The following is a 430245-nucleotide window of genomic DNA, read 5'->3' as shown; positions in this document are numbered from 1 at the left end:
GAGTTGACCGGTACTAATAGGCCGAGGGCTTGTCCTCAGTTGCTCGCGTCCACTGTGTTAGTTCTGAGACAACGAACAGTTGTCGGCTTTGAGCAGAACAAACAATTGAAGAGTGTGCTTGTTCGCTCGAAACCATTAGGGTTTCGGTGGTTATAGCGTAGGGGAAACGCCCGGTTACATTTCGAACCCGGAAGCTAAGCCTTACAGCGCCGATGGTACTGCAGGGGGGACCCTGTGGGAGAGTAGGACGCCGCCGAACAATCTTTGGAAGGACCCCTGGTCACCAGCGTTCAGCTGGGACCAGGGGTCCTTTTTGTTTTGCACTGCGCGCTGGGCAGCCGGCTGCGCGAGAATGACTTGCGGTACCGAAGACAGGAGTCACCATGTCCACCAACTCTCCCGACGACCGACCGGAGCGCGACCAGCGACGACGGGAGGGCGACCGGAACGACCGCGGTGGTCAGCGCGGGGACCGTGGAGACCGCGGGGACCGTGGCGGCTTCCGCCGGAGCGACCGTGGTGACCGTGCCGACCGCGGGGAGCGTGGTGGCTTCCGGCGAGACGACAACCGTGGTGGTGGGCACGGCCGGCGTGACGACCGTGACCGTGACCGTGACCGGGGGCCGCGCAGGGACGACCGTGACCGGGGTGGATTCCGGCGCGACGACCGCGGTGACCGTCCCGCCTTCCGGCGCGACGACCGCGGAGAGCGCCGTGACGACCGAGACCGTGGCGGTTTCCGCCGCGACGACAACCGCCGCGACGACAACCGTGGTGGTGGCTACGGCCGGCGCGACGATCGCCGGGACGACCGCCGCGGCGATGTCCGCCGAGGTGACGACCGTGGGCCGCGCGGTGGCTTCCGCCGTGACGACCGTCGGGATGACAGGCGTGACGACCGTCGGGATGACAGGCGCGATGACCGCCGGGACGACCGTCGCGACGACAGGCGCGAGGGTGACCGCGGCGGATTCGCCCGCCGCGACGACCGTGGAGAGCGTCGCGACACCCGCGATCGCGGCTACCGCGGTGACGACCGTGACCGGGGCGGATTCCGGCGTGACGACCGCGGTGACCGTCCCGCCTTCCGTAGCGACGACCGCGACCGCGGCTTCCGCCGTGACGACCGCGGTGGCTTCCGAGGCCGTGACGACCGGCGTGACGACCGCCGTGATGAGCGTCGCGACGACCGCCGTGACGAGCGCCGCGGGGACGATCGCGGAGACCGTGGCGGTTTCCGGCGCGACGACGCCGGTCGGGGCGGCCGTCCCGGCTTCCGGCGCGACGACGGCCCCCGCAGCGAGCGCGGCGAGTTCCGGCGCGACGACAACCGCGGCGACCGTGGCGGCTTCCGAGGGCGCGACGACCGTGGGGGCCGCGGCGGGCCCCGGCGCGACGACCGCGGAGGGCGTCCCGGGGGCTTCCGGGGCCGTGACGACAGGCGCGATGACAGGCGGGACGACAGGCGCGGCGCCGGCCGGTTCCGTGAGGAGCGCGACCGGGACCGGGAGCCGATCAAGCGGCTGCCGATCCCCGAGGACGTCACCGGCGACGAGATCGACAAGGACGTACGGCAGGAGCTTCAGAGCCTGCCGAAGACGCTCGCGGACGATGTCGCCAGGAACCTGGTGATGGTCGCGCGGCTCCTCGACGAGGACCCCGAGGGCGCGTACGGCTACTCCAGGGTGGCGCTGCGGCTGGCGTCGCGTGTCGCCGCCGTACGGGAGGCCGCCGGGTTCGCCGCGTACGCGAGCCAGAAGTACGGCGAGGCGCTGGCCGAGTTCCGGGCCGCCAAGCGGATGACCGGGAACGTCGATCTGTGGCCCGTCATGGCCGACTGCGAGCGTGGGCTCGGGCGGCCGGAGAAGGCGCTGGACATGGCCGGGGCGCCCGAGGTGCACAAGCTCGACAAGGCGGGACAGGTCGAGATGCGGCTCGTCGCGGCCGGTGCGCGGCGGGACATGGGGCAGCTGGACGCGGCCATCGTGACGTTGCAGAGCCCGGAGCTGGCCTCCAACTCCGTGCAGCCCTGGACCGCGCGACTGCGGTACGCGTACGCCGACGCGCTGCTGGCCGCCGGGCGGGAGAGCGAGGCGCGGGAGTGGTTCGCGAAGGCCGTCGAGGTCGACCGGGACGGCAGCACGGACGCCTCGGACCGGCTCGCCGAGCTGGACGGGGTGGAGTTCATGGACGCCCTCGCCGAGGACGAGAGTGAGGGCGAGGACGCCTCCTCGGAGGAGAAGGACTGACGTCAGGTGACGTGGAGAGGGGGCGGATCCCGGTCGGGGTCCGCCCCCTTCGCGTGTCAGAGGTCCAGCGCGCGCAGTACCAGGCCCGACGCCGGCTTCGGGCCGAACGACGTGGACTTGCGCGGCATCGTCACGCCCTGCCGGGCCAGGTCGCGGACGACCTCCTCGCGGACCGGGTGCATCAGGACCGCCGTACCGCCGTCGCGTTCCGCCTTCGCGACCGTGGCGGTCGTGTCGTGGATGTAGGCGATGCGGTCGGGGGAGTCCTCGGGGATGTGCCAGACGTGGTCGAGGAGCGTGGCGTGCAGGACCGTCGCGTCGAGGGTGCGCCAGGCCGCAGGGCGGTCGGTGGGGATCGTGCGGGCCAGGAGGTCCGGGTCCGGGTGGTCGACGAGGTGGAAGGAACCGTCGCCGGCCAGCAGGAACGCGTTGCCCGCGCAGGCCGCGTCCGCGAGCGCCGCCAGGGCCTCGGGCAGCGGGACGTCGAGGCGGCGGACGCGGAAGTGGCCGTCCAGGGCGGCCACGGCGGCGCCGACCGGCAGGCCGTGCAGGAGGCGGTGGATGGCGCGGACCCTGAGGGGGTAGCGGGCCGTGTCGACCAGGAGGACCAGGCCGTGGTCCCACGGGCTGGGGGAGGGGTGCTCCGTGCGGAGGCGGCGGTAGGTCGCCCAGCGGTGGTGGCCGTCGGCGATGAGGGCCTGGTGACGGGCCAGGTCGGTCCGGACCGTGGCCAGGTCGGCGGGGTCGGTGACCGACCACAGGCGGTGGCTGAAGCCGTCCTCCGTGGTGGTGGCGAGCAGGGGAGGCCGGTCGGCGGTGCGCTCGATGAGGTCCGCAGTGGCGGTCGTCGAGTCGTCGCCTCGGTAGGTCAGAAGAAGCGGTTCGAGGTTCGCGGAGGTGGCCCGCATGAGGGCCGCGCGGTCGGCGACGACGTGCGGCATGACGTCCTCGTGCGGCAGGACCACCTGCTCGGCGGGGTCCGACACACGCAGCGCGCCGATGATGCCGCGCTGGAGCATGCCGTTGCCGTCGCGCTGCTCGTAGACGTACAGGCCGGGGTCGGGGTCGGTGGTCAGGATGCCCTCGGACAGCCAGCGGCGCAGGGTCTCGGCGGCCTGTTGGTTGCGGGCGCTGGGGGTGGCGGCCTGGGGGAGGATCAGGCGGACGATGTTGTACGGGTCGGAGGACTCGAGGTGGTGCAGGCCGTCGGGGCGGACCACGACGTCGTACGGCGGAGATGTGACGGCGGCAAGGCTGCCGACCCGGTCGGGGTCGTAACGAAGGCCTCGGAACGGGGTGAGTTCCAGGCCTCGGTGCGCCGTTGCCGCCGAGTGACCTGCTGTGTTCATCCCGGCATCGTACGGGTGTCAGTGGCATGGGGGATGATCGGGGGAAAGCCGTCGAACGAGGAGCGATGCGGGATGAGCCGGAGCGTCAGGACGAGGCCCGAGGGCAGTGGGCAGGCCCTGAGCGAGGCGTACGACACGGCGCTGCTCGATCTGGACGGCGTGGTGTACGCGGGCGGGAGCGCGATCGCGCACGCGGTCGAGTCGCTGGCGTCGGCCCGGGCGGGCGGGATGCGTCTGGCGTACGTGACCAACAACGCGCTGCGGACTCCGGACACGGTGGCCGAGCATCTGACCGAGCTGGGGATACCCACGGGCGCGGACGACGTCATCACCTCGGCGCAGGCGGTCGCGCGGCTGATCAGCGAGCAGGTGCCGCAGGGCGCCCGGGTGCTGGTGGTCGGCGGGGAGGGGCTGCGGGTGGCGCTGCGCGAGCGCGGGCTGGTGCCCGTCGAGTCGGCGGACGACGATCCGGCGGCGGTGGTGCAGGGGTACGGCGGGCCCGAGCTGCCGTGGGGCCGTTTCGCCGAGGCCTGCTATGCCGTCGCGCGGGGCGTGCCCTGGTTCGCGTCCAACACCGACCTGACGATTCCGAGCGGGCGCGGCATCGCGCCGGGCAACGGCGCTGCCGTGGAGGTCGTCCGGATCGCCACGGGCGCCGAGCCGCAGGTCGCGGGCAAGCCGCTGCCGCCGATGCACCGGGAGACCGTCCTGCGGACGGGGGCGCGGCGGCCGCTGGTGGTGGGGGACCGGCTGGACACGGACATCGAGGGCGCGTTCAACGGCGAGGTCGACTCGCTGCTCGTCCTGACCGGTGTGACCGACGGCGCGCAGCTGCTGGCCGCGCCGCCGCGGCACCGGCCGACGTATGTGGACGCCGATCTGCGCGGGATGCTCACCGGCCAGCCGGAGGTGGTCGCGGCGGGCGACGGCGGGTTCCGGTGCGGTGGCTGGACGGCGACGGCCGGCGCGGATCGGCTGGAGCTCGACGGGGACGGCGAGGCGCTGGACGGGCTGCGCGCGTTGTGCGCGGTGGCCTGGACGGCGGCTGGTGACGGTGTGTGCGAGCTGGACGGGGGCAAGGCGCTGGCGCGGCTGGGTTTCTGACGACCGGTTGGAAACAGAGGTCGGCGGGCACGCTGGAGCGAGGCATCGGAGGGAGCGGCCGGGTCCGGAATCGTGATCGAATGCGAGGGTAGGCTAACCTAACTGCGTGTTGGTCGAGAGTCCCCCTGAACAGCGCGCGGAGACCGCCCCCGCGCCCCCGACCCGACGGGCGGTACGCGTCTTCGGACTGCTTCCGTCCGTCGCGATCCTGGTGCTCGTCGCGCTGGCGAGTATCGCGATCGGAGCGAAAGAACTGTCCCTCGGGCAGGTCTGGCACGGCCTGTTCGAGGATTCGGGGACGTACGGCGACGTCGTCGTCGCGGAGCGGTTGTCGCGGACCGTGCTCGGGCTGCTCGCCGGTGCCGCCCTCGGCCTGGCCGGGGCGGTCCTGCAAGCCCTCACCCGCAACCCGCTGGCCGATCCCGGACTGCTCGGCATCAACGCGGGCGCGTCCGCCGCGGTCGTCACGGCCATCACCTATCTCGGGATCACGTCGCTCAGCGGCTATGTCTGGTTCGCGTTCTTCGGCGCGGCAGCGGTCGGTGCGCTGGTCTGGTTCCTCGGCGGCAGCCGCGGCGCCACACCGGTACGGCTCGCCCTCGCCGGTACGGCGATCAGCGCCGCGCTCTACGGCTACCTCCAGGCCGTGATGATCATGGACGACGCGGCGCTCGGCAAGATGCGGTTCTGGACGATCGGCTCGCTGTCCGCGGCGAACGACTCGACCATCACGCAGGTCCTGCCGTTCCTGCTGGCCGGCATGGTCCTCGCGCTGGCCCTGGCGCGGCCGCTCAACGCCATGGCCATGGGCGACGACACCGCCAAGGCCCTCGGCGCCGACCTCAACCGGACGCGGGCGCTGTCCATGCTGGCCGCGACCGTGCTGTGCGGGGCCGCGACCGCCGCCTGCGGGCCGATCGTGTTCGTCGGGCTGATGGTGCCGCACGTGGTGCGCTCGTTCACCGGGCCCGACCTGCGCTGGATCCTGCCGTACGCGGCGATCCTGTCGCCCGTGCTGCTGCTCGGCGCCGATGTCCTCGGCCGCGTCGTGGCCCGGCCCTCGGAGCTCCAGGTGGGCATCGTCACCGCGATCCTCGGCGGACCGGTGTTCATCTTTCTCGTACGACGGCGGAGGACGGCGCAGCTGTGAAGACCATCAACCGTGCGGTGCGGACCCCGGGCGGGCTCTCGATACGCCTGGACGTGCGGGCCTTCACCGTCGTGCTCCTACTGCTGGCCGCGGCGCTCGTGGCGAGCGTCGTGCTCATCGGCACCGGCGACTTCCCGATCCCGGCCGCCGACGTGCTCAGGACGCTGGTGGGCGACGGCAACGCGGGCCAGGAGTTCATCGTCAACGAGCTGCGGCTGCCGCGGGTCCTGGTCGGGCTGCTGGTCGGCGCCTCGCTCGGACTCGGCGGCGCGCTGTTCCAGTCCATCTCCCGCAACCCGCTGGGCAGTCCGGACGTGCTCGGCCTCGGCCAGGGGGCGGCGGCCGGCGCGCTCTTGGTGATCGTGCTGTTCTCCGGCAGCGCGAACGAGGTCGCCGTCGGCGCGCTGGTGGGCGGCCTGGTGACCGGGCTCGCCATCTACGTCCTCGCCTGGAAGCGGGGCGTGCACGGCTACCGGCTGGTGCTGGTCGGCATCGGCGTCTCCGCGATCGTCACCGCGGTCAACGGCTATCTGCTCACCAAGTCCGACCTGGTGGACGCGGCCCGCGCGGTGGTGTGGATGACCGGATCCCTCGACGGCCGTGACTGGGCCCAGGTCTGGCCGCTGCTCGGCCTGTGCGCGGTGCTCGTGCCGCTCGTCCTGGTCAACGCGCGGGGGCTGCGGATGATGGAGATGGGCGACGACGTGTCGTACGCCCTCGGCGTGCGGGTGGAGCGCGTACGGCTGCTGCTGATGGTGGCGGCCGTGCTGCTCACCGCGTCCGCGACCGCCGCCGCCGGCCCCGTCAGCTTTGTCGCGCTCACCGCGCCGCAGCTGGCCCGGCGCCTGACCCGCTCGCCCGGCCCGAACCTGCTGCCGTCCCTGTGCATGGGCGCCGCCCTGCTGGTCACCGCCGACTGGGCCTCGCAGCGGGCGTTCGGCGCCGAGCAGCTGCCCGTGGGCGTGGTCACCGGTGTGCTCGGCGGTGTCTACCTGCTGTGGCTGCTGGTCACCGAGCGCAGGGCGGGACGGATATGAGCCGCGGCACGGGCGTGGGCACGAACGCCGAGAGCAGCATCAGCAGCGGGCTGAACAACCAAAGGAGCACCGTGAACCGTCTGTCCGCCGAGAACGTCACCCTCGCTTACGACCAGCGGGTCATCGCCGAGCAGCTGTCGGTGGAGATACCCGACAACTCCTTCACCGTGATCGTCGGCCCGAACGCGTGCGGCAAGTCGACGCTCCTGCGGGCGCTGTCGCGGATGCTCAAGCCGAGCGAGGGCCGGGTGCTGCTCGACGGGCAGGTCATCCAGTCGATGCCCGCTAAGAAGGTCGCGCGGACCCTCGGCCTGCTGCCCCAGTCGTCCATCGCGCCCGACGGCATCACCGTCGCCGACCTGGTGGGCCGCGGCCGCTACCCGCACCAGGGCATCCTGCGCCAGTGGTCCACCGAGGACGAGCGGGTCGTCCAGGAGTCCATGCGGCAGACCGGCGTCGCCGAGCTCGCCGACCGCTACGTCGACGAGCTGTCGGGCGGCCAGCGCCAGCGGGTGTGGATCGCCATGGCGCTCGCCCAGCAGACGCCGCTGCTGCTGCTCGACGAGCCGACGACGTATCTGGACATCCAGCACCAGATCGACGTACTGGACCTGTGCGCGGAGCTGCACGAGGAGCAGGGGCGCACGCTCGTCGCCGTGCTGCACGACCTGAACCACGCCGCCCGCTACGCCACCCACCTCATCGCCCTGCGCGAGGGCCGGGTCATCGCCCAGGGCGCGCCGAACGACATCGTCACGGCCGAGCTGGTCGAGGAGGTCTTCGGACTGCGCTGCCAGGTCATCGACGACCCGGAGACGGGCACGCCGCTGGTCGTGCCGGCGGCCCGCAAGGCCCGCGTCAAGGACGCCACCGAGGCGGAGGCCCGGGCCGGCGTGGAGAAGGTCGCCGCTACAGAAGCTTCCTGAGGCGGAGCAGGTCCCGCAGCCCCGCGTGCAGCTTCACCCGGCCCGAGCCCCAGGCGGTGGCGAAGTTCAGCTCGCCGTCGACCAGGGCCACCAGGTCGTCGCCGGTCATGGCCAGTCTGATCTCGGCCTTGTCGGGCGGCGGCCCCTGCACCGTGTCCCGCACCTCGATCCGTCCGCCCCGCATACGGCCGACGAAGGTGACGTCCAGGTCCGTGATGTGGCAGCTCACCGAGCGGTCCAGGGCCGCGGCGTCGCGGACGTCCCCTTCGGCGCGCTGCATGTTGTCGGAGAGCTTGTCGAGTGCGCTGCGGCACTCCTCGATCGTGGCCATCGCGCTCGACGGTACCGCAGCGGTTCGCGGTAGCGTCGGGGCATGGACGACGCAGTTCCCGAGACCCCGGTGGCGGCGGAGGAAGAGCCCGCGCCCGACCCGGCCGCCCCGGCCCCCCTGAACGTGCCCCGCGCCCCCACCGGCGACGCCGACGTGGACGCGGCCCTGGAGCGGCTCGGCGACGCGGACCACCTCGCCACGGACGGACACCTCGAGGTGTACGAGGATGTACACGGGGGGCTGCGCGACGCGCTCACCGCGCTCGACGTACGCCCGGGACCTCCGGCGCCCCCGTCGCCGCCTGGACCTAGGAGCTGAACCGAACGTGGCAGGAGTCGCACGCCGCCGTCTGGACGCGGAGCTGGTCCGCCGGAAGCTCGCGCGTTCGCGTGAGCATGCCGGCCAGCTGATCGCCGCCGGGCGCGTCTCCGTCGGCAAGACCGTCGCGACCAAACCCGCCACGCAGGTGGAGACCGCGGCCGCGATCGTCGTCGCCGACGACGAGAACGACCCCGACTACGTGTCGCGCGGCGGCCACAAGCTCGCCGGCGCGCTGGCGGCGTTCGTGCCCCAGGGCCTGACCGTCGAGGGGCGCAGGGCGCTCGACGCCGGCGCGTCCACCGGCGGTTTCACCGATGTCCTGCTGCGGGCGGGCGCCGCCCATGTCGTCGCCGTGGACGTGGGATACGGACAACTCGCCTGGTCCCTGCAGAACGATGAACGCGTCACCGTCAAGGACCGTACGAACGTACGCGAGTTGACGCTTGAAGCGATCGATGGGGAGCCTGTGGATCTTGTCGTGGGGGATTTGTCCTTCATCCCGCTCGGGCTGGTCCTGCCCGCCCTGGCGCGGTGCGTGAAGCCGGACGCCGACCTGGTGATGATGGTCAAGCCGCAGTTCGAGGTGGGGAAGGAACGGCTGGGCAGCGGGGGAGTGGTTCGCAGCCCCCAGCTGCGGGCCGAAGCGGTCCGGGGGGCGGCCGAGAAGGCCTGGGGGCTGGGGCTCGGGGTGAAGGGCGTGACGGCCAGTCCGCTGCCCGGGCCGTCGGGGAATGTCGAATACTTTCTGTGGCTGCGGGCCGGGGCACCGGAACTGGACCCGGCCGACGTTGACCGTGCAGTGGCGGAGGGGCCGCGTTGACCGAGAACCGAGCTCGTACTGTTTTCCTGCTCGCCCACACGGGGCGGCCCGCGGCCGTGCGCAGTGCCGAGCTCGTGGTGAAGGGGCTGCTGCGCTCCGGTCTCGGCGTGCGGGTCCTGGAGGCCGAGGCGCGCGACCTGCCGCTGCCGGAGGAAGTGGAGCTGGTCAAGGAGGCCACTCCGCAGTGCCTCGACGGGTGCGAGCTGCTCATCGTGCTGGGCGGCGACGGCACGCTGCTGCGCGGTGCCGAGTTCGCGCGGGCGTCGGGCGTGCCGATGCTCGGCGTCAACCTCGGGCGCGTCGGATTCCTCGCGGAGGCCGAGCGGGACGACCTCGACAAGGTGGTCGACCGGGTGGTGACCAAGGCGTACGAGGTCGAGGAGCGGATGACCGTCGACGTCGTGGTGCACCGCAACGGGGACATCGTGCACACGGACTGGGCGCTGAACGAGGCGGCCGTGCAGAAGGTGTCCGCGGAGCGGATGCTGGAGGTGGTCCTGGAGATCGACGGGCGGCCGGTGACGGGGTTCGGCTGCGACGGGATCGTGCTGTCGACTCCGACCGGGTCGACCGCGTACGCCTTCTCGGCGGGCGGGCCGGTGGTGTGGCCGGAGGTCGAGGCGCTGCTGATGGTGCCGATCTCCGCGCACGCGTTGTTCGCGAAGCCGTTGGTGACGTCGCCGGATTCTGTGTTGGCTGTGGAGGTTCTGCCGCATATTCCGCCGGGTGTGCTGTGGTGTGACGGGCGGCGGACTGTGGAGTTGCCGCCCGGCGCCAGGGTCGAGGTGCGGCGGGGGGCTGTGCCGGTTCGGCTTGCCCGGCTGCATCATGCCTCGTTCACGGATCGGCTGGTGGCGAAGTTCGCGCTGCCCGTTTCCGGGTGGCGGGGGGCGCCGCACTGACGGCGCCCCCCGATCCCCGCACGGGCGGGGAGCACGGCATCCGGAGCTCGTCCAAGACGGATACGACCGGAACACCCCCGCGTGGGCGGGGACGTCACAGCCAACGAGCCACGCACCCAGAGGTCACGACCTGCGCCTTCCCCGGTTGGAGTGGGGCGGCGTCGCATCGCACGGGCAAAACCTCGTATGGTCAGGGTCGTGTTGGAGGAGATGCGGATACGGTCGCTCGGTGTGATCGACGACGCCGTTGTCGAGCTGTCGCCCGGGTTCACCGCGGTCACCGGTGAGACGGGTGCGGGCAAGACCATGGTGGTTACCAGCCTGGGGTTGCTGCTGGGCGGGCGGGCCGACCCGGCGCTCGTGCGGATCGGGGCCGGGAAGGCGGTCGTCGAGGGGCGGATCACCGTTCCCGAGGACGCCACGGCCGCCGTACGCGCCGAGGAGGCCGGTGCCGAGCTCGACGACGGGGCGCTGCTGATCAGCCGTACCGTCTCCGCCGAGGGGCGCTCGCGGGCGCACCTGGGCGGGCGCAGCGTGCCCGTGGGCGTGCTGGCCGAGCTCGCCGACGAGCTGGTGGCCGTGCACGGGCAGACCGACCAGCAGGGGCTGCTCAAGCTGTCCCGGCAGCGGCAGGCGCTCGACCGGTACGCGGGCGACGCGGTCGCCGTGCCGCTGGCCAAGTACGGCGAGGCCTACAAGCGGCTGCGGGCCGTCTCCGCCGAGCTCGACGAGATCACCACGCGCGCGCGGGAACGGGCCCAGGAGGCCGACATGCTGCGCTACGGGCTCGACGAGATCGCCGCCGTCGAACCCCGGGCCGGCGAGGACGTGGAGCTGGCCGAGGAGGCCGAGCGGCTGGGGCACGCCGAGGCCCTGGCGTCCGCCGCCGCGGCCGCGCACGCCGCCCTGGCGGGCAATCCGGAGGACCCCGAGGGCGTCGACGCCGGGACGCTCGTGGCGGGCGCCCAGCGGGCCCTGGACGCCGTACGGTCGCACGATCCGGCGCTGGCCGCGCTCGCCGACCGCATCGGGGAGATCGGGATCCTGCTGCGTGACGCGGCGGGGGACCTGGCGGGGTACGCCGACGACCTGGACGCCGATCCGCTGCGGCTGGCGGCCGTCGAGGAGCGGCGGGCCGCGCTCACCGGACTGACCCGGAAGTACGGCGACGACATCGCCGCCGTACTGGCCTGGGCCGAGAACGGCGCCGCCCGGCTGACCGAACTCGACGGCGACGACGAGCGGATCGGGGAGCTGACCGCCGAGCGGGACGCGCTGCGCGCCGAACTGGGCGGGCTCGCCCAGGCGTTGACGGACGCGCGGACGGAGGCCGCCGAGCGGTTCGCCGCCGCCGTGACCGCCGAGCTGGCCTCGCTCGCCATGCCGCACGCGCGCGTGTCCTTCGACATCCGGCAGACCGAGGACCCCGACGGCGTCGAGGTCGGCGGGCGTCCGGTCGCCTACGGGCCGGCGGGTGCCGACGAGGTCGAGCTGCTGCTGGCGCCGCACCCGGGCGCGCCGGCCCGGCCGATCGCCAAGGGCGCGTCCGGCGGTGAGCTGTCCCGGGTGATGCTGGCCGTGGAGGTGGTGTTCGCGGGCACGGATCCGGTGCCGACGTACCTCTTCGACGAGGTCGACGCCGGTGTCGGCGGCAAGGCGGCGGTCGAGATCGGCCGGCGGCTCGCACGGCTGGCGAAGACCGCGCAGGTCGTGGTCGTGACCCATCTCCCGCAGGTGGCCGCCTTCGCCGACCGGCAGCTGCTGGTCGAGAAGACGAACGACGGGTCCGTGACCCGCTCCGGCGTCAAGGTCCTGGAAGGGGAGGACCGGGTCCGGGAGCTGTCGCGGATGCTCGCCGGCCAGGAGGACTCGGAGACGGCCCGGGCGCATGCGGAGGAGCTGCTGGCCACGGCCCGGGGGGATCTGTAGCCGCAGGGCGGAACAGGGCTGGGCGGGTCGCCCGACTGCACTCGTGTGGGTGCCCCGGCCCGGCGCATTCCCCCGACGCCGCGCCGCCTGGTCGCGCCGCCGGGGGCCGGGCGTTCCCGGAACCCCCGTATGTCCTGGCATGCTTGGCGGAGTATGCGTGGGAAACCGCGCCGTGACCGCCCGACCCGAACCAGGAGCCCGGCCACGTGACCCCCGTGAGCAGCCACTCACCGCCTGGCCAGTCGCCGCTGCGCACCGTGCAGGTGCTGGGCGGTGGCAACGCCGCCAGCAGCGCGCATGTGCGTTCGCTGGCCGCGGGGCTCGTCGCGCGGGGCGTGAAAGTCACGGTGTGCGCCCCCTGTGAGGCGGATCGCGCCTATGACTTCAGCGGGGTCGGAGCCCACCACGTGCACGTGCCGCGCAGCAGCGACCCGGTGTCGGTGGCGGCGCTGCGGGCGGCCTGCGCCGACGCCGATCTGGTGCACGCGCACGGGCTGCACGCCTCCTTTCGCACCGTGCTCGCGCTCAGCGGCCGGCGCGTGCGTACTCCGCTGGTCGTGACGTGGCACGACCGGGCGCACGTCGAGGGGGCGCGGGCCCATCTGCTGAAGGTGCTGGAGCGGCGGGTCGTGAAGGCGGCCACGGTGGTGCTGGGCACGACGTCGGCGCTCGTGGACCGGGCGCGGCGGACGGGCGCGCGGGACGCGCGGCTCGCGGCCGTGGCGCTGCCCGGCCCCCGCCGGCCCGTGGAGCCCGACGATCCCGACCGGGTGCGGGCCAAGGTGCGGGCCGAACTCGGCGCCATCGGGCGTCCGTTGCTGATGGCCGTCGGCTCCCTGGAGCGGCACCGCGGGTACGACGTGCTGCTGGACGCCGCGCGCGCCTGGCGCCGCCTCGATCCCCTTCCCCTGGTCGTGATCGCGGGGGAGGGGCCGCTGCGGGGCGAACTCCAGGGGCGGATCGAGGACGAGGGGCTGCCGGTCCGGCTCCTCGGGCGGCGCGACGACATCACCGACCTGCTCGCCGGCGCCGACCTCGCCCTGCTGCCGAGCCGCTGGGAGGCGCGCTCCGTCCTCGCCCAGGAGGCCCTGCACGCGCGCGTGCCGCTCGTCGCGACCGAGGTCGGCGGCATCCCCGAACTCGTCGGCGACGCGGCCGAACTCGTCCCGTACGGCGACGCCAAGGCCCTCGCGGACTCCGTCGTAGGCCTGCTCGGCGATCCCGCGCGCCGGGAGCTGCTGAAGGACAAGGGCACCCGGCAGGCGGCGAGCTGGCCGACCGAGGACGAGACGGTCACCCAAGTCCTCAGCGTGTACGACGAGTTGACGCAGCTCCGGCCCCTCGCCTAAAGCCCCTAGGGGACGTGCCTGCGGGCCCGCAGCGCCAGGCTCAGGGCCAGCACCGTCTGCGGGTCGTCGAGGTCCGTGCCCAGCAGCTCCCCGATGCGCGCCAGCCGGTTGTACAGGGTCTGCCGGTTGAGGTGCAGCTCCCGGGCCGTCTCCGCCTTGCGTCCCGCGTGGGCGAGGTAGGTCGCCAGGGTGGGCAGCAGCGGCGGCCGGGAGCGGCGGTCGTGCTCCAGGAGCGGGCCGAGGGCCCGGTCGACGAAGGCGGCCAGGTCCGGATGGTCGCGCAGCCGCCACAGCAGCAGGTCGATGTCCAGGCGGCGGGCGTCGTACCAGGGCCGGTCCGGCAGGCCCTGGGCCGCCGTGGCCGTCTCGGCGGCGTGCCGCAGGCCCGAAGCCGCCGCCGTCCAGCCGCCGGCCATGCCCACGACCACCACGGGCGGCTGCCCGCCCGGCCCCAGCATCCCGGCCCGCTCCACACCGGCCCGCAGCGCCGCCGCGACCCGGTCGGCGACCGTCGCCCGCTCCGACTCCGAGCGCAGCCCGAGCAGCACCGGCACCCGGCCCTCCACCGGCCGCACCCCGAGCAGCACGGGCACCCCCACCGCCGCCAGCTCCTCCGAGACCGCCCGGGCCAGCACCGCCCAGCCTCCCCCCGGGGACAGGGCGTCCCCCAGCCGCATGACCACCGGCAGCAGGGGGCCGTCGCCCGGCCGGAAACCCAGCACGCGCGCCTGGGCCGGGGCGTCCTCCGCCGTGACCCGGCCCGCGGCGAGGTCCGTGAGGAAGTCGCCGCGCCCCCGCGCCGCGAGTTCCTCCTCCTGCCGCGCCTGCATCAGCACCACGGCCAGGATGCCCGCGGCCCGCTCGGCCGCCATCCGGTGCACGGGCGCCAGGGGTGTCCGGACGGGCAGCAGGACCAGACGCGCGCGGACGCCCCCGCTGCCGGGCCCGCCGCCCGGCACGTCCACGAGCACCGAACCCGCGAGCGGCGGCTCGTCCTGGTGCTGCCCGCGCAGCCCTTCCCACACCTGGAGCGGGTCCGCGCCCTCGGGACCGGCCCCGGCGGCGTACAGCAACTGCCCGTCCGCCGTCTCCAGGAAGACCGGGTTGCCGCCGAAGTCGGCCAGGATGCCGAGCACTTGGGGCACTCCGCCGCCGCCCAGCACGGCCCCCGTACACCGCCGGTGCACCTCCTCGGCCCGCTGGAGCAGCGCGTAGTGGCCGTTGACGATCTCGGTGTGGATCTCCTCCGTGACGGTGACGAACGGCACCTCGCGGTGCAGCTGGACGAGCGGCAGCCCGGCCGAGCGTGCCGTGTCGACGAGAGCCGCGGGCAGCCGCGTGAAGCGCGGGCCGAGTTCCACCACCAGGGCCGCGATGCCGCGCTCGGCCAGGGTGCGCACGAACGCCCGCTGTTCGGCCGGGCGGGTGCCGAGGCCGTAGCCCGTGGTGAGCAGCAGTTCGCCGCCCTTGAGGAGGGAGGCGATGTGCGGCACCTCACCGGCGTGCACCCACCGCACGGTCCGCCCGAGCCGGTCCGCGCCCGCCAGCACCTCGGGCAGCCCGCTGCGCAGCCCGGGCAGCTCCAGTGCCCGCTGCACGGTGATCCCGGAGCCCTGGGTGTCGTACGCGCTGTCCGTCCCGCTGTCCATGGGCCGGACGCTACCCGCGCGGGTGCCTCCCGGACATCTCCGGAGCGGGCCGGGGACGGTCACACCCGGGATTACCGCCTGAGCGACCGGGTACGGGCGCGGTCATGGACATCAGCGTGGTCGCCGTGGGGCGGGAGGACGACAGTCCGGTCGAGGAGCCGTTGCGGGTCGCCGTGCTCGCCGACCGGCTCGGCTACCGGGAGGTGTGGGCGGGCGAGGGGCCGACGTGGGACTCGTTCGTCCTGGCGGCGGCGATCGGCGCGGCCACCGAGCGGGCGGCGCTGACGGCCGGGCCCGTGCCGGTGTCGGTGCGCGACCCGCTCACCATCGTCCGGGGCGCCGCGTCCACCGCGGCCGTCACCGGCCGGCCCGTCGGCGTGGCCCTGGGCACCTCCAGCAAGCGGGTCGTCGAGGGCGTGCACGGCCGGCCGCGGACCCGGCCCGCCGCCGCCCTCGCGGAGTCGGCGGCCCAGGTGCGCGCCCTGATGGACAGCCTGCCGGGCGAGCCGATCGTGCCCGGCAGCGGCTTCCGCCGCCGGCTGCCACCGCCCGGCGGGATGCTCACCGTGGCGGCCTTCGGCGAACGCGCGGTCGCCACGGCCGTCGGACACGCCGACCGGATGCTCCTCGACCTCGTCTCGCCCGAGCAGGTCCGCGTGCTGCGGGCCAGGATGCTCGCGGCCGCCGAGCGGGCGGGCCGTACGCCACCGCGGCTGGCCGCCTGGCTGCCCGCCGCCGTGGACCCCGAGCCGGAGTCGCTCCGGCAGATCCTGCGCAGCGTCGTCGGCTACCTCACCGTGCCGGGCTACAGCGACATGTTCGTCGACGCGGGGCTTGCGGAGGTCGTCGAGCTGGCCGCCAAGGGCGCCGACCCGGACACCCTGCTGCGGGCCCTGCCGCCGGCGGCCGCGGGCACGGTCGCCCTCGTCGGCGACCTCGCCACCGTCCGCGCCCGGGTCGACGCCTACGCGGAGGCCGGGCTCGACGAGATCGCCCTCGTCCCGGCCACCGCGGGCGACCCGGCGGGGGAGCGCACGCTCACGGCCCTCAGGCCGGAGTGACGCCCCCGCGAGCCATCGGCAGGGTCAGCCGCCGTAGGCGCCCGAAGCCGTCAGACGCAGCGCCGTGTCGATCAGCGGCACGTGGCTGAACGCCTGCGGGAAGTTGCCGACCTGGCGCTGGAGGCGCGGGTCCCACTCCTCGGCCAGCAGACCGAGGTCGTTGCGCAGGGACAGCAGCTTCTCGAACAGCTTGCGGGCCTCGTCCACGCGGCCGATCATCGCCAGGTCGTCGGCCATCCAGAACGAGCAGGCGAGGAACGCGCCCTCGTCACCGGGCAGGCCGTCGACGCCCTCGTTGTCGCCCTGCGTCGGGTAGCGCAGGATGAAGCCGTCCGGCGTGGACAGCTCCCGCTGGATCGCCTCGATCGTGCCGATGACGCGCTTGTCGTCCGGCGGCAGGAAGCCCATCTGCGGGATCAGCAGCAGCGAGGCGTCCAGCTCCTTCGAGCCGTAGGACTGCGTGAAGGTGTTGCGTTCCTTGTCGTAGCCCTTCTCGCACACGTCCCGGTGGATGTCGTCGCGCAGTTCCTTCCACCGCTCCAGCGGGCCGTCTGCGTCGCCGGACTCGATCAGCTTGATCGTGCGGTCGACGGCGACCCAGGCCATCACCTTGGAGTGCACGAAGTGGCGGCGCGGGCCGCGCACCTCCCAGATGCCCTCGTCCGGGTCCTGCCAGTGGTCCTCCAGGTAGCGGATCAGCTTGAGCTGGAGCAGCGAGGCGTAGTCGTTGCGCGCCAGGCCCGTCATGTGGGCCAGGTGCAGGGCCTCGGTGACCTCGCCGTACACGTCCAGCTGGAGCTGGTGCGCGGCGCCGTTGCCGACGCGGACCGGGCCGGAGTTCTCGTAGCCGGGCAGCCAGTCCAGCTCGGCTTCGCCCAGCTCCCGCTCGCCGGCGATGCCGTACATGATCTGGAGGTTCTCCGGGTCGCCGGCGACCGCCCTGAGCAGCCACTCGCGCCAGGCGCGGGCCTCCTCGCGGTAGCCGGTGCGCAGCAGCGAGGACAGGGTGATCGCCGCGTCGCGCAGCCACGTGTAGCGGTAGTCCCAGTTGCGGACGCCGCCGATGTCCTCCGGCAGGGAGGTGGTGGGCGCGGCGACGATGCCGCCGGTCGGGGCGTACGTCAGGGCCTTCAGCGTGATCAGCGAGCGGACGACGGCCTCGCGGTAGGGGCCGTGGTACGTGCAGTGGTCCACCCACTCGCGCCAGAAGTCCTCCGTCGCCTCCAGCGACTGCTCCGGCTCGGGCAGCGGCGGCGGCTCCTTGTGCGAGGGCTGCCAGGAGATCGTGAACGCGATCCGGTCACCCGGGGCGACCGTGAAGTCCGCGTAGGTGGTGAGCGACTTGCCGTACGTCTCCGCGGATGTGTCGAACCACACAGAGTCCGGGCCCGCGACCGCCACCGTGCGCCCCTCGTGCTTGTGCACCCACGGCACCACCCGCCCGTAGGAGAACCGCATCCTGAGCGCCGAGCGCATCGGCACCCGGCCCGAGACGCCCTCCACGATCCGGATCAGCTGCGGGGCGCCGTCACGCGGCGGCATGAAGTCGGTCACCCGGACCGTGCCGCGCTGGGTGTCCCACTCGGACTCCAGGATCAGCGAGTCACCGCGGTAGCTGCGCCGGGCGGCGGTGGGCGGCTGCTGGTCGGAGGCGTACGCGGGGCCGAGCCGCCAGAAGCCGTGCTCCTCGTTGCCCAGCAGGCCGGCGAAGATGGCGTGCGAGTCGAAGCGGGGCAGGCACAGCCAGTCGACCGTCCCGTCCCGGCAGACCAGGGCAGCGGTCTGCATGTCTCCGATGAGTGCGTAGTCTTCGATGCGCCCGGCCACGTGCAACTCCAGTCGAACGGCCACGTCACCCCACGAGGGGGCTGTCGCTAGTGCGGTCAAGGGGGTTTTTCAGCAAGTCTTGCAATGCGTCGTTGAGCGATGAAGCAAAACAGGTCACTCAGCCGTGATGCAAAGCGCCAATTGTTGCTCAACGAACTGACGAGCTCACGTTGTTCCGGTGCTTACGGGCGGGGGGTGGTGCCGTTGGGCCGGGCGGGCTCGGCAGCGAGTGTCCGAGCAGGATACGACGCACGCGGATGATCCGGGTGCCCGTCCTGGCAAGGTGAGTACGCCGAACGAGTGAGCAACGGGTGAGAGACCGGTGAGGACGACCCCCTCCGTGTCGGCATGTGCGCGGAGCGTGGCCGGAAGCCATCGCCCCGCAGCGCTGATACGCTGGTAGCCCGTGGACCGGTGGGCCCCTTCCCCGGAGGGGAATCTTCGACAGGGAACCCCCGAACCGCAGCGACGGCACCCCCGGAACCTCCGGCAGGCAGCCGTACCGCACCCCAGACCGCGACCACGGGAGCCCCGTCTTGGCCATGCCGCCCGCCGCTTTTCGTAACTCGACGACCAAGCACATCTTCGTCACCGGGGGTGTCGCCTCCTCGCTCGGCAAGGGCCTGACGGCCTCCAGCCTCGGCATGCTGCTCAAGGCCCGCGGTCTGCGCGTCGTGATGCAGAAGCTCGACCCGTACCTCAACGTCGACCCCGGCACGATGAACCCCTTCCAGCACGGTGAGGTGTTCGTCACCAACGACGGCGCCGAGACCGACCTGGACATCGGCCACTACGAGCGCTTCCTCGACCGCGACCTGGACGGCTCGGCGAACGTCACCACCGGCCAGGTGTACTCGACCGTGATCGCCAAGGAGCGGCGCGGCGAGTACCTGGGCGACACCGTGCAGGTCATCCCGCACATCACGAACGAGATCAAGCACCGCATCCGCCGCATGGCGACGGACGAGGTCGACGTCGTGATCACGGAGGTCGGCGGCACGGTCGGCGACATCGAGTCGCTGCCGTTCCTGGAGACCGTCCGCCAGGTGCGGCACGAGGTCGGCCGCGACAACGTCTTCGTCGTCCATATCTCGCTCCTGCCGTACATCGGCCCCTCGGGTGAGCTGAAGACGAAGCCCACCCAGCACTCGGTTGCGGCCCTGCGCAACATCGGTATCCAGCCGGACGCGATCGTGCTGCGCTGCGACCGCGAGGTGCCCACCGCGATCAAGCGGAAGATCTCGCTGATGTGCGACGTCGACGAGGCCGCCGTCGTCGCCTGCCCCGACGCCCGCTCGATCTACGACATCCCGAAGACCGTGCACGGCGAGGGCCTGGACGCCTACGTCGTCCGCAAGCTGGACCTGCCGTTCCGCGACGTCGACTGGACGACCTGGGACGACCTGCTCGACCGCGTCCACAACCCCGACCACGAGATCACCCTCGCGCTGGTCGGCAAGTACATCGACCTGCCCGACGCCTACCTGTCGGTCACCGAGGCGCTGCGCGCCGGCGGCTTCGCCAACCGCGCCCGCGTGAAGATCAAGTGGGTCACCTCCGACGACTGCAAGACCCCGGCGGGTGCCGCGGCGCAGCTCGGCGACGTCGACGGCATCTGCATCCCCGGCGGCTTCGGCGACCGCGGTGTGCTCGGCAAGGTCGGCGCGATCAAGTTCGCCCGCGAGAACAAGATCCCGCTGCTCGGCCTCTGCCTCGGCCTCCAGTGCATCGTGATCGAGGCCGCGCGGAACCTGGCCGACATCTCCGACGCCAACTCCACCGAGTTCGACCCGGCCACCGCCCACCCGGTCATCTCCACGATGGCCGAGCAGCTCGACATCGTCGCCGGTGAGGGTGACATGGGCGGCACCATGCGGCTCGGCATGTACCCGGCGAAGCTGGCCGAGGGCTCGATCGTGCGCGAGGTGTACGACGGCAAGGAGTACGTCGAGGAGCGCCACCGGCACCGCTACGAGGTGAACAACGCCTACCGCGCCGAGCTGGAGAAGCGGGCGGGCATCCTGTTCTCCGGCACCTCGCCGGACGGCAAGCTCGTCGAGTACGTCGAGTACCCGCGCGACGTCCACCCGTACCTGGTCGCGACCCAGGCGCACCCGGAGCTGCGCTCCCGGCCGACGCGGCCGCACCCGCTGTTCGCCGGGCTCGTCAAGGCCGCGGTCGAGCGGAAGACTTCGAAGTAACACACCAGTTGTACGGTGGCCGGGGTGCGTCCCTTCAAAGGGTGTGCACCCCGGTTTCGTTTCGGCAGGTCGTGTTGGGTACGTGGAAGGACAGGCATGACGATCAAGGACACCCCGGAGGAGTGGGAGATCCGGGCGACGGACACCCCCTTCGTGGGCAACAAGACCTCCGTCCGTACCGACGACGTGGTCATGCCCGACGGCACCGTGGTCGGCCGTGACTACCAGGTCCACCCCGGCTCCGTGGCCGTCCTCGCCCTCGACGAGGCCGACCGTGTCCTGGTCCTGCGCCAGTACCGCCACCCCGTGCGCCACAAGCTGTGGGAGATCCCGGCCGGTCTGCTCGACGTCCCCGGCGAGAACCCGCTGCACGCCGCGCAGCGCGAGCTGTACGAGGAGGCGCACGTCAAGGCCGAGGACTGGCGGGTGCTGACCGACGTCTACACCACCCCCGGCGGCTGCGACGAGGCCGTACGGATCTTCCTCGCGCGTGATCTCTCCGAGGCCGAGGGCGAGCGCTTCGCGGTCGCGGAGGAAGAGGCCGACATGGAACTCGACCGGGTGCCCGTCGCGGACCTGGTCCGGGCCGTGCTGGCCGGCGACCTCCACAACAACTGCCTCGTGGTGGGTGTCCTGTCGCTGGTCGCCGCGCGGGCCGGTGACGGCCTGGACGCGCTGCGCCCGGCGCAGGCGCCGTGGCCGGCGCGTCCGTTCGAGGCGTAGCGCTCCGCTGGAGATGCCGGGAAGGTCGTCGGTCGGGTGCGGCTTTCGCCGTGGCTGGTCGCGCAGTTCCCCGCGCCCCTTTTGGGGCGCGATCCTGACGCTGTCAGTCCTACGATCTGTTGATCCGATCGGGGGATGTGGCCGCCGTGCCTCTCGTGCTCCACCTGGAACGTTGCAGAGCGTGAACTAGGCTCTGGGACACGCCCGAACCGGAGTCCCGGCGGGCTTGCGTGTGCGGTGGGACGGGAGTGTGGCCCGTGGCGGATCAGGTCGTGGAGACAGGCGACGTGCGGCTGACCGGGAACGCTGCCGGGCAGAACCAGTTCCTGGGCCGCACACGGGAGTTGAAGGAACTGCGCGCCGACATTGAGCGCGCCGGACTGGACACGCTGGCCGGCCGCAAGCCGCCCCGCGCCCGTGTCCTGCTCATCGCCGGCCGACCCGGTTCGGGTCGCACCGCACTCGCGGAGGAACTCGCCCGGCAGGTCGCGGACCGTTACCCCGACGGGGTGCTGCGCGCCCGCCTGACCGACGCCGACGGCACCCCCGTACCCGTCGAGCGCGCCGCCCGCGACCTGCTCACCGCCCTGGACGAGGAGGCCCCGGCCGGAGCCTGCGAGGACGACCTCACCGACGCCCTGCGCACCGCCCTCGCCGACCGCCGCGCCCTGCTCCTGCTGGACGACGCGGCCGACGCCGAACAGGTCGACGCCCTGCTGCCCGACGCCCCGGACTGCCTGGTCGTCGCCGTCTCCGAGGGCCCGCTGACCGGCATCTCGGACGTCCGCCCCTGCACCCTGGGCGGCCTGGACGCCAAGTCCGGGGTGGAACTGCTGTCCCGGCACACCGGCTCGGTCCGCATCACCGTCGACCCCCGGGCCGCCGAGGGCCTCGCCGAGGAGTGCCAGGGACAGCCCGCCGCGCTGATGCTGGCCGGCGGCTGGCTCGCGGCCCGCCCCAAGGCGGCCGTCTCCGACCTCGCCAAGCAACTGCGCGCCGAGGAACCCGAGGGAACCGCCCTGAGCCGGGTCTTCCGCCTCGCCTACGCCGCCCTGCCCGCCACCGCCGCCCGGATGCTGCGCCTGCTCGCCCTCGCCCCGGCCGGACTGGTCGACCCGCAGACCGCCTCCGCCCTCGCCGGCTGCTCGGTCGACACCGCCCGCACCACCCTCGACGACTTCGTCGCCCTCGGCTTCCTGCACGCGGTGGACTCGCCGCTGCCGCAGTACGAGGTGCCCGGCTGCCTGCACCCCCTGCTCCGCGTCCTCGCCAAGCACCACGAGCGCCCGGCCGAACTCCAGCTGGCCCGCGCCCGCATGCTGGAGCGGACCGTACGGCTGCTCCAGGCCTGCCGCGCGATCACCGAGACCGACAGCCCCCAGGCACGTCAGAAACTCCTCGACATGCCGCGCGCCCTGCGCTTCCCCACCCCCCGCGCGGCGGCCGACTGGCTGCGCGTGACCCGGCCCGCCCTGCTGGCCTCGGCCCGGCTCGCCGTCGCCGACGGAGAGCTGGACACCCTGGCCCGGCGGCTGATGTCCCAGCTGGTGCGGGCGATGGTGGCGCACATCGGCACCCAGGCGGCGGCGCCCGACCTGTACGGCATCCACAGCCTCGTCCTCGACGTGGCCGAGCGCCGCGACCTGCCCCGCGAGCGCGCCGCCGCCCTGCTGAACCTCGGCGACCTCGACGCCCGCACCGGCCGCACGGCCGACGCCCTGGCGCGCTACCGGGCCGCGCTGGACGCCGGCCGCGAGGTGAACGACCCGTACGCGACCGGCCGCGCGATGGAATCCGTAGGCGGCGCGCACCTGGAACTCGGCGACTTCGACCGGGCCGCCGACTGGTTCGGCCGCGCCCTGGTCGAGCGGCTGGCCCGGGACGAGCGGGCCGACGCCGCCCGGCTGTACGGGCGGATCGCCACCGCCCACACCTACGCCGGCCGCTACGGCGAGGCCCTGCGCAACTGGCGCTCGGCGATCTCCGGCCACCGCAAGAACGGCGACGTGGCCGCCCAGGCGCGGGCCCTGAGCGAGCTGGCCCGGGTCCAGGAGTACGCGGGCCGGCCCGAGGAGTCGCTGCGCACCTGCCGGGAGGCCGTGGAGTGGGCGCGGCGGGCCGAGGACACGCGGTTGCAGGCCGCGCTGCACCTGCGGGTCGCCGACACCCTCGAACACCTCGGCGACCCCGCGTCGGCCGGGCTGCACCGGGGCGCCGCCGAGCGGCTCCTCGGGGAAACAGACCTGGAACAGGAACCTGACGCCTGCGAAATCCGTACCGCATCCGCTGAAGATTGATGCAATGAAAGGCTAGACAGCGGGAACACCTTCATTAGACTGGCTCTGCCGCACGTTCTCCTGCGGTCTCTCCCGGTGCGCCCGTGCGTGCCCGGGTATGTCTAAGAAATACCCCCCATACCCCCTGAGCCAAGGACCGTGATCGACGTGAAGGTCGGCATTCCCCGCGAGGTCAAGAACAACGAGTTCCGGGTGGCCATCACCCCCGCCGGCGTGCACGAGCTGGTGCGTCATGGCCACCAGGTCGTCATCGAGCGCGGCGCCGGTGTCGGCTCCTCGATCACGGACGAGGAGTACGTGGCCGCCGGTGCGCGGATCCTGGACACCGCCGACGAGGTGTGGGCCACGGCCGACCTGCTGCTGAAGGTCAAGGAGCCCATCGCCGAGGAGTACCACCGCCTCCGCAAGGACCAGACGCTCTTCACGTACCTGCACCTGGCCGCCTCCAAGGAGTGCACGGACGCCCTGCTGGAGTCCGGCACCACGGCGATCGCCTACGAGACGGTGGAGCTGCCCAATCGCGCGCTGCCGCTGCTGGCCCCCATGTCCGAGGTCGCGGGCCGGCTCGCCCCGCAGGTCGGCGCCTACCACCTGATGCGCGCCAACGGCGGCCGGGGCGTGCTGCCCGGCGGTGTCCCCGGCGTGCTGGCCGGGCGGGCCGTGGTCATCGGCGGCGGCGTCTCCGGCTGGAACGCCGCGCAGATCGCCATCGGCATGGGTTTCCACGTGACCCTGCTCGACAAGGACATCAACAAGCTCCGCGAGGCGGACAGGATCTTCGGCACGAAGATCCAGACCGTGGTCTCGAACGCCTTCGAACTGGAGAAGGCGTGCCTGGAGGCCGACCTCGTCATCGGCGCGGTGCTGATCCCCGGCGCCAAGGCCCCGAAGCTGGTCACCAACGAGCTGGTCTCGCGGATGAAGCCGGGAAGTGTCCTTGTCGACATCGCGATCGACCAGGGCGGCTGCTTCGAGGACTCGCGTCCGACCACCCACGCCGAGCCGGCCTTCCAGGTCCACAACTCGGTCTTCTACTGCGTCGCCAACATGCCCGGCGCGGTGCCCAACACCTCCACCTACGCGCTGACCAACGCCACGCTGCCGTACATCGTCGAACTGGCCGACCACGGCTGGGCGGGCGCGCTGCGCCGCGACCCCGCGCTGGCCAAGGGCCTCAACACCCATGACGGCAAGGTCGTTTACCGCGAGGTCGCCGAGGCGCACGGCGTGGAGCACGTGGAGCTGTCCTCGCTGCTCGGCTGAGCCGCCCGCCCGGCGCCCGGAGGCCGGTAAGTCGGCTAAGTCACCTGCCGGTAAAGGCGATACGTCAACACAGGCCGTCAACGCCGCGCACCCGGCCGGACCTTGCCCGACAAGGTCCGGCCGGATGTGTGTATGGTCACTTCGCGATTCTCGGGCAACTCGCCTCGAACGTAACCCTTCAACCGATTCGCACACCGGTGAAACCTGCCGTGCGACGGCCGTACGCCCTTGACAGAGGGATGTTTCATTGCCGACACATCGGGCCGGGTCCGGCGGATTGTGTTGCTGCGGACGCCCGACACGCCATAGAGTCGCCAACCGTCGGCATGGTGCCACGCTGACCTGTCTAGAAGTTTCCTGGTCACCAAGGAGGTAAGACGACTTGTGAATGAGTCGACATTTACTCCCGGGGGTGGTCAACCAGGAATGCCTGCACGGGGCCAGGGCTCCGCGGGGTTCGAGGCTGTCGGCTCCGTCGCTGTGCGCACCTTCGCAGCCCACCAGAGTCAGCAGGCGACTCACACAGCACACCAGAAGATGGATGGCCATCACGTGAACGCCATGGCCGGCGACGGAAGTGGCGCGCCCCACAACCACTTCGCCGACTACGACGAACTGCCCGAGGGGCACTTCTACGACCCCGACGCGGAGTACGAGCCCGACCCCGAGTACGCGGCCACTCTCGCGCCCGACGCGGCCAGACAGCGCCGGGAGCGCATCGGCCCGACCGGGCGTCCGCTGCCGTACTTCCCGATCCCGGGCCCGCTGACCGACCACGGACCCGCGAAGATCATCGCGATGTGCAACCAGAAGGGCGGCGTGGGCAAGACGACGTCGACCATCAACCTGGGTGCCGCGCTCGCGGAGTACGGACGCCGGGTCCTGCTCGTGGACTTCGACCCGCAGGGCGCGCTGTCGGTCGGACTCGGCGTCAACCCGATGGAACTCGACCTCACCGTCTACAACCTGCTCATGGAGCGGGGGATGGCGGCCGACGAGGTGCTGCTGAAGACGGCGGTCCCCAACATGGACCTGCTGCCCAGCAACATCGACCTGTCGGCGGCCGAGGTCCAGCTCGTCTCCGAGGTCGCCCGCGAGTCGACGCTGCAGCGCGCCCTGAAGCCGCTGCTGCCCGACTACGACTTCATCGTCATCGACTGCCAGCCCTCGCTCGGCCTGCTCACGGTGAACGCCCTGACGGCCGCGCACAAGGTGATCGTGCCGCTGGAGTGCGAGTTCTTCGCCCTCCGTGGTGTGGCCCTGCTGACGGAGACCATCGAGAAGGTCCAGGAGCGGCTCAACCCCGACCTGGAGCTCGACGGGATCCTCGCCACGATGTACGACTCGCGCACGGTGCACAGCCGTGAGGTGCTCGCGCGTGTCGTCGAGGCGTTCGACGACCACGTCTACCACACGGTCATCGGGCGCACGGTCCGCTTCCCGGAGACCACGGTCGCCGGTGAGCCGATCACCACGTACGCCTCCAACTCCGTCGGTGCCGCCGCCTATCGCCAGCTCGCCAGGGAGGTGCTCGCCCGGTGTCACGCCGAGTGAGTCTGCCGGGGGCCGACGAACTCTTCCGTACGACAGGGGGGATGGCGCTCCAGTCGTCCACGCCCAGGCGTCCGGCCAACGGCGACGCCCGGGTGCCCGCTCCGGCGGGCGAGGGCGACGCGGCGGCGGTCGCGGGCGCGGAGGACGTGCCGCAGTCGGTGCCCGCGCAGGGCGGCGACGGCGAGGGCGCGGAGCATGTCGCGGCGGACGCGGAGCCGGCTGACGCCGGGGAGTCCCGCAGCCGTTCCGGCTCCGGCCGTCGGCAGGCGGCGCAGGAAGGTTCTGCCGCCGGTGCGGCCGGTGCCGCCGCGGCGGCACCCCGTAAGCGCGGGCGGGCCGCAGCGCGCCGTCCCAGCGGCCGTGAGCGGCACGACGAGAAGATCACGGTGTACGTGTCGGCCGAGGAGCTCATGGACCTGGAGCACGCCCGTCTCGTGCTCCGCGGCGAGCACGGCCTGGCCGTCGACCGCGGGCGCATCGTCCGCGAGGCGGTCGCCGTGGTCCTGGCCGACCTGGAGACCCGCGGGGACGCCAGCATCCTCGTACGACGACTGCGCGGGCGGTAGCGGTAGCCTGCGGGGGCCATGACCTCGAACGCCTCCCCACCTCCCCCCGGCGGCCCTCCCGGCCGCCGGCGCGCGCTGGGGCGGGGGCCGGGCGCTCCGCGGGTGGCTCCGCCGGCCGAGCCGATGGACGCGGTCGAACTGGCGGACGTGGTCGAGTCGACGGGCTCGGTGGAGCCGACGGACGCGGTCGTGCCCGGTGCGCTGCCTGCGGACGCCGTCGGCTCGGGCGGGCCGCGCGAGGGGACCGGGGCTGCGGGGTCGGCCGGGGGCTCCGACGGGACCGGTGGTGCCGAGTCGGGCGTGGGGTTCGACGGGACCGGTGGTGCCGGGTCCGGCGTAGGGGCCGCGGAGGCGGTGGGCGAACCGGGCCGGCCGGAGTACGCGGCTGGGCCTCCCCGGGCGGAATCCGCGCCCGGTGGTGCCGGGGCGGGGCGTGAGGGCGTTTCCCAGGAGGTGGACCACGCGTCCGGGCCGGGGCCCGAGGCCGGTCGTGCGGTGGCGGGGCGTGAGCGTCCCGCCTCCGGGCCCGTGGCGGCGGCTGGGACCGTCGGCCCGGCCGCCGGGCCCGTCGGGACCGGGGCGCGGCGCGAGACGCTCGCTTCCGCCTCTGTGGGCGATGTCGCCGGTCCGGAGCCGGAAGCCCAGGGGGTGCCCCCACAGGGCGTCGCCGCCGGTGGCCTGAGCGACTCGGGAGACACCGCCCGGCCGCCGGCCGACGGCGATGACGGGATCTTCAGGGTCCGGCTCTCGAACTTCGAAGGCCCCTTCGATCTGCTGCTTCAGCTGATCTCCAAGCACAAGCTGGACGTCACCGAGGTCGCGCTGTCGAAGGTGACCGACGAGTTCATGGCGTACATCCGGGCGATGGGGCCGGACTGGGATCTGGACGAGACGACCGAGTTCCTCGTGGTCGCGGCCACCCTGCTCGATCTGAAGGCGGCCCGGCTGCTGCCCGCCGCCGAGGTGGAGGACGAGGCCGACCTCGCGTTGCTGGAGGCACGGGACCTGCTGTTCGCGCGGCTGCTCCAGTACCGCGCGTACAAGCAGATCGCCGACATCTTCAGCGGGCGGCTCGACGACGAGGCCCGGCGCTATCCGCGTACCGTCGGGCTGGAGCCGCACCACGCCGAGCTGCTGCCCGAGGTCGTCATCAGCATCGGCGCCGAAGGGTTCGCCAAGCTCGCCGTGAAGGCGATGCAGCCCAAGCCCAAGCCGCAGGTGTACGTCGACCACATCCACGCCCCGCTGGTCAGTGTGCAGGAGCAGGCGGGGATCGTCGTCGCGCGGCTCCGGGAGCTCGGCGAGGCCAGCTTCCGGGAACTTGTCGAGGACACCGACGACACCCTGACCGTCGTGGCCCGGTTCCTCGCGCTGCTGGAGCTGTACCGCGAGAAGGCCGTCGCGCTGGAGCAGGAGGCCGCGCTCGGGGAGCTGCTGGTGCGGTGGACCGGCGGGGACGGGGACGAGACACCGACCGTCACCGACGAGTTCGACCGGCCGCCCGAGCCGCCGAAGGAGGAGAAGAAGGCGTGAGCCGAGAAGCCACCGAGACCCCGGCCGGGCTGCGTGACGTCGCCGGCCTCGACCTCAAGCCCGCCCTGGAGGCGGTCCTCATGGTCGTGGACGAGCCCGCGACCGAGGAGCACCTCGCGAAGATACTGGAGCGGCCGAAGCGCCAGATCGCGGACGCGCTGCGCGAGCTGGCCGACGAGTACACCGTCCAGGGCCGCGGCTTCGAGTTGCGGTTCGTCGCGAACGGCTGGCGGTTCTACACCCGCGCCGCGTACGCGCCCGCCGTCGAGCGCTTCGTGCTGGACGGCCAGCAGGCCCGCCTCACCCAGGCCGCCCTGGAGACCCTGGCCGTCGTCGCCTACCGCCAGCCGGTCAGCCGCAGCCGGGTCTCGGCCGTCCGCGGAGTCAACTGCGACGGCGTCATGCGCACCCTCCTGCAGCGCGGTCTGATAGAGGAGGCGGGCACGGAACCCGAAACAGGTGCGATCCTGTACAGGACGACGAACTACTTCCTGGAACGGATGGGCCTGCGCGGTCTGGACGAGCTCCCGGAGCTCGCGCCCTTCCTCCCGGAGGCGGAGGCGATCGAGGCCGAGACCCAGGAGGGCGTACCGTCGTTCGACCCGGACGCGCCAGACGACGACGCGCCGGGCCGCCGCCCGGCCACCCCGGGTACCGACGACGAAGACGACCAGACGGAACTTTGATGCGAAGCAGCGGCAGCGGCAAGAGCGGCGGGCGCGGTAACCACCGCGGCGCCGGCAACGACAGGGACCAGAAGCAGGGGCAGGGCCGCCCCCGCAAGCCCCGCCCCGAGGAGCGCCGCTACGACGTGGGCCCCGGGGCGACCAAGGACGGCCCCAAGGCCGGGCGCGGCGGTGCCGCGCGCGGCGGCGCCAAGGGCGGGCCCAAGCAGCCCCAGAAGCAGGGGCGTACGGCCCCGGCGCGCCCGCGCGAGTACGAGGCGCAGATCGAGGAGCGCAACCGCGACCGGTACGCGGGGAAGAAGGAGGTCAAGCTCCCGAAGACCTTCCCCGGCGCCGAGCAGGAGGGCGAGCGGATCCAGAAGGTCCTCGCGCGGGCGGGCTTCGGCTCCCGGCGCGCGTGCGAGGAGCTGATCGAGGAGGCCCGGGTCGAGGTCAACGGCGAGATCGTCCTGGAGCAGGGGCGGCGCGTCGACCCGGAGAAGGACGAGATCAAGGTCGACGGACTGACCGTCGCCACGCAGAGCTACCAGTTCTTCGCGCTGAACAAGCCCGCCGGGGTCGTCTCCACCATGGAGGACCCGGAGGGGCGACAGTGCCTCGGTGACTACGTCACCAACCGCGAGACCCGGCTCTTCCACGTGGGCCGGCTCGACACCGAGACCGAGGGTGTCATCCTGCTCACCAACCACGGCGAGCTGGCCCACCGGCTGACCCACCCCAAGTACGGCGTGAAGAAGACCTACCTCGCGCACATCGTCGGTCCGATCCCGCGCGACCTGGGCAAGCAGCTCAAGGACGGCATCCAGCTGGAGGACGGCTACGCGCGCGCGGACCACTTCCGGGTCGTCCAGCAGACCGGCAAGAACTACCTCGTCGAGGTCACCCTGCACGAGGGCCGCAAGCACATCGTGCGCCGGATGCTGGCGGAGGCCGGCTTCCCGGTCGACAAGCTGGTGCGGGTCGCCTTCGGGCCGATCACCCTGGGCGACCAGAAGTCGGGCTGGCTGCGGCGGCTGTCCAACACGGAGGTCGGGATGCTGATGCAGGAAGTCGACCTCTAGACCTTGTGACCCACGAACACCCCCTTTTATAGTCGTGCTGACTATAAAAGGGGGTGTTCGTCGTGGACGGCTACGACAAGTACGCCCACGAACCCTTCGCCGTCACCGTCGACCTCGCCGTGTTCACCCTCCGCCAGGGCACGCTGCACGTCCTGCTCGTCGAGCGCGGGCAGGAGCCGTACGCCGGGCACTGGGCGCTGCCCGGCGGGTTCGTGCTGCCGGACGAGTCCGCGGAGACGGCCGCCCGGCGTGAACTCGCCGAGGAGACCGGCCTGTCGGACGTCTCGGGGCTGCATCTGGAGCAGCTGCGGACGTACAGCGAACCCGGCCGCGACCCCCGGATGCGGGTCGTGTCGATCGCCTTCGCCGCACTGCTGCCCGACGCGCCCGAGGCGCACGGCGGCAGCGACGCGGCGCGGGCCGACTGGGTGCCGTACGGCACGGCGGGGCCGCTCGCCTTCGACCACGACCGGATCCTGGCCGACGCCCATGAGCGCGTCGGCGCCAAGCTCGAGTACACCTGCCTCGCCACCGCCTGCTGCCCGCCCGAGTTCACCCTCGGCGAGCTCCAGCAGGTCTACGAGACCGTGTGGGGCACCGCGCTCGACCGGCCCAATTTCCGGCGCAAGGTGCTCGCCACGCCCGGCTTCGTCGAACCCGTCCCCGGTGCCGCCCGGCTGACCGGCGGCCGGGGCAAACCCGCCGCGCTGTACCGCGCCGGGACCGCCACCACCCTCCATCCGCCTCTCCTCCGGCCACCCCGGGAAGGACGCCCCGCATGACCACGCTCGTTCACAAGCAAGCCGCCACCGGAGCGCTGACAGGGCTCGCCCTCGGGGATGCGCTCGGGTACCCGGCCGAGTTCAACGACGTGCCGACGATCCTCGCCAAGCACGGGCCCTGGCGGGAGCTGGCGCTGCCGAAGCACGCCTACGTCTCGGACGACACGCAGATGACGCTGGCGGTGGGGCGGGCGGTGCGCACGGCCATGGACCGGGGGCTGCTGACTCCGTACGGGCTGGTCCGGACCCTGCGTGAGGAGTTCGTGGACTGGTACCAGTCCCCGGAGAACAACCGGGCTCCCGGCCGGACCTGTCTCAGGGCCTGCTCGCTGCTGAAGGACGAGGCCCGGCCCTGGCAGGACGCCAGCCAGATCGATTCCAAGGGCTGCGGTGCCAACATGCGCGTCGCGCCCCTGGGCCTGGTCCCCGGACTGAGCGACGAACAGCGCGCGGGCGCCGCCCAGTTGCAGTCCGCGCTGACCCACGGGCATCCCACCGCCCTGGCCGCCTCCGACCTCACCGCGCACGCCGTACGCCTGCTCGCGCAGGGGGCCGAGCCGGCCGCGCTGGTCGGTCTGCTCCGTGCGTACGCGCTGGAGAACCGCAGCCGCTACCACGAGCGCTGGCTCGGCGACCTATGGCGCCGCGCCCAGGATTCGAGCCCCGGGCAGTTCATCACGCGCGGCTGGGACGAGTGCCTGGAGATCCTCGACCGCCTCCAGTACGCCGTGCGCACCGTCTCGCTCGAGGACGACCCGTGCCTGGCCACCGGCGAGGGCTGGATCGCCGAGGAGGCCCTGGCGACCGGGCTGCTGTGCTTCCTGCTCTTCCCCGACGAGCCGGTGACCGCCCTGCGCCGCGCCGCCTGCACCGCCGGCGACTCGGACTCGATCGCCTGCCTGGCCGGGGCGTTCGCCGGTGCCTACCTGGGCGCGGAGGCCTGGCCGAGCGACTGGGCCGACCGCGTCGAGTACCGCACCGACCTGCTGACCCTGGGGGCGCTCTGGGACGCCTGAAGCGCTACAGGGCCGAGGACCGGCGGACCCGGATGAGGAAGTCCTCCACGCGCCGCCGGTCCGGCTCCGCCGGGAGCGGGCTGCGGCCGGCGGCCTCGTGTGCCTCCCGCTCCAGGCGGGCCATCCGGGACTCGACCTCGGACCAGGGCACCTCGCCGCGCTTCACCGCGAGCAGCGGCTCCCGGTGGTCCCCGACGTCGACGGTGAGGGCGCCCGTGCGCAGCAGGTCCCGTGCGCTGACGAGCAGGCGCAGCAGATGCATCGCGTGCTTCCAGCGCGGGGCGCCGTGGATGCGGACATCGGCCTCCAGCTTGCGGCGCTGGCTGTGCGCGTACCGCGTGAACGTCTCGTGGACCCGCCGGGACAGGAACGCCTCCCGCAGGGCGAGAAGCTCGCGGCCGGTGGCGTCGGCGTACTCCACGAGCGGGGAGTGCAGGCACTCCAGGATGTTCGGGTTGGCGCGCAGGGCCAGCTCGCAGAACCGCTCCAGCTCCCAGCTGAACTGCTCCTCGCCCGGCCCCTCGACATGCGTCGGCGGCTTGTCGAAGCGCCAGAACAGAGGTGTGGGGGCCAGGAAGACGCCGCGGCGGTCGGTGTCGCTGCCGTCCGTCGCCAGCCCGAAGGCGCGCGAACCCATCACACAGGCGTAGATCGTGTGGTCGCGTACCAGGGTCTCGGGCTGCATGCCCGGGAGCGTACGCGGGAGCCTCAGGTCAGCCGCACCGAATTTCCCTCCACGGTGATCTGCTCGGCGGGCAGCGGCCGGGTCGCCGGGCCGCCCGCCACCGAGCCGTCCGCGATACGGAACTTGCTGCCGTGGCAGACGCAGTTGATGGTGCCGTCGGAGACGGACGCCACCGTGCAGCGCTGGTGGGTGCAGATCGCCGAGAACGCCTTGAACCGGCCCTGCTCCGGCTGGGTCACCACGACCTGCTCGTCCTTGAAGATCTTGCCGCCGCCGACCGGGATCTCGTCGGTGGAGGCCAGCTCCTGGCCGGCGGGGGCGCCCGTCTCCTGCCCGGTGGCCCCCTGGTCGGTGGGGGTGTCCGTCGACGCGGAGCCGTTGTCGCCGCCGCCCCCGCCGCAGGCCGCGACGAGCGCCACGGCGCCCGTCGCGCCCGTCGCGAGGAGGACCGTGCGGCGTGTCGTGCTGGGAGTCATGTCATCACTCCGAGGATGCCGAAGGGGGATAAATCGGAAATAGCTGCATACTGGCACCGAACATGCCCCAGGAGAAGCAACCTCGGCGTCTCACCCGGCGGGCGCCGCGCCCCCGGGCCGCGCGGGCTGACTAGGCTGGACGGACGCAGAGCGACCCGCACATCAGCAAGGAGCAGCGCCGTGGCGGTACGAGCGGTCCGGGGGGCCGTCCAACTCGAACGGGACGAGGCCGGGCACATGGACGAGCAGGTCGGAGCCCTGCTCACGGCCATCCTGGAGCGCAACGACCTCACCGCCGACGACCTGATCAGCATCTGGTTCACGGCCACGCCCGACCTGCACAGCGACTTCCCGGCCGCCGCCGCCCGCAAGCTCGGCATCGTCGACGTCCCGCTGATCTGCGCCCAGGAACTCGACATCGAGGGCGCCATGCCGCGCGTCGTCCGGGTCCTCGCGCACATCGAGTCCGACCGGCCCCGCGCCGACATCGCCCACGTCTACCTCGGCGCCGCGGGCGCCCTGCGCAAGGACATCGCCCAGTGAGGACCGCACTCGTCATCGGCACCGGGCTGATCGGCACGTCCGCCGCCCTCGCCCTGTCCCAGCGGGGTGTCACCGTGCACCTCGCCGACCCCGACCCCGAGCAGGCCCGTACGGCGGCCGCGCTGGGCGCCGGCACGGACGAGGCGCCGGACGGGCCCGTCGACCTCTCGATCGTGGCCGCCCCGCCCGCGCACGTGGCCGACGTGCTCGCCGACGCCATGGGCCGCGGCCTGGCGCGCGGCTACCTCGACGTCGCCAGCGTCAAGGGCGGGCCGCGCCGCGAGCTGGAGGCACGCGGCCTGGACCTGGCGCCCTACATCGGCACGCACCCCATGTCGGGCCGCGAGAAGTCCGGCCCGCTGGCCGCGACCGGCGACCTCTTCGAGGGCCGCCCCTGGGTGCTGACCCCGACCCGGGACACCGACACCGAGGTGCTGAACCTCGCCCTGGAGCTGGTCTCGCACTGCCGTGCCGTGCCGGTCGTGATGGACGCCGACGCCCACGACCGTGCCGTCGCCCTCGTCTCCCACATGCCCCACCTGGTCTCCAGCCTGGTCGCCGCGCGCCTGGAGCACGCCGAGGAGTCCGCCGTTCGGCTGTGCGGGCAGGGCATCCGGGACGTCACCCGGATCGCCGCCTCCGACCCCAGGATGTGGATCGACATCCTCTCCGCGAACCCCGGGCCGGTCGCCGACCTGCTCACGGACGTCGCCGCCGACCTGGAGGAGACCGTGCGGGCCCTGCGCGCGCTGGAGTCCTCCGACGACCACAAGCGCCGTGAGGGCACCACCGGCATCGAGGACGTCCTGCGGCGCGGCAACGCCGGACAGGTCCGCGTCCCCGGCAAGCACGGGTCCGCGCCGCGGGCCTACGAGGTCGTGGCCGTGCTCATCGACGACCAGCCGGGGCAGCTGGCCCGGATCTTCGCGGACGCGGGCAGGGCGGGCGTCAACATCGAGGACGTGCGGATCGAGCACGCGACGGGGCAGCAGGCCGGTCTGGTGCAGTTGATGGTGGAGCCGAAGGCGGCGCCTGTGCTGTCCGCCGCGCTGCGGGAGCGGGGCTGGGCGATCCGGCAGTAGCTCGCGTGGTGCCGTGGGTGGGCTGGAGGGGGCTGGTCCCCGCTGTGCCAGATGAGTGACACGAACCCAGTAACCTTGTGCGGGGCAGTCGCGCCCTCATCCCCGCCAGCCCGGTCCAGGAAGGTCCCCACTGTGGAAAGCGCCACGCCAGTGATTGTCGCCATCGACGGCCCGTCCGGCACGGGCAAGTCGAGCACCTCGAAGGCCGTGGCGGCGCAGCTCGGGCTGAGCTACCTGGACACCGGCGCCCAGTACCGGGCGATCACCTGGTGGATGGTGAACAACGGCATCGACATCGAGGACCCGGCGGCGATCGCGGCCGCGGCCGGCAAGCCCGAGATCGTCTCCGGGACGGACCCGCAGGGCCCCACCATCACCGTCGACGGCGTCGACGTGGCCGGCCCGATCCGCACCCAGGAGGTCACCTCCAAGGTCAGCGCGGTCAGCGCGGTGCCCGAGGTGCGGGCCCGGATCACCGAGCTCCAGCGCTCGATCGCCGCCTCCGCGGCCGACGGCATCGTGGTCGAGGGACGTGACATCGGCACGACCGTGCTGCCCGACGCCGACCTGAAGATCTTCCTCACCGCCTCCGCGGAGGCCCGCGCCGCCCGCCGCAGCGGTGAGCTGAAGGGCGCCGACGTGCACTCCACCCGGGAGGCCCTGATCAAGCGGGACGCGGCCGACTCCAGCCGCAAGACCTCGCCGCTCGCCAAGGCGGACGACGCGGTCGAGGTGGACACCACCGAGCTGACGCTGGCCCAGGTCATCGAGTGCGTCGTCACCCTCGTCGAGGAGAAGCGGGCCGGAAAGTGACCGAACTGCCTTCGGTGCGGGGCGCCGAGGTCGGGCGGCGCATCGGCGTCGGCCTGATGTACGGGCTGTGGAAGCCGCGCGTGCTCGGCGCCTGGCGGGTGCCCACGACCGGCCCGGTGATCTTCGCCGTCAACCACTCCCACGCCATCGACGGCCCGATGGTCATGGGCGTGGCGCCCCGGCCGACGCACTTCCTGATCAAGAAGGAGGCGTTCGTCGGCCCGCTCGACCCGTTCCTGACCGGCATCGGCCAGCTGAAGGTGGACCGCGACACCACCGACCGCACGGCGATCACCCGGGCGCTCGGCGTCCTGGACAACGGCGGCGTGCTCGGCATCTTCCCGGAGGGCACCCGGGGCGAGGGCGACTTCGCCTCGCTGCGCGCCGGGCTCGCCTACTTCGCGGTGCGCAGCGGCGCCCCGATCGTGCCGGTCGCGGTGCTGGGAAGTTCCGACCGGCCGGGACGGTTGATAAAGGGGCTGCCTCCGCTGCGGTCCCGTGTCGACGTCGTCTTCGGCGAGCCCTTCGACGCGGGCGACGGCAGCGGGCGCCGTACGCGCAAGGCGCTGGACGAGGCCACCGGGCGCATCCAGAAGCAGCTCGCCGCCCACCTGGAAAACGCCAGGCGCCTCACCAGGCGCTAGGCGACACTGAGTAGTGGATCAGCCCGGACACCAGCGGGTACTCCACCGACCACCACGATGAACGAGGTACGGACTTCATGAACGACCACATCCAGCCCGACGGCTCGGACGCGTACGAGGGCGCGCACGAGCACGACCACGGGGCGCTCGGCGACGCCGAGTACGCGGAGTTCATGGAGCTCGCCGCGGAGGAGGGCTTCGACCTCGAGGACGTCGAGGGCGCGATCGAGGCGGCGGGTCATGGTCCGCTGCCGGTGCTCGCCGTCGTCGGCCGTCCCAATGTCGGCAAGTCGACTCTGGTGAACCGGATCATCGGGCGCCGCGAGGCCGTCGTCGAGGACAAGCCGGGCGTCACCCGCGACCGCGTGACGTACGAGGCCGAGTGGGCGGGCCGCCGCTTCAAGGTCGTCGACACCGGCGGCTGGGAGCAGGACGTCCTCGGCATCGACGCCTCCGTGGCCGCCCAGGCCGAGTACGCGATCGAGGCCGCCGACGCGGTGGTCTTCGTCGTCGACGCCAAGGTCGGCGCCACCGACACCGACGAGGCCGTCGTCCGGCTGCTGCGCAAGGCCGGCAAGCCGGTCGTGCTGTGCGCCAACAAGGTGGACGGCCCGAGCGGCGAGGCCGACGCGGCGTACCTGTGGTCGCTGGGGCTGGGAGAGCCGCACCCGGTCTCCGCGCTGCACGGCCGCGGCACCGGCGACATGCTCGACCAGGTCCTGGAGGTGCTGCCGGAGGCGCCGCGCGAGACGTTCGGCGGGGGCGGCATCGGCGGCCCGCGCCGCATCGCCCTGATCGGCCGCCCGAACGTCGGCAAGTCCTCCCTGCTGAACAAGGTCGCGGGCGAGGAGCGCGTCGTCGTCAACGAACTGGCGGGCACCACCCGCGACCCGGTCGACGAGCTGATCGAACTCGGCGGCGTCACCTGGAAGTTCGTCGACACGGCGGGCATCCGCAAGCGCGTCCACCTCCAGCAGGGCGCCGACTACTACGCCTCGCTGCGCACGGCCGCCGCCGTCGAGAAGGCGGAGGTCGCCGTCATCCTCATCGACGCTTCCGAGTCCATCTCGGTGCAGGACCAGCGCATCGTCACCATGGCCGTCGAGGCGGGCCGCGCCATCGTCCTGGCGTTCAACAAGTGGGACACCCTCGACGAGGAGCGCCGCTACTACCTGGAGCGGGAGATCGAGACCGAGCTCGGCCAGGTGGCGTGGGCGCCCCGGGTGAACGTCTCGGCGCGCACCGGGCGGCACATGGAGAAGCTGGTCCCGGCGATCGAGACGGCCCTGGCGGGCTGGGAGACCCGGGTCCCGACGGGTCGGCTGAACGCGTTCCTCGGCGAACTGGTCGCCGCCCACCCGCACCCCGTCCGGGGCGGCAAGCAGCCGCGCATCCTGTTCGGCACCCAGGCGGGCACCAAGCCGCCGCGGTTCGTGCTCTTCGCCTCCGGGTTCATCGAGGCGGGCTACCGGCGCTTCATCGAGCGCCGCCTGCGCGAGGAGTTCGGCTTCGAGGGGACGCCGGTCCACATCTCGGTGCGGGTGCGCGAGAAGCGCGGCAGGAAGAAGTAGCGAAGCAGACAGTGGAAGGGGCGGCCCCCGCCGGGGGCCGCCCCTTCCACTGTGCGGTGCTCGCTCAGACGCCGCTGCGCCGTCCCGGCGGCAGCGCGGCCGGCACGTGGTGCATCCCGGTGCCGCCGTGCGAGCCGATGGTGCCGACACGCTGCCACTGCGGCTGCTGTCCGGCGGCGTGGCGGGCGCTCTGGGCCCCCGCGCTGTAGGCACTGTACGAGCTGCCGTGTGAACTGCTGTACGAGCCCGTACTGTGCGGAATGTTCCCGAAGGCGGTGAAGCCCAGCTTCTCCTCGCCGCTGCGGTCGCCGGGCAGTGCGCGGAAGGACTTGACGTACTCGGCGTAGAGCGCGTCGTAGATCGGCGTGGCCGATGGGCCGCCCTGGGAGTCCTGAGCCGACCGCGCGGAGGGGATCGACGAGAAGGACTGGCGGCGGGGAACGTCGTATGCGTGCACGTATGTCCAAACGACCCCGCGGGTCAAGGGATGCGGCCCCGGTTACGGCTTTCGCGGGGGTACGGCCCGCTCGGGTGACACGCGGGTCAGGTGCCGGCCAGCGGCAGCGCGGCGCCGACCAGCTGTCCGTTCGCCGCCGCCTTGTCCAGCGCGTCCCGCAGCAGGTCCTCGCGCGGCTGGCGGCCGATCGAGCCGACCGGCGCGGCGAACATCAGCACCTGCTGGTGCTTGTTGGCGGCCGCGCGCCAGCCCTCGGTGACCTGGAGCGGCTGGTGCGCCTGCCACCAGGCCACCGGCTGGCCGCCGTTGCTGCCCGGCTGGAGCACCGCGTGCAGCCGGCCCACGGCGAGCAGCACCGACCAGCCGTGCAGCACCGGCGGTACGGCGGACAGCTCGGCCAGCGGCATGAAGCCCTGCTCGATGAGCAGCGGCAGGAAGTCGTCGCCGGCGGCACCGGTCGTGCCGGGCCGGGCGATGGGCGCGGTCGGCTCCACCACCAGGGCGGGGTGCAACTCCCCGCCGATCAGGACCAGCCCGCTGGTCACGCCGAGCACCGCCTGCTCGGGCACCACCTTGTCGGGCTCCAGGTCGACGGTGTCGCCGGTGATGGACTTCACGGCGCCCTGGAGCTGCTCCTCGGTGACCTGGACGACCTGCGAGGGCAGGCAGCCGGCGTGGGCGAAGGCGAGGACGGCGGTCTCGTCCCCGATGAACAGGACGGTGCTGGTCCGCTCCTGCTCGGAGTCGCCCGGGGTGCGGCAGGACGTGCAGTCGTAACTGCCCGGGGCGGTCTCTCCGGCGAGCAGGCGGTCGGCTTCTTCGTCGCCGATCTCGGCGCGTACCTCGTCGCTGACGTCGAGCATGCGCGGCACGGGTGGCTCCCTCGGGGATGCGGTGCGGGGCGGGGCCGGGTGGCTCCCGGCCCGTGGTCCGGGTAGGTCCCGGCTCATGAAGATGACAACGGGCGCTCTGTGGCGGGAGTCACGCCCCAGAGCGAACGGAATCGAACCATCCAGCGCACAGCGTCACGCTCGGTCCGGAATCCCGCACTCAGCGTCAAGTAGGCGCTCTGCAGGGGGCGTTGAGGTGGTGAACTGGGTCACAGGCCATCGGGCGGGTTGGTCGACAAATCCGGAAATCCGCGAATGAAGTGGGTGTCCGGAAATCGCCGTTACCCGAGGTATCGGTGAACTGGCCTGCCAGGACGGGCGACTGGTTGATGCCGGACCGTCAACCTCCTTAGATTCCTCGGCCGTGTGCAACGAGCACCGCTCGGGTACGTCCGCCGGCCGCACGGTTCTCCGGAACCGGGCGCAGCACCACACCGGTGGACGGGGCGAGCGCGACCCACGCGCCCCATGGCGCGGGAGTGGCGTTCCGCCTTGGGGGATCCCGGGTGTTTCGAGAGGGAACTACATGTCCGAATGTGCCGATACCACTCGCCACAACGCTCGGAAGAACCAGGTTCGTACGACGGCGGTCCTCGCCGGGGCGGCACTGCTCGCGCCCCTGGGACTGCTGGCCGCGACCGGAAACGCCGCGGCGGCTGACAGCGGAGTGTGGGACCGCATCGCCCAGTGCGAGAGCGGCGGCAACTGGCACATCAACACCGGCAACGGCTACTACGGCGGACTCCAGTTCGCCGCCTCCACCTGGCGCGCCTATGGCGGCACGGCGTACGCTCCCACCGCCGACCGGGCGAGCAGGTCCGAGCAGATCGCCGTCGCCACCAAGGTCCAGCGCGCCCAGGGATGGGGCGCCTGGCCGACCTGCTCGGCACGCGCCGGGGCGAGCGGTGGCGCACCCGCCGCCGACCCGGTGAACACCGCCGAGTCCGCGAAGCCCTCGAAGGCGCCGGCGCGTTCCACCGAACACGCGGACCGCGGCTCGTCCCGCGGCGACTACACCGTCCGCGAGGGCGACACCCTCAGCACCGTCGCCGCCCGGCACGGGACCGCCTGGCAGCGCCTCTACGCCGCCAACAAGGCCGCCATCGGCGGTGACCCCGATGTGATCGTGCCCGGCCTGCGCCTCGACATCTGAGCCGCCGCGCCCCTCGCCGGGACACGGGCCCCGTCCGGTCGGCCGACCGGACGGGGCCTCGGCGTCCGGGTCAGCGCGGGAGCTCGCTCGCCTCTCCGGCGAACACGACGGCTCCACGCCGCAGTTCGTACACCAGGACGGTCCGGTCCCGCAGGGCGGGCGGCAGCCGCTGCTCGGCGACCACCACGCACGCGTCCAGCCCGCCCAGCAGCTCGTACGTGCGGGCCGCGACCGCGGGCGACATGCCCTGGGCGGGCTCGTCGACGAGCACCACGCGCGCGCGTGCCCGCAGCGCCCGGGACAGGGCGAGCATGCGCTGCTCCCCGCCGGACAGGGTGCCGGCGCGCCGCTCCAGCAGGGGCCGCAGCTGCGGATAGGCCTCCAGGGCCGCTTCGGGGTCCGGGGCGGAGAGTTCGAGGTTCTCCCGCACGGTGAGCGAGCCGAACACCGCCTGGCGCTCCGGGACCAGGCACATCCCGCGCCGGGCCCGCGCGTACGCCGGTACCCGGGTCACGTCGGCCCCGTCCCACACGACCGCGCCGCCGGAGAGGGGGACCGTGCCGGCCAGTGCGCGCAGGGCGGTCGTTCGGCCGGAGCCGTTGCGGCCCAGCAGCACGGTGAGGCCCGGGCCGGGGGCGGCGAGGGTGACGCCGTGCAGGGCCTCCAGGGGGCCGTAGCGCACGCGCGCGTGGCGCAGGGAGACGGTCGTCATGGGCCGGCCGCCGTCCCCAGAGCATCCAGGACCCGCTCGGGCGGACCCGAGGCGACGATCCGGCCCGCGGTCATCACGTGCACGACGTCGGCGAGGCCGGCGACCAGGTCCAGGTCGTGCTCGACGACGAGCAGGGCCGTGCCGTCGGCGGCCAGGGCCTTCAGGACCCGGGCCAGGGCGGCCACTTCGGCGGTGTCGAGCCCGGCGGCGGGCTCGTCGAGGAGCAGTACGCGGGGGCCGCCGGCGAGGACCCGGGCCAGTTCGACTCGGCGCAGCGTGCCCGTGGGCAGCCCGGCGGCGGGCAGCGCCCGTACCGGCCCGTCCAGCCCCAGCAGCCGGAGCGTCCGCTCCACGGCGCCCGGATCGGCCACCCGGCCCTGCTCGGCACCGACCCGGACGTTGTCGGCGACGGTCAGCGAGGGGAAGACGGCCAGTTGCTGGAAGGTCCGCGCGACACCGAGGCGGGTGCGGGCGTGGGCGGGCAGTGCGGTGATGTCCCGCCCGCCGAGCCGCACGGTGCCGCGTGCCGGGCGCAGTGTCCCGGCCAGACAGTGGAACAGGGTGCTCTTCCCGGCCCCGTTGGGGCCCACGACCGCCGTAATCCGCCCGGGGGAGAGGTCCAGGTCGACTCCGTCGAGGGCGGTGAAGCCGCCGTAGCGGGCGTGGAGCCCGCGGGCGGTGAGGAGGGGAGTGGCGGGGGCGGGCGGTGTGCGGGGGGCCGGGGAGGCCGGTGGCCGGCCGCCGGTGCGGAACGTCCCGGCACCCGTGGCTGTCGCCCCCACCGGCACCGGCGCCGCCCTGGCCGTCCGCGGCTCGGCCGGGCGCAGTTTCCCCCGGGCCCGGGCGCCCACGGCCGTCAGGGCCGGTGTGCGGCGCAGGCGCAGGCGTTCCGCCGCCGTGCGCAGAGCCTCGTACGGGCCGCCGGGGAAGCGGCCCACCAGGATCGCCAGGACGCCGATCAGGGCCGCCGCCACGCCCCCGCGCGTCCCCGCGTCCAGGCCGACCAGGAGGGCCGCGGCGGCGAGGGCGCCGAGCGTGCTGTCGGCGCCCAGCACCACCACCGCGGCGAACCACAGCAGGCCGCGCACCGGGTCGTAGGCGGCGGCGTCGAAGGCGCGCAGGCCCATGCCGAGCATGCCGCCGCCCAGCGCGGCGAGCGCGGCGCCCGCGACGAAGGCGCGCAGCTTGAGGGACGGCACCCGGACGCCCGCCGCCTGCGCGCCCGCCTCGTGGTCCCGCATGGCCGCCAGCGCCCGGCCCGTCCGCCCCCGGCGCAGCGCGTGCGCCGCCAGCAGCGCGGCCGCCAGCAGGACCAGCTCCAGGACGTAGTACGCCCGGTCCCCGTCGAAGCCCGCCGGGCGGCCCAGGGACAGGCCCGCCGTGGCGTACGGCTGGGCGAAGACGAAGCGGCTCACGCCCACGCCGATCGCGAACGTCGCCAGCGCCAGCGCCAGGCCGCGGCGGCCGATCGCCGGCCAGCCGGTGACCAGGCCGAGCGGCGCCACCAGGACGACCGCCACCGCGAGGGCCGCCAGCTCCGGCAGGGCGGGCAGGCCCGGGAAACGGCCGGTCGCCAGCAGCGCCGTGAACAGGGCGCCGAGCCCCGCGTAGGCCGCCTGCCCCAGCGAGATCTGGCCGCCGCGGCCGGTGACCACCACCAGGGACAGCAGGATCACGGCCAGCGCCGGGACCTGCACCGACGTGTGCAGGTCCTGGCCGGCGAGGCCCAGCGGGAGCAGGAACAGCACGCCCGCCACGAGCCACGCGCCGGGCGGTGTCGGCACCCGGGCGGTCGCCGTGCGCGGCAGCGCGTCGCGGGCGCCGACGCCCGGCAGCACCAGCGCCGCGACCAGCAGCGCGACGACGAACAGGTTCGTGCCGGCCGCCTGGAGCAGCGGCTCGGCCCACCCGGACGGGTGCAGCCGCGTCAGCTGGCTCTGCGCCACCCCGATGCCCAGCGCCACCACCACCGCGACCGGCAGACTCCGCATCCGCGCGGCCACCGCGACCGCCACGACCTCCATCACGAGCAGTGGCAGCCCGTACGGGTCCAGCCGCACGTACGGCGCCAGGAGCACGCCGGTCAGGCCCGCCGTGAACGAGCCGAACGCCCAGCCCGCCGCCGCGACCCGGTCCGCGTCGATGCCGCCCAGCACGGCGAGCTGCCGGTCGTCGACCACGGCCCGCAGCTCCCGCCCGAACCGCGTCCAGCGCACCACCGCCGCGACCCCGGCGGCCAGCACCAGCACCACCGCCAGCTGCCCCCACGGCTCGTCCGGCACCAGCTCCGGCGCGTCGTCCCGCGCCCCCTGCCCCCACAGCAGCGCCGCCCCGCCCACCAGCAGCACGAACACCCCGATGGACGCCACCAGCGTCTGCGCCGGATCGCCGCCGAGGACCGCCAGGGGCCGGAAGACGAACCGCTCCAGAACGACACCCAGCCCCGGCGCCAGCACCAGCAGCGTCACCACGGCCCCGAGCCACAGCGGCCAGCCCCACTCGACCACGCACTGCCGCAGCGCGTACGCGCACACCATCGCGATCGCCCCGTGCGCGAAGTTCAGCACTCCGGTCGCGCGGTACGTCACGATCAGGCCGATTCCGGTCAGCGCCGCCGCGCTGCCGACCGAGAGGCCCGCGAGGGTGAGGTCGTACGTGAGCGAGGACATCAGTCGGTTTCTTCGGCCGGCTCGCAGATCGGGCAGGGGCCCAGCTCACCGCTCGCCACCAGCTTGGAGTCCACCGGAACGGCCTCCGCCTTCCCCGCGACCAGTGGGCAGTCCGCCCGGTGCCACAGCGTCCCGCCCGGGACCATCAGCAGCTCCCCGCTGACCGCGAGCGGCGCGAGGGCGGCCTGCCCGGTCTCGTCGCCCGCCCGGGCGTCGTCGGGCTCGGCCGCCACCAGCAGGCCGTACAGCTCCTCCACGCGCGCGGCGGCGACCGAGCCCCTCCCGTGGGCCAGCAGCACCGCCCCGGCGATGATCAGCGCGGCGCCCGGGACCGTGCAGGAGGCCAGGTAGGGCAGCTGCCGTTCGGCGTAGCGCTCGCCGGAGACGCCGTACCAGCCGACGACGCACAGCACCGCGCCGGCGGCCAGCGCGGCCCAGCCGGCCCACAGGACGGGATGCACGGTCCGCAGTCGGCTTGTCCGCATCGCTGGCTCCCACACGTCGGTCGTGGCTGGGCACGCGCCTGGCTGCCTGTTCAAGTCCGCCGATCGCTTGCACTATGCCCTGTGGAAGCTGACCCTGAAAGCACCGGGCGCACATGGCCCGGACCGACACCCGGTGGTGAGCCAGATGGTTCTCGGCAGCGACCTCAGGCGGGGGAACGCGACGGGGGGCCCGCGCACCGCGGGACGGGGCACGGCGATCACGGCCGCCCTCGTACTGGCCCTCTTCCCGGCCCTCGCGGCATGCGGCGACGACAACGGCGGCGGAGACGGCACCACGCCTCCCACGCCCACCGCGGAGCGCACCACGAGCGCCCCGGCCAGCGCGCCCGCGGACCGGGCGGCAGCTGAGGCGGAGATCAAGCAGAACTGGCAGAAGTTCTTCGACCCGAAGACCTCCGCCCAGGACAAGATCGCCGTCCTGGAGAACGGCGACCGGATGGCCCCCGTCCTGGAGGCCTTCAGCGGTGACGCGCGCGGCGGGCAGGTCCAGGCGCAGGTGACCAAGGTCGAGTTCACCTCGGCGACCCAGGCGGACGTGACGTACACGCTCACCCTGAAGGGCGCCACCGCCCTGCCGGACGCCTCCGGGACGGCCGTGGAGCAGGACGGCACCTGGAAGGTGTCCGCCAAGACGCTGTGCGCGCTGGTGCAACTGAGCGGCAATGCGTCGCCGGTCCCGGGCTGCTGAGGCCGTCGCCGCGGCGCTGCTGCTCGCCCTGAGCGCGGCCTGCGGCAGCCGGCTCCCCGAGAGCGACTTCGAGCACGACGACCGCAGCCCCGCGCCCCGCGACTCCGCGCCCCTGCGCGTCGGCATCATCACCAGCGCCACCAGCCCGGTCGGCGGCAGCGCCTTCACCGGCCCGCGCGACGGGGCCAAGGCCTGGTTCGACCGGCTCAACGCGCGCGGGGGCATCGACGGCCGCCGCGTGGAGGTGCGCCTGTGCGACGACGGCGGCAGCGGCGTCGGCAACAACGAGTGCGTGCACCGGCTGGTCGAGGAGGACGAGGTCGTCGCCCTCGTCGCCACCACCGCCCTGGACTACGCGGGCGCCTCCCGCGTCTCCCGCGCGCGGGTGCCCGACATCGGCGGCCAGCCCATCGGCACCGCCTATGACACCTACCCGCACCTCTACGGCATCTACGGCAGCCTCGCGCCCCGGAACGGCACCACCGGCTGGGACGGCACCCTGTACGGCGGCACCGAGGTCTACCGCTACTTCAAGCGTGAGCACGGCGCCCGTACGGCGGCCGTCGTCTCCTACAACCAGTCCGCGTCCGCCGCCTATGCCCGGCTGGTCGAACGGGGCCTGCGCGCCGAGGGCTACAAGGTCGTCACCGAACAGGTCGACTTCGCCCTGCCCAACTTCCGCGCCGTCGCGGCAGACCTGAAGGAACAGGGCGCCGACCTGGTGTTCGACGCCATCGACGGGCACGGCAACGCCCGGCTGTGCCAGGCCATGGACGAGGTCGGCGCCGACGTCACCGCCAAGGTGACCAACGTGCAGAACTGGACGTCCACCGTCCCCGCCGACTACAAGGACGCCCCGCGCTGCCGCAACGCCCTGTGGGCGACCGGCTCCAGCCGCAACTTCGACGACACCGGCCACCCGGCCGTCCGGGAGTTCCGCGAGGCGACGAAGGACCTGAAGACGCGCTCCCAGTGGCAGCTGGAGGGCTGGGCGGCCGCCCGCTGGTTCACGGACGCCGCGCGGTCCTGCGTCCGCACCGGCATCACGCGCGCGTGCGTCGACACTTACATGAACCGCAGCGCTGGCTACACCGCCGGCGGCCTGCTGCTCCCCGTCGAGTTCGCGCGGCTGCCCGAGCCGCCGAAGACCAGCGACACCTGCCTGTCGGTGGCCCGCTGGCAGGACGGGAAGGGCTGGGTCGGCCAGGGGGACATGAACCGCACCTGCTTCACCGTCCCGCAACTGGCCTACCAGCTTTGAGGACAGCGGCTGTCCGCAAGGGCTGGCAGACTCGCCCCATGTTGGAGACCTCGGCACGCCTGCTGCGTCTGCTGTCCCTGCTCCAGGCCCACCGCGAGTGGTCCGGCGCCGACCTGGCCGACCGGCTCGGCGTGAGCGCCCGCACCCTGCGCCGGGACGTGGACCGGCTGCGCGAGCTCGGCTACCCGGTCAACGCCAGCCCCGGCACGGGCGGCGGCTACCAGCTGGGCGCGGGCGCCGAGCTGCCGCCGCTGCTGCTGGACGACGACGAGGCCGTGGCCGTGGCGGTCGGGCTGCGCACGGCCGCCGGACAGGGCATCGAGGGCATCGGCGAGACCTCCGTACGGGCCCTCGCCAAGCTGGAACAGGTGCTGCCCCACCGGCTGCGCCGCCGCGTGGGCGCCCTCAACGCCGTCACCGTGCCCATGCTCCGCGGCCCGGTGCCCTCCTCGGTCGACCCGGCCGTGCTCACCGAACTCGCCCACCTGTGCCGGGACGCCGAACGGCTGCGCTTCGAGTACGAGGGCCACGACGGCAACGCGTCCCGCCGTACGGTCGAACCGCACCGCCTGGTGTGCACCGAGCGCCGCTGGTACCTGGTCGCCTGGGACCTCGACCGGGAGGACTGGCGCACGTTCCGCGTGGACCGCATCACGCCCAGGCCGCCGCACGGCCCGCGCTTCGTGCCCCGCGAGCCGCCCGCCGAGGACCTCGCCGCCTACGTCTCCCAGGGCGTCTCCACGCGCGTGTACGCCACCCACGCCGTCGTGCGGCTCCTGGCGCCCCTGGAGGAGGCCGCCGCGCACATCTCGCCCTCCGCCGGCGTACTGGAGGCCGAGGGACCGGACACCTGCCTGCTGCGCTGCGGCGCCGGCAGCCTCGACGTGATGGTCATCCACGTGGTGATGCTGGGCTTCGAGTTCGAGGTGCTGGAGCCGGACGGGCTGATCGAGGCGGTCAGGAGGACTCGCGACCGGCTTGATGGCGCTTTGGCTCGGGCTGCGCAGTCACGGCCGCATACTCCGGATGGTGCAGGTCGAACGCCGGCGACTCGGAGCGGATCTTGGGCAGGGTCGTGAAGTTGTGCCGGGGCGGCGGGCACGAGGTCGCCCACTCCAGCGAACGGCCGAAGCCCCAGGGGTCGTCGACCTCCACCTTCTCGCCGTACTTGGCGGTCTTCCACACGTTGTAGAGGAACGGCAGGGTCGAGACGCCGAGCAGGAACGCGCCGATGGTCGACACCGTGTTCAGCGCCGTGAAGCCGTCCGCCGCGAGGTAGTCGGCGTAGCGGCGGGGCATGCCCTCGGCGCCCAGCCAGTGCTGCACCAGGAACGTGGTGTGGAAGCCCGTGAACAGCGTCCAGAACTGGATCTTCCCGAGTCGCTCGTCGAGCATCTTCCCGGTGAACTTGGGCCACCAGAAGTAGAACCCGGCGAAGATCGCGAAGACGACCGTGCCGAAGACGACGTAGTGGAAGTGCGCGACCACGAAGTACGTGTCCGTGACGTGGAAGTCCAGCGGCGGCGACGCCAGGATCACCCCGGTCAGCCCGCCGAACAGGAAGGTCACCAGGAAGCCCGTCGCCCACAGCATCGGCGTCTCGAACGACAGCGAGCCCTTCAGCATGGTGCCGGCCCAGTTGAAGATCTTCACGCCCGTCGGCACCGCGATCAGGAAGCTCATGAAGGAGAAGAACGGCAGCAGCACCGCACCGGTGGCGAACATGTGGTGTGCCCACACGATCATCGACAGGCCGGTGATCGCCATCGTCGCCCCGACCAGCGTCAGGTAGCCGAACAGGGGCTTGCGGCTGAAGACCGGGATGATCTCCGTGATGAGCCCGAAGAACGGCAGCGCGATGATGTACACCTCGGGATGGCCGAAGAACCAGAACAGGTGCTGCCACAGGATCGCCCCGCCGTTGGCCGCGTCGAACACCTGCGAGCCGAACCGCCGGTCCGCCTCCAGCACCAGCAGCGCCGCCGCGAGCACCGGGAACGCCATCAGGATCATGATCGACGTGAACAGCGTGTTCCAGACGAAGATCGGCATCCGGAACATCGTCATGCCGGGGGCGCGCATCCCGATGATGGTGGTGACGAAGTTGACCGCGCCGAGGATCGTGCCGAAGCCGGACAGCGCCAGCCCCATGATCCACAGATCGGCCCCGACGCCCGGTGTGCGCTCCGCGCTGTTGAGCGGGGCGTAGGCGGTCCAGCCGAAGTCCGGCGGCCCGGTCGGCACCAGCAGCGAGCCGAGCACCATCAGACCGCCGAACAGGAACAGCCAGTACGAGAACATGTTCAGCCGCGGGAAGGCGACGTCGGGCGCGCCGATCTGGAGCGGCATCAGCTCGTTCGCGAAGCCCGCGAAGGTCGGTGTCGCGAACAGCAGCAGCATGATCGTGCCGTGCATCGTGAACAGCTGGTTGAACTGCTGGTTGTCGATGATCTGGAGCCCGGGCCTGGCCAGTTCGGCGCGCATCAGCAGCGCCATCACGCCGGCGACCAGGAAGAACATGAACGACGTGACCAGGTAGAGGTGGCCGATCTTCTTGTGGTCGGTCGTCGTCAGCCAGTCGACCACCAGCCGCCCGTGCCGCTTCCTCGGCGCGGGCCGCGCCGTCGCCTGTACGGTCTGCGTCCCCATCGCTCGCTCGCCCCTTCGCTCATCGCGTACCGGGCCCGCCGATGCCCGCGCCACTCGTACCCGCGAGCTCACGTCATGATGCTCGCGTCACCGCGGGCTCCGACAGGGGGCATACCGGCCTCCCTGCCGCCGAAGCCCTGCATTTCCTGTGCGGCGTACGGCCCCGCAGACCCGGTGCGCGGCCGTAATGGAACCCAGCCCCGGGGGACCTTCTCCCGGACCTTTCCGACGGGCTTTTCCATGAGCTCATGTGACACCCGGGAATTGCGATCGAATGCCTGCGGAAGGCCTACGGAACCGCTCGTCCGTGTGACCGGCAGCGCCCGAAACACCTGTCGTGATCTTGTGACAGAAGCGTGACCGGAGGCGGACAGTGACCGGGGATACCGGCCCGGACTTCCCCGGTCGCCGGGCAGGACATAGCGTGGCGGCATGGCACCGATTCCGACACCATCCGCGGAACCCGACGACAGCCCGGACACCTATGTCGGCCTGGCGGCCGAACGGGCCGAACGCCTCGCGCGTGAGCGCGGCTGGGCGACGGTGCGCGCGCTGCCGCCGGGGGCGATCATCACGATGGAGTACCGCGTGGGCCGGCTGAACTTCGAGGTGAAGGGCGGCCGGGTGGCACGCGCCTGGAAGGGCTGAGACACGGCGAAGGCCCCGGTTCCGCTGGGGAACCGGGGCCTTCGCCGTGTCCGGCCGGGGTGCGCACCGACCCGGTCGTCCGCCGTGGTCAGCCGCCCGTCAGGGGGCGGGCCGAAGGGGTCGAGCCGCGCGGGTGACGCTCCGGCTGCGGCGGCCGGCGGCTGCCGGCCGGGGTGATCGGCGTGCGCTCCGAGCGGGCCGTGTGCGGGCCCGGGGCCAGGTAGACCGGGGCCCGGGGCGAGCGGGCCGCGACGTCGTCCCGGTCGGCGGGCAGCGGCGTGACCACCACGGGCGGTGGGCCGACCGGGGCGGTCGCGGCACGGCTCCGGCGGTCCCGCCAGCGGTCGCGCAGGGCGAAGATCCGGGCCTCGGAGCGGGCGATCAGCGGCTCGAACCACGGCAGGGCGAGCAGGATCAGCAGGCCCGCGGCCCAGCCGAGCAGCACATCGCTCAGCCAGTGCGTACCGAGGTAGACGGTGGCCATCCCGACGCCGAGCGAGGTCACCGCGGACACGGCGGACAGCCAGCGGCGCGCTCTCGGGGTGGAGGCCATATAGGCCAGGATTCCCCAGGTCACCACGGCGTTGGCGGTGTGACCGCTCGGAAATATATCGCCGCCGCGCCACATCTCGTTCGAGCCGATCACGGTCGCGTAGTGCGGTCCCAGGCGGCCCATGCCGTACTTGGCGGCGCCGACCGTCACGTTCAGCAGCAGCAGCGAGACGCCGAGGGCGAGCAGCGGGCGCAGGGTGTGCTGCCGCCAGGAGCGCCAGCCCAGCCAGGCCGCCACCATCACGGCGGTCGGGCCGCGCTGGCCGAGCACCACGTAGTAGTCGACGAACCAGTGGATCCCCGACCACTGCTGGTACGGCCGGAAGAACATGACCTGCCAGTCGAGCCGGACCAGCCAGGACGTGATCACCACGGCCCACACGATCGCGCCGTAGAAGGCCAGGGTCGCCGCGAAGAGCACGATGCGGTGCCTGCTCATCTTCGGCACATCGAGGTGGGCCGGTCGTTCCGGCTCACGATCCAGCCGGGCGAACACCCGGTCCAGACGGGTGAGCTTCGGTTCGGTACGCACCCAATCGACGTTACAGCGAGTGAGCTCTGATCCCGGGCGAATCAACGGCTTTGTGATGACGATGTGATGTGGGATTCCTCTCAGGAGGAGGTTTATTTCCAGCGAATCTACAATCGTCGGCCGCTGTGGCCTTCAATTCCTTTGATCATTCCGGAGGCGGGTTTTATTGCGCTTTTGAATTCGTTCACCCGGACATGGGCCGGAATTCTCCCCGCGCTCACAGCGGGTCAGGGCGGACCGGAGCCGTTCAGCCAGAACGCCCCGTACACCGCCGAGGCGACCGCCACGGGCCCGAGCACCCATGCTGACCTGCGCATACGCAGTCGGGACAGGGCCAGGGCGAGGGGCAGCAGCAGGGGGAAGGCGGGCAGCAGCAGGCGCGGTTTCGAGCCGAAGTAGCTCGACGCGCACAGGGCGAGCGCGGTGACGACGCCGGTGTAGACCAGCAGCGGCAGCGGCTGGCGCTGACGTACGCCGACCCCATACAGCCAGATGACTGACGCGACCCCGACGATCAGCCCCGCACCGGCGAGCGCCGACGGGAACGACGTGAACTTTTCGGCGACGAACCGGGCGAACGCGTAACCGCCGTCGAAACCGTTGCGCCAGCCGGCCTGCACATCGAGGTAGCCGAGTGGGCCCTTGCCGGTGCGGTGGCCGACCCAGAGGACGTAACCGACGGTGCCGAGGGGAGCGAGCAGCATGCCGAGGACGCGGCGGGCCCGGGGGCTGTCGCTGGCGTTGTCGCCGTTGTCGGCATCGGCCGAGCCGGCGGCGCGTGTCGCGCCGTGCGCGCCGGCCGCCTCGGCCGCGCGCCGCTCCCGCACGAACGAGACCACCGCCGCCACCCACACGGCCGCCACCACGGCCACCCCCACCGGGCGGGTCAGCCCGGCCAGCAGGGCCAGCGCGCCCGCCGTCGGCCAGCGGCCGGTCAGGACCGCGTACAGCGACCACGCGGCGAGCGCCGTGAACAGCGACTCGCTGTACGCCATCGACTGCACGATCCCGACCGGCAGGACGGCCCACAGCAGCACCGCGCACACCCCGGCCCGGCGGCCGTACACATGCTCCGCCACCGCGAAGATCCCCCAGGCCGCGGCGAGGGAGGCGCACAGGCTGACGACGAACCCCCCGTCCGCGTACGACAGCGGCGACACCGCCGCCACCAGCCGCTCCAGCCAGGGCAGCAGCGGGAAGAACGCGAGGTTCGAGTGCACGTCCCCGTTCGCCAGGCGCACCTCGTAGCCGTAGCCGAGTTCGGCGACCCTGGTGTACCAGAGCGCGTCCCAGCGAGCCGTCAGCAGCGTGTACGCGCTCTTGTCCCGCGCCGCGCTCCACAGGGCCAGGACGATCAGGCCCAGAGCGCGTACGGCCGCGTACCCGAGGAGCGCCGGGGCCGCCCGGCGCAGCGCCCCGGCGCGGGGCGGGGCCGCGCGCGTCTCAAGATCGGTCACGGGCCCGATTATCGACCGGGACGGGAACCGGCCGGTCGGCCGGGGCGTGGTCGACGGAGGGGAGAGTGGCGTACGCCACATCTTTCCGCCGGACGGGTGAGAGGTCCGCCACTCGGCTCGGTCGGGGACTCGCGTACTCTGACGTGTCACTCGCTTTTCGTTTGCGCGGGCCGGAGACCACCGCTCCTCTCCGGCCGAGTCGCGGGGGCGTCCCCACCCCGTGAGCCCGCCGATCGCGAGGGAACATCTGGGAGGTACGTACATGTCCGGGACGACCACGGCTGCCGCTGCGCTGCGCCGTCGGGCGGCCGGGGCCGGTGCCAACCGCTGGGTGGTCCTCGTCGTCCTCTGCGTCAGCCTGCTGCTGGTCGCCGTCGACGCCACCGTGCTGCACGTGGCGGTCCCCGCCGTCACCGAGGACCTGAAGCCCGGCGGGATAGAGCTGCTCTGGATCGTCGACGTCTACCCGCTGGTCTGCGCCTCGCTGCTGATCCTGTTCGGCACGCTGGGCGACCGCGTCGGCCGCAGAAGGGTGCTGCTCCTGGGGTACGCGCTGTTCGGCGTCGCCTCGGGGCTCGCGGCCCTGGCGGACAGCGCGCAGCTGCTGATCGTGGCGCGGGCGCTGCTCGGGGTGGGCGGCGCGATGATCATGCCGGCCACTCTGTCGATCCTGCGGCAGGTCTTCCCCGACCGGCGGGAGCGGGCGCTCGCGATCGGCATCTGGAGCGCCGTGGCCGCGGTGGGCGCGGCGGTCGGGCCGCTGCTCGGCGGCTTCCTGCTGGAGCACTTCTGGTGGGGTTCGGTCTTCCTCGTCAACATCCCGTTGATGCTGGTCAGCCTCCCGGTGGGACGTCTGCTGCTGCCCGAGTCGAAGGGCGACGGCCACGGTCCCTGGGACGTCGTCGGGGCGCTGATGGCCGCCGCCGGTCTGTTCGGCGTGGTGCTGGGCGTCAAGCGGCTCGGCGGCGGGGAGCCGGCCGGGAGCGTGTTCACCCTGCTGCCGCTGGTGGCGGGCGCGGCGCTGCTGGTGGGCTTCGTACGACGGCAGCGGCGGCGGGAGCAGCCGCTGGTCGACCTCAAGATGTTCGCGCGGCCGGCGTTCAGTACCTCCGTCGGGTGCATCGTGCTGGCGATGCTCGCGCTGGTGGGCCTTGAGCTGATCGCGGCGCAGTACCTCCAGCTGGTGCTCGGGCTGTCGCCGCTGGAGACGGGGCTGCGGCTGCTGCCGCTGACGTTCGCGGCGATGGCGGCCGGGCTGGCCGGGGCGCGGATGCTGCGGCGGTTCGGGCCGCGGCGGATGGTGTGCGCCGGGTTCTGCCTGACCGCGTTCGCGGTGGTGCTGCTGACGGCGCTGGGCCGGACGGACGACTGCGCGCTGATGCTGACCGGGTTCGTGCTGCTGGGCTTCGGGCTGGAGACGACGCTGTTCGGGGCGTACGAGTCGATGCTGAGCGAGGCGCCGCAGGAGCAGGCCGGTGGGGCGGCGGCGATCGGGGAGACGTCGTACCAGCTGGGGGCGGGGATCGGGATCGCCCTGCTCGGCAGCGTGATGAACGCGGCGTACGCGCCTGGGCTGTCGGGCGTGCGGGGGGTGCCGGAGTCGGCGTCCTCCTCGGCGGGGCATTCGCTGGGGGAGGCGTACGAGGTTGCTGCGCAGCTGGGCGGGTCTGCGGGTGTTGCTCTGCGGCATGCCGCCCGGGACGCGTTCGTGCACGGGCTGCATGTGACGTTGCTGGTGAGTGCGGGGTTGTTGCTGCTCGGGGCGGTGATGGCGTTGCGGTTGCCGCGGGTCATGCAGTGTGAGGCGGGGGCGGTGGAGGTACCTGCCCCGAGGGACGCCGCGGAGTCACGCGTCTCGGTGTGAGTCGCCCACCCGCGCGCCGCCCGTAGCTGTCGGTCGAGGGGTCGAGGTCGCCCGTGGGGGCGTCGTTGGCGGCTTGCGGTGCGAACGTGGCCCGCAGTCGCCGGTGGCGTGGTGCCGACCACGGGCGAGCTTCGCCTCTCAGTTGGCAGCTACGGGTGGTGCTTGGGTGGGCAGAGACCGTAGCGTCTTGGCTAGCGGTGCTAGTTAAAGAGTTTCGGAGGGTGTCGATCATGTCCGGTTCGTCCAAGCTGCCTCCCTTCGATCCCGCCGACCCCCTCGGGCTGGACGACCTGCTGGAGCCGGAGGACCTCGGGATCAGGGACACCGTGCGGGCCTGGGCCGCGGACCGGGTGCTGCCGTATGTCGCCGAGTGGTACGAGCAGGGGGAGCTGCCGGGAATCAGAGAGCTGGCCCGGGAACTCGGGAGCATCGGCGCCCTCGGCATGTCCCTGGAGGGCTACGGCTGCGCCGGGGCGAGCGCCGTGCAGTACGGCCTCGCCTGCCTGGAGCTGGAGGCCGCCGACTCCGGCATCCGCTCCCTCGTCTCCGTGCAGGGCTCCCTCGCCATGTACGCCATCCACCGCTTCGGCAGCGAGGAGCAGAAGCAGCAGTGGCTGCCCCGCATGGCCGCCGGCGACGTCATCGGCTGCTTCGGGCTCACCGAGCCCGACCACGGCTCCGACCCCGCCTCCATGCGGACGTACGCCAAGCGCGACGGCACCGACTGGATCCTCAACGGCCGCAAGATGTGGATCACCAACGGCTCGGTCGCCGGAGTCGCCGTCGTCTGGGCGCAGACCGAGGACGGGATCCGCGGGTTCGTCGTGCCGACCGGCAGCGGGGGATTCTCCGCCCCCGAGATCAAGCACAAGTGGTCCCTGCGCGCCTCCGTCACCAGCGAGCTCGTCCTCGACGAGGTACGGCTGCCCGCTGATGCCGTACTGCCCGAGGTCACGGGACTGAAGGGCCCGCTCAGCTGTCTGTCCCACGCCCGGTACGGGATCGTCTGGGGCGCCATGGGCGCGGCGCGCAGCTGTTTCGAGGCCGCGGTCGACTACGCCAAGTCACGGGAGCAGTTCGGGCGGCCCATCGGCGGCTTCCAGCTCACCCAGGCCAAACTGGCCGACATGGCGGTCGAACTGCACAAGGGGATTCTGCTCGCCCATCATCTGGGGCGGCGGATGGACGCCGGCCGCCTGCGTCCCGAGCAGGTCAGCTTCGGCAAGCTCAACAACGTACGGGAGGCGATCGAGATCTGCCGCACGGCCCGCACGATCCTCGGGGCCAACGGGATCTCGCTCGAATATCCCGTGATGCGGCACGCGACCAACCTCGAGTCGGTGCTCACCTACGAGGGCACCGTCGAGATGCACCAGCTCGTGCTGGGCAAGGCGCTCACCGGACTCGACGCCTTCCGGTAGACCCTGTCCGGTGAACCCGCGCGGGGGCAGGGCCGGTGAGCGACCCTGCCTCAGCTCTGGTTGAAGAAGCCGTCCGCGCGGTGCGCGGCCGGGTCGCCGTTCACGATCTCCGTGTTGGCGGGGGTCAGCAGGAACACCCGGGTCGACACTCTCTCGATCGAACCCCGCAGGCCGAAGATCAGCCCGGCCGCGAAGTCGACCACGCGCTTGGCGTCGCCGGCGTCCATGGCCGTGAGGTTCATGATGACCGGCACGCCCTCGCGGAACAGCTCGCCGATGGCGCGGGCGTCCCGGAAGCTGTCCGGGGTCACCGTGCCGATGCGGCGACCCTTCTCCTCGGCGACGTCCGAGGCGACCTTGACACGCGGATCGGTGACCCAGGCCTCCCCGGGCTCGGTCCCGTCGGAGTAGTCGTCGTCGTAGTAACGCTCGTCTTCGTTGTCGTCGACGAGGCCAAGCCAGGCACTTGCCTTGCGTACCGATCCCATGGACGCCTCCTCTCACAGCGGTCTTTCTGCTTTCCGCACCCCTATGGTCGTCCATGATGCGGATGGCGCGCCAAGTGGATAGTCGCCGCGCGGGGGGTTTGTGACGGTACTGGTGCACAGCGAATCCGTCGAGAGTCCGTGTGTCCCAAGGGTCGTTTCCCAAACGGCTGCTGACTGTGAGTGAAATACGATTCTTCTCGGCGTACGGGTGACGGCCGGGGCGTACGGGTGAATGCGCGGGTCGATACGATGCCGCAGCTCAGCGTCGTAACGAAGCTCGGGGGAGCGTCGTGTTCGGAATCGTCAGGCCCTGTAGGCACCGTCTCGGGGAGAAGCTCACCAGCCAGTGGATGGCGCATTTGTGCGGACTGTGTCTCGCACTACGGGGTGACCATGGACAGTTCGCTCGAATAGTCACGAACTATGACGGGCTTCTCATATCGGTTTTGACGGAGGCTCAGACAACGCCCGGCGAAGCCGGGCGGCGTACGGCCGGGCCGTGTCCGCTGCGCGGCATGCGCACCGCCTCCGTCGCGCACGGTGAGGGCGCCCGGCTGGCGGCGGCCGTGTCCCTGGTGCTGGCCTCCGCCAAGGTGCGCGACCACGTCGTCGACGGCGACGGGCTGCTGGCCCGCAGGCCGGTGGCGCGCGCCGCCCGCCGGGTCGCCGCGAGCTGGGACGCGGCCGGTGCCCGTACCGGCAGCGCCGTGGGCTTCGACACCGCCCTCCTGGTCGACGCCGTGGACCGGCAGACCGGGATCGAGGCGCTGGCCGGGCCCGGGACGCCGATCCTGACGGTCACCGAACCGACCGAGACGGCCACCGCCGCGGCCTTCGCCCACACCGCCGTCCTCGCCGGCCGGCCGCACAACGCCGCGCCGCTCGCCGAAGCCGGACGGCTCTTCGGACGGCTGGCCCATCTGCTGGACGCCGTGGAGGATCTCCAGGCTGACGCCGCGTCAGGCGCCTGGAACCCGATCGCCGCGACCGGCACCTCCCTCACGGAGGCCCGGCGGCTCGCCGACGACGCGGTGCACGGCGTCCGGCTGGCGCTGCGGGAGGCGGAGTTCACCGACGGGCGGCTGGTGCACCGGCTCCTCGTCCACGAGCTGCGCACCTCCGTCGACCGAGCCTTCGGCACGACCACCTGCGCTCACACCGCCGGTCCGGATGCGGCCAACCCCTACGCGCCGCCCGGCACCGGCGCCCCGGGCGGTCCCGGCGCCCCGCCGCCGCCCGAGCCGCCGCGCGGCAACCGGCGCGGGCTGCTCGCGGGGTGCGCGGTGTGGCTGGGCCTCGCCTGTACGTGTCAGATGTGCTGCGGCACGTATCACGACCCGTGGACGGGCCAGCGCAAGGAAGGGCAGTGCGGCAACTGCGACTGTAGCGGGTGCGGGGACTGCTGCAGCTGCTGCGACTGCTGCAGCAATTGCTGTGACAACTGCGGCTGCGACGGCTGCGACTGCGGGTGCAGCTGCTGAGGCGGCGTCAGCCGACTGTCGGTTCGCGCTCCCGTAAAGATCGTTCAAAGGTTGACGGCCGAAAGGCACCCTTGCGCCTACCGTCCGTTCGGCCGAATACTCGCCCACAGCGCTTGTCAGGGGCACGGCGTGTTCGGAATCCGGACAGCCGGTCCCAGGCTGCGCCTCACGGGCCCACAACCCCACGAGGGCCCCCTACTTCCTTTGTGGAGGAACGAGAAGTGAGGATCAAGCGCACCACCCCCCGCAGCGGCATTTCGAGACGGACCCGGCTGATCGCCGTTTCCACCGGCCTCGTGGCCGCCGCAGCGATCGCGATCCCCAGCGCGAACGCGTCCGACACGCCCACCGCCTTCAGCGCCGCCGAGCTCAAGAGCGTCAGCGGCTCCATACTTAAGGCCGACATCCCGGGCACCGCCTGGGCCGTCGACAGCAAGACCAACCGCGTGCTCGTCACCGTCGACAGCACGGTCTCCCAGGCCGAGATCGCGAAGATCAAGCAGCAGGCCGGCGCCAACGCCGACGCGCTCACGATCAAGCGCACCCCCGGCAAGTTCAACAAGCTGATCCAGGGCGGCGACGCCATCTATGCGAGTAGCTGGCGCTGCTCCCTCGGCTTCAACGTCCAGAACAGCAGCGGCACCCAGTTCTTCCTGACCGCCGGCCACTGCACCGACGGCGCGGGCACCTGGTACTCCAACTCCGGCCGCACCACGGTCATCGGCTCGACCACCGGCTCCAGCTTCCCGGGCAACGACTACGGCATCGTCCGGTACTCGGGATCCGTCAGCCGGCCCGGCACCGCGAACGGCGTGGACATCACGCGCGCGGCCACGCCCAGCGTGGGCACCACGGTCATCCGTGACGGCTCCACGACCGGTACGCACAGCGGCCGGGTCACCGCCCTGAACGCCACCGTCAACTACGGCGGCGGCGACGTCGTCTCCGGCCTGATCCAGACCAACGTCTGCGCCGAGCCCGGTGACTCCGGCGGTCCCCTCTACGGCAGCAACGGCACGGCGTACGGTCTGACCTCCGGCGGCAGCGGCAACTGCTCCTCCGGCGGTACGACGTTCTTCCAGCCCGTCACGGAGGCCCTGAGCGCCTACGGCGTCAGCGTCTACTAGGCCCCCGGCGGCAGTTCGCAGCGTTCTGTGCCCCCGTGCGCTTCGGCGCGCGGGGGCTTTTTCGCTGTGAGGCAGGGGCGAAAACCAGCCACCTGCAGACCTCACAGCGTGGGCACAGGTTACTCACACGTAATGTTTGCTGCGCGAACGGGCGTTGATTGGTCCGATTTGACCGTGCACGGTCAAAGTAAGGGGGCGTGCGGTCCCTCATCTACGCGCGTCCTGAACTCGACCTTGTGTGCTCCCCGTTGTCCTCGGAATAGTGGGCGCTCGTCAACGAAGCCTTCCGGTTCGGCGAGGTCCCCACAACCTCCCGGGCCGACCCCCCACAGGAGGACACGAGTTGAAGCACCGACGCATACCCAAGCGGCGTGCAGCCGTGGCAGGTGCGGGCATCGCCGCACTGGTCGCCGCGGGAGTGACGTTCCAGACCGCGAACGCCAGCGAGACTCCGGAGGCCTCCGCGCCCCGGACGCTGTCGGTCACGGCGGCCGGAAAGCTCGCCTCGACGCTGGCCCAGGACCTGGGCGCCGACGCGGCGGGGACGTACTACGACACGAAGAGCAAGAGCCTCGTGGTGAACGTCCTCGACGAGACCGCCGCGCAGGCCGTCGAGAAGGCCGGGGCCAAGGCGAGAGTCGTCGCGAACTCCCTCGCCGAACTCAAGAGCGCCCGCAGCACGCTGAAGCAGGACGCGACGATTCCGGGCACCTCCTGGGTGACCGACCCGACGACGAACAAGGTCGTCGTGACCGCCGACCGTACGGTCTCCAAGGCCGAGTGGGCGAAGCTGACGAAGGTCGTCGACGGGCTCGGGGCGAAGGCCGAACTCAAGCGGACGAAGGGGGAGTACAAGCCCTTCATCGCCGGCGGTGACGCGATCACCGGTGGCGGCGGCCGCTGCTCGCTGGGCTTCAACGTGGTCAAGGGCGGCGAGCCGTTCTTCCTGACCGCCGGGCACTGCACCGAGGGCATCTCCACGTGGTCGGACTCCAGCGGCAAGGAGATCGGCACCAACGCGGACTCCAGCTTCCCGGACGACGACTACGGGCTGGTCAAGTACACCGCGGACGTGGCTCACCCGAGCGAGGTGAACCTGTACAACGGGTCGACCCAGAAGATCACGGGTGCCGCCGAGGCGACCGTCGGCATGCAGGTCACGCGGAGCGGGTCGACGACGCAGGTGCACGACGGGAAGGTCACGGGGCTGGACGCCACGGTGAACTACGGCAACGGCGACATCGTGAACGGGCTGATCCAGACCGACGTGTGCGCGGAGCCGGGGGACAGTGGCGGGTCGCTGTTCTCGGGGAGCAACGCGATCGGGCTCACGTCGGGTGGCAGTGGTGACTGCACCTCGGGCGGGGAGACGTTCTTCCAGCCGGTGACGGAGGCGCTGTCGGCGACCGGGACCGAGATCGGCTGACTCGCGGGTTCGTGAAGCCCCGCCCCTCTGGTTGAGGGGCGGGGCTTTCGCGTGCCGTGGAGTGCGCGTCTTCGCCTGGCGTCGGGTGGTGGGTCGGGGCCGCGCCGGGGGGTGTCCGTCCTCGGAACGGCGCGATGGGGTCGGACGCCGACTGACTGTCCGTTGACGCGCCAACCGCTGCGGGCGGACACCCCCCGACACGTCCCCTTCTCGCCGCGCGCGGGTGCGGGCGCGTCGTGTGCGGGGTTACGGCGTCCTTCGGCGAGCTGCCGCTGCCATCGTGATGGCCGTGCCCGCTGCTGCCCATGCCGTCAGGGTCAGGAGTGAGGTGGTCATCGCGTTGTTGTCGAAGTAGGCGATCGAGCGTGTCGCCCAGGTGCCGGCGCCCGGGGGCAGGGCGGGGCCGATCGCCTCCCAGAAGGGTGGGAGGAGGGGCGGGGGCAGGGCGCCGCCCGCGCTCGGGTTGCCGAGGATGACCACCAGCAGGATGACCAGGCCGATACCGATCGTGCCGAAGACGCCCTGGAGGGCGAGGGTGGCGGCGCCCACGGCGAAGATGATCAGGGTGCCGAGGCCCCAGAGGGCCGCTGTGCTGCCGGGGAGGGCGTCCAGGGCCGGGCCGGTGATGAGGGCTCCGCCGAGGCCGCCGAGGAGGGCGATCAGGGCCGTCACCGCCAGGCGGATCGCGGCGCGGGTGCGGTCGGCGGGTTTCGCTCCGGCGCTGACGGCCAGGGCCGCGGCGCCGAGGTAGCCGCCGACGCACCAGCCGACCACCAGGTAGAAGGACGAGAGGCCGTTGGGGTCGTGGGACGCGGACGGGATCACGTCGATCGTGCGGATGGTGCGCCGCTCGGACTTCTCCAGGGTGGTGACGAGGGTGGTCAGCGTGGTGGAGAGGACCCTGCCGCCGCCGGAGGCGACCAGGAGGGTGTCGGTGGTGCCGGCGGGATCGATGATCAGGGCGCCGTCGATGTCGCGGTTCTCGATCTGGTTCCGGGCCGTTGCCTCGTCCGGCAGGGCGCGGGGGTCCAGGGGGGAGCCGGGGAGCCGTTCCAGCCGGGTCACCGCCTGGTCGGACGCGGCCTGTGGGGCCACCAGACCGAAGGGCACGTCCCTGGGCTTCGGGTCGTGCAGGGCTCCCACGTACGAGGCGATGAAGAGCAGCTGGAGCGCGATCACGCCGAGGACGAGCAGGGTGGCCCGAGGGGTGACGGCGTCTCTCGTCTCGGCGCGGAACGAGCGGTGCGGCATGCCTCCACGGTCGGGGGGTGCGTGGTGTTTCCGCAGGTGGGGCGGGGCCGAACGGATGTCGCACATACATTCGAGGATGGGGGTATGGTGGGGGTGAGGTAGCTGGGAACAGATGTTCGAGAGTCGGTGTGTTCGCGAGTGTGGGAGGTGCGTGTGCCGGGGTTCACGCATCTGCACACCGTCTCCGGGTTCTCGTTGCGCTATGGAGCCTCGCACCCGGAGCGGCTGGCCGAGCGTGCCTCCGAGCGGGGCATGGACGCCCTGGCGCTCACCGATCGCGACACGCTCGCCGGTGCCGTCCGGTTCGCGAAGGCCTGTGCGAAAGAAGGGGTCCGTCCGGTGTTCGGGGCGGATCTGGCGGTGGCGGGGGTGGAGCCTCAGGGTGGGGTCGGGCGGCGGGGGCGGCGTCGGACCCCGGTGCGCGGTGGCGCCTTTGTCGACGAGTCGGCTGCTCGTGTGATCTTCCTTGCCCGGGACGGGGCCCGGGGGTGGGCGGAGCTGTGCCGGCTCGTCTCGGCCGCCCATGAGGGGGAGGGGACGCCCCTGCTGCCCTGGGACCGCAACCATGCCGAGGGGCTGACCGTGCTGCTCGGGCCGGACTCGGATGTCGGGCGTGCCCTGGCCGCGGGGCGTCCCGACCGGGCGGCGCGGCTGCTCATGCCCTGGCGCGAGATCTACGGCGACGACCTGCGGCTGGAGGCCGTCTGGCACGGCCGGAAAGGCACCGGGCCCGGGTCGCTGCGGCTGGCCGCCCGTACCGTCGGGTTCGCCGCCGAGCAGCGGATCCGGCCCGTGCTCACCAATGCCGTACGGTACGCCGACCCGGGCCTGGGGCCGGTCGCCGACGTGCTGGACGCCGCCCGGCGGCTGGTGCCCATCGACCCGGCCAAGGAACTGGACTCCGGTGAGGCCTGGCTCAAGGGGGCGGAGGCCATGCTGCAGGCCGCCGAGCGGATCGTGGAGGCCGCGGGGTTCCGGCGGGACACCGCTCACCGGCTGGTGGAGCAGACCGAGGCCACGGCCGCCGAGTGCCTGGTCGATCCCGAGGACGACCTCGGGATCGGGACCGTCCACTTCCCCGAGCCGCATCTGGTCGGCGCCGGGCGCCGCACCGCCCAGCGGACGCTGGCCTCACGGGCGGCGGCGGGGATGGTGCTGCGCGGGTACGACCGGCGGCGGGAGTACTGGGAGCGGATGCACCATGAGCTGGACATCATCGCCCACCACGGGTTCGCCTCCTACTTCCTGACCGTCGCCCAAGTGGTCGACGACGTACGGAAGATGGGAGTTCGGGTCGCTGCTCGGGGGTCCGGGGCCGGGTCGCTCGTCAATCATCTGCTCGGGATCGCGCACGCCGATCCGATCGAGCACCGGCTGCTGATGGAGCGGTTCCTGTCCAAGGAGCGGGTCGTACTGCCCGACATCGACATCGACGTGGAGTCCGCGCGCCGGCTGGAGGTCTACCGCGCGATCATCGACCGGTTCGGCACCGAGCGGGTCGCGACGGTCGCGATGCCGGAGACGTATCGCGTGCGGCACGCGATCCGTGATGTGGGGGCGGCCCTGTCCATGGACCCGGCCGACATCGACCGCATCGCCAAGTCCTTTCCGCACATCCGGGCCCGGGACGCCCGCGCCGCGCTGGAGGAACTGCCCGAGCTGCGCGCGCTGGCGGGGGAGAAGGAGAAGTACGGGAGGCTGTGGGAGCTGGTCGAGGCGCTGGACGCCCTGCCGCGCGGGGTGGCCATGCACCCGTGCGGGGTGCTGCTGTCCGACGCCTCCCTGCTGGCGCGTACGCCGGTCATGCCGACCAGCGGCGAGGGCTTCCCGATGTCGCAGTTCGACAAGGACGACGTCGAGGACCTCGGGTTGCTGAAGCTCGACGTGCTGGGTGTGCGGATGCAGTCGGCCATGGCGCACGCGGTGGCGGAAGTGGAGCGGGTGACGGGGGAGAGGGTCGATCTGGACGCCCTGCCGCCGGGGGATCCGGAGACGTACCGGCTGATCCGGTCCACCGAGACGCTCGGCTGCTTCCAGATCGAGTCGCCGGGGCAGCGGGATCTGGTCGGGCGGCTCCAGCCGGCCACGTTCCACGATCTCGTCGTCGACATCTCGCTGTTCCGGCCCGGGCCGGTCGCCGCCGACATGGTGCGGCCGTTCATCGAGGCGCGGCACGGGCGGGCGCCGATCCGCTACCCGCACCCGGATCTGGAGGAGCCGCTGAAGGAGACGTACGGGGTCGTCGTCTTCCACGAGCAGATCATCGACATCGTCGACATCATGACCGGCTGCGGGCGCGGTGAGGCCGACCGGGTGCGGCGCGGGCTGTCGGATCCGGAGTCGCAGGGGCGGATCAAGGTGTGGTTCGCGCAGCACGCGGCGGCGAACGGCTATGACGTGGAAACGATCCAGCGGACCTGGGAGATCGTCGAGGCCTTCGGGTCGTACGGCTTCTGCAAGGCGCACGCGGTCGCCTTCGCCGTGCCGACGTACCAGTCGGCGTGGCTGAAAGCGCATCATCCCGCTGCTTTTTATGCCGGGCTGCTCACCCACGACCCCGGGATGTATCCGAAGCGGCTGCTGCTGGCGGACGCGCGGCGGCGCGGGGTGCCGGTGCTGCCGTTGGACGTGAACAAGTCGGGGGTCGCACACCGTATCGAACTGGTGTCCGGTAAATGGGGTCTGCGGCTGGCGCTCTCCGATGTGCACGGCATCAGGGAGGACGAGGCGGCGCGGATCGCCGAAGGGCAGCCGTACGCCTCGCTGGTCGACTTCTGGGAGCGGGGCCGGCCGAGCCGGCCGCTGGCCCAGCGGCTCGCGCAGGTGGGGGCGCTGGACGCGTTCGGCGCCAACCGCCGGGATCTGCAACTGCATCTGGCCGAGCTGCACCGGGGCGCGCGGGGCGCGGGCGGCGGTCAACTGCCGTTGGCCGGCGGGCGGAAGACCGCCCCGGCCGGGCTGCCCGACCTCACCTCAGCGGAGCGGCTCAGCGCCGAGCTGGGCGTGCTGTCCATGGACGCCTCGCGCAACCTCATGGACGACCACCGGCGGTTCCTCGACGAGCTGGGCGTGGTGTCGGCGCGGCGGCTGCGCGAGGCCCGGCACGGGGAGACGGTGCTGGTCGCGGGCGCCAAGGCGGCCACCCAGACGCCGCCGATCCGGTCCGGCAAGCGGGTCATCTTCTCCACCCTGGACGACGGCACGGGCCTGGTCGACCTCGCCTTCTTCGACGACTCCCACGACGCCTGCGCCCACACCGTCTTCCACTCCTGGCTGCTGCTGGTGCGCGGGGTGGTGCAGCGGCGCGGCCCGCGCAGCCTCAGCGTGGTGGGCGCCGCCGCCTGGAACCTCGCGGAACTGCTGGAGGTGCGCCGGGAGGAGGGACTGGAGGGCGTCGCGGCCCGGTTGGCCGGGACCGGGACCGGTGACTCCGGTGATTCCGGTGGCGACGGTGAGGGGGCTGCGCGCCGGCGGCTCGCCGGTTCGGACGGAGCGCCCGCGCCGGCGGGCTCCGCGGCCCAGGATCCGATGGAGCAGCGCAGGATCCGCATGCCCACGGGGTACGAGATGCACCCCTGGGCCGATCTGCGTCCCCCGGGCGAAGGGCCCGCGGTGGGAAGAAAGTTGTGGCACCAGAGTCCGGGGAGTGCGGGATGACCATCCTCTGCGTACGTTTCCAGCTGCCGCCGGCCCGCGAGGCCGACCTGCCCCGACTGCTCGAGATGCTCGAGGAGTTCACGCCCGTCGTCCAGGCCCTGCCACCCGACGGGGCGCTGGCCGACCTGCGGGGCGCCGAGCGGTACTTCGGGCGGGACGCCGTCGAACTGGCCTCGGTGATCCGGGTGCGGTCGCTCGCGCTGTACGGCGTCGACTGCCTGATCGGTGCCGGGCCCGGGCCGATGCTGGCCCGCGTGGCGCTGTGCGACGCCGTGCCCGGGGTGACCCGCGCGGTGCCCGAGGAGCCGGACGCCATCGCGGAGTTCCTCGCGGACAAGCCCGTCGCCGCGCTGCCCGGCGTGGGTGCCGCGACCGCCCGTACGCTGGGCGAGTACGGCCTCGACACCCTCGGCCTGGTCGCCGCCGCACCGCTGTCCACGCTGCAGCGGCTGGTCGGTGCGAAGGCGGGTCGTGAGCTGCACGAGAAGGCGAACGGCGTCGATCGCGGCCGGGTCGTGCCGAACGCCGTCTCGCGATCCCTCGCCACGGAACGCGCCTTCGAGCGCGACGAGCTGGACCCGGACCGGCACCGCCGGGCGCTGCTGTCGGCCGCCGAGGAGATCGGCGCCCGGCTGCGCGCCCTGGACAAGGTCTGCCGCACGCTCACCCTCACCGTGCGCTACGCCGACCGGTCCGCCACGACCCGCAGCCGCACCCTGACCGAACCGACCGCGCACTCCCCTGCGCTGACCAGGGCCGTCTACGGCATGTACGAGGCGCTCGGTCTGCAACGCGCCCGGGTCCGCGCGATCGCCCTGCGCGCCGAGGGACTCGACCCCGCCGACCAGGCCTCCTACCAGCTGACCTTCGACCCCGTGGACGAGAAGGTCCGCCGCATCGAGGAGGTCGCGGACCGCGCCCGAGCCAAGTTCGGACCGCGGGCGGTGATGCCCGGGGGGCTAGGGGGGCTGGCGGCGTAGACCCCTCTGCGTGACGTCAGCAGCGGGCCCGTTCGGCCTGCCTGATGAGGCGAGGTCAGGCGGGTGCCCCGTGTCAGTTGTCGCTGGGAGTTTTTACTGACGCGTAACTTCCCAGTTCGACTACCCGCTCGTAACTTGACGAATGAACAGCATCCTCGTGATCCGGATCACAGGGCGTAGTGCCGTCGCACCCCCCTTGAGCCGCAAGGAGATCACTCGATGCTGCCCTGGAAACGAGCGCTCAGACCTCTGGCCGCGCTGCTGCTGACCGCCGCGGTCGCCACCGTCCCGGCCACCGCCGCCCAGGCCGCCGGTGCCCCGAGCTCCGGCTGGAACGACTACTCCTGCAAGCCGTCCGCCGCCCACCCCCGCCCCGTCGTCCTGGTCCACGGCACCCTCGGCAACTCCGTCGACAACTGGCTGGGCCTCGCCCCCTATCTGAAGGTCCGCGGCTACTGCGTCTTCTCCCTCGACTACGGGCAGCTCCAGGGCGTCCCCTTCTTCCACGGCCTGGGACCCGTCGAGAAGTCAGCCGCGCAGTTGAGGGACTTCGTCGACCAGGTGCTCGCCGCCACCGGCGCCGCCGAGACCGATGTCGTCGGGCACTCGCAGGGCGGCATGATGCCCCGCTGGTACCTGCGGTTCCTCGGGGGAGCCGCCAAGGTCAACGCCCTCGTCGGTATCGCGCCCACCAACCACGGCACCGACCTGAACGGCTTCACCCGCCTGCTGCCGTACTTCCCGGGCGCAGCGGACCTGCTGAAGCAGAGCACTCCCGCCCTCGCCGACCAGGTCACCGGCTCGGACTTCCTCGACAGGCTCAACGCCGGCGGCGACACCGTGCCCGGTGTGCGCTACACGGTCATCGCCACCCAGTACGACGAGGTCGTCACGCCGTGGCGCAGCCAGTACCTGAGCGGGCCGGGCGTGCGCAACGTGCTGCTCCAGGACCTGTGCCCCGTCGACCTGTCGGAGCACGTGGCCGTCGGGCTGCTCGACCGGATCGTCTTCCATGAGGTGGCCAACGCGCTCGATCCGGGGCGGGCCACGCCGACCACCTGTGCTTCGGCGTTCGACTGACACGTGTCGCGGAAACGTTTCGGGGCCTGTCCGGCCTGAGCCGCCGGACAGGCCCCGAGTCATGGGGCGGTGGCTTGGGGTCAGCGGCCGTGGCGGCCGTGGCCCACCGCCCGGCGCCGGGCCGACAGGAACAGCGCGGACGCGCCGAGCGCCAGCGTGGCGGCGCCGCCGATCGCGAGGTACGGGGTTCTGCCGTCGCCGCCGGTCTCGGCGAGGTTCCCGGTGGCACCGGCCGCCTCGGGCTGGTCGGGCGCGGCTGCGGCTGCGGCCTTGGGCAGGCCGGGCGTGGCGTCGGCGGCCTTGGGCCGGTCCGGCGTGTCCTCGGCTGCCGCGGCCGGCGCCGCCGAGGTGCCGGGGTCGTCGTCGCCGTGCCCGTGGTGCTCGATCGTCGACTTGCCGTTGCCTTCTTCGATCTGCTGCTCGGTGAGGGCGGACGCGGTCGGGGCCGTGCCGCCGCCACCGCCGAAGCTGACGTCCGAGCAGGAGTAGAACGCCTCCGGGCTGTCCGACCGCTGCCAGACCGCGTACAGCAGGTGCTTGCCGGAGCGCTCGGGCAGACTGCCGGAGAAGGTGTAGAAACCGCCCGTCGCGGCCGGGTCGGTGGCCGTCGCCACCGGGTGCGCCAGGTCCAGGTCGTCCCAGGCGAGCGGCTCGGCGGGGTCGTAGCCGGGCTTGGTGATGTACACCGTGAAGGTGCCCTTGTGAGGGGCCGTCACGCGGTACTTGAAGGGGTACGAGCCGCTGCGCACGCTGGTCGCGGGCCAGTCGGCGCGGGCGAGGTCCAGCCCCTTGAACTGCTCGTTGTTCGCGCTGCAGAGCTTGCCGTCCGGGATGAGCTGCCGGTGGCGCCCGGCCGCGTCCCCGATGCGGACGCCGTTCCAGTCGTACAGGGCCTGGGTGCCGCCCGCCGCGACCGCCGCCCGGCACGCGGCCGACCTCGGGCTCTCCGGGCCCTCGGCGTGGCACTGCGAGACCCGGCTGACCGGGTCGCCCATCGAACCGTGCGCGGCCGCCGGCGGGGCGGTCAGCGCGGTCAGGGCGAGCGGGAGCGTGCCGAGGGTGGCGGCGGTGGCTGCCTTGCGGCGTGCGGGCATGCGGGAACTCCTCGAAACGGTTCGGGGACAGGGCCGGGCCCGAGCGGGCCGGATCCCGTGGGGTGATCCGAAGCTAGCCCCACAGAACCGTGAAATCGCCTGCTGAGGACGGGGGGAGGAGATCCTTATGGCCGGCTTAAGGGAGTGCTCAGACTGACATCAGGTAGGTACCGTCGCGGCATGGCAGACGAGGAGATCCGGCCGGCCGTCGCCGCCGACGTACCGGTCGTCGAGGACGTCATCGACGCGGCCTTCCGCCCTTACATCGAGCGCATCGGCCGGGTGCCGCAACCCATGGAGGAGGACCACGCGGCGAACGTGGCCGCGGGCAAGGTGTTCCTGACGGGCGAGCCCGTCGTCGGCCTCGTCGTGGTCGAGGCGTTCGAGGACCATCTCTTCCTCGACACCATCGCCGTCCACCCGACCGCGCACGGCAGGGGAGTGGGGCGGCGGCTGCTGCGGTTCGTGGACGCGCACGCGCGTGCGCTGGGGCTGCCCGAGGTCAGGCTCTACACGAACGCGCTGATGTGGGAGAACCAGAAGATCTATCCGAAGTACGGCTACGAGCTGGTGGAGCGTCGTCCGGACGGGCCCTACGACCGCGTCCACTACCGGAAGCGGCTGCTCTGACGCATGCGTCTCATGATCGGCACCGGCCGTTCAGGCGTCCGGCCACCAGATGCGTGCGACGTCCTTGCGGACCTCAGGGCGCCCGGCGGGGCGCTCGTCGGCCTCTTCGCGGACCCTGCGGATGTCCGTCTTCTTCAGGGGCTTCTGCACGGTCACACGGCGCATGGCTGCCTCCTTAAGGGTCTACCGGGTTCCGCGTTCTCACGGAGGTAGACCTTTCGGGGGAGGGTTCCTCATCGCTCCTGGTCTGTCAGTGGCGGCAGTCACGATTCGAGTGTCAGTGGCGGGTGTCACTCTTGGGCGCATGACGAACCAGAGTGACGGCATGACCTCGGCGAACGCGGACTGGGACGCGCGGGCCACCTCCTTCGACGACGAACCGGACCACGGGCTGCGCGACCCCGAGGTGCGCCGCGCCTGGGCCGGGCGGCTGCGCGACTGGCTGCCCGGGCGCGCGGGCGACGTCCTCGATCTCGGCTGCGGCACCGGCAGCCTGTCACTGCTCGCGTCCGAGCAGGGGCACCGGGTGACGGGGGTGGACCTCTCCCCGGCGATGGTGACGCTCGCCCGGGAGAAACTGGCCGGGCGTGACGCGGTGTTCCTCGTCGGCGACGCCGCGGCACCGCCCGTCGGGGAGCAGCGCTTCGACGTCGTGCTCGTCCGGCATGTCCTGTGGGCCCTGCCCGACCCCGCCCGCGCCCTCGGGCACTGGTCCGGGCTGCTGCGGCCGGGCGGGCGGCTCGTGCTGGTCGAGGGCGTGTGGGGGAGCGTCGAGCCGGTCGGCATACCGGCGGACCGGCTCATCGGCCTCCTCGCCCCGATCGCCGGTCAGGTGCGCGTGGAGCGGCTGTCGGACGACCCGCTGCTGTGGGGCGGGGAGGTGACCGACGAGCGGTACGCGGTGGTCGCGCCGGCCCGGGCCTCAGGCCAGGAGCGCGGCGAAGTCGCCCCTACGGGCGAGTGACTCCAGCTCGTCGAGCGCGGCCAGGGCGGCGGACGCGGCCTCCGGGTCCGACTCGGCGAGGCCGCTCTCCGCGAACTCGTCCTCGTCCAGGCGCCGTACGTCCGTGCCGTCCGCGGAGCGCCACAGGTCCAGGTCGAGATCCTCGACGACCAGCTCCGAGCCGGAGCGCTCGACGGGGCGGGTGATGTCGCAGTACCAGCCCTTCAGCGCGCCCGTGGCGGAGCGGACCTCCTTCACCGCGTACCAGCGGTCACGCCAGTAGTACTCCGTGAAGACGTCCCCGGGCTCGAAGCGGACGAACCCGAAGTCGCGGACGCCGGAGCCCGCCCACGGGGCGCGGACGGCGACCCGGGTGCCGTCGTCCGACAGCAGCTCGCCGGCGTAACGGATCTTCGTACGGCCTGCCTTGACGAGCACGACGTCCAGCCGGGCGGGCCCGTCAGCCGAGTTCGCGGACATACCGCACCTCCGTCGCGCAGACCTCGTAGCCGAACCACTTGTTGATGGCGATCATCGGTCCGTTGCCGGTGTCGTTGCCCGTGAACGCCTCCGTGTACCCCGCGGCGCGCGCCCGGTGCAGGGAGTCGTTCTTGGCGAGCTTGGCCAGGCCCCGGCCGCGGAACTCCCGGGCGGTGCCGGTCATGGCGGTGGCGTAGCGGGTGCCACCGTCGGTGTAGGCCGCGCTGAACGCGGCGGGGCGGCCGTCGACGACGGCGACCGAGGTCAGGCCGAGGTTCAGCAGCGGGTGCTGCCAGGTCTCCTCCAGCCACGCCTCGTAGTCGGTGAACTCGACCGCGATGTCGCTCGGTTCGTCCGACGACGTCACCGCGTCCAGTTCGAACATCGGGCGCGGGTCGTCCGCGAAGTCGGCGCCCGTGCGCAGCTCGACACCGGCCGGCGGGTCCTGGCGGGGCGGCAGCATGCCGGCCGCCAGGTCGAGGCGGAGGAAGTAGGCGGAACGGCTGGCCCGGAAGCCGCGCCGCTCGGCGAAGGCGCGGTTGTCCGGCTCGTCCAGCACCCAGGCGAACAGCTTCCTGACGCCCAGCGCCGCCAGGCGCTCCTCGGCGGTGCGCAGCAGCAGCGAACCGGCGCCGCGGCGCGTGCGGTCGGGGCGTACGTAGATGTTGGCGGAGCCCTGGCCGGGTTCCGGGCTGTCATGCGCGACGCTGATCTGGGCCGTGCCGACGATCTCGCCCTCCTCCTCGGCGATCAGCTGTCCGAAGTGGGCGTCCGGGTGGGCGTGCGTCAGGGTGTGCACCACGGACTCGGGGGTGGACAGCATGTAGGGGAGGGCGAGCCGGCGGGTGTCGGAGAACCCCTCGGCGTCGGCTCGGACGTCGGGACGCAGGTCGCGCACGGTCATGGTCATGATGGCGCACGTTACGCGGGGGCGCGTTGCGGGTGCCTCTCATTTTCCGCCGGGTACGGGACAATCGGGCTGTGACCTTGAAGATCGACATCGACGACAGCGCCCCGCCCTACGAGCAGGTGCGGGCGCGGATCTCCGAGCAGGCGCGGTCGGGCGAGCTGCCCGTGGGGTACCGGCTGCCGACCGTGCGGGGGCTGGCCGAGTCGCTGGGCCTCGCCGCGAACACGGTCGCGAAGGCGTACCGGGCGCTGGAGGCCGACGGCGTGATCGAGACGCGGGGGCGGAACGGCACGTTCGTGGCTGCCGCCGGCTCGGCGGCGGAGCGGGAGCTGGCGGCAGCCGCGCAGGCGTACGTGGAGCGGGCTCGGCGGCTGGGGCTGACGGAAGCCGACGCGCTGGCGGCGGTACGAGATGCCCTGCGGGCGGCTTACGGGGAGTAGGGCGGCGATGTTCTCCGGGTGGTTTCCCGGGGCAGGGCGTGGAGCGTGGCGGGCCGAGCGGCGTTCGGCACCGCCGGAACGCGCCGTCGTGGCCGAGCGCCGTCGCGGCGGAAAGAGGGTGTCATGTACGGGCCAGGTGCTCCGGCGTCCGTGTGATGTCCAGACCCGCCGACCTCCCCAACCTCGCGAACGCCCTCGCGTCCGCCGGCGCCGCGCCGCCCGGGTCGTTGTTGAAGTACGCGTAGACGTCCTCGCCGTCGGGCCAGGTCGTGGCGATGCGGTCGAGCCAGGTGGCGAGGGAGCGGCGGCCGTAGCGGGGCCAGGGGTGGGCGCGGCCCTGGTGGAAGCGGACGTAGCCCCAGTCGGCGGTGCGCCACAGCGGTGTCACGGGGCGGGCCAGGACGTCGGCCCAGCACAGGGCGGCGCGCCGGGACTCCAGGACCGCGCGGACCTCCGGCGTCCACCAGGAGTCGTGCCGGGGCTCGACCGCGACCCGGGTCGAGGCCGGGAAGCAGGCCAGACAGGCGTCCAGCAGGCCCGGGTCCGCGCGCAGGTTGGGCGGGAGCTGGAGCAGGACCGGCCCGAGGCGGTCGCCGAGGCCCGCCGCGTGGCTCATCAGCCGGTGCACCGGCTCCTCGGGGTCCTTCAGCCGCTTGATGTGGGTCAGGTAGCGGCTCGCCTTGACCGCGACGACGAAGTCCGCGGGCACCCGCCCCCGCCAGTCCTCGAAGGTCTCCCGGGACGGCAGCCGGTAGAAGGCGTTGTTGATCTCGACGGTGGCGAAGTGCCCCGCGTACTCCTCCAGCCAGAGCCGCATCGGCAGCCCGGACGGGTACAGGACGTCCCGCCAGTCCTTGTACTGCCACCCGGACGTACCGACGAACAGGGTCATACCCCCATCAAAGCACCGCACGCCCTGGAGGGGGCGGTGAGCGGCCCGGTCCTCCGGCCGCTACGCGTCGCCGCGCGTGTGGAAGCGGTAGAACAGCAGCAGGAAGACGGCAGCCGTGACCAGCACCGACGTGATGACCACCGGGCGGAGGTCGTCGCCGGTCTGGCTGTAGAGGAAGCCCAGCGCGGCGCCGGCGAAGGCAGCCCGGAGCAGCGCGTGCAGGGCGTGCAGGTCGCGCCTGAGGCGCCGGGTCACCTGGATCACGGCGATGCAGACGGCCGTGAAGGCGAGCGCGCTCCACACGCCCGACGCCAGGTCCGGTCCGGTGATCGGGCCGCCGTGACGCCGGTTCACCGCCACCCAGTTGCCGTAGACGAGACCCAGGACCACGGGCAGGACCCACCGCGTGACGCGGTGGACCGGTTCGCTGAAGACGGTGGGTGCCGTGTGTGCCATCAGAGCCCTCCTTCGTCCCGGCGAAGCGCGGTGCCGCCGCCGCGCACACCTTGGCACGCCTGGGTAACAGGGAGGTGAGAGGCGGTTGTGTGCGAACCGGGCTACAGATACAGCCCCGCGTCCGCGCCCTCACGCGGCTCCGGCAGGGCCGTCGGGGACGTGCCCCGGCGCAGCGCGTACAGCTCCGCCAGCGTGGCGCCCTCGCGGCCGATGCCCTCCTCCGTGCCGAGCCAGGTCGCCGCCTCCCGGCGGGTCAGCGGTCCCACCTCGATGCGGGCCAGGCAGCGGCCGGGCCGTACCACGGCGGGGTGCAGGCGCTCCAGGTCCTCGTTGGTCGTGACGCCGACCAGGACGTTGCGGCCCTGGCCGAGCAGTCCGTCCGTCAGGTTCAGCAGCCGCGACAGCGCCTGGCCCGCCGTGTGCTTGGCCTCGCCGCGGATCAGCTCGTCGCAGTCCTCCAGGAGCAGCAGCCGCCAGCGGCCCTTGCCCGCCGCGTCCTCCTCGCCGATGGCGATGTCCATGAGGTAGCCGACGTCGGTGAAGAGCCGCTCGGGGTCCAGCACGCAGTCCACCTGGCACCAGTCGCGCCAGGAGCGGGCCAGGGTCCGCAGCGCCGACGTCTTGCCGGTGCCCGGCGGGCCGTGCAGCAGGAGGAGACGGCCCGCGATGTCCTCCGGGGTCGTCTTCATCAGGCGGTCCATGGCGTCCGCCACGGGTGCCGTGTAGTTGGGCCGGACCTCGTCCCAGGTGCCCGCCGCGATCTGGCGGGTCGTGCGGTGCGGGCCGCGGCGCGGGGAGACGTACCAGAAGCCCATCGTGACGTTCTCCGGCTGCGGTTCGGGCTCGTCCGCCGCGCCGTCCGTGGCCTGCTCCAGGACCTTCTTCGCCAGCTCCTCGCTGGTCGCCGTCACCGTCACGTCGGCGCCCCGGTTCCAGCGGGAGATCAGCAGCGTCCAGCCGTCGCCCTCGGCCAGGGTCGCGCTGCGGTCGTCGTCCCGGGCGACGCGCAGCACGCGGGCGCCGGGCGGCATCAACGTCGCACCGGACCGTACGCGCTCGATGTTCGCCGCGTGGGAGTACGGCTGCTCGCCCGTCGCGAAGCGGCCGAGGAACAGCGCGTCGACGACGTCGGACGGGGAGTCGGAGTCGTCGACGTTGAGCCGGATCGGCAGCGCCTCGTGCGGGTTCACAGACATGCCGCCATGATCCGGCACGAGGGCGCCGCGTGCACCCGGTTTCCAGGTGCACGCGGCGTGTTCCCCGGGTGCGGGTCAGCCACCGGGGCGGGACACCAGCCGGCGTGCCCGGCGGGTCCTGCGGACCACGGCGTACCCCTTGGTCAGGGCACGGTCCCTGGCGAACGTACGGGCGATCGCCCGGCCCTCGATCACCCGTGCGAACTCCTCGACGCCCGTGCTGCGGCGCACCGTCACCCGCCGCAGGGCGTACGGCCCCTGCGCCCGGCGCGCGAGGCCGTTGCCGACGGCGAGGGCCTGGGCGTACCCCGTCTCGCGCACCGCCTGCCGCACCCGGCGGCTGGAGTAGCCGTACGGGTAGGCGAACGAGGCCGGGACGGTGCCCAGTTGGTCCGCGACGATCTCCTTGCAGTGGATCAGCTCGAACCGCAGGGTGGCGTCGGAGACCTGGTCGAGCTGCGGGTGGCTGTGGCTGTGCCCGCCGATCTCCACGCCCGCCGCCGCGAGTTCGCGGACCTGGTTCCAGTCCAGCATGGTGTCCAGGCCGCCCCCGGTGTCGTACGGCCCCCTCAGCCACCCGGTCGAGACGAACAGGGTGGCCGGGAAGCCGTGCCGGGCGAGTGCGGGCAGGGCGTGCCGGTGCACGCCCTCGTAGCCGTCGTCGAACGTGATGAGGACCGGCCGCTCGGGCAGCGGGCGGCCGGAGCGCCAGCACGCGGCCAGTTCGGCCGTGGTGAGGGGCCTCAGACCCCGGTCGGCGAGCACCGCCATCTGCTCGGCGAACGCCTCCGGGGTCACGGACAGCGCACGGGTCGCGTCGTTCGGGTCGGTCGCGACCGCGTGGTACATGAGGATCGGTACGCGGGCGTCACTCACGGGCCGCCGCCTCCACCTCGGGCACCTGGAACGTGGTCCCGCCCCGGCGCGCCCGGACGCTGCCGACGACGTATCCGCCCGCCGCCGTCAGCACCCCGGCCACGATCGCGCCCGCCCGCCCCGCGCCGCCCGGCCGGGCCAGCAGGGCGTCCCGCAGGCCCCGGGCCACCCCGGCCGGCAGCACCCGGGTGGCGTACCGGCGTTCGGACTCCAGGCCCTTCTCCGCGCCCACGCTCCGGGTAACCAGGGCCTTGGACAGGCCCTCGGCGTACGCGCGCGTGCGGAAGTAGCGGAACTGCTCGCGGGCCTCGGGCACCCGGTGGTGGATCACCGCCCGGTCGTCGATCAGCAGCACCGCGTCGGGCCGGGCCCGGCTGAGGCGGATGCACAGTTCCGTCTCCTCGCAGCCCAGCGGGCGTTTGTCGCCGTCCCGGCCGATGCCGGTGGCGAAACCGCCCGCCGCGTCGAAGGCGCTGCGGCGGAACGAGGCGTTGCCGCCGAGGACGTTGCGCACCCGGACCCGGCCGCGCGGCAGGCCCCGGTAGGTGCAGCCGACCACCCAGTCGAACTCCTCCGGGAACCAGTCCGGCCGCCGCCCCGACGCCCAGACCGGCACCACGCGCCCGCCGACCGCCAGCACCCGCGGGTCGGCGTACGCCTCGGCGAAGTACCGCAGCCAGTCGCGCTCGGCCACGGCGTCGTCGTCGAGGAAGGCCACGATCTCGCCGCGCGCGGCCGCGATACCGGTGTTGCGGCCGGCGGACAGGCCGCGGGGGCCCGCGTTGGCGAGCACCCGCACGGCGTCGGCTTCCTTGTACTCCTTGGCCAGCCGCTCCCGGAGCGTCTCGTTGTGATCGACGACCAGCAGCGTCTCCAGGGCCGGCCGCGACTGCGCCCGCACCGAGGAGACCGCCGCGAGGATGTCCTCCCAGCGGTCCTCGGTGTACGCGCAGATCACGACGGAGACGTCGGGACCGCTCAAGACACCTCTCCCCGCACGTCCAGCATCGGTGACTGGGGCGAACGGCGGCGCAGCGCCCGGCGGTTGGAGCGCTCCTGGAGGATCACCCGCAGCACGCGCAGCCCGTCCCGCACGGCCCGCAGATTGCTGGTGCCGTGGATGCGCAGGTACTCGTGGCTCGGGATCTCCTGCACCTTGAGCCCGGCCTTGACGACCCGAATGTTCATCAGCGTCTCGACCTCGAAGCCGGTGCAGTCGAGGTCGATCTTGTCGAGGCAGTGCCGCCAGAAGGCGTTGTAGCCGTAGCACAGGTCGGTGTAGCGGGCGCCGAACTTGCGGTTGACGACCGTGCACAGCGCCCAGTTGCCGAGCTTGCGGATGAAGGTCATGTCGTCGGTGCCGCCGCCGTTGGCGAAGCGGGAGCCCTTGGCGAAGTCCGCGCCCGAGACCAGCGCGGAGACGTACGACACGATCTCGTTGCCGTCGGCCGAGCCGTCCGCGTCGACCATCACGATGATGTCGCCGGTGCAGGCCTGGAACCCGATGATCAGGGCGTCGCCCTTGCCCTTGCCGCGCTGCTCGACGACCTTGACCTCGGGCCACAGCTCGCGGGCCACCTCGACGGTGTTGTCGGTGGAGTTGCCGTCGACCAGGACCACTTCGTGGATCCAGTCGGGCAGGGTCTTGAAGACGTACGGCAGGTTCTCCGCCTCGTTCATGGCCGGGATGACCACGCTCACCGGCGGCGCGATGGCCAGGTGCGAGGAGACGGGCCGGTACTTCCCGGCGGTCGGCGGATGCGGGTCCGTCGCGGCCGGTTGCAGAACTGAGCTCATGAGTCTGGTCCCTCTCGTCCGGTGGACCGCCCCCCCAGGGCAGTCCGGATCCAGTCCGGTTCGAAAGGGGGGTTCTCACCCGTGGCACGCCGAGATGGAGCTTCGGGCACGCCGGGTGAGCTGGCAAAGCTGGCCGGCGGCGAAAAACGGCAGCCGACCGCGCGGCACGGCCCGGAGACAGTTGCGGTCACCGAGCACGGCACCCCCCTACCGCGCCCCGCGCCGGTTCGTCGCGGTCCTTGAGCCCTCCCCTAGAGCCGCGTACTGACGGACCGATGCGGGTGAGATGTATGACGGTATTGACGATTGAACCCGTATGGCAAGACCTGGAACGGCCGCTCACGTTTTTGTTGGTTTGGGCGTTGCGGGAGGCGCTTTGTGGGGTGCAAGTTGAGAGGTTCCCGTCACACAAACGGCCGTTCCCCGGCAGGCGCGTCATACCTGCCGGGGAACGACCGTTCAGATGTTCGTGCTTACGGAACGAGCTGGAGCAGCCGGTTCGGCGAACCCGAACCCGCGCTCGTGACCTTGCCGGTGACGGCGCCGCCCACCAGGGCCGAGGCGACCTGGGCCGGGGTGGACGAGGTGTGGCCCGCCAGGTAGACCGCCGCGGCGCCCGCGACGTGCGGGGTCGCCATCGAGGTGCCGGAGATGGTGTTGGTCGCGGTGTCGCTGGTGTGCCAGCCGGCCGTGATGGAGGAGCCGGGCGCGAAGATGTCCAGGACCGAGCCGTAGTTGGAGTAGCTCGCCTTGGCGTCGGTGCTCGTGGTGGCGCCGACCGTGATCGCCTCGGCGACCCGGGCCGGGGAGGACGAGGAGGCGGTGGTGCTGCTGTTGCCCGCGGCGACGGCGTAGGTGACGCCGCTGGCTATGGAGTTGCGGACGGCCGTGTCGAGCGCGGCGGAGGCGCCGCCGCCGAGCGACATGTTGGCGACCGAGGGGCCGGAGTGGTTCTTCGTCACCCAGTCGATGCCCGCGATCACACCGGCCGTGGTGCCGGAGCCGCTGTTGTTCAGCACCCGCACACCCACGATTTTCGCCTTCTTGGCGACGCCGTAGGTCGAGCCCGCGATGGTGGTGGCCACATGGGTGCCGTGGCCGTTGCCGTCTGAGGCGTTGGTGTCGCCGTCGACGGCGTCGTAGCCGTGCGCGGCACGGCCGCTGATCTGCTGGTGGGTGATGCGCACACCGGTGTCGATCACATAGACCGTGACACCACTGCCCGCGCTGTCCGGGTAGGTGTAGGTGCCGGAGAGCGGGAGCGAGGCCTGGTCGATGCGGTCCAGGCCCCAGGGGGCGTTGGTCTGGGTGGCGGCGAGTTGGACGCGCTGGTCCTGCTCGACGGAGGCCACCGCCGGGTCGGCGGCGAGCCGCCTGGCCTCGTCGGCGGAGAGGGCGGCGGAGTAGCCGTTCAGCGCCTTGCCGAACGTCTTCTTGACCGTGCCGCCGTACTCCTCCACGAGGTCCTTGCCCGCGGCCGAGGACGCCTTCAGGCCCGCGCTCTTGTCGAGCGTGACGATGTAGCTGTCCTTGACCGCGGCCGGGGAGTCCGCGGCGAGCACCCGGCCCTCCGCCGGGGCGGCCTGGGCGGGGAGGGCGGTGAGTCCGCCCACGAGGGCGGCGGTCGCCGACAGGGTGATCGCGGCGAATCCGAGTCTCTTGCTACGCAGTTGTGCCATTACGAGGGAGTCCTCCTCTAGGCGGCGCGCGCCCTGGGTGGGGCGCGCGTCATGTGGGGGGTGCGCGCGTGCTCGCGCACACGGACCGGGAGCGTCGCGTTCCGCTCGCGGCCGGAGTAAAGCGTCGACCATCTACCGGCGTAGAACAAGAGAGTTGAGCACTAGTCAACAAATCTGTCATGCACGCGTAACAACAGGTGCTCGTCGCGTAACACGACGTGCGGTGAACGCGCCATGAGCACCCCGGAAAGGCCCGAAAAGACTTGGCATGGACACTTCCTGTCAACACGCGTAGCTGCTACGACGGTTATGGCAGAGATCCTGCTAAGGGAGGTTCCATGAGACGTTCCCGACTTGTCGTCTTCGTGAGCTCGCTCCTCCTCGCCGTCGCCACCGCCCTCACCGGGGCAGCGACGGCGCAGGCGTCCTCACTCGCCGCAACTGGCGGCTATGTGGCGCTCGGTGACTCCTACTCCTCCGGAGTGGGCGCCGGCAGCTACATCAGCTCCAGCGGCGACTGCAAGCGCAGCACGAAGGCCTACCCCTACCTCTGGGCCGCCGCCCAGTCACCCGCCACCTTCGATTTCACGGCCTGTTCCGGCGCCCGAACGGGTGATGTTCTGTCCGGACAGCTCGGCCCGCTCAGCGCCGCCACCGCCCTGGTCTCCGTCACCGTCGGCGGCAACGACGCGGGATTCGCCGACGTCATGACGACCTGTGTGACCCAGTCCGACAGCGCCTGTGTCTCCCGCATCAACACCGCCCGGGCGTACGTCGACTCCACGCTGCCCGGCAAGCTCGACAGCGTGTACGCGGCGATCCGCTCCAAGGCGCCCAACGCCCGCGTCGTCGTGCTCGGCTACCCCCGCTTCTACAAGCTCGGCACCACCTGCCTCGGCCTGTCCGAGACCAAGCGCAAGGCCATCAACGACGCCTCCGACCACCTCAACACCGCCATCGGCAAGCGCGCCGCCGACCACGGCTTCACCTTCGGCGACGTGCGCGGCATCTTCACCGGCCACGAGATCTGCTCCGCCGACTCCTGGCTGCACAGCGTCAACTGGCTCAACATCGGCGAGTCGTACCACCCGAAGGCAGCCGGCCAGTCGGGCGGCTATCTGCCGGTGCTCAACGCCAACGACTGACCGCTCAGCCGGAGTCCGTGTCCGACTCCGTGTTCGAGCCCGGGTCCGACTCCGGGTCAGAAGGAGAAGGGGAGGCCCCGCCCGTCGGGGTCTCCGTCTCACAGGTGATCGAGAACGGCACCGACTCGGACGTCGTGCGCACCGGCTCCCGCACCTCGACGCCGATCTCGTTCTCGAACGTCCCGGTCTCCGCGTCCGTCGTCACGGTCACCGCGTCCTGCTGCGTACGGCCGCCGCCCTCCGGGAACGACAGCGTCTTCCAGCCCCCGTCGAGCACCGAGCCGTCCTGTGTCACCCAGCGGTAGCGCACCTCGGCCGGCAGCCGCCCCACCGTGAACGTGGCCGTGAACCTCGGCGCCTGCGCGCTCGGCGGCGGGCACGGGCCGGAGTAGTCCGTGCGCGTGCCGTCCAGGGCGACCCGCACCGACTGCGGCGGCGGACTGCTCTCCTCGCTCTCGCTCTCGCTCGGCGTCGGGGACGGGCTCGACTTCCCGCTCCCGGTGCTCCGCGGCGGGCCCTGGGTCTCGGCGGGCGAACTCACCCCGGCGCCCCGGTCGCCGTTCCCGTCGCCGCCCGCGTTGTTCAGCAGCGCGTACGTCAGCCCGCCCACCGCCAGCGCCAGCGCGATCACGCCCGCGACCAGTACCCGGCCGGCCCGGCGGTCACGGCCTTCCCGGGTGGCCGTCGTCGTGGCTCCCCGGCCGGGCGCCCCAGGCTGCCCCGGGAAGGGCATCGGAGGCGTGCGAGAGGGCTCGGGGTGGGCCGCCACGGTCGGCGGATACGGGACCGCCCGTACGGTGTCCGCGCGCGGTGAGCCGCCCGCGCCGATGATCCGCAGCTCCTGCTCGGCCCGCTCGGCCGGCAGCCGCTGCCCGGGATCCTTGCGCAGCAGCCCCTCGATGACCGGGGCGAGCGGACCGGCCCGGTACGGCGGCGGCAGCTCCTCGTCGACGATCGCGCGCAGCGTGCTCAGCGGGGTGTCGTGCCGGAACGGGGAGTGGCCCTCCACCGCCGCGTACAGCAGCACACCGAGCGACCACAGGTCGGACTCCGGCCCTGGCGTGCGGCCGAGCGCCCGCTCGGGGGCGAGGAACTCGGGCGAGCCGATGACCTCCCCGGTCATGGTCAGCGCGGAGCTGCCCTCGACCATGGCGATCCCGAAGTCGGTGAGCACGATCCGGCCGTCGTTCGCGATCAGCACGTTGGCCGGCTTCACGTCCCGGTGCAGCACCCCGGCCGCGTGCGCCGCCCGCAGCGCGGCCAGCACCTCCGCGCCGATGTGCGCGGCCCGCTGCGGCGGCATCGGGCCCTCGGCGTCCAGGACCTCGGCCAGGGAGAGGCCACGGACCAGCTCCATGACGATCCACGGCCGGCCGTCGTCCGTCGCCACGTCGTAGACCGTGACCACGTTCCGGTTGGCGACCCGGGCCGCCGCCCACGCCTCCCGCTCCAGCCGGGCGTACATCCGCCGCACGTCGTCGCCCGCCAGACCGGCCGGGGCGCGCACCTCCTTGACGGCGACCTCGCGGTGCAGCAGCTCGTCGCGGGCGCGCCACACCGTCCCCATACCGCCCTCGCCGAGCGGTGCCAGGAGCCGGTAGCGGCCCGCGATCACCCGCTCATGGCCCGGTTCTTCGGACACGGCGCCCCCATTCGCAGCCGGGCGGAATCTCCCTGAGGTCTGTTTTCCCCAGGACGTCGGATTTCCTCACGAACGTAACTCAGCCCAGTGCGGATGCCGCCCCCTTGAACACGAGTCCGGCGCCGAGGACGACGACCGCGAAGGCCGAGCCGAGCGGTGCGGTGCGGCGCACCAGGGCCGCCATCGGGCCGGCCGTCCAGCGGGGGCGCCGGTCCAGCAGGCGGGTCATGCCGCTGCCCGCCTTGACGACGGCGTACCCGGCGGCCGTGAGGGTGAGCGCCAGCCCGACGCCGTACGCGACGACGAGCAGCAGACCGAACCAGGCCTGCCCGAGGGCCGCGGCGCCGACCAGCACCACCACGGCGGACGGGCTGGGCACGAGCCCGCCCGCGAAGCCCATGAGGATCGTGCCGCGCACGGTGGGGGCGACGGGGTGGGAGTGGGTGAACCCGCCGTGGGTGTGCTCGATCGTGTGCGGGTGGGAGTGGGGGTGGGCGTGGTCGTGCGGGTGGGTGTGGTCGTGATCGTGGCTGTGGTCGTGATCGGAGTTGTGGTCGTGCTCGTGCTCGTGCGCGTGATCGTGGGTGTGGCCACCGTGGCCGTGCTGATGGCCGTGCTGATAGGTGTGCGCGCGGTTGCGCAGGGCGCGGCGGAGCAGGCTCGCGCCCGCCAGGGTCACCAGGATCCCGCTGGCGACGCCGAGCCAGGCGATCACCGAGGGGGCCGCCGCCGAACCGGCCGTGACCAGCAGGCCGAGGGCGACCACGCCCAGGGTGTGGGTGACCGTCACCGAGGCGGCCATGGGCAGGACGTCCTTCATCCGGGCCTGGCCGCCCCGGGCCGCCGCCGTCGCGGCCATGATGGTCTTGCCGTGGCCCGGGGCCAGCGCGTGCATCGCGCCCAGGACGACGGCGATGAGGAGGGCCAGCGCGGCGAAGCCGGCGGTGAGGTCGTGCCGGGCGACCAGGTCGTCCAGGGCCCGCGTCCAGCGGTCGGCGCCGCGCGGGAGCACCGAGGCGGCGGGCGCGTCCGACTCCTCCCCGGCCAGGGCCGGACCGCCGGGGCGCACGCGCAGGGCGGCGGCCGCGGTGTCGGCGGGGGAGGACAGCAACTCCTCCGGATAGCTTGTCAGTTCGTCCGATATCGACTTCTCCGGTACGTCCGAAGCGGTGAGCGTCATACGGTCGCCCCGTGCCGTGATCTCCCGCCAGCCCGGGCCGGAGGAGGCGCCCGCGCCGCGGAAGCCGAGGGACACGCTCTCCTGGTCCGACGGGAGGGGGGCGGTCAGCTCGCACTCCACGCGGAGGGTGTCGAGCCCCGCCTGCCCGGGCCGCACGCGCGCGTGGCTGCGCTCTGAGGTGAGGCCGGCGGTACGGCCGTCGACGGTGACCCGGCTGTCCTCGGCGGCCGCGGCGCACCGCTCGCGGGCCCACAGGGCCATGCCCAGCCGCTCGATGTCCGGTTGCGCCTGGGTCGCCGGGATCTCGGCGAGGTCCTCGACGTGGTGGACCCGGAGTTCGCCGGGGGCGGCGACCAGGCCGTCGTAGCGGTTGACGGTGAAGTTGCCCAGCGGGTGGGCGCTCGCCGTGGCGGCGGGCAGCAGGGTGAGCGCGCAGGCGGCCGTGAGGACGGCGGCGCCGGACGCGAACAGCCGGCGCGGAGTCACCGGTTCGCCTCCAGGTCCTTGAGTGCGGTACGGGCCTCGCGCGCGCCGAGGGGCGAGAAGCCGGGGTTCAGGTCCAGCGCGGCCTTCAGGTGGTCGCGGGCGGCGCGCTCGTCGCCGGCGGCGCGTTCGATGACGCCGCGGTGGTAAAAGAAGGCGGCGTTGCGGTAGCCGGTGGCCGTGGCCCGGCGGGCGTACGGCAGGGCCTCCTCGTCGCGGCCGTTGACGTGCAGGGCCCAGGCGAGGGCGTCGGCGGTGTGCACGCTGTGGCGGCGGTCCCACTCGGCGCGGGCGGCGCGCAGGGCCTCCTTCTCGTCGCCGTGGTCGGCGGCGGCCAGGGCCGTGTCGAGGTCGGCGTTGACACCGCCCGCGCGGGCGAGGGACGTCCAGGCGTCCACCAGGGCGTACTGGTCGCCGGCCTTCGCCCGGTCGCCGTCGGCGCCGCGGTCCTCGTACAGCTCGCCGAGGGCGACGAGCGGGCCGGGCAGCGGGGAGCGGGCGACGACCTGCTCCAGCCCCTTGACGGCCGCGTCCCGGTCGCCGTTCGCGGCCTGGGCGCGGGCGCGGCCCTCCAGGGCGGGGAGGTACGCGTCGTCGGCGGCGAGGGCGCGGGCGTAGTGGTCGAGGGCCGTGGCGTAGTCGCCCTGGTTCCAGGCGAGTTGGCCGAGGGCGGTGGCGACGTAGGCGACGTCCGCGGGCGTGTGCGCGGCGCTCAGGGCGCGCTCCAGCACGTCGCGCGCCGTGCGGACGTCGCCGCGCAGCTCGTGCACGTACGCGTACCGCGTGAAGACGGGCACGCCGGGGCGCCTGTCGTCGGCGGTGCCGGCGGCCTCGGCGGCGTCGTCGTACCGGCCGAGTTCGACGAGGGCGTCGATACGGGTGCACAGGGCGCGTTCGTTGTAGGGGTTCTGCTTCAGGGCCCGGTCGGCGTGCTCCAGGGCGCCCGGGAAGTCATGCCGGGCGGCGGCCAGGGCGGCACGGCCGGCCAGGGCCTGGTCGTTGCCGGGCCGCAGTGCGAGGGACCGCTTCAGGGCGCGGTCGGCCTGCGGGTAGCGGGAGGGGTCGCCGTTCGTACGAGCCTGCTCGACGTAGGCGACCCCGAGGGTGGCCCAACTGCCGAAGTCCCTCGGCTGGGCGCGGAGATGCCTCTGCAGGGACGCGATCCCCTCGTCGAGATCGCCCCGGGCGAGGTGGCCGGGCGACAGCGCCCCGGCGGCGGACACGGCATCGGCACCGACGCCCGCCCCACCGTCCCCGGCGCCCCCGAAGGCGACGGCCCCACCGGTCAGCGCCACCGCCAGCAGCGCGGCACACCCGGCGAGCTGCGCCGCCCGCCAGCGCCGCCCCCCGTCGGCGGCCCGCCGCATCACGGCCACGCGCCGGCCGACGCCGGAGTCGTTCCCGGAGGGAGGACGGGCACCCGGCTCGGCACCGGTATCGCCCGGCGCGTGTGGATCGAGCTGTTCTCCGGTGCTCTGCGCAGCGGCGTAGTCCGTCTCCGCGTCGGTGACGTCCGGCCGGTCCTGGTCGGCTTCGGCCGTCTCCGCCACCGCACCCGACCCGGCCCCCGCACGGGCCGCCTCCGCCCCGCTCGCTCCGCCCGACGCCGGTGCGCCGCCCTGCGGGGCACCCTGCTCGGCGGGCTCCGTCAGCGGCGGGCGGTCGTCGCGCCTCTCCGGTGTGCTGTCGGTCGTACGCGGAGGCATGCCCTCTCCTCGGTCGGGTGTGCTGGTGCGGAAGGGGGGCGCGGCCCGTGCCGTGGGGGATGGGGGAACGGGCCGCGCCGGTCGGAGGAGCGGAGCGGGTCAGTACGCCCGGTTCCGCATGCGGCGCCACCACATCAGGGCCGCGCCGATCAGGACGATGCCGCCCGCCCCGGCCCCGGCGGACGCGGCCATCAGGCGCATGTCATCCGAGCCCTGCGCGCCGGCCGGCTGGAGCGCGTCGCCCAGCTGGCTGCGGACGTCGTTGCCGCCGTCCACGCCCTTGGCGAGCGGGCCGCGCGAACCCTCCGTCGGCAGCGCCACGTACGGGAAGGCCTTCTCGAACTTCTTGTCGTTCTCGTCGACCGCGTCGCCCAGGTCGTTCTTCGCGCCCAGCAGCTCACCCTCGACGACCTGGAGCGACGCGTCGATCACGTCGTCCGTCAGCCGCCGGCCGTTCGGGAAGCCCGCGTTGTCGCCGTCCAGGACACCGAGCCGCTTGGGCTTCGCGGCCGGCTTGATCGAGGTGTTGAGACGCAGCTGCTCCGACGGCGTCACGTGCGGCGGCTGGTTGAGGTCCTTGACGCCCTTGAGGAACACGTCGACCAGGTCGTTGCGCGGCTCGGCGGGGGCCGGGATCTTGTAGATGGCCTCGATGAGCTTGGGCAGCTCCGGGTTGGTGACGTTCTCCAGGAACTGGGCGTCGTCCCGGGGCGCGGACGCGTTGAACTTGTCCTTGTCCTTCAGCGGGTTGACGACCTCGTTGACCAGCGGGTTGCCGAGGCGCGAGACCTGCGCGAAGTAGCCCTGGGCGTTCTTGCGCTGCGTCGTCGACCAGATGCCGACGACCGGCTGCTCGTGCGACTCGGTGATGAAGCTGTTGGGCACCTGGAGGGCGATCGTGTTGACGTTGTAGCCCTTGAGGGTGTCGTTGCCGACCTCGGAGAGGTTCCCGCCGTACAGCAGGTCGAAGACGCGCAGGTCCAGGAAGAACGGGTCGTCGGCCTGCCCGGCGAACGTCTGCGCGCCCCCGGCGAGCTTGTGGATCGCCTGCTTGCGCAGGGTGTCGTAGTCCGGCATCGACGCCTTGCCGACGTTCGACGGCGCCACCGGCACATCGTCGGCGACCTTGGTCTTCGACACCGCCTTGAGGTCGCGCAGCTTGATCAGTTCGAGGTCGTACGTCTGCGTGATGTTGAGGTCCGGGTCGTCGAGGCTCTCGACCGGACCCGTGTTGTACAGGAACGTCTTGTCGTTCTTGGTGTCGGTCTTGAACGTGTACCGGAAGAGCAGGTCCTCCTTCGCGTCACCGTTGCTGTCGATGCGCAGGTCGTACTGGGCGTCCTCGGCGAAGGTGAAGAAGTTCGGCCCGCCCGCCGGTTCCTCGAACGGGATCCAGTTCGCGACGATGGTCGTCGTGTCCGGCTTGTCCGGGCTGACGAACGCGTACACGTCGGTGTTGTCGTACTGCGGGGTCCCCGAGATCAGCGGGGCCTCGCGGTGGCTGGAGGCGGAGGCCGCCTCAGGTTCCAGCGCGGTCACACCGGCGGCCGCGAGCCCGCCGGCGGCCAGCGCACCACAGACCACGGTGGCGATGCTCGTGCGTCCCGCACCGGTCCTGGAGAAAGGTGTCATGCCGTCCGTCCTCAGTGCCAACTTGCCTGACACACGCCATTCGGAGCGGTCGGCAGGGTGGATTGGTCGAATCTCAAACGTTCTTACGGCGCGTTTGAAAAGTTGTTTCATCGCCGGGGACCCGCGTTTTCGGCGCGCTGATCCGTAACACCGTCCGGAGGTGTGTGCGTTGCGAATGCCTCGCGTGAGGGGACAGGCCCGGTGCGGCCTCGGAGAGGGGGACCGAGTGGAGGCGGACAAGCTGCTGCTGCGCGTGGCACGCGGGGACCAGCGGGCCTTCGAGGAGCTGTACGGACTGGTGTCCGGCCCGGTGTTCGGACTCGTACGGCGTGTGGTGCGCGACCCCGCCCAGTCGGAGGAGGTGGCTCAGGAGGTGCTGCTCGAACTGTGGCGGTCCGCAGCGAAGTTCGACCCGGGGCGCGGCAGCGCGATGTCCTGGATCCTCACGCTCGCCCACCGCCGCGCCGTCGACCGGGTGCGCAGCGCCCGCGCGGCCGGGGAGCGCGAGCAGCGCGAGGCCCTCCGCGCCAACCAACCGGCCTTCGACCACGTCACCGAGGAGGTCGAGGCCGGCCTGGAACGCGAGCTGGTGCGCCGCTGCCTGGACCGCCTCACGGTCCTCCAGCGCCAGTCGGTCACGCTCGCCTACTACGAGGGCTACACGTACCGCGAGGTGGCCGAGCGGCTCTCCCTGCCGCTGGGCACCGTCAAGACGCGGATGCGCGACGGGCTGACCCGGATGCGCGACTGCCTGGGAGGCGCGGCATGAGCCTCTTCCGCCGCGAGGACCCGCACTCGCTCGCCGCGCCCTACGCGCTCGACGCCCTCGAACCCCCCGAGCGGGTCCGCTTCGAGAAGCACCTGAAGGGCTGCGGCCGCTGCGCCGCCGAGGTGCGCGCCCTGTCCGAGGACGCCGTCCGGCTCGCCTGGTCCGCGGCCGCTCCGGCCCCGGCCGCCCTGCGCGACCGGGTCATGGCCGCCGTACGCACGACCCCGCAGGACCCCGCGCCGCAGGACACCGCCCGCGCACCGGCACGCGCGCGTGCGACGCAGCTGCCGCCGCACGTGTGGGGCACCCAGCCGCCGCCGCGGCAGCGGGAGCGGCGCCGGATCCCGCTGTTCGTGCCCTTCGCCACGGTCACCGCCGCCGCGGCCCTCGTCGTCGCCTCCCTGTTCGCCGTGCAGGCGAACCGGACCCAGGACGAACTGGCCGCCGAGCGCGACCGGTCACGTGAGATCGCCCACGTTCTGTCGGCTCCGGACGCCCGGGCGAGGAGCGGCCGGGACATTCGGGGCCGCACCATCGGAGTGATCGCTTCCGCCTCGGAGGGGAGCGCGGTGGTCACCCTCGGCGGATACGGCGCCCCGCCGGGCGGCCGCGTGCACCAGCTGTGGCTCATGCGCCCGGGCGCGCAACCACGCTCCCTGGGCCTCTTCCAGGGCGACACGCCCTTGGTCGCGACCGGTCTCGGCACCTCCGCGACGTCACTGGCCGTAACCGTCGAGCCGGCGGGCGGATCGCCGCAGCCCACTACGCAGCCGATCGTCCAACTCGCCCTGAAATCTGTTGGATTCGGAGAGTGATCGGAGATACATCGTCAACCCCCTTATGGGGAAGGTGAATCCTGTGACCGCGATACACGTGTGCCCGGACGGGGCGATAGGGTTAACCTGCCCGGGCCGGGTGGACTCGTACGGGTGGGGAGTGACATGGAACAGATAACAGTGCGCAGCAGGGCCAGGGTCCCTGCGATCACCTGCGGGAGCAGCGCGACCAGTTCGCGCCTCGACCGCCACCTCTCGGTGCTGGCGGGCCCTGCCGTCCCGCAGCGGGAGACGGTCGAGGCGACCTCGCTGATGCGCGAACTGACCGCGCGTCAGCCGCAGGACCGAAGCGGCAGGGGAGCGCGCGTACGCCGCGTCTCGCTCTTCGCGCCGCTGCGCCGGCTGCGCCGTTCGCTGTTCGGCAGCAGGTAGGGGTCCGCGCTCGGGCGGTCACACCGCCACCAGTGCACGCTGCGCACTCGTCGTCCGTCATCCCCGCGGCACGCAGCGGCGCCAGGTGTGTTCCCGAGCGCGGTACGCCCCCTGTCGGTGCCTCATCCCCGCCCGGCAGTGACCGGGGGCTTCGCGCGGCCCGGGTGTCCGAACCGCCCGTTCACCGCTCCCCGTGCGCGTACTGACGCACGGCCAGCGGTACGAACACCCCGAGCAGTACGGCGCACCACAGGAGCGACCCCGCGACGGGGTGGGCCACCGGCCAGGCCGCCCCGTCCGGCACCGGCGCGTTGCCGAAGAGATCCCGCAGGGCCGTCGTCACGGCGCTGATCGGATTCCACTCCGCGACCGTCCGCAGCCAGCCCGGCAGCCCGCTCGTCGGGATGTACGCGCTGGACAGCAGCGGCAGCAGGAACGTCGCCCCGCCGAGCTGACCGGCCGCCTCCTCGTTCCGGGTGAGCAGGCCGAGGTAGATCCCGGCCCAGGTGCACGCGAAGCGGAACAGCAGCAACAGCCCGAAAGCCCCCACCGCTTCGAGCGGACCCCCCTCGACCCGCCAGCCCACCGCGAACCCCACCAGCAGGAACGGCACGGTCCCGGCTGCCGTGACCACCACGTCGGCGGCGGCCTGCCCGAGCGGTACGGCGGCCCGGCTCATCGGCAGCGTACGGAAACGGTTCGCCACGCCCCGGTGCGTGTCCTGGGCCGCCTGGAACATCCCGGTCATGATCCCGCCCGCGGCGGTCGCCGCCAGCAGGCCCGGCACGAGGAACGAGCGGTAGGCCTCGCCCGGCATCGCCAGGGCGCTGCCGAAGACGTAGCCGAAGAACAGCAGCATGCTGACCGGCATCGTCTGAGTGAGGATCAGCAGGCCCGGGTTGTTCCGCATCCGCAGCAGCTGGCGGCCCAGCATCGCGGTCCCGTCGTACGCCAGCATGCTCATGCGGCACGCTCCTTCACTTCGTCGGTGGTGTCGGTTTCGGTGAGGCGCAGGAACACGTCGTCGAGGGTCGGGGGCCGCAGGCTCGCGTCGAGCAGCGGCACGCCCGCCGAGTCCAGGGCGCGTACCAGCAGCGGCAGGGTGAGCGTGGGGTCCTTGCTGACCACGCCCACGGCGTTCCGGTCGTGGTCGAACGACGGCTGCCCGCCCGTGAGCCGGTCGAGGACGGCCGCGGCCTTCGTGAGCACGTCCGGGTGGGCCACCACGACCTCCGCGTGCGCTCCGACCAGCGCCTTGAGCTGGGCCGGCGAGCCGGTGTGCGCGACCCGGCCCCGGTCCACCAGGACGATGTCGCCGGCGAGCCGGTCGGCCTCCTCCAGGTACTGCGTGGTGAGCAGCACGGTCGTGCCCTCGGCGGCCAGGCCGCGCACCGCGTCCCAGATGAGATTGCGGCTGGCCGGGTCGAGACCGGTCGTCGGCTCGTCCAGGAACAGCACGTCGGGGCGGCGGATCAGGCTCGCCGCGAGGTCGAGGCGGCGGCGCATGCCGCCGGAGTAGGTGGCGGCGGGCCGGTCGGCGGCCTCCGTCAGGCCGAAGCGGTCGAGGAGCTCGGTGGTCCGGCCGGCCGGGCCGCGTACCCGGTGCAGCCGGCCGAACAGCTGGAGGTTCTGCCGTCCGGTGAGGTCCCCGTCGATGGAGGTGTCCTGCCCGGTGACCGCGATCCGGCTCCGTACGGCGGCGGCCTCGCGGACGAGGTCGTGCCCGGCGACCCGGGCGGAGCCCGCGTCCGGCCGCAGCAGCGTGGTCAGCAGCCGTACGGCCGTGGTCTTCCCCGCCCCGTTCGGCCCGAGGACCCCGCACACCGTCCCCTCGGCGACCGCCAGGTCCAGTCCGCGCAGGGCGTGGACCTCCCCGAACCGCTTTTCGAGACCCTCACTAAGTACAGCGTACGTAGAAGTCATGGTGCGACCATAGCGCACTACGTACGCTGTACGTAACTAGGATGGTGGCCGAGGTGATGACCGATGGCGGGCCGAGCGGCCGTACCCGAAGTGATCTGGGCGCGCCCCGAGCGCACCGGCCGTGGGCCGAAACCGGCGTTCACCCGCGCCGACATCGCGGCGGCGGCGGTGCGGATCGCGGACGAGCGGGGGCTGGACGCGGTGTCCATGCGGCATGTCGCCGCGGAGCTGGGCTGCGGCACGATGTCGCTGTACAACTACGTCCCCCGCAAGGAGGACCTGTACGAGCTGATGATCGACGCCATCGGCGCCGAGCACGAGCTGTTCGAGCCCACGGGCGACTGGCGCGCCGACATGCTCCGCAACGCGGAGGACACGCGCGCCATCATGCGCCGCCACACCTGGGCGCCCCGCCTGATGGCAGGGGTGTACGGCTTCAGCCCCAACACCCTGCGCTACCTGGAGCACTGCCTGGCCTGCCTCGAACCGCTCGACGTTCCGGCCGGCACCAAGACGGAGCTGATCGCGCTGCTCAACGGCGTCGTGACGACGTACACCGCGAACGACATCGCGACCGTCGAGCGCACCCGCGCCATGCCGTGGTCCGTGGCGGAGGAGAACGCGGTCCGCATGGCCTATCTGGGCAGCCAGGTGGCCACCGGCGCCTATCCGCGCCTGGCCGCGGCCTTCATGGAGCAGAGCGGCCCGGTCGACCTGGAGGCGGTGTTCCGGCGGGCGCTGGAACGGGTCCTGGACGCCTTCGACCCGGACTTTCGCAAGAAGCCCTAGAGCAGGGCGAGTTGCCCCTCCGGGCCCTCCTCGGGGCCGTCCAGGACCGAGGCCGGGCGGCGGGCCGCGGCCGGCACGGGGAGCACGCCCGCCTTGGTCAGCTCGGCCGTGGTGACCGGGTCGGGGAGCGCCGGCTCCTCCAGGGGGCGCAGTTCGGCCAGCAGCGCCAGGACCGTGATCAGCTCCAGCAGCTCCGACGTCCAGGCCTGCGGCCAGACGGTCGGGCGGATCGCCGCCAGGGTGCCCGGCTCCGGCTCGGTGACGCGGGCCGCGAACCACTGCTCCAGGACGCGGACCCCGCCCGCCTCGAAGTCCCAGGCCTCCGGCGGCACCGGGGAGATGCGGCCCTCGTTCAGGAACAGCGCCTCCTCGTCCCGGTCGTAGCGCACGGTCAGGGGCCGGGACGGAAGCGGGGCGCGGACGTAGGGGCGGCGGCCACCGGGGAGTTTCGGGCGTTCCCCGTTACGGCGCATCAGCCACAGCAGCCGGTGGCCCAGCTCCAGGCCCCGCTCCCACTCGTCGGCGTCGCCGGTGAGCGGGACGGTGAGGTCCGGGCGGGCCGTGGCCGTGATCCAGGCCAGGACGTCGAGCGGCGTGGGCGTGCTGCCCAGGCGGGCGCCCAGGTGCTCCAGCAGGCCGGGGGCCAGGTTCGGTTCCCGGGCGCCCGGGCGCCGGAACAGGGGGCGGACGCGGCCGGGGCGGAGCAGCGGGAGCAGCGAGGTGGCCAGCAGGGTCTCGGGCGCTTCCACCAGGAAGACCTGCCGCTCGTCCGCCACCCGCCACAGCTCCGGGCGGGCCGCGTCGATCAGCCGCTGGTCGGGGATCAGCCACTGCTCGTCGAAGGGCGCGTACAGCACGCGCACCGGCTCCGGGCACGGGCCCGAGGCGCGCACCAGCTTCTCCGTGCCGCCGCCGGACTGGCCGGGCAGCTGGCCGACCCCCGTGTGCAGCGTGCGCGAGCGGCTCGGCTCGAAGAGGGTCTCGCGGTCGGGCCCCTCGGCCTTCACCAAGGCGTCCCAGCGGGCCTTCAGGGACGCCGCGTCGGGGGCCGCCGGCCAGCCCCGGCCGAGCCGCGGCGGTGCGACGGACCACGGCATGAGGTCCGCCAGCAGCGGAGCGTCGTCGTGCGTCACGCCCCGCATCGTACGACGTATCCGGCGCCCCATAGGGGCGCGGGGAACGGCGCGACCAGCCCCCACCGGCCCGCAGCGCTCACGTGGCGTCCAAGGTGACGGTGAAGGAGAACCGGTCCCCCCGGTAGTGGATGACGGCCACATCCAGGGGCCGCCCCTCGGCGTCATACGTGATGCCCGTGTAGTGCAGGATCGGGCTCAGCAGCGGCACTTGGAGCAACCGAGCCGTCTCCGGGTCGGCCAGCCGCGCCTCCACCGTGTCCGTGATGCGGCTGATGTCCGCCCCCACCACATCGCGCAGCACCTTGGTCATCGGCCACCGCACGAGGTCGTCCAGGTCGATCCGCGCGGCCAGTTCGGGACGGAGGTAGTTCCGTGCGTGGTTCGTCGGCTCGCCGGTCTTCTCGTCGCTGCGCAGCCGGTGGTACGTCGCGACCTCCGCCACCTCCGGGAAGAACTCGGCGAGTTCACCCGGCACGGGCGCCGTGCCGTGGTCCAGCAGTTCCGTCGTCATCCCGGACTGCTGGGCCACGATCGCGTCCACCGAGCCGAGCAGGCGGACCGGGGAGCCCCGGCGCGCGTCCGGCTCGATGAACGTGCCCCGCCGCCGGTGGCGCGAGATCAGCCCCTCGTCCTCCAGCTCCTTCAGCGCCTGCCGCATGGTCAGCACGCTCACGCCGTAGTGCCCGGCCAGCTGCTCCTCGGTGGGCAGGCGCAGCGGGTCCTGGGGCGAGCGGCCGAGGATCGAGGCGCGCAGCGACTGCGACACCTGGTACCAGAGCGGCAGCTTGCGGTTCAGGACGATCGAGTCCGGGGCGAAGGAGGTCACGGGCCATCCGTACCGGTAGGAAATGATCAGTGCAAGGGGCTGAAGTGCCGCTCCAGGCCCTGCCAGACGTCGTCGTAGCGCTGCTGGAGGTGTTCCGCCCGGGCCGCATGCGGGGTGAGGGTGAGCGGCCAGCGCGTCTCGAACATGAACGCCAGGCCGTCGTCGATCTTCTGCGGCTTCAGCTCGGCGGCGCTCGCCCGGTCGAACGTCTCCCGGTCCGGGCCGTGCGCCGACATCATGTTGTGCAGCGAGCCGCCGCCCGGCACGAATCCCCCCTTCCCGGCGGTCTTGGCGTCGTACGCGCCCTCGATGAGGCCCATGTACTCGCTCATCACGTTCCGGTGGAAGTACGGCGGGCGGAAGGTGTCCTCGCCCACCAGCCAGCGCGGCGCGAACACGACGAAGTCGACACCGGCCAGGCCGGGAGTGTCCGACGGGGACGTCAGCACCGTGAAGATCGACGGGTCCGGGTGGTCGTAGCTGATGGTGCCGAGCACATTGAAGCGGCGCAGGTCGTAGATGTACGGCACATGGTTGCCGTGCCAGGCGACGACGTCGAGCGGGGAGTGGTCGTAGGTGGCCGTCCACAGGTTGCCGCAGAACTTGTTCACCACCTCCACCGGGCCCTCGACGTGCTCGTACGCGGCGACCGGGGCGCGGAAATCCCTCGGGTTGGCGAGGCCGTTGGCGCCGATCGGGCCCAGGTCGGGGAGGCGGAAGGGCGCGCCGTAGTTCTCGCACACATAGCCGCGGGCGGACTCGTCCAGGATCTCCACACGGAAGCGGACACCACGCGGAATCAGCGCCATATGTCCCGGCTCCACATGGAGCAGACCGAACTCCGTGCGCAGCAGCAGCCCGCCGCGCTCCGGGACGATCAGCAGCTCGCCGTCGGCGTCGCTGAACACCCGCTCCATGGAGGCGTTGGCGGTGTAGAGGTGGATGGCGATGCCGGTGCGCTGGGTGGCGTCGCCGTTGCCGCCCAGGGTCCACAGGCCGGCCAGGAAGTCGGTCTCGGGCGCCGGGTCGGGCAGGGGGTTCCAGCGCAGCCGGTTGGGGTCCGGCACGGTCTGGGTGAAGGGGGCGGTGCGGATCGAGCCGTTGTGGGTCCGGGTGAACGCCGGGTGCGCGGCCGAGGGGCGGATCCGGTACAGCCACGAGCGGCGGTTGTGGGCCCGCGGCTCGGTGAAGGCCGTACCGCTCAGCTGTTCCGCGTACAGCCCGAGCGGGGCCAGCTGCGGCGAGTTGCGGCCCTCGGGCAGTGCGCCCGGGACGGCCTCGGAGCTGTGCTCGTTGCCGAAGCCGGAGAGGTAGGTCAGCCCTTCGGCGGTCTTCCGCGCTCCCCCACGCTCGAACCCGCTCGCGCGGGAGGTACCCCCATCGCCCATGATCGCAACTCCCTTGAGGTCCGATTCCTATGCAGTACCGTAGGATTGCGATTTCCCCAGCGCAAGAGGGACACGGGCCCTCCTCCCGACGGATGACCTGAACCCGACCTGGGGACGATCCGCCGGGCCGGACAGGTGTTCTACGCTCCCGGGCATGTCGTGGACATGGAGACCCTGTGCCGTGCTCGCGGTCTGCGTCCTCCTCCTGGCCGGATCCGCGGGCTGCGGCTCCGGTGATGCGCGGGAGGGCGGGGCGTCGCCCACCCCGGTGGGCAGGCTTCTGGAGGACCGGGACAAGGACGGGCGGCCCTACCGCGAGGTGGCGTGGGAGGGCGTCCCCGACGTCCGTGTCGAGGTGCAGCCCGACGCGGCCGGCGGCTGGGGCATACGCCTGGCCGTGCGGAACTTCCGCTTCTCGCCGGCCGGCACGGCGGCGAAGGCGGTGGCCGGGCGCGGCCTCGCGCACCTCTACGTCGACGGCCGCCTCGTCGCCCGGCTCCGCACCCCCGGGTACCGGCTGGCCGCCCGCCTCGTCCCGCGTGGCACGCACCAGGTCACGGCCCGCCTCTACGCCGATGACGGCACGGTGTGGGCGGTGGACGGCAGGCCCGTGGAGAGCGCGGCCGACGTCACCGCGTCGAAGCCCGGCCCGGGCGCGCCGCCGAGCGCGGCCGGCCGGCGCAAGGCGCGGACGCAGGCGACGGTCACCCGGTCGCAGTCCGGGGGGCGAGGTTCACCGGGCCGAGCCGGAGAGGCATCATGAAGCCCGTGCCCCACGCGACATCGCTCCGTCGTGCGCCCGTACAGCGGCGCAGTGCCGAACGCCTGACCAGGATCCTCGACGCCTGCGCCGACCTCCTCGACGAGGTCGGCTACGACGAGCTGAGCACCCGTGCCGTCGCCCAGCGCGCCGGTGTCCCCATCGGCTCGGTCTACCGCTTCTTCGGCAACAAGCGCCAGATGGTGGACGCGCTGGCCCAGCGCAACCTGGAGCGGTACTCCGCACGCGTCACCGAGCGCCTGCGGGAGGCCGGTGACGGGAGCTGGCGCGACGTCCTGGACGCCGTGCTCGACGAGTACCTGGAGATGAAGCGCACCGCACCCGGCTTCTCCCTGGTCGACTTCGGCAACCAGATCCCGGTCGGCTCCCGGCACGCCGAACCCAACCACCGCGTCGCCGACCGCCTCACCGAACTCCTCGCCGGCCACCTCGACCGCGAACCCGACGAAGAGCTGCGCCGGGTGTTCCTGATCGCCGTGGAGACCGCCGACACCCTCGTGCACCTGGCGTTCCGGGTCGCGCCGGAGGGCGACCAGAAGATCATCGCGGAGGCCCGCGAGATGCTCCGCGGATATCTGGCCCGGGTGCTCGACTGACCTCACGGCCGACAGGGGCTCCCCTCCGTGCATACCGGTCGGTATGCTCGGGTGGGTCCGCGCGTCACCGCTGCCGCCGCCGCCGGGAGGACCCGTGTCCCGCACCGCTCTGCGCATCTGCCCCCTGTGCGAGGCCACCTGCGGCCTGACCCTCACCATCGACGGGACGCGCGTCACCCACGCCCGCGGTGACCGCGACGACGTCTTCAGCCAGGGGTTCATCTGCCCCAAGGGCGCCTCCTTCGGGGCCGTCGACTCCGACCCCGACCGGCTGCGCACGCCGCTCGTGCGCAGGGACGGCGAACTGCGCGAGGCCACCTGGGAAGAGGCCTTCGACGCGGTCGCCGCCGGCATCCGGCCGGTCGTGGAGCGCTACGGCCCGAACGCCGTCGGCGTCGTCCTCGGCAACCCCAACGTGCACACCATGGCCGGTGCCCTCTACCCGCCGGTGCTGCTCGCCGGGCTCGGCACGCGCAGCATCTTCACCGCCTCCACGGTCGACCAGATGCCCAAGCACGTCTCCAGCGGACTGCTCTACGGCGACGCCAACGCCATCCCCGTGCCCGACCTCGACCACACGGACCATCTGATCCTCATCGGCGCCAACCCGCTGGAGTCCAACGGCAGTCTGTGCACCGCCCCCGACTTCCCCGGCAAGCTGAAGGCCCTCAAGGCCCGCGGCGGCACCCTCGTCGTGATCGACCCGCGGCGCACCCGCACCGCCAAACTCGCCGACCGGCACCTCGCCGTCCGGCCCGGCACCGACGCGCTGCTGCTGGCGGCGATGGCCCGCGTGCTCTTCGACGAGGGCCTCGTCGAGCCGACCCCGCACGTCCAGGGCGTCGAGGAACTGTCCGACGCGCTGCGGGAGTTCACCCCCGAGGCGGTCGCCGAGGCCTGTGACGTCGAGCCCGGCGTCATCCGCGCCCTCGCCCGCGACCTCGCCGCCGCCCCCACCGCCGCCGTCTACGGCCGCATCGGCAGCTGCACCGTCCCGCACGGCACCCTCGCCAGCTGGCTCGTCGACGTGCTGAACATCCTCACCGGCAACCTCGACCGGCCCGGCGGCGCGCTCTTCCCGCAGGCCGCCACCGACAGGACCCCGCGCCCCGCCGGACCCGGCCGGGGCTTCGCCCTCGGGCGCTGGCACTCCCGGGTGAGCCGGCATCCGGAGGCGAAGGGCGAACTGCCCCTCTCCGCCCTCGCCGAGGAGATCGACACCGCCACCGAGGAGGGCGAGCCGGTCCGCGCGCTGATCGCCGTCGCCGCCAACCCCGTGCTCTCCGCACCCGACGGCGACCGGCTCGACAAGGCGCTCGACTCGCTCGACTTCATGGTCAGCGTCGACCCGTACCTCAACGAGACCTCCCGCCACGCCCACGTGGTCCTGCCCCCGCCGCCGCCCTCCCAGAGCCCGCACCACGACTTCGCCTTCAACACCCTCGCCGTACGCAACCAGGTCCGCTACACCCGCCCCGCGATCCCGCTGGAGCCGGGCCGCATGGCGGAGACGGAGATCCTCGCCCGGCTGACCCTGGCGGCGACAGGCATGCACGGGGCCGACCCCGCCGCCGTCGACCAGCTGGTCATCGACCAGACCCTCGGCAAGGCCGTCAAGGAACCGCACTCGCCCGTGCACGGCCGGGATCCCCGAGAGCTCGCCGCGCGGCTCACCGGCGACAACGGCCCCGAGCGCCGGCTCGACATGATGCTCCGCCTCGGCCCCTACGGCGACGGCTTCGGCGTACGACCGGACGGGCTCAGCCTCGAGAAACTGCTCGCGCATCCGCACGGCATCGACCTCGGCCCGCTCAAGCCCCGCCTGCCGCAGCCGCTGAAGACCAGGAGCGGTGAGGTGGAGCTGCTGCCGGGGCCGATCGCCGACGACCTGCCCCGTCTGCGTGCGGCCCTGGCCGAACGCCCCGCGGGGCTCGTCCTGGTCGGCCGCCGCCACCTGCGCTCGAACAACAGCTGGATGCACAACGTGCCCGCCCTGACCGGCGGCTCCAACCGCTGCACCCTGCACATCCACCCCGAGGACGCCGAACGGCTGGGCGTCGAGGACGGGGCACCCGTGCGCGTGAAGGGCGCCGGGGGAGAGGTGACCGCGCCGGCCGAGGTCACGGACACGGTCCGCCGGGGTGTGGTGAGCCTGCCGCACGGCTGGGGCCACGACCGCCCCGGCACCCGCCTCCGCCACGCCGCCACCGACCCCGGCGTCAACGTCAACCAGCTCCTCGACGGCCGCCTCCTCGACCCGCTCTCGGGCAACGCGGTCCTCAACGGAGTGCCCGTCGAGGTCGCCCCCGTGACCGCCCCGGGAGGCCCCGCGATGACCGAAAAGCTCACCGCTCTGACCTGAGCAAAGCTGTGACCAGCAGTTTTGCGCTTATTGCTCGCACGTCAACGTCTTGTTAACGCTGCTTGACGGGACCTAACGTCTCGGACACCGCCGGCCCTGGTGGGATGTTCAAGGGCGAACGTTAGGTATCCACTCATGCTGACCATCCTCGGCTTCGCCATGATCGCGACCTTCCTGGTCCTGATCATGATGAAGAAGATGTCGCCGATCGCGGCGCTCGTGCTGATTCCCGCGCTGTTCTGCGTGTTCGTCGGCAAGGGCGCCCACCTCGGCGACTACGTCATCGACGGCGTGACCAGCCTCGCCCCCACCGCGGCGATGCTCATGTTCGCGATCGTCTACTTCGGCGTGATGATCGATGTCGGTCTCTTCGACCCGATCGTCCGCGGCATCCTCAAGTTCTGCAAAGCCGACCCGATGCGGATCGTCGTCGGCACCGCCGTGCTCGCCGCGATCGTGTCGCTCGACGGCGACGGCTCCACCACCTTCATGATCACCGTCTCGGCGATGTACCCGCTGTACAAGCGCCTGAAGATGAGCCTGGTCATCATGACCGGTGTCGCCGCCATGGCCAACGGCGTGATGAACACCCTCCCCTGGGGCGGCCCGACCGCGCGCGCCGCGACCGCGCTCAAGCTCGACGCCAGCGACATCTTCGTCCCGATGATCCCGGCGCTCCTGGTCGGCCTGCTCTTCGTCTTCGTCCTGTCCTACGTCCTCGGTGTGCGCGAGCGCCGGCGGCTGGGCGTGCTGACGCTGGACGAGGTGCTGGAGGCGGAGAAGGAGACCGAGACGGTCCTCGTGGGCGCCGGCGGCTCCGGCGACGGCAAGGTCTCGATGCGCAAGGGCGCCACGGCCGGCACGGGTGCCACGGGCGGCGCGGGCTCCGGCACCGACGCTGCGGACAACTCCGGGGACTCCGGGGACTCTGACGACGACGGCTTCCAGGTCCTCGACCCGGACCGCTCCACCCTGCGCCCCAAGCTCTACTGGTTCAACGCGCTCCTCACGGTCGCCCTGCTGACGGCCATGATCATGGAGCTGCTGCCGATCCCGGTGCTGTTCCTGCTCGGCGCCGCGCTCGCCCTGTCGGTGAACTTCCCGCACATCCCCGACCAGAAGGCCCGCCTGGCCGCCCACGCCGACAACGTCCTGAACGTCTCCGGCATGGTCTTCGCCGCCGCCGTCTTCACCGGCGTCCTCCAGGGCACCGGCATGGTCGACCACATGGCCAAGTGGATGGTGGACGTCATCCCCGGCAGCATGGGCCCGCACATGGCCCTGGTCACCGGCATCCTCAGCCTCCCGCTCACCTACTTCATGTCGAACGACGGCTTCTACTTCGGCGTCCTGCCGGTCCTCGCCGAGGCCGGTGCCGCGCACGGCGTCTCCCCGCTGGAGATGGCCCGCGCCTCCCTGGTCGGCCAGCCGCTGCACATGTCCAGCCCGCTCGTCCCGGCCGTCTACGTCCTGGTCGGCATGGCCAAGGTGGAGTTCGGCGACCACACGAAGTTCGTCGTGAAGTGGGCCGCCCTCACCTGTCTCGTCATCCTCGGGGCGGGCATGCTCTTCGGCATCATCTGACCGCTCGTCCGACTCTCCATGGAGGACATCGTGAGGCCCGGTGGGTACCGCGGCTGGCTGCTCCGCCTCGTCATCGCCTTCAGCTTCGCGCAGGGGGCGGTGTCGATGGCCCGGCCCGCCGTCTCCTACCGGGCCCTCGCGCTGGGCGCGGACGAGCGGGCGGTCGGTGTGATCGCCGGTGTGTACGCGCTGCTGCCGCTGTTCGCCGCCGTCCCCCTGGGCCGCCGCACCGACCACGGCCGCTGCGCGCCCCTGCTGCCGTTCGGCGTGGTCCTGATCTCCGGCGGCTGCGCGCTGAGCGGCGTCGCGAACTCGCTGTGGGCGATGGCGCTGTGGAGCGGGGTGATGGGCCTCGGCCACCTCTGCTTCGTCATCGGCTCCCAGTCGCTCGTCGCCCGGCAGTCCGAACCGCACGAACAGGATCGCAACTTCGGCCACTTCACCATCGGCGCCGCGCTCGGCCAGCTGGTCGGCCCCATCATCGCGGGCGCGCTGATCGGCGGCGCGGACAGGGTGGGCACCAGCGCGCTCGCCCTGATCGTGGCGGGCGGGACCGCGGCGGTCGCCTTCACCTCGCTGTGGCGCATCGAGCACCGTCGTACGGCGGCCACGTCCCGCGCGGGCAAGGGCGACCGGGTACCGGTCCGGGGCATCCTGCGCACCCGGGGCGTGCCCGCGGGCATCTTCATCAGCCTCGCCGTGCTGTCCGCGACCGACATCCTCACCGCCTACCTCCCGGTGGTCGGGGAGCACCGGGGCATCGCGCCGTCCGTGATCGGCGTCCTGCTCAGCCTGCGCGCGGCCGCCACGATCGCCTGCCGCCTGGTGCTGACGCCCCTGCTGCGGCTGCTCGGCCGGACCCTGCTGCTGACCGTGACCTGTCTGCTGGCGGCGGTGCTGTGCGCGGGCATCGCCCTGCCGGTGCCGGTGTGGGCGCTCGCCTTGCTGCTGGTCCTGCTCGGCTTCTGCCTCGGCGTCGGGCAGCCGCTGTCCATGACCACGGTCGTCCAGGCCGCCCCGGACGACGCCCGTTCCACGGCCCTCGCGCTGCGGCTGACCGGCAACCGGCTGGGCCAGGTCGCGGCACCCGCCGCGGCCGGGCTGATCGCCGGGGTCGCGGGTGTGGCGGCGCCGTTCGTGATGCTGGGCGTGCTGTTGCTGGTGTCCTCCGGGGTCGCGGTGCGGTCGCGGAGGGAGCCGGAGGAGGCGGGAGGAAAGGCGGCACCGAGGGAGCCGGAGGAGGCGGGAGGAAAGGCGGCACCGAGGGAGCCGGAGGAGGCGGGCGGAGAGGGGGCACCAAGGGTGCCGAAAGCGCGTGGGCGCGGGGTGGCGCTGCGCCGGAAGAGCGATATCTGACGTGTCGTAGGGCGGGGCTGCGGGCCTTTCGGCGGTGAGGTGACAGAGAGTCAGGTGACGGTGTTTGTATGAAAATCATCTGACTTGGAGGCATCTTCATGCCCGTCGTACCCCTCGCGCGCCGTGCCGGCACCCGCACCGCCGTCCTCGCCGCTCTCACCCTCGCAGGGACCACCCTGAGCGGTGTGCCCGCCGTCGCCCAACCTGTCCCGGGGGACAACGGAGACGTCAAGATCCACGCCAGCACGACGCGAGCCGACGACCAGCGCAACGACCCGAAGGTCTGCGACTTCTACCTCGCCGCGTTCAACTTCGATCCGGGCGAGAAAGTCAACTGGACCATCCAGACCCAGCCCGAGGTCCCGGGCGGGGCCACCCGCACCGGCACGTTCACCGCCGACCGGACCGGCAAGGGCCGCACCGAGGCCGTGGACCTGCCCAACGGGCAGTACAAGCTCACCTGGCTCACCGACCAGGCCCACGGCGCCGGCAAGTTCAAGGTGTTCAAGGTCGACTGCCCGACCTCCAAGCCGACGACGCCGGTCGGCGGTCCGCCGGCGGGCGGTGGCGGCATCGCCCGCGGCGAGGCCTTCACGCCGGTCGCCGGCGCGGCGGCGGTCGGGCTGGCCGCCGTCGCCGGGACGGTCTGGTTCCGGCTCCGTCGCCGCCCCGATGGCGCCGCGTAGGCCGCGTTCCGCGTATCGCGCCGCTCCGGTGGGGCGGCGCGAGTCCGGGGCGGGGGCCGCGGGGCGGGGTGACGCCGGCTCCGGGACCCCGTCGGTGGGGCGGCGCGGGTCCGGTTCCGGGCGTTCCGGTGGTGGCGCCGCCTCGGTCGTCCGACGCGGGGCTGGGTCCGGCTTCGGTCCGGTCGCCAACCCGGTGGGTCTGGGGGGCGTTGCGGCCGGTTTCGGGGCGGAGGCGGTGGTTCGGCGCGGGGGCCGCAGCCCGCAGGAGTCGCTCCAGCGGGTCTTCGGTGGGGCCGGTTCGGGCGCTGTCCCGGTGGGGCGGCCTGCGGCCGGTTCCGGGTCGGTTGCCGCCACGCCGGCTCGGCGCCGGGTCGGGGCTGGTGCCCCGGTGGTTCGGCGTGGGGCCGCTCGCGGTACAGGCGCGGTCCCGGCGGGGCGGCGTACGGCTGCGGCCGGCGGCGGTTCAGGCGTGGTTCCGGCGGGGCGTACGGCTGCGGCCGGCGGCGGCCCCGCTGCGTGGCCCCGGCGGTCGCGCAGGCCCTGGTACCGGACGCGTGGCTACCGGCTGACGCGGACGATCGTGCTGGCCGTGTCGCTGCTGGCGGTCGGTGTCTGGTGGGACCGGGGCGAGGAGCCCAGCACAACGGTCACGGCTCTCCCGCACGACCCCGCCGGGGTCGCCGCGGCCGCCGTACCGGACGGCTCCGGTACGGCCGCCGTGCGGGGTGGCTCCGGCAGCGGTACGGCCGGGCTGCCGGGTGGCTCCGGCACTGGCATGGCCGCCGTGCGGGGTGGCTCCGGTACCGGCATGGCGGCAATGCCGGACGGCTCCGGCACTGGTAGGGCCGGGCTGCCGGACGGCTCCGGCAGCGGTACGGCCGCGCTGCCGGGTGGCCCCGGCAGGGATGCGGCTGCCCTGCCACCCGGCTCCCGTGCCGCCCCTACTTCCCTGCCGCCCGGCTCCCGTGCCGCCCCCACTTCCCGGCCGCCCGGCTCCGGCGCCGCCCCCGCTTCCCTCCCGCCCGGATCCGGTCGTACCCCGCCCGCCGCCCGGCCCGGGCCCTCCCGGTCGCCCGGGCCCGCCAAGGGCGCGTCCCGAACCCCCGCACGCCCTACGGCCGTGACCCCCACCCCCGGGTCCCGGTCCCGTGCCGCGGCGTCCACCACCCGCAGGCCCACCACCCCCGGGCCCCTGACCGATGCCCACGCCCCCCGCCCCCGCCCGCGACCCCTGGCCGCCGCCCCCAAGCGGCCGCACACCGCCACCGGCACCCGGGCCCCGGCCACCCGGAAGCCCCGCACCCCGCCCGCCCTCCGCCCCCTGCCCCACTCCCGCGCCACCCGCCTGCTCATCCCCTACCTCCGCGTCGACGCCCCGGTCATGGACCTGGGCCTGGACCGCGAACACCGGCTCACCGCGCCCCCGGAGGACGATCCGAAGCTGGTCGGCTGGTACCGGAACGGCGCCTCGCCCGGCGGGCAGGGCACCGCCGTGGCCGTCGGGCATCTCGACACCGACAGCGGGCCCGCCGTCTTCGCGGGGCTGACCGAGCTGAAGCGAGGCCGCATCGTCAAGGCCCGCCGCGCCGACGGGCGGATCGCCGTCTACACCGTGGACAAGGTCAAGTCGTACGAGAAGGCGCACTTCCCGAGCCAGGAGGTGTACGGCGCCCGGGGCCGCCCCGAGCTGCGCCTGATCACCTGCGGCGGCAGCTACGACCGCCGGAAGGGCTACTCCGGGAACGTCGTGGTCTTCGCCCACCTCACCGGCATCCGCTGACCGCCGAGGCGGGCCGCCCCTGGCCGAATCAGGTCGTCCGCCTTCTCACCAGATGGACCGGAGCACCTGATCCCGCCCCGTGTCTTCCCCAGGCCGCGCACATTCCGTTAACTTCCGTGACCCACAGCCCCGTACGACCCGCATGGGGCTTCCGACCGCGGAGCACCAGCGCCCTGATGACCCCTCGGGGGCCCCTCATGACACGCGCCATCTCCCTGCACGACGTGAGCAAGGCCTACACGCGAGGAGCCCGCGTGGTGGACCGGCTGTCACTGGACATCGCGCCCGGCGAGTTCCTCGTGCTGCTCGGCCCGTCCGGCTGCGGCAAGTCGACCGTGCTCAGGATGATCGCCGGCCTGGAGGAGATCGACGAGGGCGATCTGCTGCTCGACGGCGAGCACGCCAACGACCTGCCGCCGTCCGCGCGGGACATGGCGATGGTCTTCCAGAACTTCGCCCTCTACCCGAACATGACCAGCCGGGCCAACATCGGCTTCCCGCTGCGCATCGAGGCCCCGGGCACCGATCCCCGGCCCCGCGTCGACGCCACCGCCCGCATGCTCGGCATCGAGGATCTCCTCGACCGCCTGCCCGCCCAGCTCTCCGGCGGCGAACGCCAACGGGTCGCCATGGGCCGGGCCATCGCCCGCCACCCCTCCGCCTTCCTCATGGACGAGCCGCTGTCCAACCTCGACGCCAAGCTCCGCACCCATCTGCGCGCCGAGATCTCCCAGCTCACCCGGGAGCTGGGCGTCACCACGGTCTACGTCACCCACGACCAGGCCGAGGCCATGTCGCTCGGTGACCGCGTCGCCGTGCTGCGCGGCGGCGTGCTCCAGCAGGTCGACAGCCCGCGGGTCGTCTACGCGCTGCCCAGCAACGTCTTCGTCGCCGCCTTCATCGGCACCCCGCGCATCAACCTGCTGCGCGGCCTGGTCCGGGCCCCGCTGGACGGGGCGATGACCATCAGCCTCGGCAAGCAGTTCCTGCGGCTGCCCGAGCCGCTCTCGCTGGACCACCAGCTGCTGCGGGTCCAGCAGGGCCGCGAGGTCATCGTGGGCCTGCGCTCGGAGGCCGTCCGGATCGCCAAGCACTCCGCCGCCCGGCCCGGCGAGGTGCCGATCACCGGCCTGGTCGAGCACGTGGAGTTCCAGGGGCACGAGATCCTCGTCCATTTCAACACCGGCTCCAGCCCGGCCGTCGTCCCCGAACTGGAGGCCCCGCGCCCCCGCCCCGGCCGTCCCGCCCGGCGGCGGCGCCGCGAGGGCTCGGTCCTCACCCGCCTGCGGGAGCGGACCGGAGCCGGCCGGGCGGGACCCGTCGTGGCCCTGGACCACCCCGAGGACGCGCGACCCGGCCTCACGAGCCCCGAACCCCGCCTGCCCGGCGACCTGATCGTCCGGACCACCCCGGACCTGGCCCTCCGCCACGGCATGCAGGTACCGCTCCTCGTCGACCTCGCCCACCTCTTCGTCTTCGACCAGCACGGCGACCGCATCTGCCCGCACCCGGCGCGCCTGCCCGACCTAGGGCCCTTCTGATGGATCTCCGCGGCGTCGCGACGCCCGGCACGCCCTCCCCCAAGCTCTCGGCTTCGCTCGAGCAGGGGGCACCCCCATGCCGCACGGGGCGGAGGGCCAGGTGGCTCCGCCACATGACCCTCCGCCCCGCACGCCGATCGCACGCACCGAACGCCGCTCCTTCCCCGCGGAGATTCATCAGAAGGGCCCTAGGGGAGTGAGGAGCCGCACACCCGGGCGGGGTCGACTCCGTGCTGTGATGACCCGGGACCCGGCGAGCTCGGGGCCCCGGAACGTCTGGCGCCGGAAAACTATCGTCGCTAGTTTATGTGCCGGACGACGACGCCCCGCCCCGGAGGAAGCGCGATGAAGGCACACGACGGCATGTACATCGGGGGCGCCTGGCGCCCCGCCGCCGGCCAGGACGTGATCGAGGTCGTGAACCCGGTCGACGAGCGGGTCATCGGCACGGTCCCGGCGGGCACCGCAGAGGACGTCGACGCCGCCGTACGGGCCGCCCGCGCCGCCCTGCCGGCCTGGGCCGCGACCCCGCCGACCGAGCGCGCCGCGCGCCTGGCCGCCCTGCGGGACGTGCTCGCGGCCCGCGCGGACGAGATCGCCGAGACGGTCACGGCCGAACTCGGCTCGCCCCTGAAGTTCTCGCAGGCCGTCCACGCCGCCGTGCCGATCGCCGTGGCGGGCTCCTACGCCGAGCTGGCGGCGACGTACTCCTTCGAGGAGAAGACCGGCAACTCGGTCGTCCACCACGAGCCGGTCGGTGTCGTGGCCGCGATCACGCCCTGGAACTACCCGCTGCACCAGATCGTCGCCAAGGTCGCCCCGGCCCTCGCGGCCGGCTGCACGATCGTGGTGAAGCCCGCCGAGGACACCCCGCTGGTCGCTCGCCTGCTCGCCGGCGCCGTGCACGAGGCCGGCATCCCGGCGGGCGTCTTCAACTTGGTCACCGGGCTCGGCCCGGTCGCCGGGCAGGCCCTCGCCGAGCACCCCGGCGTCGACATGGTCTCCTTCACCGGCTCCACCGCCGTCGGCCGGCGGATCGCCGCCGTCGCCGCCGGGCAGGTCAAGAAGGTCGCCCTCGAACTCGGCGGCAAGTCCGCCAACGTCATCCTCCCGAGCGCCGACCTCGCCAAGGCGGTCAACGTCGGCGTCGCCAACGTCATGTCCAACTCCGGCCAGACGTGCAGCGCCTGGACCCGGATGCTGGTCCACCGCCACCAGTACGACGAGGCGGTGGAACTCGCCGCGACGGCCGCCGCCAAGTACGGCGACCGCATCGGCCCCGTCGTCAACGCCAAGCAGCAGGCCCGGGTGCGCGGCTACATCGAGAAGGGCGTCGCGGAAGGCGCGCGCCTGGTCGCCGGCGGCCCCGAAGCCCAGCGCGAGAAGGGCTACTTCGTCAGCCCCACCGTCTTCGCCGACGTCACCCCGGACATGACCATCGCGCAGGAGGAGATCTTCGGCCCGGTCCTGTCGATCCTCAGCTACGACGACGAGGAGGACGCCCTGCGGATCGCCAACGGCACGGTCTACGGCCTGGCCGGCGCCGTCTGGGCCGGCGACGAGGAAGAGGCGGTGGCCTTCGCCCGCCGGATGGAGACCGGCCAGGTCGACATCAACGGCGGCCGCTTCAACCCGCTCGCCCCCTTCGGCGGTTACAAGCAGTCGGGCGTCGGCCGCGAACTCGGCGTGCACGGCCTGGCCGAGTACCTCCAGACCAAGTCCCTCCAGTTCTAGTCAGGGGAGTCCCTTCCGTCATGGCTGTCCGCGCCGCCGTCCTGCCCGCCGTCGGCTCCCCGCTGGAGATCACCGGCATCGACCTGCCCGACCCCGGACCCGGACAGGTCCGTGTCCGGCTCGCCGCCGCCGGGGTCTGCCACTCCGACCTGTCCCTGTCCGACGGCACCATGCGCGTGCCCGTCCCCGCCGTCCTCGGCCACGAGGGCGCCGGCACGGTCGTCGCCGTCGGCGAGGGCGTCACCCACGTCGCGCCCGGCGACGGGGTCGTCCTCAACTGGGCTCCGTCCTGCGGCGCCTGCCACGCCTGCTCGCTCGGCGAGGTCTGGCTGTGCGCCAACGCCCTGAACGGCGCCGCCGACGTCTACGCCCGCACCGCCGAGGGCACCGACCTCCACCCCGGCCTGAACGTCGCCGCGTTCGCCGAGGAGACGGTCGTCTCCGCCTCCTGCGTCCTGCCCGTCCCGGACGGCGTCCCGCTCACCGACGCCGCCCTCCTCGGCTGCGCCGTCCTCACCGGCTACGGCGCCGTCCACCACTCGGCCCGGGTGCGGCAGGGCGAGACCGTGGCGGTGTTCGGCGTCGGGGGAGTGGGCCTCGCGGCCCTCCAGGCGGCCCGGATCGCGGGCGCCTCGAAGATCATCGCGGTGGACGTCTCCCCGGCGAAGGAGGAGCTGGCCCGGACGGCCGGAGCCACCGACTACCTCGTCGCCTCCGACACCACCGCCCGCGAGATCCGCGGCCTGACCGGCAAGCAGGGCGTCGACGTGGCCGTCGAGTGCGCCGGCCGCGCGGTCACCATCCGCACGGCGTGGGACTCCACCCGCCGCGGCGGCCGCACCACGGTCGTCGGCATCGGCGGCAAGGACCAGCAGGTCACCTTCAACGCCCTGGAGATCTTCCACTGGGGCCGCACCCTCTCCGGCTGCGTGTACGGCAACTCCAACCCGGCGGAGGACTTGCCCGTGCTCGCGGACCACGTCCGGGCGGGCCGCCTCGACCTGAGCGCCCTGGTGACCGAGCGCATCTCCCTCGACGGCATTCCGGCAGCCTTCGCGAACATGCTGGCGGGCAAGGGCGGCCGCGCGCTGGTCGTCTTCTAGGCCGTCCCCGTCCCCGTCCGCGCCCCGGCCTCCCGCGAGGCCGGGGTCGTCGGCATGCCCGCCCGCCGACTGAGTGCCACGTACAGGCAAAAAGTCCTGGTGCACGACCCGTTGACGTCCATACCGTCCGGTCAGTACGTTCCCCGGAACCCGCGCCACCCCCCGTTCCGTCCCCGCACCCACCGGAGCGTGCACCGCATGGACACGGCCCCTTCCGCTCAGCCCGCCACCACCACACCCGCCATGGGCAACCGCCGCCGCGTGGCCACCGCGGCGGCGCTCGCCTCGGCCGTCGAGTGGTACGACTACTTCGTCTTCGGCATCGCCGCCGCCCTCGTCCTCGGCGACCTCTACTTCCCCGCCGGCAGCCCGACCGCGGGCGTCCTCGCCTCGTTCGCCACCTTCGCCGTCGGCTTCCTCGCCCGCCCCCTCGGCGGCATCGTCGCCGGCCACCTCGGCGACAAGCGCGGCCGCAAGCCGATGCTGGTCCTCGCCCTCACCCTGATGGGCGTGGCCACCACCGGCATCGGCCTGCTGCCCACGTACGACACGATCGGCGTCGCCGCGCCGATCCTGCTCGTCCTGCTCCGGGTCGCCCAGGGCGTCGCCGTCGGCGCCCAGTGGGGCGGCGCGATGCTCCTGGCCACCGAGTACGCCCCGGAGGGCAAGCGCGGCGTCTACGGCAGCGTCGTCCAACTCGGCGTCCCCATCGGCGTGGTCACCGCCAACACCGTCTTCCTGCTGGCCGGAGCGCTCACCACCGACTCGGCGTTCGCCGCCTGGGGCTGGCGCGTGCCGTTCCTGGTCGGCCTGCTGGTCCTCGGCCTCGCCTGGTACATCCACACCCGCGTCGAGGAGACCCCGGCGTTCCGGGAGGCCGAACGGGCGCTCGCCGAGCAGGAGAAGTCCGAGCAGAGCTCGCCGCTGCGCACCATCCTGCGCGGCCACCTCGGCACGGTGCTCCTGGCCGGTGGCTCCTTCGCCGTGAACACCGCGACCTTCTACATCCTCATCACCGGCGTCCTCGACTACACGACCCGCGAACTGGACATGGACAAGGGCGCGGTGCTCACCGTCTCGCTCTGCGTCAGCCTCACCCAGCTCGTGCTGATCCCGGCCGCCGCCGCGCTCTCCGACCGCATCGGCCGCATCCGGATCTACGCCCTCGGCGCGGCCGGCATCGCCCTGTGGGCCGTACCGCTGTTCCTGCTGATCGACACCGGCTCGCTGCTGTGGCTCGCGGTCGGCACGTTCGTCGCCAGCTGCTTCCTGAGCATCATGTACGGGCCCCAGGCCGCCCTGTTCGCCGAGCTGTTCACGCCCGAGATGCGCTACACCGGCGCCTCCCTCGGCTACCAGATCGCGGCCGTCGCCGGCGGCGGGCTCGCGCCCTTTGTCATGGTGCTGCTCCTGGAGGCGACCGGCACCTCGCTGGCCGTCTCCGGCTACATCATCGGGCTCTCGGTGATCGCGCTGGTCTCGATCAAGGTCCTCGCGGACCGGGCGCGTGCGGCGGAGCCGCAGCCCGCGCCCGAGGCCCGCGCGGAAGCCGAGTCAGCGAGCTGAGTCCGGCGTCTGCTCGGGCCGGGGTTCCACCACCGCTCCCGGAATCCCGGCCCGAGCCGCCGCCCGTGACCGCGACCGCGACCGGGACACCGCCACGCCCGCCAGACACAGCGCACCGCCGACCAGCGTGAGCAGCCCCGGCACCTCGCCGAGGAACAGCCAGGACATCAGGACGACCAGCGCGGGCGCCGCGTACGTCGTCGCGCCCATCTTGCTCGCGGTCGTCCGGGACAGCGCGTACGCCCACGTCGTGAAGGCGAGGGCGGTCGGGAAGACGCCCAGGTACACCATGTTGAGGGTGGCGGAGGCGGGCGCCTCGGCGGCCTCCTCGACCAGCTGTCCCGCGAACGGCAGGCACACCACCGCGCCGACCAGGCAGCCGAACGTCGTCACCTGCAACGGGCTGGCCGAGCCCAGCGCGGGCTTCTGCGCCACCACACCACCGGCGTACGCGACCGCCGCCAGCAGGCACAGCACCACGCCGAGCACCGAGGAACCGCCCTCGCCGGACATCGACAGACCCACGGTCACCGCGCCGGCGAACGACACCGCCATCCCCGCCAGCAGCCGCGGCGGCATCGGGTCACCGAGCAGCCGGGCCCCGAGCAGCGCGATCAGGATCGGCCCGATGTTCACGACCAGGGCGGCCGTCCCCGCGTCGACCTGCTGCTCGCCCCAGTTGAGGGCGACCATGTAGAAGCCGAACCAGAGCAGCCCCGATATCGCGATCCCGCGCCACGCCGAGCGCGGCGGCCACGTCTCCCGCCGCAGCAGGCAGATCACCCCCAGCGTCAGCGCCCCGGCCAGCAGCCGCCCGAGCGCCAGCGCGCCCGGCGAGTACGCCTCACCCGCGCTGCGGATCGAGACGAAGGCGGACGCCCACAGCACGACGGTGACCGTGGCCGCACCGGCGGCCAGCAATTCGGCTCGACGGGTGGGTGAGGGTGGGGAGGCGTTCATCATGCTCCTGAGGCTAGGGGCGAGGCAGGGTCGGAAGCTCGCGGATTTCGGACGGGGCGCCGGGCCGGTCAGCGCAGTGCGGTGGCCTCGACGCCCAGCAGGTCGAAGAGGGCCCGCTCACCGGCCGCCGTCACCTTCACGGCCCGCTCGGAGCCGATGCGCACGCACCACCCCGCGTCCAGGGCGCGCCGGCACAGGGCCGCGCCCGCGACGCCCGCGAGATGGGGCCGGCGTTCGGTCCAGTCGAGACAGGCGCGGGCCAGGGGACGCCGGCCCCGCCGTTCGAGGCCGATACCGGCCGCCGCGAACCACGCCAGCCCCGCGTCGGTGAGCGCGAACCCCGTCTCCTGCTGGAGCAGCCCCCGCGCCGTCAGCGCGTCCGTGACCACGATGCCGAGCCGCCCGGCGAGATGGTCGTAACAGGTGCGGCCCCGGGCCATCGCCGAGCCGGCGCTCGACTCCCGCAGGTTCCGGGGCCGTCCGGACCTGCCCGGCGCGACCTGCGCGGCCAGGTCCTCGACCAGCTGCGCGACGCGCGCGTCGGCCAGCCGGACGTACCGGTGCCGGCCCTGCCGCTCCTCGGCGAGCAGTCCGCCCGCGACGAGCCGGCCCAGGTGCTCGCTCAGCGTCGAGGCGGCCACACCCGCGTGCCGCGCCAGCTCGCCCGCCGTCCAGGCCCGCCCGTCGAGCAGCGCGAGCAGGCACGTGGCCCGGGTCTCGTCGGCGATCAGCCCGGCCAGCCGCGCCAGCCCCGTGGCCTGCGGATCCCTCGTCGTCATGCGCCCAGCATGGGCCACGGACCCTTCGGCCGCCGCCGAAGTGTCCCGCCGGGTGTCCCTACGCGGTCCGCCGCACCTGCTCGTACTGCCGCGCCAGCCCGTCCAGCAGGGCCGTCAGCCCGGTCTCGAAGGCCCGCTCGTCGATCTTCTCCTGCTGCTCGGCGAGGAGGTGGGCCTGCTGGAGATGGGGGTAGTCGGCGGGGTCGTAGGCGCTCGCGTCGTCCACGAAGCCCCCGGCGAAGGAGCCGAGCGCGGAGCCCATGACGAAGTACCGCATCAGCGCGCCGATCGACGTGGCGTGCGCCGGCGGCCAGCCCGCGGCGACCATCGCGCCGTAGACGGCGTCCGCGAGGCGCAGTCCGGCCGGGCGGCGGCCGGGGCCGCGGGCCAGCACCGGGACGATGTTCGGGTGGTCGCGCAGCGCGGCCCGGTAGGAGACGGCCCAGTCGTGCAGCGCCGTCCGCCAGTCCCGGCCGTCCTGGAACATCGACAGGTCCACCTGGCCGCTCACCGAGTCGGCGACCGCCTCCAGGATCTCGTCCTTGGTGCGGAAGTGGTTGTACAGCGAGGGCCCGCTGACGCCCAGTTCGGCGGCGAGCCGGCGCGTGGAGACGGCCGCGAGGCCCTCCGCGTCCACGAGCGCGCGGGCCGCCTCGACGATCCGGTCGGTGCTGAGCAGGGGCTTGCGCGGTCGGGCCATGGCGCACATAGTAGGGCTGCCGATTGAAACTAGCAGTGCTAATTTAAATGTACTGTTTTCAAGTGCGGTACGGCTACGAGTGGGGTGGCGTGTGGTGAACCTGGAGCTCAGCGAGGAGCAGAGCGCGGTCCGGCGGCTCGCGCGGGACTTCGTGGAGCGGGAGATCACCCCGAACGTCGTCGCCTGGGACCGAGCCGAGGAGGTCGACCGCGCGATCGTCAGGAAGCTCGGCGAGGTCGGCTTCCTGGGGCTGACGATCGACGAGGAGTACGGCGGCTCCGGCGGCGACCACCTCGCGTACTGCCTGGTCACGGAGGAACTCGGCCGGGGCGACTCGTCCGTGCGCGGCATCGTCTCCGTCTCGCTCGGGCTCGTCGCCAAGACCGTCGCCGCCCGGGGGAGCGAGGAGCAGAAGCGGCGCTGGCTGCCCGGGCTGACGTCCGGCGAGTCGGTCGGCTGCTTCGGCCTGACCGAGCCGGGCACGGGCTCGGACGCGGGCAGCCTCACGACGCGGGCGGTGCGGGACGGCGGCGACTACGTCATCAACGGCACCAAGATGTTCATCACCAACGGCACCTGGGCCGACGTCGTCCTGCTCTTCGCCCGCTCCACGGACGCCCCCGGCCACAAGGGCGTCTCCGCCTTCCTCGTCCCGACGGACACGCCCGGCCTGAGCCGCCGCACCATCCACGGCAAGCTCGGGCTGCGAGGCCAGGCCACCGCCGAACTCGTCCTGGAGGGCGTGCGCGTGCCGGCCTCCGCGATGCTGGGCGAGGAGGGCAAGGGCTTCTCCGTCGCGATGTCCGCCCTCGCCAAGGGCCGGATGTCCGTCGCGGCCGGCTGCGTCGGCATAGCCCAGGCGGCGCTGGACGCGGCCGTGCGGTACGCGGGCGAGCGCGAGCAGTTCGGCAGGGCCATCGCCCACCACCAACTGGTCCAGGAGCTGATCAGCGACATCGCCGTGGATGTCGACGCCGCCCGGCTGCTGACCTGGCGGGTCGCCGACCTGATCGACCGGGGGCAGCCGTTCGCCGTCGAGTCGTCCAAGGCCAAGCTGTTCGCCTCGGAGGCGGCCGTCCGCGCCGCGAACAACGCGCTTCAGGTCTTCGGCGGGTACGGCTACATCGACGAGTACCCGGCGGGCAAGCTGCTGCGGGACGCCCGCGTGATGACCCTCTACGAGGGCACGAGCCAGATCCAGAAGCTGGTCATCGGGCGGGCGCTGACGGGGGTCTCGGCGTTCTGAGTACACCCCTGAGTACTTCGGCGGATGTGGCGCGGGCCACGTCCGCCGAAGCTTGCCCCCATGAGTGAGACACCGGGCAGCAAGCAGCAGAACACCGCCGCCTTCTACGGCCAGGCCGTCGCTTCCTTCGCCGTCGCCATGGCGGCCACCGCGATCGGCATCTACCAGCTGAGCGCCGACGCATGGGTGCGGGGCTTCCTCGCCATCGCCGTGCTGTACCTCGTCACGTCCTCCTTCACCTTGGCCAAGGTGATCCGGGACCGGCAGGAGGGGGCGGCCCACTCGCCCGTGTACACCCCCTTCGAGAAGCACTGAGGGGCAGGTGCCGGGCGGCCACGCTAAGCGCTCGCTCACCTTCGGCGGTATGGTGGTGTCCCTGTCAGTGGAGAGGGGCGAGTGATGAGTACGGCGGAGGAGACGGCCGGCGGCGAGGCGCAGGCGTGGGGCGAGGTCACGCCCGACGCGGCGCGGCGGCTGCTGATCGCCGCGGTGGAGGCCTTCGCCGAGCGTGGCTACCACGCCACGACGACCCGTGACATCGCGGGGCGCGCCGGGATGAGCCCCGCCGCGCTGTACATCCACTACAAGACCAAGGAAGAGCTGCTGCACCGCATCAGCAGGATCGGGCACGAGAAGGCCCTGGAGATCCTGCGGACGGCGTCCCGCCGCGAGGGCAGCCCGACGGAGCGGCTCGCCGACGCGGTCAGCTCCTTCGTGCGCTGGCACGCGGGCGGGCGGACCACCGCGCGGGTCGTGCAGTACGAACTCGACTCGCTCGGGCCCGACGCCCGCGCCGAGATCCTCGCGCTGCGGCGCCAGGTCGACGCGGAGGTGCGCGGGATCATCGAGGACGGCGTGCGGTCGGGCGAGTTCGAGGTCATCGACGTGCACGGGACGACGCTGGCCGTGCTGTCGCTCTGCATCGATGTGGCCCGGTGGTTCAACGTTGACGGTCCCCGGACGCCGGAGGAGGTCGGCGCGTTGTACGCCGACCTCGTGCTGCGGATGGTGGGGGCCGGGGCCTCGGCGGCTGCGTCCCAGAAGTAGCTGCGGCTCAGAAGTAGTAGCGCGCGACGGACTCGGCGACGCAGACGGGCTTGTCGCCGCCCTCCCGTTCCACGGTGAAGGCGACGCTGACCTGGGCGCCGCCCTGGACCTCGTCCACGCCGGTGATCGTCGCGGTGGCGCGTAGACGGGAGCCGACGGGGACGGGGGCGGGGAAACGCACCTTGTTCGTCCCGTAGTTGACGCCCATCTTCACGCCCTCCACGGAGATCAGCTGCGGGCCGAAGAGGGGGAGCAGCGACAGGGTCAGATAGCCGTGCGCGATGGTGGTGCCGAAGGGGCCCGCGGCGGCCTTCTCCGGGTCGACGTGGATCCACTGGTGGTCGCCGGTGGCCTCCGCGAAGAGGTCGATCCGCTTCTGGTCGATGACGAGCCAGTCGGTGTGTCCCAGTTGCTCGCCAATCGCCGCCTTCAGGTCGTCGACGGACGTGAAGATCCTCGGCTCTGCCATGTCTTCCAGACCTCTCCGTGTCGTATCTCTAAGCGACTGCTTAGCATGGTCGGCTGCGGAGGCTGTGTCAACGGACTCGGTAGGGTTCGAGGGGTGCCTCAGATTTCAGAGAAGATCCATGAACTCACGGTCGGGCAGCTCGCGGCGCGGAGTGGCGCCGCCGTCTCCGCCCTGCATTTCTACGAGTCCAAGGGCCTGATCAGCAGTCGCAGGACGTCGGGCAACCAGCGGCGCTACTCCCGGGACACGCTGCGCCGGGTGGCGTTCATCAGGGCCGCGCAGCGGGTCGGGATCCCGCTGGCGACGATCCGGGAGGCGCTGGCGGAGCTTCCGGAGGAGCGGACGCCGACGCGGGAGGACTGGGCGCATCTGTCGGAGGCGTGGCGTTCCGAACTCGACGAGCGCATCAAGCAACTGAACCGCCTCCGGGACCACCTCACCGACTGCATCGGCTGCGGCTGCCTCTCCCTCGACACGTGCGTCCTGTCCAACCCGGGTGACGTCTTCGGCGAACACCGAGCAGGCTCCCGCCTGATGGACGAACGCAACCGGCGTGTGTAGTGCCTATTCGCCGGGGGTGGGTCGGGGCCGCGCCGGGGGGTGTCCGTCCTCGGAACGGCGCGATGGGGTCGGACGCCGACTGACTGTCCGTTGACGCGCCAACCGCTGCGGGCGGACACCCCCCGACACGTCCCCTTGCGCCGTCCGGCGGCTGCCGGCGCGTCGTGGCTGACGCCATGGCCGCCATAGCTGCGGGGCGCGGGGCGGGCCGCCGGGTCCGCTGAGCTGCGGGCAATCGTGCCGCTAAGGGCGGCACGGGTGGGTGCAGCGGCACCCCGCTCCGCCGGGTTGCGGACCCACCCGGCGTCAGCGCCGACGCCGGGCACCTAACGACCTCGGTACTCGGCCAACCCCGCCGCAACCAACTCCGCGTTGGACCCGCCCACCGCCCATCCGGCAGTCGCAGCACATCCTCCAGCCCGACCCGCGTGGCCAACCCCAACCGCCCCGCAAGCCGCAGCACCGGCCACGCACCCCCGTCCTCCCCGTGCAGCAGCACAGGACGCCCGTGCGCCGCACCAAGGTCGGACAACAACTCCCGAGCAGAACCCACCGCACTCGAAGGGCCCGTGTCCGTCACCTCCGCCAGCACCCGCAGGACCCTCGGCCCGAGCGGCGACACCGCGAACCGCTCCGCACCGTCCGTCCCGGACCGGATGCCGGCCTCCACACCCACCCCGAGATCGAGCAGCACGGCGGCCACCTCCTCGGCCCCCGGCTCATGCCAGTTGACCGAGGCATGGTCGGGCAGGACGGTCCAGCTCCGTATCCGAGCCGGCCGGGCGGCGGGGTCCGGCTCGGCCCACGCCCCCGTGGTCACACCCACCGGCACCGCCACGCGCGCGCGAATCGCCGCCAGCGTCTCCGCGAGCACCCGCGGCGACAACGTGTCGCGCCCGCACGGCGTCTTGGGATGGACATGGACGTCCGTGGCCCCGGCCGCGACGGCAGCCGCCGCGGAGTCGGCCATCGACTCGGGCGTCAGCGGCACCGCCGTACCGTCGGCGGCGGTCCGCGGACCGTTCAGACACACCTGCACCATGTCAGCGATGGTGCCGGCCGGCACCGACAGTGGGGGTGCGGCATCCCCGGCGCACCCCCCGCGCACCCGCATCCGTCAAGCCGACACCAGCAACCTCGCCCGCCTGGCGTCCGCCAGGGCTTCGGGCGTGAGCACGGGACGCGGTACCAGGATTCCGCAGTCCGTGCAGACCGGACCCGCCGAGGGTTCGTGATCCAGGTCGTACTTCCAGGCGAGTCGTTCTCCGCCGCACACCGGGCAACCCGAGCCCGGTTCGCGCTCCAGCGCGGCGATCAGTCGGCGCAGCACCTCGGCCAGCGGTTCACGGGGATGGACCGCCGGATCGTCGCACCACGCCACGCCGAAACCGCCCCAGGTCAGCCGGTGCCAGTCGTCCACACTGCCCGGCCTGCGCAGTCCGTCGTGCTTCTCCTTCTTGCGGCGCTCGGCGAACTCGACCTCGTAGGCCAGCCAGACCGCCCGCGCCTCCTCCAGTTCGTCCAGTGCGGCCACGAGCCGCGCTGGATCGGGGGACCGGTCCTCGGGACCGAACCCTGCCCGGGAGCACAGATGGTCCCAGGTCGCCCTGTGTCCGTAAGGAGCGAACCTCTCAAGGCACTTGCGCAGCGAATAACGCCGCAAGGCCAGATCGCACCGCGGATCGCGGACCTGTCTCGCCAGACTCCGGAAACCGGCCATCGTCCTGCACCTCCGTCACACCTGCACCTGTAATCCGGTCACTTCGGCGTCGTCGTACGGACGTCGCCGAATAGACGTATCGACAAGCGAATCGGCTCCATCCGATTTCAAATGGCCTCCATAAGCCGTCCGAAGAGGCTCGCGAGTCGTCTGCCGTGGTCCGTGTGCCTGTTGTGCTGACTCCAAAAAGTGACGCTTGTTCATCTTCAATCGCGGGGATACCGGCGGTAACATCCCGCCCACCCCCGTCGGGAGGAGTCCCCCCACATGCCACGGCGTACCCCACGCACCGTTCTCGACAGAATGAGAACTCCCCGCGGAATCCCCGGGTTCCTGAAGACCGCATCGGTATGCGCCCTGATCGCGGGTCTTTTGTCGCCGCTCGCCCCGGCGGCGGCCTCGGAGACGGCGACCGCGCAGGCCACGGCCGCGGCGAACGACCACTGCGGGAACCAGTGTTCGGACATCCTCCCGCCCGGCCAGAACGGCAACGCCACCCTCGCCCAGATCCTCCTCAACCAGGCCTTCGGCACCCAGCCCGAACACGCCGCGGACCAGCTCGGGCCCTACGCCGACCTCGCCAAGGGCTACACCGGCCTCACCAACGACAAGATCAACACCTTTTTCAACGACGCGTCGTTCGGGGTCCCGGCGGACCAGGTCGCCTCCACCGTCAAACCCGCCGGGCGCAGTGACGTGACGATCGTCCGGGACAAGAAGACCGGTGTGCCGCACATCACCGGTACGACGAGATACGGCACCGAGTTCGGTGCCGGCTTTGCCGCCGCCCAGGACCGGCTGTGGCTGATGGACGTCTTCCGGCACGTCGGGCGCGGTCAGCTGACCTCCTTCGCCGGTGGCGCGCCCTCCAACCAGGGTTTGGAGCAGCAGTTCTGGCGGCATGCCCCGTACACCGAGGCCGATCTGCAGGCGCAGATCGACAACGCCGTCGCCACCAACGGCGAGCGCGGCAAGCAGGCCCTCGCCGACGCCAAGGCCTACCTCGACGGCATCAACGCCTACATCGACGCCTCCGACAGCGGCCGCTACTTCCCCGGCGAGTACGTCCTGACGGGTCACAAGGACTCCGTCACCAACGCCGGGAAGATAGAGCACTTCAAGATCACCGACCTGGTCGCGCTGGCCTCGGTCATCGGCGCGTTGTTCGGCTCCGGCGGAGGCGGCGAGGTCAACAACGCCATCTCGCTGCTGGCCGCCCAGGAGAAGTACGGCGTCGCCGAGGGCACCAAGATCTGGGAGTCCTTCCGGATGCGCAACGACCCGGAGGCCGTCCTCACCCAGCACGCCGGCAGCTTCCCGTACGCGACCAGGCCGGACGCCCCGCAGGGCACGGCCCTGCCCGACGCCGGCTCGGTACAGCAGGAGCCCCTCGTCTATGACCGGACGGGCAGCGCCGCCACGTCGAGCGCCACCGGCGCCTCCCGCGACGCCGCGAAGACGGCCGTGTCCTCCGCCAAGCGCGGCATGTCCAACGCCCTCGTGGTCAGCGGCGAGCACACGGCCAGCGGCCACCCCGTCGCCGTGTTCGGCCCGCAGACCGGCTACTTCGCCCCGCAACTGCTGCTGCTCCAGGAGCTCCAGGGCCCGGGCATCAGCGCCCGCGGCGCCTCCTTCGCCGGCCTCAGCTTCTACGTCGAACTCGGCCGCGGCCAGGACTACGCGTGGAGCGCCACCACCTCCGGCCAGGACATCATCGACACCTACGCCGTCGAACTGTGCCAGGACGACTACCACTACCTGTACCGCGGCACCTGCACCCCGATGGAGAAGGTCGAGCAGAAGAACGCCTGGAAGCCCACCGTCGCCGACGGCACCGCGGCCGGTTCGTACACGATGCGCGTGTGGCGGACCAAGTACGGGCCGGTGGAGTACCGCGCCACGGTCGGCGGCAAGAAGGTCGCCTACACCACCCTGCGCTCGTCCTTCCTGCACGAGGCCGACTCCATCATCGGCTTCCAGATGCTGAACGACCCGGACTACGTGAAGGGTCCCGAGTCGTTCCAGAAGGCGGTGCAGCACATCAACTACACCTTCAACTGGTTCTACGCCGACTCCGCGCACACCGCGTACTACAACAGCGGCGACAACCCGGTGCGCGCGAACGGCGTCGACGCCGAGTTCCCGGTGTGGGCGCGGCCCGCGTACGAGTGGCGGGGCTGGGACCCGGCGACCAACACGGCCGACTACACACCGCCCTCCGCCCACCCCCAGTCCATCGACCAGGACTACTACATCTCCTGGAACAACAAGCAGGCCAAGGACTACACGACCGCGCCCTGGGGCAACGGCTCCGTGCACCGCGGCAACCTCCTGGAGGACCGGGTGAAGAAGCTGGTCCAGCAGGGCGGGGTGACCCGGGCCTCGCTGGTGAAGGCCATGGCCGACGCCGGGATCGCCGACCTGCGGGCCGAGGACGTCCTGCCCAAGTTGCTGAAGGTGGTCAACAGCTCGCCCGTCGCCGACCCGACGGCGGCCGCCGCCGTCGGCAAGCTCCAGGCGTGGCTCGCCGCGGGCGGAAAGCGCACGGAGACCGCGGCCGGCTCCAGGAAGTACGCCGACGCCGACGCGATCCGCATCCTGGACGCCTGGTGGCCGCTGCTGGTCAAGGCCGAGTTCGAACCGGGCCTCGGCAGCGAGCTGTACGAGGCCATGACCGCCAACCTGCCCGTCGACGAGTCCCCGTCGGCCGCGCACGGCCCGACCGGCTCGCACGCCGGAAGCTCCTTCCAGTACGGCTGGTGGAGCTACGTCGACAAGGACCTGCGGGCCGTCCTCGGCGAGCAGGTGAAGGGGCCGCTGGCCCGGAAGTACTGCGGCGACGGCAGCCTCGGCGCCTGCCGGGACACGCTCATCAGCACCTTGAAGGAGGCGGCCGGCAGGACCGCGGCCCAGGTCTACCCCGGCGACGACGTGTGCGCGGCGGGCGACCAGTGGTGCGCCGACTCGATCAACCACCGCACCCTCGGCGGCATCAAGCACGGCAAGATCAGCTGGCAGAACCGGCCGACCTACCAGCAGGTCGTGGAGTTCACCTCACACCGGTGAGGCAAGTGTCGGCGGCGGGTCAGCGGACGGGGCCCGCCGCCAGCACCAGCCGGGCCAGCTCCTCGTGCAGGATGTCGCTGTGCGCGCCGGCCGGCGGACCGCCCCGTCTGACCACCGCCGCCGCGTCCACGTTCACGCACCCCGAAGCGGGCAGCTTCGCCTTCAGGGCCTGAGCGAGGGTGTACGCGCGCGTGCCCGGCACCGCCTGCACGCCGTCGTAGCCCAGCGCGCCCCACTTGGCGCCCAGGGCCCGCCCCAGGTCGAGGCCGGCGACCGACCGGCTGTCGCCCGCCATGCGGGAGGCCAGCGGGTACATCGTGCCGAGCGCCGCGTCGTGCCGCGAGTGGCAGCACACCAGAGGGCCGTCGACGCGGTTCTGCTGCCCCTGGAGCACCCCTCCGGCCCGCGCGTCGTGCGGCAGCCGGGCCGCGAACGCGTAGTGCGAGAACGCCCCTTGGAGCAGCGTCACCGACTTCACCGTGCGCACGCCCTCCGGGAGCCCGCGCAGCGCGAACGACACCAGCCGCGCGCCGAAGCTGTGCCCGACGAGGTGCACGCGCACGTCCGGCGCCGCCGCCGCGAGCTGCCCGACGACCCGGCCGAGCCCGCGCTCGCCGACGGTTCCGGCGCGCCGCTTCATCGCGTAGTACGTCGCCTGCCGCAGCAGTTCATGGGCACCGTCCCAGGGGTTCGGGATCCTGAACCCCCGCTGCGCGTCCGGCGCTTCCAGCTCCGCCAGCGCCCGCGCGAACTCCTCGCAGGCCGCCGCCGAGGACCCGGCGAACATCTCCGGCTCGCTCTGCGGCACCCCCTCCGCCACCGTGTCCGCCGCGAACAGCGCCTGCGGCCCGGGCGCCACCGCCTCCACCAGCAGCCGCACCAGCCGCCCGAACTCCTCCAGCTCGGCCTCCTCCGGCGGCTGCTGCTCCAGCAGCCGGGCGATCTGCTCGACCAGGATCGCCCGGCCCGGGAAGGTCTCCAGCAGCGCGTGCCGGGTGTCCTTGTCGAGGACCGGGCGCCGGGGCGTATCGGCCGCCACGGCCCGGGGGAAGTCGGGGATCGGTTCGTCGGAGAACCGCATCGCCGGCCACAGCACCCCGACGTATCCGATCCGGGCGGCCGGGGCCAGCCGCGGGACGGGCGCGAAGAAGCGGTCGTAGAGCCGCGTCGCGCCGGAGCGGTCGGAGTTCCAGCCGTGCGCGAAGACGACCAGGTCGCGCACCTTCCGTTCCGTGACGCCGGCGAGCAGCCGGTCGCGCGGGCGGCCCGCCGGGTCCCCGTCCGCGTCGAAAATCAGCTCCCAGTAGGGAGTCACGCTCATCGCCGGATCCGCCATGACAGGCCCCTTCGTCCCCCGGGTGACGCCACGATGTGGGCGCATCGTCCTGCCAACGGGGGAGCTTGGCCATACGTCACGGGCGCATTGGGGTCCGCGGCCGTGCTCAGCGGTAGAGGAGGTACTTCCGCCGCATCCTGCGGAAGGCGGCCAGCTCCTCCTGCCAGCCGGCCACCACCTCGTCGGTGTCCGCGCCCGCGTCGATCATCGTCCGCACGCGCGCGGAGCCGGTGAGCTTGTCGATCCAGTGGTCCGGGCGCCAGGCGAAACCGCTCCAGACCCGCTTGGCGGTCACGAGCAGCGCTATGCCGGTGCGGACGGGGTCGAACGCGTCCCGGTCGTGCACATGGACCTGCACACCGCCGATCGTCCTGCCCTGGAACTTCGAGAAGGTGGGCGCGAAGTACGCCTCCCTGAACCGCACACCGGGCAGGGCGAGTTCGTTCGCCGCGGCCGCCCAGCGCCGGTCGATGCCCTCCGCGCCCAGCAGTTCGAACGGCCGGGTGGTGCCGCGCCCCTCCGACAGGTTCGTCCCCTCGAACAGGCACGTTCCCGAGTACACCAGGGCCGTCTCCGGCGTCGGCATGTTCGGGCTCGGCGGCACCCAGGGCAGCCCGGAGGCGTCGAAGAACTCCGAACGCTTCCAGCCCGACATATGCACCGTCTCCAGCGGGACGGGCTCGGTCAGGAACTCCCCGTTGAACAGCCGCGCCAGCTCGGCGACCGTCATCCCGTGGGCCTGGGAGACGGGCCGGCGCCCGACGAACGTGGCGAACTCCTTGTGCAGGACGGGGCCGAGCGCCGCCCGTCCGGTCACCGGGTTGGGCCGGTCCAGGACCACGAACCGCTTGCCCGCGAGCCGCGCGGCCTCCATGCAGTCGTACAGCGTCCAGATGTACGTGTAGAAGCGGGCGCCGACGTCCTGGATGTCGAAGACGACCGTGTCCACGCCGGACGCGGTGAAGATGTCGGCGAGCGGCCGGCCGCTCTTGAGGTACGTGTCGTAGACGGGCAGGCCGGTCGCCGGGTCGTCGTGGCGGCCCTCGGAGCCGCCGGCCTGGGCGGTGCCGCGGAAGCCGTGCTCGGGCCCGAAGACGGCCGTGAGGTTCACGCGGTCGTCGGCGTGCATGACGTCGACGATGTGGCGGACGTCCCGGGTGATGCCGGTGGGGTTGGTGACGATGCCGACCTTCTGGCCGTCGAGCAGGGCGTAGCCGTCCTGGGCGAGGCGTTCGAAGCCGGTGCGCAGTTGCCTGCGGCGCTGGGCGGCGGCCGCGGTGGGTGTGGCTGATAGAGCTGCCGCCGTGGCGGTGGTGAGTACGGCTCGTCTGGAAGGGCGCATGGGTGGCCTCCGTGACCCGTTGGGTACCGCTTCGTCGTGGGTGGTCGCGCGCACGCGGCGGAGCCGCAAATCGATACAGCCCCGCGCCCCTAAGGGTCGTGCGGTTGACCCTTCCTTGAAACATACCGACCGGTTAGTCTGGCGCTGTTGCTGAGCCGCGTCGAAGGAGGCCGATGGTGGGAGCCTTTCAAGGGTCGGGGGTCGTTGTCACGGGGGCCGGGGGTGGGATCGGAGCCGCGCTCGCCCGGCGGTTCGCCGCCGAAGGAGCCCGGGTCGTCGTCAACGACCTGGACGCCGAGCGGGCCAAGCACGTCGCGGACGAGATCGGTGGGATCGCCGTGGCCGGTGACGCCTCGGCGATCGTCGGTGACGCCCGCGACGCACTCGACGGGACCGTCGACGTCTACTGCGCCAACGCCGGTGTCGCCTTCGACGGCGGGGACGCCGACGGGCCGCTGGACGAGACGGCCTGGGCGGCCTCCTGGGAGGTCAACGTCATGGCCCACGTCCGGGCCGCCCACGCGCTGCTGCCCGCCTGGCTGGAGCGCGGCAGCGGGCGGTTCGTCTCCACCGTCTCCGCCGCCGGACTGCTCACCATGATCGGGGCGGCGCCCTACGCCGTCACCAAGCACGGGGCGCTCGCCTTCGCCGAGTGGCTGTCGCTGACGTACCGGCACCGGGGGGTGAAGGTGCACGCCGTCTGCCCGCAGGGCGTACGGACCGACATGCTGGCCGCCACCGGCAGCGCGGGCGACCTGGTGCTCCAGCCGACCGCGATCGAGCCGGAGGCCGTCGCGGACGCCCTGCTGAAGGGCATCGAGGAGGACCGGTTCCTGATCCTGCCGCACCCGGAGGTCGCCGCGTACTACCAGGCCCGGGCCGGTGACCCCGACCGGTGGCTGACCGGCATGAACCGCATCCAGCAGCAGTGGGAGGAGACCCGGTGACCGACTCCCGTTACGCGGCCAAGCCCTGGCTCGCCCTGCTCAGCGACGCCCAGAAGGGTCCGATCAGCCCCGCCGGCTCCCTCGTGCACGCCCTGCGCCGGGCCGTGGCCGAGACGCCGGACAGCGACTTCCTGGCCTACTTCGACGGCCGCGTGACCTACCGGGAGGCCGACGAGCTCAGCGACTCCGTCGCCGGGCACCTCGCGGCCAGCGGCCTGGAGCGCGGTGACCGGGTCGCGGTCCTGCTCCAGAACTCCCCGCACTTCGTGCTCGCCGTGCTGGGCGCGTGGAAGGCGGGCGCGGTCGTCGTGCCCGTCAACCCGATGTACAAGTCGGGCGAGATGGCGCACGTCCTGCGGGACGCCGAGGTGGCCGCGCTGATCTGCTCGGACCGGGCGTGGGAGTCGTATCTGCGCGAGACGGCCGCGGACTCGCCCGTGCGGATCGTGCTCACCGGTTGCGAGCGGGACTTCCAGACGCGGGACGACGCGCGCGTGCTGACCTTCGAGGGGCTGCCGCAGGCCCCGGACGCGGACGACCTGATGGCCGTGGCGCGGGCCGGGCACAAGGCGCCCGAGGACCGCGATCCCGGCCCGTCCGACATCGCGCTGATCAGCTACACCTCGGGCACGAGCGGCACGCCCAAGGGCGCGACCAACACGCACGGCAACATCATGTACAACGCCGAGCGGCAGCGGACGGGCCTCGGGCTGCCCGAGCGGCCCGTCTACTTCGCGCTGGCACCGCTGTTCCACATCACCGGCATGGTCTGCCAGTTCGGCGCCTGCCTGAACAGCGCGGGCACGCTCGTGCTGGCCTACCGCTTCGAGGCGGGCGTGGTGCTCGACGCGTTCGCCGAGCACCGTCCGCACTACACCGTCGGCCCGTCCACGGCCTTCATGGCCCTGGCCGCCCACCCCTCCGTCACCCGCGACCACTTCTCCTCCTTCCGGGTGATCTCCTCCGGCGGCGCCCCGCTGCCGCCCGCGCTGGTGGAGAAGTTCCGGGCGGGCTTCGGCCCGTACCTGCGCAACGGCTACGGACTGACCGAGTGCACCGCGCCCTGCGCCTCCGTGCCGCCCCATCTTGAGGCGCCCGTCGACCCGGTCTCCGGAACCCTCGCGGTCGGCCTGCCCGGCCCCGACACGGTCGTGCGGATCGTCGACGACAACGGCGAAGAGGTCCCCTTCGGCGAGCAGGGCGAGATCGTCGTCGGCGGACCGCAGGTCGTGCCCGGCTACTGGCGCCGCCCCGACGCCACCGCCCAGACCTTCCCCGGCGCCGAACTGCGCACCGGCGACATCGGCTTCATGGACGAGCAGGGCTGGCTGTACGTCGTCGACCGCAAGAAGGACATGATCAACGCGTCCGGCTTCAAGGTGTGGCCGCGGGAGGTCGAGGACGTGCTCTACACGCACCCGGCGGTGCGCGAGGCCGCCGTCGTGGGCGTGCCCGACGGCTATCGCGGGGAGACCGTCAAGGCGTACATCAGCCTGCGTCCGGGCGCCGAGGCGGACCCGGATGCACTCGCCGCCCACTGCAAGGAGAGACTGGCCGCCTACAAATACCCGCGCCAGGTGGAGATCCTTCCGGACTTGCCGAAGACGGCCAGTGGGAAGATCCTCCGTCGGGAACTGCGTTCCCGGACGCAAGGCAACTGACAGCAGTACGGAAAGGCAGGTGGCGGCAGTGCCCAGGACGACGGACTCGGACGGCACTCCCGTGCCTCAGCGGCTCCTGGCCGCCGCCACCCGGCTCTTCGCCGAGCGGGGTTACGACCGCACCTCGGTGCAGGAGATCGTCGAGGCGGCCGGGGTCACGAAAGGCGCGCTGTACCACTACTTCGGTTCCAAGGACGATCTGCTGCACGAGGTGTACGCGCGCGTGCTGCGCATCCAGCAGGAGAGACTGGACGCTGTCGCGGACGCGGACGAGCCGGTGGAGAAGCGGCTGCGGGCCGCTGCCGCGGACGTCGTGGTGACGACGATCGACAACCTCGACGACGCGATGATCTTCTGGCGGTCCATGCACCATCTGAGCCCCGAGAAGAACAAGCAGGTGCGTGCGGAGCGCCGACGCTACCACGAACGCTTCCGGGCGCTCATCGAGGAGGGCCAGGAGTCGGGCGTCTTCTCCAAGGCGACTCCGGCGGACCTGGTCGTGGACTACCACTTCGGCTCGGTCCACCACCTGTCGACGTGGTACCGCCCGGACGGCCCCCTCACACCGCAGCAGGTCGCAGACCACCTGGCCGACCTGCTGCTCCGCGCCCTGCGCCCCTAACGCCTCGGGCCGGGCAACCCAGCCCGTCCGGCGCTTGAGGACGAGGCCGTTCAGGCCGAAGGGGGTCTGGGGGCGCAGCCCCCAGCGGGGTCGAAGGGGCGGAGCCCCTGGTGATGGGACGGGTAGGGGCGGCGGGGGCGAGAAAACCCCACCGCCCCACCGGCATCACAGATACCGCTTCAATTCCCGCCGAGCCAACGACCGCTGATGCACCTCGTCCGGCCCGTCCGCGATCATCAGCGTCCGCGCCCCCGCATACAGCTCCGCCAACGGGAAGTCCTGACTCACCCCACCCGCCCCGTGCAACTGGATCGCCCGGTCGAGAATGTCCACCACCGCCCGAGGCGTAGCGATCTTGATCGCCTGGATCTCGGTGTGCGCCCCCCGATTCCCCACCGTGTCCATCAGCCACGCCGTCTTCAGCACCAGCAGCCGCAACTGCTCCACGGTCACCCGCGCGTCCGCGATCCAGTTGTGCACCACACCCTGCTGAGCCAGCGCCTTCCCGAAGGCCGTCCGGGACACCGCCCGCCGGCACATCAGCTCGATCGCCCGCTCGGCCATCCCGATCAGCCGCATGCAGTGGTGGATCCGCCCCGGCCCGAGCCGCGCCTGCGCGATCGCGAAACCGCCGCCCTCCTCGCCGACGAGGTTCGACACCGGCACGCGCGCGTGGTCGAAGACCACCTCGGCGTGACCGCCGTGGTAGTGGTCCTCGTACCCGAACACCTGCATGGCCCGCTCGATGGTGACACCCGGGGTGTCGCGCGGCACCAGCACCATCGACTGCTGACGCCGGATGTCCTCCCCGTCCGGGTCGGTCTTGCCCATCACGATGAAGATCTTGCAGTCCGGGTGCATCGCCCCGGAGATGTACCACTTGCGGCCGGTGACGACGTACTCGTCGCCGTCCCGCTCGATGTGCGTGGTGATGTTGGTGGCGTCCGAGGAGGCCACCTCCGGCTCGGTCATCGCGAACGCCGAGCGGATCTCGCCCGCGAGCAGCGGCTCCAGCCACTGCTTGCGCTGCTGCTCGTCGCCGAACTGCGTGAGCACCTCCATGTTCCCGGTGTCCGGCGCCGCGCAGTTCGTCACCGTCGGCGCCAGCTGCGGGGAGCGGCCCATGATCTCGGCGAGCGGCGCGTACTGGAGGTTCGTCAGCCCGGCCCCGTACTCGGAGTCCGGCAGGAAGAGGTTCCACAGGCCCTGCCTGCGGGCCTCGGCCTTCAGCTCCTCCACCACCGCCGGGGTCTCCCACGGCGAGGCGAGCAGGGCACGCTGCTCGTGCGCGACGGCCTCGGCCGGATAGACGTACTCGTCCATGAAGGCGAGGAGTTTGGCGCGCAGCTCTTCGGTGCGCGCGTCGAAAGCGAAGTCCATACGGATCAGCCCTCCTGGAGGCCTTCGTTGAGCGTGGTCAGTCCGTGCCGGACGAAGACGGGCACGAGGTCGCCGATGCGGTCGAAGCCGCGCCCGACCGTCTGGCCGAGCGTGTAGCGGTAGTGGATGCCCTCCAGGATCACGGCGAGCTTGAACCAGGCGAACGCCGTGTACCAGGAGACCGCGGAGACGTCGCGCCCCGAGCGCGCGGCGTACCGCTCGATGAGTTCGGACGGCGCCGGATGCCCGGGGGCCTCGGCGGTCGTGGAGACGGGGGAGTCGGGCATGCCGAGCGGCATGCTGTACATGACCAGCAGGCCGAGGTCGGTGAGCGGGTCGCCGAGCGTGGACATCTCCCAGTCGAGGATCGCCTTGATCTCGTCGTCGTCGCCGATCAGGACGTTGTCGAGCCGGTAGTCGCCGTGCACGACGGCCGGGGCGGGGGAGCGGGGCAGCTCCCGCCCGAGCGCGGCGTGCAGCTCGTCGATGCCGTCCAGGTCGCGGTTGCGGGAGGCGTCCAGCTGCTTGCCCCAGCGCCGCAGCTGCCGGTCCAGGAAGCCCTCTGGCCGGCCGAAGTCCGCGAGCCCCGCCTCGCCCGGGTCCACCGCGTGCAGCTCCACCAGCGTGTCGACCAGGCTCAGCACCGCGCCCCGGGTCCGCTCGGGGCCGAGCGGCACGAGCTGGTCGGCGGTCCGGTAGGGCGTGCCCTCGACGAACTCCATGACGTAGAACGGCGCCCCGAGCACCTCCTCGTCCTCGCAGAGCAGCACCGGCCGCGGCACCGGCACGGCGGTCGGGTGCAGCGCGCTGATCACCCGGTGCTCGCGCTTCATGTCGTGCGCGGTGGCCAGGACATGGCCGAGCGGGGGCCGCCGTACGACCCACCGCGAGGTGCCGTCGGAGACCGCGTAGGTGAGGTTCGACCGTCCGCCTTCGATCAGCCGGCCGGACAGCGGGCCGCTCACCAGGCCGGGCCGCTCCCGGTCGAGCAGGCCGCGCAGCCGGTCGAGATCGAGTCCGGGCGGGTGGTCGGGGCTCATGCGTCGCTCCTCCGGGCAGGTGAACAGTTCCCAGCTCATGATGCCGACCGGTCGGTATGTCGTCCAGAGCGGGGCCGAAACGTGATCGGAGCCACGATAGGCCGACGGCCGCCACCGCGGGGCGCCAGGGAGGTTTCGGCCGGTTCGTTCAGGCCATCCGGCTTGCGAGCCGCCCTGCGAGCCCGGAAGGTCAAAGCCATGAAGGCGATCAGCTACTCACGGTACGGCGGACCCGAGGTGCTGGCGTTCGGGGAGGTCCGCGATCCGAAGGTCGGCCCGGACGCGGTGCTGGTGAAGGTGCGGGCGGCGGCCGTGAACCCCGTCGACTGGAAGGCCCGCGAAGGCCACCTCGACGGCATTCTCGCCCCCGTCTTTCCCGTGGTGCCCGGCTGGGACCTCTCGGGCGTCGTCGTACGGCCCGGCATGGCCGTCTCGGAGTTCGACGTCGGGGACGAGGTCATCGGGTACGTCCGCGAGGACTTCCTCTCCCGCGGCACCTTCGCCGAGTACGTGGCGGCACCCCTGCGCACCCTCGCGCGCAAGCCGCGCAACCTCTCCTGGGAGGAGGCGGCCGGACTTCCCCTGGTCGGGCTCACCGCCTACCAGGTGCTGATCAAGGTGCTCCAGGTGAAGCGGGGCGAGACCGTCCTGGTGCACGCCGCGGCCGGTGGCGTCGGCTCGATCGCCGTGCAGCTCGCCGCCCACCTCGGCGCCCGGGTGATCGGTACGGCGAGCGAGCCCAACCACGACTTCGTGCGCGGCCTCGGCGGGGAGCCCGTGACGTACGGCGAGGGCCTGGGCGAACGGGTGCGGGGGCTGGCGCCCGAGGGCGTGGACGCGGTGTTCGACACGGTCGGCGGGGACGCGCTGAAGGTCTCCGCGAACCTGCTGGCCCCCGAGGGCCGCCTGGTGTCCGTCGCCGACAACGACGTCGTGACCTACGGCGGCCGCTACTACTTCGTCCGCCCCGACGCCGAGGACCTCGGACGGCTGTCCGAGCTGGCCGAACAGGGCGTGGTGAGCGTGCACGTCGACGCGACGTTCCCGCTGGAGCGGGCGGCGGACGCGCACCGGCTGAACGAGGAGGGCCGGACCCGAGGCAAGATCGTCGTGACGGTGGACTGGGAGAGCGACGGCGGCTGACCACGCCGGAGAAGCCGATGCCTGAGAAGCCGGTGCCGCTGTCCTAGAGGACCAGGGCCGCCCCGCACACCGCCATCGCCACCGTGCACAGCGCCGCCGCCGCGGCGTGCCGGGGCGCGAACGCCGCGGGGGCGGTGGTGGCCGCGAGCGTCCGGATCCGGCGGTGGGCGATGTTCAGGAGGCCCAGCCAGAGCACACCGCACAGGGCGCATGCCACGACCCCGGGCGCGGACACGCCGCCGTGCAGTGCGGTCTTCACGGCGAGGACGGCGCAGACCGTGCCCGACAGCGTCGTACGCCGCCACGCCAGGCGGGTCCGCTCGGGTTGCAGCCCGGGGTCGCGGTCGGGGTCCTGCCGCCGGGCCGCCGGCGCGCTCACCCCTCCCACCCGACGAGCACCACGACGACCATGGCGACGGCCACGACCGCGACGACCAGGCTCAGCAGCGCCGGGAACCGGGACACCGGCAGATCCTCGCCCCGGCGCATGGCCCGCTCGCAGCGCACCCAGTGGTTGACCGCCCGCAGCGAGCACAGCACGCCCGCGGCGAGCAGCGCGAGCGCCAGCCCCACCCGCCAGCCCCAGCGCAGGTCCGGCAGGAACTGGTCCACGGCGAAGCCGCCGCCGATCAGCGCGAGGGCGGTGCGCAGCCAGGCCAGGAAGGTGCGTTCGTTCGCCAGCGAGAACCGGTAGTCGGGCGTCTCGCCGTCCTGCCGCACCTCGGCCGGCGCGAACCACAACCGGACGTTCCGTACGAACTCGATCACATGCGCGACCCTACCCGGGAGCCGTTCGCCGGGTGGTGTCAGTGCCACCCGCTACGGTGCGTGCATGGAGGTCCCCACGTCACTGACCGGCTACGCGACGCCCGGGCACGGCATCGTCCCGGCCGAGCACCAGCTCGACCTGCCCGGCTTCTGGCCGGCCTACTTCGGCCCGCTCTGGGACGGGCTCGCCCGGGAGCCCGGGCTCTTCGGGGCGGACCTGGCCGACGTCGACGCGGCCGCCGAGGCGCTGTACGAGTCCACGGAGGTCTGGCCGGCGTACCGCATCCCCCTGCCGGGCGGCGCGGTGCTGTGGATCGTGCACCGGAACTTCCCGGACGACGCGGGGACGGACTTCCTGCTCACGCGCCCGGACCGGCCCGAGGTGGTCTCCCTGGCCCGGCTCGACGGCCACTTCGGCGGCCCCGGCCTGTCCTGGCCCGACCTGCTCGCCGTGGCGGGCTCGGCACCGGCCGAGGCGGAGGGAGTGCGGGATCCCGACCTGCGGTTGCTCCTGCTGCTCCCGGCCTTCGGGGACGCCGACACACCGGTCGAGGAGTCGGTGGAGCGGACAGCGGCGGCGCTCGGGGCCGTCGGTGTGCCCGCGGATGCCGCGCCCGGGGTGGCGGAGGGGCTGCTCGACCATCCGTACTGGAACGGCCCGGTGTGGTCCGCCCCGGGCGACAGCCCGCTGAGCGGCGGCAGCGGCGCGGAGCGCCCGTCGGGGACGGCCCTGCTCAGCGACGCCGGCCCGCTCAGCCCTTCGCCCGAAGCACCCTGAGCCGCTCGTACGCCGCCAGTCCGTCCGGCACCCACTCCCAGTCGCCCAGGCGCCGTTCCACCTCGTCCTCGGGGAGGAAGTCGTGCCAGGCCACCTCCTCGGCCTGCGGCCGTACGGGCAGTTCGCAGCGCACGTCGTACACCGCCGACCACCAGGTCTGGCCCGAGCCGTTGTCGTAGAGGAACTTGAAGAGGTACCGCGGGCTCGGCAGGCCGGTCACGCCGAGTTCCTCCTCGGCCTCGCGGAGGGCCGCCGTGTCGTAGGCCTCGCCCGCGCCGACGACTCCGCCGACGAACATGTCGTAGAGGGAGGGGAAGACCAGCTTGGTCGGCGTCCGCCGGTGCACGAAGATCCGGCCCTGGGCGTCCCGGGCCTGGATGAACACGCAGCGGTGCCGCAGGCCCCGGGCGTAGGCCTCGCCCCGGGGGGACTGCCCGATGACCTGGTCGTGCTCGTCGACGATGTCGAGGATCTCGTCAGCAGCGCTCATGGACTCATCCAAGCAGGGCCGGAGCCGGGAGCGGGCCGGGGCCCGTCAGGGCGACGCCGGGCTCACCGCGGGCGAGGCGACCCGTGTCCGCTCCGTCACCGTCGCCGTCCCCGTCGGCATCGCCGGATGCAGGCCCAGCAGCACGATCCCGGTGATCACGGCCAGCAGGCCACCGGCCTCCCAGCCGAGCGCCACCGCGTCGGTCCGCAGCCGGTCGCCCAGGAAGCCGACGCCGCAGATGATCCCGGCGAGCGGCTGGGCCGCGGTCAGGGCGGGCAGCGACTTGCGCAGCGACGCGGTCTCGAAGGCGCTCTGCACGAGGACCAGCCCGGTGACGCCGATGGCGAGGACCGCGTACGGCTGCCAGCCGGTCATCAGCTCGGCGAAGCCGCCCTCGGAGAACGTCTGCCCGCTCACCCGGGTGAGCGCGTCCTGCACGCCGTACAGCAGCCCGGCGGCCAGTGCCAGCAGCACCGGGCCGGAGCCCAGCCGTGAGCGCCTGCCGCGCGCCGTGAGCAGCAGCGCCAGCCCGATCATGACTCCGATGATCAGCCACTGCCGCATCGGATCGGCCGTCGCGGCACCGCTCTGCGGCTGGCCGGCCACGATGAACGCGGTGACCCCGCCCGCCAGCAGCGCGAGCCCGGCCCACCCCTGGCGGCCCAGCGGCTGCCGGGTCTGCCTGCGGGACAGCGCGAGCGCGAACAGCAGGTTCGTCGCCAGCAGCGGCTCCACCAGGGACAGCTCGCCCTGCCCCAGCGCGGCGGCGCCCAGGGCCATGCCGACCACCATCAGCGCGATACCGCCGAGCCAGCGCGGCACCTTCACCAGGTCGATCAGCAGCCGGAAGGAGAGGAAGTCGCTCAGCGGGGCCCGCTGGGCCGCGTTCTGCTGGAGGACGAATCCGAAGCCCAGACAGCAGGCGGCGCTCAGGGCGAGCACCAGGACTAGAACCGACACGCGGTGTACCTCGATCATCAGGTCGGGTCACGATTGCGTAGGGGCCGACTGTACCGGCCGGCTCCGCCCGGCGCGCCCGTACGTCCTGCCATCGTCAGGGGCGGTGCTCGCCCACGCTATGACGCACGTCACAAAGGGCGAAACGGATAAATCGGATGCCGGTCGCGCCGCCCTCACGACTCCCTTGGGTACAGAACTCTCACAAGTAACGGCAATTGACGCGTGTAACGCACCGGCGACTCTTGACGCCAACCATTGGCTGGGGTTTGGCTGTGCGTGATCAGTTCATGGCAATGCGCACATGCGTGCCCCCCGACCGCCGTGAGCCGAAACACAAGAAGAGCGCGTGAGGAAGTTCCGCGGTGTCCCCACCCCCGCCTCCCCTCGGCCGTGGCCGCAGACGTGCGGCACAGGCCTTCGACGAGGCCCTCGACGACGCCGACCTCATGGCCGCGCGCGCCGCGCTGGCGCAGGGCCGCTGGCAGAACGCCCGTTCCCTGCTGGTCCACACCGGAGACGACTGGGACCGCCGCGGCCACCGCGTCACGGTCCTCGCGCGGGAGTCCTACTGCGCCGCCTGGGCCCGGGAGTGGCTGCTCGCCGAACCCGAGTCGGCCGACGCCTCCGTGCTGCTCGCCCTCGCCCAGGTCCGGCGCGCCCTGCGCGGCAAGACCAAGCCGGTCCGCGCCCGCGAGGCCTGCCGGGAGGCCGCCGACCGCGCCCCCGCCGACCCCACCCCCTGGCTCGGCCTGCTCCTGCTGGAGTGCGCCACCGGCACCGACCAGGACGTGGTCCGGGCCTTCGAGCAGGTCCGCGCCCGCTACGCCGACCACCACCACGCCCACCACCTGATGGTGGCCCGCCTCGCCGGACGCCGCACCGAGGCCGGCCCGGACCCGCTGCACGAGGTCTACGACTTCGCCAACTGGGCCGCCGAACAGGCGCCCGCCGACTCCCCGCTCGCGATCCTGCCGGTCATCGCCCACGCCGAGCGCTACCGCGCCCTGGCCGCCGCCGGGCATGAACCCGCCGACCCGGCCGCCTCGGGCCACTGGAGCGGCCGCCGCGCCCGGCAGGTGATGAAGGCCGCCTTCGACTGGTGGCTGGAGTGGGAGCTGGAGGGCCACCCGCGGCGGCTGATCGACCTGAACTTCCTCGCCCACGCCAAGTTCTGCGAGGGGCGGGGCGCCGAGGCAGCCGCCCTGTTCCACCGGATCGGCCGGTACGCCACCCCGGCGCCCTGGTCGTACCCGGACCGCGACCCGCACACCGCCTTCGCCGCCGCCCGCGCCGGCGCGCTCGGCACGGCCTGACACCCCCGGAATCCCACACGTGAGGACGCTCTCCCGATGACCACGGACAGTACGAGCACGAGCACATCCGCCGCCGGCGGCATCAGTACCTTCAAGGGGCAGGAGCGTGCCCTGCGCGCCGACCGGCTCGGCACCGGCGGACTGCTGCTCTCCGTCCTCGCCGCGACCGCCCCGCTCATGGTGGTCGCGGGTGTCATGCCCACCACATTCGCGGTGATGGGCATCGTCGGCCAGCCGCTGCTCTTCGTCGTCCTCGGCGTCGTCCTCGCCCTGTTCAGCGTGGGTTACGCCGAGATGAGCCGCCACGTCCACAACGCGGGCGCCTTCTACGCCTACATCTCCCGCGGCCTCGGCGGCACCGCCGGCGCGGGCGCCGCCCTGGTCGCCCTCGTCGCCTACAACGCGCTCCAGATCGGCATCTACGGCATCTTCGGCTTCGAGGTCTCCGGGCTCCTCGCCACCTACGCCGAGGTGGAGGTCGCCTGGTGGATACCCGCCCTCGTGGCCGCGCTCGCCGTCGGCCTGCTGGGCTGGCTGAAGATCGACGTCAACGCGCGCGTGCTCGGCGTGCTGCTCGTCATCGAGGTGCTCCTCGTCGTGATCTTCGACGTCGCCGTCCTCGCCGACCCCGGCAAGGAAGGCCTCTCGCTGCACGCCTTCAACCCCGACACCCTCACCGGCGCGGGCGTCGGCACCGCCCTGTGCTTCTGCATCGCCGCGTTCCTCGGCTTCGAGCAGGCTCCCGTCTACGCCGAGGAAACCAGCCGCCCGCACGTCCTGGTGCCGCGCGTGATGTTCCTCGCCGTCGGCGGGGTCGCCGTCTTCTTCGCGCTGAGCAGCTGGGCCCTCACCGTCGCCACCGGCCCCGCCGCGATCGTCGGCACGGCCCAGGAGCAGAGCGCCGGACTGCTGTTCTCCCTCACCGAGTCCCGCCTCGGCGGCACCTTCACGGACGTCCTGCACGTCCTGTTCGTCACCGGCATGTTCGCCGCCCTGCTCAGCTTCCACAACGTCGTCGCCCGGTACGCCTTCGCCATGGGCCGCGAAGGCCTGCTGCCCGCCGCCTTCGGCCGCACCAGCGGCACCAGCGGCGCCCCCGGCACCGGCTCGCTGCTCCAGACCGTGGTGGCCGTGGTGGTCGTGATCGGCTTCGCGGTCGCCGACGACAAGCCGGTCGGCGACCCGACCGCGCCCGTGCTGCACCTGTTCACCTGGTTCGGCAACATCGGCGCCCTCGGCGTGATCGTGCTGATGGCGGCGGCCTCCCTGTCGGTCGTCGTCTTCTTCGCCCGCCGCGGCGCCGCGGGCGCCCAGGCCTGGCGCCTGGTCACCTCCGCGCTGGCGGGCCTCGCCCTGCTCGTGATCGCCGGCTACACGGTGAAGGACTTCGAGGTGCTGGTCGGCGCCGGCCCGGACTCCTCGCTGAGCTGGGTACTGCCCGGCATCATCGGCCTCGCCCTGGCCGCCGGCCTGGTCCTCGGCCTGGTGCTGCGCGCCCGCGCCCCCGAGAAGCACGCCCGGATCGGGCTCGGCAACGAGGCGTTCCAGCTGGAGAAGGCGGCGTCGTCCTGACGTCGCCCGCGTAAGAAGTGGTTACGGAACTCTGACGAGCACCCGCGATCCCTGTTCCGAAGGGACCGCGGGTGTTCGAATGAGTACGTGAACGAGGACGTACATCAGGGCGTGGACGAAGACCACCCCGAGAAACGGGGCACCCCGGTCGGCCGCCGCGTCTTCCTCGGCACCCTCGCCCTGGGCGCCGCCGGCGTGGTCGCCGCGCCCCCGCTCCAACGCGGCCTGGAGGGCTTCCTCGGCAGCGCCGCCGACAAGGACCCCACCGGCCTGACCGGACTGCTCCCGAACGGCGGCGGCTTCCGCTACTACTCGGTCGCCTCGTCCGTCCCGCGCAAGAACGCCGACAGCTACCGCCTCACCGTGGACGGCCTGGTCGACCGCCCCACCACCTACACCCTGGCCGACCTCAGGGCCCTCCCGCAGACCCGCCTGGTCCGCGACGTCCAGTGCGTCACCGGCTGGCGCGTCCCGGACACCCCCTTCGAGGGCGTACGCCTGTCCCGCCTGCTCGACGCAGCCAGGGTCCGCCCCACGGCCAAGGCCATCCGCTTCACCTGCTTCGACGGCACGTACACCGAGAGCCTCACCCTCGCCCAGGCCCGCCGCGCGGACGTCCTGGTCGCCCTGCGCATGCAGGACAAGGACCTCGGCCACTCCCACGGCGGCCCCGTCCGCCTCTACGTCGCGCCCATGTACTTCTACAAGTCCGCCAAGTGGCTCTCCGGCATCACCGTCACCGACGAGGTCCGCCCGGGCTACTGGGAGGAGCGCGGCTACGACGTCGACGCCTGGGTGGGCCGCTCGAACGGACGGGACGATGAGCCTACGAGCTGACACCACGGTCGCCATCAGGCGCTTCAGCCGGGCCCAGCGCTGGGTGCACCGCACGACGGCCGTGCTCATGGGCGTCTGCGTCCTGACGGCGGCCTGCCTCTACGTCCCCCAGTTCGCCGAACTCGTCGGCCGCCGCGCCCTGGTCGTCACGCTGCACATCTGGGCCGGACTCGCCCTGCCCGTCCCCGTCCTGGCGGGCCTCGCCTCCCGCGCCTTCCGCGCCGACCTCGGCCGCCTCAACCGCTTCGGCCCGCACGACCGCACCTGGCTGCGCGCCGCCCTGCACCGCGACAAGAGCCCCGCGTCACGCCCCGCGGGCAAGTTCAACGCGGGCCAGAAGCTCTACGCGTCCTGGCTCGCCGGCGCCACGCTGGTCATGCTCGGCACGGGCCTGATGATGTGGTTCACCCACCTCACCCCCCTGCTCTGGCGCACCAGCGCGACCTTCGTCCACGACTGGCTGGCCCTCACCATCGGCATCGTCCTGGCCGGCCACATCGGCATGGCCCTGGCGGACCCGGAGGCGAGAAGAGGCATGCGCACAGGCAGCGTGAGCAGCGACTGGGCGGAGCGGGAGCACCCCTTGTGGCGCCCGTAGGTCACGCCCCTCAGGGGCGCGGGGAACTGCGCGAACAACCACAACGCACCCGCACCCGCCCCACGACGACAAGCCCTACGGCGCAGGGGCGAAATCCAACAGCACCTTGCAGGCCCGACTCCGGTCAGCCGCCAGCACAAAAGCAGACTCGGCCTCCCCCACGGGAACCACCGCACTGATCAGCCCATCGAAAGCCGACTCCGCAGCCAGCAACGCCAACGCCTCGTCGAACTCACCGTCGAACCGAAACGCCCCCCGCAGCTCGATCTCCCGGCTCACCACAAGATTCCCCGCAAACGGACTGTCCCCCGCCGGCAACATCCCCACCTGCACGACGACCCCACCCCGCCGCACCCGCCGCAGACACGCGTCGAGCCCCGCGGCCACCCCGGACGCCTCGATCGCGACATCCACCTCGGACGGCCACCCGGGATCGTCAGGATCATCGGCCCGTACAACCGCCGAAGCCCCGGCGATCCGCCCGTACTCCAGCGCCTCGGGCAGCAGATCCGTGACGGTCACCCGGGAAGCCCCCGCCGCCTTGGCCGCCGCGACCACCAGACACCCGATGGGCCCGGCCCCGGTCACCAGCACATGCCGGCCGGCCACCTCCCCGGCCCGCCGCACCGCGTGCAGCGCGACGGACAGCGGCTCGGCCAGCGCGGCCCGCCGCAACCCAAGCCCTTCCGGCAGGGCCCGCACCTGCGCACAGGGCACGACCACCTGCGCCGCGAACCCGCCCTGCACATGCGGAAAACGTGCCGCACTGCCCAGATACCGCGTGTCCCGGCAGACGTTCCGCCGCCCGCCCGCACACTCCGGGCACACCCCGCACGCAGTCGCCGGATGCACGGCGACGGCCGCACCCGGCGCCGGACCCGACGCGCCAACGCCGTACTCCACGACGGTCCCCACGACCTCGTGCCCGAGCACCATCGGCTCCCGGAGCCGGAAGTCGCCGACCCCGCCGTGCCGCCAGTAGTGCAGATCGGACCCGCACACCCCGCCGTAGCGGACGGCGACCAGCGCCTGCCCCGGCCCGGGCTCGGGCACCGGCAACTCCGCCACCCGCAGGTCGCCCTGACCGTGGATCACACAACCCAGCATCACAGCCTCCCGGCAGGTGGTCACAGCACGCTCGTCATCCCGCCGTCGACGTACAGCACCTGCCCGCTGACGAAGTCCGCGGCGGGGGAGGCGAGGAACAGCACCCCGCCCACCAGGTCCTGCGTACGCCCCCAGCGCCCGGCCGGGGTGCGCCGCCGCACCCAGGCGCTGAACTCCTCGTCCTCCACCAGCGGCCGGGTCAGCTCGGTCTCGATATAGCCCGGGCCGAGCCCGTTGACCTGGACCCCGTAGGGCCCCCAGTCCGCGCACATGCCCTTGGTGAGCATCTTCAGCGCGCCCTTGGTCGCGGCGTACGGCGCGATCCCGGGCCGTACCACCTCGCTCTGCAGCGAGCAGATGTTGATGATCTTCCCGTGGCCGCGTTCCGTCATCCGGCGCGCGGCCTCCCGGCCGACCAGGAAGGCGCTGGTCAGGTTGGTGTCCAGGATCCGGTGCCAGTCGGCGTCGGTGAACTCCAGCAGCGGGGCGCGCAGTTGCATGCCCGCGTTGTTGACGAGGATGTCGAGCGGGCCCACCCGCTCCTCGACCTCGGCGACCCCCGAGGCCACCGATGATCCGTCGGTCACGTCGAACGCGGCCGTGTGCACCCGGTCGCCGGGCAGCTCGCCGACGGCCTCGGCCAGCCGGTCCTTGTCGCGTCCGTTCAGCACGACCGTGCAGCCGGCCTCCGCCAGCCCGCGGGCCAGGGCCAGCCCGATGCCCCGGCTGGAGCCGGTCACCAGAGCCGTACGGCCGCTGATGTCGAAGAGGGGGTGAGCCGTCATCGCCGTAGCGCTCCTAGATCACGAGGGACAGCAGAAGGACGATGCCGCCCGCGACCACGGAGATGATGCACTCCATGACCGACCAGGTCTTCAGGTTCTGGCCGACGCTGAGTCCGAAGTACTCCTTGACCAGCCAGAACCCGGCGTCGTTGACATGGCTCAGGAAGAGCGAGCCGGCGCCGATGGCGAGGACCAGCAGGGCGGTGTGCGTGCTCGACATGTCGGCCGCGAGCGGGGCCACCAGACCGGCGGCCGAGACCGTCGCCACCGTCGCCGAACCGGTCGCCAGCCGGATCGCCACCGCGATCAGCCAGGCCAGCAGCAGCGCCGGTATCGACCAGTCCTCGGAGATCTCCAGGACCATCCGGCCCACGCCGGAGTCGATCAGCGTCTGCTTGAAGCCGCCGCCCGCGCCGACGATCAGCAGGATGCCCGCGATCGGCCCGAGGCTCTTCTCGACGAGCGGTGAGATCCGCTCCTTGGAGAACCCGGCGGGCCGCAGCAGCGTGAAGATGCCGACCAGCACCGAGGCGAGCAGCGCGATCATCGGGGCGCCGACGACGTCGAAGACGCGCTGGACCGGGTTCTCCGGGTCGTCCACGACGATGTCGACCAGCGCCTTGGCCAGCATCAGGATCACCGGCAGCAGGACCGTGAACAGCGTGGCGCCGAAGCCGGGCCGCTTCTCGAGGTCCTCGGAGGCGCGCTGCGGGATCATCCTGTCGGGGGCGGGGACGTCCACCCAGCGGGCCGCGTACTTCGAGAACAGCGGACCGGCGATGATCACGGTGGGTATGGCGACGAGGACGCCGAGCGCCAGCGTCACCCCGAGGTCGGCCTTGACCGCGTCGATCGCGACCAGCGGGCCGGGGTGCGGCGGCACCAGGCCGTGCATCACGGACAGGCCCGCGAGCGCCGGGATGCCGATGCGCATCAGCGAGTAGTTGCCGCGCTTGGCGACCATCAGCACCACCGGGATCAGCAGCACGATGCCGACCTCGAAGAACAGCGGCAGCCCGATCACGGAGGCGATCAGCACCATCGCCCAGGGCATCGACCGCCCGCCGGCCTTCGCCAGGATGGTGTCGACGATCTGGTCGGCGCCGCCGGAGTCGGCGAGCATCTTGCCGAGGATCGCACCGAGGGCGATCAGCACGCCGACGCCGGCGACCGTGGAGCCGAGGCCGGTGCTGAAGCTGGTGAGGACCTTGTCCAGCGGCGCCCCGGCGATCGCGCCGAGCGCCAGCGACCCGATGGTCAGCGCCAGGAAGGCATGCAGCTTGAACTTGGTGATGAGCAGGACGATGACGGCGATGCCCGCCAGGACGGCGATGCCCAGCTGAGCGTGGCCGGCCGAGGTGATCGGCTCGGGCGCGTCCGCTGCCAGCATCTCGACGCTGAGTCTGGTCACGGTGGGGGATTCCCTATGTGTTGAGGGGAGTTCGGGGGAGGGGAGAGACCGGAAAGGGCTACCGGATCGGCTCGGGGAGCGAGCTGAGGGCGTGCACCGCCCGCTCGGTGATCTCCTCCGGGCTGCCCGAGACGTTCACGCCGACCCCCGCCTCGTCCGCCTGGAGCGGCTGGAGCGTGGCGAACTGGGAGTCGAGCAGCGCCGTGGGCATGAAGTGCCCCTGCCGGTGCGACATCCGGTCCTCGATCAGCGCGCGGTCGCCCGTGAGGTGCACGAAGACCACGCCGGGCGCGGCGGCCCGCAGCCGGTCGCGGTACGACCGCTTCAGCGCAGAGCAGCTGACCACCCCGCCGAGCCCGGCCCGCCCGTGCGCCCAGTCGCCGATGGCGTCCAGCCACGGCCCGCGGTCCTCGTCGGTGAGCGGCGTGCCGGCCGACATCTTGGCGATGTTGGCCTGCGGGTGGAAGTCGTCGCCCTCGGCGTAGGGAACGCCGAGCCGGGCCGCGAGCAGGGGACCGATGGTGGTCTTGCCGGTGCCCGCGACGCCCATGACCACGACGACATGGGGGGTGTTCATCGCTGCCCTCACTGTCTGCTGTCTCCGTCGACACGTGATGTCGACGCAACTGAAACCCATTAGGTACGACGAATTCAAGAGGTCGCGATGAATAAGTCTGACTTTTTATCTCCGTGATCTACCCCGTACGCTGAGTGCATGACCACACCGGGCCGCGGGCTGCACGGCCGTGTACTGGACACCCTCGGCCCCGAGATCACCGCCGGGGAGTACCCGCCCGGCAGCGTCCTGCGCACGGACGAACTCGCCCAGCGCTTCGACGTGTCGCGCTCCGTGATGCGCGAGGCGGTCCGCGTGCTGGAGTCCATGCACCTGGTCGAGTCCCGCCGCCGCGTCGGCGTGACGGTCCGCCCCGAGTCCGAGTGGAACGTGTACGACCCGCAGGTCATCCGCTGGCGCCTGGCCGGCGCCGACCGCGCCCGCCAGCTGCGCTCCCTCACGGTGCTGCGCTCGGCGATCGAACCGGTCGCGGCCGGCCTCGCCGCCCGGCACGCCACATCGGAGCAGTGCGCCGAACTCACCGAGTGCGCCCTCGGCATGGTCGCCCATTCACGCGGTCACAAGCTGGAGGAGTACCTCGTCCACGACGTCGCCTTCCACCGCGTCATCCTGGACGCCTCCGGCAACGAGATGTTCGCCCGCCTCGGCGACGTCGTCGCCGAGGTCCTGGCCGGCCGCACCCACCACGACGTGATGTTCGAGGACCCCGACCCGGCCGCCGTCACCCTGCACGTCCAGGTCGCCGAGGCCGTCCGCGCGGGCGACGCGGCCCGGGCCGAGGAACTGACCCGCCAGATCACCGTCGGCGCCCTCCAGGAACTGGACATCCTGGCGCCGTAGGGCCGCTACGGCAGGAACTGCCCGTCGACGTACACCCACGCCCCGTCGACCCGCTCGAACCGGCTCCGCTCGTGCAGCGAACCGCCCCGGTGCGACGCCCGGAACTCCACGGTCCCGCCGGAGTGGAACGCGGACCCGTCGCTCGTGGCAAGGATCTCCAGCCCCGTCCACCGCGTCCGCGGATCCAGCTCCAGCTTCCCGGGCCGCGTCCGCGGATGCCACGTCCGCAGCAGATACGCGACGTCGCCCCTCACGAAGGCGCAGTAGCGCGAGCGCATCAACGCCTCGGCGGTCGGCGCGGCGGCTGTCCCGGAGTGGTAGCGCCCGCAGCAGTCGCCGTAGGCCCCGGGCAGGCCGCAGGGGCAGGAACGCGTAGTCATGCCGGTCATTGTCCTAGACAGCCGCACGGGTCCCGGACGAGGGCAGCGGCGGCAGCGCCGTCCCGTACACCCACGCGTCGAACAGCTCGTCCAGCGGCTCGTCCGAGAACCGTGCCACGTGCGCGGTGAAGGCCGCGGTCGTCACCACCCCGCCCCGGTACAGCGCCGCCCACCCGCGCAGCATGCGGAAGAACGCGTCGTCGCCCAGGGCGCACCGCACCGCGTGCAGGGCCAGGCCGCCGCGCTGGTAGAGACGGTCGTCGAACATCGACTTCCGCCCCGGATCGGCCAGCCGCAGATCCTCCGGCAGCGCGGACAGCGACCGGTGTGCGGCGGCGGCCAGTTGCTGGGCGCTGCGGCCTCCCGAGCGCTCCGACCACAGCCACTCGGCGTACTTCGCGAACCCCTCGTTCAGCCAGATCTGCCGCCAGTCGGCGATGGACACGCTGTTGCCGAACCACTGGTGCGCCAGCTCGTGCGCGACCAGCCGCTCCGAACCCCGCGCCCCGTCCACGTGGTTGGACCCGAACAGCGACAGCCCCTGCGCCTCGACGGGGACGTCGAGCTCCTCCTCCGTCACGACGACCGCGTACTCGTCGAACGGGTACGGCCCGAACAGTTCCTGGAACAGGTCCATCATCGCGGGCTGCCGTGCGAAGTCCCGGGAGAACCGGGGGAGCAGATGTGCCGGAATGTGCCCGTGCTGCGGAACCCCGCCCGGGCCCGGGGCACCCAGCAGCACGGTCTGGTACTTGCCGATCGACAGCCCCACCAGATAGCTGGAGGTCGGCGCCGCCTGCTCGTACACCCAGGTCGTCGTCGAGGCCTTCGTGGTGCGGGTGAGCAGGCGTCCGCCGGCCACCACCGCGTAGGCCGACGGCGTCGTGACCGCGATCTGGTACGAGGCCTTGTCGGCGGGCCGGTCGTTGCACGGGTACCACGACGGCGCCCCGACCGGCTGGCTCGCCACCAGCGCCCCGTCCTCCAGCTCCTCCCAGCCGAGGCCGCCCCAGGGACTGCTCACCGGCCGGGGGTTCCCCGACCACTGCACCTCGACGGTGAAGGCCGCACCGGCGCGCACCGGCTTCGCGGGGCGCACCCGCAACTTGCCGCCCCGGTGCGTGTAGTGCGCCGCACGGCCGTCGACCTTCACCCGGCCCACCCGGAAGTCCGCGAGGTTCAGCTGGAACTCGGTGAGCTGGCCACGGCCCGCGATGGCGTTGATCCGCGCCGATCCCGACAGCCGGTTCGGCGCGGGGCGGTAGTCCAGCGTGAGCTCGTACCGGTGCACCCGGTACCGGAGGTCACCGTTGCCCGGGAAGTACGGGTCCTGACCCACTGACTGCTGAACCGCCACTGTTGCGTCTGCTCCCTGCACTGCGCTCGTACGACGTCCATCGGCCCCCGGCCCCGCGGGGGCGCCGCCTAGCGACGCCATGCTTCGATCGGATTGCCCAGCCAGCGCGTGTCGTCGGGCACGGACTCCGCGGCCATGACCAGGGACGCCGGACCCAGCGTGGTGCGGGCCCCGACGGCGCTGCCGGGCAGGACGATTCCGCCCGGGCCCAGAGTGGCGCCCTCACGGAGGACCACAGTATCCGTCCGCAAGATCCGGTCGTGGAAGAGGTGGGTCTGGAGCACACAGCCCCGGTTCACGGTCGCCGCGTCCCCGAGCGTCACCAGGTCCGTCTCCGGCAGCCAGTAGCTCTCGACCCACACGCCCCTGCCGATGTGCGCACCGAGCCCGCGCAGCCACGCCGACATCAGCGGCGTGCCCGGCACCGCGCCGGCCAGCCACGGCACGGCCAGCACCTCGACGAAGGTGTCCGCCAGCTCGTTGCGCCACACGAAGGAGCTCCACAGAGGGTGCTCACCGGTGCGATGCCGTCCCACGAGCAGCCACTTCGCCGCGATCGAGACGAGCCCCGCCGCGCAGCCCGCCCCGAGCAGCACCAGACCGGACAGCAGGGGAGCCCACACCCCGAGCGCGCAGAGCGCCGCCACTGTCCCCATCGCCAGCGCCGCCGAGCAGAACACCGGCACGATCCGGCAGAGCTCCACCAGAGCGCGCGCCCACAGCAGCCGCGCGGGCGGGTCGTACGTCCGGCTCTGGTCGCCGCCGGACGCGGCACGCGGCAGCTTCACCGGCGGCAGCCCCAGATACGAGCTGCCCTTCTTGGCCTTCTTCGGCGTCGCCGACAGCACCCCCACCAGGCCACCGTCCGGCACGCTCCGCCCCGGCGCGGTCATCCCCGAGTTGCCCAGAAACGCCCGTCGGCCGATCTCCGCACGCCCGACCCGCAGCCAGCCGCCGCCGAGCTCGTACGGCGCGGTCAGCGTGTCGTCCGCCAGGAACGCGCCCTCGCCGACCGTGGTCAGGCTGGGCAGCGCCAGCACGGTGGACACCTCGGCCCGCCGCCCGATCCGCATCCCCAGCAGCCGCAGCCACACCGGCGTGACCAGCCCCGCGTACAGCGGGAACAGCACGTCCCGCGACCGGTCCATCAGCTGCGTCACGGTCCAGGCCTGCCAGCCCACCCGGCTGTGCGTGGCGTGCGTGCCCTGCCGCAGCCCCAGACTCAGCAGCCGCACGGCGACCACGGTGAGCAGCGCGTACGCCAGCCCGAAGGCGAGCGTCGCCGGCACCAGCGCGACCACGGCACCCCGCAGGGCCGCACCGAGCCCGGCGTCCGGACCGACGAACAGCCCCGCCACCAGCAACGCGGCAGCCGCGGAGACCACCGGCAACGCCGTCAGCGCGAAACCCGTCACGCCGTACATCACCCGCCAGTACACGCCCCGCCCGGGCCGCTCCTTGGGCCAGTTGCGCTTGGCCCGGCCCAGCTTGACCGCGGGCGCGCCCGCCCACCGCTGCCCGGTGGGAACCTGTCCGGTGACCGCCGAACCGGGCGCCACCTCGGCCCGCTTGCCCACCCGCGCGCCCGGGAAGAGCATGCTGCGCGTGCCGACGACGGCGTGCGCGCCCACCTTCACCGGCCCGATCTCCAGCCGGTCGCCGTCCAGCCAGTACCCGGACAGGTCCACCTCGGACTCGACGGCCGCGCCCCGGCCCAGCTTGAGCATGCCGGTGACCGGCGGCAGCGAGTGCAGGTCCACGTCCTGCCCGACCTTGGCGCCCAGCGCCCGCGCGTACCGTTCGAGCCAGGCCCCGGTCAGAGACGTCGCCCCGCTGAACTCGGCCAGCCGCTCGGCGGTCCACAGCCGCAGATGGACGCTCCCGCCGCGCGGGTACCGGCCCGGCCGCACCCCCCGCAGCAGCAGCCGGGCCCCGCCCGCGGCGAGCGCGAGGCGCCCGGGCGGGCTGAACAGCAGCACGGCGCCGGCCGCGACGAGCCACCAGGGCGCGGTCGGCAGCCAGGAGTAGGCGGGCAGCACGTTCCCGAGCGCGGCGAGCACCACGGACCAGCGCAGCCCGAGCAGCGTGAACAGCGGAACCAGCAGCAGGAGCTGGACGAGCTGGGCACGCCTCGGCACCGGTGCCACGACCCGCCGGGCCCCGTCGTCCTGCGCCGACTCCTCCAGATGCCGGGCCAGCTTCCGCAGGACGGGCTGCTGGTAGACGTCGAGGACGGCGGCGCTCGGGTAGCGCGTGCGCAGCCTCGTCGTCAGCTGGGCGGCGGCCAGACTGCCGCCGCCGATCGCGAAGAAGTCGTCGGAGGCCGACGTGACCGGAATGCCGAGGACCTCCGTCCACTGCTCGGCGAGCCAGGCCTCGGTGCCGTACAGCCGCTCGGCCGGGCCGCCGCTCTCCAGCCCGTCCAGCGGCCAGGGCAGCGCGTCCCGGTCCACCTTGCCGGACGTCCGGGTCGGCAGCTCGTCGACCGGCGCGAGCAACGGCACCAGAGCGGCGGGCAGTTCGGCGCGCAGCCGCTCGACGGCCGCCGCGTGGTCCCAGCCGTCCTGGGTGACGACATAACCGACGAGGAGCTGGTTGCCGCTGCGGGCCGTGCGCACCGCGGCGGCGGCGCCGGCCGTCCCGGGCAGCGCCTGAAGCGCCGCGTCCACCTCACCGAGCTCGATACGGCGCCCACCGAGCTTGATCTGCTCGTCGGCCCGCCCGAGGAACACCAGCCCCTCCGGCTCGGCCCGCACGAGGTCACCGCTGCGGTACGCCCGCTCCCAGCCCAGAGACTGAAGCGGCGCGTACTTCTCCGCGTCCTTCTCGGCGTCGAGATACCGGGCGAGCCCGACCCCGCCGATCACCAGCTGCCCACTGCCGCCCATCGGCACGGGCTCCCCGGCCTCGTCCACGACGGCCAGCTCCCAGCCGTCCAGCGGCAGCCCGATCCGGATCGGTTCCTCACCGCTCATCAGCGACGCGCACGCCACGACGGTCGCCTCGGTCGGCCCGTAGGTGTTCCACACCTCGCGCCCCTCGGTCACCAGCCGCTGCGCCAGCTCGGGCGGGCACGCCTCCCCGCCGAAGATCAGCAGGCGTACGTCGTTGAGCGTCTCCGGCTCCCACAGCGCCGCCAGCGTCGGCACGGTGGACACGACGGTGATCTCCTGCTCGACCAGCCAGGGCCCGAGATCGGCACCGCTCCTGACCTGCGAGCGCGGCACCGGCACCAGACAGGCGCCGTACCGCCACGCCAGCCACATCTCCTCGCAGGACGCGTCGAACGCGACGGACAGCCCCGCCATGACCCGGTCGCCGGGCCCGATCGGCTCGTCGGTCAGGAACAGCGCGGCCTCCGCGTCCACGAAGGCGGCAGCACTGCGGTGGCTGACGGCCACGCCCTTGGGCTTCCCGGTGGAGCCGGAGGTGAAGATGATCCACGCGTCGTGCCCGACTCCGGGCCGGGCGGCGGCATGGCCGGCGGCAGCGCCGACGACCAGTTCGTGACCGGCCCCGACGACAGCCCGCACCCCGGCCTCGCCGAAGACCAGCTCGGCCCGCTCGTCGGGGTCCTCGGCGTCCACGGGCACGTACGCGGCACCTGCGGCCAGCACGGCGAGGATCGCCACGTACAGGTCGTTGGTGCCGGACGGGATCCGCACACCGACGCGGTCCCCGAGCCCGACGTCCATGGCGGCCAGCCGCTGCCGCAGGTGCTCCACCTCGGCGGCCAGCGCGCGGTAGGTGAGCAGCCGGTGGCCGTCGTCGAGTGCCGGCTCGTCGGGATACGCACGCACCGACGCCTCGAAGATGTCGACCAGGGTGCGGGGCGGGGCCGCGGGACCGGCAAAGAAGCGGGCCACGTCGGGGAGTTCCGCGCTCAACTCCTGGTCCAGCACGGTGAGGTCGGGGCTTTCGTACAGGGCGGCCATCGGATCCTCGCGTGTCGAACCCGGACCATCCGGGGCGCCGGCGGGCCCGCAGGTCTGCCTGGGGATGTTCCGTTCCGGCGCGAACAAGCCCCATACCTTAGTGGTCGGGTGTCTTCGTCCTGTCATGTCCGCCGCTCGGAGGCAACGGCGAGACGTCCCGGAGGCACGGCGACCCCCGCTCCCACCTGGGCCTCTGCCGGCATGGCGAGATGTCGCCCACATTTCCCCCCGGCCGCCCCCGAAGAGCGTCCGAGGCACCGGACTTGGGGGGAAGCCGTCCTCCCTGGAAACGCGAACAGCCCCTCGAAGAGAGGGGCTGTTCGCTCTGTGTCCGAGGGGGGACTTGAACCCCCACGCCCGATAAAGGGCACTAGCACCTCAAGCTAGCGCGTCTGCCATTCCGCCACCCGGACAAGGTGTCTGTCGCGCGGGTTCTCCCCGCGGCGACGACGTAAACATTACCAGGCTCCCAGGGGTGGCCGATCACCCCCCGCCCGCGCCCGGCCGGGCGTGAACGGCGTGTGACGGGCCGGGACCGGTCTTGGGGCGCGGGCCGGGGAGAGGGAGGATGAGGGGGACCCACCAGCAGTGACACCGGGAGGAAGCACGTGAGCGAGACGGACACGGCCAGGAACGTCACCGGCGAGGACGAGGTCGTGGACCTCTGCCGCGAGCTGATCCAGATCGACACCAGCAACTACGGCGACCACTCGGGTCCGGGCGAGCGCAAGGCGGCGGAGTACGTCGCCGAGAAGCTCGCCGAGGTGGGGCTCGAACCGCAGATCTTCGAGTCGCACCCGGGCCGCGCCTCCACGGTGGCCCGGATCGAGGGCGAGGACCCGTCCCGGCCCGCGCTGCTCATCCACGGCCACACCGACGTCGTACCGGCCAACGCGGACGACTGGACCCACCACCCCTTCTCCGGCGAGATCGCCGACGGCTGCGTGTGGGGCCGCGGGGCCGTCGACATGAAGGACATGGACGCGATGACCCTCGCGGTCGTCCGCGACCGGCTGCGCAGCGGGCGCAAGCCCCCGCGCGACATCGTCCTCGCCTTCCTCGCCGACGAGGAGGCCGGCGGCACGTACGGCGCCAAGCACCTGGTGCGCAAGCACCCCGACCTGTTCGAGGGCGTCACCGAGGCGATCGGCGAGGTCGGCGGGTTCTCCTTCACGGTCAACGAGAAGCTGCGGCTCTACCTCGTCGAGACCGCCGAGAAGGGCATGCACTGGATGCGGCTCACGGTCGACGGCACGGCCGGCCACGGCTCGATGACCAACACCGACAACGCGATCACCGAGCTGTGCGAGGCGGTCGCCCGGCTCGGCCGGCACACCTGGCCGGTCCGGATCACCAAGACCGTCCGGGCCTTCCTCGACGAGCTCTCCGACGCGCTCGGCGTCGAGCTGGACCCCGAGAACATGGACGAGACCCTCGCCAAGCTCGGCGGCATCGCACGCATGATCGGCACGACCCTGCGCAATTCGGCCGCCCCGACCATGCTGGGCGCCGGCTACAAGGTCAACGTCATCCCCGGCCAGGCCACCGCCCACGTCGACGGCCGCTTCCTGCCCGGCTACGAGGAGGAGTTCCTCGCCGACCTCGACCGGATCCTCGGCCCGCGCGTGAAGCGGGAGGACGTGCACGCCGACAAGGCGCTGGAGACCGACTTCGACGGCCGGCTCGTCGACGCGATGCAGACCGCCCTGAGCGCCGAGGACCCGATCGCCCGGGCCGTGCCGTACATGCTCTCCGGCGGCACCGACGCCAAGTCCTTCGACGACCTCGGCATCCGCTGCTTCGGCTTCGCGCCGCTGAAGCTGCCGCCGGAGCTGGACTTCGCCGGCATGTTCCACGGCGTGGACGAGCGGGTGCCGGTGGAGGGCCTGCGGTTCGGCGTGCGGGTGCTCGACCGGTTCATCGACGCGTCCTGAAACCGCCCAAACGAAACGTCAGTATTCGGTCGCGCGTACGAATTCGACTGGGAAGAGTGAATGCGACCATAAGCTCGTAGCCTCATTACTCCCTCCTCGTTACAGGTAATGCGATCGCAAGATGGGTCGCTTTGCCAACTAGGAGGAATAATGATCAAGAAGGTCGTCGCTGCTGCGGCTGCCACCGGTGGGCTGGTTCTCGCGGGCGCGGGCCTGGCCGTCGCCGACTCGGGTGCCCAGGGTGCCGCCGTGCACTCCCCGGGCGTCCTGTCCGGCAACGTTGTTCAGGTGCCCGTTCACGTCCCGGTGAACGTCTGCGGCAACACGGTCTCCGTGATCGGGCTGCTGAACCCCGCCTTCGGCAACACCTGCATCAACAAGTGATGCTTCCCCCTCGGTAGAGGGGAGTTCAAAGCCACCGGTCCCGGAGCGCGAGCCATGCGCTCCGGGACCGAACGCTTCTTTCGAGGAATTCGAGAAGAATTCGAGACAGGGTCGAAGGCAGGTATTCAGCAATGCGACAGGTCACCCGCAAGGGTCTGATGACCGTGGCGGCCGCGACCGGCGTGATCGCCGCCGCGGGCGGCTCCGCGCACGCCGACTCGGGCGCGCAGGGGTCCAGTTCGGGCTCGCCCGGCGTGCTGTCCGGGAACACGGTGCAGGCGCCGGTGCACGCGCCGGTCAACGTCTGCGGGAACACGGTCAACGTCGTCGGCGTGCTCAACCCGTCGGTGGGCAACGCGTGCGCCAACCAGGACGGTGGATCGTCGTCGGGGGGATACGGCGATCAGGGCGGACACGGCGGCAACGGCGGCTCGCAGGCGGGCGGCCACGCCTCGGACTCGCCCGGCGTCGGCTCGGGCAACCACGTCCAGGCGCCGATCCACGCGCCGGTGAACGTCTGCGGCAACAGCGTCGACATCATCGGCATCGGCAACTCCACCACGGGCAACGACTGCTCGAACGGCGGCAACGGCGGCCAGCACGGCACCCCGCCCGGCGGCGGCCACGAGACGCCCGGGCAGCCGGGCGACCCGGGGAACCCCGGCAACCCGGGCAACCCCGGTGATCCCGGTAACCCGGGCGATCCCGGCAACCCCGGTGACCCCGGCAACCCGGGCGGTCCCGGTGGCCCCGGCAACCCCGAGGAGCCCGGTCACCCCGGCACCCCCGGCACCCCGCCCGCCATCGGCGGCGAGATCTCGGGCGGCTCCTCGCACGGCAACCAGCCGGGCGCCCAGTCCGTCACCCAGCCCGAGGGCGACTCCCAGCTCGCGAGCACCGGCAGCGACCTGCCGCTCGGCTTCGCCCTCCCGGCCGGCGCGGGCGCGCTGCTGGCGGGCGCGATCCTCTACCGCAAGGCGCGCACCTCGGCCTGACACCCCGAGAACACGGAGCGGGCCCCGCAACCGCGGGGCCCGCTCCCGTATGTGCCTTCTCCCCGTGCACCGACTCAGCTCACCATGTGGCCCGTACCTGGCGGATGATCCGCCGGCGCAACCGCACCTTGCGGCTGCCGTCCCGCATCAGGCTCAGACGGTGCAACTCCCAGTGTCCGTACTCCGCATGGTCCGTCAGCAGACGTGCCGCCTCCTTGCGGGAGACCCCGCGCGGTACGTACACGTCGACAAATTCGTATTCCGGCATCGCATCTATTGTGCGGGCTGGGGCCTGGTACGGATAGCGTCTGCACTATGTCTGATGCTGCGCAGCCCACCGCTGCCGAGGTACGCGCCGCCGCCGAGGCGGTCAAGACCGCGCTCGACCGCCACCTGGCCGCGGTCGAACGCAGGTCGGGGGAGGACGACCCGGCCGTCTACGAGGCGTTCAACCAGCTGGCCGCGGCCGCAGAGGTGTACGACGAACTGCTCTACGACCGCTATGACGAGGTCACCCCCTTCGAGATCCCGGGTGCGGAGGACGCGCTGCCCCCGTACACGGGCCCCGAGGAACCGAACGCGCTGAGCGTGCTCATCCGCCGCGACTACGCCGTCGCCGAGCCGCAGCGGCTGCTGGCGCACGCACAGCGGATCGAGGCGGCGGACGACGACGACGGAGCCTCGGCCTCCGGGACGATCCACGGAGCGCTGGGACTGCTGTTCGGCGAGTTCGAGCCGGACGAGATCGCCTCCCGGCACAAGGAGTTCGGGCTGGAGGAGGGCGACTCCACGCTCTGGGTGACGGCGGCGGACGAACCGGCCGACCCCGGTGAGTGGCTGGAGGCGCCGTTCGAGCAGGTCGATCCGCAGCAGGTGGTCTGCCGCTTCGACGTCAGTGCCGTCTTCGACGACGAGATCGACGACGTCGACGACGAGGACGACGACGGGGAGGACCTGGAGGAAGACGACCTCGACACCGACCTGGACGAGGACGAGGACCTGGAGCCGCTGGACGCGGACCGCCGCTGAGCGCACACGTCAGCCACCCGACGGCGGTGGTCACGGGACCGGCCCGTGACCACCGCCGTCGTCGTCAGCCGCCGGCGACCTGCGGAGCGAGCAGCACCGGAAGCCGGGTCGTCCGGGGCTTCGCCGCAACCTCGGCCACGGCCCTGGGCAGCGCCTGCTCCACGCCGTGCACGACGGACAGATGGCGGTCGGCCCGCCCGAACGCCGTGTAGACCCACGGTCGGCTGAGGGCCTGCGCCGCGTCTCCGGGCAGCACCACGACCACCGCGGGCCACCGGCTCCCCACCGCCTGGTGCGCGGTCATGGCCCACCCGTGCCGCACGGACTGCTCCACCCGCTCCCTCGGGACGACGACGGTCTCGCCCTCGCACGACAGATGCAGCCCCTCGGCGTCCGCCGTCACCACGCGGCCCGGCAGCGCACGTCCAGGGACGGGGGAGTGCACGATCCGGTCACCGGGGTCGAAACCGCCGAACCGGCCCGGGCCCGGGTTGAGCCGCTCCTTCAACGCAGCGTTGAGCGCGCGGGTGCCGACGGCCCCGCCGTGCCCCGGGGTGATCACCTGGGTCTCTTCGGCCGGTACGCCGATCGCCCGCGGCACCGAGTCCACGACGAGCTGCACCGTCCGGTGCACGGCCTCGCCCGCGTCCCGCACCGGGACGATCACGACCTCCTTGCCGGGGGCCTCGACCTGGTTCAGCTCGCCGGCACCGATACCGGAGACCAGCTCGCCCAGCGGCCCTGGGTCCGGCAGCCGGGAGGCGACCTGCGGGCAGATCCGCGCCGCGAGCAGGTCCGCGAACACCCGTCCCGGGCCCACGGACCACAGCACCGCCGGATCCCCGGCCAGCACCAGCCGCGCCCCGTCCGGCAGGGACTCCGTCAGCAGCGCCGCCGTCTCGACGTCCAGCTGCGGTGCGTCGAGCACCACGAGCAGATCGAGATCCAGGGCCCCGTCGGCGTCCCGGCCCGGCCCTTCGGCACCGGCGAGGAGCCCGGCGACGGTGGCGACGGGGGAGCCGGCGTCGGGCGGCGGGGAGCCCTCGGTGGCGTCAGGGCCCGCCACCGGCCCGGCCGCCCCGCCCGACCGTCGCAGCAGGGCGGCGAAGCGGGTGCGGCCGACGGGGCCGTGGGTGGCGGCCCAGGCGCGCAGGCCGAGGGAGCGCGCGGCGGTGAGCAGCGCCGCCGGCTCCGCCAGGGACGCCTCCCCGCCGGTGTGCAGGACCAGGCCGTGACCGGCGACGGCGCGGATCAGCTCCGCCGTCGAGCCCTGGGCCGCGGCGGCGACGCGCTCCCACTCCTCGGCCGAACCGTCCTGCTTGGGCACCGAGTCGGCCAGCCGGGCCAGACCGTCGGCCAGGCTCTCCTCGGCCATCGCGTACCGCTCCAGCCCGACCAGGACACGGACCGGACGCTCCTCCTCCGCGCCTTCCTCCGCCACCGGGGCCGCGGCACCGGTCTCCTCCAGGGCGTCCTGGAAGACCAGCGCCTCGCCCTCCGCGATCGTGTCCTGCACGGCGCTGTCCGGGTCCGGCACGCCCCGCTGGGCCAGGGCCGCGAGGAGCGCCGGCATCTCCAGGGCGGTGTGCCCGGCCAGCGCCGCCTGCTCCAGGAGCCAGACGGTGACGGCCCGGCCCCGCCGCTCGTCGTCCGGGCCGCACTCGGCGCCGAGCAGCGCCCGCGCGAACCCGTCGGCCTGCTCGGGCCGCACGCCGGCGACCCGCAGCAACTGCCAGGGGTCCGCCCGCAGCTGCTCGTCCGCGCCCTCGCCGAGTGCCGCGGTCACCTGCGCCGCGAGCGTTTCCGGGGCACCGCCCTCGCCGAGCACCCGCCGCACGGCCTGCACCGCCTCCGGGGCGGGAGCCGCCGGCGCGGCGACGGCCTCGGCCGCGACCGGCTGCGGCCGCCGTACCGGCTCCGGGGCGGAGCGCCGGGGGGCGGGCCGGGGCTCCTCGAACACCGCGGCCACCGGCTTCTCGCCGCTCTCCACGGCCCGTACGGCCGCGAGCAGATCGGCGGCCTTGCCGCTCAGCTTGGCGCCGCTCTCGATCGGCCCCTTCTTCTCGGCCTTCCGCTGCTCGATGCGCTCCCGCTCGGCCTGCTGGGCCAGCAGCTCGGCCTCGGCCTCGGACACCTGCCCGGCACCGGCTTCACCGCCCTCGCTCCCGGCACCGCCGGCCGGAGTGCTCTGCGCGCCCGGCGTCCCCGGCTCGGCGTCCTCCGTGGTCTCGGGCTCCGTGCTCACAGCGTGCTCCAGTCGTGATCGGGATAGCGGTGCACCGGCGCCGACACATCGTCGAGCGCCCGGCAGATCTCGTCAGGAAGACTAAGGGTCTCCACTGACAAAGCCGCCGTGAGCTGCTGCGCGTTGCGCGCGCCGACGACGGGGGCGGCCACGCCCGGCCGGTCGCGGACCCACGCCAGGGCCACCTGGAGCGGCGTCACCGCCAGCCCGTCGGCCGCGGTCGCCACGGCGTCCACGATGCGGCTCGCCGTGTCGTCGAGGTAGGGCGCGACGAACGGCGCGAAGTGCTCCGAGGCGCCGCGCGAGTCCGGCGGGGTCGCGTCGCCCCGGTACTTGCCCGTCAGCACACCCCGCCCGAGCGGCGAGGACGGCAGCAGCCCGATGCCCAGGTCCAGCGCGGCCGGCAGCACCTCGCGCTCTATGCCGCGCTGGAGCAGCGAGTACTCCAGCTGCGTCCCGGCCAGCCGGGTCCGGGTGCCGGGCGCGGCCAGCTGCCAGGTCGCGGCCTTGGCCAGCTGCCAGCCGCAGAAGTTGGAGACGGCGGCGTAGCGGGCCCGCCCGCTGGCGACCGCTGTGTCCAGGGCCTGGAGGGTCTCCTCCAGCGGGGTGTCCGGGTCGAAGGCGTGCACGTGCCACAGGTCGACGTAGTCGGTGCCGAGCCGCAGGAGCGAGGCGTCCAGCGCGGAGAGCAGATGACCGCGGGAGCCGTCGAAACGGCGGTCGGGGTCGGGCACGCTGCCGGCCTTGGTCGAGATCACGAGATCACGCCGGGGCACGAGGCCGTCCATCAGCCTGCCGAGCAGGTACTCGGCCTCTCCGTCGCCGTACACGTCCGCGGTGTCGACGAGGGTCCCGCCCGCTTCCCAGAAGGTCTTCATCAGGTCCGCGGCGTCGTGCTCGTCGGTGCCCCGTCCCCAGGTCAGGGTGCCGAGCCCGATCCGTGACACACGAAGGCCGGTGCGGCCGAGATGCCTCTGCTCCATGAACGCCGAGATTACTGGCCAGAACCTGGCGTGTGGGTGGCTGTGGACGACGGATTTCCCCGGGCATGCCACAGCCGCCGCCCCCGCGCTATGGTCTGCGGACAAGGCACGTTACTGATCAGTAAGGGGATGCGGCATGCAGCTCGGTATCAACCTCGGCTACTGGGGTGCCGGAATGGACGCGGACAACCTGGCCGTCGCCCAGGAGGCCGACCGCCTCGGATACGCCGTCTGCTGGGCCGCCGAGGCCTACGGCTCCGACGCCGCCACCGTCCTGACCTGGGTCGCCGCCCAGACCGAGCGCATCGACGTCGGCTCCGCCATCTTCCAGATCCCGGCCCGCCAGCCCGCGATGACCGCCATGACCGCCGCCACCCTCGACTCCCTCTCCGGCGGCCGCTTCCGCCTCGGCCTCGGCGTCTCCGGCCCGCAGGTCTCCGAGGGCTGGTACGGCGTCAAGTTCGACAAGCCGCTCGGCCGCACCCGCGAGTACGTCGAGATCGTCCGCAAGGCCATGACCCGTGAGCGCCTGTCGTACGAGGGCGAGCACTGGACCCTTCCCCTCCCCGGCGGCCCCGGCAAGCCGATCAAGCTGACCATGCACCCGCAGCGCGAGCACATCCCGCTCTACATCGCCGCGATCGGCCCGAAGAACCTGGAGCAGACCGGCGAGATCGCCGACGGCGCCCTGCTGATCTTCCCGTCCGCCGAGCACCTCGAGGATACGACGATCACGCACCTGCGCGCCGGGCGCGAGAAGGCCGGCAAGACCCTCGACGGGTTCGACGTCTGCCCGACCCTGCCGCTCGCCGTCGGCGACGACAAGGACATCGCCGCTCTCGCCGACACCTTCCGCCCCTACACCGCCCTCTACGTCGGCGGCATGGGCAGCAGCAAGCAGAACTTCTACAACAAGCTCGCCCAGCGCATGGGGTACGAGCGGGAGGCGGCCGAGATCCAGGAGAAGTACCTCTCCGGCGACAAGCAGGGCGCCGCGGCCGCCGTTCCGCAGGACCTCATCGACAGCACCACCCTGCTCGGCTCCGTGGACCGCATCGCCGACCGGATGAAGGCCTACGCCGCGGCCGGCGTGACGACCCTCAGCCTCGCCCCCGCGGGCTTCACGCTCGACGAGCGGCTCGCCTCCCTGCGCGCCGGCGCGGAGGCCCTGGAGCGAGCCGGGCTCGCCTGAGGTTCAGCGGCCGTGGTGGGGGCTCGGGGGTCTTCCCCGCCACGGCCGTCACGCGGAACAACGCGTCGGGCCCCGGGCGGTTACGCCGCATCGCACCGGGTCGCCTCGGCACAGGCCAGGCGTGTCCTCCATTCGGCGGAGATGTCCGGCACACCTGTTGCAGCACCCCCACCCCCGCACTTGACTCGTTCTTCGCGGAAACCTGCGGATCCCCGGCACGCGCGCCCGCGCGCGGGAAGAGGTGCCCACCGATGCTTTCGGCCAAGAGTCTGTTCCAGGAGATCCTCGCCGACGACGAGTCCTTCGCCCTGTTCTGCTCCATCGCCGCGAGCGGCGAGTCCCAGGGCGGCTGGGAGAACGCCCGCATCGCCGCGCTCGTCCCCGAGAGCGAGCGCGACCTCGCCCCCAAGATCACCCGGCACGGCGCCGACGAGGACAAGCACGGCCGGATCTTCAACGCCCTGATGAAGAAGCGCGGCCTCGCCCCCGTCCCGGTCCCGCCGGAGACCGACTACACCATGCTCCTGGAGAAGAACGGCATCGGCCTCGCGCACGAGAAGCTGGGGCGTGACGAGCGGCTCACGGTGCAGGACATCGTCACCTACCTCGCGCACAGCAGGGTCACCGAACAGCGCGCCTCCGAGCAGATGGACCTGCTCCGCAAGCACTTCGCCGACGACCCCGGCATCGGCCGCGCGGTCAAGCAGATCTCCCGCGACGAGGACAACCACCTCGCCTACTGCCACGAGGAACTGCTGCGCTTCGCCCGCGCGGGCCACGGCCGGGCCATCCAGCGGACCCTGCGCGCGTGCGCGCTCGCCGAGATCAGGATCTACCGGGACGTCAGCCTCGCGGTCATGGCGCACATGGGCCGCATCCTCGGCTGGTCCAGGGCCAGGTCGGCGGTGCTCGCGGCCGGCATCCACGCCGTGTACGCGTACGAACGGCTGGGCGGCTGGCGCCGGATGGTCTCGCTGAAGGCGCCCGAACGCCGCAACGCCCTCGGCGGCCCGGCCTCCGCGGAACCCGAGTTCGCCTGACGGTCCTGCCCTACAGCCACCCCCGGCGCTTGAACAGCCGGAACACCAGCACCTCCAGCACCGCCATCACCCCGATCAGCGCCGGATAGGACCACGTCCAGCGCAGCTCGGGCATGTGCTCGAAGTTCATGCCGTAGATCCCCGCGATCATCGTGGGGATCGCGGCCATGGCCGCCCACGCGGAGATCTTCCGCATGTCGTCGTTCTGCCGGACGCTCATCTGCGCCAGATGCGCCGAGAGGATGTCCGACACCAGCCGGTCCAGGCCCTCCACCGACTCGTTCACCCGCGTGAGATGGTCGCTGACGTCCCGGAAGAACGGCCGGGCCCGGTCGTCCACGAACGGCACCGCCACGCCGTACGGCGCCGTGCCCGCCAGCCGGGTCATCGGCAGGGCCAGCGGCCCGGTCGCGCGGCGGAACTCCAGGACCTGGCGCTTGAAGTTGTAGATCCGGGACGCGGTGTGCCGTGAGCCGCCGTCGTCCGGCGAGAAGACCTCCGCCTCCAGGCCCTCCAGGTCGGCCTGCAACTCGGTCGCCACGTCCAGGTAGTGGTCGACGGCGGCGTCGGCGACCGCGTACAGCACGGAGGTGGGGCCCTTGCCCAGCAGCTCCGGCTCCTGCTCCAGCCGGTTCCGTACCGCCTTGAGCGGGGAGCCCTCGCCGTGCCGGACGGTCACCACGAACGCGTCGCCGAGGAAGACCATGATCTCGCCGGCGGAGACGGTGTCGGTCTCCGGCTCGTACGCCACCGGCTTCAGCACCACGAAGAGCGAGTCGTCGTACACCTCCAGCTTCGGCCGCTGGTGGGCCTTGAGGGCGTCCTCGACGGCCAGCGGGTGCAGCCCGAACTCCCGGGTGACATGGTCGAATTCCTTCTCCGTCGGCTCATGCAGCCCGATCCATACGAAACCACCCGCCGTACGGGCCTCCCCGAGGGCGTCGGAGAGGTCCTCCGGCCCTTCCGACCGGTGTCCGTCGCGGTAGATGGCACAGTCGACGATCACGAAGCGAGTCTCCCGTCACTCGAACGACACGGCACACGCGCGTGCGCCTACGCTGGACCGCATGCCCACGCTGATCCTGGTCCGGCACGGACGTTCCACCGCCAACACCGAGGGACTGCTCGCCGGCTGGACCCCCGGCGTCGCCCTCGACGAACGCGGCGCCGCGCAGGCCGCCGCGCTGCCCGGGCGTCTCGCCGAACTGCCCCTGGCCGAGATCGTCACCAGCCCGCTCCAGCGCTGCCAGGAGACGATCCAGCCCCTTCTCGGGGCCCGGCCTGAACTGACTCCCCACACCGACGAGCGCATCGGCGAGTGCCACTACGGCGACTGGTCCGGGCGCAAGCTCGCCGAGCTCAAGGACGAGCCCCTGATGGAGGTGGTGCAGGCCCACCCGTCCGCGGCGGCGTTCCCCGGCGGCGAGTCGATGCGGGCCATGCAGACCCGCGCCGCCGAGGCCGTGCGCGAGTGGAACGCGCGCGTGGAGCGCGACCACGGCGCCGACGCCGTCTACCTGATGTGCTCGCACGGCGACATCATCAAGTCGCTCGTCGCGGACGCACTCGGACTTCATCTGGACCTCTTCCAGCGGATTGCCGTTGAACCGTGTTCCATCACCGCGATCCGCTACACACGCTTGCGACCGTTTCTCGTCCGCCTCGGTGACACCGGTGACTTCACGTCCCTGGTGCCGCGCGAGGAACCGCCGGGCGACGAGGCCCCCGTCGGGGGTGGTGCGGGCGCACCGTGATCGTCGGCCGCAGTAGGGTGAAGCGGTCGCAGCAGTGCCGTGCTCACACGGTTCCCACGATCCCAATGGAGACAGGACGTGTCCCGTCAGGTGTTCCTCTACGACCATCCGGAGCGTTTCGTGGCCGGTACGGTCGGACTGCCCGGGCGTCGTTCGTTCTTCCTCCAGGCCACCGACGGCACCCGGGTGACCAGCGTGGCCCTGGAGAAGACCCAGGTCGCCGCGCTCGCCGAGCGTATGGACGAGCTGCTCGACGAAGTCGTACGCCGTAGCGGAGGCAGCGCCTCCGTCCCCGCTGTCGCACCCTCCGAGATCAACGACACCGCCCCGCTGGACACTCCCATCGAGGAGGAGTTCCGCGTCGGCACCATGGCCCTCGCCTGGGACGGCGAGGAGGAGCTGATGATCGTCGAGGCGCAGGCGCTCGTCGAACTCGACGCCGACTCCGACGAGGACCTCGCCGAGGCCGAGGAGCGGCTGCTCCAGGACGAGGAGAACGGGCCCCCGATGCTGCGGGTCCGGCTCACCGGCGCGCAGGCGAGGGCCTTCGCCAAGCGCGCCCTCGACGTCGTCAACGCCGGGCGGCCGCCGTGCCCGCTGTGCAGCCTCCCGCTCGACCCGGAAGGACACGTATGTCCGCGCCAGAACGGATACCGCCGCGGAGCGTGACGCCCCCTTCGGACACCGCCGAGCTGCTCGCCCGGGGCGAACTCACCGTGCGCGGACGCATCCGTGAGGCGTCCAATGCGGCCCTGTACTGCACGGTGTCGTACGACGGCCGGGACGCGGCCTGTATCTACAAGCCGGTCGCCGGGGAGCGGCCCCTGTGGGACTTCCCCGACGGGACGCTCGCGCAGCGCGAGGTCGCCGCGTACGAGGTCTCCGAGGCGACCGGCTGGGGCCTGGTGCCGGCCACCGTGCTGCGCGACGGCCCCTACGGCGAGGGCATGTGCCAGCTGTGGGTCGAGGCGGCACCGGAGGCGGAGCTGCTCGCGCTGGTCGACGGGGAGGAACCGGAGCCGGGCTGGAAGGCCATCGGCTTCGCCGAGGTCGGCGAGGGGCGTACCGCGCTGCTCGTGCACGCCGACGACGAGCGGCTGCGGCGGCTGGCGGTGCTCGACGCCGTGATCAACAACGCCGACCGCAAGGGCGGGCACCTGCTGCCCACCGGCGAAGGACGGCTGTACGGGATCGACCACGGGGTGACCTTCAACGTCGAGAACAAGCTCCGGACCCTGCTGTGGGGCTGGGCGGGGGAGCCCCTCACCCAGGAGGCCGTGGACGTCCTGGAGGGCCTCCGGAAGGACCTGGCGGAGGGCGGGGCACTCGCCGCACGGCTCGCACCGCTGATCACCGGCGCCGAGATCGACGCCACCCGCGCGCGGGTCGGCGCGCTGCTCGCCTCGGGGACCCACCCGGAGCCGAGCGGGGAGTGGCCGGCGATCCCCTGGCCGCCCGTGTAGCAGCACAGCCGCCGGTTCGCCGCAAGAGCGCCTTCTCGGCCGTCCGGCCCGCTCCCACTCGTATATGGAACTTCAGTCCGGTTAGGCTCAAGGCATGCATGCCTGGCCCGCTTCCGAGGTCCCCGCCCTGCCTGGTCAGGGCCGCGACCTGAGGATCCACGACACCGCGACCGGCGGTCTCGTCACCCTCGACCCCGGTCCCGTCGCCCGTATCTACGTCTGTGGCATCACCCCGTACGACGCCACACACCTGGGACACGCGGCGACCTACAACGCGTTCGACCTCGTGCAGCGCGTGTGGCTCGACACCAAGCGGCAGGTTCACTACGTCCAGAACGTCACCGACGTCGACGACCCCCTCCTGGAGCGGGCGCAGCGCGACGGCCTCGACTGGGCCGCGCTCGCCGAGAAGGAGACGGCTCTCTTCCGTGAGGACATGACGGCCCTGCGGATGCTGCCGCCGCGGCAGTACATCGGCGCCGTCGAGGCGATACCCGGGATCGTCCCGCTCGTCGAGCGCCTCCGCGACGCGGGCGCGGCGTACGAGCTCGAAGGGGACGTGTACTTCTCCGTCGAGTCCGACCCGCACTTCGGCAAGGTCTCCAACCTCGACGCCGCGGCGATGCGGCTGCTGTCCGCCGAACGCGGCGGCGACCCGGACCGGCCGGGCAAGAAGAACCCGCTCGACCCCATGCTCTGGATGGCGGCCCGCGAGGGCGAGCCCAGCTGGGACGGCGGCTCGCTCGGCCGCGGACGGCCCGGCTGGCACATCGAGTGCGTGGCCATCGCCCTCGACCATCTCGGCATGGGCTTCGACATCCAGGGCGGCGGCTCCGACCTCGCCTTCCCGCACCACGAGATGGGCGCCTCGCACGCCCAGGCCCTCACCGGCGAGTTCCCCATGGCCAAGGCGTACGTGCACGCCGGCATGGTCGCCCTGGACGGCGAGAAGATGTCCAAGTCCAAGGGCAACCTGGTCTTCGTCTCCAAGCTCCGGCGCGACGGCGTCGACCCGGCCGCCATCCGGCTCGCGCTGCTCGCCCACCACTACCGCGCCGACTGGGAGTGGACCGACCAGGTCCTCCAGGACGCCGTCGCACGGCTCGGCCGCTGGCGGGCCGCGGTGTCCCGGCCCGACGGTCCGCCGGCGGAGGCGCTCGTGGAGGAGATCCGCGAGGCCCTCGCGAACGACCTGGACGCCCCGGCCGCGCTCACCGCGGTCGACCGCTGGGTCGCCCTCCAGGAGCGCGACGGCGGCACGGACATCGGCGCCCCCGGCGTGGTCTCCCGCGCGGTGGACGCGCTGCTCGGCGTAGCGCTGTAGCCCTACGGCACGCAAGGAAAGCAAAGAAAAAAAGGGGGCGCCTCCCGGTGCGGAGGCGCCCCCTTTCGCTGCGCTCAGTCCTCCGACGACTCCTCGTCGTCCGCACCCGGCTTGGGCGGCTTCGGCGGCCGCGTACGGCCGCTGGGATTGTCCCGGAGGTACGACGTGCTGTCGCTGCCGTCCGCCGTCGCGTGCCCGCCGGAAGCGGGCGGTCCGCCCCCGTCCCGGCGCCGCAGATAGCGCTCGAACTCGCGGGCGATCGCCTCGCCCGACGCCTCCGGCAGCTCGGCGGTGTCCCGGGCCTCCTCCAGCGACTGGACGTACTCGGCGACCTCGCTGTCCTCGGCGGCCAGCTGGTCCACGCCGACCTGCCAGGCGCGCGCGTCCTCGGGCAGCTCGCCCAGCGGGATGCGCACGTCGATCAGGTCCTCCAGACGGTTCAGGAGGGCCAGCGTGGCCTTCGGGTTCGGCGGCTGCGACACGTAGTGCGGCACCGCCGCCCACAGTGACACGGCCGGTACGCCCGCGTGCGTGCACGCCTCCTGGAGGACGCCGACGATGCCCGTGGGGCCCTCGTACTTGGTCTCCTCCAGGTCCATGCGGCGGGCCAGGTCCGGGTCGGACGTCGTCCCGCTGATCGGAACCGGACGGGTGTGCGGGGTGTCGCCGAGCAGGGCGCCCAGCACGACCACCAGTTCCACGCCCAGTTCGTGCGCGAAGCCGAGCAGTTCGTTGCAGAACGACCGCCATCGCATGGACGGTTCGATCCCGCGGACCAGGACGAGGTCCCGCGGCTTCTCGCCGCCGACCCGGACGACCGACAACCTTGTCGTCGGCCATGTGATCTTGCGGACGCCGGCTTCCATGAACACCGTGGGGCGGTTCACCTGGAAGTCGTAGTAGTCCTCGGCGTCCAGCGCCGCGAACACTTCGCCCTTCCACTCCCTGTCCAGATGCGCGACCGCGGTGGAGGCGGCGTCGCCGGCATCGTTCCAGCCCTCGAACGCGGCCACCATGACCGGGTCGATCAGCTCGGGAACCCCCTCGAGCTCGATCACCCAGTGCCTCCTTCCGACGTGCCCTCGCTTGACCCCCCAACCTTACGGCGTGCCAAGGGGGCGCCCGCAGCCCCCTTGCAGGGGGAGTGACCCCATCACTGCCCCGTGATCCACCCCTGAACACCCCGGATTCATCCGAGCTGTCCGTGAGGCCCTGGTCACAGCGTGGAACGCAGCCACTGCTCCACGCTCGCGATGTGCACCGTCGCCCACGAGCGCGCCGCCTCGGCGTCCCGGTCGCGCAGCGCGGCGAGGATCGCCCGGTGCTCGCGCAGGGTGCGGCCCACGGCGTCCTCCTGGGTGAGGCCGCGCCAGATCCGGGCCCGGGTGGTGGGACCCGACAGGCCGTCGAGCAGCGAGCACAGCACGGAGTTGCCCGAGCTCTGCACGATGCCCCGGTGGAACTCCAGGTCGCAGGCGACCAGATCCTCCACGGACGGGTCGTCGCCGAGCTTGTCCAGCTGGGCGGTGAGCGCGTCCAGTTGCTGCTCGCTGATCCGCAGGGCCGCCATGGCCGTCGCGGCCGGCTCCAGGATGCGGCGGACGGCCAGGAACTCCAGGACCGTGTCGTCGCGGTGGAAGTCGACGACGAAGCTCAGCGCCTCCAGCAGCAGTTGGGGGTCGAGGCTGGTGACATACGTGCCGTCGCCCTGCCGGACGTCCAGGATCCGGATGAGGGACAGGGCGCGCACGGCCTCCCGCAGGGAGTTGCGGGACAGGCCGAGGTCGGCGGCGAGTTCGCTCTCCTTGGGCAGCCGGTCGCCCGGCCGCAGCGCGCCGGAGACGATCATTCCCTTGATCTTCTCGATCGCCTCGTCGGTGACTGCCATGGCCGGCCTCCCTGTCGCTTAGACCTCCGACGTATCAGGCTCATTATGCGGGGACGGGTTCGAGGAAGGGGCGGCTCTGTCGGCATGGAGCCGCCCCTTCCCGCACGGGGTCCCCCCGGTACGGGGCTACTTCTTGTCGAGCAGGTCCTGCACCTTGGCCCGGACGTCGTCCGTCGCCAGCCCGCGGATCGTCAGCGTCGTGCGGCGGCGCAGCACGTCGTCCTGCGTCTCGGCCCACTCGTGGTCCCGGGCCCAGACGACCTGCGCCCAGATCTCCGGGGCGTCCGGGTGGACGCGCTCGGCGAGCTCCGGGTTCTCGTTGGCCAGGCGGGCGATGTCGAAGGCCAGCGAGCCGTAGTGCGTGGCCAGGTGCCTGGCCGTGTCGGCGGCCATGCGCGGGCCGGGCGCCGGGCGGTCGGTCAGCAGCCGGTGGGCGACCGCGCGCGGGTTGGCGATGCCGGGCAGCGGCAGCTTCTTCGGCAGCGAGCTGATCGGCTCGAAGTCGTCGCCCAGCGGGTGGCCCGGCAGCGCCTCCAGCTTCTTCATGATCGTCCGGCCGATGTGGCGGAAGGTGGTCCACTTGCCGCCCGCGACCGACAGCATGCCGCCCCTGCCCTCGGTGACGACCGTCTCGCGCCTGGCCTTGGCGGTGTCGCCCGGGCCGCCCGGGAGCACCCGCAGGCCCGCGAAGGAGTACGTGATCAGGTCGCGGTTCAGCTGCTGGTCGCGGACCGAGAAGGCGGCCTCGTCGAGGATCTGGGATATGTCCTGGTCGGTGACCGCGACCTCCGCCGGGTCGCCCTCGAACTCCTCGTCCGTGGTGCCGAGCAGCAGCATGTCCTCCCAGGGGAGGGCGAAGGTGATGCGGTACTTGTCGATCGGAGTGGCGAGCGCGGCCTTCCAGGGGGAGGTGCGCTTCAGGACCAGGTGCGCGCCCTTCGACAGGCGGATGGACGGCGCCGCGTTCGGGTCCTCCATCTTGCGCAGGTGGTCGACCCATGGCCCGGTCGCGTTCAGCACCAGCCGGGCGCTGACGCCGAACTCGTCGCCGGACAGGCGGTCCTTCAGCTCGGCGCCCGTGACGCGGCCCCGGGTGAAGCGCAGGCCCGTCACCTCGGCGTGGTTGAGGACGACCGCGCCCGCCTCGACGGCCGCGCGGACCGTCATCAGCGCCATGCGGGCGTCGTTCATCTGGTCGTCGCCGTACACGGCCACGGCCTTGAGGTTCTCGGTGCGCAGCTCGGGCACGTCCTGCGCGGCCTTGGCCGGGGAGAGCAGGTGCCCGACGCCGTCGCCGAACGCGGAGAGCGCGGAGTAGGCGAAGACGCCCGCCCCGAGCTTCGCCGCGCCGTGCGGCCCGCCCTTGTACACGGGGAGGTAGAACGTGAGCGGGTTCGCCAGGTGGGGAGCCACCTGGCGGGAGACCGCACGGCGCTCGAAGTGGTTCTCCGCCACCAGCTTCACCGCGCCGGTCTGCAGGTAGCGCAGGCCGCCGTGGAGCAGCTTGGAGGAGGCGGAGGACGTGGCACCGGCGAAGTCGCCGGCGTCGACCAGAGCCACCCTGAGGCCGGACTGCGCGGCGTGCCAGGCGGTGGAGATGCCCAGGATGCCGCCGCCGATCACGAGAAGGTCGTACGACGCCTTGGCGAGCTGCTCCCTGGTCTCGGCTCGGCTCGGGTTCGAGCCGGAGGCCGGGCGCGTCCCCAGGGCAGGCACGGACTGCAGGGTGGACTGACTGGTCATGCGGTTTCTTACTCCTCGTCCTCGAGCCAGCCCATGGTCCGCTCGACGGCCTTGAGCCAGTTCTTGTACTCACGGGCGCGGGTGTCCGCGTCCATGCGGGGGGTCCACTCGGCGGCCCGGCGCCAGTTGGCACGCAGGTCGTCGGTGCTGTTCCAGAAGCCGACGGCGAGGCCGGCGGCGTAGGCGGCGCCGAGGCAGGTCGTCTCGGCGACCATCGGGCGCACCACGGGGGCGTCCACGAAGTCGGCGAGGGTCTGCATCAGCAGGTTGTTGGAGGTCATGCCGCCGTCGACCTTCAGGGCGGCCAGCTCGACGCCGGAGTCCTTCGTCATGGCGTCGGCGATCTCCCGGGTCTGCCAGGCGGTGGCCTCCAGGACGGCACGCGCCAGGTGCGCCTTGGTGACGTACCGGGTCAGGCCGGCGATCACGCCGCGGGCGTCGGAGCGCCAGTACGGGGCGAACAGGCCGGAGAAGGCGGGCACGAAGTAGGCGCCGCCGTTGTCCTCCACCGACAGCGCGAGCGTCTCGATCTCGGCGGCCGTGGAGATCAGGCCCATCTGGTCGCGCATCCACTGCACCAGCGAGCCGGTGACGGCGATCGAGCCCTCCAGGGCGTAGACCGTCTTCTGGTCGCCGATCTTGTAGCCGACGGTGGTCAGCAGGCCGCTGTAGGAGTTGATGATCTTGTCGCCGGTGTTCATCACCATGAAGGTGCCGGTGCCGTAGGTCGACTTGGTCTCGCCCTCGGAGAAGCAGGTCTGGCCGAACAGGGCCGCCTGCTGGTCGCCGAGCGCGGAGGCGACCGGGATGCCGCCGAGCAGGTCGCCCAGCTTGCCGCCCTTGATCTCGCCGTAGACCTCGGCGGAGGAGCGGATCTCCGGCAGCACCTGCTTCGGGACGCCGATCGACTCGCAGATCTTGTCGTCCCACTGCATGGTGTGCAGGTTCATGAGCATCGTGCGCGAGGCGTTGGTGACGTCCGTGACGTGCTTGCCGCCGTCGACACCGCCGGTCAGGTTCCAGATGACCCAGCTGTCCATGGTGCCGAAGAGGATGTCGCCGGCCTCGGCGCGCTCCTTCAGCCCGTCGACGTTGTCGAGCAGCCAGCGGGCCTTCGGACCGGCGAAGTAGGAGGCGAGGGGGAGGCCCGTCTCGCGGCGGAAGCGGTCCTGGCCGACGTTGCGGCCGAGCTCGCGGCAGAGGGCGTCGGTGCGGGTGTCCTGCCAGACGATGGCGTTGTGGACGGGCTCACCTGTGGTCCTGTCCCACAGCACGGTCGTCTCGCGCTGGTTGGTGATGCCGATGGCCTTGATGTCGTCACGGGTGATGCCGGCCTTCTCGACGGCTCCGGCGACGACCTCCTGGACGTTCGTCCAGATCTCCGTGGCGTTGTGCTCGACCCAGCCCGGCTTGGGGAAGATCTGCTCGTGTTCCTTCTGGTCGACGGAGACGATCCGGCCGTCCCGGTCGAAGACGATGCAGCGGCTGGAGGTGGTGCCCTGGTCGATGGCGGCGATGAAGGGGCCGGCGGTGTGCGCGTCGGTCACTGTGTGCTCCTGGAAGTTCCGTGTTTATGGGGCTTTACGTACGGCGCGCGCCGAGAGTTTCGCAAAGGGCGCGAGGATCGCTGCAGGCGATCGCTCCTAGGCGAACGCGACGTTGTAGATGCCTGCCGCGATGGCGCCGCCGATCAGCGGACCGGCCACCGGGATCCAGGCGTAGCCCCACTCGGAGCCGCCCTTGTTGGGCAGGGGCAGCAGAGCGTGCACGATGCGCGGACCGAGGTCACGGGCCGGGTTGATCGCGTATCCCGTCGGGCCGCCGAGCGACAGGCCGATGGAGACCACCACGAGCGCGGTGACCAGGGCACCCAGCGTGCCCAGGCCGTTGCCCTCGTCGTTCAGGCCCTGGGTGAGCACGGCGAGCACCAGCACGACGGTGCCGATGATCTCCGTGGCCAGGTTCTGCCAGGCGACGCGGACCTCGGGCCCGGTGGAGAAGACGCCCAGCACGGGGCCGGCGCCCTTCTCCTGGGCCTCGACGGCCTTGGCCGTGGTGGCCTGCGCGCCCGGACCGCCGACGATCTCGCGGTCGGTGAGGTGGGCGTGGAACTGGCCGTAGTAGGCGATCCAGACCAGGGCGGCACCGATCATGGCGCCGAGGAGCTGTCCGGCCCAGTAGACCGGGACGTTCTTCCAGTCGCCGTCCTTGATCGCGAGGGCGAGGGTGACGGCCGGGTTCAGATGGGCGCCGGACAGCGGCGCCGTGGTGTAGACCGCCGTGAGCACCGCGAAGCCCCACCCGAAGGTGATGGCGAGCCAGCCGGCGTTGCGGGCCTTGGAGGCCTTGAGCGTCACGGCGGCGCAGACTCCGCCGCCGAGCAGGATGAGTATGGCGGTACCTAGGGTCTCGCCGATGAAGATGTCGGAGCTGGACACCCGCGACTCCTTTGTCCTTCGTCCAGGGGGAAGTGCGTTACCGGCCTGGCGTCGTCACACTCTAGCGCGTATTGCCGGTAGCTGTTCGACAATGTCGACCGATGGACGGGAGTCTTGCTTCGGCGTTACGAACACGTCAAGGGCTGTGTTGTCGAAAACACGATCGTTACTGATCGCCGCGTGCCTGTGGATCTTCTCCGCAGGTGGACGCGGGCATGCCGAGGGCCGGAACGCCGTACGGCGCCCCGGTCCCGGTCGTGGGTGTCAGAACCGCCCGGCGCCCAGGTCCCGCGAGACCGCGCGGGCGCAGTCCCGCACCGCCGCGATCAGCTCGGGGCGCAGCTCCCCGTCCCGGCACAGCCGCTCCACGGCGCCGGTGATGCCGACCGAGCCGACCGGCATGCGCCGCCGGTCGTGGATGGGGGCGGCGAGGGAGGCGACGCCCTCCCAGGTCTCCTCGACGTCGGCCGCGTAACCACGCGCGCGTGTGACGTCCAGGATGTGCTCGAAGGCCTCCGGATCGCACACCGTCCGGTCCGTGAAGGCCTTGCGGTCGGCCTCCAGGGCCTCGCTGTGCGCCACCGGGTCGTAGGCGGACAGCACCTTGCCCAGCGCCGTGGAGTGCAGCGGCTGCATGGCCCCGATCTCCAGGACCTGCCGGCTGTCGTCGGGCCGGAAGACGTGGTGCACGATCAGCACGCCCTGCTGGTGCAGGACGCCCAGGTAGACGCTCTCGCCGCTGGAGCGGGCCAGGTCGTCGGCCCACACCAGGGCACGCGCCCGCAGCTCGTGCACGTCGAGGTAGGTGGTGCCCAGGCGCAGCAGCTCCGCGCCCAGCTGGTAGCGCCCGGAGGCGTCGTCCTGCTCCACGAAGCCCTCCTGCTGGAGGGTGCGCAGGATGCCGTGGGCGGTGCCCTTGGCCAGGCCCAGCGACGAGGCGATGTCCGACAGGCCGAGCCGCCGCTCGCCGCCCGCGAGGAGCCGCAGCATCGCGGCCGCCCGTTCGAGCGACTGGATGTTCCGTGCCATCGCCGTACTGCCTCCGTCCCCTTCGACCGCCGACAAGTGGGGCCCGCAGCCCTCGTTCGGCAATGTCGAACACTACCGGTCGTTGCCGACCTCTCGCTAATGGCGGGTCGCCATTTGTTGTGTCACGGGTGGCTGATCCGTCACCAGTCGACGTCCGTCCCGTGGACGCTCTGCCCATCCAAGCCCACTCCCGGTTAGGCTGGCGCGGTGCGCCCCTTCCCGGATGCCCTCCGGCTGTCCGGGAAGCCGCAAAGCCGACAGCCGTCGCATCCGAGGGAGCCCTTTTCATGGCCTCGTTGCCGCCGACCCCTTCCACCGACAGCCGGACCCGCGTGTCCGCCCTCCGAGAGGCCCTGGCCACCCGCGTGGTCGTGGCCGACGGAGCCATGGGCACCATGCTGCAGGCGCAGGACCCCACCCTTGAGGACTTCGAGAACCTCGAGGGCTGCAACGAGATCCTCAACGTGACCCGGCCGGACATCGTCCGTTCCGTCCACGACGCGTACTTCGCGGTCGGCGTCGACTGCGTCGAGACCAACACCTTCGGCGCCAACCACACGGCCGCGGCGGAGTACGAGATCTCCGACCGGGTGCACGAACTGTCCGAGGCGGGTGCCCGGATCGCCCGCGAGGTGGCCGACGAGTACGCCGCCGGAGACGGCCGGCAGCGCTGGGTGCTCGGCTCGATCGGCCCCGGCACCAAGCTGCCCACGCTGGGCCACGTCACGTACACCACCATCCGCGACGGCTACCAGGCCAACGCGGAGGGCCTGCTCGCCGGCGGCGCGGACGCGCTGCTCGTGGAGACCACGCAGGACCTGCTCCAGACGAAGGCCTCGATCCTCGGCGCCCGCCGGGCCATGGAGGCCACCGGCGTCGAGGTGCCCCTGCTGTGCTCGATGGCCTTCGAGACCACCGGCACCATGCTGCTCGGCTCCGAGATCGGCGCGGCCCTGACCGCGCTGGAGCCCCTCGGCATCGACATGATCGGCCTGAACTGCTCCACCGGCCCCGCCGAGATGAGCGAGCACCTGCGCTACCTCACGCGCCACTCGCGCATCCCGCTGCTGTGCATGCCGAACGCCGGCCTGCCGATCCTCACCAAGGACGGCGCGCACTTCCCGCTCGACCCGGAGGGCCTGGCCGACGCCCAGCAGAGCTTCGTCCAGGACTACGGCCTGTCCCTGGTCGGCGGCTGCTGCGGCACCACCCCCGAGCACCTGCGGCAGCTCGCCGAGCGCGTCCGGGACGTCACTCCGAGCGAGCGCGACCCGCAGCCCGAGCCGGGGGCGGCGTCGTTGTACCAGTCGGTGCCGTTCCGGCAGGACACCTCCTACCTGGCCATCGGCGAGCGCACCAACGCCAACGGCTCGAAGAAGTTCCGCGAGGCCATGCTGGACGGCCGCTGGGACGACTGCGTGGAGATGGCCCGCGAGCAGATCCGCGAGGGCGCGCACATGCTCGACCTGTGCGTGGACTACGTCGGCCGCGACGGCGTCGCCGACATGGAGGAGCTGGCCGGCCGCTTCGCCACCGCCTCCACGCTGCCGATCGTGCTGGACTCCACCGAGGTCGACGTCATCCGGGCCGGCCTGGAGAAGCTCGGCGGCCGCGCGGTGATCAACTCGGTGAACTACGAGGACGGCGACGGCCCCGAGTCCCGCTTCGCCAAGGTCACCCAGCTCGCCAGGGAGCACGGCGCCGCCCTCATCGCGCTGACCATCGACGAGGAGGGCCAGGCCCGCACCGCCGAGAAGAAGGTCGAGATCGCCGAACGGCTCATCGACGACCTGACCGGCGACTGGGGCATCCACGAGGAGGACATCCTCGTCGACTGCCTGACCTTCACCATCTGCACCGGCCAGGAGGAGTCCCGCAAGGACGGCATCGCCACCATCGAGGGCATCCGCGAGCTGAAGCGGCGCCACCCGAAGGTGCAGACCACGCTCGGCCTGTCCAACATCTCCTTCGGCCTCAACCCGGCCGCGCGCATCCTGCTCAACTCCGTCTTCCTCGACGAGTGCGTCAAGGCGGGCCTGGACTCGGCGATCGTGCACGCCTCCAAGATCCTGCCGATCGCCCGCTTCAGCGAGGAGGAGGTCCAGACGGCACTGGACCTCATCTACGACCGCCGCGCCGAGGGCTACGACCCGCTGCAGAAGCTCATGCAGCTGTTCGAGGGCGCCACCGCCAAGTCCCTCAAGGCCGGCAAGGCCGAGGAACTGGCCGCCCTGCCGCTGGACGAGCGGCTGAAGCGGCGCATCATCGACGGCGAGCGCAACGGACTCGAAGCCGACCTGGACGAGGCCCTCCAGGAGCGGCCCGCGCTCGACATCGTCAACGAGACCCTGCTGGAGGGCATGAAGGTCGTCGGCGAGCTGTTCGGCTCCGGCCAGATGCAGCTGCCGTTCGTCCTGCAGTCCGCCGAGGTGATGAAGACGGCCGTCGCCCACCTCGAACCGCACATGGAGAAGACCGACGAGGCCGGCAAGGGCACCATCGTGCTCGCCACCGTGCGCGGCGACGTGCACGACATCGGCAAGAACCTCGTCGACATCATCCTGACCAACAACGGCTACAACGTCGTCAACCTCGGCATCAAGCAGCCGGTCTCCGCGATCCTGGACGCCGCCGAGGAGCACAAGGCCGACGTCATCGGCATGTCCGGTCTCCTGGTCAAGTCCACCGTGATCATGAAGGAGAACCTGGAGGAGCTGAACACCCGGGGCCTGGCCGCCCGCTTCCCGGTCATCCTCGGCGGCGCCGCCCTGACCCGCGCCTACGTCGAGCAGGACCTGCACGAGCTCTACGAGGGCGAGGTCCGCTACGCCCGCGACGCCTTCGAGGGCCTGCGCCTGATGGACGCCCTCATCGGCGTCAAGCGGGGCGTGCCCGGCGCCAAGCTGCCCGAGCTCAGGCAGCGCCGGGTCCGGGCCACCGCCCCGGCCGCCGTGGAGGAGCGCCCCGAGGAGGGGCACGTCCGCTCCGACGTCGCCACCGACAACCCCGTCCCCGAGCCGCCCTTCAGGGGCACCCGCGTGATCAAGGGCATCCAGCTCAAGGAGTACGCGAGTTGGCTCGACGAGGGCGCCCTGTTCAAGGGCCAGTGGGGCCTCAAGCAGGCCCGCACCGGCGAGGGCCCGTCGTACGAGGAACTCGTCGAGACCGAGGGCCGGCCCCGGCTGCGCGGGCTGCTGGACAAGCTCCAGACGGAGAACCTGCTGGAGGCGGCCGTCGTCTACGGCTACTTCCCGTGCGTGTCCAAGGACGACGACCTGATCATCCTGGACGAGGCCGGCAACGAGCGCACCCGCTTCACCTTCCCGCGTCAGCGCCGGGGCCGCCGCCTGTGCCTGGCCGACTTCTTCCGCCCGGAGGAGTCCGGCGAGACGGACGTCGTGGGCCTCCAGGTCGTCACCGTCGGCTCCCGCATCGGCGAGGAGACCGCCCGCCTCTTCGAAGCCAACGCCTACCGGGACTACCTGGAACTGCACGGGCTGTCCGTGCAGTTGGCCGAGGCGCTCGCCGAGTACTGGCACGCGCGCGTGCGTTCCGAACTCGGCTTCGCCGGCGAGGACCCGGACGAGATGCAGGGCATGTTCGAGCTGAAGTACCGGGGCGCCCGCTTCTCCCTCGGTTACGGCGCCTGCCCCAACCTGGAGGACCGCGCCAAGATCGCCGACCTGCTCCAGCCGGAGCGCATCGGCGTCCACCTCTCGGAGGAGTTCCAGCTGCACCCGGAGCAGTCCACGGACGCCATCGTCATCCACCACCCGGAGGCGAAGTACTTCAACGCCCGCTGAGCCCCTCCCGGGCGCCCGGGCCAAAAGAAGCGTTTCGTCCGCGCACGAAGTAGACTGGTCGGTCCACCGCAGGCCGGTTCCCTCCTGGGAACCGGCCTGAATGTCCCTCAAGGAGGTACGTGGATGACCAGTACGGTCCCCGCGCTCGGCACCCTTACGGCCGAAGGTTCAGCTCTGCAAGCCGTGCTCCTCGACATGGACGGCACCCTGGTGGACACGGAGGGCTTCTGGTGGGACGTCGAGGCCGAGGTCTTCGCCTCCCTCGGCCACACGCTCGACGAGTCCTGGCGCCATGTCGTGGTCGGCGGTCCCATGACCCGCAGCGCGGGGTTCCTGATCGAGGCCACCGGCGCCGACATCACCCTCGACGAACTCACGGTCCTGCTGAACAACGGCTTCGAGGACCGCATCGACGGCGGCCTGCCGCTGATGCCGGGCGCCGGGCGGCTGCTGGCCGAGCTGTACGAGTACGAGGTCCCCACGGCCCTCGTCTCCGCCTCGCACCGGCGCATCATCGACCGGGTACTGACCTCGCTGGGCGCGCACCACTTCAGCCTGACCGTGGCCGGCGACGAGGTGCCGCGCACCAAGCCCTACCCCGACCCGTACCTGGCGGCCGCCGCCGGACTCGGCGCGGACCCGGCCCGGTGCGCCGTCATCGAGGACACCGCGACCGGAGTCGCCGCCGCCGAGGCCGCGGGCTGCCGGGTCGTGGCGGTGCCGTCCGTCGCGCCCATCGCCCCGGCCCTGAGGCGTACGGTGGTCAGCTCCCTCGAAGAGATCGACCTGACATTTCTGCACGGCCTGATGACGGAAATGCGCTAGCTGTTCACCCAGCGTGCAGCGCCGTTAGGACAGTAATTCCGAGGGTGAATTCGAACTCCTCCGGATGACCGAATTCGCGTCCACCGGAACCCGTTTACGGGTGTGACGTTCCCCACGCGACCCAGGGTCGACAGCCGCTCCGGCGTGTGCTGCGCACCCCCTCCGGGGGGCCGTCGGCGTGCCCTTGTGTCCTGATTGATGGGACGGTGCACCAAAGCTTCCGCTGTCCGCTTTCCGGTGTGTCCACACCCGGTTCCGCAGCGTGATGGCCCCTCAACTCCGGTGGCGGCGAACCCTCCTGCCGGTCCGGACTAATCTCGTCGCGAGAACATCGCCCCACCCCCGTGATCCGCTGCGCCACCCCTGCATGCCGGATACACGGAGTAGACAGCTCTGGAGAAACTCGAGCATGAACCGCAAGACTTTGGTGCTGCCGGCCGTCATCGGCCTGCTCGCGCCGGTGCTCGCCGCCTGCGGCGGGTCCGACAGCGGGAGTGACAACGGCGGCGCGATCGTCGTCGGCACCACGGACCGGTTCACCGCCTCGAAGGACGCCCCCGCGCCCCTCGACCCGGCGTACGCCTACGACGTCGGCACCTGGAACATCCTGCGCCAGACCGTGCAGACCCTGATGATCCAGCCGCGCGGCGAGGGCGAGCCGGTGCCGGAGGCCGCCGAGCGGTGCGGCTTCACGGACACGGGCAACGAGCGCTACGCCTGCACCCTGCGCGACGGCCTGAAGTTCGCGAACGGCGACCCCGTCACCGCAGCCGACGTCAAGTACTCCATCGACCGCGCCCGTTCCCTCAAGGCCGACAGCGGTGTGTTCGCCCTGCTGTCCACCATCGACACGGTCGAGACCCAGGGCGACCGCGAGGTCATCTTCCACCTGAAGGCGGCCGACGCGACCTTCCCGTACAAGCTGTCGACCCCGGTCGCCGGCATCGTCGACCCCGACGACTACCCGAAGAACAAGCTGCGCGACGGCTTCGACCTGGCGGGCTCCGGCCCGTACACCCTCAAGGCCGACGTCGAGAACGGCGCGATGGTCAAGGCCGAGTTCACCCGCAACCCCGACTACAAGGGGAGCCTGAAGGTGAACAACGACAAGGTCGACATGGTCTCCTTCAAGGACACCGACGCCATGGGCAAGGCGCTGGACAAGGGCGACATCGACGTGATGACCCGCACCATGTCGCCGGACCAGATCCGCAAGCTCTCGGCCGACACGGACACCGGCGTCGACCTCGTCGAGATGCCCGGCCTGGAGATCCGCTACCTCGGCTTCAACACCGACGCCCCGACCGTCGAGTCCAAGGCCGTGCGCCAGGCGATGGCCCAGATCGTCAACCGCAGCGCGCTGGTCTCCAAGGTCTACGGCTCCCAGGCCGAGCCGCTGTACTCGCTGGTCCCGGCCAGCATCACCGGCCACTCCAACTCGTTCTTCAACAAGTACGGCGACCCGAGCGTCACCAAGGCCCGCGCCCTGCTCGAACAGGCGAACGTCACCACCCCGGTGAAGCTGACCCTGCACTACACGACCGATCACTACGGCCCGGCCACCAAGAAGGAGTTCGAGGTCCTGCGCGACCAGCTGAACTCCAGCGGCCTGTTCGAGGTCGGCATCAAGGGCACCCCGTGGGACACGTTCCGCCCGGCCGAGAAGAAGGGCGAGTACGACGTCTACGGCATGGGCTGGTTCCCGGACTTCCCGGACGCCGACAACTTCCTCGCGCCGTTCCTCGACGCGGACAACACCCTCGGCTCGCCGTACGCCAACAGCCAGATCCGCAACACCCTGATCCCGGAGTCCCGCCGCGAGGCGGACCGGCTGTCCGCCTCCACCAGCCTGACGGACATTCAGGACATCGTCGCCCGTGACGTGCCGGTGCTGCCGCTGTGGCAGGGCAAGCAGTACGTCGCCGCGCGTGACGACATCACGGGTACCGCGTACGCGCTCAACTCCTCGTCGACGCTCCAGCTGTGGGAGCTCGGCCGGGGCGTGAGTGGCTGACGCACCCGCTGGAACCCCGGGGCCCCTGACCGCGGCCCCCGGGGAACCGTGCCCCGGAGCCAGGGACATGCTCCGGGCGTTCTCGAGAACCGACGACAAGGCACACACGTGAACATACGCAACCAGTGGCCGGTCCTGCCGATCGTGGCGGGGCTCGCCTCCGGCCTGCTCACCGGCTGTGGCACGGAGACCGGAGACTCCGCGGGGGAGGGCTCCAACGTGGTGGTGGGGATGTCCGACGACGTCCTGGCCACGGACCCCGCCTCCGGCTACGACCCCGGCTCCTGGCTGTTGTTCAACAACGTCTTCCAGTCGCTGCTCAGCTTCCCCAAGGGCGCCACGGAACCGCAGCCCGAGGCCGCCGAGAGCTGCTCCTTCACCGACGCGCAGACCACGGTCTACAAGTGCACGCTGAAGGACGGCCTCAAGTTCAGCAACGGTGACGACCTCACCTCCGAGGACGTCAAGTTCTCCTTCGACCGCATGCTGAAGATCAACGACCCCGACGGGCCCGCGATCATGTTCCCCACGCTGGAGAAGGTCGAGACGCCGGACGCCAAGACGGTCGTCTTCCGCCTCAACACGGCCGACGCCACCTTCCCCAGCAAGATCGCCTCCGGCGCCGGATCCATCGTCGACCACCGCCAGTACGACGCGGACGGGCTGCGCAAGGACGGCAAGGCCGTCGGATCGGGCCCCTACAAGCTCGACTCGATCGACAAGGACCAGGCCGTCTTCTCCGTCAACGAGAACTACAAGGGCACCGCCGACGTGAAGAACACCGGCGTGACGCTCAAGTTCTTCGACGGCGACCAGACCGCCCTGAAGCAGGCGATCCAGGGCGGGGACGTCGACATCGCCTACCGCGGCCTCACCGCGAGCGACATCGCGGACATGGAGAAGGCCGACGACGGCACCGGCGCCGAGGTCGTCGAGGGCAGCAGCGCCGAGGTCCAGCACCTGGTGTTCAACATGAACGACCCGGTCGCCGGAAAGCTCGGCGTCCGCAAGGCCATCGCCTACCTGCTCGACCGCGAGGCCCTCATCAAGGACGTCTACCAGGGCACCGCGACCCCGCTGTACTCGATCATCCCGGCCGGTATCGCCGGCCACAACACGGCCTTCTTCGACAAGTACGGCGCCCGCCCCTCCAAGTCCAAGGCGGCCGAGGCGCTGCGCGCCGACGGCATCTCCGGCAAGGTGAAGCTGACCCTCTGGTCGACGCCGTCCCGCTACGGCCCCGCCACCGACCAGGAGTTGAGCGCCATCGCCGCCCAGCTCAACGCCAGCGGCCTGTTCGACGCCGACGTCAAGTCCGTCCCCTTCGGCCAGTACGAGAAGGACATCGCGGCCGGCAAGTACGGCGTCTACGTGAAGGGCTGGGTGCCGGACTACCCGGACGCCGACAACTTCACGGCCCCCTTCTTCGGCAAGGGCAACGTGCTGAACAACAACTACGACAACGGCACCATCACCGGCTCGCTCATCCCGCGCACCGCGGCCCTGACCAACCGGGCCGCCACCGACAAGGAGTTCGGGGAGCTCCAGGACATCGTCGCCGACGAACTGCCCGTCCTGCCGGTGTGGCAGGCCAAGCAGTACGCGGTCGTCCGCGACGGCGTCTACGGCCTGGAGTACTGCCTCGACGCCTCGACCGTGTTCCGCTTCTGGGAGCTGAGCAAGGACTCCTGACGCGACCCTGTGAAGAGGCCGCCCCCTGCCGAGCAGGGGGCGGCCTCGTCGTACCGGGGGCGTACCAGGACTACTGCGCGCCGGGGCGCACCAGCCCGCTCTCGTAGGCGTACACCGCGGCCTGCACGCGGTCGCGCAGGCCCAGCTTGGTGAGCACGTGCCCGACGTGCGTCTTGACGGTCGTCTCGCTGACGAACAGGTCGGCGGCGATCTCGGCGTTGGACAGCCCGCGCGCCACCAGCTTCAGCACCTCGACCTCGCGGTCGGTGAGCGTGTGCAGCGTGTCCGGCACCGGCTCGTCGCCCGACGGCAGATGCGTGGCGTACTTGTCGAGCAGCCGGCGTGTGATGCTCGGCGCGAGCATCGCCTCGCCCGCGGCGACGACGCGGATCGCCTGCACCAGCTCGTTGGCCGGGGCGTCCTTCAGCAGGAACCCGCTGGCACCCGCGCGCAGCGCCTCCACCACGTACTCGTCGAGGTCGAAGGTGGTCAGCACCAGCACCTTCGCCGGGCCGTCCCGCCCGGGGCCGGTGATCTGCCGGGTCGCCTCAACACCGTCCATCCGCGGCATGCGGATGTCCATCAGGACCACGTCGGGCTGGAGGGCCCGCACCTGGTCGAGCGCCTGGAGGCCGTCTCCGGCCTCGCCGACGACCGCGATGTCCTGTTCGGCCTCCAGGATCATCCGGAAGCCCGTGCGGAGCAGCGGCTGGTCGTCGACCAGTAGGACGCGGATGGCCACGTAAGTCTCCTTCGCTAGTCCGGCCCCATTCTGCCCTGCGCGGGCCCGCCGGGATCAGCCGCCCTCACCGGTCGTCACCCTCAGCGGCAGCGGATACGGCGGGGGAGTGCCGCCGAACTCCGGGCAGTGGGCCTGGTGGTCGCACCAGCCGCACAGCTTCGTGGGCCGCGGCCGCCAGTCGCCCGTCTCGGTCGCCAGCCGGATCGCCTCCCACAGCGCCAGCAGCTTGCGCTCGACCCGCTCCAGGTCGGCGAGGACGGGGTCGTACGTCAGCACCTCACCGCTGCCGAGATAGACCAGCTGGAGGCGCCGCGGCACCACGTTCTTCAGCCGCCAGACGACCAGGGCGTAGAACTTCATCTGGAACAGGGCACCCTCGGAGTACTCGGGCCTGGGCGCCTTGCCCGTCTTGTAGTCGACGATCCGGACCTCGCCCGTGGGCGCCACGTCGACCCGGTCGATGATCCCGCGTAGCCGCAGCCCGGACTCCAGCTCGGCCTCGACGAACAGCTCCCGCTCGGCCGGCTCCAGGCGGCTGGGGTCCTCCAGCGTGAACCAGCGCTCGACGAGCTGCTCCGCCTCGCCCAGCCAGCGCGCCAGCCGCTCGCCCTCGGGATCGTCGGCGAACAGCTCCACGACCTCCGGCCGCGTCTCGCGCAGCCGGTCCCACTGGCCCGGGATCAGCGACTTGGCCCGGGGCGCCGTGCGCTCGGCGGCCGGGGCGTCGAAGAGGCGCTCCAGGACCGCGTGCACCAGCGTGCCCCTGGTCGCCGCCTCGCTCGGCTTCTCCGGCAGCCGGTCGATGACCCGGAAGCGGTACAGCAGCGGACACTGCATGAAGTCACTCGCACGGGAAGGGGACAGCGAGGCGGGCGGTATGGCGGTGGGTCCCGTCACGAGCTCGCTCACGGCGGCCGTCTCCGCCGCCGCCTCCGCCGCCGCCTGGGCGGCCGTATCCACTGCCGTGGCAGGGCTGGACTCGGGCTGCGCCGCGCCCTCGGTGCTCGTCTCCATGCCCCAGACCATACGGCCCGCCACTGACAGTGACCCACGCGCGTTCCGTGGGGGAAGCCGTGAGGGGAGGTCGACGTACGGGAAACACAGGGGTGCCGGGGCGGAACGCACCTCGGCGGACGCATACCATCGACTCGAGACCCTCCCGTCCGGCAGGCGGGAGACGCTTCGAACGAGGGGAAACCGGTGGACGAGAGCGGCGGGCGCGGGCAGCCGCGGTCCGGCAACGACGAGTCGGCCGAGCGCCACGCGGGGCTTCCGGCCCGGGCCGCCGACCGGACCCCCGCCGACGAACGCCCCACGGAGGAACGGCGCTTCGCCCCCGGGCAGCAGGACGCCGTCCCGCCGGCAGGCACTCCGGCGTCCCGGCCGACCGCACAGGACGAGCCCGAGCCCGCCTCGTCAGCACGCCAGGACCCCGCCGTCCCTGCCACCGATGGCCCCTTCACGCCCTCGGCCCGCGGTGAGGCCGACGAGAACGGTTCTTCCGACGGCGGTGGGCCTACCGGCCCCGCCGCCGATGGCCCCTTCACGCCCTCGGCCCGCGGTGAGGCCGGCGAGGGTGGTTCTTCTGACGGCGGTGGGCCTACCGGCCCTGACGCCGACGGCCGCTCCACGGCTGCGGCCCGCGGTGAGGCCGGCGAGGGCGGTTCTTCAGACGGCGATGAGCCCACCGCCCCCGCCGCCGACGGCCCTTCCACGGCCTCTGCCCGCGGAGAGGCCGACGGGAGCCGCACGCCCGACGGCGACGCGCACCCCGACCGCGGCTACGCCGGCGGTCCGCACACCGCATCCGCGGCCGGCCAGGCCGAGAGGGACCGTCGTCACGCCCCTCCCGCCGCCGGCCGGCCCGAGGCGGACCGTCGTCACCCCACCCCCGCCGCCGACCGGCCCGAGGCGGAGCCTCGTCACGCGGCCCCCACGCCGGACCACCGCCCCCTCGCGCACTCCGCCGACGGCAAGGGCCCCGCCCCTCAGCGGCCCGAGCCCCGGGGCGGGCTGCTCATGGGGCGGCCGTTCGGGGTGCCCGTGTACGTCGCGCCGAGCTGGTTCCTCGTCGCCGCGCTGATCACCTGGGTGTTCGGCGGGCAGCTGGAGCGCGTGCTGCCCGAGCTCGGCGCCGCCCGCTATCTGGTCTCCCTGTTCTTCGCGGTCGCCTTCTACGCCTCCGTGCTCGTCCACGAACTGGCCCACACGGTCGCCGCCCTCCGCTTCAAGCTCCCGGTCCGCCGCATCCAGCTCCAGTTCTTCGGCGGCGTCTCCGAGATCGAGAAGGAGGCCGAGACCCCCGGCCGCGAGTTCGTGCTCGCCTTCGTCGGACCGCTGCTCTCCCTCGCCCTGGCCGGCGTCTTCTACGGCGCCCTGCAGACCGTGGAACCCGGCACCGTCCCGGGCGTGCTGCTGGCCGGCCTGATGATCTCCAACCTCATCGTGGCCGCGTTCAACCTCCTGCCCGGCCTGCCCCTCGACGGCGGCCGGATGCTCCGCGCCGTCGTCTGGAAGCTCACCGGCAAGCCGATGAGCGGCACCATCGCCGCCGCCTGGGTCGGCCGCGCCCTCGCCGTCTGCGTCCTGATCGGCCTGCCCCTGCTGACCCAGTCCGGCGCCCTCGGCTCCGACGCCGTCGACAACGTCGGCATGGACACCGTCCTGGACGCCCTGCTCGCCGCCATCCTCGCCGCGATCATCTGGACCGGCGCCGGCAACAGCCTGCGCATGGCCCGCCTGCGCGAACACCTTCCGGAGCTGCGCGCCCGCACCCTCACCCGCCGCGCGGTCCCCGTCGAGACCGACACCCCGCTCTCGGAGGCCCTGCGCCGCGCCAACGCCGCCGGTGCCCGCGCCCTGGTCGTCGTCGACGCCGACGGCAACCCCCTCTCCCTGGTCCGCGAGGCCGCCATCGTCGGAGTACCCGAGCACCGCCGCCCCTGGGTCGCCGTCAGCGGCCTCGCCCAGGAGCTCACCGACGGCATGCGCGTCTCGGCGGAACTGGCGGGGGAGGAACTGCTGGACGCCCTGCGCGCCACCCCGGCGACCGAATACCTGGTCGTGGAGGAGACCGGCGAGATCTACGGCGTCCTGTCCGCCGCGGACGTGGAGCGCGCCTTCGTGAAGGCCATGGCCAGACCCTCCTAGTGGTCGGAGGGCCCCTCCGGTGCCGGTAGGCTGGTCACATGTCCGAACCGACCGGTGCCGCCCGCAGGCGCGGGCCCTTCAAGGTCGGGGACCAGGTACAGCTGACCGACCCCAAGGGCCGCCACTACACGTTCACGCTCGAGGCCGGGAAGAACTTCCACACCCACAAGGGTTCCTTCCCGCACGACGAACTGATCGGCGCTCCCGAGGGCAGCGTTGTCCGCACCACGGGGAACGTCGCCTACCTCGCGCTGCGCCCCCTGCTCCCCGACTACGTCCTGTCCATGCCCCGCGGGGCGGCCGTCGTCTACCCCAAGGACGCGGGGCAGATCCTGGCCTTCGCCGACATCTTCCCCGGCGCGCGCGTCGTGGAGGCCGGCGTCGGCTCCGGCTCGCTCAGCAGCTTCCTGCTGCGCGCCATCGGCGACCAGGGCATGCTGCACAGCTACGAGCGCCGCGCGGACTTCGCCGAGATCGCCCAGGCGAACGTGGAGCGCTACTTCGGCGGCCCGCACCCCGCCTGGCAGCTCACCGTCGGAGACCTCCAGGACAACCTGTCCGACGCCGACGTGGACCGCGTCATCCTCGACATGCTCGCCCCCTGGGAGTGCCTGGAGGCCGTCTCCAAGGCGCTGGTCCCCGGCGGCATCCTGTGCTGCTACGTGGCGACCACCACCCAGCTCGCCCGGACCGTCGAGTCCATCCGCGAGATCGGCTGCTTCAACGAGCCGACCTCCTGGGAGACGATGATCCGCAACTGGCACATCGAGGGCCTGGCCGTCCGCCCGGACCACCGGATGATCGGCCACACCGGCTTCCTGCTCACCGCCCGCCGCCTCGCCGACGGCGTCGAGCCGCCCATGCGCCGCCGCCGCCCCGCCAAGGGTGCCTACGGCGAGGACTACGCCGGCCCCAACGCCGACGGCGGCACCGCCCGCTGAGCGGCCCGTCACGCACACAACGCGCAGGCGCCGTGGCGCAGTTCCCGGAACCACACCGGAACTCCGCCGCGGCGCCTTTGCGTTGCCGCCCGGAGTGAACCCGCGCGCAGCAACGTTGACCTGCCCCGGGGCCCCAAACAGCCTGCCTGGCGCGTCAGCAGCGGCCCCGGGAGGCACAGGCTTGCTGACACAACAGCAGGAACCGTAACCGTTCTGACTTCCCCGGCACGGGGCGCGCACACCCCGCCGTTCCCTCGCGATGTGACGTGTGGCACCATCTTGGCCACCCCACCGGCACAGCCCTCAGGAGACCCTCCTAGTGCAGCCTTCCGCCGTTCCGGAGCTCGCCCACACCCACACCCGCCCCATCCACTGGCTCGCCACCGCCACGGCCGTGGCCGGCGTGGTGGCCCTCTCCTCGGTCCTCCAGCCCGGCGCGGCGACGGCCGCCCAGCCGGCCGCCCCCGAGACCAGAAGCGCCCCGGCGACCGTGGCCGCGCCCGATCCGGCCGCGGTGGAGTTCCCGATCGAGTGCGGCCCGGTGCAGGCCGTGGTGAAGAAGAAGGCCTCCGGTGATCTCGACGGCGACGGCAGACCGGAGACGGTGGCCGTGGTCCACTGCGACTCCCCGATGGGTACCCCGCCGGACGGCGTCTACGTCCTCACCCGGGGCGGCGACGGCGGCAAGCCGCGTGTGGTGGCCACCCTGCTCGACCCCAAGGAGGGCACCACCGTCGGCGACTTCGCCGTCCGCGACGGCGCCGTCACGGCCACGCTCTTCGGCTACTCGTCGGCCGATGTGCCGCGTTGCTGCCCCGATGTGCGGAGCGACGTGAAATGGCGTTGGCAGAACGGCGCGTTCGTCCGCTCGACGCCGGCCGGCGCCCGCAGCGTGTGAGGCGCGTGCGCCACCGCGTGTGAGATATCAGACAGTAGTGACAGTGGGTAGAGAAGTAGTCACTCTGCGTCCGGTCCGTAGACCTCGGTCCTGTCCGAAACTCGACGCACGTGGATGCACTCGCCCGGACACTCCTTCGCGGAGTCGATCACGTCCGTGAGAAGCGGCAGCGGTACGGGCGTTGTCGCGCCCTTGGCCTGGAGCAACTCGTCGTCGGAGCTCTTCACATAGGCCAGACCGTCGATGTCCAGCTCGAACACCTCGGGCGCGTACTGGGCGCAGATGCCGTCGCCGGTACACAGGTCCTGGTCGATCCAGACCTCCAGCGCCTCGCCGTCGACCCCGGCCTCCTGCTGCACGCTCATCTCTCCTGCCGTTTCTCCGCCGAGCCGTATCGGGAATCCGGCCAGCTCTGACGGGTGTTGAACGCTTCGACCCTACCTCCGCCTGGGTTCCAATCAGGTTCGGTGGGTATTCCCCTGGCGTGAGGGAGAGCGCAAGGGTGAAGATCGGACACACCCCGACCGTCTTTGTGATCTAGGGGTTTCAATCGACACCCGCCCAGGTAGGGTCTGGAAGCGTCCAGCTCCCCTTGGAGGAGGTGAGGACCGTGGCAGCCCACGACGACGACATGAACCGCGGCATCCGCCCGGGACGCGGGTCCGACGACCCGGCCGGGCAGATCGCCTACCTTGAGCAGGAGATCGCCGTCCTGCGACGTAAGCTCGCCGACTCTCCGCGACACACGAGGATTCTCGAAGAGCGGATCGTCGAGCTGCAGACCAATCTGGCCGGCGTGTCCGCCCAGAACGAGCGACTCGCCAACACGCTCCGTGAGGCCCGTGACCAGATCGTGGCCCTCAAGGAGGAGGTCGACCGGCTCGCGCAGCCGCCGGCCGGCTTCGGCGTCTTCCTCGCGGCGAACGAGGACGGTACGGCCGACATCTTCACCGGCGGCCGCAAGCTCAGGGTGAACGTCAGCCCCAGCGTCGAGCTCGACGAGCTGCGGCGCGGCCAGGAAGTGATGCTCAACGAAGCGCTCAACGTGGTCGAGGCCATGGAGTTCGAGCGCGTCGGTGACATCGTCACCCTCAAGGAGATCCTCGAGGACGGCGAGCGAGCCCTGGTGCTCGGGCACACCGACGAGGAGCGGGTGGTACGGCTCGCCGAGCCGCTGCTGGACGTCACCATCCGCCCCGGCGACGCCCTGCTCCTGGAGCCCCGCTCCGGGTACGTCTACGAGGTCGTGCCCAAGAGCGAGGTCGAGGAGCTCGTCCTCGAAGAGGTCCCCGACATCGGCTACGAGCAGATCGGCGGCCTCGGCAACCAGATCGAGGCCATCCGTGACGCGGTCGAGCTCCCGTACCTCTACCCGGACCTGTTCAAGGAGCACGAACTGCGGCCGCCGAAGGGCGTCCTGCTGTACGGCCCCCCTGGATGCGGTAAGACCCTGATCGCCAAGGCCGTGGCCAACTCGCTGGCCAAGAAGGTCGCCGAGGTGACCGGCCAGGCCGCCGGCAAGAGCTTCTTCCTCAACATCAAGGGCCCCGAGCTGCTGAACAAGTACGTCGGTGAGACGGAGCGGCAGATCCGCCTCGTCTTCCAGCGGGCCCGTGAGAAGGCCAGTGAGGGCACGCCCGTCATCGTCTTCTTCGACGAGATGGAGTCCCTCTTCCGTACCCGTGGCTCCGGTGTCAGCTCGGACGTGGAGAACACCATCGTCCCGCAGTTGCTCGCCGAGATCGACGGTGTGGAGGGCCTGCAGAACGTGGTCGTGATCGGCGCCTCCAACCGCGAGGACATGATCGACCCCGCCATCCTGCGGCCCGGCCGGCTGGACGTGAAGATCAAGATCGAGCGTCCGGACGCCGAGGCGGCCAAGGACATCTTCGGCAAGTACCTCACCGAGCGCCTCCCGCTGCACAGCGACGACCTCGCCGAGCACAGCGGCTCCAAGGCCTCCACGGTCCAGAGCATGATCCAGACGGCCGTCGAACAGATGTACGCCGAGTCCGAGGAGAACCGCTTCCTGGAGGTCACCTACGCCAACGGCGACAAGGAAGTCCTCTACTTCAAGGACTTCAACTCCGGCGCCATGATCGAGAACATCGTGGGCCGCGCCAAGAAGATGGCGATCAAGGACTTCCTCGAGAAGAACCAGAAGGGCCTGCGCGTCTCCCACCTCCTCCAGGCCTGCGTGGACGAGTTCAAGGAGAACGAGGACCTGCCCAACACCACCAACCCGGACGACTGGGCCCGGATCTCCGGAAAGAAGGGCGAGCGGATCGTGTACATCCGTACGCTCATCACCGGAAAGCAGGGCGCGGACACCGGACGCTCCATCGACACGGTGGCGAACACCGGTCAGTACCTGTAAAAGGCAGGGCGGCTGCGGGTGCCCTCGGCGGGTACCCGCAGCCGACTGTTTTTCGGGCCACGGCTGGAGCAACGCAATGACGCAAATGATCTCCCCACCAGCGCAAAGGCGTTCTAGGCTCTTGCGTACCGCCAAGTCGCGCAGTGCGGGGACGGGCACCGCACACGCAACCGAGCGCCAGCGGTATCTGAGTGGCGCCCATGACCGAGGGCGCCGCCGGGCAAGGAGGGCCGCATGACCGTACGGCGAGTAATGGGCATCGAGACGGAGTACGGAATCTCCGTCCCCGGCCACCCCAACGCCAATGCCATGCTCACCTCGTCCCAGATCGTGAACGCCTACGCGGCGGCGATGCACCGGGCCCGCCGGGCCCGCTGGGACTTCGAGGAGGAGAACCCGCTGCGGGACGCCCGAGGCTTCGACCTCGCCCGCGAGGCCGCCGACTCCAGCCAGCTCACCGACGAGGACATCGGCCTGGCCAACGTGATCCTCACCAACGGCGCACGGCTCTACGTCGACCACGCACACCCCGAGTACAGCGCCCCCGAGGTCACCAACCCCCGGGACGCCGTCCTGTGGGACAAGGCCGGCGAGCGGATCATGGCGGAGGCCGCGGAACGGGCCGCCCAGCTGCCCGGTGCCCAGCCGATCCACCTGTACAAGAACAACACCGACAACAAGGGCGCGTCCTACGGCACGCACGAGAACTACCTGATGAAGCGGGAGACCCCCTTCTCGGACATCGTGCGTCACCTCACGCCGTTCTTCGTCTCCCGCCAGGTCTTCACCGGAGCGGGCCGCGTCGGCATCGGCCAGGACGGGCACGAGCACGGCTTCCAGCTCAGCCAGCGCGCCGACTACTTCGAGGTCGAGGTCGGCCTCGAGACGACGCTCAAGCGCCCGATCATCAACACCCGCGACGAGCCGCACGCCGACGCCGAGAAGTACCGCCGGCTGCACGTGATCATCGGCGACGCGAACCTCTCGGAGATCTCGACGTACCTCAAGCTGGGCACGACCTCGCTGGTGCTGTCGATGATCGAGGACGGTTTCATCGCCGTCGACCTGGCCGTCGACCAGCCCGTCCGCACCCTCCACCAGGTCTCGCACGACCCCTCCCTGAAGCGCCTGGTCACGCTGCGCAGCGGCCGTACGCTCACGGCGGTCCAGCTGCAGATGGAGTACTACGAGCTGGCGCGCAAGTACGTGGAGGAGCGCTTCGGCGCCGACGCCGACGAGCAGACCAAGGACGTCCTGTCCCGCTGGGAGGACACCCTCACCCGGCTGGAGCACGACCCGATGAGCCTGGCCGGCGAGCTGGACTGGGTCGCCAAGCGGGAGCTCATGGAGGGCTACCGGCGCCGGGACAGCCTCGACTGGGACGCGGCGCGGCTGCACCTGGTCGACCTCCAGTACGCCGACGTACGGCCCGAGAAGGGCCTGTACAACCGTCTGGTGGCCCGCGGGCGCATGAAGCGGCTGCTGGACGAGGCGGCCGTCGAGCGGGCCCGTACGGCGCCGCCCGAGGACACGCGCGCGTACTTCCGCGGCCGCTGCCTGGAGCAGTACGCGGACGACGTCGCGGCGGCCTCCTGGGACTCGGTGATCTTCGACCTGCCGGGCCGGGACTCGCTGCAGCGGGTTCCAACCCTGGAACCGCTTCGCGGAACGCGTAATCACGTCAAGGAGCTCCTGGACCGCTGCCGCACCGCGGAAGACCTGGTCAGGGTGTTGTCCGGAGGGTGAGGGCGTTCTGCGGGTACTCGTGAGGGGCCCGCCGGACAGGGTGGAAAATCCCTGGTCCGGGAATCATCGAGGTGGTCCCCGTACGTTGGAGCAACTGCGGGGCCATTGTCAGACCCGGCGAGTAGGGTCTGATCTTGACCGAGCAACTGTGTCGGGCGAACCGAGCGGGGTGAGGGATATGGCGACCAAGGACACCGGCGGCGGACAGCAGAAGGCCACCCGGTCCACCGAGGAGGTCGAGGAGCAGGCGGCAGAGGCGCAGGCTTCGGAGGACCTCAAGGAGCGTCACGAGAAGCTGAGCGACGACGTGGACTCGGTTCTGGACGAGATCGACGACGTCCTCGAGGAGAACGCCGAGGACTTCGTGCGGTCCTTCGTGCAAAAGGGCGGCCAGTAAGGCTCCTGTGCCTTCACTTCGAAGGTGAACGGGGTGCAGGGGTGACGGACGGGCGAAGCGCGGAGCGCTGCGCGCGGGGCAGTGAGTGACGTGATGCCTTCGTGCGCGGCGCTCCGGGCGTCAGTGGCGTCCGGAGGCCCGGTGGCCCGCCGGTGGTGAGCGGCGGGCAGTGCGGCGCCGCTCTCGCGGAGTTGGAGCCGCCGGGCATGTGGATCACTGCCAAAGGACGGGTAGGGTCCGTGGCATACCGTGCCCCCGGCCGCAACCGGACCGGGGTTGTTCCAAGGATCGGCCCGACGTCACAGGGCGGGCTGTCGCTTACGTGGAAGGAATCGCGTGGAAGCCAACACTCGTAGCACCGGGCGTCTACCAGCTGCCTTCCTGACGCCAGGCTCTTCCTCCTTCATGGACTTCCTCTCCGATCACCAGCCCGAACTGCTGCCGGGCAACAAGAAGTTGCCGCCCCTCCAGGGCGCGATCGAGGCACCGCACGGCACGACGATCGTCGCCGTGACGTTCCCCGGCGGCGTCGTGCTCGCCGGTGACCGGCGGGCCACCATGGGCAACGTCATCGCGCAGCGGGACATCGAGAAGGTCTTCCCCGCCGACGAGTACTCGGCGGTGGGCATCGCGGGTACGGCGGGCCTGGCCGTGGAGATGGTGAAGCTGTTCCAGCTGGAGCTGGAGCACTTCGAGAAGGTCGAGGGCGCGCAGCTGTCCCTGGAGGGCAAGGCCAACCGGCTGTCGACGATGATCCGCTCGAATCTCGGGATGGCCATGCAGGGGCTGGCCGTCGTCCCGCTGTTCGCCGGGTACGACGTGGACCGGGAGAAGGGCCGGATCTTCTCCTACGACGTCACCGGCGGGCGTTCCGAGGAGCAGGGTTACGCGGCCACCGGTTCCGGGTCGATCTTCGCGCGGGGCGCGATGAAGAAGCTCTTCCGGGAGGACCTGAGCGAGGCCGAGGCCACGACGCTCGTGGTCCAGGCGCTCTACGACGCGGCAGACGACGACTCGGCGACCGGTGGTCCCGATGTCGCCCGCCGGATCTATCCCATCGTCACCGTGATCACCGAGGACGGCTTCCGCCGGCTCTCCGAGACCGAGTCGTCCGAGATCGCGCGCTCGGTCCTGGAGCGGCGTCTGGAGCAGCCCGACGGTCCGCGGGCCGCGCTGCTGTGAGCGGCGGGCCGGCTTCAGAGGGTGGTCCAGTGAACCGACGGAATCTTCAAGAGAGGGACGGATAACCGGTGTCGACGCCGTTCTATGTCTCACCCCAGCAGCAGATGGCCGACCGGGCGGAGTACGCCCGCAAGGGCATCGCCCGTGGTCGCAGCCTGGTCGTGCTGCAGTACGCCGACGGCATCGTGTTCGTCGGCGAGAACCCGTCCCGTGCGCTGCACAAGTTCAGCGAGATCTACGACCGGATCGGCTTCGCGGCCGCTGGCAAGTACAACGAGTACGAGAACCTGCGGATCGGTGGTGTCCGGTACGCCGACCTGCGGGGTTACACCTACGACCGGGGCGATGTGACGGCCCGGGGCCTGGCGAACGTGTACGCGCAGACGCTGGGCACGATCTTCTCGAGTGTCGGGGAGAAGCCGTACGAGGTGGAGCTGGTCGTCGCCGAGGTCGGGGAGACGACCGAGCAGGACCAGATCTACCGGCTGCCGCATGACGGATCCATCGTGGACGAGCACGGCGCGGTCGCGGTGGGCGGTAACGCGGAGCAGATCAGCGGCTACCTGGACCAGCACCACCGGGACGGCATGACGCTGGCCGAGGCGCTGAAGCTGGCGGTGCAGTCCCTGTCCCGTGACACCAACGGCAGCGAGCGGGAGATTCCCGCGGAGCGGCTGGAGGTGGCGGTGCTGGACCGGACGCGTCCGCAGAAGCGCAAGTTCAAGCGGATCACCGGGCGGCAGCTGGCCCGGCTGCTGGAGGCGGACGGGGCGCAGTCGGAGGCGGAGTCGTCCGAGGACACGGAGTAGCGGCGGTCCTTCTTCTTCTTGCTTGTCGCGCGCCCCGGCTGGTTGTGGCCGGGGCGCGCGGTCGTGTGCCTGCGGCGGCCTGTGGCTGCTCGGTGGGGTGCGCGTAGCGCCCGGGGGGGTGCGGGTCCGCTCAGCTGCGGGCAGTCGTGCCGCTGGGGCGGAACGGGTGGGCGCGGCGGCACCCCGCTCCGCCGGGCTGCGTAACGCCCCGGCCCCAGCACCGACGCGGGGTGCGGGCTAACGGGGCGGTGCCGTAGAACCCCGTACCAGCAACTGCACCGGGATGTCCCCGCCCTCGGGTGAACGGCCCTCCAGGACCGCCAGGAGAGCCCGCATGCCCCGTTCCCCGAAGAGTTCCGCGTCGAGGCGGACCGTCGTCAGCTCGGGGTCGATGGCCGTGGCGAGGGCCAGGTCGTCCAAGCCGGTGACGGAGAGGTCGTCGGGGATGCGCAGGCCGAGGCGGCGGGCCGCCTTGTACGCCCCCGCGGCGAGTTTGTCGTCGTCGCAGACGAGGGCGGTGGGCCGCGGGCCGGGCACCGAGAGGGCGGCCTCCGTGGCGGCCACCGCCCCTTCGATGGAGATGGGCGCCCTCGCCGTCCGCACCGACGTGCCCGGCACCTCGCTCAGGCGCGACGCCAGCTCCCGGGCCCGTACCTCGAACGTCCAGGACGGTACGTCCGCCGCCAGGTGGAGGAACCGGCGGTGGCCCAGCGACAGCAGGTGCTCCGCGACCTGGCGGACGCCGTCGGCGATGTCCAGGTTCACCGTCGCCGCGCCCAGGCTTCCCGCCGGGTCGCTGTCCAGCATCACCAGGGGCAGCGCCTCGCCTCGGATCGCGGTCAGCGCGTCCGCGGCCATGGACGAGGCGATGACGCCGTCCAGAGCCGCCTGGGCGGAGGCGAAGGGGTCGCGGGCGGGGCCGATGCCCTCGGGGGAGGGGTAGAGGACCACCCCGAAGCCGTGCTCGGCGGCGACGCGGGCCGCGCCCGTGTAGACGCCGGCGAAGAACTCCGTGGTCAGGGCCGGGACCACCAGCAGGACCGTGCGCGTGCGGCCCAGGCGCAGATTGCGGGCGGCCAGGTTCGGGCGGTAGCCCAGGTCGCGGGCGGCCTCGCGGACCCGCTGGGCGGTCGCCTCCGAGACGCGACCGCGCCACTTGTCCCCGAGGACCAGGGAGACCGCCGCCTGGGAGACGCCGGCGGCCTGGGCGACGTCCCGGCTCGTGGGCCGTGTACTGCCTCGTGCCACCGTCGGGCCGCTCCTTCGTCTGGACTCGTGAACAGCCGCCATGGTACGTATGGGAGCCGACGTTATACGTAAAACTTAGGGCGGAGACATGGCCACGGGATACCTGGAGATCCTCCGGGCGCGACACGCCGCGCGACTGCTCGTCGGCACGCTCGTGGGCCGGCTGCCCAACGCCACGGCGGCCATCGCGATCCTGCTGTTCGTCCGGGCCGAAGGCGGTTCGTACACCCTCGCGGGGGCGCTGGCGGGCGTGTACGGCGTCGCCAACGCCGTGGGGCAGCCGGTGCTGGGCCGGCTCGTGGACCTGCGCGGGCAGCCGCGGGTGCAGTTGCCGGCGGCTGTCCTCTCCGGGCTCGCCATGGCCGTCTTCGCCTTCGGCGGGATCGGGTCGCTGCCCTTCGCGTATGCCGCCGTGGCGGCCGCCGGGCTCTTCACGCCGCCCCTCGAGGGCGGGCTGCGGGCGCTGTGGTCGTCCGTCCTCCGCAAGGAGGAGCACGTGCATACCGCGTACGCCATGGACGCCGTGGCCCAGGAGGTGATGTTCACCGTCGGGCCGCTGCTCGTGACGCTGTGCGTGTCCCTGTGGTCGGCCCAGGCCGCGCTGCTCGTGCTGAACGTCGTCGGGGTGCTGGGGGCGCTGTCCGTGGTGGTGTCGCCGCCCTCGCGCGCGTGGCGGTCGGCGCCGCGCGAGGCGCACTGGCTGGGTGCGCTGCGCTCGGCGGGGCTGGTGGCGCTGCTGGCGGCGTTCCTGTTCATCGGGATGGCGCTCGGGTCCATCACGGTCGCCTCGGTGCCCTACGCGGACGACCACGGCGGTGACGTCGTGTACGGCTGGCTGATGGCGGCTCTGGGGTTCGGGGCGCTGGTCGGCGGCTCCGTGTACGGGGCCCGGCAGTGGGCCGGTGAGCCCGCGCGGCGACTGCGGGTGCTGGTGGCCCTTCTGGTGGTGTGTTATCTGCCGCTGTTGCTCATGCCGGACGCGGTGCCCATGGTGGCGCTGACCGCGCTCGCCGGGGTCTTCCTCGCGCCCGCCATCGCCTGCGCGTTCGTCCTGGTCGACCGGCACGCGCCGCGCGGCACGGTCACCGAGGCGTTCTCCTGGCTCGTGACCACGTTCACCGTGGGCCACTCGGTCGGAACGGGCGTCGCGGGGCCCGTCGTAGAGGTGGGCGGGGCCCTGTGGGGGTTCGCCGTGCCGGGTGCCGCGGGTGGCGTGTCCCTGCTGGTTTTGACCGCCACAGGACGGGTACTCGCAGCTCCCGGCCAGGGGGCGGTCGTTGTGGCCGGTTCGGAAAATGATCCAAACCGTGCCGTCGAACCCCGTTTCAGTTCAGGGGATCGGGCGTAATGTTCCCTCATGGACCGCCGCATTTTCGGGCTGGAGAACGAGTACGGCGTCACGTGCACGTTCAGGGGACAGCGCCGCCTGTCTCCTGACGAGGTGGCGCGGTACCTCTTCCGCCGTGTCGTGTCATGGGGCCGCAGCAGCAATGTCTTTCTGCGAAACGGCGCCCGCCTCTATCTCGACGTGGGATCGCATCCGGAATACGCCACACCGGAATGTGACAACGTGATCGAACTGGTCACCCACGACAAAGCGGGCGAGCGCATTCTCGAAGGACTCCTGGTGGACGCCGAACGACGCCTGCACGAGGAGGGAATCGCGGGCGACGTCTACCTCTTCAAGAACAACACCGACTCGGCGGGCAACTCCTACGGATGCCACGAGAACTATCTCGTGGCGCGGCACGGGGAGTTCTCGCGGCTCGCGGACATTCTGATTCCGTTCCTGGTCACGCGGCAGTTGCTGTGCGGCGCCGGCAAGGTGCTCCAGACGCCGCGCGGGGCCGTGTACTGCGTCAGCCAGCGGGCCGAGCACATCTGGGAGGGCGTCTCCTCGGCGACGACCCGCTCCCGGCCGATCATCAACACCCGCGACGAGCCGCACGCGGACGCGGAGCGCTACCGCCGCCTGCACGTCATCGTGGGCGACTCCAACATGTCCGAGACGACCATGCTGCTCAAGGTCGGCGCCACCGACCTGGTGCTGCGCATGATCGAGGCGGGCACGGTGATGCGCGACCTCACCCTGGAGAACCCGATCCGGGCGATCCGCGAGGTCAGCCACGACATCACCGGCCGCCGCAAGGTCCGCCTGGCCAGCGGACGCGAGGCCTCCGCCCTGGAGGTGCAGCGCGAGTACTACGAGAAGGCCCTGGACTTCTGCGAGCGCCGCGGCATCCGCACCGGCACGGTCGAGCAGGTCCTGGAGCTGTGGGGCCGCACGCTGGACGCGATCGAGAGCGAGGACCTCGACCGCATCGGCACCGAGATCGACTGGGTCATCAAGTACAAGCTCCTCGAGCGGTACCGGGCCAAGCACAACATGACCATGTCGCACCCGCGAGTCGCGCAGATAGACCTCGCCTACCACGACATCCACCGCCGCCGCGGCCTGTACTACCTGCTGGAGAAGAAGGGGCAGGCGGCCCGCGTCTGCAACGACTTGAAGATCTTCGAGGGCAAGTCCGTGCCGCCGCAGACCACTCGGGCCCGGCTGCGCGGCGACTTCATCCGGCGCGCCCAGGAGCAGCGCCGTGACTTCACGGTCGACTGGGTCCACCTCAAGCTCAACGACCAGGCCCAGCGCACCGTGTTGTGCAAGGACCCGTTCCGTTCGGTGGACGACCGGGTGGAGAAGCTGATCGCCGGAATGTGAGGAAATGCGCCGGCGGGAAAATCGCCGGAACGCAACACGGGCGCCGTACGTTACAAGTGCGGCGCCCTTCTCACGCCGTAGAGTTGCGCGCACGCCATCAACGAGATCGACCGATTACGAGGCCCCCACAGTGCGCCGACGCTCACTTCTCATCTCCGTACCCGCAGGACTGGCCACGCTCGCCGCATGCGGCGACGACAAGTCCGACTCGAGCAAGGCGAGCGACAGCCCGTCGCCCTCGGCGTCGGGCCCGTCCGCGGCCCCGCCGCCGAAGATCGTCGACGGCCCGCTCCCGGCGGTCACCGCGGGCAGCAAGTTCGACGAGAAGCCGACGGTGGCCAAGGGCAGCGGAGAGCCGTCGAAGCAGCTCGCGGTGAAGACCCTGATCGCGGGCACGGGCAAGACCGTCGCGGAGAACGACTTCGTCGTGGCGCACTACCTGGGCCAGGTCTGGAACACCGCCAAGGTCTTCGACAACTCCTACGACCGCAAGGCCCGCCTGGCCATCCAGCTCACCCAGGGCCAGATCATCGACGGCTGGCGGTACGCGCTGGCCGGCAAGAAGGCCGGCAGCCGTGTCGAGATGGCCGTCCCGCCCACCTGGGGCTACGGCTCGCAGGGCAACCCGCAGGCGGGCATCAAGGGCACCGACACCCTGGTCTTCGTCGTCGACATCCAGGACGCGTTCAACGCCACCAGCTCCGCGAAGGGCAAGGAGGTCACGCAGGACAACGCGGACCTCCCCAAGGTCGGCACCAACACCGACGGCAAGGCCCCCTCCATCGAGGTGCCCAAGGCGACCGCCCCGAAGAAGCTCGTGGCGGAGTACGTCCTGGAGGGCGACGGCGAGGAGGTCGCCGCCGACAACAGCGTGCTGGTGCAGTACAAGGGCGTGCTGTGGGACGGCGGCAAGGAGTTCGACTCCTCGTACGCCAACAAGCAGCTGGTGTCGTTCTCGCTCCAGCAGGTCGTCAAGGGCTGGGCGCAGGGCCTGACCGGCAAGAAGGTCGGCAGCCGCGTCCTCATCGTCATCCCGCCGGAGCTGGGCTACGGCGACAACCCGCCGCAGGGTAGCGGCATCAAGAAGGACTCCACGCTGGTCTTCTCGGTGGACATCCTCGCGAAGCTGTGACGGGCGAGGGATGTAAGACTGTGCGTGTTCGCCTTTCCGCAGACAAGCAGGAGCTAGAGACGTGAGCATCGACAAGCCCGAGATCGACTTCCCGGGCGGCGAGCCCCCGGCGGACCTCGAGATCAAGGACATCTGGGAAGGCGACGGCCCGGTCGCGCAGGCGGGCCAGACCGTCACCGTGCACTACGTCGGTGTCTCCTTCAGCACGGGCGAGGAGTTCGACGCCAGCTGGAACCGCGGCACCCCCTTCCGCTTCCCGCTGGGCGGCGGCCGGGTCATCAAGGGCTGGGACCAGGGCGTGCAGGGCATGAAGGTCGGCGGCCGCCGCCAGCTGACCATCCCCGCCCACCTCGCCTACGGCAACCAGAGCCCGTCCCCTCTGATCAAGCCCGGCGAGACGCTGATCTTCGTGGTCGACCTGCTCGGGGTCTGAGCAAGGTTCGGACAGACTCGATCACCTGGGGCCCATGCCTGCTCGGCATGGGCCCTCGGCTTTTGCCGTGCCACCCTGTGGCGGTACGGTCATCGCTCGTAAGCACCATAGGGAGGCGAAGCGCGTCGATGGCCATTGCCAAGGCCGAGCGGCTGATGAACCTGGCGCTGTGTCTGCTCGGGACGCGGCGGCCGCTCAGCAAGCGCGAGCTGCGTGACTCCATCGAGGCCTACGTCGAGGCCTTCGGGCCGGGAAACGGCGCGTCCGGCTCCGACGACTCCTTCAACCGCATGTTCGAGCGCGACAAGGACGACCTGCGCGAACTCGGACTGGTCATCGAGACCGTCGAGAGCCTCGACGGCGAGATCGGCTACCTGGCCCGTCGCGACAGCAACCGCCTGCCGCCCATCACCCTGGACGCCGAGGAGGCCGCCGCGCTGGGCCTCGCCGCCAAGGTGTGGCAGCAGGCCCGGCTCGCCGGAGCGGCCAGCGGCGCCCTGCAGAAGCTGCGCGCGGCGGGACTCCCCGAGGACGTCGACCCGTACGGGGCGCACGGCGCGCTGGAGCCGCGGATCCCCGTGCACGAGGCGGCCTTCGAGCCGCTGATGCTCGCCTGCCGGGACCGCCGGCCCGTCGTCTTCGACTACCGCAAGGCCACCGCCGCCCACCCGGAGCAGCGGCACGTGGAGCCGTGGGCGCTGGAGTGCTGGCGGGGCCACTGGTACCTGGCGGGCTGGGACCGCGACCGGGGCGCCGAGCGGGTCTTCCGGCTGTCCCGGATCACCGGCAAGGTCCGCTCGCGCGGCGGCCGGTACACCGCCCCCGTCCCGGACGTCGTCACCGTCCGTGAGACCGTCGCGAGCTGGGCCGGGGAGATCGCCGACCGCACCGCGCGGATCCGGCTGCGCTCGGACGCCGGCTACCCCCTTCGGGCGAAGGCCACCTCCGTCCGGGAACTCGGCGACGGCTGGGACGAGTTGGAGATTCCGTACGGCCACGGGCTGGACGCCTGGCTGGTGGAGTTCGGGCCGGACGTGGTGGTCCTGGAGCCCGCCGAGCTGCGGGCCGACGTGGTGGACCGGCTGCGAGCCGTGGCCAAGGGCTGAGGGGGAGCGGGAAGACAGTGGCAGGCAAACCGGCCAGGCCCGTGAACGCCATCGACCAGACCCGGCGGATGCTCTCCCTGGTGACGTACCTGCGGGAGCGCCCCGGGGCCCGGGTCGAGGACGTCGCGCGCGCCTTCGGCATCACGGAGGACGAGCTGGTCTCCGACCTCGACGTGCTGCCTATGTGCGGGACGAGTTTCCGCGGCGGCGACCTGCTCGACATCGACACCGACGGCGAGCGCATCTGGTGGCACAACCCGGCCGCCCTCGCGGCGGAGGCGGCCGAGCCGCTCAGACTCGCCGCCGACGAGGCCACCGCCCTGCTCGTCGCCGCCCGGGCCGTGGCCACGCTGCCCGGACTGCGCGAGAGCGACCGGCAGGCCCTGCTGCGGGCGACGGCCAAGGTGGAGACCGCGGCCGGCGAGGCGGCCGGCGCCAGCTCGCGCCTGTCGGTGACCTTCGAGTCCGAGGGCGGCGTCTTCGCGGACGTCGACCGGGCCATCGCCGAGCGCCGCCGCCTGTGGATCCGCTACTACTCGCCCGCCCGCGACGAGGTCACCGAGCGGGAGATCGACCCCATCCGCCTGGTCAGCGTCGGGCACACCTACGTCGAGGCCTGGTGCCGCCGCTCGGAGGCGCGCCGCACCTTCCGGCTCGACCGGGTCGCCGAGATCAAGATCCTGGACGAGCCGTCGGCGCCGCCGGAAATCGAGCTGCGGGACCTGTCCGAGGCCCTGGTGCAGCCCGCGGCCGAGGACCCCGAGGTCGTGGTCGAGGTCGGCCCCGGCGGCCGCTGGGTCGCCGAGTACTACCCGCACGACAGCGCGGACGAGCTGCCGGACGGCGGGCTGCGTATCACTCTGCGGACGCCCGACCCGGCGTCGCTGCGGCGCCTGGCGCTGCGGCTCGGCCGGGACGGCCGGATCGTCTCCCCGCCGGAGCTCGCCGACAGCGCCCGGCGGGCGGCCCGCGAGGCGCTGGCGGCCTACGACGGGATCGAGGCGGCCGACGCGGTGGAGACCCCCGAGGCGCCGCAGGCGGTGCAGGCGGTTCCGGACGGGCCGGACGGCAGACGCGAGTGAGCCACAGGTGCCCACCGGCGCCGACGGCCCGGCACGGCCGTCCCGCACACCGGCTGTGGTGCCCCCGAGGCGAACGACCCCAGGAAGAGGAGCGAGGGCTGTGAGCGAGTCGGTGACGTCCGGTGCGCGGGGCATGACGGTGGAGTCCGCGTTCGCCGGGATGAGAAGCGTCTCCCCGGTGGTGTTCAAGGCGGGCTGCCCGGACTGCCGGGGGCGCTTCGAGCTCACCGCGGGCGCCCTGCGCCTCGCCATCGGCGCCACGAGCCGCACCACCTTCTACTCCTTCACCTGCCCGGAGTGCGGGGCGTCCGTCCGCAAGCCCGCGGGGGAGCGGATCGTGGAGCTGCTCACCGGCGGCGGCGTGCGGACCCTGCGGCTCCATTCGACCCTCTAGCGGGGCGGGCCCCCGGAAAGGTCTAGGCTCGGCGTCATGTTCTGGCCGATGTTCGCGATTGCCGTGGGTTTCGTGGGTCTCGTCGTGCTCGGGGTGCTCGCCGTGCGGGTCTTCGTGGAGGCACAGCGCCTGGGCAGGCAGGTCACGGATTCGGCGCGCCGGATCAGCCGGGCCGCCGACGACCTGGAGCGGGCGGCGGAGAGCGCGGCCCGGTCCGCGGACGCCCTGTGAGCCGTCCTGCGGGCGGCTGTGAGTTGCGCTTTGGGACACTTCGCCCTGTCACCTGGGCGGTTCGGACAGGTACTCTGCTGGTCGCGGCCCGGTTAACGAGGCACTGGCCGCGGACGGGAGTACGCACAGGGATTGCAGAGGGATTGCCTCACGTTCACCCCCGAGCGTTACGATCGCTGTCGACACGATCGTTCGGACATATGTCCGACCGGTCGGACAGTACCCCACCACAGCCGCCTCGGTGAGAAGGTAAAGACTTATGTTCGGAAGGCTCGGAGCCCCCGAGATCATTCTCATCCTCGTCGTCATCATCCTGCTGTTCGGCGCGAAGAAGCTTCCGGACATGGCTCGGTCGCTCGGCAAGTCCGCCCGCATCCTCAAGAGCGAGGCGAAGGCGATGAAGGACGAGAACAAGTCCTCCACGACCCCGGCCGGCCCGCCCAACAACGACGAGCAGAACCCGCCGCGCACCATCCAGGCAGCGCCCGGTGACGTGACCAGCTCCCGCCCGGTCAACGAGCCGACTGACACGACCAAGCGCTGACGCAGGGCCGGTCACCTCCGGCCCGCCGCACGAGATGGGAACGTGGGTTGCTGAAGTCTGCCCGCAAGAAGGAGAAGGACCCCGAGGGGCGGATGCCCCTCGCGGAGCACCTTCGCGAGCTCCGCAACCGGCTCGCCAAGGCGATTCTGGCGATCGTCGTCGTCACGGTCTTCGCCGCCTTCTTCTACAACGACATCATCAACTTGATCACCAAGCCGATCCTCGACTCGGTCGGCTGTGACAAGACCTTCGCGGAGCTGGCCAGGTCGCAGGCGGGCACCAAGCCGTGTGCGCAGATCACCATCAACGGCCTGCTCACCCCCTTCACGCTCGCGCTGAAGGTGTCCCTGATGGCCGGCGTCGTCCTGGCCTCACCGGTCTGGCTCTACCAGCTGTGGGCCTTCGTCGCGCCCGGACTGCACCGGCACGAGAAGAAGTACGCCTACGCCTTCGTCGCCACGGGCGCCCCGCTGTTCCTCGTCGGTGCCTACTTCGCATACACGGTCCTTCCCACCACCGCGAAGGTGCTGCTCGAATTCACCCCGGGCGGCACGTCCAACCTGCTCCCGCTGGACGACCTGCTCGACCTGGTCATGCGGATGGTGCTCGTCTTCGGCCTCTCCTTCGAGCTGCCCCTGCTCCTGGTCATGCTCAATCTCACCGGGGCGATCACCGGCAAGCGCATGCTCGGCTGGTGGCGCGGCATGATCATGGGCATCACGGTCTTCGCGGCCATCGCCACGCCCAGCACCGACCCGCTGACCATGCTGGCGCTCGCCGCGCCGATCTGGATCCTGTACTTCGCCGCGGTGCTCTTCTCCCTGATCAACGACCGCCGTCGCAGCCGCCGCGAGGCCCTCGGCCCCGCCGACGACGAGGCCTCCGAGCTGGATCTCACCCCCGACGACATCGGCGAGATCGAGCCCGTGACGACCAGCCGCGCCGCGCTGCCCGAGCAGGCGAGCTCGGACCGGACGGAACGGGTCAACGGTTATGACGACGTGACCTGAAGATCGACGGGCGGCTCCTAGGGTCGGTGCCGTGACCAGCGAGATCACCCTCTTCGTCAACCCCACCGCGGGCCGCGGCCGGGGCGCCCGCGCGGCGCAGCCGGCCGCTTCCGCTCTGCGGGCGGCCGGTTTCTCGGTGCGTACGGTGCTCGGGGAGGACGCGGCGGACGCCCTCACCCGCGCGCGTGCCGCCGTCGCGGGCGGTACCGGGGCGCTGATAGCCGTCGGCGGTGACGGCATGGCCAACCTCGCGCTGCGGGCCGTCGCCGGCACACGCACCCCGCTCGGCCTGGTCGCCGTCGGCACCGGCAACGACTTCGCCCGCGCCCTCGGCCTGCCCGTGCGCGAGCCGGCCGCCGCGGGCCGCATGATCGCCGACGCCCTCAAGTGCGGCCGGATCCACGACGTGGACCTCGGTCAGGTGGGGGACCGCTGGTTCGGCACGGTCCTCGCCTCCGGCTTCGACTCCCGCGTCAACGACCGGGGCAACCGCATGCACTGGCCCGCCGGGCGGTTCAGGTACGACCTCGCCATGATCGCCGAACTGGCGGCGTTCCGGCCCGTGCCGTACCGGATCCGGCTCGACGGCGGCGAGGTCCGCGAGATCGAGGCGACCCTCGTGGCCGTCGGCAACGGCTCGCGGGTGTACCGGGGGACGCACGTCGAGCATCCGAAAGTGACGGTGGTGCGGGCGGCCCGGATCGAGATCGCCGCCGAGGGCGTCACCGGGTACGCGGACGGGGAGCCGCTCGGCCCGCTTCCGCTGAGCGCGCGCTGCGTGCGCGGGGGCGTGCGGGTCGTCGGCCCCTGAGCTGCGCCGATCCCCGGTTTCACAGGGACCGATCCGGATAATGATCGTCCTGTTGTCAGTGCGGCCCGGTACGCTCGAAAGCACGATGACAGAGGATCTCTCACCGGCCGAGCGGTACGCGGCAGCCCGCAAGCGCGCTGCCGAGCAGGCCACCGCGCTCGCCTCCTTCCGCGAGATGTACGACTTCGGCCTCGACCCCTTCCAGATCGAGGCCTGCCAGGCGCTCGAAGCGGGGAAGGGCGTGCTGGTCGCCGCGCCCACCGGCTCCGGCAAGACGATCGTCGGCGAGTTCGCCGTCCACCTCGCCCTCCAGCAGGGCAAGAAGTGCTTCTACACGACACCCATCAAGGCACTGTCGAACCAGAAGTACGCCGACCTGTGCCGCCGCTACGGCACGGACAAGGTGGGCCTGCTCACCGGCGACAACAGCGTCAACTCCGACGCCCCGGTGGTCGTGATGACCACCGAGGTGCTGCGGAACATGCTGTACGCCGGTTCCCAGACGCTCCTGGGCCTCGGCTACGTGGTCATGGACGAGGTGCACTACCTCTCCGACCGGTTCCGCGGCGCCGTCTGGGAAGAGGTGATCATCCACCTTCCCGAGTCGGTCACGCTCGTCTCGCTCTCGGCGACCGTGTCGAACGCCGAGGAGTTCGGCGACTGGCTGGACACGGTCCGCGGCGACACCGAGGTGATCGTCTCCGAGCACCGGCCCGTGCCGCTGTTCCAGCACGTGCTGGCCGGGCGGCGGATGTACGACCTGTTCGAGGAGGGCGAGGGCCACAAGAAGGCCGTCAACCCCGACCTCACGCGCATGGCCCGCATGGAGGCGACGCGGCCGTCGTACCAGGACCGCCGGCGCGGCCGGTCCCTGCGCGAGGCCGATCGCGAGCGCGAGCGCAGACAGCGCTCCCGGGTGTGGACGCCGAGCCGGCCCGAGGTCATCGAGCGGCTCGACGCCGAGGGGCTGCTGCCCGCCATCACCTTCATCTTCAGCCGCGCCGCCTGCGAGGCCGCCGTCCAGCAGTGCCTGTACGCGGGCCTCAGGCTCAACGACGAGGAGGCGCGCCACCGGGTACGCGCACTCGTCGAGGAGCGCACGGCGTCCATCCCGCACGAGGACCTGCACGTCCTCGGCTACTACGAGTGGCTGGAGGGCCTGGAGCGCGGCATCGCCGCCCACCACGCGGGCATGCTGCCGACCTTCAAGGAGGTCGTCGAGGAGCTGTTCGTGCGCGGGCTGGTCAAGGCCGTGTTCGCGACCGAGACCCTCGCCCTCGGCATCAACATGCCCGCCCGCTCGGTGGTGCTGGAGAAGCTCGTCAAGTGGAACGGCGAGCAGCACGCGGACATCACCCCGGGCGAGTACACGCAGTTGACGGGCCGGGCCGGGCGGCGCGGCATCGACGTCGAGGGCCACGCCGTGGTGCTGTGGCAGCGCGCCATGAACCCCGAGCACCTGGCGGGCCTGGCCGGCACGCGTACGTATCCGCTGCGGTCCAGCTTCAAGCCGTCGTACAACATGGCGGTGAACCTGGTCGAACAGTTCGGCCGGCACCGCTCGCGCGAGCTGCTGGAGACGTCGTTCGCGCAGTTCCAGGCGGACAAGTCGGTCGTCGGCATCTCCCGGCAGGTGCAGCGCAACGAGGAGGGCCTGGAGGGCTACAAGGCCTCCATGACCTGCCACCTCGGCGACTTCGAGGAGTACGCCCGGCTGCGCCGCGAGCTGAAGGACCGGGAGAACGAGCTGGCCCGGCAGGGCGCGGCGCAGCGGCGCGCGGAGGCCGCCGTCTCGCTGGAGAAGCTGAAGCCCGGTGACGTCATCCACGTGCCCACCGGCAAGTACGCGGGCCTGGCGCTGGTGCTGGACCCGGGCCTGCCCGCGGGCCGTTCGAACGGCCACCGCGGCTTCGACCACCACGACGGGCCGCGCCCGCTGGTGCTGACCGCCGAGCGGCAGGTGAAGCGGCTGGCGGCCATCGACTTCCCGGTGCCGGTCGAGCCGCTGGAGCGGATGCGGATCCCGAAGTCCTTCAACCCGCGTTCCCCGCAGTCCCGTCGGGACCTCGCCTCCGCGCTGCGCACGAAAGCCGGGCACATCCCGGCCGAGCGGCACGGCAAGCGGCGCTCCCAGGCGGCCGACGACCGCGAGATCGCCCGGCTGCGGACGGCGCTGCGCGCGCACCCCTGCCACGGGTGCAACGACCGTGAGGACCACGCCCGTTGGGCCGAGCGCTACCACCGGCTGCTGCGCGACACCTCGCAGCTGGAGCGGCGGATCGAGGGCCGTACGAACACGATCGCCCGGACGTTCGACCGGATCGTGGCGCTGCTGACCGAGATGGACTACCTGCGCGGCGACGAGGTCACCGAGCACGGCAAGCGGCTCGCGCGGCTCTACGGCGAGCTGGACCTGCTCGCCAGCGAGTGCCTGCGCGAGGGTGTCTGGGAGGGCCTCGGCCCGGCCGAACTGGCCGGGTGTGTCTCGGCGTTGGTGTACGAGGCACGCGTCGGGGACGACGCGCTGGCGCCGAAGCTGCCGTCGGGGAAGGCCAAGGCCGCGCTGGGCGAGATGGTGCGGATCTGGGGGCGGCTGGACGCGCTGGAGGAGGAGTTCCGGATCAGCCAGACCGAGGGGGTCGGGCAGCGTGAGCCCGATCTCGGCTTCGCCTGGGCCGCGTACATGTGGGCCTCGGGGAAGGGGCTCGACGAGGTGCTGCGCGAGGCGGAGATGCCGGCGGGGGACTTCGTGCGGTGGTGCAAGCAGGTCATTGACGTGCTGGGGCAGATCGCTGCGGCGGCTCCGCAGGGGTCTTCCGTGGTGAAGAACGCGCGTAAGGCCGTGGATCTGTTGCTGCGGGGTGTGGTCGCCTACTCGTCGGTGGGGTGAGCTTGTTGCGCGGGTGCCGGTTCGTCGTGGTTGCTCGCGCAGTTCCCCGCGCCCCTTAAAAGAGGGGCGTTGTACCGAAGGCCGTTCACCCTTCACGGTGAGCGGCTTTCGTATGCCCGTTCGTCATTACGGGCCGTATTCGAACGGTGTCGCAGCGTGCAAAGGAATGAGCCTACTATCCCTTCGCGACCGGTTTCCGGCAGTTGCTGAATATGACACGGCGATGATCCGGTCGGACTAAGCTCGCCCGCAGCGCACCGGCTTGAGATGAATTCGTGCGCTTGTTCCCCAATGTGCGGAAGAGCCAGACAGTTTCATGACATACCCCGTTGCAAGCCCTCTCGAACCTCAGTCGACTCCTGTCAGAAGGCCCACATGGTGAGTGTTCAATCCCCTCCAGGTCGCCGTGAACTGCCGTCCACGCGCGTGCTGTTGCTGCCGGCCATAGTGATGGCCGCGGCGACCGGAGCCGCCGTCGCCCTGGTGGCGGAGCCGGCCCGGCTCGCCGTCGGCTGGTGCGGCGGCATCGCCACCGCGCTGGTGATCGCCACGGCGGCCGAGGCGGTGCGCCGCGGCCGTGCCCTGCGGAACCAGCGGGCGGAGCACGCCCGGCACAGCGCGCATCTGGAACAGCGGATCGCGGCTCACGAGAACGAGTTGGTCCGCTTCTCGCGGGACATCATCCCCGCGGCGCTCCGTCTGCTGAGCACCGGAGAATCCCCCAGGGAGGTGATTCGCAAGCTCGGCCTGGCCAACCCCGAGTACCGCGACCTTCCCGCCCCGCAGGCCGAGACGCTGCTGACGGTGCTGAAGATCGTCGACCGCGAAGTGACGATGCGTGACGCCGCCGCGCGCTCCTTCGTCAGTGTCGCCCGCCGCGTGCAGGCGATCATCCACCAGCAGGCCGAGGAACTCCGGGAGATGGAGGAGGACCACGGCCGCAACCCCGAGGTCTTCGACGACCTGCTGCGCATCGACCACGGCAACGCCCTGATCGGCCGCCTCGCCGACTCCGTCTCCGTCCTCGGCGGCGGCCGCCCCGGACGCCAGTGGCCCCAGCCGGTGTCCCTGTACAGCACCCTGCGCGGCGCCATGTCCCGCATCCTGGAGTACCGGCGCATCCAGCTGGCCTCCATCGCCAAGGTCAGCGTCAAGGGCATCTACGTCGAGCCGGTCATCCACGCCGCCGCCGAGCTCCTCGACAACGCCACGCGCTACTCGCCGCCGCAGACCAAGGTCCACGTCACCGCCACCGAGGTGCAGACCGGCGTCTGCATCGAGATCGAGGACGGCGGTGTCAACCTCAACGAGGAGGCGCGGGCCCGGATCGAGGGCATGCTGGAGGCCGCCAAGGCGGGCGTCGACCTCCAGGACATCGGTGAGCACCCGCGCCTGGGCCTGGCCGTCGTGGGCCGCCTCTGCACGGCGTACAACATGCAGGTCTCGCTGCGCGCCTCCGCGTACGGCGGCGTCCGCGCCATCCTCATCGTGCCGAGCGAGATGATCACCCACGAGCCCGGTATCGGACTCGCCCACGGCATCGGCGCCACCGGCATCCCCATGAAGGTCGGCATCCCCGAGGGACCGAAGCGCACGCCCAAGAAGCGACGCCCCACCAGCCCGAAAATCCCCGCGACGGTGTCCCTGGAGGACGACGACGTCCCCGAGGTCACCGAGTGGACGGCGAACGGCCTGCCGCAGCGCCGCAGCCGGGTGAAGACACCGCTTCACGAGCGGCTCGCCCAGCAGGCCGCCAACGAGAAGGCCGACCGGGAGGCCGCCGAACGGGGCGAGCACAACCCCTGGGCGACTCAGGAGCCCGAGCCCGCGATCAAGCCGCTGCGCGACATGTCGGCCCCCGACGCCCCCGGCAAGGGCCTCGAGGCCTTCTGGGAGGGACTCAAGCAGGGCATCGAACCCGGCACCCACCCGACCGACTTCATCCGGAACCCGACCAAGTACCTGCACCTGCTCAACGACCCGGCCCCCACCGAGGCCGATGACGAGGGGGACCTCAAGTGATCCAGCAGCGAGGCAACTTCGACTGGATGCTCAAGCAGCTCGCCGACGGCGTGCCGGGCATCGAGATGATCGTGGTGCTCTCGGCCGACGGTCTGCGCATCGCCCGCCACGGCGGCGAGCCCGACGCGGCCGACCGGGTCGCCGCGGCCTGCGCCGGCCTGCAGTCCCTCGCCAGCAGCATCTGCCAGGAACTCACGGTCGGCGACGGCGAGATGAAGCTCGTCATGATCGAGATCGACCAGGGCTACTTCTACCTGATGAACGCCGGTGCCAACGCCTTCCTCGCGGTGCTCTCCGACGTGCGGTGCGAACCCGGCCGGATGAGCGCGATGATGCGCGACCTGGTGGTCCGGATCGGCGGCCATCTGACCAGCCCGCCCCGGCGGAACGGGCAGATCGTATGACGCCTCCGCAACGCCAGAGGCGCGAGCCCGCCCCGGAACCGTCCAAGCCCAAGGAGGGCGAGGGCAAGGTCGGGAACCCGGAGCGGATGTACGTGGTGGCGGGCCCGGACGGCGAACGGGCCGAGCTCGACCTGGTGACGTTAATCGTGGCGCGTGCCGTGGACCCGCCGCCCTCCGCCACCCCCGAGCAGGCGGCGTTGCTCCGGCTCTGCGCCGCCCCCCTGTCCGTGGCGGAGCTGTCGGCCTACCTCGGTCTGCCGTTCAGCGCGATGGGCGTGCTGCTCACCGACCTGCTGACGGCGGAACTGGTGCACGCGCGCTCCCCGATCGTCCGACAGGCGGTCCCCGACCGTTCCCTCCTCGAAGCGGTGATGAATGGACTTCAAAGGCTCTGACACCATCCCGGGCCCCCGGGCCGAGGACCAGCTGCCCCACACGGCACAGGCCGCGGCCAAGATCGTGATCGTGGGGGGTTTCGGCGTCGGCAAGACGACCATGGTCGGCTCGGTCAGCGAGATCAAACCGCTGACCACCGAGGAGACCATGACGCAGGCCGGCATCGGTGTCGACGACAACTTCGGTTCCGCGACCAAGACGGCCACCACCGTCGCCATGGACTTCGGCCGGATCAGCATCACCGACCAGCTCGTGCTGTACCTCTTCGGCACACCCGGCCAGCAGCGCTTCTGGTTCCTGTGGAACGGCCTGTTCGAGGGCGCGCTCGGCGCGGTGGTGCTGGTCGACACCCGCCGGCTGGAGGTCAGCTTCGACGTCATGGGGCGCCTGGAGGAGCGCGGCGTGCCGTTCGTGGTCGCCATCAACTCCTTCCCCGACGCGCCCCGTTATCCCATGGATGAGCTGCGTACGGCCCTCGACCTCGCCCCGGGCATCCCGATCATGGAGTGCGACGCGCGCCGCCGGGCCTCCAGCCGCGACGTCCTGATGACCCTCATGCGCTTCCTGCACTCCCTCGCCATGACGGGCTCGCGCACCTGATCGGTATCCCGCCCACCCCACATCTCCCCCCAGACACCTGGAAAGTTTCGGAGCGACCACTGTGACGCCTGAATCCCACGCCCCGTCCGGTACGGACGACACCCGGCTCGGCCCGCCCCCCGGCTGCCCCGCGCACGGCCTCGGGCCCGGGGGACTGCACCGGCTGCACGAGGCGGAGGACCTGGGAGCGCTGTACGAGCAACTGCGGGAGCAGCACGGCCCCGTGGCGCCCGTGCTGCTCCACGACGACGTGCCGATGTGGATCGTGCTCGGCCACGCCGAGAACCTGCACATGGTGCGCTCGCCCACGCAGTTCTGCCGGGACAGCCGTATCTGGACCCCGCTCAAGGACGGCCTCGTCAAGCCCGACCACCCCCTGATGCCGCACATCGCCTGGCAGCCCATCGCCTCGCACGCCGAGGGCGACGAGCACAAGCGGCTGCGCGGCGCGGTTCAGGGCGCCATCTCGACCATCGACTTCCGCAGCCTGCGCCGCTACATCAACCGCAGCACGCAGGCCATCGTCAACCGGTTCTGCGAGGCGGGCGAGGCGGACCTCGTCGGCCAGTTCGCCGAGCACCTGCCGATGGCGGTGATGTGCGAGATCCTCGGCATGCCCGACGAGTACAACGACCGTCTCGTCGAGGCCGCCCGCGACGCGCTCAAGGGCACCGCGACCGCGATCGCCAGCCACACCTACGTCATGGACGCCCTGAGCCGGCTCACCGCCCGGCGCCGCGCCCAGCCGGAGGAGGACCTCGCCAGCTACCTGATCACCCACCCCGCGCGGCTGACCGACGACGAGGTCAGGGAGCACCTGCGCCTGGTGCTCTTCGCGGCCTACGAGGCCACCACCAACCTGCTGTCGAACGTGCTGCTCGCGGTGCTGATCGACCCGCGCTTCCGGGCGCAGCTCAACGGCGGCCAGATGACGGTACCGGAGGCGGTGGAGCAGTCGCTCTGGAACGATCCGCCGTTCAGCACGGTCTTCGCCTACTTCGCCAAGCAGGAGACCGAGCTGGGCGGGCAGCGCATCCGCAAGGGCGACGGGCTGCTCTTCGCCCCGCTCCCGGCCAACGTCGACCCGAGGGTGCGGCCGGACCTGTCCGCCAGCATGCAGGGCAACCGCTCGCACCTCGCCTTCGGCGGCGGCCCGCACGAGTGCCCCGGCCAGGACATCGGCCGTTCCATCGCCGACGTCGGCGTCGACGCGCTGCTGATGCGGCTGCCGGACGTGGAACTCGACTGTGACGAGGAGGAGTTGCGCTGGACGTCGTCCATCGCCTCCCGGCACCTGGTGGAAATGCCGGTGCAGTTCTCGCCCAAGCCGCCACAGGACGTGTCGGAGCAGCCGAACCACAAGTCCGTCCCCGCGCAGCGCTCGGACTGGCAGATCGGCACGGTGCAGCCGGGGCCCCAGCCGGCACCGGCCGCCGCCCAGCCCCAGCCGGCCCTGGCCGCCGCACAGCCGCAGCCGGCTCCGGCGCAACCGCAGCCGGTCCCGGCCCCGCCGCAGCCGACGACGGAGGAACCGCCCGGCCGCAAGGGTGTCTGGCGGCGCTTGTTGAGCTGGTGGCGCGGCTACTGACCGTCCGACGGGCCGTCGTACATCCCGGCGGCCCACCGGTCGTACGACGCCCAGGCCGCGAGCACCCGGCCGCTGCGGAACCGGTGCTCCACGCCCGTGACCGGGTCGGTGAACGCGAGGCCCCGCGCCAGCAGCTGGAGCGGACGCCGGAAGTCACCGGCCGGCACGGGCCCGGTCACCTCCGGGTAGAGCGGGTCGCCGAGGATGGGCACCCCCAGCGCGGCCATGTGCACGCGCAGCTGATGCGTCTGGCCGGTGCCGGGCACCAGCCGGTACCGGGCGAGCGGGCCGGCCCGGTCCGGACGGTGCTCGACCAGCTCGACACGGCTCACGGCGTTGGGCTCGCCCGCCACCTCCCGGGCGGTGAGCACCCCGCGCTCCTTCACGATCCGGCTGCGTACGGTCCGGGGGAGTGCGAGGGCGCGGTCGTAGGGGGCGACGGCCTCGTACTCCTTGCGGACCCGCCGGTCGCGGAAGAGCGTCTGGTAGGCGCCGCGCTCCTCGGGGCGCACGGTGAACAGCACGAGTCCGGCCGTGAGCCGGTCCAGGCGGTGGGCCGCGCTGAGCGCCGGGATGTCCAGCTCGCGGCGGAGCCGGGCCAGCGCGGTCTCGGCGACATGGGCGCCGCGCGGGGTGGTGGCGAGGAAGTGGGGCTTGTCGACGACGACGATGTGCTCGTCCCGGTGCACGACCTCCAGCGGGAAGGGCACGGGCACCTCGTCGGGCAGCTCCCGGTGGAACCACACGAACATCCCCGGCACGAAGGGCGCGTCCGCCGGCACGGCCCGTCCGTCCGCCCCGACGATCAGCCCCGCGTCGAACATCCCGTCGACGACCCCGGCTCCCGCCCCGGAGAGCCGCTCCACCAGATGCTCGCGCACCGTGGCCCACGCCCCCTCGGCGGGCAGCCGGACCCGCACCGGGTCGACCCCGTGGCGCTGCGGCAGGGGAGAGGGCGGGGTGCGGGGCCTGCGTCTCATCGCGGCCCAGCGTACGAGGCCGGGGCGCCCCGGTGGAAAACCGCTGGGCTCGCCCGCGGCCCGCTTGTCAGGATGCGGGCATGCCCTTCCTCATCGGCCCGGTCCTGACCGCCGGGACTCTCGCCCACCGCCCGCAGCCCACCCTCCCCGCCGACGGCGGACTCCTCCTGCGCCCCTGGCGGGCCGGGGACGCGCCCGCGGTGTACGAGGTCTTCCAGGACCCCGTGATGCACCAGTGGCATGCCCGGACCGCCGACTCCGAAGAGGAGGTCGCCGGCTGGATCCGCGACTGGCAGCGGGCGTGGGAGGAGGAGCGGGAGGCGCAGTGGGCCGTCGTCGACGCGGACTCCGGCGCGCTGCTGGGGCGGGTGGCGCTGCGCGAGATACGGCTGGACGACGGGACGGCGGAGGTGGCGTACTGGACCGCCCCCGAGGCGCGGGGCCGGGGCGTCGCCGCCCGGGCCACGACCGCGCTCACCCGCTGGGCCCTCGACGAGGTCGGCTTCCACCGGCTGGAGCTGCTGCACGCCGTGCGCAACGAGGCGTCCTGCCGGGTTGCCGCCGCCACCGGCTTCGCCCTGGAGGGCACCAAGCGCAGCGCCGCGCTTCAGCCGGACGGCCGGCACGACATGCATCTGCACGCGCGGGTGCGCGGGGACTGAGCCTCCTCCTGGCCGCGTGCCTCAGGCGGCCGGCGTGCTCTCCTGCTCCGCCTCGATGCGCGCGTTCCACTCCCGCTTCGAGGCCTGCCAGCCGTCCTCGTTGTGGCCGCGCCGCCAGTAGCCGGAGATCGACAGGTCCTCGCGCGGGACGTGGCGCTCGACCCGGAGCAGGTGGCGCAGCTCCTTCACGAAGTGCGCCTCGCCGTGGACGAAGGCGTGCACCCGGCCCTCGGGGAACTCCAGGCCCCGCACGGCCTCGACCAGCGCCTCGCCCAGGGGCCGGTCGCCGCGGTGCAGCCAGACGACCTCGACGTCCGAGTCGATCTTCTGCTCCTCCTCGGGGCCGGAGATCTCCACGAAGGCGTACGCCCTGGCCCCGCGCGGCAGCGCCTCCAGGGCGCAGGCGATCGCGGGCAGCGCGCTCTCGTCGCCGACGAGCAGATGCCAGTCGGCGTCCGGGTCGGGTGCGTACGCCCCGCCGGGCCCCATGAACCGCACGGTCTCGCCCGGCTGCACGCGCATGGCCCACGGGCCGGCCAGGCCCTCGTCGCCGTGGATGACGAAGTCCAGGGTCAGCTCGCCGTGTTCGGCGTCCCACTGGCGCACCGTGTAGGTCCGGGTCACCGGCCACTGTGCGCGCGGGAACTCGTCGCGGATGCGCTGCATGTCGAAGGGTTCCGGATACGTCACGCCCTCGGGCGGGAACAGCAGCTTCACATAGTGATCGGTGCAGGTGTCCGCCGCGAAGTCGGCGAGGCCCTCGCCACCGAGCACCACCCGCTGCATGTGCGGAGTCAGCCGCTCGGTGCGGACGACCTGAGCGGAGTGCGGCTTGCGCGGCTGGCGTCCCGGTCGCTCTGCCATGAGGACCTCCCTGTCTCGCATAGTTAGGGTTACCTAAGTTAGCACCTCGCCCCCACTTAACACCTCTCGCATGAGAGGTTCATGAAGGGCGTCGGCCCCAGGAAGGGCGTCGGCCCCCGTCTCGTCACACCGCGAGCGTCGCCAGCAGCCGCTCCAGCGACCCGCCCAGACCCCAGCGGGCCGCCAGTGCCTCCAGGGCCGCCGGGTCGCGAGGTGCCCGCGGCAGCGCCGTGGTGACGTCCGGCAGCGGTACGTCGTCCGCGACCCGGACGACCTTCGGCGCGACCGCGAGATACGGGCGCGCCTCGTCCAGCCGCCTGCGCTGGGTCGGCGTCAGCTTCGACCGGCGGTCCTCGACCGCCGCCAGGATCCCGGCCAGGTCGCCGAACTCGGCCAGCAGCTTGGCGGCCGTCTTCTCGCCGATGCCCGGCACGCCCGGCAGGCCGTCGCTGGGGTCGCCGCGCAGCAGGGCGAGATCCGCGTACCCGCTCCCGTCGACCCCATACTTCTCACGCAGCACCGCCTCATCGGTGTGCTGCAGGGTGCCCACGCCCTTCAGCGGGTACAGCACGCGCACCCCGCGCGCGTCGTCCACCAGCTGGTACAGGTCGCGGTCGCCCGTGACGATGTCGACCGGGCCCTTCGCCCGCGCGGTGAACGTGCCGATCACGTCGTCCGCCTCGTAGCCCGCGACGCCCACGCGCGCGATGCCCACCGCGTCCAGCACCGCCTCGATGACCGGCACCTGCGGCGACAGCGTGTCGGGCACCTCCTCCTCGTCCGGCCCGGCCGCGTGCTCCTCGGCGACGCGGTGCGCCTTGTAGGAGGGGATCAGCTCCACACGCCAGTGCGGCCGCCAGTCGGCGTCCATGCAGGCCACGAGCTGGTCGGGCCGGTGGTCCCTGATCAGGCGGTCGATGAAGTCGAGCAGGCCGCGCACGGCGTTCACCGGTGTGCCGTCCGGTGCCCTGACCGACTCGGGGACGCCGAAGTAGGCGCGGAAGTACAGGGAAGCGGTGTCGAGGAGCATCAGTCGTCCGGTCACGTCACGCATCATGCCGCACGGCACCGACAGTCACTCGACTCATATGTGATGCGCCCCACTTGTGCGTTTGGGATCCGGGTTCGGGGGGAGGCGCCGCCCCGCAGCGAGGCTGGTTGCGCAATTCAACTGTTTGCGCTCTGTTCTATTGCCGTGGAAATTGAGGTGCACGTGTCAGCATTCAGGCGGAGAGCCTGTACAAGGTGTTCGGCAGGAGACCGGACCAGGCGGTCGAGCGGCTAAGGAGCGGAGCCGACCGGGAGGAGCTGCGCGCCGAGGGCACGACCGCCGCCGTGATCGACGCCTCCTTCACCGTGGAGCCCGGCCAGATCTTCGTCGTCATGGGCCTGTCCGGCTCCGGCAAGTCCACCCTGCTGCGCATGCTGAACGGCCTGCTGGAGCCGACCGCCGGTCAGGTGCGCTTCGACGGCCAGGACCTGACCGCGCTCGGCGACCGCGAGCTGCGCGAGGTCCGCTCCAAGAAGATCAGCATGGTGTTCCAGCACTTCGCGCTCTTCCCGCACCGCAGCGTGCGCGAGAACGCCGCCTACGGTCTGGAAGTGCAGGGCGTGCCCCGCGCCGAGCGCGTACGCCGCGCCGACGAGGCGCTCGCCCTGTGCGGCCTGGCCGGCTGGGAGAAGTCCTGGCCCGACGAGCTGTCCGGCGGCATGCAGCAGCGCGTCGGCCTCGCCCGCGCCCTCGCCACCGACGCCGACCTGCTGCTGATGGACGAGTCCTTCAGCGCCCTGGACCCGCTGATCCGCCGCGACATGCAGGACCAGCTGCTGGAGCTCCAGCAGAAGCTGAAGAAGACGATCGTCTTCATCACCCACGACCTGAACGAGGCCATGCGCCTGGGCGACCGCATCGCCGTCATGCGCGACGGGCGGATCGTGCAGACCGGCACCGCCCAGGACATCCTGCTGCGGCCGGCGAACGACTACGTCGCCTCCTTCACCCAGGACGTCGACCGCTCCCGCGTCCTGACCGCGGGCGAGCTCATGGACACCTCGGTCACCGGCGACGGCCCCGGCTGCGCCTGCGAGACCGCCACCGCCGAGACCCCGTTCACCGAGCTGTGCGCGATCAGCGCCCGGCTCTCCCACCCCGTCTCCGTCGTCGACGAGGACAACAGGCTCGTCGGCGTCGTCCCGCGGCAGCGGCTGGTCGGCTTCCTCGGCGACGAGCGGGACGCCGCCCCGCGGCCCTGCGACTCCCCGCGCGACCAGGACGGAGAGAAGGTGATCGCCCGTGCCTAGGATTCAGCTCGGCACCTGGGTCAACGACGCGGTCGACTGGCTCACCACCCACATGGGCTGGCTGTTCGACTTCTGCAAGACCGTCTTCCTCGGCCTCTACGACGGCATCAACGCCGTCCTCCAGGCTCCGCAACCGCTGCTGCTCGCGGGCATCTTCGCGGTGATCGCCTTCTGGCTGCGCGGCACGCTCGCCGGTGTCCTCGCCTTCGCGGGATTCGCGTTCATCGACTCCCTCGAACTGTGGGAGAACGCGATGATCACCCTGGCGCTCGTCCTCGTGGCGACCGTCATCGCGCTGGTGATCTCCATCCCCGTGGGCATCTGGGCGGCCCGCTCCGACCGGGTCAGCGGCCTGGTCCGGCCCGTCCTGGACTTCATGCAGACGCTGCCCGCGATGGTCTACCTCATCCCGGCGATCCTCTTCTTCGGCACCGGCGCCTCCGCGGGCATCGTCGCCACCCTGATCTTCGCGCTCGCCCCGGGCGTGCGCATGACCGAGCTGGGCATCCGCCAGGTCGACAAGGAACTGGTCGAGGCCGCCGACGCGTTCGGCACCACACCCCGCAACACCCTGCTGCGCGTCCAGCTCCCCCTCGCCCTGCCCACGGTCATGGCCGGCGTCAACCAGGTCATCATGCTCGGCCTGTCCATGGCCGCCATCGCCGGCATGGTCGGCACCGGCGGCCTCGGCGGCGACGTCAACCAGGCCATCGGCCAGCTCAACGTCGGGCTGGGCGCCGAGGCCGGTGTCGCCATCGTGATCCTCGCGATCTACCTCGACCGCATCACCAGCGCGCTGGGCACCCAGGTCTCCCCGCTCGGCCGCCGCGCCGCCGCCCGGCTGCGCGCCGCCCAGGGGCTGAAGATCTGGTCGTACCGCCCCCGTCCGGCCGTCGCCGTGATCGGCGTCGTCGTCCTCGCGCTCGTCTCGGGCGGCATGGGGGTCTTCGGCGGCAGCGGCACCGGATCGGCCGTGGCCGGCGGCAAGGACGTCGGCCAGGGCAAGAAGATCACCATCGGCTACATCCCCTGGGACGAGGGCGTCGCCTCGACCTTCCTCTGGAAGGAGGTCCTGGAGCAGCGCGGCTACCAGGTGGAGGCCAAGCAGCTCGACGCCGGCCCGCTCTACACCTCGCTCGCCCAGGGCGACGTCGACTTCCAGACGGACGGCTGGCTGCCCACCACCCACGCCCAGTACTGGAAGAAGTACGGCAAGCAGCTCGACGACCTCGGCGCCTGGTACGACAAGACGTCCCTGGAGCTCTCCGTGCCCTCCTACATGAAGGGCATCGACTCCCTTGAGGACCTCAAGGGCAAGGCCTCCGAGTTCGGCGGCAAGATCACCGGCATCGAGTCCAGCGCCGGCGAGATGGCCCTGCTGAAGAGCAAGGTCCTCAAGGAGTACGGCCTCGACAAGGAGTACAAGGTCGTCGACAGCTCCACGCCCGCCATGCTGGCCGAGCTGAAGCGCGCGTACGCCAAGAAGGAGCCGATCGTCGTCACGCTCTGGTCGCCGCACTGGGCGTACAACGACTACAAGCTGACCAAGCTCAAGGACCCGAAGGGCGCCTGGGGCGAGGGCGACGGCGTGCACACCCTGTCCCGCAAGGGCTTCGCGGACGACGACCCGACCGTCGCCCGGTGGCTGAAGGACTTCAGCATGAGCGAGAAGGAGCTCACCAGCCTCGAAGCCGAGATCAACAAGGCGGGCAAGGGCAAGCAGCAGGACGCCGTCCGCGCCTGGCTGAAGCAGCACCCCGGCTACGTCGACAAGCTCGCCCCGGTCCAGGGCGCCGGCGGCAGCACGCCCGCCGAGGCCGAGCGGCCCCTGGACGTGGCGTGGTTCCCCTGGGACGAGGACATCGCCGTCACCTACCTGTGGAAGAACGTCCTGGAGCGGCGCGGCTACCGGATGAACCTGAAGCAGATGGACGTCGGCCCCGTCTACACGGGTCTGGCCTCGGGCGATCTCGACCTCAACTTCGACGCCTGGCTGCCCTACGCCCAGAAGAACTACTGGGACCGGAACAAGGACCGGCTCAAGGACCTCGGCACCTGGTACGAACCGACCTCGCTGGAGATCGCCGTACCGTCCTACGTCAAGGGCGTCGACTCCCTGGAGGACCTCAAGGGCAAGGCCGCCACCTTCGACGGGAAGATCATCGGCATCGAGCCCGGCACCGGCGAGATGGACCTGGCGAAGAACAAGGTCCTGCCCGCCTACGGCCTCGACAAGGAGTACGAGGTCGTCGACGGCTCCACCCCGGCCATGCTGGCCGAACTGAAGCGCGCCTACGCCAAGAAGGAGCCGATCGCCGTCACCCTCTGGTCGCCCCACTGGGCGTACAGCGACTACGAGCTGACCAAGCTGAAGGATCCCAAGAAGGCCTTCGGCGAGGGCAACACGATCCGCACCATCTCCAGCGAGAAGTTCCCCGAGCAGTACCCGCAGCTCACGAAGTGGATCAAGGGCTTCAGGATGAGCGAGGACGAGCTCGGCAGCCTGGAGAGCGAGATCAAGGACCGCGGCCAGGGCCACGAGGAAGAGGCCGTCGCCGCCTGGCTGAAGCAGCACCCGGACATGGTGGACCGGATGACGCCGCAGTAGGGTTCCGGGGTGGGACGCGCGACACGCCGTGTCCCACCCCGCCTCCGATCCCACGAGCGGGATCCGGACAACCACAGAGCGCTACGCCACCCCCCGAACCCGCTCTCCCCCCTGTCCCTTCCACAGGAGGAATCCGCGCCTCGCTCGCGAGGGCGGTGGATCCCTTGGCGCGAACTGAGGGGTCGCGCACCGCCCTGGATGACATCGATGTGACGGGCGCATGAAACGGTTTGCCGAACATGCGTAGGGTGCAGACAACTCAACAGAAGAAGTGCGCCGGGACACCGGCGCACAGGGAGCGGATCGACGGGCGAAGGAGGGAGCCGGAGCGATGGGCGACCACAAAGAGCAGCCCCTGCGGGTGGGCGCGGCCGTGCGCCGGCGGCGCCGCGCGCTGGACCTCACCCTCGCCGTCGTGGCCGAGCGCAGCGGCCTGTCGGTCCCGTTCCTGAGCCAGGTCGAGAACGACCGGGCCCGGCCCAGCCGCAGCTCCCTGGAGAAGGTCGCCGACGCCCTGCGCACCACCGCCGTTGAGCTCCTCGCCGCCGCCGACCCGGCGTGCAGCGTGGACGTCGTGCGCGCCGACGGCGCCGAGCCGCTGCCCCAGCCCCGGGCCCGCTCCCTGGTGCGCGGCCACCACCAGATGCACGCCTCCGAGTTCATCGGCGACCACGACGCGGGCCGCGAATTCCAGTACCGCAACGACCAGTTGATGTACGTCGCCGACGGCGCGGTGGAGATCGAGGCGGAGGGCCGCGCCTACCGCCTCGGCCGCGGCGACACCCTGTACCTCACCGGCGGCGTGCGGCACCGCTGGCGGGCGGCGGAGTCGGACACCCGGGTGATCGTCGTCGCTGTGGCGGAGCACATCGAGGCCGTCCGGGACCGGCCACGCCGGTGAGAGTGGTCTCGCTCGTCCCCTCGCTGACCGAGGCCGTGGCCCGTTCGGCACCCGGCACGCTGGTCGGCGTCACCGACTGGTGCACGCACCCGCCCGGCCTGGACGCCGTACGCGTCGGCGGCACGAAGAACCCGAAGACCGACCGGATCCTCTCCCTCGCACCCGACCTGGTGATCGCGAACGAGGAGGAGAACCGCGAACCCGACCTGGCGGCCCTGCGCGCGGCGGGCGTCGAGGTCCTGGTGACGGAGGTCCGCGACGTGCCCCAGGCCTTCCGGGAACTGGCCCGGGTCCTGGACGCCTGCGGGGTGACGGCCCGCCCGCGCTGGCTGGACGAGGCGGAGGAGACCTGGTCGTCCCTGCCGCGCCCGGCCACCCGCCTGACGGCGGTCGTGCCGATCTGGCGCCGCCCGTGGATGGTGCTCGGCCGCGACACCTTCGCGGGCGACGTCCTCGCCCGCCTCGGCGTCGACCACGTACACGCGACGCACCCCGACCGCTACCCGCGCATCCTGCTGGACGAACTCCGCGCCTGCGCACCCGACGTGGTCGTCCTCCCCGACGAGCCGTACCGCTTCACCGCCGACGACGGCCCGGAGGCCTTCCCGGGCCTGCCCTGCGCGCTCGTCAGCGGACGGCACCTGACGTGGTACGGGCCGTCGCTGGCCGAGGCGCCCCGGGTGCTGGGCCGGGCCCTGCGAGCAGCTCGCCCCTGAGCAGTCCGCGCACGGTGCCCGCCACGGCGGTGCCCCACGCCACGACCAGCACCGCGTACAGCACAACCGCCGGCGCCGCGTACGCCACGAGCCCGGTGTGCCGGCCGAGCGCCCCGGCGCCCGTGACACACGTACCGACCGGGAAGGTGAACGACCACCAGGTCATCGAGAACCGCATCCCGTGCCGCCGGGCGCGCCGCACATGGACGGCGGCCAGGCAGAACCACAGCAGCGCGAACCCCGTCACGGGCACGCCGTAGAGCACGGCGAGGACACCGAAGCCCTGGCCGTACGGCTCCGGCACGACTCCCGGGGCGGCGTCCGCGAAGGCGCCGACGGCGGTGGTGGACTGCCCGAGCGGCCCCAGCACCAGGAACAGCGTCGGCGTAAGGGCGAGGGGCAGCGGCCCGCCGGTGAGGAGCCTGGAGAAGACCAGCGGCAGCATGAGCAGGGTCGCGAGCAGGCTGAGCCCGAACAGCGCGAAGCAGAACAGGAGCAGCGTCTCCCGGGCCTGACCGGGCGGCAGATGTGGCACCAGCGGCGGCCCGACGGCGGCCGACACCATGGGCGCGACCAGCGGCAGCAGCCAGACGGGCGTCGCCTGCCCGGGCTCGACCCGGTGGCGTACGGCCATCAGATACGGCACGGCGACGGCGGCGGCCAGCCCGATCGCCGTACCGGTGGTGAACAGCACGGCGTCCAGCGCGACCGCCGCCCGCACGCCGATCACGTCCCGGCCGACGGCGAGGGCACCGCCGCCCACGGCGAGCAGGGCCATGGCGAGGCAGCCGTAGAAGGGTGCCGTCGCCGGGTCCAGGAGGTGCGCGCGGGCCTGGTCCCGGTGCCGGGCCCAGTGCACGGCCCGGGCGGCGAGCAGGGTCAGGAGCAGGACGAACGCCAGGGCCCAGACTCCGGCGAGCGCGGGACGCAGCAGCCCGGGAAGGTGCGCCGGCAGGGAGGCGCCGGCGGTGGCGACGACGGCGGTGCCCATGACGGTGGCGTACCAGTTGGGTCCGAGATGACGGACGGAGAGGGGGCATTCGAAGGGCCGGGCTGCGGTGACCATGACTCATACGGTGCGGCCGGGGGAGGCGCACCACCAGGGAGTTTGCCTCTATGGCGGCATAAGCTGGGTTTATGAGCAACACGGATGAGCAGGGCGGCCCGGCGGTCGCCGCGTCCCTGGCGCACCGGGTGCCGGACCTCGGTGCGCTGGAACTGCTGCTGGCGGTGGCGCGGCTCGGCAGCCTCGGCGGGGCCGCGCGGGAACTGGGCATCACCCAGCCCGCGGCCAGCAGCCGGATCCGCTCGATGGAGCGGCAGCTCGGCGTGGCGCTGGTGGACCGTTCGCCGCGTGGGTCCCGGCTCACGGACGCCGGTGCGCTGGTGACGGACTGGGCGCGGCGGATCGTCGAGGCGGCGGAGGCGTTCGACGCGGGGGCGCAGGCGCTGCGCGACCGCCGTGACTCGCGGTTGCGGGTCGCGGCGAGCATGACGATCGCGGAGTACCTGCTGCCGGGCTGGCTGCTCGCGCTGCGGGCGCAGCGGCCCGATACGGCGGTGTCGCTGCACGCGGGCAACTCCACGGTGGTCGCCGAACGCCTGCTGTCGGACGAGGCGGACCTGGGCTTCGTGGAGGGGCTGACGGTGCCGACGGGGCTCGACTCGGTGGTCATCGCCCACGACCGGCTGATAGTCGTGGCTTCGCCCGCCCATGCCTGGGCTCGCCGTCGGCGTCCCCTCGCGGCGGAGGAACTGGCGTCGACGCCGCTGATCCTGCGCGAGAAGGGCTCGGGCACGCGCCAGGTGCTGGACGCGGCGCTGGGCGGGCTGGCCCGGCCGCTCATCGAACTCTCCTCCACCACGGCGGTGAAGGCGGCGGCGGTGAGCGGGGCCGGGCCGGCGGTGCTGAGCGAACTGGCGGTGGGGGAGGAGCTGGCGATGCGGCGGTTGGTGCGGGTGCCGGTGGAGGGCGTCGCACTGGCCCGTGACCTGAGGGCGGTGTGGCCTACGGGGCATCGGCCTACGGGGCCGGCACGGGATCTGCTGTCGTTGACGCGGGGCTGAGTTTCTCGCCCCCGCCGCCCCTACCCGTCCCGTCCCCAGGGGCTCCGCCCCTTCGACCCCGCCAGGGCTCCGCCCCCCTGGACCCCCGATCGGCCTGAACGGCCTCGTCCTCAAGCGCCGGACGGGCTGGATGTGATGGGGCCGAGGCCGCCTCTTGGCCGACCGTGTCGGGTGGTGGGTGGGCGCAGGCCCGGGGGTCCAGGGGGCGGAGCCCCCTGGGGGTCAGTGCGCTGCCGCCGCTTCCACCAGCGCCCGCATCACCCGGACGTCCTCCCCCATCTCCGGGTGCCACTGCACACCCAGCACCCACCCCTCGCCGGACGGCAGTTCCAGCGCCTCCACCGTGCCGTCCGCCGCGTACGCCGACGGGAGCAGGCCCTCGCCGAGACGGTCCACGGCCTGGTGGTGGTACGTCGGCACCGACGTCTCCTCCGGCACGATCCCGGCGTACAGCGTCCCCGGCACCGGCTTGACGGGATGCCCGCCGAACACGCCCACGACCTCCGCGTGCCCGTCGACGTGCTGCACGAGCGTGCCGCCCAGCGCGACGTTGAGCAGCTGCATGCCCCGGCAGATGCCGAGCAGCGGGACACGCGAGGCGAGAGCCGCCTCGATCAGCGCCAGCTCCCACGCGTCCCGCTCCGGCGCCGGCGGCCCCGTCCGCGGCTCGCGCTCCGCCCCGTACCGGACCGGCTCCACATCCGGCCCGCCCGCGATGACCAGCCCGTCCAGCCGGGCCACGGCCGCGGCGGCGTGCGCCGGGTCGTCCGGCGGCAGCATCGCGGCCAGGCCGCCCGCCCGCTGCACCAGCCGGGGATAGCCGACCGGCAGCAGGGCGGCGTCCAGCTCCCACACGCCCCAGCGCGCGGCGGACTCCAGATACGTACTGACCCCGATCAACGGCCTGGCCACGGAAACTCCCTCACAGTCGAACGCCTCAGTCCCTAGCCAACTCTGCCTCGGCCGCCGCCAGTGCCGCGAACTCCTCCTCCGGCGCCTTCGCCACCAGCCGCTTCCTGCTGTACAGGCCGAAGTACGCGACGGCCACGGCGTAGACCACGAGCGCGATGAACGCCGCCGTCACATCCACCAGGAACGTCGCCACCAGCGCCGCACAGGCGAGCACCAGGGCGACCGAGGAGGTCAGCACCCCGCCCGGCGTCCGGTACGGCCGCGGCAGCTCCGGCTCGCGGCGGCGCAGCACGATGTGGGACAGGGACATCAGCGCGTAGGAGATGGTCGCGCCGAAGACGGCGATGTTCAGCATCCGCGCGCCGTTGCCCGACACCGCAGCCAGCAGGAAGCCGATCGTGCCGGGCCCCAGCAGGCCCAGGTACGGCGCCTTGCGGCGGCTGGTGAGGGACAGGAAGCGGGGCAGGTAGCCCGCCCGGGAGAGGGCGAACAGCTGGCGCGAGCCCGCGTAGATCAGGGAGAAGAAGGACGCCACCAGGCCGGCCAGGCCCGCGTAGTTCACGATCCGGCTCAGCGTCGTGGCCTCGCCGTCCGGCTGGAGCGCCTCCACCAGGGGGTTGCCCGCCTCCTGGATCGCGGCCGAGCCGCGCGCCCCGGCCGCCGCGACGAACGTGACCACCGCCAGCACCACCAGGATGCCCATCGACCAGCGGATCGCCTTCGGCAGCGTACGGGCCGGCTCCCTGGTCTCCTCGGCGGCCAGCGGCACCCCCTCGACGCCCAGGAAGAACCACATGCCGAAGGGGAACGCCGCCCAGATGCCGAGCAGCCCGAACGGCAGCCAGGAGCTCGACCCGGCGGCCGAGGCGTCGACCGGGATGTCGTCCAGCGAGGCGAAGGAGAAGTCCGGCAGCGCCGCCAGCGCGAACACGACCAGGGCGACGACCGCGATGCCGGTGACGACGAAGCTGAACCGCAGCGCCTCGCCCACGCCCCACAGATGGATGCCGAGGAAGATCGCGAAACAGACCAGGTACATCGGCCAGCCGGACTCCAGGCCGAACAGGCCCAGCGACTCGACGTAGTCGCCGATGAAGATGACGATCGCGGCGGGCGCGAGGACGTACTCGATGAGGATCGCCGTACCGGTCAGGAAGCCGCCCCAGGGGCCGAGCGCCCGGCGGGCGAAGCCGTAGCCGCCGCCCGCCGTCGGCAGGATCGAGGACAGCTCGGCGAGGGCGAAGACCATGCACGCGTACATCGCGCCCATGAGCACCATGGCGATCGCCAGGCCCCCGAAGCCGCCCTCGGTCAGGCCGAAGTTCCAGCCCGAGTAGTCACCGGAGACGACGTAGGCGACGCCGAGACCGGTCAGCAGCACCCAGCCGGCGCTGCCGCGGCGGAGCGCTCTGCGCTCCAGATAGTCGTCGCCCTCTGGGGCGGGTGTGCTGGTGGATTCCAGGGACATGGGCAGACTCCCACGGGCGCGGCGGTCACGGGCTCGAACGGGTACGACTCAATGGAATGGAGCCATACCTTTGCGGTGCCGACCGAGGGAAGGCAAGACCCGTGCGTTAATCGCCAGTAAATCCTCGGCCCGCCGGGACCCGTCCCGGCTCAGCCCAGGAAGCCGCGCAGCAACGCCGCCGTGCCCCCGCAGTGCTCGCGCATGATCTCCCGCGCCTGGTCGGCGTCGCCCTCGATCACGGCCTCCACCAGGGCGGTGTGCTGCTGCTGGGAGTGCTCCAGGTTGCGCACGAGGAGCGGGATGCAGTCGAGCAGGTCGTTGACGGTCGCCCTCACGGCCGCGTACTGCGCCGTGAGGGTGGGGGAGCCGGACAGCTCGGCGAGCGTCAGGTGCAGCAGCGTGTCCAGGCGGCGGTACTCCGCGAGCGGCGCGTCCCGCGTGCGCGCCAGGGCCTCGCGGAGCCGGGCCGCCCGCTCCTCGTCCAGCCCGTGCGCCGCGCACAGCCCGGCCGCGCCCACCTCCAGCACCTCCCGGAAGCGCAGCACGTCCTCTATGTCGGTCTCCGCGACCCGGCGCCGCAGCTCGTCCTCGCCGCCGGCGTCCGTGCGCGGCAGCACGAACGTCCCGCCGTAGCGGCCGCGCCGCGACTCGACCAGCCCCTGGTCCTGGAGCACCTTCAGCACCTCGCGCAGCGTCACCCGGCTGATCCCCAGCCGCTCCGCCAGCTCCCGCTCCGCCGGCAGCCGCTCGCCCCCCGCCACCAGGCCGAGCCGTACGACCTGGAGGATCTGCTCCAGCGCCTCCTCGAAGCCGTTGCCCGCGCGTACCGGCCGCAGCACCGGCGCCAGCCGGTCCCGCACCTCGCCGCCCGCTCTCTTCGGCATGTGGCCGTACCCCCTTCCCAAGCAATGGTTCTCCGCAATACCTTATGGCTCCCGGGCTCGCAGAAGTAGCCGAAGGAGGCTCTCCCGTGGCAGACCGCACACCCCCGCTGAGCATCGAGGAGCTGCACGCCCTCGTCGCCGGCGGTGAGATCGACACTGTCGTCCTGGCCTTCCCCGACATGCAAGGGCGGCTCCAGGGCAAGCGGTTCGCCGCGCGCTTCTTCCTCGACGAGGTGCTCCGGCACGGCACCGAGGGCTGCAACTACCTGCTCGCTGTCGACACCGAGATGAACACCGTCGACGGCTACGCCATGTCCTCCTGGGACCGCGGCTACGGCGACTTCGCCATGCACCCCGACCTGACCACCCTGCGCCGCGTCCCCTGGAACGAGGGCACGGCCATGGTCCACGCCGACCTCGCCTGGAACGACGGCTCACCGGTCGTCGCCGCCCCCCGCCAGATCCTGCGCCGCCAGCTGGAGCGCCTGGCCGAGCTGGGCTACACCGCCCAGGTCGGCACGGAGCTGGAGTTCATCGTCTTCAAGGACACCTACGAACAGGCCTGGGACGCCAACTACAGAGGCCTGACCCCGGCCAACCAGTACAACATCGACTACTCCGTGCTCGGCACCGGCCGCATCGAGCCCCTGCTGCGCCGCATCCGCAACGAGATGGCGGGCGCCGGCCTCACCGTCGAGTCCGCCAAGGGCGAGTGCAACCCCGGCCAGCACGAGATCGCCTTCCGCTACGACGAGGCCCTGGTCACCTGCGACCAGCACGCCGTCTACAAGACCGGCGCCAAGGAGATCGCCGCCCAGGAGGGCATGTCGATCACCTTCATGGCCAAGTACAACGAGCGCGAGGGCAACTCCTGCCACATCCACCTCTCGCTCGCCGACGCCGACGGCACCAACGTCATGGCGGGGGACGGCGAAGGCGGCATGTCGGAGGTCATGCGGTACTTCCTCGCCGGCCAGCTGGCCGCCCTGCGCGACTTCTCCCTGCTCTACGCCCCCAACATCAACTCCTACAAGCGCTTCCAGCCCGGCTCCTTCGCCCCCACCGCCGTCGCCTGGGGCCTGGACAACCGCACCTGCGCGCTGCGCGTCGTCGGCCACGGCCGCTCCATGCGCTTCGAGAACCGCCTGCCCGGCGGCGACGTCAACCCCTACCTCGCCGTCGCCGGACTGGTCGCGGCCGGGCTGTACGGCGTCGAGCACAAGCTGGAGCTGCCCGAGGCCTGCCCCGGCAACGCCTACGCCGCCGACTTCGCCCACGTCCCCACCACCCTGCGCGAGGCCGCCGAGCTCTGGGAGAACAGCCCCATCGCCAAGGCCGCCTTCGGGGACGAGGTCGTCGCGCACTACCGCAACATGGCGCGCGTCGAACTGGACGCCTTCGACGCCGCGGTGACCGACTGGGAGCTGCGCCGCTCCTTCGAACGCATGTGAGGCCCCCCTTGTCTTCCGAGTACCAGCTGGACGTCCTGAACCCCGCGACCGAGGAGGTCGTCGCCACCGTCCCGGGCGCCACCGCCGCCGACGTGGACGCGGCCGTCGCCCGCGCCGGCGAGGCGCAGCGGACCTGGGCCGCCCTGGCGCCCGGCGACCGCGCCCGGCTGCTGCGCCGCTTCGCCGCCACCGTCGACCAGCACCTGGAGGAACTGGCCCTCCTGGAGGTCCGCGAGGCCGGCCACCTCATCGGCAACGCCCGCTGGGAGGCCGGCAACGTCCGCGACCTGCTGGACTACGCGGCCGGGGGAGTGGAGCGGCTCACCGGCCGCCAGATCCCGGTGCCCGGCGGCCTGGACGTCACGATCCTCGAACCGCTCGGCGTCGTCGGCGTGATCGCGCCCTGGAACTTCCCCATGCCGATCGCCGCCTGGGGGACGGCCCCCGCCCTCGCGGCCGGCAACGCCGTCCTCCTCAAGCCCGCCGAGACCACGCCCCTGACCGCCCTGCGCCTCGCCGAACTCGCCCTGGAGGCCGGGCTCCCGGAGCACCTCTTCCAGGTCCTGCCCGGACGCGGCGACATCGCGGGCGACGCGCTGGTACGGCACCCCGGCGTCGCCAAGATCGTCTTCACCGGCTCCACGCGCGTCGGCAAGCGCGTCGCGGCGCTCGGCGCCGACCAGGTCAAGCCGGTCACCCTCGAACTCGGCGGCAAGAGCCCCAACATCGTCTTCGCCGACGCCGACCTGAAGACCGCCGTCGACCCCTTCTCCTTCCTCGACAACTCCGGCCAGGACTGCTGCGCCCGCACCCGCGTCCTGGTCCAGGAGTCCGTCTACGACGAGGTCCGCGAACTGCTCGCCGAGGCCCTGGCCGCCGTGGTGGTGGGCGACCCGGCCGACGACAAGACCCAGATGGGCCCGCTGATCTCCCGGCAGCAGCTCGACCGCGTCAAGGGCTTCGTGCCCGACGACGCCCCGGCCCTGCGCGGCAGCGCCCCCGAGGGGCCCGGCTTCTGGTTCCCGCCGACCGTCCTCACCGGGGAGCGGCCCGACTCACCGGCGGCCTGCGAGGAGATCTTCGGCCCCGTAGCCGTACTGCTGCCGTTCACCGACGAGCAGGACGCGATCCGCCTCGCCAACGACACCCCCTACGGCCTCTCCGGCTCCATCTGGACCCGGGACGTCGGCCGCGCCCTGCGCGTCTCCCAGGCCGTCCGCGCCGGCAACCTGTCCGTCAACTCCCATGCCAGCGTCCGCTACTGGACCCCGTTCGGCGGCTACAAGCAGTCCGGCGTCGGCCGCGAGCTCGGCCCCGACGCCCTGGCCGCCTTCACCGAAACCAAGAACGTCTTCATCAGCACGGAGGGCCCCGCACAGTGACCGCTCAGGAAAGCATCTGCCGTCGTCTGGTCGGCCGTACCGCCGTCGTCACCGGAGCCGGCAGCGGCATCGGCCTCGCCGCCGCCCGCCGCCTCGCCTCCGAGGGCGCGCACGTCGTCTGCGGCGACGTCGACGAGGTGCGCGGCAAGGCGGCCGCCGAGGAGACCGGCGGCATCTTCGTGAAGGTCGACGTCACCGACCCCGAACAGGTCGAGGCCCTCTTCAAGGCCGCCCACGACACCTACGGCAGCGTCGACATCGCCTTCAACAACGCCGGTATCTCCCCGCCCGACGACGACTCCATCCTGGAGACCGGCCTGGAGGCCTGGAAGCGCGTCCAGGAGGTCAACCTCACCTCCGTCTACCTGTGCTGCAAGGCAGCCATCCCCTACATGCGCCGGCAGGGCAAGGGCTCCATCATCAACACGGCGTCCTTCGTGGCGCGGATGGGCGCGGCCACGTCCCAGATCTCGTACACGGCGTCCAAGGGCGGCGTCCTCGCCATGTCCCGCGAACTCGGCGTGCAGTTCGCGCGGGAGGGCATCCGCGTCAACGCCCTGTGCCCCGGCCCGGTCAACACCCCGCTGCTGCAGGAGCTGTTCGCCAAGGACCCCGAGCGGGCCGCACGCCGGCTCGTCCACATCCCGCTGGGCCGGTTCGCCGAGGCCGAGGAGATCGCCGCCGCGGTCGCCTTCCTGGCCAGCGACGACTCCTCCTTCGTGAACGCCACCGACTTCCTGGTCGACGGCGGCATCGCGGGGGCGTACGTCACACCCCTGTAAGGCGTGTCCGGACGGCCGCGAACTCGCCCTACAGTGCCGGGATGAGCATGACGCCCCCGCCCGGCTGGTATCCCGACCCGCACGCTCCGCACCTCCAGCGCTGGTGGGACGGCACGGCCTGGACCGAGCACCGCCACGCGCCCGAGGCCCCCGCCGACCCGGTGCCCCCGCCTCCGGACGGCGGCGCCGGGCGGACCAGGGCCGTCGCGGTCACCACCGCCGGAGCCGTCCTCGTGGCGGCGATCGTCACCGCGGCCGTCGCCCTCGACGGCGACGGCGGCGGTACGGACCCGCGGACGGCTCCCACGGCGACGTCGCCCGCGGCACCGGCCACGAACGGCGCGCCGGAGCCGACGCCCGAGACGTCCGCCTCCGAGCCGTCCGCCGACGACCCGGCCGTCGTCGAGGACCAGCTCAACGGCGTCACCTTCCCGCTGCTCGACGGCTGGGTCCGGCCGCAGCACATCGCCCAGGACGACGTCGTCATGACCACGGACGGCACCTACGACTGCCCCGGCGGCGTCGGCCTCTGCCGCCACGGCCTCGTCTTCTCCCGCACGGTCACCGAGAACGACGAGAAGTCCCCCGAGGCCCTCGCCAAGGCGGACATCGAGGACGCGGCCGACGAGGCCTACGACCGCGACAGGCTCGGCCGCGAGCTCTACGGGGGCATCGAGTCGCACCGGGCCGTCAAGTCCGGGCCGGTCGCGGTGGCGGGCCGCGCCGGGTACTTCGTGCGCTGGCGCGTGCACACCGCCGAGGGACCGGGCGGCTACGTCCAGTCGCTCGTCTTCCCCTCCAGCGTCGGCACCGAGTCACCGGTCCTCGTCCGGTACGTCTTCGACGCCGGCGAGGACGGACCGCCGCTCGCCGACATGGACCGCATCACCAAGGGCATCCGGCCGTTCGGCGACGCGGACACGGGCGGCGGCGTGGGCAGCAGCATCGGCCCGTCGGACTGAACGGCCGACGCGGCGGCCGGCTACAGGAACGTGTGGCCCTCGCCGCGGTACGTCGGCACGGTCGCCGTCACCGCGTCCCCCTCGACCAGGTGCAGCGCGTCGAACCGCTCGCACAGCTCACCGGCCTTGGCGTGCCGGAACCACACCTTGTCGCCGATCAGCAGGTCGTCGGCGGGCGAGCCGAGCAGCGGCGTCTGCACCTCACCGGCCTGCTCCTGAGGGTCGTAGCGCAGCCCCTCCGGCAGGTACGGCACGGGCAGCCGGTCGGCCCCGGCGGCGCCGGAGGCGGGGTACCCACCGCCGAGCACGGTCACCACACCCACCCCCGGCCGCCGTACGACGGGCTGGGCGAAGAGGGCCGCCGGACGGCCGCGGAACGACGTGTAGTTGTCGAACAGCCGCGGCACGTACAGCCCCGACCCGGCGCCGATCTCGGTCACCGCGTCCTCGGCCGCGGTGTGCTGCACCGACCCCGTACCCCCGCCGTTGACGAACTCCAGCCCCGGCGCGACGGCCCGCACCGCGCGCACCACCTCGGCGCGCCGCTCGGCGAGTTCGCGCTTGGCGGCGGCCTGCATCAGCCGTACGGCGCGGGACCGCAGCGGCCGGCCCGCCACCGCGTCCCCGACACCGGCGATGTGCCCCTCGTACGCCATGATGCCCACGACCTCGAAGCCCGGCCGCCGGGCCACCGCCCGGGCCACCTCGGCGACCTCGGCGGGGGAGTGCAGCGGCGAACGCCGGGCCCCGACGCGCACCCGCCCGCCGAGCAGCTTCAGCGACGTGTCCAACTCCAGGCAGACACGCACCACTTCACGCCCACCGCCCCGCGAGGCGTCGATGAGATCGAGCTGGGCGACGTCGTCGACCATCACGGTGACGGCGGCGGCGAGCTTGGGATCACCGGCCAGCTCGGCGTACGCGGCGCGATCGGCGGACGGGTAGGCGAGCAGCACGTCCTCGAACCCCGACCGGGCCAGCCACAGCGACTCGGCGAGCGTGAACGACATGATCCCCGCGAAGCCGTCCCGGGCCAGGACGCGTTCCAGCAGCGCCCGGCACCGCACGGACTTGCTGGCGACCCGGATCGGCTTCCCGCCGGCCCGGCGGACGAGATCCTCGGCGTTGGCGTCGAAGGCGTCCAGGTCCACGATCGCGAGAGGGGCGTCGAGATGGGCGGTGGCCCGGTCGTAACGGGCCCGGTCGGCGGCGCGCGCAGTCATGAACGCAGCCTGCCAGACTGGATTACCGCAGGGTAGGGGGACGTTCCGGGCAGATGCCCCGGCCTCGTGGACTGGTTCCCGTTCGCCCAGGAACAAGCCGTAGAGTGACGCGCACGTACGGCGGGACGGCGCCGGCCGGGGATCCGTGCCGGGATGACGGTCCGTCCGTACGGGTATGTGTGCCCGGGAGCTTCGGAGCCGGGCCTCGGGCAGGACAGCACCGGCCCGCGCGAGAACGAGCGGCCCGGGTACGAGGAAACGGGGGGTGCATGAGCACGGAAGCGCGACGTGCCTCCTTCCCTCCGCGCCCGACCACCCCGCCCCGTCCTCCCCACCCACCCGAGGACACCACGGCGAACGGCTCCGACGCCGCCCAGTCGGCCGATGGTCCGACGCGGGGCGCCCACCGCCCGACCTCGGCACACGCCACGAACCAGTCGGGACCTGCCGCCCCCGGGGCCCGGGGCACGTCCGACCCGCGCAGGCCATCGGACGACGTCCCCGCGGAGCGGCGTTCACCGACTGCGGCGGAGACGGAGGGGCGCGGACGTCCGGGTACGGGCGGGCCGAGCGCGGGTGCGAGTGCCCATGCGGGTTCGGCGCCGGCTTCCCTGCGGCCGCCCTCGGCGCGTGACGGGGTCTCGGCTGGCTCCGCAGCTCGTGACGGGGCGTCGGCCGGTCCTGTGGCTCGTGAGGGGGGCTCGGCCGGTCCTGCGGCTCGTGGTGCGGGCTCGGCCGGTCCTGTGGCTCGTGAGGGGGGCTCGGCCGGTCCTGCGGCTCGTGGTGCGGGCTCGGTCGGTCCTGTGGCTCGTGACGCGGCGTCGGCCGGTCCTGCGACTCGCGACGCGGTCTCGACCGGCTCCGGGGCTGAGGGCCGGGACTCCTCCGGCGGGCGCTTCGGCATGAGTGGCTCCTCGGCCGGGGCCGGCACCGGACGGGGGAGCGAGGCTCAGGGCGGTGTGACGTCGTCCGGGGGGATCGGCGGTTCTGCCAGTCGCCCCCGTTTCCCGAGCTTCGGTGGCACCGCCCCGCAGCGCGGCGAGCCCACGAGCCCGCCCCCGCCCCGCGCCTCCGCCCGGATCCCGGACACGCCGCCCGGCGTCACCCGCGAGACTCGCCCCGATTCGAATAAACCGCCCATACCGCGCGAGGCCCCTTCGCCCTCGCGCCATGCGCCCACGCCGGGCTCGTCCGGCCGGCCGAGCAACGCGGACACTTCGGCCGAGGCCTCGTCGCAGACGACTGGCCGCCCGTACCGCCTCACCTCGCCCGGCCGTTCGGACGCTCCGGGCGAAGGCTCGTCTGAGACGACTGGCCGCCCGTATCGCTTCACCTCGCCGGGCCGTTCGGATGCTCCGGTCGAGGGCTCGTCCGAGACGGCCGGTCGCCCGTATCGCTTCACCTCGCCGGGCCGTTCGGATGCTCCGGTCGAGGGCTCGTCTGAGACGGCCGGTCGCCCGTATCGCTTCACCTCGCCGGGCCGTTCGGACGCTCCGGTCGAGGGCTCCTCCGACACGACCGGTCGGCCCTACCGACTCACCGCGCCCCGCCGCACCGGCGCCCCGGAGGGGAACTCGTCCGAGACGACCGCCCGCCTGCGCCCGGTCCCCGCGGAACCGTCACCCGCCGAGCCTGCTGAATCCTTCGGCCGCCCGGGTGCCGTGCGGCCCGGTGCCCCGCCACGCCCCGCGCACGAGCCGCGGACCGGCGCCGCGGCCGGGAGCGGCGCCGCTGCCGGTTCCCCCGCCGGGCGCGGCACGCGCATGCCGGCGGCGCCCGCCCAGCGCCCCGCCACCGCCCCACCCGACCGGCACCCGCACGCCGCCCCACCGGCCACTGAGCCCACCGCCGTTTCACCGGACCCGGCCCTCTCCTGGAGCGCCCCCCTCAGCCCCGGCGGTACGCCCGGCGCCACACGGCCCGTCGTGTCCTTCGGGGAGCCCGAGGGCTACGACGCCGACGCGCGGCCCCGGCCGCTCGGGCGGCGTGGTGCGTCGCAGGCCGCCGCGGCCGCCGTGTGCCTCGTGCTCGGGCTGGGGCTCATCTCCGGCGCGGTCACCGGCAGCTGGCTCGCCGGGGACTCCGGCGAGGAGGGCTCGCGCAACACCTTCACAGCGGCCGGAAGCCTCTGGCACAGCGTCCCGGTCGACGAGCTGTTCCCGCCCACCGTGCAGGGCCAGGGCGCCGGCCCCGGCGGAGCCGACCGCACCTGGACCCGGATCGCCGTCGCCCCGGACAGCGGCTGCAAGGACGCCTTCGACCCCCTGCTGCGCAGGGCCCTGGCCCCGGCCGGCTGCGAGCGGCTCCTGCGCGCCACCTACACCGACGCCACCGAGAGCTACGTGACCACCGTCGGCCTGCTCTTCACCAAGGCCGACGCCGCCGGCATGACCTCCCTCGCGAACCGTTTCCGCAAGGAGCGCCTGGACCGCCGCAGCGACCTGATGCCCCTGCCGTACGCCGCGAAGGACACGCCCGCCGCGGAGTTCGGAGCCAGGCAGCGCGCCGCCTGGACCGTCTCCGTGCTCACCGAGGCCCCGGTCGTCGTCTACGCCGTCTCCGGCTGGGCCGACGGCCGCACCGTCGACGACCCGCAGCCCGCCGGGGACGCCCTGCAGTCCGGCGCCACCACCGCCCCGGCCCAGGCCGGCCTCGGCAACGAGGCGCAGGGCCTCGCCGACCGCGTCGAACGCGGCCTGCGCAAGAACGTCCGCTCGGCCACGGAGCAGCCGTCGTGAAACCCACCCGGAAGACGCGCGGCGCCGCCCTCGCCGCTCTCCTCACCGCCGGCCTCGTCCTCCTCCCTGCCGCCACCGCCCACGCCGACGGCATCCGCGCCCAGCAGTGGGCCCTGGAGGCCATGCACACGCAGGAGGCATGGCAGACCACCAAGGGCAGGGGCGTCACCGTCGCCGTCCTGGACACCGGCGTCGAGGAGGACCACCCCGACCTGGTCGGCAACGTCCTCCCCGGCAAGGACCTGATCCGCTTCGGAGCCGAACCCGGCGACCGCGCCTGGGCCCGCCACGGCACCGCCATGGCCGGCATCATCGCCGGCCACGGACACGGCCCGGGCAACACCGAAGGCGTCCTCGGCATCGCCCCCGAGGCGAAGATCCTCCCCGTCCGCGTGATCCTGGAGGACGGCGACCCCTCCCGCGCCAAGGCCCGCAGCACCCGCGGCAACGCCCTCGCCGAGGGCATCCGCTGGGCCGCCGACCACGGCGCCGACGTCATCAACCTCTCCCTCGGCGACGACTCCGCCTCCGCGCACCCCGAACCCATCGAGGACCAGGCCATCCAGTACGCCCTGAAGAAGGGCGTGGTCGTCGTCGCCTCCGCCGGCAACGGCGGCGAGAAGGGCGACCACATCTCCTACCCGGCCGCCTACCCGGGCGTCATCGCCGCCACCGCCGTCGACCGCGCCGGAACCCGCGCCTCCTTCTCCACCCGCCGCTGGTACGCCACCGTCAGCGCCCCCGGCGTCGACGTCGTCATCGCCGACCCCGACCGCAAGTACTACGAGGGCTGGGGCACCAGCGCCGCCGCCGCCTTCGTCTCCGGCGCCGCCGCCCTGGTCAAGGCCGCCCACCCCGGGCTGACCCCGGCCCAGATCAAGTCGCTCCTGGAGGACACCGCCCGCAACGCGCCCGTCGGGGGCCGCGACGACTCCCGCGGCTTCGGCTTCGTCGACCCGGCCGCCGCCATCAGGGCCGCCGCCCGGCTCAAGCCCGAGGGCCTCCAGTCGGCGTCCTACGGCGAGAAGTACTTCGGCAGCGGCCCGGACACCGCCTCCTCCGGCGACGGCACCGCCGACTGGGCCGCCCCCCTCGCGGGCAGCGCCGGCGGCGTCCTGCTGGTCGCGGCCGTGGTCCTGTGGCGCGGCCGCCGTACGGCGTACGACGACTTCTAGCCCCCCGGGCGCCCGCACCCCCGCCGATCCCCAGGCCCGCACGACCCCGAGCCGCGCCCGGCCTATAGGGTCGATGACCGTGGCGAACAAGAGCATCCCCGACCCCGGCTTCTCCGACGACGACGGCTCCGCCGACCCCCGGCTGAGCGCGGCCCTCGCCGCCTGGGCCGAGGACCGCACCGCCGTGGGACCCGTCCTGGAGGCGCTCAGGGGCGCCCGGCTGCTCGTCCCCGTCGTCGCCGTGCTCGGCGAGGTCGAGGAGGACGAGCGGGGACTGCGCCGCGAGAAGACCAGCGACATGGCCGTACCGACGCTGAAGGCCGGCGACCGCACCGCCCTCCCGGCCTTCACCTCCACCGACTCCCTCGCCCGCTGGGACCCGGCGGCCCGGCCCGTCGCCGTCCCCCTGCACCAGGCCCTCCAGGCCGCCGCGCACGAGAAGGCGGACACCGTCGTGCTGGACCTGGCCGGACCGGTGCCCTTCGAGCTGACCGGCCCCGCGCTGCTCGCCCTCGCCGAGGGCCGCGCCACCACCGACCCGCTCGCCGACCCGGCCGTCGTCGGCGCCGTACGCGAGGCCGTGGCCGCCGAGCCCGCCGTCCTGCGCGCCCACCTCGGGCCCGGCCGGGCCGACGGCACCCTCGCACTGGTCCTGGACCCGTCCGCGGCCCCCGCGGAAGCCGCCCGGGCCGTCGCCGAGCGGCTCGCCGCCGACGAAACACTGAGGGCCCGCCTGGTGCGCGGCCTCGACCTGGCACTGCTGCCGGCCGAGGCGACGCCACCGGGCGAGCCCCTGTACGTACGCTGAGGCGGAACTAGCCGTAGACCGGCCCCGTGTACTTCTCGCCCGGGCCCTGACCGGGCTCGTCCGGGACGAGCGAGGCCTCGCGGAACGCCAGCTGGAGCGACTTCAGGCCGTCGCGCAGGGGCGCCGCGTGGAACGAGCTGATCTCGGTCGCGGAGGCGTCCAGCAGACCGGCCAGCGCGTGCACCAGCTTGCGGGCCTCGTCCAGGTCCTTGTGCTTCTCGCCCTCCTCGGTCAGACCGAGCTTCACGGCGGCGGCGCTCATCAGGTTGACGGCGACCGTCACGATCACCTCGACCGCCGGGACCTCGGCGATGTCGCGGGCCATGGCGTCGAAGTCGGGGGACTCAGGAGGGGTCTCACTCATGCCCCACACGATAGGCGCAGGAGGCAGGCGCGCCGCACCAGGGCCCGGGGCGCCCCAATTGGCCGTTCCTGGCCATTGCTGGTAACCTCGTGTAACGACCGGTCGGACCCGTATGCCTCGCGGCCCGCGAGCCCGACCCACAAGTGGAGGCTTTCGAACTCCCACCTGACCGCCCCCAGGGCGGCGGGTCACCGGTCAGACGGCCCCGTCCCAGCGGCGGAGATCCGTCCGAAAGCGCGCCCCGCGGCTCCCCCGCGGCGGTGCTCCGGTAGTTCGAGGAGCCCCGCCTGGGAATCGTCCGGGGCATTTTTTGTGCTTCGGCGCGGTTAGGTCTAACGAACAGAGACGTTACGCGGCCGTCCGCCAGACCGTCGCGTGGTGCTACCGAGGAGGATCCATCAGCGCCGAGCCCCGCATCAACGACCGGATTCGCGTTCCCGAGGTGCGACTTGTCGGTCCCAGTGGCGAGCAGGTGGGCATCGTCCCCCTGGCCAAGGCACTGGAGCTTGCGCAGGAGTACGACCTGGACCTGGTCGAGGTCGCGGCGAACGCCCGTCCGCCCGTGTGCAAGCTCATGGACTACGGGAAGTTCAAGTACGAGTCGGCCATGAAGGCCCGTGAGGCGCGCAAGAACCAGGCGCACACGGTCATCAAGGAGATGAAGCTCCGGCCGAAGATCGACCCGCACGACTATGACACCAAGAAGGGTCACGTCGTTCGGTTCCTCAAGCAGGGCGACAAGGTCAAGATCACGATCATGTTCCGTGGTCGCGAGCAGTCCCGGCCCGAGCTGGGCTACCGGCTGCTGCAGCGTCTCGCGGAGGATGTCCAGGACCTCGGATTCGTCGAGTCGAACCCGAAGCAGGACGGCCGAAACATGATCATGGTCCTCGGTCCGCACAAGAAGAAGACCGAGGCGATGGCCGAGGCTCGCCAGGCGCAGGAAGCCCGCAAGGCGGAAGCGAAGGCCAACCCCGGCAAGTCGCAGAACGCCGCGGAGTCCGAGGCGCCGGCTGAGGAGCCCGCCGAGGCGTGACCCCCGGGACGCGAGTCCCAGGAAGCAACCGAAACAAGACGACGCTCCACCGTGCCCGGTTTTCGCGACCGGGCATCGGAGCGCCACCGACGAGGAGAGAACGGCGCTATGCCGAAGAACAAGTCGCACAGCGGTGCCAGCAAGCGCTTCAAGATCACCGGCTCCGGCAAGGTGCTCCGCGAGCGTGCCGGCAAGCGCCACCTGCTCGAGCACAAGTCGTCCCGTGTGACGCGTCGCCTCACCGGCAACGCCGAGATGGCCCCGGGCGACGCCGCGAAGATCAAGAAGCTTCTCGGCAAGTGACGCCCCGGCGCGCGAGCGCCGTATGTACGTCAGACCGGGACCCAATCGATTTCGGGCCGTGTGAGGACCACCACGGCCCCGCTACAAGGAGTTAAGAAGTGGCACGCGTCAAGCGGGCAGTCAACGCCCACAAGAAGCGCCGGGCGATCCTCGAGCAGGCCTCCGGCTACCGCGGTCAGCGTTCGCGCCTGTACCGCAAGGCCAAGGAGCAGGTCACCCACTCGCTGGTCTACAACTACAACGACCGCAAGAAGCGCAAGGGCGACTTCCGTCAGCTGTGGATCCAGCGCATCAACGCCGCTGCCCGCGCCAACGGCATGACCTACAACCGCTTCATCCAGGGTCTGAAGGCCGCGAACATCGAGGTCGACCGCAAGATCCTGGCCGAGCTGGCCGTCAACGACGCCGGTGCGTTCGCCGCGCTCGTCGAGGTCGCCCAGAAGGCGCTGCCGAGCGACGTGAACGCGCCCAAGGCTGCGTGACACCCCGCCGGCTCTGAGCCGACGTGACTGAAGGACCCGCAGGTTGAAAAGGCCTGCGGGTCCTGCTGTGTCCATGGCAACTACCAAGGTGAACAACATGCCCACCCCCGAGCTCATCTCCCCTCGCTCCCCCCGTGTCACCGCCGCCCGGCGCCTCGCCAAGCGGAACTTCCGGGGGAAGGAGCGGCTGTTCCTCGCGGAGGGACCGCAGGCCGTGCGGGAGGCGGCCGGGCACCTGGCCGGGGGCGAGGCCACGCTCGTGGAGCTGTTCGCGACGCTGGAGGCCGCGGACCGGTACGCCGACATCGTCGGGGCGGCCCGGGACGCCGGTGCCCGCGTGCACCTCGCCTCCGAGCAGGTCATCGCCGACATCTCCACCACCGTCACCCCGCAGGGGCTGGTCGGTGTCTGCCGGTTCCTGGACACGCCCTTCGACGAGGTCCTGAAGGCCCGGCCCCGGCTCGTCGCCCTCCTCGCCAACGTCCGCGACCCCGGCAACGCCGGCACCGTGCTGCGCTGCGCCGACGCCGCCGGTGCCGAGGCCGTCGTGCTGACCGACGCCTCCGTCGACGTGTACAACCCCAAGGCCGTCCGCGCCTCCGTCGGCTCCCTGTTCCACCTGCCCGTCGCCGTCGGCGTCCCCGTGGAGCACGCCGTCGAAGAGCTGCGGGCCGCCGGTGTCCGCGTCCTCGCCGCCGACGGGGCCGGCGACCGCGACCTCGACGACGAACTCGACCAGGGCACCATGGGCGGGCCGACCGCCTGGGTCTTCGGCAACGAGGCCTGGGGGCTCCCCGAGGAGACCCGCGCCCTCACCGACGCCGTCGTACGCGTCCCGATCCACGGGAAGGCCGAGAGCCTGAACCTCGCCACCGCCGCCGCCGTATGTCTCTATGCGTCGGCGCGTGCACAGCGCGCCGCCGGAGGGTGCCGCTCCGTCACCGGGAACTAGTAGGGTGACCAGCTCAGGGACCCCTCTGTGAGCCTTGGAGGTGGGGTACGGGGATGAGGGTCGGCACCAGCAGCGCACCGGAAGCCCAGGACGCCGGGAGCCCGCCCGACGCGTCCCGGCCGCCCGGTGATCTCGCCGGCCTCGGCATCGACCCCGACCAGCTGCCCGACGGGCTCGTCGTCGCCGACGAGCGGGGCCGCGTCATCTGCTTCAACGCCGCCGCCGAGCGCATCACCGCCGTCCGCGCCCGGGACGCCCTCGGGCAGCGACTGGAAAAGGCCCTGCCATTAGAGGACCTGGAAGGCCGCCGCTGGTGGCAGCTGACCGACCCCTACGGCGGCCTCGCCATCCGCGTCGGACAGCCGGAGCGCAACCTGCTCCTGCCCGGCGGGCGTGAGGTGCTGGTCTCCGCCCGCTACGTCCGCACCCGGCCCACCGGGCCCGTCCGCCGCCTGATCGTCACCCTGCGCGACACCGAGGCCCGCCGCCGCACCGAGCGCAGCCACGCCGAGCTGATCGCCACCGTCGCCCACGAACTGCGCTCCCCGCTCACCTCCGTCAAGGGCTTCACCGCCACCCTGCTCGCCAAGTGGGAACGCTTCACCGACGACCAGAAGCGGCTGATGCTGGAGACCGTCGACGCCGACGCCGACCGCGTCACCCGGCTCATCGCCGAGCTGCTCGACATCTCCCGGATCGACTCCGGCCGGCTGGAGGTGCGGCGCCAGCCCGTCGACATCGGCGCCGCCGTCGGCCGGCACATCCAGGCCTACGTCGCCGCCGGGCAGCCCGCCGACCGGTTCCTGCTCCGCGTCCAGCAGCCGCTGCCCGACCTGTGGGCCGACCCCGACAAGATCGACCAGGTGCTCAGCAACCTGCTGGAAAATGCCGTGCGGCACGGCGAGGGAACTGTCACGATCGACGTCACGGCCACGGCGTCCCCCCGCGAGGGCGAGGACACCGGTACGTCGGTCACGGTGAGCGACGAGGGGCCCGGCATCCCGGAGGAGTCCATGAACCGCGTCTTCACCCGCTTCTGGCGGGGCAGCAAGCGCGGCGGCACGGGCCTCGGGCTCTACATCGTCAAGGGCATCGTCGAGGCCCACGGCGGCACCATCACCGTCGGCCGCGCCCCCGGCGCCGGCGCCGAGTTCCGATTTACGTTGCCCGTGAGCGCTCCGGCCTATCTCGCCTGAGCCGCCCGCGGGCGCATTCGTATACCTCCACCCCGTTAGACTCGGCCATTGGCACCTTTGTGTCCCTTCAGACGGCCGTCGGAGTCGGTGACGGGGACCTTCAGCCAGCCAATCGGAAGCACGGGAAGAGATGTCGGCACCGAATAAGTCGTACGACCCGGTCGAGGTCGAGACGTTGAAACCGGAAGAGATCGAGCGCATGCGGGACGAGGCGCTCGCCGCCTTCGCCGCCGCGGACTCCCTCGACGCGCTCCACGAGGCCAAGGTCGCCCACACCGGCCCCGCCTCGCCGCTGGCCCTCGCCAACCGCGAGATCGGCGCGCTGCCCCCGCACGCCAAGGCCGAGGCCGGCAAGCGCGTCGGCCAGGCCCGCGGCGCCGTGAACAAGGGCCTCGCCGCGCGCCAGACCGAGCTGGAGGCCGAGCGGGACGCCCGGGTGCTGGTCGAGGAGGCGGTGGACGTCACGCTGCCCTACGACCGCGTACCGGCCGGCGCCCGGCACCCGCTCACCACGATGATGGAGCGGGTCGCGGACGTCTTCGTGGCCATGGGCTACGAGGTCGCCGAGGGGCCCGAGGTCGAGGCGGAGTGGTTCAACTTCGACGCCCTGAACTTCCTGCCCGACCACCCGGCCCGGCAGATGCAGGACACCTTCTTCGTGCGGGGCCCCGAGGGCACCGAGGAGTCCGGCTCCGGTGTCGTCCTGCGCACGCACACCTCCCCGGTGCAGGCCCGGGCGCTGCTCGACCGTGAGCTGCCGGTCTACATCGTCTGCCCCGGCCGGGTGTTCCGCACCGACGAGCTGGACGCCACGCACACGCCCGTCTTCCACCAGATCGAGCTGCTCGCGGTGGACGAGGGCCTGACGATGGCCGACCTCAAGGGCACCCTGGACCACATGGTCCAGGCCCTCTTCGGCGCGGACATGAAGACCCGGCTGCGGCCGAACTACTTCCCGTTCACCGAGCCGAGCGCCGAGATGGACATGCTCTGCTACGTCTGCAAGGGCGAGTCCGTCGGCAACCCCGACCGCCCCTGCCGCACCTGCTCGTCCGAGGGCTGGATCGAGCTCGGCGGCTGCGGCATGGTCAACCCGCGGGTGCTCACCGCCTGCGGCGTCGACCCCGAGAAGTACAGCGGCTTCGCCTTCGGGTTCGGCATCGAGCGGATGCTGATGTTCCGCCACAACGTCGAGGACATGCGAGACATGGTCGAGGGTGACGTCCGGTTCACCCGGCCGTTCGGGATGGAGATCTGATGCGGGTCCCGCTTTCTTGGCTGCGGGAGTACGTCGACCTGCCGGTGACGGAGACCGGCCGGGACGTCCAGGCCAAGCTCATTTCGGCCGGTCTGGAGGTCGAGACCGTCGAGCAGCTCGGCGCCGACCTCAAGGGGCCCCTGGTCGTGGGCCAGGTGGCGACCATCGAGGAGCTGACGGAGTTCAAGAAGCCGATCCGCTTCTGCACCGTCGACGTCGGCCAGGCCAACGGCACCGGCGAGCCCCAGGAGATCGTCTGCGGCGCCCGCAACTTCGCCGTCGGCGACAAGGTCGTCGTGGCCCTGCCCGGCGCCGTCCTGCCCGGTGACTTCCAGATCGCCGAGCGCAAGACCTACGGCAAGATGTCCCGCGGCATGATCTGCTCCAGCGACGAGCTGAGCATGGGCGACGACGGCACCAAGGGCATCATCGTGCTGCCCCCGGAGACCGAGGTCGGCAAGGACGCGATCGAGCTGCTGGAGCTGGTCGACGAGGTCCTCGACATCGCCGTCACGCCCGACCGCGGCTACTGCCTGTCCATGCGCGGCGTCGCCCGCGAGACCGCCATCGCCTACGGCCTGCCGCTGCGCGACCCGGCCCTGATCGACGTGCCCGGCCCGAACGCGTACGGCTACCCGGTGCGGATCGCCGACCCCACCGGCTGCGACCGCTTCACCGCCCGCACGGTCACCGGCCTGAGCGCCGAGGCCCGCTCGCCGATCTGGCTCCAGCGCCGGCTGCAGAAGGTCGGCATGCGCCCGATCTCGCTCGCCGTCGACGTCACCAACTACGTGATGATGGAGCTCGGCCAGCCGCTGCACGCCTACGACCGCGGCCTGGTCCAGGGCACCATCGGCGTGCGCCGCGCCGAGCCGGGCGAGAAGCTCACCACCCTCGACGGCGTCGAGCGCACCCTCGACGCCGAGGACCTGGTGATCACCGACGACCGCGGCCCGATCGGCCTCGCCGGTGTCATGGGCGGCGCCAACACGGAGATCGCCGACCACGACAACGTGGAGAACGCCACGGCCGACGTCGTCATCGAGGCGGCGCACTTCGACGCCGTGTCGATCGCGCGCACGGCCCGCCGGCACAAGCTGTCCTCCGAGGCGTCCCGGCGCTTCGAGCGCGGCGTCGACCCGCAGGCCGCCGCGGCCGCCGCGCAGCGCACCGTGGACCTGCTGGTCCTCCTCGCGGGCGGCACCGCCGAGGCCGGCGTCACCGAGGTCATCGCTCCGACCGCGCCGCGCACCATCACCATCCCGGCCGACCACCCGGACAAGGTCGCGGGCGTCGCCTACGGCCGCGAGACCGTCGTACGGCGGCTCCAGGAGATCGGCTGCGACGTGTACGGGCAGGACGAGCTGATCGTCACCGTGCCGTCCTGGCGGCCCGACCTCACCGACCCGAACGACCTGGCCGAAGAGGTCATCCGCCTGGAGGGCTACGAGAACCTGCCCTCCACCCTGCCCAAGCCGCCGGCGGGCCTCGGCCTGACCGACCGGCAGCGGCTGCACCGCCGCGTAGGCCGTGCCCTGGCCGGCGCCGGGTACGTCGAGGCGCTGAACTACCCGTTCCTCGGCGAGCAGGTCTTCGACCAGCTCGGCCTGGACAAGGACGATCCGGCCCGCCGGGTCGTGAAGCTCAGCAACCCGCTCAGCGACGAGGAGCCCGCGCTGCGCACGACGCTGCTGCCGGGCCTGCTCGCCGCCCTGCGGCGCAACGACGGCCGGGGCTCGCACGACCTCGCGCTGTTCGAGTCCGGCCTCGTCTTCCGGCCGCGCGAGGAGCAGCGGATCGCCGCGGTGCTGCCCGTCGACCGCCGCCCCACCGACGAGGAGCTCGCCGAGCTGAACGCGGCGCTGCCCGAGCAGCCGCGGCACGTCGCCGTCGTGCTCGCCGGTGCGCGCGAGCAGGCCGGCTGGTGGGGCAAGGGCCGTCCGGCCGACTGGGCCGACGCGGTGGAGGCGGCGCGGGCCGTCGCCCGTGAGGCCGGTGCCGAGCTGACCGTCCGCAAGGGGCAGTACGGGCCGTGGCACCCGGGCCGGTGCGCCGAACTGGCGGTCACCGTGGACGGTGCCGAGCGGGTCGTGGGACACGCGGGCGAGCTGCACCCGCGGGTCGTGAAGGCGCTGGGGCTGCCCGCGCGGACCTGTGCGATGGAGGTCGACCTCGACGCGGTCGAGGCGGCCGGTGACGCCACGGTGGCGGCGCCGCGGATCTCCACGTTCCCCGTCGCGACGCAGGATGTCGCCCTGGTCGTCGACGCGGTCGTTCCGGCGGCGGAGGTCGAGGAGGCCCTGCGGGACGGGGCCGGGGAGCTGCTGGAGTCGATCCGGCTGTTCGACGTGTACGAGAACGTCGAGCAGTTGGGGGAGGGGCGGAAGTCGCTCGCCTATGCGCTGCGGTTCCGGGCGGCCGACCGGACTCTGACCGTGGACGAGGCGTCCGCGGCACGGGACGCGGCGGTGGCCCTGGCGGGTGAGCGTGTGGGCGCCGAGTTGCGGAGTTAGCGCCGTGGGGGCTGCGCACTGTCGTCGGCTGCGGGTTCGTCGTGGCTTGTCGCGCAGTTCCCCGCGCCCCCGACGGTCGGGTTGCCTCACTCATTTGAGTGGTAGATGTGGGTGATCCTGCCCTTCGGGTGTCTTTGTCGACAGAATCGGACCGGCCTTTGTGGGCCGGTCCGATTCTGTGTGTCAGGGCCTATTGGGGGGCCATCGGCATGATCCGCATCAGGGGTCGGGTGCGCAGCCTCGGACTGCCGACGGTGTGGGGCGCGGCGGCCGTCACGTACAAGCTCGCCTGTCCGCTCGCCCAGGAGACCCACCTGGAAGCGCGGCTCGTCACCAGCGCCGTGTTCTTCGCGGTCGGGACCGGATTGATCCTCCATGTGCGGCATTCGCTGACGCGTGAGCTGCGGCAGGTGCGCCGGGTCGCGGGGGCCGCGCAGGACGCGCTGCTGCGGCCCCCGCCGTCGCACGTCGACGGGCTCGAAGTGGCGGCGGCGCAATGGCCGGCGGAGCAGGGCGCCGCGATCGGCGGTGACCTCTACCAGGTCGTCGCCACCGAGTACGGCGTACGGGCCGTGATGGGCGACGTACGCGGGCACGGGACGGACGCCTTCGGGACGGTCGCCGCCGTGCTCGGCTGCTTCCGCGAGGCCGCGCACGACGAGAAGGACCTCGGCGCGGTGCTGCGCCGGCTGGAACGCGCCCTGGACCGGCATCTGCGCCAGGAGCATCCGGCCGGCGACGCAGAGGAGTTCGTGACCCTGCTGCTCGTGGAGATCCGCGCCGACGGCGAACTGCTCGCCCTGAACTGCGGGCACCCGTGGCCGTACCGGCTGAGCGGTACCGAGGTGGAGCAACTCGCCCCCGGTGACCCGTATCCGCCCCTCGGGCTGTTCCCCCTGCCGGGCACCGACCTGCCCTCCGTGGGCCTGGGGTATCTCGAGTCCGGTGACGCCTTGTTCCTCCACACGGACGGTGCCCAGGACGCGCGGGACGCGCGTGGCCGGTTCTTTCCCCTGCCTACCGTGCTGGAGAGCGCCGTACGGGACGAGCCGTACTCATCGCGGACGGTCCTCGGCAGGGTCTCCACCGCCCTCCGGAACCACACACGGGGCGAACCGCAGGACGACATCGCCCTGCTGGTCCTCACCAACGGCCGGCGCACGACCCTCAGGGGCGCGGGGAACTGCGCGACCAGCCACGACGCACCCGCACCCGGCAGCGCACCTCGGCGATAGCAACCCCGCCGGCGATGCCGTCCGCCCCGCCACGGAGTGTCGGGCAGGCAGCCGGGCGGACGGCGAAAGCGGGCCGCCGCACTGTACGAGGGGGAGCCGGCGGCCCGGCCGGCCTCTTTCGAGGCATTTCAGTCAACCGGCCGGCGACTGTGAGCGACAGCGCGCACACAGCGCGGATTCGAGCACTCCGTTCACACCCCGTGTGAAGGCGGAGCCACTAATCTGGCCGCACCGAGCCATCCGGGGGGCCCACATGCAGCCCAACACTCTGCTCGACGCGATCCTGGACGAGGCGGGGATCTCGCACGCGGGGCTGGCCGCACACGTGAATCAGGCGGGACGGGCGCGAGGTCTGTCCCTGCGGTACGAACACACCGCCGTCGCCCGGTGGTTGAAGGGGCAGCGCCCCCGGGGCCAGGTGCCCGACCTGATCTGTGAGGTGCTCGCGGCCCGGCTGCAACGGCAGGTCACCCTCGACGATATCGGCCTCGGCGTGCCGGGCGAGCCGGCGGCCCCGCACACCGGCTCGCTGTCCGGGTTCGTGGAGCGGGCCACCGCCCTGTGGCGCTCCGACCAACAGCAGCGCCCGCACATACTGGGAGCCCCCGCCCTCACCGGCACCCCCGCGGTCATGCCCGTGTGGGAGTGGGAGAACCCGCCGGAGGACGTGGACGTCTCCCGGGGCGGCAGACACCGGGTCACCCCGGGCGACCTGGAGATGCTGCGGGCCGCCCGGACGCACTACGAGCAGATGTACCGCAAGGCCGGCGGCATCGCGACGCGCGCCCGCATCGTCGGCTTCCTCAACGCCGAGGCCGCCCCGCTGCTGCGCGGCAGCTACACCGACGAGACGGGCCGTCAACTGCACCGGGCCACGGGCGGGTTGGTGGCCGTCGCCGGTATCTGCGCGTACGACTCCGACGCGCACGGGCTCGCCCAGCGCTACTTCCACCAGGCCCTGCGGCTCGCCAAGGCCAGCGGGGACCGGGGACTCGGGGCGTACGTGATCGCCCTGCTGGTCAACCAGTCGCTGTTCATGCGGGAGTACCGGCAGGCCGTCGCCTTCGCGGAGGCCGCGCTGCGGGCCGCCGGCAAGCACATCACCCCGGCGCTCGCCTCCGACCTGTACGCGATGCAGGCCAAGGCGTACGCGCATCTCGGCGACGGCAGCAGCGCCCTGTCCTGCATCCGCCGGGCCGAGCAGGCCGCCGAGCGGATCCGGCGCGGTTACGAGCCCGACGAGACCGGTTATGTGCAGCCGGGGCTCGTGAACGTGCAGGTGGCGGAGGCGCTGCTCAGCCTCGGGGAGATCGCGGCCGCCGGGGAGCATGCCGCGGCCGCCGTCGACAACCCCGCGCACGACCGCGGCCGGGTGCACCGGCTGGCCATGCTCAGCACCATCGAGCTGCGGCAGGGCAACGCCGACAAGGCCGTGGCCATCGCCGTGCAGATGGCCGAGCAGGCCCGTGGCATGGAGTCCCAGCGGCTGCGCGACCGGCTGCGCGCGGTGCGCGAGCACCTGGTGCGCAGCGGGTGCGCGGGCACGAACGAGGCCGCCGAACTCATCGACGGAGCACTGCGCGTACCGTTGTAGATCAGGGCAGCGGCGTCCGCCTGATCCCGAGCCGCTCCCTGTGCGCCTGCTGTCACCACGTCCCTGCTGCGATATTGCCCCTTACTCGACGGAAGGTGGCAGAACCGTGCAGTGGACGAAACACAACGAACAAGCTGTGTACTCAAACCGCTGGTTCAGCGTCAATCTCGCGGATGTCGAACTGCCGGACGGCCGGCACCTCGACCACTTCCTCATACGGCTGCGGCCCGTCGCCGTGGCCACGGTGGTGAACGAGGCCAACGAGGTGCTGCTGCTCTGGCGGCACCGCTTCATCACCGACAGCTGGGGGTGGGAACTCGCGGCGGGAGTGGTCGAGGACGGCGAGGACATCGCCCGCGCGGCCGCCAGGGAACTGGAGGAGGAGACCGGCTGGCGGCCGGGACCCCTGCACCACCTGATGAGCGTGGAGCCGTCCAACGGGCTCACCGACGCCCGGCACCACGTGTACTGGGCCGACGAGGGCGAGTACGTCGGACACCCCGTGGACGACTTCGAGTCGGACCGCCGGGAATGGGTTCCCCTCAAGCTCGTCCCCGACATGGTCGCCCGCGGCGAGGTCCCGGCCGCCAACATGGCGGCCGCGTTACTTCTGCTGCACCATCTCAGGCTCGGTCACGACACGCTGCCCTGAGTCAACGTCCCAGTGCCTGCCAGATCGCCACGACGAGGGCACCCACGGCGGTGAGGGCGGCGACCGCGGGCAGCGGCCAGCGCGCGTGTTCGAGCGTGTGGATACGGGTGTTGAGCTCCTCGATCTCCTTGGCGGTCTCCTCGGTGCGGTGGCTGAGCAGAGCCAGTCCGCCCTCGACGCGGGCGTATGCCACATCGAGGCGGCGTCGTAACTCTGCGAGTTCTCCATGGACGACGGGATGCTCGGGATCGGCGGTCACAAGTCCGCTCCTTTCCGTAGTCGTGTCACATCCCTTGCATGCGCATGAGGAGTCAACTCGCCTGGTGGGCGCCTGGTAAGCGTGTGCGAGGGGCATATGCGAGCCCGCCGCGCACACGGTGTGTGAATGCCGCGGGCCCGGCACCCTTTCCGGTGCCGGGCCCGTGTGCTGGCCGGATTCTGACGGTCCGTAATCGGCCGTGGGGATCTCTCAGCCGTACGTGTAGAAGCCGGAGCCGGTCTTGCGGCCCAGCCGGCCCGCGTCGACCATGCGCTGGAGGAGCGGGGGAGCGGCGTACAGGGGTTCCTTGTACTCCTCGTACATGGACTGCGCGACCGAGGCGACCGTGTCCAGGCCGATCAGGTCGGACAGCTTCAGCGGGCCCATCGGGTGGGCGCAGCCCATCTCCATGCCGTTGTCGATGTCCTCGCGGCTGGCGATACCCGTCTCGAACATGCGGATCGCGGAGAGCAGGTAGGGGATCAGCAGCGCGTTGACCACGAAGCCGGACCGGTCCTGGGCGCGGATCGCGTGCTTGCCCAGCAGCTTCTCCGCGAACAGCTGGGCGCGGCTGATGGTGCCCTCGGACGTGGTGAGCGCCGGGATCAGCTCGACGAGCTTCTGCACCGGGGCCGGGTTGAAGAAGTGGATGCCGATGACCTGGTCGGGCCGCGAGGTCGCCACCGCCAGCTTCACCAGCGGGATCGACGAGGTGTTGGAGGCCAGGATGGCGTCCGGCCGGGTCACGACCTGGTCCAGCACCTGGAAGATCTCGGTCTTGACCTGCTCGTTCTCGACGACGGCCTCGATCACCAGGTCACGGTCGGCGAACTCGCCGAGGTCCGTGGTGAAGCTCAGGCGGGCCAGCGTGGCCTCCTGCTCCTCCTCGGTGATCTTGCCGCGCTCGGCGGCCTTGGCCAGGGAGTTGAACAGCCGGGTGCGGCCGATCTCCAGGGCCTCGCCGGTGGTCTCGGCGACCATGACGTCCAGGCCGGCCCGGGCGCACACCTCGGCGATGCCCGCGCCCATCTGACCGCAGCCCACGACTCCGACGCGTGCAATGTCTCCCGCTGGGGTCTCCGTCACATCGTCCCTTTCGCTGCTGATCCACGACCGGGCAGGTTCGCCGGGTCCCGGTGCCTGCTCCGTTCGTGCACGTTACTCCCAAGTATCGATGATCGATCGCGGGGGGCGGTTCCCCGTCGGGCATGCTGGGCCCGGAGCGATCCGCGACCGGGCGGATCCGCGGCTTTTTGGGGCATGCGGATGGGACGAGTGTCACGCAGGGCGTTCGCGGTGGCGGCGCTGTCGGCTTTCACGATGATGCCTCCGGCGTCGGCCGCACCCGGAAGGGACGGCAAGCACGGCAAGGACGGCAAGGGCGGCGGCCGGGCGCCGGTCTCCGAGATGCGGGGCGTGTGGCTCGCGACCGTGGCCAACCGCGACTGGCCGTCGAAACCCGGGCTGACCGTCACGCAGCAGCGCGCGGAGCTGCTCACCCACCTCGACACGGCGGTCCGCAACCGGCTCAACACCATCGTCTTCCAGGTGCGGCCCGCGGCGGACGCCCTGTGGCCCTCGCCGTACGAGCCGTGGTCGCAGTACCTCACCGGCACCCAGGGCCAGGACCCGGGCTGGGACCCGCTGGGCACGGCCGTCGAGGAGGCCCACGCCCGCGGCCTGCACCTGCACGCCTGGTTCAACCCGTACCGGGTCGCCGCCCACACCGACCCGACCCGGCTCGCCGCCTCGCACCCCGCCCGGAAGAACCCGGAGTGGGTGGTGCCGTACGGCGGGAAGCTCTACTACAACCCGGGGCTGCCCGAGGTCCGCGCCTTCGTGCAGGACGCGATGCTCGACGCGGTGGCGAAGTACCCCGTCGACGGCGTCCACTTCGACGACTACTTCTACCCGTACCCCGTGGCGGGCCAGAGCTTCGACGACGACGCGGCCTACGACGAGTACGGCGCCGGCTTCCCGGACCGGGCCGCCTGGCGGCGGGACAACATCGACCGGCTGGTGCGGGAGACCGCGGGCCGCGTCAAGGAGGTCCGGCCGGGCGCCCGCTTCGGCATCAGCCCCTTCGGTGTGTGGCGCAACGCCGCGACCGACCCGCTCGGCTCGGACTCGCGCGCGGGCGTGCAGACGTACGACGACCTGCACGCGGACACGCGCAAGTGGGTGCGCGAGAGCTGGATCGACTACATCGTCCCGCAGCTGTACTGGAACATCGGGTTCGCCGCCGCCGACTACGCCAAGCTCCTGCCCTGGTGGGCGGAGGTCGCGCGCGGCACCTCGACGCAGCTCTACGTGGGGGAGGCGCTGTACAAGGCCGGTGATCCCGCGCAGCCCGCGGCCTGGCAGGACCCGGCCGAGTTGTCCCGGCACCTGACGCTCGCCAAGGAGCACGCTCAGGTGCGCGGGCACCTCTACTTCGCCGCCAAGGACGTGGCGGCCGATCGGATCGGGGCGAGGGCGAGGGTGGTCGCCGACCACTACGGGCAGCCGGCGAGTCCCCCGCGCTGAATCACGGCCCGGTGGTGGTCTCCCTGTGACGGATCTCTGTGTCGGGTCCCGGTGAGCAGACGCCCTCGTGCCCGTCCTCGAACCGGACGCGGTACGGGGGGTTGCCTCCCTCGCCCAGCACTTCGACGATCTCGCCGACCTTGTCGTGCTGACCGACCACCCTGCCGTGCTGGACAAGCTGGTCGCCCACGGTTGCGCGCATCTGGGGCCTCCTCACGATGTGCGGAGCAGCGGTCCGTGGCCTTGAGTCTACGGCGGGGGGCGCCGGTTGGCAGGGGCCGTACACCGCCCTGCTCAGCCGCGCGCCCGTTGTGTGACGGCGATGCAGACCAGCACCGCGGCGGCCGTCAGCGGGGCGGCCACCGTCAGGTGCTCGCCCAGCAGCAGCACCGACCACACCAGTGTGAGCAGGGGCTGGGCCAGCTGCAACTGGCTGGCCTTGGGGATGCCGATGGCCGCCATGCCCCGGTACCAGACGACCAGCCCGAGGAACTGCGAGCCCGCCGCGACCCACAGCAGCCCGGCGACGCTGTGCGCGGTCAGGTGCACCGGCTCCTGCGCCAGGGCGAGCGCGGCGACGGGCACGGCCGGTGGCAGGCACAGCACCAGTGCCCAGCCGATGACCTGCCAGCCCGGCATGACCCGGGCGAGCCGGCCGCCCTCGGTGTAGCCGGCCGCGCACACCAGCAGCGCCGCGAAGAGGTACAGGTCGGCGGTGGTCAGGGCGCCGCCGCTCTGCTGCACGGTGAAGGCCAGTACCGCCGCCGCGCCCGCGAGGGCCGCGATCCAGAAGCTGCGCGAGGGCCGGGTGCCGACGCGCAGGGCGGACAGGAGCGCGGTGGTCAGCGGGAGCAGACCGACCACGACGGCGGCGTGCGCGGTGGTCGAGGTCTCCAGCGCGAGCGTGGTCAGCAGCGGGAAGCCGAGGACGACACCGGCCCCGACGACCGCGAGGCCGGGCCAGTGGCGGCGGTCGGGCAGCGGCACGCGCAGCCACAGCAGGGCGCCGCCCGCGATCGCCGCGGCGAGGACGCTGCGCACGGCGACCAGCGACCAGGTTCCGAAGCCCTCCAGCCCCCAGGCGGTGGCCGGGAACGTGAGGGAGAAGGCGATGACCCCGAGGGCGGCCTGGAGGGTGCCGAAGCCGGGGCGGTCCGGCTCCGCGGTGGCGACTGCTATCGGTGGTGCGGCAGTAGCGCTACTCTGTGCTCTCATGCAAGAGCGTAGCAGCGTCGGTGAACTGGCGGAACAGCTGCGGCGGGAGCTGGACCGCTACTCGCCCGGTGGAAAGCTGCCGTCGAGCCGGGCCCTCGTCGAACGGTTCCGGGTGAGTCCCGTGACCGTGTCGCGGGCCCTCGCGCAGCTCGCGGCCGAAGGCCTGGTCGTCACCCGGCCCGGCGCGGGCGCCTTCCGGGCTCAGCCCCGGACGGCTCCGGCTCCGGCCGGGGACACCTCCTGGCAGGAGGTCGCGCTCAGCGCGGACGGCGCCGCCGATCTCGTCCCGCGCTCGGTGGACGCCTCCGGGGTGCTGGTGTCGCTGGCCGCCCCGCCGCCCGGCGTGATCGAGTTCAACGGCGGCTATCTGCACCCGTCGTTGCAGCCGGAGCGGGCGATGGCCGCCGCCCTGTCGCGCGCCGGACGCCGGCCCGGGGCCTGGGGGCGCCCGCCCATGGAGGGGCTGCCCGAGCTGCGCGAATGGTTCGCGCGGAGCATCGGCGGCTCGGTCACGGCCGCCGAGGTGCTGGTCACCGCGGGCGGGCAGTCCGCGCTCACCACCGCCCTGCGCGCCCTCGCCCCGCCCGGCGCACCCGTCCTGGTCGAGTCGCCGACGTACCCCGGCATGCTCGCCATCGCCCGTGCCGCGGGCCTGCGCCCGGTGCCCGTCCCGGTGGACGCCGACGGGGTGCGACCGGCGCTGCTCGCCGACGCGTTCCGGGCCACCGGCGCCCCGGCCCTCGTCTGCCAGCCGCTCTTCCAGAACCCCACCGGTGCCGTGCTCGCGCCCGAGCGGCGCGCCGAGGTGCTGCGCATCGCCCGCCGGGCGGGCGCCTTCGTCATCGAGGACGACTTCGTACGGCGGCTCGTGCACGAGGACGCGGGGCCGCTGCCGCGCCCGCTGGCCGCCGACGACCCCGACGGCGTCGTCGTGCACGTCTCCTCGCTGACCAAGGCGACCTCGCCGAGCTTCCGCGTGAGCGCCCTCGCCGCGCGCGGGCCGGTGCTGGAGCGGCTGCGCGCCATCCAGGTCGTCGACACCTTCTTCGTGCCCCGGCCGCTTCAGGAGGCCGCGCTCGAACTCGTCGGCTCGCCCGCCTGGCCGCGTCATCTGCGGTCGGTGTCCGCGGAGTTGAAGGCGCGCCGGGACGCGATGACCGCCGCGCTCGGGCTGCACCTGCCGGAACTCGCGCTGCCGCACGTCCCGTCCGGCGGCTACCACCTGTGGCCGCGCCTGCCCGAGGGCACCGACGAGGCGGCCCTGGTGGCGGCCGCCCTGCGCGCCGGCGTCGCGATCACCCCCGGCCGCCCCTACTTCAGCGCCGAGCCGCCGGCCGCCCACATCCGGCTGAGCTTCGCGGCGGTCGCGGGCACCGGCGAGATCACGGAGGGGGTACGGCGGCTGCGTACGGCCTGCGACGAGGTGCTGCGATAACCGCTCGACGGCCCTCCGGACGGCCTGCGAGCATCCCCTCATGACCGACACGCCGAGCCTGCCCGAGGGCTACGAGATCTCCACCGACCCCGCCCGCGTCGACGCCGGGCGCGTCCACCACTGGCTCTCCACCGACGCGTACTGGGCGCTGGGCCGCCCCCGCGAGAAGCAGGACCGGGCGATCGAGGGCTCGCTCAACTTCGGCGTGTACGACACGGTGTCGGGGGAGCAGGTGGCGTACGCCCGGGTCATCACGGACCGGGCGACCTTCGCGTGGCTGTGCGACGTGTACGTCGACCCGTCGGTGCGCGGCAAGGGCGTCGGCACCGCGCTCGTGGCGGCCGTACGGGAGGAGCTGCGGCAGTACGGGGTGCGGCGGGTGCTGCTCGCCACGCACGACGCGCACGGCGTCTACGAGAAGATCGGGTTCGCGGGGCTGGAGCGACCCGGGGACTGGATGGCGCTCCTGTTCGACCAGTGAGGTGCGGCGCACCCTGGGTAACTCCCTGGTAACACCTCTTGACCTGCGCACTTGCTGCACCCACGATCGCCGCATGCCACTGAGGGTCACGTTCGTCGCCGCCGCGCGCAGCGCACCGCCGCTCGCCGAGCGTTTCCAGGACGACCGGCCGCTGGACCAGGCCGGCTGGGGCGAGGTGGAGCGTGCCGCCCACGAGCTGCTGCCGCTGGCTGCGGCCGAGCTGCGCTACTGCTCGCCGGCCCCGCGCAGCCGTGCCACGGGGGAGGGGCTCGGATACGCGCCGCTGGTCCAGCTCGGCCTGCGGGAATGCGACATGGGCCGGTGGCGCGGGCTGACCGTGGGCGAGGCGATGGCCCGGGAGCCGGAGGCCGTGGACGCGTGGCTGGCCGACCCGCGGGCCACACCGCACGGCGGGGAGTCGCTGGTCGACTTCATCGCCCGGGTCGGCGGCTGGCTCGACACCCGGCCCGTGGAGGACGGCTGCCGGGTCGTGGCGGTGGCCGAGCCGTCCGTGATCCGGGCCGCGCTGGTGTACGCCCTGAAGGCACCGCCCTCGACGTACTGGAACATCGACGTCCGCCCGCTGTCGACGACTTCCGTGACGGGCCGCGCGGGACGGTGGAACCTGCGGTTCGACGGCGCGCCGGTCCAGCCTTCGCGCGCGTAGTAGCTCAGCTGTCAGTCGGCGTCCGCGTGCGTGGTGCGTCCGGTCGGTCCTCGCGCGCGTAGTCGGTGCGCAGTACGAGGTCCTTCGCTGGCCCCCGGACCCGCCACACCGTCCGCCAGTGGTCCGCGTCGCGGACCGTGAACTCGCCGCGGTAGAGATCCGCCGCGCAGGGGTGGTCGGCGGCATGCCGGCCGGACGACAGGTCCAGGTCGTGGAACGGCCGCCCGTCCGCGAACCGCACGTCCGCCGTGCCGCCGGGGCCCGGCAGGAACCGCAGCGTCCGCTCGGCGGGCCGGGCGACACCCTGCCAGACGAAGGTGCCGGACTCGTGGTGCAGCAGCCCACCCGTCTCCAGCGCATGAAAACTGGTGCTCCCGGTGAACTCGCCCTCCGCGCCGCTCGCGAGATCCCGCACCGACCGCACCACGCTCCAGTGCCCGGCCAGATACGCCAGCACGTCCGGCACTGGCCAGAACTCGCCCATCTTCTCCCGCTCTCCGTCCCATCCGTTGCTGCGCGACCCATTGACGTGCCCTCGCCTCCTCCCTATCTTGCCGTTCGAAGTGCTGATCAATGTCTGATATTTCGAACACTCCTCTACCAGAGAGCCGCGGAGTATCCATGCCACGCACCGCCCGCACCCGATGGAGAGTGGGTCTCACGGCCACCGCCCTCCTGACGGCAGCAGCCCTCGTACCGGCCCCCGCGCACGCCGAGGACGTCACCGACTACGCGATCACCGTCGACCCGTCCGCCCAGGGCGCCGCGATCGACGACACGATGTACGGCGTCTTCTTCGAGGACATCAACCGCGCCGCCGACGGCGGTCTGTACGCCGAGCTCGTGCAGAACCGCTCCTTCGAGTACTCCACCGCCGACAACGGCTCCTACACCCCGCTGACCTCCTGGGCGGTCTCCGGCACGGCCCAGGTCGTGAACGACGCCGGCCGGCTCAACGAGCGCAACCGCAACTACCTCTCCTTGGGCGCCGGTTCCTCCGTCACGAACGCCGGCTACAACACCGGCATCCGGGTCGAGGAGGGCAAGAAGTACGACTTCTCCGTGTGGGCCCGCGCCGAGAGCGGCACCACGCTCACCGTCTCGTTGAAGGACGCCGCGGGCAGCCTGGCCACCGCCCGCCAGGTGGCCGTGAAGGGCGGCTGGGCCAAGTACAAGGGCACCTTCACCGCGACCCGCACCAGCAACCGCGGCCGCCTCGCCGTCGCCGCCACGAACGCCGCCGCGCTCGACGAGATATCGCTCTTCCCGCGCGACACCTACAAGAACCAGCCGAACGGCCTGCGCAAGGACCTCGCCGAGAAGATCGCCGCGCTGAAGCCCGGCTTCGTGCGCTTCCCCGGCGGCTGCCTGGTCAACACCGGCTCCATGGAGGACTACAGCGAGGCCTCGAACTGGCAGCGCAAGCGCAGCTACCAGTGGAAGGACACCATCGGACCCGTAGAGCAGCGCGCCACCAACGCCAACTTCTGGGGCTACAACCAGAGCTACGGCCTCGGCTACTACGAGTACTTCCGCTTCTCCGAGGACATCGGCGCCATGCCGCTGCCCGTCGTCCCGGCCCTGGTGACCGGCTGCGGCCAGAACCGGGCCACCGACGACGAGGCCCTGCTCAAGCGGCACATCCAGGACACCCTCGACCTCATCGAGTTCGCCAACGGCCCGGCGACCTCCAAGTGGGGCAAGGTCCGCGCCGAGATGGGGCACCCCAAGCCCTTCCACCTGACCCACATCGGCGTCGGCAACGAGGAGAACCTCCCGAAGGAGTTCTTCGCCCGCTTCCAGAAGTTCGAGGCCGCCATCAAGGCGAAGTACCCGGACATCACCGTCATCTCCAACTCGGGCCCGGACGACGCCGGCACGACCTTCGACACCGCGTGGCAGCTCAACCGCGAGGGCAAGGTCGACATGGTCGACGAGCACTACTACAACAGCCCGAACTGGTTCCTCCAGAACAACGACCGCTACGACTCCTACGACAGGAACGGCCCCAAGGTCTTCCTCGGTGAGTACGCCTCCCAGGGCAACGCCTGGAAGAACGGCCTCTCCGAAGCCGCGTTCATGACCGGCCTGGAGCGCAACGCGGACATCGTCAAGCTCGCCTCGTACGCCCCGCTGCTCGCCAACGAGGACTACGTGCAGTGGCGGCCGGACATGATCTGGTTCAACAACCGGGCCTCCTGGAACTCGGCCAACTACGAGGTCCAGAAGCTGTTCATGACCAACGTCGGCGACCGCGTGGTCCCGTCGAAGGCCACCACCACGCCGGACGTCAGCGGCCCCATCACCGGCGCCGTCGGCCTGTCCACCTGGGCGACCAGCGCCGCGTACGACGACGTGAAGGTCACCTCGGCGGACGGCTCCACCCTGCTCAGCGACGACTTCTCCGGTGACGCCTCGAAGTGGAAGCACAGCGGCGCCGGCAGCTGGAGCATCCAGGACGGGCAGTACGTCCAGACGGACGTCGCCGCCGAGAACACCATGGTCACGGCGGGCGACCCGGCCTGGAAGGACTACGACCTGCATGTGAAGGCCACCAAGAAGTCCGGCAAGGAGGGCTTCCTCGTCGCCTTCGGCGTCAAGGACACCGGCAACTACTACTGGTGGAACCTGGGCGGCTGGAACAACACCCAGTCCGCGATCGAGCAGGCCGTCGACGGCGGCAAGGGCACGCTGATGACCAAGGCCGGGTCGATCGAGACGGGCCGCGCCTACGACATCGACATCAAGGTGCGCGGCCGCCAGGTCACGCTGTTCCTGGACGGCAAGGAGTGGGGCAGCTTCAAGGACGACAAGCCGGCCGAGCCGTTCCGCCAGGTCGTCACCAAGGACGCGAAGACCGGTGACCTGATCGTCAAGGTCGTCAACGCCCAGTCCGCCGAGGCCCGCACGGCCGTCGACCTGGGCGGCGCGAAGGTCGCGTCCACCGCCCGCGTGACGACGCTGGCCGCCGACGAGAACGCGGTGAACACCGAGACGGACACGCCGGTGACGCCGGTGACGTCCACCTTCCGGGGCGTGGCCGCGAAGTTCACCTACACCTTCCCGGCGAACTCCGTGACGTTCCTGAGGATCAAGCAGAGGTAACACTCGCTTCCTCTCGTGGGCCGCTGTCCTCCGGGCAGCGGCCCACTCGTGCATGGTCACGGAAAAGATTGCATAAACGTGCAGCGAAACGTATAGTCATGCCCTCTGAGGAGGAGGATTCCATGGCGGTACGTGCGGCAGTGGCCGGAGCGAGTGGATACGCGGGCGGGGAACTGCTGCGTCTGCTCCTGGCGCACCCCGAGGTCGAGATCGGTGCCCTGACCGGCAACTCCAACGCCGGGCAGCGGCTCGGTGCGCTCCAGCCGCACCTGCTGCCCCTGGCCGGCCGAGTGCTCCAGGAGACCACCCCCGAGGTCCTCGCCGGTCACGACGTCGTCTTCCTCGCGCTGCCGCACGGGCAGTCCGCCGCCGTCGCCGAGCGGCTCGGGCCGGACGTGCTGGTGATCGACATGGGCGCCGACTTCCGGCTGACGGACGCCGCCGCCTGGGAGAAGTTCTACGGCTCGCCCCACGCCGGAACCTGGCCCTACGGCCTTCCCGAACTGCCGGGTGCCCGCGCCGCGCTGGAGGGGTCCAAGCGCATCGCGGTGCCCGGCTGCTACCCGACCGCCGTCTCCCTCGCCCTCCACCCGGCGTACGCCGCGGGCCTCGCCGAGCCCGAGGCCGTGATCGTCGCCGCGTCCGGCACCTCCGGCGCGGGCAAGGCGCCCAAGCCGCACCTGCTGGGCAGCGAGGTCATGGGGTCGATGTCCCCCTACGGCGTCGGCGGCGTGCACCGGCACACCCCGGAGATCACCCAGAACCTCAGCGCGGCCGCCGGCGGGCCGGTCACCGTGTCCTTCACGCCGACCCTCGCACCGATGCCCCGCGGCATCCTCGCCACGTGCAGCGCCGCCGCCAAGGACGGCGTCACGGGCGAGTCCCTGCGCGCCGCCTACGAGAAGGCCTGCGCCGACGAGCCGTTCGTGCACCTGCTCCCCGAGGGGCAGTGGCCCGCCACGGCGTCCGTCTACGGTTCGAACGCCGTTCAGATGCAGGTCGCGTACGACGAGGCCGCCGGACGGATCATCGTGATCAGCGCCATCGACAACCTCACCAAGGGCACCGCGGGCGGCGCCGTCCAGAGCATGAACATCGCCCTCGGTCTCGACGAGACCACCGGACTGACGACGATCGGAGTTGCGCCGTGAGCGTGACGGCAGCGAAGGGATTCACGGCGGCGGGCATCGCCGCCGGGATCAAGGAGAACGGCAATCCCGACCTGGCCCTGGTGGTCAACACCGGCCCCCGCCGCGCCGCCGCCGGCGTCTTCACCTCCAACCGCGTGAAGGCCGCACCGGTGCTCTGGTCCGAGCAGGTCCTGGAGAGCGGCCAGGTGTCCGCCGTCGTCCTCAACTCCGGCGGCGCCAACGCCTGTACGGGACCGAAGGGCTTCCAGGACACGCACGCCACCGCCGAGAAGGTCGCCGAGGTCCTCGGGCGGGGCGCCATCGAGGTCGCCGTCTGCTCGACCGGCCTCATCGGCGTCCTCCTCCCCATGGACAAGCTGCTCCCGGGCGTCGAGAAGGCCGCCGCGTCCCTGAGCGAGCACGGCGGTGAGAAGGCCGCCATCGCCATCAAGACCACCGACACCGTCCACAAGACCTCCGTCGTGACGAAGGACGGCTGGACCGTCGGTGGCATGGCCAAGGGCGCCGGCATGCTCGCCCCCGGCCTCGCCACCATGCTCGTCGTCCTCACCACCGACGCCGACCTGGACAACGACGTACTGGACAAGGCGCTGCGGGCGGCCACCCGTACGACCTTCGACCGGGTCGACTCCGACGGCTGCATGTCCACCAACGACACCGTGCTGCTGCTCGCCTCCGGCGCCGCCGGCGTCACCCCGGAGTACGAGGAGTTCGCGGAGGCCGTCCGGCAGGTCTGCGACGACCTCGGCCAGCAGCTCATCCGGGACGCCGAGGGCGCCAGCAAGGACATCAAGGTCGAGGTGATCAACGCCGCCACCGAGGACGACGCCGTCGAGGTGGGCCGCTCCATCGCCCGCAACAACCTCCTCAAGTGCGCCATCCACGGCGAGGACCCCAACTGGGGCCGGGTGCTCTCCGCGATCGGCACCACGCAGGCCGTCTTCGAGCCGGACCGGCTCAACGTCGCCATCAACGGCGTCTGGGTCTGCAAGAACGGCGGCGTCGGCGAGGACCGCGAGAAGGTCGACATGCGCTACCGCGAGGTGCACATCGTCGCCGACCTCGCCGCCGGGTCCGAGACCGCCACCATCTGGACCAACGACCTCACCGCCGACTACGTCCACGAGAACAGCGCCTACTCGTCATGAGCACTACGCGTAAGCACACCGCCCTGCCCAAGGCGCAGATCCTCATCGAGGCGCTGCCCTGGCTGGTCCGGCACAACGGCAAGACGGTCGTCATCAAGTTCGGCGGCAACGCCATGATCGACGAGGACCTCAAGGCCGCCTTCGCCCAGGACGTGGTCTTCCTGCACCACGCCGGCCTCAAGCCGGTCGTCGTGCACGGCGGCGGACCGCAGATCAGCGCTGCCCTCGACCAGCACGGCATCGTCAGCGAGTTCAAGGCCGGCCTCAGGGTCACCACCGAGGACGCCATGGACGTGGTCCGCATGGTGCTGGCCGGTCAGGTGCAGCGCGAACTGGTCGGGCTGCTCAACCAGCACGGGCCGCTCGCCGTCGGCCTGACCGGCGAGGACGCGCACACCATCACCGCCACCAAGCACCAGCCCGAGATCGACGGCGAACTCGTCGACATCGGGCGGGTGGGCGAGATCACCGCGATCGACACGGGCGCGATCGAGGCCCTGCTCGCCGACGGCCGCATCCCGGTCGTCTCCTCCATCGCCCGCTCCCAGGACGACGGACACGTCTACAACGTCAATGCCGATACGGCGGCCGCGGCACTCGCCGCCGCGCTGGGCGCCGAGACCCTCATGGTCCTCACGGACGTCGAGGGCCTCTATGAGGACTGGCCGCACAGCGACGAGGTGATCAGCCGCCTCACCGCCACCGAGCTGGAGCGGCTGCTGCCGGACCTGTCGTCCGGCATGGTGCCGAAGATGGAGGGCTGCCTGCACGCCGTACGCAACGGCGTCACCACCGCCCGGGTCATCGACGGCCGGGTCCAGCACTCGATCCTGCTGGAGATCTTCACCGACGAGGGCATCGGCACGATGGTCGTGCCCGACGAGAAGGGGGACGTCGTATGACCGCCAACGAGGAGCTCACCCAGCGGTGGCAGGGCGCGCTCATGAACAACTACGGCACCCCGCTGCTGCCCCTCGTCCGCGGCGAGGGCACCACGGTGTGGGACGCCGACGGCAGGCAGTACCTCGACTTCGTCGGCGGTATCGCCACCAACGCGCTCGGTCACGCCCACCCGGCGGTCGTCGAGGCCGTGAGCCGGCAGATCGGCTCCCTCGGCCACGTCTCCAACTTCTTCATGGCCGAGCCGACCGTCGCCCTCGCAGAGCGGCTGCTGAGGCTCTTCGGCCGGGACGGCAGAGTCTTCTTCTGCAACTCCGGCGCCGAGGCCAACGAGGCCGCCTTCAAGATCGGCCGGCTGACCGGGCGGACCCATGTCGTGGCCACCGAGGGCGCCTTCCACGGGCGGACCATGGGCGCCCTGGCGCTGACCGGCCAGCCCGGCAAGCGGGAGCCGTTCCTGCCGCTGCCCGGCGACGTCACGCACGTGCCCTTCGGCGACGCGCAGGCCCTGGCCGCCGCGGTCACCGAGGAGACCGCGCTCGTCGTCATCGAGCCGATCCAGGGCGAACTGGGCGTCGTCGTACCGCCCGCCGGCTATCTCAAGGCCGCCCGGGCGATCACCGCCGCGACCGGGGCGCTGCTCGTGCTCGACGAGGTGCAGACCGGCATCGGCCGGACCGGGCACTGGTTCGAGTACCAGGCCCACGAGGGCGTCCTGCCCGACGTCGTCACCCTCGCCAAGCAGCTCGGCGGCGGGCTGCCGCTGGGCGCGACCGTCGCCTTCGGGCGGGCCGCGGAGCTGCTCCAGCCCGGCCAGCACGGCACGACCTTCGGCGGCAACCCCGTCGCCTGCGCCGCCGGGCTCGCCGTCCTCGACACCATCGAGAACGAGGGGTTGCTGGAGAACGTCAAGCGGCAGAGCGAGACATTGCGGGACGGGATCGAGGGCCTCCACCACCAGTTGATCGATTTCGTCCGGGGCGCGGGTCTCCTCCTGGGTATCGTGCTCACCGAGCCGCTCGCGCCGCAGGTGCGCCAGGCGGCTCAGGAGGCCGGTTTCCTGGTGAACGTGCCCGCTCCCGACGTCGTCCGGCTGATGCCGCCGCTGAACCTGCGCGACGACGAGGTGGACGCGTTCCTGGGCGCGCTGCCCGGCATCCTCCAGGCAGTGAACGGGGACGGACGATCCGGGGAATGAGACGACGATGAGCCAGGCGCAGGACCACGAGCAGCCGGGGGCGAACGGGCCCGCCGTGCCGCAGACCCGCACCGCACGCCACCGCCGGATCGTGGACATCCTCAACCGGCAGCCGGTGAGGTCGCAGAGCCAGCTGGCGAAGCTGCTCGCCGACGACGGGCTGAGCGTCACGCAGGCGACGCTCAGCCGGGACCTGGACGAGCTGAACGCGGTGAAGATCCGCAACGCCGACGGCGACCTGATCTACGCGGTGCCGAGCGAGGGCGGGTTCCGCACGCCGCGGGCTCCGCTGGGCGGGTCGGCGAAGGAGGAGCGGATGCGGCGGCTCTCGCAGGAGCTGCTGATCTCCGCGGAGGCTTCGGCGAATCTGGTGGTCCTGCGTACGCCGCCGGGTGCGGCCCAGTTCCTCGCCTCGGCGATCGACCAGGCCGAGCTGCACGACATTCTGGGGACGATCGCCGGTGACGACACGTTGCTGTTGATCAGCAGGGATCCGGTCGGGGGGCAGGCGCTGGCGGATCATCTGCTGAGGCTGGCGCAGAACGGGCACTGAGTGTCGTCGTCCGGGTGCGGGTGAGCTGTGGCTGGTCGCGCAGTTCCCCGCGCCCCTGGGTCGGCTTCACTCACCCCAGTCGTGCGGCCAGCCCGCCGGTGCAGCGCACCTCGTCACCGGCAGTGATGAGCAGCGCCTCCACATCCGGCAGCGACTCCAGCCACGCCAGGCCCTCCCGCGACCCCATCGCGAACGCCGCAGTCGCCCAGCAGTCCGCCCACGTCAGGCGAGGCCCCACCACCGTCACGGCGACCAGGTCGGTCACCGCGGAGCGACCCGTACGCGGGTCGACGATGTGCGCGCCCCGCTCCGCCGTACCGGACGTGGCCACGGACAGTTCGTCCGTGCCGGCCGCGGAGATGACCGCCGCGAGTCCGCCCGGACGCAGCGGGTCCGAGACACCGACCCGCCAGGGCCGCTGCGAGCCCGGCGTCCCGAGGAGCTGGACGTCGCCGCCGCCGTTGATGTTCACCCCGCACACCCCGGGCACCTCCGCCAGCCGCCGTGCCGCCCGCTCGACCGCCCAGCCCTTGACGATGCCGGTCGGGTCGAGGCGGCCCTGGTACGACGTGCTGAACCAGCCGTCGCTCAGCCGCTCCGCCTCGGCGGCCAGCTCCAGGACCTCGGCGACCTCGGGATCGCACTCGCCGACGGTCAGCTCACCGCGCTGGAGCCGGGAGACCTGGCTGTCCTCGCGGTAGGTGCTGAACACCTCGTCGACCCGGTGCAGTCCGGCGACGACCTCGTCCAGGGCCGCTCGCACGGCGGCCGGTTCCCCGCCGCGGACGTCGAGGGAGAAGACGGTCCCCATCGTCTCCTCCGCGTGACGTACCGCGGCGGGAGCCTGTGCGGAGTCGGCCACCGTGTCAGCCACCGGCCTGGTCCAGCGCCGACTGGAGGGACTGCTTGTAGCCCGCGCTGGTGTACGTCGCCCCGGAGACGGCGTCGATCTGCGCGTTTCCGGCCGCGACGGCCGCCTGGTTGAGGCGGGGGACGGAGGCGGAGGTGATCTGGTCGCTGCGTCCGCCCTTGGGGGCCTGGACCGCCTCGGCCTTGGTGATCTTTCCGCCGGCGACGGTGATGCGCACCTGGACCGGGCCGTACTGCGTCTGCGCCACGCTGCCGGTGAGGGTCTGCGTCTGGGCCTGGCCGCCCCCGGACCCGGCGGCCTGGGAGGAGCCGCCCCCTGCCGGAGCCTTGTCCAGGGCGGACTGGAGCGACTTCTTGTAGCCCGCGCTGGTGTATGTGGCGCCCGAGACGGCGTCGATCTCCGCGCTTCCCGTCGCGACGGCCGCCTGGTTGAGGCGGGGGACGGAGCTGGCCGTGATCTGGTCGCTGCGTCCGCCCTTGGGGGCCTGGACCGCCTCGGCCTTGGTGATCTTTCCGCCGGCGACGGTGATACGGACCTGCACCGGGCCGTACTCCGTCTGCGCGACATCGCCGGTCAGGGTCTGGGCGTTGCCCGAGCCCTGTGCGGCGCCGCCCGCGGCCTTGGCCTTGTCCAGGGCCGACTGGAGGGACTTCTTGTAGCCGGCGCTGGTGTACGTCGCCCCGGAGACGGCGTCGATGTCCGCGCTCTGCGCGGCGACCGCGGCCTGGTTGAGCCGGGGGACGGAGCTGGCCGTGATCTGGTCGCTGCGTCCGCCCTTGGGGGCCTGGACCGCCTCGGCCTGGGTGATCTTGCCGTTGGCCATGGTCAGACGGACCTGCACCGCGCCGTACTGCGTCTGCGCCGCGTCACCGGTGACGGCGCCGTTCACGCCGCCCTGCGGTGCCTGCCCGGCCGCCGCGGGCGGTGCCTGCCCCGCCGCCTGGGCGGAGCCCGGGTCGGAGGCCGGCTTCAGTGACAGCAGCAGCACGATCCCGGAGACGGTGGCTGCGCCGGCGAGCACGGCACGCCGGACGGGGTGACTCTTCCTCATCGTTTCCCAAACTCCTGAAGGGCCGTTGGTGTCCCGTCGCTCACATCTCGAACGACTCGTGATGGATACGGCGGGCGGGGACTCCCGCGCCGCGCAGTGCCTCGTAGACCGACTGCGCGAAGCCGGGCGGCCCGCACATGAAGACGTCGTGGTTGCCGATGTCCGGGATCTTCCGCTGGAGGGACTCGGCGGAGATGTCGGGGCGTTCGCCGTCCGGGCTGTTGACGGCGTACATCAGCCGCGCGCCGCGCTCGTCGGCGATCTTGGCGAGCTCGCCCCACAGGGCCAGGTCCTGGGTGCTGTTGGCCCGGTAGAGGAGCGTGATGTCACCGGACGCGCCGGGCAGCGTCTCGAACAGGGCCCGCATCGGGGTGATCCCCACGCCGCCCGCCACCAGCAGCACCTTGCCGCGGCTGCGGCGCTGCGCGGTCAGCGCGCCGTACGGGCCCTCCGCCCACACCCGGGTGCCGGGCGTCAGCTCGCGCAGCCGGGAGGTGTGGTCGCCGATCGCCTTGACGGTGATCCGCAGCATGTCCGGGCGGGGCGCCGCCGACAGCGAGTACGGGTGCGAGCTGAACCGCATGCCCGGCGCCAGGAACCGCCACCGGAAGAAGTGCCCGGCCTCCGCGCCCATCCGGTGCAGCTTGCGCCCGCCGATCAGCACGGACACGATCCCCGGGGTCTCCTCGATGACCGCCTCGACCCGCATGCGGTGCCGCAGGTTCAGCCGGATCGGGGTGAGGATCCGGTACCAGACCACCAGCGCGGTCACCACGCCGTACAGCCCGTACCAGAAGGTCTTCGCGGCCGGCTCGACGGCGAACTCGTTGCCCGTCGTGATCTGGTGCCAGAACGTCATGTACACCGACGCGTACGTGAGCAGGTGCACGTGGTACCAGGTGTCGTACCCGATCAGGCGGCGGACACCGCCGATCGACAGGATCCCGATGACGAACAGCAGACCGGTGCCGATGGCCGCCTTGCCCATGTCGGGCAGCTGGTTGATGGAGTCGGTCGTCTGCTGGACGATGTCGCCGAGCCCCTTGCCCGCCTGGAGGGCGTAGCCCCACATGGTGAGGAAGACGTGGGCGAGGACCAGGCAGAGCGTGTAGCGGCCGGTCATGGCGTGCCAGCGCGCGACCCGGTCGGTGCCCACCCGGCGCTCCAGCGCGGGAACCCGCGCCATCTGGAGCACCACCAGCGCCATCAGGTAGCCGGCGAGCAGGCCCGTGATCCGGCCGGCGGCCAGGATCTTGCTCGTGGTGTCCGCGAGGGACGGTGTGTTGTCCCACCACAGCCACAGCACGGCCGCCGCACCCGCCCACAGGGCGATCAGCAGCGGGACGGCCGGGGAGCGGCGCGGGCGGATGCGGCGCATCGTCTGGCGGCGGGCGGCACGGCCGCCTGCGAGCGTGGTGGTCACGGTTCCTCCGTGGGGACTTGACCCTTGGCCCACAGATACGTGCCGGGACACGGGAGTGTTCAGCCGCGTACGGAGTCGTGTGCGGACAGAGTGACCGCTGGTAACACTTGCCCGGCCGCCGAGCCTTCAGAGGCGGGTGACGGCCGTGCTCCCGCTCTCCGTTCCCACGGCGATGTGCGGCCGCCGCGCCGGGTCGGCCCAGGTGAGGATCCGCCGCATGGCGTCCTTCGGCACGGACACGCAACCGGCCGTCGCTCCACGGCCGTTGACATGGAGGAAGATGCCCGCGCCGCGTCCTCGCACGGGACGCTCGTAGTTGAAGCCGATGACGAGCGCGTACGCGTACCGCTCCCCGTAGGTGATCAGATGCTCGGACTCGGCGGCCCGGCAGTCGGCCGGACGGGGCTCCGTCCAGCGGTTGTAGGAGCGGGAGTCGTTGTCCTGGCACCACCAGGAGTCCTGGTGCACCCGGCGGTACGGGTACGCCGTCCCGCGCGGCGCCGCCTTGATGCCGAAGGCGTACGGCAGGCGGTACAGGCCCGTGGGGGTGGTGTTCGTGCCCTGCTTGCGGGAGGTGCCCGCCACGAGTCCGTTCGCTCCGAAGCGCGCGGGTGCGGAACCCCTCTTCACCCAGCGCCCGCCCGCGCGGTCCCACCAGATGACCGTGCCCGTCGTCGAGGCCCTCTTCGGGGCCACCGCGGTGATCAGCTGGGTGCCGCCGCCGGTGTCCGCCATCCGGGCCGGTAACGGCGGCGCGGGGGCGGGCGGCCCGGCGCCGAGCACGACGAGGGAGGAGACGGCGAGGGCGACGGCACCGGGGCGCATGCCTCAGACGGTAGAGGGCGGCAGCGGCAACGGCAGCCCGGGCAGTCCGTCCAGGCTGGTGGCGATGTGCTCCTTCTTGGTGAAGTAGGCGCTGAGCGAGGCGTCGTCCTCGCGCGCGAAACGCTTGCCGTGCAGGTCGCGGTCCGCCTCGTACGCCATGAAGGGCACGGCGTAGCCGCAGCTGTCGCGGACGAGTTCGGCCGTCACGACGACGATCGCGCGCAGCCCGTGCTGTGCCGGGTCGATGTCCGGGAAGTGGCCGAGCAGTTCCCCGAAACGGGGGTCGTCGCGGAAGACCGGCTCACCCCGGCCGTGCACGCGGACGATGTTCGGCGGGCCCTGGAAGGCGCACCACATCAGGGTGATCCGCCCGTTCTCCCGCAGATGGGCGATGGTCTCGGCGGTGGAGCCGGCGAAGTCGAGGTAGGCCACGGTGTGCTCGTCGAGCACCGCGAAGGAGCCCTTGAGGCCCTTGGGGGAGAGGTTGACCGTGCCGTCGGCGGACAAGGGGGCGGTGGCGGTGAAGAAGACCGGCTGCGCCTCGATGAACGAGCGGAGCCGGCCTTCTATGCGCTCATAAGTCTTTCCCATGGCTAACGATTATGGGTGACAGATCGTTCGCGCGTCTAAAGAATTGCGGGATCCGGTCACCTCTGCCGGACCCCGCCCCCGGGCGCCTGCCCGTGGCCGCCCCGGCCGGCGCTCACACGGGGCGGCCACAGCGCCTGTCACCTCACTTGGTGAGCGTGCAGGCGGCCAGGGAGTCCAGGCCCGCCGGACGCTCGGCCGTGCGGCCGATCGCGGTGGCGATGCGGTTGATCGCGGCGACGCGCTTGTCCTCCAGCGGGCCGAGGATGGCGTTCTGGACGAAGTTGGGGCCGCCCTGGCCGACGGTGTCGACGAGGCGCTTGTTGGCCTCCTGGATCTGGGTGTCCAGCTGGCCCAGGTTGCGGTCGACCTCGGCCTGGGCCGAGGCGGGGATCGCCGGCAGCTGGGAGGCGACGTCCGGGCAGCTGATCGTGCCGGCACCGGCGTTCCCCGCCTCGCCCGCGCCCGCACCGGCGCCCGCGTCCTCCTCGGCACCCGCGCCTGCCTCGGCACCCGCGCCCGCACCGGCTTCGGCGCCCGCACCGGCTTCGGCACCGGCACCCGCCTCCGCGCCGGCCTCCGCACCGGCGCCCGCTCCTTCACCCGCCGCCTCGCCCGCTCCGGCGCCGCCGTCGGCGTTGAGCTGGCAGGCGGCGAAGGCCTCGAGCCCCTCGGGCTTCTCTGCGGCGCGGCCGATGGCGGTCTCGATGCGGTTGAGGGCGGCGACGCGCTTGTCCTCCAGCGGGCCGAGGATGGCGTTCTGGACGAAGTTGGGGCCGCCCTGGCCGACGGTGTCGACGAGGCGCTTGTTGGCCTCCTGGATCTGGGTGTCCAGCTGGGCGAGGTTGCGGTCGACCTCCGCCTGTGCCGAAGCGGGGATCGCCGGCAGCTGACCGGTGACGTCCGGGCACGTGATGGTGCCGGGGCCCGCCAGCGTCCGGGCGTTCGTGCCGCCGCTGTCGGACGACTCCCCGGCGAGGGCGAAGCCGGCGATCGCCGTGCCGGACAGCGCCACCGCGGCGGCACCGCCGATGAACGCGACGCGACGCTTGTTGTACTTCGGAAGAGCCCTGGACATGGGGGTGCCTCACTAGGGGTCGGTGGATCGTCGGTGTACAAACGCGGCGCCTGCGTTCGGCGAGAGGTACGGGTAAGCGGTTTCGCGCGTTCAAAGGATCTTCGAATTCCCCTCGCTTGACCGGAAACCGACCCTCGACGCGCGGCGGATTGACGAATCATGCAGAGCTCTGCATAATCATGCAGGTCGCATCCGTACCCCTTGAGGAGCGCAGCAGGTGAGCAGCAACAGCGGTGACGTCCGGCTCTGGGGCGGGCGTTTCGCCGACGGTCCCGCCGAGGCCCTGGCGAAGCTGTCCGCGTCCGTCCACTTCGACTGGCGGCTCGCGCCGTACGACATCGCCGGTTCGCGTGCCCACGCGCGCGTGCTGCACAAGGCGGGCCTCCTCACGGAGGACGAGCTGACCCGGATGATCGCCGGCCTGGACCAGCTGGAGTCGGACGTGGCAGACGGCTCCTTCGTGGGCACGATCGCCGACGAGGACGTCCACACGGCCCTGGAGCGCGGCCTGCTGGAGCGCCTCGGCCCCGACCTCGGCGGCAAGCTCCGCGCCGGCCGCTCCCGCAACGACCAGGTCGCCACCCTCTTCCGGATGTACCTGCGCGACCACGCCCGGGTCATCGGCGGCCTGATCGCCGAGCTCCAGGACGCGCTGATCGGCCTCGCCGAGGCCCACCCCGACGTGGCGATGCCCGGCCGTACGCACCTCCAGCACGCCCAGCCGGTCCTGTTCGCCCACCATGTCCTGGCCCACGTCCAGTCCCTCTCCCGGGACGCGGAGCGGCTGCGCCAGTGGGACGCGCGCACGGCGGTGTCGCCGTACGGCTCGGGCGCGCTGGCGGGTTCCTCCCTGGGGCTGGACCCGGAGGCCGTGGCGAAGGACCTCGGGTTCGAGCGCGGCTCCGCCGGCAACTCCATCGACGGCACGGCCTCCCGGGACTTCGTCGCGGAGTTCGCGTTCATCACGGCGATGATCGGGGTCAACCTCTCCCGGATCGCCGAGGAGGTCATCATCTGGAACACGAAGGAGTTCTCCTTCGTGACCCTGCACGACGCGTTCTCGACGGGCTCGTCGATCATGCCGCAGAAGAAGAACCCGGACATCGCGGAGCTGGCCCGCGGCAAGTCGGGCCGCCTGATCGGCAACCTGACGGGCCTGCTGGCCACGCTCAAGGCCCTGCCGCTCGCGTACAACCGCGACCTCCAGGAGGACAAGGAGCCGGTCTTCGACTCCATCGACCAGCTGGAGGTCCTGCTCCCCGCCTTCACCGGCATGATGGCCACGCTCACCGTCCACCGCGACCGCATGGAGGAACTGGCCCCCGCCGGCTTCTCCCTCGCCACGGACATCGCCGAGTGGCTGGTCAAGCAGGGCGTCCCGTTCCGCGTGGCCCACGAGGTGGCCGGCGAGTGCGTGAAGGCCGCCGAGGCCGAGGGCAAGGAACTGGACGAGCTGACGGACGAGCAGTTCGCGAAGATCTCGTCCCACCTCACTCCGGAGGTGCGGTCGGTCCTCAACGTCCCGGGTGCCCTGGCCTCCCGCAACGGCCGCGGCGGCACGGCGCCCAGCGCGGTCGCCGTCCAGCTGGCCGAGGTGAAGCAGGACGTGGCGACCCAGCACGAGTGGGCCCTGGCCAAGAAGAAGGGCTGAGGGGTACGGACCCAAGGGGCGCGGGGAACTGCGCGAACAAGCGAGGACGACCCGCACTCGCCGACGCACCGTGACGGCCGAGCTCTGGGGCGAAGGTCATCGCAGGTTACGTTGTTCGGAAGCCACCGGAGCCGACCGAACGGAGCCGACGATGCCCTTCGCCCGCCTGGCCACTGCAACAACCCCCACCTGCCACATCGGCCTCGGCCTCGCCGCCGTCGGACGCCCCGGCTACATCAACCTCAGCCGAGACCAAGACCTCGGAGAGAACCGCAGCGTCGAAACGCTGCGCACCCGCACCCACGAACTCCTCGACGCCGCCTACGCCCAGGGCGTCCGCTACTTCGACGCCGCCCGCTCCTACGGCCGTTCGGAGGAGTTCCTCGCCGACTGGCTCAAGGCCCGCCCCGGCATCGACGACATCGTCGTCGGCAGCAAGTGGGGCTACACCTACACCGCCGACTGGTCCACCGACGCCGAGCAGCACGAGGTCAAGGACCACTCCCTGGCCACCTACGAGCGGCAGCGCGCCGAGACCGACGCCCTGCTCGGCGACCGGCTCGACCTGTACCAGATCCACTCGGTGACCCCGGACAGCCCGGCCCTCACCGACAAGGAACTGCACGCCAAGCTCGCGGAAGCCGCCGCCCAGGGCCTCACCATCGGCTTCTCCACCAGCGGCCCCGCCCAGGCGGACGCGATCCGGGCCGCCCTCGCCGTGACGGTCGACGGCGAGCCCCTCTTCCGTACCGTGCAGTCCACGTACAACGCGCTGGAGACCTCCGCCGCCCCCGCCCTCGCCGAGGCGCACGACGCCGGGCTCACCGTGATCGTCAAGGAGGGCATGGCCAACGGCCGCCTCGCCGGTGAGCACGCCCCGGACGTGCTCAAGGAGATCGCCGGGCAGACCGGACTGGGCTGCGACGCCGTCGCCCTCGCCGTCATCCTCCGTCAGCCCTGGGCCGGCGTCGTCCTCTCCGGCGCGGCCACCACCACCCAGCTCGCCTCGAACCTGCACGCCGCCGTCGTCGACCTCGACGACGACCAGCTGGCCCGCCTCGCCACGCTCGCCGAGGAACCGCACGCGTACTGGGAGCGGCGCGGACAGCTGCCCTGGCACTAGTCATTCACTGAAAACCGACGGCTGTGAGTCACGCATGCCCTGAGTCACGCATGCCCTGAGTCACGCATGCCCAGCGTGAGACATCGACGTCTCATATGGGGTATGGTCGTCTCATGGCTGTCGATCCTGACCATGTGCTGCGCACCGCCGCGGCCCTGCTGACGCGTAAATCCACCGCGACCATGGACGAGGTCGCCAGGGCCGCCGGGATCAGCCGGGCCACGCTGCACCGGCACTTCGCCGGGCGTGACGCCCTCGTCCGCGCCCTGGAGTCGCTCGGCATCGAGGAGTGCCGGGCCGCCCTGGACGCGGCCCGCCTGGACGAGGGGACGGCGAGCGAGGCCGTCCGCCGGCTGGTCGCGGCCATCGAGCCCGTCGCCGGACTGCTCGCGTTCCTCTACACCGAGAACCAGCTGTTCGAGGGCGAGGAGCAGAACCCGGGCTGGACCCTGATCGACGACCGGATCTCCGCCCTGTTCCGGCGCGGCCAGCTCAGCGGCGAGTTCCGCATCGACCTGACGCCCGCCTGGCTCACCGAGGCGCTCTACGGCCTGCTGGCCTCCGCCGCCTGGATGGTGCACAGCGGCAAGGGCGCCCCCAAGGACTTCCAGCACATGATCGTCGAGCTGCTGCTCGGCGGCGCACTACGGAGAGAGGAATCATGACCAGCACCGTGCGGCCGGCGTCGACGACCGAGGCGGCGAAGCGCCCGGGCCGCTGGCTCGCGCTCGGCGTCCTCGTGCTCGCCGTGCTGCTGGTGGCCGTCGACGCCACCGTCCTCGGCCTCGCGACTCCGTACATCAGCGAGGACCTGAAGCCCTCCGGCACGCAGCTGCTCTGGATCGGTGACGTCTACTCGTTCGTCATCGCCGGTCTGCTCGTCTCCATGGGCAGCCTCGGCGACCGGATCGGCCGCAAGCGGATCCTGCTCATCGGTGCCACGGCGTTCGGCGCGATATCCGTGCTCAACGCCTACGCCACCACGCCCGAGACGATGATCGTCGCGCGGGCGCTGCTCGGTGTCGCGGGCGCGACCCTCATGCCGGCCACCCTCGCCCTGATCCGCAACCTCTTCCACGACCCGCGCGAGCGCAGTCTCGCCGTCGGCATCTGGGGCGCCACCGCCTCCGCCGGCACGGCCGTCGGCCCGATCGTCGGCGGGTTCCTGCTGGAGCACTTCTGGTGGGGCTCGGTCTTCCTGATCAACCTGCCCGTGATGGCCGTCCTGGTCCTCGTCGGGATCAAGCTCCTGCCCGAGTCGCGCACCGCGAACCCCGGCCCCTGGGACCTGGCCAGTGTCGTGCTCTCGCTGGTCGGCATGGTCGCTGTGGTGTACGCGGTCAAGGAGGCTGCCACGCACGGCTTCGCGTGGGGCACCCTGGCGGCCGGTCTGCTGGGCGCGGCGGCCCTGTACGGATTCGTCCGCCGTCAGCTCACCCTCCCGGCCCCGCTGCTGGACATGCGGCTGTTCCGCAACCGCGGCTTCAGCGGGGCGGTGCTCGCCGACCTGCTGACCATCCTCGGCCTGTCCGGGCTGGTGTTCTTCCTCTCCCAGTACCTCCAGCTCGTCCAGGGCAGGCGCCCGTTCGAGGCGGGCCTGGCCGAACTGCCCGCCGCGATCGGCGCGGTGGTGGCCGGTCTGGTCGCGGGGCGCGCGGCCCGGCGCTTCTCCGTGCGGGCCGTCGTCTCCGGAGGCCTCGCGGCGATCGGCCTCGCGCTGGCCGCGCTGACGGTGATCGGCCAGTCCACCGGCTACCCGCTGCTCGGGGCGGCGCTGCTGATGGTCGGCGTCGGTGCGGGCTTCTCGTTCACCGTGACCGCCGACGTGATCCTCTCCAGCGTGCCCAAGGAGCAGGCGGGCTCCGCGTCCGCCGTGTCCGAGACGGCGTACGAACTCGGCGCCGCCCTCGGCATCGCCGTACTCGGCTCGATCGTGACCGGCGTCTACCGCGACTTCACCGGCCCCGCGGGCACCCCGGCCGCGGCCCACGAGTCCCTCGGCGGCGCCGTCGAGGCCGCCGCGGGCATGCCCGCGCACACCGCCGCGACCATGCTGGACGCCGCCCGCACGGCCTTCGTCGACGGCCTCGCCCTCGCGGCGGGCGCCGGCGCGGCGGTCCTGCTCGCCGCCGCGGTGGCGGCGTGGTTCCTGCTGCGGGGGCAGCGGCTGGAGAGCGGCGGGGCGGAGCACCCGTAGTCCCACGGCGGAACACCCGTAGGCACACGGCGGAACACCCGTAGTCCCACGGCGGTCCACGGCTCCGCACCGGCTTTAAGCCCGTTTTCGCCCTCGCCTGATGGTCTTGGCTCCGTACCCGACGTCGTTCCCCACGGCCGAAGGAGCCACCGATCATGACACGTACGAAGAAGGCGATCGTCACCGTCTCCGTCCTGGCCGCCGCCGGTCTCGCCGGCGGTGGTGCCGCGCTCGCCGCCGACGGTGACGAGACGCCGCGCGAGCAGGTCAGGTTCGTCGTCGAGGAGGGCACCTCCTCCGGGGGCGGCGAGGACTGCCCCTGGAAGGACGGCGGCACCGCCCCGGGCGGCGGCGACCCCGCCTCGGAGCTGTGACCGTGCCGGCCGCCGACGTGACCCCCGACGACAAGCTCCTGGAAGAGGCCCTCTTCGAGGTCAAGCGCGTGATCGTGGGCCAGGACCGCATGGTGGAGCGGATGTTCACCGCGGTGCTGGCCCGCGGCCACTGCCTGCTGGAGGGCGTGCCGGGTGTCGCCAAGACGCTCGCCGCGAAGACGCTGGCGCACGTCGTGGGCGGCAGGTTCGCCCGGCTCCAGTTCACGCCCGACCTCGTCCCCTCGGACATCACCGGCACCCGCATCTACCGGCCCTCCCAGGAGAGCTTCGACATCGAGCCCGGCCCGGTCATCGCCAACGTCGTCCTGGCCGACGAGATCAACCGCGCGCCCGCCAAGGTGCAGTCCGCCCTGCTGGAGGTCATGGGCGAGCATCAGGTCTCCATCGGCGGCACCACGCTCCCCGTCCCCGAACCGTTCCTCGTCCTCGCCACCCAGAACCCGATCGAGTCCGAGGGCGTCTACCACCTCCCCGAGGCCCAGCGCGACCGCTTCCTGCTCAAGGTGGAGGTCGCCGCCCCGAGCGAGTCGGAGGAACTCGCCATCCTCTACCGGATGAGCGTCGACCCGCCCCGCCCGCGCCGGATGCTCACTCCCGAACGGCTGGTGGCCCTCCAGCGGGCCGCCGACCAGGTGTTCGTGCACCACGCCGTCGCCGAGTACGCCGTACGGCTCGTCTGCGCGACACGCGACCTGGCCGGTCCGGAGCGGCGGCTGGCCCACGGCGCCGGCCCGCGCGCCACCCTCGGCCTGGTCGCCGCCGCCCGCGCGCTGGCCCTGCTGCGGGGCCGCGGCTACGTCCTGCCCGACGACGTGGGCGACCTGGCGCACGAGGTGATCGGGCACCGCCTGGTCCTCTCCTTCGACGCGCTCGCCGACGGAGTGACCGGGCCGCAGCTCGTCGACGAGGTGCTCGCTTCGGTGGAACAGCCGAGGATCAGCCCCCGGCAGGCAGCCGAGGAGGCCGCGGCATGACCCCGTCCCTGGGCGAACTCACCCCCGAACAGGCGCTGCGGCATCTGGAGCTGCTCTTCACCCGGCACCCGGACGGCCTGCTCCAGGGCGACCACCCCGCCCTCGTGCCCGGGCCGGGCGACGAGGTCGCGGAGACCCGGCCGTACGTCATCGGCGACGACGTCCGCCGGATGGACTGGAACGCCACGGCCCGCACCACCGTCCCGCATGTTCGCCTCACCCTCGCCGACCGCGAACTCACCACCTGGATCGTCCTCGACGCCTCCGCCAGCATGGACTTCGGCACCGCCCGGATGGAGAAACGGGACCTCGCGGTGGGCGCGGCGGCCGCGGTCGCCTTCCTCACCGAACGGGCCGGCAACCGCCTCGGCGCCCAGCTCGCGGGACCGGACGGCATCCGGCGCGTCCCGCCCCGCACCGGCCGCCGCCACCTGCTCGCGCTGCTGCGGACCGCCCTCGAACGCCCGCGCGTCACCCCCGGCCCCCCGGCGCACCACCTCGCCGACGCCCTGCACACCCTGCGCGCGCTGCCCGCCCGCGGCCTGGTCGCCGTCGTCTCCGACTTCCTGGAGACCGGCTGGGAACAGCCCCTGAAGACCGTGGCCCGCCGCCACCAGGTCCTCGCCGTGGAGATCGTCGACCCGCGCGAGCTGGACCTGCCGCCCGTCGGCCTCCTCACGGTCGTCGACCCGGAGACCGGCCGGCGGCGTGAGATCTCCACGCACACCCGGGGACTGCGCGAGCGCTACCAGCGCGCCGCACTGGAGCAGCGGGCGCTGATCCGGCAGTCCATCCGCCGCGCGGGCGCCGCCCATCTGCGGCTGCGCACCGACCGGGACTGGGTGCGTGACGTCGTCCGGTACGTCGAGACCCAGCGCCGCCGGGCAGGCGGCGGCGCCGCGTGAAGGAGGCACGATGAGTCTGCGCTCACCCGGCTGGCTCCTGCTGCTCCTGCCGCTCGCCGGCCTGATCGCCGCCTACGTCCTGGTCCAGCGCCGGCGCAGCCGCTACGCCGTCCGCTTCACCAACCTCGACCTGCTCGACAAGGTCGCCCCCAGCCGCCCGGGCTGGCGCCGGCACGTCCCCGCCGCCGTCTTCTGCGCCACGCTCGCCCTGCTGGTGCTGGGCTTCGCCCGGCCGACGGCCGACGTGCAGGTTCCCCGGGAGCGGGCCACGATCATGATCGCCTTCGACACGTCCGGGTCCATGGAGGCCACCGACGTCGAACCCACCCGCTTCGTGGCCGCCCAGCGCGCCGCGCTCGCGTTCGTCGACCGGCTGCCCGAACGGTTCAACACCGGACTGGTCTCCTTCAGCGGCACGGCCACGGTCGCGGTGCCGCCGACCACCGACCGCACGGTGCTGCGCTCGGCCATCGAGCAGCTCACCCTCGGCCAGGCCACGGCGATCGGCGACGCCGTCATCGCCGCCCGCGACGCCATCCGCGCGCTCGACCGGCAGGCCGAGTCCGAGCCACCGCCCGCCCACATCGTGCTGCTGTCCGACGGGGCCAACACCTCCGGCCGCTCCGTCGAGACGGCGGCCCAGGAGGCGGCCCGGGACCGCATCCCGGTCTCGACGATCGCCTACGGCACCGAGGACGGCGTCGTCGACCTCGGCGGCGGCCGCATCCTCCCGGTCCCCGTGGACGGCCCCGCCCTGGAGAACCTCGCCGCCACCACCGGCGGCGACTACCACGAGGCCGCCACCGGCGAGGAACTCCAGGCGGTCTACGAGGACATCGGCAGCTCCGTCGGCTACCGCACCGAGGAGCGCGAGATCTGGCAGTGGTTCGTGGCCGCCGGCCTGGTCACGGCGCTGGTGACGGCCGCGCTGTCCCTGCTGTGGTTCTCGCGGCTCCCGTGACGAAGGAGGTACGACCGTGCGCGACTCCCATCCCCGCTCCGGCCTGGGCGAGCCCCGCGGCCCGTCCTTCTTCCCGGGCCGCCCCCGCGAGCCCGCGGAGCCGCTCGCAGCAGCGGCCCCAGCGCCCTCGGCAGCCACACCACAACCTCCGTCCCCACGGCCGCCCCGCAGCCCCCGCCCCCTGGCCGCCACCGTCCTGGCCGCCGTCCTGGCGGGAGGTCTCGCCGGATACGCCGCCGGGGAGCTCGGCGGCGAGGACCCTGCCCCCGCGGCCACTTCCGCCGCCCGCGACCCGGGCGACCTCCAGGCCGTCGCCGCCCGGGTGCTGCCCAGCGTGGTCTCCGTCCAGACGGACCGCGGCCAGAGCTCCGGGTTCGTCTTCGACGACCGGGGCCGCATCCTCACCAACGCCCATGTCGTGGACGGCAGTTCACACGTGTCGGTCGAGCTCCAGGACGGCCGCCGGCTCAGCGCCGAGGTGATCGGCGACGATCCCGACCACGACGTCGCCGTACTGGAGCCGGAGACGTCCCGCGGCCTGCGCGCCGCCGACCTCGCCACCGGGACCCGCCCCGCCGTCGGCGACACCGTCCTGGCCATCGGCTCCCCTCTCGGCCTCAGCGGCACCGTCACCTCCGGCATCGTCAGCGCCCTCGACCGCTCCGTCCGGCTCGGCGAGGGCAGCGGGGGAGGGCAGCGGCGGGCGCTCCAGACCGACGCCTCGATCAACCCCGGGAACTCCGGCGGACCGCTGGTCGACGACGAAGGACGCGTCATCGGCATCAACACGGCCATCGCGACGTTGGACCAGAACAGAGGCGGTTCCATCGGCATCGGCTTCGCGATCCCCGTGGGCGACGCGGTGGCGGCCGCCCGGACGATCATCGACGGCGGCTGAAGGGGGCCCTGCCCATGCGACTGCTGGTGGTCGAGGACGAGGAGGACCTCGTCGTCGCGCTCAGGGTGGGCCTGATCCGGGCCGGCTACGCGGTCGACGTCGCCCCGGACGTGGACACCGCGACCGAGAAGCTCGCCGTGAACGACTACGACCTGGTCCTGCTCGACCTCAACCTGCCCGACGGCGACGGCTTCGCCGTCTGCCGCGCCATCCGCGCCACCCCCGGCGGCCCCCGCATCCTGATGCTCACCGCCCGCGACCGCCTCGCCGACCGCGTGCGCGGCCTCGACGAGGGCGCCGACGACTACCTGGTGAAACCCTTCGCGCTGCCCGAACTCCTCGCCCGCATCCGCGCCCTGCTGCGCCGCGAGGACGGCGGCACCTCCGTGGTCGAGGTCGGCGAGCTCCGCCTGAACACCGCCCGCTTCGAGGCGTACCGAGGGGAGCGCCGGCTTCCCCTCACGCCCAAGGAGTTCGGCGTCCTGCACTACCTGATGACCCGCCCCGGGCGCGTCGTCCCGGCCGAGGAACTGCTCGAACACGTCTGGGACGAACACGCCGACCCGTTCACCAACACCGTCCGCGTCACCGTCGGCTCCCTGCGCCGCAAGGTCACCGGCGAGCAGGAACCGCTCATCGAGACGGTGATACGGCAGGGCTACCGCCTGAAGGAGACGCCGTGACGACGATGCTCCGGCCGCTCAGGACCCGGATCCGGCTGCCCGCCTTCACCCACACCATCCGCTTCCGCCTCACGGTCCTCTACTCCGGCCTCCTCTTCCTGCTCACCGCCCTCGTCCTCGGCGCCACCTACTTCGCCGTCGAGCGCAGCGGCGAGGCCCACCCGGTCAGCAAGCAGTTCCGCGCCGAGAAGTACGTCAACGGCGTCTACATGGGCGAGTTCGACGCCGTGAAGCTCCAGGAGGTCGAGGCGGCCGTCAACTACGAGACGCTCGGCAACCTCCGCGGCTTCTCCTTCATCGTCCTCGGCGCCCTCGCCGTCGCCAGCCCCGTCATCGGCTGGATCCTCGCCGGCCGCGCCCTGCGCCCCGTCCGCGCGATCTCCCGCACCGCCGCCGAGATCCAGGCCACCGACCTCTCCCAGCGCATCCGCCTCACCGGCCCCAGGGACGAACTGCGCGACCTCGCCGACACCGTCGACTCCATGCTCGACCGCCTGGACGAGGCCTTCCGCGCCCAGCGCCAGCTCATCGACGACGCCTCCCACGAGCTGCGCAGCCCGCTGGCGATCATCCGCGCCAACGTCGACGCCGTCCTGACCGCGGAGGACTCCGACGAGGAGGACCGCCGCGTCGCCGCCCGCAGCGTCGACCGGGCCACCACCCGCATGACCCGCCTGGTCGAGGACCTCCTGGCCACGGCCCGCCGCAGCGCACCCGCCCTGGCCGACGCGGACGTCGATCTGGCGTCGGCGGCCGCCGAGGCCTGCGAGGAGTTCGCCCCGCTGGCCGCCGAACGGGGCCTGGTCCTGCACCGCGGCCTCGCCCCCGGCCTCACGGTCATCGGCGACCACGACGCTCTGCGCCGGGCCGTCGGCAACCTGCTCTCCAACGCCGTCCGCCTGGCCCCGCCCGGCTCCCGGATCACCGTCGCGGCGGGCCGGGACGGCTCCTGGCTCTGGACGGCCGTACGGGACGAGGGGCCGGGCATCGGCGACGACGACCGGGCGAGAGTCTTCGACCGCTTCTGGCGGGCCAAGGGCAACGGCGGCGCCCGCGACCGCCACGCCGGCCTGGGCCTGGCCATCGTCCGGCAGATCGTGGAATCACACGGCGGTCAGGTCCGCCTGTTCTCAGAGGTGGGGGAGGGCTCGACGTTCGTCCTGTGGCTCCCGGCACCGGGGGACGGCCGGACGAACGGCGGCCCGCCGGATACGGCGCCCCTTTAGGGGCATGCCCTACGCCGCTGCCTTCGCCTTGCTCGCGTACATGTCCACGTACTCCTGCCCGGACAGCCGCATGACCTCGCTCATCACCGAGTCGGTCACGGCCCGCAGCACATACCGGTCCCGGTCCATCCCCTCGTACCGGGAGAACTCCATCGCCTCACCGAACCGCACGGTGACCTTGCCCGGCCGGGGCAGACCCGCCCCGCCCGGCTGGAGCCGATCCGTCCCGATCATCGCGAACGGCACCACCGGCGCCCCCGTCATCAGGGTCAGCCGCGCGATCCCGGTACGGCCCCGGTAGAGACGGCCGTCGGGCGACCGCGTGCCCTCGGGGTAGATGCCGAACACCCGCCCCTCCTCCAGCACCCGGCGCCCGGTCATCAGCGCCGCGACCCCGCCCCGGCCGCCGTCGCGGTCGACCGGGATCATGCCGACGCCGGTGAAGAACCAGGCCATCACCCGGCCCTTGAGGCCCTTCCCGGTCACGTACTCGTCCTTGCCGATGAAGAAGACCTGGCGGTCGCAGACCAGCGGCAGGATCATCGAGTCGATGAAGGTCAGGTGGTTGCCGGCCAGGATCACCGGGCCGTCGCCGGGGATGTGCTCCGCACCCTCCACCTGTGGGCGGAACATCAGGCGCATGATCGGGCCGAGCACTGCCTTGATGAGCGCGAAGCGGGACAACGGACCCTCCGGTGTCAAGGGGATGCTTTATGAGTCTGTGCAGGTGAGGACGATACTCGCGGCCCCGGGGGTCGCGCACATCGGGCAGGGCGACTTCACCGAGGCCTTACGCACTGTTGACGCGTGTTTACCTGCGGTGGTGTGTCGCCGACGATGTGTAACACGCCCGCCACGATGTGACGGACATCGCCTCGCCGCCACCGGACGCGTTCCCCGAACGGCCCCACCGAATCGAACAGGAGCGGACGAACCGTCAGTTCACCGCCCCACCTCAGCCACCAGCCACTACGACATCCCAAGTCACCCGCGTGTTCCGCCCCGGGTCTCCCACCCGTCATGTACGCGCCCCTACGATCGGCCCGCACTGACGAGCCGACGGCAGGGAGGGCGCTCATGGGAACGCAGGAGTCGAACGAGGAAACGAGCCGGACCGGACGGCGGGCCCTGCTCGGCGCGGCGGTGCTCGGCGCCGGCGGAGCGGTCCTCGGCATGACCGGCACGGCCAGAGCCGACGGCGCCCGGCACGGCGGCGGGGTGAAGAGCCTGCCCAAGCCGACGATCGTCGGCCACCGCGGGGCCAGCGGCTACCGCCCGGAGCACACCCTCGGCTCCTACCAGCTGGCCCTCGACATGGGCGCCGACATCGTCGAGGCGGGCGACCTGGTGCCGACCAAGGACGGCCATCTGGTCTGCCGTCACGAGCCGGAGATCGGCGGCACCACCGACGTCGCCGACCACCCCGAGTTCGCCGACCGCAAGAAGACCAAGCTGCTCGACGGCGTCTCCACCACCGGCTGGTTCACCGAGGACTTCACGCTCGCCGAGCTGAAGACCCTGCGGGCGATCGAGCGCATCCCGGCCAACCGCCCGCACAACACCCTCTACAACGGGCGCTGGGAGATCCCCACCTTCGAAGAGGTCCTGAAGTGGCAGGACGAGCAGACCCGCGAGCGCGGCAAGCAGGTGTGGATCTATCCCGAGCTGAAGCACCCCACCTACTTCCGCAAGCTGGGCCTCCCGCTGGAGGAGCGCGTCGCCAAGCTGCTGCGCAAGTACCGCAAGGACCGGCGCACCTCCCCGGTCATCCTGCAGTCCTTCGAGCCGACCAGCATCGAGCGCCTGAACAAGCTCGTCGACAACCCCCTGGTCGTCCTGCTGTCGTCGGCGGGCACCCGCCCCTGGGACTTCGTCGAGACCGGCGACCCGCGCACGGTCGCCGACCTGATCAAGCCGGCCGGCCTGCGGGAGATCGCCTCCTACGCGCAGGGCATCGGCCCGACCCTCGACCTGATCATCCCGCGGGACGCCAAGGGCAACCTCACCCAGCCGACGACGCTCGTCTCGGACGCGCACCGCGTGGGGCTGATCCTGCACCCCTGGACCCTGCGCAACGAGAACCCCTTCCTGCCCGCGAACTTCCGCAAGGGCACGGACCCGGACGCCTACGGTGACGTCTTCGGCGCGTACCAGGCGTACTTCGCGACTGGCATCGACGGCGTCTTCACCGACCAGCCCGACACGGGCCTGCTGGCCCGCGAGGACTTCCTCGGCCACTGAGCGGCAGCGCGGCGCCGCGCTGCAGCCGAGCGTCGACAAGTGAACGTCAACACGTGAGCTCACACCCCTCGGTCGAGTGAGCTTCGGCCGCCCGGGCAACCCGCCGCCCGGGCGGCCGCGTCGCTCCGCATATGACGCACGACCTGCTCACCTCCCTGCGCCCGCTGCTCACCGCCGAGGCGTCCGCGGAGGCATATGCCGCCGGAACCGAGCCGGGCGACCTCGAGCAGGCGGTCTGGCTCCGCCTGCTGGAGCACCTCGACGCCGAGGGCCCGCCGCCCGACCCCCAGGAATGGCTCCGCCGGGCCGTCCGCTCCGAGGTGCGCCGCACCCGCCGTACGAGCCGACTCGAACGTCCGTACGCCGTCGAACCGGCCGACGACGGCGGCCACGACCCCGAGCAGCTCGCCCTCGCCGCCGCCCGCGGTCGCGCCCTGCGCGAGGCCGTCCGCCGCCTCCCGGGCCGCTGCCCCCGGCTGATGGAGGCCCTGCTGTCTCCGCAGGACCTGACATACCGGGAAATCGCAGGGGAGTTGGGTATCTCACAGGGGAGCCTTGGTCCGGAACGTTCCAGATGTCTGGGATGTCTCCGCAGATTACTCACACCGGAGGTTGCGGCCCGCTGAGGAGGGGGATAGGAGTGAGGAACGACAGGTGATCAGATGAGCGGGAGGCGTGCGCACATGGGCATGAGCGTGACCATCTCTGCGGCGACCGAGCAGGACGCGGAGCAGATCTTCAGGTTGCAGTACCTGTGCTTCCAGCCGGAGGCGGCGCTGTACGGGAACTACCGCATCGACCCGCTCGTCCAAACCCTCGACTCGGTCCGCGAGGAGGTCGCCCGGGACTGCGTCTTCGTGGCCAGGCTCGGCGAGGAGGTCGTCGGCTCGGTCCGCGGCTCGGTCACCGAGGACGGCGCCGCCGCGATCGGCAAGCTCTGCGTCCACCCCCGCCTCCAGGGCCACGGCATCGGCGCCCGCCTCCTGCGAGCAGCCGAATCGGCCCTGGCCGACCAGCACGGCGCGACCCGCTTCCGCCTGCACACGGGCCACCGCAGCGAGGGCAACCTCCGCCTCTACCGCAAGGTGGGCTACGAGACGGTGGGCACGTCCCAGGGCGCGGACGGCATCCCCATGATCGTCCTGGAGAAGCCGGCCGGAACGTACGCAGCGACGGCTTGATCTCGCCCTTCAGGGGCGCGGGGAACTGCGCGATCAGCCACACGTGGCCCGCGGCCGCCTGACGAACCTCAGGCGGCATCCTCCCGAGGCGCACCCTTGCGCAGCCAGTAGATGGCCGTCAGAGGCAGGAGCACGGGAATGAAGAGGTAGCCCATCCCGAAGTCGGACCACACGGTCGCGTCCGGGAAGGCCGACGGCTCCACCAGCGTCCACGTCCCCACCGTCAGCACACCCACCAACTCCGCGACACAGCACGCCAGTGCGACCTTGCGCGCCGTCTCCCCACCCCGCACCAGCGAGTACGTGATGAACCCGTACACGACACCGGCCACGGCCGACAGCGCGTACGCGAGCGGCGCCCGGTCGAACTCCGTCGCGATCTGATACGCGGACCGCGACACCGCCCCGACGACCATCACGCCGTACAGCCACACCAGCAGCGTGCCCGGCCCACTGGTCAGCCGCCGCCGGCTCACCTCAGCCTCCCCAGATGTCATAGAGCCGCACCTCCAGCACCGCCAGCACCACTCCGCCGGCGGCGACCGTCACCGAGCCCCACCGGGTCCGCTCGGCCAGCGACATGAACCCGGCCGCCGGGACGCACGCGAACGCCCCCAGCAGATACGCCACGAAGATCGTCGTGCCCTGCTCCGGCTTCTCGCCCCGCGCCAGCAGCACGATCCCCACCACGAGCTGGATCAGCGTCAGCAGCGTGACCACGGCCATCCCGATGAAGTGCCAGTCCTTCGTCGGCTGGTCACGGTAGGCCGCCCAGCCGCACCAGGCGGCGAGCAGCAGCGCGGAGACGCCGGTCACCAGCGTCAGGGCAGCAAGCATGCTGCGACCTTATTACGGCCGAAAAGGCCCGATGCCTCCGCCCCTGGCCTGCACCGTAGGGTCGAGGGCATGAAGATCCACGCGCAGGCCCTGCTGTTCGACAACGACGGAACCCTCGTCTCCTCCCTCGCCTCGGTGGACCGCTGCTGGACGCGGTGGGCCGCGGAGTACGGGATCAGGGCCGAGGAGTTCGCGCGGATCGAGCTGCACGGCCGGCCGGCCGCCGAGATAGCCGCCGACCTGCTGCCCGCCGACGTCGTGCCGGAGGCCGTCGCGCGGATCGAGGACCTGGAGGTGGCGGACGTGCCCAACGGCGGCGTGCACCTGCTGCCGGGGACCCGCGCGTTCCTCGACTCCCTGCCGGCCGACCGCTGGGCCGTCGTCACCTCCGCCACCCGGCGGCTCGCCGAGGCCCGGCTCGACGCCGTCGGCATCCTGCCCAAGACGCTCGTCGCCGCCGACGACATCACCCGCGGCAAGCCCGACCCCGAGCCCTACCTGCTCGCCGCCCGGTCGCTCGGTGTCGACCCCGCCCACTGCGTCGTCTTCGAGGACGCCCCCGCGGGCCTCACGGCCGGCCGCGCCGCCGGCATGACCACCGTGGCGTTGACCACAACCCACCAGGCCCACGAACTCCACGCCGATCTGGTGGTCCAGGACCTGTCGGCCCTGTCCGCACTGGTCACCGAACGGGGCGTGGAGGTCTCCCTCCGCGGCTGACGGACCCCGACCCCTGTCCACCACTGTCCAGCATCCGGACAGCGGCGGCCTGTCAGGACCGTACGCATGTTTTACTGACGGCATGACCACGACGAGCGACCGCATCCCCGCGACCGAGGCGACCCTGACGCCCGGTGCTCGTTGTATGTGTCCTCGAATGTGCGCCTTCTAGAGGGCCCCCGCACCACCCCCTGAGCTCGCGCCCCGAAGCGAGACCGCGGCATGTCCGCACGCCCTGAGCGGTGCGTGACGCACGCCGCCCGCGCACATGTTCTCCCGGTTCCACGCCCAGCGAGAACCGTGTCGCGTCCCTGAACGAATGCCCCTGTGTCCGGGCACACCCACGCCCGCGCACTCGACAGTGACGGAAACCCACGTGATCACCACAACGGGCCTGACCAAGGTCTACCGCTCACGCGGCCGCGAGGTCACCGCCCTGGACGGCGTCGACCTGCACGTCCGCGAAGGCGAGGTGTACGGCGTCATCGGCCAGTCCGGCGCCGGCAAGTCCTCCCTCATCCGCTGCGTCAACCTCCTGGAACGCCCCACCTCCGGCACCGTGACCGTCGCCGGGCAGGACCTCACCGCCCTGGCCGGCCGCGGCCCGCGCGCCGGAAAGGAACTGCGGCAGGCGCGCAGCCGAATCGGCATGGTCTTCCAGCACTTCAACCTGCTGTCCTCCCGGACCGTCCAGGACAACGTCGAACTGCCGCTGGAGATCCTCGGCAAGTCCGGGAAGGAACGCTCCCGCAAGGCGCTGGAGCTGCTCGACCTGGTCGGCCTCGCCGACAAGGCGGGGGCCTACCCGGCGCAGCTCTCCGGCGGTCAGAAGCAGCGCGTCGGCATCGCCCGCGCCCTGGCCGGCGACCCCAAGGTGCTGCTGTCCGACGAGGCCACCAGCGCCCTCGACCCGGAGACCACCCGCTCGATCCTCGCGCTGCTGCGCGACCTGAACCGGCAACTCGGCCTGACCGTCCTGCTCATCACGCACGAGATGGACGTCGTGAAGTCGGTCTGCGACTCGGCCGCGCTCATGGAGAACGGCCGCATCGTCGAGTCGGGCACGGTCAGCGAACTCCTGGCCACCCCCGGCTCCGAACTGGCCGCCGCGCTGTTCCCGCTCGACGGCGAGGCCTCCGGCGAGGACCGCACCGTCGTCGACGTCACCTTCCAGGGCGAGAGCGCCACCCAGCCCGTCATCTCGCAGCTCGCCCGCACCTACAACATCGACATATCGATCCTCGGCGCGGCCATCGACACCGTCGGCGGCCTCCAGGTCGGCCGGATGCGCATCGAACTGCCCGGCCGCTACGAGGACAACGTCGTGCCGATCGGCTTCCTGCGCGAACAGGGCCTCCAGATCGACGTCCTCGGCCACGAGTCCGTCCTGGTGAAGGAAGGTGCCAAGTGACCTGGTCCGAGATGCAGCCCCTGCTGGAGCAGGCGTGTTGGGATACGCTCTACATGGTCGGCTGGTCCACGCTCATCGCCGTCGTCGGCGGACTCCCGCTCGGCATCCTGCTGGTCCTCACCGACCGTGGCGGCCTCCTGCAGAACCTCGTCGCCAACAAGGTCATCGGGCAGGTGGTGAATATCGCCCGCTCCCTGCCGTTCATCATCCTGATGGTCGCCCTGATGACCTTCACCCGCTGGATCACCGGCACGACCATCGGCGTCGAGGCGGCCATCGTGCCGCTCGCCGTCGGCGCCATCCCGTTCTTCGCGCGCCTGGTCGAGACGGCCGTCCGCGAAGTGGACCACGGGCTCGTCGAGGCCGTGCAGGCCATGGGCGGCAACACCTGGACCGTCGTGCGCAAGGTGCTCGTCCCCGAGTCCCTGCCGTCGCTGATCTCCAGCACCACGACCACGGTCGTCGCCCTCATCGGCTACTCCGCGATGGCGGGCACGGTCGGCGCCGGCGGCCTCGGCGACATCGCCATCCGCTACGGCTACCAGCGCTTCGAGACCGGGCTGATGTGGATCACCGTCGCGATCCTCGCCGTCGTCATCTCCCTCATCCAGTTCGCCGGCGACTACGCGGCCCGCTCGCTGCACCGCCGCGGCGCCCACGCGGGACCCGCCCCGAAACTGCGGCTGCTCAAAGCCGCCTCCTGAACTCCCCGTCCACCCACAACGGGGCCGCACCACTCGCAAGGTCATAAGGAAAGGCACTTTTCGTGCGTAACACCGCCAAGATCACCACCGCCGTCCTCGCCGCCGGAGCCCTCACCCTCGGGCTCACCGCCTGCGGCGCCGGCAGCTCCTCCACCGACGGACCCCTGATCGTCGCCGCCAGCCCCGTCCCGCACGCCGAGATCCTCGATTACGTCAAGGACAACCTGGCGAAGAAGGAGGGCCTGGACCTCCAGGTCAAGGAGTTCACCGACTACGTCACGCCGAACACGGCGACGCAGGACGGCTCCGTCGGCGCCAACTACTTCCAGAACCAGCCGTACCTCGACGACTTCAACAAGAAGAACGGCACCGACATCGTGCCCGTCGTCACGGTTCACCTGGAGCCGCTCGGCCTCTACTCCCACAAGGTCAAGAAGGCCGACGACCTGAAGAGCGGTGCGACCGTCGCCATCCCCAACGACACCGTCAACGAGGCCCGCGCCCTCAAGCTCCTCGCCGCGAACGGGCTCATCACCCTCAAGGACGGCGTCGGCAACGAGGCGACCCCCTCCGACATCACCAAGAACCCCAAGAACCTCAAGTTCAAGGAACTGGAGGCGGCCCAGACCCCGCGCTCCCTCGACGACGTGGACGCCGCCGTCGTCAACGGCAACTACGCCATCGAGTCCGACCTCAAGCCGTCCAAGGACGCCCTCGTCCTGGAGTCCCCGAAGGACAACCCCTACGGCAACTTCCTCGCCGTGAAGAAGGGCAACGAGGACGACCCGCGCGTGAAGAAGCTCGCCAAGCTCCTCACCTCGCCCGAGGTGAAGAAGTTCATCCAGGACAAGTACGCCGGCTCCGTGCTCGCCTCCTTCTGAGCCCACCTCCGGCACCCGTCACGCACGGGGTCCTCCCTCACCCGGTGGGGAGGACCCCGTGGTGCGGATCAGTGCTTTCATGCTGCATGCTGGGCAGTTCAGCAGGCCCTGAAGGTTCACCGAAGGTAACGGAGCGGCGCATGACGAGCACCTTCCCCAACGTCTCCATCAGCACGGAGCGGTTGGTCCTGCGCCCCTTCGAGGAGCCGGACATCCAGGCGTTCGCCGACATGATGAACGACGAGCTCGTCACCGCGTGGACCACCGTCCCGCACCCCTACACCGAGGCCCACGCCCGCGCCTGGATCACCGAACAGGCCCCCGCCGAACGGGCCGAGGGCCGCGGCATCGTCTTCGCCGTCACCGAGTTCCTCACCCAGCGCCTCGTCGGCATCATCCACCTCAAGAACACCGACTGGCGGGTCCGCTCCAGCGAGATCTCCTACGTCATCGCCCCCTGGGCCCGCGGCGAGGGCTACGCCTCCGAGGCCGCCCTCATCACCGCCCAGTGGCTCTTCAACGACCAGAAGTTCGAGCGCCTCGAACTGCGCACCGCGGCCGACAACACCGCCTCCCAGCAGGTCGCCCAGAAGATCGGCTGTATCAGCGAGGGGGTCCTGCGCGGCGCCTGGATAGCGCGGACCCGGACGGACAACGACGAGTGGACCGAGGTCCGCACCGACCTGATCGTCTGGAGCCTGCTCCCCGAGGACCTGGAAGGCGTCGGCGACCAGCTGCCCGGCGGCTTCACCTCCTTCGGCGACTGGAACTGACCGGAACCACCCGGAGGAAGACGGCGACGACGACACCGGCGCCCCCTCCGGCACCTCCACCGGGTACCCTCACGGAGCCCGCCCACCGGCGGTTCCCCGCAACGACACGCAGACGACCTGCGAAAACCCCTGGAGACTGACGACGATGGCCGACCGGGTCACGGTGATCGGCTGGGACGGTTCGCCGCTGACCGCCACGGCGAGCGCCGCCCTGGGCGCCGCGACGCTCGTGGCAGGTGCCGCCCACCACCTCGCGCTCCCCGAGGTTCCCGCCGGCGCCGAGCGCATCCGCCTCGGCAGCGTCGCCCTCGCCGCCCGCCGCATCGCCGCCCACCGCGGCACGGCCGTCGTGCTCGCCGACGGCGACCCCGGTTTCTTCGGCGTCGTACGGACCCTGCGCGCCCCCGAGTTCGGCCTCGAGGTCGAGGTCGTCCCCGCGGTCTCCTCCGTCGCCGCCGCCTTCGCCCGCGCCGGCATGCCCTGGGACGACGCACAAGTGGTCGTCGCACACCGCCGCACCCTGCGGCGCGCGGTCAACGTATGCCGAGCCCACACCAAGGTGGCCGTCCTCACCTCACCCGGCGCCGGCCCCGCCGAACTCGGCCTGCTCCTCGAAGGAGTCCACCGCTCCTTCGTCATCTGCGAGGAACTCGGCACCGAACGCGAGCGGGTCAGCGTCGTCACCTCCGACAAGGCCGCCGACCACACCTGGCGCGACCCGAACGTCGTCATCGTCCTCGGCGGCCCCGCCGGACCCGGCACCGCGGGGGAGAACGGCGGCTGGATCTCCGGCCGCGACCCGTCCGCCGGACCGCGCGGCTGGTCCCTGCCCGCCGAGGTGTACGGCGACCTCGGCGAGGGCGAGACCCAGCTGCTGCGCGCCTCCCAACTCGCCCGCCTCGGACCGCGCGTCGGCGACCTCGTGTGGGACATCGGCTGCGGCAGCGGCGCCTTCGCCGTCGAGGCCGCGCGCGCCGGCGCCGCCGTCATCGCCGTCGACAGCGACCGCGCCGCCTGCGCCCGCACCGACGCGACCGCCCGCCGCCTCGGCGTCCAGCTCCAGATCGTCCACGGCACCGCCCCGCACGTCCTGGAGAACCTCCCCGAACCGGACGTCGTCCGCGTGGGCGGCGGGGGAGCGGCCGTCGTCACGGCGGTCGCCGACCGCCGCCCGCAGCGCATCGTCACGCACGCCGCGACCCGCGACGCCGCCGAACTCATCGGCCGCGACCTCACGGAGCACGGCTACGGCGTCGAGTGCGCCCTGCTCCAGTCCGTCGAACTCGACACCCGGGCCTGGACGGAGAAAGAACGGAGCGTCGCGTTCCTGCTCAGCGGCGTGCTGCCCCGGCGCACCGGCTGACCCCGCCGCCGTCCCCGTGATCGGGTTGTCGTACTGCGCGCGGTAGGCTGGCCGATCGCTGCACCGCACGCGGACGCCCGGCACTTCGTCGGTCAATGTCCGGAAAACCCACCTGTTTTGGGGTGGGTGTGGTACGGCAGAACCGGAGGACGCGCAACGTGGCGCAGTCCACAGCGGAACCCTCGCGGATCAAGCTGCCGTGAGGGTGGCACGGCCGCAACAATGCCAGTGAATGGCTTTGTCGCCTTTTCCGGGCGGGCCGCTCGTGCCGCTGGGGACGCACGCTCGTTCTTCACTGTGGGGCGGTCGGTGCGCCGTTCCGGGTGAGCTGGTCGTAGGAGCACTAACCGATGGGCGAGGGGTACGCATGACCGACACCGGCCAGGTCCCGGGCGAGGGACTGCCGGAGAACGCAGGCACGGTGGAACAGCCGGGCGCCCCCGCGCACGGTGCGTACGCCTACCTCTCCGAGACCACCGCCGAGGACGACGACCTGCTGCTGTTGCCGGGCGCGCAGGGCGCCTGGGGCAACGAGGTGGCCCCGCCCGCGCCGGAACCGGTCGTCGAGGCCGTCCACCAGCCGGGCCCGCACGAGATCTCCGGCCGCGACAGCGGCTCGGTCGACCTCGGCGGCGTCCGCCTGCCCGACCCTCCGCCGATCCCGCCCATCACCCCGCGCCGGCCGCTGCACCTCGGCCCGCCCCTGCCCGACAGCTCCGCCAGCCCGGTCCGCTCCCTGGCCGACCGCGGCCCCGCGGACGCGCCCGTACGACAGCCCGCGCAACCGTCGCCCGGCCCCGAGTACCTCGACGCCCCGCGCGCCCCGGAGCAGCCCTCCCCGCCGGCAGCACCCTGGAGCGCGCAGGTCACGACCCCGGCCCAGGTGAGCACCGGGGCGGCCCCTGCGGAAACGGTTGTTCCGGGGGCGGAACCGGTAGGCGCGGCCCAGGCCGTGGTGGCCCGCGTGGCGACGGAGGCGAGCCAGGCGCCGACGCCGGCCGAGACCCCGCAGGAGGCTCACGCCGAGCAGCCCGCGCAGGGCGAGCCGGGCGAGGGCGAGGCTGCGGCCGAGGCCGGGCAGGGCGCGGCGGTTGCGGGTGACGCCGGTGGTGTGGGCGTCGGTCCGGACGCGGGCCAGGTGGCTGCGGCCGAGGCTGGGCAGGGTGCCGTGGCTGAGGGTGACCCCGCGGGCCTCGGTGCCGGTACCGCTGAGGAGCTGGTGATTGTGGCCGAGGCCGGGCCGGGCGCGGCGGTTGCGGGTGACCCCACCGGGGCGGGCGTCGGCCCGGACTCCGGTCAGGTCGCTGCCGCCGAGGCCGGGGCCGCGGCTGCTCCGGGTTCGGTGCCGCCGGCCGCGGAGGGTTCCGGTCAGGACGGTGAGCCGGGGCAGCCCGGCACTTCTCCCGAGGCTGCCGCGCCGGGTGCCCCCGGCGATTCCGCGGAGGGTGGCGAGCAGAGTCCGGTCGCCGGTGCGGAGCAGGCCCCGGCCGTCGGTGCGGAGCAGGGCGTGGCGCCCGCTCCTGCGCCGGAGGCCGCAGCGGCTCCTGAAGCGGTCCCGTTCCCAGAGGCCGCCACCGGTGCCCCGGAGGCCGCTCCGGCTCCTGAAGCGGTCCCGTTCCCTGAAGCCGCCACCGGGCCGGAGCAGGCCGTCACGCCGCCCCAGGCAGGGGCAGGGGAGGCGGCTGGTGCCCCCGAGGCCGCCGCACCAGGGCCGGAGGCGGTGGCTCCTGAAGCTGTCGCCCAGGCCTCCGACGCTGTGAGCCCTGAGGCTGTCGCCCCGGTTCCTGAGGCGGCGGCCCCCGATGTTGCCGCTCCGGCTCCTGAGGCGGTGGCCCCTGACGCTGCCGCGCCAGCGCCGGACGCGGTAGGCCCCGACGCCGCCCCCCAGGCGCCCGAAGCAGCCGACCCCGAAGCCGCCCCCCAGGCGCCCGAAGCAGCCGACCCCGAAGCCGTTGCAGCGGCGCAGACGCCAGCCGTTGACCCTGAGGCTGCCGCACCGGCCGTTGACCCTGAGGCTGCTGCACCCGCCGTTGACCCTGAGGCTGCCGCACCGGCCGTTGACCCTGAGGCTGCTGCACCCGCCGTTGACCCTGAGGCTGCCGCCCCGAGCGCGGCCATGCCCGCCCCCGAGGCCGTCCCGCAGCAGCCGGACGCGACCGGCGACCAGGCCGCCCCCAAGACTCCCGAGGTTCCTACGACAACTGACGACGAGGCAGCCGCGCAGGACCCCGAGCCGACGGCACCAGAAACCGCCACCCCCACCCCCGCCCCTGAAGCGCCCGCCCCGGCGGCAACCGAGCATGCCACCCCGGAATCCGTCGCTCCGCCCGCCGAGGCAGCCGCGCCCGCCGAGGAGGCCACCGAGCCGCCCGCGGCACCCGGCGACGCACCGGAGGCAGCCACCCCGGCCCAGCCTCCCGTGGCAGCGGCGCCTGACCAGGCCCCCGAAACGGCCACGCCCGACTCCCCGGCCGAGACCCCCGCCCCTGCTCAGCCCGCCGAGCAGCCCGCGCCCGCCGCCGAGGCACCTGCCGAGCAGCCCGCGCCCGCCGCCCAGGCACCCGCCGAGGCACCCGTGGAGACGCCCCCCGCGCCCGAGACCACCGACGGCCCCCCCGCCCCGGTAGCCCCGGAAACCCCCGCCGACACCACCACCCCGGCCTCCTCCGAGGACATCACCGTCGTACTCCCCGCCCCGACCGCGGACGAGCACGGCGGCGGACCCGTCCAGGGACCTCAGCAATCACAGCCGTCCCAGCCGGCGCAGCCCCCGGCACCGGAGCCGCCGGTACCCGTCGCCACCGTCCCCGCACCCCGCGACGGCGACGCCGAACTCGTACAGAACGCCGACGACCTGGACACCCGGGCCGCCGAACAGGAAGACCTGGCGGAGCAGGAGCGCCACCAAGCAGAGAGCGCGGCCGCAGTGGCAGAAGCACGACCGTCCACCGGCCCCGCCGCCCCCGCCTACGACCCCGCAGAGCGCGAGGCCGTACTGAAGGTCATGCGCGAACGCCGCGACATCCGCAACGGCTTCCGCAGCGACCCGATCCCGCACGAGGTGCTGCTCCGCGTCCTGGAGGCCGCCCACCACGCGCCCTCCGTGGGCCACTCGCAGCCCTGGGACTTCGTCGTCATCCGCTCCGCCGACACCCGGCGCGCGATGCACGAACTGGCCATGCGGCAGCGCGACGCGTACGCGAAGTCCCTCCCCAAGGGCCGGGCCAAGCAGTTCAAGGAACTGAAGATCGAGGCCATCCTCGACACCCCGGTGAACATCGTCGTCACCGCGGACCCGACCCGCGGCGGCCGCCACACCCTCGGCCGTCACACCCAGCCCCAGATGGCGCCGTACTCGGCCGCCCTGGCCGTGGAGAACCTCTGGCTCGCCGCCCGCGCCGAAGGCCTCGGCGTCGGCTGGGTCAGCTTCTTCGACGAGCGCGAGATGGTGCGCGCCCTCGGCCTGCCCGAGCACCTCGAAGTCATCGCCTACCTGTGCGTCGGATACGTCGACGAGTTCCCGGACGAGCCCGAGCTGCTCCAGGCGGGCTGGTCCAAGCGCCGCCCGCTGTCCTGGGTCGTGCACGAGGAGACGTACGGCCGCCGCGCCCTGCCCGGAGAGGAACCGCACGACCTGCTCGCCGAGACCGTGGCGCAGATCCGCCCGCTGGACGCCAAGGCGCTCGGCGAGGCGTGGGAGCGCCAGAAGCGCATGACCAAGCCGGCCGGCGCGCTGGGCATGCTGGAGATCATCTCCGCACAGCTGTCCGGACTGTCCCGCCAGTGCCCGCCGCCCATCCCGGAGCCCGCCGCCGTCGCGATCTTCGCGGGCGACCACGGCGTGCACGCGCAGGGGGTCACCCCCTGGCCGCAGGAGGTCACGGCCCAGATGGTGGCCAACTTCCTCGGCGGGGGAGCCGTCTGCAACGCCTTCGCCACCCAGGTCGGCGCCGAGGTCTGCATCGTCGACGTGGGCGTCGCCGCCGACCTCCCGGCCACCCCGGGCCTGCTGCCCCGCAAGGTCCGGGCCGGCACGTCCGACATGACCACCGGCCCCGCCATGACCCGCGAGGAGGCCAAGCAGGCCATCGAGGTGGGCATCGAGACGGCCCGCGACCTGGTCGCCGCCGGCAACAAGGCCCTGCTCACCGGCGAGATGGGCATCGCGAACACGACCGCGTCCGCCGCCCTGATCTCCGTCTTCACCGGCGCGGAACCGGCCGAGGTCACCGGCCGGGGCACCGGCATCAACGACGAGACCCTCGCCCGCAAGACCGAGGTCGTCCGCCGCGCCCTCGAACTCCACCAGCCGGACCCGGCCGACCCGGTCGGCGTGCTCGCCGCGATCGGCGGCTTCGAGCACGCCGCCATCGTCGGCCTCCTCCTCGGCGGCGCCTCCCTGCGCACGCCGGTCATCCTGGACGGCGTCAGCGCCGGCGCCGCCGCCCTGGTCGCCCGCGCGATCGCCCCGGAGGTCCTGGCCGCGTGCATCGCGGGCCACCGCAGCGCCGAGCCGGGCCACGTCGCGGCCCTCAACAAGCTGGGCCTGCGCCCCCTGGTCGACCTTGACCTCCGCCTGGGCGAGGGCACGGGCGCGCTCCTGGCCCTCCCCCTGGTCCAGAGCACGGCCAGGGCGATGCACGAGGTGGCGACGTTCGACTCGGCAGGGGTGACCGAGAAGTAGGTGCCGTGGTCCGTGGGCAGGCCCACGGACCACCCACCGGCAGACGGCCATGGTGCTCAGCTACTGGACCACCCGAGCCGCCATCACCCACGCCCATTAAAATCCGCACGTCAGGGCTACCGAACCACCGCCGCAACAGGAGCCGCACCCCCATGGCCGAACACCCCGCCTACCCCGTAGGCCTCCGCCTCACCGGCCGCCGCGTGGTCGTCCTCGGCGGCGGCCAGGTCGCGCAGCGCCGCCTCCCGGCACTGATCGCAGCCGGTGCCGACATCCTCCTCGTGTCCCCCGAGGCCACGCCTTCCGTCGAGGCCATGGCGGACGCCGGCGAGATCACCTGGGAGAAGCGCCCGTACGCGGAAGGCGACCTCGCGGACGCCTGGTACGCCCTGATCGCCACCGGCGACACGGAGGCGAACAACCGGGCCTCGGCCGAGGCGGAGCGCCACCGCGTGTGGTGCGTCCGCTCCGACGACGCCGACCGGGCGACGGCCTGGACCCCGGCCACCGGCCACAGCGAGGGCGTCACGATCGCCGTCCTCACCACGGACGCCCGCGGCCGCGACCCCCGCCACACCGCCGCCATCCGCGACGCGGTCGTCGAGGGCCTGCGCGACGGCACGCTCGTCGCCCCGCACCACCGCACCCGCACGCCCGGAGTCGCCCTGGTCGGCGGCGGCCCCGGCGACCCGGACCTGATCACCGTGCGCGGCCGCCGCCTGCTCGCCGAGGCCGACGTGGTCATCACCGACCACCTCGGCCCGCGCGACCTGCTCGCCGAACTGCCGTCGAGCGTCGAGGTGATCGACGCGGCGAAGCTGCCGTACGGCAGGTTCATGGCTCAGGAGGCCATCAACAACGCCCTGATCGAGTACGCCAAGCAGGGCAAGTCGGTCGTACGGCTCAAGGGCGGGGACCCCTTCGTCTACGGGCGCGGCATGGAGGAGGTCCAGGCGCTGTCCGAGGCCGGCATCCCGTGCACGGTCGTGCCCGGCATCTCCAGCTCCATCTCGGTCCCGGGCGCCGCCGGCATCCCGGTCACCCACCGGGGCGTCGCCCACGAGTTCACGGTGGTCAGCGGCCACATCGCCCCCGACGACGAGCGCTCCCTGGTCGACTGGCCGTCCCTCGCCAAGCTGACCGGCACGCTGGTGATCCTCATGGGCGTCGCCACGATCGGGAAGGTCGCCGAGACGCTCATCGCCCACGGCAAGTCGCCGGACACGCCCGTCGCCCTGGTCCAGGAAGGCACGACGGCCGGCCAGCGCCGCGTCGACGCGACCCTGAAGACGGTCGCGGAGACCGTGCGGACCGAGGATGTGAAGCCCCCGGCGGTGATCGTCATCGGCGAGGTCGTGAGGGTCGGCCCCACGGCCACCGCCCCCCGCGAGTAACCCCGGGTAACACAACCCGTCCCGAGCCGTTGGCACCGCACCCAGGACAAGGCAGTATCACCCTGTGGCCGATCTCATCACCGTCGAGGATCCCGACGACCCGCGTCTGCGCGACTACACCGGCCTGACCGACGTGGAGCTGCGCCGCAAGCGCGAACCCGCCGAGGGCCTGTTCATCGCCGAGGGCGAGAAGGTCATCAGAAGGGCCAAGGAAGCGGGCTACGAGATGCGGTCCATGCTGCTCTCGGCCAAGTGGGTCGACGTCATGCGCGACGTCATCGACGAACTCCCGGCCCCCGTCTACGCGGTCAGCCCGGAGCTCGCCGAGCAGGTCACCGGCTACCACGTGCACCGCGGCGCCCTCGCGTCCATGCAGCGCAAGCCTCTGCCCACGGCCGCCGACCTGCTCCAGACCACCCGCCGGGTGGTCATCATGGAGTCGGTCAACGACCACACCAACATCGGCGCGATCTTCCGCTCGGCCGCCGCCCTCGGCATGGACGCGGTCCTGCTCTCCCCGGACTGCGCCGACCCCCTCTACCGCCGCAGCGTGAAGGTCTCCATGGGCGCGGTCTTCTCCGTGCCGTACGCCCGCCTGGACACCTGGCCCAAGGGCCTGGAGTCGGTCCGCGAGGCGGGCTTCACCCTCCTCGCCCTCACCCCCGACGAGAAGGCCCGGCCCCTCGACGAGGCCGCACCGCACACCATGGACCGCGTGGCCCTCATGCTCGGCGCCGAGGGCGACGGCCTGTCCACCCAGGCCCTGGTCGCCGCCGACGAGTGGGTGCGCATCCCCATGTCCCACGGCGTCGACTCCCTCAACGTGGGCGCGGCGGCCGCCGTGGCCTTCTACGCCGTGGCCACCGGCCGCCCCCAGGCCTAGGGACCGTCCGTGGAGCAGCGCCAGGCGATCGTCGCCGTCCTCCTGCGCGGGGAGCGCGTCCTCGCGATCCGGCGCGGTCCGGCCGTCGTACGCCCCGGCTACTGGCAGCCGCTCAGCGGCAAGGTCGAACCGGGCGAGACCCAGGAGCAGGCGGTCGTCCGCGAGGTCCGCGAGGAGGTCGGCCTCACCGTCGTGCCGCTGGCCAAGGTGTGGGAGTCGGAGACCGACGACCACCGCTTCCGCCTCCACTGGTGGACCGCCCGCGCGGACACGGGCGAGGTGGTCCCCGACCCGGCCGAGGTCGCCGAGGCCCGCTGGGTCACGCCGGAGGAGTTCCTGGCCCTGGACCCGGTCTTCGACGGCGACCGAGAGTTCTTCGAACGGATCCTGCCGGAGCTGTGACGACCGGCGGGGCGGCTGATCGCCGCCCTCCGCTCCAGCGGTCCTACGGCTGGTAGTCCTGCGCCTTGTGGTGGCCCTGAGGCGTGTTGCCCTGAGTTTCGGAGTCCGGCTGAACCTGGACCTGTCCCTGTTCCTGCCGTACGCCGGCTCCGTCGCCGCCGAGCCCCCGCGCCGGGCCCTGACAGCCCTGCACCAGGGCGATGCCGAGCGCCACCACCAGTGTGACCACCACGAACACGAACAGCCGCTGCCGCAGCAGGCGCGGATTGGCGGGCCGCAGCCTGGTCCCCGTGGTCCTGGACGGCGGACGCCCGGTACCGCTGTGCGGGGCGGGGCGGCTGCCGCTGCCCGACCGCGTCCCGTTGCGCCCGGTGGGCGTAGGCCCGGACCCGGACCCCCCGGACCGTGACGGGACACCACCGCGCGGGGTGTTGCGGCCACTGGCCGGAGCCCCGCCGCGGGTCGTGCGACCGCTCGGCTTGGGCGTGCCCTGCCCACCGGTCCCACGCCGGGGCGGAACGCCGTCCTCCGCCGAGGACCCGCGCGGCGGGGGAGTCCCCCGGCCCCGCTGCCCGCCGGACGTCCCCGCGCCCTGCTGTCCCTGCGGACGCCGGGCGCGCTCGGGGTAGGTGTCGGCGGGCCGCTCGGTCTCGCCGCCGCGCGGCGCGGGCGGGCGTACGCCGGAGAGGTCCTGGGACTCGCGGGCCGCGATCTCCTTGAGCCGCAGCGACAGTTGGAGCGTGCTGGGACGCTCCTCGGGATCCTTCGCCAGGCACGCCCGGACGAGCGGGGCCAACGCGTCGGGGACGCCGTGCAGCTGCGGTTCCTCGTGCACGACGCGGTACAGCATCACCTCGGAACTGCCGTGCCCGAAGGGGGAGTCGCCCATCGAGGCGTACGCGAGCGTGGCGCCCAGCGAGAACACGTCCGTGGCCGGCGTGACCGCCGCGCCGCGCACCTGCTCCGGCGCGAGGAAGCCCGGCGAGCCGACCGCCGTACCGACATGGGTCAGCGTCGAGGCGCCGGTCGCCCAGGCGATGCCGAAGTCGATGATCCGCGGCCCCTTCGGGGACAGCAGGATGTTGGACGGCTTCAGGTCCCGGTGCACGACCCCGGCCTCGTGCACGGCGACCAGACCCTCCGACAGCGCGGCACCGACGGCGGCGACGTCGGCCGCGCCGAGCGGCCCCTCGGCGGCGACCTTGTCGTGCAGGGAGGGGCCGGGGACGTACTGCGTGGCGAACCAGGGGCGGTCCGCGTCGAGGTCCGCCGCCACGAGGCGTGCCGTGCATCCGCCGCGGATCCGTCGTGCCGCCGAGACCTCACGGGCGAAGCGCGAGCGGAACTCCTGGTCCTCCGCCAGGTCCGGCCGGATGACCTTGAGCGCGACCCGCTGCCCCTTCTTGTCGGAGCCCAGGTAGACCACGCCCATCCCGCCCGCGCCGAGCCGTCTGTGAAGCCTGAACGAGCCGACGACGCGCGGGTCCTCGCGCCTCAGGCGCATCATCGCCATGTTCATCCCCGCTGCCCGGTCCTGTGACGAGCCAACAGCTTACGTTTCCACGGCCGCCCGCGCGCAGAGGCCGCGCCCTCTCGGGGTGATGGATTGTCAGTGGTGGGTGGGAGACTTGAAGAGTGGTCAGGGGGTGTGCGAACAGGCGGTGTTCGCGCGGGGTGTGACCCCAACCACCCGTCGCAGAAGGGGGATTGGACCTGTGAAGGGTGACCGTGTGGAGATAGTCGTGGACGCCGGCGACACGACGCGCACCTATGAGGTGGTAGCGAGCCGAGCGGGCCGCAGGGTGGAGACAGCGGTACGCCGAGGTGTCGTGGAAGTGAGCGAAGTCACCCGCAGCGGGACGGTCGTGCGGACCGCCCGCTTCATGGCGAACCGGGTGCTGGCTCTGGTGGAACAGCCGATTCCGCGGGAGGAGAGCTCGGACAAAGCGGGGTGATCCAGGGCGCCCCGTCGGGGAAGACCCTGAGACCTGGGTCCGCTTCTCCACCCAGGGGAGTACATCGCAGGTGGCGGCTCATCCTCCGGGAGGCCCGGCAATCGGTACGAGGGCATGACGCCCGAGGGTGGGCCGGGCGCCTAGATTTGAGGTCAAGCGGCGGGTGCAGCACTCGTCCCCCGAGGTCAGACACCCGCCGCTGCACACGACAACTGAGAAACGTCAGGAGAGGGACCATGGCCCACACGGCACCGCGGACGCTGATCCGCGAGGAGGGACGCAAGGTGTACGCCGCCGCGTTCCGCCGCCGCCGTCAGGGCCGTCGCCACCCGGTGGTGGCGACGCTGATGGCCCTTCCCCTGGCGGTCCTGCTCCTCCTCGTCTTCGACGGGTGGGAGACAGTGGCCACACAGGCGTCGTCCGTGGGCGAGATGCTGGGGCGCTGAGCGGCGACCCCAGGCCCGGAAGAGCGGTCCGGGCGGGGACATCCACCCATGAAACCCCGTGGGGACGGGGGTGCGGCGGACGGCACAGATGCCGGCGCAGCTGGGGAGCTGCGCCGGCATTGCTTTTCCCTGCGGCGGCTGTGGGGGGTGCGCGTTGCGCCTTCTCGGCGGGTGTGGGTCGGGGCCGCGCCGGGGGGTGTCCGTCCTCGGAACGGCGCGATGGGGTGGGTGACCGACTCACTGGCGTTGACGCGCCAACCGCTGCGGGCGGACACCCCCCGACACGTCCCCTTCCGTGATCCGGCGGCTGCGGGCGCGTTCGTGGCTGCCGCCCTGCCGCCCTGCCGCCCTGCCGCCCAGGCAGCGCGCCCCGCGCGATCCGCGTAGCTGCGGGCGGCGGGCCGCCAGTCCCGCTGAGCTGCGGGCAGTCGTGCCGCTGGGGCGGCACGGGTGGGCGCAGCGGCACCCCGCTTCGCCGGGTTGCGGAGCCACCCGGCCCGGCACCGACGCCGGGCAACCGCACGGCCCCCGGGCACGGCAGGCGTACCCTCGCCCCAGACCGCACACCCAGGAGCCCCGTGACGCCCGCCCCCGAACTGCTCGTACACGCCCTCACCGCCAAGGCCCGAGCCACAGCCCACGCCCGCTCATCGGCCTGCCCCTGCGGCGCGGCCACGCTCGCCGACCGCCCGGACGGCATCGTCGTACGCCACGCGGACACCGTCGCGAAGGCCCACCCCCCGCACACCGACCCCACAGAGCTGACCAGCCGCCTCACGGTCGCGACCCACCACCCCCAGATCCTCCTGCCCCCACTCGACCCGGCCCCGGCCGACCTGCACGGCCGCCTCGTGACGTTCTGGCCGTACGGCACACCGGTAGACCCGGCCGACCCCGACGCCGCCCCCTGGGAAGCCGCCGCCACCCTCCTCGCCCGGCTCCACCGCACCCCGGCCCCGCACGCCCTGCCCACCATGCGAGGCCCCGCCAAGGCGGCCCACGCCGTCGCCCGGCTCCGGGAGGCCGGCCCGCATTCCGCCACCGCCCCCGTCCTGCGAGCCTGGACCACCCTGCCGCCCTGGGCCCGCGCCGAGGCCCCGATGCCGGACACGGCCACCTTGTGCCACGGCGACCTCCACCTCGGCCAGCTCATACGCCACCCCGCCCCCGACGGCCCCTGGCTCCTGATCGACGTCGACGACCTCGGCGTAGGCGCCCCGGCCTGGGACCTCGCCCGCCCCGCGGCCTGGTACGCCTGTGGCCTGCTCCCGCCCGACGCATGGACCCGCTTCCTCACCGCCTACCGGGAGGCCGGGGGCCCGGCCGTCCCCGCGGACGGCGACCCCTGGCCCGCTCTCGACGTGCCCGCTCGCGCCCTCACCGTGCAGACCGCCGCCCGCGCCGTCGCCAAGGCGGTCGCGGCCGGCCGCGACCTGGACGAGGTGGAGGAGGCGGTCGTGGACGCCTGTGACCGAATGGCGAGCATCCCGCCGCAGTTCACGCAGGAGCAGGCGAAGTAGGGTGCAACCGACCACAGCCGGACAGAGTCTGTCCTGGCGACATGTGAAGCAGGACCGACCGGCGAGGAGTTGAACCACCATGCAGTGTCCGAAGTGCCGAGCCCCGATGCACACATACAACCGCAACGGCGTCCAGATCGAGCAGTGCAGCGGCTGCCGCGGGATCTTTCTCGACTACGGAGAGCTGGAGTCGCTGACCCGCCTGGAGGCCCAGTGGTCCCAGGCCGCCCCGCCGCCTCCGCCTGGCCCGCAGGCCTACCCGGCCCCTCCGGCCCCGGCCTGGGGCGCCCCGCACGGTGGCCACGGTCACCATGGCCACCACGGGCACCACCGCCAGAAGAGCTTCGGGCGCATGCTGTTCTCGTCCTGACACGAGTCGTGACACCAGTTGTGACACGACAGGAGCCCCCGGCCGATTCCTACGGCCGGGGGCTCCTGTGTGATGTGGACGATACTGGGATTGAACCAGTGACCTCTTCCGTGTCAGGGAAGCGCTCTCCCGCTGAGCTAATCGTCCTCGGGACCATGACCACGTGCGGCGACGGATCATGGGCACTGCGTGCGCGATACTGGGATTGAACCAGTGACCTCTTCCGTGTCAGGGAAGCGCTCTCCCGCTGAGCTAATCGCGCGGGTGGGATCTTCGGAGATCCAGTGGACGATACTGGGATTGAACCAGTGACCTCTTCCGTGTCAGGGAAGCGCTCTCCCGCTGAGCTAATCGTCCTTGGAGGTGGAGACGGGATTTGAACCCGTGTAGACGGCTTTGCAGGCCGTTGCCTCGCCTCTCGGCCACTCCACCAGGAGTGTAGAGGACCGGGAAGTCCCCTCTTCCTTCGAGCGGACGACGAGGCTCGAACTCGCGACCTCAACCTTGGCAAGGTTGCGCTCTACCAACTGAGCTACGTCCGCTTGTCGTTTCGGTCCGCTCTCGCGGCCCGGCGACGAGTTGAACTCTAGCGGATTCCCGGGCCAGTACAAAAACGCGTTTGCGCAGCGTGCTGCGCTTGCCCTGCTCAGGGGCGTCGCGGAGCCCGCTGAAGGGACATCCCCCGGTCACCCGCAGGTCACCCGCCATAGACTCGACTGCGTGCTCGACCTCCCTCCTCTCGCCCGCTTCGGCGACCGCGTCGCCACCGGGCTCCTCGACGTCACCGACGATCCCGAAGCCCTGGAATCCAGCGGCTTCTGGGCCGTCTGCGCCGACTTCGAGGGCCGTCTGACCTGCGCCCGCTTCCGGGAGGTGCGGAAGACGGACGTGCCCGCCCCCGTGCCCGGCGCCTGGCGCGGGCCGGCCGTGGCTGACTGGACGTCCTCGCTCGACCGCGCCGCGTACACGGCGGCGGTACGGCGGATCCGCGAGCACATCGCCGCAGGCGAGGTCTACCAGGCGAACCTGTGCCGGGTGCTGTCCGCGCCCGTGACGCCCGAAGCCGACGTCGACGCCCTCGCCGCACTGCTCGCCCGCGGCAACCCGGCACCGTATGCAGGAACGATCCGCCTGCCCGGACACACCGTCGAGATCGCGACCGCGTCCCCCGAACTGTTCCTGCGACGGGACGGGCGTACCGTCGAGTCCGGGCCGATCAAGGGCACCGGCCGCACCGAGGCCGACCTGCTGGAGAAGGACTACGCCGAGAACGTGATGATCGTGGACCTGGTCCGCAACGACATCGGGCGGGTGTGCGCCACGGGCAGTGTGACGGTGCCCGACCTCTGTGCCGTCGAGAAGCATCCCGGGCTGGTCCACCTCGTGTCGACGGTCCGCGGCGAGCTGCGGGACGGGGTCGGCTGGGCCGAGCTGCTCGGCGCCGCCTTCCCGCCCGGCTCCGTCACCGGCGCACCCAAGTCCAGTGCCCTGCGGATCATCGACGCCCTGGAGACGGCACCCCGGGGTCCCTACTGCGGCGGCATCGGCTGGGTCGACGCCGACCGGCGGGTCGGTGAGCTGGCCGTCGGCATCCGTACCTTCTGGATCGACCGGGCCGAGGGCATGCTGCGCTTCGGCACCGGTGCCGGCATCACCTGGGGCTCGGATCCCGAGGGGGAGTGGCGGGAGACCGAGCTGAAGGCGGGACGGCTCCTCGCGATAGCGTCGGGAGCGTACGAGGTGAGTGGAGAGGACCTGACGTGAAGATCTGGCTCGACGGCGGACTGCAGGACATCGAGTCCGCCCGCGTCTCCGTCTTCGACCACGGGCTGACCGTGGGCGACGGCATCTTCGAGACGGTGAAGGCCGTGGACGGCCGGGCGTTCGCGCTCACGCGCCACCTCGACCGGCTGACCCGGTCCGCGCGCGGCCTCGGGCTGCCCGACCCGGACCACGACGAGGTGCGCCGCGCCTGCGCCGCCGTCCTGGCGGCCAACCCCATGCCGCTCGGCCGCCTGCGCATCACCTACACCGGCGGCCACGGCCCGCTCGGTTCCGACCGCGGCGAGCACGGCCCGACCCTCGTCGTCGCCCTCGGGGCGACGACCCGCCGCCCCGACTCCACCGCCGTGATCACGGTGCCCTGGACCCGCAACGAGCGCGGCGCGCTCACCGGCCTGAAGACCACCTCGTACGCCGAGAACGTCGTCGCCCTCGCCCGGGCCCGCGAACGGGGCGCCTCCGAGGCCCTGTTCGCCAACACCGTGGGACAGCTCTGCGAGGGCACCGGGTCGAACGTCTTCGTCGTCCTCGACGGCGAGATCCACACCCCGCCGCTCGCCTCGGGCTGCCTCGCGGGCATCACGCGCGCGCTCACGATCGAATGGACCGGAGCCGAGGAGACCGCCCTGCCGCTGGACGTGCTGGAGCGGGCCGACGAGATCTTCCTGACGTCCACGCTGCGGGACGTACAGGCCGTGCACCGCGTCGACGACCGTGAGCTGCCCGGCGCGCCGGGCCCGGTGACCGCGAAGGCCATGCGCATCTTCGAGGAGCGGTCCGGGGACGACCTGGATCCCTGACGGCCCCCGCTTATTCGGCTGAACAGAGGCGGGGTTGCGGGTAGAACACCCGTGATGACGACGACCCTGCGGCCGACCGAGCCGCTTCAGCAGAACGCCGACGGGACGCGCTCACGCCGCTACCAGGTGTGTGTGAACAGCCGTCCCGTGGGGGCGATACACCTCGGCACGCATCCCGTGTTCGGCGACGCCGTGGCCCGGATCATGAACCTGCGCATCGAGGAACCGGACCGCGGACGCGGCCGGGGCACGGTGGCCGCGCTCGCCGCGGAGGAGGTGGCCCGCGGCTGGGGGTGCCGCCGCATCGAGGCGCAGGTGCCCGCCGAGGCCGAGGCGGCGTTCCGGCTCGCCACCGCGCTCGGTTACGTCGTACGCAACCGCCTCATGCAGAAGCCGCTCGGCGACACCCCGCCGGACCTGCCGGAGGGCAGCCGCGCCCGGCCCATGACCGAGGCGGAGTTCGGCCCCTGGCTGGAGAAGGGCGAGCAGGACTACGCGCAGAGCTGGATCCGGCGGGGCGTTCCGCCGGCCGAGGCCCGGGCCAAGTCCGAGCGGGACCACGCCACCCTGCTGCCGCAGGGCCTCGCCACCCCGGGCACGTTCATCAGCGTCGTCGAGCACCTGGGGACGCCGGTGGGCGCGCTCTGGGTGGCCCTGCGCGAGAACAGCGCCTTCGTCTTCGACGTCGAGACCGACGCCGCCCACCGGGGGAAGGGGCACGGCCGCACCCTCATGCTGCTGGCCGAGGCGCAGGCGATCGCCGAGGGCAGGCGGACCATCCGCCTCAACGTCTTCGCCGGCAACACCCCGGCCGAACGCCTCTACGCGTCACTCGGCTACGAGACCAAGCAGTACGCCATGTACAAGCCGCTGCTGTGACGGCCGGGGGCGGGCGCCGGTGGTCAGCCCTCCCGGTCGGCCAGCAGCCGGTCCGCGATCTCCTCGATCCGCTCGCGCAGCCCCTCCTGGCTCTTGCCGCCGTCGAGCCGCTCACCGCCGATGACGTACGTCGGGGTGCCGGTCACGCCGATCGCCTTGCCCTCGGCCTGGTCGGCGTCCACGATCAGGATGTGCCGGCCGTCGACCAGCGCGGTGTCGAACTCCTCGGCGTCCAGGTCCAGTTCCCGGGCCACCTCGACCAGGAAGGGTTCTCCCTTACGGCCCAGCTCCTCGACCCGCCCCAGCAGGGCCTCGACGTACGGCCACCCCTGGCCCTGCTCCCACGCCTCCTCCGCGGCCTGGGCGGCGGCGAAGGCGTGCTTGTTCTTCTCCAGCGGGAAATGCCGCAGCCGCACGTCGAGACGGGTGCCGTAGCGGGCCCGCAGGGCACGGAGATCGTCCAGCGCGGTACGGCAGTCCGGGCACTGGAGGTCGCACCAGACCTCGAGGACGGGGGCGGGGGAGGAGTCGCTCATAGGCACAGTCTCCCAGCCGCGGCGTACTGCCGCCGCCCTAGGGGTTGGAGCCCGGACCGGCACCTGTGGAGGAGGTGACCCGGAGATGTCCCTGATGTCCGGCCGGGGCATGGCCCGCCGGGGTGGGGCGGGTGCAGGATGGAAGGGACGAAGTGCCCTGCTCGACCGCGCCATGCCTGGAGGACCGGATGATTGCCGAGACCGTCTGCTCCGCCGTGTCCGCGGCAGGCCTGGGCATCGCGGCCATCACGGCGTACCGCAAGCGCTTCCTCGCGGCGGCCCGTATCGCGGCCTACTCGCTCGTGCCGGTCGCCCTGGTGATGACGGGTGTCGTCGAGTGGCTGGCCGACACCGCGTTCAGCCCGACGGCCTGGGCGGGCTTCGGACTGCTCGGCCTCGCGTGGGTGCTGTTCACGACCACCCGGGTCGTGGAGCGCCGCCGCGGCGGCACCCGCAAGGAGCGCAGGGCGGCGGCCCGCGCGGCGGCTCAGCCCGAGGCGGTGGCCCCCGCGGCCTCGGCGCCCTCTTTGGGGCAGGGCACGAGCCCGGCGCCCCGGCCCGCTGCGGCGCCCCGGGGCGACGAGGACTTCAGCGATATCGAGGCGATCCTCAAGAAGCACGGCATATGACGCCCCGCGTGTCGGGCTGAATCGTCACAGTGCGTCCGCGGGCGCGCGGAAGTGATCAGAACCTGGACCGGACCTCACGGAATCGGCGCACTCCCGCACGGAACGAGGCCGCTGATCGCGTCCGGCCGGGCGACTGCGTCATCATCGCCGCGAGATGCTGGACACGACGGAACAGAGCGACCCCGCCCCGCCGCGGGACGAGCCACGCCCCCTGCGGGACGAGCCACGTGGTTGCCTCTTCGCCCTTTCCCAGCCACCGCTGATGATCTTCCTTGCGGTGATCGGGTGTCTGCTGCTCATGGCCTCGTTGCACGATCTGCTGTTGCTGTGAGCCGTACCCGCGGTACCCGGCGCCACCCGCCGGGGCCGCGTCGGCATCGACGACCCCTCCCGGCGGCTCTTCTCAGCCCGCGGCTTCCTTGCGCCGCGCCCGGTACGCGGCCACGTGCAGACGGTTTCCGCAGGTGCGGCTGTCGCAGTAGCGCCGCGAGCGGTTGCGGGACAGATCGACGAAGGCACGCCGGCAGTCGGGCGCCTCGCACCGCCGCAGCCGCTCCTGCTCCCCGGCGACCACGAAGAACGCCAGCGCCATCCCGCAGTCGGCGGCCAGATGGTCGGCTACGGAGGCACCGGGCGCGAAGTAGTGGACATGCCAGTCGTAGCCGTCGTGGTCCGTGAGCCGGGGCGTGGTGCCGGCGGCCGCGACCAGCTCGTTGATCTGGCCGGCGGCGGTCCGGGCGTCGGGGGCGGCGAAGACGGCGGCGAACCGGGCGCGGATCTTCCGTACCGCGGAGAGGTCGAACTCCGAGAGCACCCCGACATCGCTGATCTCGTGGTTCCGTACGAACTCCGCGAGGGTCGCCACGTCCGGCAGCCCGTCCTGCGCCGCGTCGTCCTCCGGTGCGGTGTTCACCAGATCCACCACGGTGTCGAGGGCGCACCGGGTGTCGTGGGTGATCAGCACGATTCGCTCCCTGGCCTGGGGGTCGGGCGGGCGCCCGCCGATGCTGGCCGATGGTAACGGCTCCACCACCGCCGGACCGTCCTCATGCCCGCACATGGCTTCGAATACAACGCCGCCGGGCTCGCCGTGCTTCCCACCCCCGCCCGCCGGCAGTCCCGGGCACACGCGAACCGGCGCCGCCCCGCGTGAGCCGCGGTGCCGGCGCCGGTGTCTCCCGTATGCGGTTGTCCTGGCCCGAGCCGTCTCCCCGAGTCGACGGCGCCGGGCGGCTTTGTGAGGGTCTCGCCCTAGCTTTCCGCCAGGATGTGCGAGAGCTCCTGATCGAGATCGAAATGCCGGTGCTCCGTGCCGGGCGGCACGGCGGCGTCGGTCCGCTTCAGGAAGGACTCCAGGGCCCGTGCCGGGGCCTCGAGCAGGGCCTCGCCCTCCGGCGAGCTCAGGGCGATGCATACGACGCCCTGACCGTGGCTGCGCGACGGCCAGACGCGGACGTCGCCGGTGCCCGTAGGGCGGTGAAGTCCCTCGGCGAGGAGGTCGCGGGCGAACACCCACTCGACGGTCTCCTCGGCTCCGGTGTGGAAGGTGGCGTGCACGGCGTAGGGGTCGGCCGTGTCGTACCGCAGGCCTGCGGGGACAGGCAGGGAGGACTCGCTCGACACAACGAGGCGCAGGTGCAGCTCGCAGCTGACCGTGGTGTTCATAAGCGCCAGGGCCTTTCGCTCAGTGTGCGCTCGGGGATTCGCACGTCGGCGAAATCGACATGCCACCTACGGTGCCGTTGTAAACCCCTCTGAGTGTTTTGCGTGCCTTTACGTAACTCTTCCGGCCGAGAGATCGTTCGCGGCGTGCGTCCATTCCGGTGACTGGTTTCGCTCGGGTAGTGTTTGGCCGTATGAATACGGGGAGTAACGAGCCGGGCGAGGTGGCCGTGGCGTCGGACGAGACGGAGACGGAAGAGGTGCACGGCGAGCAGCACCGGGGGCTCGGCTCGCGGGCACCGGAATTCATCAAGGCGCGCCGCGTACTGCACGTGAGCTGGCAGGTCGGCGTCTTCATCATCGGGCTCGCGGTCGTCGTCGCGGGCATCATCATGCTGCCCCTGCCCGGGCCGGGCTGGGTCGTGATCTTCGGCGGCATGGCGATCTGGGCGACGGAGTTCGTGTGGGCGCAGCTGGTGCTCCGCTGGACCAAGCGGAAGGTCACCGAGGCGGCGCAGCGGGCCCTCGACCCCAAGGTGCGGCGCCGCAACATCATCCTCACGACCATCGGGCTGGTGATCGTGGGCGTACTGGTCGGTATCTACGTGTGGAAGTTCGGCATAGTCATGCCGTGGAAGATCGAGAACCAGTGAGCCGTGCCGGGGTGCCGGTGCCTGCCGGTGTCGGCCGGTGCTGGTCACAGGCACCCCCTGACATGGGGTAATGTACTTCCTGCGTCCGGGCGATTAGCTCAGTGGGAGAGCGCTTCGTTCACACCGAAGAGGTCACTGGTTCGAACCCAGTATCGCCCACCCGGATCGGCGGCCCACCTGCGATGACGCAGGTGGGCCGCCGTCGTTGCAGCCGGCGTCGGCGACCGTGTCGGCGGTCCTGCGGCTCCTGGCCCCTGGCGGCCTTCGCTGGCCCTGTCCTGGCTGTCCGTCCGCCCGGCGGCAGATCGCTCCTGTCTGGCTGTCCGTGCCGCCGAGATCCTTCCGCCCGTGGTGCGCGACCGCTTGCGTCCGGTTGGTCCCGAAGAGAAGCCGGGGGCGAGCCGCTAACGGACCACATCCGCGAGGGCCTGGCCGTGCTGCGAGCTCCATCCATCGAGCCGCCCGGGCTCCGAGGCGCTCGCTCGGACGTCCTTCGCGACGGGCCGCCCCCTTGGCCGACAGCGACATACCGGCTACGCCGTGAGCGCCCATGTGGCGAGCGCCCATGTGGCGCCCGCCTACGTCGGCGAGCGTCCATGTCGTGCCCGTCCATGTGGCGCCCGCCTGCGCCGAGAGCGTCCACGCCGTGCCCGCCCAGGCCGCGAGCGTCCACGTCGCGCCCGCCCACGTGGTGCCCGCCCACATCGCGAACGCCCACGCCGCGCCGCCCACACCGCCCCACGTCGCCCCCCTCCCCGGCACCCCACCCCACCCACCCCGCCGAGGAGGCGCCGACCGCATAGCGACCTGACTGCGAGCCTGCCTGCCGCCAAGGCCGGCGCAAGCGGCCCGCAGCGGCCCGCAGCGGCACCCCGCTCCGCCGCCCTGCGGGCCCACCCGGCCTCAGCACCGAGCCCCCACCCACGGCCAGTCCCTCACACCGGCACCCGCCCCCCACTCACCGCCACCCCCACTCACCGCCACCCCCACTCACCGCCACCCCCACTCAACCGCCACATGGCCAAAACCAGACGCCGCGACCGCCGCCACCGCCCTCCACCCCACCGTCGTCTTTCGGTCGCCCCCGAAACCGTCACAACAGGCCCCCCGTCGTCCGGTCCCTCGACCACCCCCACCTCACCAGCGAGGTCATCCCGCCCGGCCCCCGGCCCCGCCGCCCGAACCCACTCCGCCCCCACCCCCCTCGGTAAGAAAATCTTGTCCGAATCATTGACGCACCCTCAGCCCCTCCGTAACTTGTGCCAGCAAGCGCTTACTTGAAACGATTCATGCGAGCGGATGACGTGCGGGGAGGTCCAACCGTGGTGAACGGCAGGAATGTTGAGAGACGTACGATTCTGAAGGCGGCCGGGGCCACGGCGGCCACGCTGGGGCTGGCGGCGACGACCGGCTGCGGTGGCGACGGAGGGGCGTCCGCGGACGGGACGGTGACGATCCGTTACGCGTGGTGGGGAGCGGAGGACCGTGCCCAGCGAATCAACAAGACCATCGCGCTCTTCGAGAAGAAGTACCCGAAGATCAAGGTGAAAACGGACTTCCAGCCTTATCTCGACTTCTGGAAGAAGTTCAACACCCAGGCCTCCGGCGGAAATCCGCCGGACGTCTTCCAGAATGCCATCGGGTTCCTCCGTAAATACGACGCGAAGAACGTGCTGCTCGATCTCAGCGAGCAGGCCAAGGCCGGCAACCTCCGGATGGACGGATTCCGCGCGGGACTCGAGAAGTTCGGCGAGATCGACGGCAAGCTCCTCGGAGTCCCGGTCGGTTCCAACTCGATGGCTCTGGTCATCGACAAGCCCGTCTACACCCGGGCGGGCGTGAAGCCGGAGATGGGCTGGACCTGGGACGACTTCGACTCGGCGATGAAGAAGATCCGCGACAAGACGGGCCGCGCCGGCGACAGCGGCATGTACGGGACGATGTACCTCTACGACCTGTACCTGCGCCAGAACGGCAAGGCGTTCTTCACCGAGGACGGACTCGGCTTCACCGAGGCGGATCTGACGGACTGGTGGACGAAGGCCAAGAAGGGCGTCGAGGAGGGTATCTACTCCGACCCGAAGAAGGTCGCCCAGATCAAGCCCAAGTCCGCGCTCGCCGCGGAGCTCTCCGGCGGCGAGTTCACCTGGGACAACTTCACCGTGCGCTACAGCGCCGAGGGCAAGAGCGAGTACGCCCTGGCGCCGATCCCGACCACGGACGGCAAGAAGACCGGCCAGTACCTCGGCTCGCTCATGCTGAGCGCCTCCAAGCGCACCCAGCATCCCAAGGAAGTCGCCCAGTTCATCGACTTCATGGTGCACGACCCCGAGGTCGCCAAGATCATGGGCTATGACCGCGGTGTGCCCGCGACGCAGGCCCAGTTCGACGCCTACAAGCCGACCGACGAGGTCAACAAGGCGATCGCCGCCTACGAGGAGTCCCTCGTCGAGGCCGGTGTCCTGGAGCCCATCACGCCGCACCCGAACGGCGCGGACATCTGTGAGTCCGCGTTCCTGCGCATCGCCGAGGAACTCGGTCTGGGCAAGCGGTCGGTGGACGAGGCCGTCAAGCAGTTCTTCACCGAGTCGAAGACGGCTCTCGGCACCTGATGGGAACCACCGTGACACACGCCCCTGCGATGGAGGGCCTGTCCCAGGACTCCGAGCCGCGGCACGGTCCGGTGAAGCCCGAGCGCCCCGCCGCCCTCAAGCGGCGGCGGCGCCGGGAGAACCTGGCCGGCTATCTCTTCATGTCCCCCTGGATCGCCGGGTTCCTGCTGCTCACCGCGGGCCCGATGGTCGCCTCGCTCTACTTCGCGTTCACCGACTACAACCTGTTCGACGCCCCCAAGTGGATCGGCTTCGACAACTTCTCCGAGATGTTCGGCGATCCCCGCTGGCGCCACTCGGTGCAGGTGACGCTCTGGTACGTCGTCGTCGGAACGCCGCTCAAACTGCTCGCGGCCCTCGGTGTGGCCCTGCTCCTCGCGCAGAAGCGGCGTGGACAGGCCTTCTACCGGGCGGCCTTCTACGCGCCGTCGCTGATCGGCGCGAGCGTCTCCGTCGCGATCGTCTGGAAGGCGATCTTCTCGGACGACGCGATCGTGGACCGTACGCAGAAGATCTTCGGGATCGACGTCGGCGGCTGGACCGGCGACCCGGACATGATCATCTACAGTCTGGTGGCGCTCACCGTCTGGCAGTTCGGCGCCCCCATGGTCATCTTCCTGGCCGGCCTCAAGCAGGTCCCGCGCGAGCTGTACGAGGCGGCCGAGGTCGACGGCGCGGGCAAGCTGCGGCGGTTCTGGAACATCACGCTGCCGATGATCTCCCCGGTGCTCTTCTTCAACGTCCTGCTGGAGACGATCCACTCCTTCCAGATCTTCAGCTCGGCGTACATCGTCGGCGGCGGCGCCGGAGGCAACGCCTGCGGTCCGGCCGACGGCTCGATGGTCTACACCTGCTATCTCTACGTCCAGGGCTTCGAGAACAGCCGGATGGGTCTGGCCTCCGCCATGGCCTGGATGCTGCTCGTCGCGGTCGCCCTGGTGACGGCGGTGCTGTTCTGGTCCCAGAAGCGCTGGGTGCACTACGAGGAGGGCGCCCGATGAGTGCGCATGCCACCGACGCCACCCCACGAGCGGGCGGCCTCCGGCACAAGCTGCCCGGATCCCTCGCCTGGCACATCGGGTCCCTGCTGATCCTCGCGGTGATCCTCTACCCGGTGATCTGGGTCATCGGCGGCTCCCTCAAGGAGAGCGAGGACATCGTCGGCAGCCTGGACCTCCTGCCGAGCGACCCCATCCTCGACAACTACAAGAGCCTCTCCGACGGCATCGCCGACATCTCGATCTCCACCTTCTTCCTCAACTCGCTCTTCCTCGCGGTCGGTTCGGTGATCGGGATCGTGGTGTCCTGCTCGCTGACGGCGTACGCCTTCGCGAGGATCAGGTTCGCGGGCCGGAATCTGCTGTTCACGCTGATGATCGGCACGCTCCTGCTGCCGTACCACGTGCTGCTGATCCCGCAGTACGTGCTGTTCCGCAACATGGACATGATCAACGAGTACACCCCACTGCTGCTGGGGAAGTACCTCGCCACGGAGGCGTTCTTCGTCTTCCTGATGGTGCAGTTCATGCGCAACATGCCCAAGGAACTCGACGAGGCGGCCCGCCTCGACGGCTGCGGGCACTTCCGCATCTACTGGTCGATCATGCTTCCGCTGTGCCGCCCGGCCCTGATCACCAGCGCGATCTTCACCTTCATCAACTCGTGGAACGACTTCATGGGCCCGCTGATCTACCTCAACGAGCCCGACATGTACACGGTCTCGCTCGGCCTGAAGATGTTCGTGGACCAGGAAGGGCTGGCCAACTACGGCGGCATGATCGCCATGTCGCTGGTCGCCCTGCTGCCGGTCCTCGCCTTCTTCCTCGCCTTCCAGCGGTACCTGATCGACGGCATGGCGACGTCCGGTCTGAAGGGCTGAGGTGAGCATGGCTGGGACCCGAGTGAAGGCACGGGGGGAGTCGGCTTTCGCCGAGCGGTTCGGTGTGTTCGCCGAGTGTCTGCTGACCGGTGTGTGGATCGCGGTGGCGTCGCTGGGTGTCGTGACGTACCCGGGGGCCTTCGTCGCCGGGGCGCGGCACCTCAGGCGCCGCACCGCCCACGAAGGGGGCGGCCTGCGCGAGTTCGTCGCCGACTTCCGGGCGGCCCTGCGCCGCGGATGGCTCGTCGGCCTCGCCGGGTGGGTGGCAGCGGGCGCGGTGTGGGTGGACGTCCAGGCGGTCCGGGCCGGGATCCCCGGCGGGCCGCTCGTCGGGGCCGTCGGCGTGTGCGCCCTGATCGGCCTGGTCGTGGCGGGGCTGCGCGCGGCGGCGGTCTGGGAGCCGGACGCCCGCTGGCGGACCCTGCTCGCCGCCGCCTGGCGCCGGACGGTGCTCGACCCGGCCGGGTCCTTCCTGATCATCGCCGGGCTGGCCGTGGTGGCCCTGTCCGCCTGGTTCGCCGCGCCGCTGGCGGTCGCCGTCCTCGGGGCCGTCGCGGCGGCGGCCGTCGCCGTGGAGGAGCGGTACCGGCGCCGCTGACCGGCGGTGCCCCTCATTCCCAGGTCGGCGCCCCGGGCGCCGACCTGTCACTGTCATGCCCCTGACCAGCGCACGGAATTGCTTCCCGCACGGACAAGGAAAGGCAGCACCTCTATGTCTCCCATCCCCCGCAGGAACCTCCTCAAGGCGGCCGCCGTCGCCGGAGCCGCCGCCCAGTTCAGCTGGGCACTGGGAGCCCAGGACGCCCAGGCGGCCCCCAGAGCCGAACCCGCCGACGCCGACCCGGTGACCCTGGACTGGCTGGAGGACGGCGGCCTCGGCGCGGCCCCCGGCTCCACCGTCGGCGTCCCCTGGCCGAAGGGTGCCTACCAGGAGGACCAGACCTTCGCGCTCACGGACGCGGACGGCAAGGCCGTACCCGTGCAGTCCTGGCCGATCGCCTACTGGCCCGACGGCTCCCTCAAGTGGACCGCGCACGCAGTCGGTTCGGGCGACGGCAAGCTCACGCTCAAGGCCGGGACGCCCGCAGCGCCGGAGAAGAAGGTCACCGTCGACAAGAGCGGCGGCACCATCGACATCTCCACCGGCGTCATCACCGCGAAGATCGGCAAGTCCGGCTCCACGATCGTCAAGTCGGTCGCCCGGGGCTCCACGGAGATCGCCAGGAACGGCCGGCTCGTGCTGATCCGCCAGCCCGAGATCGAGGACGAGGACCAGGGCGCGGTCAAGACCGAGCGCTTCGACGGCGCGGTCTCCAAGGTCGAGGTCGAGCAGGAGGGCCCGGTCCGCGCGGTCGTCCGCATCGACGGCAAGCACCGCAAGGGCGGCCGCAGCTGGCTGCCCTTCTCGATCCGGCTCTACTTCTACGCGGGCGCCGAGTCGTTCCGCATGGTCCACACCCTCACCTTCGACGGCACGCAGGAGCCCGGAAAGGCGAGCGGCGACTTCATCCGCGGGCTCGGCGTGCGCTTCCAGGTGCCGATGCGCGACGCCGCGTACGACCGGCACATCCGCATCGGCGGCGAGGGCACCGGCCTGCTCCGCGAGGCGGTCAAGGGCATCACCGGACTGCGCCGCGACCCCGGAGCGGCCGTGCGCACGGCCCAGTTCGAGGGCAAGAAGCTGCCCGACCCGTCCACCTGGGACCAGCGGGTCACCACCCGCCTCCAGTACATCCCCGAGTGGGGCGACTACACCCTGTCCCAGCTGTCCGCCGACGGCTTCACGGTCCGCAAGCGGACCAAGAAGGGCCACGGCTGGATCGGCGCGGGCGGCGGCAAGCGCGCCAGCGGCTTCGGATACGTCGGCGGCGCGAGCGGCGGCCTCGCCTTCGGCCTGAGGGACTTCTGGGAGAAGTTCCCCGCCCAGCTCGACATCCGCGACGCCCAGACCGACACGGCCGAGGTCACCCTCTGGCTCTGGTCGCCCGAGGCCCAGCCCATGGACCTGCGCTTCTACCACGACGGCATGGGGCAGGACACCTACCCCGAGCAGCTCGAAGGCCTCAACATCACCTACGAGGACTACGAGCCCGGCTTCGGCACCCCCTACGGCATCGCCCGTACCAGCGAACTCCTCTTCTGGGCCCACGAGTCCACGCCCAGTGCCGAGGCCATGGCCCAGCAGGTCGAGGCCGTCCGCACCCCGCCGCAGCTCGCCGCGCCACCCGAGCAGCTCATCAAGGCGGGCGTCTTCGGCAAGCTCTTCTCCCGGCCCGACCGCTCCACCGCCGCCAAGGCGAAGATCGAGGACCACCTCGACTTCCTCTTCACCTACTACAAGGACCAGGTGGAGATGCGCCGGTGGTACGGCTTCTGGGACTACGGCGACATCATGCACACCTACGATCCCAGCCGTCACCAGTGGTGCTACGACGTCGGCGGCTACGCCTGGGACAACTCCGAGCTCTCGCCCGACCTGTGGCTCTGGTTCGCGTACATGCGCTCCGGCCGCGCCGACATCTTCCGCTTCGCCGAGGCCATGACCCGCCACACCGGCGAGGTCGACGTCTACCACCTCGGCAAGTGGGCGGGCCTCGGCACCCGGCACGGCGTCCAGCACTACGCCGACAGCGCCAAGCAGCAGCGCATCGCCAACACCACCTACCGCCGCTACTACTACTTCCTCACGGCGGACGAACGCGTCGGCGACCTCATGCACGCCAACGTCGACTCCGACGAGACGTTCCTCGTCCTCGATCCCATCCGCAAGATCCGCACCGAGCCGTACACCCCCGACCGCAACGCCCTCTCCATCGGCTTCGGCACCGACTGGAGCGGTCTGGTCTCGGCCTGGCTCACCGAGTGGGAGCGGCGCGGCCCCAAGTGGGAGAAGGCCAAGGCGCGCGTCCTGTCCACCATGGAGACCATCGCCGCCCAGCCCAACGGCTTCGTGCAGGGCGACGCGCTCTACGACCTGGACACAGGCAAGTTCGCCGTCGCCAAGGAGCCCAAGGTCAGCGTCTCGCACCTGTCGGCCATGTTCGGCCTGGTCGAGCTGTGCGCCGAGCTGATCGACCAGGTCGACATGCCGAAGTTCAAGGAGGCGTGGCTCGACTACTGCCGCTACTTCAACGCCACCAAGGCCGAGCAGAAGGCCCGCTACGGCTCCGACTTCGGCTCCCTGCTGCTGTTCCAGGGCCACTCGCGCCAGGACGCCTACGCCGCCGTCCAGACGGGCGACGGCAAGCTGGCGGCCCGGGCGTGGCAGCAGTTCTACACCAGCCGGGACACCTGGGACTACAAGGAGTCCACCGACTGGTCCACGAAGAAGATCGAGGGCCCGACCGCCCTGGTCCCCGGCAGCGAGGCGGCCTGGGTGTCCACCAACGCCACGGCCCTGTACGGCCTGGCGGCCATCCAGAACCTGGCGCTCGTGGGCGACAAGATGCCGTAGCCGACGGCTAGTCCATCCTCCCCAGGGCCTCCCGCACCCGCCGGACGTCCCGGATCCGCTGCTCGTACGTCGCCCCGAGTGCGAGCAGCAGGAGTCCGGCCAGGGCGGGAGGCGCCCAGCGGGGGAGTGCTCCGGTCACCTGCACGACGTACGGGGCGAGTTCGTGCAGCGTGACCAGGGCCAGCACCGAGCCGCCGAGCACCAGCGGCGCCTGGAGGTGGTGCCGGGCCCCCAGGAGCGTCACGACCAGAGCCGCCGTGCCCAGCAGCAGCGGACGTGTCCAGTGCGGGTCGGCCCAGGCCGCGACCAGGCTCGGCAGGAGCGTGGCGGCGAGGCCGGGGCCGTACGCCGTCCAGGACGAGGCCCGCGGGTCGCGACGCCGCCGGACGGCGCCGACGAGCAGCGCCGGGACGGTCACCGGGAGCGTGTACGCCTCGGGCGTGCCGACGTCCCAGGCGGCCAGCCGTACCCACGCGGCCAGCACGAACAGGGCGGTGGCCGCGTAGCCGAGCGGACGGCGCTCCGGGCGCAGTGCCGTGGCCGCGGTGATCGTGCCGCACAGGGCCAGCACCAGGGCGAGCATCGGCGGGTCGGTGACGGCGAGGCCCACGGCGAGCAGGCCGGTGGCGGCTCCCACGATCTCGACCGGCACGGTCGCCAGGGACGCGCCCAGGCGCGCCGCGAGCAGGGCGGCGGCCACGGGGACGGCCAGGACGAGCAGAGCCGTACGGGCCGGCGGCCAGTCCGCGGCGGCACCCGTCGCCGCGGCCAGCGCGGCGGCGTGCACGAGGGCGGCCGGAGCCGTGACGGCGGCGAGCCCCGCCTGCCAGGAGGCCGCGGCGAACAGCGCCGTCAGTGCGGCCAGCACGACGAGGGTCGCGGTCTGGGAGGCGAGGGCGGTCAGGGCGAGGCTGACGGCCGTCACCAGGGCGAGAACGACGGCGGTGACCCGCGCGGCGGACACCGTGGTCCGGGACGCGTACAGCGCCGCCGCTGTCACGACCCCCAGGACCAGCATCCCGGCGACGTACGGGATCCCGAAGACCGCCGGCAGCGTCAGCACCGCGGCCCAGCACAGGACCGGCGCACCGAGCCGGGCCCGCGGCCGCCACTGCTCCCCGGGGACCGCCAGGGCGAGCACGGCCGCGACGGCCACGAGGACCACGGGAACTCCCGCCGCGTCCGGCGGCCAGGGCGTCTCGACGGCCACCGCGGCACGGGCGTCCGACGGCGCACCGCCCCACACCCGGCCCAGCCACCCGGCCGGCCCCAGCACCACCACGGCGACGACGGGCAGCGCCCACAGCAGAGCCAGCGCCTGTACGACACCGGAGGCCCAGGCAAGACCCCGCCGTACCGCTTCGGGCAGACGGCTCACCCGCACCGCCGTCAACAGGGCGATGCCGAGGGCCAGATGAGCCGGAACCGCCCACTCGGACGGCATCCCGGAGCGAACCACTCCGCCGAGCGCGCCCACGGTGAGCAGCCCGGAGGCGATCGCCAGGCCGAGGGCGTGCCGCGCGCCCGGAACCCGCCAGGCCGCACCCGACGCGATCCCCGCCGCGAGCAGGAGCAGCGCCCCGGCCCGGGCGGCAGCGCCCGGGCCGTCGGCCGTCAAGGACAGCCAGCCGGCGCCCAGGACGCCCCAGCCGCCCACGGCGTACGCACCCACGACGGCGGTGATCCGCACCGCGCCGGCCGTCCCCCGCAGCGCCACCACCGCGTCGAGCCCGGCCGTCACCAGCAGCGCCGCCGTGATCATGTACGGACCGGCGTCGGCGGCCAGCGCCCACAGCAGCAGCGGGAGCTGCGCCGCCGCCAGGGCGGAGGGCAGCGGCAGCCGCAGCGCGGCCGTGGCCGGCAGCACACCGTAGGCCGACCAGACCACCACCAGCACCGCCGACGCGGCCGCCGCGTAGCCGGTCCCGTCCGTCCCGGCGAGGGCGGCCTCGTGCAGCGCGTAGGCGTCCAGAACCGTGAGCGCGAGACCGAGGCCCGCCACGGACTCGGCCGTCGACCGCAGCCCCCGCTTCAGCAGCGCCGCGGGGGCGGCGAGCGCGGCCAGCGTGACCGCGCCGAGCACCACGGCCCGCCCGGTGATGCCCATGTGCCCCCAGCTGACCAGCGTGAACACCGCCGCCGCGAGCGTGAGCAGGACACCACCCAGGATCAGCAGCAGGTTCTGCACGCTGGGGGCGGCGGTCTCCGGGCGGGGCGGCGCGGCGGGCGGCGGCTGCGTCCGGGCCTCGGCCCGTGACTGCTGCTGCCCCTGGTGCAGGGTCGCGACCAGCCAGGCGCGACGTGCCAGCAACTGGGAGCGGCGGGCGTCCAGTTGCCACAGCTCGGCATCGAGGAGCCGCAACTCCTCGGCCGGGGGCGGAAGGTGCGTCATGGCTCGCAGTGTGGTCCGTGTCACCTCGAACGGCATGAGTGCGGATACTCAGGCGCGTACTCAGACAGCCCCGCGGCGACTGGGCAGACTGCGGTCACCGACTGGGCAGACTGCGGTCATGGACTGGAACCACTACCGCTTCCGCAGCCTGTGGGCCCTGCCCGCGCCGCCGGCCGCCGTGTACGAGGTGCTGGAACGGCCCGAGGACTACACCCGGTGGTGGCGCCAGGTCCGGGAGGTGACCCGGCACGACGACACCACCGGAGTGATCCGGATCCGCTCCGTCCTGCCGTACGACATGACCTTCACGGCACGGCAGGTGCGGCGCGACCCCGCGGGCGGAGTGCTGGAGATCGCCATGACCGGGGACATCGAGGGCTGGGCACGCTGGACGGTCACACCGCTCGGGCCGGGCAGTCTCGCGCGGTACGACCAGGTCGTGAGCGTGACCAAGCCGCTGCTGAGGCGGTTCGCCGTACCGGGGCGGCCCGTCTTCCGCGCCAACCACGCGCTGATGATGCGCTCCGGGCGGCGCGGGCTGCTCAGGCACCTTCGAGCGGTTTGAAGGAAGCGTGCCGGGACCTGTATTGTTCAGTGCGTTCCCGGGCGATTAGCTCAGTGGGAGAGCGCTTCGTTCACACCGAAGAGGTCACTGGTTCGAACCCAGTATCGCCCACCGGAAACAGCCGGTCCGTCGTAGACGGACCGGTTTTTTCATGCCCTGGGCCAGGGCCTGTCGTTCGGATCAGGCCGCCGCCGGCAGGTCCGGACGCAGCGGCCAGGCCGGATCCACCGCCTCCTCCACGCCGCTGCGCGCGAACCACGCCTGCAGCCCCCGCGCCTGCGCCGCGTGCCACACCGCCTGAAGCGTGTGCAGCTCCCCGGGGGCGAGCCGCTCCAGCCGGGACGCGAACCGGCGGCCCACCGCCCGGGTGACCTCCAGCGCCGCCACGGCATCGGCCGCCGCGTCGTGCGCGCCCTCCAGGGCGACGCCGTAGTGCGCGCACAGGTCGGTCAGGGTGCGGCGGCCCTTGCGGTACCGATCCAGGTGCTTGTCCAGGACCCGCGGGTCGAGCACCAGCAGCGGCGCCGACTCGAACCAGCGGCCGAGCGACGAGGCGCGGTGGCGCCGCAACTCCCGGTCCAGCAGGGTCAGATCGAACGGCGCGTTCATCACCACGACCGGCCGGCCGGCGTGCGCCTGCTCGGCCAGCGCCTCCGCTATCTCGTACATCACCGGCGACGGCCACCGGCCGTTGCGCTGGAGATGATCCTCCGTCAGCCCGTGCACCGCCGTCGCCTCCGCGGGCACCGGCACCCCCGGGTTCACCAGCCAGCGGCTCACCCGCGGCCGGACGCCCGGCGCGTCCTGGACGACGACGGCGGCCGACACGATCCGGTCGGTCTCGACGTCCACGCCCGTCGTCTCCGTGTCGAAGGCGGCCAGCGCCCCCTCGAACCAGCTCGTCGTCATACCCACACAACCCCTCGTTCACCTTCAGCAGTTGACGCACCGTCCGCTGCCCGATTCGGTGATACCCGGGCTGTTTGCGCCGTACGCCGGAAGGAGACAACAGGAGTACGGGTCGTCGCAGTTCAGCGGCCCCCAGCGGGGAATCACTTGTTCTGGAAGGCTGTTGGCCATGGCCATAGCGCAGCCCGAACGGGGCGGGCTGCTGCCCGAGCGCACGGCCCCCTCTCGCGGCACTCTCGCCACCACCGCCTGCATGGAGACACTCCAGGTCGGCTATCTGCACGCCGTCGCGGCGGCCGCCGGCTGCTCGCTCTCCCAGCCCTTTCCCGACAACGGCATCGACTGGCACGTCAGCCACAGCGCCCCCGGGCACACGGTCGACGACGAGGTCACCATCAAGGTGCAGCTCAAGGCCACCTACCAGGTGCCGCCCAACCCACCGGGCCGCACCTTCTCCTTCACGCTCGACAACGACCACCTGGCGAAGCTCGCCCGCAGCCCCGTGTCCGTACACAAGATCCTGGTGGTGATGCTGGTGCCGCGCGCCCAGGACGACTGGCTGCGCGCCGGCCACGACCGGCTCGACCTGAGGCACTGCTGCTACTGGACCAACCTCGCCGGCCAGCCGATCACCGGCCGCCGCCGCACCACCGTGCGCATACCGACTTCACGCATCTTCGACGACCGGGCCCTGTGCGAGATCATGACGCGGGTCGGGACGGGAGGGAAACCGTGACGCACCGCCCGACCGAGGAACCGGCGAGGCCCGTGCGGCCCCACCCCGTGGACACCGCCTGGAGCGGCGCACCGCCCGAGCCCGGCGAGGTCGACCCGGCCGTGCTCGGCGCCCTGCTGCGCCGGCACGGCTGGCAGCGCCGCGGCGGCGCCCCGGGCCGCTACGGCCGCTGGACCCCGCCCGGCCCCGGAGGCAGCGGCACCAGCCTGCTGGTGCCCGAGAGCCGCGCCTTCCCCGACAGCGACGACCTGCTCGGCGAGGCCCTGCTCGCCCTGTCCCGCAGCGGCTCGCCCTCCGCCCGCGAGGTCCTCGTCTCCCTCGCCGTGCCCAGCGACGAGATCCGCTGGTGGCACGACGTCCCCGCCGGGCCCGGCGGGGCGGCGCCCTGGACCGTCGAGGACCGGCTGCGCACCGCCGCCCGCCGGATGCTGCTCGCGGCGGCCCTCGCCACCCGCGCGCGGGCCGGCTACCACGGCGCCCGCCACCGGCGCGCCGCCGCCGCGTCCCTGGAGAACGTCCTCGTCGGCTCCGCCGCGGACGGCCGCCTCACCGCCTTCGTGCCCGTCGCCGCCGGCCGCCCCCTCGCCGTACGCCTCCACCAGGCCCTGCACGCCGCCCGCGAGGCCATCGACTACCAGCGCGCCACCGGCGGCATGGACGCCTTCGACGCCGCCGTCGAGGCGGGCGTGAGCCATGAGCTCACCGAGGCGCTCGTCGCCCTGGTCCGGGGCACCGAAGGCGCCCGGATCGCCGTCGAGTGGGCCCCGGCGGCCGGTGTGCCCGAGGGCTGCGCCCCCTCCGCCGAGCCCGTCGAGTTCTCACCCGGCGACCTGCCCGTGCTGCGCGAGGCAGGCGCCCGCTACCAGCACGAGGAACCCGCCGTACCGGTGCGGATCACCGGAGCGGTGGTACGGATGCGCAGGTCGGGGCCGCGCGGCGAGGGCACCGTACGGCTGCGGGTGCTGGCCGGGGCCGACGTGCCCCACGTCCGGATCACCCTGGACCAGGAGGCGTACCGGATCGCCGGGCACGCCCACCTCGTCGGGCTGCCGGTGCGGGTGCAGGGGCGGCTGGAGAGCCGGGGCGGGTTCCGGCGGCTGACCGGGGCCCACGGGGTGGTGCCGGTGCAGGTCGACGACGCCGAGCGGGACCGGCTGATGAAGGAGCTCCACGAGAACCTCGACTTCTTCGAGGAGGCCTGCGGAGGGGACTGCGGGGACTGATTTCGCGGAGGGTGGTCCCGGGTCGGTACGATCCTTACTCGTGCGCGCGCTCCGGTATGGCGCCGCAGACCCCCTTCAGTCAGGAGAGACCGGTGTCAGACGTCCGTGTGATCATCCAACGCGATTCCGAGCGGGAAGAACGCGTGGTGACGACGGGCACTACGGCCGCCGAGCTCTTCGCCGGCGAGCGTTCCATCGTCGCCGCGCGCGTGGCCGGCGAGCTCAAGGACCTGTCGTACGCCCTGTCCGACGGCGACGAGGTCGAGGGCGTCGAGATCTCCTCCGAGGACGGCCTGAACATCCTGCGCCACTCCACCGCGCACGTCATGGCCCAGGCCGTGCAGGAGCTCTTCCCCGAGGCCAAGCTCGGCATCGGCCCGCCCATCAAGGACGGCTTCTACTACGACTTCGACGTCAAGGAGCCGTTCACCCCCGAGGACCTCAAGCGCATCGAGAAGAAGATGCAGGAGATCCAGAAGCGGGGCCAGCGCTTCGCGCGCCGCGTCACCACCGACGAGGCCGCCCGCGAGGAGCTCGCCGACGAGCCGTACAAGCTGGAGCTCATCGGCCTCAAGGGCAACGCCGCGCAGGCCGCCGACGGCGCCGACGCGGAGGTGGGCAGCGGTGAGCTGACCATCTACGACAACCTCGACGCCAAGACGGGCGAGCTGTGCTGGAAGGACCTGTGCCGGGGTCCGCACCTGCCGACGACCCGCACCATCCCCGCCTTCAAGCTCATGCGCTCGGCCGCCGCGTACTGGCGCGGCAGCGAGAAGAACCCGCAGCTCCAGCGCATCTACGGCACCGCCTGGCCGTCGAAGGACGACCTGAAGGCCTACCTCGACTTCCTCGCGGAGGCCGAGAAGCGCGACCACCGCAAGCTCGGCTCCGAGCTGGACCTGTTCTCCTTCCCGGACGAGCTGGGCCCCGGCCTCGCGGTGTTCCACCCCAAGGGCGGGGTGATCCGCAAGGTCATGGAGGACTACTCGCGCCGCCGGCACGAGGCCTCCGGCTACGAGTTCGTGAACACCCCGCACATCTCGAAGGAGCACCTCTTCGAGATCTCCGGGCACCTGCCGCACTACGCGGAGGGCATGTTCCCGCCCATCCAGTTCGACGAGCAGAACTACCGCCTCAAGGCGATGAACTGCCCGATGCACAACCTGATCTTCAAGTCGCGGGGCCGGTCCTACCGTGAACTGCCCCTGCGGCTCTTCGAGTTCGGGACGGTGTACCGGTACGAGAAGTCCGGCGTCGTGCACGGCCTGACCCGCTCGCGCGGCTTCACCCAGGACGACGCGCACATCTACTGCACCAAGGAGCAGATGCCGCAGGAGCTCGACACGCTCCTGACCTTCGTGCTCGACCTGCTGCGCGACTACGGCCTGACCGAGTTCGAGCTGGAGCTGTCCACCCGCGACGACTCCGACAAGTTCATCGGCTCGGACGAGGACTGGGCGGAGGCCACCGAGGCGCTCCGGCTGGCGGCCGAGAAGCAGAACCTGCCGCTGGTCCCGGACCCGGGCGGCGCCGCCTACTACGGCCCGAAGATCTCCGTCCAGGCCAAGGACGCGATCGGCCGGTCCTGGCAGATGTCGACCATCCAGGTCGACTTCAACCAGCCCAAGCGGTTCGGCCTGGAGTACACGGCGGCGGACGGCTCCCGCCAGCAGCCCGTCATGATCCACCGGGCGCTGTTCGGCTCCATCGAGCGATTCTTCGGCGTCCTCCTGGAGCACTACGCGGGCGCCTTCCCGGCGTGGCTGGCCCCGGTCCAGGCGGTCGGCATCCCGATCGGCGACGCGCACGTCGCGTACCTGGAGAAGTTCGCGGCGGCGGCCCGGGAGAAGGGCCTGCGCGTCGAGGTCGACTCCTCGTCCGACCGTATGCAGAAGAAGATCCGCAACGCCCAGAAGCAGAAGGTGCCCTTCATGGTCATCGCCGGCGACGAGGACATGTCCCACGGGTCCGTGTCCTTCCGCTACCGCGACGGCTCGCAGGAGAACGGCATCCCCTTCGACGAGGCCATCGCCAAGATCCTGAAGGTCGTCGAGGAACGAGCTCAGGTCTGATCACACGGCGCACGGGCCCCCGGGGCGATCCCGGGGGCCTTTGCCGTACCCCCAGGTCGACGCCATATGCTGCACTGCATGACGAGTGAGCCGGAGCAGCAGGCAGGAGTGGGGACGCAGGACGCGTTCCAGCGGCTGTGGACACCCCACCGAATGGCCTACATTCAGGGCGAGAACAAGCCGAGCGGCCCGGGTGCCGAGGACGGCTGCCCCTTCTGCTCGATCCCGGCCAGGTCCGACGAGGACGGGCTGATCGTCAAGCGGGGGGAGCTGGTGTACGTGGTGCTCAACCTTTACCCGTACACCGGCGGCCACACCATGGCCGTGCCCTACCGCCACGTCGCCGACTACACGGACCTCACGGCGGGGGAGACCGCCGAGCTCGGCGAACTCACCAAGCAGGCGATGACGGCCCTGCGCACGGCCTCCGGCGCGCACGGCTTCAACATCGGCATGAACCAGGGCTCGGTCGCCGGGGCCGGTATCGCCGCCCACCTGCACCAGCACATCGTGCCGCGGTGGGGCGGGGACACGAACTTCATGCCGGTGGTGGGGCACACGCGGGTGCTGCCGCAGCTGCTGGCGGACACGCGGAAGATGCTGGCGGAGGCCTGGCCGACCGGTTGATGACGGCGGGGCCGGACTTTCCAGCCCGTCCGGCGTTTGAGGACGAGGCCGTTCAGGCCGATGGGGGTCTGGGGGCGCAGCCCCCAGCACCTACGCGTCGTAGACGTCCGCCTTCTTCGGCGCGGCCTCCTGAATCGCCCCGCTGAGCGCCGCCGACCGCGCCCCGAACTTCTCCACGTTCACCCCGTTCTCCCGCAGCACCTTCAACGCCGCCGCATGCACCACACGCAGCACAGGCGTAGCCGCCCGCAACGCGTCGTCCGCCATGAAGCGGTGCCGCCACGGCTGGTCGGCCCACGCGTGCCGCAGGCCGAACGGCTCCGGCAGCGTCAGGCTGCCCCCGAGCCACTTCAGCAGTGGCGGGTACCAGGTCAGCGGGGCCCGCGCGGCCAGCCGTACCACCTCGTCGGCATCGATCAGCGGGAGCTTCACGGTGCGGGTCTCCCAGAAGCGGAGCGCCTTCTGGACCGTCTTCTCCCTGGCCGCGGGCTTCTCGTTGAACAGGGGGTTGACCGGCCCCAGGGCGTGCCCGGTGACCTCGATGCGCAGGGTGTCGTGCAGCACGGTCACCGTGATCAGCATCGTGATCACCAGATGGCCGTCCCAGAGGGTCCACTGCACGCCGAGGTAGTGCCGGTCGCCGCTGCCGAACTGCTGCTTGTTGCAGATGTCCTGTATGGCGTGCGTCCGGACCGTGTACGCCTCGACGTCCGTGCCGCTCGGCCGGGACACCTCCGTCGCCTTCTCGCCGATCGGCGAGACGATCCAGTGCGTGATGGTCGGCTTGGGGAAGCCGCCGGTGTTGATGGACGTGCGCTCCAGCATGCCCAGGCCGCCCTGGATCGCCACGATGACGTCCCAGCTGCGGAAGGGGTGGAAGTCCTTGCCCGGCTCGGCGGAGACCAGTTCCTCGGCCAGCTGCCAGCTGCCCCAGCGGGTGCCCATGCCGAGTATGCCCTTGGGGCCGGCGTAGAAGGCGGAGTTGGAGCGCTGCTCGGCGGCGAGGCGGGCCAGCTCCTTGCGGACCTGCTCGGCCGCGTCACCAGGGGTGCCGGGGACGGCCTCGGGGATCTTCGCGCCGACCCCGCCGCCCGACAGCAGGCTCGACCAGCGCTCCCGCAGGTCACGGGCTGTGCGCTCGCAGATCTGCTTGGCCCAGAACCAGCCGACGACCGGCATGATGATCGCCGCGCGCCCGTACAGGGCCCAGAAGCCCGTGAACGGCATGCGGATCAGGAACAGCACGGCGAGCGCGCCCACCGCGACCAGCAGCGTCGTGGCGAGGGCGCCGGCGCGCTTGTCCTCGCGCTTGGCCATGGTGGTGCGCAGCGTGAACACGAGCAGCCACACGAGGAAGCCGGGCAGGAAGAGCACCCCGCAGATCACCGTGATCGCCGAGAGCCAGTTGTCGCGGTCGCGGCGGATGCGGTGGGCCGCCAGGCAGTGCTCGACGACGACCTGGGGCTCGATGCCGAAGGACTGGATGACCGGCTTGCGCCCGGCTCCCAGCATCCGGTCGATGATGGCGCGGGAGAAGGCCTCGCCGAAGCGGGGACGGAAGATCTTCGCCCAGGGCCGCGGCGGGGTGACCTTGGACTGGTGCCACTCGTTGTCGGCGTTCAGGATCTTGGTGACCTCGTCGTCCCGGTACGCCGCCGCGGCCAGGGCATAGGTCGCCGCCGTCTGGCCGCTCGCACCCGCCAGAGGCACCTGGGCCCCGGGACTGAAGTCGAATCCGTCCGTCACTGCCGCCCCCATCGCTGCCGCATCTGCATTGCGGCCTTCCCGACTTCCGCGCTCCGCACACCTGTTGATCAGGTCATCAGCGTATCCGTCCGCACCGACATCCGTCGGCGGGCGGCCAGTCAAGCCGCCCGCCGACGCGGAGGGGAGCCCTCACGAGGGCACTTGGTGGCGCCGGGCGCCAACTAGGAGGCCTTGCGCGCCTCTTCGCGCACCCGTTCCGCGACCTGCGCCGGCATCGGCTCGTGCCGCGCGTACCGGCGGCTGAAGCGGGCCGTGCCGTGCGTCATCGAGCGCAGGTCGATCGCGTAGCGGCCGATCTCGATCTCGGGCACCTCGGCCCGGACCAGGGTGCGCCCGCCGGGTGTCTGCTCGGTGCCGAGCACCCGGCCGCGCCGCCCCGACAGGTCGCTCATCACGCTGCCCACGTAGTCGTCTCCGACCAGTACCGACACCTCGGCCACCGGTTCCAGCAGATGGATCCTGGCGCCGGCGGCGGCCTCCCGCAGCGCGAGCGCCCCGGCCGTCTGGAACGCGGCGTCGGAGGAGTCCACCGAGTGCGCCTTGCCGTCCAGGAGCGTCACGCGCACGTCGATGAGCGGATGCCCGGCGGCGACTCCCTTGGCGGCCTGGGCGCGTACGCCCTTCTCCACCGACGGGATGAACTGCCGGGGCACCGCGCCGCCGACGACCTTGTCCACGAACTCGATGCCGGAGCCGCCCGGGAGCGGTTCGACCTCGATCTCGCAGATGGCGAACTGCCCGTGCCCGCCGGACTGCTTGACGTGCCGGCCGCGCCCGGCCGCCTTGGTCGCGAAGGTCTCGCGCAGGGACACCTTGTGCGGGACGACGTCGACCTGGACGCCGTACCGGCTGCGCAGCCGTTCCAGCGCGACGTCGGCGTGCGCCTCGCCCAGGCACCACAGGACCACCTGGTGGGTGTCCTGGTTCTGCTCCAGCCGCATGGTCGGGTCCTCGGCGACCAGCCGGGCCAGGCCCTGCGAGAGCTTGTCCTCGTCCGGCTTGCTGTGCGCCTGGATGGCCAGCGGCAGCAGCGGGTCGGGCATCTGCCACGGCTCCATGAGCAGCGGATCGTCCTTGGCGGACAGGGTGTCCCCGGTCTCGGCGCGGCTGAGCTTGGCCACGCACGCCAGGTCACCCGCGATGACGTGCGACACCGGCCGCTGCTGTTTGCCGAACGGGGTGGACAGGGCGCCGATCCGCTCGTCGACGTCGTGGTCCTCGTGCCCGCGGTCGGCGAGCCCGTGCCCGGAGACGTGGACCGTCTGGTCGGCGCGCAGGGTGCCGGAGAACACGCGGATCAGCGACAGCCGGCCGACGTACGGGTCCGAGGACGTCTTCACGACCTCCGCGACCAGCGGGGCGTCCGGGTCGCACGGTGTGAGCTCGCGCGGCTTGCCGTCGATCGTCGTCACCCGCACCGTCTCGTGCTCCAGCGGCGTCGGGAAGCCCCGGGTGATCAGCTCCAGCAGTTCCACCGTGCCGAGTCCCTGCCGGGAGCCCTCGGCCGCGGGGGCGGCGGCCAGGACGGGGAAGAAGACGCCGCGCGCGACGGCCCGTTCCAGGTCGTCGATGAGCGTCTTGACGTCGACCGGCTCCCCGCCGAGGTAGCGGTCCATGAGGGTCTCGTCCTCGCTCTCCGAGATGATCCCCTCGATCAGCCGGTTGCGGGCCTCCTCGATCAGCGGCAGCTGGTCCTCGCCCGGTTCCGACTCCTTGCGTTCGCCGGTCGAGTAGTCGAAGAGCTTCTGCGACAGCAGCCCGATCAGCCCGGTCACGGGCGCGTGCCCGTCGGGTGCCTGCGGTCCGTGCAGCGGCAGGTAGAGGGGCAGGACCGCGTCGGGGTCGTCGGCGCCGAAGGCCTCCGCGCAGATCCGCGTCATCTCCTCGAAGCCGGCGCGTGCCGCCTCCAGGTGCGTGACGACGATGGCCCGGGGCATGCCCACGGCCGCGCACTCCTCCCACACCATGCGGGTCGAGCCGTCCACGCCGTCCGAGGCCGAGACGACGAACAGGGCCGCGTCCGCCGCTCGCAGACCGGCCCTGAGCTCACCGACGAAGTCGGCGTATCCGGGGGTGTCGAGGAGGTTGACCTTGATGCCGTCCCACTCGACGGGCACCAGGGAGAGCTGTACCGAGCGCTGCTGCCGGTGCTCGATCTCGTCGTAGTCGGAGACGGTGCCGCCGTCCTCCACACGGCCCGCCCGGTTCACCGCCCCCGCGGTCAGCGCGAGGGCTTCCACCAAGGTGGTCTTGCCCGATCCGGAGTGGCCGACCAGCACCACATTCCGTACGGACTGGGGGTGGTCGGCCGCCTGTGCCCTGCCGGCGGCCCCAGGGTGTGTCTGTGCCTTGTCGCCCATGATCCTGCCTCCCGTGCACGGTGAGGTCACTGTGGGCGCGGACACGCGGGATCCGCGTGCGGTGCGGCTCCGGCGACGCCCGCGGTTCTTCGAGCTTTCCACTCCCGTCACGGTGCGTCCATACGAACGACGTGATCGCGCCTCCCACCAGCCGCTTGACGGTTCAACCGAAGGGGTACGGGTGCCCGCCCCTCGCCCGCACGCGCGCGTGGCTACGATGGGCCAGCCGGTGGCCAGCAGGGGCCAGTCGGCGACACCGACCCTCGGGAAGGCCATGCTGAACAAGTACGCGCGTGCATTCTTCACGCGTGTCCTCACACCGTTCGCCGCGTTTCTGATCCGGCGGGGCGTCAGCCCCGACGCCGTCACGCTCATCGGCACCGCCGGGGTGGTCGCGGGCGCGCTGGTCTTCTACCCCATGGGCGAGTTCTTCTGGGGCACGGTCGTGATCACGCTGTTCGTGTTCTCCGACCTCGTCGACGGCAACATGGCCCGCCAGCTCGGCCGCTCCAGCCGCTGGGGCGCCTTCCTGGACTCCACCCTCGACCGGGTCGCCGACGGCGCGATCTTCGGCGGCTTCATCCTCTGGTACGCCGGCGGCGGTGACGACCTCGTCCTGTGCGCCGTCTCGATCTTCTGCCTGGCCAGCGGACAGGTGGTGTCGTACACCAAGGCGCGCGGCGAGTCGATCGGCCTGCCGGTCGCCGTCAACGGGCTCGTCGAGCGGGCCGAGCGACTGGTGATCTCCCTGGTGGCGGCGGGGCTCGCGGGGCTCCACGCGTTCGGCGTCCCGGGGATCCAGTACCTGCTGCCGGTCGCCCTGTGGATCGTCGCCGTGGGCAGCCTGGTCACGCTGATCCAGCGGGTCGTCACGGTCCGCCGCGAGTCCGCCGAGGCCGAGGAGGCGGCGGCCGCGCAGGACAATGGGGGTAAGCAGCACAACGCCTCTCACGGGAGCGAGGCGGCCACGTGAGCGCCCAGGACCGGCTGACGGACGCGCTGTACGGTCTCGGCTGGAGCACCGTCAAGAAGCTCCCCGAGCCGGTCGCCGTACGGCTGGGGAACACCATCGCCGATCTCGCCTGGAAGCAGCGCGGCAAGGGTGTGCGGCGGCTGGAGAGCAACTACGCGCGCGTGGTGCCCGGCGCGAGCCCCGAGCGCCTCGCCGAGCTGTCCCGCGCGGGCATGCGCTCGTACCTGCGGTACTGGATGGAGTCCTTCCGCCTCCCCGCCTGGAGCAAGGAGCGGATCGCGGACGCCTTCACCCCCAAGGACCTGCACCACCTCACCGAAGGCCTGGCCACGGGCAAGGGCGTCGTCCTCGCCCTGCCCCACCTCGCCAACTGGGACCTCGCCGGCGCCTGGGTCACCACCCAGCTCGGCATCCCGTTCACGACGGTCGCCGAGCGCCTCAAGCCCGAGACGCTGTACGACCGGTTCGTCGCCTACCGCGAGGGCCTCGGCATGGAGGTCCTGCCGCACAGCGGCGGCACCGCCTTCGGCACCCTGGCCCGGCGGCTGCGCGACGGCGGCCTCGTCTGCCTGGTCGCCGACCGCGACCTGTCCGCCTCCGGCGTCGAGGTCGACTTCTTCGGCGACACGGCCCGGATGCCGGCCGGACCGGCCCTGCTCGCCCAGCAGACGGGCGCACTGCTGCTGCCCGTCACCCTCTGGTACGACGACTCGCCCGTCATGCAGGGCCGTGTCCACCCGCCGGTCGAGGTGCCCGAGTCAGGCACGCGCGCCGAGAAGACGTCTGTCATGACACAGGCGCTGGCCGACGCCTTCGCCACGGGGATCGCCGACCGTCCGGAGGACTGGCACATGCTGCAGCGCTTGTGGCTCGCGGACCTCGACCCTGCGAAGGGGACCTCGTGAGAATCGGCATCGTCTGCCCGTACTCCTGGGACGTACCGGGCGGCGTCCAGTTCCACATCCGCGACCTCGCCGAGTACTTCATCCGCCTCGGCCACCAGGTGTCGGTCCTCGCCCCGGCCGACGACGACACCCCGCTGCCGCCGTACGTCGTCTCGGCGGGGCGCGCGGTGCCGGTGCCGTACAACGGCTCGGTGGCCCGGCTGAACTTCGGCTTCCTGAGCGCCGCCCGGGTCCGCCGCTGGCTGCACGAGGGCGCGTTCGACGTGATCCACATCCACGAGCCGACCTCGCCGTCGCTGGGCCTGCTGACCTGCTGGGCGGCCCAGGGCCCGATCGTCGCCACGTTCCACACGTCCAACCCGCGCTCCCGGGCCATGATCGCCGCGTACTCCATCCTCCAGGCCGCCCTGGAGAAGATCAGCGCGCGGATCGCGGTGAGCGAGTACGCCCGCCGCACGCTGGTGGAGCACCTCGGCGGGGACGCGGTGGTGATCCCGAACGGCGTCGACGTCGACTTCTTCGCCCAGGCCGAGCCCAAGGCCGAGTGGCAGGGCGACACGATCGGCTTCATAGGGCGCATCGACGAGCCCCGCAAGGGCCTGCCGGTGCTCATGAAGGCCCTGCCCAGGATCCTCGCCGCGCGCCCGCAGACCCGGCTCCTGGTCGCCGGCCGCGGTGACGAGGAGGAGGCCGTGGAGACACTGCCGGCCGAGCTGCGCTCCCGCGTCGAGTTCCTCGGCATGGTCAGCGACGAGGACAAGGCCCGCTTCCTGCGCAGCGTCGACCTGTACGTCGCGCCCAACACCGGCGGCGAGAGCTTCGGCATCATCCTCGTCGAGGCCATGTCCGCCGGAGCCCCTGTCCTCGCCTCCGACCTGGACGCCTTCGCCCAGGTCCTGGACCGGGGGGCGGCCGGCGAACTGTTCCCGAACGAGGACGCCGACGCCCTGGCCGACGCGGCCGTACGGCTCCTGGCGGACCCGGAGCGCCGCGCGGAACTGCGCGAGCGGGGCAGCGCCCACGTCCGCCGCTTCGACTGGTCGACCGTCGGCGCGGACATCCTGTCGGTGTACGAGACGGTGACGGCCGGTGCGGCGGCGGTGGCCGAGGACGAGCGGGCGACCGGACTGTGGGGCCGGCTCGGGCTGGCACGGGACTGATTCAGGCCACGCGAAGAGGCCCTTCCGGCGCCGGTGACCGATCCGGGACAGGGCAGGGCAGGGCGGGGTGAACCGGCGCCTCCCGCGTGCCGCTAGCCTTGCCGCCCGTGACCACCACTCTCATCTGGATCGCCGTGGCCCTGGTCGCGGTCGGGCTCTATCTGAGCTGGACCGCCGGCCGCCTCGACCGTCTCCACGCCCGGATCGACGCCGCCCGGGCCGCCCTGGACGCGCAGTTGCTGCGCCGGGCCTCGGTGGCGCAGGAACTGGCGACGTCCGGAGTGCTGGATCCGGCCGCCTCCATCGTGCTGTACGAGGCCGCGCACGCCGCCCGCCAGGCGGAGGAGGAGCAGCGGGAGGTCGCCGAGAGCGAACTCAGCCAGGCGCTGCGTGCCGTCTTCGGGGAGCCGCAGCAGGTCGAGGCGGTGCGGGAGGCGCCGGGGGGCGAGGAGGCCGCCGAGGAGCTCGCGCAGGCGGTGCGCCGCGTCCCCATGGCGCGCCGCTTCCACAACGACGCCGTACGCGCCGCCCGCGCCCTGCGCCGGCACCGCAAGGTCCGCTGGTTCCGCCTGGCGGGCCACGCCCCGTTCCCGATGGCCTTCGAGATGGACGACGAGCCACCGCAGGCACTGGCGGCCCGGGCCGCCTGAGCCCCCGTTCACGTGCCGTTACCCGGCCGTACGCCGGAAAAGGATCCACAGCGTTCCCATTGGCCCTTGCGGTGGCCTGATCCCCTCGCGTTTCCTCGGTGCTGCAGAAAACCCTCTTTCCCACCAGCGAGGTCATCCGTGTCCATCTCCGAGAACCAGGCCCCCGAGACCGGCACCGCCCGTGTGAAGCGCGGCATGGCCGAGCAGCTCAAGGGCGGCGTCATCATGGACGTCGTCACGCCGGAGCAGGCGAAGATCGCCGAGGACGCGGGCGCCGTCGCCGTCATGGCCCTGGAGCGGGTCCCGGCCGACATCCGCAAGGACGGCGGCGTGGCCCGCATGTCCGACCCGGACATGATCGAGGGCATCATCGACGCCGTGTCCATCCCGGTCATGGCCAAGTCCCGCATCGGCCACTTCGTCGAGGCCCAGGTGCTGCAGTCCCTCGGCGTCGACTACATCGACGAGTCCGAGGTCCTCACCCCGGCCGACGAGGTCAACCACTCCGACAAGTGGGCCTTCACCACGCCGTTCGTCTGCGGCGCCACCAACCTGGGCGAGGCCCTGCGCCGCATCGCCGAGGGCGCCGCGATGATCCGCTCCAAGGGCGAGGCCGGCACCGGCAACGTCGTCGAGGCCGTCCGCCACCTGCGCCAGATCAAGAACGAGATCGCCAGGCTGCGCGGCTACGACAACAACGAGCTGTACGCCGCCGCCAAGGAGCTGCGCGCCCCCTACGAGCTGGTCAGGGAGGTCGCCGAGCTCGGCAAGCTCCCGGTCGTGCTGTTCTCCGCCGGCGGTGTCGCCACCCCGGCCGATGCGGCCCTGATGCGCCAGCTCGGCGCCGAGGGCGTCTTCGTCGGCTCCGGCATCTTCAAGTCCGGCGACCCGGCCAAGCGCGCCGCCGCCATCGTGAAGGCCACTACCTTCTACGACGACCCGAAGATCATCGCGGACGCGTCCCGCAACCTCGGCGAGGCCATGGTCGGCATCAACTGCGACACCCTCCCCGAGACCGAGCGCTACGCGAACCGCGGCTGGTAACACCCATGAGTGAAGCACCTGTGATCGGCGTCCTGGCCCTCCAGGGCGACGTACGGGAGCACCTCGTCGCCCTGGCCGCGGCCGACGCCGTGGCCAGGCCGGTGCGGCGCCCCGAAGAACTCGCCGAGGTGGACGGCCTGGTCCTCCCCGGCGGCGAGTCCACCACCATCTCCAAGCTGGCCATCCTGTTCGGCGTGATGGAGCCCCTCCGCGCGCGCGTGCGGGACGGCATGCCCGTCTACGGCACCTGCGCCGGCATGATCATGCTCGCCGACAAGATCCTCGACCCGCGCTCGGGCCAGGAGACCGTCGGCGGCATCGACATGATCGTGCGCCGCAACGCCTTCGGCCGGCAGAACGAGTCCTTCGAGGCGGCCGTCGCCCTCAGGGGCGTCGAGGGCGATCCCGTCGAGGGCGTCTTCATCCGCGCCCCCTGGGTCGAGTCCGTCGGCGCCGCCGCCGAGGTGCTCGCCGAACACGACGGCCACATCGTCGCCGTCCGCCAGGGCAACGCGCTGGCCACCTCGTTCCACCCGGAACTGACCGGCGACCACCGCGTGCACGGCCTGTTCGTCGACATGGTGCGCGCGAACCGGACAGCCCGGTCCTTGTAGGATTCCTGCGTTCGTTGCTGAGATGGGTTACGCGAAGGAGACAGGCAGATGTCCGGCCACTCTAAATGGGCCACGACGAAGCACAAGAAGGCCGTCATCGATGCCAAGCGCGGCAAGCTCTTCGCGAAGCTGATCAAGAACATCGAGGTGGCGGCGCGGATGGGCGGCGCCGACCCCGAGGGCAACCCGACGCTCTACGACGCCATCCAGAAGGCGAAGAAGTCGTCGGTCCCCAACAAGAACATCGACTCCGCGGTCAAGCGCGGCGCGGGCCTGGAGGCCGGCGGCGCCGACTACGAGACGATCATGTACGAGGGCTACGGCCCGAACGGTGTCGCGGTGCTCATCGAGTGCCTCACCGACAACCGCAACCGCGCCGCCTCCGAGGTCCGCGTCGCCATGACCCGCAACGGCGGCTCCATGGCCGACCCGGGCTCGGTGTCGTACCTGTTCAACCGCAAGGGCGTCGTGATCGTCCCCAAGGGCGAGCTGACCGAGGACGACGTCCTCGGCGCGGTCCTGGACGCGGGTGCCGAGGAGGTCAACGACCTCGGCGAGAGCTTCGAGGTCATCAGCGAGGCCACCGACCTGGTCGCGGTCCGCACCGCCCTCCAGGACGCCGGCATCGACTACGACTCCGCCGACGCCAACTTCGTCCCGACCATGCAGGTCGCGCTGGACGAGGAGGGCGCCAAGAAGATCTTCAAGCTGATCGACGCGCTGGAGGACAGCGACGACGTGCAGAACGTCTTCGCCAACTTCGACGTCAGCGACGAGGTCATGGAGAAGGTCGGCGCGTAACGCCGCCGCGGGCTCCGCAGAGACCAACGGGCCGACGGGACACACCCCGTCGGCCCGTCGCGTTGTCGGTGGCACCCGATAGCCTGCACAAACAGGTGAGCGAGAGGGAGGGCGTGTGCGCGTTCTGGGGGTGGACCCGGGACTGACCCGGTGCGGTGTGGGCGTGGTCGAGGGCGTCGCCGGACGACCGCTCACCATGATCGGCGTCGGTGTCGTCCGGACGCCCGCCGACGCCGACCTCGGCCACCGCCTGGTCGCCATCGAGCAGGGCATCGAGCAGTGGCTCGACGAGCACCGGCCGGAGTACGTCGCCGTGGAGCGCGTCTTCAGCCAGCACAACGTCCGTACGGTGATGGGCACCGCCCAGGCCAGCGCCGTCGCCCTGCTGTGCGCCTCGCGTCGCGGGATCCCCGTGGCGCTGCACACCCCGAGCGAGGTCAAGGCCGCCGTCACCGGCAGCGGCCGGGCCGACAAGGCGCAGGTGGGCGCGATGGTGACCCGCCTGCTCCGGCTCAGCGCACCGCCCAGGCCCGCCGACGCGGCCGACGCCCTCGCCCTCGCCATCTGCCACATCTGGCGCGCCCCCGCGCAGAACCGACTCCAGCAGGCCGTCGCCCTGCACGCCACCCGAGCACCGAAAGGCCGAACGGCATGATCGCCTTCGTCAGCGGCACGGTCGCCGCGCTCGCCCCCGACGCCGCGGTCGTCGAGGTCGGCGGCGTCGGCATGGCCGTCCAGTGCACGCCGAACACGCTGTCCACGCTCCGCATGGGCCAGCCCGCCAAGCTGCACACCTCCCTCGTCGTACGCGAGGACTCCCTCACCCTGTACGGCTTCGCGGACGACGACGAGCGGCAGGTCTTCGAGCTGCTCCAGACCGCGAGCGGCGTGGGACCGCGGCTCGCCCAGGCGATGCTCGCCGTGCACACCCCGGACGCCCTGCGCCGGGCCGTGGCCACCGCCGACGAGAAGGCCCTCACCGCCGTCCCCGGCATCGGCAAGAAGGGCGCCCAGAAACTGCTCCTGGAGCTGAAGGACCGGCTCGGCGCGCCGGTCGGCGCACCCGCCGTAGGCGCGCCGGTCAGCACCGGCTGGCGCGACCAGCTGCACGCGGCCCTGATCGGCCTCGGGTACGCGACCCGGGAGGCCGACGAGGCCGTGTCCGCCGTGGCCCCGCAGGCCGAGGCCGCCGGGGGCACGCCCCAGGTGGGCCAGCTGCTGAAGGCGGCCCTCCAGACCCTGAACCGCGCCCGATAGCCCGCACCGAGATTCCGAGGCACACTCCATGAACTGGGACGACACGACCGACGCCGATGCCGCCGAGCGGCTCGTCGATGCGCCCGCCGACCGGGAGGACCAGGCCGTCGAGGCCGCCCTGCGCCCCAAGGACCTGGACGAGTTCATCGGCCAGGAGAAGGTCCGCGAACAGCTCGACCTCGTCCTGCGCGCCGCACGCGCGCGGGGCGCCACCGCCGACCACGTGCTGCTCTCCGGCGCCCCCGGCCTCGGCAAGACCACCCTGTCGATGATCATCGCGGCCGAGATGGGCGCCCCCATCCGCATCACGTCGGGCCCCGCCATCCAGCACGCCGGCGACCTCGCCGCGATCCTCTCCTCCCTCCAGGAGGGCGAGGTCCTCTTCCTCGACGAGATCCACCGCATGTCCCGGCCCGCCGAGGAGATGCTGTACATGGCGATGGAGGACTTCCGCGTCGACGTCATCGTCGGCAAGGGCCCGGGCGCCACCGCCATCCCGCTGGAGCTGCCCCCCTTCACCCTGGTCGGCGCCACCACCCGCGCGGGCCTGCTGCCGCCCCCGCTGCGCGACCGCTTCGGCTTCACCGCGCACATGGAGTTCTACGAACCGGCCGAACTGGAGCGGGTCATCCACCGCTCGGCGAACCTCCTGGAGGTCGAGATCGAGCCGGACGGCGCCGCCGAGATCGCCGGCCGCTCCCGCGGCACGCCCCGCATCGCCAACCGCCTGCTGCGCCGCGTCCGCGACTACGCCCAGGTCAAGGCCGACGGACTGATCACCAAGGACATCGCGGCGGCCGCCCTCGCCGTCTACGAGGTGGACGCGCGCGGCCTCGACCGCCTCGACCGGGGCGTCCTGGAAGCCCTGCTCAAGCTGTTCGGCGGCGGCCCCGTCGGCCTGTCCACGCTCGCGGTCGCGGTGGGGGAGGAGCGCGAGACCGTCGAGGAGGTCGCCGAGCCCTTCCTCGTCCGGGAGGGACTGCTGGCCCGCACCCCGCGCGGCCGGATCGCCACCCCCGCCGCATGGGCGCATCTCGGCCTCACCCCGCCCCGCTCCCAGACCGCCGGAAACGGACAACAGGACCTGTTCGGGGCGTGACGCCGCCGTCACCGCTCCGCGACGGCGAGGACAGTGGCCGGAGCAGGAACCCCGGTGCCATGCTGAGCGTTGTTCCATGCGCGCGGACTCGCTTAGACTCCGCCGATGCCGCCTTTGTCGGCGGCGCACATACCCCCAACCATCTGGCCGCTCACAGCGCGGTCGTGTGAAGGAAGTACCGACCCGTGAGTCTCCTGACCCTCCTCCCGTTCATCGTGCTCATCGGGGCCATGTTCCTGATGACCCGGTCGGCCAAGAAGAAGCAGCAGCAGGCCGTGGAGATGCGGAACCAAATGCAGCCCGGCAGCGGTGTCCGCACCATCGGGGGCATGTACGCCACGGTCAAGGAGGTCAACGAGGACACCGTCCTCGTCGACGCCGGTCCCGGCGTCGAGCTCCTCTTCGCCAAGAACGCCATCGGTGCCGTCCTCACCGACGACGAGTACAACCGCATCGTCCACGGCATCGAGCACGACCTGAAGTCCGACGCCGACATCGTCCCGGACGACGCCTCCTCCCTCACCGAGACCGGCGACTCCGCCGCCGACGCCCCCGCTGACGACAAGGCCGTCGACCTCGGCAAGAAGGACACGGCCGACGAGGCCGACGACGCCGCGGCCGGCGAGGCGAAGACGGACGAAGAGCCGAAGAAGACCGACGGCGACTCCGAGGCGAAGTAGTCGTGTCCCGGGGTGCGCGGGCCGAGCCCGCGCACCCCGGGACACGCCCAGCTCGCACGGAATCCCGACATTAGTCATGGCCGCCCGTCCGCCGATCCGGAGCGAGGCGGCCCGAGAGGGAGTACGAGAAGGTGGCCACACCCAAAAAGGGCCGGAGCGCGAGCGCCCAGAGCAAGCCGTGGCGCTCGCTGGCCCTGATTCTGATCGCCCTCGTGGCGCTCACCGGTGGGATGTTCGCCTCGGGGCACACCACCCCGCGTCTCGGCATCGACCTGGCCGGCGGCACGAGCATCACGCTCCGCGCGGTCCCCGAGGCGGGCAACGAGTCGGCGATCAACAAGACCAACATGGACACCGCAGTCTCCATCATGGAGCGCCGTGTCAATGGTCTGGGCGTCCAGGAGTCCGAGGTCCAGACGCAGGGCCGGGACAACATCATCGTCAACATCCCCAAGGGCACGAACTCCGAGCAGGCCCGCAAGCAGGTCGGCACCACCGCCAAGCTCTACTTCCGCCCGGTCATCGCCACCGAGGTCTCCGGCGGCGGCACGGCCCCGTCGCCGAGCCCCACCGGCAGCCCCTCGGGCCAGCCGTCCGGCAAGGCCACCGACAAGCCGGAGGCCACCGACAAGGGATCCGCGTCCCCGTCCGCCTCTCCCACCACCCAGGGCCGTGCGGTCACGGACGCGCTGAAGGCCGACGCCACGCCGTCCGCGAGCGCCTCGGGCGAGGCCAAGGCCAGCCCCTCCCCGTCCACCACCGGCGGCACCTCCGGCGACGACCCCAGCAAGCTCCAGGAGCAGTACGCCAAGCTCGACTGCAGCGACGCGAAGATCCGCTCCACCGTCGGCGACACCGCCAAGGCCTCCGACCCGACGCTGGCGTGCGGCCAGAACTCGCAGGGCCAGTGGCAGAAGTACATCCTCGGTCCCGCCGAGGTCGACGGCACGGACGTCGACAAGGCCCAGGCGGTCCTGAACACCCAGACCGGTGCGGGCTGGACGGTCACGATGGACTTCACGGACGGCGGCGCCAAGAAGTTCGCGGCCATCACCGGCAAGCTGGCGCAGAACCAGTCGCCGCAGAACCAGTTCGCGATCGTCCTGGACGGTGACGTGGTCTCCGACCCGTACGTCCGGCAGGCGCTGACCGGTGGCAACGCCGAGATCTCCGGCAACTTCAACCAGCAGTCCGCCCAGGAACTGGCCAACATGCTGACCTACGGCGCGCTGCCCCTGACCTTCAAGGTCGACAGCATGACGACCGTGACGGCGGCGCTGGGCGGTGACCAGCTGAAGGCCGGTCTGATCGCCGGCGCGATCGGTCTCGCGCTGGTCGTCATCTACCTGCTGGCCTACTACCGCGGTCTGTCCTTCATCGCGATCCTCTCCCTGCTGGTCTCGGCCGCCCTGACCTACACGATCATGTCGCTGCTCGGCCCGACCATCGGCTTCGCGCTGAACCTGCCGGCCGTCTGCGGCGCCATCGTCGCCATCGGCATCACGGCGGACTCGTTCATCGTGTACTTCGAACGCGTCCGCGACGAGATCCGGGAGGGCCGTTCGCTGCGCCCCGCCGTCGAGCGGGCCTGGCCGCGCGCCCGGCGCACCATCCTGGTCTCCGACTTCGTGTCGTTCCTCGCGGCCGCGGTGCTCTTCATCGTCACCGTCGGAAAGGTCCAGGGCTTCGCGTTCACCCTCGGCCTGACCACCCTGCTCGACGTCGTCGTCGTGTTCCTCTTCACCAAGCCGCTGCTGACGCTGATGGCCCGCCGCCCGTTCTTCGCGAACGGCCACAAGTGGTCCGGCCTCGACCCGAAGAGCCTGGGTGCGCAGCCGCCGCTGCGCCGCACCCGCCGTCCCTCCGCCCCCATCGAGACGAAGGAGGCGTGAGATGTCGAAACTCGGCAACCTCGGCGCCCGGCTGCACCGCGGTGAGATCGGCTACGACTTCGTCAAGAACCGCAAGATCTGGTACGGCCTTTCGATCCTGATCACCATCACGGCCATCGTCGGCCTGGCGGTCCGCGGCCTGAACATGGGCATCGAGTTCCAGGGCGGTGCCGTCTTCAACACCCCCAAGAACACCAGTGTCTCGGTGGCCAAGGCGGAGGAGTACGCGGAAGAGGCCTCCGGCCACGACGCGATCGTCCAGAAGCTCGGCGACGGAAGCCTGCGCATCCAGGTCGCCGGCATCGACACCGGCGCGGCGAACGAGATCAAGAACACGCTCGCGGACGACTTCAAGATCGACCCGGAGCAGATCAACGCCGAACTGGTAGGCCCCAGCTGGGGTGAGCAGATCGCCAACAAGGCCTGGCAGGGCCTCGGCATCTTCATGGTCCTCGTCGTGATCTATCTGGCGATCGCCTTCGAGTGGCGCATGGCGCTGGCGGCGTTCGTCGCCCTGATCCACGACATCACCATCACGGTCGGCATCTACGCCCTGGTCGGCTTCGAGGTCACACCGGGCACGGTGATCGGTCTGCTGACCATCCTCGGCTACTCGCTCTACGACACGGTCGTGGTCTTCGACAGCCTCAAGGAACAGACGAAGGACCTCACCAAGCAGACCCGCTGGACCTACAGCGACGTGGCCAACCGGTCGATCAACAGCACGCTGGTCCGCTCCATCAACACCACGGTCGTCGCACTGCTCCCGGTCGCGGGCCTGCTGTTCATCGGCGGCGGTGTGCTCGGCGCCGGCATGCTGAACGACATCTCGCTGTCCCTGTTCGTCGGCCTCGCCGCCGGTGCGTACTCCTCGATCTTCATCGCCACGCCGCTCGTCGCCGACCTCAAGGAGCGCGAGCCGCAGATGAAGGCCCTGAGGAAGCGCGTCCTGGCCAAGCGGGCCCAGTCCGCCGCCAAGGGCGAGACCGAGGCCCACGACGACGAGTCGTACGCCGGTGAGCCCGAGGACGACGCCGCTCCCGCGGTCGTCGGCCCGCGCAACCAGCCAGCGTCCCGCGGCCGCGGCCGTGGCCGTCCCTCGGGGAAGCGCCGGTGACCGACATCAGGGAGCTGCTGCTCAGCCGCATCCGGGACGTGGCCGACTACCCGGAGCCGGGCGTGATGTTCAAGGACATCACCCCGCTGCTGGCCGACCCGGCGGCGTTCACCGCGCTCACCGACGCCCTCGCCGAGATCGCCGAGCGCACCCGCGCCACCAAGGTCGTCGGCCTGGAGGCCCGCGGCTTCATCCTGGGCGCCCCGGTCGCCGTCCGCGCCGGCCTCGGCTTCATCCCCGTACGCAAGGCGGGCAAGCTCCCCGGAGCCACCCTCGGCCAGGCCTACGACCTGGAGTACGGCTCGGCGGAGATCGAGGTGCACGCCGAGGACCTGAGCGCCGACGACCGCGTCCTGGTCGTCGACGACGTCCTCGCCACCGGCGGCACCGCCGAGGCCTCGGTCCAGCTCATCCGCCGGGCCGGCGCCGAGGTCGCGGGTCTCGCGGTCCTCATGGAGCTCGGCTTCCTGAGCGGCCGGGCCCGCCTGGAGCCGGTTCTGAAGGGTGCCCCGCTTCAGGCGCTGCTCACGGTCTAGCCACCCCCGAGCGGCCCGGTGGACACCGGCACGACACCGCGCAGGCGGGCCCGGAACATCCGGCGCCCGCCTCGTGTGTTTCTCGCGTAGACGGTCCTCACATTGGCCTGAAGGCGATCCTGGGGCGCAGGATGGCTACCATGGGGTCTCCGGAGCCTGACCGGGGGACCCGGATCGCGCACGAGGAGCCCTCTTGCCAGACGAGGCCCAGCACCTGACCGCCGCCAAGCCCGAGTCCGCCTCGGCAGCCGCGGCGAAGCCCGCGCCGAACGCGCCGCACGCGAAGAACGACACCCGCGGGCCGGTCGAGCACGCCCAGTCGGCGCCGGTCGACAAGCCCGCAGAGCAGTCGCGCCCCAAGCCGGCCCCGCCCGTGCGCCCGGCCGCCGGCCAGTCGGCCCGCTCCGGTTCCTCCAACCGCGTCCGCGCCCGTCTGGCCCGGCTCGGCGTGCAGCGCGCGAACCCGTACAACCCGGTGCTGGAGCCGCTGCTGCGGATAGTGCGCAGCAACGACCCGAAGATCGAGACGTCGACGCTCCGCCAGATCGAGCGCGCCTACCAGGTCGCCGAGCGCTGGCACCGCGGCCAGAAGCGCAAGAGCGGCGACCCGTACATCACGCACCCGCTCGCCGTGACGACGATCCTCGCCGAGCTGGGCATGGATCCGGCCACGCTGATGGCGGGCCTGCTGCACGACACGGTCGAGGACACCGAATACGGCCTGGAGGACCTGCGCCGCGACTTCGGCGACGTCGTCACCCTGCTCGTCGACGGCGTCACCAAGCTGGACAAGGTCAAGTTCGGCGAGGCCGCGCAGGCCGAGACCGTGCGCAAGATGGTCGTCGCCATGGCCAAGGACCCGCGCGTCCTGGTCATCAAGCTCGCCGACCGCCTGCACAACATGCGCACCATGCGCTACCTCAAGCGCGAGAAGCAGGAGAAGAAGGCGCGCGAGACCCTGGAGATCTACGCGCCGCTCGCCCACCGCCTCGGCATGAACACCATCAAGTGGGAGCTGGAGGACCTCGCCTTCGCGATCCTCTACCCCAAGATGTACGACGAGATCGTACGGCTGGTGGCCGAGCGGGCACCGAAGCGTGACGAGTACCTGGCCATCGTCACCGACGAGGTCCAGCAGGACCTGCGGGCGGCCCGCATCAAGGCCACCGTCACCGGCCGCCCCAAGCACTACTACAGCGTCTACCAGAAGATGATCGTCCGCGGCCGGGACTTCGCGGAGATCTACGACCTGGTGGGCATCCGCGTCCTCGTGGACACCGTCCGCGACTGCTACGCGGCCCTCGGCACGGTGCACGCGCGATGGAACCCGGTCCCCGGCCGGTTCAAGGACTACATCGCGATGCCCAAGTTCAACATGTACCAGTCGCTGCACACGACGGTCATCGGCCCCGGCGGCAAACCGGTCGAACTCCAGATCCGCACGTTCGACATGCACCGCCGCGCCGAGTACGGCATCGCCGCGCACTGGAAGTACAAGCAGGAGGCCGTCGCCGGCGCCTCGAAGGTGCGCACGGACGCGCCGAAGTCGTCCGGCAAGGACAAGGACGCCATCAACGACATGGCGTGGCTGCGGCAGCTCCTGGACTGGCAGAAGGAGACCGAGGACCCCGGCGAGTTCCTGGAGTCCCTGCGCTTCGACCTCTCGCGCAACGAGGTCTTCGTCTTCACCCCCAAGGGCGACGTCATAGCGCTCCCCGCCGGTGCCACTCCCGTGGACTTCGCCTACGCGGTCCACACCGAGGTCGGCCACCGCACCATAGGCGCCCGTGTGAACGGCCGCCTGGTCCCGCTGGAGTCCACCCTCGACAACGGCGACCTGGTGGAGGTCTTCACCTCCAAGGCACCCGGCGCCGGCCCCTCCCGCGACTGGCTCGGCTTCGTCAAGTCGCCGCGTGCCCGCAACAAGATCCGGGCCTGGTTCTCCAAGGAGCGCCGCGACGAGGCGATCGAGCAGGGCAAGGACGCCATCGTCCGCGCGATGCGCAAGCAGAACCTGCCGATCCAGCGCATCCTCACCGGCGACTCGCTCGTCACGCTCGCGCACGAGATGCGCTACGCCGACATCTCCGCGCTGTACGCGGCGATCGGCGAGGGCCATGTCTCCGCGCAGAACATCGTGCAGAAGCTGGTGCAGGCCCTCGGCGGCGAGGAGGCGGCCACCGAGGAGATCGACGAGTCGGTCCCGCCGGCCCGCGGCCGCAGCCGCAAGCGCCGCTCCAGCGCCGACCCGGGCGTCGTCGTCAAGGGCGTCGAGGACGTGTGGGTCAAGCTGGCCCGCTGCTGTACGCCCGTCCCCGGCGACCCCATCATCGGCTTCGTCACCCGCGGCAGTGGCGTATCGGTTCACCGCAGCGACTGTGTGAACGTCGACTCGCTGTCCCGGGAGCCCGAGCGCATCCTCGAGGTCGAGTGGGCGCCCACCCAGTCCTCGGTCTTCCTGGTCGCCATCCAGGTCGAGGCCCTGGACCGCTCCCGGCTGCTCTCGGACGTCACGCGGGTGCTGTCCGACCAGCACGTCAACATCCTCTCCGCGGCCGTCCAGACCTCCCGCGACCGCGTCGCCACCTCCCGCTTCACCTTCGAGATGGGCGACCCGAAGCATCTCGGCCACGTGCTGAAGGCCGTCCGGGGCGTGGAGGGCGTCTACGACGTGTACCGGGTGACCTCGGCGCGCAGCAGGTCGTAACCCCTCGTAGCGACCACACGAAAGGGGCTCCCGCACCTCGGTGCGGGAGCCCCTCTCACGTGGGAGGCCTCAGCCTCCGAACTCCTGGAGGCCCTTCAGCGCCTGGTCCAGCAGCGCCTGGCGGCCCTCGAGCTCACGCTCGAGCTTGTCGGCCCTGGCGTTGTTGCCCTGCGCGCGGGCCTGCTCGATCTGGCCCCTCAGCTTGTCCACGGCGGCCTGGAGCTGGCCGGTCAGACCCTCGGCACGCGCGCGTGCCTCCGGGTTGGTCCGGCGCCACTCGGCCTCCTCGGCCTCCTGGATGGCCCGCTCCACGGCATGCATCCGGCCCTCGACCTTCGGCCGGGCGTCGCGCGGCACGTGGCCGATGGCCTCCCAGCGCTCGTTCACGTTCCGGAACGCGGCCCGGGCCGCCTTCAGATCCGTGATCGGCAGGAGCTTCTCGGCCTCCTCGGCCAGCTCCTCCTTGAGCTTCAGGTTCTCCGCCTGCTCGGCGTCCCGCTCCGCGAAGACCGAGCTGCGCGCGGCGAAGAAGACGTCCTGGGCGCCGCGGAAGCGGTTCCACAGATCGTCCTCGTGCTCGCGCTGCGCGCGGCCCGCGGCCTTCCACTCGGTCATCAGCTCGCGGTAGCGCGCGGCCGTCGCACCCCAGTCCGTCGAGCTCGACAGCGCCTCGGCCTCGGCGACCAGCCGCTCCTTCGTGCGGCGGGCCTCCTCGCGCTGCGCGTCGAGCTGCGCGAAGTGCTGCTTGCGCCGCTTGGAGAACGCCGACCGGGCGTGCGAGAACCGGTGCCACAGCTCGTCGTCGGACTTGCGGTCCAGCCGCGGCAGGCCCTTCCAGGTGTCCACCAGGGACCGCAGCCGCTCACCGGCCGCCCGCCACTGGTCGGACCGCGACAGCTCCTCCGCCTCGGCGACCAGGGCCTCCTTGGCCTTGCGCGCCTCGTCGGACTGCTTCGCCCGCTGCGCCTTGCGCTCCTCGCGGCGGGCCTCCACCAGCTCCACGAGCTTGTCCAGCCGAACCCGCAGGGCGTCCAGGTCGCCCACCGCGTGATGCGCGTCGACCTGCTCCCGGATGTGGTCGATGGCGGCCTGGGCGTCCTTCGCCGACAGGTCGGTGGTCTTCACTCGCTTCTCGAGGAGGCCGATCTCGACAACCAGGCCCTCGTACTTGCGCTCGAAATAGGCCAGCGCCTCCTCGGGGGAGCCCGCCTGCCAGGAACCGACGACCTGCTCGCCGTCGGCCGTACGCACGTACACGGTCCCCGTCTCGTCGACGCGGCCCCACGGGTCGCTGCTCACAGCGCCTCCTCCACATGATGCCTGCGAGGGGCGTCGGCTCCCCCAGGCATCGTCCACAGTTTCGTCACGGCCAACATAGGCGACCGGCGGGGGGCCTGTCCGCATCCCGCGCGACCGAAATTACGCAGTTGAGGGTCAGGATTTCGTGACCGTGGCCTTGTTGATCACGACCGTCGCGTTGGGCGTGGTGTTGCCCGTCTGAGGGTCGGGGGCCTGGGCCCCGGCCTCGGCGATCTTCTTCAGGACCTTCATGCCCGCCTCGGACACCGTGCCGAACGGTGTGTAGTCGGGCGGCAGCTGACTGTCCTGGTAGACGAGGAAGAACTGGCTGCCGCCGCTGTTGCGGCCCTGCTTCGTCTGCGGGTTGTACTGGTTCGCCATCGCGACCGTGCCCGCCGGGTAGATCCCGCCCTTGAGGCTCTTGTCCTTGAGATTCTCGTCCGGGATGGTGTAGCCGGGACCGCCCATGCCGGTGCCCTGCGGGTCACCGCACTGGAGGACGTAGATGCCCTGGTTGGTGAGCCGGTGGCACTTGCTGTGGTCGAAGTAGCCCTTGCCGGCGAGGAAGTTGAACGAGTTGACGGTGTGCGGGGCCGCCGACGCCTTCAGCGCGATGTCTATCTCGCCGCAGGTCGTGTCGAGCCTCATCGTGTACTTCGCCGACTCGTCGATGGTCATGGCCGGTTCCTTCTTCCAGGTCTCCGACTTGACCTTGCCCGGGGCGGGCTTCTCGCAGGGGTCCGGGGCCTTGCTGGGCGAGGCGCTCGGGGTGACCTCCGCGCCCGCGTTCTCCTTCTTGCCGTCGTCCTCGAACGGCTTGGTCAACACGGCCCCGATGACGAGCACGACCGTCACGCTGAGAACGGAGGCGATCACGGAGTTGCGGATCCGGGCCTTGCGTCGCGCATCGGTGCGTCGCTGCTGCTGCCGCAAGTACTTCTCACGGGCGAGCTGTCGCCGCCGCTGTTCCTGGCTGACCACCGGGTTCTCTCCTCATGCGTCTGATACGTCGACCGGTACGCGTGGGGCCTGTGCGCCGACCGCCTGCGTGTGCCCCGTACCGTATATGGGTTCGCTGAGGAATCGGCAGCGCCGGTAGGCTCTGACGACAGCCGCAGCCGCCCGTATCGACACAACGAAGGACGATCGTGCTCATTGCCGGGTTCCCCGCCGGGGCCTGGGGGACGAACTGCTACCTCGTCGCCCCCGCCGCCGGTGAGGAGTGCGTGATCATCGACCCCGGCCATCAGGCCGCCGACGGCGTCGAGGAAACGATCAGGAAGCATCGGCTCAAGCCCGTCGCCGTCGTCCTCACCCACGGCCACCTCGACCACGTGGCCTCGGTCGTCCCGGTGTGCGGCGCGCACGACGTGCCGGCCTGGATCCACCCCGACGACCGGTACATGATGAACGATCCCGAGAAGGCGCTCGGCCGTTCCGTCGGGATGCCGCTGCTGGGCGAGCTGACCATCGGGGAGCCGGATGACGTCAAGGAGCTGGCCGACGGGGCGAAGCTGGAGCTGGCGGGCCTGGAGCTGTCCGTCGCCCACGCGCCGGGCCATACCAAGGGGTCGGTGACCTTCGGCCTGCCCGAGGCGGCGGACATCCCGCCGATCCTGTTCTCGGGCGACCTGCTGTTCGCCGGCTCCATCGGACGCACCGACCTGCCCGGCGGTGACATGGCCGAGATGCTCGACTCGCTGGCCCGCGTGTGCCTGCCGCTCGACGACTCGACCGTGGTGCTGTCCGGCCACGGCCCCCAGACGACCATCGGCCAGGAGCGCGCCACCAACCCGTATCTGCGGCAGGTGGCCGCCGGCCAGGGAGCTTCCGAGGCTCCCCGACGAGGAATGTGACGAGACCTTCCGTGAGCACCTTCAAGGCCCCCAAGGGCACGTACGACCTGATCCCGCCGGACTCCGCCAAGTACCTGGCCGTCCGCGAGGCGATCGCCGCTCCGCTGCGCAACTCCGGCTACGGCTACATCGAGACGCCGGGCTTCGAGAACGTCGAGCTCTTCGCGCGCGGCGTCGGTGAGTCCACCGACATCGTGACGAAGGAGATGTACGCCTTCGAGACCAAGGGCGGCGACCAGCTCGCCCTGCGCCCCGAGGGCACGGCCTCGGTGCTGCGCGCCGCGCTGGAGGCCAACCTGCACAAGGCGGGCAACCTCCCGGTCAAGCTCTGGTACTCCGGCTCGTACTACCGCTACGAGCGCCCCCAGAAGGGCCGCTACCGCCACTTCTCCCAGGTCGGCGCCGAGGCGATCGGCGCGGAGGACCCGGCGCTGGACGCCGAGCTGATCATCCTGGCCGACCAGGCGTACCGCTCGCTGGGCCTGAGCAACTTCCGGATCCTGCTCAACAGCCTGGGCGACAAGGAGTGCCGCCCGGTGTACCGGACGGCGCTCCAGGAGTTCCTGCGCGGCCTGGACCTGGACGAGGACACCCTGCGCCGCGCGGAGATCAACCCGCTGCGCGTGCTGGACGACAAGCGCGAGTCGGTGCAGAAGCAGCTGGGGGACGCCCCGCTGCTGCGCGACTACCTGTGCGACGCGTGCAAGGCGTACCACGAGGAGGTCCGCGAGCTGATCACGGCGGCGGGCGTGGCCTTCGAGGACGACCCGAAGCTGGTCCGCGGCCTCGACTACTACACCCGCACGACGTTCGAGTTCGTCCACGACGGCCTCGGCTCGCAGTCCGCGGTGGGCGGCGGCGGCCGCTACGACGGCCTGTCCGAGATGATCGGCGGCCCCGCGCTGCCGTCCGTCGGCTGGGCCCTCGGCGTCGACCGCACGGTCCTCGCGCTGGAGGCGGAGGGCGTCGAACTCGAACTCCCCTTGACCACCAGCGTGTTCGCCGTGCCGCTCGGCGAGGAGGCCCGCCGGGTCCTGTTCGCCAAGGTCACGGAGCTGCGCAAGAACGGCATCGCGGCCGACTTCTCCTACGGCGGCAAGGGCCTCAAGGGCGCGATGAAGAACGCCAACCGCAGCGGCGCCCGCTACACGATCGTCGCCGGCGAACGCGACCTCGCCGAGGGCGTCGTCCAGCTCAAGGACATGGAGTCGGGCGAGCAGACGGCGGTGGGCGTGAACGAGATCGTGGCGGAACTGGAAGCCCGGCTGGGCTGAGCCGCCGTCGAAGGCGCCGGACACCCGTCGGGGGCCCGGCGCCATCGCCGTTCCCCGGGCCGGTTCGCACCCTTGTGCTGCCGTGCGACGGGACATCGGCCGAAACACACCCCCAGGGGCGACGGTGCGGTCGTCCTTATCCCAGGGAACGGTGGAGACACGGGCCGGTGCGGCACAATGGCCCTGCCCGAAGATGTTCAGGCCTCAAGTGACGGAATCGGCGTGATGAGCAAGACGACAGTCAGGGACGTCTCCACGGAGCCCGAGCCGGAGCGCGCCGAGATCGCGCCCCGCGCGGAGGGCGGCAGCCGGGCCTTCGCCCTGCTGCTGGTGATCACCGGCGCGGCCGGACTGCTCGCCGCGTGGGTCATCACGATCGACAAGTTCAAGCTCCTCGAGGCCAAGGTCGAGGGCAGGACGTTCACCCCCGGGTGCAGCCTCAACCCCGTGGTCTCCTGCGGCAGCGTCATGGAGAGCAAGCAGGCCGCCGTCTTCGGCTTCCCGAACCCGATGCTCGGCCTCGTCGCCTACGGCATCGTCATCTGCGTCGGCATGAGCCTGCTCGCCCGCGCCCGCTTCCCGCGCTGGTACTGGCTCACCTTCAACGCCGGCTGCCTGTTCGGCGTCGCCTTCTGCGCCTGGCTGACGTTCCAGTCCCTGTACCGGATCAACGCGCTGTGCCTGTGGTGCTGCCTGGCCTGGGTCGCCACGATCCTCATGTTCTGGTACGTGACGTCGTTCAACATCCGCAAGGGCTTCCTGCCCGCCCCGAACTGGCTCAAGGGCTTCTTCGGCGAGTTCACCTGGGTCATGCCCGTGCTGCACATCGGCATCATCGGCATGCTGATCCTGACCCGGTGGTGGGACTTCTGGACCAGCTGACCGGGGCGCTCCGGGGCCCGGCCGGATTGTCAGTGCCGTGATTTAGGGTTTCTGACGTGGAGCCCGACCTGTTCACCGCCGCAGCCGAAGAACGCCAGGAGAAGGAACCGTCCAGCAGCCCCCTGGCGGTGCGGATGCGCCCGCGCACCCTCGACGAGGTCGTGGGCCAGCGGCATCTGCTGAAGCCGGGCTCACCCCTGCGCAGACTGGTCGGCGAGGGCGCCTCCGGCCCGGCCGGCCCCTCCTCGGTGCTCCTGTGGGGCCCGCCCGGCACCGGCAAGACCACCCTGGCCTACGTCGTCTCCAAGGCGACCGACGCCCGCTTCGTGGAGCTGTCCGCGATCACCGCCGGCGTCAAGGAGGTCCGCGCGGTCATCGACGGCGCCCGCCGCGCCTCCGGCGGCTACGGCAAGGAGACCGTCCTCTTCCTCGACGAGATCCACCGCTTCAGCAAGGCCCAGCAGGACTCCCTGCTCCCGGCCGTCGAGAACCGCTGGGTGACGCTGATCGCGGCGACGACGGAGAACCCGTACTTCTCGGTGATCTCCCCCCTGCTCTCCCGCTCCCTGCTGCTCACCCTCGAACCCCTCACGGACGACGACATCAGGGGCCTCGTCCGGCGCGCCCTCACCGACGAGCGCGGCCTCAAGGGCGCCGTCACCCTCCCAGAGGAGACCGAGAGCCACCTCCTGCGCATCGCCGGCGGCGACGCCCGCCGCGCCCTGACCGCCCTGGAGGCCGCCGCCGGAGCCGCCCTCGACAAGGGCGAGACGGAGATCGGGCTGACCACCCTGGAGGAGACGGTCGACCGGGCCGCCGTGAAGTACGACCGCGACGGCGACCAGCACTACGACGTGGCCAGCGCCCTGATCAAGTCCATCCGCGGCTCGGACGTCGACGCCGCCCTGCACTACCTGGCCCGGATGATCGAGGCCGGCGAGGACCCCCGCTTCATCGCCCGGCGCCTGATGATCTCCGCCAGCGAGGACATCGGCCTCGCCGACCCGAACGCGCTGCCGATCGCGGTCGCCGCCGCCCAGGCCGTCGCCATGATCGGCTTCCCCGAGGCCGCCCTCACCCTCAGCCACGCCACCATCGCCCTCGCCCTGGCCCCCAAGTCCAACGCCGCGACCACCGCGATCGGCGCCGCCCTGGACGACGTCCGCAAGGGCCTGGCCGGACCCGTCCCCGCGCACCTGCGCGACAGCCACTACAAGGGCGCCACCAAGCTCGGCCACGGCCAGGGCTACGTCTACCCGCACGACCTGCCCGAGGGCATCGCCGCCCAGCAGTACGCCCCGGACGCCCTCAAGGACCGCGAGTACTACGAGCCGACCCGGCACGGCGCGGAGGCCCGCTACGCGGACGCGGTCGAGTGGACCCGCAAGAACCTCGGTCGAAAGCGGTCCTGAGCACCCTGTAAACTTGGCCGGAGTGCCGCGTCCCGTGCAGTCAGAACGGGACAGTCGGCCGGAGTCCGGATCCTCCGGGACCGGCTCCAGGAGCGTCGCGCACCGTCGAACGGTGTCGCGGGCAGCCCACCACCACCCCTCGTACGAGGGGACCGGTCGGTGGGCCACTCGCGTGCTGCACGTATGTGCCCAGACCAGGGGAGCGGCTGCCCACCGAGGTTCACCAGGACCGAGGCGGGTTTCCCCGGCTGCGGATGCGACCTCCCTCAACCCTGACAAGCCGAATCCAGGAAATGAGAAAGCAGTGGCGAACCAGTCCCGCCCCAAGGTCAAGAAGTCGCGTGCCCTCGGCATCGCGCTGACCCCGAAGGCCGTCAAGTACTTCGAGGCCCGTCCCTACCCGCCGGGTGAGCACGGCCGTGGCCGCAAGCAGAACTCGGACTACAAGGTCCGTCTGCTCGAGAAGCAGCGTCTGCGCGCGCAGTACGACGTGTCCGAGCGCCAGCTCGTCCGCGCCTACGAGCGTGCCTCCAAGGTCCAGGGCAAGACCGGTGAGGCCCTGATCATCGAGCTGGAGCGCCGTCTCGACGCCCTGGTCCTGCGTTCGGGCATCGCCCGCACGATCTACCAGGCCCGCCAGATGGTCGTCCACGGCCACATCGCGGTCAACGGCAAGAAGGTCGACAAGCCCTCCTTCCGTGTCCGCCCGGACGACGTCGTGCAGGTCCGCGAGCGCTCCAAGGAGAAGACGCTCTTCACGATCGCCCGTGAGGGTGGCTTCGCCCCCGACGGCGAGACCCCGCGCTACCTCCAGGTGAACCTCAAGGCCCTGGCGTTCCGCCTGGACCGCGAGCCGAACCGCAAGGAGATCCCGGTGATCTGCGACGAGCAGCTCGTCGTCGAGTACTACGCCCGCTGATTTCCGGCAGGCACGCGGTACTTCAGCCCGTCGTCTCCCCGCCCCTCCGGGCGGGCGAGGCGGCGGGCTTTCGCGATTGACCAGCCCCCGGCGGGTAATCCGGTACGGAGCGCCACCCCCGGCGCGATAGGCTCGTCGCACGACTTTTTCGATGTTCAGGCACGTTTCAGGGAGCGGGTGCACAGTGTCCGGTGGAGAGGTGGCCGGAATCCTGGTGGCCGTCTTCTGGGCGATCCTGGTCTCCTTCCTCGCCGTCGCGCTGGCGAGGCTGGCCCAGACGCTCAGGGCGACCACCAAGCTCGTGGCGGACGTGACCGACCAGGCCGTCCCGCTGCTGGCCGACGCCTCCGCGGCGGTGCGCTCCGCGCAGACCCAGATCGACCGGGTCGACGCGATCGCCTCCGACGTCCAGGAGGTCACGTCGAACGCCTCCGCGCTGTCGACCACCGTCGCCTCCACCTTCGGCGGCCCCCTGGTCAAGGTCGCGGCCTTCGGCTACGGCGTGCGCCGGGCCCTCGGCGGCCGCAAGGAGGACGTGCCCGCCAAGGCGTCGAGGCGTACCGTGATCGTGGGCCGCACGGTCTCTCGGCGCAGCTCCCGAGGGAAGAGGGACTGAGAGCCAGCGATGTTCCGCCGTACCTTCTGGTTCACCACGGGCGTCGCCGCCGGTGTGTGGGCCACCACCAAGGTCAACCGCAAGCTCAAGCAGCTGACCCCGGAGAGCCTCGCCAGAGCCGCCGGGAACAAGGCGATCGAGGCCGGTCACCGTCTCAAGGACCGCGCGGTGGACTTCGCGCTCGAGGTCCGGGACAACATGGCCGTGCGGGAGGCCGAGCTGGGCGACGCCCTCGGGATCAACGAGAACCCCGAACTCCCCGCACCCCGGCGGTACGCCGCCATCGAGAACCGCAGCAACCCGAAGTACGTCGACAGGACGACGTACTCGTACAACCGGAATGAGGACCACTGATGGAGTCGGCTGAGATCCGCCGCCGCTGGTTGAGCTTCTTCGAGGAGCGCGGTCACACCGTCGTCCCTTCGGCGTCGCTCATCGCGGACGACCCGACTCTGCTCCTCGTCCCGGCCGGCATGGTGCCCTTCAAGCCCTACTTCCTGGGTGAGGTCAAGCCGCCCTTCAGCCGCGCCACCAGCGTGCAGAAGTGCGTGCGCACGCCGGACATCGAAGAGGTCGGCAAGACCACCCGGCACGGCACGTTCTTCCAGATGTGCGGCAACTTCTCGTTCGGCGACTACTTCAAGGAAGGCGCCATCGAGCTCGCCTGGGAGCTGCTCACCAGCCCCCAGGACAAGGGCGGTTACGGCCTCGACCCCGAGCGGCTGTGGATCACCGTCTACAAGGACGACGACGAGGCCGAGCGGATCTGGCACGAGGTCGTCGGCGTGCCGAAGGAGCGCATCCAGCGCCTCGGCATGAAGGACAACTACTGGTCCATGGGCGTCCCCGGCCCGTGCGGCCCCTGCTCCGAGATCAACTACGACCGCGGCCCCGAGTTCGGCGCCGAGGGCGGCCCCGCCGTCAACGACGAGCGGTACGTGGAGATCTGGAACCTCGTCTTCATGCAGTACGAGCGGGGCGAGGGCACCGGCAAGGACAACTTCGAGATCCTCGGCGACCTGCCCAGCAAGAACATCGACACCGGCCTCGGTCTCGAGCGCCTCGCCATGATTCTGCAGGGCGTGCAGAACATGTACGAGATCGACACCTCGATGGCCGTCATCGACAAGGCCACCGAGCTGACCGGCGTCCGCTACGGCGACGCCCACTCCTCGGACGTCTCCCTGCGCGTGGTCACCGACCACATGCGCACCGCCACCATGCTCATCGGCGACGGCGTCACCCCGGGCAACGAGGGCCGCGGCTACGTGCTGCGCCGCATCATGCGCCGCGCCATCCGCAACATGCGCCTGCTCGGCGCCACCGGCCCGGTGGTCAAGGACCTGATCGACGTCGTCATCGGCATGATGGGGCAGCAGTACCCGGAGCTGATCACCGACCGCGAGCGGATCGAGAAGGTCGCCCTCGCCGAGGAGAACGCCTTCCTCAAGACGCTGAAGGCCGGCACCAACATCCTCGACACCGCCGTCAGCGACACCAAGGCAGCCGGTTCCACCGTCCTGCCCGGCGACAAGGCCTTCCTGCTCCACGACACGTGGGGCTTCCCGATCGACCTCACCCTGGAGATGGCCGCCGAGCAGGGGCTGTCCGTGGACGAGGAGGGCTTCCGCCGCCTGATGAAGGAGCAGCGGGAGCGCGCCAAGGCCGACGCCCAGGCCAAGAAGACCGGCCACGCCGACCTCGGCGCCTACCGCGAGATCGCCGACCGGGCCGGGGCCACCGACTTCATCGGCTACACCGACACCGAGGGCGAGTCCACGATCGTCGGCATCCTCGTCGACGGCATCTCCTCGCCGGCCGCCACCGAGGGCGACGAGGTCGAGATCGTCCTCGACCGCACCCCGTTCTACGCCGAGGGCGGCGGCCAGATCGGCGACACCGGCAAGATCAAGATCGACTCCGGTGCCGTCATCGAGGTCCGCGACTGCCAGAAGCCGGTCCCGGGCGTCTACGTGCACAAGGGCGTCGTCCAGGTCGGCGAGGTCACCGTCGGCGCCAAGGCCCACGCCGCGATCGACGACCGCCGCCGCAAGGCCATCGCCCGTGCCCACTCGGCCACGCACCTGACCCACCAGGCCCTGCGCGACGCCCTCGGCCCGACGGCCGCCCAGGCCGGTTCCGAGAACCAGCCCGGCCGCTTCCGCTTCGACTTCGGCTCCCCGTCCGCCGTCCCGACGGCCGTGATGACCGACGTCGAGCAGAAGATCAACGAGGTGCTCGCCCGCGACCTCGACGTGCGCGCCGACGTCATGGGCATCGACGAGGCCAAGAAGCAGGGCGCCATCGCCGAGTTCGGCGAGAAGTACGGCGAGCGCGTGCGCGTCGTGACCATCGGCGACTTCTCCAAGGAGCTGTGCGGTGGCACGCACGTGCACAACACCGCCCAGCTCGGCCTGGTGAAGCTGCTCGGCGAGTCGTCCATCGGCTCGGGTGTCCGCCGTATCGAGGCCCTGGTCGGCGTGGACGCCTACAACTTCCTCGCCCGGGAGCACACGGTCGTCGCCCAGCTCCAGGAGCTGATCAAGGGTCGCCCGGAGGAGCTCCCGGAGAAGGTCTCCGCCATGCTCGGCAAGCTGAAGGACGCCGAGAAGGAGATCGAGAAGTTCCGCGCCGAGAAGGTCCTCCAGGCCGCCGCCGGCCTCGCCGAGTCCGCCAAGGACATCCGTGGCGTTGCTGTCGTGACCGGCCAGGTCCCCGACGGCACCACCGCCGACGACCTGCGCAAGCTCGTGCTCGACGTGCGTGGACGCATCCAGGGCGGACGGGCCGCCGTCGTCGCCCTGTTCACGGTGGCGAACGGCAAGCCGCTGACGGTCATCGCCACCAACGACGCCGCCCGCGAGCGCGGCCTGAAGGCCGGCGACCTGGTCCGTACGGCCGCCAAGACCCTCGGCGGCGGCGGTGGCGGCAAGCCGGACGTCGCCCAGGGCGGCGGCCAGAACCCGGCCGCCATCGGCGACGCCGTCGACGCCGTCGAGCGACTCGTCGCCGAGACGGCCAAGTAAGAGACGGTCGAGAGTATGCGCAGAGGACGTCGACTCGCGATCGACGTCGGGGACGCCCGCATCGGGGTCGCCTCGTGCGACCCCGACGGGATCCTCGCCACCCCGGTGGAGACGGTCCCGGGGCGTGACATCCCCGCAGCCCAGCGGCGGTTGAAGCAACTCGTCGAGGAGTACGAGCCCATCGAGGTGGTCGCCGGTCTCCCGCGCTCCCTCAAGGGCGGCGAGGGCCCGGCCGCCGTCAAGGTCCGCGGCTTCGTCCAGGAACTGGCGCGCATGATCGCCCCGGTTCCGGTGAGACTCCTGGATGAACGCATGACGACGGTGACGGCCAGTCAGGGACTGCGCGCTTCGGGCGTGAAGTCCAAGAAGGGGCGGTCCGTCATCGACCAGGCGGCAGCCGTGGTCATCCTGCAACAGGCGCTTGAATCCGAACGGGTGTCAGGTAAAGCACCCGGCGAAGGCGTCGAAGTGGTCATCTGATCGCGATACGGTAACGTTCCGCGCGATGCGGCGGCATTCGAACAGCCGCCGCACAGCAAGAGGCGGGACGGGAGCCGAGCCGGAAGCCGCGTGACCGCCGCCTCGCGGCTCTAGGGGATCGATGACTGAGTATGGCCGGGGCCAAGGCTCCGAACCGTGGCATCCGGAGGACCCGTTGTACGGGGACGGCGGATGGGGAGGGCAGCAGGCCGAGACGGGCCCGCAGTCCCCCTACGGCGGCCAGCCGCAGCACTATCCAGAGCAGCCGCAGCAGCCGCAGTACGGCGACTGGGGCACCGGCGAGCAGGCCGGATACGGTCAGGCGCAGCAGCAGTACCAGTACGACCAGCAGTACGCGGCACAGGCCCACGGGCACCAGCAGTACCCGGGGCAGGGCGACCACCAGCAGCAGGCGCAGGGGTACCACCAGCAGCAGTACGACAACGGCGGCTGGGCCACCGACGCGCACCAGCAGGTCTCGTACCCCGGCGACCCCGCCGACCCGTACGGGCAGCAGAGCGGCGCGTACGGCGCGGGCCAGCCCGACTACTACGGCACGCCCGACGCGTATCCGCCCCCGGAGCCGCCCGGCCGGCGGCGGGCCGAACCCGAGCCCGAGCCGGAGACCGACTGGGACCCCGGGCCCGACCAGGGCGAACACGCCTTCTTCGCGGGCGGGGACGACGATGACGACGGCGACGAGCCGAGGGACCGCCGCAGCCGCGACGACAAGCGCGGACGCGGCGGCAAGCCCAAGAAGCGCCGCAACGGCATGGCCTGCCTGGTGGTCGTCCTGGTCTTCGGCGGCGGCATCGCCGGCGTCGGCTACTTCGGCTACCAGTTCTACCAGGATCGTTTCGGCGACGCCCCGGACTTCGCGGGCGACGGCAACGGGCAGCAGGTGTCCGTCGAGATCCCCAAGGGCGCGGACGGCTACACGATCGGCCGGGTGCTGAAGGCCGCCGGCGTCGTCAAGAGCGTCGACGCCTTCGTCTCGGCCCAGGCCGGCAATCCCGAGGGCAGGACGATCCAGGACGGCGTGTACACGCTGCAAAAGCAAATGTCGGCCGACAGTGCGGTCGAACTGATGCTCAGCCCGGACAGCCGGGACAACCTGATCATCGCCGAGGGCAAGCGCAACGCCGACATCTACCGGCTCATCGACAAGCGGCTGGAGGTCAAGGAGGGCACCACCGCCGAGGTCGCCAAGAAGGACTACAAGAAGCTCGGCCTGCCCGCCTGGGCGCAGAACCACCCGAACGTCAAGGACCCGCTGGAAGGCTTCCTCTTCCCCTCCAGCTACGGCGTGAGCGAAGGCCAGAAGCCCGAGGACGTCCTGAAGTCCATGGTCCAGCGGGCCACCGAGACGTACGACAAGCTCGGGGTCGAGAAGAAGGCCGAGAGCCTCGGACTCGAAGACCCCTGGCAGCTCGTCACCGTCGCCAGCCTGGTGCAGGCCGAGGGCACGAGCCACAGCGACTTCCGCAAGATGGCCGAGGTCGTCTACAACCGTATGAAGCCCGGGAACCCGCAGACCAACGGCATGCTGGAGTTCGACTCCACGTACAACTACATCAAGAACCAGAGCAAGATCGACCTGAGCCTGAGCGAACTGCGGAACTACGACAACCCCTACAACACGTACTTCCACAAGGGGCTGCCGCCCGGTCCGATCGACAACCCGGGCGAGGACGCGGTCAAGGGCGCCCTCAACCCGACGGACGACGGCTGGTACTACTTCATCTCGCTCGACGGCAAGACCAGCAAGTTCACGAAGACGAACGCCGAACACCAGAAGCTGGTCGACCAGTTCAACGCCTCGCGGAACAACTGAGGACAACCCTGATGGCCGCACCACGCCGGGCCGCCGTACTCGGCTCCCCGATCGCCCACTCGCTCTCCCCGGTCCTGCACCGCACCGCCTACCAGGAGTTGGGGCTGACGGGCTGGACGTACGACAGGTTCGAGGTCGACGAGGCCGGCCTGCCCGGCTTCTTCGAGACGCTCGGAGCCGAGTGGGCCGGGCTGTCGCTGACCATGCCGCTGAAACGGGCCGTGATCCCGCTGCTCGACGAGATCAGCGAGACCGCGGCCTCGGTAGACGCCGTCAACACCGTCGTCTTCACCGAGGACGGCCGCCGGACCGGTGACAACACCGACATCCCCGGCATCGTCGCGGCGCTGCGCGAGCACGGCGTCGACAAGGTCGAGGCCGCCGCGATCCTCGGCGCGGGCGCCACCGCCTCCTCCGCGCTGGCCGCGCTGGCCCGGATCTGCCCGGGCGAGATCGCCGTGTACGTGCGCAGCGAGGCCCGGGCCGCCGAGATGCGGCAGTGGGCCGAGCGGCTGGGCGTCTCGGTGCGCATCGCCGACTGGGCGGACGCCGAGCAGGCCCTGCGCGCGCCCCTGGTGATCAGCACCACGCCGGCCGGTGTCACCGACGCCCTCGCCCGGTCCGTGCCGGAACGGCCGGCGGCCCTCTTCGACGTGCTGTACGACCCCTGGCCGACGGTCCTCGCGGCGCGCTGGTCGGCGTACGGCGGTGCCGTCGTCAGCGGCCTCGACCTGCTGGTGCACCAGGCCGTGCTCCAGGTCGAGCAGATGACGGGGCTGGCCCCGGCGCCCCTGGACGCCATGCGAAAAGCGGGCGAGCGCGCTCTCGCCGACGGATAGGATCCGCTCTCGGTTCCGCAGGGGGCGGAACAAGGGAGGGGAAAGTCCGTCATGTCCGCAGGTCTGCCTCAGGCGTCCGTCAAGTCCCAGATATTCGAGTCCCTGCTGTGGTTCCTGCCCGACTGGGTGCAGATCACGGTGCTCGCCCTGATCATGCTCGCCGTCGTCGCGTCCTGGGTCGTGAAGATCAAGCGCAGGATCGCCCACCGGCGCGCCGTCCGCGGCGGGCAGCCCGTCCACGCGGCAGCGCAGTACGGGCAGGGGCGCGGTGCGGACTACCTGGGGGAGTACGCCCCGCAGCAGAATCAGCAGCAGGCCAGTGGGGCGGACTTCCTCGGCGCGTACGCGCCGCAGCAGGCTCAGCCCGCGCAGCAGCCGAGCGGTGCCGACTTCCTGGGGGCGTACGCGCCGCAGCAGCGTCAGGGCGACGGTCCGTCCGCGAACGCGTCCGCTTGATGGACCGCCCGCCGGACAGACGGCCCGGACGTGGGAGGATCGGAGGTGGCGGACCGGGCCGCGCACCCGGTCAGGCCGTCGCCGTACGCGAGGACGCGCGTACGCAGCAGTACGGGCGCGAGCACTGAGGAGCACCGTTGAGCAGGTTGCGCTGGCTGACCGCGGGGGAGTCCCACGGTCCCGCACTCGTCGCGACGCTGGAGGGTCTGCCCGCCGGCGTGCCGATCACCACGGACATGGTGGCGGACCATCTCGCGAGGCGGCGCCTGGGCTATGGACGCGGTGCCCGGATGAAGTTCGAACGGGACGAGGTCACCTTCCTCGGCGGCGTCCGGCACGGCCGCACCCTCGGCTCCCCGGTGGCGATCATGGTGGGCAACACCGAGTGGCCGAAGTGGGAGCAGGTCATGGCGGCCGACCCGGTCGATCCGGAGATCCTCGCCGGCCTGGCCCGCAACGCCCCGCTGACCCGCCCGCGCCCCGGCCACGCCGACCTCGCCGGCATGCAGAAGTACGGCTTCGACGAGGCCCGGCCGATCCTGGAGCGGGCCTCCGCCCGTGAGACCGCCGCGCGCGTGGCCCTGGGCGCGGTGGCCCGGTCGTACCTCAAGGAGACGACCGGCATCGAGATCGTCAGCCATGTCGTGGAGCTGGCCTCGGCGAAGGCGCCGCAGGGCGTGTACCCGACACCGGCCGACGTGGAGAAGCTGGACGCGGACCCCGTGCGCTGCCTGGACGCGGACGCGTCGAAGGCGATGGTCGCCGAGATCGACCAGGCCCACAAGGACGGCGACACCCTCGGTGGCGTGGTCGAGATCCTGGCGTACGGCGTGCCGGTCGGCCTCGGCTCGCACGTGCACTGGGACCGCAAGCTGGACGCCCGGCTGGCCGGCGCCCTCATGGGCATCCAGGCGATCAAGGGCGTCGAGATCGGCGACGGCTTCGAACTGGCACGGGTGCCCGGCTCCCAGGCGCACGACGAGATCGTGAAGACCGACGACGGTATCCGGCGTACCTCCGGCCGCTCCGGCGGCACCGAGGGCGGCCTGACCACCGGTGAGCTGCTGCGGGTGCGCGCCGCGATGAAGCCGATCGCGACCGTGCCGCGCGCCCTGCAGACCGTGGACGTCACCACCGGCGAGGCGGCGCAGGCCCACCACCAGCGCTCGGACGTGTCCGCGGTCCCGGCCGCCGGCATCGTCGCCGAGGCCATGGTGGCGCTCGTGCTCGCGGACGCGGTGGCGGAGAAGTTCGGCGGCGACTCGGTGACCGAGACCCGCCGCAACGTGACCTCGTACCTCGACAACCTCGCCATCCGATGAGCGCGCCGCTGGTCGTCCTGGTCGGTCCGATGGGCGTGGGCAAGTCCACCGTCGGGCGGCTGCTGGCCGAGCGGCTCGGCGTGACCTACCGGGACACCGACGACGACATCGTCGCCGCGCAGGGCAGGACCATCGCCGAGATCTTCGTCGACGAGGGCGAGCCGGCCTTCCGGGCGATCGAGAAGACGGCCGTACGCGACGCGCTCGCCGAGCACGACGGAGTGCTGGCGCTCGGCGGCGGCGCGATCCTCGACGCCGACACCCGCGCGCTGCTCGCCGGGCGGCGGGTGGTGTACCTGTCGATGGACGTCGAGGAGGCGGTCAGGCGCACCGGCCTCAACGCGGCCCGCCCGCTGCTCGCCGTCAACCCGCGCAAGCAGTGGCGCGAGCTGATGGAGGCCCGCCGGCACCTGTACGAGGAGGTCGCCACGGCCGTCGTCGCCACTGACGGCCGTACGCCCGAAGAGGTCACCCAAGTGGCCTTGGACGCACTGGAGTTGAAGGACGCATGACTGAGGCAGTGACGCGCATCCAGGTCGGCGGCACGGCGGGCACCGAGCCGTACGAGGTCCTGGTGGGCCGCCAGCTCCTGGGTGAACTGGGCGGGTTGCTCGGCGACAAGACCAAGCGGGTCGCGGTGATCCACCCCGAGGCGCTGGCCGAGACCGGCGAGGCGCTCCGTGCCGACCTGGCCGAGCAGGGCTACGAGGCGGTCGCCGTCCAGGTGCCCAACGCTGAGGAGGCCAAGACCGCCGAGGTCGCCGCCTACTGCTGGAAGGCGCTCGGCCAGTCCGGGTTCACGCGCACGGACGTCATCGTCGGTGTCGGCGGCGGCGCCACCACGGACCTGGCCGGGTTCGTGGCCGCCACCTGGCTGCGCGGGGTCCGCTGGATCGCGATCCCCACCACGGTGCTCGCCATGGTCGACGCGGCCGTGGGCGGCAAGACCGGCATCAACACCGCCGAGGGCAAGAACCTGGTGGGCGTCTTCCACCCGCCCGCCGGCGTGCTCTGCGACCTGGCCGCGCTGGACTCCCTCCCGGTCAACGACTACGTCTCCGGGCTCGCCGAGGTCATCAAGGCCGGCTTCATCGCCGACCCGGTGATCCTGGACCTCATCGAGTCCGACCCCGAGGCGGCGCGCACCCCGGCCGGTCCGCACACCGCCGAGCTGATCGAGCGCTCCATCCGGGTGAAGGCCGACGTGGTGTCGTCCGACCTGAAGGAGTCGGGCCTGCGCGAGATCCTCAACTACGGCCACACGCTCGGCCACGCCATCGAGAAGAACGAGCGCTACAAGTGGCGCCATGGCGCCGCGGTCTCGGTCGGCATGCACTTCGCCGCCGAACTCGGCCGCCTGGCAGGGCGACTGGACGACGCCACGGCCGACCGCCACCGCACGATCCTCGAATCGGTCGGGCTGCCCCTGTACTACCGCCACGACCAGTGGCCCAAGCTGCTGGAGACCATGAAGGTCGACAAGAAGTCCCGCGGCGACCTGTTGCGCTTCATCGTCCTCGACGGTCTGGCCAAGCCCACCGTCCTGGAGGGACCCGACCCGGCCGTGCTGCTCGCCGCGTACGGCGAAGTCGGGCAGTAGATCCCCCGGCGCGCCATCCGCCCGAAATGGCCTTACGGGGCCGGGCACTTCGGACCGCCCCCGGCCGTTCACACAACGACGACCGGGGGCGGTACCGTTCGGTAGCAGCGGGTTCCGCCCCCGCTGTCAGCGCCCATCGCCTGTACGAGACGGAGTGGCACCGGATGCAGCACGCAGTGGGTTCTCCGCTGCCGCCGCCCCACCAGCCGGGGCACGGACCGGCCGCCGGCTGGTCGCCGGCCGCACACCACCCGGGTCCGCACCACCCGGGCGCGCACCAGGGCTCCGCGCCCGTGCCCCCGCCGCCCCCGGCGCCGGGGTACCCCGCGCCGCCGCCCGGCCCGGCCTCGCCCCCGCCGCAGGGCAACCTGCCTCCCGCGCCGGAGACCACCGGCCATGTGCCGCTGCCGCCGGGCGGCCCGGTCGCCATGCCGAGCGCCCCGCCCGCCACGGCCGCCCCCGACCCGGCCGGTACGACGCTCGCGGTGCTGCTCATCGGCCCCGCGGGCGCGGGCAAGACCAGCGTCGCCAAGTACTGGGCGGACCACCGCCGGGTCCCCACCGCCCACATCAGCCTCGACGACGTACGCGAGTGGGTCCGCTCCGGCTTCGCCGACCCCCAGTCCGGGTGGAACGACAACTCGGAGGCGCAGTACCGCCTGGCCCGCCGCACCTGCGGTTTCGCCGCGCGGAACTTCCTCGCCAACGGCATCTCGTGCATCCTCGACGACGCGGTCTTCCCCGACCGCCCCGTGGTCGGCCTCGGCGGCTGGAAGCGCCACGTCGGCCCCGGCCTGCTGCCGGTCGTGCTCCTGCCCGGGCTGGACATCGTCCTGGAACGCAACGCGCAGCGCTCGGGCAACCGGCGGCTGTCGGACGAGGAGGTCGCCCGCATCCACGGCCGCATGGCCGGCTGGTACGGCTCGGGCCTGCCGATCATCGACAACTCGCAGCTGGACGTCCCGGAGACGTCGCGCGTACTGGACGACGTCCTGGCCAGGTCGATCGCGAGTCCGCCGCAGTGGTAGCCGCGCCCTAGGGGCGCGGGGAACTGCGCGACCAGCCCCCACCGGCTCGCGGACGACAGACCCCCGGCTGCCCCACTCGGCCTCTCCCGACCGGCGCCGAACCCGCGGAGCTCATACGCTCGGGTCATGTCAGAGGTGTACGCGGCCCGCCGGACGCGTCTGAGGGAATACTGCAACGCGGGCGGCAGCGCGGCGGCGCTGGTCTCCCGCCCCGCCAACGTGCGCTATCTCGCGGGCGCCGCCCCGCACGGCGCCGTCCTGCTTCTGGGCAAGACCGAGGACCTCCTGCTGTGCCCCGGCTCGTCCGCGGACCGCCCCACGCAGGAGCGCCCCGACGAGGCCCTGCGCGTACAGACCCTGCCCGGACCCGGCGGCGGTGACCCGGCCGTCGCGGCAGCCGGCATCGCCGACGGCCAGGGCGCCGACTCCCTCGCCGTGGAGGAGCACCACCTCACCGTGGCCCGGCACAAAGCCCTCGGCTCGGTCGCCCCCCGGCTGCGCCTGGCCAACCTCGGCAGCGCGGTCGAGCAGCTCAGGGTCGTCAAGGACGAGGAGGAGATCTCCTGCCTCCGCATCGGCGCCGAGATCGCCGACCAGGCCCTCGGCGAACTGCTGGAGTCCATCCTCGTCGGCCGCACCGAGCGCCATCTCGCCCTGGAGCTGGAGAGACGCCTGGTCGATCACGGGGCCGACGGGCCCGCCTTCCCGACCGCCGTCGGCACCGGGCCCAACGCCGGCCGCCCCGGCCACCGCCCCACCGACCGCCGCGTGGAGGAGGGCGACTTCCTCTCCGTCTGCCTCGGCGCGACGTACCGCGGCTACCGCTGCGAGATCGGCCGTACCTTCGTCATCGGCACCGCTCCCGCGGACTGGCAGATCGAGCTGTACGACCTGGTCTTCGCCGCCCAGCGGGCCGGACGTGAGAGCCTGGTACCCGGCGCCGCCTGCCGGGACGTCGACCGCTCGGCCCGCCAGGTCCTGGACTCCGCGGGGTACACGGAGGGCCTCACCGCCCTGACCGGACACGGTGTGGGGCTCGAAATCGACGAGGACCCTCAGTTGAGTCCCGCGGCCATGGGTAAACTGGACGCTTGCGTGCCGGTCACCGTCGAACCCGGGGTCCACCTCCCGGGCCGGGGCGGCGTCCGGATCGATGACACGCTCGTCGTCCGCCCCGAGGCGGACGGCGGACCCGAGCTACTCACCATCACGACCAAGGAGCTGCTCGCCCTGTAGGCAGGTGCGTGCCCCGGGGTCGTACGTCAGTCCAGGAGATTCCGCAACCGTGGCTTCCACGAACGACCTCAAGAACGGCATGGTGCTCAAGCTCGAAGGCGGCCAGCTCTGGTCCGTCGTCGAGTTCCAGCACGTCAAGCCCGGCAAGGGCCCGGCCTTCGTGCGCACCAAGCTCAAGAACGTGCTCTCCGGCAAGGTCGTCGACAAGACCTTCAACGCCGGCGTCAAGGTCGAAACGGCCACCGTCGACAAGCGCGACATGCAGTTCTCCTACATGGACGGCGACTACTTCGTCTTCATGGACATGGAGACCTACGACCAGCTCATGGTCGACCGCAAGGCCGTCGGCGACGCCGCCAACTTCCTCGTCGAGGGCTTCACGGCCACGGTCGCCCAGCACGAGGGCGAGGTGCTCTTCGTCGAGCTGCCCGCCGCCGTCGAGCTGACCGTCCAGGAGACCGAGCCGGGCGTCCAGGGCGACCGCTCCACCGGCGGCACCAAGCCCGCCACGCTGGAGACCGGCCACCAGATCCAGGTCCCGCTCTTCATCACCACCGGTGAGAAGATCAAGGTCGACACCCGCACCAGCGACTACCTCGGCCGGGTGAACAGCTAACCGTGGCTGCCCGCAACACGGCCCGCAAGCGCGCCTTCCAGATCCTCTTCGAGGGCGACCAGCGCGGCGCCGACGTCCAGACGGTCCTCGCGGACTGGGTCCGCCTCTCCCGGACGGACACCCGGCAGCCGCCGGTGAGCGAGTACACGATGGAGCTGGTCGAGGGCTACGCGCAGCACGCGAAGCGCATCGACGAGCTGCTCGCCCAGTACTCGGTCGGCTGGACGCTCGACCGGATGCCGGTCGTCGACCGCAACATCCTGCGTCTCGGTGCCTACGAGCTGATCTGGGTCGACGCGACCCCGGACGCCGTCGTCCTCGACGAGATGGTGCAGCTGGCGAAGGAGTTCTCCACGGACGAGTCGCCCTCGTTCGTGAACGGCCTGCTCGGCCGGCTGAAGGAGCTCAAGCCCTCGCTGCGCCGCGACGAGGTCTGAGACAGACAGACGGAATGCCGGAGGGCCCGCAGCGCGACTGCTGCGGGCCCTCCGGCATCCCCTACGTTCGAGGGCTGCCAGGCCCTCACAACGCCGCCGGGGTGGCCGAAACCATATGGTTTCGGCCACCCCGGCGGCACGTTTCTGCTGTCCCCCCGGAGCGGTCAGCCCTCCTCGTGGGTCGCCACCGCGCGGCGCGCGTCCGCGTCCAGGACGCCCCAGCTGATCAGCTGCTCGGTGAGCACCGACGGCGACTGGTCGTAGATGACGGCGAGTGTGCGCAGGTCGTCCTGGCGGATCGAGAGCACCTTGCCGTTGTAGTCACCGCGCTGCGACTGGATCGTGGCCGCGTAGCGCTGGAGGGGGCCCGCCTTCTCGGCGGGTACCGTGGCCAGCCGCTCCAGGTCCAGAACCAGCTTCGGCGGCGGCTCGGCGGCGCCGCCCGGGGTGGTGCCCGGGAGCAGCTCCTGCACGGGAACGCCGTAGAAATCCGCCAGTTCGGCGAGGCGCTGCACGGTCACGGCGCGGTCACCGCGCTCGTACGAACCGACCACGACCGCCTTCCAGCGTCCCTGGGACTTCTCCTCGACACCGTGGAGGGAAAGGCCCTGCTGGGTGCGGATCGCCCGGAGCTTGGCCCCGAGCTGTTTGGCGTATTCGCTGGACATATAGCTCCCCGGCACTGTGTCGACGCGTCTGGCGTGGGTGCCAGGCCGCGCGGCTGGTAACTCACTGTGAGGTTACGCAGCGTTACTCTGCCGCGTCAAGCCGAATGGTCCGCACCGACTCTTCCGTGGTATCGGCACTCGGTTAGGCCGAGTGGGTGATCCAAGGGGGCCGTCCGGGTGACAGCGAGGGCCTGCTACCGTGGATGGCGCAATCCCGACGTCCTTTAAGGTCCGTCCCGTGAGGCGGAGAAGGAGGTCCGTTTCGTATGGACAAGCACGACACGCAGTCCGATGCCCGGCCCGTACTGGAGGGCCCTGACATCGCGCGGGTCCTGACCCGCATCGCCCACGAGATCGTCGAACGCGCCAAGGGCGCCGACGACGTGGTGCTCCTCGGCATTCCCACCCGGGGCGTCTTCCTCGCCCGGCGGATCGCCGACAAGCTCGAGCAGATCACCGAGCGCAAGGTTCCGTGCGGCTCGCTCGACATCACCATGTACCGCGACGACCTGCGCATGCACCCGCCGCGTGCGCTGGCCCGCACCGAGATCCCCGGTGACGGCATCGACGGCAAGCTGGTCGTCCTCGTCGACGACGTGCTCTTCTCCGGCCGCACCATCCGCGCCGCCCTCGACGCCCTGAACGACATCGGGCGCCCCCGCGCGGTGCAGCTCGCGGTCCTCGTCGACCGCGGTCACCGCGAACTGCCCATCCGCGCCGACTACGTCGGCAAGAACCTCCCCACGTCGTTGCGGGAGACGGTCAAGGTCCAGCTCGCCGAGGAGGACGGTCGCGACACCGTGCTGCTCGGCGCCAAGCAGACCGCCCAGTAGCGCCTCGGGCGTACGCCGTCGGCGTACACCGGCTCAGTGCGCCCCCGCGCGCCCGTCTGCCCGAATTCTCCAGTTGAACTGCCTTACGGAGCCTGACAGATGCAGCGTCATCTCATCTCGGCCGCCGACCTCACCCGCGACGACGCCGTCCTGATCCTCGACACCGCCGAGGAGATGGCCCGGGTCGCCGACCGGCCGATCAAGAAGCTGCCGACCCTGCGCGGCCGCACGATCGTCAACCTCTTCTTCGAGGACTCCACCCGTACCCGGATCTCCTTCGAGGCCGCCGAGAAGCGGCTGTCCGCGGACGTGATCAACTTCTCCGCCAAGGGCTCCAGCGTCTCCAAGGGCGAGTCCCTGAAGGACACCGCCCAGACCCTGGAGGCCATGGGCGTCGACGCCGTGGTCATCCGGCACGGCGCCTCCGGAGCCCCCTACCGGCTGGCGAACTCCGGCTGGATCGACGCCGCCGTCGTCAACGCCGGCGACGGCACCCACCAGCACCCCACCCAGGCCCTGCTGGATGCCTTCACCATGCGCCGCCGCCTGATCGGCCCGGACGCCGGCCTCGGCCAGGACCTGGCCGGCAAGCGCATCACCATCGTCGGCGACATCCTGCACAGCCGGGTCGCCCGCTCCAACGTCGACCTGCTGCACACCCTCGGCGCCGAGGTCACCCTCGTCGCCCCGCCGACCCTGCTGCCGGTCGGCATCGAGACCTGGCCCTGCGAGGTCTCCTACGACCTCGACAGCACGCTGCCCAAGTCCGACGCGGTGATGATGCTGCGCGTCCAGCGCGAGCGGATGAACGCCGCGTTCTTCCCGACCGAGCGCGAGTACTCCCGCCGCTACGGCCTCGACGGCGACCGCATGGCGCGGATGCCCGAGCACGCCGTCGTGATGCACCCCGGCCCGATGGTCCGCGGCATGGAGATCACCGCCGAGGTCGCCGACTCCGACCGCTGCACCGTCGTCGAGCAGGTCGCGAACGGCGTGTCCATCCGGATGGCCGTCCTGTACCTGCTGCTCGGCGGAGCTGTGTTTGATTCAAAAAACGTGCCCGCCGTCACCCAGACCCGTACCGAGGAGAAGCAAGACCGATGAGCAAGATCCTTATCCGTGGTGCGAAGGTGCTCGGCGGCGAGCAGCAGGACGTCCTGATCGACGGCGGGACGATCGCGGAGGTCGGCAGCGGTCTGTCCGCCGAGGGCGCCGAGGTCGTGGAGGCCGGCGGCAAGGTGCTGCTGCCGGGCCTGGTCGACCTGCACACGCATCTGCGCGAGCCGGGCCGTGAGGACTCCGAGACCGTCCTCACCGGCACGCGCGCCGCCGCCTCCGGCGGCTACACCTCCGTGTTCGCCATGGCCAACACCTTCCCGGTCGCCGACACCGCCGGCGTCGTCGAGCAGGTCTGGCGGCTCGGCAAGGAGCACGGCTACTGCGACGTACGGCCCATCGGCGCCGTCACCGTCGGCCTGGAGGGCAGCAAGCTCGCCGAGCTGGGCGCCATGCACGAGTCGGCCGCCGGAGTGACCGTCTTCTCCGACGACGGCAAGTGCGTCCACGACGCCGTGATCATGCGCCGGGCCCTGGAGTACGTGAAGGCCTTCAACGGCGTCATCGCGCAGCACGCGCAGGAGCCGCGGCTGACCGAGGGCGCCGAGATGAACGAGGGCGTCGTCTCCGCCGAGCTGGGGCTCGGCGGCTGGCCCGCGGTGGCCGAAGAATCGATCATCGCCCGGGATGTCCTGCTCGCCGACCACGTCGGCTCCCGCGTCCACATCTGCCACCTGTCGACCGCCGGGTCCGTCGAGATCGTCCGCTGGGCCAAGTCCCGCGGCATCCAGGTCACCGCCGAGGTCACCCCGCACCACCTGCTCCTCACCGACGAGCTGGTCCGCACCTACAACCCGGTCTACAAGGTCAACCCGCCGCTGCGCACCGAGCGGGACGTGAGGGCGCTGCGCGAGGCGCTCGCCGACGGCACGATCGACATCGTCGCCACCGACCACGCCCCGCACCCGCACGAGGACAAGGACTGCGAGTGGGCCGCGGCCGCCATGGGCATGGTCGGCCTGGAGACGGCGTTGTCAGTGGTCCAGGAGACCATGGTCGACACGGGCCTGCTGGACTGGGCCGGTGTCGCCGACCGCATGTCCTTCAAGCCCGCGCAGATCGGACAGGCCACGGGCCATGGTCGTCCCGTCTCGGCAGGTGAGCCCGCCAACCTCACCCTCGTCGACACGGCATACCGTGGGCTCGTGGAACCCGCGGGCTTCGCCTCGCGCAGCCGCAACACCCCCTACGAGGGGCGTGAGCTGCCGGGCCGTGTGACGCACACGTGGCTGCGGGGCAAGGCCACGCTCGTCGACGGGAAGCTCACGTGACACCTCAACTCCTGCTGGCCGCCGAGAAGGAATCGGCGCAAGTGACCGACTGGGCCGCCCGCATCGGCTGGGTCGTCGGCCTCGCCCTCTTCGTCGCGCTCGTCTACTGGCTGATGCGCGAGGGCTGGAAGTGGCGCGGCACCCTCCAGGGCGACCTGCCCGAGCTGCCCACCGCCCCCGACGACCCGGGCCCGGCGCGCCTGACCATGAGCGGCCGCTACCACGGCTCCACCACCGCCGGGCAATGGCTCGACCGCATCGTCGCGCACGGCCTGGGCACCCGCAGCCGCGTCGAGCTGACGCTGACGGACGCCGGCCTGGACGTCGTACGCCCCGGGGCGAGCGACTTCTTCGTCCCGGCCGCGGCCCTGCGCGAGGCCCGGCTCGACAAGGGCATCGCCGGCAAGGTGCTCACCGAGGGCGGCCTGCTGGTCGTCACCTGGGCCCACGGCGACCGGCTGATCGACTCCGGCTTCCGCTCCGACCACGCGGCCGAGCACAACGAGTGGGTCGACACCGTCAACTCCATGATCGAAACGAACACCAGGGAAGGCGCCGAACGATGACCACCTCCACCAGGGGAGCTGCCAAAACTCCCGCCGTACTCGTCCTGGAGGACGGCCGGGTCTTCCGCGGCCGCGCCTACGGGGCCGTGGGGGAGACCTTCGGCGAAGCGGTGTTCTCCACCGGCATGACCGGCTACCAGGAGACCCTGACCGACCCCTCGTACCACCGCCAGGTCGTGGTGATGACCGCCCCGCACGTCGGCAACACCGGCGTCAACGACGAGGACATGGAGTCCAAGAGGATCTGGGTCTCCGGCTACGTCGTGCGCGACCCCGCGCGCGTGCCGTCCAGCTGGCGCTCCCGGCGCACGCTGGACGAGGAGCTCGCCGCCCAGGGCGTCGTCGGGATCTCCGGCATCGACACCCGCGCCCTCACCCGCCACCTGCGCGAGCGCGGCGCCATGCGCGTCGGCATCTTCAGCGGCGACGCCGTCCGGGACGACAGCGCACTCCTCGCGCGCGTGCAGGAAGCCCCGCAGATGAAGGGCGCGAACCTCTCCGCCGAGGTCGCCACGACCGAGCCGTACGTCGTGCCCGCGATCGGCGAGAAGAAGTTCACCGTCGCCGCCGTCGACCTCGGAATCAAGGGCATGACCCCGCACCGCATGGCCGAGCGCGGCATCGAGGTGCACGTGCTCCCGGCGACCGCGACCGTCGAGGACGTGTACGCGGTGAACCCGGACGGCGTGTTCTTCTCCAACGGCCCGGGCGACCCGGCCACCGCCGACCACGCCGTCTCCGTGATGCAGGGCGTCCTGGAGCGCGGCACGCCGCTGTTCGGCATCTGCTTCGGCAACCAGATCCTGGGCCGCGCCCTCGGCTTCGGCACCTACAAGCTGAAGTACGGCCACCGCGGCATCAACCAGCCGGTGCAGGACCGTACGACCGGCAAGGTCGAGGTCACCGCGCACAACCACGGCTTCGCCGTCGACGCCCCGCTCGACCAGGTCTCCGAGACCCCGTTCGGCCGCGCCGAGGTGTCGCACGTGTGCCTGAACGACAACGTGGTGGAGGGGCTCCAGCTCCTCGACCGCCCCGCCTTCAGCGTCCAGTACCACCCCGAAGCGGCGGCGGGCCCGCACGACGCCGCCTACCTGTTCGACCGCTTCGTGAAGCTCATGGAGGGCCAGCGTGCCTAAGCGCACCGATATCCAGTCCGTCCTGGTCATCGGCTCCGGCCCGATCGTCATCGGCCAGGCCGCCGAGTTCGACTACTCCGGCACGCAGGCGTGCCGCGTCCTCAAGGCCGAGGGCCTGCGGGTCGTCCTGGTGAACTCCAACCCGGCGACGATCATGACCGACCCGGAGATCGCCGACGCCACCTACGTCGAGCCGATCACGCCCGAGTTCGTCGAGAAGATCATCGCCAAGGAGCGGCCCGACGCGCTGCTGCCCACCCTGGGCGGCCAGACGGCCCTCAACACGGCGATCTCGCTGCACGAGAACGGCGTCCTCGACAAGTACGGCGTCGAGCTGATCGGCGCCAACGTCGAGGCGATCCACAAGGGCGAGGACCGCGACCAGTTCAAGGAGGTCGTGGAGGAGGTCCGCAAGAAGATCGGCCACGGCGAGTCCGCCCGGTCCTACATCTGCCACTCCATGGACGACGTCCTCAAGGGCGTCGAGGAGCTCGGCGGCTACCCCGTGGTCGTCCGCCCGTCCTTCACCATGGGCGGCGCCGGCTCCGGCTTCGCCCACGACGAGGAGGAGCTGCGCCGCATCGCCGGCACCGGCCTCACCCTCTCGCCGACCACCGAGGTGCTCCTGGAGGAGTCCATCCTCGGCTGGAAGGAGTACGAGCTGGAGCTGATGCGCGACAAGCACGACAACGTCGTGGTCGTCTGCTCCATCGAGAACTTCGACCCCATGGGCGTCCACACCGGCGACTCGATCACGGTCGCCCCCGCGATGACCCTCACCGACCGCGAGTACCAGATCCTGCGCGACATCGGCATCGCCGTGATCCGCGAGGTCGGCGTCGACACCGGCGGCTGCAACATCCAGTTCGCGGTGAACCCCGAGGACGGCCGGGTCATCGTCATCGAGATGAACCCGCGCGTGTCCCGCTCCTCGGCCCTCGCCTCCAAGGCGACCGGCTTCCCGATCGCCAAGATCGCCGCCAAGCTGGCCGTCGGCTACACGCTGGACGAGATCCCCAACGACATCACCCAGGAGACCCCGGCCTCCTTCGAGCCGACCCTCGACTACGTGGTCGTGAAGGCCCCGCGGTTCGCCTTCGAGAAGTTCCCCAGCGCCGACTCCACCCTCACGACCACCATGAAGTCGGTCGGCGAGGCCATGGCCATCGGCCGGAACTTCACCGAGGCGTTCCAGAAGGCCCTGCGCTCGTTGGAGAAGAAGGGCAGCCAGTTCACGTTCGTCGGCGAGCCCGGCGACAAGTCCCGGCTCCTGGAGCAGGCGGTCCGCCCCACCGACGGCCGGATCAACACGGTCATGCAGGCGATCCGCGCGGGCGCCACGCCCGAGGAGGTCTTCGAGTACACGAAGATCGACCCCTGGTTCGTCGACCAGCTCTTCCTGATCAAGGAGATCGCCGACGAGCTGGCGGCCGCTCCGGAGCTGACCACCGACCTGCTCGCCGAGGCCAAGCGGCACGGCTTCTCCGACCAGCAGATCGGCGAGATCCGCGGCCTGCGCGAGGACGTCGTCCGCGAGGTCCGGCACGCGCTCGGCATCCGCCCGGTCTACAAGACGGTCGACACCTGCGCCGCCGAGTTCGCCGCCAAGACGCCGTACTTCTACTCGTCCTACGACGAGGAGACCGAGGTCGCGCCGCGTGAGAAGCCGGCCGTCATCATCCTGGGCTCCGGCCCGAACCGCATCGGCCAGGGCATCGAGTTCGACTACTCCTGCGTCCACGCCTCCTTCGCGCTGAGCGACGCGGGCTACGAGACCGTGATGGTCAACTGCAACCCGGAGACCGTCTCCACGGACTACGACACCTCCGACCGCCTGTACTTCGAGCCGCTCACGCTGGAAGACGTGCTGGAGATCGTCCACGCCGAGCAGCAGGCCGGGCCGGTCGCGGGCGTCGTCGTCCAGCTGGGCGGCCAGACGCCGCTGGGCCTGTCGCAGGCGCTGAAGGACAACGGCGTGCCGATCGTCGGCACCTCCCCGGAGGCCATCCACGCCGCCGAGGACCGGGGCGCCTTCGGCCGGGTCCTCAAGGAGGCCGGCCTCCCGGCCCCCAAGCACGGCACCGCCACCACCTTCGCCGAGGCCAAGGCCATCGCCGACGAGATCGGCTACCCGGTGCTCGTCCGGCCCTCGTACGTCCTCGGCGGGCGCGGCATGGAGATCGTCTACGACGAGACGCGCCTGGAGTCCTACATCGCCGAGTCGACCGAGATCAGCCCCTCCCGGCCGGTCCTCGTCGACCGGTTCCTCGACGACGCCATCGAGATCGACGTCGACGCGCTCTACGACGGCGAGGAGCTGTACCTCGGCGGCGTCATGGAGCACATCGAGGAGGCCGGCATCCACTCCGGCGACTCGGCGTGCGCCCTGCCCCCGATCACGCTCGGCGGCTTCGACATCAAGCGCCTGCGCGCCTCCACGGAGGGCATCGCCAAGGGCGTCGGGGTGCGCGGCCTGATCAACATCCAGTTCGCGCTGGCGGGCGACATCCTCTACGTGCTGGAGGCCAACCCGCGTGCCTCCCGCACGGTCCCCTTCACCTCGAAGGCGACCGCGGTGCCGCTGGCCAAGGCCGCCGCCCGCATCTCGCTGGGCGCCACCATCGCCGAGCTGCGCGAAGAGGGCCTGCTCCCGGCGAGCGGCGACGGCGGCGAGCTGCCGTTCGACGCGCCGATCTCCGTCAAGGAGGCCGTCATGCCGTGGTCGCGCTTCCGCGACATCCACGGCCGCGGCGTCGACACGGTCCTCGGCCCGGAGATGCGCTCCACCGGCGAGGTCATGGGCATCGACTCCGTCTTCGGCACGGCGTACGCCAAGTCGCAGGCCGGCGCCTACGGGCCGCTGCCCACCAAGGGCCGCGCGTTCATCTCGGTCGCCAACCGCGACAAGCGCTCGATGATCTTCCCGGCCCGCGAGCTGGTCGCGCACGGCTTCGAGCTGCTCGCCACCTCTGGCACGGCCGAGGTCCTCAAGCGCAACGGCATCAACGCCACGATCGTGCGCAAGCAGTCCGAGGGCACCGGCCCGAACGGCGAGAAGACCATCGTCCAGCTCATCCACGACGGCGAGGTCGACCTCATCGTCAACACCCCGTACGGCACCGGCGGCCGCCTCGACGGCTACGACATCCGTACGGCGGCCGTGGCGCGCTCCGTGCCCTGCCTGACGACGGTCCAGGCGCTCGCGGCGGCGGTCCAGGGCATCGACGCCCTCAACCGCGGCGACGTGGGCGTCCGATCGCTCCAGGAACACGCGGAATTCCTGACCGCGGCCCGCGACTAGCAGCCCCGAGGGGGACACCGGAAACGGTGTCCCCCTCTTCGTGAGGACGCCATGTCTTCGTGAGGACAGCATGTACAAGATCTTCTTCAGTCTCCTCTTCAAGCGGATGGACCCGGAGCAGGCCCACCACCTCGCCTTCCGCTGGATCCGCCTCGCCGCCCGCGTGCCCGTGCTGCGCACCTTCCTCGCGGCCGCCCTCGCGCCCCGCCACAAGGAGCTGCGCACAGAGGCCCTGGGTCTCCGCATGCACGGCCCCTTCGGCCTCGCCGCGGGCTTCGACAAGAACGCCGTCGGCATCGACGGCATGGCGATGCTCGGCTTCGACCACGTCGAGATCGGCACGGTGACCGGCGAGCCGCAGCCCGGCAATCCCAAGCAGCGGCTGTTCCGGCTGGTCAAGGACCGGGCGCTGATCAACCGCATGGGCTTCAACAACGACGGCTCGCTGAGGGTCGCCGCCCGCCTGGCCTCCCGCACGCCCGTCTTCAGGACGGTCGTCGGCGTCAACATCGGCAAGACCAAGGTCGTCCCGGAGCAGGAGGCCGTCGCGGACTACGTGAAGTCCGCCGAGCGGCTCGCGCCGTACGCCGACTACCTGGTGGTCAACGTCTCCTCGCCGAACACACCCGGACTGCGCAACCTCCAGGCCACCGAGGCGCTCCGCCCGCTGCTGAGCGCCGTCCGCGAGGCCGCCGACCGCACGGTGCCCGCGCGGCGGGTCCCGCTCCTGGTCAAGATCGCCCCGGACCTCGCCGACGAGGACGTCGACGCCGTCGCCGACCTCGCCCTGGAACTGGGCCTGGACGGGATCATCGCCACGAACACCACCATCGCGCGCGAGGGACTCGGCCTGAAGTCCGACTCCGCCCTGGTCGAGGAGACCGGCGGCCTGTCCGGGGCGCCCCTGAAGGAACGCTCCCTGGAGGTCCTGCGGCGCCTCTACGCGCGCGTGGGCGACCGGATCACCCTGGTGGGCGTCGGGGGCGTGGAGAACGCCGAGGACGCGTGGCAGCGCATCCTGGCCGGTGCCACGCTGGTGCAGGGCTACAGCGCCTTCATCTACGAGGGGCCCTTCTACGCCCGCGCCCTCCACAAGGGGCTCGCCGCGCGCCTGCGCACCAGCCCGTACGCCACGCTCGCCGACGCGGTGGGCGCCGACGTGAGGAGCTCCGTATGAGCCTGGAACCCTTCGGTGCGCGCCTGCGCCGGGCCATGGACGAGCGCGGCCCGCTGTGCGTCGGCATCGACCCGCACGCCTCCCTGCTCGCCGAGTGGGGCCTGAACGACGACGTGGCGGGCCTGGAGCGGTTCAGCCGCACGGTCGTCGAGGCGGTGGCCGACCGGGTCGCCGTGCTGAAGCCGCAGAGCGCGTTCTTCGAGCGGTTCGGCTCGCGCGGTGTCGCGGTGCTGGAGAAGTCCGTCGCCGAGGCCCGGGCGGCCGGCGCCCTGGTCGTGATGGACGCCAAGCGCGGCGACATCGGCTCGACCATGGCCGCGTACGCCGAGTCCTTCCTGCACAAGGACGCGCCGCTGTTCTCCGACGCGCTGACGGTCTCGCCGTACCTCGGCTACGGCTCGCTCAGCCCGGCCGTCGCGCTGGCCCGGGAGAGCGGCGCCGGGCTGTTCGTGCTGGCGCTGACGTCCAACCCGGAGGGCGGCGAGGTCCAGCACGCCGTGCGCTCCGACGGCCGGAACGTCGGAGCGACGATGCTCGCGCACCTCGCCGCCGAGAACGCGGGGGAGGAGCCCCTGGGGTCCTTCGGCGCGGTCGTGGGCGCGACCCTGGGTGATCTGTCGTCGTACGACCTGGACATCAACGGGCCGCTCCTCGCGCCCGGCATCGGCGCCCAGGGAGCCACGCCGGCCGATCTTCCCCGGGTCTTCGGGTCGGCGGTGCGCAACGTCGTGCCGAACGTCAGCCGGGGAGTGCTACGCCACGGTCCCGATGCGGTCGCTCTGCGTGACGCCGCGGAGCGCTTCGCGGAGGAGATCCGTCACACCGTGACCTCCTCCTGACCCCTTCCTGACCTCCCTCGGAGACATCCGATGAGTGGTCCGGGCCGCTCTTGAGTCTGAATACATCCTCAAATCCGGGGCAGTATGTCCTAAATGTCCGTTCAGATGAAGGCTGACCAGGACTTTTCCGCTGTTCTCGCTGACTCTGGCGGACTTGCCCGCTAGTCTCCGACGAGAGAACGGGCAAGCGTGTGTTGCTCGTGGCTCCCCAGGTGTGGGGCGACTAGGTTCCTCACCGGTCCGTATCCGACAGTTCGACATCCGAGGTGACGTAGGCGTGGCTCTTCCGCCCCTTACCCCTGAACAGCGCGCAGCCGCGCTCGAAAAGGCCGCCGCGGCTCGCCGGGAGCGGGCCGAGGTCAAGAATCGACTCAAGCACTCCGGCGCCTCCCTCCACGAGGTCATCAAGCAGGGCCAGGAGAACGACGTCATCGGCAAGATGAAGGTCTCCGCCCTTCTTGAGTCCCTGCCGGGCGTGGGCAAGGTCCGCGCCAAGCAGATCATGGAGCGGCTCGGTATCTCCGAGAGCCGCCGCGTGCGCGGCCTCGGCTCCAACCAGATCGCCTCCCTGGAGCGCGAGTTCGGCAGCACCGGCTCCTGAACCGGGCACTCCGGGGAAGCGAGTCCCGGGCACTCCGGGATTGCTGGATAATCGCTGCATGGCAGTAACACCCCGGGGGACGTCCCCCGTACCCCCGGACGCAGGTCCGCGGCTGACCGTGCTCTCCGGCCCCTCCGGGGTCGGCAAGAGCACGGTCGTCGCCCATATGCGCAAGGAACACCCCGAGGTCTGGCTCTCGGTCTCGGCGACGACCCGCAAGCCCCGCCCCGGCGAGCAGCACGGAGTCCACTACTTCTTCGTCACCGACGACGAGATGGACAAGCTGATCGCCAACGGCGAGCTGCTGGAGTGGGCCGAGTTCGCCGGCAACCGCTACGGCACGCCCCGCGCGGCCGTACAGGAGCGTCTGGAGAAGGGCGAGTCCGTCCTCCTCGAGATCGACCTCCAGGGCGCCCGTCTGGTCCGGGAGTCGATGCCCGAGGCCCAGCTGGTGTTCCTGGCTCCTCCCTCCTGGGAGGAGCTCGTGCGCAGGCTCACCGGGCGGGGCACCGAACCGCCCGAGGTGATCGAGCGCAGGCTCGAGGCCGCCAAGATCGAACTGGCCGCCGAGCCGGAGTTCGACAGGACGCTGGTCAACACCTCCGTCGAGGACGTGGCGCGCGAGCTGCTAGCCTTGATGAACGTCGTGTGACCATCGCTGATCGATCCGGTCCTCGCTGATCATCCCGACAGAATCTTTCCCATCCATCGGAAGGTAGAGCGTGTCCTCTTCCATCTCCGCGCCCGAGGGCATCATCAACCCGCCGATCGACGAGCTCCTCGAGGCCACCGACTCGAAGTACAGCCTCGTGATCTACGCGGCCAAGCGGGCCCGCCAGATCAACGCGTACTACTCGCAGCTCGGCGAGGGTCTCCTCGAGTACGTCGGTCCCCTCGTCGACACCCACGTCCACGAGAAGCCGCTCTCGATCGCCCTCCGCGAGATCAACGCGGGGCTCCTGACGTCCGAGGCCGTCGAGGGCCCGGCGCAGTAAGTAGGATTTACAGCTTGATGCTGGCTTTTCCACAGGCCCGGCAGGCCCCCTGCCGGGCCTGTGGTGTGTCATGGAGTCGTACGGTGTGCCGGTTGCCGAGGTCCGGGGAGAGACGTGGACAAGCCGAAGGTCGTTCTGGGGGTCAGCGGCGGCATCGCCGCGTACAAGGCCTGTGAGCTGCTGCGGCGGCTGACGGAGTCGGGCCATGACGTGCGCGTGGTGCCCACGGCCTCCGCGCTGCACTTCGTCGGCGCCGCCACCTGGTCCGCGCTCTCCGGAAACCCGGTCTCCACCGAGGTGTGGGACGACGTGCACGAGGTGCCGCACGTCCGCATCGGACAGCACGCCGACCTGGTCGTCGTCGCCCCGGCCACCGCCGACCTGCTCGCCAAGGCGGCCCACGGCCTCGCCGACGACCTGCTGACCAACACCCTGCTCACCGCCCGCTGCCCGGTCGTCTTCGCCCCCGCCATGCACACGGAGATGTGGGAGCACCCGGCCACCCAGGAGAACGTGGCGACGCTGCGCCGCCGCGGCGCGCTCGTCATCGAGCCCGCCGTGGGCCGCCTCACCGGCGTCGACACCGGCAAGGGCCGGCTGCCCGACCCGGCCGAGATCTTCGAGATCTGCCGCCGGGTGCTGGCCCGGGGCGTGCGGGAGCCGGACCTCAAGGGCCGGCATGTCGTCGTCAGCGCCGGCGGCACCCGCGAACCCCTGGACCCCGTCCGGTTCCTCGGCAACCGCTCCTCCGGCAAGCAGGGCTACGCCCTCGCCCGCACCGCCGCCGCCCGCGGCGCCCGGGTCACGCTGATCGCGGCCAACAGCACCCTGCCGGACCCGGCGGGCGTGGACGTCGTCCCGGTCGGCACGGCCGTGCAGCTGCGCGAGGCGGTGCTCAAGGCGGCTGCCGACGCCGACGCGGTGGTGATGGCGGCGGCGGTGGCGGACTTCCGTCCGGCGACGTACGCGGCCGGCAAGATCAAGAAGAAGGACGACCAGGAGCCCGAGCCCGTCGCCCTGGTGCGGAATCCGGACATCCTCGCGGAGATCTCCGCCGACCGCGCCCGCGCCGGACAGGTGGTCGTCGGCTTCGCCGCGGAGACGGACGAGGTCCTCGCCAACGGCCGCGCCAAGCTGAAGCGGAAGGGGTGCGATCTGCTGGTGGTGAACGAGGTGGGGGAGCGCAAGACCTTCGGTTCCGAGGAGAACGAGGCGGTCGTGCTCGGCGCCGACGGCAGCGAGACGGCGGTGGCGCACGGCCCCAAAGAGGCCCTGGCCGAAACGGTGTGGGACCTGGTCGCCGAGCGTCTCCGCTGATGTTCCAGTCGCTCCGGAGGCCGATCAAACCCGGCCGATCGAGGCGTGGCGCCTCTGGCCAACGCCGCTCGGCATTGGGCAGAATGCCCGTGCCGCAGGTCACAGCACTCCCGAGTGGCGAGACAGGGGGACCGTGGCCGAAGCGTGACCGATAAACTGTTCCACGGACGGCGCCGGGTGCAGCCCCCGCCGTCCGCCAATGATCAGCCAGCAGCCGCTGCAACCCCAGGGAGCGTTGTGTCCCGTCGCCTGTTCACCTCGGAGTCCGTGACCGAGGGTCACCCCGACAAGATCGCTGACCAGATCAGCGACACCATCCTCGACGCGCTCCTGCGCGAAGACCCGTCCTCCCGGGTCGCCGTCGAGACCCTGATCACGACCGGCCTGGTGCACGTGGCCGGCGAGGTCACGACCAAGACGTACGCGGACATCGCGACGCTGGTCCGGAGCAAGATCCTCGAAATCGGCTACGACTCCTCCAAGAAGGGCTTCGACGGCGGCTCCTGCGGAGTGTCGGTGTCGATCGGCGCACAGTCCCCGGACATCGCCCAGGGCGTGGACACGGCGTACGAGACCCGTGTCGAGGGCGACGACGACGAGCTCGACAAGCAGGGCGCGGGCGACCAGGGCCTGATGTTCGGCTACGCGACGGACGAGACGCCGACGCTGATGCCGCTGCCGATCTTCCTGGCCCACCGCCTGTCGAAGCGCCTGTCCGACGTGCGCAAGAACGGCACGATCCCCTACCTCCGCCCGGACGGCAAGACGCAGGTCACCATCGAGTACGACGGTGACAAGGCGGTCCGCCTGGACACCGTCGTGGTCTCCTCGCAGCACGCGTCCGACATCGACCTGGACTCCCTCCTGGCCCCGGACATCAAGGAGTTCGTGGTCGAGCCGGAGCTGAAGGCGCTCCTGGACGACGGCATCAAGCTCGACACGGAGAACTACCGCCTCCTGGTCAACCCCACCGGCCGCTTCGAGATCGGCGGCCCGATGGGCGACGCCGGCCTGACCGGCCGCAAGATCATCATCGACACCTACGGCGGCATGGCCCGCCACGGCGGCGGCGCCTTCTCCGGCAAGGACCCGTCCAAGGTCGACCGCTCCGCGGCGTACGCGATGCGCTGGGTCGCCAAGAACGTGGTCGCCGCGGGTCTCGCCACCCGCTGCGAGGTCCAGGTCGCGTACGCGATCGGCAAGGCCGAGCCGGTCGGCCTGTTCGTCGAGACCTTCGGCACCGCCAAGATCGACACGGACCGGATCGAGAAGGCGATCGACGAGGTCTTCGACCTCCGCCCGGCCGCCATCATCCGCGACCTCGACCTGCTCCGCCCGATCTACTCCCAGACGGCGGCGTACGGCCACTTCGGCCGCGAGCTCCCCGACTTCACGTGGGAGCGGACGGACCGCGTGGAGGCGCTGCGCAAGGCGGCGGGGCTGTAGTTCCCACGTTTCACCGACGAGGCCCGGCTCCCTTCGGGGGGCCGGGCCTTGTCGTGCCCCGGGGTCTCCCGGGCGCCGTCGTCTGTCAGTGGTGTTTGGTAAGAATGCAAGCGTGAGCAGCGAGAACGGACAGGCGGGTGGCGGTGCCGAGGGTGTGCCGCCCGAGCAGCTCGCGCTCATCCGGGAGAGCGTGCGGAAGGCGAAGACGCCCCGGGCCAAGCCGCGGACGTGGCGGGGGGCCGCGCTCGCCAAGGAGCTGCCCGTCGCGCGGGTGCTCGTCGACAAGGGCGTGCTGCATCTCGACCGGTACTTCGACTACGCCGTGCCCGAGGAACTGGACGCCGAGGCCCAGCCGGGCGTGCGCGTGCGGGTGCGGTTCGGGGCCGGGCGGCACCGGGTGCGGGAGGGCCGCCGCGAGGGCGGCGGGCTGATCGACGGGTTTCTCGTCGAGCGGCTGGCCGAGTCCGACTACTCCGGGCCGCTGGCCGCCCTCGCCCAGGTCGTCTCGCCCGAGCCGGTGCTGAGCGAGGAACTGCTCGGGCTGGCCCGGGCGGTCGCCGACCGGTACGCGGGCAGTCTCGCCGACGTCCTCCAGCTCGCCGTGCCCCCGCGCAACGCACGGGCCGAGCAGCGCGCCTCCCCCGAGCCCCTGCCGCCGCCCCCGGCGCCCGAGGCCGGGTCCTGGCAGCGGTACGAGCGGGGAGCTGCCTTCCTGGAGTCGCTGGCCTCCGGCGGCGCGCCCCGGGCCGTGTGGAACGCGCTGCCCGGACCGCAGTGGAGCGAGGAACTGGCCCGGGCCGTCGCGGCGGCGCTGGCCTCCGGCCGCGGGGCGCTCGTCGTCCTGCCCGACGGGCGGTCCGTCGCGCGGGTCGACGCCGCGCTGACGTCCCTGCTGGGGGAGGGGCGGCACGCGGTGCTCACCGCCGACGCCGGTCCGGAGAAGCGGTACGCGCAGTGGCTCGCGGTGCGGCGGGGATCCGTGCGGGCCGTGATCGGCACCAGGGCCGCGATGTTCGCGCCGGTCCAGGACCTCGGGCTGGTCGCCCTCTGGGACGACGGGGACGACAGCCACAGCGAGCAGCACGCCCCGCAGCCCCACGCCCGCGAGGTGCTCCTGCTGCGGGCCGCCCAGGACAAGTGCGGCTTCCTGCTGGGCAGCTGGGCCTGCACGGTGGAGGCCGCGCAGCTCGTCGAGAGCGGCTGGGCCCGGCCGCTCGTCGCCGGACGGGAACAGGTGCGGGGAGCCGCTCCGCTCGTACGGACCGTGGGGGACGGCGATCTCGCCCGCGACGAGGCCGCCCGGGCCGCCCGGCTGCCGACCCTGGCCTGGCAGGCCGTCAGGGACGGCCTGCGGCAGGGGCCGGTGCTGGTGCAGGTGCCCCGGCGGGGCTATGTGCCGCGCATGGCGTGCGCCGTCTGCCGGGCACCCGCCCGCTGCCGGCACTGCTCGGGACCGTTGGAGACGCGGGACGGCGGTGCCCTGTGCTGTGGGTGGTGCGGCCGGGAGGAGGGCGGCTGGCACTGCCCGGAGTGCGGTTCCTTCCGGCTGCGCGCCTCGGTCGTGGGTGCCCGGCGCACCGCCGAGGAACTCGGACGCGCCTTCCCCGCCGTGCCGGTGCGGACCTCGGGGCGGGAACACGTGCTCGACACGGTGCCGGGGGCGCCCGCGCTCGTCGTGAGCACGCCGGGGGCCGAGCCCGTCGCCGAGGGCGGTTACGCGGCGGCGCTGCTGCTGGACGGGTGGGCCATGCTCGGGCGGCCCGATCTGCGGGCCGGGGAGGACGCGCTGCGGCGGTGGATCGCGGCCGCGTCCCTCGTCCGGCCGCAGTCGGCCGGCGGCACGGTGGTGGTCGTCGCCGAACCGACGCTGCGGCCCGTGCAGGCGCTCGTACGGTGGGACCCCGTCGGTCACGCGGTGCGGGAGCTGGCCGAGCGGGCCGAGCTGGGTTTCCCGCCGGTGTCGCGGATGGCGGCCGTGTCGGGGCCGGGGGAGGCGGTGGCCGACTTCCTCCGTACGGCCGAACTGCCGCCGGAGGCCGAGGTGCTGGGGCCGGTGCCGCTGCCGGTTGCCGCCGCGGGGCGACCGCGGCGGGCGGGGGCGCCGCCGCCCGGTGAGCAGTGGGAGCGGGCGCTGGTGCGGGTGCCGCCGGGGAAGGGGGCAGCGCTGGCCGCCGCGCTCAAGGCGGCCCAGGCCGCGCGGATGGCTCGGGGGAGCGGAAGTGGGAGTGGGACGGGGGTCTGGGTGCGGATCGATCCGGCTGATATCGGCTGAGGGGGTGTCACTGGTGTCGCTGGTGCCGGTGGACATCGCCCGGATACGCGGCTGCCCTCCCGGAGGCCTTCCGGGAGGGCAGGGCCGGTGGGGGCAGAGATATGTCAGCCGTTGCGCGGGCCCGGGAAGGCCGTCGGCCTCGCCTCGTCGCGGAGTGCCGGGCTGCCTGCCGTCGGCTGCGTGGGCATGGAGCGGGCCGCGGGGACCGTCGGCACCGTGGGGAGGCCGGTGTTCACACTGACCGTGCGGGTGCTCGACGGCTCCGGCGTGCGCTCCGGCTCGGTCGCGATCGGCTGGGCCGTGGCACGGCGGGCGCCGTAACGGCGGTGGACCGCCTGTTTGGTGACTCCGAGCGCGGAGCCCACGGCGTCCCACGAGAAGCCGAGTGAGCGGTCGAAGTCCACGGCCGCCGTGACCAGGGTCTCGACACTGTCCCGCAGCTCCTGGGCGAGACGTACCGTCGGGGCGGGGGCGCGTCCGTAGACGACGAAGCCCGTGGAGGGGCCGGAGCGGCGCGGGCGGTAGACGTTGCCCAACTGGGCGGTGAGCGTGCGCAGTGCGTCCACCTGCCGGCGGACCCGCTCGATGTCCCGCACCAGCAAGTGCAGGCTGGCCCGAGCCTGGGCGTCGTGGGTTGCGTGGTCGGCCATGAACAAGCCTCTCGAACCGGCGTTGAAAGGAATGGGCCGCGATCGCGGCCCGATGTGGTCAACTCTGTCTTGACCAACGCGGATTCGCTCCGCGGGTCACGGTGTGGGGGCGTGGGGGCATAGGCGTGCGCCCGTTTGCGCGGGGTGTGCGCCTCGGCCTACGGCCATCGGCTCTTTGTCTCCCACCCGCGCACCGCCCGTGACTGTTCGCCGAGAGGCCCGGCTCTCCCGTGGGGGCTGAGCGCCGTCGGCGCCTTTCCGGTTGCGGCTCATAGACTTGGGCGTTGCCCGTCATCGACCCCCGCCCGAGAGGCCTTCACCACCCCATGAAGCTCGTCTTCGCCGGTACACCCGAGGTCGCCGTTCCCGCTCTGGACGCTCTTCTCGCCTCCGGGCGGCACGAGGTGGCCGCTGTCGTCACGCGGCCCGACGCGCCGGCCGGGCGCGGGCGCAGGCTCGTCGCGTCGCCCGTCGCCGAGCGGGCGGAGGAGGCCGGGATCGAGGTGCTGAAGCCCGCGAAGCCGAAGGACCCCGAGTTCCTGGAGCGGCTGCGGGAGATCGGGCCGGACTGCTGCCCCGTCGTCGCCTACGGCGCGCTGCTGCCCCGGGTCGCCCTCGACGTCCCGGTGCACGGCTGGGTCAATCTGCACTTCTCCCTGCTGCCGGCCTGGCGCGGTGCCGCGCCCGTGCAGCACGCCATCATGGCCGGTGACGAGATCACCGGGGCGTCGACCTTCCTGATCGAGGAGGGGCTCGACTCCGGGCCGGTGTACGGGACGGTGACCGAGGAGATCCGGCCCACCGACACCAGCGGGGACCTGCTGACGCGGCTGGCCTTCGCCGGTGCGGGGCTGCTCGGGGCGACCATGGACGGGATCGAGGACGGCACGCTCAAGGCCGTGCCGCAGCCGGCCGAGGGGGTCAGCCTGGCCCCGAAGGTCAACGTCGAGGACGCCCGGGTCGACTGGAACGCGCCCGCGCTGCGCGTCGACCGGGTGGTGCGCGGGTGCACCCCCGCCCCGGGCGCGTGGACCACCTTCCGCGGGGAGCGGCTGAAGCTCGTCCAGGTCGCGCCCGTGCCGGAGCGGACGGGGCTCGCCCCGGGGCGGATCTCCGCCGGGAAGAACAACGTGTACGTCGGCACCGGCTCCCACGGCGTGGAGCTGCTGTGGGTGCAGGCGCAGGGCAAGAAGCCGATGCGGGCGGCGGACTGGGCGCGCGGGGTGCGGATCACCGAGGGGGAGCGGCTCGGGGCCTGACGTCCCACCATGACGTCCACCGTGACGTCCCACCGCGTCGGCCACCTGGCCCGGGCTCGCACGGAGCTGCGGCGTAGGCTGGAGGGCGCACTTCATCTCACACCCGGAGCACCTTTTTCGTGAGCGACCAGCCCCGTCGGCCCCGCACGTCCGGCAAGCCCTACCGTCGGCCCAAGAAGGACCCCGTCCGCATCCTCGCCTTCGAGGCGCTCAGGGCCGTGGACGAGCGGGACGCCTACGCCAACCTCGTTCTGCCGCCGCTGCTGCGCAAGGCGCGGGAGAAGGAGGGGCCCGAGGCGTTCGACGCCCGGGACGCGGCGCTCGCCACCGAGCTGGTGTACGGAACGCTGCGGTGGCAAGGGACGTACGACGCGGTCATCGAGCGGTGTGTCGACCGGCCGCTCGGTGAGGTCGACCCGCCGGTGCTGGACGTGCTGAGCCTCGGCGCGCACCAGCTGCTCGGGACGCGCATCCCGACGCACGCGGCCGTGTCCGCCACCGTCGAGCTCGCCCGGGTCGTGCTGGGCGACGGACGGGCCAAGTTCGTGAACGCCGTGCTGCGGAAGGTCGCGCAGGACGATCTGGACGGCTGGCTGGAGCGGGTCGCGCCGGCCTACGACGACGACCCCGAGGACCATCTCGCCGTCGTCCACTCGCACCCGCGGTGGGTCGTGTCCGCGCTGTGGGACTCCCTCGGCGGCGGGCGCGCCGGCATCGAGGAGCTGCTGCGCGCCGACAACGAGCGGCCCGAGGTGACCCTGGTGGCGCGGCCCGGCAGGGCGACGTCCGAGGAACTGCTCGGGGAGGACGCCGCCGTGCCCGGGCGCTGGTCGCCGTACGCCGTGCGGCTGACCGAGGGCGGGGAGCCGGGCGCCATCGCGGCCGTGCGGGACGGGCGCGCGGGCGTGCAGGACGAGGGCAGCCAGCTCGTGGCGATCGCCCTCGCCAACGCGCCGCTGGAGGGGCCCGACCGGCGGTGGCTGGACGGGTGTGCGGGCCCGGGCGGCAAGGCCGCGCTCCTCGGCGCGCTCGCGGCTCAGCGGGGCGCCGCCCTCGTCGCCTCCGAGAAGCAGACCCACCGAGCCGGGCTCGTGGCCAGGGCGCTGGAGGGCAACCCGGGGCCGTATCAGGTGATCGCCGCGGACGGGACGCGTCCGGCCTGGCGGCCGGGCAGCTTCGACCGGGTGCTGGTCGACGTGCCGTGCACCGGGCTCGGTGCCCTGCGGCGCCGTCCCGAGGCGCGCTGGCGGCGCCGGCCGGAGGACCTGGAGGGGTTCGCGCCGCTCCAGCGCGGGCTGCTGCGGACCGCCCTGGAGTCGGTGCGGGTCGGCGGGGTCGTGGGCTACGCGACCTGCTCGCCGCATCTTGCCGAGACCCGGGCCGTGGTCGCCGACGTCCTCAAGCAGTTCCCGGACACCGAGCTCGTCGACGCCCGGCCGCTGCTGCCCGGCGTACCGGACCTGGGCGAGGGGCCCGACGTGCAGCTGTGGCCGCATCTGCACGGGACCGACGCCATGTATCTGGCGCTCATTCGCCGGACCGGCTGACCCCCGCCGCGACGCTCTCCCGGGCCGCCGCACCGCCGTCCTCCCGCGCCAGCCGGTGCGGCCACCACACCTTCGGGCCCACGTCCAGGAACAGCGACGTCACCAGGATCGACCGCACGACGAAGGTGTCCAGCAGCACGCCGAGGGCGACCGCGAAGCCGATCTCGGCGAAGGCGACCATCGGGAGGGTGCCGAGGGCGGCGAAGGTGCCGGCCAGGACCAGGCCGGCGGAGGTGATGACCGCGCCGGTGGCGGCCAGACCGGTGACCACGCCCGGTCCGGTGCCCTGGCGGGCCGCCTCCTCGCGGATGCGCGTGGTGAGGAAGATGTTGTAGTCGATGCCCAGGGCCACCAGGAAGACGAAGACGAACAGCGGGAAGTCCGTCGACTCGCCCGCGTAGTCGAAGAGGTACCGGAACGCGAGCGCGCTGATGCCGAGCGCCGCCGCGAACGACAGGATCACCGTCCCGATCAGCAGCAGCGGGGCGATCAGGGCGCGCAGCAGCACGCACAGGATCATCAGGACGACCACCAGCACCAGCGGGATGATCAGCACGTTGTCGTGCGTGGTCGCCCTGTCCATGTCCAGCAGGGCCGCCGTACCGCCGCCCACCTGCGCGTCGGCGTCGGGCACCGCGTGCACGGCCCCCCGGACCCGCTCCACCGTCTCCTTGGCGGCCTCGCTGTCCGCCGGGGCGGTCATGGTGGCCTCGAAGAGGACCCGGCCCTCGACGACCGGTTTCGCGCCGGGCGGCAGGCCCAGGGACTGGGGGACCACACCCTGCGTCGAGGCGACCGCGCGGCCCACCTGCTCGGCCTGCGCCCGGTCGCTGACGATGACCAGGGGATCGCCGCTGCCCGCCGGGAAGTAGCGCGCCGACACCTCCTGGCCGGTGATGGAGTCCGGTTTCCCGGTGAACGCGTCGGCGTTGCCGATGCCCTCCGCGCGCAGCTGGATCAGGCCCAGCGAGCAGACCGCCAGGACCAGTGCCGTCACGGCCCAGATCATCCGCGGGCGGCGGGCGATACGGCGGCCCATGCGGGCCCAGACGCCCCGCTCGGTCGGCTCGGGGGAGCCGAGGTGCGGGACCACCGGCCAGAAGATCCACCGGCCGAAGATCACCAGGAGGGCTGGGAACAGGCTCATCATCGCCAGCAGGGCGACGGCGACGCCGATCGCGGCGACCGGACCCAGGCCGCTCGTCGAGTTCATCTCGGCGGCCAGCAGCACCAGCATGCTCAGCACGACCGTCGCGCCCGAGGCGAGCACCGCGGGGCCGGCGCGGTGCAGCGCCAGGGCCATCGCCTCGTGCCGGTCCTCGTGCCGGCGCAGCTCCTCCCGGTAGCGGGCGACCAGCAGCAGGGCGTAGTCCGTCCCCGCGCCGAACACGAGCACCGTGAGGATGCCGGCGCTCTGGCCGTTGACCGTCAGACCCGCGTGCTCGGCCAGCAGATAGATCAGCGCCTGGGAGGCGAACAGCGCGCAGACCACCGCGATCAGGGGCACCAGCAGCAGGGTCAGGCTGCGGTAGGTGATGAGCAGCATGACGATGACGACGGTCATCGCCGCGAACAGCAGCGTCGAGTCGATGCCCTCGAAGGCTTCCGCGAAGTCCGCCGACGTGCCGCCCGGGCCCGTGATGTGCACGGCCAGCCCGCCGCCGCCCTCGCCGACGTCCTCCCGGATGGAGTCGACGGCGGGCGCGATCCGCTCCCAGCCCTCCTCGTCCATCGTGATCGGCACGAACACCTGCGCCGCCCGCGGATCGGCCTGCCGGTCGAAGACCGGCCCCCGGGTCTCCGCACCCCGGATGCCGTGCTCCCGCAGCTCCTTGAGCTGCCGCACGTCCTCCGCGATCTCCGCCCGGTCCCCCGCCGTCAGCCCGCTGTCCCGGGCGTAGATCACCACCGCCGGGATCTGCTCCGGCCGGAAGTCCTCGGAAGCCTGCAGCACCTGAGTCGACTCGGCGGACCCCGGCAGCCAGGACGAGGCGTCGTTGTCCTGCGCATCGGCCAGCTTCATGGCGAACGGCGCGGCGACAACCAACACCACCACCCACAAAACCAACACCAGCCACTTGGCCCGCCGCCCGCAGACGAGGTGTGCAACGCCCTGTTTCATCACATCCCCTTCCGCGGAGGCGCCCCGTAGGGGGCGCGGGGAACTGCGCGAGCAACCACACACGGCCCGCAGCCGCCGTACCACCGTCCTCGCCCGAGACCGATGCCCACAACCCCCGGAGGGCATGGCAGGCTTAGGGCATGGCCGTGCAGATCAACCCCAGCATCCTGTCCGCCGACTTCGCCCGCCTCGCGGACGAGGCGAAGGCCGTGGAGGGAGCCGACTGGCTCCACGTCGACGTCATGGACAACCATTTCGTCCCGAACCTCACGCTCGGCGTGCCGGTCGTCGAGTCGCTCGCCCGTGCGACGGACACCCCGCTGGACTGCCATCTGATGATCGAGGCCCCCGACCGGTGGGCGCCCCAGTACGTGGAAGCGGGGGCCGGTTCCGTCACCTTCCACGTCGAGGCGGCCGCCGCCCCGGTCCGGCTCGCCCGGGAGATCCGGGCCAAGGGCGCCCGCGCCTCCATGGCGCTCAAGCCCGCGACCCCCATCGAGCCGTACGAGGACCTGCTCCCCGAGCTCGACATGCTGCTGATCATGACGGTCGAGCCGGGCTTCGGGGGACAGGCCTTCCTCGACATCATGCTTCCGAAGATCCGCCGTACCCGCGAGTTGATCAGCAAGCACGGACTGGAGCTCTGGCTCCAGGTCGACGGCGGAGTCTCCGCCTCCACCATCGAGCGCTGCGCGGACGCCGGAGCCGACGTCTTCGTGGCCGGATCGGCGGTCTACGGGGCAAACGACCCGGCAGAGGCGGTACGTGCACTACGCACCCAGGCCGAGGCGACGACGGCGAAGGCCTCCTGGGCCTGCAACCACTGAGCCACAGCAAAGTGAACGGCTCCCATCAGGGCTGATCATCCGCGCCGGATCTGCAAGGATGAACGGCGAATCCAGAGTGTGAACAGCAGTGAGGAGATCGCCGTGTCGGGTATGTCGGCGGGCCGGTCAGCCATGCGGATGGGACCCGCTGAGCTGGTGCAGGCGGCGGCCATGGCCCGCCGCTTCTACCTCGAGGGCAAGTCCAAGATCCAGATCGCGGAGGAGTTCGGCGTCAGCCGCTTCAAGGTGGCCCGGGTCCTGGAGACCGCCCTCGAACGGGATCTCGTACGCATCGAGATCCGTGTGCCTGCGGAGCTGGACGCCGAGCGCTCGGACGCGCTCCGCGCCCGCTACGGCCTCAGGCACGCCGTCGTGGTCGAGTCCCCGGCCGATGCCGAGGAGTCGCCCGACCCCGAGAACCTGGGAGAGGTGGCCGCCGACCTGCTCGGCGAACTGGTCAACGAAGGGGACGTGCTGGGCCTGGCCTGGGGCCGCTCCACCATCCACATGGCGGCGGCGCTCGACCGGCTGCCGCCCTGCACGGTGGTGCAGCTGACGGGCGTCTACGACGCCGGGACCGCCGAGCGCGGCTCGGTCGAGGCCGTCCGCCGCGCCGCCCAGGTGTCCGGCGGCGACGCCCACCCCATCTACGCGCCGATGCTGCTGCCCGACGCGGCCACGGCCACGGCACTGCGCAACCAGACGGGGATCGCGCGGGCCTTCGAGCACTTCGACAAGGTCACCGTCGCCTGCGTCTCCATCGGCTCCTGGGAGCCGGGCATCTCCACGGTGCACGACATGCTCACCGAGGAGGAGCGCGCCCACTACGCCTCCCTCGGTGTCGCCGCCGAGATGTCCGCGCACCTCTTCGACGCCGAGGGCCGCCGCGTCGGCCGGGACCTGGGCGAGCGGTGCATCACGGTCAAGGCCGACCAGCTCCGCCGGATCCCCGAGGTCGTCGCGATCGCGGGCGGACAGCGCAAGGGGCCCGCGATCGACGCGGTGCTGCGCTCCGGGCTCGTCACCAGCCTGGTGACGGACACGTCGGCCGCGGACTACCTGATGACGGCGGGCCCGACGCCGAGGTCCGCGCTCAACCGGGCCGACCCGGACGGAGTCTGACGGGTGGTCGGCCAGACCCACGGCGTGCACGACCCGGCGGGCCGGATCGTGGTCGTCCTGGACCTCGAAGGGGTCACGGACAAGGCGGGCCTCATGGACCGCTGCGCCCGTGACCTGTCCCTGCCCGAGTGGTTCGGCCGCAACTGGGACGCTCTCGCCGACTGCCTGTCCGACCCCGCCCTGTGGCCCGAGGGCGCCGTGGACCGGGGGCTGCTGGTCGTCGTCCGGGGCTGGCGGACGTACGCCGAGACGCGGCCCGAGGAGTGGCAGGTCGCTGAGGAGATCTTCGCCGAGGCGACGGACCGGGGCCCGGGCCTCTTCGTCACCCTCGGCCTTGGAGAATCCTCCGAGCGGCCCCCTGACCAGCCTGGATGATCTGCTGGGGGACGTTCGCGCATCCGGCATGGGAGAATGAAGTACGTGCTCTTTCCCCCTGGCCGGCCGGTCGGGGGGTCACCTCTGATCGACTGGGATGTGCAGCACGTGCGTTTCCTCAATGACATCCAGCCCGGGTACGACCTGACGTACGACGACGTCTTCATGGTGCCGAGCCGCTCCGCGGTCGGCTCCCGGCAGGGCGTCGACCTCAGCTCCCCGGACGGCACGGGCACCACCATCCCGCTCGTCGTCGCCAACATGACCGCCATCGCCGGGCGCCGCATGGCCGAGACCGTGGCCCGCCGCGGCGGCCTCGTGGTGATACCGCAGGACATCCCGATCGACGTGGTCACCGACGTCGTCTCCTGGGTGAAGAGCCGCCATCTGGTCCTGGACACCCCGATCATCCTGTCCCCGCACCAGACGGTCGCGGACGCGCTGTCGCTGCTGCCCAAGCGCGCGCACAACGCCGGTGTCGTCGTCGACGAGCACCACAAGCCGGTCGGCGTGGTCACCGACTCCGACCTGTCCGGCGTCGACCGCTTCACGCAGCTCTCCGAGGTCATGTCCCGCGACCTGCTGCTCGTCGACGCGGACCTGGACCCGGGCCAGGCCTTCGACACCCTCGACCACGCCAACCGCCGCTTCGCCCCCGCGGTCAACGAGGACGGCAAGCTCTCCGGCATCCTCACCCGCAAGGGCGCCCTGCGCGCCACGCTGTACAAGCCGGCCACCGACGCGCGGGGACGGCTGCGGATCGCCGCCGCCGTCGGCATCAACGGCGACGTCGCCGGCAAGGCCCAGCAGCTGCTGGACGCGGGCGTCGACACGCTCGTCATCGACACCGCGCACGGCCACCAGGAGTCGATGATCAGCGCGCTCAAGCTGGTGCGCGACCTCGACCCGCGGGTGCCGATCGTCGCGGGCAACGTCGTCGCCGCCGCCGGTGTGCGCGACCTGATCGAGGCGGGCGCCGACATCGTCAAGGTCGGCGTCGGACCCGGCGCCATGTGCACCACGCGCATGATGACCGGCGTCGGCCGGCCGCAGTTCTCCGCCGTCCTGGAGTGCGCCGCCGAGGCGAGGAAGTACGGCAAGCACGTGTGGGCCGACGGCGGTGTCCGCCACCCCCGTGACGTGGCCATGGCCCTCGCGGCCGGTGCGTCCAACGTGATGATCGGCTCCTGGTTCGCGGGCACCTACGAGTCCCCGGGCGACCTCCAGCACGACGCGCAGGGGCGCGCCTACAAGGAGTCGTTCGGCATGGCCTCGGCCCGTGCCGTGCGCAACCGCACCTCGGAGGAGTCGGCGTACGACCGGGCCCGCAAGGCGCTGTTCGAGGAGGGCATCTCCACCTCCCGCATGTTCCTCGACCCGGCCCGCCCGGGCGTCGAGGACCTGATCGACTCGATCATCGCGGGCGTCCGCTCCTCCTGCACCTACGCCGGTGCCGGCTCCCTGGAGGAGTTCGCCGAGAAGGCCATCGTCGGCATCCAGAGCGCCGCCGGCTACGCCGAGGGCAAGCCGCTGCACGCCAGCTGGAACTGACGCGCCCAACGCCCCTTCGTACGGCCCCCGTTCGACCTGCCCGGCAGGGAGAGGCGGGGGCCGTACGCGTTTTGGCGCGCAACAGTCGAAAGCAGCGGTGCAACGAACCTCCGGTCATCCCCCAGGAACGCAATGATCTTGCGGGCATGCGCAAGGTTGCTGCATTTCGACAGCAACGCCGCGCCTCGTAGGCTGTCGCCTCGTACGTGGCGTGGCGGGGACACCGCTCGGTGGGTCCCTGCTCAAGGGTGCCCCCAGTCCCTGCCGCCCTGACCGGCAGCGATGAAGGAGCCAGCGCGTGCTCGACCAAGGCGCACCCCCGCAGAATCCAGGCCAGACAGCCGCCCCCGCGTCCCCCGGCGTCGGCGCGCGTCTCATGCGCCGCAAGCCCGTGGAACGCCTGGTCGCGGAGGGTGGCCAGGGTGAGGGAGGGTCGCTGCGGCGCTCTCTCGGGCTGTGGCAGCTCACCATGATCAGCATCGGCGCCACCCTCGGCACCGGCATCTTCGTCGTCCTCGGCGAGGCCGTCCCGAAGGCGGGCCCGGCCGTCACGCTCTCCTTCGTCATCGCCGGCCTGACCGCCCTGTTCTCGGCGCTGTCCTACGCCGAGCTGGCCGGCACCATCCCGGTCTCCGGCTCCTCGTACTCCTATGCGTACGCAACGATGGGCGAGCTGATCGCCTGGGTCTGCGGCTGGTGCCTGGTCCTGGAGTACGGCGTGTCGGTCGCCGCCGTGGCCGTCGGCTGGGGCGAGTACCTCAACGAACTGCTCGACGGGACCATAGGCGTCACCATCCCGGCCGCGCTGTCCGCCCCGCCCGGCGACGGCGGCGTGTTCAACCTGCCCGCGCTGATCGTCGTGCTCCTGGCGATGGCGTTCCTGCTCGGCGGTGCCCGCGAGTCCGCCCGTGCCAACACCGTCATGGTCATCGTCAAGATCGGCGCGCTGGTGCTGTTCTGCGCCATCGGCGTCCAGGGCTTCCGCTCCGGCAACTACGAGAACTTCATGCCGCTCGGCATGGCCGGGGTCAGCGCGGCCGGCGCCACGCTGTTCTTCTCCTACATCGGCTTCGACGCCGCCTCCACCGCCGGCGAGGAGGCCAAGAACGCGCAGCGCGACCTGCCCCGCGCGATCATGCTGTCGCTCGTCATCGTCACGGCGCTGTACGTCCTGGTCGCCGCCGTCGCCGTGGGTGCCAAGCCCTGGAAGAACTTCACCGACTCCGAGGCCGCCCTCGCCCAGATCATGCGCGAGGTCACCGGCCAGACCTTCTGGGGCACGCTGCTGGCTTTCTGCGCCGTCATCGCCATCGCCAGCGTCGTCCTGACCGTGCTCTACGGCCAGACCCGCATCCTGTTCGCCATGTCCCGCGACGGGCTGGTGCCCAAGGTGTTCGCCAAGGTCCACCCGAAGACCGGCACGCCCCGCGCCAACACCCTGATCGTGTCCCTGTTCTGCGGCGTCCTGGCCGCCGCGATCCCGCTCGGGCAGCTCGCCGACGCCACCAGCATCGGCACCCTGTTCGCCTTCGCGCTGGTCAACGTGGCCGTCGTGGTGCTGCGCCGGACCAAGCCGGACCTGCCCCGCACCTTCCGGGTGCCGCTCTCCCCGGTGCTGCCTGCGCTGGGCTTCGCCTTCTGCCTCTGGATGATGGGCAGCCTGTCGACCGTGACCTGGGTGGTCTTCGGTGTCTGGATGGCCGCCGGGCTCGTGTTCTACTTCGTGTACGGCTACCGCCGTTCCCGACTCGCACCATCCGAGAAGTGACCGACCCACTGTGCTGAACGATCTCGACGAACGCATCGTGCACGCCCTCGCCGAGGACGCCCGTCGCTCCTACGCCGACATCGGCCACATCGTCGGCCTGTCCGCGCCCGCCGTGAAACGGCGCGTGGACCGGCTGCGGGCCACCGGAGCCATCACCGGCTTCACCGTACGGGTGGACCCGGGCGCCCTCGGCTGGGAGACCGAGGGGTTCGTCGAGATCTACTGCCGCGGCAACACCTCCCCGGAGACCATCCAGCGAGGCCTGGAGCGCTACCAGGAGGTCGTGGCCGCGTCCACCGTCACCGGGGACGCGGACGCGATCGCCCAGGTCTTCGCCTCCGACATGCGGCACTTCGAACGGGTCCTGGAGCGGATCGCGGGGGAGCCGTTCGTCGAGCGGACCAAGTCCGTGCTCGTGCTGTCACCACTGCTGCGGCGCTTCTCGTCGGGGTCCCCGACCTAGCGTTTCCTGTCGGCCCGTCGGCGGACCGCCGTCAGCATCCGCCGTACGCCGAGCGCGTGGCCGCCGGTGCCGATGACGAGCTGCCGGTAGAGGGCGCCGGCCGGGCCGGGGAACCGCGCCCGGGTCTCGGCTCGCAGCCGGGTGCGCCCCGGGCCGGCCCCGTCGAGGCGGAAGATCAGGGCGTACGTCGAGAAGTGATGGCGTCCGATCAGGACCAGCTCCGCGCCCGGAACCGCGGAAGCCACGCGGAAACCGGGGATCGTCGCGCCCTGGGAAAGGGGGCGGGGCCCGGACGCCGTGCGGTCGGCGCAGCCGACCAGCGTCGCGTACCCGGCCGCTCGCCCACCCCCGAAGGAGCGGTCCAGAACCTCACCGAGCTCCCGCCACACGACACCGGCGTCCGCGGCGACAACCGTCGTGTGCTCGTCGACGAACGGGAGGGACAGGCGTACGGCGGCGTCCATGAAGATCCCTTCGCCGGCGGGTTCGGCTTCCCCCGCCAGTCTCGCGCGCCGTTCCCCGCCCAGGCCTCCTCCGGCGGGCGGACGCCCGCTGCCGCTCGGCGGAGACGCGCGCCGCCCACCTCCTCCCGGCGGAGGACGCCCATAGGGCATTCCCCCTGTGCTCCAGACGCCGGTCCGCCTACCATCGGTGTCATGACCTGGCGACATTGATCCACCCGCCGTGCCTCCCGAGGACCGCCTCGGCCGCCGTACCTCCGGCGTCCGATCGGTCCTTACGGGAAGGCCTCATGACACTCTCACCCGCACGCGTGCCCGCCCCCGGTCTCCGGCGGCTGACGACCACGCTGTACGGCTACGCGTTCCTCGACGACTTCGTCCTGCTCTACCCGGTGTACGCGCTGCTGTTCGCCGACACCGGCATGTCGCTCTGGCAGATCTCCTCCCTGTTCGCCCTGTGGTCGGTCACCGGCGTGGTGCTCGAAGTGCCCTCCGGTGCCTGGGCCGACGCCGTGTCGCGCCGCCGGCTGCTGTGGATCGGCCCGCTGCTCACCGCCGCCGGCTTCGCGCTGTGGGTGGCCGTCCCGTCGTACGGGGCCTTCGCGGCCGGCTTCGTCCTGTGGGGCGCCGGCGGAGCGCTCGGCTCCGGTGCGCTGGAGGCCCTGGTGTACGACGAGCTGGACCACCTCGGCGCCGCCGACCGGTACGCGCGGGTCATGGGCCGGGCCCGGGCCGCGCGGCTGGCGGGCACCGTGGCATCCCTCGGCCTCGCGGGGCCCGTCTTCGCCCTGGGCGGCTATCCGGCGGTCGGTGCCGCCAGCTTCCTGGCCTGTGTGCTGACCGCCCTCGCCGCGACCCGTTTCCCCGAACACCGGATGCGGCCGGAGGGCACCGACGACAGCTGGGCGACGACCCTGCGGGCCGGACTCGCCGAGGTCCGCCGGGACCGCTCGGTGCGGGGCGCTCTGCTGCTGATCCCGGCGGTGGCCGCGGTGTGGGGCGCGCTCGACGAGTACACCCCGCTGCTGGTCCGGGACATCGGCGTCGCCGAGGCGACGGTGCCCTACCTGATCATGCTGATCTGGGCGGGCGTCACCGTCGGCAGCCTCCTGACCGGACCGGCCGAGCGGCTCGGCACGGCCGGGCTCGCGGCGCTGCTCGCCGGTGCCGCCGTCGCGCTGGCGGTGGGCGCCGCGGCCCGCTCACTGGCCGGTATCGCTCTCGTGAGCCTCGCCTTCGCCGGGTTCCAGCTGGCCGAGGTGCTCGCCGACGTCCGCCTCCAGCACCGCATCGACGAGTCCCGCCGGGCCACGCTCACCTCCGTGGCGAGCCTGGGCACCGAGCTGGCCACGGTCGCCACGTTCGGCGTGTACGCGCTGCTGGGCACCGGCATGGCGCACAGCACCGTGTTCGCGGTGCTCGCGGTGCCCTACCTGGTGACGGCCCTGGTGCTGGCTAGAGTTCGGGCTGCCAGGGCACGACCGTGAAGTCGCCCGTCCCCTTCCCGACCTTCTCGAAGGGGGCGGAACTCACGCACTTGGGCAGCTCCTTCGTGTCGACGGGGCTGCCCGTGGAGGCCCAGCTGTAGCCCAGCCGGTCGTGGCGGCCGAGGTCGTGGACGGTGACACCGACCCGCTTGCCCTCGGCCCCCGGCAGGTCGGACGCGGTGATGACGCCCGAGACGACGGCCACCTTGCCTCCGGTGAGCAGGCAGTCGACCTCGACCTCGGCCCGGGCGCCCTGACCGTTCAGGTAGTGGCTGAACTCGAAGGTGCCGGTGGCCTTCGTCGGGTCGGCCTTGTCCTCGGCCGCCAGGTGCGCGTCGAAGGAGAAGGTGATGTCGTCTCCGGCCGAGCGGTACAGCTTGGCGGTGCCGGTGAGGGCCGCCGCCTCCCGCGGCCGGGGCGCGTCCGAGGCGGTCGCGGCCGAGGCCGCCCCGGCGGTGAGCAGCAGTGCGGAGCCGAGCACGACGATCTTCGTACGGCGCTTCATTTCGGTCCTTTCCGCAGGTCGTGTGGACAGCCCTTACTCTTCCGGCCCGAGACCGGCGGGACATCGCGCGCAGGGCGGGACCTCGCCTCCGCCGTGCGGCGGGGGAGAGCCGGCGGGCCCGGGCGCCGAGGCGGAGCCGGACTACGCCTCAAGGAGCGCAACAAATCGCCGCCAGGCCCCCGGCGCACGCAACGAACCGTTCACCAGCGCGCAACGGCTCCTTCTTGTCCGCCCTGGTCAGCCGCCCGTACCGTCTACGTGGCCCCTCCAACCACCCTGTGGGCCCTCCAGCCACCCTTCGCCCGGTGAGGAACACGCATGCGCACCGCCCTACTCCAGAGCTCCGGCCGCCCCGGCTCCACCGTCGAGAACCTCAAGGTCCTCGACGAGGCCGCGGGCCGGGCCGCCGCCGCGGGCGCCGGGCTGCTTCTCACACCGGAGATGTTCCTGACCGGGTACGCGATCGGCGACGGCATCGGCCGGCTCGCCGAGCCCGCCGACGGCGACTGCGCCGACGCGGTCGCCGAGATCGCGACGAACCGCGGTCTGGCGATCGCCTACGGCTACCCCGAGCGGGCCGGCGACGCCGTGTTCAACTCCGCCCAGCTGATCTCCGCCGACGGCACCCGTCTCGCGAACTACCGCAAGACCCACCTCTTCGGCTGCTTCGAGCGCGACCACTTCACGCCGGGCGACCAGCAGGTCGTCCAGACCGAGATCGACGGCGTGCGCGTCGGGATCCTGATCTGCTACGACGTGGAATTCCCGGAGAACGTCCGCGCCCACGCCCTCGCCGGCACCGACCTGCTGGTCGTCCCGACGGCACAGATGCACCCGTTCCAGTTCGTCGCCGAGTCGATGATCCCGGTGCGCGCCTTCGAGAACCAGATGTACGTCGCGTACGTCAACCGGGTCGGCCTCGAGGGCGAGTTCGAGTTCGTGGGCCTGTCCACGCTCGCCGGGCCCGACGGGATCGCCCGGACCCGGGCCGGGCGGGGCGAGGACCTCGTCCTCGCCGACGTCGACGCGGCCTTCCTCGCCGCGTCGCGCGAGAACAACCCGTATCTGCGGGACCGGCGCCCCGGCCTGTACGGGTCGCTCGTCTGACACCCCTCGCACCTGTCTGTTTCTTCTGCAAGTTCTTCCGCAAGGAGTCCGTACCCCATGACGTCCACCGTGCCCAACGCCGTCGAGCACGCAGACGCGCAGCAGCCGCCGATCACCATGTTCGGCCCGGACTTCCCGTACGCGTACGACGACTTCCTCGCCCACCCGGCGGGCCTCGGGCAGATACCCGCGACCGAGCACGGCACGGAGGTCGCGGTCATCGGCGGCGGCCTGTCCGGCATCGTCGCCGCGTACGAGCTGATGAAGATGGGCCTCAAGCCGGTCGTCTACGAGGCGGACCGGATCGGCGGGCGGCTGCGCACGGTGGGCTTCGAGGGGTGCGACGCGTCCCTCACCGCCGAGATGGGCGCGATGCGCTTCCCGCCGTCCTCCACCGCCCTGCAGCACTACATCGACCTCGTCGGCCTTCAGACGCGGCCGTTCCCCAACCCCCTCTCCGAGGCGACCCCGTCGACCGTCGTCGACCTCAAGGGCGAGTCGCACTACGCCGAGACGATCGACGACCTGCCCCAGGTCTACCGGGACGTCGCCGAGGCCTGGAACCGGTGCCTGGAGGAGGGCGCCGACTTCTCCGACATGAACCGCGCCCTGCGCGAGCGGGACGTCCCGCGCATCCGCGAGATCTGGTCCCGGCTCGTCGAGAAGCTCGACAACCAGACCTTCTACGGCTTCCTCTGCGACTCCGAGGCGTTCAGGTCCTTCCGGCACCGCGAGATCTTCGGCCAGGTCGGCTTCGGCACGGGCGGCTGGGACACCGACTTCCCCAACTCCATCCTGGAGATCCTGCGCGTCGTCTACACCGAGGCCGACGACCACCACCGCGGCATCGTCGGCGGCTCCCAGCAGCTGCCGCTGCGGCTGTGGGAGCGCGAGCCGGAGAAGATCGTCCACTGGGCCCAGGGGACCTCGCTGGCGAGCCTGCACGAGGGCCGCGAGCCCCGCCCGGCGGTGACCCGGCTGCACCGCACGGCCGGCAACCGCATCACGGTGACGGACGCGAAGGGCGACATCCGCACCTACGAGGCGGCCGTTTTCACCGCCCAGTCCTGGATGCTGCTCTCCAAGATCGACTGCGACGACTCGCTCTTCCCGATCGACCACTGGACGGCCATCGAGCGCACCCACTACATGGAGAGCTCCAAGCTCTTCGTGCCGGTCGACCGCCCGTTCTGGCTCGACAAGGCCGTCGACGACAGGGGGAATCCGACCGGCCGGGACGTCATGTCGATGACGCTCACCGACCGCATGACCCGCGGCACCTACCTGCTCGACGACGGCCCGGACAGGCCCGCCGTCATCTGCCTCTCCTACACCTGGTGCGACGACAGCCTGAAGTGGCTGCCGCTGTCCGCGAACGAGCGGATGGAGGTCATGCTGAAGTCGCTCGGCGAGATCTATCCCAAGGTCGACATCCGCAAGCACATCATCGGCAACCCGGTGACCGTCTCCTGGGAGAACGAGCCCTACTTCATGGGCGCGTTCAAGGCCAACCTGCCCGGCCACTACCGCTACCAGCGGCGCCTGTTCACCCACTTCATGCAGGACCGGCTGCCCGAGGACAAGCGCGGCATCTTCCTCGCCGGCGACGACATCTCCTGGACGGCCGGCTGGGCCGAGGGCGCCGTGCAGACGGCCCTCAACGCGGTCTGGGGCGTCATGCACCACTTCGGCGGCACGACCGACCCGACCAACCCGGGCCCCGGCGACGTGTACGACGAGATCGCGCCGGTGGAACTGCCGGAGGACTGACCGGGCGGCCGGGCCCTTCGACGGGCCCGGCCGTCACGGCCCGGACGCGGTGGCATGCTCGTCCTCCGGGCCCATGGCCGGAAGCCTGCGGCGGACGACCATCGCGACCACGGCGGCGATGGCGCTCACGGACCCGGCGAGTCCGCCCAGGCCGGTGATCGACTCGGTCACCCCGGGCAACCGAGTCGGATCACCTCTGCAGAGGCGTGAGCAGCATGCGTCCCGCGAGGCCTACCGCCGTGTCCAGGCGTTCCCTGAACTCCCCGGCGATGTCGGGGAGTCCGCGCAGGGCCCACAGGGCCCGGGACGCCGTCCAGGCCGCGTCGCGGGCCCGCTCCAGGCTCCAGGAGCCCAGCAGGTGGGTCAGCGGGTCGGCGATCTGCAGGAGGTCGGGGCCCGGCATCAGATCTTCGCGGATGCGCTCCTCCAGCGAGACGAGGAGATCACCCACCGCGTCGAACTCGTCCTCCAGATCGACGGGTGCGCAGTCGAGCGTACGGCAGGTGTCCACGACGGCCAGCGCGAGATCGTGCCCGATGTGCGCGTTGATGCCCGCCAGCGCGAACTGCAGCGGTCGTACCCCGGGATGGCGGCGGAACTGGAACAGCGGCCGCCAGCAGGCCGGTGCCCGCCGGTCCCTCGCCGCCGCCTCGACGGCGTCGAGATACCGCTCGGCGAACCGTACGTCCAGCATGATCGCGGCGTACGGGTCCGCGAACCGCCCGGCATCGACGTGCCGGTCCACCGCCTCCGTCACGGCGAGGTAGACGCGGTTGAAGACCGCCACCCCGTCCCGGGGGTGCAGAGCCGCACCGAGGGCGCGCATACGGGAGATGACTGCGTCGACCGGTGTGTCCACGGCTGGGGGGACTTGTTCGCATCGCGGCATGCGGGCAGAGTCCCAGCTCTAGGCTGGCGGGAGTACCGGCGGGCCCGGCGCTTCCCCGAAACGGGGGAACGCCGCCCGCCGTGGGGGGAGGGGGAGCAGCACCGTGTCAGGCTTACGTGTCCAGCGCCTGGCCGCCCGAAGGGCCGAGCGCAGGCGCGCCGCCCGGCGCGGCGCGATGGTCTTCGCGGCTTCCTTCGTGGTCGCGGCCGGCGCGGTGGCGGGGGTTCTCTCCGCGTTCGAGGGCGGGCGCGGCTCGGATCAGGCCCGGCGCCCCCCGGTGTCCGCCTCGCCCCGTCTGGCGCCGCTGCCCGCCGTGCCGTCGGCGTCCCCGACAGCCACCGCCGAGTCCACTTCGCCCTCGCCGTCCGTGTCCGTGCGCGAGACGCCGAGCCCCACCCCGTCGCCGTCGAGGACCGAGACGAAGCGGGAGCGGACCGCGGCCATGCCCGCGCGGATCTACCGCCACCCCGACTCCCAGGTGCTGGACTGGGTCCGGGCCCACTCCGGCGATCCCCGGCACGCCGTCATCGCGTCCCGGATCGCCGAGCAGCCGGCCGCCGTCTGGTTCGCCGAGTACGCGCCGGAGACGCTCACGGCCCGGGTCGCCGCCGTGACGTCGGGCGGGGCCGCCCAGGGCCGGGTCCCCGTCCTCGTGCCGTACGCGATCCCCGGCCGGGACTGCGGCGGCCACTCCCAGGGCGGCGCCCCCGACCTGGACGCCTACGACGCCTGGATCGACCGGTTCGCGGCCGGGCTGGGCTCCGGGGAGGTCATCGTCGTCCTGGAGCCGGACTCGGTCGCCCAGGCCGAGTGCCTGTCCGCCGGCGAGCGCGCGGACCGCTTCGCCTCGCTGGCCCGGGCCGGGCGGGTCCTGAAGGAAGCCAACCCCCGGGCCCGCGTGTACTTCGACGCGGGGCACTCGGGGTGGAACGCGCCCGGCAAGCAGGCCGCGTGGCTGCGGCAGGCAGGTGCCGCCTCGCCCGAGTCCTCCGACGGGATCTTCAGCAACGTCTCCAACTTCCACACCACGGCCGACGAGGTCGCCTACGACCGGCGGGTCCTGGACGTCCTCGGCGGCCCGGCGGGCCTGGGCGCCGTCATCGACACCAGCCGCAACGGCAACGGCGCCCCGGCCGACGGCCAGTGGTGCGACCCGGCCGGCCGCAAGCTCGGCCGGACACCCACCCTCAGCACCGGCGAGGCCCGGATCGACGCCTACCTGTGGGTGAAGCTGCCGGGGGAGTCGGACGGCTGCAAGGGCAGGCCCGGGACGTTCACGGCGTCGTACGCCTACGACTTGGCCTCGTCGTAGGAGCTGGTGCCCTGGTCCAGCAGCGGCTGCTGCGTCTTCAGATGGGCCGGGGCGAAGGCCCGCAGGGCGTGGTAGCCGGTGATGACGACGAGCGTGCCGAGGGCGATGCCGCTCAGCGAGAACGTGTCCGTGACCTTCATGGTGACGTTGCCGACGCCGATGATGATGCCCGCCGCGGCCGGGACCAGGTTCAGCGGATTGCGCAGGTCCACCCCGGCGTTGATCCAGATCTGCGCGCCGAGCAGGCCGATCATGCCGTACAGGATGACGGTGATGCCGCCGAGCACCCCGCCCGGGATCGCCGCGACGACCGCGCCGAACTTCGGGCAGAGGCCGAACAGCAGGGCGAAGCCGGCGGCGGCCCAGTAGGCGGCCGTCGAGTAGACACGGGTCGCGGCCATCACGCCGATGTTCTCGGAGTACGTGGTGTTGGGCGGGCCGCCGACCGCCGTGGACAGCATCGAGCCGACGCCGTCGGCCGCGATCGCCGTACCGAGCTTGTCGTCCAGCGGGTCGCCGGTCATCTCGCCGACCGCCTTGACGTGCCCGGCGTTCTCCGCGACCAGCGCGATGACGACCGGCAGGGCGACCAGGATCGCCGACCACTCGAAGGACGGGCCGTGCAGCGTCGGCAGCCCGATCCAGTCGGCCTGGCCCACACCGGACAGGTCGAGCCGCCAGTGGTCGGTGAGCTTGCCGCTCGCGTCCACCGAGTGGATCCTGCCGAAGACCAGGTCGAACACCCAGGAGATGCCGTACCCGAAGACCAGCCCCAGGAAGATCGCGATCCGGGACCAGAAACCGCGCAGGCAGACGACCGCCAGCCCGGTGAACAGCATCACCAGCAGGGCCGTCCACTGGTCCTGCGGCCAGTACGTCGAGGCCGTCACCGGCGCCAGGTTGAAGCCGATCAGCATCACCACCGCGCCGGTCACCACCGGCGGCATCGCGGCATGGATGATCCGCGCCCCGAACCGCCGCACGGCGAGCCCCACCAGGAACAGCGCGGCCCCGACGACGAAGACCGCGCCGGTGACGGTCGCGCTGCTGCCGCCCTGGGCGCGGACGACCGCCGCCACACCGACGAACGAGAGCGAGCAGCCCAGGTAGCTGGGGACGCTGCCGCGGGTGGCGAGCAGGAACACGACGGTCGCGACGCCCGACATCATGATCGCGAGGTTCGGGTCCAGGCCCATCAGGACCGGGGCCACGAAGGACGCCCCGAACATGGCCACCACGTGCTGGGCGCCGAGCCCGGCCGTGCGAGGCCAGGAGAGCCGCTCGTCGGGGCGGACGACCGCGCCGGGCGCCGGGGTGCGTCCGTCGCCGTGCAGTTTCCAGCGGACGCCGAGATCCATGGTGCGGTTTCGCTTTCGTCGGGCGGGCGGGTGTCCGGACCATTGTCGGGGTGCGCCCGGAGGGGCGGTGACCGGGGCTGACCTGGAGGGCCGGCCCGGCTCAGGGGCGCGGGTCGGGGACCGCCGAGTCCGGCCGGCCGATCTTCGCCCGGTCGCCGGGGCGCAGCACACGCGCGAACGCCACCAGACCGCACGACAGCAGCGTCACCAGGCAGAACGACACCATCAGGCTGGTCGCCTGCGCCAGCAACCCGATGGCGCTCGGCGCGATCAGCCCCGAGGTGTACGTGATGGTCGCGACCCCCGCGATGGCCAGGCTCGGGTTGGCGCCGCTGCGGCCCGCCGCCGCGAAGCACAGCGGCACCACGACCGCGATGCCCAGCCCCATCAGCGCGAACCCGCTCATCGCCACCGCCGGATGCTCCGCGACCACGATCAGCAGCCCGCCGAGCACGGCGAACACCCCGCTCGCCCGCACGGTCCGCACGGCGCCGAAACGGTCCACGACCTTGTCGCCGGCGATCCGGGCGATGGCCATGGTGAGCGTGAAGCCCGTCGTGCACGCCGCCGCGAGACCCGCCGAGGTCTCCAACTGCTCGCGCAGATAGACCGCCGACCAGTCCAGGCTCGCGCCCTCCGCGAACACCGCGCAGAACCCGATCGCGCCGATGAGCAGCGCCGACCGGGGCGGCAGCGCGAACCTCGGGGGCGGCTCCTCGTCCTCGGCGGGCTGCAGGTCGAGCACCCACCGGCAGGACAGCACGCCGATCACGGTGAGGACCGCGGCGGCCAGGACGTGGTGCAGCCGGGCGTCCGAGCCGAGGTGCGCGGCGAGCGTGCCGGCCGCCGAGCCGACCAGGGCGCCCGCGCTCCACATGCCGTGCAGTCCCGACATGATCGACCGGTCGAGGCGGTTCTCGACCTCGACTCCCAGCGCGTTCATCGCGACGTCCGCCATGCCCGCCGTCGCGCCGTAGACGAACAGGGCCAGGCAGAGCGTGAGGAGGTTCGGGGCGAGGGACGGCAGCACCAGCGAGAGCGTCCACAGCGCGATCAGACCGCGCAGCGCGTTACGGGCGCCGAAGCGGTGGCTGACACTGCCGGCGAGCGGCATCGCGACGGACGCGCCGAGCGCGGGGAAGGCCAGCGCGATGCCCAACTGCCCCGCGCTGACGCCCGCGTGGTCCTGGATCCACGGCACGCGGGTGGCGAACGAGCCGGTCACGGCGCCGTGCACGGCGAAGACGGCGGCCACCGCGTAGCGGGACCGTTTCACCTCGCGCAGATCGTCGATCACGTTTCCCATTCTGCGGTCCCCCTCCAGGTCGCTGCCTCGCTCGCGTAGCGTGCGGGCGTAAACTATCAGGAACCCTGCCTGATAGATAAGGGGCAACCGAGCGGCCCGGTCCGTCCGGCCGCGCGGCCCCGCCGATCTGGGAGGATCCCGGCATGCCCGCATCCCCGAGCACCGCCCGGGCCATCAACGACCGGTTCGCCCTGCGTCTGCTCCAGCAGGAAGGCCCCCTCACGGCAGGGCAGTTGAAGCAGCTGACCGGTCTGTCCCGGCCGACCGTCGCCGACCTCGTCGACCGCCTCACCGCCGCAGGCCTGATCGCGGTGGTCGGCGAGGCCGGCGAGCAGCGGCGCGGCCCCAACGCCAAGGTCTACGGCATCGTCGCCGACCGGGCGCACCTCGCCGCGCTGGACGTGCGCACCGAGGGCGTCGCCGTGGCCGTCGCCGACCTGGTGGGCCGGGTCCTGGCCGAGGCGTCGGTGCCCATCGACGGCGACACCGGGACGGGCCCCGCCGTGGAGCAGGCGGTCGCGCTGGTCGAGCGTGCGGTGAAGGAGGCCGGCGCCGACCGGCTGCACACCGTCGGCATCGGCGCGCCCGGCCTGATCGACCCGGCCGGCGGCGAACTCCGCGACTCCTCGGGGCTGCCCGCATGGCATCGCCGTCTGGTCGCCGCCCTCCAGGAGCGGCTGCCCGAGGCCCGCGTCAGCGTCGAGAACGAGACCAACCTCGCCGCGCTGGCCGAGCAGCGCGACGGCGCGGCCCGGGACCGGGACACGTTCGTCCTGCTGTGGCTGGGTCACGGCACCGGAGCGGCGGTGGTCCTCGACGGCGCACTGCGGCGCGGCGCCTCCGGCGGTACGGGAGAGATCGGCTTCCTCCCGGTGCCGGGTACGAGCGCGCTGCCGACCTCGACGGACTGCGAGGGTGGCTTCCATTCGCTGGCGGCCGCGGCAGCGGTCGTGGACCTCGCGGTGGAGTGCGGGGTTCCGGTGGCGGCGGGGCAGGAGCCCTCGGTGGTGGGGGTGGTGCGGGCCGCCGCCGCGGTGGTGAGGGAGGCGGTGGGCCGGGTCCCGGGCGCGGCCCCGCCGGACCGGATGCCGGAGGTGGCGGCCGGGGCGTCCCCGTCGGGGGATCCCGGCCCCGCCGCCCGTTTCCTCGACGCCCTCGCCGACCGTATCGCCGTCGGCGTCGCCTCGGTCGTCGCCATCCTGGACCCCGGGTGCGTGGTCCTCGGCGGGGAGGTCGGGCAGGCCGGCGGCGCCGTTCTCGCCGCGCGTGTGCAGGACCGGATCGCCCGGATGACGCCGCTGCCCACGGAGGTGCGGGCCACCACCCTGGGCGGTGGCGCGGTCCTGCGCGGCGCGCTGCTGACGGCCCGGGACCGCGCGCAGGAGGAACTCTTCGCGCCACGGGAACGGTGACGGCGTGCTGGGAAGGCCCGACGGCGGGCAAGGGCCGTCGTCACCGCCGCCGGGCCGGTCTGCGGGTTGCTGGTTGCAGGGTTGCGTGCGGGTTGCGCCGACCCTAGAAAGGACTAGACCACAGCGTCAATAGGTGCGTACCAACGCCGGGCCGTCCCGACACGTTCTGTGAGCCACCCCACACGCTGCCCCCGGTCTGGACGTCGATCAGGCGTGGCACACTGGCCGTGTACCAGTAGCAGCGCACTCCGGGGTCGGTGAAAGTCCGAACCGGCGGTTACAGTCCGCGACCCGGTCGCCTCCAGCGACCGGTTGACCAGGTGAAATTCCTGGACCGACGGTTAAAGTCCGGATGGGAGGCAGTGCGCGGCGAGCGGGCATCCGTGCGCGCCGCCCGAGAAGTCCGTTCTGAGGGCGGACTCCATTCGGCGTCGTCCCTGGTGTTCCCGCTCGTACCTTCTGTCGTCATCGACAGCCCCGGAGTCCGTGCCCGAAGAGGCAGGAGGACCCGGGAAGTGTTCACCGGAATCGTCGAAGAGCTGGGCGAGGTCACCGCCGTCGAGACCCTCGACGACGCCTGTCGCTTCCGCCTGCGCGGCCCCGTCGTCACCGAAGGCGCGAAACACGGCGACTCCATCGCCGTCAACGGCGTCTGCCTCACGGTCGTCGACCACGAGGGCGACGAGTTCACCGCCGACGTCATGGCGGAGACGCTGAACCGCTCCAGCCTGGGCGCCCTCGAGCCCGGCTCCCGCGTCAACCTCGAACGCCCCATGGCCGTCGGCGAACGCCTCGGCGGGCACATCGTGCAGGGCCACGTCGACGGCACCGGCGAGATCCTGGAGCGCAAGCCGTCCGACCACTGGGAGATCGTGAAGATCTCCCTCCCCGCGGACCTCACCCGGTACGTGGTCGAGAAGGGCTCCATCACCGTCGACGGCATCAGCCTCACCGTCGTCGACGCCGGCCCCGACTACTTCACCGTGAGCCTCATCCCCACCACGCTCGCCCTGACCACGCTCGGCCACAAGCAGCCCGGCGACCCGGTCAACCTCGAGGTGGACGTCATCGCCAAGTACGTCGAGCGGATGCTCGGCGAGCGTGCGCAGGGGCCGGTCCGGTGAACACGCTGAACTCCGAGGCCTTCGTCCTCTTCGGCCAGCACATCCTCTGGTCCGACATGGTCGGCAACCTCTTCGGCCTGGCCGCCCTCGCCCTCGGCTGGCGGCGCTCCATATGGACGTGGCCCGTGCAGTTCCTGGCCGGTCTCATCCTCTTCGGGGCCTTCTTCGGCCATCTGACCGGCAGCGCGGGCAAGCAGGCGATCGTCATGGTCGTGGCCCTGTACGGCTGGTGGCAGTGGCAGCGCGGCAAGAGCCAGGCGGAGGACGGCCACATCGCCGTACGGTTCGCCACCTGGCGCGAGCGCGGAGCGATGATCGCCGCGGCCGCCGCGGGAACGGTCGCCGTGGCGCTCCTCTTCACGGCATACCCCACCCTGTCCTGGGACCCCTGGCCGGACGCCTACATCTTCGTCGGCACCATCGTCGCCATGTACGCCCAGGCCCGCGGCATGGTCGAGTTCTGGTTCGCCTGGCTGCTGGTCGACCTCGTCGGCGTGCCCCTCAACTTCGCCAACGGCTACGCCTTCTCCGGCTTCGTCTACGTCATCTACGGCGCGCTCGTCCTGTGGGGCCTGCGCGACTGGTGGCTGCGCTCGCGTCAGGCCGCGCGGCCCACCCTGGAAGGAGCGCCGGCATGAGTGCCGCACCGATCCTGTACAGCACCGACGGTGAGTTCGAGGACCTCGCACTCGACCCCGTCGAGCAGGCCATCGCCGACATCGCGGCCGGCCGCCCGGTCGTGGTCGTCGACGACGAGGACCGGGAGAACGAGGGCGACCTCGTCATCGCCGCCGAGAAGGCGACCCCCGAGATCGTCGCCTTCATGATGAGCGAGTGCCGCGGCCTGATCTGCGCCCCCATGGAGGGCGACGAACTCGACCGGCTGCGCCTGCCGCAGATGGTCGACGACAACACCGAGTCGATGAAGACCGCGTTCACGGTCTCCGTCGACGCCTCCGCCGCGCACGGCGTGAGCACCGGCATCTCCGCCGCCGACCGCGCCACCACGCTCCAGCTGCTCGCCGACGGCACCGCGGGGGCCGACGACTTCGTCCGCCCCGGCCACATCTTCCCGCTGCGCGCCCGGCCCGGCGGCGTCCTGACCCGCAACGGCCACACCGAGGCCGCCGTCGACCTCGCCCGCCTCGCGGGCCTGCGCCCGGCCGGCGCGATCGTCGAGATCGCCGGCGAGGACGGGCGCATGCTGCGCCTGCCCGAGCTGGTCCCCTTCGCCCGCAAGCACGGCCTGACGATCATCTCCATCGAGGACCTGATCGCCTACCGCCGCAGCAGCGAGCCCACCGTCCGCCGCGAGGCCAGGACCCAACTGCCCACCGCTCACGGCACGTTCACGGCGTACGGCTACCGCTCCACCGTCGACGGCGTCGAGCACGTCGCCCTCGTGCACGGCGAGATCGGCGACGGCGACGACGTCCTGGTCCGCGTCCACTCCGAGTGCCTCACCGGCGACGTCTTCGGCTCCGCCCGCTGCGACTGCGGCCCCCAGCTGGACGCCTCGCTGGCCCGCATCCAGTCCGAGGGCCGGGGCGTCGTGGTCTACCTGCGCGGACACGAGGGGCGCGGCATCGGCCTGATGTCCAAGCTGCGCGCCTACGAACTCCAGGAACAGGGCCACGACACCCTCGACGCCAACCTCGAACTCGGCCTGCCCGCCGACGCCCGCGACTACGGCGCCGGAGCGCAGATCCTCGCCGACCTCGGCGTGCGGGGCGTGCGCCTGCTGACCAACAACCCCGACAAGACCGACGCGCTCGTCCGGCACGGCATCGTCGTCAAGGCCCGTGTGCCGATGCCCGTGAGCGCCGGCGAGCACAACCTCCGCTACCTGCGCACCAAGCGGGACCGGATGGGCCACGACCTGCCCTGGCTGGACACGACCACCGTGCCCGCCTGCGGCAACCAGTAAGACAGCACAGAGGGAGAGACGTGAGCGGCAAGGGTGCACCGGAGCTGTCCGTACGCAATGTGGGTGACCTCCGGGTCGCCGTCATCGCGGCACAGTGGCACGAAAAGGTGATGGACGGACTGGTCGACGGCGCCCTGCGCGCCCTGCACGACCTGGGCATCGACGAGCCGACCCTGCTCAGGGTCCCCGGCAGCTGGGAACTCCCGGTCGTCGCCAAGGTCCTCGCGGGCCGCGGCTACGACGCGATCGTCGCCCTCGGCGTCGTCATCCGCGGTGGAACCCCCCACTTCGACTATGTGTGCCAGGGCGTGACCCAGGGCCTCACCCAGGTCTCCGTCGACACCGGCGTCCCCGTCGGCTTCGGCGTGCTGACCTGCGACACCGAGGAACAGGCCCTGGACCGCGCCGGCCTGGAGGGCTCGAACGAGGACAAGGGGCACGAGGCGGTGACGGCGGCGGTGGCGACCGCGGCCACGCTCCGCTCAGTATCCGAACCCTGGCACTGAGGAAAGCCACCTGTGGCATAGGCTGAGCGTCACCATGTCCAAGAAGACGTTCGAGGATCTCTTCACCGAGCTCCAGCACAAGGCCGCCCACGGCGACCCCGCCACTTCCCGCACCGCAGAACTGGTCGAGAAGGGCGTCCACGCCATCGGCAAGAAGGTCGTCGAAGAGGCCGCCGAGGTCTGGATGGCCGCCGAGTACGAGGGCAAGGAGGCGGCCGCCGAGGAGATCTCGCAGCTGCTGTACCACGTCCAGGTGATGATGGTCGCCCGCGGCATCTCCCTCGAAGACGTCTACGCCCACCTGTAAGCCGAACCCGTTCCCGCAAGACACCCACGCAAAGGAAGCCGACCTCATGCTGCGCATCGCCGTCCCCAACAAGGGTTCCCTGTCAGGCCCTGCGGCGGAGATGCTGCATGAGGCCGGCTACCAGCAGCGCCGGGAGTCCAAGGAACTGCGGATCGTCGACCCGACCAACGAGGTCGAGTTCTTCTACCTGCGCCCCCGCGACATCGCGATCTACGTCGCCTCCGGCCAGCTCGACATCGGCCTCACCGGCCGGGACCTGCTCATCGACTCTGGCGCCGAAGCCGAGGAGATCCTCGCCCTCGGCTTCGCCCGCTCCACCTTCCGCTACGCCGCCAAGCCCGGCACGATCAGCGGCCTGGCGGACCTGGCGGGCAAGACGGTCGCCACCTCCTACGAGGGCATCGTCGCGGGCCACCTCGCCGACCACGGCATCGACGCCTCCGTCGTCCACCTCGACGGCGCCGTCGAGACCGCCATCCAGCTCGGCGTCGCCCAGGTCATCGCCGACGTCGTCGAGACCGGCACCTCGCTGCGCAACGCGGGCCTGGAGGTCGTCGGCGAGCCGATCATGAAGTCCGAGGCCGTCGTGATCCGCCGCACCGGCGCGGACCCCGACGACACCAAGGTGCAGCAGTTCCTGCGCCGCCTCCAGGGCGTCCTGGTCGCCCGGACGTACGTGATGATGGACTACGACTGCCGCGTCGAGCAGCTGGAGAAGGCCGTCGCCCTCACCCCCGGCCTGGAGTCGCCGACCGTCTCCCCGCTGCACAACGAGGGCTGGGTCGCCGTCCGCGCCATGGTCCCCGCCAAGGAGGCGCAGCGGATCATGGACGACCTGTACGACATCGGCGCCCGGGCCATCCTGACCACGGCCATCCACGCCTGCCGTCTCTGAGGGGCACGCACCGATGTCCGATCTGCCCGCCCTGCCCGTCACGTTCCGGCCGGGCAGCACCCGCGCGGTGCTGCTCACCGCCGCCGTCGCGATCCTCGTGGTGATCACGGCCGTCGCGATGCTGCTGAAGCAGCTCAGCCCCGCCGAGCGCCTCAGCTTCGTCGTCACGGCGCTCCTGCTGGACGCCGTGCTGCTCCTGCTGGCGCGGCCGAAGGTCGTCGCCGACGAGGACGGCGTCACTGTCGTCAATCTCACGAACAAGCGCCGGCTGGAGTGGGCCGAGATCCTTCAGGTGACCCTCCGGCCGGGTGACCCCTGGGTGTTCCTCAACCTCAGCGACGGCACCAGCCTGCCCGCGCTCGGCATCCAGCCGGGCATCGCCAAGCAGCGCGCGATCGCCGACGCCCGGGCCCTGCGGGCGCTCGCCGAGGCCCGTTCCACGGTGGACCCCGAGCGGCGTCAGGGCTGACTCGGGGATCCACAAGGCGGTCGCCACTGCCGCACCGGGCCGTGTCTTGATTAATCTGTTGGCGGAGGCGCGACCGACGCGCCTCCGCCGCTGTGCCCCGCCCGGTGCGCAGAGGCTTCCTGCTAAATCGAGGAGTGACCCTCTCCGGCGATGGACGGATCGTCCTGCAGTACCTGCGCCGCCCCCTGCCGACATAGCGCGGACCGTGTCCGCGACCGTGCGGAGGCGGCGGCATCATGACCATCCCCCTGCTGCTCCTGGCAGCCGCGTTCCTGCTGATTCTCGCCAACGGATTCTTCGTGGCGGCCGAGTTCGGGCTCGTGACGGTCGAGCGGCCGGACGCGGAACGGGCCGCCGCCGAGGGCGACCGACGCGCCCAGCGCGTCGTCGAGTCGCTCAAGGAGCTGTCCTTCCAGCTCTCCGGCACCCAGCTCGGCATCACCATCACCTCGCTCGTCGTCGGCATGCTCGCCGAACCGGCGCTCGCCGAGCTGCTGCACGGCCCGTTCACCTCGATCGGCGTCCCCGAGGGAGCCGTCTCCGGGGTCACGGTCGTCGTCGGCATGCTGCTGGCCTCCGCCGTGCAGATGGTGATCGGCGAGCTCCTGCCCAAGAACTGGGCGGTGTCCAGGCCGCTCCAGGTCGCGCGCTTCGTCGCGGGCCCGCAGCATGCCTTCGCCCGGCTGTTCCGCCCGGTCATCGCCGGTCTCAACGCCGTCGCGAACCGGCTCGTGCGCGCCCTGGGCTTCGAACCCGCCGAGGAGCTGGCCTCCGCGCGCACCCCCGGCGAGCTCGTCTCGCTGGCCCGCCACTCGGCGCGGGCCGGTGCCCTGGAACAGGACACGGCCGACCTCTTCGTCCGCACCCTGTCCCTGGGCGAGCTGACCGCGCAGCACGTGATGACGCCGCGCGTGAAGGTCAGCGCCCTGCAGTCCTCCGCCACCGCCGAGGACGTCGTCAACCTGACCCGCGCCACCGGCCTGTCCCGCTTCCCCGTCTACCGGGAGCGGATCGACGAGGTCGTCGGCATGGTCCACCTCAAGGACGCCCTGGCCGTGCCCGTGCGGGACCGGCTGCGCACCCCCGTCGGCCGCATCGCCCGCCCGGCGCTGCTCGTCCCCGAGACCCTGCCTGTGCGGCCGCTGCTCGCCCGCCTGCGCAGCGAGCAGCCCATCGCGGTCGTCGTCGACGAGTACGGCGGCACGGCCGGTGTCGTCACCCTGGAGGACATCGTCGAGGAGCTCGTCGGCGAGGTCCGCGACGAGCACGACGGGCACGACCTGCCCGAGCTGGCCACCGCGCCGCCGGAGGACGGCAGGCCCGCCTGGGACGTCGACGGCAGCTGCCGGGTCGACATCCTCCAGCGGATAGGCCTCGACGTGCCCGAGGGACCGTACGAGACGGTCGCCGGGCTGGTCGCCGACCTGCTGGGCCGTATCCCGGCCGTCGGCGACAAGGCGGAGCTGCCCGGCTGGCGGCTGTCCGTGCGCCAGGTCGGCCACTACCGCGCCGAGCGCGTCCGGCTGGTGCGGACGGCCCCGGTGGTCTCCCTCGTGGAGGCCGTCCGATGAGCGTGCTCCAACTCCTCTTCGCCGCGCTGCTCGTGCTCGCCAACGGCTTCTTCGTCGGCGCCGAGTTCGCGCTCGTCTCCGTACGCCGCAGCCAGATCGAACCCCTCGGCACCGCCCGGGCCCGGCAGGTCCTCTACGGCCTGGAGCGGCTGCCGCAGATGATGGCGGCGGCCCAGTTCGGCATCACGGTCTGCTCCCTGACCCTCGGCGCGGTCGCCGAGCCGACCGTCGCCCATCTGCTGGAGCCGGTCTTCGAGCGGATCCACCTGCCGGACGGCATGATCCACCCGCTCACCTACGTCATCGCTCTCGCCGCCGTGGTCTTCTTCCACCTCGTCATCGGCGAGATGGTCCCGAAGAACCTGGCGATGGCGGCCCCCGAGAAGGCCGCGCTGTGGCTCAGCCCCGGGCTGGTCTGGTTCGCCCGCTTCTGCAAGCCGATCACCGCTGCCCTCGGCGCCTGCTCCCAGGGCATCCTGCGGCTCTTCCACGTCGAGCCCAAGGACGAGGTCGAGGCCGTCTTCACCAGCGAGCAGCTCAACCGGCTGGTGGAGGACGCCGGCCAGGCGGGCCTGCTCGACCCCGAGGAGGCCGAACGCCTGGAGGACGCCCTGGAGCTGGGCTCCCGCCCGGTGACGGACGTCCTGCTGAAACGCGAGTCGCTGGTGACGGTCAGCCCGTCGGTCACCCCCGGGCGCATCGTCGAGCTCACGGCCCGCACCGGCTACTCCCGGTTCCCGGTCGCGGCGGACAACGGCGCGTTCATGGGCTACCTGCATGTGAAGGACGTCCTGGACCTGGAGCACTCGGACCGGGCCGTGCCGCAGCAGCTGTGGCGGCCCATGACGACCCTGCGGTCGGAGCTGCCGCTGGACGACGCGCTGACGGTGATGCGGCGGGCGGCGACGCATCTGGCACAGGTGGCCGACGCGTCCGGGAAGGTGCTCGGGCTGGTCGCGCTGGAGGATGTGCTGGAGCTGCTGGTGGGGGAGGTCCGGGATCCCGCACACCGGGAGGTGCGCGAGGTGAGACTGACCGAGCCGAGGTCGGGCGAGGAGGTACTGGCGACGTAGCGGCTTAGCTGCGGGCATGCGTGCCGCTAGGGCCTGTCGTTTGGATCAGGTCGCCGGGAAGTGACGGTGCTGTTCAGTGCCGGTGAGCGGGGTCATGGGGGTACCTCCCTGCTCGAGCGCAGCCGAGAGCTTGGGGGAGCGTGCAGCTGCAAGGCGGAGGAGGGAGTCGACGCGGAGCGTCGGGGACCGACGACAACGCGGCAGATGTGCGTGCCAGACCCCGCGTCTGCGGCGTGATCCAAACGACAGGCCCTAGGGGCGGCACGGGTGGGCGCAGCGGCACCCCGCTCCGCCGGGCTGCGGTTCCACCCGGCCTCAGCACCTACGCCAGTTCCTCACAGTCCGGGCGGATCCTGCGGTCCCCGCCCGGACAGCACCTCCCCATACGCCTGCATCAGATCCGGCAACCGCAACGTCGCCAGATCCTCCCTCCCAAGCTCCCCGGGATACACGGACAACCGCAGGTCCCGGTACGCGCAGCTCTTCTCGTACAGCGTCCGCAGGAACCGCCCGTTGCCCAGCTCGTCGATCCACCCCTGGTCCACCACGTGCCCGGCGATCGACCGCAGCTCGTCGAGGGCCTCCTCGTCCCACAGGTCCCCGTTCTCCGCCGCGAGCACCTTGCCGATCTCGGTGAGTTCGAGGGGACGGTAGGAGGGGAAGTCGACGCGGGTGGTGAAGCGGGAGGACAGCCCGGGGTTCGCGGCGAGCAGGCGGTCCATGCCCTCCGGGTAGCCGGCCAGGATCACCACGAGATGGTCGCGGTTGTCCTCCGCCCGCTTCAGCAGCACCTGGAGCGCTTCGTCGCCGTACGCGTCGCCCTTGCCGTAGCCCGAGTTGGACAGCGAGTACGCCTCGTCGACGAAGAGCACGCCACCGAGCGCCGAGTCGATCAGCTCGTTCGCCTTCACGGCCGTCTGCCCGAGGTACTCGCCGACCAGGTCGGCCCGCTGCGCCTCCACGAGATGGTCGCCGCCGAGCAGGCCGAGGGCGTAGAAGACGCGGCCGAGGATGCGGGCGACGGTGGTCTTGCCGGTGCCGGAGGGGCCGGAGAAGACGAAGTGGCGTTTCGGCGGCTGGACCGGAAGGCCCTGCCCGGCCCGCAGCCGGGCCATGTTCAGCTGCGCGGACAACGCCTTGACCTGGCGTTTCACCGGCTCAAGACCCACCATGCGCTCCAGCTCGGCGAGTGCCTCCTCGAGTAACGCGGGGTCGGTGGGCCCGGCGGGCAGGGACGGCGACGGGCCGGCCTTCTCGCGGACCGCCGGGTCGGCCACCGGAGGCAGCGGAGCGGAGATCGGCGGCTCGGGCTCGGGCAGTCTCAGGTCGCGGCCCTCGACGCCGAAGAGCGGATCGAACCCGTCCGGCCCGTCCACGGCGTCCTGCCCGGCACCGGTGAGCGTGATCGCCGCCAGGTCCGTGGAGTCGTCGTACCCGTCGCCCTCGGCGATCGCGGCGAGACGGGCCGCGGTGTCCATGAACGCCGGGTCGACGCGGTGCACGGCCCGGTAGAGGGGGAGCGCGGCGGCGCTGCGGCCGGTGCCCTCGTGCGCCCGGGCCAGCCAGTAGCGCAGCTCCTTGCGCTGGGGCTGCTCGCTGCGGCAGCGCATCAGCGCGGCGGACAGCAGCGGTTCGGCCTGGCCGTACATCTCCAGGCGGACCCGGGCCATGCCGCCGAACAGGCCCGCCTCGATGCCGAGCATCGGGTCGTCGAGCAGCGGGTCGGTGTGGCGGACCAGTTGCTCCCAGTCCTTGACCAGGTAGGCGCGGCAGGCGTGCAGGAAGCGGACCTGGTGGTCGGTGTCCACCGGCGGCAGCCCGGCGAGGGCCCGGTCCAGCTCGGGGACGTGGCGGCCGTCCAGCCAGTGGGAGGCGTGGGCGAGCAGCAGGTCCCGGGGGCTCTCCAGCACGGGCTGCACCCACCAGCCCAGCCAGTACCAGGAGTTGAGGGTGCGGCGGTAGCGCGTGCGCTGCTCCCCGAAGCGGTCCCGGTGGCGGAACATCCGCAGCAGGGCGGTCGTCGTGTCGACGCGCAGTGCGTGCAGTCCGAGCCAGCCGTCGGCCATCCCGGGGTCGATGCGGACGGCGGTGCGGAACTCCTCCTCCGCCTGCGTATAGGCGCCCATGGTGTAGGCATCCACGCCTCGCAGCCAGGCGAGGTCGGCCGGGGCCTGCGGGCCCTGCGTGCCGAAGTCCATCACGTCCCCCACGAACCGTGCCCCCGTCGGTATGCCAACGAGCCGTCCCCCCAGCCGGCTGCCCTTTCGAACCGCTGTGCCACGGACCGGAGTTGCACAGTGCGCGAAGCAACCGTCCGTAGGTCGCAACGAGGGCATCGTACCTGCGGGGGCGGCGCGCCCGTAGGGGGCGTCACGGGCTGTTCGGCGAGGTGGGAGCGGATGCGGCGCGCGCTGAATGGTGACCGAGGGTGAGCGTCTTACGCCGCGCGGCGTCCGGAAAACCGGAGGAGGACAGAACGAAGCCCCCGATCACGGGGGAACAACCGGGGGCTTCGCGTCAGTGGGCGGCTCCGAATGGCCGCACATTGAGAACGTAAGTCCTGTACGGCCCCCCGGTCAAGCCGAGTTGAAGCACTCCGGCGACTTGTCCCGCAAGGCCCTTCACAAGTTCAGCACACTGCGGGCGGCTCGTCACCCTGAGTGAGGGACTGGTCCGGTCCAAGTGGTCCCGGCAGGCCCGGGAGCCACCTCGTACCCCTTCTCTCGCTGTCGCACCAGGAGGTCGGCGAACGGCCGGGAGGGATCGTCGGCGAAATGCCGGCGTTCCGCCGGGACCCATCCGTCCCAGAACTCCCGCTGCTCCTCCCCGTCCCGTGAGCGTCCCCGCGTCCAGGCCTCCTCGCACGGCAGCTCCATCCACAGCAGCAGGGCCAGGTGGGGGCGGAGCGCCCGGCGTCCGGCGCCGACGCCCTCCATGAGGACGACCGGGGCGGGTGGGAGAGGACGCGGCGGGCCGAAGCGGCGGGCCCGCCAGTCGTAGGGGGAGTAGTGCGCGGTTCGGCCGTGGGCGAGCGGTTCGACGACCTGGTCCAGGAGGCGTCCGGTCCAGTCGAACAGTTCCTCGTGGCTGGCGATGTCGTCGAGGCGCAGCACCGGCGCGCCGCCCAGGGCCGCGGCCAACTGCTCGGCGAACGTGGTCTTTCCGGAGCCGGCGTGCCCGTCGACGCCGACGAGCCGGACCGGGCCGCAGGAAGGGGAGAGGCGGCGGATCCGGGAGGCCAGGTCGCGCACGGCCGGCCCCGGTGCGGGGCGGAAGGACGGATTCATCTCGCGCAGCACTCTAACGACGGCCCGCCCGGCTCCTGCCACTGGTCGATGCCAATATTGGTGGGCGTGGCGCATGCCGAGGTGCTGGCAGTACCCGGCGGGCTGTGCTCATATGTGCGCACACGCGTGTGCGACCGACCGTGCCACGGACCTGCCCCGCCCCTGCCCGACTCCGACCTCCGGGGGTCCCGCCATGCGCAGAGCCGAACAGCCGTCCCGCAGAACCGTCCTGACCGCCGCGGTCGCCGCCGCCGTCACGGCGAGCGCGGGTCCGGCGGCCGCCGACCCCGAGGTCCCCATGACGACCGACATGACGACCGACACCGCAGACCCCGCCCGGGCGGTCCCGGCCCGCACCGTCGACAACCGGGCCTGGACCTCGTACGGCGACTGGTGCAGTGGCACGGCCAAGGGCACCCGGCCCGTCGCGGGCGCCCGCCCGGGCGTGGTGATCGCGACGCCCGCGGGCACCACCGACTACACGGACCCGCACACCGGCACCACCGCCCCCTGGGAGTACGGCACCTGGACGTCCCCCGCGCACCGGCTCGCCGTCCCCGCCACGGAGGCGATCGTCTCCTGGAACGCGCACACCCCGCCCGGCACCTGGCTCCAGGCCGAGATCGAGGGCACCTACACCGACGGCACCCGCACCCCCTGGTACGTGATGGGCCGCTGGGCGGCCGGCGACCAGGACATCCGGCGCACCTCGGTCGACGGCCAGAGCGACGGCAAGAGCACCGTCTGGACGGACACCCTGGCCCTCGACGACCCGTCGACAGGCCTGCGCCTGGCCTCCTGCCGACTGCGCCTGACCCTGTACCGCAGGCCGGGCGCCAAGGCCACGCCCACCGTGTGGCGGCTCGGCGTGATGGGCTCCGACGTACCCGACCGCTTCACCGTCCCGGCCTCCGAGCCCCGCCTCGCCAGGGAACTGGTCGTCCCGCGGTACTCGCAGGAGATCCACAAGGGCCAGTACCCCGAGTACGACAACGGCGGCGAGGCCTGGTGCAGCCCCACCTCCTCTCAGATGATCATCGAGTACTGGGGCGGCCGGCTCACCCCCGAGCAGCTGTCCTGGGTGGATCCCTCGTACGCCGATCCGCAGGTGTGCCACGCGGCCCGGTTCACCTACGACCACCAGTACGCGGGCTGCGGCAACTGGCCGTTCAACGCCGCCTACGCGGCCACCTTCGAGGACCTCCGGGGCGTGGTCACCCGGCTCGGCTCGCTCACCGACCTGGAGACGCTGATCGCGGCCGGTATCCCGGCCATCACGTCCCAGTCCTTCCTGAAGGAGGAGCTGACCGGCGCCGGGTACGGCACCGCCGGGCACCTGATGACCGTCATCGGCTTCACCGCCGACGGCGACGTGATCGCCAACGACCCCTACGCGGTGAGCAACGAGGCCGTGCGGCGCGTCTACCGGCGGCGCGAATACGAGAACATCTGGCTGCGGACCAAGCGGTACAACGCCTCCGGCAAGGTCGTCTCCGGCACGGGCGGCGTCTGCTACCTGTACTTCCCGGCGCGCCCGACCGCGGCCCAGAGCAAGGCACTGGCGGCCGTCGGCGTGCGCGTGTGACCAAGCTCTCGGCCGCAAATGCCGCTCCGGGTGGCAAGGTGGACGAAACCTCGGGGAAAGTCCGTCCGCACCACCGAACGAGCGAGAAGTCATGACAGCGCACTCCGCCACCGCCGGCCGCGTCCGTACCGGCGGCCCTCAGGAAGACGGCCCGAAGATCGTCGAGCACGTCATGGGCTGGGTCCTGGTCGTGGTCGTCGCGATGCTCGTGACGCAGCTCGGGCTGCTGTGACCTGACCCACGACCCGTCCCTGGGGCCTGCCATACTGCGGATGTCCCGCCCCCGCCCGTGAGACCAGGGTCGAAATTGAATATCAGCCCCCAGCCTGCCGCGCGCCCCAGAGCCCGCGGCACCGAGCGCTCGATGGCGCGCCGTGCCGAACTCATCGCCATCGGGCGGAGGTTGTTCGCCGACACGTCCTACGACGCCCTCTCGATGGACGACATCGCCCGGCAGGCGCACGTCGCCAAGGGGCTGATCTACTACTACTTCCAGTCCAAGCGCGGCTACTACCTGGCCATCATCCAGGACTCGGTCACCGACCTGATCACCTTGGCGGCGAGCGGTCTCGAACTGCCCCCGTTCGACCGTGTCCAGCGCACCATCGACAGCTACCTGCGCTACGCCGAGCACAACCAGGCCGCGTACCGCACGATCGTCAGTGGCGGTGTCGGCTTCGACACCGAGGTGCACGCCATCCGGGACGGGGTGCGCGAGGCCGTGGTCACGACCATCGCCGAGGGGGCGTACGGCCGCGCCGACGTCACCCCGCTGGCGCGCATGGGCCTGCTGTCCTGGGTGTGCAGCGTCGAGGGCGCCACCCTGGAATGGATCGACCGGCCCGAACTGCCCCGCGCGACCATGTGCGAGCTGCTGGTGAAGACGCTCGGCGGCGCCCTGCGCGCGATCGAGGAGCTGGACCCCGCTTACCCGGCCCCGCAGCCGGCGCGCCGGGGCGCGTGAGAAAGGGGCAGAGGGTCCGCCGCGGACCTCCGCCCCTCGCTCCGGGCCCTACTTGATGGCCTTGATCAGCTCGCCGTTGGTCGTGTCGCCGCTCAGCTCCCAGAAGAACGTCCCGCCCAGACCCTGCTGGTTCTTGTAGTTCGTCTTGGTCGCGATGGTCGCCGGGGTGTCGTAACTCCACCAGTCGCCGCCGCACTTGGCGTACGCCGTGCCGGCCACCGTCCCCGTCGCCGGGCATTTGGCCTTGAGCACCTTGTAGTCGTCGATGCCCTGCTCGTACGTGCCCGCCGCCGGGCCGGTCGCAGTGCCGCCCGGGGCCGCCTGGGTGACGCCGGTCCAGCCGCGGCCGTAGAAGCCGATGCCGAGCAGCAGCTTCGAGGCGGGGATGCCGAGGCCCTTGAGCTTCGCGATGGTCGCCGAGCTGTGGTTGTCCGCCTTCGGTATGCCGGAGTACGAGGTCAGCGGCGAGTGCGGGGCCGTCGGGCCGGTGGCGTCCCAGGCGCCGAAGAAGTCGTACGTCATCGGGAGGTACCAGTCGACGTAGGGGGCGGCGCCCGCGTAGTCCGCCGCGTCGATCTTGCCGCCCGGGGTGGCGTCGGCGGTGATCGCCGCGGTGACGAGGTTCTTCGAGCCGAACTTGGCGCGCAGTGCCTGCATCAGGTTCCGGAAGGCCGCCTTGCCGCTGGTGTCGCAGGTGGCGCCGCAGGCGTTGGGGTACTCCCAGTCGATGTCGATGCCGTCGAAGACGTCGGCCCACTTGGAGTTCTCGACGAGGTCGTAGCAGGACTGGGCGAAGGCGGCCGGGTTCTTCGCGGCCTCGCCGAAGCCGCCCGACCAGGTCCAGCCGCCGAAGGACCACAGGACCTTGAGGTTCGGGTGCTTCTGCTTCAGCTTGCGCAGCTGGTTGAAGTTGCCGCGCAGCGGCTGGTCCCAGGTGTCGGCCTTGCCGTCGACGGACTCGGCGGCGGTGTAGGCGCGGTCGGTGGCGGCGTAGGCGTCGCCCATGGCGCACTTGCCGCCGGTGACGTTGCCGAAGGCGTAGTTGATGTGGGTGAGCCTGGCCCCCGATCCGGACGTCTCGATGTTCTTGACGTGGTACTTGCGGTCGTAGGTGCCCCATTCGGTGAAGTACCCGATGACCTTGGAGCCGGCCTTGGCCTGCGGAGCGGCCTTCACGTTCGCGGCGGCCTCCTGAGCCGAGGTCGCCGCGGTGGCGGAGGTGCCCGCGCCGGCCAGCAGACCGGCGCCGAGGACGGCGCAGCAGGCCGCGGACACGACGGCCCGGAAGCGGGAGCGGTGGGGGGTGTGCATCCGGTGTCTCCTTGTGGGGAGAGGGAACGCGCGCCGATTGGCATGAACGCGGTGAATCGGTGGAGCGAAACAGTAGGAGGACTAGACCAGTTAGGTCAATGGTGCGGACCAATTTCCCCGCTCCGGAGGCGCTCGTGCCATTCTTGAAGTGAGCGGTCGTTAACTGGTGACGGGATGCCTCCGATCGGGCATACTCACAGCGCACAGCCGCTGGTCAGCAGCTTCCGCGACCCGGGACTGCAAGCATCGGCCAGGCACCAGAACGACCCGGCGGCGCCGCCCCCACCCACGGGCCCGTCCGCCAGTGCCCGACAGGGAGGAGAGCGTCGCCATGCCCGACCGCGCCCCGCAGCCGGTGGACCGACAACTGCCCACGGAGGAGGCCCGGGACCTGATCTCACTCGTCCGCGACATCGCGCAGCAGGAGATCACCCCGAAGGCGGCCGAGGAGGAGGACGCCGGCCGTTTCCCCCGCGAACTCTTCACCCTGCTCTCGCGCTCCGGCCTGCTCGGCCTGCCCTACGACTCCGAGTACGGCGGCGGCGACCAGCCCTACGAGGTCTACCTCCAGGTCCTGGAGGAACTCGCCGCGGCCCGCCTCACCGTCGGCCTCGGCGTCAGCGTCCACTCCCTGGCCTCCTACGCCCCCGCCGCCTACGGCAGCAAGGAGCAGCAGGTCGAGCACCTGCCCGCGATGCTCGGCGGCGGCCTCCTCGGCGCCTACTGCCTCTCCGAGCCGCACTCCGGATCGGACGCGGCCGCCCTGCGCACCAAGGCCGTGCGGGACGGCGACGACTGGGTGATCACCGGCACCAAGGCCTGGATCACGCACGGCGGGATCGCCGACTTCTACACGGTCATGGCGCGCACCGGCGAGGAGGGCCCGCGCGGCATCACCGCGTTCCTGGTGCCCGGCGACGCGCCGGGGCTGAGCGCCGCGCCGCCCGAGAAGAAGATGGGCATGAAGGGCTCGCCCACCTCCCAGGTCCACTTCGACGGCGTACGGGTCTCCGACGGCCGGCGCATCGGCGAGGAGGGGCAGGGCTTCGCGATCGCCCTGTCGTCCCTCGACTCGGGGCGGCTCGGCATCGCGGCGTGCGCGATCGGCGTGGCACAGGCGGCGCTCGACGAGGCGCTGGCGTACGCGACGCAGAGGCGGCAGTTCGGCAAGCCGATCGCCGACTTCCAGGGGCTCCGCTTCATGCTGGCGGACATGGCGACGCAGATCGAGGCGGGCCGTGCGCTCTACCTCGCGGCGGCCCGACTGCGGGACGCGGGCCGGCCGTTCGCCCGGCAGGCCGCCATGGCCAAGCTGCACTGCACCGACACGGCGATGCGGGTCACCACCGACGCCGTGCAGATCCTCGGCGGCTACGGCTACACCGCCGACTTCCCGGCCGAGCGCTACATGCGCGAGGCCAAGGTGCTGCAGATCGTGGAGGGCACCAACCAGATCCAGCGGATGGTCATCGCCCGCCATCTCGTGGGTCCCGAGGGACGCTGAACTGGTCGAGGCCCCGCCAGGGAGCCGCGAGCCGCATCCACTCCGGGTCGTGCCGACCCGGCAGGGTGCGGCCGCCCTCCGCCCAGGTTCGCATCAAGTCGCGGTAGATCGGCGGGTCCTGATAGCGCGGCGGAGCCGGCCGAACCGATTCTGCGGGCGGCGGGACGAACAGGAGGCGCTGACGCCCGGTCGCTGAGGAGATGGGGGTCATACCAGGGCAACGCGGAAGAGGCCGGACAGGTCACCCGCAGGTGGAATCGGGCGTGCGTTCAGGGATGCCGGTTGTTCGAGCGGCCGGGATCGGTGCACTGCCGCGGCCCCGGGCACACTGAACCGCACCACGGCGGTCTGCGAGCCGTGGTGCAGGGCAGCTACTGGGGTGGAGCGAGCGGGCGAGGAAGGCCCGCGCTCAGGCCGCGTGGCGGCGCATGACCGGGACCCTGATGGGGCGTGAGCCCGGGCCGCCGACGTGCGAGAAGGGCTGGGTCCGCCAGTCGAGCCCCTGAGGGAGCGTCAACAGCAGGGCGGTGTCCTGCTCCTGAGGATCCACGGACTCGTCCGCGGGGCGGGCGTCCGAGGCCCGGCGCCCGGTTCCGGCACAGACCGTGAGGCCGAACGGGTTCCACGGCGAGGCGCACAGCGCGTGCTCCGGCAGCACCTCCTCGTCCGCCAGCAGGGCGATGGGCTGCGCGCAGTCCGGGCAGACGACCCGGAACATCTCGAACGTGTCGTAGGCGTCGAGTTCGTCGTCGAAGGTGTCGGGTTCGACGCCCTCCGGCTCGGGCTCGACGATGAGCTGCTGCCGCTTGGGTGCGGTGCGACCAGGGCGCTTAAGACTCTGCATTGGGTTCTCCCCCTCGGGCTGGGCCGTATCAGGCACTGCGGCCTCGACCACAGCAAGCACTTCCCGTCCCCTCTGGGCGGTAATCACGAGAACATTACGGAGACTGTTCGAGCGCTGTGGCGTTCGTCACATGCCGCACGCAGGTGCCCACTGCGGCGGATTTGTCCCCCGCAAGGCTGACAGTCGTCTTCCGGCCACATCACGAACCGGGCATGACCTGCGCCCTTCAGGTATCCGAGGAGATCAACCGCACTGTAGGTTCTTGCGCCATGGAGGAGCTGGACCGACAGATCGTGCAGCTGCTCGTCAAGGACGGGCGGATGAGCTACACCGACCTGGGCAAGGCCACGGGCTTGTCCACCTCGGCCGTGCACCAGCGGGTGCGGCGGCTGGAACAGCGGGGTGTCATCCGCGGTTACGCCGCGGTCGTCGATCCCGAGGCGGTGGGGCTGCCCATGACGGCGTTCATCTCGGTGAAGCCGTTCGATCCCAGTGCGCCGGACGACATCGCGGACCGGCTGGCCGGTGTGCCGGAGATCGAGGCGTGCCACAGCGTGGCGGGGGACGAGAACTACATCCTCAAGGTGCGGGTCTCCACGCCGCACGAGCTGGAGGAGTTGCTGGCGCGGGTGCGGTCGTTGGCGGGGGTGTCCACGCGGACGACCGTGGTGTTGTCCACGCCGTATGAGGCGCGGCCGCCCAGGATCTGACCGGTGGTTCCACCCCTTCGCGGGGCGTGGAAGCGGGGCCTGTGAAACTGTGCTCCATGAGTGAGTCCCGTACGCCGCCCCAGACCGTTCTTCTCCGTCGCGGGGAGGTCCACAGCCCCGCTGATCCGTTCGCCACCGCGATGGTCGTGGAGCGGGGGCAGGTCGCCTGGGTGGGATCGGAAGGGGCCGCTGACGCCTTTGCCGACGGTGTGGACGAGGTGGTCGACCTCGACGGAGCACTGGTCACGCCGGCGTTCACCGATGCGCATGTGCATACGACCGCCACGGGTCTCGCCCTGACCGGGCTCGACCTGTCGAACGCCCCGTCCCTCGAAGCCGCCCTCGCCCTCGTACGGGACTTCGCCGCCGCCCGCCCCGACGACCGCGTGCTGCTCGGGCACGGGTGGGACGCCGCCCGCTGGCCCGGCGGCCGACCCCCGACGCGGGCCGAACTCGACGAGGCCACCGGTCACCGGCCCCTCTACCTCAGCCGGATCGACGTCCACTCGGCGGTCGTCACGACCGCCCTGCTCGACCTGGTCCCGGGGGTCACCCGGGAGGACGGGCCCCTCACCGCCGACGCCCATCACGCCGTGCGCGCCGCCGCGTTCGCCGCCGTCACGCCCCAGCAGCGCACCGACGCCCAGCGCGCCGCCCTGGCGCACGCCGTCTCGCTCGGCATCGGCACGGTCCACGAGTGCGCCGGCCCGGAGATCTCCTCCGAGGACGACTTCACGGGCCTGCTGCGCCTCGCCGCCGAGGAGCCCGGCCCACGCGTCGTCGGCTACTGGGCCGAGCAGGACGTCGCCAAGGCGCGGGAGCTGGGCGCGCTCGGCGCCGCGGGCGACCTGTTCGTCGACGGCGCCCTCGGCTCGCACACGGCCTGCCTGCACCAGCCGTACGCCGACGCCGGGCACACCGGCAGGGCGTACCTGGACGCCGCCGCGGTCGCCGCGCACGTGGTCGCCTGCACCGAGGCGGGTCTCCAGGCCGGCTTCCACGCCATCGGCGACGCGGCCGTCGACACCGTGGTGGAGGGCGTGCGCGCCGCCGCCGAGAAGCTGGGTCTCGCCCGGATCCGGGCCGCCCGGCACCGCGTCGAACACGCCGAGATGCTCACGCCGGAGAGCGTCGCCGCCTTCGCCGAACTCGGCCTCACCGCTTCCGTCCAGCCCGCCTTCGACGCCCTGTGGGGGGGTGCGGACGGCATGTACGCGCAGCGGCTCGGGACGGCGCGGGCTCGTGCTCTGAACCCCTTCGCGGCCCTGCTGCGGGCCGGTGTGCCGCTCGCGTTCGGCTCCGACAGCCCGGTCACCCCGCTCGACCCGTGGGGCACCGTCCGGGCCGCCGCCTTCCACCGCACGCCGGAGCACCGCGTCTCCGTACGCGCCGCGTTCACGGCGCACACGCGCGGCGGCTGGCGGGCCGTCGGACGCGACGACGCGGGCGTCCTGGTCCCGGGCGCCCCCGCCGACTACGCCGTGTGGCGCACCGGCGAACTCGTCGTCCAGGCGCCGGACGACCGGGTCGCCCGCTGGTCGACGGACCCCCGCTCGGGCACCCCGGGCCTGCCCGACCTGACCCCGGGCCGTGACCTGCCCGTTTGCCTGCGCACCGTGGTGGGCGGACGCACGGTCTTCGTAGGGCCGGGCGAGTGATCTACGGGGGTGGCGCGCATGCGATCGTGCGCCGAGCCCCCGGCGCGCGACCTGCGCATCCTCCGCCCTGACCAGGGCTTTGCCGCGAGATGCGCAGGTCAAACGGCTGTTGACAGGCGGGCGCGGGGGGCCGGTAGGTTCGGCCGAGTCCACCACCGGACGCCCGACCGGGGACCGTCCGCGCACTCGCCGCAGCGCCGCCGGGTCAGGGACGGTGTGCCGCACCGGAGCACCGCCACTGGGAGCCAGGCTCAGGCCGGCGCAGCGCCGAGGGAACGTTCCGGCCGGTCGGGGAGGTGTGACCCGGGTGGGGCCCGGGCGCTCAGTAGACAACGGCTTTCGGCCGATCCGCAGCCAGCGGGTCCCAGGTCGGCCCGAAGGGCGCCGGGCCCCCATCCGCCGTACGCTCGCACCCGGGGGCGCGCTCTTACCCGCGTCTTGCCGATTCGACACCACCATTCGAACGTCCTGTCACGTCATCGCAGGCCGGGCCCACTATGGTGGACCTCTGCGTATGGACATGAAGGGGCAGCAGTGAACGACGGCGACGGAACCCTCGCGGCAGGAGCCCAGGGGAGGAAGTTCGGCCCGCTCGGCACGGCCTTGGTGATCATCCCGACCTACAACGAGGCGGAGAACATCAAGAGCATCGTCGGCCGGGTACGCAAGGCCGTCCCCGAGGCGCACGTGCTCGTGGCCGACGACAACAGCCCGGACGGCACGGGCAAGCTGGCCGACGAGCTCGCCGTCGAGGACGACCACGTCCACGTGCTGCACCGCAAGGGCAAGGAGGGCCTGGGCGCCGCCTACCTCGCGGGCTTCCGCTGGGGCCTGGAGCGCGACTACGGCGTGCTGGTCGAGATGGACGCCGACGGCTCCCACCAGCCCGAGGAACTGCCCCGTCTGCTCACCGCCCTCAAGAGCGCCGACCTGGTGCTCGGCTCGCGCTGGGTGCCGGGGGGCCGGGTGGTGAACTGGCCCAAGTCCCGCGAGGTGATCTCCCGGGGCGGCAGCCTCTACTCCCGGCTGGCGCTCGACCTGCCGCTGCGCGACATCACCGGCGGCTACCGTGCCTTCCGCCGCGAGACCCTGGAGGGCCTCGGCCTCGACGAGGTCGCCTCGCAGGGCTACTGCTTCCAGGTCGACCTCGCCCGCCGCGCGGTCAAGGCCGGCTACCACGTCGTCGAGGTGCCCATCACCTTCGTCGAGCGCGAACTCGGCGACTCCAAGATGAGCCGCGACATCCTCGTCGAGGCACTGTGGCGGGTCACGGCGTGGGGCGTGGGGGAGCGGGTCTCCAAGGTCACAGGGCGCGGCGGCAAGCCGTCGAAGTCCTAGCCGGTTCCGGGCCGGGGCTCACAGGAACGCCTGATCGTGGCCTTATCCCGTGATGAGCCGGGGCCAGGCACACTGGAAGCATGACGACTGGAGCTCAGACCCCCAGGTACCCCGCCCGGCCCCGGCGCTCCCGGCTGCGCACGTTCCTGCCGCTGGGCATCGCCGCGTGGCTCGTGCTGGAGATCTGGCTGCTCACGGTGGTCGCGGGCGCGTCGAACGGGCTGGTGGTGTTCCTCGTCCTGCTCGCGGGCTTCGTGCTCGGCTCGATCGTCATCAAGCGGGCCGGCCGGCGCGCCTTCCGCAAGCTCTCCGAGGCGCTGCAACAGCAGCAGAGCGGTGTGATGCCCGCGGCGGCCCGGCCGAACAGCGAGGGCAACGGCCTGATGATGCTGGGCGGTCTGCTGCTGATGATCCCCGGCCTGGTGTCGGACGCGGTGGGGCTGCTCCTGCTGCTCCCCCCGGTCCAGAAGGCCGTGAGCCGCTCCGCCGAGCGCACCTTCGAGCGCAAGCTCCGCGAAGCCGACCCCGGCACCCTCGGCGGTGCCTTCCAGCAGGCCCGGATGCAGCGCCCCGACGGCAAGGTCGTCCAGGGCGAGGTCGTCAGGGACGAGCCGGGGGACGCCCCGCAGGGGCCGCGTCCGCCGCTGACCCACTGAGCAGGCCGCTGACCCACTGAGAAACCGGGACATGCAGAAAACCGCGGGCGCCGTACTCACGTACGGCGCCCGCGGTCACTGACGCGCTGTTATTCCGGCCAGGCCCCGGAGGGACTATGCCGACTTGCGGCTGTCCCGGGGATGAACAGCGATGTTCATCGCTCCGGAGCGCAGAACCGCCAGACGCTCCTCGAGGACCTCTTCGAGTTCCTCGCGGGTGCGCCGCTCCATCAGCATGTCCCAATGCGTACGCGCGGGCTTGGCCTTCTTCTCTTCCGGGCCGTCGCCGTCCACCAGGAGTGCCTGGGCCCCGCAGACCTTGCACTCCCACTCCGGCGGGATCTCCGCCTCGACCGAGAAGGGCATCTCGAAGCGGTGCCCCTTCTCGCATGCGTACTCCACGGCCTGGCGCGGGGCCAGGTCGATGCCGCGGTCCGTCTCGTAGCTGGTCACCACGAGGCGCGTGCCGCGAAGAGCTCGCTCACTCATGAATCGTGCCTCCCGGGCTTGTCGCCCACAGGACAGGTGTCGCTGTCGTCGTCATCCGGTCAACGTCCGGTCGGCAATAAAGATTCCCGTTCCGGGTCCCGTTCCGGGTCATGCGTCGCCGTCGTAGCCGCCCTTGTTGTACCCACCAGCGCCCGGTTTGTCACATCTGCTAGCAGATGTGACCCAGCGTTTCGGCATCTTTGACGCGCAGTAACGGTACGCCTGGCAGGCCAAACGCGTACACTACAGCTCTTTCGCGCCGAGTGCTAAATCCTGTCAGGAACGGGATTCCCGGCCTCCGCAATCGCACGCCGTACCGGAACCCGGGCGAGCAGGGCGAATCCGAGGACGAAGAAGGCCACCAGCGAGATGATCGCGTCCCGGTAGCTCCCCGTGACCTGGTAGGTGATCCCGAACAGCAGCGGCCCGAGCCAGCTCATCCCGCGGTCGCTCATCTCGTAAGCGGAGAAGTATTCGGCCTCCTTGCCGGGCGGGACCAGATGGGAGAACAGGGAGCGGGACAGCGCCTGGCTGCCGCCGAGGACCAGGCCGATGCCGGCGGCCAGGACGAAGAACCAGACCGGTGCCCCGGCGGGCAGGAAGTACCCGGCCGCCAGCGTCGCCGTCCACGCGACCAGCGAGCCGAGGATCGTGCGCTTGGCCCCGTACGCCCGGGCCAGCCGGCCCATCGTCAGCGCGCCCGCCACCGCCAGCACCTGCACCAGCAGCACGGCGCCGATGAGGGTGGACTGCCCCAGGCCCAGTTCCTCGGAGCCGTAGACCGAGGCCTGGGAGATCACGGTCTGGATGCCGTCGTTGTAGACGAGGTAGGCGAGCAGGAAGCCCAGCGTCAGCGGGTGGCGGCGCATGTCGCGTACGGTCGCGGCGAGCTGCCGGAAGCCCGGGACGGCCGCCTCCCGGGCGGTGGCCCTGCGATCGCGCAGCCTGCTCAGCGGGATCAGGGCGAAGGCGCCCCACCACAGGCCGGCCGACGCCAGGCAGATACGGACCGCCGTGCTCTCGGAGACGCCGAAGCTGTCGTGCCCGGTGTAGAGGACCAGGTTGGCGACGAGGACCAGCGAGCCCGCCGCGTACCCGAAGGCCCAGCCCCGGGAGGACACCGCGTCCCGTTGCTCCGGAGGGGCGATCTGCGGCAGGTAGGAGTTGTAGAGCATCATCGCCACCGACTGCGCGGCGTTCGCGACGATCAGGAGCAGCCCGCCGAGCAGATAGCGGTCGCCGTCCAGGAAGAACATGGCCGTCGTGGCCGTGGCACCGACGTAGGCGGCCGCCGCCAGCAGGGGCTTCTTGCGGCCGGTGCGGTCGGCGGCGGCGCCCACCAGCGGCATCACCAGCACGGCCACGATCACCGACACGGACACCGAGTACGCGAAGAAGGACCCGGCGCGCACCGGGATCCCGAGCGGGTGGACGTACCCGCCGGCATCGGCCGCCGACTCGGCGACCGACGTCAGATAGGGGCCGAGGAAGACGGTGAGCACGCTCGTCGAGTAGACGGAGCACGCCCAGTCGTAGAAGTACCAGCCCCGCTGCTCGCGTCTGAGCTCGGCGGCCCCGTCGTCCGCCGGTGTCCGCACGGTGTCGGTGCCCACCCGTGCCCTCGCTTCCCCGTGCAACGCGCGAAGGCGCCGGGCCCGGGGTCTCAGACCCAGACGCCGCGGTCCTCCATGACCTTGCGCAACGTGTCGATGTGATCGGTCATGATGCCATCCACGCCGAGGTCGAGAAGCCGGTGCATGCTCTCGGGGTCGTTTACGGTCCACACATGCACCTGGAGGCCGCGCGCGTGGGCGGTGCGGACGAAGCGGTGGTCCACGACCTGGATGCCGGACTGGATCTCGGGGACCTGGGCGGCGACCGCCGAGCTGCGCACCGCGGCCGGCAGGCCCCAGGAGCGCAGCCGCAGGTTGAGCACGCCGCGGGTGCCGTACGACGTGGCCAGGCGCGGACCGGCCAGCCGCTGGGCGCGCACCACCCGTGCCTCGGAGAACGAGCCGAGGCAGATCCGGTCCCAGGAGTTCGTGCGCCCGACCAGGTCCAGGAACGGCAGCAGGGCGGCCTCCGCCTTGACGTCGACGTTCCAGCGCACGTCGGGGAAGGTCTCCAGGAGTTCCTCGAAGAGGGGCAGGGGCTCCTCGCCCGCCACGCGTGCCTGCCGTACCTCCTGCCACGGCAGGTCGGCGATCCGGCCCGCGCCGTCCGTCACCCGGTCCAGGGTCGCGTCGTGGAAGGCGACCAGCTTGCCGTCCCGGGTGGTGTGGACGTCGGTCTCGATGTACCGGTAGCCCGCCTCGACGGCGCACCGGAACTGCCGCACCGTGTTCTCCAGGCCGGCCGCGGCCCCGCCCCGGTGGGCGAAGGCGATCGGGCCGGGATGGTCGAGGTAGGGGTGCCGTATCCGCGGGGTCACGGACGCAGTATCGCTCGTTCTGGTTGACCGGTGGCAACGACCGTGCTGCCGCCGAATGCCGGGGGGACGGCGAACACACGCAGGAACAGCTGCGCGAGCGGGCCGATCGCCACCGCGTACAGCAGGGTGCCGACCCCGACGGTGCCGCCCAGGGCGAAGCCGGTCGCCACGACCGTCAGCTCGATGCCCGTGCGCACCAGCCGGATCGAGACGCCCGTGAGCTGGTGCAGCCCGGTCATCAGGCCGTCACGCGGGCCCGGGCCGAAGCGCGCCGCGATGTACAGGCCGGTCGCCGCGCCGTTCAGGACGATCCCCGCCACCATCAGGGTCACCCGGAGCACCCAGCCCTGGGCGTCGGGCACCAGCGCCAGCGTCGCGTCCATCGCCATGCCGATGACCAGCACGTTCGAGATCGTGCCCAGACCCGGCCGCTGGCGCAGCGGGATCCACGCGAGCAGCACCGCCGCGCCGACGATGGTCAGCACCACGCCGATCGACAGCCCCGTCCGCTCGGCGAGGCCCTGGTGCAGTACGTTCCACGGCTCCAGGCCGAGCCCCGACCGCACGAGCAGCGCCGAACTCGCGCCGTACAGCGCGAGACCGACGTAGAGCTGGGTGAGTCGCCGGGCGAGACGCCCCCGCGTGGACATGATGTGCCCCCCTGTGGTGGTAGTGGACTGATGCATGACACCCTGTGGCTTGGATGGAGAAGCCATCCAGGGCCAATCCGAGGAAGGTGGACTGATTCAGATGGCGCAGTGGACCTCGGCCGTGGGGGCGGCGCAGCTCGCCCGGCTCCTCAAGTCCCAGCAGGAGCGCCCGGCGGGGCCCGGCACGCGCCGCCCGCCCGCCTATCGGGCGCTCGCCGACGGCATCCGTCTGCTGGTGCTGGAAGGGCGGGTCCCGGTGGCCGCCCGGCTGCCCGCCGAGCGGGAACTCGCGCTCTCCCTCTCCGTCAGCCGTACGACGGTCGCCGCCGCCTACGAGGCGCTGCGGGGCGAGGGTTTCCTGGAGTCGCGGCGGGGCGCGGGCAGTTGGACCGCCGTACCCGCCGGGGCCCCGGTGCCCGCGCGCGGCCTGGAACCGCTGCCGCCCGAGGCCCTGGGCTCGATGATCGACCTGGGCTGCGCGGCGCTTCCCGCCCCCGAGCCGTGGCTGACCCGGGCGGTCCAGGGCGCGCTGGAGGAACTGCCGCCGTACGCGCACACGCACGGCGACTATCCCGCCGGGCTGCCCGCGCTGCGGTCGATGATCGCCGAGCGCTACACCGAGCGCGGGATCCCGACCATGCCCGAGCAGATCATGGTGACGACCGGGGCGATGGGCGCCATCGACGCCATCTGCCATCTCTTCGGCGGGCGCGGCGAGCGCATCGCCGTCGAGTCGCCCTCGTACGCCAACATCCTCCAGCTGATGCGGGAGGCCGGGGCCCGGCTCGTGCCCGTCGCGATGGCCGAGGGGCTCACCGGGTGGGACATGGACCGCTGGCGGCAGGTCCTGCGGGACGCCGCGCCGCGGATCGCGTACGTCGTCGCCGACTTCCACAACCCGACCGGGGCGCTCGCCGACGAGGACCAGCGGCGGCGGCTCGTGGACGCGGCGCGGTCCGCGGGGACCGTGCTGATCGCCGACGAGACGATGAGCGAGCTGTGGCTCGATCCGGAGGTGCGGATGCCGCGGCCGGTGTGCGCGTTCGACCCGGCGGGTTCGACCGTGATCACGGTCGGGTCGGCCAGCAAGGCGTTCTGGGCCGGGATGCGCATCGGCTGGGTGCGGGCCGCACCGGACGTGATCCGCAGCCTGGTCGCCGCGCGGGCGTACGCCGACCTCGGTACGCCGGTGCTGGAGCAGCTGGCCGTCAACTGGCTGTTCGGCACGGGGGGTTGGGAGCAGGCCGTGGAGGTGCGGCGGGAGCAGGCCCGGTCGAACCGGGACGAGCTGGTGGCCGCCGTGCGGCGGGAGCTGCCCGGGTGGGAGTTCGAGGTGCCGCAGGGCGGGCTGACGCTGTGGGTGCGGACCGGGGGGCTGTCCGGGTCGCGGATCGCGGAGGCGGGGGAGCGGGTCGGGGTGCGGGTGCCGTCCGGGCCTCGGTTCGGGGTCGACGGGGCGTTCGAGGGGTACGTGCGGTTGCCGTTCACCGTGGGTGGGGCGGTGGCCGAGGAGGCGGCGGTGCGACTCGCCGCGGCGGCCGGGCTGGTGGAATCCGGTGGGGTCGGCGGTACGGAGTCGCCGCGTACGTTCGTGGCGTAGTGCTGGGCGGCTGGGCTGGGGCGGGGTGGTTACTCTCGTCCCACCACCGATCTTGACCACAGGGGAGCAGACCCTGCGTACCACCACCGTGACGGCCGACGGTGACCAGATCCGCTGGGTGGAGCTGCCGGGCCAGGAGCCGTCTCGTGTGTACGTACACGGTCTGGGGGCGACGTCGCCGGCCTACTTCGCCGAGGTTGCGGTCCACCCGCTGCTGCGCGGCCACCGTTCGCTGCTGATCGACTTGCTCGGGCACGGAATCAGCGACCGGCCGACCGGTTTCGACTACACCTTGGAATCAGACGCCGATGCCCTCGCCGCGGCCCTGGTGTCCGCGGGCGTCAGCGATGCCGAGCTGATCGCGCACAGCATGGGCGGCTCTGTGGCCATCGTCCTGGCCTCCCGCCACCCCCACCTGGTCTCCCGCCCGGTCCTGGTCGACCTCAACCTCGACCCGATCCCGCACGCACCCGGTTCCAGCGGCAGCAGCGGCATCACCGCCTACTCCGAGCAGGAGTTCCTGGCGGGCGGCTGGGAAGAAGTCCGCGACCGGGTCGGCCCTCACTGGTGGTCGACGATGCGCCTGGCCGGCCGGGAAGCCCTGCACCGCAGCGCCACCCATCTCGTCCGCGGGACCGTTCCCACCATGCGCGAACTCCTGCTGGAGCTGAAGATCCCCCGCACGTACCTGCTGCCCGAGGCCGACGGTCCGCTCCCGGGCACCGACGCACTCACCGAAGCCGGGGTGTCCGTGGTACGGGTCCCGGACTGCGGGCACAACATCATGCTGGACAACCCGCAAGCCTTCGTACGCGCCACCGCGGCGGCGCTCGCCGACCCGGGCCGGCCCTAGCGGCACGCGAGCAAGCTCACCAGACCGCCTAGGCGCGCTCCGCTTCCTTCGGCTTCGTCAGGACCGGGACCGGGTCGGGGAGCGGCTCCTTGGTCAGGGCCGGGACCGGGTCCGGCATGGGTTCCTCGGACTCGGACAGGACCGCCGGGTCGGCCTGCTGCTCCGGCGGCTCTGCCGACGCCGGCACCGGCTCCGGTTCCTGAACCGTCGGCTGTGGGTCCGGGTCCGGGACCGTCTCCCCGTCCGCCGGTGTCGTCCGGGGCGGGAGGAGGGCCAGGACCGCCTCGCGGTGGGCGTCGGGCGTCGCGTCGTCGTAGGGGTTGGGCGTGGCCGGGACCTGGAGGCGGTGGACCGGGCCCGTGCCCAGGCGGGCGTAGCCGCGGCCGGGTGGGACCTGGTCGACGGGGGTGGTGTGCGGGGGCGCGCCCAGGACCGACTCGAGTTGGTCCGCCGTGGCCCGGCCGAGGACCACGCGCGCGCGGGTGTGCCGGCGTACTGGTTCGCCGAGGGCGTCCAGGCAGTCCAGCTGGTCGGCCACGACCACCGTCACGTTCGCCGGGCGGCCGTGCCGGAGCGGGACCTGGAGGAGGGACTGCGGGTCCTTGCGGTCGTCCGCGGCGGCCAGATGGGTGAACGCGCTGGGGCGGTCCAGGAGGATCCACAGCGGCCGCTTGGTGTCGTCGGGCGGCGGATGGCCGGCCTGGTGGGCGCGGTTGGCGGCGAT

Annotated in this window: 389 protein-coding genes, 8 tRNA genes, 1 rRNA gene, 5 pseudogenes and 1 riboswitch (1 of these 404 cut by a window edge); of the genes and pseudogenes, 275 read left to right on the top strand and 128 right to left on the bottom strand. The window is 72.0% G+C overall.

Annotated elements, in window-relative coordinates; genetic code table 11:
• Positions 1-142 precede the first annotated feature (142 nt).
• Positions 143-259, top strand: a 5S ribosomal RNA gene (gene rrf, locus IE255_RS23025).
• A 1264-nt stretch (positions 260-1523) separates the two neighbouring features.
• Complete coding sequence (locus IE255_RS38945; protein ID WP_194704353.1) at positions 1524-2249, top strand: tetratricopeptide repeat protein; 726 nt, start codon at positions 1524-1526, stop codon at positions 2247-2249.
• Positions 2250-2305: 56 nt separating this feature from the next.
• Here the strand turns inward: IE255_RS38945 and IE255_RS23015 are convergent, their stop codons facing one another.
• A complete protein-coding gene (locus tag IE255_RS23015) occupies positions 2306-3598 on the bottom strand; it encodes a DUF1015 domain-containing protein (protein ID WP_190052251.1) in 1293 nt (430 codons plus the stop codon).
• A 72-nt stretch (positions 3599-3670) separates the two neighbouring features.
• Here IE255_RS23015 and IE255_RS23010 point away from each other — a divergent pair, with 72 nt between their 5' ends.
• The 4 genes from IE255_RS23010 (at position 3671) to IE255_RS22995 (ending at position 7815) form a co-directional block, all read left to right on the top strand.
• Positions 3671-4702, top strand: a complete 1032-nt coding sequence (locus IE255_RS23010; RefSeq protein ID WP_190052250.1) for an HAD hydrolase-like protein — start codon at positions 3671-3673, stop codon at positions 4700-4702.
• Positions 4703-4808: 106 nt separating this feature from the next.
• The gene (locus IE255_RS23005; protein ID WP_190052249.1) at positions 4809-5852 is read left to right on the top strand and encodes a FecCD family ABC transporter permease; all 1044 of its coding nucleotides are present in this window, start codon (positions 4809-4811) and stop codon (positions 5850-5852) included.
• Positions 5849-6889: a FecCD family ABC transporter permease gene (locus IE255_RS23000; RefSeq protein WP_190052248.1), complete on the top strand. Its 1041-nt coding sequence runs from the start codon at positions 5849-5851 to the stop codon at positions 6887-6889. The genes IE255_RS23005 and IE255_RS23000 overlap by 4 nt, the downstream gene beginning before the upstream one ends.
• Entirely contained in the window at positions 6886-7815 is a 930-nt protein-coding gene (locus IE255_RS22995) for an ABC transporter ATP-binding protein (RefSeq protein WP_190052247.1), read from the top strand. Before IE255_RS23000 ends, IE255_RS22995 begins: the two co-directional genes overlap by 4 nt.
• Here the strand turns inward: IE255_RS22995 and IE255_RS22990 are convergent.
• Entirely contained in the window at positions 7799-8146 is a 348-nt protein-coding gene (locus tag IE255_RS22990) for an SCP2 sterol-binding domain-containing protein (RefSeq protein WP_190052246.1), read from the bottom strand. The two genes, IE255_RS22995 and IE255_RS22990, sit on opposite strands and share 17 nt — an antisense overlap.
• A gap of 42 nt (positions 8147-8188) precedes the next feature.
• Here IE255_RS22990 and IE255_RS22985 point away from each other — a divergent pair, with 42 nt between their 5' ends.
• The 5 genes from IE255_RS22985 (at position 8189) to IE255_RS22965 (ending at position 13467) form a co-directional block, all read left to right on the top strand.
• Complete coding sequence (locus IE255_RS22985) at positions 8189-8464, top strand: hypothetical protein (protein ID WP_190052245.1); 276 nt, start codon at positions 8189-8191, stop codon at positions 8462-8464.
• A gap of 7 nt (positions 8465-8471) precedes the next feature.
• A complete protein-coding gene (locus IE255_RS22980; RefSeq protein WP_190052244.1) occupies positions 8472-9287 on the top strand; it encodes a TlyA family RNA methyltransferase in 816 nt (271 codons plus the stop codon).
• Complete coding sequence (locus IE255_RS22975) at positions 9284-10189, top strand: NAD kinase (protein ID WP_190052243.1); 906 nt, start codon at positions 9284-9286, stop codon at positions 10187-10189. The genes IE255_RS22980 and IE255_RS22975 overlap by 4 nt, the downstream gene beginning before the upstream one ends.
• A 186-nt stretch (positions 10190-10375) precedes the next feature.
• Positions 10376-12118, top strand: coding sequence for a DNA repair protein RecN (gene recN / locus IE255_RS22970; RefSeq protein ID WP_190052242.1), 1743 nt, complete (start codon positions 10376-10378; stop codon positions 12116-12118).
• A gap of 206 nt (positions 12119-12324) precedes the next feature.
• Positions 12325-13467: a glycosyltransferase family 4 protein gene (locus tag IE255_RS22965; protein WP_190052241.1), complete on the top strand. Its 1143-nt coding sequence runs from the start codon at positions 12325-12327 to the stop codon at positions 13465-13467.
• Positions 13468-13472: 5 nt separating this feature from the next.
• Here the strand turns inward: IE255_RS22965 and IE255_RS22960 are convergent, their stop codons facing one another.
• Entirely contained in the window at positions 13473-15116 is a 1644-nt protein-coding gene (locus IE255_RS22960; RefSeq protein WP_190052240.1) for a PucR family transcriptional regulator, read from the bottom strand.
• 104 nt (positions 15117-15220) lie between these two features.
• On the opposite strand from IE255_RS22960, the gene IE255_RS22955 reads away from it, so the two are divergent.
• Positions 15221-16177, top strand: a complete 957-nt coding sequence (locus IE255_RS22955) for an LLM class F420-dependent oxidoreductase (protein ID WP_190052239.1) — start codon at positions 15221-15223, stop codon at positions 16175-16177.
• Positions 16178-16201: 24 nt separating this feature from the next.
• On the opposite strand, the gene IE255_RS22950 is transcribed toward IE255_RS22955, so the two are convergent.
• A complete protein-coding gene (locus IE255_RS22950) occupies positions 16202-18004 on the bottom strand; it encodes a glycoside hydrolase family 15 protein (protein WP_190052238.1) in 1803 nt (600 codons plus the stop codon).
• 542 nt (positions 18005-18546) lie between these two features.
• On the opposite strand from IE255_RS22950, the gene pyrG reads away from it, so the two are divergent.
• From pyrG to IE255_RS22895, 11 genes are all read left to right on the top strand, one after another.
• Entirely contained in the window at positions 18547-20205 is a 1659-nt protein-coding gene (gene pyrG / locus IE255_RS22945; RefSeq protein ID WP_190052273.1) for a CTP synthase, read from the top strand.
• 96 nt (positions 20206-20301) lie between these two features.
• Positions 20302-20928 (top strand): NUDIX domain-containing protein, encoded by a 627-nt coding sequence (locus IE255_RS22940; RefSeq protein ID WP_190052237.1) that lies wholly within the window; start codon positions 20302-20304, stop codon positions 20926-20928.
• A gap of 257 nt (positions 20929-21185) precedes the next feature.
• Positions 21186-23225, top strand: coding sequence for a tetratricopeptide repeat protein (locus IE255_RS22935; RefSeq protein WP_190052236.1), 2040 nt, complete (start codon positions 21186-21188; stop codon positions 23223-23225).
• 138 nt (positions 23226-23363) lie between these two features.
• Entirely contained in the window at positions 23364-24488 is a 1125-nt protein-coding gene (ald, locus tag IE255_RS22930; RefSeq protein WP_190052235.1) for an alanine dehydrogenase, read from the top strand.
• Positions 24489-24914: 426 nt separating this feature from the next.
• Entirely contained in the window at positions 24915-26042 is a 1128-nt protein-coding gene (locus IE255_RS22925) for a ParA family protein (protein WP_190052234.1), read from the top strand.
• Positions 26027-26608 carry a hypothetical protein gene (locus IE255_RS22920; protein ID WP_190052233.1) on the top strand — a complete coding sequence of 194 codons (582 nt, stop codon included), beginning with the start codon at positions 26027-26029 and terminating at the stop codon, positions 26606-26608. The genes IE255_RS22925 and IE255_RS22920 overlap by 16 nt, the downstream gene beginning before the upstream one ends.
• Before the next feature lie 528 nt (positions 26609-27136).
• Positions 27137-28141 carry a segregation and condensation protein A gene (locus IE255_RS22915; RefSeq protein ID WP_372487590.1) on the top strand — a complete coding sequence of 335 codons (1005 nt, stop codon included), beginning with the start codon at positions 27137-27139 and terminating at the stop codon, positions 28139-28141.
• A complete protein-coding gene (gene scpB, locus IE255_RS22910; RefSeq protein ID WP_190052231.1) occupies positions 28138-28827 on the top strand; it encodes an SMC-Scp complex subunit ScpB in 690 nt (229 codons plus the stop codon). Before IE255_RS22915 ends, scpB begins: the two co-directional genes overlap by 4 nt.
• Positions 28827-29888 carry a pseudouridine synthase gene (locus tag IE255_RS22905; protein WP_190052230.1) on the top strand — a complete coding sequence of 354 codons (1062 nt, stop codon included), beginning with the start codon at positions 28827-28829 and terminating at the stop codon, positions 29886-29888. Before scpB ends, IE255_RS22905 begins: the two co-directional genes overlap by 1 nt.
• Before the next feature lie 53 nt (positions 29889-29941).
• A complete protein-coding gene (locus tag IE255_RS22900; protein WP_190052229.1) occupies positions 29942-30670 on the top strand; it encodes an NUDIX hydrolase in 729 nt (242 codons plus the stop codon).
• Positions 30667-31686 (top strand): ADP-ribosylglycohydrolase family protein, encoded by a 1020-nt coding sequence (locus IE255_RS22895; RefSeq protein WP_190052228.1) that lies wholly within the window; start codon positions 30667-30669, stop codon positions 31684-31686. The genes IE255_RS22900 and IE255_RS22895 overlap by 4 nt, the downstream gene beginning before the upstream one ends.
• 4 nt (positions 31687-31690) lie before the next feature.
• On the opposite strand, the gene IE255_RS22890 is transcribed toward IE255_RS22895, so the two are convergent.
• Complete coding sequence (locus IE255_RS22890) at positions 31691-32371, bottom strand: nucleotidyltransferase domain-containing protein (protein WP_190052227.1); 681 nt, start codon at positions 32369-32371, stop codon at positions 31691-31693.
• Positions 32372-32394: 23 nt separating this feature from the next.
• Positions 32395-32847 (bottom strand): Rieske (2Fe-2S) protein, encoded by a 453-nt coding sequence (locus IE255_RS22885; protein WP_190052226.1) that lies wholly within the window; start codon positions 32845-32847, stop codon positions 32395-32397.
• Between the two features lie 180 nt (positions 32848-33027).
• Between IE255_RS22885 and aroH the strand changes: the two genes are divergently transcribed.
• From aroH to der, 5 genes are all read left to right on the top strand, one after another.
• On the top strand, positions 33028-33390 hold the full coding sequence (gene aroH, locus IE255_RS22880; RefSeq protein WP_190052225.1) for a chorismate mutase: 363 nt from the start codon (positions 33028-33030) through the stop codon (positions 33388-33390).
• Entirely contained in the window at positions 33387-34472 is a 1086-nt protein-coding gene (locus IE255_RS22875; protein WP_190052224.1) for a prephenate dehydrogenase, read from the top strand. Before aroH ends, IE255_RS22875 begins: the two co-directional genes overlap by 4 nt.
• Positions 34473-34622: 150 nt before the next feature.
• A complete protein-coding gene (gene cmk, locus IE255_RS22870; RefSeq protein ID WP_372487588.1) occupies positions 34623-35285 on the top strand; it encodes a (d)CMP kinase in 663 nt (220 codons plus the stop codon).
• Positions 35282-35929, top strand: coding sequence for a lysophospholipid acyltransferase family protein (locus tag IE255_RS22865; RefSeq protein WP_190052222.1), 648 nt, complete (start codon positions 35282-35284; stop codon positions 35927-35929). Before cmk ends, IE255_RS22865 begins: the two co-directional genes overlap by 4 nt.
• 77 nt (positions 35930-36006) lie before the next feature.
• Positions 36007-37500, top strand: coding sequence for a ribosome biogenesis GTPase Der (der, locus tag IE255_RS22860; RefSeq protein ID WP_190052221.1), 1494 nt, complete (start codon positions 36007-36009; stop codon positions 37498-37500).
• A 64-nt stretch (positions 37501-37564) separates the two neighbouring features.
• Here der and IE255_RS22855 read toward each other — a convergent pair whose 3' ends face one another.
• Both IE255_RS22855 and IE255_RS22850 read right to left on the bottom strand, forming a co-directional pair.
• Positions 37565-37957 (bottom strand): hypothetical protein, encoded by a 393-nt coding sequence (locus IE255_RS22855; RefSeq protein WP_190052220.1) that lies wholly within the window; start codon positions 37955-37957, stop codon positions 37565-37567.
• Between the two features lie 86 nt (positions 37958-38043).
• Positions 38044-38829, bottom strand: coding sequence for a DUF8842 C-terminal domain-containing protein (locus IE255_RS22850; RefSeq protein ID WP_190052219.1), 786 nt, complete (start codon positions 38827-38829; stop codon positions 38044-38046).
• Between the two features lie 544 nt (positions 38830-39373).
• Here IE255_RS22850 and IE255_RS22845 point away from each other — a divergent pair.
• On the top strand, positions 39374-40000 hold the full coding sequence (locus IE255_RS22845) for a LysM peptidoglycan-binding domain-containing protein (protein ID WP_190052218.1): 627 nt from the start codon (positions 39374-39376) through the stop codon (positions 39998-40000).
• 70 nt (positions 40001-40070) lie between these two features.
• Here IE255_RS22845 and IE255_RS22840 read toward each other — a convergent pair whose 3' ends face one another.
• Genes IE255_RS22840 through IE255_RS22830 form a run of 3 tightly spaced genes read right to left on the bottom strand, consistent with a single transcriptional unit; the run spans position 40071 to position 43866 of the window.
• Complete coding sequence (locus IE255_RS22840; protein ID WP_190052217.1) at positions 40071-40712, bottom strand: ABC transporter ATP-binding protein; 642 nt, start codon at positions 40710-40712, stop codon at positions 40071-40073.
• The gene (locus tag IE255_RS22835; RefSeq protein ID WP_190052216.1) at positions 40709-43381 is read right to left on the bottom strand and encodes a branched-chain amino acid ABC transporter permease/ATP-binding protein; all 2673 of its coding nucleotides are present in this window, start codon (positions 43379-43381) and stop codon (positions 40709-40711) included. The genes IE255_RS22840 and IE255_RS22835 overlap by 4 nt, the downstream gene beginning before the upstream one ends.
• Positions 43381-43866: a hypothetical protein gene (locus IE255_RS22830; protein ID WP_190052215.1), complete on the bottom strand. Its 486-nt coding sequence runs from the start codon at positions 43864-43866 to the stop codon at positions 43381-43383. Before IE255_RS22830 ends, IE255_RS22835 begins: the two co-directional genes overlap by 1 nt.
• Before the next feature lie 145 nt (positions 43867-44011).
• On the opposite strand from IE255_RS22830, the gene IE255_RS22825 reads away from it, so the two are divergent.
• Genes IE255_RS22825 through IE255_RS22815 form a run of 3 tightly spaced genes read left to right on the top strand, consistent with a single transcriptional unit; the run spans position 44012 to position 46915 of the window.
• Positions 44012-44575 carry an MTB12 C-terminal domain-containing protein gene (locus IE255_RS22825; RefSeq protein ID WP_190052214.1) on the top strand — a complete coding sequence of 188 codons (564 nt, stop codon included), beginning with the start codon at positions 44012-44014 and terminating at the stop codon, positions 44573-44575.
• Positions 44550-45836, top strand: a complete 1287-nt coding sequence (locus tag IE255_RS22820; RefSeq protein ID WP_190052213.1) for an ABC transporter substrate-binding protein — start codon at positions 44550-44552, stop codon at positions 45834-45836. The genes IE255_RS22825 and IE255_RS22820 overlap by 26 nt, the downstream gene beginning before the upstream one ends.
• Positions 45837-45874: 38 nt before the next feature.
• Positions 45875-46915: a helix-turn-helix transcriptional regulator gene (locus IE255_RS22815; protein WP_190052212.1), complete on the top strand. Its 1041-nt coding sequence runs from the start codon at positions 45875-45877 to the stop codon at positions 46913-46915.
• Here the strand turns inward: IE255_RS22815 and ctaD are convergent.
• Positions 46914-48485, bottom strand: a pseudogene (gene ctaD / locus IE255_RS22810) (aa3-type cytochrome oxidase subunit I); the annotation flags it as partial. The gene IE255_RS22815 and the pseudogene ctaD overlap by 2 nt on opposite strands.
• 432 nt (positions 48486-48917) lie before the next feature.
• On the opposite strand from ctaD, the gene IE255_RS22805 reads away from it, so the two are divergent.
• The gene (locus IE255_RS22805; RefSeq protein WP_190052211.1) at positions 48918-49133 is read left to right on the top strand and encodes an I78 family peptidase inhibitor; all 216 of its coding nucleotides are present in this window, start codon (positions 48918-48920) and stop codon (positions 49131-49133) included.
• An 88-nt stretch (positions 49134-49221) separates the two neighbouring features.
• On the opposite strand, the gene IE255_RS22800 is transcribed toward IE255_RS22805, so the two are convergent.
• Together IE255_RS22800 and IE255_RS22795 are read right to left on the bottom strand one after the other, a co-directional pair.
• On the bottom strand, positions 49222-50217 hold the full coding sequence (locus tag IE255_RS22800) for a phosphatase PAP2 family protein (protein WP_190052210.1): 996 nt from the start codon (positions 50215-50217) through the stop codon (positions 49222-49224).
• A 227-nt stretch (positions 50218-50444) separates the two neighbouring features.
• A complete protein-coding gene (locus IE255_RS22795) occupies positions 50445-51674 on the bottom strand; it encodes a putative hexosyltransferase (protein ID WP_190052209.1) in 1230 nt (409 codons plus the stop codon).
• 262 nt (positions 51675-51936) lie between these two features.
• On the opposite strand from IE255_RS22795, the gene IE255_RS22790 reads away from it, so the two are divergent.
• Together IE255_RS22790 and IE255_RS22785 are read left to right on the top strand one after the other, a co-directional pair.
• Positions 51937-53538, top strand: coding sequence for an MFS transporter (locus IE255_RS22790; RefSeq protein WP_190052208.1), 1602 nt, complete (start codon positions 51937-51939; stop codon positions 53536-53538).
• Between the two features lie 230 nt (positions 53539-53768).
• Positions 53769-54959: an acyl-CoA dehydrogenase family protein gene (locus IE255_RS22785; protein ID WP_190052207.1), complete on the top strand. Its 1191-nt coding sequence runs from the start codon at positions 53769-53771 to the stop codon at positions 54957-54959.
• Positions 54960-55009: 50 nt separating this feature from the next.
• On the opposite strand, the gene IE255_RS22780 is transcribed toward IE255_RS22785, so the two are convergent.
• Entirely contained in the window at positions 55010-55447 is a 438-nt protein-coding gene (locus IE255_RS22780) for a cell division protein SepF (RefSeq protein ID WP_190052206.1), read from the bottom strand.
• 290 nt (positions 55448-55737) lie between these two features.
• Here IE255_RS22780 and IE255_RS22775 point away from each other — a divergent pair, with 290 nt between their 5' ends.
• The 3 genes from IE255_RS22775 (at position 55738) to IE255_RS22765 (ending at position 59481) form a co-directional block, all read left to right on the top strand.
• Complete coding sequence (locus tag IE255_RS22775) at positions 55738-56928, top strand: DUF5685 family protein (RefSeq protein WP_190052205.1); 1191 nt, start codon at positions 55738-55740, stop codon at positions 56926-56928.
• Positions 56929-57149: 221 nt separating this feature from the next.
• A complete protein-coding gene (locus IE255_RS22770; RefSeq protein ID WP_190052204.1) occupies positions 57150-58055 on the top strand; it encodes a S1 family peptidase in 906 nt (301 codons plus the stop codon).
• A gap of 343 nt (positions 58056-58398) precedes the next feature.
• The gene (locus IE255_RS22765) at positions 58399-59481 is read left to right on the top strand and encodes a S1 family peptidase (protein WP_190052203.1); all 1083 of its coding nucleotides are present in this window, start codon (positions 58399-58401) and stop codon (positions 59479-59481) included.
• Positions 59482-59727: 246 nt separating this feature from the next.
• On the opposite strand, the gene IE255_RS22760 is transcribed toward IE255_RS22765, so the two are convergent.
• Positions 59728-60732, bottom strand: coding sequence for a DUF3533 domain-containing protein (locus tag IE255_RS22760; protein ID WP_190052202.1), 1005 nt, complete (start codon positions 60730-60732; stop codon positions 59728-59730).
• Between the two features lie 153 nt (positions 60733-60885).
• On the opposite strand from IE255_RS22760, the gene IE255_RS22755 reads away from it, so the two are divergent.
• From IE255_RS22755 to IE255_RS22745, 3 genes are all read left to right on the top strand, one after another.
• A complete protein-coding gene (locus IE255_RS22755) occupies positions 60886-64389 on the top strand; it encodes a DNA polymerase III subunit alpha (RefSeq protein WP_190052201.1) in 3504 nt (1167 codons plus the stop codon).
• Positions 64386-65369 (top strand): DNA polymerase Y family protein, encoded by a 984-nt coding sequence (locus IE255_RS22750; RefSeq protein ID WP_190052200.1) that lies wholly within the window; start codon positions 64386-64388, stop codon positions 65367-65369. Before IE255_RS22755 ends, IE255_RS22750 begins: the two co-directional genes overlap by 4 nt.
• A gap of 219 nt (positions 65370-65588) precedes the next feature.
• Positions 65589-66449: an esterase/lipase family protein gene (locus IE255_RS22745; protein WP_190052199.1), complete on the top strand. Its 861-nt coding sequence runs from the start codon at positions 65589-65591 to the stop codon at positions 66447-66449.
• Positions 66450-66529: 80 nt separating this feature from the next.
• On the opposite strand, the gene IE255_RS22740 is transcribed toward IE255_RS22745, so the two are convergent.
• Complete coding sequence (locus IE255_RS22740; RefSeq protein WP_190052198.1) at positions 66530-67543, bottom strand: lytic polysaccharide monooxygenase; 1014 nt, start codon at positions 67541-67543, stop codon at positions 66530-66532.
• Positions 67544-67723: 180 nt separating this feature from the next.
• Here IE255_RS22740 and IE255_RS22735 point away from each other — a divergent pair, with 180 nt between their 5' ends.
• Positions 67724-68173: a GNAT family N-acetyltransferase gene (locus tag IE255_RS22735; protein WP_190052197.1), complete on the top strand. Its 450-nt coding sequence runs from the start codon at positions 67724-67726 to the stop codon at positions 68171-68173.
• A 30-nt stretch (positions 68174-68203) separates the two neighbouring features.
• Here IE255_RS22735 and IE255_RS39930 read toward each other — a convergent pair whose 3' ends face one another.
• Positions 68204-68338: a hypothetical protein gene (locus IE255_RS39930; protein ID WP_267975078.1), complete on the bottom strand. Its 135-nt coding sequence runs from the start codon at positions 68336-68338 to the stop codon at positions 68204-68206.
• Between the two features lie 139 nt (positions 68339-68477).
• Here IE255_RS39930 and IE255_RS22730 point away from each other — a divergent pair, with 139 nt between their 5' ends.
• Entirely contained in the window at positions 68478-69137 is a 660-nt protein-coding gene (locus IE255_RS22730; protein ID WP_190052196.1) for a class I SAM-dependent methyltransferase, read from the top strand.
• Here IE255_RS22730 and IE255_RS22725 read toward each other — a convergent pair.
• The gene (locus tag IE255_RS22725) at positions 69096-69596 is read right to left on the bottom strand and encodes a ribonuclease FAU-1 family protein (protein WP_190052195.1); all 501 of its coding nucleotides are present in this window, start codon (positions 69594-69596) and stop codon (positions 69096-69098) included. The two genes, IE255_RS22730 and IE255_RS22725, sit on opposite strands and share 42 nt — an antisense overlap.
• Positions 69577-70506 carry a GNAT family N-acetyltransferase gene (locus IE255_RS22720; RefSeq protein ID WP_190052194.1) on the bottom strand — a complete coding sequence of 310 codons (930 nt, stop codon included), beginning with the start codon at positions 70504-70506 and terminating at the stop codon, positions 69577-69579. The genes IE255_RS22725 and IE255_RS22720 overlap by 20 nt, the downstream gene beginning before the upstream one ends.
• Before the next feature lie 71 nt (positions 70507-70577).
• Between IE255_RS22720 and IE255_RS22715 the strand changes: the two genes are divergently transcribed.
• The gene (locus IE255_RS22715) at positions 70578-70946 is read left to right on the top strand and encodes a GntR family transcriptional regulator (RefSeq protein WP_190052193.1); all 369 of its coding nucleotides are present in this window, start codon (positions 70578-70580) and stop codon (positions 70944-70946) included.
• A 121-nt stretch (positions 70947-71067) separates the two neighbouring features.
• On the opposite strand, the gene IE255_RS22710 is transcribed toward IE255_RS22715, so the two are convergent.
• From IE255_RS22710 to IE255_RS22680, 7 genes are all read right to left on the bottom strand, one after another.
• Positions 71068-71838: a DUF72 domain-containing protein gene (locus IE255_RS22710; RefSeq protein ID WP_190052192.1), complete on the bottom strand. Its 771-nt coding sequence runs from the start codon at positions 71836-71838 to the stop codon at positions 71068-71070.
• Positions 71839-71898: 60 nt separating this feature from the next.
• Positions 71899-72294 carry a hypothetical protein gene (locus IE255_RS22705; RefSeq protein WP_190052191.1) on the bottom strand — a complete coding sequence of 132 codons (396 nt, stop codon included), beginning with the start codon at positions 72292-72294 and terminating at the stop codon, positions 71899-71901.
• A 101-nt stretch (positions 72295-72395) separates the two neighbouring features.
• Positions 72396-73490: a DUF5925 domain-containing protein gene (locus tag IE255_RS22700; RefSeq protein ID WP_190052190.1), complete on the bottom strand. Its 1095-nt coding sequence runs from the start codon at positions 73488-73490 to the stop codon at positions 72396-72398.
• Between the two features lie 75 nt (positions 73491-73565).
• Complete coding sequence (locus IE255_RS22695; RefSeq protein WP_190052189.1) at positions 73566-74366, bottom strand: polysaccharide deacetylase family protein; 801 nt, start codon at positions 74364-74366, stop codon at positions 73566-73568.
• Positions 74359-75348 carry a glycosyltransferase family 2 protein gene (locus IE255_RS22690; protein ID WP_190052188.1) on the bottom strand — a complete coding sequence of 330 codons (990 nt, stop codon included), beginning with the start codon at positions 75346-75348 and terminating at the stop codon, positions 74359-74361. Before IE255_RS22690 ends, IE255_RS22695 begins: the two co-directional genes overlap by 8 nt.
• Positions 75345-76163 (bottom strand): glycosyltransferase family 2 protein, encoded by an 819-nt coding sequence (locus IE255_RS22685; RefSeq protein WP_190052187.1) that lies wholly within the window; start codon positions 76161-76163, stop codon positions 75345-75347. The genes IE255_RS22690 and IE255_RS22685 overlap by 4 nt, the downstream gene beginning before the upstream one ends.
• A gap of 473 nt (positions 76164-76636) precedes the next feature.
• Positions 76637-77842: a S8 family peptidase gene (locus IE255_RS22680; protein ID WP_190052186.1), complete on the bottom strand. Its 1206-nt coding sequence runs from the start codon at positions 77840-77842 to the stop codon at positions 76637-76639.
• A 338-nt stretch (positions 77843-78180) separates the two neighbouring features.
• Between IE255_RS22680 and IE255_RS22675 the strand changes: the two genes are divergently transcribed.
• Entirely contained in the window at positions 78181-78987 is an 807-nt protein-coding gene (locus IE255_RS22675) for an SGNH/GDSL hydrolase family protein (protein ID WP_190052185.1), read from the top strand.
• A 4-nt stretch (positions 78988-78991) separates the two neighbouring features.
• Here the strand turns inward: IE255_RS22675 and IE255_RS22670 are convergent, their stop codons facing one another.
• The 4 genes from IE255_RS22670 to IE255_RS22655 form a co-directional block, all read right to left on the bottom strand.
• The gene (locus IE255_RS22670; protein WP_229906525.1) at positions 78992-80629 is read right to left on the bottom strand and encodes a serine/threonine-protein kinase; all 1638 of its coding nucleotides are present in this window, start codon (positions 80627-80629) and stop codon (positions 78992-78994) included.
• A 79-nt stretch (positions 80630-80708) separates the two neighbouring features.
• Positions 80709-82295, bottom strand: a complete 1587-nt coding sequence (locus IE255_RS22665) for a HoxN/HupN/NixA family nickel/cobalt transporter (RefSeq protein WP_190052184.1) — start codon at positions 82293-82295, stop codon at positions 80709-80711.
• Complete coding sequence (locus tag IE255_RS22660) at positions 82292-83998, bottom strand: tetratricopeptide repeat protein (RefSeq protein WP_190052183.1); 1707 nt, start codon at positions 83996-83998, stop codon at positions 82292-82294. Before IE255_RS22660 ends, IE255_RS22665 begins: the two co-directional genes overlap by 4 nt.
• A 99-nt stretch (positions 83999-84097) precedes the next feature.
• Positions 84098-85630, bottom strand: coding sequence for a DUF4331 domain-containing protein (locus IE255_RS22655; RefSeq protein ID WP_190052182.1), 1533 nt, complete (start codon positions 85628-85630; stop codon positions 84098-84100).
• 226 nt (positions 85631-85856) lie between these two features.
• On the opposite strand from IE255_RS22655, the gene IE255_RS22650 reads away from it, so the two are divergent.
• From IE255_RS22650 to IE255_RS22640, 3 genes are all read left to right on the top strand, one after another.
• On the top strand, positions 85857-86399 hold the full coding sequence (locus IE255_RS22650; protein ID WP_190052181.1) for a sigma-70 family RNA polymerase sigma factor: 543 nt from the start codon (positions 85857-85859) through the stop codon (positions 86397-86399).
• A complete protein-coding gene (locus tag IE255_RS22645) occupies positions 86396-87214 on the top strand; it encodes an anti-sigma factor (protein ID WP_190052180.1) in 819 nt (272 codons plus the stop codon). Before IE255_RS22650 ends, IE255_RS22645 begins: the two co-directional genes overlap by 4 nt.
• 126 nt (positions 87215-87340) lie before the next feature.
• On the top strand, positions 87341-87607 hold the full coding sequence (locus IE255_RS22640) for a hypothetical protein (RefSeq protein WP_190052179.1): 267 nt from the start codon (positions 87341-87343) through the stop codon (positions 87605-87607).
• A gap of 181 nt (positions 87608-87788) precedes the next feature.
• Here IE255_RS22640 and IE255_RS22635 read toward each other — a convergent pair whose 3' ends face one another.
• Both IE255_RS22635 and IE255_RS22630 read right to left on the bottom strand, forming a co-directional pair.
• Positions 87789-88571: an ABC transporter permease gene (locus tag IE255_RS22635; RefSeq protein ID WP_190052178.1), complete on the bottom strand. Its 783-nt coding sequence runs from the start codon at positions 88569-88571 to the stop codon at positions 87789-87791.
• Positions 88568-89530, bottom strand: a complete 963-nt coding sequence (locus IE255_RS22630) for an ATP-binding cassette domain-containing protein (RefSeq protein ID WP_190052177.1) — start codon at positions 89528-89530, stop codon at positions 88568-88570. The genes IE255_RS22635 and IE255_RS22630 overlap by 4 nt, the downstream gene beginning before the upstream one ends.
• Positions 89531-89593: 63 nt before the next feature.
• On the opposite strand from IE255_RS22630, the gene IE255_RS22625 reads away from it, so the two are divergent.
• Positions 89594-90319 (top strand): TetR/AcrR family transcriptional regulator, encoded by a 726-nt coding sequence (locus IE255_RS22625; RefSeq protein ID WP_190052176.1) that lies wholly within the window; start codon positions 89594-89596, stop codon positions 90317-90319.
• Here IE255_RS22625 and IE255_RS22620 read toward each other — a convergent pair.
• The 3 genes from IE255_RS22620 to hmgA all read right to left on the bottom strand — a co-directional run bounded on the left by IE255_RS22620 (position 90316) and on the right by hmgA (position 93669).
• Complete coding sequence (locus tag IE255_RS22620; RefSeq protein WP_190052175.1) at positions 90316-91461, bottom strand: type ISP restriction/modification enzyme; 1146 nt, start codon at positions 91459-91461, stop codon at positions 90316-90318. The genes IE255_RS22625 and IE255_RS22620 overlap by 4 nt on opposite strands.
• Before the next feature lie 70 nt (positions 91462-91531).
• Complete coding sequence (locus tag IE255_RS22615) at positions 91532-92281, bottom strand: GntR family transcriptional regulator (RefSeq protein WP_190052174.1); 750 nt, start codon at positions 92279-92281, stop codon at positions 91532-91534.
• Between the two features lie 26 nt (positions 92282-92307).
• Positions 92308-93669, bottom strand: a complete 1362-nt coding sequence (gene hmgA, locus IE255_RS22610) for a homogentisate 1,2-dioxygenase (RefSeq protein ID WP_190052173.1) — start codon at positions 93667-93669, stop codon at positions 92308-92310.
• 154 nt (positions 93670-93823) lie between these two features.
• Between hmgA and IE255_RS22605 the strand changes: the two genes are divergently transcribed.
• From IE255_RS22605 to IE255_RS22555, 11 genes are all read left to right on the top strand, one after another.
• Positions 93824-94432 (top strand): hypothetical protein, encoded by a 609-nt coding sequence (locus IE255_RS22605; protein WP_190052172.1) that lies wholly within the window; start codon positions 93824-93826, stop codon positions 94430-94432.
• Positions 94429-95046 (top strand): TetR/AcrR family transcriptional regulator, encoded by a 618-nt coding sequence (locus IE255_RS22600; protein WP_190052171.1) that lies wholly within the window; start codon positions 94429-94431, stop codon positions 95044-95046. The genes IE255_RS22605 and IE255_RS22600 overlap by 4 nt, the downstream gene beginning before the upstream one ends.
• A 94-nt stretch (positions 95047-95140) precedes the next feature.
• Positions 95141-97408 (top strand): molybdopterin oxidoreductase family protein, encoded by a 2268-nt coding sequence (locus IE255_RS22595; RefSeq protein ID WP_190052170.1) that lies wholly within the window; start codon positions 95141-95143, stop codon positions 97406-97408.
• Between the two features lie 135 nt (positions 97409-97543).
• Positions 97544-98992 carry a CitMHS family transporter gene (locus IE255_RS22590; RefSeq protein ID WP_190052169.1) on the top strand — a complete coding sequence of 483 codons (1449 nt, stop codon included), beginning with the start codon at positions 97544-97546 and terminating at the stop codon, positions 98990-98992.
• Between the two features lie 30 nt (positions 98993-99022).
• The gene (locus IE255_RS22585) at positions 99023-100348 is read left to right on the top strand and encodes an MFS transporter (RefSeq protein ID WP_190052168.1); all 1326 of its coding nucleotides are present in this window, start codon (positions 99023-99025) and stop codon (positions 100346-100348) included.
• A 98-nt stretch (positions 100349-100446) separates the two neighbouring features.
• Entirely contained in the window at positions 100447-101034 is a 588-nt protein-coding gene (locus tag IE255_RS22580) for a hypothetical protein (protein ID WP_190052167.1), read from the top strand.
• Positions 101035-101623: 589 nt separating this feature from the next.
• The gene (locus IE255_RS40180; RefSeq protein ID WP_308433986.1) at positions 101624-102814 is read left to right on the top strand and encodes a class F sortase; all 1191 of its coding nucleotides are present in this window, start codon (positions 101624-101626) and stop codon (positions 102812-102814) included.
• Positions 102815-103011: 197 nt separating this feature from the next.
• Positions 103012-104355 carry an ABC transporter ATP-binding protein gene (locus tag IE255_RS22570; protein WP_190052166.1) on the top strand — a complete coding sequence of 448 codons (1344 nt, stop codon included), beginning with the start codon at positions 103012-103014 and terminating at the stop codon, positions 104353-104355.
• Positions 104356-104700: 345 nt separating this feature from the next.
• Entirely contained in the window at positions 104701-106089 is a 1389-nt protein-coding gene (locus IE255_RS22565; protein ID WP_190052165.1) for an aldehyde dehydrogenase family protein, read from the top strand.
• 20 nt (positions 106090-106109) lie between these two features.
• A complete protein-coding gene (locus tag IE255_RS22560; RefSeq protein ID WP_190052164.1) occupies positions 106110-107192 on the top strand; it encodes a Zn-dependent alcohol dehydrogenase in 1083 nt (360 codons plus the stop codon).
• Between the two features lie 198 nt (positions 107193-107390).
• A complete protein-coding gene (locus IE255_RS22555; protein ID WP_190052163.1) occupies positions 107391-108758 on the top strand; it encodes an MFS transporter in 1368 nt (455 codons plus the stop codon).
• Here the strand turns inward: IE255_RS22555 and IE255_RS22550 are convergent.
• The 3 genes from IE255_RS22550 to IE255_RS22540 all read right to left on the bottom strand — a co-directional run bounded on the left by IE255_RS22550 (position 108747) and on the right by IE255_RS22540 (position 111197).
• Complete coding sequence (locus IE255_RS22550; RefSeq protein ID WP_190052162.1) at positions 108747-109721, bottom strand: DMT family transporter; 975 nt, start codon at positions 109719-109721, stop codon at positions 108747-108749. The genes IE255_RS22555 and IE255_RS22550 overlap by 12 nt on opposite strands.
• A gap of 65 nt (positions 109722-109786) precedes the next feature.
• Positions 109787-110497, bottom strand: a complete 711-nt coding sequence (locus IE255_RS22545) for an ArsR/SmtB family transcription factor (RefSeq protein WP_190052161.1) — start codon at positions 110495-110497, stop codon at positions 109787-109789.
• A 58-nt stretch (positions 110498-110555) separates the two neighbouring features.
• Positions 110556-111197: a TetR/AcrR family transcriptional regulator gene (locus tag IE255_RS22540; protein WP_190052160.1), complete on the bottom strand. Its 642-nt coding sequence runs from the start codon at positions 111195-111197 to the stop codon at positions 110556-110558.
• 94 nt (positions 111198-111291) lie between these two features.
• Between IE255_RS22540 and IE255_RS22535 the strand changes: the two genes are divergently transcribed.
• The 3 genes from IE255_RS22535 (at position 111292) to IE255_RS22525 (ending at position 113490) form a co-directional block, all read left to right on the top strand.
• On the top strand, positions 111292-112443 hold the full coding sequence (locus IE255_RS22535; RefSeq protein ID WP_190052159.1) for an acyl-CoA dehydrogenase family protein: 1152 nt from the start codon (positions 111292-111294) through the stop codon (positions 112441-112443).
• A gap of 60 nt (positions 112444-112503) precedes the next feature.
• Complete coding sequence (locus tag IE255_RS22530) at positions 112504-112758, top strand: YiaA/YiaB family inner membrane protein (protein WP_190052158.1); 255 nt, start codon at positions 112504-112506, stop codon at positions 112756-112758.
• Positions 112759-112842: 84 nt separating this feature from the next.
• On the top strand, positions 112843-113490 hold the full coding sequence (locus IE255_RS22525) for a TetR/AcrR family transcriptional regulator (RefSeq protein ID WP_190052157.1): 648 nt from the start codon (positions 112843-112845) through the stop codon (positions 113488-113490).
• Between the two features lie 7 nt (positions 113491-113497).
• On the opposite strand, the gene IE255_RS22520 is transcribed toward IE255_RS22525, so the two are convergent.
• Entirely contained in the window at positions 113498-113959 is a 462-nt protein-coding gene (locus IE255_RS22520) for a MaoC family dehydratase (RefSeq protein ID WP_190052156.1), read from the bottom strand.
• Between the two features lie 93 nt (positions 113960-114052).
• Here IE255_RS22520 and soxR point away from each other — a divergent pair, with 93 nt between their 5' ends.
• Entirely contained in the window at positions 114053-114520 is a 468-nt protein-coding gene (soxR, locus tag IE255_RS39285; RefSeq protein WP_229906524.1) for a redox-sensitive transcriptional activator SoxR, read from the top strand.
• A gap of 326 nt (positions 114521-114846) precedes the next feature.
• On the opposite strand, the pseudogene IE255_RS39280 reads toward soxR, so the two are convergent.
• Together IE255_RS39280 and IE255_RS22510 are read right to left on the bottom strand one after the other, a co-directional pair.
• Positions 114847-115562: pseudogene (locus tag IE255_RS39280) on the bottom strand (3-keto-5-aminohexanoate cleavage protein).
• A gap of 75 nt (positions 115563-115637) precedes the next feature.
• Positions 115638-116240 (bottom strand): hypothetical protein, encoded by a 603-nt coding sequence (locus IE255_RS22510; protein ID WP_190052154.1) that lies wholly within the window; start codon positions 116238-116240, stop codon positions 115638-115640.
• A gap of 267 nt (positions 116241-116507) precedes the next feature.
• Here IE255_RS22510 and IE255_RS22505 point away from each other — a divergent pair, with 267 nt between their 5' ends.
• Entirely contained in the window at positions 116508-119306 is a 2799-nt protein-coding gene (locus IE255_RS22505) for a penicillin acylase family protein (RefSeq protein WP_190052153.1), read from the top strand.
• 19 nt (positions 119307-119325) lie between these two features.
• Here the strand turns inward: IE255_RS22505 and IE255_RS22500 are convergent, their stop codons facing one another.
• Both IE255_RS22500 and IE255_RS22495 read right to left on the bottom strand, forming a co-directional pair.
• The gene (locus IE255_RS22500) at positions 119326-120642 is read right to left on the bottom strand and encodes a serine-threonine protein kinase (protein WP_190052152.1); all 1317 of its coding nucleotides are present in this window, start codon (positions 120640-120642) and stop codon (positions 119326-119328) included.
• Positions 120643-120748: 106 nt separating this feature from the next.
• The gene (locus IE255_RS22495) at positions 120749-121984 is read right to left on the bottom strand and encodes an exo-beta-N-acetylmuramidase NamZ family protein (protein ID WP_190052151.1); all 1236 of its coding nucleotides are present in this window, start codon (positions 121982-121984) and stop codon (positions 120749-120751) included.
• A 173-nt stretch (positions 121985-122157) separates the two neighbouring features.
• Here IE255_RS22495 and IE255_RS22490 point away from each other — a divergent pair, with 173 nt between their 5' ends.
• The 3 genes from IE255_RS22490 to IE255_RS22480 are packed head-to-tail and all read left to right on the top strand — an operon-like array spanning position 122158 to position 125214.
• Complete coding sequence (locus IE255_RS22490) at positions 122158-122931, top strand: SDR family oxidoreductase (protein ID WP_190052150.1); 774 nt, start codon at positions 122158-122160, stop codon at positions 122929-122931.
• Positions 122928-124592, top strand: coding sequence for a class I adenylate-forming enzyme family protein (locus IE255_RS22485; RefSeq protein WP_190052149.1), 1665 nt, complete (start codon positions 122928-122930; stop codon positions 124590-124592). The genes IE255_RS22490 and IE255_RS22485 overlap by 4 nt, the downstream gene beginning before the upstream one ends.
• 28 nt (positions 124593-124620) lie before the next feature.
• A complete protein-coding gene (locus tag IE255_RS22480) occupies positions 124621-125214 on the top strand; it encodes a TetR/AcrR family transcriptional regulator (protein WP_190052148.1) in 594 nt (197 codons plus the stop codon).
• 165 nt (positions 125215-125379) lie between these two features.
• Here the strand turns inward: IE255_RS22480 and IE255_RS22475 are convergent, their stop codons facing one another.
• The gene (locus tag IE255_RS22475) at positions 125380-126594 is read right to left on the bottom strand and encodes an acyl-CoA dehydrogenase (protein ID WP_190052147.1); all 1215 of its coding nucleotides are present in this window, start codon (positions 126592-126594) and stop codon (positions 125380-125382) included.
• A gap of 5 nt (positions 126595-126599) precedes the next feature.
• Positions 126600-127634, bottom strand: coding sequence for a phosphotransferase family protein (locus IE255_RS22470; protein ID WP_190052146.1), 1035 nt, complete (start codon positions 127632-127634; stop codon positions 126600-126602).
• 198 nt (positions 127635-127832) lie between these two features.
• Here IE255_RS22470 and IE255_RS22465 point away from each other — a divergent pair, with 198 nt between their 5' ends.
• Positions 127833-128777 carry an NADP-dependent oxidoreductase gene (locus IE255_RS22465; protein ID WP_190052145.1) on the top strand — a complete coding sequence of 315 codons (945 nt, stop codon included), beginning with the start codon at positions 127833-127835 and terminating at the stop codon, positions 128775-128777.
• A 43-nt stretch (positions 128778-128820) separates the two neighbouring features.
• Here IE255_RS22465 and IE255_RS22460 read toward each other — a convergent pair whose 3' ends face one another.
• Together IE255_RS22460 and IE255_RS22455 are read right to left on the bottom strand one after the other, a co-directional pair.
• Positions 128821-129156 carry a DUF202 domain-containing protein gene (locus tag IE255_RS22460; protein WP_190052144.1) on the bottom strand — a complete coding sequence of 112 codons (336 nt, stop codon included), beginning with the start codon at positions 129154-129156 and terminating at the stop codon, positions 128821-128823.
• Positions 129153-129545 carry a YidH family protein gene (locus tag IE255_RS22455; RefSeq protein ID WP_010045438.1) on the bottom strand — a complete coding sequence of 131 codons (393 nt, stop codon included), beginning with the start codon at positions 129543-129545 and terminating at the stop codon, positions 129153-129155. The genes IE255_RS22460 and IE255_RS22455 overlap by 4 nt, the downstream gene beginning before the upstream one ends.
• Before the next feature lie 64 nt (positions 129546-129609).
• Here IE255_RS22455 and IE255_RS22450 point away from each other — a divergent pair, with 64 nt between their 5' ends.
• On the top strand, positions 129610-130323 hold the full coding sequence (locus tag IE255_RS22450; protein WP_190052143.1) for a hypothetical protein: 714 nt from the start codon (positions 129610-129612) through the stop codon (positions 130321-130323).
• On the opposite strand, the gene IE255_RS22445 is transcribed toward IE255_RS22450, so the two are convergent.
• Both IE255_RS22445 and IE255_RS22440 read right to left on the bottom strand, forming a co-directional pair.
• On the bottom strand, positions 130298-130813 hold the full coding sequence (locus IE255_RS22445; protein ID WP_190052142.1) for an NUDIX hydrolase: 516 nt from the start codon (positions 130811-130813) through the stop codon (positions 130298-130300). The genes IE255_RS22450 and IE255_RS22445 overlap by 26 nt on opposite strands.
• A 45-nt stretch (positions 130814-130858) precedes the next feature.
• The gene (locus tag IE255_RS22440) at positions 130859-131791 is read right to left on the bottom strand and encodes a DMT family transporter (RefSeq protein WP_190052141.1); all 933 of its coding nucleotides are present in this window, start codon (positions 131789-131791) and stop codon (positions 130859-130861) included.
• Positions 131792-132135: 344 nt separating this feature from the next.
• On the opposite strand from IE255_RS22440, the gene IE255_RS22435 reads away from it, so the two are divergent.
• The 4 genes from IE255_RS22435 to IE255_RS22420 all read left to right on the top strand — a co-directional run bounded on the left by IE255_RS22435 (position 132136) and on the right by IE255_RS22420 (position 136093).
• Complete coding sequence (locus tag IE255_RS22435; RefSeq protein WP_190052140.1) at positions 132136-133086, top strand: hypothetical protein; 951 nt, start codon at positions 132136-132138, stop codon at positions 133084-133086.
• A 36-nt stretch (positions 133087-133122) separates the two neighbouring features.
• Positions 133123-134658, top strand: a complete 1536-nt coding sequence (locus IE255_RS22430; RefSeq protein WP_190052139.1) for an APC family permease — start codon at positions 133123-133125, stop codon at positions 134656-134658.
• 87 nt (positions 134659-134745) lie between these two features.
• On the top strand, positions 134746-135495 hold the full coding sequence (locus IE255_RS22425) for a molybdopterin-dependent oxidoreductase (RefSeq protein WP_372487587.1): 750 nt from the start codon (positions 134746-134748) through the stop codon (positions 135493-135495).
• Positions 135479-136093, top strand: a complete 615-nt coding sequence (locus tag IE255_RS22420; protein ID WP_190052138.1) for a cytochrome b/b6 domain-containing protein — start codon at positions 135479-135481, stop codon at positions 136091-136093. The genes IE255_RS22425 and IE255_RS22420 overlap by 17 nt, the downstream gene beginning before the upstream one ends.
• Before the next feature lie 75 nt (positions 136094-136168).
• Here the strand turns inward: IE255_RS22420 and IE255_RS22415 are convergent, their stop codons facing one another.
• Genes IE255_RS22415 through IE255_RS22400 form a run of 4 tightly spaced genes read right to left on the bottom strand, consistent with a single transcriptional unit; the run spans position 136169 to position 139973 of the window.
• A complete protein-coding gene (locus IE255_RS22415; RefSeq protein ID WP_190052269.1) occupies positions 136169-137200 on the bottom strand; it encodes an L-idonate 5-dehydrogenase in 1032 nt (343 codons plus the stop codon).
• A 20-nt stretch (positions 137201-137220) separates the two neighbouring features.
• Positions 137221-137985, bottom strand: a complete 765-nt coding sequence (locus IE255_RS22410) for an SDR family oxidoreductase (RefSeq protein WP_190052137.1) — start codon at positions 137983-137985, stop codon at positions 137221-137223.
• A gap of 13 nt (positions 137986-137998) precedes the next feature.
• Entirely contained in the window at positions 137999-139396 is a 1398-nt protein-coding gene (locus IE255_RS22405) for a GntT/GntP/DsdX family permease (protein WP_190052136.1), read from the bottom strand.
• 58 nt (positions 139397-139454) lie between these two features.
• Positions 139455-139973, bottom strand: a complete 519-nt coding sequence (locus tag IE255_RS22400) for a gluconokinase (protein WP_190052135.1) — start codon at positions 139971-139973, stop codon at positions 139455-139457.
• A 138-nt stretch (positions 139974-140111) separates the two neighbouring features.
• On the opposite strand from IE255_RS22400, the gene IE255_RS22395 reads away from it, so the two are divergent.
• Positions 140112-140813: a FadR/GntR family transcriptional regulator gene (locus tag IE255_RS22395; protein ID WP_190052134.1), complete on the top strand. Its 702-nt coding sequence runs from the start codon at positions 140112-140114 to the stop codon at positions 140811-140813.
• Between the two features lie 5 nt (positions 140814-140818).
• Here the strand turns inward: IE255_RS22395 and IE255_RS22390 are convergent, their stop codons facing one another.
• The 4 genes from IE255_RS22390 to IE255_RS22375 form a co-directional block, all read right to left on the bottom strand.
• Positions 140819-141193 (bottom strand): YchJ family protein, encoded by a 375-nt coding sequence (locus IE255_RS22390; RefSeq protein WP_190052133.1) that lies wholly within the window; start codon positions 141191-141193, stop codon positions 140819-140821.
• Positions 141194-141206: 13 nt separating this feature from the next.
• Complete coding sequence (locus IE255_RS22385; protein ID WP_190052132.1) at positions 141207-142550, bottom strand: M1 family metallopeptidase; 1344 nt, start codon at positions 142548-142550, stop codon at positions 141207-141209.
• Between the two features lie 68 nt (positions 142551-142618).
• A complete protein-coding gene (locus tag IE255_RS22380; protein WP_190052131.1) occupies positions 142619-146485 on the bottom strand; it encodes a Pls/PosA family non-ribosomal peptide synthetase in 3867 nt (1288 codons plus the stop codon).
• 328 nt (positions 146486-146813) lie between these two features.
• Positions 146814-146898, bottom strand: a tRNA-Leu gene (locus tag IE255_RS22375).
• 195 nt (positions 146899-147093) lie between these two features.
• Here IE255_RS22375 and IE255_RS22370 point away from each other — a divergent pair.
• The 3 genes from IE255_RS22370 to IE255_RS22360 all read left to right on the top strand — a co-directional run bounded on the left by IE255_RS22370 (position 147094) and on the right by IE255_RS22360 (position 149798).
• Positions 147094-148419, top strand: coding sequence for a M20/M25/M40 family metallo-hydrolase (locus tag IE255_RS22370; protein ID WP_190052130.1), 1326 nt, complete (start codon positions 147094-147096; stop codon positions 148417-148419).
• Between the two features lie 150 nt (positions 148420-148569).
• Positions 148570-148803 (top strand): chaplin ChpH, encoded by a 234-nt coding sequence (chpH, locus tag IE255_RS22365; RefSeq protein WP_030608446.1) that lies wholly within the window; start codon positions 148570-148572, stop codon positions 148801-148803.
• 131 nt (positions 148804-148934) lie between these two features.
• Positions 148935-149798, top strand: a complete 864-nt coding sequence (locus IE255_RS22360) for a chaplin (RefSeq protein WP_190052129.1) — start codon at positions 148935-148937, stop codon at positions 149796-149798.
• 79 nt (positions 149799-149877) lie between these two features.
• On the opposite strand, the gene IE255_RS22355 is transcribed toward IE255_RS22360, so the two are convergent.
• Positions 149878-150066, bottom strand: a complete 189-nt coding sequence (locus IE255_RS22355; RefSeq protein WP_137302134.1) for a DUF5703 family protein — start codon at positions 150064-150066, stop codon at positions 149878-149880.
• Between the two features lie 47 nt (positions 150067-150113).
• Here IE255_RS22355 and IE255_RS22350 point away from each other — a divergent pair, with 47 nt between their 5' ends.
• Entirely contained in the window at positions 150114-150827 is a 714-nt protein-coding gene (locus IE255_RS22350; protein WP_190052128.1) for a hypothetical protein, read from the top strand.
• 64 nt (positions 150828-150891) lie between these two features.
• Here IE255_RS22350 and IE255_RS22345 read toward each other — a convergent pair whose 3' ends face one another.
• Both IE255_RS22345 and IE255_RS22340 read right to left on the bottom strand, forming a co-directional pair.
• Positions 150892-153084 carry a helix-hairpin-helix domain-containing protein gene (locus tag IE255_RS22345; RefSeq protein ID WP_373309627.1) on the bottom strand — a complete coding sequence of 731 codons (2193 nt, stop codon included), beginning with the start codon at positions 153082-153084 and terminating at the stop codon, positions 150892-150894.
• A complete protein-coding gene (locus IE255_RS22340; protein ID WP_190052126.1) occupies positions 153069-154055 on the bottom strand; it encodes an aldo/keto reductase in 987 nt (328 codons plus the stop codon). The genes IE255_RS22345 and IE255_RS22340 overlap by 16 nt, the downstream gene beginning before the upstream one ends.
• 136 nt (positions 154056-154191) lie before the next feature.
• Between IE255_RS22340 and IE255_RS22335 the strand changes: the two genes are divergently transcribed.
• Positions 154192-155247, top strand: a complete 1056-nt coding sequence (locus tag IE255_RS22335) for an LLM class F420-dependent oxidoreductase (protein ID WP_190052125.1) — start codon at positions 154192-154194, stop codon at positions 155245-155247.
• Between the two features lie 251 nt (positions 155248-155498).
• A complete protein-coding gene (locus tag IE255_RS22330; protein ID WP_190052124.1) occupies positions 155499-156287 on the top strand; it encodes a ferritin-like domain-containing protein in 789 nt (262 codons plus the stop codon).
• A gap of 10 nt (positions 156288-156297) precedes the next feature.
• On the opposite strand, the gene corA is transcribed toward IE255_RS22330, so the two are convergent.
• A complete protein-coding gene (gene corA, locus IE255_RS22325) occupies positions 156298-157293 on the bottom strand; it encodes a magnesium/cobalt transporter CorA (RefSeq protein WP_190052123.1) in 996 nt (331 codons plus the stop codon).
• 61 nt (positions 157294-157354) lie between these two features.
• Between corA and IE255_RS22320 the strand changes: the two genes are divergently transcribed.
• From IE255_RS22320 to mshC, 4 genes are all read left to right on the top strand, one after another.
• Positions 157355-158041 (top strand): histidine phosphatase family protein, encoded by a 687-nt coding sequence (locus tag IE255_RS22320; RefSeq protein WP_190052122.1) that lies wholly within the window; start codon positions 157355-157357, stop codon positions 158039-158041.
• 78 nt (positions 158042-158119) lie between these two features.
• Entirely contained in the window at positions 158120-158710 is a 591-nt protein-coding gene (locus IE255_RS22315) for a DUF3090 domain-containing protein (RefSeq protein ID WP_190052121.1), read from the top strand.
• Entirely contained in the window at positions 158674-159504 is an 831-nt protein-coding gene (locus IE255_RS22310; protein WP_190052120.1) for an SCO1664 family protein, read from the top strand. The genes IE255_RS22315 and IE255_RS22310 overlap by 37 nt, the downstream gene beginning before the upstream one ends.
• A gap of 94 nt (positions 159505-159598) precedes the next feature.
• Positions 159599-160828, top strand: a complete 1230-nt coding sequence (gene mshC, locus IE255_RS22305; protein WP_190052119.1) for a cysteine--1-D-myo-inosityl 2-amino-2-deoxy-alpha-D-glucopyranoside ligase — start codon at positions 159599-159601, stop codon at positions 160826-160828.
• A gap of 74 nt (positions 160829-160902) precedes the next feature.
• On the opposite strand, the gene IE255_RS22300 is transcribed toward mshC, so the two are convergent.
• The 6 genes from IE255_RS22300 to IE255_RS22275 form a co-directional block, all read right to left on the bottom strand.
• Positions 160903-161886 (bottom strand): PAC2 family protein, encoded by a 984-nt coding sequence (locus IE255_RS22300; protein WP_190052118.1) that lies wholly within the window; start codon positions 161884-161886, stop codon positions 160903-160905.
• 158 nt (positions 161887-162044) lie between these two features.
• Entirely contained in the window at positions 162045-162716 is a 672-nt protein-coding gene (locus IE255_RS22295) for a FadR/GntR family transcriptional regulator (protein WP_010045382.1), read from the bottom strand.
• Positions 162717-162842: 126 nt separating this feature from the next.
• Complete coding sequence (locus tag IE255_RS22290) at positions 162843-164459, bottom strand: glycerol-3-phosphate dehydrogenase/oxidase (protein ID WP_190052117.1); 1617 nt, start codon at positions 164457-164459, stop codon at positions 162843-162845.
• A gap of 8 nt (positions 164460-164467) precedes the next feature.
• Positions 164468-166006 (bottom strand): glycerol kinase GlpK, encoded by a 1539-nt coding sequence (gene glpK, locus IE255_RS22285; protein ID WP_190052116.1) that lies wholly within the window; start codon positions 166004-166006, stop codon positions 164468-164470.
• 96 nt (positions 166007-166102) lie between these two features.
• The gene (locus tag IE255_RS22280) at positions 166103-166897 is read right to left on the bottom strand and encodes an MIP/aquaporin family protein (RefSeq protein WP_190052115.1); all 795 of its coding nucleotides are present in this window, start codon (positions 166895-166897) and stop codon (positions 166103-166105) included.
• Between the two features lie 264 nt (positions 166898-167161).
• A complete protein-coding gene (locus tag IE255_RS22275; protein ID WP_190052114.1) occupies positions 167162-167926 on the bottom strand; it encodes an IclR family transcriptional regulator in 765 nt (254 codons plus the stop codon).
• Between the two features lie 287 nt (positions 167927-168213).
• Here IE255_RS22275 and metH point away from each other — a divergent pair, with 287 nt between their 5' ends.
• From metH to IE255_RS22255, 4 genes are all read left to right on the top strand, one after another.
• A complete protein-coding gene (gene metH, locus IE255_RS22270; RefSeq protein WP_190052113.1) occupies positions 168214-171729 on the top strand; it encodes a methionine synthase in 3516 nt (1171 codons plus the stop codon).
• Positions 171730-171852: 123 nt separating this feature from the next.
• Entirely contained in the window at positions 171853-172554 is a 702-nt protein-coding gene (locus IE255_RS22265) for an HAD family hydrolase (RefSeq protein ID WP_190052112.1), read from the top strand.
• A 409-nt stretch (positions 172555-172963) separates the two neighbouring features.
• Positions 172964-174568, top strand: a complete 1605-nt coding sequence (locus IE255_RS22260) for an ABC transporter substrate-binding protein (RefSeq protein ID WP_190052111.1) — start codon at positions 172964-172966, stop codon at positions 174566-174568.
• 108 nt (positions 174569-174676) lie between these two features.
• Positions 174677-176260, top strand: a complete 1584-nt coding sequence (locus tag IE255_RS22255) for an ABC transporter substrate-binding protein (protein ID WP_190052110.1) — start codon at positions 174677-174679, stop codon at positions 176258-176260.
• Positions 176261-176330: 70 nt separating this feature from the next.
• Here the strand turns inward: IE255_RS22255 and IE255_RS22250 are convergent, their stop codons facing one another.
• Complete coding sequence (locus IE255_RS22250; protein ID WP_020141342.1) at positions 176331-177002, bottom strand: response regulator; 672 nt, start codon at positions 177000-177002, stop codon at positions 176331-176333.
• Positions 177003-177016: 14 nt separating this feature from the next.
• Positions 177017-178016: pseudogene (locus IE255_RS22245) on the bottom strand (RecB family exonuclease).
• Positions 178017-178202: 186 nt separating this feature from the next.
• Here IE255_RS22245 and IE255_RS22240 point away from each other — a divergent pair.
• The 3 genes from IE255_RS22240 (at position 178203) to IE255_RS22230 (ending at position 181991) form a co-directional block, all read left to right on the top strand.
• Complete coding sequence (locus tag IE255_RS22240) at positions 178203-180152, top strand: site-2 protease family protein (RefSeq protein ID WP_190052108.1); 1950 nt, start codon at positions 178203-178205, stop codon at positions 180150-180152.
• 38 nt (positions 180153-180190) lie between these two features.
• The gene (locus IE255_RS22235; protein WP_031141913.1) at positions 180191-181093 is read left to right on the top strand and encodes a tRNA (adenine-N1)-methyltransferase; all 903 of its coding nucleotides are present in this window, start codon (positions 180191-180193) and stop codon (positions 181091-181093) included.
• Between the two features lie 319 nt (positions 181094-181412).
• The gene (locus IE255_RS22230; RefSeq protein WP_190052107.1) at positions 181413-181991 is read left to right on the top strand and encodes a hypothetical protein; all 579 of its coding nucleotides are present in this window, start codon (positions 181413-181415) and stop codon (positions 181989-181991) included.
• 59 nt (positions 181992-182050) lie between these two features.
• On the opposite strand, the gene IE255_RS22225 is transcribed toward IE255_RS22230, so the two are convergent.
• Positions 182051-182356, bottom strand: a complete 306-nt coding sequence (locus tag IE255_RS22225; RefSeq protein WP_190052106.1) for a ferredoxin — start codon at positions 182354-182356, stop codon at positions 182051-182053.
• Positions 182357-182601: 245 nt separating this feature from the next.
• On the opposite strand from IE255_RS22225, the gene arc reads away from it, so the two are divergent.
• The 6 genes from arc (at position 182602) to prcA (ending at position 188502) form a co-directional block, all read left to right on the top strand.
• A complete protein-coding gene (gene arc, locus IE255_RS22220) occupies positions 182602-184368 on the top strand; it encodes a proteasome ATPase (RefSeq protein WP_190052105.1) in 1767 nt (588 codons plus the stop codon).
• A gap of 234 nt (positions 184369-184602) precedes the next feature.
• Positions 184603-186114, top strand: a complete 1512-nt coding sequence (dop, locus tag IE255_RS22215; protein WP_372487586.1) for a depupylase/deamidase Dop — start codon at positions 184603-184605, stop codon at positions 186112-186114.
• A gap of 178 nt (positions 186115-186292) precedes the next feature.
• Positions 186293-186511, top strand: a complete 219-nt coding sequence (locus IE255_RS22210; protein ID WP_062154959.1) for a ubiquitin-like protein Pup — start codon at positions 186293-186295, stop codon at positions 186509-186511.
• A 169-nt stretch (positions 186512-186680) separates the two neighbouring features.
• Positions 186681-186896 carry an endonuclease domain-containing protein gene (locus tag IE255_RS22205; protein ID WP_190052104.1) on the top strand — a complete coding sequence of 72 codons (216 nt, stop codon included), beginning with the start codon at positions 186681-186683 and terminating at the stop codon, positions 186894-186896.
• On the top strand, positions 186848-187693 hold the full coding sequence (gene prcB, locus IE255_RS22200) for a proteasome subunit beta (RefSeq protein ID WP_190052103.1): 846 nt from the start codon (positions 186848-186850) through the stop codon (positions 187691-187693). The genes IE255_RS22205 and prcB overlap by 49 nt, the downstream gene beginning before the upstream one ends.
• Before the next feature lie 68 nt (positions 187694-187761).
• Positions 187762-188502: a proteasome subunit alpha gene (prcA, locus tag IE255_RS22195; protein WP_190052102.1), complete on the top strand. Its 741-nt coding sequence runs from the start codon at positions 187762-187764 to the stop codon at positions 188500-188502.
• A gap of 237 nt (positions 188503-188739) precedes the next feature.
• On the opposite strand, the gene IE255_RS22190 is transcribed toward prcA, so the two are convergent.
• Positions 188740-189750 (bottom strand): LacI family DNA-binding transcriptional regulator, encoded by a 1011-nt coding sequence (locus IE255_RS22190; protein ID WP_190052101.1) that lies wholly within the window; start codon positions 189748-189750, stop codon positions 188740-188742.
• Positions 189751-189838: 88 nt separating this feature from the next.
• On the opposite strand from IE255_RS22190, the gene IE255_RS22185 reads away from it, so the two are divergent.
• From IE255_RS22185 to IE255_RS22105, 17 genes are all read left to right on the top strand, one after another.
• Complete coding sequence (locus IE255_RS22185; protein ID WP_190052100.1) at positions 189839-191098, top strand: MFS transporter; 1260 nt, start codon at positions 189839-189841, stop codon at positions 191096-191098.
• A 9-nt stretch (positions 191099-191107) separates the two neighbouring features.
• On the top strand, positions 191108-192469 hold the full coding sequence (gene pafA, locus IE255_RS22180) for a Pup--protein ligase (RefSeq protein ID WP_190052099.1): 1362 nt from the start codon (positions 191108-191110) through the stop codon (positions 192467-192469).
• Positions 192470-192599: 130 nt separating this feature from the next.
• Positions 192600-193601: an FKBP-type peptidyl-prolyl cis-trans isomerase gene (locus tag IE255_RS22175; protein WP_190052098.1), complete on the top strand. Its 1002-nt coding sequence runs from the start codon at positions 192600-192602 to the stop codon at positions 193599-193601.
• Between the two features lie 61 nt (positions 193602-193662).
• Positions 193663-194034: an FKBP-type peptidyl-prolyl cis-trans isomerase gene (locus tag IE255_RS22170; protein ID WP_010045336.1), complete on the top strand. Its 372-nt coding sequence runs from the start codon at positions 193663-193665 to the stop codon at positions 194032-194034.
• A 128-nt stretch (positions 194035-194162) separates the two neighbouring features.
• Positions 194163-195140, top strand: a complete 978-nt coding sequence (locus tag IE255_RS22165; protein ID WP_190052097.1) for a helix-turn-helix transcriptional regulator — start codon at positions 194163-194165, stop codon at positions 195138-195140.
• A 17-nt stretch (positions 195141-195157) separates the two neighbouring features.
• The gene (locus IE255_RS22160; protein ID WP_190052096.1) at positions 195158-196222 is read left to right on the top strand and encodes a helix-turn-helix transcriptional regulator; all 1065 of its coding nucleotides are present in this window, start codon (positions 195158-195160) and stop codon (positions 196220-196222) included.
• Between the two features lie 100 nt (positions 196223-196322).
• On the top strand, positions 196323-196616 hold the full coding sequence (locus tag IE255_RS22155; protein ID WP_190052095.1) for a CpXC domain-containing protein: 294 nt from the start codon (positions 196323-196325) through the stop codon (positions 196614-196616).
• Between the two features lie 36 nt (positions 196617-196652).
• Positions 196653-196847: a hypothetical protein gene (locus tag IE255_RS22150; protein ID WP_190052094.1), complete on the top strand. Its 195-nt coding sequence runs from the start codon at positions 196653-196655 to the stop codon at positions 196845-196847.
• 259 nt (positions 196848-197106) lie between these two features.
• The gene (gene tatA, locus IE255_RS22145) at positions 197107-197391 is read left to right on the top strand and encodes a Sec-independent protein translocase subunit TatA (protein WP_190052093.1); all 285 of its coding nucleotides are present in this window, start codon (positions 197107-197109) and stop codon (positions 197389-197391) included.
• A 47-nt stretch (positions 197392-197438) separates the two neighbouring features.
• Complete coding sequence (tatC, locus tag IE255_RS22140) at positions 197439-198401, top strand: twin-arginine translocase subunit TatC (RefSeq protein ID WP_190052092.1); 963 nt, start codon at positions 197439-197441, stop codon at positions 198399-198401.
• A 31-nt stretch (positions 198402-198432) separates the two neighbouring features.
• Entirely contained in the window at positions 198433-199212 is a 780-nt protein-coding gene (locus tag IE255_RS22135; protein ID WP_190052091.1) for a diacylglycerol kinase family protein, read from the top strand.
• 40 nt (positions 199213-199252) lie between these two features.
• Positions 199253-202102, top strand: coding sequence for a DEAD/DEAH box helicase (locus IE255_RS22130; protein WP_190052090.1), 2850 nt, complete (start codon positions 199253-199255; stop codon positions 202100-202102).
• A 375-nt stretch (positions 202103-202477) separates the two neighbouring features.
• Positions 202478-204124: a sensor histidine kinase gene (locus IE255_RS22125; RefSeq protein WP_190052089.1), complete on the top strand. Its 1647-nt coding sequence runs from the start codon at positions 202478-202480 to the stop codon at positions 204122-204124.
• Positions 204121-204528 (top strand): roadblock/LC7 domain-containing protein, encoded by a 408-nt coding sequence (locus tag IE255_RS22120; protein WP_190052088.1) that lies wholly within the window; start codon positions 204121-204123, stop codon positions 204526-204528. Before IE255_RS22125 ends, IE255_RS22120 begins: the two co-directional genes overlap by 4 nt.
• The gene (locus tag IE255_RS22115) at positions 204525-204923 is read left to right on the top strand and encodes a DUF742 domain-containing protein (protein ID WP_190052087.1); all 399 of its coding nucleotides are present in this window, start codon (positions 204525-204527) and stop codon (positions 204921-204923) included. The genes IE255_RS22120 and IE255_RS22115 overlap by 4 nt, the downstream gene beginning before the upstream one ends.
• Complete coding sequence (locus IE255_RS22110; RefSeq protein WP_190052086.1) at positions 204904-205524, top strand: GTP-binding protein; 621 nt, start codon at positions 204904-204906, stop codon at positions 205522-205524. Before IE255_RS22115 ends, IE255_RS22110 begins: the two co-directional genes overlap by 20 nt.
• A 61-nt stretch (positions 205525-205585) precedes the next feature.
• The gene (locus tag IE255_RS22105; protein WP_190052085.1) at positions 205586-207112 is read left to right on the top strand and encodes a cytochrome P450; all 1527 of its coding nucleotides are present in this window, start codon (positions 205586-205588) and stop codon (positions 207110-207112) included.
• On the opposite strand, the gene IE255_RS22100 is transcribed toward IE255_RS22105, so the two are convergent.
• A complete protein-coding gene (locus tag IE255_RS22100; protein WP_190052084.1) occupies positions 207106-208092 on the bottom strand; it encodes an RluA family pseudouridine synthase in 987 nt (328 codons plus the stop codon). The genes IE255_RS22105 and IE255_RS22100 overlap by 7 nt on opposite strands.
• 80 nt (positions 208093-208172) lie before the next feature.
• On the opposite strand from IE255_RS22100, the gene IE255_RS22095 reads away from it, so the two are divergent.
• Positions 208173-208754 (top strand): GNAT family N-acetyltransferase, encoded by a 582-nt coding sequence (locus tag IE255_RS22095; protein ID WP_190052083.1) that lies wholly within the window; start codon positions 208173-208175, stop codon positions 208752-208754.
• A 21-nt stretch (positions 208755-208775) separates the two neighbouring features.
• On the opposite strand, the gene IE255_RS22090 is transcribed toward IE255_RS22095, so the two are convergent.
• Entirely contained in the window at positions 208776-209618 is an 843-nt protein-coding gene (locus IE255_RS22090) for a siderophore-interacting protein (protein WP_190052082.1), read from the bottom strand.
• A 124-nt stretch (positions 209619-209742) separates the two neighbouring features.
• Positions 209743-210648 carry a 5'-3' exonuclease gene (locus IE255_RS22085; RefSeq protein WP_190052267.1) on the bottom strand — a complete coding sequence of 302 codons (906 nt, stop codon included), beginning with the start codon at positions 210646-210648 and terminating at the stop codon, positions 209743-209745.
• A 215-nt stretch (positions 210649-210863) separates the two neighbouring features.
• On the opposite strand from IE255_RS22085, the gene IE255_RS22080 reads away from it, so the two are divergent.
• The 4 genes from IE255_RS22080 (at position 210864) to IE255_RS22065 (ending at position 216144) form a co-directional block, all read left to right on the top strand.
• Positions 210864-211919 carry a quaternary amine ABC transporter ATP-binding protein gene (locus IE255_RS22080; protein ID WP_190052081.1) on the top strand — a complete coding sequence of 352 codons (1056 nt, stop codon included), beginning with the start codon at positions 210864-210866 and terminating at the stop codon, positions 211917-211919.
• A complete protein-coding gene (locus tag IE255_RS22075) occupies positions 211912-214527 on the top strand; it encodes an ABC transporter permease/substrate binding protein (protein WP_190052080.1) in 2616 nt (871 codons plus the stop codon). The genes IE255_RS22080 and IE255_RS22075 overlap by 8 nt, the downstream gene beginning before the upstream one ends.
• A 331-nt stretch (positions 214528-214858) precedes the next feature.
• Entirely contained in the window at positions 214859-215428 is a 570-nt protein-coding gene (locus IE255_RS22070) for a helix-turn-helix domain-containing protein (protein ID WP_190052079.1), read from the top strand.
• Positions 215425-216144, top strand: coding sequence for a helical backbone metal receptor (locus tag IE255_RS22065; protein ID WP_190052078.1), 720 nt, complete (start codon positions 215425-215427; stop codon positions 216142-216144). The genes IE255_RS22070 and IE255_RS22065 overlap by 4 nt, the downstream gene beginning before the upstream one ends.
• On the opposite strand, the gene IE255_RS22060 is transcribed toward IE255_RS22065, so the two are convergent.
• On the bottom strand, positions 216056-217210 hold the full coding sequence (locus IE255_RS22060) for a TDT family transporter (protein ID WP_190052077.1): 1155 nt from the start codon (positions 217208-217210) through the stop codon (positions 216056-216058). The genes IE255_RS22065 and IE255_RS22060 overlap by 89 nt on opposite strands.
• Before the next feature lie 71 nt (positions 217211-217281).
• Here IE255_RS22060 and IE255_RS22055 point away from each other — a divergent pair, with 71 nt between their 5' ends.
• Positions 217282-218211 (top strand): LysR family transcriptional regulator, encoded by a 930-nt coding sequence (locus IE255_RS22055; protein WP_190052076.1) that lies wholly within the window; start codon positions 217282-217284, stop codon positions 218209-218211.
• Between the two features lie 222 nt (positions 218212-218433).
• Here IE255_RS22055 and IE255_RS22050 read toward each other — a convergent pair whose 3' ends face one another.
• The 3 genes from IE255_RS22050 to IE255_RS22040 all read right to left on the bottom strand — a co-directional run bounded on the left by IE255_RS22050 (position 218434) and on the right by IE255_RS22040 (position 221475).
• On the bottom strand, positions 218434-219123 hold the full coding sequence (locus tag IE255_RS22050; RefSeq protein WP_229906523.1) for a gamma-glutamyl-gamma-aminobutyrate hydrolase family protein: 690 nt from the start codon (positions 219121-219123) through the stop codon (positions 218434-218436).
• 25 nt (positions 219124-219148) lie between these two features.
• A complete protein-coding gene (gene eat / locus IE255_RS22045; protein WP_190052075.1) occupies positions 219149-220591 on the bottom strand; it encodes an ethanolamine permease in 1443 nt (480 codons plus the stop codon).
• Between the two features lie 149 nt (positions 220592-220740).
• Positions 220741-221475 carry a FadR/GntR family transcriptional regulator gene (locus tag IE255_RS22040; protein ID WP_190052074.1) on the bottom strand — a complete coding sequence of 245 codons (735 nt, stop codon included), beginning with the start codon at positions 221473-221475 and terminating at the stop codon, positions 220741-220743.
• Positions 221476-221561: 86 nt separating this feature from the next.
• Between IE255_RS22040 and IE255_RS22035 the strand changes: the two genes are divergently transcribed.
• The 4 genes from IE255_RS22035 to IE255_RS22020 are packed head-to-tail and all read left to right on the top strand — an operon-like array spanning position 221562 to position 226052.
• Complete coding sequence (locus tag IE255_RS22035; protein WP_190052073.1) at positions 221562-222926, top strand: glutamine synthetase family protein; 1365 nt, start codon at positions 221562-221564, stop codon at positions 222924-222926.
• 8 nt (positions 222927-222934) lie between these two features.
• Positions 222935-224308, top strand: coding sequence for an aldehyde dehydrogenase family protein (locus IE255_RS22030; RefSeq protein ID WP_190052072.1), 1374 nt, complete (start codon positions 222935-222937; stop codon positions 224306-224308).
• Complete coding sequence (locus IE255_RS22025) at positions 224305-225090, top strand: 3-oxoacyl-ACP reductase (RefSeq protein WP_190052071.1); 786 nt, start codon at positions 224305-224307, stop codon at positions 225088-225090. The genes IE255_RS22030 and IE255_RS22025 overlap by 4 nt, the downstream gene beginning before the upstream one ends.
• A 47-nt stretch (positions 225091-225137) precedes the next feature.
• Complete coding sequence (locus IE255_RS22020; protein ID WP_190052265.1) at positions 225138-226052, top strand: DUF2510 domain-containing protein; 915 nt, start codon at positions 225138-225140, stop codon at positions 226050-226052.
• Positions 226053-226072: 20 nt separating this feature from the next.
• Here IE255_RS22020 and IE255_RS22015 read toward each other — a convergent pair whose 3' ends face one another.
• Complete coding sequence (locus tag IE255_RS22015; protein WP_190052070.1) at positions 226073-227275, bottom strand: amino acid deaminase/aldolase; 1203 nt, start codon at positions 227273-227275, stop codon at positions 226073-226075.
• A 1925-nt stretch (positions 227276-229200) separates the two neighbouring features.
• On the opposite strand from IE255_RS22015, the gene IE255_RS22010 reads away from it, so the two are divergent.
• The 3 genes from IE255_RS22010 (at position 229201) to IE255_RS22000 (ending at position 231996) form a co-directional block, all read left to right on the top strand.
• A complete protein-coding gene (locus IE255_RS22010; RefSeq protein WP_190052264.1) occupies positions 229201-230013 on the top strand; it encodes a hypothetical protein in 813 nt (270 codons plus the stop codon).
• Entirely contained in the window at positions 230010-231188 is a 1179-nt protein-coding gene (mycP, locus tag IE255_RS22005) for a type VII secretion-associated serine protease mycosin (protein WP_190052069.1), read from the top strand. The genes IE255_RS22010 and mycP overlap by 4 nt, the downstream gene beginning before the upstream one ends.
• A gap of 79 nt (positions 231189-231267) precedes the next feature.
• Positions 231268-231996, top strand: coding sequence for an SseB family protein (locus tag IE255_RS22000; RefSeq protein WP_190052068.1), 729 nt, complete (start codon positions 231268-231270; stop codon positions 231994-231996).
• Between the two features lie 7 nt (positions 231997-232003).
• Here the strand turns inward: IE255_RS22000 and IE255_RS21995 are convergent, their stop codons facing one another.
• Positions 232004-232360 carry a DUF1844 domain-containing protein gene (locus IE255_RS21995; RefSeq protein ID WP_031114676.1) on the bottom strand — a complete coding sequence of 119 codons (357 nt, stop codon included), beginning with the start codon at positions 232358-232360 and terminating at the stop codon, positions 232004-232006.
• Positions 232361-232757: 397 nt separating this feature from the next.
• Here IE255_RS21995 and infC point away from each other — a divergent pair, with 397 nt between their 5' ends.
• The 10 genes from infC to IE255_RS21945 all read left to right on the top strand — a co-directional run bounded on the left by infC (position 232758) and on the right by IE255_RS21945 (position 243581).
• Positions 232758-233396: a translation initiation factor IF-3 gene (infC, locus tag IE255_RS21990; protein WP_229906527.1), complete on the top strand. Its 639-nt coding sequence runs from the start codon at positions 232758-232760 to the stop codon at positions 233394-233396.
• Positions 233397-233504: 108 nt separating this feature from the next.
• The gene (gene rpmI, locus IE255_RS21985; protein ID WP_003977225.1) at positions 233505-233699 is read left to right on the top strand and encodes a 50S ribosomal protein L35; all 195 of its coding nucleotides are present in this window, start codon (positions 233505-233507) and stop codon (positions 233697-233699) included.
• Positions 233700-233797: 98 nt separating this feature from the next.
• On the top strand, positions 233798-234181 hold the full coding sequence (gene rplT, locus IE255_RS21980) for a 50S ribosomal protein L20 (protein ID WP_010045263.1): 384 nt from the start codon (positions 233798-233800) through the stop codon (positions 234179-234181).
• A 97-nt stretch (positions 234182-234278) separates the two neighbouring features.
• Entirely contained in the window at positions 234279-235133 is an 855-nt protein-coding gene (locus IE255_RS21975) for a TrmH family RNA methyltransferase (protein WP_190052263.1), read from the top strand.
• A gap of 53 nt (positions 235134-235186) precedes the next feature.
• Positions 235187-236329 carry a sensor histidine kinase gene (locus tag IE255_RS21970; RefSeq protein ID WP_190052066.1) on the top strand — a complete coding sequence of 381 codons (1143 nt, stop codon included), beginning with the start codon at positions 235187-235189 and terminating at the stop codon, positions 236327-236329.
• 130 nt (positions 236330-236459) lie between these two features.
• Entirely contained in the window at positions 236460-237587 is a 1128-nt protein-coding gene (gene pheS / locus IE255_RS21965; RefSeq protein ID WP_190052065.1) for a phenylalanine--tRNA ligase subunit alpha, read from the top strand.
• Entirely contained in the window at positions 237587-240100 is a 2514-nt protein-coding gene (gene pheT, locus IE255_RS21960) for a phenylalanine--tRNA ligase subunit beta (RefSeq protein ID WP_190052064.1), read from the top strand. Before pheS ends, pheT begins: the two co-directional genes overlap by 1 nt.
• A gap of 209 nt (positions 240101-240309) precedes the next feature.
• Complete coding sequence (locus IE255_RS21955) at positions 240310-241335, top strand: PP2C family protein-serine/threonine phosphatase (protein WP_190052063.1); 1026 nt, start codon at positions 240310-240312, stop codon at positions 241333-241335.
• Positions 241336-241588: 253 nt separating this feature from the next.
• Positions 241589-242929: an NsdA family TPR-like regulatory protein gene (locus tag IE255_RS21950; protein WP_190052062.1), complete on the top strand. Its 1341-nt coding sequence runs from the start codon at positions 241589-241591 to the stop codon at positions 242927-242929.
• A 106-nt stretch (positions 242930-243035) separates the two neighbouring features.
• Positions 243036-243581 carry an NUDIX hydrolase gene (locus IE255_RS21945; protein ID WP_190052061.1) on the top strand — a complete coding sequence of 182 codons (546 nt, stop codon included), beginning with the start codon at positions 243036-243038 and terminating at the stop codon, positions 243579-243581.
• Between the two features lies 1 nt (position 243582).
• On the opposite strand, the gene IE255_RS21940 is transcribed toward IE255_RS21945, so the two are convergent.
• Entirely contained in the window at positions 243583-243840 is a 258-nt protein-coding gene (locus tag IE255_RS21940; RefSeq protein WP_037760511.1) for a hypothetical protein, read from the bottom strand.
• Between the two features lie 210 nt (positions 243841-244050).
• Complete coding sequence (locus tag IE255_RS21935; protein WP_190052060.1) at positions 244051-244926, bottom strand: 3-hydroxybutyryl-CoA dehydrogenase; 876 nt, start codon at positions 244924-244926, stop codon at positions 244051-244053.
• Between the two features lie 180 nt (positions 244927-245106).
• Here IE255_RS21935 and IE255_RS21930 point away from each other — a divergent pair, with 180 nt between their 5' ends.
• The gene (locus IE255_RS21930) at positions 245107-246366 is read left to right on the top strand and encodes a glycoside hydrolase family 10-like protein (protein ID WP_234560144.1); all 1260 of its coding nucleotides are present in this window, start codon (positions 245107-245109) and stop codon (positions 246364-246366) included.
• Between the two features lies 1 nt (position 246367).
• Here the strand turns inward: IE255_RS21930 and IE255_RS21925 are convergent, their stop codons facing one another.
• The gene (locus tag IE255_RS21925) at positions 246368-246568 is read right to left on the bottom strand and encodes a DUF1918 domain-containing protein (protein ID WP_190052058.1); all 201 of its coding nucleotides are present in this window, start codon (positions 246566-246568) and stop codon (positions 246368-246370) included.
• A gap of 92 nt (positions 246569-246660) precedes the next feature.
• On the bottom strand, positions 246661-247581 hold the full coding sequence (locus IE255_RS21920; RefSeq protein WP_190052057.1) for a DMT family transporter: 921 nt from the start codon (positions 247579-247581) through the stop codon (positions 246661-246663).
• Between IE255_RS21920 and IE255_RS21915 the strand changes: the two genes are divergently transcribed.
• The 3 genes from IE255_RS21915 (at position 247580) to IE255_RS21905 (ending at position 250164) form a co-directional block, all read left to right on the top strand.
• A complete protein-coding gene (locus IE255_RS21915) occupies positions 247580-249016 on the top strand; it encodes an aminotransferase-like domain-containing protein (protein WP_190052056.1) in 1437 nt (478 codons plus the stop codon). The genes IE255_RS21920 and IE255_RS21915 overlap by 2 nt on opposite strands.
• A 40-nt stretch (positions 249017-249056) precedes the next feature.
• Positions 249057-249497: a GNAT family N-acetyltransferase gene (locus IE255_RS21910; RefSeq protein ID WP_190052055.1), complete on the top strand. Its 441-nt coding sequence runs from the start codon at positions 249057-249059 to the stop codon at positions 249495-249497.
• A 73-nt stretch (positions 249498-249570) separates the two neighbouring features.
• The gene (locus IE255_RS21905) at positions 249571-250164 is read left to right on the top strand and encodes a histidine phosphatase family protein (RefSeq protein WP_190052054.1); all 594 of its coding nucleotides are present in this window, start codon (positions 249571-249573) and stop codon (positions 250162-250164) included.
• 4 nt (positions 250165-250168) lie between these two features.
• Here IE255_RS21905 and IE255_RS21900 read toward each other — a convergent pair whose 3' ends face one another.
• Positions 250169-250648 carry a DUF6314 family protein gene (locus IE255_RS21900; protein ID WP_190052053.1) on the bottom strand — a complete coding sequence of 160 codons (480 nt, stop codon included), beginning with the start codon at positions 250646-250648 and terminating at the stop codon, positions 250169-250171.
• A gap of 137 nt (positions 250649-250785) precedes the next feature.
• Here IE255_RS21900 and IE255_RS21895 point away from each other — a divergent pair, with 137 nt between their 5' ends.
• The 6 genes from IE255_RS21895 to IE255_RS21870 all read left to right on the top strand — a co-directional run bounded on the left by IE255_RS21895 (position 250786) and on the right by IE255_RS21870 (position 258219).
• Complete coding sequence (locus tag IE255_RS21895) at positions 250786-253269, top strand: alpha-L-arabinofuranosidase family protein (protein WP_190052052.1); 2484 nt, start codon at positions 250786-250788, stop codon at positions 253267-253269.
• Positions 253270-253391: 122 nt separating this feature from the next.
• The gene (gene argC, locus IE255_RS21890) at positions 253392-254420 is read left to right on the top strand and encodes an N-acetyl-gamma-glutamyl-phosphate reductase (RefSeq protein ID WP_190052051.1); all 1029 of its coding nucleotides are present in this window, start codon (positions 253392-253394) and stop codon (positions 254418-254420) included.
• Entirely contained in the window at positions 254417-255568 is a 1152-nt protein-coding gene (gene argJ / locus IE255_RS21885) for a bifunctional glutamate N-acetyltransferase/amino-acid acetyltransferase ArgJ (RefSeq protein ID WP_190052050.1), read from the top strand. The genes argC and argJ overlap by 4 nt, the downstream gene beginning before the upstream one ends.
• Positions 255565-256470, top strand: a complete 906-nt coding sequence (gene argB, locus IE255_RS21880) for an acetylglutamate kinase (RefSeq protein WP_190052049.1) — start codon at positions 255565-255567, stop codon at positions 256468-256470. The genes argJ and argB overlap by 4 nt, the downstream gene beginning before the upstream one ends.
• Positions 256467-257666, top strand: a complete 1200-nt coding sequence (locus IE255_RS21875) for an acetylornithine transaminase (protein WP_190052048.1) — start codon at positions 256467-256469, stop codon at positions 257664-257666. Before argB ends, IE255_RS21875 begins: the two co-directional genes overlap by 4 nt.
• A 7-nt stretch (positions 257667-257673) precedes the next feature.
• Entirely contained in the window at positions 257674-258219 is a 546-nt protein-coding gene (locus tag IE255_RS21870) for an arginine repressor (RefSeq protein ID WP_030243838.1), read from the top strand.
• A 70-nt stretch (positions 258220-258289) separates the two neighbouring features.
• On the opposite strand, the gene IE255_RS21865 is transcribed toward IE255_RS21870, so the two are convergent.
• From IE255_RS21865 to IE255_RS21840, 6 genes are all read right to left on the bottom strand, one after another.
• Positions 258290-259093, bottom strand: a complete 804-nt coding sequence (locus IE255_RS21865; RefSeq protein WP_229906521.1) for an FAD:protein FMN transferase — start codon at positions 259091-259093, stop codon at positions 258290-258292.
• Positions 259086-260141, bottom strand: a complete 1056-nt coding sequence (locus IE255_RS21860) for an FMN-binding protein (RefSeq protein ID WP_190052047.1) — start codon at positions 260139-260141, stop codon at positions 259086-259088. Before IE255_RS21860 ends, IE255_RS21865 begins: the two co-directional genes overlap by 8 nt.
• 40 nt (positions 260142-260181) lie before the next feature.
• Positions 260182-261564, bottom strand: coding sequence for a ferredoxin reductase family protein (locus tag IE255_RS21855; RefSeq protein ID WP_190052046.1), 1383 nt, complete (start codon positions 261562-261564; stop codon positions 260182-260184).
• Positions 261565-261690: 126 nt separating this feature from the next.
• A complete protein-coding gene (locus IE255_RS21850) occupies positions 261691-262389 on the bottom strand; it encodes a L,D-transpeptidase family protein (protein ID WP_190052045.1) in 699 nt (232 codons plus the stop codon).
• Positions 262390-262392: 3 nt separating this feature from the next.
• Entirely contained in the window at positions 262393-262980 is a 588-nt protein-coding gene (locus IE255_RS21845) for a pyridoxamine 5'-phosphate oxidase family protein (protein ID WP_190052044.1), read from the bottom strand.
• 142 nt (positions 262981-263122) lie between these two features.
• Entirely contained in the window at positions 263123-264055 is a 933-nt protein-coding gene (locus tag IE255_RS21840; RefSeq protein ID WP_190052043.1) for a hypothetical protein, read from the bottom strand.
• A gap of 217 nt (positions 264056-264272) precedes the next feature.
• Here IE255_RS21840 and argH point away from each other — a divergent pair, with 217 nt between their 5' ends.
• From argH to IE255_RS21785, 11 genes are all read left to right on the top strand, one after another.
• Complete coding sequence (gene argH / locus IE255_RS21835) at positions 264273-265706, top strand: argininosuccinate lyase (protein WP_190052042.1); 1434 nt, start codon at positions 264273-264275, stop codon at positions 265704-265706.
• Between the two features lie 151 nt (positions 265707-265857).
• Positions 265858-266829 (top strand): aldo/keto reductase, encoded by a 972-nt coding sequence (locus tag IE255_RS21830; protein ID WP_190052041.1) that lies wholly within the window; start codon positions 265858-265860, stop codon positions 266827-266829.
• Between the two features lie 113 nt (positions 266830-266942).
• Positions 266943-267494 (top strand): TetR/AcrR family transcriptional regulator, encoded by a 552-nt coding sequence (locus tag IE255_RS21825; RefSeq protein ID WP_190052040.1) that lies wholly within the window; start codon positions 266943-266945, stop codon positions 267492-267494.
• Positions 267491-269026 carry an MFS transporter gene (locus IE255_RS21820; protein ID WP_190052039.1) on the top strand — a complete coding sequence of 512 codons (1536 nt, stop codon included), beginning with the start codon at positions 267491-267493 and terminating at the stop codon, positions 269024-269026. Before IE255_RS21825 ends, IE255_RS21820 begins: the two co-directional genes overlap by 4 nt.
• A gap of 155 nt (positions 269027-269181) precedes the next feature.
• On the top strand, positions 269182-269400 hold the full coding sequence (locus tag IE255_RS21815) for a hypothetical protein (protein WP_190052038.1): 219 nt from the start codon (positions 269182-269184) through the stop codon (positions 269398-269400).
• Positions 269397-270395 carry an AAA family ATPase gene (locus IE255_RS21810; protein WP_229906520.1) on the top strand — a complete coding sequence of 333 codons (999 nt, stop codon included), beginning with the start codon at positions 269397-269399 and terminating at the stop codon, positions 270393-270395. The genes IE255_RS21815 and IE255_RS21810 overlap by 4 nt, the downstream gene beginning before the upstream one ends.
• A complete protein-coding gene (locus tag IE255_RS21805) occupies positions 270392-271300 on the top strand; it encodes a DUF58 domain-containing protein (protein WP_190052037.1) in 909 nt (302 codons plus the stop codon). The genes IE255_RS21810 and IE255_RS21805 overlap by 4 nt, the downstream gene beginning before the upstream one ends.
• Positions 271301-271310: 10 nt before the next feature.
• Positions 271311-272261, top strand: a complete 951-nt coding sequence (locus IE255_RS21800; RefSeq protein ID WP_190052036.1) for a VWA domain-containing protein — start codon at positions 271311-271313, stop codon at positions 272259-272261.
• Between the two features lie 16 nt (positions 272262-272277).
• Positions 272278-273159, top strand: coding sequence for a S1C family serine protease (locus tag IE255_RS21795; RefSeq protein WP_190052035.1), 882 nt, complete (start codon positions 272278-272280; stop codon positions 273157-273159).
• 14 nt (positions 273160-273173) lie between these two features.
• Complete coding sequence (locus IE255_RS21790) at positions 273174-273842, top strand: response regulator transcription factor (RefSeq protein WP_190052034.1); 669 nt, start codon at positions 273174-273176, stop codon at positions 273840-273842.
• A gap of 5 nt (positions 273843-273847) precedes the next feature.
• Positions 273848-275068 carry a sensor histidine kinase gene (locus tag IE255_RS21785; RefSeq protein WP_190052260.1) on the top strand — a complete coding sequence of 407 codons (1221 nt, stop codon included), beginning with the start codon at positions 273848-273850 and terminating at the stop codon, positions 275066-275068.
• A 9-nt stretch (positions 275069-275077) separates the two neighbouring features.
• Here IE255_RS21785 and IE255_RS21780 read toward each other — a convergent pair whose 3' ends face one another.
• A complete protein-coding gene (locus IE255_RS21780) occupies positions 275078-275752 on the bottom strand; it encodes a lysophospholipid acyltransferase family protein (RefSeq protein ID WP_190052033.1) in 675 nt (224 codons plus the stop codon).
• A 393-nt stretch (positions 275753-276145) separates the two neighbouring features.
• Between IE255_RS21780 and IE255_RS21775 the strand changes: the two genes are divergently transcribed.
• From IE255_RS21775 to IE255_RS21765, 3 genes are all read left to right on the top strand, one after another.
• Positions 276146-277309, top strand: coding sequence for a glycerophosphodiester phosphodiesterase (locus tag IE255_RS21775; protein WP_190052032.1), 1164 nt, complete (start codon positions 276146-276148; stop codon positions 277307-277309).
• A gap of 131 nt (positions 277310-277440) precedes the next feature.
• The gene (locus tag IE255_RS21770; RefSeq protein WP_190052031.1) at positions 277441-277935 is read left to right on the top strand and encodes an RNA polymerase sigma factor; all 495 of its coding nucleotides are present in this window, start codon (positions 277441-277443) and stop codon (positions 277933-277935) included.
• A gap of 57 nt (positions 277936-277992) precedes the next feature.
• Entirely contained in the window at positions 277993-278490 is a 498-nt protein-coding gene (locus IE255_RS21765) for a GNAT family N-acetyltransferase (protein ID WP_190052259.1), read from the top strand.
• A gap of 68 nt (positions 278491-278558) precedes the next feature.
• Here IE255_RS21765 and IE255_RS21760 read toward each other — a convergent pair whose 3' ends face one another.
• Both IE255_RS21760 and IE255_RS21755 read right to left on the bottom strand, forming a co-directional pair.
• Positions 278559-278987: a hypothetical protein gene (locus IE255_RS21760; protein WP_190052030.1), complete on the bottom strand. Its 429-nt coding sequence runs from the start codon at positions 278985-278987 to the stop codon at positions 278559-278561.
• Positions 278968-279327 carry a hypothetical protein gene (locus IE255_RS21755; RefSeq protein ID WP_190052029.1) on the bottom strand — a complete coding sequence of 120 codons (360 nt, stop codon included), beginning with the start codon at positions 279325-279327 and terminating at the stop codon, positions 278968-278970. The genes IE255_RS21760 and IE255_RS21755 overlap by 20 nt, the downstream gene beginning before the upstream one ends.
• 69 nt (positions 279328-279396) lie before the next feature.
• Here IE255_RS21755 and IE255_RS21750 point away from each other — a divergent pair, with 69 nt between their 5' ends.
• The 10 genes from IE255_RS21750 to IE255_RS21705 all read left to right on the top strand — a co-directional run bounded on the left by IE255_RS21750 (position 279397) and on the right by IE255_RS21705 (position 292542).
• Positions 279397-280047 carry an HAD family hydrolase gene (locus IE255_RS21750; RefSeq protein ID WP_190052028.1) on the top strand — a complete coding sequence of 217 codons (651 nt, stop codon included), beginning with the start codon at positions 279397-279399 and terminating at the stop codon, positions 280045-280047.
• Between the two features lie 376 nt (positions 280048-280423).
• Positions 280424-281458, top strand: coding sequence for a methionine ABC transporter ATP-binding protein (locus IE255_RS21745; RefSeq protein ID WP_190052027.1), 1035 nt, complete (start codon positions 280424-280426; stop codon positions 281456-281458).
• Positions 281455-282162, top strand: coding sequence for a methionine ABC transporter permease (locus IE255_RS21740; RefSeq protein WP_190052026.1), 708 nt, complete (start codon positions 281455-281457; stop codon positions 282160-282162). The genes IE255_RS21745 and IE255_RS21740 overlap by 4 nt, the downstream gene beginning before the upstream one ends.
• A gap of 62 nt (positions 282163-282224) precedes the next feature.
• Positions 282225-283043 carry a MetQ/NlpA family ABC transporter substrate-binding protein gene (locus IE255_RS21735; protein ID WP_190052025.1) on the top strand — a complete coding sequence of 273 codons (819 nt, stop codon included), beginning with the start codon at positions 282225-282227 and terminating at the stop codon, positions 283041-283043.
• Positions 283044-283183: 140 nt separating this feature from the next.
• Positions 283184-283816, top strand: a complete 633-nt coding sequence (locus IE255_RS21730) for a GNAT family N-acetyltransferase (protein ID WP_190052024.1) — start codon at positions 283184-283186, stop codon at positions 283814-283816.
• Positions 283817-283961: 145 nt separating this feature from the next.
• On the top strand, positions 283962-285179 hold the full coding sequence (gene cbiE, locus IE255_RS21725) for a precorrin-6y C5,15-methyltransferase (decarboxylating) subunit CbiE (RefSeq protein WP_190052023.1): 1218 nt from the start codon (positions 283962-283964) through the stop codon (positions 285177-285179).
• Between the two features lie 367 nt (positions 285180-285546).
• Positions 285547-289863 carry a nicotinate-nucleotide--dimethylbenzimidazole phosphoribosyltransferase gene (gene cobT / locus IE255_RS21720; protein ID WP_190052022.1) on the top strand — a complete coding sequence of 1439 codons (4317 nt, stop codon included), beginning with the start codon at positions 285547-285549 and terminating at the stop codon, positions 289861-289863.
• Positions 289864-290015: 152 nt separating this feature from the next.
• Positions 290016-291257, top strand: a complete 1242-nt coding sequence (cobA, locus tag IE255_RS21715; RefSeq protein ID WP_190052021.1) for a uroporphyrinogen-III C-methyltransferase — start codon at positions 290016-290018, stop codon at positions 291255-291257.
• 64 nt (positions 291258-291321) lie between these two features.
• A complete protein-coding gene (locus IE255_RS21710) occupies positions 291322-292140 on the top strand; it encodes a TrmH family RNA methyltransferase (RefSeq protein WP_190052020.1) in 819 nt (272 codons plus the stop codon).
• Positions 292141-292149: 9 nt separating this feature from the next.
• Complete coding sequence (locus IE255_RS21705) at positions 292150-292542, top strand: NUDIX domain-containing protein (RefSeq protein ID WP_190052019.1); 393 nt, start codon at positions 292150-292152, stop codon at positions 292540-292542.
• A 43-nt stretch (positions 292543-292585) separates the two neighbouring features.
• Here the strand turns inward: IE255_RS21705 and IE255_RS21700 are convergent, their stop codons facing one another.
• Complete coding sequence (locus tag IE255_RS21700) at positions 292586-294061, bottom strand: serine/threonine protein kinase (protein WP_229906519.1); 1476 nt, start codon at positions 294059-294061, stop codon at positions 292586-292588.
• 196 nt (positions 294062-294257) lie between these two features.
• Between IE255_RS21700 and IE255_RS40175 the strand changes: the two are divergent.
• The 4 genes and pseudogenes from IE255_RS40175 to IE255_RS21680 form a co-directional block, all read left to right on the top strand.
• Positions 294258-294531 (top strand): annotated as a pseudogene (locus IE255_RS40175) (DUF8836 family protein); the annotation flags it as partial.
• 202 nt (positions 294532-294733) lie between these two features.
• Positions 294734-294943, top strand: a complete 210-nt coding sequence (locus tag IE255_RS21690; RefSeq protein WP_190052018.1) for a hypothetical protein — start codon at positions 294734-294736, stop codon at positions 294941-294943.
• A 578-nt stretch (positions 294944-295521) separates the two neighbouring features.
• A complete protein-coding gene (locus IE255_RS21685) occupies positions 295522-296463 on the top strand; it encodes a phosphotransferase family protein (RefSeq protein WP_190052017.1) in 942 nt (313 codons plus the stop codon).
• Positions 296464-296542: 79 nt separating this feature from the next.
• Positions 296543-296833: a TFIIB-type zinc ribbon-containing protein gene (locus tag IE255_RS21680; RefSeq protein ID WP_190052016.1), complete on the top strand. Its 291-nt coding sequence runs from the start codon at positions 296543-296545 to the stop codon at positions 296831-296833.
• A 75-nt stretch (positions 296834-296908) separates the two neighbouring features.
• Here the strand turns inward: IE255_RS21680 and IE255_RS21675 are convergent.
• From IE255_RS21675 to IE255_RS21655, 5 genes are all read right to left on the bottom strand, one after another.
• A tRNA-Val gene (locus IE255_RS21675) sits at positions 296909-296980 on the bottom strand.
• Between the two features lie 43 nt (positions 296981-297023).
• Positions 297024-297095, bottom strand: a tRNA-Val gene (locus IE255_RS21670).
• A gap of 23 nt (positions 297096-297118) precedes the next feature.
• A tRNA-Val gene (locus IE255_RS21665) sits at positions 297119-297190 on the bottom strand.
• A gap of 1 nt (position 297191) precedes the next feature.
• Positions 297192-297265: transfer RNA gene (locus IE255_RS21660), tRNA-Cys, on the bottom strand.
• 37 nt (positions 297266-297302) lie between these two features.
• A tRNA-Gly gene (locus IE255_RS21655) sits at positions 297303-297375 on the bottom strand.
• Positions 297376-297553: 178 nt separating this feature from the next.
• Between IE255_RS21655 and IE255_RS21650 the strand changes: the two genes are divergently transcribed.
• From IE255_RS21650 to IE255_RS21640, 3 genes are read left to right on the top strand one after another with little or no spacing between them, the layout of a single operon-like run.
• Positions 297554-298597 (top strand): chorismate-binding protein, encoded by a 1044-nt coding sequence (locus tag IE255_RS21650; protein WP_190052015.1) that lies wholly within the window; start codon positions 297554-297556, stop codon positions 298595-298597.
• Complete coding sequence (locus IE255_RS21645) at positions 298594-299415, top strand: aminotransferase class IV (RefSeq protein ID WP_190052014.1); 822 nt, start codon at positions 298594-298596, stop codon at positions 299413-299415. Before IE255_RS21650 ends, IE255_RS21645 begins: the two co-directional genes overlap by 4 nt.
• A 54-nt stretch (positions 299416-299469) precedes the next feature.
• A complete protein-coding gene (locus IE255_RS21640; RefSeq protein ID WP_190052013.1) occupies positions 299470-300294 on the top strand; it encodes a GNAT family N-acetyltransferase in 825 nt (274 codons plus the stop codon).
• Between the two features lie 23 nt (positions 300295-300317).
• On the opposite strand, the gene IE255_RS21635 is transcribed toward IE255_RS21640, so the two are convergent.
• The gene (locus IE255_RS21635) at positions 300318-300830 is read right to left on the bottom strand and encodes a DsbA family protein (protein ID WP_190052012.1); all 513 of its coding nucleotides are present in this window, start codon (positions 300828-300830) and stop codon (positions 300318-300320) included.
• Between the two features lie 188 nt (positions 300831-301018).
• Between IE255_RS21635 and IE255_RS21630 the strand changes: the two genes are divergently transcribed.
• Together IE255_RS21630 and IE255_RS21625 are read left to right on the top strand one after the other, a co-directional pair.
• Positions 301019-301459, top strand: coding sequence for a hypothetical protein (locus IE255_RS21630; protein WP_190052011.1), 441 nt, complete (start codon positions 301019-301021; stop codon positions 301457-301459).
• 154 nt (positions 301460-301613) lie between these two features.
• Entirely contained in the window at positions 301614-301790 is a 177-nt protein-coding gene (locus IE255_RS21625; RefSeq protein WP_190052010.1) for a hypothetical protein, read from the top strand.
• Positions 301791-301862: 72 nt separating this feature from the next.
• Here the strand turns inward: IE255_RS21625 and IE255_RS21620 are convergent, their stop codons facing one another.
• Positions 301863-302423 (bottom strand): CGNR zinc finger domain-containing protein, encoded by a 561-nt coding sequence (locus IE255_RS21620; RefSeq protein ID WP_190052009.1) that lies wholly within the window; start codon positions 302421-302423, stop codon positions 301863-301865.
• Positions 302424-302710: 287 nt separating this feature from the next.
• Positions 302711-303124 carry an SsgA family sporulation/cell division regulator gene (locus IE255_RS21615; protein ID WP_004002642.1) on the bottom strand — a complete coding sequence of 138 codons (414 nt, stop codon included), beginning with the start codon at positions 303122-303124 and terminating at the stop codon, positions 302711-302713.
• 191 nt (positions 303125-303315) lie between these two features.
• Here IE255_RS21615 and IE255_RS21610 point away from each other — a divergent pair, with 191 nt between their 5' ends.
• The 8 genes from IE255_RS21610 to IE255_RS21575 all read left to right on the top strand — a co-directional run bounded on the left by IE255_RS21610 (position 303316) and on the right by IE255_RS21575 (position 311719).
• Positions 303316-303774 (top strand): TIGR02611 family protein, encoded by a 459-nt coding sequence (locus IE255_RS21610; protein ID WP_190052008.1) that lies wholly within the window; start codon positions 303316-303318, stop codon positions 303772-303774.
• Positions 303775-303861: 87 nt separating this feature from the next.
• Positions 303862-303933, top strand: a tRNA-Val gene (locus IE255_RS21605).
• A gap of 442 nt (positions 303934-304375) precedes the next feature.
• Complete coding sequence (locus tag IE255_RS21600) at positions 304376-304585, top strand: hypothetical protein (RefSeq protein ID WP_190052007.1); 210 nt, start codon at positions 304376-304378, stop codon at positions 304583-304585.
• 511 nt (positions 304586-305096) lie between these two features.
• Positions 305097-306386 carry an ABC transporter substrate-binding protein gene (locus tag IE255_RS21595; RefSeq protein WP_229906518.1) on the top strand — a complete coding sequence of 430 codons (1290 nt, stop codon included), beginning with the start codon at positions 305097-305099 and terminating at the stop codon, positions 306384-306386.
• Positions 306386-307387, top strand: a complete 1002-nt coding sequence (locus IE255_RS21590; protein WP_190052005.1) for a carbohydrate ABC transporter permease — start codon at positions 306386-306388, stop codon at positions 307385-307387. Before IE255_RS21595 ends, IE255_RS21590 begins: the two co-directional genes overlap by 1 nt.
• On the top strand, positions 307384-308265 hold the full coding sequence (locus IE255_RS21585; protein ID WP_190052004.1) for a carbohydrate ABC transporter permease: 882 nt from the start codon (positions 307384-307386) through the stop codon (positions 308263-308265). Before IE255_RS21590 ends, IE255_RS21585 begins: the two co-directional genes overlap by 4 nt.
• Before the next feature lie 7 nt (positions 308266-308272).
• The gene (locus tag IE255_RS21580) at positions 308273-308863 is read left to right on the top strand and encodes a hypothetical protein (protein ID WP_190052003.1); all 591 of its coding nucleotides are present in this window, start codon (positions 308273-308275) and stop codon (positions 308861-308863) included.
• 114 nt (positions 308864-308977) lie between these two features.
• Positions 308978-311719, top strand: coding sequence for an exo-rhamnogalacturonan lyase family protein (locus IE255_RS21575; protein WP_190052002.1), 2742 nt, complete (start codon positions 308978-308980; stop codon positions 311717-311719).
• 7 nt (positions 311720-311726) lie between these two features.
• On the opposite strand, the gene IE255_RS21570 is transcribed toward IE255_RS21575, so the two are convergent.
• Positions 311727-314111 carry an SCO7613 C-terminal domain-containing membrane protein gene (locus IE255_RS21570; RefSeq protein ID WP_229906517.1) on the bottom strand — a complete coding sequence of 795 codons (2385 nt, stop codon included), beginning with the start codon at positions 314109-314111 and terminating at the stop codon, positions 311727-311729.
• 118 nt (positions 314112-314229) lie between these two features.
• Between IE255_RS21570 and IE255_RS21565 the strand changes: the two genes are divergently transcribed.
• Together IE255_RS21565 and IE255_RS21560 are read left to right on the top strand one after the other, a co-directional pair.
• Complete coding sequence (locus IE255_RS21565; RefSeq protein WP_190052000.1) at positions 314230-314676, top strand: SRPBCC family protein; 447 nt, start codon at positions 314230-314232, stop codon at positions 314674-314676.
• A 39-nt stretch (positions 314677-314715) separates the two neighbouring features.
• Positions 314716-314787, top strand: a tRNA-Val gene (locus IE255_RS21560).
• 69 nt (positions 314788-314856) lie between these two features.
• Here the strand turns inward: IE255_RS21560 and IE255_RS21555 are convergent.
• Positions 314857-315585 carry a 3'-5' exonuclease gene (locus IE255_RS21555; RefSeq protein WP_190051999.1) on the bottom strand — a complete coding sequence of 243 codons (729 nt, stop codon included), beginning with the start codon at positions 315583-315585 and terminating at the stop codon, positions 314857-314859.
• Positions 315586-315754: 169 nt separating this feature from the next.
• Between IE255_RS21555 and IE255_RS21550 the strand changes: the two genes are divergently transcribed.
• The 4 genes from IE255_RS21550 (at position 315755) to IE255_RS21535 (ending at position 320243) form a co-directional block, all read left to right on the top strand.
• Complete coding sequence (locus IE255_RS21550; RefSeq protein WP_190051998.1) at positions 315755-316321, top strand: DUF4365 domain-containing protein; 567 nt, start codon at positions 315755-315757, stop codon at positions 316319-316321.
• Positions 316318-317544, top strand: coding sequence for a hypothetical protein (locus tag IE255_RS21545; RefSeq protein ID WP_190051997.1), 1227 nt, complete (start codon positions 316318-316320; stop codon positions 317542-317544). Before IE255_RS21550 ends, IE255_RS21545 begins: the two co-directional genes overlap by 4 nt.
• A gap of 92 nt (positions 317545-317636) precedes the next feature.
• Positions 317637-319616: a threonine--tRNA ligase gene (thrS, locus tag IE255_RS21540; protein ID WP_190051996.1), complete on the top strand. Its 1980-nt coding sequence runs from the start codon at positions 317637-317639 to the stop codon at positions 319614-319616.
• 66 nt (positions 319617-319682) lie between these two features.
• On the top strand, positions 319683-320243 hold the full coding sequence (locus IE255_RS21535; RefSeq protein WP_190051995.1) for an HIT family protein: 561 nt from the start codon (positions 319683-319685) through the stop codon (positions 320241-320243).
• A 90-nt stretch (positions 320244-320333) separates the two neighbouring features.
• On the opposite strand, the gene IE255_RS21530 is transcribed toward IE255_RS21535, so the two are convergent.
• Together IE255_RS21530 and IE255_RS21525 are read right to left on the bottom strand one after the other, a co-directional pair.
• Positions 320334-322001 (bottom strand): AbeC-like domain-containing protein, encoded by a 1668-nt coding sequence (locus IE255_RS21530; protein ID WP_190051994.1) that lies wholly within the window; start codon positions 321999-322001, stop codon positions 320334-320336.
• A 170-nt stretch (positions 322002-322171) separates the two neighbouring features.
• Positions 322172-324370: an elongation factor G-like protein EF-G2 gene (locus IE255_RS21525; protein WP_190051993.1), complete on the bottom strand. Its 2199-nt coding sequence runs from the start codon at positions 324368-324370 to the stop codon at positions 322172-322174.
• Between the two features lie 217 nt (positions 324371-324587).
• Here IE255_RS21525 and pgsA point away from each other — a divergent pair, with 217 nt between their 5' ends.
• The 15 genes from pgsA (at position 324588) to relA (ending at position 339805) form a co-directional block, all read left to right on the top strand.
• On the top strand, positions 324588-325343 hold the full coding sequence (gene pgsA / locus IE255_RS21520; RefSeq protein ID WP_190051992.1) for a phosphatidylinositol phosphate synthase: 756 nt from the start codon (positions 324588-324590) through the stop codon (positions 325341-325343).
• Positions 325340-326248 carry a phosphatidylinositol mannoside acyltransferase gene (locus IE255_RS21515; RefSeq protein ID WP_190051991.1) on the top strand — a complete coding sequence of 303 codons (909 nt, stop codon included), beginning with the start codon at positions 325340-325342 and terminating at the stop codon, positions 326246-326248. The genes pgsA and IE255_RS21515 overlap by 4 nt, the downstream gene beginning before the upstream one ends.
• A complete protein-coding gene (locus tag IE255_RS21510; protein ID WP_190051990.1) occupies positions 326245-327408 on the top strand; it encodes a glycosyltransferase family 4 protein in 1164 nt (387 codons plus the stop codon). Before IE255_RS21515 ends, IE255_RS21510 begins: the two co-directional genes overlap by 4 nt.
• Positions 327409-327515: 107 nt before the next feature.
• Positions 327516-328058, top strand: a complete 543-nt coding sequence (locus IE255_RS21505) for a LemA family protein (RefSeq protein WP_190051989.1) — start codon at positions 327516-327518, stop codon at positions 328056-328058.
• Between the two features lie 138 nt (positions 328059-328196).
• Positions 328197-329102 (top strand): pyridoxal 5'-phosphate synthase lyase subunit PdxS, encoded by a 906-nt coding sequence (gene pdxS / locus IE255_RS21500; protein WP_190051988.1) that lies wholly within the window; start codon positions 328197-328199, stop codon positions 329100-329102.
• Positions 329103-329107: 5 nt separating this feature from the next.
• Positions 329108-329716 (top strand): pyridoxal 5'-phosphate synthase glutaminase subunit PdxT, encoded by a 609-nt coding sequence (gene pdxT, locus IE255_RS21495; RefSeq protein WP_190051987.1) that lies wholly within the window; start codon positions 329108-329110, stop codon positions 329714-329716.
• Positions 329717-329764: 48 nt separating this feature from the next.
• The gene (locus IE255_RS21490) at positions 329765-330517 is read left to right on the top strand and encodes a YebC/PmpR family DNA-binding transcriptional regulator (RefSeq protein ID WP_190051986.1); all 753 of its coding nucleotides are present in this window, start codon (positions 329765-329767) and stop codon (positions 330515-330517) included.
• A 115-nt stretch (positions 330518-330632) separates the two neighbouring features.
• Positions 330633-331172 (top strand): crossover junction endodeoxyribonuclease RuvC, encoded by a 540-nt coding sequence (gene ruvC / locus IE255_RS21485; protein ID WP_190051985.1) that lies wholly within the window; start codon positions 330633-330635, stop codon positions 331170-331172.
• Positions 331169-331774, top strand: a complete 606-nt coding sequence (gene ruvA / locus IE255_RS21480) for a Holliday junction branch migration protein RuvA (protein WP_190051984.1) — start codon at positions 331169-331171, stop codon at positions 331772-331774. The genes ruvC and ruvA overlap by 4 nt, the downstream gene beginning before the upstream one ends.
• A 28-nt stretch (positions 331775-331802) precedes the next feature.
• Positions 331803-332873 carry a Holliday junction branch migration DNA helicase RuvB gene (ruvB, locus tag IE255_RS21475; protein WP_190051983.1) on the top strand — a complete coding sequence of 357 codons (1071 nt, stop codon included), beginning with the start codon at positions 331803-331805 and terminating at the stop codon, positions 332871-332873.
• Between the two features lie 185 nt (positions 332874-333058).
• Positions 333059-333553 carry a preprotein translocase subunit YajC gene (gene yajC / locus IE255_RS21470; RefSeq protein ID WP_190051982.1) on the top strand — a complete coding sequence of 165 codons (495 nt, stop codon included), beginning with the start codon at positions 333059-333061 and terminating at the stop codon, positions 333551-333553.
• Positions 333554-333684: 131 nt separating this feature from the next.
• The gene (secD, locus tag IE255_RS21465; RefSeq protein ID WP_190051981.1) at positions 333685-335445 is read left to right on the top strand and encodes a protein translocase subunit SecD; all 1761 of its coding nucleotides are present in this window, start codon (positions 333685-333687) and stop codon (positions 335443-335445) included.
• A 1-nt stretch (position 335446) separates the two neighbouring features.
• Positions 335447-336562 carry a protein translocase subunit SecF gene (gene secF, locus IE255_RS21460; protein WP_190051980.1) on the top strand — a complete coding sequence of 372 codons (1116 nt, stop codon included), beginning with the start codon at positions 335447-335449 and terminating at the stop codon, positions 336560-336562.
• Entirely contained in the window at positions 336559-337098 is a 540-nt protein-coding gene (locus IE255_RS21455; RefSeq protein ID WP_190051979.1) for an adenine phosphoribosyltransferase, read from the top strand. The genes secF and IE255_RS21455 overlap by 4 nt, the downstream gene beginning before the upstream one ends.
• A 193-nt stretch (positions 337099-337291) precedes the next feature.
• Positions 337292-339805: a GTP pyrophosphokinase gene (relA, locus tag IE255_RS21450; RefSeq protein WP_190051978.1), complete on the top strand. Its 2514-nt coding sequence runs from the start codon at positions 337292-337294 to the stop codon at positions 339803-339805.
• Between the two features lie 69 nt (positions 339806-339874).
• On the opposite strand, the gene IE255_RS21445 is transcribed toward relA, so the two are convergent.
• Together IE255_RS21445 and IE255_RS21440 are read right to left on the bottom strand one after the other, a co-directional pair.
• Positions 339875-341104, bottom strand: coding sequence for a DUF349 domain-containing protein (locus IE255_RS21445; protein ID WP_190051977.1), 1230 nt, complete (start codon positions 341102-341104; stop codon positions 339875-339877).
• Positions 341105-341239: 135 nt separating this feature from the next.
• Positions 341240-342085 (bottom strand): peptidylprolyl isomerase, encoded by an 846-nt coding sequence (locus IE255_RS21440; RefSeq protein WP_190051976.1) that lies wholly within the window; start codon positions 342083-342085, stop codon positions 341240-341242.
• 167 nt (positions 342086-342252) lie between these two features.
• Between IE255_RS21440 and IE255_RS21435 the strand changes: the two genes are divergently transcribed.
• The 19 genes from IE255_RS21435 to nusB all read left to right on the top strand — a co-directional run bounded on the left by IE255_RS21435 (position 342253) and on the right by nusB (position 360937).
• Positions 342253-342960, top strand: coding sequence for an MBL fold metallo-hydrolase (locus tag IE255_RS21435; protein WP_190051975.1), 708 nt, complete (start codon positions 342253-342255; stop codon positions 342958-342960).
• A gap of 11 nt (positions 342961-342971) precedes the next feature.
• A complete protein-coding gene (gene hisS / locus IE255_RS21430; protein WP_190051974.1) occupies positions 342972-344234 on the top strand; it encodes a histidine--tRNA ligase in 1263 nt (420 codons plus the stop codon).
• Positions 344235-344459: 225 nt separating this feature from the next.
• Entirely contained in the window at positions 344460-345116 is a 657-nt protein-coding gene (locus tag IE255_RS21425; RefSeq protein WP_190051973.1) for a vitamin K epoxide reductase family protein, read from the top strand.
• Between the two features lie 56 nt (positions 345117-345172).
• Complete coding sequence (locus IE255_RS21420) at positions 345173-346528, top strand: replication-associated recombination protein A (RefSeq protein WP_190051972.1); 1356 nt, start codon at positions 345173-345175, stop codon at positions 346526-346528.
• 304 nt (positions 346529-346832) lie between these two features.
• A complete protein-coding gene (gene rpsD / locus IE255_RS21415; protein WP_010046470.1) occupies positions 346833-347447 on the top strand; it encodes a 30S ribosomal protein S4 in 615 nt (204 codons plus the stop codon).
• A 184-nt stretch (positions 347448-347631) separates the two neighbouring features.
• Positions 347632-348063, top strand: coding sequence for a DUF948 domain-containing protein (locus tag IE255_RS21410; RefSeq protein ID WP_190051971.1), 432 nt, complete (start codon positions 347632-347634; stop codon positions 348061-348063).
• 9 nt (positions 348064-348072) lie between these two features.
• Complete coding sequence (locus IE255_RS21405) at positions 348073-348417, top strand: hypothetical protein (RefSeq protein ID WP_190051970.1); 345 nt, start codon at positions 348073-348075, stop codon at positions 348415-348417.
• Positions 348417-351089: an alanine--tRNA ligase gene (gene alaS, locus IE255_RS21400; RefSeq protein ID WP_190051969.1), complete on the top strand. Its 2673-nt coding sequence runs from the start codon at positions 348417-348419 to the stop codon at positions 351087-351089. The genes IE255_RS21405 and alaS overlap by 1 nt, the downstream gene beginning before the upstream one ends.
• Before the next feature lie 15 nt (positions 351090-351104).
• The gene (gene ruvX, locus IE255_RS21395; RefSeq protein WP_190051968.1) at positions 351105-351569 is read left to right on the top strand and encodes a Holliday junction resolvase RuvX; all 465 of its coding nucleotides are present in this window, start codon (positions 351105-351107) and stop codon (positions 351567-351569) included.
• A gap of 121 nt (positions 351570-351690) precedes the next feature.
• Positions 351691-353403 carry an endolytic transglycosylase MltG gene (gene mltG / locus IE255_RS21390; RefSeq protein ID WP_190051967.1) on the top strand — a complete coding sequence of 571 codons (1713 nt, stop codon included), beginning with the start codon at positions 351691-351693 and terminating at the stop codon, positions 353401-353403.
• A gap of 11 nt (positions 353404-353414) precedes the next feature.
• Positions 353415-354242: a shikimate dehydrogenase gene (locus IE255_RS21385; RefSeq protein WP_190051966.1), complete on the top strand. Its 828-nt coding sequence runs from the start codon at positions 353415-353417 to the stop codon at positions 354240-354242.
• 51 nt (positions 354243-354293) lie between these two features.
• Complete coding sequence (locus IE255_RS21380; protein ID WP_190051965.1) at positions 354294-354698, top strand: hypothetical protein; 405 nt, start codon at positions 354294-354296, stop codon at positions 354696-354698.
• Between the two features lie 137 nt (positions 354699-354835).
• Positions 354836-356020 carry a chorismate synthase gene (gene aroC / locus IE255_RS21375; RefSeq protein ID WP_190051964.1) on the top strand — a complete coding sequence of 395 codons (1185 nt, stop codon included), beginning with the start codon at positions 354836-354838 and terminating at the stop codon, positions 356018-356020.
• On the top strand, positions 356017-356532 hold the full coding sequence (locus tag IE255_RS21370) for a shikimate kinase (RefSeq protein ID WP_190051963.1): 516 nt from the start codon (positions 356017-356019) through the stop codon (positions 356530-356532). Before aroC ends, IE255_RS21370 begins: the two co-directional genes overlap by 4 nt.
• Positions 356529-357620 carry a 3-dehydroquinate synthase gene (gene aroB, locus IE255_RS21365; protein ID WP_190051962.1) on the top strand — a complete coding sequence of 364 codons (1092 nt, stop codon included), beginning with the start codon at positions 356529-356531 and terminating at the stop codon, positions 357618-357620. The genes IE255_RS21370 and aroB overlap by 4 nt, the downstream gene beginning before the upstream one ends.
• Before the next feature lie 164 nt (positions 357621-357784).
• A complete protein-coding gene (locus tag IE255_RS21360; protein WP_190051961.1) occupies positions 357785-358648 on the top strand; it encodes a Pro-rich N-terminal domain-containing protein in 864 nt (287 codons plus the stop codon).
• A 126-nt stretch (positions 358649-358774) separates the two neighbouring features.
• Positions 358775-359884: an aminopeptidase P family protein gene (locus tag IE255_RS21355; RefSeq protein WP_190051960.1), complete on the top strand. Its 1110-nt coding sequence runs from the start codon at positions 358775-358777 to the stop codon at positions 359882-359884.
• A gap of 49 nt (positions 359885-359933) precedes the next feature.
• A complete protein-coding gene (gene efp, locus IE255_RS21350; RefSeq protein WP_059420847.1) occupies positions 359934-360500 on the top strand; it encodes an elongation factor P in 567 nt (188 codons plus the stop codon).
• Between the two features lie 2 nt (positions 360501-360502).
• On the top strand, positions 360503-360937 hold the full coding sequence (nusB, locus tag IE255_RS21345; RefSeq protein WP_190051959.1) for a transcription antitermination factor NusB: 435 nt from the start codon (positions 360503-360505) through the stop codon (positions 360935-360937).
• 164 nt (positions 360938-361101) lie between these two features.
• Here the strand turns inward: nusB and bldD are convergent, their stop codons facing one another.
• Positions 361102-361605, bottom strand: coding sequence for a transcriptional regulator BldD (gene bldD / locus IE255_RS21340; protein WP_010046440.1), 504 nt, complete (start codon positions 361603-361605; stop codon positions 361102-361104).
• A gap of 266 nt (positions 361606-361871) precedes the next feature.
• Between bldD and pyrR the strand changes: the two genes are divergently transcribed.
• The 14 genes from pyrR (at position 361872) to IE255_RS21270 (ending at position 378478) form a co-directional block, all read left to right on the top strand.
• Positions 361872-362438: a bifunctional pyr operon transcriptional regulator/uracil phosphoribosyltransferase PyrR gene (gene pyrR / locus IE255_RS21335; protein ID WP_190051958.1), complete on the top strand. Its 567-nt coding sequence runs from the start codon at positions 361872-361874 to the stop codon at positions 362436-362438.
• 99 nt (positions 362439-362537) lie between these two features.
• Positions 362538-363542 (top strand): aspartate carbamoyltransferase catalytic subunit, encoded by a 1005-nt coding sequence (locus IE255_RS21330; protein WP_190051957.1) that lies wholly within the window; start codon positions 362538-362540, stop codon positions 363540-363542.
• Complete coding sequence (locus IE255_RS21325; protein WP_190051956.1) at positions 363539-364825, top strand: dihydroorotase; 1287 nt, start codon at positions 363539-363541, stop codon at positions 364823-364825. The genes IE255_RS21330 and IE255_RS21325 overlap by 4 nt, the downstream gene beginning before the upstream one ends.
• The gene (locus IE255_RS21320) at positions 364822-365391 is read left to right on the top strand and encodes a PH-like domain-containing protein (protein WP_190051955.1); all 570 of its coding nucleotides are present in this window, start codon (positions 364822-364824) and stop codon (positions 365389-365391) included. Before IE255_RS21325 ends, IE255_RS21320 begins: the two co-directional genes overlap by 4 nt.
• Positions 365388-366530: a glutamine-hydrolyzing carbamoyl-phosphate synthase small subunit gene (gene carA / locus IE255_RS21315; protein ID WP_190051954.1), complete on the top strand. Its 1143-nt coding sequence runs from the start codon at positions 365388-365390 to the stop codon at positions 366528-366530. The genes IE255_RS21320 and carA overlap by 4 nt, the downstream gene beginning before the upstream one ends.
• Entirely contained in the window at positions 366523-369831 is a 3309-nt protein-coding gene (gene carB / locus IE255_RS21310) for a carbamoyl-phosphate synthase large subunit (protein WP_190051953.1), read from the top strand. Before carA ends, carB begins: the two co-directional genes overlap by 8 nt.
• 70 nt (positions 369832-369901) lie before the next feature.
• On the top strand, positions 369902-371008 hold the full coding sequence (locus IE255_RS21305) for a quinone-dependent dihydroorotate dehydrogenase (protein WP_190051952.1): 1107 nt from the start codon (positions 369902-369904) through the stop codon (positions 371006-371008).
• Positions 371005-371847 (top strand): orotidine-5'-phosphate decarboxylase, encoded by an 843-nt coding sequence (gene pyrF, locus IE255_RS21300; RefSeq protein WP_190051951.1) that lies wholly within the window; start codon positions 371005-371007, stop codon positions 371845-371847. The genes IE255_RS21305 and pyrF overlap by 4 nt, the downstream gene beginning before the upstream one ends.
• Before the next feature lie 277 nt (positions 371848-372124).
• A complete protein-coding gene (locus IE255_RS21295; protein ID WP_003977346.1) occupies positions 372125-372448 on the top strand; it encodes an integration host factor in 324 nt (107 codons plus the stop codon).
• A gap of 58 nt (positions 372449-372506) precedes the next feature.
• Positions 372507-373100, top strand: a complete 594-nt coding sequence (gmk, locus tag IE255_RS21290) for a guanylate kinase (RefSeq protein ID WP_190051950.1) — start codon at positions 372507-372509, stop codon at positions 373098-373100.
• 70 nt (positions 373101-373170) lie between these two features.
• On the top strand, positions 373171-373443 hold the full coding sequence (gene rpoZ / locus IE255_RS21285) for a DNA-directed RNA polymerase subunit omega (protein ID WP_003988945.1): 273 nt from the start codon (positions 373171-373173) through the stop codon (positions 373441-373443).
• A gap of 114 nt (positions 373444-373557) precedes the next feature.
• Positions 373558-374760, top strand: coding sequence for a bifunctional phosphopantothenoylcysteine decarboxylase/phosphopantothenate--cysteine ligase CoaBC (gene coaBC / locus IE255_RS21280; protein WP_190051949.1), 1203 nt, complete (start codon positions 373558-373560; stop codon positions 374758-374760).
• A 237-nt stretch (positions 374761-374997) separates the two neighbouring features.
• Complete coding sequence (metK, locus tag IE255_RS21275; protein ID WP_190051948.1) at positions 374998-376206, top strand: methionine adenosyltransferase; 1209 nt, start codon at positions 374998-375000, stop codon at positions 376204-376206.
• Between the two features lie 112 nt (positions 376207-376318).
• Positions 376319-378478 (top strand): primosomal protein N', encoded by a 2160-nt coding sequence (locus IE255_RS21270; protein ID WP_190051947.1) that lies wholly within the window; start codon positions 376319-376321, stop codon positions 378476-378478.
• Between the two features lie 104 nt (positions 378479-378582).
• On the opposite strand, the gene IE255_RS21265 is transcribed toward IE255_RS21270, so the two are convergent.
• Complete coding sequence (locus tag IE255_RS21265) at positions 378583-379128, bottom strand: hypothetical protein (protein ID WP_190051946.1); 546 nt, start codon at positions 379126-379128, stop codon at positions 378583-378585.
• Positions 379129-379454: 326 nt separating this feature from the next.
• Between IE255_RS21265 and fmt the strand changes: the two genes are divergently transcribed.
• Together fmt and IE255_RS21255 are read left to right on the top strand one after the other, a co-directional pair.
• Positions 379455-380387: a methionyl-tRNA formyltransferase gene (fmt, locus tag IE255_RS21260; protein WP_190051945.1), complete on the top strand. Its 933-nt coding sequence runs from the start codon at positions 379455-379457 to the stop codon at positions 380385-380387.
• Positions 380388-380506: 119 nt separating this feature from the next.
• Positions 380507-381934, top strand: a complete 1428-nt coding sequence (locus tag IE255_RS21255) for an RsmB/NOP family class I SAM-dependent RNA methyltransferase (protein ID WP_190051944.1) — start codon at positions 380507-380509, stop codon at positions 381932-381934.
• On the opposite strand, the gene IE255_RS21250 is transcribed toward IE255_RS21255, so the two are convergent.
• Positions 381915-384056, bottom strand: coding sequence for an MMPL family transporter (locus IE255_RS21250; RefSeq protein ID WP_190051943.1), 2142 nt, complete (start codon positions 384054-384056; stop codon positions 381915-381917). The genes IE255_RS21255 and IE255_RS21250 overlap by 20 nt on opposite strands.
• Positions 384057-384196: 140 nt before the next feature.
• On the opposite strand from IE255_RS21250, the gene rpe reads away from it, so the two are divergent.
• From rpe to IE255_RS21220, 6 genes are all read left to right on the top strand, one after another.
• On the top strand, positions 384197-384883 hold the full coding sequence (gene rpe / locus IE255_RS21245) for a ribulose-phosphate 3-epimerase (protein WP_190051942.1): 687 nt from the start codon (positions 384197-384199) through the stop codon (positions 384881-384883).
• A 78-nt stretch (positions 384884-384961) separates the two neighbouring features.
• Positions 384962-386005: a sugar-binding transcriptional regulator gene (locus IE255_RS21240; RefSeq protein ID WP_190051941.1), complete on the top strand. Its 1044-nt coding sequence runs from the start codon at positions 384962-384964 to the stop codon at positions 386003-386005.
• 3 nt (positions 386006-386008) lie between these two features.
• Positions 386009-386380, top strand: a complete 372-nt coding sequence (locus IE255_RS21235) for a barstar family protein (RefSeq protein WP_190051940.1) — start codon at positions 386009-386011, stop codon at positions 386378-386380.
• A 108-nt stretch (positions 386381-386488) separates the two neighbouring features.
• On the top strand, positions 386489-387931 hold the full coding sequence (locus IE255_RS21230; RefSeq protein ID WP_190051939.1) for a GuaB1 family IMP dehydrogenase-related protein: 1443 nt from the start codon (positions 386489-386491) through the stop codon (positions 387929-387931).
• Between the two features lie 298 nt (positions 387932-388229).
• A complete protein-coding gene (locus IE255_RS21225; protein ID WP_190051938.1) occupies positions 388230-389699 on the top strand; it encodes an amino acid permease in 1470 nt (489 codons plus the stop codon).
• Positions 389700-389709: 10 nt separating this feature from the next.
• A complete protein-coding gene (locus IE255_RS21220) occupies positions 389710-390162 on the top strand; it encodes an Lrp/AsnC family transcriptional regulator (protein ID WP_190051937.1) in 453 nt (150 codons plus the stop codon).
• On the opposite strand, the gene IE255_RS21215 is transcribed toward IE255_RS21220, so the two are convergent.
• Entirely contained in the window at positions 390159-390626 is a 468-nt protein-coding gene (locus tag IE255_RS21215; RefSeq protein WP_190051936.1) for a hypothetical protein, read from the bottom strand. The genes IE255_RS21220 and IE255_RS21215 overlap by 4 nt on opposite strands.
• Before the next feature lie 287 nt (positions 390627-390913).
• On the opposite strand from IE255_RS21215, the gene IE255_RS21210 reads away from it, so the two are divergent.
• Positions 390914-392110: an MFS transporter gene (locus IE255_RS21210; protein WP_190051935.1), complete on the top strand. Its 1197-nt coding sequence runs from the start codon at positions 390914-390916 to the stop codon at positions 392108-392110.
• Here IE255_RS21210 and IE255_RS21205 read toward each other — a convergent pair.
• Positions 392079-392615 carry a Repetin gene (locus IE255_RS21205; protein ID WP_190051934.1) on the bottom strand — a complete coding sequence of 179 codons (537 nt, stop codon included), beginning with the start codon at positions 392613-392615 and terminating at the stop codon, positions 392079-392081. The two genes, IE255_RS21210 and IE255_RS21205, sit on opposite strands and share 32 nt — an antisense overlap.
• A 318-nt stretch (positions 392616-392933) precedes the next feature.
• On the opposite strand from IE255_RS21205, the gene IE255_RS21200 reads away from it, so the two are divergent.
• Together IE255_RS21200 and IE255_RS21195 are read left to right on the top strand one after the other, a co-directional pair.
• Positions 392934-393722 (top strand): carbon-nitrogen hydrolase family protein, encoded by a 789-nt coding sequence (locus IE255_RS21200; RefSeq protein ID WP_190051933.1) that lies wholly within the window; start codon positions 392934-392936, stop codon positions 393720-393722.
• A 57-nt stretch (positions 393723-393779) separates the two neighbouring features.
• Positions 393780-395492: a flavin monoamine oxidase family protein gene (locus IE255_RS21195; protein WP_190051932.1), complete on the top strand. Its 1713-nt coding sequence runs from the start codon at positions 393780-393782 to the stop codon at positions 395490-395492.
• 33 nt (positions 395493-395525) lie between these two features.
• On the opposite strand, the gene IE255_RS21190 is transcribed toward IE255_RS21195, so the two are convergent.
• Together IE255_RS21190 and IE255_RS21185 are read right to left on the bottom strand one after the other, a co-directional pair.
• Positions 395526-395663 (bottom strand): hypothetical protein, encoded by a 138-nt coding sequence (locus tag IE255_RS21190; protein WP_190051931.1) that lies wholly within the window; start codon positions 395661-395663, stop codon positions 395526-395528.
• A 19-nt stretch (positions 395664-395682) separates the two neighbouring features.
• The gene (locus IE255_RS21185) at positions 395683-396381 is read right to left on the bottom strand and encodes a DUF5995 family protein (RefSeq protein ID WP_190051930.1); all 699 of its coding nucleotides are present in this window, start codon (positions 396379-396381) and stop codon (positions 395683-395685) included.
• Positions 396382-396556: 175 nt separating this feature from the next.
• Between IE255_RS21185 and IE255_RS21180 the strand changes: the two genes are divergently transcribed.
• A complete protein-coding gene (locus tag IE255_RS21180) occupies positions 396557-397693 on the top strand; it encodes a glycoside hydrolase family 6 protein (protein ID WP_190052258.1) in 1137 nt (378 codons plus the stop codon).
• Here the strand turns inward: IE255_RS21180 and IE255_RS21175 are convergent.
• Positions 397672-399051, bottom strand: coding sequence for a uracil-xanthine permease family protein (locus tag IE255_RS21175; protein WP_190051929.1), 1380 nt, complete (start codon positions 399049-399051; stop codon positions 397672-397674). The two genes, IE255_RS21180 and IE255_RS21175, sit on opposite strands and share 22 nt — an antisense overlap.
• 100 nt (positions 399052-399151) lie before the next feature.
• Entirely contained in the window at positions 399152-400357 is a 1206-nt protein-coding gene (locus IE255_RS21170) for an MFS transporter (RefSeq protein WP_190051928.1), read from the bottom strand.
• Between the two features lie 143 nt (positions 400358-400500).
• Here IE255_RS21170 and IE255_RS21165 point away from each other — a divergent pair, with 143 nt between their 5' ends.
• From IE255_RS21165 to IE255_RS21120, 10 genes are all read left to right on the top strand, one after another.
• Positions 400501-401769: an ROK family transcriptional regulator gene (locus IE255_RS21165; protein WP_190051927.1), complete on the top strand. Its 1269-nt coding sequence runs from the start codon at positions 400501-400503 to the stop codon at positions 401767-401769.
• Positions 401770-402008: 239 nt separating this feature from the next.
• A riboswitch (FMN riboswitch) is annotated at positions 402009-402139 on the top strand.
• Between the two features lie 145 nt (positions 402140-402284).
• Positions 402285-402893 carry a riboflavin synthase gene (locus tag IE255_RS21160; RefSeq protein WP_190051926.1) on the top strand — a complete coding sequence of 203 codons (609 nt, stop codon included), beginning with the start codon at positions 402285-402287 and terminating at the stop codon, positions 402891-402893.
• Complete coding sequence (locus tag IE255_RS21155; protein ID WP_190051925.1) at positions 402890-403531, top strand: nicotinamide mononucleotide transporter family protein; 642 nt, start codon at positions 402890-402892, stop codon at positions 403529-403531. The genes IE255_RS21160 and IE255_RS21155 overlap by 4 nt, the downstream gene beginning before the upstream one ends.
• Complete coding sequence (locus IE255_RS21150) at positions 403528-404820, top strand: bifunctional 3,4-dihydroxy-2-butanone-4-phosphate synthase/GTP cyclohydrolase II (protein ID WP_190051924.1); 1293 nt, start codon at positions 403528-403530, stop codon at positions 404818-404820. Before IE255_RS21155 ends, IE255_RS21150 begins: the two co-directional genes overlap by 4 nt.
• Before the next feature lie 20 nt (positions 404821-404840).
• The gene (gene ribH, locus IE255_RS21145; RefSeq protein ID WP_190051923.1) at positions 404841-405326 is read left to right on the top strand and encodes a 6,7-dimethyl-8-ribityllumazine synthase; all 486 of its coding nucleotides are present in this window, start codon (positions 404841-404843) and stop codon (positions 405324-405326) included.
• 34 nt (positions 405327-405360) lie between these two features.
• A complete protein-coding gene (locus IE255_RS21140; protein WP_190051922.1) occupies positions 405361-405633 on the top strand; it encodes a phosphoribosyl-ATP diphosphatase in 273 nt (90 codons plus the stop codon).
• A 46-nt stretch (positions 405634-405679) separates the two neighbouring features.
• Positions 405680-406528, top strand: coding sequence for an ATP phosphoribosyltransferase (gene hisG, locus IE255_RS21135; protein ID WP_190051921.1), 849 nt, complete (start codon positions 405680-405682; stop codon positions 406526-406528).
• A gap of 13 nt (positions 406529-406541) precedes the next feature.
• The gene (locus IE255_RS21130; RefSeq protein WP_190051920.1) at positions 406542-406997 is read left to right on the top strand and encodes a PH domain-containing protein; all 456 of its coding nucleotides are present in this window, start codon (positions 406542-406544) and stop codon (positions 406995-406997) included.
• A gap of 236 nt (positions 406998-407233) precedes the next feature.
• Entirely contained in the window at positions 407234-408568 is a 1335-nt protein-coding gene (locus tag IE255_RS21125; RefSeq protein WP_190051919.1) for a hemolysin family protein, read from the top strand.
• The gene (locus IE255_RS21120) at positions 408565-409641 is read left to right on the top strand and encodes a hemolysin family protein (RefSeq protein ID WP_190051918.1); all 1077 of its coding nucleotides are present in this window, start codon (positions 408565-408567) and stop codon (positions 409639-409641) included. Before IE255_RS21125 ends, IE255_RS21120 begins: the two co-directional genes overlap by 4 nt.
• Before the next feature lie 335 nt (positions 409642-409976).
• Here the strand turns inward: IE255_RS21120 and IE255_RS21115 are convergent, their stop codons facing one another.
• Both IE255_RS21115 and IE255_RS21110 read right to left on the bottom strand, forming a co-directional pair.
• Positions 409977-411839, bottom strand: coding sequence for an AAA family ATPase (locus IE255_RS21115; RefSeq protein WP_190052257.1), 1863 nt, complete (start codon positions 411837-411839; stop codon positions 409977-409979).
• A gap of 431 nt (positions 411840-412270) precedes the next feature.
• A pseudogene (locus IE255_RS21110) lies at positions 412271-412928 on the bottom strand (uridine kinase family protein).
• A gap of 193 nt (positions 412929-413121) precedes the next feature.
• Between IE255_RS21110 and IE255_RS21105 the strand changes: the two are divergent.
• The 3 genes from IE255_RS21105 (at position 413122) to IE255_RS21095 (ending at position 415477) form a co-directional block, all read left to right on the top strand.
• On the top strand, positions 413122-414513 hold the full coding sequence (locus tag IE255_RS21105) for a C39 family peptidase (RefSeq protein ID WP_190051916.1): 1392 nt from the start codon (positions 413122-413124) through the stop codon (positions 414511-414513).
• 91 nt (positions 414514-414604) lie between these two features.
• The gene (locus tag IE255_RS21100) at positions 414605-414745 is read left to right on the top strand and encodes an SCO1431 family membrane protein (RefSeq protein ID WP_190051915.1); all 141 of its coding nucleotides are present in this window, start codon (positions 414605-414607) and stop codon (positions 414743-414745) included.
• 75 nt (positions 414746-414820) lie between these two features.
• Complete coding sequence (locus IE255_RS21095; RefSeq protein WP_190051914.1) at positions 414821-415477, top strand: TetR/AcrR family transcriptional regulator; 657 nt, start codon at positions 414821-414823, stop codon at positions 415475-415477.
• Positions 415478-415525: 48 nt separating this feature from the next.
• Here IE255_RS21095 and IE255_RS21090 read toward each other — a convergent pair whose 3' ends face one another.
• Positions 415526-416788 carry a glycoside hydrolase family 18 protein gene (locus IE255_RS21090; RefSeq protein ID WP_190051913.1) on the bottom strand — a complete coding sequence of 421 codons (1263 nt, stop codon included), beginning with the start codon at positions 416786-416788 and terminating at the stop codon, positions 415526-415528.
• Between the two features lie 331 nt (positions 416789-417119).
• Between IE255_RS21090 and IE255_RS21085 the strand changes: the two genes are divergently transcribed.
• Complete coding sequence (locus IE255_RS21085; protein WP_190051912.1) at positions 417120-418292, top strand: acyl-CoA dehydrogenase family protein; 1173 nt, start codon at positions 417120-417122, stop codon at positions 418290-418292.
• A 409-nt stretch (positions 418293-418701) separates the two neighbouring features.
• Here IE255_RS21085 and IE255_RS21080 read toward each other — a convergent pair whose 3' ends face one another.
• Positions 418702-419136, bottom strand: coding sequence for a hypothetical protein (locus IE255_RS21080; protein WP_190051911.1), 435 nt, complete (start codon positions 419134-419136; stop codon positions 418702-418704).
• A 269-nt stretch (positions 419137-419405) separates the two neighbouring features.
• Here IE255_RS21080 and IE255_RS21075 point away from each other — a divergent pair, with 269 nt between their 5' ends.
• The 4 genes from IE255_RS21075 (at position 419406) to fxsA (ending at position 423498) form a co-directional block, all read left to right on the top strand.
• Complete coding sequence (locus IE255_RS21075; RefSeq protein ID WP_030867874.1) at positions 419406-419846, top strand: Lrp/AsnC family transcriptional regulator; 441 nt, start codon at positions 419406-419408, stop codon at positions 419844-419846.
• Positions 419847-419902: 56 nt separating this feature from the next.
• Positions 419903-421504: an amidohydrolase gene (locus tag IE255_RS21070; protein ID WP_190051910.1), complete on the top strand. Its 1602-nt coding sequence runs from the start codon at positions 419903-419905 to the stop codon at positions 421502-421504.
• Between the two features lie 534 nt (positions 421505-422038).
• Positions 422039-422842, top strand: coding sequence for a polyprenol monophosphomannose synthase (locus IE255_RS21065; RefSeq protein WP_190051909.1), 804 nt, complete (start codon positions 422039-422041; stop codon positions 422840-422842).
• 80 nt (positions 422843-422922) lie between these two features.
• Positions 422923-423498 carry an FxsA family membrane protein gene (gene fxsA, locus IE255_RS21060; protein ID WP_190051908.1) on the top strand — a complete coding sequence of 192 codons (576 nt, stop codon included), beginning with the start codon at positions 422923-422925 and terminating at the stop codon, positions 423496-423498.
• Positions 423499-423612: 114 nt separating this feature from the next.
• Here the strand turns inward: fxsA and IE255_RS21055 are convergent, their stop codons facing one another.
• From IE255_RS21055 to yczE, 4 genes are all read right to left on the bottom strand, one after another.
• The gene (locus tag IE255_RS21055) at positions 423613-423987 is read right to left on the bottom strand and encodes an RNA polymerase-binding protein RbpA (RefSeq protein WP_003977404.1); all 375 of its coding nucleotides are present in this window, start codon (positions 423985-423987) and stop codon (positions 423613-423615) included.
• Between the two features lie 266 nt (positions 423988-424253).
• Positions 424254-425600: an MFS transporter gene (locus tag IE255_RS21050; protein ID WP_190051907.1), complete on the bottom strand. Its 1347-nt coding sequence runs from the start codon at positions 425598-425600 to the stop codon at positions 424254-424256.
• Between the two features lie 50 nt (positions 425601-425650).
• Positions 425651-426418, bottom strand: coding sequence for a glycerophosphodiester phosphodiesterase family protein (locus tag IE255_RS21045; protein ID WP_190051906.1), 768 nt, complete (start codon positions 426416-426418; stop codon positions 425651-425653).
• Positions 426415-427104 carry a membrane protein YczE gene (yczE, locus tag IE255_RS21040; protein ID WP_190051905.1) on the bottom strand — a complete coding sequence of 230 codons (690 nt, stop codon included), beginning with the start codon at positions 427102-427104 and terminating at the stop codon, positions 426415-426417. Before yczE ends, IE255_RS21045 begins: the two co-directional genes overlap by 4 nt.
• Before the next feature lie 64 nt (positions 427105-427168).
• On the opposite strand from yczE, the gene IE255_RS21035 reads away from it, so the two are divergent.
• Both IE255_RS21035 and IE255_RS21030 read left to right on the top strand, forming a co-directional pair.
• Positions 427169-428668, top strand: coding sequence for an SCO1417 family PLP biosynthesis transcription factor (locus IE255_RS21035; RefSeq protein ID WP_190051904.1), 1500 nt, complete (start codon positions 427169-427171; stop codon positions 428666-428668).
• 52 nt (positions 428669-428720) lie between these two features.
• Positions 428721-429521, top strand: coding sequence for an alpha/beta fold hydrolase (locus IE255_RS21030; RefSeq protein ID WP_372487602.1), 801 nt, complete (start codon positions 428721-428723; stop codon positions 429519-429521).
• Positions 429522-429549: 28 nt separating this feature from the next.
• Here IE255_RS21030 and IE255_RS21025 read toward each other — a convergent pair whose 3' ends face one another.
• Positions 429550-430245, bottom strand: the 3' end of a protein-coding gene (locus IE255_RS21025) for a hypothetical protein (protein ID WP_190051903.1). Its footprint extends 1035 nt past the window's final position; only the last 696 of its 1731 coding nucleotides appear in the window; its start codon lies off the right edge, out of view; the stop codon is at positions 429550-429552.

The organism is Streptomyces lomondensis (assembly GCF_014651035.1).
In the GTDB taxonomy this organism is placed as follows: Bacteria; Actinomycetota; Actinomycetes; order Streptomycetales; family Streptomycetaceae; genus Streptomyces; species Streptomyces lomondensis.
Note: the sequence above shows the minus strand (reverse complement) of the source record. Positions and strands in the feature narration are given on the sequence as shown.

Excerpts from the sequence above, each read along its gene's own strand:
- IE255_RS21625 (WP_190052010.1), top strand. The coding sequence starts at position 301,614 with ATGCTGGACACGACGGAACAGAGCGACCCCGCCCCGCCGCGGGACGAG.
- IE255_RS21790 (WP_190052034.1), top strand. The coding sequence starts at position 273,174 with ATGCGACTGCTGGTGGTCGAGGACGAGGAGGACCTCGTCGTCGCGCTC.
- IE255_RS21120 (WP_190051918.1), top strand. The coding sequence starts at position 408,565 with ATGAGCGTGCTCCAACTCCTCTTCGCCGCGCTGCTCGTGCTCGCCAAC.
- rpmI (WP_003977225.1), top strand. The coding sequence starts at position 233,505 with ATGCCGAAGAACAAGTCGCACAGCGGTGCCAGCAAGCGCTTCAAGATC.
- IE255_RS21700 (WP_229906519.1), bottom strand. The coding sequence starts at position 294,061 with ATGAACATGGCGATGATGCGCCTGAGGCGCGAGGACCCGCGCGTCGTC.
- IE255_RS22580 (WP_190052167.1), top strand. The coding sequence starts at position 100,447 with ATGCCCGTCGTACCCCTCGCGCGCCGTGCCGGCACCCGCACCGCCGTC.
- IE255_RS39930 (WP_267975078.1), bottom strand. The coding sequence starts at position 68,338 with ATGCGCCGTGTGACCGTGCAGAAGCCCCTGAAGAAGACGGACATCCGC.
- IE255_RS22165 (WP_190052097.1), top strand. The coding sequence starts at position 194,163 with ATGGCCATTGCCAAGGCCGAGCGGCTGATGAACCTGGCGCTGTGTCTG.
- IE255_RS21770 (WP_190052031.1), top strand. The coding sequence starts at position 277,441 with ATGACGCACGACCTGCTCACCTCCCTGCGCCCGCTGCTCACCGCCGAG.
- IE255_RS21370 (WP_190051963.1), top strand. The coding sequence starts at position 356,017 with ATGAGCGCGCCGCTGGTCGTCCTGGTCGGTCCGATGGGCGTGGGCAAG.
- IE255_RS21785 (WP_190052260.1), top strand. The coding sequence starts at position 273,848 with ATGCTCCGGCCGCTCAGGACCCGGATCCGGCTGCCCGCCTTCACCCAC.
- IE255_RS22680 (WP_190052186.1), bottom strand. The coding sequence starts at position 77,842 with ATGGCACAACTGCGTAGCAAGAGACTCGGATTCGCCGCGATCACCCTG.
- fmt (WP_190051945.1), top strand. The coding sequence starts at position 379,455 with ATGAAGCTCGTCTTCGCCGGTACACCCGAGGTCGCCGTTCCCGCTCTG.
- IE255_RS22560 (WP_190052164.1), top strand. The coding sequence starts at position 106,110 with ATGGCTGTCCGCGCCGCCGTCCTGCCCGCCGTCGGCTCCCCGCTGGAG.
- IE255_RS21035 (WP_190051904.1), top strand. The coding sequence starts at position 427,169 with ATGGCGCAGTGGACCTCGGCCGTGGGGGCGGCGCAGCTCGCCCGGCTC.
- IE255_RS22955 (WP_190052239.1), top strand. The coding sequence starts at position 15,221 with ATGGACATCAGCGTGGTCGCCGTGGGGCGGGAGGACGACAGTCCGGTC.
- IE255_RS22760 (WP_190052202.1), bottom strand. The coding sequence starts at position 60,732 with ATGCCGCACCGCTCGTTCCGCGCCGAGACGAGAGACGCCGTCACCCCT.
- IE255_RS22395 (WP_190052134.1), top strand. The coding sequence starts at position 140,112 with ATGACCACACCGGGCCGCGGGCTGCACGGCCGTGTACTGGACACCCTC.
- IE255_RS22350 (WP_190052128.1), top strand. The coding sequence starts at position 150,114 with ATGTCTGATGCTGCGCAGCCCACCGCTGCCGAGGTACGCGCCGCCGCC.
- IE255_RS22020 (WP_190052265.1), top strand. The coding sequence starts at position 225,138 with ATGACGCCCCCGCCCGGCTGGTATCCCGACCCGCACGCTCCGCACCTC.
- secF (WP_190051980.1), top strand. The coding sequence starts at position 335,447 with ATGTCGAAACTCGGCAACCTCGGCGCCCGGCTGCACCGCGGTGAGATC.
- IE255_RS21615 (WP_004002642.1), bottom strand. The coding sequence starts at position 303,124 with ATGAACACCACGGTCAGCTGCGAGCTGCACCTGCGCCTCGTTGTGTCG.
- IE255_RS22095 (WP_190052083.1), top strand. The coding sequence starts at position 208,173 with ATGCCCTTCCTCATCGGCCCGGTCCTGACCGCCGGGACTCTCGCCCAC.
- IE255_RS22985 (WP_190052245.1), top strand. The coding sequence starts at position 8,189 with ATGGACGACGCAGTTCCCGAGACCCCGGTGGCGGCGGAGGAAGAGCCC.
- IE255_RS22710 (WP_190052192.1), bottom strand. The coding sequence starts at position 71,838 with ATGACCCTGTTCGTCGGTACGTCCGGGTGGCAGTACAAGGACTGGCGG.
- IE255_RS22260 (WP_190052111.1), top strand. The coding sequence starts at position 172,964 with ATGAACCGCAAGACTTTGGTGCTGCCGGCCGTCATCGGCCTGCTCGCG.
- IE255_RS21970 (WP_190052066.1), top strand. The coding sequence starts at position 235,187 with ATGAGGGTCGGCACCAGCAGCGCACCGGAAGCCCAGGACGCCGGGAGC.
- recN (WP_190052242.1), top strand. The coding sequence starts at position 10,376 with ATGGTCAGGGTCGTGTTGGAGGAGATGCGGATACGGTCGCTCGGTGTG.
- alaS (WP_190051969.1), top strand. The coding sequence starts at position 348,417 with ATGGAGTCGGCTGAGATCCGCCGCCGCTGGTTGAGCTTCTTCGAGGAG.
- pheT (WP_190052064.1), top strand. The coding sequence starts at position 237,587 with ATGCGGGTCCCGCTTTCTTGGCTGCGGGAGTACGTCGACCTGCCGGTG.
- IE255_RS22465 (WP_190052145.1), top strand. The coding sequence starts at position 127,833 with ATGAAGGCGATCAGCTACTCACGGTACGGCGGACCCGAGGTGCTGGCG.
- IE255_RS21125 (WP_190051919.1), top strand. The coding sequence starts at position 407,234 with ATGACCATCCCCCTGCTGCTCCTGGCAGCCGCGTTCCTGCTGATTCTC.
- IE255_RS21215 (WP_190051936.1), bottom strand. The coding sequence starts at position 390,626 with ATGGACGCCGCCGTACGCCTGTCCCTCCCGTTCGTCGACGAGCACACG.
- IE255_RS21085 (WP_190051912.1), top strand. The coding sequence starts at position 417,120 with ATGCCCGACCGCGCCCCGCAGCCGGTGGACCGACAACTGCCCACGGAG.
- bldD (WP_010046440.1), bottom strand. The coding sequence starts at position 361,605 with ATGTCCAGCGAATACGCCAAACAGCTCGGGGCCAAGCTCCGGGCGATC.
- IE255_RS22705 (WP_190052191.1), bottom strand. The coding sequence starts at position 72,294 with ATGGCACACACGGCACCCACCGTCTTCAGCGAACCGGTCCACCGCGTC.
- IE255_RS22380 (WP_190052131.1), bottom strand. The coding sequence starts at position 146,485 with ATGGCCGCCCTGTACGAAAGCCCCGACCTCACCGTGCTGGACCAGGAG.
- IE255_RS21630 (WP_190052011.1), top strand. The coding sequence starts at position 301,019 with ATGATTGCCGAGACCGTCTGCTCCGCCGTGTCCGCGGCAGGCCTGGGC.
- IE255_RS22340 (WP_190052126.1), bottom strand. The coding sequence starts at position 154,055 with ATGGAGCAGAGGCATCTCGGCCGCACCGGCCTTCGTGTGTCACGGATC.
- yczE (WP_190051905.1), bottom strand. The coding sequence starts at position 427,104 with ATGCATCAGTCCACTACCACCACAGGGGGGCACATCATGTCCACGCGG.
- argB (WP_190052049.1), top strand. The coding sequence starts at position 255,565 with ATGAGCACTACGCGTAAGCACACCGCCCTGCCCAAGGCGCAGATCCTC.
- IE255_RS21535 (WP_190051995.1), top strand. The coding sequence starts at position 319,683 with ATGCTGCACTGCATGACGAGTGAGCCGGAGCAGCAGGCAGGAGTGGGG.
- IE255_RS22655 (WP_190052182.1), bottom strand. The coding sequence starts at position 85,630 with ATGACACCTTTCTCCAGGACCGGTGCGGGACGCACGAGCATCGCCACC.
- IE255_RS22890 (WP_190052227.1), bottom strand. The coding sequence starts at position 32,371 with ATGCAGCCCGAGACCCTGGTACGCGACCACACGATCTACGCCTGTGTG.
- IE255_RS22290 (WP_190052117.1), bottom strand. The coding sequence starts at position 164,459 with ATGACCAGTCAGTCCACCCTGCAGTCCGTGCCTGCCCTGGGGACGCGC.
- IE255_RS22470 (WP_190052146.1), bottom strand. The coding sequence starts at position 127,634 with ATGAGCCCCGACCACCCGCCCGGACTCGATCTCGACCGGCTGCGCGGC.
- IE255_RS21805 (WP_190052037.1), top strand. The coding sequence starts at position 270,392 with ATGACCCCGTCCCTGGGCGAACTCACCCCCGAACAGGCGCTGCGGCAT.
- IE255_RS22090 (WP_190052082.1), bottom strand. The coding sequence starts at position 209,618 with ATGGCAGAGCGACCGGGACGCCAGCCGCGCAAGCCGCACTCCGCTCAG.
- IE255_RS21840 (WP_190052043.1), bottom strand. The coding sequence starts at position 264,055 with ATGTCCAGGGCTCTTCCGAAGTACAACAAGCGTCGCGTCGCGTTCATC.
- IE255_RS21170 (WP_190051928.1), bottom strand. The coding sequence starts at position 400,357 with ATGGGAAACGTGATCGACGATCTGCGCGAGGTGAAACGGTCCCGCTAC.
- IE255_RS21185 (WP_190051930.1), bottom strand. The coding sequence starts at position 396,381 with ATGCCGCGATGCGAACAAGTCCCCCCAGCCGTGGACACACCGGTCGAC.
- hisG (WP_190051921.1), top strand. The coding sequence starts at position 405,680 with ATGCTGCGCATCGCCGTCCCCAACAAGGGTTCCCTGTCAGGCCCTGCG.
- IE255_RS22085 (WP_190052267.1), bottom strand. The coding sequence starts at position 210,648 with ATGCTCCTCGACACCGCTTCCCTGTACTTCCGCGCCTACTTCGGCGTC.
- IE255_RS22750 (WP_190052200.1), top strand. The coding sequence starts at position 64,386 with ATGACCATCCTCTGCGTACGTTTCCAGCTGCCGCCGGCCCGCGAGGCC.
- IE255_RS22475 (WP_190052147.1), bottom strand. The coding sequence starts at position 126,594 with ATGGACTTCGCTTTCGACGCGCGCACCGAAGAGCTGCGCGCCAAACTC.
- IE255_RS22960 (WP_190052240.1), bottom strand. The coding sequence starts at position 15,116 with ATGGACAGCGGGACGGACAGCGCGTACGACACCCAGGGCTCCGGGATC.
- mshC (WP_190052119.1), top strand. The coding sequence starts at position 159,599 with ATGCATGCCTGGCCCGCTTCCGAGGTCCCCGCCCTGCCTGGTCAGGGC.
- IE255_RS21075 (WP_030867874.1), top strand. The coding sequence starts at position 419,406 with ATGGAGGAGCTGGACCGACAGATCGTGCAGCTGCTCGTCAAGGACGGG.
- IE255_RS22100 (WP_190052084.1), bottom strand. The coding sequence starts at position 208,092 with ATGAGACGCAGGCCCCGCACCCCGCCCTCTCCCCTGCCGCAGCGCCAC.
- IE255_RS23015 (WP_190052251.1), bottom strand. The coding sequence starts at position 3,598 with ATGAACACAGCAGGTCACTCGGCGGCAACGGCGCACCGAGGCCTGGAA.
- IE255_RS21425 (WP_190051973.1), top strand. The coding sequence starts at position 344,460 with ATGAGCAAGACGACAGTCAGGGACGTCTCCACGGAGCCCGAGCCGGAG.
- ruvX (WP_190051968.1), top strand. The coding sequence starts at position 351,105 with ATGCGCAGAGGACGTCGACTCGCGATCGACGTCGGGGACGCCCGCATC.
- IE255_RS22295 (WP_010045382.1), bottom strand. The coding sequence starts at position 162,716 with ATGGCAGTCACCGACGAGGCGATCGAGAAGATCAAGGGAATGATCGTC.
- IE255_RS22310 (WP_190052120.1), top strand. The coding sequence starts at position 158,674 with ATGTCCGCGCCAGAACGGATACCGCCGCGGAGCGTGACGCCCCCTTCG.
- IE255_RS22700 (WP_190052190.1), bottom strand. The coding sequence starts at position 73,490 with ATGTCTGTGAACCCGCACGAGGCGCTGCCGATCCGGCTCAACGTCGAC.
- IE255_RS22545 (WP_190052161.1), bottom strand. The coding sequence starts at position 110,497 with ATGACGACGAGGGATCCGCAGGCCACGGGGCTGGCGCGGCTGGCCGGG.
- IE255_RS22990 (WP_190052246.1), bottom strand. The coding sequence starts at position 8,146 with ATGGCCACGATCGAGGAGTGCCGCAGCGCACTCGACAAGCTCTCCGAC.
- IE255_RS21910 (WP_190052055.1), top strand. The coding sequence starts at position 249,057 with ATGACCGACACGCCGAGCCTGCCCGAGGGCTACGAGATCTCCACCGAC.
- IE255_RS21850 (WP_190052045.1), bottom strand. The coding sequence starts at position 262,389 with ATGCGCCCCGGTGCCGTCGCCCTCGCCGTCTCCTCCCTCGTCGTGCTC.
- IE255_RS22530 (WP_190052158.1), top strand. The coding sequence starts at position 112,504 with ATGAGTGAGACACCGGGCAGCAAGCAGCAGAACACCGCCGCCTTCTAC.
- IE255_RS22015 (WP_190052070.1), bottom strand. The coding sequence starts at position 227,275 with ATGACTGCGCGCGCCGCCGACCGGGCCCGTTACGACCGGGCCACCGCC.
- IE255_RS22740 (WP_190052198.1), bottom strand. The coding sequence starts at position 67,543 with ATGCCCGCACGCCGCAAGGCAGCCACCGCCGCCACCCTCGGCACGCTC.
- gmk (WP_190051950.1), top strand. The coding sequence starts at position 372,507 with ATGGCAGTAACACCCCGGGGGACGTCCCCCGTACCCCCGGACGCAGGT.
- IE255_RS21875 (WP_190052048.1), top strand. The coding sequence starts at position 256,467 with ATGACCGCCAACGAGGAGCTCACCCAGCGGTGGCAGGGCGCGCTCATG.
- IE255_RS21210 (WP_190051935.1), top strand. The coding sequence starts at position 390,914 with ATGACACTCTCACCCGCACGCGTGCCCGCCCCCGGTCTCCGGCGGCTG.
- IE255_RS22895 (WP_190052228.1), top strand. The coding sequence starts at position 30,667 with ATGACCACGCTCGTTCACAAGCAAGCCGCCACCGGAGCGCTGACAGGG.
- IE255_RS22330 (WP_190052124.1), top strand. The coding sequence starts at position 155,499 with ATGCTTTCGGCCAAGAGTCTGTTCCAGGAGATCCTCGCCGACGACGAG.
- IE255_RS21950 (WP_190052062.1), top strand. The coding sequence starts at position 241,589 with ATGCAGCCCAACACTCTGCTCGACGCGATCCTGGACGAGGCGGGGATC.
- IE255_RS21580 (WP_190052003.1), top strand. The coding sequence starts at position 308,273 with ATGGCTGGGACCCGAGTGAAGGCACGGGGGGAGTCGGCTTTCGCCGAG.
- IE255_RS21330 (WP_190051957.1), top strand. The coding sequence starts at position 362,538 with ATGCAGCGTCATCTCATCTCGGCCGCCGACCTCACCCGCGACGACGCC.
- IE255_RS22885 (WP_190052226.1), bottom strand. The coding sequence starts at position 32,847 with ATGACTCCCAGCACGACACGCCGCACGGTCCTCCTCGCGACGGGCGCG.
- IE255_RS22685 (WP_190052187.1), bottom strand. The coding sequence starts at position 76,163 with ATGAGCTCAGTTCTGCAACCGGCCGCGACGGACCCGCATCCGCCGACC.
- IE255_RS21730 (WP_190052024.1), top strand. The coding sequence starts at position 283,184 with ATGACGAGCACCTTCCCCAACGTCTCCATCAGCACGGAGCGGTTGGTC.
- IE255_RS21195 (WP_190051932.1), top strand. The coding sequence starts at position 393,780 with ATGACGTCCACCGTGCCCAACGCCGTCGAGCACGCAGACGCGCAGCAG.
- IE255_RS21100 (WP_190051915.1), top strand. The coding sequence starts at position 414,605 with ATGACAGCGCACTCCGCCACCGCCGGCCGCGTCCGTACCGGCGGCCCT.
- IE255_RS21115 (WP_190052257.1), bottom strand. The coding sequence starts at position 411,839 with ATGGACTTCGGCACGCAGGGCCCGCAGGCCCCGGCCGACCTCGCCTGG.
- cobT (WP_190052022.1), top strand. The coding sequence starts at position 285,547 with ATGACCGACACCGGCCAGGTCCCGGGCGAGGGACTGCCGGAGAACGCA.
- IE255_RS21250 (WP_190051943.1), bottom strand. The coding sequence starts at position 384,056 with ATGAAACAGGGCGTTGCACACCTCGTCTGCGGGCGGCGGGCCAAGTGG.
- IE255_RS22845 (WP_190052218.1), top strand. The coding sequence starts at position 39,374 with ATGTCCGAATGTGCCGATACCACTCGCCACAACGCTCGGAAGAACCAG.
- tatA (WP_190052093.1), top strand. The coding sequence starts at position 197,107 with ATGTTCGGAAGGCTCGGAGCCCCCGAGATCATTCTCATCCTCGTCGTC.
- IE255_RS22735 (WP_190052197.1), top strand. The coding sequence starts at position 67,724 with ATGGCAGACGAGGAGATCCGGCCGGCCGTCGCCGCCGACGTACCGGTC.
- pyrG (WP_190052273.1), top strand. The coding sequence starts at position 18,547 with ATGCCGCCCGCCGCTTTTCGTAACTCGACGACCAAGCACATCTTCGTC.
- IE255_RS22070 (WP_190052079.1), top strand. The coding sequence starts at position 214,859 with ATGGGCGACCACAAAGAGCAGCCCCTGCGGGTGGGCGCGGCCGTGCGC.
- IE255_RS21920 (WP_190052057.1), bottom strand. The coding sequence starts at position 247,581 with ATGAGAGCACAGAGTAGCGCTACTGCCGCACCACCGATAGCAGTCGCC.
- IE255_RS22430 (WP_190052139.1), top strand. The coding sequence starts at position 133,123 with ATGACCACGGACAGTACGAGCACGAGCACATCCGCCGCCGGCGGCATC.
- IE255_RS21090 (WP_190051913.1), bottom strand. The coding sequence starts at position 416,788 with ATGCACACCCCCCACCGCTCCCGCTTCCGGGCCGTCGTGTCCGCGGCC.
- mltG (WP_190051967.1), top strand. The coding sequence starts at position 351,691 with ATGACTGAGTATGGCCGGGGCCAAGGCTCCGAACCGTGGCATCCGGAG.
- rpe (WP_190051942.1), top strand. The coding sequence starts at position 384,197 with ATGGCCGTGCAGATCAACCCCAGCATCCTGTCCGCCGACTTCGCCCGC.
- dop (WP_372487586.1), top strand. The coding sequence starts at position 184,603 with ATGACCGTACGGCGAGTAATGGGCATCGAGACGGAGTACGGAATCTCC.
- IE255_RS22225 (WP_190052106.1), bottom strand. The coding sequence starts at position 182,356 with ATGAGCGTGCAGCAGGAGGCCGGGGTCGACGGCGAGGCGCTGGAGGTC.
- der (WP_190052221.1), top strand. The coding sequence starts at position 36,007 with ATGAACGACCACATCCAGCCCGACGGCTCGGACGCGTACGAGGGCGCG.
- IE255_RS21905 (WP_190052054.1), top strand. The coding sequence starts at position 249,571 with ATGCCACTGAGGGTCACGTTCGTCGCCGCCGCGCGCAGCGCACCGCCG.
- IE255_RS21975 (WP_190052263.1), top strand. The coding sequence starts at position 234,279 with ATGCCCACCCCCGAGCTCATCTCCCCTCGCTCCCCCCGTGTCACCGCC.
- IE255_RS22940 (WP_190052237.1), top strand. The coding sequence starts at position 20,302 with ATGACGATCAAGGACACCCCGGAGGAGTGGGAGATCCGGGCGACGGAC.
- IE255_RS22490 (WP_190052150.1), top strand. The coding sequence starts at position 122,158 with ATGGTGGGAGCCTTTCAAGGGTCGGGGGTCGTTGTCACGGGGGCCGGG.
- IE255_RS22495 (WP_190052151.1), bottom strand. The coding sequence starts at position 121,984 with ATGCGCCCTTCCAGACGAGCCGTACTCACCACCGCCACGGCGGCAGCT.
- IE255_RS22660 (WP_190052183.1), bottom strand. The coding sequence starts at position 83,998 with ATGCCTCCGCGTACGACCGACAGCACACCGGAGAGGCGCGACGACCGC.
- IE255_RS22110 (WP_190052086.1), top strand. The coding sequence starts at position 204,904 with ATGGACTTCAAAGGCTCTGACACCATCCCGGGCCCCCGGGCCGAGGAC.
- IE255_RS22590 (WP_190052169.1), top strand. The coding sequence starts at position 97,544 with ATGCTGACCATCCTCGGCTTCGCCATGATCGCGACCTTCCTGGTCCTG.
- IE255_RS21640 (WP_190052013.1), top strand. The coding sequence starts at position 299,470 with ATGACGACGACCCTGCGGCCGACCGAGCCGCTTCAGCAGAACGCCGAC.
- IE255_RS21380 (WP_190051965.1), top strand. The coding sequence starts at position 354,294 with ATGTCCGCAGGTCTGCCTCAGGCGTCCGTCAAGTCCCAGATATTCGAG.
- metH (WP_190052113.1), top strand. The coding sequence starts at position 168,214 with ATGGCCTCGTTGCCGCCGACCCCTTCCACCGACAGCCGGACCCGCGTG.
- IE255_RS22725 (WP_190052195.1), bottom strand. The coding sequence starts at position 69,596 with ATGTCCGCGAACTCGGCTGACGGGCCCGCCCGGCTGGACGTCGTGCTC.
- IE255_RS21955 (WP_190052063.1), top strand. The coding sequence starts at position 240,310 with ATGATCCGCATCAGGGGTCGGGTGCGCAGCCTCGGACTGCCGACGGTG.
- IE255_RS21635 (WP_190052012.1), bottom strand. The coding sequence starts at position 300,830 with ATGAGCGACTCCTCCCCCGCCCCCGTCCTCGAGGTCTGGTGCGACCTC.
- IE255_RS22410 (WP_190052137.1), bottom strand. The coding sequence starts at position 137,985 with ATGACGGCTCACCCCCTCTTCGACATCAGCGGCCGTACGGCTCTGGTG.
- IE255_RS22115 (WP_190052087.1), top strand. The coding sequence starts at position 204,525 with ATGACGCCTCCGCAACGCCAGAGGCGCGAGCCCGCCCCGGAACCGTCC.
- IE255_RS21055 (WP_003977404.1), bottom strand. The coding sequence starts at position 423,987 with ATGAGTGAGCGAGCTCTTCGCGGCACGCGCCTCGTGGTGACCAGCTAC.
- IE255_RS21690 (WP_190052018.1), top strand. The coding sequence starts at position 294,734 with ATGGCCCACACGGCACCGCGGACGCTGATCCGCGAGGAGGGACGCAAG.
- IE255_RS22925 (WP_190052234.1), top strand. The coding sequence starts at position 24,915 with ATGCCTGCACGGGGCCAGGGCTCCGCGGGGTTCGAGGCTGTCGGCTCC.
- IE255_RS21750 (WP_190052028.1), top strand. The coding sequence starts at position 279,397 with ATGAAGATCCACGCGCAGGCCCTGCTGTTCGACAACGACGGAACCCTC.
- IE255_RS22745 (WP_190052199.1), top strand. The coding sequence starts at position 65,589 with ATGCTGCCCTGGAAACGAGCGCTCAGACCTCTGGCCGCGCTGCTGCTG.
- IE255_RS23010 (WP_190052250.1), top strand. The coding sequence starts at position 3,671 with ATGAGCCGGAGCGTCAGGACGAGGCCCGAGGGCAGTGGGCAGGCCCTG.
- IE255_RS22625 (WP_190052176.1), top strand. The coding sequence starts at position 89,594 with ATGGCGGGCCGAGCGGCCGTACCCGAAGTGATCTGGGCGCGCCCCGAG.
- IE255_RS21355 (WP_190051960.1), top strand. The coding sequence starts at position 358,775 with ATGTCAGAGGTGTACGCGGCCCGCCGGACGCGTCTGAGGGAATACTGC.
- IE255_RS21175 (WP_190051929.1), bottom strand. The coding sequence starts at position 399,051 with ATGGATCTCGGCGTCCGCTGGAAACTGCACGGCGACGGACGCACCCCG.
- argC (WP_190052051.1), top strand. The coding sequence starts at position 253,392 with ATGGCGGTACGTGCGGCAGTGGCCGGAGCGAGTGGATACGCGGGCGGG.
- IE255_RS22835 (WP_190052216.1), bottom strand. The coding sequence starts at position 43,381 with ATGTCCTCGCTCACGTACGACCTCACCCTCGCGGGCCTCTCGGTCGGC.
- eat (WP_190052075.1), bottom strand. The coding sequence starts at position 220,591 with ATGTCCCTGGAATCCACCAGCACACCCGCCCCAGAGGGCGACGACTAT.
- IE255_RS21765 (WP_190052259.1), top strand. The coding sequence starts at position 277,993 with ATGGGCATGAGCGTGACCATCTCTGCGGCGACCGAGCAGGACGCGGAG.
- IE255_RS22995 (WP_190052247.1), top strand. The coding sequence starts at position 6,886 with ATGAGCCGCGGCACGGGCGTGGGCACGAACGCCGAGAGCAGCATCAGC.
- pafA (WP_190052099.1), top strand. The coding sequence starts at position 191,108 with ATGGACCGCCGCATTTTCGGGCTGGAGAACGAGTACGGCGTCACGTGC.
- IE255_RS21105 (WP_190051916.1), top strand. The coding sequence starts at position 413,122 with ATGCGCAGAGCCGAACAGCCGTCCCGCAGAACCGTCCTGACCGCCGCG.
- IE255_RS22500 (WP_190052152.1), bottom strand. The coding sequence starts at position 120,642 with ATGGCGGATCCGGCGATGAGCGTGACTCCCTACTGGGAGCTGATTTTC.
- IE255_RS21830 (WP_190052041.1), top strand. The coding sequence starts at position 265,858 with ATGCCCTTCGCCCGCCTGGCCACTGCAACAACCCCCACCTGCCACATC.
- IE255_RS21325 (WP_190051956.1), top strand. The coding sequence starts at position 363,539 with ATGAGCAAGATCCTTATCCGTGGTGCGAAGGTGCTCGGCGGCGAGCAG.
- IE255_RS22720 (WP_190052194.1), bottom strand. The coding sequence starts at position 70,506 with ATGACCATGACCGTGCGCGACCTGCGTCCCGACGTCCGAGCCGACGCC.
- IE255_RS22445 (WP_190052142.1), bottom strand. The coding sequence starts at position 130,813 with ATGAGCGCTGCTGACGAGATCCTCGACATCGTCGACGAGCACGACCAG.
- IE255_RS22640 (WP_190052179.1), top strand. The coding sequence starts at position 87,341 with ATGGAACAGATAACAGTGCGCAGCAGGGCCAGGGTCCCTGCGATCACC.
- IE255_RS22420 (WP_190052138.1), top strand. The coding sequence starts at position 135,479 with ATGAGCCTACGAGCTGACACCACGGTCGCCATCAGGCGCTTCAGCCGG.
- IE255_RS21900 (WP_190052053.1), bottom strand. The coding sequence starts at position 250,648 with ATGGGCGAGTTCTGGCCAGTGCCGGACGTGCTGGCGTATCTGGCCGGG.
- IE255_RS21800 (WP_190052036.1), top strand. The coding sequence starts at position 271,311 with ATGAGTCTGCGCTCACCCGGCTGGCTCCTGCTGCTCCTGCCGCTCGCC.
- IE255_RS21575 (WP_190052002.1), top strand. The coding sequence starts at position 308,978 with ATGTCTCCCATCCCCCGCAGGAACCTCCTCAAGGCGGCCGCCGTCGCC.
- IE255_RS21140 (WP_190051922.1), top strand. The coding sequence starts at position 405,361 with ATGTCCAAGAAGACGTTCGAGGATCTCTTCACCGAGCTCCAGCACAAG.
- IE255_RS21130 (WP_190051920.1), top strand. The coding sequence starts at position 406,542 with ATGTCCGATCTGCCCGCCCTGCCCGTCACGTTCCGGCCGGGCAGCACC.
- IE255_RS21070 (WP_190051910.1), top strand. The coding sequence starts at position 419,903 with ATGAGTGAGTCCCGTACGCCGCCCCAGACCGTTCTTCTCCGTCGCGGG.
- IE255_RS22450 (WP_190052143.1), top strand. The coding sequence starts at position 129,610 with ATGGAGGTCCCCACGTCACTGACCGGCTACGCGACGCCCGGGCACGGC.
- IE255_RS21870 (WP_030243838.1), top strand. The coding sequence starts at position 257,674 with ATGAGCCAGGCGCAGGACCACGAGCAGCCGGGGGCGAACGGGCCCGCC.
- IE255_RS22055 (WP_190052076.1), top strand. The coding sequence starts at position 217,282 with ATGAGCAACACGGATGAGCAGGGCGGCCCGGCGGTCGCCGCGTCCCTG.
- IE255_RS21565 (WP_190052000.1), top strand. The coding sequence starts at position 314,230 with ATGGACTGGAACCACTACCGCTTCCGCAGCCTGTGGGCCCTGCCCGCG.
- IE255_RS22150 (WP_190052094.1), top strand. The coding sequence starts at position 196,653 with ATGTTCTGGCCGATGTTCGCGATTGCCGTGGGTTTCGTGGGTCTCGTC.
- IE255_RS21585 (WP_190052004.1), top strand. The coding sequence starts at position 307,384 with ATGAGTGCGCATGCCACCGACGCCACCCCACGAGCGGGCGGCCTCCGG.
- IE255_RS22565 (WP_190052165.1), top strand. The coding sequence starts at position 104,701 with ATGAAGGCACACGACGGCATGTACATCGGGGGCGCCTGGCGCCCCGCC.
- IE255_RS22320 (WP_190052122.1), top strand. The coding sequence starts at position 157,355 with ATGCCCACGCTGATCCTGGTCCGGCACGGACGTTCCACCGCCAACACC.
- IE255_RS21555 (WP_190051999.1), bottom strand. The coding sequence starts at position 315,585 with ATGACGACGAGCTGGTTCGAGGGGGCGCTGGCCGCCTTCGACACGGAG.
- IE255_RS21760 (WP_190052030.1), bottom strand. The coding sequence starts at position 278,987 with ATGACATCTGGGGAGGCTGAGGTGAGCCGGCGGCGGCTGACCAGTGGG.
- IE255_RS21820 (WP_190052039.1), top strand. The coding sequence starts at position 267,491 with ATGACCAGCACCGTGCGGCCGGCGTCGACGACCGAGGCGGCGAAGCGC.
- IE255_RS22265 (WP_190052112.1), top strand. The coding sequence starts at position 171,853 with ATGACCAGTACGGTCCCCGCGCTCGGCACCCTTACGGCCGAAGGTTCA.
- IE255_RS22570 (WP_190052166.1), top strand. The coding sequence starts at position 103,012 with ATGACACGCGCCATCTCCCTGCACGACGTGAGCAAGGCCTACACGCGA.
- IE255_RS21845 (WP_190052044.1), bottom strand. The coding sequence starts at position 262,980 with ATGGGAAAGACTTATGAGCGCATAGAAGGCCGGCTCCGCTCGTTCATC.
- pyrR (WP_190051958.1), top strand. The coding sequence starts at position 361,872 with ATGGACAAGCACGACACGCAGTCCGATGCCCGGCCCGTACTGGAGGGC.
- IE255_RS22210 (WP_062154959.1), top strand. The coding sequence starts at position 186,293 with ATGGCGACCAAGGACACCGGCGGCGGACAGCAGAAGGCCACCCGGTCC.
- IE255_RS21860 (WP_190052047.1), bottom strand. The coding sequence starts at position 260,141 with ATGAGGAAGAGTCACCCCGTCCGGCGTGCCGTGCTCGCCGGCGCAGCC.
- IE255_RS22905 (WP_190052230.1), top strand. The coding sequence starts at position 28,827 with ATGCGAAGCAGCGGCAGCGGCAAGAGCGGCGGGCGCGGTAACCACCGC.
- IE255_RS21815 (WP_190052038.1), top strand. The coding sequence starts at position 269,182 with ATGACACGTACGAAGAAGGCGATCGTCACCGTCTCCGTCCTGGCCGCC.
- pyrF (WP_190051951.1), top strand. The coding sequence starts at position 371,005 with ATGAGCCTGGAACCCTTCGGTGCGCGCCTGCGCCGGGCCATGGACGAG.
- IE255_RS22060 (WP_190052077.1), bottom strand. The coding sequence starts at position 217,210 with ATGGTCACCGCAGCCCGGCCCTTCGAATGCCCCCTCTCCGTCCGTCAT.
- chpH (WP_030608446.1), top strand. The coding sequence starts at position 148,570 with ATGATCAAGAAGGTCGTCGCTGCTGCGGCTGCCACCGGTGGGCTGGTT.
- IE255_RS22730 (WP_190052196.1), top strand. The coding sequence starts at position 68,478 with ATGACGAACCAGAGTGACGGCATGACCTCGGCGAACGCGGACTGGGAC.
- IE255_RS21360 (WP_190051961.1), top strand. The coding sequence starts at position 357,785 with ATGCAGCACGCAGTGGGTTCTCCGCTGCCGCCGCCCCACCAGCCGGGG.
- IE255_RS21385 (WP_190051966.1), top strand. The coding sequence starts at position 353,415 with ATGGCCGCACCACGCCGGGCCGCCGTACTCGGCTCCCCGATCGCCCAC.
- fxsA (WP_190051908.1), top strand. The coding sequence starts at position 422,923 with ATGACGACTGGAGCTCAGACCCCCAGGTACCCCGCCCGGCCCCGGCGC.
- IE255_RS22360 (WP_190052129.1), top strand. The coding sequence starts at position 148,935 with ATGCGACAGGTCACCCGCAAGGGTCTGATGACCGTGGCGGCCGCGACC.
- IE255_RS22525 (WP_190052157.1), top strand. The coding sequence starts at position 112,843 with ATGAGTACGGCGGAGGAGACGGCCGGCGGCGAGGCGCAGGCGTGGGGC.
- IE255_RS22510 (WP_190052154.1), bottom strand. The coding sequence starts at position 116,240 with ATGGCCGGTTTCCGGAGTCTGGCGAGACAGGTCCGCGATCCGCGGTGC.
- cobA (WP_190052021.1), top strand. The coding sequence starts at position 290,016 with ATGGCCGAACACCCCGCCTACCCCGTAGGCCTCCGCCTCACCGGCCGC.
- IE255_RS22605 (WP_190052172.1), top strand. The coding sequence starts at position 93,824 with ATGTCGTGGACATGGAGACCCTGTGCCGTGCTCGCGGTCTGCGTCCTC.
- IE255_RS21200 (WP_190051933.1), top strand. The coding sequence starts at position 392,934 with ATGCGCACCGCCCTACTCCAGAGCTCCGGCCGCCCCGGCTCCACCGTC.
- IE255_RS22675 (WP_190052185.1), top strand. The coding sequence starts at position 78,181 with ATGAGACGTTCCCGACTTGTCGTCTTCGTGAGCTCGCTCCTCCTCGCC.
- IE255_RS22645 (WP_190052180.1), top strand. The coding sequence starts at position 86,396 with ATGAGCCTCTTCCGCCGCGAGGACCCGCACTCGCTCGCCGCGCCCTAC.
- IE255_RS21150 (WP_190051924.1), top strand. The coding sequence starts at position 403,528 with ATGAGTGCCGCACCGATCCTGTACAGCACCGACGGTGAGTTCGAGGAC.
- IE255_RS21930 (WP_234560144.1), top strand. The coding sequence starts at position 245,107 with ATGGGACGAGTGTCACGCAGGGCGTTCGCGGTGGCGGCGCTGTCGGCT.
- aroB (WP_190051962.1), top strand. The coding sequence starts at position 356,529 with ATGACTGAGGCAGTGACGCGCATCCAGGTCGGCGGCACGGCGGGCACC.
- IE255_RS21165 (WP_190051927.1), top strand. The coding sequence starts at position 400,501 with ATGCCCGCATCCCCGAGCACCGCCCGGGCCATCAACGACCGGTTCGCC.
- IE255_RS21610 (WP_190052008.1), top strand. The coding sequence starts at position 303,316 with ATGAATACGGGGAGTAACGAGCCGGGCGAGGTGGCCGTGGCGTCGGAC.
- IE255_RS22520 (WP_190052156.1), bottom strand. The coding sequence starts at position 113,959 with ATGGCAGAGCCGAGGATCTTCACGTCCGTCGACGACCTGAAGGCGGCG.
- IE255_RS22400 (WP_190052135.1), bottom strand. The coding sequence starts at position 139,973 with ATGAACACCCCCCATGTCGTCGTGGTCATGGGCGTCGCGGGCACCGGC.
- IE255_RS22840 (WP_190052217.1), bottom strand. The coding sequence starts at position 40,712 with ATGACGACCGTCTCCCTGCGCCACGCGCGCGTGCGCTACGGCCCCCTG.
- IE255_RS22815 (WP_190052212.1), top strand. The coding sequence starts at position 45,875 with ATGTTGGAGACCTCGGCACGCCTGCTGCGTCTGCTGTCCCTGCTCCAG.
- IE255_RS22130 (WP_190052090.1), top strand. The coding sequence starts at position 199,253 with ATGATCGTCCTGTTGTCAGTGCGGCCCGGTACGCTCGAAAGCACGATG.
- pgsA (WP_190051992.1), top strand. The coding sequence starts at position 324,588 with ATGGGCCAGCCGGTGGCCAGCAGGGGCCAGTCGGCGACACCGACCCTC.
- IE255_RS21775 (WP_190052032.1), top strand. The coding sequence starts at position 276,146 with ATGGGAACGCAGGAGTCGAACGAGGAAACGAGCCGGACCGGACGGCGG.
- IE255_RS22805 (WP_190052211.1), top strand. The coding sequence starts at position 48,918 with ATGGCACCGATTCCGACACCATCCGCGGAACCCGACGACAGCCCGGAC.
- IE255_RS22600 (WP_190052171.1), top strand. The coding sequence starts at position 94,429 with ATGAAGCCCGTGCCCCACGCGACATCGCTCCGTCGTGCGCCCGTACAG.
- IE255_RS21080 (WP_190051911.1), bottom strand. The coding sequence starts at position 419,136 with ATGCAGAGTCTTAAGCGCCCTGGTCGCACCGCACCCAAGCGGCAGCAG.
- IE255_RS22335 (WP_190052125.1), top strand. The coding sequence starts at position 154,192 with ATGCAGCTCGGTATCAACCTCGGCTACTGGGGTGCCGGAATGGACGCG.
- IE255_RS21525 (WP_190051993.1), bottom strand. The coding sequence starts at position 324,370 with ATGGGCGACAAGGCACAGACACACCCTGGGGCCGCCGGCAGGGCACAG.
- IE255_RS22630 (WP_190052177.1), bottom strand. The coding sequence starts at position 89,530 with ATGACTTCTACGTACGCTGTACTTAGTGAGGGTCTCGAAAAGCGGTTC.
- IE255_RS22785 (WP_190052207.1), top strand. The coding sequence starts at position 53,769 with ATGTCCGGTTCGTCCAAGCTGCCTCCCTTCGATCCCGCCGACCCCCTC.
- IE255_RS22830 (WP_190052215.1), bottom strand. The coding sequence starts at position 43,866 with ATGCGGACAAGCCGACTGCGGACCGTGCATCCCGTCCTGTGGGCCGGC.
- IE255_RS22540 (WP_190052160.1), bottom strand. The coding sequence starts at position 111,197 with ATGGCCCGACCGCGCAAGCCCCTGCTCAGCACCGACCGGATCGTCGAG.
- IE255_RS21895 (WP_190052052.1), top strand. The coding sequence starts at position 250,786 with ATGCCACGCACCGCCCGCACCCGATGGAGAGTGGGTCTCACGGCCACC.
- IE255_RS22555 (WP_190052163.1), top strand. The coding sequence starts at position 107,391 with ATGGACACGGCCCCTTCCGCTCAGCCCGCCACCACCACACCCGCCATG.
- IE255_RS21205 (WP_190051934.1), bottom strand. The coding sequence starts at position 392,615 with ATGAAGCGCCGTACGAAGATCGTCGTGCTCGGCTCCGCACTGCTGCTC.
- IE255_RS21550 (WP_190051998.1), top strand. The coding sequence starts at position 315,755 with ATGGCCATAGCGCAGCCCGAACGGGGCGGGCTGCTGCCCGAGCGCACG.
- pheS (WP_190052065.1), top strand. The coding sequence starts at position 236,460 with ATGTCGGCACCGAATAAGTCGTACGACCCGGTCGAGGTCGAGACGTTG.
- ruvB (WP_190051983.1), top strand. The coding sequence starts at position 331,803 with ATGAACTGGGACGACACGACCGACGCCGATGCCGCCGAGCGGCTCGTC.
- IE255_RS21305 (WP_190051952.1), top strand. The coding sequence starts at position 369,902 with ATGTACAAGATCTTCTTCAGTCTCCTCTTCAAGCGGATGGACCCGGAG.
- IE255_RS21915 (WP_190052056.1), top strand. The coding sequence starts at position 247,580 with ATGCAAGAGCGTAGCAGCGTCGGTGAACTGGCGGAACAGCTGCGGCGG.
- IE255_RS21265 (WP_190051946.1), bottom strand. The coding sequence starts at position 379,128 with ATGGCCGACCACGCAACCCACGACGCCCAGGCTCGGGCCAGCCTGCAC.
- IE255_RS22040 (WP_190052074.1), bottom strand. The coding sequence starts at position 221,475 with ATGCCGAAGAGAGCGGGCGGCGAGGTGCGGGACCGGCTGGCGCCGGTG.
- IE255_RS21590 (WP_190052005.1), top strand. The coding sequence starts at position 306,386 with ATGGGAACCACCGTGACACACGCCCCTGCGATGGAGGGCCTGTCCCAG.
- IE255_RS21180 (WP_190052258.1), top strand. The coding sequence starts at position 396,557 with ATGGTCTTCGCGGCTTCCTTCGTGGTCGCGGCCGGCGCGGTGGCGGGG.
- IE255_RS21755 (WP_190052029.1), bottom strand. The coding sequence starts at position 279,327 with ATGCTTGCTGCCCTGACGCTGGTGACCGGCGTCTCCGCGCTGCTGCTC.
- IE255_RS22550 (WP_190052162.1), bottom strand. The coding sequence starts at position 109,721 with ATGATGAACGCCTCCCCACCCTCACCCACCCGTCGAGCCGAATTGCTG.
- IE255_RS22635 (WP_190052178.1), bottom strand. The coding sequence starts at position 88,571 with ATGAGCATGCTGGCGTACGACGGGACCGCGATGCTGGGCCGCCAGCTG.
- IE255_RS22820 (WP_190052213.1), top strand. The coding sequence starts at position 44,550 with ATGCGTCGCCGGTCCCGGGCTGCTGAGGCCGTCGCCGCGGCGCTGCTG.
- IE255_RS22780 (WP_190052206.1), bottom strand. The coding sequence starts at position 55,447 with ATGGGATCGGTACGCAAGGCAAGTGCCTGGCTTGGCCTCGTCGACGAC.
- IE255_RS22620 (WP_190052175.1), bottom strand. The coding sequence starts at position 91,461 with ATGCGGGGCGTGACGCACGACGACGCTCCGCTGCTGGCGGACCTCATG.
- IE255_RS22790 (WP_190052208.1), top strand. The coding sequence starts at position 51,937 with ATGTCCGGGACGACCACGGCTGCCGCTGCGCTGCGCCGTCGGGCGGCC.
- IE255_RS22185 (WP_190052100.1), top strand. The coding sequence starts at position 189,839 with ATGGCCACGGGATACCTGGAGATCCTCCGGGCGCGACACGCCGCGCGA.
- cbiE (WP_190052023.1), top strand. The coding sequence starts at position 283,962 with ATGGCCGACCGGGTCACGGTGATCGGCTGGGACGGTTCGCCGCTGACC.
- IE255_RS21995 (WP_031114676.1), bottom strand. The coding sequence starts at position 232,360 with ATGAGTGAGACCCCTCCTGAGTCCCCCGACTTCGACGCCATGGCCCGC.
- IE255_RS22235 (WP_031141913.1), top strand. The coding sequence starts at position 180,191 with ATGTCCGAACCGACCGGTGCCGCCCGCAGGCGCGGGCCCTTCAAGGTC.
- IE255_RS22390 (WP_190052133.1), bottom strand. The coding sequence starts at position 141,193 with ATGACTACGCGTTCCTGCCCCTGCGGCCTGCCCGGGGCCTACGGCGAC.
- IE255_RS22505 (WP_190052153.1), top strand. The coding sequence starts at position 116,508 with ATGCCACGGCGTACCCCACGCACCGTTCTCGACAGAATGAGAACTCCC.
- IE255_RS21570 (WP_229906517.1), bottom strand. The coding sequence starts at position 314,111 with ATGACGCACCTTCCGCCCCCGGCCGAGGAGTTGCGGCTCCTCGATGCC.
- carA (WP_190051954.1), top strand. The coding sequence starts at position 365,388 with ATGACCACCTCCACCAGGGGAGCTGCCAAAACTCCCGCCGTACTCGTC.
- hmgA (WP_190052173.1), bottom strand. The coding sequence starts at position 93,669 with ATGGGCGATGGGGGTACCTCCCGCGCGAGCGGGTTCGAGCGTGGGGGA.
- pdxT (WP_190051987.1), top strand. The coding sequence starts at position 329,108 with ATGAGTGAAGCACCTGTGATCGGCGTCCTGGCCCTCCAGGGCGACGTA.
- ruvA (WP_190051984.1), top strand. The coding sequence starts at position 331,169 with ATGATCGCCTTCGTCAGCGGCACGGTCGCCGCGCTCGCCCCCGACGCC.
- IE255_RS22275 (WP_190052114.1), bottom strand. The coding sequence starts at position 167,926 with ATGGCACGGAACATCCAGTCGCTCGAACGGGCGGCCGCGATGCTGCGG.
- IE255_RS21490 (WP_190051986.1), top strand. The coding sequence starts at position 329,765 with ATGTCCGGCCACTCTAAATGGGCCACGACGAAGCACAAGAAGGCCGTC.
- IE255_RS22125 (WP_190052089.1), top strand. The coding sequence starts at position 202,478 with ATGGTGAGTGTTCAATCCCCTCCAGGTCGCCGTGAACTGCCGTCCACG.
- IE255_RS22355 (WP_137302134.1), bottom strand. The coding sequence starts at position 150,066 with ATGCCGGAATACGAATTTGTCGACGTGTACGTACCGCGCGGGGTCTCC.
- IE255_RS21825 (WP_190052040.1), top strand. The coding sequence starts at position 266,943 with ATGGCTGTCGATCCTGACCATGTGCTGCGCACCGCCGCGGCCCTGCTG.
- IE255_RS22825 (WP_190052214.1), top strand. The coding sequence starts at position 44,012 with ATGGTTCTCGGCAGCGACCTCAGGCGGGGGAACGCGACGGGGGGCCCG.
- IE255_RS21680 (WP_190052016.1), top strand. The coding sequence starts at position 296,543 with ATGCAGTGTCCGAAGTGCCGAGCCCCGATGCACACATACAACCGCAAC.
- IE255_RS21405 (WP_190051970.1), top strand. The coding sequence starts at position 348,073 with ATGTTCCGCCGTACCTTCTGGTTCACCACGGGCGTCGCCGCCGGTGTG.
- IE255_RS22415 (WP_190052269.1), bottom strand. The coding sequence starts at position 137,200 with ATGCTGGGTTGTGTGATCCACGGTCAGGGCGACCTGCGGGTGGCGGAG.
- IE255_RS21530 (WP_190051994.1), bottom strand. The coding sequence starts at position 322,001 with ATGGGGGCGGCAGTGACGGACGGATTCGACTTCAGTCCCGGGGCCCAG.
- IE255_RS21925 (WP_190052058.1), bottom strand. The coding sequence starts at position 246,568 with ATGCGCGCAACCGTGGGCGACCAGCTTGTCCAGCACGGCAGGGTGGTC.
- IE255_RS22440 (WP_190052141.1), bottom strand. The coding sequence starts at position 131,791 with ATGATCGAGGTACACCGCGTGTCGGTTCTAGTCCTGGTGCTCGCCCTG.